Annotated in this window: 399 protein-coding genes, 6 tRNA genes, 3 rRNA genes, 1 other RNA gene, 1 pseudogene and 1 riboswitch (2 of these 411 cut by a window edge); of the genes and pseudogenes, 206 read left to right on the top strand and 204 right to left on the bottom strand. The window is 70.6% G+C overall.

From position 1 onward, the window contains the following. The 4 genes from ileS to R0146_RS02250 all read right to left on the bottom strand — a co-directional run. Nucleotides 1-1,383: the beginning of an isoleucine--tRNA ligase gene (gene ileS, locus R0146_RS02235; protein ID WP_317691238.1), read on the bottom strand. Its footprint begins 1,863 nt before the window's first position; the window shows 1,383 of its 3,246 coding nt (coding positions 1-1,383); its start codon is at nt 1,381-1,383; the stop codon falls past the left edge of the window. Between the two features lie 269 nt (nt 1,384-1,652). Next, nucleotides 1,653-2,618 carry an HAD family hydrolase gene (locus tag R0146_RS02240; RefSeq protein WP_317691239.1) on the bottom strand — a complete coding sequence of 322 codons (966 nt, stop codon included), beginning with the start codon at nt 2,616-2,618 and terminating at the stop codon, nt 1,653-1,655. Further along, nucleotides 2,605-3,201: a recombination mediator RecR gene (gene recR, locus R0146_RS02245; protein ID WP_317692319.1), complete on the bottom strand. Its 597-nt coding sequence runs from the start codon at nt 3,199-3,201 to the stop codon at nt 2,605-2,607. The genes R0146_RS02240 and recR overlap by 14 nt, the downstream gene beginning before the upstream one ends. Nucleotides 3,202-3,276: 75 nt before the next feature. Next, on the bottom strand, nt 3,277-3,603 hold the full coding sequence (locus tag R0146_RS02250; RefSeq protein WP_317691240.1) for a YbaB/EbfC family nucleoid-associated protein: 327 nt from the start codon (nt 3,601-3,603) through the stop codon (nt 3,277-3,279). A gap of 116 nt (nt 3,604-3,719) precedes the next feature. Here R0146_RS02250 and R0146_RS02255 point away from each other — a divergent pair, with 116 nt between their 5' ends. Continuing rightward, entirely contained in the window at nt 3,720-4,730 is a 1,011-nt protein-coding gene (locus R0146_RS02255; protein WP_317691241.1) for a zinc-dependent alcohol dehydrogenase family protein, read from the top strand. Nucleotides 4,731-4,844: 114 nt separating this feature from the next. Beyond that, nucleotides 4,845-5,867, top strand: a complete 1,023-nt coding sequence (locus R0146_RS02260; RefSeq protein WP_317691242.1) for an NAD(P)H-dependent flavin oxidoreductase — start codon at nt 4,845-4,847, stop codon at nt 5,865-5,867. Between the two features lie 66 nt (nt 5,868-5,933). Here the strand turns inward: R0146_RS02260 and R0146_RS02265 are convergent, their stop codons facing one another. The 3 genes from R0146_RS02265 to ffs form a co-directional block, all read right to left on the bottom strand. After that, entirely contained in the window at nt 5,934-6,101 is a 168-nt protein-coding gene (locus tag R0146_RS02265) for a DUF6767 domain-containing protein (protein ID WP_317691243.1), read from the bottom strand. Nucleotides 6,102-6,251: 150 nt separating this feature from the next. Further along, complete coding sequence (locus R0146_RS02270; RefSeq protein WP_411567168.1) at nt 6,252-9,398, bottom strand: DNA polymerase III subunit gamma and tau; 3,147 nt, start codon at nt 9,396-9,398, stop codon at nt 6,252-6,254. A 106-nt stretch (nt 9,399-9,504) separates the two neighbouring features. Further along, nucleotides 9,505-9,601, bottom strand: an RNA gene (ffs, locus tag R0146_RS02275) — signal recognition particle sRNA small type. Between the two features lie 343 nt (nt 9,602-9,944). On the opposite strand from ffs, the gene R0146_RS02280 reads away from it, so the two are divergent. The 4 genes from R0146_RS02280 to R0146_RS02295 all read left to right on the top strand — a co-directional run bounded on the left by R0146_RS02280 (nt 9,945) and on the right by R0146_RS02295 (nt 14,041). Next, nucleotides 9,945-10,032: transfer RNA gene (locus R0146_RS02280), tRNA-Ser, on the top strand. Nucleotides 10,033-10,222: 190 nt separating this feature from the next. Next, nucleotides 10,223-11,035, top strand: coding sequence for a formate/nitrite transporter family protein (locus tag R0146_RS02285; protein ID WP_317691244.1), 813 nt, complete (start codon nt 10,223-10,225; stop codon nt 11,033-11,035). A gap of 66 nt (nt 11,036-11,101) precedes the next feature. Continuing rightward, nucleotides 11,102-12,490 (top strand): MFS transporter, encoded by a 1,389-nt coding sequence (locus tag R0146_RS02290; protein WP_317691245.1) that lies wholly within the window; start codon nt 11,102-11,104, stop codon nt 12,488-12,490. A gap of 24 nt (nt 12,491-12,514) precedes the next feature. Next, nucleotides 12,515-14,041: an FGGY-family carbohydrate kinase gene (locus R0146_RS02295; RefSeq protein WP_317691246.1), complete on the top strand. Its 1,527-nt coding sequence runs from the start codon at nt 12,515-12,517 to the stop codon at nt 14,039-14,041. Nucleotides 14,042-14,575: 534 nt separating this feature from the next. Here R0146_RS02295 and R0146_RS02300 read toward each other — a convergent pair. Further along, entirely contained in the window at nt 14,576-20,113 is a 5,538-nt protein-coding gene (locus R0146_RS02300; protein ID WP_317691247.1) for an ATP-binding protein, read from the bottom strand. Nucleotides 20,114-20,431: 318 nt separating this feature from the next. Between R0146_RS02300 and R0146_RS02305 the strand changes: the two genes are divergently transcribed. The 6 genes from R0146_RS02305 to R0146_RS02330 all read left to right on the top strand — a co-directional run bounded on the left by R0146_RS02305 (nt 20,432) and on the right by R0146_RS02330 (nt 24,373). Further along, nucleotides 20,432-20,725: a type II toxin-antitoxin system VapB family antitoxin gene (locus tag R0146_RS02305; RefSeq protein ID WP_317691248.1), complete on the top strand. Its 294-nt coding sequence runs from the start codon at nt 20,432-20,434 to the stop codon at nt 20,723-20,725. A gap of 39 nt (nt 20,726-20,764) precedes the next feature. Then, entirely contained in the window at nt 20,765-21,301 is a 537-nt protein-coding gene (locus R0146_RS02310; protein WP_317691249.1) for a LytR C-terminal domain-containing protein, read from the top strand. A gap of 67 nt (nt 21,302-21,368) precedes the next feature. After that, nucleotides 21,369-22,196 carry an oxidoreductase gene (locus R0146_RS02315; RefSeq protein WP_317691250.1) on the top strand — a complete coding sequence of 276 codons (828 nt, stop codon included), beginning with the start codon at nt 21,369-21,371 and terminating at the stop codon, nt 22,194-22,196. Nucleotides 22,197-22,923: 727 nt separating this feature from the next. After that, nucleotides 22,924-23,337: a DUF3788 family protein gene (locus tag R0146_RS02320; RefSeq protein ID WP_317691251.1), complete on the top strand. Its 414-nt coding sequence runs from the start codon at nt 22,924-22,926 to the stop codon at nt 23,335-23,337. 149 nt (nt 23,338-23,486) lie between these two features. Next, nucleotides 23,487-23,750 carry a hypothetical protein gene (locus tag R0146_RS02325; protein ID WP_317691252.1) on the top strand — a complete coding sequence of 88 codons (264 nt, stop codon included), beginning with the start codon at nt 23,487-23,489 and terminating at the stop codon, nt 23,748-23,750. Nucleotides 23,751-23,800: 50 nt separating this feature from the next. Continuing rightward, nucleotides 23,801-24,373: a hypothetical protein gene (locus R0146_RS02330; protein ID WP_317691253.1), complete on the top strand. Its 573-nt coding sequence runs from the start codon at nt 23,801-23,803 to the stop codon at nt 24,371-24,373. Between the two features lie 74 nt (nt 24,374-24,447). Here the strand turns inward: R0146_RS02330 and R0146_RS02335 are convergent. The 3 genes from R0146_RS02335 to R0146_RS02345 form a co-directional block, all read right to left on the bottom strand. Continuing rightward, nucleotides 24,448-24,535, bottom strand: a tRNA-Ser gene (locus tag R0146_RS02335). A 270-nt stretch (nt 24,536-24,805) separates the two neighbouring features. After that, nucleotides 24,806-25,240 carry a nucleoside deaminase gene (locus R0146_RS02340; RefSeq protein WP_317691254.1) on the bottom strand — a complete coding sequence of 145 codons (435 nt, stop codon included), beginning with the start codon at nt 25,238-25,240 and terminating at the stop codon, nt 24,806-24,808. 53 nt (nt 25,241-25,293) lie between these two features. Beyond that, on the bottom strand, nt 25,294-25,923 hold the full coding sequence (locus tag R0146_RS02345; RefSeq protein ID WP_317691255.1) for a tRNA adenosine deaminase-associated protein: 630 nt from the start codon (nt 25,921-25,923) through the stop codon (nt 25,294-25,296). A 138-nt stretch (nt 25,924-26,061) separates the two neighbouring features. Here R0146_RS02345 and upp point away from each other — a divergent pair, with 138 nt between their 5' ends. Together upp and R0146_RS02355 are read left to right on the top strand one after the other, a co-directional pair. Beyond that, entirely contained in the window at nt 26,062-26,703 is a 642-nt protein-coding gene (gene upp / locus R0146_RS02350; protein ID WP_317691256.1) for a uracil phosphoribosyltransferase, read from the top strand. Nucleotides 26,704-26,843: 140 nt separating this feature from the next. Then, a complete protein-coding gene (locus R0146_RS02355) occupies nt 26,844-27,278 on the top strand; it encodes a hypothetical protein (RefSeq protein ID WP_317691257.1) in 435 nt (144 codons plus the stop codon). 351 nt (nt 27,279-27,629) lie between these two features. Here R0146_RS02355 and R0146_RS02360 read toward each other — a convergent pair whose 3' ends face one another. Next, nucleotides 27,630-28,025 (bottom strand): hypothetical protein, encoded by a 396-nt coding sequence (locus R0146_RS02360; protein ID WP_317691258.1) that lies wholly within the window; start codon nt 28,023-28,025, stop codon nt 27,630-27,632. Between the two features lie 213 nt (nt 28,026-28,238). Here R0146_RS02360 and R0146_RS02365 point away from each other — a divergent pair, with 213 nt between their 5' ends. Both R0146_RS02365 and R0146_RS02370 read left to right on the top strand, forming a co-directional pair. Beyond that, complete coding sequence (locus tag R0146_RS02365) at nt 28,239-29,246, top strand: SPFH domain-containing protein (RefSeq protein WP_317691259.1); 1,008 nt, start codon at nt 28,239-28,241, stop codon at nt 29,244-29,246. Continuing rightward, nucleotides 29,243-30,121, top strand: coding sequence for a diacylglycerol kinase catalytic domain-containing protein (locus tag R0146_RS02370; protein ID WP_317691260.1), 879 nt, complete (start codon nt 29,243-29,245; stop codon nt 30,119-30,121). The genes R0146_RS02365 and R0146_RS02370 overlap by 4 nt, the downstream gene beginning before the upstream one ends. Before the next feature lie 151 nt (nt 30,122-30,272). On the opposite strand, the gene R0146_RS02375 is transcribed toward R0146_RS02370, so the two are convergent. Beyond that, entirely contained in the window at nt 30,273-31,172 is a 900-nt protein-coding gene (locus tag R0146_RS02375) for a 1,4-dihydroxy-2-naphthoyl-CoA synthase (RefSeq protein WP_317691261.1), read from the bottom strand. Between the two features lie 73 nt (nt 31,173-31,245). Continuing rightward, nucleotides 31,246-31,893 carry an SDR family oxidoreductase gene (locus R0146_RS02380; RefSeq protein ID WP_317691262.1) on the bottom strand — a complete coding sequence of 216 codons (648 nt, stop codon included), beginning with the start codon at nt 31,891-31,893 and terminating at the stop codon, nt 31,246-31,248. A 211-nt stretch (nt 31,894-32,104) separates the two neighbouring features. Between R0146_RS02380 and R0146_RS02385 the strand changes: the two genes are divergently transcribed. Continuing rightward, nucleotides 32,105-33,082: a pirin family protein gene (locus R0146_RS02385; RefSeq protein WP_317691263.1), complete on the top strand. Its 978-nt coding sequence runs from the start codon at nt 32,105-32,107 to the stop codon at nt 33,080-33,082. 245 nt (nt 33,083-33,327) lie between these two features. Here R0146_RS02385 and R0146_RS02390 read toward each other — a convergent pair whose 3' ends face one another. From R0146_RS02390 to R0146_RS02405, 4 genes are read right to left on the bottom strand one after another with little or no spacing between them, the layout of a single operon-like run. Further along, a complete protein-coding gene (locus R0146_RS02390) occupies nt 33,328-34,254 on the bottom strand; it encodes an ABC transporter substrate-binding protein (protein ID WP_317691264.1) in 927 nt (308 codons plus the stop codon). Between the two features lie 20 nt (nt 34,255-34,274). Next, nucleotides 34,275-34,967 carry an ABC transporter permease gene (locus tag R0146_RS02395; protein ID WP_317691265.1) on the bottom strand — a complete coding sequence of 231 codons (693 nt, stop codon included), beginning with the start codon at nt 34,965-34,967 and terminating at the stop codon, nt 34,275-34,277. Beyond that, nucleotides 34,964-35,620, bottom strand: a complete 657-nt coding sequence (locus tag R0146_RS02400) for an ABC transporter permease (RefSeq protein WP_317691266.1) — start codon at nt 35,618-35,620, stop codon at nt 34,964-34,966. Before R0146_RS02400 ends, R0146_RS02395 begins: the two co-directional genes overlap by 4 nt. Then, entirely contained in the window at nt 35,620-36,438 is an 819-nt protein-coding gene (locus R0146_RS02405) for an ABC transporter ATP-binding protein (protein ID WP_317691267.1), read from the bottom strand. Before R0146_RS02405 ends, R0146_RS02400 begins: the two co-directional genes overlap by 1 nt. A 202-nt stretch (nt 36,439-36,640) precedes the next feature. Here R0146_RS02405 and R0146_RS02410 point away from each other — a divergent pair, with 202 nt between their 5' ends. Next, nucleotides 36,641-37,444, top strand: coding sequence for an alpha/beta fold hydrolase (locus R0146_RS02410; protein ID WP_317691268.1), 804 nt, complete (start codon nt 36,641-36,643; stop codon nt 37,442-37,444). Between the two features lie 745 nt (nt 37,445-38,189). Here R0146_RS02410 and R0146_RS02415 read toward each other — a convergent pair. Continuing rightward, entirely contained in the window at nt 38,190-39,155 is a 966-nt protein-coding gene (locus R0146_RS02415; protein WP_317691269.1) for a VIT1/CCC1 transporter family protein, read from the bottom strand. Between the two features lie 382 nt (nt 39,156-39,537). Here R0146_RS02415 and R0146_RS02420 point away from each other — a divergent pair, with 382 nt between their 5' ends. Next, a complete protein-coding gene (locus tag R0146_RS02420; RefSeq protein ID WP_317691270.1) occupies nt 39,538-39,741 on the top strand; it encodes a DUF6394 family protein in 204 nt (67 codons plus the stop codon). 53 nt (nt 39,742-39,794) lie between these two features. On the opposite strand, the gene R0146_RS02425 is transcribed toward R0146_RS02420, so the two are convergent. The 4 genes from R0146_RS02425 to R0146_RS02440 form a co-directional block, all read right to left on the bottom strand. Beyond that, entirely contained in the window at nt 39,795-40,211 is a 417-nt protein-coding gene (locus R0146_RS02425; RefSeq protein WP_317691271.1) for a hypothetical protein, read from the bottom strand. Nucleotides 40,212-40,275: 64 nt separating this feature from the next. Next, nucleotides 40,276-41,553: a TrpB-like pyridoxal phosphate-dependent enzyme gene (locus tag R0146_RS02430; protein ID WP_317692320.1), complete on the bottom strand. Its 1,278-nt coding sequence runs from the start codon at nt 41,551-41,553 to the stop codon at nt 40,276-40,278. Nucleotides 41,554-41,756: 203 nt separating this feature from the next. Then, entirely contained in the window at nt 41,757-42,896 is a 1,140-nt protein-coding gene (locus tag R0146_RS02435; RefSeq protein ID WP_317691272.1) for a winged helix-turn-helix domain-containing protein, read from the bottom strand. A gap of 188 nt (nt 42,897-43,084) precedes the next feature. Further along, on the bottom strand, nt 43,085-43,291 hold the full coding sequence (locus tag R0146_RS02440) for a cold-shock protein (RefSeq protein WP_317691273.1): 207 nt from the start codon (nt 43,289-43,291) through the stop codon (nt 43,085-43,087). Between the two features lie 204 nt (nt 43,292-43,495). On the opposite strand from R0146_RS02440, the gene R0146_RS02445 reads away from it, so the two are divergent. After that, entirely contained in the window at nt 43,496-44,143 is a 648-nt protein-coding gene (locus R0146_RS02445) for a DUF2461 domain-containing protein (RefSeq protein WP_317691274.1), read from the top strand. 9 nt (nt 44,144-44,152) lie between these two features. On the opposite strand, the gene R0146_RS02450 is transcribed toward R0146_RS02445, so the two are convergent. Next, complete coding sequence (locus R0146_RS02450) at nt 44,153-44,635, bottom strand: NUDIX hydrolase (RefSeq protein ID WP_317691275.1); 483 nt, start codon at nt 44,633-44,635, stop codon at nt 44,153-44,155. Between the two features lie 128 nt (nt 44,636-44,763). Between R0146_RS02450 and cobI the strand changes: the two genes are divergently transcribed. From cobI to R0146_RS02470, 4 genes are read left to right on the top strand one after another with little or no spacing between them, the layout of a single operon-like run. Then, entirely contained in the window at nt 44,764-45,573 is an 810-nt protein-coding gene (cobI, locus tag R0146_RS02455; RefSeq protein ID WP_317691276.1) for a precorrin-2 C(20)-methyltransferase, read from the top strand. A gap of 44 nt (nt 45,574-45,617) precedes the next feature. Beyond that, nucleotides 45,618-46,460 carry a precorrin-4 C(11)-methyltransferase gene (cobM, locus tag R0146_RS02460; RefSeq protein ID WP_317692321.1) on the top strand — a complete coding sequence of 281 codons (843 nt, stop codon included), beginning with the start codon at nt 45,618-45,620 and terminating at the stop codon, nt 46,458-46,460. Further along, a complete protein-coding gene (cobJ, locus tag R0146_RS02465) occupies nt 46,457-48,187 on the top strand; it encodes a precorrin-3B C(17)-methyltransferase (protein WP_317691277.1) in 1,731 nt (576 codons plus the stop codon). The genes cobM and cobJ overlap by 4 nt, the downstream gene beginning before the upstream one ends. Beyond that, a complete protein-coding gene (locus tag R0146_RS02470; protein ID WP_317691278.1) occupies nt 48,184-49,464 on the top strand; it encodes a siroheme synthase domain-containing protein in 1,281 nt (426 codons plus the stop codon). The genes cobJ and R0146_RS02470 overlap by 4 nt, the downstream gene beginning before the upstream one ends. A gap of 226 nt (nt 49,465-49,690) precedes the next feature. Here R0146_RS02470 and R0146_RS02475 read toward each other — a convergent pair. Beyond that, nucleotides 49,691-49,766, bottom strand: a tRNA-Arg gene (locus R0146_RS02475). A gap of 307 nt (nt 49,767-50,073) precedes the next feature. On the opposite strand from R0146_RS02475, the gene R0146_RS02480 reads away from it, so the two are divergent. After that, nucleotides 50,074-51,897 (top strand): phosphoenolpyruvate carboxykinase (GTP), encoded by a 1,824-nt coding sequence (locus R0146_RS02480; RefSeq protein WP_317691279.1) that lies wholly within the window; start codon nt 50,074-50,076, stop codon nt 51,895-51,897. Nucleotides 51,898-52,223: 326 nt separating this feature from the next. Beyond that, complete coding sequence (locus tag R0146_RS02485) at nt 52,224-53,105, top strand: aminodeoxychorismate lyase (RefSeq protein WP_317691280.1); 882 nt, start codon at nt 52,224-52,226, stop codon at nt 53,103-53,105. A gap of 80 nt (nt 53,106-53,185) precedes the next feature. Here R0146_RS02485 and acs read toward each other — a convergent pair whose 3' ends face one another. Both acs and R0146_RS02495 read right to left on the bottom strand, forming a co-directional pair. Next, nucleotides 53,186-55,081 carry an acetate--CoA ligase gene (gene acs / locus R0146_RS02490; protein ID WP_317691281.1) on the bottom strand — a complete coding sequence of 632 codons (1,896 nt, stop codon included), beginning with the start codon at nt 55,079-55,081 and terminating at the stop codon, nt 53,186-53,188. Between the two features lie 140 nt (nt 55,082-55,221). Further along, nucleotides 55,222-55,312: transfer RNA gene (locus tag R0146_RS02495), tRNA-Ser, on the bottom strand. Nucleotides 55,313-55,487: 175 nt separating this feature from the next. Between R0146_RS02495 and R0146_RS02500 the strand changes: the two genes are divergently transcribed. The 5 genes from R0146_RS02500 (at nt 55,488) to R0146_RS02520 (ending at nt 62,150) form a co-directional block, all read left to right on the top strand. Continuing rightward, nucleotides 55,488-57,026: an LCP family protein gene (locus R0146_RS02500; RefSeq protein ID WP_317691282.1), complete on the top strand. Its 1,539-nt coding sequence runs from the start codon at nt 55,488-55,490 to the stop codon at nt 57,024-57,026. Nucleotides 57,027-57,039: 13 nt separating this feature from the next. Beyond that, nucleotides 57,040-58,179 (top strand): sensor histidine kinase, encoded by a 1,140-nt coding sequence (locus R0146_RS02505; RefSeq protein ID WP_317691283.1) that lies wholly within the window; start codon nt 57,040-57,042, stop codon nt 58,177-58,179. Beyond that, entirely contained in the window at nt 58,176-58,850 is a 675-nt protein-coding gene (locus tag R0146_RS02510) for a response regulator (protein ID WP_317691284.1), read from the top strand. Before R0146_RS02505 ends, R0146_RS02510 begins: the two co-directional genes overlap by 4 nt. Nucleotides 58,851-59,031: 181 nt before the next feature. Further along, nucleotides 59,032-59,733, top strand: coding sequence for an ABC transporter ATP-binding protein (locus tag R0146_RS02515; protein ID WP_317691285.1), 702 nt, complete (start codon nt 59,032-59,034; stop codon nt 59,731-59,733). Nucleotides 59,734-59,735: 2 nt separating this feature from the next. Continuing rightward, nucleotides 59,736-62,150: an FtsX-like permease family protein gene (locus R0146_RS02520; RefSeq protein ID WP_317691286.1), complete on the top strand. Its 2,415-nt coding sequence runs from the start codon at nt 59,736-59,738 to the stop codon at nt 62,148-62,150. Nucleotides 62,151-62,165: 15 nt separating this feature from the next. Here R0146_RS02520 and R0146_RS02525 read toward each other — a convergent pair whose 3' ends face one another. Both R0146_RS02525 and R0146_RS02530 read right to left on the bottom strand, forming a co-directional pair. After that, complete coding sequence (locus R0146_RS02525) at nt 62,166-62,609, bottom strand: hypothetical protein (protein WP_317691287.1); 444 nt, start codon at nt 62,607-62,609, stop codon at nt 62,166-62,168. A gap of 1 nt (nt 62,610) precedes the next feature. After that, nucleotides 62,611-62,697 (bottom strand) — tRNA-Ser (locus R0146_RS02530). A gap of 56 nt (nt 62,698-62,753) precedes the next feature. Between R0146_RS02530 and R0146_RS02535 the strand changes: the two genes are divergently transcribed. The 3 genes from R0146_RS02535 to R0146_RS02545 all read left to right on the top strand — a co-directional run bounded on the left by R0146_RS02535 (nt 62,754) and on the right by R0146_RS02545 (nt 65,089). Beyond that, nucleotides 62,754-63,725, top strand: coding sequence for an NAD(P)H-quinone oxidoreductase (locus R0146_RS02535; RefSeq protein WP_317692322.1), 972 nt, complete (start codon nt 62,754-62,756; stop codon nt 63,723-63,725). A gap of 35 nt (nt 63,726-63,760) precedes the next feature. Next, nucleotides 63,761-64,345, top strand: coding sequence for a bacterial proteasome activator family protein (locus R0146_RS02540; protein WP_317691288.1), 585 nt, complete (start codon nt 63,761-63,763; stop codon nt 64,343-64,345). Nucleotides 64,346-64,492: 147 nt separating this feature from the next. Further along, on the top strand, nt 64,493-65,089 hold the full coding sequence (locus R0146_RS02545; RefSeq protein ID WP_317691289.1) for a sigma factor-like helix-turn-helix DNA-binding protein: 597 nt from the start codon (nt 64,493-64,495) through the stop codon (nt 65,087-65,089). A gap of 51 nt (nt 65,090-65,140) precedes the next feature. Here the strand turns inward: R0146_RS02545 and R0146_RS02550 are convergent, their stop codons facing one another. Further along, nucleotides 65,141-65,938 carry an HAD family hydrolase gene (locus R0146_RS02550; protein ID WP_317691290.1) on the bottom strand — a complete coding sequence of 266 codons (798 nt, stop codon included), beginning with the start codon at nt 65,936-65,938 and terminating at the stop codon, nt 65,141-65,143. Between the two features lie 9 nt (nt 65,939-65,947). Beyond that, a complete protein-coding gene (serS, locus tag R0146_RS02555) occupies nt 65,948-67,216 on the bottom strand; it encodes a serine--tRNA ligase (RefSeq protein WP_317691291.1) in 1,269 nt (422 codons plus the stop codon). Nucleotides 67,217-67,268: 52 nt separating this feature from the next. Between serS and R0146_RS02560 the strand changes: the two genes are divergently transcribed. Continuing rightward, nucleotides 67,269-68,855: a bifunctional phosphatase PAP2/diacylglycerol kinase family protein gene (locus R0146_RS02560; RefSeq protein ID WP_317691292.1), complete on the top strand. Its 1,587-nt coding sequence runs from the start codon at nt 67,269-67,271 to the stop codon at nt 68,853-68,855. A 92-nt stretch (nt 68,856-68,947) separates the two neighbouring features. Here R0146_RS02560 and R0146_RS02565 read toward each other — a convergent pair whose 3' ends face one another. Genes R0146_RS02565 through aat form a run of 4 tightly spaced genes read right to left on the bottom strand, consistent with a single transcriptional unit; the run spans nt 68,948 to nt 72,904 of the window. Further along, nucleotides 68,948-69,493: a hypothetical protein gene (locus tag R0146_RS02565; RefSeq protein ID WP_317691293.1), complete on the bottom strand. Its 546-nt coding sequence runs from the start codon at nt 69,491-69,493 to the stop codon at nt 68,948-68,950. A gap of 9 nt (nt 69,494-69,502) precedes the next feature. Beyond that, the gene (gene pheA / locus R0146_RS02570) at nt 69,503-70,558 is read right to left on the bottom strand and encodes a prephenate dehydratase (protein WP_317691294.1); all 1,056 of its coding nucleotides are present in this window, start codon (nt 70,556-70,558) and stop codon (nt 69,503-69,505) included. Nucleotides 70,559-70,562: 4 nt separating this feature from the next. Next, nucleotides 70,563-72,185, bottom strand: coding sequence for an MptA/MptB family glycosyltransferase (locus R0146_RS02575; RefSeq protein WP_317691295.1), 1,623 nt, complete (start codon nt 72,183-72,185; stop codon nt 70,563-70,565). After that, entirely contained in the window at nt 72,182-72,904 is a 723-nt protein-coding gene (gene aat / locus R0146_RS02580) for a leucyl/phenylalanyl-tRNA--protein transferase (protein WP_317691296.1), read from the bottom strand. The genes R0146_RS02575 and aat overlap by 4 nt, the downstream gene beginning before the upstream one ends. Before the next feature lie 77 nt (nt 72,905-72,981). On the opposite strand from aat, the gene R0146_RS02585 reads away from it, so the two are divergent. Continuing rightward, a complete protein-coding gene (locus R0146_RS02585; protein ID WP_317691297.1) occupies nt 72,982-73,653 on the top strand; it encodes an EcsC family protein in 672 nt (223 codons plus the stop codon). A gap of 18 nt (nt 73,654-73,671) precedes the next feature. On the opposite strand, the gene R0146_RS02590 is transcribed toward R0146_RS02585, so the two are convergent. Continuing rightward, complete coding sequence (locus R0146_RS02590; RefSeq protein ID WP_317691298.1) at nt 73,672-74,964, bottom strand: alpha-amylase family protein; 1,293 nt, start codon at nt 74,962-74,964, stop codon at nt 73,672-73,674. Nucleotides 74,965-75,232: 268 nt separating this feature from the next. Between R0146_RS02590 and R0146_RS02595 the strand changes: the two genes are divergently transcribed. Continuing rightward, complete coding sequence (locus tag R0146_RS02595) at nt 75,233-76,519, top strand: citrate synthase (protein ID WP_317691299.1); 1,287 nt, start codon at nt 75,233-75,235, stop codon at nt 76,517-76,519. A gap of 99 nt (nt 76,520-76,618) precedes the next feature. Here the strand turns inward: R0146_RS02595 and R0146_RS02600 are convergent, their stop codons facing one another. Next, entirely contained in the window at nt 76,619-78,298 is a 1,680-nt protein-coding gene (locus tag R0146_RS02600) for a dihydroxyacetone kinase family protein (protein ID WP_317691300.1), read from the bottom strand. A 59-nt stretch (nt 78,299-78,357) separates the two neighbouring features. Further along, nucleotides 78,358-78,669 carry a hypothetical protein gene (locus R0146_RS02605; protein WP_317691301.1) on the bottom strand — a complete coding sequence of 104 codons (312 nt, stop codon included), beginning with the start codon at nt 78,667-78,669 and terminating at the stop codon, nt 78,358-78,360. A gap of 173 nt (nt 78,670-78,842) precedes the next feature. On the opposite strand from R0146_RS02605, the gene R0146_RS02610 reads away from it, so the two are divergent. Both R0146_RS02610 and R0146_RS02615 read left to right on the top strand, forming a co-directional pair. Next, nucleotides 78,843-79,355 carry a gluconokinase gene (locus R0146_RS02610; protein ID WP_317691302.1) on the top strand — a complete coding sequence of 171 codons (513 nt, stop codon included), beginning with the start codon at nt 78,843-78,845 and terminating at the stop codon, nt 79,353-79,355. Nucleotides 79,356-79,450: 95 nt separating this feature from the next. After that, entirely contained in the window at nt 79,451-80,032 is a 582-nt protein-coding gene (locus tag R0146_RS02615) for a mismatch-specific DNA-glycosylase (protein ID WP_317691303.1), read from the top strand. Here the strand turns inward: R0146_RS02615 and R0146_RS02620 are convergent. The 3 genes from R0146_RS02620 to R0146_RS02630 form a co-directional block, all read right to left on the bottom strand. Then, nucleotides 80,022-81,329 carry an MFS transporter gene (locus R0146_RS02620; RefSeq protein WP_317691304.1) on the bottom strand — a complete coding sequence of 436 codons (1,308 nt, stop codon included), beginning with the start codon at nt 81,327-81,329 and terminating at the stop codon, nt 80,022-80,024. The two genes, R0146_RS02615 and R0146_RS02620, sit on opposite strands and share 11 nt — an antisense overlap. Beyond that, nucleotides 81,297-81,367: transfer RNA gene (locus R0146_RS02625), tRNA-Gly, on the bottom strand. The genes R0146_RS02620 and R0146_RS02625 overlap by 33 nt, the downstream gene beginning before the upstream one ends. Nucleotides 81,368-81,407: 40 nt before the next feature. Further along, nucleotides 81,408-82,679: an MFS transporter gene (locus R0146_RS02630; RefSeq protein WP_317691305.1), complete on the bottom strand. Its 1,272-nt coding sequence runs from the start codon at nt 82,677-82,679 to the stop codon at nt 81,408-81,410. A gap of 220 nt (nt 82,680-82,899) precedes the next feature. Between R0146_RS02630 and R0146_RS02635 the strand changes: the two genes are divergently transcribed. The 3 genes from R0146_RS02635 to R0146_RS02645 all read left to right on the top strand — a co-directional run bounded on the left by R0146_RS02635 (nt 82,900) and on the right by R0146_RS02645 (nt 84,998). Further along, nucleotides 82,900-83,727 (top strand): pseudouridine synthase, encoded by an 828-nt coding sequence (locus tag R0146_RS02635; protein WP_317692323.1) that lies wholly within the window; start codon nt 82,900-82,902, stop codon nt 83,725-83,727. Between the two features lie 13 nt (nt 83,728-83,740). Further along, nucleotides 83,741-84,214, top strand: coding sequence for a tRNA (cytidine(34)-2'-O)-methyltransferase (locus R0146_RS02640; RefSeq protein WP_317691306.1), 474 nt, complete (start codon nt 83,741-83,743; stop codon nt 84,212-84,214). A gap of 607 nt (nt 84,215-84,821) precedes the next feature. Then, the gene (locus R0146_RS02645; protein WP_317691307.1) at nt 84,822-84,998 is read left to right on the top strand and encodes a hypothetical protein; all 177 of its coding nucleotides are present in this window, start codon (nt 84,822-84,824) and stop codon (nt 84,996-84,998) included. Between the two features lie 99 nt (nt 84,999-85,097). On the opposite strand, the gene R0146_RS02650 is transcribed toward R0146_RS02645, so the two are convergent. Beyond that, complete coding sequence (locus R0146_RS02650; RefSeq protein ID WP_317691308.1) at nt 85,098-85,679, bottom strand: VanZ family protein; 582 nt, start codon at nt 85,677-85,679, stop codon at nt 85,098-85,100. Between the two features lie 257 nt (nt 85,680-85,936). Between R0146_RS02650 and R0146_RS02655 the strand changes: the two genes are divergently transcribed. From R0146_RS02655 to R0146_RS02675, 5 genes are all read left to right on the top strand, one after another. Beyond that, on the top strand, nt 85,937-86,845 hold the full coding sequence (locus R0146_RS02655; RefSeq protein ID WP_317691309.1) for a cation diffusion facilitator family transporter: 909 nt from the start codon (nt 85,937-85,939) through the stop codon (nt 86,843-86,845). Further along, a riboswitch (cobalamin riboswitch) is annotated at nt 86,832-86,949 on the top strand. (Overlaps the previous gene by 14 nt.) A gap of 219 nt (nt 86,950-87,168) precedes the next feature. Further along, entirely contained in the window at nt 87,169-88,212 is a 1,044-nt protein-coding gene (gene cobT / locus R0146_RS02660) for a nicotinate-nucleotide--dimethylbenzimidazole phosphoribosyltransferase (protein ID WP_317691310.1), read from the top strand. Next, the gene (locus tag R0146_RS02665; RefSeq protein ID WP_317691311.1) at nt 88,202-89,068 is read left to right on the top strand and encodes an adenosylcobinamide-GDP ribazoletransferase; all 867 of its coding nucleotides are present in this window, start codon (nt 88,202-88,204) and stop codon (nt 89,066-89,068) included. Before cobT ends, R0146_RS02665 begins: the two co-directional genes overlap by 11 nt. Continuing rightward, nucleotides 89,065-89,994 carry a cobalamin biosynthesis protein gene (locus R0146_RS02670; RefSeq protein ID WP_317691312.1) on the top strand — a complete coding sequence of 310 codons (930 nt, stop codon included), beginning with the start codon at nt 89,065-89,067 and terminating at the stop codon, nt 89,992-89,994. The genes R0146_RS02665 and R0146_RS02670 overlap by 4 nt, the downstream gene beginning before the upstream one ends. A gap of 604 nt (nt 89,995-90,598) precedes the next feature. Further along, nucleotides 90,599-91,303, top strand: a complete 705-nt coding sequence (locus R0146_RS02675; RefSeq protein WP_317691313.1) for a hypothetical protein — start codon at nt 90,599-90,601, stop codon at nt 91,301-91,303. Between the two features lie 90 nt (nt 91,304-91,393). Here the strand turns inward: R0146_RS02675 and R0146_RS02680 are convergent, their stop codons facing one another. Next, nucleotides 91,394-93,091, bottom strand: a complete 1,698-nt coding sequence (locus R0146_RS02680; RefSeq protein ID WP_317691314.1) for a long-chain-fatty-acid--CoA ligase — start codon at nt 93,089-93,091, stop codon at nt 91,394-91,396. Nucleotides 93,092-93,131: 40 nt separating this feature from the next. After that, a complete protein-coding gene (locus R0146_RS02685; RefSeq protein ID WP_317691315.1) occupies nt 93,132-94,799 on the bottom strand; it encodes an ABC1 kinase family protein in 1,668 nt (555 codons plus the stop codon). A gap of 33 nt (nt 94,800-94,832) precedes the next feature. Here R0146_RS02685 and R0146_RS02690 point away from each other — a divergent pair, with 33 nt between their 5' ends. Beyond that, nucleotides 94,833-96,992, top strand: coding sequence for a TIM-barrel domain-containing protein (locus R0146_RS02690; RefSeq protein WP_317691316.1), 2,160 nt, complete (start codon nt 94,833-94,835; stop codon nt 96,990-96,992). Here the strand turns inward: R0146_RS02690 and R0146_RS02695 are convergent. Then, a complete protein-coding gene (locus tag R0146_RS02695; protein WP_317691317.1) occupies nt 96,935-97,456 on the bottom strand; it encodes a hypothetical protein in 522 nt (173 codons plus the stop codon). The genes R0146_RS02690 and R0146_RS02695 overlap by 58 nt on opposite strands. Before the next feature lie 106 nt (nt 97,457-97,562). On the opposite strand from R0146_RS02695, the gene R0146_RS02700 reads away from it, so the two are divergent. Beyond that, a complete protein-coding gene (locus R0146_RS02700; RefSeq protein ID WP_317691318.1) occupies nt 97,563-98,102 on the top strand; it encodes a TetR/AcrR family transcriptional regulator in 540 nt (179 codons plus the stop codon). Between the two features lie 598 nt (nt 98,103-98,700). Here R0146_RS02700 and R0146_RS02705 read toward each other — a convergent pair. From R0146_RS02705 to xylB, 6 genes are all read right to left on the bottom strand, one after another. Next, on the bottom strand, nt 98,701-100,107 hold the full coding sequence (locus R0146_RS02705; RefSeq protein WP_317691319.1) for a hypothetical protein: 1,407 nt from the start codon (nt 100,105-100,107) through the stop codon (nt 98,701-98,703). 26 nt (nt 100,108-100,133) lie between these two features. Beyond that, nucleotides 100,134-101,192: an NAD(P)-dependent alcohol dehydrogenase gene (locus tag R0146_RS02710; protein ID WP_317691320.1), complete on the bottom strand. Its 1,059-nt coding sequence runs from the start codon at nt 101,190-101,192 to the stop codon at nt 100,134-100,136. 43 nt (nt 101,193-101,235) lie between these two features. Beyond that, on the bottom strand, nt 101,236-102,222 hold the full coding sequence (locus R0146_RS02715; protein WP_317691321.1) for a sugar ABC transporter substrate-binding protein: 987 nt from the start codon (nt 102,220-102,222) through the stop codon (nt 101,236-101,238). Between the two features lie 134 nt (nt 102,223-102,356). Further along, nucleotides 102,357-103,361, bottom strand: a complete 1,005-nt coding sequence (locus R0146_RS02720) for an ABC transporter permease (protein ID WP_317691322.1) — start codon at nt 103,359-103,361, stop codon at nt 102,357-102,359. A 5-nt stretch (nt 103,362-103,366) separates the two neighbouring features. Beyond that, the gene (locus tag R0146_RS02725) at nt 103,367-104,872 is read right to left on the bottom strand and encodes a sugar ABC transporter ATP-binding protein (RefSeq protein ID WP_317691323.1); all 1,506 of its coding nucleotides are present in this window, start codon (nt 104,870-104,872) and stop codon (nt 103,367-103,369) included. A gap of 43 nt (nt 104,873-104,915) precedes the next feature. After that, complete coding sequence (gene xylB / locus R0146_RS02730) at nt 104,916-106,355, bottom strand: xylulokinase (RefSeq protein ID WP_317691324.1); 1,440 nt, start codon at nt 106,353-106,355, stop codon at nt 104,916-104,918. Between the two features lie 281 nt (nt 106,356-106,636). On the opposite strand from xylB, the gene R0146_RS02735 reads away from it, so the two are divergent. Next, entirely contained in the window at nt 106,637-107,914 is a 1,278-nt protein-coding gene (locus tag R0146_RS02735) for an ROK family protein (RefSeq protein ID WP_317691325.1), read from the top strand. Between the two features lie 47 nt (nt 107,915-107,961). On the opposite strand, the gene R0146_RS02740 is transcribed toward R0146_RS02735, so the two are convergent. Further along, a complete protein-coding gene (locus R0146_RS02740; RefSeq protein WP_317691326.1) occupies nt 107,962-108,282 on the bottom strand; it encodes a hypothetical protein in 321 nt (106 codons plus the stop codon). Next, entirely contained in the window at nt 108,279-109,982 is a 1,704-nt protein-coding gene (gene ptsP / locus R0146_RS02745) for a phosphoenolpyruvate--protein phosphotransferase (protein ID WP_317691327.1), read from the bottom strand. The genes R0146_RS02740 and ptsP overlap by 4 nt, the downstream gene beginning before the upstream one ends. Before the next feature lie 174 nt (nt 109,983-110,156). Between ptsP and R0146_RS02750 the strand changes: the two genes are divergently transcribed. From R0146_RS02750 to R0146_RS02765, 4 genes are read left to right on the top strand one after another with little or no spacing between them, the layout of a single operon-like run. After that, nucleotides 110,157-110,936, top strand: coding sequence for a DeoR/GlpR family DNA-binding transcription regulator (locus tag R0146_RS02750; RefSeq protein ID WP_317691328.1), 780 nt, complete (start codon nt 110,157-110,159; stop codon nt 110,934-110,936). After that, entirely contained in the window at nt 110,933-111,895 is a 963-nt protein-coding gene (locus R0146_RS02755) for a 1-phosphofructokinase family hexose kinase (protein WP_317691329.1), read from the top strand. The genes R0146_RS02750 and R0146_RS02755 overlap by 4 nt, the downstream gene beginning before the upstream one ends. An 11-nt stretch (nt 111,896-111,906) precedes the next feature. Continuing rightward, nucleotides 111,907-113,952, top strand: coding sequence for a PTS fructose transporter subunit IIABC (locus tag R0146_RS02760; RefSeq protein WP_317691330.1), 2,046 nt, complete (start codon nt 111,907-111,909; stop codon nt 113,950-113,952). A gap of 41 nt (nt 113,953-113,993) precedes the next feature. After that, nucleotides 113,994-114,260, top strand: a complete 267-nt coding sequence (locus R0146_RS02765) for an HPr family phosphocarrier protein (RefSeq protein WP_317691331.1) — start codon at nt 113,994-113,996, stop codon at nt 114,258-114,260. A gap of 108 nt (nt 114,261-114,368) precedes the next feature. On the opposite strand, the gene R0146_RS02770 is transcribed toward R0146_RS02765, so the two are convergent. Beyond that, the gene (locus R0146_RS02770; protein WP_317691332.1) at nt 114,369-115,544 is read right to left on the bottom strand and encodes a hypothetical protein; all 1,176 of its coding nucleotides are present in this window, start codon (nt 115,542-115,544) and stop codon (nt 114,369-114,371) included. Between the two features lie 42 nt (nt 115,545-115,586). On the opposite strand from R0146_RS02770, the gene R0146_RS02775 reads away from it, so the two are divergent. Genes R0146_RS02775 through R0146_RS02785 form a run of 3 tightly spaced genes read left to right on the top strand, consistent with a single transcriptional unit; the run spans nt 115,587 to nt 118,233 of the window. Continuing rightward, on the top strand, nt 115,587-117,053 hold the full coding sequence (locus tag R0146_RS02775; RefSeq protein WP_317691333.1) for an amino acid adenylation domain-containing protein: 1,467 nt from the start codon (nt 115,587-115,589) through the stop codon (nt 117,051-117,053). Nucleotides 117,054-117,059: 6 nt separating this feature from the next. Further along, entirely contained in the window at nt 117,060-117,761 is a 702-nt protein-coding gene (locus R0146_RS02780; RefSeq protein ID WP_317691334.1) for a hypothetical protein, read from the top strand. A 10-nt stretch (nt 117,762-117,771) separates the two neighbouring features. Continuing rightward, nucleotides 117,772-118,233 (top strand): hypothetical protein, encoded by a 462-nt coding sequence (locus R0146_RS02785; RefSeq protein WP_317691335.1) that lies wholly within the window; start codon nt 117,772-117,774, stop codon nt 118,231-118,233. Between the two features lie 10 nt (nt 118,234-118,243). On the opposite strand, the gene R0146_RS02790 is transcribed toward R0146_RS02785, so the two are convergent. Beyond that, nucleotides 118,244-119,161, bottom strand: a complete 918-nt coding sequence (locus tag R0146_RS02790; RefSeq protein ID WP_317691336.1) for an amidohydrolase family protein — start codon at nt 119,159-119,161, stop codon at nt 118,244-118,246. 299 nt (nt 119,162-119,460) lie between these two features. Here R0146_RS02790 and R0146_RS02795 point away from each other — a divergent pair, with 299 nt between their 5' ends. Next, nucleotides 119,461-120,381, top strand: coding sequence for a 2-oxoglutarate and iron-dependent oxygenase domain-containing protein (locus R0146_RS02795; RefSeq protein WP_317691337.1), 921 nt, complete (start codon nt 119,461-119,463; stop codon nt 120,379-120,381). On the opposite strand, the gene R0146_RS16150 is transcribed toward R0146_RS02795, so the two are convergent. The 3 genes from R0146_RS16150 to R0146_RS02805 form a co-directional block, all read right to left on the bottom strand. Further along, entirely contained in the window at nt 120,382-120,954 is a 573-nt protein-coding gene (locus R0146_RS16150) for an MFS transporter (RefSeq protein ID WP_411567184.1), read from the bottom strand. Continuing rightward, on the bottom strand, nt 120,843-122,000 hold the full coding sequence (locus R0146_RS02800; protein WP_411567169.1) for an MFS transporter: 1,158 nt from the start codon (nt 121,998-122,000) through the stop codon (nt 120,843-120,845). Before R0146_RS02800 ends, R0146_RS16150 begins: the two co-directional genes overlap by 112 nt. A 170-nt stretch (nt 122,001-122,170) precedes the next feature. Beyond that, a complete protein-coding gene (locus tag R0146_RS02805; RefSeq protein ID WP_317691338.1) occupies nt 122,171-123,166 on the bottom strand; it encodes a LacI family DNA-binding transcriptional regulator in 996 nt (331 codons plus the stop codon). Between the two features lie 162 nt (nt 123,167-123,328). On the opposite strand from R0146_RS02805, the gene R0146_RS02810 reads away from it, so the two are divergent. The 4 genes from R0146_RS02810 to R0146_RS02825 all read left to right on the top strand — a co-directional run bounded on the left by R0146_RS02810 (nt 123,329) and on the right by R0146_RS02825 (nt 127,170). Continuing rightward, nucleotides 123,329-124,285, top strand: a complete 957-nt coding sequence (locus R0146_RS02810) for a sugar phosphate isomerase/epimerase family protein (RefSeq protein WP_317691339.1) — start codon at nt 123,329-123,331, stop codon at nt 124,283-124,285. Between the two features lie 31 nt (nt 124,286-124,316). Further along, complete coding sequence (locus tag R0146_RS02815) at nt 124,317-125,324, top strand: Gfo/Idh/MocA family protein (protein ID WP_317691340.1); 1,008 nt, start codon at nt 124,317-124,319, stop codon at nt 125,322-125,324. A gap of 111 nt (nt 125,325-125,435) precedes the next feature. Further along, a complete protein-coding gene (locus R0146_RS02820; protein ID WP_317691341.1) occupies nt 125,436-126,851 on the top strand; it encodes an FAD-dependent oxidoreductase in 1,416 nt (471 codons plus the stop codon). Nucleotides 126,852-126,948: 97 nt separating this feature from the next. After that, nucleotides 126,949-127,170 (top strand): hypothetical protein, encoded by a 222-nt coding sequence (locus R0146_RS02825; RefSeq protein WP_317691342.1) that lies wholly within the window; start codon nt 126,949-126,951, stop codon nt 127,168-127,170. Between the two features lie 52 nt (nt 127,171-127,222). Here the strand turns inward: R0146_RS02825 and R0146_RS02830 are convergent, their stop codons facing one another. The 12 genes from R0146_RS02830 to iolC form a co-directional block, all read right to left on the bottom strand. Continuing rightward, a complete protein-coding gene (locus R0146_RS02830) occupies nt 127,223-128,335 on the bottom strand; it encodes a zinc-binding dehydrogenase (RefSeq protein WP_317691343.1) in 1,113 nt (370 codons plus the stop codon). A 171-nt stretch (nt 128,336-128,506) separates the two neighbouring features. Further along, entirely contained in the window at nt 128,507-129,505 is a 999-nt protein-coding gene (locus R0146_RS02835) for a sugar phosphate isomerase/epimerase family protein (RefSeq protein ID WP_317691344.1), read from the bottom strand. 18 nt (nt 129,506-129,523) lie between these two features. Next, nucleotides 129,524-130,672: a Gfo/Idh/MocA family protein gene (locus R0146_RS02840; RefSeq protein WP_411567185.1), complete on the bottom strand. Its 1,149-nt coding sequence runs from the start codon at nt 130,670-130,672 to the stop codon at nt 129,524-129,526. A 276-nt stretch (nt 130,673-130,948) separates the two neighbouring features. Continuing rightward, the gene (locus R0146_RS02845; RefSeq protein WP_317691346.1) at nt 130,949-131,935 is read right to left on the bottom strand and encodes a LacI family DNA-binding transcriptional regulator; all 987 of its coding nucleotides are present in this window, start codon (nt 131,933-131,935) and stop codon (nt 130,949-130,951) included. Between the two features lie 18 nt (nt 131,936-131,953). Continuing rightward, nucleotides 131,954-132,820, bottom strand: a complete 867-nt coding sequence (locus R0146_RS02850; protein ID WP_317691347.1) for a sugar phosphate isomerase/epimerase family protein — start codon at nt 132,818-132,820, stop codon at nt 131,954-131,956. 36 nt (nt 132,821-132,856) lie between these two features. Continuing rightward, nucleotides 132,857-134,476 carry an MFS transporter gene (locus R0146_RS02855; protein WP_317692324.1) on the bottom strand — a complete coding sequence of 540 codons (1,620 nt, stop codon included), beginning with the start codon at nt 134,474-134,476 and terminating at the stop codon, nt 132,857-132,859. A gap of 127 nt (nt 134,477-134,603) precedes the next feature. After that, nucleotides 134,604-135,812, bottom strand: coding sequence for a Gfo/Idh/MocA family protein (locus R0146_RS02860; RefSeq protein WP_317691348.1), 1,209 nt, complete (start codon nt 135,810-135,812; stop codon nt 134,604-134,606). Nucleotides 135,813-136,077: 265 nt separating this feature from the next. Further along, nucleotides 136,078-137,571, bottom strand: coding sequence for a CoA-acylating methylmalonate-semialdehyde dehydrogenase (locus R0146_RS02865; protein WP_317691349.1), 1,494 nt, complete (start codon nt 137,569-137,571; stop codon nt 136,078-136,080). Nucleotides 137,572-137,660: 89 nt separating this feature from the next. Next, a complete protein-coding gene (gene iolD / locus R0146_RS02870) occupies nt 137,661-139,562 on the bottom strand; it encodes a 3D-(3,5/4)-trihydroxycyclohexane-1,2-dione acylhydrolase (decyclizing) (protein WP_317691350.1) in 1,902 nt (633 codons plus the stop codon). A 2-nt stretch (nt 139,563-139,564) separates the two neighbouring features. Beyond that, nucleotides 139,565-140,458: a 5-deoxy-glucuronate isomerase gene (gene iolB, locus R0146_RS02875; protein WP_317691351.1), complete on the bottom strand. Its 894-nt coding sequence runs from the start codon at nt 140,456-140,458 to the stop codon at nt 139,565-139,567. A 34-nt stretch (nt 140,459-140,492) separates the two neighbouring features. Beyond that, on the bottom strand, nt 140,493-141,359 hold the full coding sequence (locus R0146_RS02880) for a Cgl0159 family (beta/alpha)8-fold protein (protein ID WP_317691352.1): 867 nt from the start codon (nt 141,357-141,359) through the stop codon (nt 140,493-140,495). Beyond that, entirely contained in the window at nt 141,359-142,345 is a 987-nt protein-coding gene (gene iolC, locus R0146_RS02885; protein ID WP_317691353.1) for a 5-dehydro-2-deoxygluconokinase, read from the bottom strand. The genes R0146_RS02880 and iolC overlap by 1 nt, the downstream gene beginning before the upstream one ends. Nucleotides 142,346-142,503: 158 nt before the next feature. On the opposite strand from iolC, the gene R0146_RS02890 reads away from it, so the two are divergent. From R0146_RS02890 to R0146_RS02900, 3 genes are all read left to right on the top strand, one after another. Next, nucleotides 142,504-143,247, top strand: a complete 744-nt coding sequence (locus R0146_RS02890) for a GntR family transcriptional regulator (protein ID WP_317691354.1) — start codon at nt 142,504-142,506, stop codon at nt 143,245-143,247. Nucleotides 143,248-143,358: 111 nt separating this feature from the next. Beyond that, nucleotides 143,359-144,354, top strand: a complete 996-nt coding sequence (gene iolG, locus R0146_RS02895; protein ID WP_317691355.1) for an inositol 2-dehydrogenase — start codon at nt 143,359-143,361, stop codon at nt 144,352-144,354. 46 nt (nt 144,355-144,400) lie between these two features. Next, nucleotides 144,401-145,261: a sugar phosphate isomerase/epimerase family protein gene (locus R0146_RS02900; RefSeq protein WP_317691356.1), complete on the top strand. Its 861-nt coding sequence runs from the start codon at nt 144,401-144,403 to the stop codon at nt 145,259-145,261. 128 nt (nt 145,262-145,389) lie between these two features. Here the strand turns inward: R0146_RS02900 and R0146_RS02905 are convergent, their stop codons facing one another. Then, nucleotides 145,390-146,115: a TSUP family transporter gene (locus R0146_RS02905; RefSeq protein ID WP_317691357.1), complete on the bottom strand. Its 726-nt coding sequence runs from the start codon at nt 146,113-146,115 to the stop codon at nt 145,390-145,392. 114 nt (nt 146,116-146,229) lie between these two features. Between R0146_RS02905 and R0146_RS02910 the strand changes: the two genes are divergently transcribed. After that, nucleotides 146,230-146,442, top strand: a complete 213-nt coding sequence (locus tag R0146_RS02910; protein WP_317691358.1) for a dodecin — start codon at nt 146,230-146,232, stop codon at nt 146,440-146,442. A 48-nt stretch (nt 146,443-146,490) separates the two neighbouring features. Here the strand turns inward: R0146_RS02910 and R0146_RS02915 are convergent, their stop codons facing one another. Next, complete coding sequence (locus tag R0146_RS02915; RefSeq protein WP_317692325.1) at nt 146,491-147,537, bottom strand: zinc-dependent dehydrogenase; 1,047 nt, start codon at nt 147,535-147,537, stop codon at nt 146,491-146,493. A gap of 5 nt (nt 147,538-147,542) precedes the next feature. Then, on the bottom strand, nt 147,543-149,549 hold the full coding sequence (locus R0146_RS02920) for a PTS mannitol transporter subunit IICBA (RefSeq protein WP_317691359.1): 2,007 nt from the start codon (nt 149,547-149,549) through the stop codon (nt 147,543-147,545). A 420-nt stretch (nt 149,550-149,969) separates the two neighbouring features. On the opposite strand from R0146_RS02920, the gene R0146_RS02925 reads away from it, so the two are divergent. The 3 genes from R0146_RS02925 to R0146_RS02935 are packed head-to-tail and all read left to right on the top strand — an operon-like array spanning nt 149,970 to nt 152,496. Next, on the top strand, nt 149,970-150,809 hold the full coding sequence (locus R0146_RS02925) for a MetQ/NlpA family ABC transporter substrate-binding protein (protein WP_317691360.1): 840 nt from the start codon (nt 149,970-149,972) through the stop codon (nt 150,807-150,809). Then, complete coding sequence (locus R0146_RS02930; RefSeq protein WP_317691361.1) at nt 150,806-151,828, top strand: methionine ABC transporter ATP-binding protein; 1,023 nt, start codon at nt 150,806-150,808, stop codon at nt 151,826-151,828. The genes R0146_RS02925 and R0146_RS02930 overlap by 4 nt, the downstream gene beginning before the upstream one ends. Next, entirely contained in the window at nt 151,825-152,496 is a 672-nt protein-coding gene (locus R0146_RS02935; RefSeq protein WP_317691362.1) for a methionine ABC transporter permease, read from the top strand. The genes R0146_RS02930 and R0146_RS02935 overlap by 4 nt, the downstream gene beginning before the upstream one ends. Nucleotides 152,497-152,547: 51 nt before the next feature. Here R0146_RS02935 and R0146_RS02940 read toward each other — a convergent pair whose 3' ends face one another. The 4 genes from R0146_RS02940 to R0146_RS02955 all read right to left on the bottom strand — a co-directional run bounded on the left by R0146_RS02940 (nt 152,548) and on the right by R0146_RS02955 (nt 157,253). Further along, nucleotides 152,548-152,853 carry a DUF3303 family protein gene (locus tag R0146_RS02940; protein ID WP_317691363.1) on the bottom strand — a complete coding sequence of 102 codons (306 nt, stop codon included), beginning with the start codon at nt 152,851-152,853 and terminating at the stop codon, nt 152,548-152,550. A gap of 104 nt (nt 152,854-152,957) precedes the next feature. Beyond that, the gene (locus R0146_RS02945) at nt 152,958-154,976 is read right to left on the bottom strand and encodes a vWA domain-containing protein (RefSeq protein WP_317691364.1); all 2,019 of its coding nucleotides are present in this window, start codon (nt 154,974-154,976) and stop codon (nt 152,958-152,960) included. A 23-nt stretch (nt 154,977-154,999) separates the two neighbouring features. Then, on the bottom strand, nt 155,000-156,400 hold the full coding sequence (locus R0146_RS02950; RefSeq protein WP_317691365.1) for a sigma 54-interacting transcriptional regulator: 1,401 nt from the start codon (nt 156,398-156,400) through the stop codon (nt 155,000-155,002). Nucleotides 156,401-156,485: 85 nt separating this feature from the next. Continuing rightward, nucleotides 156,486-157,253 carry an SDR family NAD(P)-dependent oxidoreductase gene (locus R0146_RS02955; protein ID WP_317691366.1) on the bottom strand — a complete coding sequence of 256 codons (768 nt, stop codon included), beginning with the start codon at nt 157,251-157,253 and terminating at the stop codon, nt 156,486-156,488. Nucleotides 157,254-157,532: 279 nt separating this feature from the next. Between R0146_RS02955 and R0146_RS02960 the strand changes: the two genes are divergently transcribed. Beyond that, nucleotides 157,533-158,462, top strand: coding sequence for a hypothetical protein (locus R0146_RS02960; RefSeq protein ID WP_317691367.1), 930 nt, complete (start codon nt 157,533-157,535; stop codon nt 158,460-158,462). Then, a complete protein-coding gene (locus R0146_RS02965) occupies nt 158,446-159,195 on the top strand; it encodes a hypothetical protein (RefSeq protein WP_317691368.1) in 750 nt (249 codons plus the stop codon). The genes R0146_RS02960 and R0146_RS02965 overlap by 17 nt, the downstream gene beginning before the upstream one ends. Here R0146_RS02965 and R0146_RS02970 read toward each other — a convergent pair whose 3' ends face one another. Together R0146_RS02970 and R0146_RS02975 are read right to left on the bottom strand one after the other, a co-directional pair. Beyond that, nucleotides 159,196-160,059 (bottom strand): NAD(P)-dependent oxidoreductase, encoded by an 864-nt coding sequence (locus R0146_RS02970; RefSeq protein WP_317691369.1) that lies wholly within the window; start codon nt 160,057-160,059, stop codon nt 159,196-159,198. Nucleotides 160,060-160,157: 98 nt separating this feature from the next. Next, a complete protein-coding gene (locus R0146_RS02975) occupies nt 160,158-161,747 on the bottom strand; it encodes a DEAD/DEAH box helicase (RefSeq protein WP_317691370.1) in 1,590 nt (529 codons plus the stop codon). A gap of 287 nt (nt 161,748-162,034) precedes the next feature. On the opposite strand from R0146_RS02975, the gene R0146_RS02980 reads away from it, so the two are divergent. From R0146_RS02980 to R0146_RS03000, 5 genes are all read left to right on the top strand, one after another. Beyond that, nucleotides 162,035-162,304 carry a DUF2249 domain-containing protein gene (locus R0146_RS02980; RefSeq protein ID WP_317691371.1) on the top strand — a complete coding sequence of 90 codons (270 nt, stop codon included), beginning with the start codon at nt 162,035-162,037 and terminating at the stop codon, nt 162,302-162,304. Between the two features lie 63 nt (nt 162,305-162,367). Then, the gene (locus tag R0146_RS02985; RefSeq protein WP_317691372.1) at nt 162,368-163,801 is read left to right on the top strand and encodes a dihydrolipoyl dehydrogenase family protein; all 1,434 of its coding nucleotides are present in this window, start codon (nt 162,368-162,370) and stop codon (nt 163,799-163,801) included. 449 nt (nt 163,802-164,250) lie between these two features. After that, on the top strand, nt 164,251-165,780 hold the full coding sequence (locus R0146_RS02990; RefSeq protein ID WP_317691373.1) for a sugar ABC transporter ATP-binding protein: 1,530 nt from the start codon (nt 164,251-164,253) through the stop codon (nt 165,778-165,780). Then, a complete protein-coding gene (locus R0146_RS02995; protein WP_317691374.1) occupies nt 165,773-166,798 on the top strand; it encodes an ABC transporter permease in 1,026 nt (341 codons plus the stop codon). The genes R0146_RS02990 and R0146_RS02995 overlap by 8 nt, the downstream gene beginning before the upstream one ends. A 68-nt stretch (nt 166,799-166,866) precedes the next feature. Then, entirely contained in the window at nt 166,867-168,276 is a 1,410-nt protein-coding gene (locus R0146_RS03000; protein WP_317691375.1) for a xylulokinase, read from the top strand. Between the two features lies 1 nt (nt 168,277). On the opposite strand, the gene R0146_RS03005 is transcribed toward R0146_RS03000, so the two are convergent. The 3 genes from R0146_RS03005 to R0146_RS03015 form a co-directional block, all read right to left on the bottom strand. Further along, nucleotides 168,278-169,732 carry an MFS transporter gene (locus R0146_RS03005; protein ID WP_317691376.1) on the bottom strand — a complete coding sequence of 485 codons (1,455 nt, stop codon included), beginning with the start codon at nt 169,730-169,732 and terminating at the stop codon, nt 168,278-168,280. Between the two features lie 55 nt (nt 169,733-169,787). Beyond that, on the bottom strand, nt 169,788-170,582 hold the full coding sequence (locus R0146_RS03010; protein WP_317691377.1) for a DeoR/GlpR family DNA-binding transcription regulator: 795 nt from the start codon (nt 170,580-170,582) through the stop codon (nt 169,788-169,790). A 103-nt stretch (nt 170,583-170,685) separates the two neighbouring features. Then, nucleotides 170,686-171,741, bottom strand: coding sequence for a substrate-binding domain-containing protein (locus tag R0146_RS03015; RefSeq protein WP_317691378.1), 1,056 nt, complete (start codon nt 171,739-171,741; stop codon nt 170,686-170,688). A 145-nt stretch (nt 171,742-171,886) separates the two neighbouring features. On the opposite strand from R0146_RS03015, the gene R0146_RS03020 reads away from it, so the two are divergent. Together R0146_RS03020 and R0146_RS03025 are read left to right on the top strand one after the other, a co-directional pair. After that, nucleotides 171,887-172,696 (top strand): GolD/DthD family dehydrogenase, encoded by an 810-nt coding sequence (locus tag R0146_RS03020; protein WP_317691379.1) that lies wholly within the window; start codon nt 171,887-171,889, stop codon nt 172,694-172,696. A gap of 55 nt (nt 172,697-172,751) precedes the next feature. After that, a complete protein-coding gene (locus R0146_RS03025; protein ID WP_317691380.1) occupies nt 172,752-174,467 on the top strand; it encodes a dihydroxyacetone kinase family protein in 1,716 nt (571 codons plus the stop codon). Here the strand turns inward: R0146_RS03025 and R0146_RS03030 are convergent. Next, complete coding sequence (locus tag R0146_RS03030; protein WP_317691381.1) at nt 174,460-178,005, bottom strand: proline dehydrogenase family protein; 3,546 nt, start codon at nt 178,003-178,005, stop codon at nt 174,460-174,462. The genes R0146_RS03025 and R0146_RS03030 overlap by 8 nt on opposite strands. After that, on the bottom strand, nt 177,995-179,788 hold the full coding sequence (locus R0146_RS03035) for a glycoside hydrolase family 15 protein (protein WP_317691382.1): 1,794 nt from the start codon (nt 179,786-179,788) through the stop codon (nt 177,995-177,997). Before R0146_RS03035 ends, R0146_RS03030 begins: the two co-directional genes overlap by 11 nt. 57 nt (nt 179,789-179,845) lie before the next feature. Between R0146_RS03035 and R0146_RS03040 the strand changes: the two genes are divergently transcribed. From R0146_RS03040 to R0146_RS03065, 6 genes are all read left to right on the top strand, one after another. After that, nucleotides 179,846-180,730 carry a family 1 glycosylhydrolase gene (locus tag R0146_RS03040; protein ID WP_317691383.1) on the top strand — a complete coding sequence of 295 codons (885 nt, stop codon included), beginning with the start codon at nt 179,846-179,848 and terminating at the stop codon, nt 180,728-180,730. 177 nt (nt 180,731-180,907) lie between these two features. After that, complete coding sequence (locus R0146_RS03045; RefSeq protein ID WP_317691384.1) at nt 180,908-182,800, top strand: beta-glucoside-specific PTS transporter subunit IIABC; 1,893 nt, start codon at nt 180,908-180,910, stop codon at nt 182,798-182,800. Then, nucleotides 182,797-184,209 carry a 6-phospho-beta-glucosidase gene (ascB, locus tag R0146_RS03050; protein WP_317691385.1) on the top strand — a complete coding sequence of 471 codons (1,413 nt, stop codon included), beginning with the start codon at nt 182,797-182,799 and terminating at the stop codon, nt 184,207-184,209. Before R0146_RS03045 ends, ascB begins: the two co-directional genes overlap by 4 nt. Nucleotides 184,210-184,277: 68 nt before the next feature. After that, on the top strand, nt 184,278-185,129 hold the full coding sequence (locus R0146_RS03055) for a PRD domain-containing protein (RefSeq protein ID WP_317691386.1): 852 nt from the start codon (nt 184,278-184,280) through the stop codon (nt 185,127-185,129). Between the two features lie 167 nt (nt 185,130-185,296). Continuing rightward, nucleotides 185,297-185,590, top strand: coding sequence for a hypothetical protein (locus tag R0146_RS03060; protein WP_317691387.1), 294 nt, complete (start codon nt 185,297-185,299; stop codon nt 185,588-185,590). 311 nt (nt 185,591-185,901) lie between these two features. Next, nucleotides 185,902-186,180, top strand: coding sequence for a hypothetical protein (locus R0146_RS03065; protein ID WP_317691388.1), 279 nt, complete (start codon nt 185,902-185,904; stop codon nt 186,178-186,180). Nucleotides 186,181-186,291: 111 nt separating this feature from the next. Here the strand turns inward: R0146_RS03065 and R0146_RS03070 are convergent, their stop codons facing one another. Both R0146_RS03070 and R0146_RS03075 read right to left on the bottom strand, forming a co-directional pair. Continuing rightward, a complete protein-coding gene (locus R0146_RS03070) occupies nt 186,292-186,558 on the bottom strand; it encodes a hypothetical protein (RefSeq protein WP_317691389.1) in 267 nt (88 codons plus the stop codon). 10 nt (nt 186,559-186,568) lie between these two features. Continuing rightward, the gene (locus R0146_RS03075) at nt 186,569-188,278 is read right to left on the bottom strand and encodes a sodium:solute symporter family protein (protein ID WP_317691390.1); all 1,710 of its coding nucleotides are present in this window, start codon (nt 188,276-188,278) and stop codon (nt 186,569-186,571) included. A 248-nt stretch (nt 188,279-188,526) separates the two neighbouring features. Here R0146_RS03075 and galK point away from each other — a divergent pair, with 248 nt between their 5' ends. The 4 genes from galK to R0146_RS03095 are packed head-to-tail and all read left to right on the top strand — an operon-like array spanning nt 188,527 to nt 193,200. Next, complete coding sequence (galK, locus tag R0146_RS03080; RefSeq protein WP_317691391.1) at nt 188,527-189,783, top strand: galactokinase; 1,257 nt, start codon at nt 188,527-188,529, stop codon at nt 189,781-189,783. Continuing rightward, a complete protein-coding gene (locus R0146_RS03085) occupies nt 189,780-191,219 on the top strand; it encodes a UTP--glucose-1-phosphate uridylyltransferase (protein ID WP_317691392.1) in 1,440 nt (479 codons plus the stop codon). Before galK ends, R0146_RS03085 begins: the two co-directional genes overlap by 4 nt. Next, nucleotides 191,216-192,151, top strand: a complete 936-nt coding sequence (locus R0146_RS03090) for an aldose 1-epimerase family protein (protein ID WP_317691393.1) — start codon at nt 191,216-191,218, stop codon at nt 192,149-192,151. The genes R0146_RS03085 and R0146_RS03090 overlap by 4 nt, the downstream gene beginning before the upstream one ends. Next, nucleotides 192,148-193,200 carry a LacI family DNA-binding transcriptional regulator gene (locus R0146_RS03095; RefSeq protein WP_317691394.1) on the top strand — a complete coding sequence of 351 codons (1,053 nt, stop codon included), beginning with the start codon at nt 192,148-192,150 and terminating at the stop codon, nt 193,198-193,200. The genes R0146_RS03090 and R0146_RS03095 overlap by 4 nt, the downstream gene beginning before the upstream one ends. Nucleotide 193,201: 1 nt before the next feature. Here the strand turns inward: R0146_RS03095 and R0146_RS03100 are convergent, their stop codons facing one another. The 3 genes from R0146_RS03100 to R0146_RS03110 form a co-directional block, all read right to left on the bottom strand. Next, nucleotides 193,202-193,603: a DUF2237 family protein gene (locus tag R0146_RS03100; RefSeq protein ID WP_317691395.1), complete on the bottom strand. Its 402-nt coding sequence runs from the start codon at nt 193,601-193,603 to the stop codon at nt 193,202-193,204. Between the two features lie 78 nt (nt 193,604-193,681). After that, the gene (locus R0146_RS03105; protein WP_317691396.1) at nt 193,682-194,299 is read right to left on the bottom strand and encodes a TIGR03085 family metal-binding protein; all 618 of its coding nucleotides are present in this window, start codon (nt 194,297-194,299) and stop codon (nt 193,682-193,684) included. Between the two features lie 88 nt (nt 194,300-194,387). Beyond that, nucleotides 194,388-195,728 carry an MFS transporter gene (locus tag R0146_RS03110; RefSeq protein WP_317691397.1) on the bottom strand — a complete coding sequence of 447 codons (1,341 nt, stop codon included), beginning with the start codon at nt 195,726-195,728 and terminating at the stop codon, nt 194,388-194,390. 342 nt (nt 195,729-196,070) lie between these two features. Between R0146_RS03110 and R0146_RS03115 the strand changes: the two genes are divergently transcribed. Further along, on the top strand, nt 196,071-197,138 hold the full coding sequence (locus R0146_RS03115; protein ID WP_317691398.1) for a D-2-hydroxyacid dehydrogenase: 1,068 nt from the start codon (nt 196,071-196,073) through the stop codon (nt 197,136-197,138). Between the two features lie 22 nt (nt 197,139-197,160). Continuing rightward, complete coding sequence (locus R0146_RS03120; RefSeq protein WP_317691399.1) at nt 197,161-197,958, top strand: IclR family transcriptional regulator; 798 nt, start codon at nt 197,161-197,163, stop codon at nt 197,956-197,958. Here R0146_RS03120 and R0146_RS03125 read toward each other — a convergent pair. The 3 genes from R0146_RS03125 to R0146_RS03135 form a co-directional block, all read right to left on the bottom strand. Beyond that, complete coding sequence (locus R0146_RS03125; protein WP_317691400.1) at nt 197,955-198,779, bottom strand: fumarylacetoacetate hydrolase family protein; 825 nt, start codon at nt 198,777-198,779, stop codon at nt 197,955-197,957. The genes R0146_RS03120 and R0146_RS03125 overlap by 4 nt on opposite strands. Next, nucleotides 198,779-199,567, bottom strand: a complete 789-nt coding sequence (locus R0146_RS03130; RefSeq protein ID WP_317691401.1) for a glucose 1-dehydrogenase — start codon at nt 199,565-199,567, stop codon at nt 198,779-198,781. The genes R0146_RS03125 and R0146_RS03130 overlap by 1 nt, the downstream gene beginning before the upstream one ends. A gap of 521 nt (nt 199,568-200,088) precedes the next feature. After that, the gene (locus R0146_RS03135) at nt 200,089-201,576 is read right to left on the bottom strand and encodes an ATP-binding protein (RefSeq protein ID WP_317691402.1); all 1,488 of its coding nucleotides are present in this window, start codon (nt 201,574-201,576) and stop codon (nt 200,089-200,091) included. A 166-nt stretch (nt 201,577-201,742) separates the two neighbouring features. On the opposite strand from R0146_RS03135, the gene R0146_RS03140 reads away from it, so the two are divergent. From R0146_RS03140 to R0146_RS03170, 7 genes are all read left to right on the top strand, one after another. Further along, entirely contained in the window at nt 201,743-202,903 is a 1,161-nt protein-coding gene (locus R0146_RS03140) for an acyl-CoA dehydrogenase family protein (RefSeq protein ID WP_317691403.1), read from the top strand. Between the two features lie 25 nt (nt 202,904-202,928). Then, on the top strand, nt 202,929-203,294 hold the full coding sequence (locus R0146_RS03145; RefSeq protein WP_317691404.1) for a hypothetical protein: 366 nt from the start codon (nt 202,929-202,931) through the stop codon (nt 203,292-203,294). A 2-nt stretch (nt 203,295-203,296) separates the two neighbouring features. Continuing rightward, nucleotides 203,297-203,806: a nuclear transport factor 2 family protein gene (locus R0146_RS03150; protein WP_317691405.1), complete on the top strand. Its 510-nt coding sequence runs from the start codon at nt 203,297-203,299 to the stop codon at nt 203,804-203,806. 22 nt (nt 203,807-203,828) lie between these two features. Next, the gene (locus tag R0146_RS03155) at nt 203,829-205,106 is read left to right on the top strand and encodes an aromatic ring-hydroxylating oxygenase subunit alpha (protein ID WP_317691406.1); all 1,278 of its coding nucleotides are present in this window, start codon (nt 203,829-203,831) and stop codon (nt 205,104-205,106) included. Beyond that, the gene (locus R0146_RS03160) at nt 205,099-205,614 is read left to right on the top strand and encodes an aromatic-ring-hydroxylating dioxygenase subunit beta (RefSeq protein ID WP_317691407.1); all 516 of its coding nucleotides are present in this window, start codon (nt 205,099-205,101) and stop codon (nt 205,612-205,614) included. Before R0146_RS03155 ends, R0146_RS03160 begins: the two co-directional genes overlap by 8 nt. Beyond that, complete coding sequence (locus R0146_RS03165) at nt 205,611-206,354, top strand: SDR family NAD(P)-dependent oxidoreductase (RefSeq protein WP_317691408.1); 744 nt, start codon at nt 205,611-205,613, stop codon at nt 206,352-206,354. Before R0146_RS03160 ends, R0146_RS03165 begins: the two co-directional genes overlap by 4 nt. A gap of 85 nt (nt 206,355-206,439) precedes the next feature. Beyond that, nucleotides 206,440-207,390, top strand: a complete 951-nt coding sequence (locus tag R0146_RS03170; RefSeq protein ID WP_317691409.1) for a PDR/VanB family oxidoreductase — start codon at nt 206,440-206,442, stop codon at nt 207,388-207,390. 16 nt (nt 207,391-207,406) lie between these two features. Here the strand turns inward: R0146_RS03170 and R0146_RS03175 are convergent, their stop codons facing one another. From R0146_RS03175 to R0146_RS03185, 3 genes are all read right to left on the bottom strand, one after another. Further along, complete coding sequence (locus tag R0146_RS03175) at nt 207,407-208,042, bottom strand: response regulator transcription factor (RefSeq protein WP_317691410.1); 636 nt, start codon at nt 208,040-208,042, stop codon at nt 207,407-207,409. 80 nt (nt 208,043-208,122) lie between these two features. Next, the gene (locus R0146_RS03180) at nt 208,123-208,410 is read right to left on the bottom strand and encodes a hypothetical protein (RefSeq protein WP_317691411.1); all 288 of its coding nucleotides are present in this window, start codon (nt 208,408-208,410) and stop codon (nt 208,123-208,125) included. Between the two features lie 98 nt (nt 208,411-208,508). After that, nucleotides 208,509-209,771 carry an amidase family protein gene (locus tag R0146_RS03185; RefSeq protein WP_317691412.1) on the bottom strand — a complete coding sequence of 421 codons (1,263 nt, stop codon included), beginning with the start codon at nt 209,769-209,771 and terminating at the stop codon, nt 208,509-208,511. Nucleotides 209,772-209,950: 179 nt separating this feature from the next. On the opposite strand from R0146_RS03185, the gene R0146_RS03190 reads away from it, so the two are divergent. Continuing rightward, nucleotides 209,951-211,387 (top strand): MFS transporter, encoded by a 1,437-nt coding sequence (locus tag R0146_RS03190; protein WP_317691413.1) that lies wholly within the window; start codon nt 209,951-209,953, stop codon nt 211,385-211,387. A gap of 39 nt (nt 211,388-211,426) precedes the next feature. Then, entirely contained in the window at nt 211,427-212,626 is a 1,200-nt protein-coding gene (locus tag R0146_RS03195; RefSeq protein WP_317691414.1) for a flavin reductase family protein, read from the top strand. A gap of 30 nt (nt 212,627-212,656) precedes the next feature. Here R0146_RS03195 and R0146_RS03200 read toward each other — a convergent pair whose 3' ends face one another. From R0146_RS03200 to R0146_RS03210, 3 genes are all read right to left on the bottom strand, one after another. Further along, nucleotides 212,657-213,127 (bottom strand): hypothetical protein, encoded by a 471-nt coding sequence (locus R0146_RS03200; RefSeq protein ID WP_317691415.1) that lies wholly within the window; start codon nt 213,125-213,127, stop codon nt 212,657-212,659. A 9-nt stretch (nt 213,128-213,136) separates the two neighbouring features. After that, nucleotides 213,137-213,688: a hypothetical protein gene (locus tag R0146_RS03205; protein ID WP_317691416.1), complete on the bottom strand. Its 552-nt coding sequence runs from the start codon at nt 213,686-213,688 to the stop codon at nt 213,137-213,139. 236 nt (nt 213,689-213,924) lie between these two features. Then, nucleotides 213,925-214,851: a metallophosphoesterase family protein gene (locus R0146_RS03210; protein WP_317691417.1), complete on the bottom strand. Its 927-nt coding sequence runs from the start codon at nt 214,849-214,851 to the stop codon at nt 213,925-213,927. A 169-nt stretch (nt 214,852-215,020) separates the two neighbouring features. Here R0146_RS03210 and R0146_RS03215 point away from each other — a divergent pair, with 169 nt between their 5' ends. The 5 genes from R0146_RS03215 to R0146_RS03235 all read left to right on the top strand — a co-directional run bounded on the left by R0146_RS03215 (nt 215,021) and on the right by R0146_RS03235 (nt 219,206). Next, complete coding sequence (locus R0146_RS03215) at nt 215,021-215,248, top strand: type II toxin-antitoxin system RelB family antitoxin (protein ID WP_317691418.1); 228 nt, start codon at nt 215,021-215,023, stop codon at nt 215,246-215,248. Beyond that, entirely contained in the window at nt 215,232-215,504 is a 273-nt protein-coding gene (locus R0146_RS03220) for a type II toxin-antitoxin system RelE family toxin (protein WP_317691419.1), read from the top strand. Before R0146_RS03215 ends, R0146_RS03220 begins: the two co-directional genes overlap by 17 nt. Nucleotides 215,505-215,599: 95 nt before the next feature. Further along, entirely contained in the window at nt 215,600-217,423 is a 1,824-nt protein-coding gene (locus R0146_RS03225; RefSeq protein WP_317691420.1) for an AAA family ATPase, read from the top strand. A 2-nt stretch (nt 217,424-217,425) separates the two neighbouring features. Continuing rightward, nucleotides 217,426-218,289, top strand: a complete 864-nt coding sequence (locus tag R0146_RS03230; protein WP_317691421.1) for a ParA family protein — start codon at nt 217,426-217,428, stop codon at nt 218,287-218,289. After that, complete coding sequence (locus R0146_RS03235) at nt 218,286-219,206, top strand: hypothetical protein (RefSeq protein WP_317691422.1); 921 nt, start codon at nt 218,286-218,288, stop codon at nt 219,204-219,206. The genes R0146_RS03230 and R0146_RS03235 overlap by 4 nt, the downstream gene beginning before the upstream one ends. A gap of 57 nt (nt 219,207-219,263) precedes the next feature. Here the strand turns inward: R0146_RS03235 and R0146_RS03240 are convergent, their stop codons facing one another. The 6 genes from R0146_RS03240 to R0146_RS03265 all read right to left on the bottom strand — a co-directional run bounded on the left by R0146_RS03240 (nt 219,264) and on the right by R0146_RS03265 (nt 231,609). Then, a complete protein-coding gene (locus R0146_RS03240; RefSeq protein ID WP_317691423.1) occupies nt 219,264-222,359 on the bottom strand; it encodes a Z1 domain-containing protein in 3,096 nt (1,031 codons plus the stop codon). A 1-nt stretch (nt 222,360) separates the two neighbouring features. Then, nucleotides 222,361-223,341 carry a PD-(D/E)XK motif protein gene (locus tag R0146_RS03245; RefSeq protein ID WP_317691424.1) on the bottom strand — a complete coding sequence of 327 codons (981 nt, stop codon included), beginning with the start codon at nt 223,339-223,341 and terminating at the stop codon, nt 222,361-222,363. A gap of 9 nt (nt 223,342-223,350) precedes the next feature. Continuing rightward, on the bottom strand, nt 223,351-224,823 hold the full coding sequence (locus R0146_RS03250) for an ATP-binding protein (protein ID WP_317691425.1): 1,473 nt from the start codon (nt 224,821-224,823) through the stop codon (nt 223,351-223,353). A gap of 41 nt (nt 224,824-224,864) precedes the next feature. Continuing rightward, on the bottom strand, nt 224,865-228,263 hold the full coding sequence (locus tag R0146_RS03255; protein ID WP_317691426.1) for a DUF499 family protein: 3,399 nt from the start codon (nt 228,261-228,263) through the stop codon (nt 224,865-224,867). A 23-nt stretch (nt 228,264-228,286) separates the two neighbouring features. Next, a complete protein-coding gene (locus tag R0146_RS03260; protein WP_317691427.1) occupies nt 228,287-231,133 on the bottom strand; it encodes a DUF1156 domain-containing protein in 2,847 nt (948 codons plus the stop codon). A 95-nt stretch (nt 231,134-231,228) separates the two neighbouring features. Continuing rightward, the gene (locus tag R0146_RS03265; protein ID WP_317691428.1) at nt 231,229-231,609 is read right to left on the bottom strand and encodes a very short patch repair endonuclease; all 381 of its coding nucleotides are present in this window, start codon (nt 231,607-231,609) and stop codon (nt 231,229-231,231) included. A 129-nt stretch (nt 231,610-231,738) separates the two neighbouring features. On the opposite strand from R0146_RS03265, the gene R0146_RS03270 reads away from it, so the two are divergent. Then, on the top strand, nt 231,739-232,914 hold the full coding sequence (locus tag R0146_RS03270) for a DNA cytosine methyltransferase (protein WP_317691429.1): 1,176 nt from the start codon (nt 231,739-231,741) through the stop codon (nt 232,912-232,914). Between the two features lie 112 nt (nt 232,915-233,026). On the opposite strand, the gene R0146_RS03275 is transcribed toward R0146_RS03270, so the two are convergent. From R0146_RS03275 to R0146_RS03285, 3 genes are all read right to left on the bottom strand, one after another. Beyond that, nucleotides 233,027-234,835, bottom strand: coding sequence for an AIPR family protein (locus R0146_RS03275; protein WP_317691430.1), 1,809 nt, complete (start codon nt 234,833-234,835; stop codon nt 233,027-233,029). A 57-nt stretch (nt 234,836-234,892) separates the two neighbouring features. After that, nucleotides 234,893-235,051: a hypothetical protein gene (locus tag R0146_RS03280; RefSeq protein WP_317691431.1), complete on the bottom strand. Its 159-nt coding sequence runs from the start codon at nt 235,049-235,051 to the stop codon at nt 234,893-234,895. A gap of 68 nt (nt 235,052-235,119) precedes the next feature. Next, entirely contained in the window at nt 235,120-235,473 is a 354-nt protein-coding gene (locus R0146_RS03285) for a methyltransferase family protein (protein WP_317691432.1), read from the bottom strand. A 95-nt stretch (nt 235,474-235,568) separates the two neighbouring features. Between R0146_RS03285 and R0146_RS03290 the strand changes: the two genes are divergently transcribed. Then, the gene (locus tag R0146_RS03290) at nt 235,569-235,934 is read left to right on the top strand and encodes a hypothetical protein (RefSeq protein ID WP_317691433.1); all 366 of its coding nucleotides are present in this window, start codon (nt 235,569-235,571) and stop codon (nt 235,932-235,934) included. Between the two features lie 78 nt (nt 235,935-236,012). Here R0146_RS03290 and R0146_RS03295 read toward each other — a convergent pair whose 3' ends face one another. Together R0146_RS03295 and R0146_RS03300 are read right to left on the bottom strand one after the other, a co-directional pair. Further along, on the bottom strand, nt 236,013-237,242 hold the full coding sequence (locus tag R0146_RS03295) for an exonuclease domain-containing protein (protein ID WP_317691434.1): 1,230 nt from the start codon (nt 237,240-237,242) through the stop codon (nt 236,013-236,015). 277 nt (nt 237,243-237,519) lie between these two features. Beyond that, complete coding sequence (locus tag R0146_RS03300; protein ID WP_317691435.1) at nt 237,520-237,897, bottom strand: SPW repeat domain-containing protein; 378 nt, start codon at nt 237,895-237,897, stop codon at nt 237,520-237,522. Between the two features lie 339 nt (nt 237,898-238,236). Here R0146_RS03300 and R0146_RS03305 point away from each other — a divergent pair, with 339 nt between their 5' ends. The 3 genes from R0146_RS03305 to R0146_RS03315 all read left to right on the top strand — a co-directional run bounded on the left by R0146_RS03305 (nt 238,237) and on the right by R0146_RS03315 (nt 242,310). Then, complete coding sequence (locus tag R0146_RS03305) at nt 238,237-239,010, top strand: 3-ketoacyl-ACP reductase (protein ID WP_317691436.1); 774 nt, start codon at nt 238,237-238,239, stop codon at nt 239,008-239,010. Between the two features lie 63 nt (nt 239,011-239,073). Further along, a complete protein-coding gene (locus R0146_RS03310; RefSeq protein ID WP_317691437.1) occupies nt 239,074-241,164 on the top strand; it encodes an FAD-binding protein in 2,091 nt (696 codons plus the stop codon). A gap of 93 nt (nt 241,165-241,257) precedes the next feature. Further along, a complete protein-coding gene (locus tag R0146_RS03315; protein WP_317691438.1) occupies nt 241,258-242,310 on the top strand; it encodes a LacI family DNA-binding transcriptional regulator in 1,053 nt (350 codons plus the stop codon). Between the two features lie 99 nt (nt 242,311-242,409). Here R0146_RS03315 and R0146_RS03320 read toward each other — a convergent pair whose 3' ends face one another. The 3 genes from R0146_RS03320 to R0146_RS03330 form a co-directional block, all read right to left on the bottom strand. After that, complete coding sequence (locus tag R0146_RS03320) at nt 242,410-243,735, bottom strand: MFS transporter (RefSeq protein WP_317691439.1); 1,326 nt, start codon at nt 243,733-243,735, stop codon at nt 242,410-242,412. Nucleotides 243,736-243,913: 178 nt separating this feature from the next. Then, entirely contained in the window at nt 243,914-244,912 is a 999-nt protein-coding gene (locus R0146_RS03325) for an acetylxylan esterase (protein WP_317691440.1), read from the bottom strand. After that, on the bottom strand, nt 244,899-245,066 hold the full coding sequence (locus R0146_RS03330; RefSeq protein WP_317691441.1) for a hypothetical protein: 168 nt from the start codon (nt 245,064-245,066) through the stop codon (nt 244,899-244,901). The genes R0146_RS03325 and R0146_RS03330 overlap by 14 nt, the downstream gene beginning before the upstream one ends. Nucleotides 245,067-245,237: 171 nt before the next feature. Between R0146_RS03330 and R0146_RS03335 the strand changes: the two genes are divergently transcribed. Beyond that, entirely contained in the window at nt 245,238-246,323 is a 1,086-nt protein-coding gene (locus tag R0146_RS03335) for a Gfo/Idh/MocA family protein (RefSeq protein ID WP_317691442.1), read from the top strand. Further along, nucleotides 246,320-247,150: a DUF6807 family protein gene (locus tag R0146_RS03340; RefSeq protein ID WP_317691443.1), complete on the top strand. Its 831-nt coding sequence runs from the start codon at nt 246,320-246,322 to the stop codon at nt 247,148-247,150. Before R0146_RS03335 ends, R0146_RS03340 begins: the two co-directional genes overlap by 4 nt. A 111-nt stretch (nt 247,151-247,261) precedes the next feature. Here the strand turns inward: R0146_RS03340 and R0146_RS03345 are convergent, their stop codons facing one another. The 7 genes from R0146_RS03345 to R0146_RS03375 all read right to left on the bottom strand — a co-directional run bounded on the left by R0146_RS03345 (nt 247,262) and on the right by R0146_RS03375 (nt 255,110). Beyond that, nucleotides 247,262-248,131 (bottom strand): sugar phosphate isomerase/epimerase family protein, encoded by an 870-nt coding sequence (locus R0146_RS03345; protein ID WP_317691444.1) that lies wholly within the window; start codon nt 248,129-248,131, stop codon nt 247,262-247,264. A 31-nt stretch (nt 248,132-248,162) separates the two neighbouring features. Next, the gene (locus R0146_RS03350) at nt 248,163-249,368 is read right to left on the bottom strand and encodes a Gfo/Idh/MocA family protein (RefSeq protein ID WP_317691445.1); all 1,206 of its coding nucleotides are present in this window, start codon (nt 249,366-249,368) and stop codon (nt 248,163-248,165) included. A gap of 224 nt (nt 249,369-249,592) precedes the next feature. Further along, complete coding sequence (locus R0146_RS03355; RefSeq protein ID WP_317691446.1) at nt 249,593-250,408, bottom strand: class II aldolase/adducin family protein; 816 nt, start codon at nt 250,406-250,408, stop codon at nt 249,593-249,595. 82 nt (nt 250,409-250,490) lie between these two features. Beyond that, nucleotides 250,491-252,014 carry a rhamnulokinase gene (locus tag R0146_RS03360; protein WP_317691447.1) on the bottom strand — a complete coding sequence of 508 codons (1,524 nt, stop codon included), beginning with the start codon at nt 252,012-252,014 and terminating at the stop codon, nt 250,491-250,493. 54 nt (nt 252,015-252,068) lie between these two features. After that, entirely contained in the window at nt 252,069-253,253 is a 1,185-nt protein-coding gene (gene rhaI, locus R0146_RS03365) for an L-rhamnose isomerase (protein WP_317691448.1), read from the bottom strand. A 109-nt stretch (nt 253,254-253,362) separates the two neighbouring features. Next, on the bottom strand, nt 253,363-253,782 hold the full coding sequence (locus R0146_RS03370) for an L-rhamnose mutarotase (protein ID WP_317691449.1): 420 nt from the start codon (nt 253,780-253,782) through the stop codon (nt 253,363-253,365). After that, nucleotides 253,779-255,110, bottom strand: coding sequence for an MFS transporter (locus R0146_RS03375; RefSeq protein ID WP_317691450.1), 1,332 nt, complete (start codon nt 255,108-255,110; stop codon nt 253,779-253,781). The genes R0146_RS03370 and R0146_RS03375 overlap by 4 nt, the downstream gene beginning before the upstream one ends. A gap of 337 nt (nt 255,111-255,447) precedes the next feature. Between R0146_RS03375 and R0146_RS03380 the strand changes: the two genes are divergently transcribed. Continuing rightward, nucleotides 255,448-256,464 (top strand): LacI family DNA-binding transcriptional regulator, encoded by a 1,017-nt coding sequence (locus tag R0146_RS03380; RefSeq protein WP_317691451.1) that lies wholly within the window; start codon nt 255,448-255,450, stop codon nt 256,462-256,464. Between the two features lie 97 nt (nt 256,465-256,561). Here the strand turns inward: R0146_RS03380 and R0146_RS03385 are convergent, their stop codons facing one another. After that, nucleotides 256,562-256,972, bottom strand: a complete 411-nt coding sequence (locus R0146_RS03385; RefSeq protein ID WP_317691452.1) for an SPW repeat protein — start codon at nt 256,970-256,972, stop codon at nt 256,562-256,564. 166 nt (nt 256,973-257,138) lie between these two features. Between R0146_RS03385 and R0146_RS03390 the strand changes: the two genes are divergently transcribed. From R0146_RS03390 to R0146_RS03410, 5 genes are all read left to right on the top strand, one after another. Further along, entirely contained in the window at nt 257,139-257,927 is a 789-nt protein-coding gene (locus R0146_RS03390) for an alpha/beta fold hydrolase (RefSeq protein ID WP_317691453.1), read from the top strand. Nucleotides 257,928-258,422: 495 nt separating this feature from the next. Continuing rightward, entirely contained in the window at nt 258,423-259,589 is a 1,167-nt protein-coding gene (locus tag R0146_RS03395; protein ID WP_317691454.1) for an ABC transporter substrate-binding protein, read from the top strand. Nucleotides 259,590-259,596: 7 nt separating this feature from the next. Further along, nucleotides 259,597-260,715: an ABC transporter permease gene (locus tag R0146_RS03400; RefSeq protein ID WP_317691455.1), complete on the top strand. Its 1,119-nt coding sequence runs from the start codon at nt 259,597-259,599 to the stop codon at nt 260,713-260,715. Then, nucleotides 260,709-261,503, top strand: a complete 795-nt coding sequence (locus R0146_RS03405) for an ABC transporter ATP-binding protein (RefSeq protein ID WP_317691456.1) — start codon at nt 260,709-260,711, stop codon at nt 261,501-261,503. Before R0146_RS03400 ends, R0146_RS03405 begins: the two co-directional genes overlap by 7 nt. A gap of 195 nt (nt 261,504-261,698) precedes the next feature. Continuing rightward, nucleotides 261,699-263,204, top strand: a complete 1,506-nt coding sequence (locus R0146_RS03410; protein WP_317691457.1) for an HNH endonuclease signature motif containing protein — start codon at nt 261,699-261,701, stop codon at nt 263,202-263,204. Between the two features lie 74 nt (nt 263,205-263,278). Here R0146_RS03410 and R0146_RS03415 read toward each other — a convergent pair whose 3' ends face one another. Beyond that, nucleotides 263,279-263,608: a helix-turn-helix domain-containing protein gene (locus R0146_RS03415; RefSeq protein ID WP_317691458.1), complete on the bottom strand. Its 330-nt coding sequence runs from the start codon at nt 263,606-263,608 to the stop codon at nt 263,279-263,281. Next, the gene (locus R0146_RS03420; protein ID WP_317691459.1) at nt 263,605-265,257 is read right to left on the bottom strand and encodes an APC family permease; all 1,653 of its coding nucleotides are present in this window, start codon (nt 265,255-265,257) and stop codon (nt 263,605-263,607) included. The genes R0146_RS03415 and R0146_RS03420 overlap by 4 nt, the downstream gene beginning before the upstream one ends. Nucleotides 265,258-265,560: 303 nt before the next feature. Between R0146_RS03420 and R0146_RS03425 the strand changes: the two genes are divergently transcribed. The 3 genes from R0146_RS03425 to solA all read left to right on the top strand — a co-directional run bounded on the left by R0146_RS03425 (nt 265,561) and on the right by solA (nt 269,662). Then, nucleotides 265,561-267,015: an APC family permease gene (locus R0146_RS03425; protein WP_317691460.1), complete on the top strand. Its 1,455-nt coding sequence runs from the start codon at nt 265,561-265,563 to the stop codon at nt 267,013-267,015. Between the two features lie 15 nt (nt 267,016-267,030). Then, complete coding sequence (locus tag R0146_RS03430; protein WP_317691461.1) at nt 267,031-268,260, top strand: ornithine cyclodeaminase family protein; 1,230 nt, start codon at nt 267,031-267,033, stop codon at nt 268,258-268,260. A 235-nt stretch (nt 268,261-268,495) separates the two neighbouring features. Next, complete coding sequence (solA, locus tag R0146_RS03435) at nt 268,496-269,662, top strand: N-methyl-L-tryptophan oxidase (protein WP_317691462.1); 1,167 nt, start codon at nt 268,496-268,498, stop codon at nt 269,660-269,662. A 51-nt stretch (nt 269,663-269,713) separates the two neighbouring features. Here the strand turns inward: solA and manA are convergent, their stop codons facing one another. Continuing rightward, nucleotides 269,714-270,892, bottom strand: a complete 1,179-nt coding sequence (gene manA / locus R0146_RS03440) for a mannose-6-phosphate isomerase, class I (RefSeq protein ID WP_317691463.1) — start codon at nt 270,890-270,892, stop codon at nt 269,714-269,716. Between the two features lie 140 nt (nt 270,893-271,032). On the opposite strand from manA, the gene trxA reads away from it, so the two are divergent. Continuing rightward, the gene (gene trxA / locus R0146_RS03445; protein WP_317691464.1) at nt 271,033-271,446 is read left to right on the top strand and encodes a thioredoxin; all 414 of its coding nucleotides are present in this window, start codon (nt 271,033-271,035) and stop codon (nt 271,444-271,446) included. 129 nt (nt 271,447-271,575) lie between these two features. Here the strand turns inward: trxA and R0146_RS03450 are convergent, their stop codons facing one another. Then, complete coding sequence (locus R0146_RS03450; protein ID WP_317691465.1) at nt 271,576-272,322, bottom strand: GNAT family N-acetyltransferase; 747 nt, start codon at nt 272,320-272,322, stop codon at nt 271,576-271,578. 175 nt (nt 272,323-272,497) lie between these two features. Between R0146_RS03450 and dhaK the strand changes: the two genes are divergently transcribed. Genes dhaK through R0146_RS03465 form a run of 3 tightly spaced genes read left to right on the top strand, consistent with a single transcriptional unit; the run spans nt 272,498 to nt 274,938 of the window. Then, nucleotides 272,498-273,502 (top strand): dihydroxyacetone kinase subunit DhaK, encoded by a 1,005-nt coding sequence (dhaK, locus tag R0146_RS03455; protein ID WP_317691466.1) that lies wholly within the window; start codon nt 272,498-272,500, stop codon nt 273,500-273,502. Nucleotides 273,503-273,507: 5 nt separating this feature from the next. After that, nucleotides 273,508-274,155 carry a dihydroxyacetone kinase subunit DhaL gene (dhaL, locus tag R0146_RS03460; protein WP_317692326.1) on the top strand — a complete coding sequence of 216 codons (648 nt, stop codon included), beginning with the start codon at nt 273,508-273,510 and terminating at the stop codon, nt 274,153-274,155. Nucleotides 274,156-274,170: 15 nt separating this feature from the next. Next, nucleotides 274,171-274,938, top strand: coding sequence for a PTS sugar transporter subunit IIA domain-containing protein (locus R0146_RS03465; protein WP_317691467.1), 768 nt, complete (start codon nt 274,171-274,173; stop codon nt 274,936-274,938). Between the two features lie 154 nt (nt 274,939-275,092). Here R0146_RS03465 and R0146_RS03470 read toward each other — a convergent pair whose 3' ends face one another. The 4 genes from R0146_RS03470 to R0146_RS03485 form a co-directional block, all read right to left on the bottom strand. Continuing rightward, a complete protein-coding gene (locus tag R0146_RS03470) occupies nt 275,093-275,713 on the bottom strand; it encodes a CGNR zinc finger domain-containing protein (RefSeq protein WP_317691468.1) in 621 nt (206 codons plus the stop codon). Between the two features lie 176 nt (nt 275,714-275,889). Next, the gene (locus R0146_RS03475) at nt 275,890-276,594 is read right to left on the bottom strand and encodes a DUF2284 domain-containing protein (protein ID WP_317691469.1); all 705 of its coding nucleotides are present in this window, start codon (nt 276,592-276,594) and stop codon (nt 275,890-275,892) included. Between the two features lie 166 nt (nt 276,595-276,760). Further along, on the bottom strand, nt 276,761-277,222 hold the full coding sequence (locus R0146_RS03480) for a winged helix-turn-helix transcriptional regulator (RefSeq protein ID WP_317691470.1): 462 nt from the start codon (nt 277,220-277,222) through the stop codon (nt 276,761-276,763). A 36-nt stretch (nt 277,223-277,258) separates the two neighbouring features. Continuing rightward, nucleotides 277,259-278,377, bottom strand: coding sequence for an alpha/beta hydrolase (locus R0146_RS03485; RefSeq protein ID WP_317691471.1), 1,119 nt, complete (start codon nt 278,375-278,377; stop codon nt 277,259-277,261). Nucleotides 278,378-278,454: 77 nt separating this feature from the next. On the opposite strand from R0146_RS03485, the gene R0146_RS03490 reads away from it, so the two are divergent. Both R0146_RS03490 and R0146_RS03495 read left to right on the top strand, forming a co-directional pair. Next, nucleotides 278,455-278,766, top strand: a complete 312-nt coding sequence (locus tag R0146_RS03490) for an AbrB/MazE/SpoVT family DNA-binding domain-containing protein (protein ID WP_317691472.1) — start codon at nt 278,455-278,457, stop codon at nt 278,764-278,766. Nucleotides 278,767-278,934: 168 nt separating this feature from the next. After that, nucleotides 278,935-279,459, top strand: a complete 525-nt coding sequence (locus R0146_RS03495; protein WP_317691473.1) for a COG4315 family predicted lipoprotein — start codon at nt 278,935-278,937, stop codon at nt 279,457-279,459. 38 nt (nt 279,460-279,497) lie between these two features. On the opposite strand, the gene R0146_RS03500 is transcribed toward R0146_RS03495, so the two are convergent. Beyond that, nucleotides 279,498-280,136 carry a response regulator gene (locus tag R0146_RS03500; protein ID WP_317691474.1) on the bottom strand — a complete coding sequence of 213 codons (639 nt, stop codon included), beginning with the start codon at nt 280,134-280,136 and terminating at the stop codon, nt 279,498-279,500. Further along, on the bottom strand, nt 280,088-281,344 hold the full coding sequence (locus R0146_RS03505; RefSeq protein ID WP_317691475.1) for a sensor histidine kinase: 1,257 nt from the start codon (nt 281,342-281,344) through the stop codon (nt 280,088-280,090). The genes R0146_RS03500 and R0146_RS03505 overlap by 49 nt, the downstream gene beginning before the upstream one ends. Nucleotides 281,345-281,468: 124 nt before the next feature. Between R0146_RS03505 and R0146_RS03510 the strand changes: the two genes are divergently transcribed. Next, complete coding sequence (locus tag R0146_RS03510; RefSeq protein ID WP_317691476.1) at nt 281,469-282,539, top strand: fatty acid desaturase family protein; 1,071 nt, start codon at nt 281,469-281,471, stop codon at nt 282,537-282,539. A gap of 86 nt (nt 282,540-282,625) precedes the next feature. Here R0146_RS03510 and R0146_RS03515 read toward each other — a convergent pair whose 3' ends face one another. Beyond that, nucleotides 282,626-283,522, bottom strand: a complete 897-nt coding sequence (locus R0146_RS03515; protein WP_317691477.1) for a universal stress protein — start codon at nt 283,520-283,522, stop codon at nt 282,626-282,628. A 291-nt stretch (nt 283,523-283,813) separates the two neighbouring features. On the opposite strand from R0146_RS03515, the gene R0146_RS03520 reads away from it, so the two are divergent. The 5 genes from R0146_RS03520 (at nt 283,814) to R0146_RS03540 (ending at nt 288,914) form a co-directional block, all read left to right on the top strand. Next, nucleotides 283,814-284,707, top strand: a complete 894-nt coding sequence (locus R0146_RS03520) for an ABC transporter permease (RefSeq protein WP_317691478.1) — start codon at nt 283,814-283,816, stop codon at nt 284,705-284,707. Beyond that, nucleotides 284,704-285,453, top strand: coding sequence for an ABC transporter ATP-binding protein (locus R0146_RS03525; protein WP_317691479.1), 750 nt, complete (start codon nt 284,704-284,706; stop codon nt 285,451-285,453). The genes R0146_RS03520 and R0146_RS03525 overlap by 4 nt, the downstream gene beginning before the upstream one ends. Then, the gene (locus tag R0146_RS03530) at nt 285,446-286,495 is read left to right on the top strand and encodes an ABC transporter substrate-binding protein (RefSeq protein ID WP_317691480.1); all 1,050 of its coding nucleotides are present in this window, start codon (nt 285,446-285,448) and stop codon (nt 286,493-286,495) included. Before R0146_RS03525 ends, R0146_RS03530 begins: the two co-directional genes overlap by 8 nt. 4 nt (nt 286,496-286,499) lie before the next feature. Continuing rightward, on the top strand, nt 286,500-287,678 hold the full coding sequence (locus R0146_RS03535) for an LLM class flavin-dependent oxidoreductase (protein WP_317691481.1): 1,179 nt from the start codon (nt 286,500-286,502) through the stop codon (nt 287,676-287,678). A gap of 264 nt (nt 287,679-287,942) precedes the next feature. Next, nucleotides 287,943-288,914 (top strand): NADP-dependent oxidoreductase, encoded by a 972-nt coding sequence (locus tag R0146_RS03540; protein ID WP_317691482.1) that lies wholly within the window; start codon nt 287,943-287,945, stop codon nt 288,912-288,914. A 70-nt stretch (nt 288,915-288,984) separates the two neighbouring features. Here the strand turns inward: R0146_RS03540 and R0146_RS03545 are convergent, their stop codons facing one another. Further along, the gene (locus tag R0146_RS03545; RefSeq protein WP_317691483.1) at nt 288,985-289,569 is read right to left on the bottom strand and encodes an NADPH-dependent FMN reductase; all 585 of its coding nucleotides are present in this window, start codon (nt 289,567-289,569) and stop codon (nt 288,985-288,987) included. 656 nt (nt 289,570-290,225) lie between these two features. On the opposite strand from R0146_RS03545, the gene R0146_RS03550 reads away from it, so the two are divergent. Continuing rightward, nucleotides 290,226-290,810, top strand: coding sequence for a hypothetical protein (locus R0146_RS03550; RefSeq protein WP_317691485.1), 585 nt, complete (start codon nt 290,226-290,228; stop codon nt 290,808-290,810). A 254-nt stretch (nt 290,811-291,064) separates the two neighbouring features. Further along, nucleotides 291,065-291,631: a hypothetical protein gene (locus tag R0146_RS03555; protein ID WP_317691486.1), complete on the top strand. Its 567-nt coding sequence runs from the start codon at nt 291,065-291,067 to the stop codon at nt 291,629-291,631. Between the two features lie 324 nt (nt 291,632-291,955). Here the strand turns inward: R0146_RS03555 and rrf are convergent. The 4 genes from rrf to R0146_RS03575 all read right to left on the bottom strand — a co-directional run bounded on the left by rrf (nt 291,956) and on the right by R0146_RS03575 (nt 302,333). Next, nucleotides 291,956-292,072: ribosomal RNA gene (rrf, locus tag R0146_RS03560) — 5S ribosomal RNA — on the bottom strand. Between the two features lie 141 nt (nt 292,073-292,213). Next, nucleotides 292,214-295,294, bottom strand: a 23S ribosomal RNA gene (locus tag R0146_RS03565). Between the two features lie 406 nt (nt 295,295-295,700). Continuing rightward, nucleotides 295,701-297,217: ribosomal RNA gene (locus tag R0146_RS03570) — 16S ribosomal RNA — on the bottom strand. Together the 16S, 23S and 5S rRNA genes form the textbook arrangement of a ribosomal RNA operon. 523 nt (nt 297,218-297,740) lie before the next feature. Further along, complete coding sequence (locus R0146_RS03575) at nt 297,741-302,333, bottom strand: acyl-CoA dehydratase activase-related protein (RefSeq protein WP_317691487.1); 4,593 nt, start codon at nt 302,331-302,333, stop codon at nt 297,741-297,743. A gap of 126 nt (nt 302,334-302,459) precedes the next feature. On the opposite strand from R0146_RS03575, the gene R0146_RS03580 reads away from it, so the two are divergent. Together R0146_RS03580 and R0146_RS03585 are read left to right on the top strand one after the other, a co-directional pair. Next, the gene (locus tag R0146_RS03580; RefSeq protein ID WP_317691488.1) at nt 302,460-302,957 is read left to right on the top strand and encodes a MarR family winged helix-turn-helix transcriptional regulator; all 498 of its coding nucleotides are present in this window, start codon (nt 302,460-302,462) and stop codon (nt 302,955-302,957) included. A 107-nt stretch (nt 302,958-303,064) separates the two neighbouring features. After that, nucleotides 303,065-304,351 carry an O-acetylhomoserine aminocarboxypropyltransferase/cysteine synthase family protein gene (locus R0146_RS03585; RefSeq protein WP_317691489.1) on the top strand — a complete coding sequence of 429 codons (1,287 nt, stop codon included), beginning with the start codon at nt 303,065-303,067 and terminating at the stop codon, nt 304,349-304,351. A 96-nt stretch (nt 304,352-304,447) separates the two neighbouring features. Here the strand turns inward: R0146_RS03585 and R0146_RS03590 are convergent, their stop codons facing one another. Continuing rightward, nucleotides 304,448-305,092, bottom strand: a complete 645-nt coding sequence (locus R0146_RS03590; RefSeq protein ID WP_317691490.1) for an AMIN-like domain-containing (lipo)protein — start codon at nt 305,090-305,092, stop codon at nt 304,448-304,450. Between the two features lie 148 nt (nt 305,093-305,240). Between R0146_RS03590 and R0146_RS03595 the strand changes: the two genes are divergently transcribed. Together R0146_RS03595 and R0146_RS03600 are read left to right on the top strand one after the other, a co-directional pair. Beyond that, nucleotides 305,241-306,689, top strand: a complete 1,449-nt coding sequence (locus R0146_RS03595) for an NAD-dependent succinate-semialdehyde dehydrogenase (protein ID WP_317691491.1) — start codon at nt 305,241-305,243, stop codon at nt 306,687-306,689. A gap of 140 nt (nt 306,690-306,829) precedes the next feature. Further along, nucleotides 306,830-307,585 carry a lysophospholipid acyltransferase family protein gene (locus R0146_RS03600; RefSeq protein ID WP_317691492.1) on the top strand — a complete coding sequence of 252 codons (756 nt, stop codon included), beginning with the start codon at nt 306,830-306,832 and terminating at the stop codon, nt 307,583-307,585. Nucleotides 307,586-307,595: 10 nt separating this feature from the next. On the opposite strand, the gene R0146_RS03605 is transcribed toward R0146_RS03600, so the two are convergent. Both R0146_RS03605 and R0146_RS03610 read right to left on the bottom strand, forming a co-directional pair. Further along, on the bottom strand, nt 307,596-308,231 hold the full coding sequence (locus tag R0146_RS03605) for an MBL fold metallo-hydrolase (protein ID WP_317691493.1): 636 nt from the start codon (nt 308,229-308,231) through the stop codon (nt 307,596-307,598). 48 nt (nt 308,232-308,279) lie between these two features. Further along, a complete protein-coding gene (locus tag R0146_RS03610; protein ID WP_317691494.1) occupies nt 308,280-308,951 on the bottom strand; it encodes a hypothetical protein in 672 nt (223 codons plus the stop codon). A gap of 174 nt (nt 308,952-309,125) precedes the next feature. On the opposite strand from R0146_RS03610, the gene R0146_RS03615 reads away from it, so the two are divergent. Genes R0146_RS03615 through R0146_RS03625 form a run of 3 tightly spaced genes read left to right on the top strand, consistent with a single transcriptional unit; the run spans nt 309,126 to nt 312,703 of the window. Next, nucleotides 309,126-309,866: an ATP-binding cassette domain-containing protein gene (locus tag R0146_RS03615; RefSeq protein WP_317691495.1), complete on the top strand. Its 741-nt coding sequence runs from the start codon at nt 309,126-309,128 to the stop codon at nt 309,864-309,866. A gap of 6 nt (nt 309,867-309,872) precedes the next feature. After that, nucleotides 309,873-312,062 (top strand): YhgE/Pip family protein, encoded by a 2,190-nt coding sequence (locus tag R0146_RS03620; RefSeq protein WP_317691496.1) that lies wholly within the window; start codon nt 309,873-309,875, stop codon nt 312,060-312,062. Beyond that, complete coding sequence (locus tag R0146_RS03625) at nt 312,062-312,703, top strand: TetR/AcrR family transcriptional regulator (protein ID WP_317691497.1); 642 nt, start codon at nt 312,062-312,064, stop codon at nt 312,701-312,703. Before R0146_RS03620 ends, R0146_RS03625 begins: the two co-directional genes overlap by 1 nt. A 36-nt stretch (nt 312,704-312,739) precedes the next feature. Here R0146_RS03625 and R0146_RS03630 read toward each other — a convergent pair whose 3' ends face one another. The 4 genes from R0146_RS03630 to R0146_RS03645 form a co-directional block, all read right to left on the bottom strand. Then, the gene (locus R0146_RS03630) at nt 312,740-312,982 is read right to left on the bottom strand and encodes a hypothetical protein (RefSeq protein ID WP_317691498.1); all 243 of its coding nucleotides are present in this window, start codon (nt 312,980-312,982) and stop codon (nt 312,740-312,742) included. A gap of 136 nt (nt 312,983-313,118) precedes the next feature. Next, nucleotides 313,119-315,053 (bottom strand): DUF2207 domain-containing protein, encoded by a 1,935-nt coding sequence (locus R0146_RS03635; protein ID WP_317691499.1) that lies wholly within the window; start codon nt 315,051-315,053, stop codon nt 313,119-313,121. Nucleotides 315,054-315,099: 46 nt separating this feature from the next. Further along, nucleotides 315,100-315,861: a precorrin-6A/cobalt-precorrin-6A reductase gene (locus R0146_RS03640; RefSeq protein ID WP_317691500.1), complete on the bottom strand. Its 762-nt coding sequence runs from the start codon at nt 315,859-315,861 to the stop codon at nt 315,100-315,102. Next, entirely contained in the window at nt 315,858-316,394 is a 537-nt protein-coding gene (locus R0146_RS03645; protein ID WP_317691501.1) for a bifunctional adenosylcobinamide kinase/adenosylcobinamide-phosphate guanylyltransferase, read from the bottom strand. Before R0146_RS03645 ends, R0146_RS03640 begins: the two co-directional genes overlap by 4 nt. A 70-nt stretch (nt 316,395-316,464) precedes the next feature. Between R0146_RS03645 and R0146_RS03650 the strand changes: the two genes are divergently transcribed. The 12 genes from R0146_RS03650 to R0146_RS03705 all read left to right on the top strand — a co-directional run bounded on the left by R0146_RS03650 (nt 316,465) and on the right by R0146_RS03705 (nt 326,976). Continuing rightward, the gene (locus R0146_RS03650) at nt 316,465-316,962 is read left to right on the top strand and encodes a low molecular weight protein-tyrosine-phosphatase (RefSeq protein WP_317691502.1); all 498 of its coding nucleotides are present in this window, start codon (nt 316,465-316,467) and stop codon (nt 316,960-316,962) included. A gap of 151 nt (nt 316,963-317,113) precedes the next feature. Beyond that, a complete protein-coding gene (locus R0146_RS03655; protein ID WP_317691503.1) occupies nt 317,114-318,430 on the top strand; it encodes a YibE/F family protein in 1,317 nt (438 codons plus the stop codon). Between the two features lie 131 nt (nt 318,431-318,561). After that, the gene (locus R0146_RS03660) at nt 318,562-318,969 is read left to right on the top strand and encodes a VOC family protein (protein ID WP_317691504.1); all 408 of its coding nucleotides are present in this window, start codon (nt 318,562-318,564) and stop codon (nt 318,967-318,969) included. A gap of 373 nt (nt 318,970-319,342) precedes the next feature. Beyond that, on the top strand, nt 319,343-320,347 hold the full coding sequence (locus tag R0146_RS03665) for a substrate-binding domain-containing protein (protein ID WP_317691505.1): 1,005 nt from the start codon (nt 319,343-319,345) through the stop codon (nt 320,345-320,347). A gap of 233 nt (nt 320,348-320,580) precedes the next feature. Further along, nucleotides 320,581-321,576 (top strand): ABC transporter substrate-binding protein, encoded by a 996-nt coding sequence (locus R0146_RS03670; protein WP_317691506.1) that lies wholly within the window; start codon nt 320,581-320,583, stop codon nt 321,574-321,576. A gap of 14 nt (nt 321,577-321,590) precedes the next feature. Continuing rightward, nucleotides 321,591-322,451: an MBL fold metallo-hydrolase gene (locus R0146_RS03675; RefSeq protein WP_317691507.1), complete on the top strand. Its 861-nt coding sequence runs from the start codon at nt 321,591-321,593 to the stop codon at nt 322,449-322,451. A gap of 159 nt (nt 322,452-322,610) precedes the next feature. After that, the gene (locus R0146_RS03680) at nt 322,611-323,399 is read left to right on the top strand and encodes an ABC transporter permease (protein ID WP_317691508.1); all 789 of its coding nucleotides are present in this window, start codon (nt 322,611-322,613) and stop codon (nt 323,397-323,399) included. Next, entirely contained in the window at nt 323,396-324,190 is a 795-nt protein-coding gene (locus tag R0146_RS03685; RefSeq protein WP_317691509.1) for an ABC transporter permease, read from the top strand. The genes R0146_RS03680 and R0146_RS03685 overlap by 4 nt, the downstream gene beginning before the upstream one ends. A 4-nt stretch (nt 324,191-324,194) precedes the next feature. Continuing rightward, a complete protein-coding gene (locus R0146_RS03690; protein WP_317691510.1) occupies nt 324,195-325,058 on the top strand; it encodes an ABC transporter ATP-binding protein in 864 nt (287 codons plus the stop codon). Nucleotides 325,059-325,061: 3 nt separating this feature from the next. Beyond that, nucleotides 325,062-325,853, top strand: a complete 792-nt coding sequence (locus R0146_RS03695) for an IclR family transcriptional regulator (RefSeq protein ID WP_317691511.1) — start codon at nt 325,062-325,064, stop codon at nt 325,851-325,853. Nucleotides 325,854-325,966: 113 nt separating this feature from the next. Then, entirely contained in the window at nt 325,967-326,371 is a 405-nt protein-coding gene (locus tag R0146_RS03700) for a RidA family protein (protein ID WP_317691512.1), read from the top strand. Nucleotides 326,372-326,433: 62 nt separating this feature from the next. Beyond that, on the top strand, nt 326,434-326,976 hold the full coding sequence (locus R0146_RS03705) for a 3-hydroxyanthranilate 3,4-dioxygenase (RefSeq protein WP_317691513.1): 543 nt from the start codon (nt 326,434-326,436) through the stop codon (nt 326,974-326,976). Nucleotides 326,977-327,001: 25 nt separating this feature from the next. On the opposite strand, the gene R0146_RS03710 is transcribed toward R0146_RS03705, so the two are convergent. From R0146_RS03710 to R0146_RS03735, 6 genes and pseudogenes are all read right to left on the bottom strand, one after another. Next, nucleotides 327,002-327,766: a TSUP family transporter gene (locus R0146_RS03710; protein ID WP_317691514.1), complete on the bottom strand. Its 765-nt coding sequence runs from the start codon at nt 327,764-327,766 to the stop codon at nt 327,002-327,004. 92 nt (nt 327,767-327,858) lie between these two features. After that, nucleotides 327,859-328,842, bottom strand: coding sequence for a PfkB family carbohydrate kinase (locus tag R0146_RS03715; RefSeq protein WP_317691515.1), 984 nt, complete (start codon nt 328,840-328,842; stop codon nt 327,859-327,861). Nucleotide 328,843: 1 nt separating this feature from the next. Beyond that, the gene (locus tag R0146_RS03720; protein WP_317691516.1) at nt 328,844-330,334 is read right to left on the bottom strand and encodes a purine-cytosine permease family protein; all 1,491 of its coding nucleotides are present in this window, start codon (nt 330,332-330,334) and stop codon (nt 328,844-328,846) included. A gap of 4 nt (nt 330,335-330,338) precedes the next feature. Continuing rightward, the gene (locus R0146_RS03725) at nt 330,339-331,406 is read right to left on the bottom strand and encodes an ADP-ribosylglycohydrolase family protein (RefSeq protein ID WP_317691517.1); all 1,068 of its coding nucleotides are present in this window, start codon (nt 331,404-331,406) and stop codon (nt 330,339-330,341) included. Between the two features lies 1 nt (nt 331,407). Continuing rightward, the gene (locus R0146_RS03730) at nt 331,408-332,118 is read right to left on the bottom strand and encodes a GntR family transcriptional regulator (protein ID WP_317691518.1); all 711 of its coding nucleotides are present in this window, start codon (nt 332,116-332,118) and stop codon (nt 331,408-331,410) included. Between the two features lie 425 nt (nt 332,119-332,543). Beyond that, nucleotides 332,544-332,735, bottom strand: a pseudogene (locus R0146_RS03735) (hypothetical protein); the annotation flags it as partial. An 85-nt stretch (nt 332,736-332,820) separates the two neighbouring features. On the opposite strand from R0146_RS03735, the gene R0146_RS03740 reads away from it, so the two are divergent. Both R0146_RS03740 and R0146_RS03745 read left to right on the top strand, forming a co-directional pair. Then, complete coding sequence (locus tag R0146_RS03740; RefSeq protein ID WP_317691520.1) at nt 332,821-333,243, top strand: helix-turn-helix transcriptional regulator; 423 nt, start codon at nt 332,821-332,823, stop codon at nt 333,241-333,243. A gap of 63 nt (nt 333,244-333,306) precedes the next feature. Continuing rightward, on the top strand, nt 333,307-333,714 hold the full coding sequence (locus tag R0146_RS03745; protein ID WP_317691521.1) for a VOC family protein: 408 nt from the start codon (nt 333,307-333,309) through the stop codon (nt 333,712-333,714). Between the two features lie 54 nt (nt 333,715-333,768). Here R0146_RS03745 and R0146_RS03750 read toward each other — a convergent pair whose 3' ends face one another. From R0146_RS03750 to R0146_RS03760, 3 genes are all read right to left on the bottom strand, one after another. Then, nucleotides 333,769-335,703: a BglG family transcription antiterminator gene (locus R0146_RS03750; RefSeq protein ID WP_317691522.1), complete on the bottom strand. Its 1,935-nt coding sequence runs from the start codon at nt 335,701-335,703 to the stop codon at nt 333,769-333,771. Further along, a complete protein-coding gene (locus R0146_RS03755) occupies nt 335,700-335,999 on the bottom strand; it encodes a PTS sugar transporter subunit IIB (protein WP_317691523.1) in 300 nt (99 codons plus the stop codon). Before R0146_RS03755 ends, R0146_RS03750 begins: the two co-directional genes overlap by 4 nt. Before the next feature lie 71 nt (nt 336,000-336,070). Beyond that, nucleotides 336,071-336,400, bottom strand: coding sequence for a PTS lactose/cellobiose transporter subunit IIA (locus tag R0146_RS03760; RefSeq protein WP_317691524.1), 330 nt, complete (start codon nt 336,398-336,400; stop codon nt 336,071-336,073). Between the two features lie 310 nt (nt 336,401-336,710). Here R0146_RS03760 and R0146_RS03765 point away from each other — a divergent pair, with 310 nt between their 5' ends. Then, nucleotides 336,711-338,078: a PTS sugar transporter subunit IIC gene (locus R0146_RS03765; protein WP_317691525.1), complete on the top strand. Its 1,368-nt coding sequence runs from the start codon at nt 336,711-336,713 to the stop codon at nt 338,076-338,078. Next, nucleotides 338,065-339,477 carry a glycoside hydrolase family 1 protein gene (locus R0146_RS03770; protein ID WP_317691526.1) on the top strand — a complete coding sequence of 471 codons (1,413 nt, stop codon included), beginning with the start codon at nt 338,065-338,067 and terminating at the stop codon, nt 339,475-339,477. Before R0146_RS03765 ends, R0146_RS03770 begins: the two co-directional genes overlap by 14 nt. Nucleotides 339,478-339,533: 56 nt before the next feature. Here R0146_RS03770 and R0146_RS03775 read toward each other — a convergent pair whose 3' ends face one another. Beyond that, the gene (locus R0146_RS03775) at nt 339,534-340,541 is read right to left on the bottom strand and encodes an aldo/keto reductase family protein (protein ID WP_317691527.1); all 1,008 of its coding nucleotides are present in this window, start codon (nt 340,539-340,541) and stop codon (nt 339,534-339,536) included. Between the two features lie 373 nt (nt 340,542-340,914). On the opposite strand from R0146_RS03775, the gene R0146_RS03780 reads away from it, so the two are divergent. From R0146_RS03780 to R0146_RS03820, 9 genes are all read left to right on the top strand, one after another. Beyond that, nucleotides 340,915-341,439 (top strand): MSMEG_0572/Sll0783 family nitrogen starvation response protein, encoded by a 525-nt coding sequence (locus tag R0146_RS03780; protein ID WP_317691528.1) that lies wholly within the window; start codon nt 340,915-340,917, stop codon nt 341,437-341,439. 76 nt (nt 341,440-341,515) lie between these two features. Beyond that, on the top strand, nt 341,516-342,577 hold the full coding sequence (locus R0146_RS03785; RefSeq protein ID WP_317691529.1) for an MSMEG_0568 family radical SAM protein: 1,062 nt from the start codon (nt 341,516-341,518) through the stop codon (nt 342,575-342,577). 66 nt (nt 342,578-342,643) lie between these two features. Further along, nucleotides 342,644-343,543 (top strand): carbon-nitrogen hydrolase family protein, encoded by a 900-nt coding sequence (locus R0146_RS03790; RefSeq protein WP_317691530.1) that lies wholly within the window; start codon nt 342,644-342,646, stop codon nt 343,541-343,543. Between the two features lie 45 nt (nt 343,544-343,588). After that, entirely contained in the window at nt 343,589-344,902 is a 1,314-nt protein-coding gene (locus R0146_RS03795; protein ID WP_317691531.1) for an MSMEG_0569 family flavin-dependent oxidoreductase, read from the top strand. Between the two features lie 47 nt (nt 344,903-344,949). Continuing rightward, nucleotides 344,950-346,338, top strand: coding sequence for an MSMEG_0567/sll0787 family protein (locus R0146_RS03800; protein WP_317691532.1), 1,389 nt, complete (start codon nt 344,950-344,952; stop codon nt 346,336-346,338). A 91-nt stretch (nt 346,339-346,429) separates the two neighbouring features. After that, nucleotides 346,430-346,747, top strand: a complete 318-nt coding sequence (locus R0146_RS03805) for an MSMEG_0570 family nitrogen starvation response protein (protein ID WP_317691533.1) — start codon at nt 346,430-346,432, stop codon at nt 346,745-346,747. A gap of 26 nt (nt 346,748-346,773) precedes the next feature. Further along, a complete protein-coding gene (locus R0146_RS03810) occupies nt 346,774-347,613 on the top strand; it encodes a carbon-nitrogen hydrolase family protein (RefSeq protein ID WP_317691534.1) in 840 nt (279 codons plus the stop codon). Nucleotides 347,614-347,665: 52 nt separating this feature from the next. Further along, nucleotides 347,666-348,790, top strand: coding sequence for an MSMEG_0565 family glycosyltransferase (locus R0146_RS03815; RefSeq protein WP_317691535.1), 1,125 nt, complete (start codon nt 347,666-347,668; stop codon nt 348,788-348,790). A 148-nt stretch (nt 348,791-348,938) separates the two neighbouring features. Beyond that, complete coding sequence (locus tag R0146_RS03820) at nt 348,939-350,405, top strand: HNH endonuclease signature motif containing protein (RefSeq protein WP_317691536.1); 1,467 nt, start codon at nt 348,939-348,941, stop codon at nt 350,403-350,405. A gap of 34 nt (nt 350,406-350,439) precedes the next feature. Here R0146_RS03820 and R0146_RS03825 read toward each other — a convergent pair whose 3' ends face one another. The 7 genes from R0146_RS03825 to R0146_RS03855 all read right to left on the bottom strand — a co-directional run bounded on the left by R0146_RS03825 (nt 350,440) and on the right by R0146_RS03855 (nt 361,082). Further along, nucleotides 350,440-352,587, bottom strand: a complete 2,148-nt coding sequence (locus tag R0146_RS03825; protein WP_317691537.1) for a RecQ family ATP-dependent DNA helicase — start codon at nt 352,585-352,587, stop codon at nt 350,440-350,442. A gap of 9 nt (nt 352,588-352,596) precedes the next feature. After that, on the bottom strand, nt 352,597-354,564 hold the full coding sequence (locus R0146_RS03830) for a M3 family metallopeptidase (protein WP_317691538.1): 1,968 nt from the start codon (nt 354,562-354,564) through the stop codon (nt 352,597-352,599). 68 nt (nt 354,565-354,632) lie between these two features. Next, entirely contained in the window at nt 354,633-355,388 is a 756-nt protein-coding gene (locus tag R0146_RS03835) for a HEAT repeat domain-containing protein (protein WP_317691539.1), read from the bottom strand. A gap of 82 nt (nt 355,389-355,470) precedes the next feature. After that, nucleotides 355,471-357,045 (bottom strand): FAD-dependent oxidoreductase, encoded by a 1,575-nt coding sequence (locus tag R0146_RS03840; protein ID WP_317691540.1) that lies wholly within the window; start codon nt 357,043-357,045, stop codon nt 355,471-355,473. After that, complete coding sequence (locus tag R0146_RS03845) at nt 357,042-359,189, bottom strand: molybdopterin oxidoreductase family protein (RefSeq protein WP_317691541.1); 2,148 nt, start codon at nt 359,187-359,189, stop codon at nt 357,042-357,044. Before R0146_RS03845 ends, R0146_RS03840 begins: the two co-directional genes overlap by 4 nt. A 10-nt stretch (nt 359,190-359,199) precedes the next feature. Then, nucleotides 359,200-360,657, bottom strand: a complete 1,458-nt coding sequence (locus R0146_RS03850) for an MFS transporter (RefSeq protein WP_317691542.1) — start codon at nt 360,655-360,657, stop codon at nt 359,200-359,202. 35 nt (nt 360,658-360,692) lie between these two features. After that, complete coding sequence (locus tag R0146_RS03855) at nt 360,693-361,082, bottom strand: nitrite reductase small subunit NirD (protein WP_317691543.1); 390 nt, start codon at nt 361,080-361,082, stop codon at nt 360,693-360,695. A gap of 217 nt (nt 361,083-361,299) precedes the next feature. On the opposite strand from R0146_RS03855, the gene nirB reads away from it, so the two are divergent. The 4 genes from nirB (at nt 361,300) to R0146_RS03875 (ending at nt 367,491) form a co-directional block, all read left to right on the top strand. Then, nucleotides 361,300-363,978: a nitrite reductase large subunit NirB gene (gene nirB / locus R0146_RS03860; RefSeq protein WP_317691544.1), complete on the top strand. Its 2,679-nt coding sequence runs from the start codon at nt 361,300-361,302 to the stop codon at nt 363,976-363,978. A 91-nt stretch (nt 363,979-364,069) separates the two neighbouring features. Then, nucleotides 364,070-365,218 (top strand): uroporphyrinogen-III synthase, encoded by a 1,149-nt coding sequence (locus R0146_RS03865; RefSeq protein ID WP_317691545.1) that lies wholly within the window; start codon nt 364,070-364,072, stop codon nt 365,216-365,218. Nucleotides 365,219-365,375: 157 nt separating this feature from the next. Next, the gene (locus R0146_RS03870; RefSeq protein WP_317691546.1) at nt 365,376-366,722 is read left to right on the top strand and encodes an acetamidase/formamidase family protein; all 1,347 of its coding nucleotides are present in this window, start codon (nt 365,376-365,378) and stop codon (nt 366,720-366,722) included. 43 nt (nt 366,723-366,765) lie between these two features. Continuing rightward, nucleotides 366,766-367,491, top strand: a complete 726-nt coding sequence (locus tag R0146_RS03875) for a GTP pyrophosphokinase (protein ID WP_317691547.1) — start codon at nt 366,766-366,768, stop codon at nt 367,489-367,491. Between the two features lie 15 nt (nt 367,492-367,506). Here the strand turns inward: R0146_RS03875 and R0146_RS03880 are convergent, their stop codons facing one another. The 15 genes from R0146_RS03880 to R0146_RS03950 all read right to left on the bottom strand — a co-directional run bounded on the left by R0146_RS03880 (nt 367,507) and on the right by R0146_RS03950 (nt 387,365). Beyond that, entirely contained in the window at nt 367,507-368,112 is a 606-nt protein-coding gene (locus R0146_RS03880) for a TetR/AcrR family transcriptional regulator (protein WP_317691548.1), read from the bottom strand. A gap of 126 nt (nt 368,113-368,238) precedes the next feature. Next, nucleotides 368,239-369,924: an allophanate hydrolase gene (locus tag R0146_RS03885; protein WP_317691549.1), complete on the bottom strand. Its 1,686-nt coding sequence runs from the start codon at nt 369,922-369,924 to the stop codon at nt 368,239-368,241. Further along, on the bottom strand, nt 369,921-373,706 hold the full coding sequence (locus R0146_RS03890) for a 5-oxoprolinase/urea amidolyase family protein (protein WP_317691550.1): 3,786 nt from the start codon (nt 373,704-373,706) through the stop codon (nt 369,921-369,923). Before R0146_RS03890 ends, R0146_RS03885 begins: the two co-directional genes overlap by 4 nt. Continuing rightward, nucleotides 373,703-374,470 (bottom strand): urea amidolyase associated protein UAAP2, encoded by a 768-nt coding sequence (locus R0146_RS03895; protein WP_317691551.1) that lies wholly within the window; start codon nt 374,468-374,470, stop codon nt 373,703-373,705. The genes R0146_RS03890 and R0146_RS03895 overlap by 4 nt, the downstream gene beginning before the upstream one ends. 1 nt (nt 374,471) lies before the next feature. Beyond that, nucleotides 374,472-375,320: an urea amidolyase associated protein UAAP1 gene (locus R0146_RS03900; protein WP_317691552.1), complete on the bottom strand. Its 849-nt coding sequence runs from the start codon at nt 375,318-375,320 to the stop codon at nt 374,472-374,474. 107 nt (nt 375,321-375,427) lie between these two features. Next, on the bottom strand, nt 375,428-377,038 hold the full coding sequence (locus R0146_RS03905) for an APC family permease (protein ID WP_317691553.1): 1,611 nt from the start codon (nt 377,036-377,038) through the stop codon (nt 375,428-375,430). Nucleotides 377,039-377,339: 301 nt separating this feature from the next. Continuing rightward, nucleotides 377,340-378,053: an L-ribulose-5-phosphate 4-epimerase gene (locus tag R0146_RS03910; RefSeq protein WP_317691554.1), complete on the bottom strand. Its 714-nt coding sequence runs from the start codon at nt 378,051-378,053 to the stop codon at nt 377,340-377,342. Between the two features lie 326 nt (nt 378,054-378,379). Continuing rightward, on the bottom strand, nt 378,380-378,856 hold the full coding sequence (locus R0146_RS03915; RefSeq protein WP_317691555.1) for a ribose-5-phosphate isomerase: 477 nt from the start codon (nt 378,854-378,856) through the stop codon (nt 378,380-378,382). Continuing rightward, the gene (locus R0146_RS03920) at nt 378,853-380,598 is read right to left on the bottom strand and encodes a dihydroxyacetone kinase family protein (RefSeq protein ID WP_317691556.1); all 1,746 of its coding nucleotides are present in this window, start codon (nt 380,596-380,598) and stop codon (nt 378,853-378,855) included. Before R0146_RS03920 ends, R0146_RS03915 begins: the two co-directional genes overlap by 4 nt. Nucleotides 380,599-380,698: 100 nt before the next feature. Further along, the gene (locus tag R0146_RS03925) at nt 380,699-381,820 is read right to left on the bottom strand and encodes an ABC transporter ATP-binding protein (RefSeq protein ID WP_317691557.1); all 1,122 of its coding nucleotides are present in this window, start codon (nt 381,818-381,820) and stop codon (nt 380,699-380,701) included. Then, nucleotides 381,817-382,977: an ABC transporter ATP-binding protein gene (locus R0146_RS03930; RefSeq protein WP_317691558.1), complete on the bottom strand. Its 1,161-nt coding sequence runs from the start codon at nt 382,975-382,977 to the stop codon at nt 381,817-381,819. The genes R0146_RS03925 and R0146_RS03930 overlap by 4 nt, the downstream gene beginning before the upstream one ends. Then, a complete protein-coding gene (locus R0146_RS03935; protein ID WP_317691559.1) occupies nt 382,977-383,840 on the bottom strand; it encodes a carbohydrate ABC transporter permease in 864 nt (287 codons plus the stop codon). Before R0146_RS03935 ends, R0146_RS03930 begins: the two co-directional genes overlap by 1 nt. A 1-nt stretch (nt 383,841) precedes the next feature. Next, nucleotides 383,842-384,789, bottom strand: a complete 948-nt coding sequence (locus R0146_RS03940) for a carbohydrate ABC transporter permease (RefSeq protein WP_317691560.1) — start codon at nt 384,787-384,789, stop codon at nt 383,842-383,844. 46 nt (nt 384,790-384,835) lie between these two features. Next, nucleotides 384,836-386,239: an extracellular solute-binding protein gene (locus tag R0146_RS03945; protein WP_317691561.1), complete on the bottom strand. Its 1,404-nt coding sequence runs from the start codon at nt 386,237-386,239 to the stop codon at nt 384,836-384,838. Between the two features lie 40 nt (nt 386,240-386,279). After that, nucleotides 386,280-387,365 carry a zinc-binding dehydrogenase gene (locus tag R0146_RS03950; RefSeq protein WP_317691562.1) on the bottom strand — a complete coding sequence of 362 codons (1,086 nt, stop codon included), beginning with the start codon at nt 387,363-387,365 and terminating at the stop codon, nt 386,280-386,282. Nucleotides 387,366-387,548: 183 nt separating this feature from the next. On the opposite strand from R0146_RS03950, the gene R0146_RS03955 reads away from it, so the two are divergent. After that, nucleotides 387,549-388,538: a sugar-binding transcriptional regulator gene (locus R0146_RS03955; protein WP_317691563.1), complete on the top strand. Its 990-nt coding sequence runs from the start codon at nt 387,549-387,551 to the stop codon at nt 388,536-388,538. Between the two features lie 364 nt (nt 388,539-388,902). Here R0146_RS03955 and R0146_RS03960 read toward each other — a convergent pair whose 3' ends face one another. Next, complete coding sequence (locus tag R0146_RS03960; RefSeq protein ID WP_317691564.1) at nt 388,903-389,967, bottom strand: phosphoribosylanthranilate isomerase; 1,065 nt, start codon at nt 389,965-389,967, stop codon at nt 388,903-388,905. A gap of 47 nt (nt 389,968-390,014) precedes the next feature. Next, nucleotides 390,015-392,798, bottom strand: coding sequence for a PEP/pyruvate-binding domain-containing protein (locus R0146_RS03965; protein ID WP_317691565.1), 2,784 nt, complete (start codon nt 392,796-392,798; stop codon nt 390,015-390,017). A gap of 275 nt (nt 392,799-393,073) precedes the next feature. Between R0146_RS03965 and R0146_RS03970 the strand changes: the two genes are divergently transcribed. Further along, complete coding sequence (locus R0146_RS03970; RefSeq protein ID WP_317691566.1) at nt 393,074-393,289, top strand: heavy-metal-associated domain-containing protein; 216 nt, start codon at nt 393,074-393,076, stop codon at nt 393,287-393,289. A gap of 132 nt (nt 393,290-393,421) precedes the next feature. Next, complete coding sequence (locus tag R0146_RS03975) at nt 393,422-395,734, top strand: heavy metal translocating P-type ATPase (RefSeq protein WP_317692327.1); 2,313 nt, start codon at nt 393,422-393,424, stop codon at nt 395,732-395,734. 22 nt (nt 395,735-395,756) lie between these two features. On the opposite strand, the gene R0146_RS03980 is transcribed toward R0146_RS03975, so the two are convergent. Further along, the gene (locus R0146_RS03980; protein WP_317691567.1) at nt 395,757-396,848 is read right to left on the bottom strand and encodes a DUF808 domain-containing protein; all 1,092 of its coding nucleotides are present in this window, start codon (nt 396,846-396,848) and stop codon (nt 395,757-395,759) included. 214 nt (nt 396,849-397,062) lie between these two features. Between R0146_RS03980 and R0146_RS03985 the strand changes: the two genes are divergently transcribed. Then, nucleotides 397,063-397,740 carry a DUF1345 domain-containing protein gene (locus R0146_RS03985; protein WP_317691568.1) on the top strand — a complete coding sequence of 226 codons (678 nt, stop codon included), beginning with the start codon at nt 397,063-397,065 and terminating at the stop codon, nt 397,738-397,740. A 134-nt stretch (nt 397,741-397,874) separates the two neighbouring features. Here the strand turns inward: R0146_RS03985 and R0146_RS03990 are convergent, their stop codons facing one another. Then, nucleotides 397,875-398,168: a hypothetical protein gene (locus R0146_RS03990; protein ID WP_317691569.1), complete on the bottom strand. Its 294-nt coding sequence runs from the start codon at nt 398,166-398,168 to the stop codon at nt 397,875-397,877. Between the two features lie 425 nt (nt 398,169-398,593). Here R0146_RS03990 and R0146_RS03995 point away from each other — a divergent pair, with 425 nt between their 5' ends. After that, on the top strand, nt 398,594-399,139 hold the full coding sequence (locus R0146_RS03995; protein WP_317691570.1) for a DinB family protein: 546 nt from the start codon (nt 398,594-398,596) through the stop codon (nt 399,137-399,139). 12 nt (nt 399,140-399,151) lie between these two features. On the opposite strand, the gene R0146_RS04000 is transcribed toward R0146_RS03995, so the two are convergent. Together R0146_RS04000 and R0146_RS04005 are read right to left on the bottom strand one after the other, a co-directional pair. After that, complete coding sequence (locus tag R0146_RS04000; protein WP_317691571.1) at nt 399,152-400,543, bottom strand: MFS transporter; 1,392 nt, start codon at nt 400,541-400,543, stop codon at nt 399,152-399,154. A 6-nt stretch (nt 400,544-400,549) separates the two neighbouring features. Further along, the gene (locus tag R0146_RS04005) at nt 400,550-401,491 is read right to left on the bottom strand and encodes an aldo/keto reductase (RefSeq protein WP_317691572.1); all 942 of its coding nucleotides are present in this window, start codon (nt 401,489-401,491) and stop codon (nt 400,550-400,552) included. A gap of 111 nt (nt 401,492-401,602) precedes the next feature. On the opposite strand from R0146_RS04005, the gene R0146_RS04010 reads away from it, so the two are divergent. The 3 genes from R0146_RS04010 to R0146_RS04020 all read left to right on the top strand — a co-directional run bounded on the left by R0146_RS04010 (nt 401,603) and on the right by R0146_RS04020 (nt 405,202). Further along, nucleotides 401,603-402,232 (top strand): hypothetical protein, encoded by a 630-nt coding sequence (locus tag R0146_RS04010; protein WP_317691573.1) that lies wholly within the window; start codon nt 401,603-401,605, stop codon nt 402,230-402,232. A 100-nt stretch (nt 402,233-402,332) separates the two neighbouring features. Further along, nucleotides 402,333-404,132: an ABC-F family ATP-binding cassette domain-containing protein gene (locus R0146_RS04015; RefSeq protein ID WP_317691574.1), complete on the top strand. Its 1,800-nt coding sequence runs from the start codon at nt 402,333-402,335 to the stop codon at nt 404,130-404,132. Nucleotides 404,133-404,305: 173 nt separating this feature from the next. Further along, nucleotides 404,306-405,202 (top strand): DMT family transporter, encoded by an 897-nt coding sequence (locus R0146_RS04020; protein WP_317691575.1) that lies wholly within the window; start codon nt 404,306-404,308, stop codon nt 405,200-405,202. Nucleotides 405,203-405,223: 21 nt separating this feature from the next. Here R0146_RS04020 and R0146_RS04025 read toward each other — a convergent pair whose 3' ends face one another. Next, nucleotides 405,224-406,261: a glycosyltransferase family 2 protein gene (locus tag R0146_RS04025; protein ID WP_317691576.1), complete on the bottom strand. Its 1,038-nt coding sequence runs from the start codon at nt 406,259-406,261 to the stop codon at nt 405,224-405,226. Further along, complete coding sequence (gene glf / locus R0146_RS04030) at nt 406,262-407,581, bottom strand: UDP-galactopyranose mutase (RefSeq protein ID WP_317691577.1); 1,320 nt, start codon at nt 407,579-407,581, stop codon at nt 406,262-406,264. A gap of 200 nt (nt 407,582-407,781) precedes the next feature. Here glf and R0146_RS04035 point away from each other — a divergent pair, with 200 nt between their 5' ends. Further along, nucleotides 407,782-408,543 (top strand): queuosine precursor transporter, encoded by a 762-nt coding sequence (locus tag R0146_RS04035; protein WP_317692328.1) that lies wholly within the window; start codon nt 407,782-407,784, stop codon nt 408,541-408,543. Nucleotides 408,544-408,556: 13 nt separating this feature from the next. On the opposite strand, the gene R0146_RS04040 is transcribed toward R0146_RS04035, so the two are convergent. After that, on the bottom strand, nt 408,557-409,738 hold the full coding sequence (locus R0146_RS04040; RefSeq protein ID WP_317691578.1) for an alpha/beta fold hydrolase: 1,182 nt from the start codon (nt 409,736-409,738) through the stop codon (nt 408,557-408,559). Nucleotides 409,739-409,819: 81 nt separating this feature from the next. On the opposite strand from R0146_RS04040, the gene R0146_RS04045 reads away from it, so the two are divergent. Beyond that, entirely contained in the window at nt 409,820-410,254 is a 435-nt protein-coding gene (locus R0146_RS04045; RefSeq protein WP_317691579.1) for an ACT domain-containing protein, read from the top strand. A 28-nt stretch (nt 410,255-410,282) separates the two neighbouring features. On the opposite strand, the gene R0146_RS04050 is transcribed toward R0146_RS04045, so the two are convergent. The 6 genes from R0146_RS04050 to R0146_RS04075 form a co-directional block, all read right to left on the bottom strand. Next, nucleotides 410,283-410,714 (bottom strand): GNAT family N-acetyltransferase, encoded by a 432-nt coding sequence (locus R0146_RS04050; RefSeq protein ID WP_317691580.1) that lies wholly within the window; start codon nt 410,712-410,714, stop codon nt 410,283-410,285. Nucleotides 410,715-410,831: 117 nt separating this feature from the next. Next, nucleotides 410,832-411,950 carry an ABC transporter ATP-binding protein gene (locus R0146_RS04055; RefSeq protein WP_317691581.1) on the bottom strand — a complete coding sequence of 373 codons (1,119 nt, stop codon included), beginning with the start codon at nt 411,948-411,950 and terminating at the stop codon, nt 410,832-410,834. Between the two features lie 243 nt (nt 411,951-412,193). Next, nucleotides 412,194-413,450: an ABC transporter substrate-binding protein gene (locus R0146_RS04060; protein ID WP_317691582.1), complete on the bottom strand. Its 1,257-nt coding sequence runs from the start codon at nt 413,448-413,450 to the stop codon at nt 412,194-412,196. 100 nt (nt 413,451-413,550) lie between these two features. Then, the gene (locus R0146_RS04065) at nt 413,551-414,594 is read right to left on the bottom strand and encodes a carbohydrate ABC transporter permease (RefSeq protein ID WP_317691583.1); all 1,044 of its coding nucleotides are present in this window, start codon (nt 414,592-414,594) and stop codon (nt 413,551-413,553) included. A 2-nt stretch (nt 414,595-414,596) separates the two neighbouring features. Beyond that, nucleotides 414,597-415,535 (bottom strand): carbohydrate ABC transporter permease, encoded by a 939-nt coding sequence (locus R0146_RS04070; protein WP_317691584.1) that lies wholly within the window; start codon nt 415,533-415,535, stop codon nt 414,597-414,599. A gap of 303 nt (nt 415,536-415,838) precedes the next feature. After that, nucleotides 415,839-416,600, bottom strand: a complete 762-nt coding sequence (locus R0146_RS04075; protein ID WP_317691585.1) for a glycerophosphodiester phosphodiesterase — start codon at nt 416,598-416,600, stop codon at nt 415,839-415,841. 222 nt (nt 416,601-416,822) lie between these two features. Here R0146_RS04075 and R0146_RS04080 point away from each other — a divergent pair, with 222 nt between their 5' ends. Further along, a complete protein-coding gene (locus tag R0146_RS04080) occupies nt 416,823-417,506 on the top strand; it encodes a response regulator transcription factor (protein ID WP_317691586.1) in 684 nt (227 codons plus the stop codon). Here R0146_RS04080 and R0146_RS04085 read toward each other — a convergent pair. Continuing rightward, on the bottom strand, nt 417,473-418,882 hold the full coding sequence (locus R0146_RS04085; RefSeq protein WP_317691587.1) for a sensor histidine kinase: 1,410 nt from the start codon (nt 418,880-418,882) through the stop codon (nt 417,473-417,475). The two genes, R0146_RS04080 and R0146_RS04085, sit on opposite strands and share 34 nt — an antisense overlap. A 333-nt stretch (nt 418,883-419,215) precedes the next feature. Here R0146_RS04085 and R0146_RS04090 point away from each other — a divergent pair, with 333 nt between their 5' ends. From R0146_RS04090 to R0146_RS04115, 6 genes are all read left to right on the top strand, one after another. Continuing rightward, nucleotides 419,216-420,253: a phosphodiester glycosidase family protein gene (locus R0146_RS04090; protein WP_317691588.1), complete on the top strand. Its 1,038-nt coding sequence runs from the start codon at nt 419,216-419,218 to the stop codon at nt 420,251-420,253. A 97-nt stretch (nt 420,254-420,350) separates the two neighbouring features. After that, complete coding sequence (locus tag R0146_RS04095) at nt 420,351-420,812, top strand: GNAT family N-acetyltransferase (RefSeq protein ID WP_317691589.1); 462 nt, start codon at nt 420,351-420,353, stop codon at nt 420,810-420,812. Between the two features lie 222 nt (nt 420,813-421,034). Continuing rightward, nucleotides 421,035-421,670 carry a CueP family metal-binding protein gene (locus R0146_RS04100; protein ID WP_317691590.1) on the top strand — a complete coding sequence of 212 codons (636 nt, stop codon included), beginning with the start codon at nt 421,035-421,037 and terminating at the stop codon, nt 421,668-421,670. Nucleotides 421,671-421,704: 34 nt separating this feature from the next. Next, the gene (locus tag R0146_RS04105; RefSeq protein ID WP_317691591.1) at nt 421,705-422,739 is read left to right on the top strand and encodes a response regulator; all 1,035 of its coding nucleotides are present in this window, start codon (nt 421,705-421,707) and stop codon (nt 422,737-422,739) included. Further along, the gene (locus R0146_RS04110) at nt 422,736-423,878 is read left to right on the top strand and encodes a sensor histidine kinase (protein WP_317691592.1); all 1,143 of its coding nucleotides are present in this window, start codon (nt 422,736-422,738) and stop codon (nt 423,876-423,878) included. The genes R0146_RS04105 and R0146_RS04110 overlap by 4 nt, the downstream gene beginning before the upstream one ends. A 69-nt stretch (nt 423,879-423,947) precedes the next feature. Continuing rightward, nucleotides 423,948-424,931 carry an aldo/keto reductase gene (locus R0146_RS04115; protein WP_317691593.1) on the top strand — a complete coding sequence of 328 codons (984 nt, stop codon included), beginning with the start codon at nt 423,948-423,950 and terminating at the stop codon, nt 424,929-424,931. Between the two features lie 162 nt (nt 424,932-425,093). Here the strand turns inward: R0146_RS04115 and R0146_RS04120 are convergent, their stop codons facing one another. After that, a complete protein-coding gene (locus R0146_RS04120; RefSeq protein ID WP_317691594.1) occupies nt 425,094-425,897 on the bottom strand; it encodes an NUDIX domain-containing protein in 804 nt (267 codons plus the stop codon). A gap of 449 nt (nt 425,898-426,346) precedes the next feature. Between R0146_RS04120 and R0146_RS04125 the strand changes: the two genes are divergently transcribed. The 4 genes from R0146_RS04125 (at nt 426,347) to R0146_RS04140 (ending at nt 431,767) form a co-directional block, all read left to right on the top strand. After that, a complete protein-coding gene (locus R0146_RS04125; RefSeq protein WP_317691595.1) occupies nt 426,347-427,018 on the top strand; it encodes a 4a-hydroxytetrahydrobiopterin dehydratase in 672 nt (223 codons plus the stop codon). Between the two features lie 54 nt (nt 427,019-427,072). Further along, entirely contained in the window at nt 427,073-428,923 is a 1,851-nt protein-coding gene (locus R0146_RS04130; RefSeq protein ID WP_317691596.1) for a cation:proton antiporter domain-containing protein, read from the top strand. A gap of 427 nt (nt 428,924-429,350) precedes the next feature. Further along, nucleotides 429,351-430,181, top strand: a complete 831-nt coding sequence (locus tag R0146_RS04135; RefSeq protein ID WP_317691597.1) for a PadR family transcriptional regulator — start codon at nt 429,351-429,353, stop codon at nt 430,179-430,181. Further along, nucleotides 430,178-431,767 (top strand): DHA2 family efflux MFS transporter permease subunit, encoded by a 1,590-nt coding sequence (locus R0146_RS04140; RefSeq protein WP_317691598.1) that lies wholly within the window; start codon nt 430,178-430,180, stop codon nt 431,765-431,767. Before R0146_RS04135 ends, R0146_RS04140 begins: the two co-directional genes overlap by 4 nt. 289 nt (nt 431,768-432,056) lie before the next feature. On the opposite strand, the gene R0146_RS04145 is transcribed toward R0146_RS04140, so the two are convergent. Both R0146_RS04145 and R0146_RS04150 read right to left on the bottom strand, forming a co-directional pair. Continuing rightward, nucleotides 432,057-434,438, bottom strand: a complete 2,382-nt coding sequence (locus R0146_RS04145) for a nitric-oxide reductase large subunit (RefSeq protein ID WP_317691599.1) — start codon at nt 434,436-434,438, stop codon at nt 432,057-432,059. A gap of 150 nt (nt 434,439-434,588) precedes the next feature. Beyond that, nucleotides 434,589-435,485: a YhfC family intramembrane metalloprotease gene (locus tag R0146_RS04150; RefSeq protein ID WP_317691600.1), complete on the bottom strand. Its 897-nt coding sequence runs from the start codon at nt 435,483-435,485 to the stop codon at nt 434,589-434,591. Between the two features lie 111 nt (nt 435,486-435,596). Here R0146_RS04150 and R0146_RS04155 point away from each other — a divergent pair, with 111 nt between their 5' ends. Both R0146_RS04155 and R0146_RS04160 read left to right on the top strand, forming a co-directional pair. After that, complete coding sequence (locus R0146_RS04155) at nt 435,597-435,932, top strand: PadR family transcriptional regulator (RefSeq protein ID WP_317691601.1); 336 nt, start codon at nt 435,597-435,599, stop codon at nt 435,930-435,932. After that, a complete protein-coding gene (locus R0146_RS04160; RefSeq protein ID WP_317691602.1) occupies nt 435,929-436,789 on the top strand; it encodes a DUF5808 domain-containing protein in 861 nt (286 codons plus the stop codon). Before R0146_RS04155 ends, R0146_RS04160 begins: the two co-directional genes overlap by 4 nt. 56 nt (nt 436,790-436,845) lie before the next feature. Here R0146_RS04160 and R0146_RS04165 read toward each other — a convergent pair whose 3' ends face one another. Beyond that, entirely contained in the window at nt 436,846-437,196 is a 351-nt protein-coding gene (locus R0146_RS04165; protein WP_317691603.1) for a GNAT family N-acetyltransferase, read from the bottom strand. A 224-nt stretch (nt 437,197-437,420) separates the two neighbouring features. Between R0146_RS04165 and R0146_RS04170 the strand changes: the two genes are divergently transcribed. The 3 genes from R0146_RS04170 (at nt 437,421) to R0146_RS04180 (ending at nt 440,224) form a co-directional block, all read left to right on the top strand. Further along, nucleotides 437,421-438,257 carry an undecaprenyl-diphosphate phosphatase gene (locus R0146_RS04170; RefSeq protein WP_317691604.1) on the top strand — a complete coding sequence of 279 codons (837 nt, stop codon included), beginning with the start codon at nt 437,421-437,423 and terminating at the stop codon, nt 438,255-438,257. A gap of 117 nt (nt 438,258-438,374) precedes the next feature. Then, a complete protein-coding gene (locus tag R0146_RS04175) occupies nt 438,375-439,100 on the top strand; it encodes an NADPH-dependent F420 reductase (RefSeq protein ID WP_317692329.1) in 726 nt (241 codons plus the stop codon). Between the two features lie 566 nt (nt 439,101-439,666). Further along, nucleotides 439,667-440,224 carry a GNAT family N-acetyltransferase gene (locus R0146_RS04180; RefSeq protein ID WP_317691605.1) on the top strand — a complete coding sequence of 186 codons (558 nt, stop codon included), beginning with the start codon at nt 439,667-439,669 and terminating at the stop codon, nt 440,222-440,224. Between the two features lie 58 nt (nt 440,225-440,282). Here R0146_RS04180 and R0146_RS04185 read toward each other — a convergent pair whose 3' ends face one another. Continuing rightward, nucleotides 440,283-442,100 carry a DUF885 domain-containing protein gene (locus tag R0146_RS04185; protein ID WP_317691606.1) on the bottom strand — a complete coding sequence of 606 codons (1,818 nt, stop codon included), beginning with the start codon at nt 442,098-442,100 and terminating at the stop codon, nt 440,283-440,285. Between the two features lie 227 nt (nt 442,101-442,327). On the opposite strand from R0146_RS04185, the gene R0146_RS04190 reads away from it, so the two are divergent. Next, nucleotides 442,328-443,518 carry an amino acid aminotransferase gene (locus R0146_RS04190; RefSeq protein WP_317691607.1) on the top strand — a complete coding sequence of 397 codons (1,191 nt, stop codon included), beginning with the start codon at nt 442,328-442,330 and terminating at the stop codon, nt 443,516-443,518. Between the two features lie 133 nt (nt 443,519-443,651). Here the strand turns inward: R0146_RS04190 and R0146_RS04195 are convergent, their stop codons facing one another. Beyond that, nucleotides 443,652-444,035, bottom strand: coding sequence for a DUF6841 family protein (locus R0146_RS04195; protein ID WP_317691608.1), 384 nt, complete (start codon nt 444,033-444,035; stop codon nt 443,652-443,654). Between the two features lie 112 nt (nt 444,036-444,147). Here R0146_RS04195 and R0146_RS04200 point away from each other — a divergent pair, with 112 nt between their 5' ends. Next, complete coding sequence (locus tag R0146_RS04200) at nt 444,148-445,593, top strand: MATE family efflux transporter (protein ID WP_317691609.1); 1,446 nt, start codon at nt 444,148-444,150, stop codon at nt 445,591-445,593. Between the two features lie 25 nt (nt 445,594-445,618). On the opposite strand, the gene R0146_RS04205 is transcribed toward R0146_RS04200, so the two are convergent. The 5 genes from R0146_RS04205 to rpsF all read right to left on the bottom strand — a co-directional run bounded on the left by R0146_RS04205 (nt 445,619) and on the right by rpsF (nt 447,961). Further along, nucleotides 445,619-445,765, bottom strand: a complete 147-nt coding sequence (locus tag R0146_RS04205; RefSeq protein ID WP_317691610.1) for a PIN domain-containing protein — start codon at nt 445,763-445,765, stop codon at nt 445,619-445,621. A 292-nt stretch (nt 445,766-446,057) separates the two neighbouring features. Further along, nucleotides 446,058-446,504, bottom strand: a complete 447-nt coding sequence (gene rplI, locus R0146_RS04210) for a 50S ribosomal protein L9 (protein WP_317691611.1) — start codon at nt 446,502-446,504, stop codon at nt 446,058-446,060. A 26-nt stretch (nt 446,505-446,530) separates the two neighbouring features. Beyond that, nucleotides 446,531-446,764, bottom strand: coding sequence for a 30S ribosomal protein S18 (gene rpsR, locus R0146_RS04215; protein WP_317691612.1), 234 nt, complete (start codon nt 446,762-446,764; stop codon nt 446,531-446,533). 158 nt (nt 446,765-446,922) lie between these two features. Next, nucleotides 446,923-447,519 (bottom strand): single-stranded DNA-binding protein, encoded by a 597-nt coding sequence (locus R0146_RS04220; protein WP_317691613.1) that lies wholly within the window; start codon nt 447,517-447,519, stop codon nt 446,923-446,925. Nucleotides 447,520-447,667: 148 nt separating this feature from the next. Next, complete coding sequence (gene rpsF, locus R0146_RS04225; RefSeq protein ID WP_317691614.1) at nt 447,668-447,961, bottom strand: 30S ribosomal protein S6; 294 nt, start codon at nt 447,959-447,961, stop codon at nt 447,668-447,670. Nucleotides 447,962-448,246: 285 nt separating this feature from the next. On the opposite strand from rpsF, the gene R0146_RS04230 reads away from it, so the two are divergent. Continuing rightward, nucleotides 448,247-448,660 carry a DUF805 domain-containing protein gene (locus tag R0146_RS04230; RefSeq protein ID WP_317691615.1) on the top strand — a complete coding sequence of 138 codons (414 nt, stop codon included), beginning with the start codon at nt 448,247-448,249 and terminating at the stop codon, nt 448,658-448,660. A 169-nt stretch (nt 448,661-448,829) separates the two neighbouring features. On the opposite strand, the gene R0146_RS04235 is transcribed toward R0146_RS04230, so the two are convergent. Beyond that, a complete protein-coding gene (locus R0146_RS04235) occupies nt 448,830-450,692 on the bottom strand; it encodes an AMP-dependent synthetase/ligase (protein ID WP_317691617.1) in 1,863 nt (620 codons plus the stop codon). An 8-nt stretch (nt 450,693-450,700) separates the two neighbouring features. Continuing rightward, nucleotides 450,701-451,759: an L-glyceraldehyde 3-phosphate reductase gene (gene mgrA / locus R0146_RS04240; RefSeq protein WP_317691618.1), complete on the bottom strand. Its 1,059-nt coding sequence runs from the start codon at nt 451,757-451,759 to the stop codon at nt 450,701-450,703. Nucleotides 451,760-451,833: 74 nt separating this feature from the next. On the opposite strand from mgrA, the gene R0146_RS04245 reads away from it, so the two are divergent. The 7 genes from R0146_RS04245 to R0146_RS04275 form a co-directional block, all read left to right on the top strand. After that, nucleotides 451,834-452,637, top strand: a complete 804-nt coding sequence (locus R0146_RS04245; RefSeq protein WP_317691619.1) for a deoxyribonuclease IV — start codon at nt 451,834-451,836, stop codon at nt 452,635-452,637. Nucleotides 452,638-452,656: 19 nt separating this feature from the next. After that, nucleotides 452,657-453,442, top strand: coding sequence for an SDR family NAD(P)-dependent oxidoreductase (locus R0146_RS04250; protein WP_317691620.1), 786 nt, complete (start codon nt 452,657-452,659; stop codon nt 453,440-453,442). 60 nt (nt 453,443-453,502) lie between these two features. Continuing rightward, a complete protein-coding gene (locus R0146_RS04255; RefSeq protein ID WP_411567170.1) occupies nt 453,503-454,342 on the top strand; it encodes a lysophospholipid acyltransferase family protein in 840 nt (279 codons plus the stop codon). After that, nucleotides 454,339-456,078, top strand: a complete 1,740-nt coding sequence (locus R0146_RS04260) for an FAD-binding oxidoreductase (protein WP_317691621.1) — start codon at nt 454,339-454,341, stop codon at nt 456,076-456,078. Before R0146_RS04255 ends, R0146_RS04260 begins: the two co-directional genes overlap by 4 nt. 478 nt (nt 456,079-456,556) lie before the next feature. Next, nucleotides 456,557-457,815, top strand: a protein-coding gene (locus tag R0146_RS04265) for an IS3 family transposase (RefSeq protein ID WP_317690159.1) whose coding sequence is annotated in 2 segments (ribosomal slippage) — nt 456,557-456,845 and nt 456,845-457,815 — 1,260 coding nt in all. Because the reading frame shifts where the segments join, the coding sequence is not laid out codon by codon here. Nucleotides 457,816-458,288: 473 nt separating this feature from the next. Then, nucleotides 458,289-460,394, top strand: coding sequence for a bifunctional metallophosphatase/5'-nucleotidase (locus R0146_RS04270; RefSeq protein ID WP_317691622.1), 2,106 nt, complete (start codon nt 458,289-458,291; stop codon nt 460,392-460,394). A 382-nt stretch (nt 460,395-460,776) separates the two neighbouring features. Continuing rightward, nucleotides 460,777-461,373 carry the start of a lipid II:glycine glycyltransferase FemX gene (locus R0146_RS04275; RefSeq protein WP_317691623.1) on the top strand. It continues 615 nt past the right edge of the window, so 597 of the gene's 1,212 nt are visible here — the first part of the coding sequence; the start codon lies at nt 460,777-460,779; the stop codon falls past the right edge of the window.

Here is a 461,373-nt window from a genome sequence, read left to right on the forward strand (position 1 = left end):
CGGGTACCAGGTGGTGCCCTCGTTCTCGCGCAGCAGCGCGTCCTTGATCTGGGTGGTGCGGATGTACCACGACGGCTGCGCGTAGTACATCAGCGGCGTGTGGCAGCGCCAGCAGTGCGGGTACTGGTGCTCGTGGTCGAGGGTCCGGAAGAGCAGCCCCCGCTCCTTCAGATCGGCCAGCACCGTACGATCCGCGTCCTTGAAGAACTGGCCGCCGAGCAGAGCGATGTCGTCGTGGAAACGGCCGTCGGGGCCGATCGGGTTGACGAACTCGATGCCGTGGCGCCGCGACGACTGGTAGTCGTCCTCACCGAACGGCATCGCCTGGTGCACCAGGCCGGTGCCCTCGCCGGTCGCGACGTAGTCCTCGAGCACCACGAACCAGGCGGTGCCCGGCTGGTCGACGACCTCCAGCGGACGCCGGTAGGTCCAGCCCTCCATGCTCGACCCCGGGAAGCGGTCCTGCACGGTCCAGCCCTCGCCGAGCGCGGAGGCCACGTTGTCCTCGGCGACGATCACCGTCGAGGCACCGTCGGTGGCGGTGACGTAGGTGATGTCGGCGCCGACCGCCACGGTGGTGTTCGAGGGCAGGGTCCACGGGGTGGTGGTCCAGACGACCATGTCGGCCGTGCCGGCGTACGGCCCCGAGGTGACCGGGAGTCGTACGAACGCCGTGGTGTCGACGTCGGTCTCGTAGCCCTGCGCCACCTCGTGGTCGGACAGCGTGGTGCCGCACCGCGGGCAGTACGGGGCGACGCGCTGGTCCTGGGAGAGCAGGCCGCGGTCGAAGACCTCCTTCAGCGACCACCAGACCGACTCGACGTACGAGGCGTTCATCGTCCAGTAGGCGTTGTCCAGGTCGACCCAGTAGCCCATCCGGTCGGTGAGCTCGCGGAACGCGTCGACATGGCGGCTGACCGAGGCGCGGCACTGGGCGTTGAACGCCTCGATGCCGTACTTCTCGATCTCCGGCTTGCCGTTGATGCCGAGTTCCTTCTCGACGGCCAGTTCGACGGGCAGGCCGTGGCAGTCCCAGCCGGCCTTGCGCTCGACGTAGTAGCCCTGCATCGTGCGGAACCGCGGGAAGATGTCCTTGAAGACGCGCGCCTCGATGTGGTGCGTGCCGGGCATGCCGTTGGCGGTCGGCGGGCCCTCGAAGAAGGTCCAGCGCTGCCCGCCGCGGGTCCGCTCCTCGGAGCGGGCGAACACGTCGTTCGCGGCCCAGAGGTCGAGGATCCGGTGTTCGGTCGCCGGCAGGTCGATCTGTGCCGGGACCGCGTGGTAGGCCCCTTCGAAATGCCCCTGTGCGGCGGCCGCCACGGCCGCCTGCTCCGCGGGATCGCGCCGCTCCGGCTGTGCGCCCGCCCCGATCTCCTGCGTCATGTCCGTCCTCGTCACTCGTTCTCGGACCAGCCGTGGCGACACGCCGGGCTGGGAGAAGGGACGAGGGGACCCCGCGGTACCACCCTTCTTGGCGGGTCCGCGCTCGGGCGGCCCACCCACTTCGTTCGTGCCGCAGCCGGTTCTAGTGAGTCGTACGCGTCCCGACGGATCAGGATCGTACGACCGTTCTTCCGGCAGCTCCGGGGTGATGGCCCCATCCTCGCCGTGCGACGGTCAGCATTCTAGGCGGCCGCCGGGTGCGGCCCAAGTCACCGGATCGCCGGCGCCTCGGAACCGGTGGCCGGTGCCCCGGAGTCCGTGGCGGCCCGCGCGATCAGCGCCTCGAGCACTTGGGCGAAACCGTCCTCGTCGCAGCCGGGGGCGACCTGGTCGGCGGCCGCCCGCAGTTCCGGCTCGGCGTTGGCCATCGCCACGCCCCAGCCGGCCCAGGCGAGCATGTCCAGGTCGTTCAGCCCGTCGCCGAGCGCCACCACCTGGGCGGCGGCGATGCCGAGGTGGTCGGTGAGCCGCTGCAGCCCGTACGCCTTGCCGACGCCGGCCGCGGAGACCTCGAGGAACGGCGCCCCCGAGGAGGTGGCCTGCAGGCCGGGCAGGTCGAGGGCACGGAAGGCGTCGAGGAGGTCCCGGGCGGTGAGCACCGGGTGGCGAGCGACCATCTTGTTGTTCGGGGTGTCGGCCAACGCCGACCGGCCGACGACCTGCATCCGGCGCGGGTCGCGGTTGTGGTCGGCCCAGACGCTGAGCTCGGCGTAGCCGGCCTCGACGAGGAAGCCGTCGCCGCCGTCGCGCACCGCGCAGAACCGTACGTCCGGCACCGCCGCGGTGAGCCGGACGACCAGGTCGCGCTGGTCGGCGACATTCATCGTCGCCTCGAACAGCCGGCGCCCGGTGACGAGGTCGAGGCCGAGTGCCCCGTTCGAGCACACCGCCCAGCCGCCGAAGCTGTCGGCGAGCTCGACGAATTGCGGTGCCACGGTGACCAGGCCGAGCCGTTGCCGCGCGGTGACCGGGACGACGGTGATGCCCGCCGCGGCCGCCGCCCGCAGCGCGGCGTCGGTGCGGGGACTGACCGTCTTGTCGGAGCGCAACAGCGTGTTGTCGAGGTCGGTGGCGACCAGCCGTACGGCACGGGCGCCGTACGCCGCACCTGGCGGGACCGGGGAACTCAGGGACGTCGCCAAGGCCGGCGGCGCCGGCCGCTCAGGCGAGGGCACGACGTCCCTCGAAGGCCCGGCCGAGGGTCACTTCGTCGGCGTACTCCAGGTCGCCGCCGACCGGCAGTCCGCTGGCCAGCCGGGAGACGGTGATCCCGGTCGGCAGCAGCAGCCGGCTCAGGTAGGTCGCCGTCGCCTCCCCCTCGATGGTCGGGTTGGTGGCGATGATGACCTCCTGCACCGCACCGTCGGCGAGTCGTACGACCAGTTCGCGGATGTGCAGCCGGTCAGGGCCGATGCCGTTGACCGGGCTGATGCAGCCGCCGAGCACGTGGTAGCGGCCGCGGAACTCGCGGGTGCGCTCGATCGCCACCACGTCCTTGGCGTCCTCCACCACGCAGATCAGCGCCGGGTCGCGGCGCGGGTCGCGGCAGATGGAGCAGGTGTCGCCCTCGGACACGTTGAAGCAGGTGGTGCAGAAGTGGATCCGCTCCTTGACCTGCACCAGGGCGTCGACCAACCGCATCACGTCCTCCTGCTCGGCGGACAGGACGTGGAAGGCGATCCGCTGGGCGGATTTCGGCCCGATCCCGGGCAACTGACCGAGTTCGGTGATCAGGTCCTGGATCGGGCCGTCATAGATGGCTGCCACTCAGAGACCCTGCCTCTCGGACGCCCTGCCGCTCAACGACCTCTGCCTTTCACAGGCCCCAGCCCCTCACAAGCCAAGGCCCATCCCGCCCGCGAGCGGACCGAGCTTCTGCTGGGCCAGGGCGGCGGCCTGGTTGTTCGCGTCGCGCAGCGCGGCGACGATCATGTCGCCGAGGCTCTCGGTGTCCTCGGGGTCGCAGGCCTCCGGCTTGATGGTGACGGAGGTGACCTCACCGGCACCGGTCATCACGACGCTGACCAGCCCACCGCCGGCGGTGCCGGAGATCGAGGTGACGGCCAGCTCCGCCTGCGCCTGCTGCATCTGCGCCTGCATGGCCTGCGCCTGCTGCATCAGTGCGTTCATGTCGAATCCCTGGGGCAGTCCCTCGGTCATCGGGGTCCTTTCGCCGTACGTCGCGGTGTGCGCTCCCAGCCTAGATCCAACCGCAGAGCGGTGGCCCGCACCGCCGCGACGTGATGGACTGGGAGGCACCCGACAAGGAGATCATCATGCGCGCATGGCAGGTGCGGTCGCCCGGCCCCCTGGACAGCAGCCCCCTCGCCCTCGTCGAGAAGGACATCCCGACGCCCGGCCCCGGTGAGCTGCTCGTCCGGGTCCTCACCTGCGGGGTGTGCCGCACCGACCTGCACGTCACCGAGGGCGATCTGGCGGTGCACCGCCACCACGTCACGCCGGGTCACGAGATCGTCGGCCAGGTCGTCGGTGCCGGCCCGGGTGCCGGCCGGTTCACCACCGGGGAGCGGGTCGGGATTCCCTGGCTGCGCCGCACCTGCGGGGTCTGCCGGGCCTGCCGCACCGGCCGGGAGAACCTCTGCGTACGGTCCGAATACACCGGCTGGGACGCCGACGGCGGCTACGCGGAGTACACCACGGTCCCGGAGGGGTTCGCCTACCGGCTGCCGGAGCGATTCGACGACGCCACCGCCGCTCCGCTGCTGTGTGCCGGGATCATCGGCTACCGGGCGCTGCGCCGGGCGAACGTCCCGCCGGGCGGCCGGCTCGGGCTGTACGGGTTCGGCGGGAGCGCGCATCTGGCGGCGCAGGTCGCACTGGCCCAGGGCGTCGAGGTGCACGTGCTGACCCGCGGGGAACGGGCCCGACGGTTCGCCCTGGAGCTGGGCTGCGCGTCGGCCGGGGACGCCCGCGAGATGCCGCCAGTGCCGCTGGACTCGGCGATCATCTTCGCCCCGGCCGGCGACATCGTGCCGTACGCCCTGGCAGGGCTGGCGGCCGGCGGGACGCTGGCCTGCGCCGGCATCCACATGTCCGACATCCCGGCACTGGACTACCAGGACGCGATCTTCCACGAGAAGACGCTGACCAGCGTGGAGTCCAACACCCGCAACGACGGCGAGGAGTTCCTCACCCTGGCCGATCGGCTCGGCCTGCACCCGACCACGCACGAGTACCCGCTGGAGGAGGCGGATCGGGCGCTGGGCTATCTCGCCCGCGGCGACATCGAGGGTGCCGGGGTGCTCCGGGTGGCCGAGGCGGCCTGATCTCTCCCGCCCGGCTCTCTTCCGCCCGGCTCTCCTCCGCAGCTCTCTTCCGCTCGGCTCTCTTCCGCCCGGCTCTCTTCCGCTCCGCCCTGCCGACGCATAACGTGGCGCACCATGGAGGATTTCCCGACCCTGCGGGTCCCGATCATCGCCGCCCCGATGGCCGGGGGCCCGTCGACCCCGGCCTTGGTCCGTGCCGTCGGGGAGGCCGGCGGGCTCGGCTTCCTCGCCGCCGGATATCGCAGTCCGGCCGCGCTGGCCGAGCAGATCGCCGAGGTCCGGGCGGGTGGCACCACGGCGTTCGGGGTGAACCTCTTCGTCCCCGACCGCACGCCCCTCGATGAGGAGGCGATCGCGGCCTACCGGCAGGCGCTGCTGCCGCTGGCGGCTCAGCTCGGCGTCGAGGGCCTGCCGCAGGCGGAGCCAGACGACGACGCCTGGCAGGAGAAGGTCGAGCTGCTGGTGGCCGACCCGGTGCCGGTGGTCTCCTTCACCTTCGGTCTGCCGGATCGTACGACCGTGGAGCGGCTGCACGCCGTCGGCAGTTACCTCGTCGGCGGTGTCACCGCGGCGGCCGACGCCCGGGAGGCGGTCCGGCGCGGTCTGGACGCGCTCGTGGTCCAGGGCCCGGCCGCCGGTGGCCACCAGTGCACCTTCCGGACCGCTGATCCGGCGCCGACGCTGCCGCTGGAGGACCTCTTCAGGGACGTACGGGCGGCGGTGTCGGTGCCGCTCATCGCGGCCGGCGGGCTGAGTGACGCGGCGGCGATCCGCCGGATGCTCGAGGCGGGCGCGGTCGCCGCCCAGCTCGGCACGGCGTTCCTGCTCACCCCCGAGGCGGGCACGAACCCGACCCATCGGGCCGCGCTCACCCACCCCGGCTTCACCGAGACGGTGATGACCCGATGCTTCTCGGGACGTCTGGCCCGCAGCCTGCGCAACGCCTTCGTCGAGGCGTACGACGCGCTGGCCCCGGCCTGCTATCCCGGCGTGAACCAGGTCGCCGGTCCGATCCGGCGGGCCGCCGCGGCGGCCGGGGACCCTCAGCACACCAATCTCTGGGCAGGGACGGGCTGGCGGCTCGCCGAGGCGGTGCCGGCCGGAGAGGTGGTCGCTCGGCTGTGGCCGACGGCCTGACGGGGACCACCGCAACGACGGACCCTGCAGGACCGCACGGCGGTCCCCCGGCCCGATGCCGGCGGATCAGCTCGCCGTCTCGGAGCGGAGCCTGGCCAGTTCGGCGCTCAGCTCAGGGTCCTGACGGACCAGCCACACCAGCCCACAGTCCTGAGGCCCGGTCGCACCCGGGTAGCACAGGCTGCAGGTGTCCCCCGGTCGGACCGGACACTTCGGGTCGGGTCGCTGTGCCATCGGGGTACCTCCTGTCGGGCGAGCAGCCGCCGGCCAGCGTACGTCGCCGCCCTGTGTCCCCTCGGCTGTCCGTCTCCTCGTCCGGGTCCCCTCGCCTGTGAGTCCGGTCGGCGACGGATGATCCCTCGCGGACGGGCCGCATTGCCCCGATCAGCCGCCCAGGCCGGTCTCCTGCTGTTCCTCCAGCAGAAGCTCGGCGCCCAGCACGTTGGTGAGCAGTTCTGCGGCGCTCTCGTAGCCTTCGCCGACCGTCACGTCGTCGTTCGCGTAGGCCGCGGCCTCCTCCTCGGGCGTCAGTTCCCGCGGGGGCGTCGGCGCGGCCGTCACCTGGGAGTAGCGGCTGTGTCGCGCTTCAGGCGCCGGCCGTGGTCCCGAGGCCGACGGTGCGCCGCCCGGAGCCGGACGCGTTGCCGGGGCGGGACGCGACGTCGGGGCAGGACGTGACGTCGGATCCTGGGTCGGCGCCGCGGCGCGTTCGGGCCGTCCGGCCGGTCGCACCGGCGACGGCGCGGACGAGGGGCCGGCAGGTCCCGTCCCCCTGGGCGGCGGGCCGTACGGATCGCCGTACGGGTCGTCCTCGGGCGGCGGCTCGTCCCACGGGTCGTCCGGCGGCTCCAGCGGCGGCGGGACGTCACGGTGGACGTCGGTCTGCGGGGATCCGGCCCGATGGGCGGTGCCGGGCCGGTGGGGACCGACCGGATCGGGACCGGGCTGATGGGACTCGGCCGAGCGGGGACCGGCGTCGTGGGTCGGGTCCGGGTCGGACGACGGCGGGGTGGCCGGTCGACCGCCCCGCGGTCCGCGCGGCGCCCGCCGGGCCTCCGGCTGGGCGGTCCGCTGTCCCTCGGGAGCGGAGGTCTCGGAGTGATCCGACCGCGGGGCCGACCGCGGGGACTCGGGCGGGCGCTGGGACTCGGGCGGGCGCTGGGCCTGGGCGGGCTCGGGCGGACGTCCGGCGCCTGCGGGTGACGGACGGTGCACCGGCTGTTGCTGGCCACCGCGGCGGGCGTGCTGCTGGCGGACCACCTCGGGGTCGATGACCGTCTCCACCTGGAGGACCGTCCCGAACAGCTGGGTCACGGCCTCCACGAACACCTCGCGCTCGCGCGGTCGTTCGAAGGTCGCCCGGGCCCCGGCGGAGTTCAGCGCGATCGTCAGCACGTTGTTCATCAGGGAGAGCACACCGGCATTGCCGTCGAGCACCACCTTGGTGAACCGGCGACGCTCTCCGACCGCCTCGAGCAACTCGGGCCATCGGTCCCGGGCATCCTCCGTGGTCAGTCGGCGGGGGCCCGACCCGGTCGAGGCCGCCGCCTGGGCCGCCACCGGACCATCGACCGCGGCCGTCGGACGTACGGGCTCAGGATGAGCAGCGTCGGAGCGCGCGGTCTGCGGCTGTGCACCGGACTCCGCGGACGCCGACCCAGGCCGGAAGGCGGTCTCGGGTCGTACGGACTCGGGACCTGCCGGCTCCGGGCGTCGTGACCCCGGCCCTGCGGCAGGCTCCGGGCGGGCGGCGGCCTCCGGTGCCGACGGTGCCGGAATCGGTCGGGCAGGACGCTCCGGTCGCACGGGGCGTTCAGGACGTTCCGGGCGCGGAGGACGTTCGGGGCGTACGGGACGGGACGGGACGCCCGGTGCCCCGGCGGCCGGCTCCGACGGCGCACCGGTCGCACCGGTGGCCGGCCCGGAGGTGGTGACCCCAGGGGTGTCCGCCATGGAGGCCGGTGCGGGTCGGCGGCCGCGGCGCGGCTCGGCGTCTGGCACCGGCGCGGACCCGGACGGGCCCTCAGGGGCACGTCCCGCTGCCGGACCGGACCCGCCGGTCGGGGCCGTCTGCGGCGCACCGGCCACCCGCGGCTGATCGGCCATCGGCACCCCGGTGTCCAGCCCACCGAGATTGAGTCGCCGCTCGATCCGGTCCAACCGGGCGTTGATGCCCCGCTCGGCGACGTCGGCGCCGGGCAGCAGCACCCGGGCACACATCAGTTCCAGGTGCAGCCGCGGTGCGGTGGTCCCCCGCATCTGGGTCAGGCCCTCGGCGATCACGTCCGCTGCCCGGGTCAACTCCCCCAGGCCCATCGCCGTGGCCTCGGCGGCGTAGGTCTCGCCCTGCTCGGGTGAGACGTCGACCAGTCCGCTGCTCAGGGCGTCGGGAACGGCGGCGACGATGACGAGGTCGCGGAGCCGGCCGAGCAGATCCTCGGCGAACCGCCGTGGATCCTGGCCGACCTCGATCACCTTGTCGACGACGGAGAACACACCGGCGCCCGCCCCCGCGGCGAACGCGTCGATCATCTCGTCGAGCAGGCTCTCCGGGGTGTAGCCGAGCAGACCGGTGGCGTGCTCGTACGTCACTCCTCTGTCGGACGCCCCGCCCAGCAGTTGGTCGAGCACGGACAGCGAGTCGCGGACCGATCCGCCGCCGGCCCGGACGACGAGCGGCAGGACGCCGGACTCGACCGCGATGCCTTCGCTCTCGCAGATCTCGGCGAGGTAGTGGGTGAGCACCTTGGGTGGGACCAATCGGAACGGGTAGTGGTGCGTACGCGACCGGATGGTGCCGATCACCTTGTCCGGCTCGGTCGTGGCGAAGATGAACTTGACGTGCGGTGGTGGCTCCTCGACGAGCTTCAGCAGGGCGTTGAAGCCCTGCGTCGTCACCATGTGCGCCTCGTCGATGATGTAGATCTTGTAGCGGCTGGCGACCGGGGCGAAGAACGCCCGCTCCCGCAGGTCACGCGCGTCGTCCACGCCGCCGTGCGAGGCCGCGTCGATCTCGATGACGTCGATCGAGCCGGGCCCACCGGTGGCAAGATCCCGGCAGGACTGGCAGTGACCGCAGGGCTCCGGAGACGGACCGTTCTCACAATTCAGGGCCCGGGCGAGGATGCGCGCCGAGGTGGTCTTGCCGCAACCGCGCGGACCGGAGAAGAGATAGGCGTGGTTCACCCGATTGTTCGCCAGCGCGCGCTGGAGGGGCTGGGTGACGTGCTCCTGGCCGACCACCTGGGCGAACGTGTCCGGCCGATAACGCCGGTAGAGCGCCAGCGCCTCGGCCGGCGCGGGACGGTCCTGGGCGGGCCGGTCCTGGGCGGGGGCTGCGGTGCCGGCAGGTGACGGCGTGGGCTGCGCGGCCCCCTCGGTGGCGGGACCATCGAAGAGCCCGTCCCCCGTCTGGGGGGCGACGTCCAGCTCGACGTCGCCGTCGGCGTCGTACGCATCGACGTCCGCCGGTCCGACGTCGTCGAGATCGTCGTCAGCCTCCCAGGGCTCGAGCTCGTCGTCTTCGTCCACGGTGCACACCCTATGCGGTGGGACAGACAGCGTCCGCAGGGTCGAGGTTCCTGGCTCGTACGCTGGGCGGACGCAGATCGTCCGGGCACACAGACGTCCGGGCGCACAAAGGGGTCCCCCGCGTACCCGACAGAGCTCACTTACCCTTGCTGCCTTCCGACCCTGGGGGAGTTGGGCGAGGTAACGCCACACGGGGGACCTCGGTCCAGTGTAGGGGATGCCCCCGCCCCGCCCAACTCGGACGATCATCAAGGGGAAGGACCAGGGACGAATGCCGGCACCTGTGGCCTGGAGCAGTTCCTCCCACTGCACCGGCTCAGACACATTCGCCGACCTCTGCACTTCGCCCGTGCAAAGGTGTCCATCATTCAGCACCAACGCACGGGCCAGGCGTAGAGCTGAGCGTTTGTGCGTGAGGGGCGGCGCGGCGAGGCCCAGCGGGCACGGTGACGTGAGGAACCGCGCTCGGTGGCGGTCGCGGACCCCTGTCACCCGCAGGACATGGCGAATTGGTGAAACCGCAAGGTTCCGGTAGAGTCCTCCGACGGAGGATTCGCCTAGAGGCCTATGGCGCTCGCTTGGAAAGCGGGTTGGGTTCACGCCCTCACGAGTTCGAATCTCGTATCCTCCGCCACCTCGATCCCCGCCCTGTCGACAGGGCGGGGATCGCTGCTTCCAGGGGGCACCTGTTTCTCGACCGGGCCACTCGCACCGATTACTACTCGTCGGAGGACACCTCGACTGCTGTCCGGCCGACGTCGACCCATCACCCTCCCTCACCCTTTGTGTTGACAAATAGCGTTTTGTAAAGACAAACTGGATGAGTGGAGATCGACGACCGCCTGTACCCCGGACGCGTGTTCATCGAGAACACCCTCGAGGCCGCCGACACCAAGGTGCACATGTCGAGCCGCATCACGGTGCGCTACCTGCAGCGCGCCGCGATGGCCGGCTTCCTCATCGGCCTGTTCTACGTCGCGTACCACGCGACCGTGGCGACCTTCGCCGGCGTCCAGGTGGGCGGCGTCAGCCTCGCCGGCTTCGGCAAGCTGCTCGGCTCGTTCGTCTTCGGCTGGGCGCTGGTGTTCATCTTCTTCACGAAGTCCGAGCTGCTCACCTCCAACATGATGGTGGCGAGCATCGCCCACTACCACCGCCGCACGACGACCCGCCGGGCGGCACTGCTGATGCTGCTCTGCTTCCTCGGCAACACCCTGGGCGGCCTGGTGCTCGCCGTCCTGCTGAAGTTCTCCACACTGGTCTCCGGTGCCGTCGCCACCCAGATGGCGCACGCCCTCGAGGTGAAGCTCGGCTATCTGAGCAGCGCCGCCGGACTCGGGGACCTGTTCGTCCGGGCGATCCTGTGCAACGTCGTCATCAACGTCGCGATGCTGCTCGTCTACAACGGCAACGTGAAGGACACCATCACGATGACGCTCACCATGGTCACCGCCGTGTTCGTCTTCGCCTTCCTCGGGCTGGAGCACTCGGTCGCCAACACCGTCTTCTTCCTCATCGTCGGCCTCACCCAGGGCATCGACGTGGCCGCAGCCGCCGGCAATGTGGCGATCGCACTGATCGGCGTCTACTACGCGTACGTCAACCACCCTCGGCCGAAGAAGGCCGCCCCCGAGTGACGGCGCGGCGTGGTCACGCCAGCAGTGATCGTTGCACGTGATCATCCACTCACCTACGGTCTCGGTATGCCAAGGCCGAGCACCGATCCCGCTCACGACGAGCCCCTCTCCGTGACCTACCCCGACCAGCGGGCGGAGGCGGCCGGCCGGGCCCGCAACGGAGACCTGGCGGTGTTCGGCGTCAACGGGTTCATGTTCGCGACCTGGATGTCGCGGGTGCCCGACGTGAAACAGGCGCTGGGTCTCACCCCGGGCCAGCTCGGCCTGCTGCTGCTCGCTGTGTCGGCGGGGGCGCTGTGCGGGCTGCCGATCGCCGGCCGTCTCGCGCAGCGCTTCGGGGCGGTCCGGACCGTACGCCTCGGCACGCTGACCGCCCTGCCCGGGATGCTGTTGGCGGCCGTCGGGGTGACTCTCGGGGCACCGATCCCGGTGGTGATGGTCGGGCTCTACCTGCTCGGTCTCGGCAACGGGGTGTGGGACGTGGCGCAGAACCTCGAGGGCAGCGTCATCGAGCGCTCGCTGCGGCGGGCGATCATGCCGTGGTTCCACGCCGCGTTCAGCGCCGGGACGGTGCTGGCGGCGTTGGTCGGTGCGCTGCTGGTCCGGCTGGAGGTGCCGCTGCTGGTGCACGTCGTCGCAATGGCCGTGGTGTGTCTCGCCGGCGTCTGGTGGGGCACCGTACGGTTCCTGGCCCCGGCCGCCTCGACCCGGACGGCCGGCTCGACCCGGACGGCCGCCTCGACCCCGCCCACCGCCGCGGCCATCACCGGCCCCCCTGGCGCCGCAGAGGCCGACCGACCCGCCGACGCCGCCTCCCGGGCCGGCTCCCCCCACGCCGACCCCGCCCCACCCGTACGCTCGGCGTGGACCGAGCCGCGTACGTTGCTCGTCGGGGTGATGGTGCTCGCCGCCGCCTTCACCGAGGGCACCGCCAACGACTGGCTGGCGGTCGCGTTCGTCGACGGCCACCGGGTGAGCAAGGCCCTCGGAGTGGTGGCCCTAGCGGTCTTCCTGACCTTCATGACCGCCGGGCGGATCCTCGGCACCCGGATGCTTGACCACTACGGCCGCCAACCGGTGCTACGGGTCCTCTTCGGCTCGGCGATCGTCGGCTGCCTGCTGGTGGTCTTCGGCCCCCCGCCACTCGCCTACCTCGGCGCCGCGGTCTGGGGGATCGGCGCGAGCCTCGGGTTCCCGGTCGGGATGTCGGCCGCCGCGGACGACCCGGCCCGGGCGGCCGCGCGGCTCAGCGTCGTCAGCACGATCGGCTACGGCGCCTTCCTCGCCGGCCCGCCGCTGCTGGGCTTCCTCGGTGACCACGTCGGGGTGCTGCACGCCCTGCTCGTCGTCGGCGTCGTCTCCGCGCTGGCCGTCCTGGTCGTGCCCGCGGCCCGGCCACTGGAGGTCCCGCCACTCCGGTCCGGCCCGGCGAGCACCGGCCCCGACGGCCGCTGACACCGGGCTGGCAGACTGGGGGCCATGTGCAACAGCGTCGTGCTCGGGGTGGACGTCGGGACGTCCAGCGCCAAGGGCGTCGCGGTCGCCGTCGACGGGACGGTCCTGGGCGTCGCCACGCGTACGCATCGGGTCGACCGCAGCCGCCCCGGCTGGGTCTCCATGGACGGGGAGATCTGGTGGCAGGAGTTCGTCGGCCTGTGCACCGAGCTCAGCCGGCACGCCCCTGACGGGTTCGCCGCCGTCGGGGTGTCGGGGATGGGCCCGACGCTGATGCTGTGCGATGCGGACGGCCGCGGTGTCGCGCCGGCAGCCCTGTACGGCGTCGACACCCGCGGGGTGGAGCAGATCCACCAGCTCGAAGACCTGTTCGGCGCCGACGAGATCTACCGCACCGGTGACGCGTACCTGTCGACCCAGTCGGTGGGCCCCAAGCTCGCCTGGTTCCGGACGTACGCACCCGAGGCGTACGCCGCCGCCAGCACCTTCCACATGCCGGCGAGCCTGCTGGTGCACCAACTGACCGGCGCGTACGTCCTGGACCACCAGTCAGCCGGGCAATGCACGCCGCTCTACGACGCGGCCCACCAGCAGTGGATCCCGGAACGCTGCGAGCAGGTCGCGCCGGGGATCACCTTCCCGCGGCTGGCCTGGGCGGGCGACCGGGCCGGCGAGGTCACCGCGGCCGTCGCCGCGCAGGTGCCCGGTCTGCGGGCCGGCACCCCGGTCACCGTCGGCACCATCGACGCCTGGGCCGAGGCCCACTCGGTCGGCGCGACCGAGGTCGGCGACCTGATGCTGATGTACGGGACGACGATGTGCCTCGTCGCCACCCAGGACCACCGGGTGCGTCATCCGCGGATGTGGGGCAGCCCCGGGCTGGTCCCCGGCCGCTGGACGCTGTCCGGCGGGATGGGCACCTCCGGCGCGATCACCGCCTGGGTCCGCGAGCTGCTCGGCGATTCGAGCTACGACAGCCTGACCTGCGATGCGACCGCCTCGGGGCCGGGCGCCCGCGGTCTGCTGATGTTGCCCTACTTCGACGGCGAGCGGACCCCGATCCTCGACCCGTCGGCCCGCGGCACGATCTGCGGCCTGACCGTACGCCACACCCGCGGCGACCTGTTCCGCGCCACCCTGGAGTCGGTCGGCTACGCGGTCCGCCACCACCTGGAGGCCTTCCACGAGGCAGGCGTCGAGCCGCGCCGAGCGGTCGCCGTCGGCGGCGGGGTGCGCTCCGCGCTGTCCGCTCAGCTGGTCAGTGACATCACCGCTCTGCCGCAGCACCTCACCCGGATCCGTGTCGGCGCCTCGTACGGGGACGCCCACCTGGCCGCCGGCCTGGTCACCGACGTGCCCCCGGTGGCCGAGTGGAACCCGATCGTCCGGGTGATCGAGCCGCGGCACGACCCCGCCTACGACGAGCTCTACCAGCTCTACCGTCGGCTCTACGAGTCGACCCGCGACATCCAACACGCGCTCGCGGCCCGGCACCTCGCCAGCGCGACCGACCCGGGACCCGGCGCGCCCGACGTTCCCGACGAAGGGTGACAAAAGGGCCGAAGACCGTCTCGGTCTCCAGCCCGTTGACACGGTACGCGGACGACTCTGTCCGCCCCCGGAATCGATCAGAAGCGCTTGCCGCCGTCGGTGGATCCGGCCTGGTCGGCGGACATCTGGCGGAAGCCGTTCAGCCAGATGTCGGCGAGGGACTTCTTCGGGTTGTCGTTGCGATCCTTCATGGGTGTCTCCTTCTCTTCGGCGTCCCGATCCGTACGGTCCGAGACATGACAGAAGGGGACGGCCCGGATCCGGACCTTCCCCTTCGACGCCCCCTATCGTACGCCTCCCCGATCGGGCCCGCGCAGGGGCGTCCCGGCTGACCGGCTCCCGGGGGGACCCCGCCCGGTCTCCCCGCAGTGCCGCTTGGGGAGGGCCACCCCACGGGCGGACGACGGCACGGGCGGCGGTGTCCGGACATCGCCGGATCGCCGCCGCTCCCCCGGCACGTCATGGTCGTGCGCCGGCCGCCGCCCCGCTCAGTGCGCCCTCAGTGTCTGCCTCTCAACCCTCGGTTTCTGCCCGTCAATGCGTGGCCAGGTAGTCCTCGATCACCCCGATGATCGCCGGCCGCAGGTCGGCGGTGCTGATCACCCGGTCCACCGACCCGACGCGGACCGCGCGGTGGATGTCGTGGATGCCGTCGAACTCGGCCGCCACCTCACTGATCTTCTCGGCGTGCACCGCCGCGCGGGTGTCGTCCAGCTGAAGCTGCAGCTCGGCCCGCTCGGTCGGGGAGACCAACGGCAGCCGGGCCTCCAGCTCGGCGACCCGCGGGTCGGCCGCGGTGCGCTTGTCCACGTCGCGGCCGAAGACCACCGCCGCGGCCGGCGCGCCGCCGATGACGGACGCGTACGACCCCTCCAGCGCCAGCACCGTCATGTTCTCGTTCAGCCGCTTGCTGAACACGACGAACGCGCCGCCGTGGTAGCGGGAGATGACGACGAACACGATCGGGCCGTCGAAGTTGACGATCGCCCGGCCGATCTCGGCGCCGTACTCCAGCTGCAGGTCACGCATCGACTCCGGCGACCCGTCGAAGCCGGACAGGTTGGCCAGCACGACCAGCGGCCGGTTGCCGGAGGCCGCATTGAGCGCCCGGGCGACCTTCTTGCTCGACCGCGGGAAGAGCGTGCCGGCGGTGTAGGTGTCAGGCCCGTCGGTGGGCGGGAACCCGGCCCGCTTCACCGGCTTGGACTCCACACCGAGCACCGACACCGAGTGCCCTCCCAGCCGGGCGTCCACCACGACAGCGGTCTCCGCGTCGGCCATCCCGGCCCACCGCTCGACCCGCGGATGGTCCTGGTCGCACACCGAGGCGATCACCGTACGGATGTCGAACGGCTTCTTCCGGTCACGGTTGTGTTCGGCGCTGAAGATCTCCCCGACGGTCGCGAAGTCGGTGCCGTACGGGTGCGGGTAGGTCGACACGTCCCGGTCGGACGGGTCGGTGGTCGAGGCGGTCCGCGGCCGGGCCTCGCCCGGCGCGACGTACGTCCGGTCGTAGTGGCCGAGCAGGATGCCGAACGCCGAGGCGAGGTCCGGCGCCCAGTACTGCGCCTGGCCGTTGGGGCCCATCACCCGGTCGTAGCCGCCGATGCCCAGGTTGTCCTCGGCCGAGACGCCGCCGGAGAAGTCCAGCGACTGCTTGCCGGTGAGCACCATGGCCGACTCGGGGGTCATCACCAGGATGCCCTTGGTGTGCATCAGCATCGTCGCCTCGGCGTTCCAGTACGGCTGGGCGCCGACGTTGATACCGGCCACCACGACGTTCACGATGCCACCGGCCTGGGTGTATTCGACGATCCGGCGCAGCGCCTCGGCGACCCAGTCCAGGTTCTCGCTGCCGGACTCCATCGAGATCCGCGCACCGGAGCTCAGCGTGTACCACTCGATCGGGACCCCCTCGGCCTCGGCCAGGTCGACCGCCGCGATGACCCGGCGGCACTCCGGCTCGGCGAGCGCGCCCAAGCCCTTGGTCGGGTCACCGCACAGCAGGATCCGGGTCACGCCCTCCGGGTGCACCGGCGTCGGCGTGGTGACCCGGCCGGCGATGATGCCGGCCCGGTTGCGGCCGTACGGGCGCTCGACCGGCACCAGCCGGTCCGGTTCGCCCGGCGCGACGGTCGGGTCGAGGTCGAGCTCGACCAGGGTGCCGCCGTCGGCCAGCGCACCGGCCAGTTCGTACGGGTAGACCAGGCCGCGCCGCTTCGCCCGCAGCACCTTGGCCGCGTAGTCGTCCAGCGGCTTGAGCGGCTCCGCCGGCGGCGCCTCCACCGAGGCGGCGACACCGCCACCGGGCCGGGTGTGGAACCGGATGGCAAGCGGCCGGGTGCCGTCGCCCGGCTGGACGAAGGTGCCGTGCGCGACGACCTCCTCGATCCCGGTGCCGTCGCTGAGCGGGGTGATCTTGTGCCGCAGCGCCATCACGTCGCGCAGATCGAGCTCGACCTCGGGCCAGACGTGCACCCACACGTGGTTCATGTCGAGCCCGCCACCCGCCGAGCCCAGCGCGACCCGGGTGCGGCGGATCGCCTCCAGGCAGTTCTCCACCGCCCGTTCGGCGTGCGGCAGGCCGACGAGACGACCCCGCTCGTCGCGGACCGCCGCCAGCTGGCGGACCTGGGCCATCGCGACCAGGCGTCGGTCGGCGGGGTTGGACCGGGCGACGCAGTCGAAGAGCAGCACGCCCTCAGGGGCCGGCAGCCGGGTGGTGTCGAACTCCCGCAGCCGCCACAGGTCGAGCAGCCGGAACACCATCGGGTGGACGCCGCGGACCCGCTGGTCCTCGGCCAGCACCCGGGCCCCGTCCGGGTCGGGGGTAGCGGTCGGCCGGAAGGTCAGGTAGTCGACGTCGCCCTCGGCGCTGCACAGGCCGACGACGATCCGGCGCAGGCTGCCGTGCCAGGCCCAGCCGGACAGCAGTGCGGCGAGCCGGGTGCCGGCGACGGTGAGGTCGACCGGCTCGGGCCAGCGGACGTACACCTCGACGGCCGCGTCCTCGTCGGGCGTACGGTCCGCCAGCCGGTCGGCGACCAGCGTCGCCAGCGGCCCGCCGGGGGCGAGTTCGTCGGCCCGGCCGAGGGTCGACACCAGCACCGTCGGTCGGTCCTCCAGCAGGCAGCGGGCGGTGACCACGGCCCGCCCGTCGGCGGTGCCGGGCACCACATCGGTGAGGGAGTGGTCGCCGTAGTGCCGGCGGAGGATCACCTCGAGGATCGGTTCGTGGGCCGGCACCTCCCGGGCGAGCCGTTCGGCCAGGAAGGGCGCGGTGTGCTCGGGCAGCGCGGCCAGCGCCGCGATCCGTTCGGCATAGTCAGGGGCCTGCGGATCGGCCGCCAGGGCGTCCACCTCGGCCCGGGCCCGGGCCAGGACCGCGTCGCGTTCGGCGTCCACCTGCGGCTGGTCGAACCAGCGGAACCGGACCGACCGGGCCAGGTCGCCGACCGCGGGGAACCGGCGCTGGGTGGCCCGGACCAGGCGTTCCAGCTGGGCGCGGGCAGTGCCGGCGCGCTCCGCCTCCGGGGCGGACTCGGTGATCCACCGGTCGAGGATGGCCAGCACCACCTGCACATCGGTGGACACCCGCTGCTGGGCGGTGAAGATCCGGGCGACGGCCAGTTCGAGGGCGTGGGTCCGGTCGAGCGAGTACACCCCGTAGTGGGCCAGTGCCCGGGTGAGGCGCTGGCTGAACTGGGCCGGGACACCGGCCCGGTCGACGTCGAGGCTCTGCAGGTAGCGGTGGAACTGCTCACGGTCGGAGTGGATCCGCAGCTCGGTGTTCGCCTGCTCGCCGAACGGCCGGTTGCGGCTCAGCTCGGTCAGGTCGGCGAACAGCGCGACGAGCGCGATCTCTCCGGTCAGCACATCGGCACCGGCGGCCCGGGCCTCGTCCCGGGCGGCGAGGTAGCAGCCGAGGGTCTGCGCCGCGGGGTCGATGTCGTAGCCGCGCAGCACCGCGGAAAGGTCGGCACGCAGGGCGTCGGCGACCGCGGCGGGGTCGGTCTGCGGGGCGGCCGTGGGCAGGTCGACGGTGCCGGGCTCGGACGTCGCGGCCGCCTCCTCGCCGTCGCCGACCGGCTCGAGCCGGACCAGCGGGGCCATCGTCTCGACCTGGCTGCCGGTCATCACCTGCAGTTCCTTGACCCGCGCGGTGAACGGCGCGGGCAGCACCGTCTCCATCTTCATCGACTCGAGGACGACCACCGGGGCGCCGGCCTGCACCACGTCACCGACGGCGACCGGGGTGGCGACGACCAGCGCCGGCGCCGGGGAGCGCAGCACGCCGCCCTCATCACGGCTGACCCGGTGGGTGACACCGTCGACCTCGACCAGCAGCACCGGCCCGTGGGTGGCGGTGACCAGGCGATGCCGCTCACCGTTGACCGTGATCCGGCCGTGCACGTCGTCGAGCCGCTGCATCTCGGCGTCGACGGTCTGTTCGCCCACCCGGACCCGGTAGCGGTCCGGGCCGGTCTGCCAGGCGGTGAGGGTGTGGACGACGCCACGCAACTTGAGATCGACCGATCGGCCCGGGGTGGGACGCAGCTGCGGGCGGCCGCCATGGGCCGTCTCGAGCAGCCGGGCCACATCGACGGCGTCCTCCTCGTCGTACGCCTCGATCGCCGCAGCGACCAGCGCGATGCCGGAGTGCCGGTCGGTGACCAGGCCGCCGGCGGCGCGGGTCCGGTCGATCCAGCCGGTGTCGGCCCAGCCGCAGGAATCCCCGCCGGTGAGCCCCTGGCCGGTCACCTCGGGGCGGTCGAGGAGCTCGAGGATGAAGCTCTTGTTGGTGGCACCGCCGTCGATCACCACGGTCGTCTCGGCCAGCGCGCGGCGGAGCCGGCCCAGCGCCTCGTCGCGGGTGTGGCCGTACGCGATGACCTTGGCGATCATCGAGTCGAAGTCGGCGGGGATGGTGTCGCCCTCGGCGACGCCGGTGTCGACCCGGATGCCGGGCCCGGCGGGCAGGTCCAGACGGCTGATCAGGCCCGGAGCAGGGGCGAAGTCGCGGTCCGGGTCCTCGGCGTTCAGCCGGGCCTCGACGGCATGCCCGGCCTCAACGGGCCGGTCGGTGAGGCGACCGCCGGCCGCGACGTGCAGCTGGGCCTTGACCAGGTCGAAGGCGGTAGTGACCTCGGTGATCGGGTGCTCGACCTGCAGCCGGGTGTTGACCTCCAGGAAGGCGAACTGCTCGTCGTCGGGCTGGTAGAGGAACTCGACGGTGCCGGCGCCGCGGTAGTCGACGGCGAGCGCGAGCCGTTCGGCGGAGGCCTTGAGGTCCGCGGTCTGCTGGGTGGTGAGCAGCGGCGACGCCGACTCCTCGATCACCTTCTGGTTGCGGCGCTGCACACTGCAGTCACGTACGCCGAGCGCCCAGGCGGTGCCCTGGCCGTCGGCGATGACCTGCACCTCGACGTGGCGGGCGTGGGTGACGAGCTTCTCGAGGAAGACGACGCCCGACCCGAAGGCCCGCTCCGCCTCGTCGCGGGTGCGCTGGTAGGCGTCGGTGAGCTCGGTGGCGTCGGTGACCTTGCGGATGCCGCGGCCGCCACCGCCGGCGGTCGCCTTGAGCATCAGCGGGTAGCCGATCCGTTCGGCCGCTGCCAGGGCGTCCTCGAGGGTGTCGACGCCGCCGCGGGACCACGGCGCCACCGGGACGCCGACCTGCTCGGCGATCAGCTTGCTGCCGATCTTGTCGCCGAGCTTGCGCATCGCGTCGCCGCTCGGCCCGATGAACGTGATGCCGAGGCTCTCGACCAGGTCGGCGAACGCGGCGTCCTCGGCGACGAAGCCCCAACCGACCCACACGGCGTCGGCGCGGGCCTCCTGGAGGGTCTTCGCCAGCAGGGCGTGGTTGAGATACGGCCGGGCGCTGGCCGGGCCGATCGGATAGGCCTCGTCCGCCTCCCGGGCGAACATCGCCGTACGCTCCGCGTCGGTGTAGAGGGCGATGGTGGTGAGGGGCGGCTCATCCCGGCGTTCGGCGTTCAGGTCACGGACGGCGTGGATCAGCCGCATGGCGGCCTCGCCGCGATTGACGACAGCGATGCGCTGGAACACAGGTATCTCCTCGTCCGCGGCAGGCCGGCCCCGCCGCTCTCCTGGACGAGACTTACATCCGGAGGGCGTCTGCCGCGAGGTGCCGCGACGAACTCGGGGCTGTTGGCCCGTGCCGTCCAAATCGACCGGAAATCCTTTGGTTGGTTCACACAACGGCCGCAGCGTCGACCCCACCGACCGGTGTCGATTTCTGGCACAGCGGCCGGGCCTCCGCCGACCACCCCCAGCTCGCCGACGACGGTCACATCTTCCTAACGGGTGGGTGGGCGCACGGTGCTCGCCCACCATCTGCTGGATCCGACACGTAACGTAGGGGATGTGATTTTCAAGCGCGTGGGTGATGGACGTCCCTACCCGGACCACGGGTACGTCCAGAAGCAGTGGGCCGCCATCCCTCCGCACCAGGTGCGCCTCGACCAGCTGGTCACGACCAAGCGGACACTGGACCTCGAGGCTCTCCTGGAGGAGGATTCCACCTTCTACGGGGACCTGTTCGCCCATGTCGTGTCCTGGCACGGCGAGCTCTATCTGGAGGACGGCCTGCACCGGGCGCTCCGCGCCGCACTCCAGCAGCGCCAAACGATGCACGCCCGCGTGCTGGAACTCCGCTAGGATCCGACCACTCTCGACCACCACCAGGAGGAACTCGCGATGGACGCCCAGAAGCTGTGGCGGACCGTCCGTACGCCTCTCGTCCTGGTGGTGCTGGTCGCCCTCGTCGCACTGGGCACCCTGTGGGCCTGGCAGGAGATCCTCAAACCCACCCCCAAGGCCCCGCCGCCACCGTGCGTCCCGCAGACCCTGCAGGACGGCAAACTGCTGTCCCAACAGGTCACGGTCGCCGTGGACAACGCCGGCAGCAAGCAGGGCCTGGCCGGTCAGGTCGCCCGATCGCTGACCGCCCAGAAGTTCGTCGTGTCCGGCACGGGCAACTCCACCAGCATCGTCACCCAGGACGTCGTGGTGGTCGGCTACGCCGTCGACGCGCCCGAGGTGAAACTGGTCGCCGCACAGTTTCCCAAGGCTGAAGTGCGGGCTGATGCGACGATGACCGACCACGCTGTCCGGGTGGTCGTCGGCGACCAGTTCGCCGGGATGAAGGACAAGGCCGCCGCCGCCATCGCCGTCGACGTCCCGTCGATCTGTCTGCCGGCGCTGCCCTCGGCGTCCGCCTCGCCCAGCGCCTGAGCCGTCGGGGCCGACCGACCGATCCGCCGCCTAGGCTGGGCGGCAAGCCCCTACGGAAGGATCCGGCATGTCTGCTCCCGTCGCCATCGTCACCGGCGGCTCGTCCGGCATCGGTGAGCTCACCGCCCACCAGCTGAAGGAACGCGGCTACACGGTCTACGCGGCGGCCCGACGGACCGACCGGATGAAGGGCCTCCAGCGGGCCGGCATCCACACCCGGGCACTGGACCTCACCGTCGAGCGATCGATGCAGGACCTCGTCGACGCGGTGATCGCCGAGCAGGGCCGGATCGACCTGCTGATCAACAACGCCGGCTTCGGCGCCTTCGGGGCGGTCGAGACCGTGCCGATGCGCGACGCCCGCGCCCAGTTCGAGGTGAACGTCTTCGGACTCGCCCGGATGACCCAGCTGGTGCTCCCGCACATGCGGAAGGCGGGCACCGGTCGGGTGGTCAACGTCTCCTCGATCGCCGGCTACGTCGCCGAACCGTACGGCGCCTGGTACCACGCCTCCAAGCACGCCGTGGAGGGGCTCTCGGACTGTCTGCGGATGGAGATGAAGCCCTTCGGCGTACGCGTCATCCTGGTCGAGCCGGGCCCGGTCCGCACCGAGTGGAACGCGATCGCCGCCGACTCGCTGGTCAAGTCGTCCAGGGGCACGGCGTACGCCAAGCATGCCAAGGCCACCCGCCGGGCGTTGCGGGCGATGAATTCCGGAGTCCTCGCCGTGCCGGCCTCCCGCGTCGCCGAGGTGATCATCGAGGCCGCCACCGACGACAAGCCCTCGGCCCGCTACCCCGTCGGGCGCCGCGCCGCTGCGATCATCACCCTCGCCAAATATCTGCCCACCCGCGCGGTGGACGCGATCACCGGACTGCTCTACTTCGCCCGCTGAGGCAGCGCGTCGCCCGGTGCCGACGGATCATGAGCCGAATCTGACATCTCGGCTCCCCGCACGCGCTTGGCCGCTGCCAAGAAGCGCGCCATTCCGCCGATCGATCGACCGAGCACTCCCCCGCGGTCGATCGAGATGCCAGATTCGGCTCACGTCTTCGGGTCATCGTCGGGGCGCAGTGGGTGAGTCCGGCGCAGTGGGTGAGTCAGGCCCAGGGGATGAGTCAGGCCCAGGGGATGAGTCAGGCCCAGGGGCACGTCTTCCGCCTGGTGGCGAATCCCCACGGGCATGTTGCCCCGTCCGCGCATCTCCAGTCGGTCCCCCGGAGACACACGACGGGGGCTGTCAGACGGTGCGGATCCCGAACTCAGCGCAGGCTCACCCACTCATGCGTTGTGCTCATGCGTTCGTGCGTGAAGACACACACCAACGCATGAACGCAACGCATAACCGACGTCCTCTGCGGGGACGAGCACAGGCAGCCGACGATCCACCTCACCAGACCACCGGGACCACCCGGACCACCCGGACCACCCGGACCACCGGGACCTGAATCCCGAACCCAGAACGCCGAAACACCGACCACCTGAACCTTGAACCGCGAACCCCGAACCCCGAACCCCGACCGCCTGAACGCCAGAACCCCATCACCCGGGCCTCCGACCACCGGAGCTCCCCGGGCTCGATGGTGGGTTGATCGGAGAGCACGGGTGCAATGATCGAGGGCATGGACAACGCGTTCGTCGATCCGGCGGTGCACCCTGACCAGCGCTCGATCCTCGACGCGCTCGGGGATTCCGCCGCGGTGTGGAGCGCCGTTACCGACGTGTTCTCTGCTCAGGGGGCAGAGGTCGCGTGGCGGCACTATCGCGACGGAGGCTGGCTCGCCAAGGCCACGAAGAAGGGGAAGACGGTGGCGTGGCTGAGCGTTCACCCGGGGGCGCTCCGGGTCGCGTTCCACTTCGCCGAGCGGCTCCGCCCGAAGGTGCTGGGGAGTGATTCGCTCGGGGATCGACTGCGAGACCGTATCGCCGATCTCGAGCCTGCAGGGCACTTGTTCTCCGTGCCCATCGACGTACGTACGCCGCAAGACGTTGAGGAGGTCAGCACCCTCCTGCGGCTCAGGCTCGCCCTGAGGTGAGCACCCGCACCGCGAGGGGCGGATGAACGTCCATACAGGGGCCGAGCACTCAGCTGATCAGGAGGATCATCGGTGTCCGAGCAGCCTGCCCCGCGACGGTGCACCGGTTCCGGGCCCCGGGCGGCCACTGCAGGGTGCACGATGGGGCCGTGCCCGGCGATACCGATGACCTCCCGCTGAAGATGCGTCTTCTGGCGGTCGAAGTCCTGACCACTGATTCATGCACGGATTGTCACCCAGACATACGCGACGCCATCTCTCTGGCGACCGAGTTGCTCGTCGCTGACAGGGACTCCCCGGCCACCGTGGAGGTCGCGTGCCTCGACACCACGTCGTCCTTCGACGAAGCTCGCCGCCTGCTGGCGGAGCGATGGCGGCGGTTCCGCTGGTCCCACCGCGTCGCTCACGACTGATGCGCACGATGCGACCAACCGGTGACGGCGACGGCCGCGGGGAGGATGTGATGGCCACGGCCCTGTTGGTCGGGGGCCGGGTCATCCTGATCGCTGGGACCATCGCGGTCCCGGTGTGCCGCCTCACCAAACCGCTATGGCGCTCCGCCCCCTTGGCTGCGGGAGCTCTCCCGGACCACTGGATCCCCAACTCCACCTTTGCGCTGTCGTTCCTCCTGGCGCTGCTGCTGCCCCTGCTCGTACTCCCGGTGGGACCCGCCGACCTGGCCGTCCGGATGGGTTCTGACGTGGGCGTCCGTACGGTCCTCGGGCTGCGGAAGGTGTCCGTCCCGTCGCTGCGAGGCGTCGGCGTTGTCCTCCCGTCGTTCAACTGGGACACGCACCTGCTGGTTCTGCGTGATGCACGGCACCGCGTGGTCATCGTCTGGCTGGAGCTCGACGGCCCGGACTGGATACATCGTGAATGCCCCGAGCTCGAGGGGGAGCACCTTGTCTCCGGCGACCGAGCGACCTGGGGTCGGCGGGCCCTGCGGCGCGGCATCGGGTGGCTGGTGGTGGTGGCGTTCGGCGCGGTGGCGTTCGCGCTGTTCGTCCTTCTCTGCTTACTGGCGGGCCTCGTGTGACGGGCTCCACCACCGGCGAAATCCCTGACAGCCGGACAGCCCGGACCCTCCACCGAGGATCCGGGCTGCTGAGATGGCGGTGACGGTGGGATTTGAACCCACGGTAGGTCTCCCTACACTCGCTTTCGAGGCGAGCTCCTTCGGCCGCTCAGACACGTCACCGTCGACAGACATTACACGAAGGTGGCCGCGGGGTGCCAATCGGGCGAACCGGCCGACGCCGCACCCCGGCACGCGGGATCATGGCCAGCCAGAGACACCCTGTGATCGCCCGGACGTGGCCCCACGAGCAGGATCCGATCGGCGCAGTCCCGATCACGGCCCCGATCGCCGTCCCGATCACGGCCCCCGAGCGACGTGGCCCACGGTGCCATCATCATGGCCGGCACGCTTCATCACGGGCGGCACGCTTCGGCGCGACACCCACCCCGATCAGTCCCGGCGGCCCCCGAAGAAGTCCAGCAGCGGCACGGCACACTCCTCGGCCATGAAGCCGCCGGTCACCACGGGCCGGTGATTGAGCCGCGGGTCGCGTACGACGTCCCACAGGGAGGCGACGGCACCGGCCTTGGGGTCGTACGCCCCGAAGACCAGGCGGTCGATCCGGGCGGCGACGATCGCCCCGGCGCACATCGTGCAAGGCTCGAGGGTGACCACCAGAGTGCAGCCCTCCAGGCGCCACTCCCCCACCGCCCGGGCGGCCGCACGGATCGCGACGATCTCGGCGTGGGCGGTCGGGTCGCCGTACCGTTCTCGTTCGTTGTGCCCGCCGGCGAGAAACTCACCGGACGGATCGAGCACGACCGCGCCGATCGGTACGTCCCCGTGGGCCGGCGCGAGCCGGGCCTCGTCGAGGGCGCGCAGCATCGGGCCGCGCCATCCCCCGGGGGGAACCGGCCGCCCGACAGACATCGGGGCGTTCAGTCCTCGAACTCCTCCTGGACGGTGGACCGCAGCTGCGGGCCCATCCCGATCCGGTCGGCGAGCTGGAACAGCGCCTCGTCACTGGTCGTGTCGAAGTCCTCGGCCAACTGCTCGAGGTCGAAATCACCCACGCCGAGGTCCCGCAGGATCTCGGAGTCACCGATCGGTACGACGTCGTCCTCGTCCTCACCGTCGGTGGGGATCTCGTCGATGCCGAGGTAGTCGAGGATGTCGCGGGCGATCGGCCACTCGTCGGCGGCGGCGCCGTCGGACAGGAAGACCTGGACGATCGCGCCGCGGACCCGGACGATGACGAAGACCTCCTCGACCAGCGACAGCATCCCGATCGCCCCCGCCTCACCGGGCAGCCGGCGCAGGTGGTTGATCATCTCGTCGAGGTCGTTGGCCATCTCGAGGTCGAGGGCGACGACGACGGGATGGCCGTCCTCGCGATAGGCCGCGACGACGAAGTCGACGTCCTCGTCGGTGGCGTCGTCCAGTTCCTCATAGTCGCCGTCATCGTCCTCGTCGATGTCGTCGTCCTCGAACTGGTCGTCATCGTCGTCGAGCTCGTCCTCGGAATCGAGGTCGAGGTCGTCGAGTTCCTCGTCGTCGTAGTCAGACACGCCAGCCTCCTGATCGCCCATGGCCACCCTATGTTCTCAGAGATCCAGCAACGGCGACAGTCGAGCGGACGGCTGGCTACCGGTGTCACATCGGGACCGGGCGGCCCGGTGCGGCGCCGATGTGACACCCTGAGGGGCGTGGAACTTCATGTGGTCGATCATCCCCTGGTGGCACACAAGCTGACCCTGCTGCGCGACGCCTCGACCGCCTCGCCGGTCTTCCGTCAGCTCACCGACGAGTTGGTGACCCTGTTGGCGTACGAGGCGACGCGCAACGTACGGGTCGAACCGTGCACCGTGCAGACGCCGGTCCGCGAGGCGCAGGGCGTACGTCTCTCCACGCCGCGCCCACTGGTGGTGCCGATCCTGCGCGCCGGCCTCGGGATGCTGGGCGGGATGACCCGGCTGCTGCCGACCGCCGAGGTCGGCTTCGTCGGGATGGCCCGCAACGAGGAGACGCTGCAGCCGGTGACGTACGCCGAGCGGCTCCCCGCCGACCTGTCCGGGCGGCAGTGCTACGTGCTGGACCCGATGCTGGCGACCGGCGGTTCGCTGGCGGGGACCATCCAGTTCCTGGTGAACCGGGGTGCCGACCACGTGACCGCGATCTGCCTGCTCGCGGCCCCGGAGGGCGTCGAGCACGTCCGTACGATCACCGAGGGGTTGGGGGTGCCCTGCCACCTGGTCGTCGCCGCGATGGACGAGCGGCTCAACGAGCACGGCTACATCGTGCCCGGGCTCGGGGATGCCGGCGACCGGCTCTACGGCCTGGCGAACTGACCCGGCGGGACGTACGGGGCGCGAGGTGACCCGGGCGATCGAGACCTAATCGTCATCTTCGCGCGTCCCACGGTGGCTCAAAATGTGACTAAGGTCACGCTATCTGGTGACGGGTCCACTCAGTCCTCAAGGAGGACGTCATGACCACCGCCGTCAAATACCTCGCCCGCCTCATCGCCCTGCTCGTCGTCGTGCAAGCCGCCGTGGTCGTCTGGGGGGTGGCAGAGGAGATCCGGTTCCAGGAGGCCAACCCCGGCGCCCAGGTGCCGTTCCCGGTCGGCGCCATGCTCCACGGCACGATCGGGATGTACGTCATCCCGGCCGTCGCCCTGATCCTGTTCATCCTGACCCTGATCGCCCGCCGGGCCCGCCTGTGGGCCGGTCTCGCACTGGTGTCCGCAGTCCTCCAGGTCGCGGTCGGCCTCGGCGGCATCCTCCTCAGCCCCTACCTCGGGTTGATCCACGGGGTCAACGCGTTCGTCCTCGCCGGCCTCGCCATGATGACGGCACGGGCGATCGACCCGTCCCAGGCGACGACCGCCCCGGCACGTCGGCCGACCCAGGCGGTCGGCTGATCATCGACGTATGGCCATCACCCCGACAGGCCATGGCCATCACCCCGACGGGCCGTCACCCCGACGGGCTATCGCCTCACCCCGCCAGGCCATCACCCGACGGGTGAGCCGAATCTGGCGGCCCACCTCTCCGGCACCGGTCCCGGCCTCCGGCGATCCGCGCCGTTCCGCAGATCGGCGAACCACTCCCCACGGTCGGCCGCACCGAGCCGCCAGATCCGGCTCACGGAGTCGACAGCTCGGCCGGAGTCGACGGCTCGGCCCACGTGATCGACGGCTCCGCCCATGTGGTCGACAGCCCGGCCCACGCGCGACGGCGAGAATCCGGCCGCGTGGCGCCACGCCGTCGGTTCAGGCGTGCGACCGCAGCTTCGCAGCCTGCTTGGCGGCCATCGGCACCAGTCCGACCACGCCGACCACGATCGCCAGGCCCAGGATGATGTGGACGATCTCCAGGTGGGCCTCCGCCAGGCCGATCTGGACGATCATCAGGATCGGCAGCGACAGAGCATGGAAGAACACGCCCTTCGACCCGACCAGCGAGCCCACCTGCCAGGCGAACACCGCCGCAACGGCGGCGGCCAGTGTGGTCAGGTAGCCGATGCCGGCATGGACGTCGCGCAGCTGACCGGCGATCCCGGTGGCGATCAGCAGCCCGAGGACGAGCTGGATCACGACGAGGACGGTGGTGACCATCGCCATGCCCTGCAGGCGGCGGGCGGACGAGGGAAGTGAGGTCTCAGCCATGCCCCGACCATAGCCGTCCCACGGGAACTCGCGAGGATCGCGAACGGCCCTCGGACCCCTCCCCGGCACACCACCTGGTACACCGCCGCGGCACGCCGCCCCAGCATCCCGCCACGCGGAGATCATGAACCGAGCACTTAATGTCTAATTGACATTTATGAGCCTCGATGCTTACTGTCGTTCTGACATTAATCACGACGACAGGAGTCTCCGATGGCCGACATCGCCCGCTACCCCTTCGTACGCCACCTGCGTGGCTCGAGCACCGCCCACGTCGAACAGATCCGCGACGGGAGGCCGGTACGTGCCGGCGTCGGCGCGTCCTTCTGGTTCCGGCCGCTGAGTGCCGTCCTCAACGAGGTGCCGGTCGACGACCGGGAGTTGCCGCTGCTGTTCCACGCCCGCACCAGCGACTTCCAGGACGTCACCGTGCAGGCCACCATGACCTACCGCGTCACGGATCCGGCGACCGCCGCCGGCCGCATCGACTTCTCGATCGACCCGGAGACCGGTCGGTGGCGGGGCACCCCGCTCGACCAAGTCGCTGGTCTGCTGACCGAGTCGGCTCAGCAGTATGCGATCGATCTGCTGGCGACCGCTGACCTGACCGCCGCGATGGCCGGCGGCGTCGGTCCGATCAGGACCGTGATCACGGAGGGACTGCGCGGCGACGGGCGGTTGGCCGAGACCGGGATCACCGTCGTCGGCGTACGCGTCGTCGCCGTCCGCCCCGCCCCCGAGGTGGAGAAGGCGCTGCGGACACCGACGCGCGAACAGGTGCAGCAGGAGGCGGACAAGGCGACGTTCGAGCGCCGTGCGGTCGCGGTGGAGCGCGAGCGCGCGATCGGTGAGAACGAACTGCAGACGCAGATCGAGTTGGCCCGCCGCGAGGAACAGTTGGTGAGCCAGCGCGGCGCCAACTCGCGGCGCGAAGCCGAGGAGAACGCGGCCGCCGGCGCGATCGCGGCCGACGCGGAGGCGCGGCGTACGATCACGCTGGCCGAGGCCCGGGCGGAGAGCACCCGCCTCGCGGGTGTCGCCGCCGGTGACGCCGAGGCGGCCAAGGTCGCGGCTTACCGGGACGCGCCCGAGACGATCCTGCTCGCGCTGGCCGTCAAGGATCTGGCCGCGAACCTGCCGACGATCGAGACCCTGGTGCTCAGCCCGGACCTGATCAGCCAGGCGCTGACCCACCTCGGCACGGGCAAGGTGACAGCATGAGCCTGATGCCCCGGGTCGTCATCGTGCACCGGCGCACGGAGTACGAGGAGTTGCTCGCCACCCACGGCACCCGGGGCCAGGCGGCGTTCTTCCTGAGCAGCCGCGGTCGCGACATCGCCGAACTCGAAGAACGCCACCGGCTGACTCAGCAGGCGATCGAGACCGCTGCCGCGGCGATCCCGGTCGAGTGGCGCCGCGGGAGCGTCGAGCGCGGCGACGTCTCGCGCTTCCTGTTCGCCCCCGACGACCTGGTCGTGGTCGTAGGCCAGGACGGCCTCGTCGCCAACGTTGCGAAATACCTGGAGGGCCAGCCGGTGATCGGGATCGACCCCGAGCCCGGCCGCAACGTCGGCGCACTGGTGGCCCACGCCGCCCGCGATCTGCCGGACCTGCTCCGGGCCACCGACCAGGTCACCGAGCACACGATGGTCCGGGCGACCCTCGACGACGGGCAGCGCCTGCTGGCCCTCAACGAGATCTACGTCGGACACCCGAGCCACCAGACCGCGCGCTATGAGCTGCGTACGCCGGACACCCTCGCCGAGCCGCAAGCCTCGTCCGGGGTGATCGTCGCGACCGGGACAGGAGCGACTGGCTGGTGCCGGTCGGTCTCCCTCGAGCGGGCCAGTCAGCTACCGCTGCCGTCACCGACCGAGCCTCGCCTGCTCTGGTTCGTCCGCGAGGCCTGGCCGTCCCCGGCGACCGGGACGGCTCTCACCGAAGGCCAACTCGTCGACGCCGAGCTCCATCTGACCATCGCGTCGGACCGGCTCGTTGCGTTCGGCGACGGCATCGAGGCCGACTCGCTCACCCTGACCTGGGGCCAGACCGTACGCATCGGCCGGGCCGAGACGGCGCTGCGCCTGGTCGCCTGACCAGGCGCAACGCCCGGCCGACTCGCTGACCACACCCGCCTCGCCGACCACACACACCTCACTGACCGCACCCGGCTCGCTGACCGCGCGCCGCCACCGACCGTCGAGATCCTCCCGTGTGCGGCGACGGACGGGGTGCCCGAGCGTGAGATCAGTAGTAGTACGGGAACGCCGACCAGTCGGGGTCGCGCTTCTGCAGGAAGGAGTCGCGACCCTCCACGGCCTCGTCGGTCATGTACGCCAGCCGGGTCGTCTCGCCGGCGAAGATCTGCTGGCCGACCATGCCGTCGTCGATGGCGTTGAAGGCGAACTTCAGCATCCGCTGGGCGGTCGGCGACTTGCCGCAGATCTTCTTCGCCCACTCCAGACCCTCGACCTCGAGCTGGTCGTGGTCGACGACCTTGTTGACGGTGCCCATCTCGTACGCCCGCTGCGCGTCGTACGTGTCGCCGAGGAAGAAGATCTCCCGGGCCACCTTCTGGCCGACCTGACGGGCCAGGTAGGCGGAGCCGAAGCCACCGTCGAAGGAGCCGACGTCGGCGTCGGTCTGCTTGAACCGGGCATGCTCACGGCTGGCCAGCGTGAGGTCGCAGACCACGTGCAGCGAGTGGCCGCCGCCGGCGGCCCAGCCGTTGACCAGAGCGATGACGACCTTGGGCATGAACCGGATCAGCCGCTGCACCTCGAGGATGTGCAGCCGACCGAGCTTGGCCGGATCGACGGTCTCGGCGGTCTCCCCCTCGGCGTACCGATAGCCGGCCTTGCCGCGGATCCGCTGATCGCCGCCGGAGCAGAAGGCCCAGCCGCCGTCCTTGGGCGAGGGGCCGTTGCCGGTCAGCAGGACGCAGCCGATGTCGGAGCTCATCCGGGCATGGTCGAGGGCGCGGTAGAGCTCGTCGACGGTCTGCGGCCGGAAGGCGTTGCGCACCTCGGGGCGATCGAAGGCGATCCGCACCGCGGGGACGTCCTTGGCCCGGTGGTAGGTGATGTCGGTGAAGTCCTCGAAGCCGGGCACCGGCTCCCACAGTGCGGGGTCCCACGATTGCGTCATGGGCCCCAACCTAGTCCCGGGGACGCCCCACGGTCGTCCGCCGCCCGGGTCGTCCTCAGAGCGCGGGTCGTCCTCAGAGCGCGGCGAACGCCTCGGCGATCGGTGTGCCGCCGTCGGCGAACGGGATGAACCGGCCGATCGTCGCCGGCTGGGCCAGCGCCTCGCGGACCGCCAGCGCCACGTTCGCCCGCGACGTGGGCCGCCCGGAACCGACGCCGGTGTCGATCCGACCGGTCGGCTCGTCGAGGGTGAGCGTGCCGGGACCGAGGATCGTCCAGTCCAGGGAGGTCGTGCGCAGATGGTCGTCGGCGGCGAGCTTGGCGTCGGCGTACGGGAAGAACGAGCTGTCGGCCGGCACCCCGAGGTCGGGCACCGACCCGGCCCAGGACACCATCACATAGCGGCGTACGCCGGCCTGTTCGGCGGCCTGCATCGAACGGATCGCCGCGTCGCGGTCCACGGCGTACGTCCGGCTCGGGTTGCCACCGCCGGCCCCCGCGGACCAGACCACCGCGTCGGCACCGGTCAGGGCGGTGGCCATCGCCTCGACGTCCATCGCCTCGGCGTCGGCCAGCACCGCTTCAGCGCCGCTGGCCCGGATGTCGTCGAGCTGGTCCTCATGGCGCACCCACGAGCGCACCCGGTGCCCCTGCGCCACGAGCAGCGGGGCCAGCCGGAGCGCTACCTTGCCATGTCCGCCAATGATCACGATCGTCGCCATGGCCTCACGCTACCCGGCGCCCATGACCCCCGTCACCGTCCGCGACACCCCTCACCGTCCGCGACACCCGTCCGAACGACACTCGTCACCGGCACAGACCTTCCGTGTCCACCCGCTCGGGAATATGATTGATTTCTCAACTGTTTCAGGTGTCATCACCACCCCGTGGGCACCTCCGACACCCCGTGGGCCTCATCCGAGGAGAGACCAAATGCCTGCTGTGACCGCCGACACCCTGACCCTGCCGCGCATCACCCCCGCCCGTCCGGACGAGACCGAGCGCACCGCACTGGCGGTGACGACCGCGCCGAGTTCCTTCGAGGGCGAGGGCTTCCCCGTCCGCCGCGCCTTCGCCGGCGTCCCCCACGAGCTGCTCGACCCGTTCGTCCACATGGACCAGATGGGTGAGGTCGAGTACGCCCCCGGTGAGGCCCGGGGCACCGACTGGCACCCACACCGAGGCTTCGAGACCGTGACCTACATCCTCGACGGCCGCTTCCAGCACCAGGACTCGCACGGTGGCGGCGGGATGATCTTCGACGGCGCCACCCAGTGGATGACCGCCGGCAGTGGCGTGCTGCACATCGAGACCCCGCCGGCCGAACTGGTCGACGCGGGCGGCCTGTTCCACGGCATCCAGCTGTGGGTCAACCTCCCCGCCAAGGACAAGATGATCGCCCCGCGCTACCAGAATCTCGAGGGTGGCCGGGTCGCTCTGCTGGCCTCCGCCGACGCCGGCGCGCTGGTCCGGGTGATCGCCGGCCAGATCGACGGCCACACCGGCCCGGGATCGACGCACACCCCGATCACCATGGCGCACGCCACGATCAACCCGGGCGAGCGCCTGTCGCTGCCGTGGCGCAAGGACTTCAACAGCCTGGTGTACGTCCTGGCCGGTCGCGGCACGGTCGGCGGCGACGCCCGCCCGGTGCACACCGGCCAGCTCGCGGTGATGGGTGCCGGTGACCGGCTGACGATCGCCGCCGACACCGTGCAGTCCGGCAAGGAGCCGGCACTGGAGGTGCTGCTGCTCGGCGGACAGCCGATCGGCGACCCGGTGGTGCAGTACGGCCCGTTCGTGATGAACACCCGCGCCGAGATCGTGGCGGCCTTCGAGGACTTCCAGCACGGCCGGCTCGGCCAGGTGCCCGTCGACGGCCTTCGGCCCTACCACGGCAAGGGTCACTGAGGCTCCCGCGGACTCGTACGCCTCCGGACCGTACGCCCCGGAACGAAGGACCCGGAACGAAGGACCCGAACGCCCGCATGACCCGTCGGGACGTATCCACTCTCCCCGACGACCGGCGACCCCCGGCGGCCCACCAGCCGTCGGGGGTCGCCCTCTGTCCGGATCCGATCGGTGGAGCCGTCCGGACCTGGTCCGGAGATCCGGATCTCTCGATCCGGGCTTCCGGATCTGTCTGTCCGAGGCGGTCAGACCAGGTTCTTCTGCTTCAGCCAGTCCTTCGCCAGCTGCGCCGGGGACGCCTTCTCGGCGCCCTGGTTGCGCCCGTTGAGCGCCAGCAGATCATCCGTGGTGAGTGCCGCCGACACCGTGTTCAGGGTCTCGGTGACGGCCGCCGTGTTCGCCTTCGCGCTGATCAGCGGCACGACGTTCTGCGGCATGATCATGTTCTTCGGGTCCTCCAGGGTGACGAATCCGTTGTCCTTGATCGCCGGGGTGGTGGTGAAGAGGTCGGCCAGGTCGACCTGGCCGTCCTGCAGCGCCTTGACGGTCAGCGGGCCGCCGCCGTCGGAGATCGCCACGAAGCTGATCCGGTCGGCCGGCACACCGTAGATCGAGCTGAGGCCCTTGGGACCGTACGGCCGCTCGGCGAGCTCGGGGTTGCCGCCCACCTTGAGGTTGCCCTGGTAGCCGGCCAGGTCGGCCAGCGAGGTGATGTGGTTCTTGTCGGAGAACTCCTTGGTGACGTTGTAGGAGTCCTTGTCCTCGGCCGGCGCCGGGGTCAGCACGGTGAAGCCGGAGGGGGTCGCCTTGGTGAGCGCCGTGTTGACCTCGTCGGGGGTCTTCGCGGTCGTGGCGGAGTCGAAGTACTGCAGCAGGTTGCCGGTGTACTCCGGGACCAGGTCGATCGAGCCGTCCTTGAGGGCACCGATGTAGATGTCACGGGCACCGATCTGCATGTGCCGCTCGACCGTCACGCCCTTGGCTTCCAGAGCCTGGGCGTAGATCTCGGCGATGATCTCCGACTCGGGGAAGTTGGCCGAGCCGATGCGGACGGTACCGGCGGCGGCCGAGGGGGCCGATGCGCCGGAGGTGGGGTTGGAGGTGGCACACCCGGCGAGGGCCAGGATCAGCGCTGCGGCCAGTGCCAGCAGGCGTACGGGTCGGCGATTCATGGTGTTCCTTCCGGTGGTTTCTAGCGGTCCGTGCCGATCGAGGCACGGACGGAGGCGGCTGTCAGACGCCGCTGGAGCAGGGTGAGCAGGCCGTCGACCAGCAGGGCGAGCACGGTCACCAGGATGGCGCCGGCGAGCATCCGCGGATAGTCGCGCACCGGCAGTCCGTCGAGGATCAGCCGGCCCAGACCGCCCAGACCGAGATAGGCGGCGATCGTGGCGGTGGCGATGACCTGCAGGGTCGCCGACCGGATGCCGCCGAGGATCATCGGGGCGGCCAGCGGCATCTCCACCCCGGTGACGATCTGTCGTTCGCTCATCCCGACGGCGCGGGCGCCGTCGACCACGTCCGGGTCGATCGCCTCGACCCCGGCGTACGCTCCGGCGAGGATCGGCGGGACGGCCAGCACCGCCAACACGATCGTCGACGGGAGCAGCACCCCGTCGATGCCGACCCCCATCGCCACCGCCAGGAAGGTCAGCAGGCCCAGCGACGGCAGGGCGCGCAACGCGCCGGACAGCCCGATGGCCACTGCTCGGCCACGGCCGGTGTGGCCGATCCACAGCCCGAGAGGCAGCGCGACGACACCGGCGAGCAGCACCGCCAGCAGCGAGTACCACAGGTGCTCGACGAGCCGGCCGCCGATCCCGCCGGGACCGGGCCAGTGGGCCGGATCGACGATCCAGGCCAGCGCAGCGACGAAGAAGCTCATGCGGCCGCCGTCCTGGTGTCGGTGGCCCGCACCCACGGCAGCAGGATCCGGCCCCCGAGGACGAGGAGAGCATCGAAGACCAGGGCGAGCACCACGGTGCCGATGATCCCGACGGCGATCTCGGTGACGAAGCTGCGGGTGTAGCCGTCGGTGAAGAAGTAGCCGAGCGAGCGGACCCCGATCAGCGCACCGACCGACACCAGCGACAGGGTCGAGGCGCTCACCACCCGCAGGCCGGCGAGCAACGGTGGCCCGGCGAGCGGCAGGTCGACCCGCCAGAATCGCTGCGTCGGGCTGTGCCCCACCGCGACGGCGCTCTCGCGTACGGTCCCGTCGACCGCATCGAAGGCCTCGGCCGCGGTCCGCACCATCAGCGCGATGCCGTAGAGGGTCAGCGCCACCACGACGTTGATCGGGTCCAGGATCCGGGTGCCGAGCAGCACCGGCAGGATCACGAACAGCGGCAGCGAGGGCAGCGCGTAGAGGATGCCGCTGCCGGTCAGCAACGTACGACGGATAGCCGGGTGCTTGTGCGCCCACCAGCCGAGCGGGATCGACAGCAGCAGGGACAGGACGATCGGCGGCACCGCGATCACCACGTGGTTGAGGGTGAGTGCCCAGATCTGCTCGGCGTTGGCGAGGGCCCAGCGCATCAGTCCCCCCACCGTTCGGCGTAACCGGCCAGCCGGCCGTCGGCATCGATCACGGCCAGCGCACCGTCGCGGGTCTCGGTGTGCAGCCGGCGCCGCGCCCCGCCGATGAACTCGGCGACGAACGGGTCGGCCGGCCGGGCCATGATCTGTTCCGCCGTGCCGGCCTGGGCCACCTCGGCGCCGGTCCGCAGCACCAGGATCGTGTCACCGAGCAGGAAGGCCTCGTCCACGTCGTGGGTGACGAAGACGATGGTCTTGCCCAGGTCGGCCTGGATGCGCTGCAACTCGCGTTGCAGGTCCGCACGGACCACGGGGTCGACCGCGCCGAACGGCTCGTCCATCAGCAGAATGTTGGGATCGGATGCGAGCGCCCGGGCCACCCCGACCCGCTGGCGCTGGCCGCCGGACAGTTGCGAGGGATAGCGCCGGGCGAGCGTTGCGGCGTCCAGGCCGACCAGCTCGAGGAGCTCGTGGGCCCGCCGGTGGGCGGTCCGCCGATCGGCGCCCTCCAGCAGCGGGACGGTCGCCACGTTGTCCGCGACCGTACGGTGCGGCAGCAGGCCGGCGCTCTGCATCACGTAGCCGATCCGCCGGCGCAGCGCCACCGGATCAAGATCCGCGACGTTGTCGTCGTCGATCCAGACGCTGCCGCTGGTCGGGTCGATCATCCGGTTGACCATCCGCAACAGGGTCGTCTTGCCGCAGCCGGATGACCCGAGCAGCACCGCGACCTGGTGCGAGGGCACCTCGAGGGAGAAGTCCTCGACAGCGACCGTGCCGTCGGAGAACCGCTTGTGGACGTGGTCGAACCGGATCATGGCTCTCCTGTCGTTCGATTGTCGCCCAGTCAAGCACAGGCCAGTGACATCAAGGCCTCGACAGCGCGGGAACAAGTCCGCCGCAGCCTCGCCGGACGCCCGGGCACGGCCGCGACATCGTCCGACGGTAGGCGCCGACGACGCGGCACACCAGTCCCCGAAAGGCTCGACCGGCATACTCCGGGCTGGCACGATGGATCGCATGACGATTCTTGCCTGGCATCGCCACGGCACCGTGCCCGCGGAAGGTCCGATCGAGGCCCTCCCACTCGTCCTGCTTCCTGCCTTCCCGTTCGACGCCTCGATGTGGCACGACGTGGCGGACGAGCTCGATGATCTCCCCGTGCTCACCGTCGACGCCCCCGGCTTCGGCGCTTCCCCCGCGCTGTCCGGCGAACCGTCACTGGCGACGTACGCCCACGCGGTGGTGGCCGACCTCGCCGAGCTCGGCGTGCAGCGGGCGGTGTTCGCCGGGCTGTCGATGGGCGGCTACACGGCGCTGGCGATCGCCGCCGAGAGCCCCGCATCGGTCGCCGGACTGGGCCTGCTCGACACCAAGGCCGAGGCGGACACCGACCAGGCACGTGCCAACCGGCTGACCATGGCGGAGGCGGCAGAGGGGGAGGCCGGCAACACTGTCGCCCTCGGCCTGCTGGAGACGGCGCTGAGCCCGATCACCCTGGCCCACCGGCCCGCCGTCGTCGAAGCAGTGCGGGCCGGTCTGGAGCAGGCCCCGGCAGCCGGGATCGCCTGGGCCCAGCGGGCGATGGCCGCCCGTCCCGACCGGCGATCCGCCCTCGGGATGATCAGTGCTCCGGCCCTGGTGCTGCGCGGTGAGTACGACACGATGACCGGAGCCGAGGCAGCCCGCCACCTGGCCGGCAGCCTGGCCCATGTCGAACTCGTCGAGATCCCCGAGGCGGGGCACTTCACCCACGTGGAGGCGCCCGCGGCGGTGGCCGGTGCGCTGCACGCGCTGTACCTGCGGGCGGTCCGGGCACTCTGAGGCGTACGGCCACACGCCCGCTGCGGTCCCCGGCAGGTGTCCCATCGGACGGGGCGGATGGTGCGCCGCGACCCCGGCGGGGGTAGTGGTTGGCGCCGCCGCGACCCCAGCGGGGGTAGTGGTTGGCGCGCCGCGACCCCAGCGGGGGGTAGCAGTTGGCGCTCCGCCGTCGCCCGCCGGATCGTGCCTGAGGGCAGGGCTCAGCACCCGCAACAGTTCGTCACATCTGTGCTGCATTCGCTCGTGTGCAGCTGTTACACAGTGCCGCGTACGGGCCGGACGGAGGTGCTCTCCAACGATCCCCGCCCCGGGACACCGACGACTCTCAAGAACACCGATGGTCCTCAGGAACACCGACGTTCCACGGCCGAATACGGTCGGTGAAGGCGAAGAGGATCGGGGATCCTGCGAATCGTCGGGGAACATGCAAACGGTCGGGGATGCCGAGGAGACTCGGTCCTCAGGCACCCCTACGACCGACGTGAGGCACGTCCTGCTCATGCCGCCCACCGCATGGGTCCGCACCGTCGCGACGAGACCTCCCCGGACCGTGCGCCGGCGACGACACCTGTCGTCCCCTGTCACCGGTCACCCGTCACCTGTCACCGGTCACCGGTCACCGGTCACCGGTCACCCGTCAACAACGCCACAACCCCGGTGACAACATCCCGGATCGCCGGCCAGGGCAGACAGAGAGGCAGAGGCAAGCAGGGACAGGAAGCAGCGACGAGCAGAGACAGTGCGGTCAGCCGCCGCTGACCCCGAGCAGGGTGCCGATGCCGTAGGTGAATCCCATCCCGACAGCACCGCCGACGAGCAACCGGACGACCGCGGGCCCCCGCCGGGCGCCGCCGAGCCGGGCGCTCACCACCCCCGTCAGTGCGAGGGCGAGGAGCACCACGCCGACGGTGACCAGGATCCGTGCCGCGGGCACCGGGGTGAGCAGGATCGCCAGGATCGGCAGCACCGCGCCGACGGTGAAGGCGATCGCCGACGCCAGCGCCGCCTGCCAAGGGTTGGTCAGCTGCTCCTCGTTGATGCCCAGCTCGATGTGCAGGTGGCTGCCCAGCGCGTCGTGGGCGGTCAGCTCGTGGGCCACCCGGGTCGCAGTCTCCTTGGACAGCCCCTGGTGGCGGTAGAGGCCGACGAGTTCGGCGAACTCCTGCTCAGGGAAGGTCTCCAGCTCGTACGTCTCCTTGGCGATCAACGCCTTCTCCGTGTCGCGCTGGGTGGACACCGAGACGTACTCCCCCAGTGCCATCGACACCGCGCCCGAGACCAGCCCGGCGATGCCGGCGACGAGGATCGCCGAGGTCGCCCCCGGGTTCACCGCGGCCACGCCGACCACCAGGCCGGCGGTCGAGACAATGCCGTCGTTGGCACCCAGCACCCCGGCCCGCAGCCAGTTCAGTTTGCCGGCCACGTCCCCGGTGTGCGGTTCGGGCGCGCCGCCCGGGTGCGCGGCCGCCGGTGATCCGGCGACGGCGTCGGATTCCTTCGCTGCTCGAGCCTCGGCCTCGGGGCCGATCCGGGCAGCCCGGTCGGCGCGCTCCGCCTCGTCCGCAGGAGCATTGTCGGCGCGCCCGGCCTCCTCGGCCCGCCCAGCGCCGTCCGCAGGCCCCGCGCCGTCCGCAGGCCCACCGTCGTCCGCAGGCCCCGTGCCGTCCGCGGGGCCCGCGTCGTCGGCGGGTCCAGTGCCTCGATCCACCATGGTGATGACCTTTCGCTCGAACGATGACGAGAGCATCTCACCGTGTCGGCGCGGCCGACGCCACCGAGGCGGCACTCACTTGCCCGGCGCGACGTACGACATCTGCCCCTCGCGACGTACGACTGCGGCCTCCGCGCCGCGCGACGTACGCGGACGTGCTGGAGGCCACACGCTGACCGCCGCTCCCCTCGAGTTGGCGCCACGAACTTCGAGAAGATCGTTTTCGGGGTCTTCATCACCCTGGCGGCGACGCTCCATTTCGGCTTCACGGTGGGCGACATCGCCGACCCCAGAGGCACAACGTCCGGGAGTTCGCGGCGGCCCTCGTAGTGAGTCTGATCGCCGCGGTGCGCAAGTTCGGCGACCGCACCAGCTCGGCGCCGTGCACCTGGCGACGAGTCTGGTCGCCGACCTGCAGCTGATCGCCTCCGCAGTGGTCTGGACGGTCTACGCGCAGGTGGTGGACGCCTCGCCGCTGGGTGCTCACCAGATGTCCACGGTGGTCTCGCTGTCCGCCGGAGCCCTCCTGGCCAACCTCGTCTCGGTCGTGCTGATGATCAGCGAGTCGGTCATGCTGCACCGCTGACCGGCCGCTCCGGAGCCGCCGATGTCGCTGTTCCACGCGGTCTACGTGATGACCTACACCGCGGCGACGGTCGGCTTCGGGGAGTTCCCACCGGCCTTCTCCGATGCCCAGCGGCTGTGGATCACGATCGTGGCAGAGGAGTTCCTCTCGGTGATCACCACCCCGCTGCTGTCGGCCTTCCTGCGGGAGCTGCCCGGGCACGACGAGGTCTGGTGCGCCGAGGTGGCGGCGGGGCTGGAGGAGACCACCCCGGACCGTACGCCGCACACCTGGCCCCTCCCGGTGGACCGCCGCCGGGCCGAGGCGATCCATCGCGAGGTCGGCGAGGGATCCGCCGCGGCGACCAGACCCTCGTCATGCCGCCGCCGCAGACCGCCGTGCGGGTCGACGACGAGATCCTCCTGGCCGGTGCCCTGTCGGCCCGCCGGCGGATCGACCTCACTGCCGCGAACGACAACGTGCTCGACCACGTCCGGACCGGCCGGGAGGGCACCGGCGGCCCACTGTGGCGGATGGCCCGCCGAGCCCGGCGGACTAGACGTACTTCTCGTACGAAGCGAGGTCGAGCACACCGTTCCCGGACAGACCGATGACGACCACCTCGCCGTCCTGCGCCGAGGTGCGCAGGTAGTCCATCGCGCCGGCGACGGCGTGGCAGGACTCCGGCGCCGGGATGATCCCCTCCGCCCGGGCGAACTCGATGCCGGCCGTGAACGCGGTGTCCTGGTCGACGGCGATCGCCGAGATCAGCCCGAGGTTGACCGCATGCGACACGATCGGCGACATGCCGTGGTAGCGCAGCCCGCCGGCGTGGATGGCCGGCGGCACGAATTCCCGCCCGAGGGTGTACATCTTCAGCAGCGGCGTCATCCCGGCCACGTCACCGAAGTCGTAGCGGTACTCGCCCTGGGTGAGGCTCGGGCAGGCGGCCGGCTCGCAAGCGACGACCTTCGTGGTGGAGCCCTCGCGGAGGTTCTGCCCGATGAACGGGAAGGACAGTCCGGCCAGGTTGGAACCGCCGCCGGCGCAGCCGAAGACGATGTCGGCCTGCTGCTCGCCGGCCTCGCCGAGCTGGACCAGAGCCTCCTGGCCGATCACCGTCTGGTGCAGCATCACATGGTTGAGCACCGAGCCCAGCGCGTAGTGGGCGTTCGGGTCCTCGACGGCCGACTCGACCGCCTCGGAGATCGCCATGCCGAGCGAACCGGTGGTGTCGGGGAACTTCTCCAGCAGTTCGCGCCCGGCCTTGGTGAGGTCGGACGGCGAGGAGTGGCAGACCCCGCCGTACGTCTCCATCTGCATCCGCCGGTACGGCTTCGAGTCGTACGACGCCCGCACCTGCCAGACCTCGCACTCCAGGCCGAGCAGCGCGCAAGCCATCGACAGCGACGCGCCCCACTGGCCGGCGCCGGTCTCGGTGGTCAGCCGGGTGATGCCCTCGGCGGCGTTGAAGTAGGCCTGGGCCACCGCGGAGTTCGGCTTGTGCGAACCGGCCGGAGAGACGCCCTCGTACTTGTAGTAGACGTGGGCCCCGGTGCCGAGGGCGCGCTCGAGGCGATGCGCCCGGACCAGCGGCGAGGGCCGCCACCCGGCGTAGATCTCCCGGACCGTCTGCGGGATCTCGATCCACCGCTCGGTGGAGACCTCCTGCGCGATCAGGCTCTGCGGGAACAGCGGCGCGAGGTCCTCCGGCGTCAGCGGCTGCCGCGTCCCGGGGTGCAGGTGCGGCGGCACCGGCTCCGGCAGGTCGGCCATCAGGTTGTACCAGTGCGTCGGGACGGTCGACGGTACGGCGAAACCGATGGGGTCCAGGGGACGACCCAGCGGCTCCAGGGGACGCGGAGTGACAGTCTCGGTCACGGGGAGATTCCTTCCTCGGGTGCGGCCGCGACGTCGCGGCCTGCCGCCAGCCTAGCCCCGGTCCTTACCAGTGCGGCGCCTCCACCACCTCCGGCGTCACTGTCCCGTCCTCACCACGCCCGCATCCATCACTCCCCGCAGTCACCAACCCGCAGTCACCACACCAGCGGACGTCCGTTGCCGGGCAGCCCCCACTCGGCGGCCGGCACGGTCCGCACCGCCGCCAGACCGAGCCAGTCGGCGAGCAGGTCCAGCTCACCGCGCAGCGCGGAACGTACGACCCCAGGATCGGCACCGTCCTCCAGCCAGGCGGCCCGGACGACCAGCTCGCCGGACTGCCGGTCGGCCTTCAGGTCCACCCGGGCGACCAGCCGCTCGCCCAGCAGGAACGGGTAGACGTAGTAGCCGTAGCGCCGGCGCGGCCCCGGGACGTAGATCTCCAGGCCGTAGTCGAAGTCGAACAACCCGCGCAGCCGACGGCGTTCGAAGACCAGCGAGTCGAACGGGCTGAGCAAGGCCACCGCGTCGATCCGGCGCGGCCGCCGGGCGGCGTGCCACAGCCAGGCCTGCCGGGTCCAGCCGGGCACGGCGACCGGGGTGAGCTCTCCGGTCTGCTCCAGCGCGGCGATCGCCGTCGCGGTCTCGCCCCGGTCGAGCCGGAAGTAGTCGGCCAGACAGCCCAGGGTGCCGATGCCGAGGGCGGCGGCCGCGCGGCGGACCAGCGTCAGCACCGCCTCGGGTTCGTCGAGGGTCGGCGCGTCGGCGACGGCGGCGGGCAGCACCCGGTGCGGCAGGTCGAACACTCGCTCGAACTGCGACGTACGCCGTGCCACCGAGGCACGCCCCGACCAGAGCAGCCACTCGGTCGCAGTCTTCACCTCCGACCAGTTCCAGCCCCACGAGGCCGCCCGCTCGGCCGACACCGGCAGGTCGTCGACCAGCCGCTCCTCGATGTCGCGGGCGGTGCCGGGGTGCCGCCCCACCTCGGCCAGCACGGCGGCGACCAGCTCGGGGTGGTCGCGGATGATCCGACGGATGCTCCCCCAGGCCTCCGACTCCGCCCGGGCCATCCGGAACCGCAGCGCCGGCTCCAGGCCGACATCGACCAGGCTCGCGGCGTGGCCCCAGTACTCGAAGAGGCGACGCGGGGACCGGCCGGCCGCTCGGTCCACCAGCCTGGTGTCGTACGGCCCGAGGCGGGAGAACAGCGGAAGATAGTGCGCCCGCTGTACCACGTTGACCGAGTCGATCTGGAACTGTGCGACCCGGTCGACGGTGCGCTGCAGATGGCGCATCGTCACCCGGCCGGGCAGCGGCCGGGGCTCGGCGAAGCCCTGGGCGGCGAGAGCGATCCGCCGGGCGGCGTCGAGACCGAGCGTCCGCGCGGCGGATCGATCGGACGTCCGCGCAGCCGCTCGGCCAGAATTGGCCGAAGGCCCCCGGTCGGACGACCGGGGGCCTTCGGAAGCTGGTGACCTGATGGTCAGTGAATGACGGAGATGTTGGCCGCCTGCATGCCCTTCGGGCCTTCGACGGTCTCGAACTCGACCCGATCGCCCTCGTTGAGCGAACGGTAGCCGGTGGAGTTGATGGCGGAGAAGTGAGCGAAAACGTCGGGGGAGCCGTCCTCGGGTGCGATGAAGCCGAAGCCCTTCTCAGCGTTGAACCACTTGACGGTACCGGTGTTCATGTAAATCTGTGTCCTTCATAGGGAGGTTGTACGTGGGCGCGACGTAATCGTAGTGCCCTAGGGGTGATGCTGGTGACACGCCTTCCCAGAAAGACCGATCACACCGCAACAACTGTGACTCACAATACAACCAAGCATCGACGACACCTAATCCCCCTCCCACCGACCGTCGCTCTCCGCCCCGCTGCGTGCCACAGTGGTGCCATGACAGCGTTCCGTGGCTTCGCCCCGGTGGCCCTCGAGTTCTACCGGGGACTGGAGGCGGACAACTCCCGCACGTACTGGCAGGCCCATCGCGACACGTACGAACAGGACGTACGGGGGCCGATGGAGGCGCTCCTCGGCGAACTCACCGACGACTTCGGCGACGCCAAGGTCTTCCGGCCGAACCGGGACGTACGGTTCAGCAACGACAAGTCGCCGTACAAGACCCACCTCGGGGCGTACGTCCCGACGGCCCCGGCCACCGGCTGGTATCTGGAACTCTCCGCACTCGGGATGCTCACCGGCGCCGGTTTCTACCACGCCTCGTCCGACGGTCTCGCCGCGCTCCGCGACCGGATCGACGAGGAGGGCGAGGAGCTGGCCGCGATCGTCACCACCCTGCAGGAGGACGACTGGCGGCTCGGCGGGGAGACCCTGAAGACGGCGCCGAAGGGCTGGCCGGCCGACCACCCGCAGATCGCACTGTTGCGGCACAAGAGCCTGTCGGTGTCCCGGCGGATCGAGGACGAGGTGGTGTACTCCGCCGGGCTGGTCGAGCGGGTCCGCGGCGACTGGGACGAGCTGCGGCCGCTGGTCGAGTGGGTCTCCCCGGTGCTGGAGGGGACCGGCGAGCCCGGCCGCCGCTGAGCCGCCACCTCAGAGCCGGGTGACGGTGGCGCCGGCGGGACGCCCGTCGGCGTACGGGATGACCGCATGGAACGGTCGCGGATCGTCGTCGAAGAGCAGCGGCAGGAAGTAACGGTCGCCCTCCCACATGTCGAGGCCCATCAGGTCCTCCAGCGGGATCCAGGCGAGATCACCCTCGACGTTGCGCTGCGGCGGCTCGCCCTCGAAGGCGGTGACCAGGAAGACCATCCCGAAGACATGACCGTCCGGCCCGGAGAAGCCGGGCCAGTTCAGCGTCCCGCGCAGCGTCATCGCCGTCGGGACGATCCCGGCCTCCTCCGCCAGCTCACGGATGATCCCCGCGGCCGCGTCCTCGCCCTGCTCGAGCTTGCCCCCCAGGCCGTTCCACTTGCCGTACTGCTCGTCGGCATCCCGGGCGATCCGGTGGCACATCAGCACCCGGCCGTCGCGGACGACATAGGCCAGGGTGGTCAGGACGGGGGCGTACGGCACCTGTCGAGCGTACGACACGGGCCGGCGCGGTCCGCGCCGCCGACCCGCTCCGACCCTGACTCCGGAGCGTGTAGTAAATCCTCGTAGGATGGCGCCTGTCCGACCGGGGCCAGAGACGAGGAGACGACGTGGACCAGCCGCAACGCCTGATCGGAGTGGGCGTGGGCCCGGGTGATCCCGAGCTCGTCACGGTCAAGGCGGTCCGCCTGCTGGCCGAGGCCGACGTCGTGCTGGTGCCGCGGACCGAGCGCGCCGCCGAGACCGAGGCGGACGACCGCGCGGCGGGGACCGAGGCGGCCGACCGTGCGGCCGGGACCGGCGGCCGGGCCGACCGGATCGTCGCCACCGCCTGTCCGGCCGCCGCCGACCGGATCGTCGCGGTGCCGTTCAGCATGCGCGAACGCAGCGGTGTCGGCCCGGCCCGCCGGGCCGCCTGGGCCGCGTCGACCGACGCCGCCGTCCGGGCTTTCCGGGACGGGGCACGGACGGTCTGCTTCGCCACCGTCGGTGACCCCAGCGTGTACTCGACGTTCAGCTACCTGGCCGCCGAGGTGGCCCGTGAGGTGCCCGACGTACGGATCGAGGTCGTCCCGGGGATCACCGCGATGCAGGCGCTGGCCGGGGTGTCCCGGACGCCGCTGGTCGAGGGCCGGGAGGTGCTGGCCCTGGTGCCGGTGACCGGCGGGGTCGAGGTGCTGTCGGAGGCGCTGCGGACCGCCGACACCGTGGTGGCCTACAAGGCCGGCCGCCGCCTGCCGGAGGTGCTCGACGCGATCGCCGCCGTCCGCCCGGAGCACGACGTCCTGGTCGGCACCGACGTCGGCCTGCCCGACCAGCAGCTGGTCGACGGCCGGGACCCCGCCGCGCGGGCCGCGGCACCGTACTTCAGCACCGTGCTGGTCACCCCGCCGCGTCCGACGACCGGAGGACGACTGTGACCGGCGAGACGAGAGGCAGTGACAGCGTGGACCAGGAACGTGACGTGGAGCAGGACGACACGGAACGCGGAAGCGGCGACCGCACGGGCCTGGTGGTGTTCGTCGGCGCCGGCCCCGGCGCGGCGGACCTGATCACCGTCCGCGGGGCGGCGGTCGTCGCCCGGGCCGACATCGTGATCTGGGCCTCCAGCCTGGTGCATCCCGACATCGTCGCCGGCGCCCGTCCCGACGCCGAGCTGATCGACTCCGCCGCCGTCCCGCTGGAGGCGCTGCGACCGGTCCTCGAACGCGCCCGCGACGAGGGACTGCTGGTGGCCCGGGTGCACACCGGCGATCCGTCGATCTACGGGGCGATGGGCGAGCAGCGGGTGCTCTGCGACAACGTCGGCATCGCGTACGAGACCGTGCCGGGCGTCTCCGCGTTCTCCGCCGCGGCCGCCCGCGCCGACGTCGAGATCACCGTCCCCGAGGTGTCCCAGTCGCTGATCCTCACCCGGCTGGAGGGCGGCCGGACGCCGATGCCGGACCGGGAGACCGTACGCTCCTTCGCCGAGCACGGCACCACGATGGCGCTCTACCTGTCCGCGGCGCGCAACAAGGTGCTCCAGGAGGAGTTGCTCGCCGGCGGCTACCCCGCCGACACGCCGTGCATCGTCGGCTACCGGGTGACCTGGCCCGACGAGATGGTGCTGCGCTGCGAGCTGGCCGAGCTGTCCGCGACGATGCGCGAGCACAAGCTGTGGAAGCACACCGTCGTGCTGGTCGGCCCCGCGCTGGCCGAGGGCCCGAGCGGCACCCGCAGCCACCTCTACCACCCCGGGTTCCGGCATGCCTACCGCGCCGCGGACCCGACCGCCGCAGCAGCCCTGAAGGAGACCCACGCATGACTCGGGATGTCGCCGTCGCACGCATCGGCCAGGTCACCAACAGCCCGGCCACCCGTCAGCACGCGGACCGGATCGAGCGGGTGCTCGGCCGCGACACCGTACGCTTCGACGGCCCGGCCTCGGACGGGCTGCCGGCCGCCTGGCAGTCCTGCGACCTGATCATCAGCCACCTGGCGCTGGGCGCGACGACCCGGATCATCGCCCCGTTGCTGGCCTCCAAGACCCAGGACCCGGGCGTCGTCGTGGTCGACGAGGCGGGCCGCTTCGCGGTGCCGCTGGTCGGCGGCCACTCGGGCGCCGCCAATGCGCTGGCCCGGCTGCTGGCCGACGGCCTGGGCGCGACGCCGGTGCTCACCACTGCCACCGACGCGCTCGGCCTGCCCGCCCTGGACACCCTGGGCTGGCCCTGGTCCGGCGACCTCGCCCGGACGACCCGGGCGATCCTCGACGGCCGGCCGGTCCGGCTGGACCGGACCTCCGCCTGGCCGCTGCCGCCGCTGCCGGACAACGTCGCCGAGGACTGCGCGGCGCCCGAGGCCCAGATCGTCGTCACCGACCTCGCGACCGGCCCGGTCGCCGGGCCCGACCTGCCCCGCGTCGTCGTGCACCCGCGCTCCCTGGTGGCCGGGATGGGCTGCAACCGCGGCACCTCCGAGGCACAGCTGGCCACCCTGCTGACCGAGACCCTGGACGGGGCCGGGCTGTCCCGGGACAGCCTGGCCGCGCTGGTCAGCGCCGGCGTCAAGGCCGACGAGCCCGGGTTGGTCGCGCTCGCCGCGACCCTCGGCGTCCCGTTGGTGACGTACGCCGCCGAGCGGCTGGCCGACCAGCCGGTGCCCCACCCCAGCCCGGTCGTCGACGGCCACGTCGGCACCCCGAGCGTCGCCGAGGCCGCCGTGCTCGCGCACGGCGCCGACCTGGTGGTCGACAAGCGCCGCACCCCGGACGCCACCTGCGCCATCGGCCGGATCGCCCCGCGCGGACGACTCAGCGTCGTCGGGCTGGGACCCGGCGCCCGCGACCTGGTCACGCCACGCGCTCGGCAGGCGATCACCTCGGCCGCGGTGCTGGTCGGCTACGCACCGTACGTGGAGCAGGTCCGCGACCTGCTCAGCCCCGGCACCGAGGTGTACTCCTCCGGGATGGGCACCGAGGAGGCCCGCACCGCGTACGCCATCGCCCGGGCCCGGGAGGGCCGTCAGGTGACCCTGGTCTGCTCCGGCGACCCCGCCCTCTATGCGATGGCCAGCCCGGTGCTGGAGCAGGGCACCGACGGGATCGACGTGGACATCGTGCCCGGGGTGACCGCCAGCCTCGCCGTCTCGGCGATCCTCGGCGCCCCGCTGGGCCACGACCACGTCACGCTCTCGCTGTCCGACCTGCACACCGACTGGCCGACCATCGAACGTCGGCTGCGGGCCGCCGCCGAGGGCGACTTCGTCGTGGTGCTCTACAACCCGCGCAGCCGCACCCGGACGACCCAGCTGCCCCGGGCACTGGAGATCCTCGGCGCCCACCGCCCGCACGACACCCCGGTCGCCGCGGTGCACGAGGCCTGCCGACCCGACCAGCGGACCTACCTGGCTACGCTGGACACGTTCGACCCGACCCGGGTGGACATGAACTCGCTGGTCGTCGTCGGCTCGTCGACCACCCGCTACACCACCAGCGGCGCCGGTCGCCGGGTGATGGTGACGCCTCGCGACTACACCTGGATGCCCGCATGACCGAGGAACGTACGATCGCCGACCGCGTCCGGAGGACCGCCCGGGCCGCCCATCCGCCGCTGGTCATCGCCGCCCACGGCACCCGTGACCCCGAGGGCGCCGCTGCCGCCCGGGAACTCGCCGCACTGGTCCGCACTGCCCTGCCGGAGGTGACGGTCGACCTGGGCTTCGTCGAACTCACCGACCCCGGCATCGCCGAGGCGGTCGCCACCGCTGCCGCCGGGGCCGAGCGCGGCGCGGTGGTCGTGGTGCCGCTGATGCTCGGCAAGGGCGGCCACGTCCGGCGCGACATCCCCGAGGCGATCGAGGCCGGCCGCGCCCGGGTGCCCGGCAGCACCGTGGCGTACGCCCCCCATCTCGGCCCCGACCCCGCGTTGCGGGCGATCACCCTGGAGCGGATCCGGGCGGTCCTCGGGGACTGGTCGGAGGCGTCCACCACGGTCGTCCTGGTCGGCCGCGGCTGCAGCATCGCCGAGACGAACGCCGACCACGTCGCGCTGACCCGGCTGGTGCAGGAGGAGGGTGGCTTCGCGCAGGTGCTGCCGGCGTTCCTCCAGGTGACCGGTCCGGACCTGCCACACGCCCTCGACCAGGCCGCCCGACTGGGTGCCGAGCGGATCGTGGTGGCGCCCAATGTGCTCTTCCCCGGGGCGATGCGCAGCTGGACCCGCGACCAGGCGGCGGCCTGGTCCGAGCAGCACCCGGACGGACCGACGGTGCGGGTCGCCGAGGTGATCGGGCCGTGCGCCGAACTGGCCGCGGTGGTGGTCGACCGCTACCGGGCGGGCGCCCGCCGGCTGGGTGACCGCGGCGCCACCCCGGTCTACCTCAGCGGTCTGGTGCTGCGCGGGCGCGACGTCCTCGTCGTCGGCGGCGGACGGGTCGCCGAGCGCCGGATCGTCGCGCTGCTCGATGCCGGCGCCCGGGTGCGCGTGGTGTCGCCGACCCTCACCCCCGTCCTCGCGGCGCTGGAGGTGTCCGGCCGGATCAACTGGTCGGCCCGCGCGTACGCCGACGGCGACGTCGCCGAGGCCTGGTACATCCTGGCCCTCACCGACGATCCGGCGGTGAACACCCGGGTCGCGGCCGAGGCCGAGACGCGCCACATCTTCTGCGTACGCGGCGACCATGCGGCGGGCGGCAGCGCCTGGACCCCGGCGACCGGCCGCGGCGCAGGCATGCTGCTCGGGGTGATCGGCCGCCGGGACCCGTCCCGCACCGCCGCGGTCCGCGACGCGCTGGTGACGGCGGTCCGGGCCTTCGACGACCAGGACTGACGCGGGCCGCAGCGGCTTCGGCCGACGTCCCTCTCGCCAGACCGTACCCGTGGTGTCCATTCCGGTCCGGTCGCCCGGGAGGGAATGACGACGACGGGTACGGTCTGGACCGCGAGCCGGTTCGGAGGGACGGAGCGGGGACAGACTTGGCACTCGGACGACCCCTTGCCCGGCATGGAAAAAGCCCTTGTCAGGACCTTTTCAGGTCTCTGACAAGGGCTTCCGTTGGCGCGCCCGGAGGGATTCGAACCCCCAACCTTCTGATCCGTAGTCAGATGCTCTATCCGTTAAGCTACGGGCGCTTCTCGTCCCAAGTGCTCCTTGCGACGAATAAGAACAATAGACCCTCGTCACCGAGATGCCAAATCGATCGGCGAACCTGATACCAGTTCCATACTGGTAAACACCACCGGCGACACAGAATGGCACAGGGTCCTGTGAATCAACCCGCGCCAGTACGTCGATCGACGCTTCTTGTGATCTGTTTCACGGGTTTCTCTTCCCGTCAAGCCTTGTAATACCAGTTGGGTCAGTGGCCTAGAATCGGCGCAACATCCGGGCATCCTTGCTAGTCCTAGCCGGTTCATCGATCTCAACGAGGAGCACACTGTGTCCGTCGACACCACCCAGGCACCCACGACCCACAAGGCCCTTCTGGAGTGGGTCTCCGAGGTCGCGGCCCTGACCGAACCCGACTCGATCTACTGGTGCGACGGTTCTCAGGAGGAGTATGACCGCCTCGGTGCTGAGCTCGTGGCGGCCGGGACCGCGATCAAGCTGGACGGCGACAAGAAGAAGAACTCGTACTACTTCGCCTCCGATCCTGACGACGTGGCCCGCGTCGAGGACCGTACGTTCATCTGCTCGGAGCACGAGATCGATGCCGGTCCGACCAACAACTGGCGCTCCCCCGCCGAGATGAAGGCCACCCTCACCGAGCTCTACCGCGGCGCGATGCACGGACGGACGATGTATGTCATCCCGTTCTGCATGGGCCCGATCGACGCCGAGGACCCCAAGTTCGGCGTGGAGATCTCCGACTCGGCGTACGTCGCCATGTCGATGCGGATCATGACCCGGATGGGCACCGCCCCGCTCGAGGCGATGACTGCCGGCGGCGACAAGGAGTTCGTACCCTGCCTGCACTCGGTGGGCTTCCCGCTGGACGAGGGCGTCGAGGACGTAGCCTGGCCGTGCAGCGACACCAAGTACATCGTGCACTTCCCCGAGGAGCGCGCGATCTGGTCGTACGGGTCGGGCTACGGCGGCAACGCGCTGCTCGGCAAGAAGTGCTACTCGCTGCGGATCGCCTCGGTGATGGCCCGCGACGAGGGCTGGATGGCCGAGCACATGCTGATCCTCAAGCTCACCTCGCCGGAGGGCAAGACCTACCACATCGCCGGCGCCTTCCCGTCCGCCTGCGGCAAGACCAACCTCGCGATGATCGAGCCGACGCTGGCCGGCTGGACCGCCGAGACGCTGGGTGACGACATCAACTGGATGCGCTTCGACGACGAGGGCTACCTGCGCGGCGTCAACCCGGAGAACGGCTTCTTCGGCGTCGCCCCCGGCACCGGCTACTCCACCAACCCGAACGCCATGCGCACCATCGAGGCGGGCAACTCGATCTTCACCAACGTCGCCCGTACGCTCGACGGCGACATCTGGTGGGAGGGGATGACCGACGACAAGCCGGCCGAGTTGATCGACTGGAAGGACCAGCCGTGGACCCCGGAGGCGGGCACCAAGGCCGCCCACCCGAACAGCCGGTTCACCACGCCGATCGACCAGTGCCCGATCCTCTCCGACGAGTGGAACGACCCGCAGGGCGTTCGGATCGACGCGATCCTCTTCGGCGGCCGCCGCGCCACCACCGTCCCGCTGGTCACCGAGAGCCTGAACTGGGCGCACGGCGTCTTCATGGGCGCGACCTGCTCCTCCGAGACCACGGCCGCCGCCAAGGGCGCGGTCGGCGTCGTCCGTCGCGACCCGATGGCCATGCTGCCGTTCATCGGCTACAACGCCGGTGACTACATCCAGCACTGGCTGGACATGGAAACGCTGCACGAGACCGCGCACCTGCCGAAGATCTTCTACGTCAACTGGTTCCGCAAGTCCGACGACGGTGCGTTCCTGTGGCCCGGCTTCGGCGACAACAGCCGCGTCCTCGCCTGGATCGTCCGCCGGCTCGAGGGCACTGCGGACGCTGTCGAGACCCCGATCGGCTTCGTGCCGACGCCGGACGCGATCGATCGGACCGGCATCGAGGACGAGGTCGACGACGCCACCCTGGCCGAGGTCCTCAGGGTCGATGCCGAGGACTGGAAGCGGGAGATCCCGCTGATCGAGGAGTGGTTCACCAAGCTCGGCAACCGTCTGCCCCAGCAGCTGTGGGGCCGGCTGGACGAGCTGAAGGCCACCCTGGACGCCTGAGCACCCCGGATCCTCTGCACCCCGGATCCTGAGCATCCCGACGTCGCACTCAGGATCTCAGGTCCGTGTCGCCCGTTCCCCACTGTGGGGACGGGCGACACGCCTGTTCCGGGGAAACCGAGTGTTCCCGGGGGCACCCCCGTCCGCGGGAAACCCCAGGTCACCGCCTGTTCCCGGGGGCACCGACGGTCGCCCGGGTCACCTGTCCCGGAATCGATCGATGCCGACCTGGCCGCTCCGGCCGACAATGGGAGCGAGAGCGATCGGTCGTCGGCGTACGCCACCGCTGACCGCTCCGACCCACGACCCGAGGAGCGCGATCCGCCATGACCAGCCCCGTCCTGTTCTTCGTCGACGACCTCGCCGAGGGCACCCTCGCCCCCGGGCAGTCGTTCCACCGGGCGGATCCGGACGCCCCTCAGCTCCGGGTGACCGATCTGGCGGTGACCCGCGGTGACGGCATCTTCGAGACCGCCGGGGTGCTGCACGGCCACGTCCAGGCGCTCGACCCGCACCTGCGCCGCTTCGCCAGGTCCGCGCGGCTCCTCGATCTGCTGGCGCCCCGGCTGGACGTCTGGCGCGCCGCGATCCTGGCCGCTGTCGCCGCGTACGGCTCCGAGGGGCGGGCGTACGCGAAGTTCGTGATGACCCGTGGCGTCGAGGGCACCGACCTGCCGACCGGTTGGGTGTACGTCGCCGAACGCGAGGACGTCACCGCCGCCCAACGGGACGGGATCCGGGTGGTCACCCTCGACCGCGGCTACCGCCATGACGTCGCCCAGACCTCGCCGTGGCTGCTGCAGGGCGCCAAGACCCTGTCCTATGCGGTGAACAAGGCGGCGCTGCGGGAGGCGGCCCGCCGCGGCGCGGACGACGTCCTGTTCACCAGCAGCGACGGTTATGCGCTGGAGGGCCCCACCTCGACGCTGCTCGCCCGCTTCGGCGACACGTACGCCACCCCCGACACCGACCTGGGGATCCTCGCCGGCACCACGCAGGCCCGGGCCTTCCGCCACCTCGAACGGGCCGGACACGTCTGCGAGTACCGCCGGATCAGCACCGCCGAGTTGCCGGCGGCCGATGCCCTGTGGCTGTTGTCGAGCACCCGGCTGGCCGTCCCGGTGCGAGCCCTGGACGGCCGGCCGGTCAGCGTCGACGCCAAGGCCACGACCCATCTGCTGGTGGCGCTGGAGTCCACCGAGGACTGACACCGGGGCCCGCCGGCCCCGGTGTCCCCTTCGGCGTCAGACGTCGGCGTCCCTGCTGTCAGGCCCCGGTGTCCCTGCCGTCAGGCCCCGGTGTCCATCGTCGACAGATCGCCGACGTCCTCGCCGAGCGCCTGCGCCTTCAGCACGCGCCGCAGGATCTTGCCCGAGCGGGTCTTCGGCAGCGAGTCGACGAAATCGATCACGTCCGGCTTGGCGATCGGGCTGAGGTGCTGGGCGACGTGGCGACGGATGTCCTCGGCCAGTTCCGGGGAGCCCTTCAGCCCGGCCCGCAGGATGGCGAAGGCGTGGATCGCCTGGCCCTTCACCTCGTGCGGCAGGCCGATCGCGGCCGACTCGATCACGTCGGGGTGGGAGTTCATCGCGGCCTCGACCTCGGCGGTGCCGATCCGGTGGCCGGAGACCTTGATCACGTCGTCGGTCCGTCCGACGATCCACACGTAGCCGTCCTCGTCGACCCGCGCAGAGTCACCGGTGAGGTAGGCACCCGGGTACTTCGACCAGTACGTGTCGAGGTAGCGCTGCTCGTCCTTGTAGAGGGTCCGCAGCATGGCCGGCCAGGGGTGCTTGAGCACCAGCATGCCCTCGGTGCCGGTGGGCACCTCGTTGCCCTCGTCGTCGAGGATCGCCACCTCCTGTCCGAAGAACGGCTTGCCGGCCGAGCCGGGCTTGAGCGGCATCGACGGGGTCGGGGTGACCTGGAACATGCCGGTCTCGGTCTGCCACCAGGTGTCCATGATCGGGCTCTGCCCCTTGCCGACCACGTCGTGGAACCAGTGCCAGGCCTCCGGGTTGATCGGCTCGCCGACCGAGCCGAGCAGCCGCAGCGAGGACAGGTCGTGGCGATTCGGCCAGGCGTCGCCGAAGCGCATCAGCGAGCGGATCGCCGTCGGGGCGGTGTAGAAGATCGAGATGCCGTAGTACTCGATCAGTTGCCACCATCGGTTGGGGTAGGGGAAGGTGGGCCCGCCCTCGAACATGAACGAGGTGGCCCCGTTGAGCAACGGCCCGTAGAGGCCGTACGTGTGGCCGGTGATCCAGCCCGGGTCGGCGGTGCACCAGTAACGATCCTCGTCGCGGACGTCGAAGACGTACTTCGTGGTGGCGTACGCCCCCACCTGGTAGCCGCCGTGGGTGTGCACGATGGCCTTCGGGTGGCCGGTCGACCCGGAGGTGTAGAGCAGGAACAGCGGGTCCTCGGCGTCCACCGCGACGGTCTCGCACCGGCCGTTGGCGATCGGCAGCGAGGTGAGGTCGTGGTACCAGTGGTCCCGCAGCGGGTCCATCTCCACCTCGGTGCCGGTGCGGCGCACCACGATGACGTTCTCCACCGTCGGGGAGAACCGGATCGCCTCGTCGACGATCGCCTTCATCGGGAAGACCGATCCGTTGACCCAGGACCCATCAGCGGTGATCAACAGCTTGGAGGCGGAGTTGTCGATCCGCTCCCGCAGCGCGTCGGCCGAGTAGCCGCCGAACACCACCGAGTGCACCGCACCGATCTTGGCGCAGGCGAGCATCGCGAACCAGATCTCGGGGATCCGCGGCAGGTAGATGGTGACGATGTCGCCCTTGACAACGCCCATCGCCTTCAGGACGTTCGCCATCCGGTTGACGTTGCGGTTCAGTGCGTGGAACGAGAAGGTGCGAGGGTCGCCGCCGCCCTCGGGCACCCAGATCAGCGCGAGCTTGTTCTTCCGCGGTCCGCTCAGGTGGCGGTCGACGGCGTTCGCGACGATGTTCGTACGACCCCCGGTGAACCACCGGAAGAAGGGGGCATCGGAGTCATCGAGTACCTGGTCCCACGGCTGGGACCAGTCCAGTTCGGCGGCTTCTGCGGCCCAGAATCCCAGCGGATCCTGGCCGGCGTGGGCCGCGAAGGCGGCGTGGTCGGCGACGCGGGTGCCGGCCAGCACGGCAGCGGACGGCGGGACGAACTCTCCAGGGGCAGAGGCCACGGTGACTCCTTCGTCAACGCGTACAGCCCACGGGCCCGATGCCCGGGGGTTCCTGTACGTGGAACGGGGAGCACTTTAGTGTGTCCCGGGTCACCCGTGAAGCCGTTTCGAATCCGGGTGACCGGGGACACACATCAGAGCGGAGGCGGCGGGATTTGAACCCGCGATGGGATATAAGTCCCAAACCCGCTTAGCAGGCGGGCGCCATAGACCGGACTAGGCGACGCCTCCGAGCACGAAGGGCCTGCAACAGCCCCGAGTACCGAGGGATCATGCTACAGATTCCGCCCCGAGCGGTCCAACCGGGCCACCGGGGCGTGCCGGCCCTGCTGAACGGGGCATTAAGGGATCCTGCTGAACGGGGCGTTACATTGGGGAGAACTGATTCTTGACGCTCGGAGCACCCATGGACCCCCAGCACGACCGGCTGCGCGCCAACTCCTTCGTCGGCGCCACCGGATGGACCGTCCTGACCGCCGCGGTGCCTGGCGTCGGGCTCATCCGGGCCGGTCACCGCCTGCTCGGCAACCTCGTCATCACCCTCGTCGTCGGCGCCGCCGTGGCGCTCGGGGTGGTGATCGCAGTCCGTCGCGAGTGGGCACTGGCGTTGATCGTCGACCCGATGTTCCTGCGCGTCGCCGGGGTCGCGTTCGGGGTCGTGGGGCTGGGCTGGGTGGTGACCATCGTCGCCGTGCACCTGCAGCTCCGCCCCCTCCCGGTGCGCCGGTGGGAGCGGGTGGTGGGCTTCCTGATGGTCGCGGTGCTCACCTTCGCCGTCGCCGCCCCGTCGGCCGTCGGCGCCCGCTACGCCTGGTCGCAGGCCGATCTGGTCCGGGCAGTGTTCGGCGGCAACACCGAACAGACCGCCGGCACCGTTCCGCAGGCGTGGAAGGAGAAGGGCCGGCTCAACATCCTGTTGCTCGGCGGCGACTCCGGCCCGGACCGCACCGGGATGCGTACGGACACCGTGATGGTCGCCTCGATCGACACCTCCACCGGTGACACGGTGCTCTTCGGCCTGCCCCGCAACACCGCCCGGATGCCGTTCCCTGCCGGACCGTTGCGCAAGGCCTACCCGAACGGCTGGTACGACGGCTACAACGGCGACGACCCTGAGTACTTCCTGAATGCGCTCTACGAGTTCGTGCCCCAGCAGCATCCTGAACTCTTCCCCGACTCCACCCATGCCGGCGGCGACGCGATGAAGGCGTCCGTCGGCGAGGCACTGGGGATCCCGATCGACTACTACGCGGTGGTCGACCTGGCAGGCTTCGAGCGGCTGATCGACGCGATGGGCGGGGTCACCGTCAACATCAACAACTACATCCCGATGGGCGGCAGCACCGACGCCCACGTGCCGCCCAAGCAGTGGCTCTCGCCGGGCGCCGAACAGCACCTCACCGGCAACCAGGCGCTGTGGTACGCCCGCGGCCGTTACGGCTCCGACGACTTCCAGCGGATGAGCCGGCAGCGCTGCGTGATCAGCGCCCTCGCCGACCAGGCCAACGTGCCCAACCTGCTGAGCCGCTACGAGGCCATCGCCCGCGAGTTCCAGGGCGTGGTGCTCACCGACATCCCGCAGGCGGATCTGCCGTCGGTGCTCAACCTCGCCCTGCTGATCCGGGCCGGCAACATCCGCTCGATCGTCTTCACCAACGACGTGGCCGGCTTCCGCTCCGCCCGCCCCGACTTCCCGCTGATGCGCACCCAGGTGCAGGCGGCGATCCAGGAGTCGCTCGTCAAGACGCCCGACACCGCCGCGCCCGCGCCGAGCACCCCGACGCCGACGCCGACGGCGACGGCGACCCCGAGCTCCCGCACCACCCCGGCGTCGACCCCCTCGCCGACGCCGGCCCAGACCAGTGTCAACGTCCGGTCGGTCTGTGCGTACGACCCGGTGGCCGCCCAGGAAGCGACCACCAACCCGCCGTACTGGGTGAAGTGACCGGGCCCGCACGGTGATCGCGGCGCTGAGGTCCTGGTTCGTCCGCCACCCGATGGTCGGCGACGCCATCATCGCCGCCCTGCTCTCCCCGTTCCTCCTCGGCTCGACGACCGCCCTGCACGAGCAGGGCCCCGAATGGCCCTACCTGCTGTGGGGCGCGGCCTACCTGCTGCCGCTGCTCGTCCGGCGGACCCACCCGGAGTGGGCCGCCCTCGGGCTGATCCCGGCCCATCTGGTACAGCTCGCGGTGACCGGCCAGCCGACCCCCGCCAACGTCACCGTCCCGATCGTGCTGCACGCCGTCGCGGCCCGGACCGAGCCCCGCCGGGCCAGGCTCTGGCTGCTGGTCGCGGCCGTGGCCTCCGTCACCGCGGGGGTCGACTGGTCGCTGACCCGTGGCCACGAGTATCCGACGACGATCGTGGCCAATGCCCTCGGCTGCTTCGCGGTCTGCGCCGCCGCCTGGTTCATGGGCCGGCTCCGCGCCGAGCGCCGGCGCACCGAGCTCGCGGTGCAGCGGCGGGCCGCCGGCGAGGAACGGGCCCGGATCGCCCGGGAGATGCACGACGTGGTCGCCCACTCGTTGTCCGTCATCGTCGTGCAGGCCGACGGTGGCGCCTACCTGGCCCGGCTCCACGGACAGGACGCAACCACCCTGGAGACGGTCGCCGCGACCGCCCGCACCGCGCTGGCGGAAACCCGCCGCCTGGTCGGCGTGCTGCGCGACGGCGCTGACGGCCCGGCCACCCTGGAGCCGGAGGCCTCCCTGGAGTCCATCCCCGACCTCGTCGCGGCCACCCGGGCGACCGGCCTTCCGGTGACGTACGCCGAACGGGGCGACCCCGCCACCCACCGGCCTCTCGGGGCGGGGGCGGAGCTGGCCGCCCACCGGATCGTCCAGGAGTCGCTGACCAACGTGCTCCGCCATGGCGGCCCGGACGCCACCGCCGACGTCACCCTGACACACTCGCCCCAGGGCCTGCGGATCGCCGTGGTCAACACCGGACGCCGCAGCACCCCCGACGGCCGGGGACATGGGTTGATCGGGATGCAGGAACGGGTCGCCGCCTACGATGGGGACCTGGTGGCCGGACCCCGTCCCGACGGGTTCGAGGTGATCGCCACCCTGCCTGCCGAGGAGTCCCACCCGTGACCGCACCCGTCCGTGTCCTGCTGGTCGACGACCAGGCCCTGGTCCGGGCCGGTTTCCGGATGGTGCTCGACGCCCAGCCCGACATCTGCGTCGTCGGGGAGGCCAGTGACGGGGTCGAGGCGGTCGCGCTGGCCGACCGGCTGGCCCCCGACATCGCGCTGATGGACATCCGGATGCCCCGCCTCGACGGGGTGGCGGCGACCCGCCGGATCGTGACCGAGCACCCGACCACCCGGGTGATCGTGCTGACCACCTTCGACCTCGACGAGTACGTGTACGCCGCCCTCGGCGCCGGCGCATCGGGATTCCTGCTCAAGGACGCCGGTCCGGAGGATCTGCTCGCCGCGATCCGGGCGGTGCACTCCGGGGACGCTGTGGTCGCCCCGTCGGCGACCCGCCGACTGCTGGACCGCCTGGCGCCACGACTGGCGGACAACGTGGACCTGCGCACCCCCGACGAGCGGTTGGCGGCGCTGACCGCCCGCGAACGGGAGGTGCTCGCCGTGGTCGGCCGCGGGCTGACGAACGCCGAGATCGCCGACGAGCTGTTCCTCTCCGAAGCCACCGTGAAGACCCACATCGGCCACATCCTCGCCAAGCTCTCGCTGCGGGATCGGGTCCAGATGGTCGTTCTGGCGTACGACGCGGGTCTGGTCCGGCCGCGCCCCTGACGGACCCGGGCCTGGTCCGGCCGCGCCCCTGACGGACCGTGTCGGTGGGTACCTCCCCTAGGTGATCCGGGCATCGATCCGACCGGCCCCTGGGGTGAGGTCCCCTACGACCCCGGGCGTATCCCCGGGCCCCGCCCGCCGACCGATGTCCCGGGGCCGCGGGCCGACAACAGTGGGCGCCATGACCACGATCACCGCGCCACCACGCGCCGCCGTACGCACCGCCGACCTGACCCGGATCTATGGCTCCGGCGACACCGCCGTACGAGCCCTCGACGGGGTGGACGTGGAGTTCACCACCGGACGGTTCACCGCGATCATGGGCCCGTCCGGTTCCGGCAAGTCCACTCTGATGCACTGCGCCGCCGGGCTGGACGCGGTCACCTCCGGACACGCCTGGATCGGCGACACCGACATCACCACCCTCAACGACCGCGACCTGACGGTGTTGCGCCGCGACCGGGTGGGCTTCGTCTTCCAGGCGTTCAACCTGCTGCCCACCCTCGACGCGCGGGCGAACATCCTGCTGCCGCTGCGGCTGGCCCGGCGGCGCCCGGACCGGGAGTGGTTCGACCAGCTGGTCACTGTGCTCGGGCTGGCCGACCGGCTCGACCATAGACCGTCCGAACTCTCCGGCGGCCAGCAGCAGCGGGTCGCGGTGGCCCGCGCCCTGGTCACCCGCCCGGAGGTGGTGTTCGCCGACGAGCCGACCGGGGCGCTGGACTCGGTCGCGGGCGCCGACCTGATGGCCTTCCTGCGCCGCAGCGTCGACGAGTTCGGCCAGACGATCGTGATGGTCACCCACGACGCGCACGCGGCGTCGTACGCCGACCGGACCATCCGGCTCGCCGACGGGCGGATCGTCGCCGACGAGGAGCGCTGACGATGCTGCGCGAACCACGCCGTCTGGTGGCGTCCCTCGTCACCGTCGTCCTCGGCATCACCTTCCTGGCGCTCAGCCTGCTGCTCGGCGACGCGCTGTGGGCCACCATGCGTGACCAGGCCGCAGCAAGTGTCGGCACCGCCGCCACGGTGGTCACCCTGCCCTCCGACGTCAAGCAGGGCACGGCACTGCCGCCCTCCGGCCTGGACCCGATCCGTACGCTGCCCGGCGTGACCGGCGTACGCGCCGGCGCCCGGGCGACCACCATGCAGAAGATCGAGGGACGCCAGGCGTCCCTGGTGCTCACCACCCTCCCCCAGCCCGACCGCTACCAGGTGCAGGAGGGCACCGTGCCGAGCCGACCCGGCGAGATCGCCCTCGACGCGACCACCGCCCGGGTCCGCCGGCTGGCGGTCGGTCAGGAGGTCGTGGTCACCCCGTTCACCGACGCCGGCCCGACCGCACTGCGTGTCGTCGGGATCCTCGCGACGGTGGACGACCAGGGAGAGGGCACCCCGACCGCCTTCGCGGTCCCCGACCAGGTCTTCGCGATGAGCACCACGCCGGGCTACGACGAGGTGTTCGTCGACAGTGCCGCCGACCAGGCGACCGTCCGGGACGCCGTCGCCGCCGTGCCCGCGGTCCGTGACGCCCATCTCACCGTCCGCACCGGCCATGACGAGATCGATGCACGGATCCAGGACTACACCCAGGGGCTCGCCCAGATGCAGGGCCTGCTGCTCGGCTTCGCGGTGATCGCCCTGGTGACCGCCACGCTCGTCATCACCAACACCTTCACCATCGTCGTCGCCCAGCGCACCCGGGCATTGGCCCTGCTGCGCTGCGTCGGCGCGACCCGGCGACAGGTGCTGCGCGACGTGCTCGGGGAAGCCCTGCTGGTCGGCGGCATCGGCTCGGTCGGCGGGCTGCTGCTCGGCGGCGCCCTCACCGCACTGGCGGTCCGGGTGTCCCGCGGCACCTCGATGGAACTGGTCGCGTTCACCCCGTCGTGGTGGAGCATCGTGGTGCCCCTGGTCGCCGGGGTCGTCCTCACCGTGGCCTGTGCACTGGCCCCGGCCCGGGCCGCGACCCGGGTGGCACCGTTGGCCGCGCTGCGTCCGCTGGAGCCGGTCGCTCTGCGCACCCGCGGCGGCGTGGTCCGGGCATTCCTCGGCACGGTCGGCGCGCTCGGCGGCACCGGCCTGCTGGTGTACGGCGCGGTCGAGAACGAGCTGGTGCCGGGGCTGGTCGGCGGCGCGGTCTCCCTGATCGGCGTGGTGGTGCTGGGCCGCTGGCTGGTGCCCGCGTGCGCCGCCGGGCTGTCCCGGGTCAGCGGCCGCCTCGGTGGGCTGCCCGGTGAACTGGCCGCGGAGAACGCCCGGCGCAACCCGCTGCGGGCCACTGCCACCGCCCTGCTGATCGGCACCACCATCGTCACCCTGATGCTGGTCGGCGCCTCCTCCGCCAGTCGCACCACGACGGCCGAACTGGACCAGAACTTCCCGGTCGACGCGATCGCCGAGCCGTCGACCACGATGTCCACTGCGACGTACGACCGGATGGCGCACACCGCGGGCGTTTCCGGCGCGGCCCGGGTGCCGATGACCACGCTGACCGCCATCGCCGACGGCAAGGACCACAAGGTCGACGCGGCCGTCCTGTCGACGGACGCGCGCCGGCTGCTCCGCGACGACCGGATGGTCGACGGACTGGGCGACGGCACCATCGTCGCGCCCCCGGACGCCGGCCTGGTCGACGGTCAGCAGGTCACCCTGCGGGGTCCGGGAGGGCAGACCACCGTCACCTCCGTGGTCGGGAAGGACCGGCTCGGGCCGGTGATCACCCCCGCCACTCTGCAGCAGGTCGACCCGCAGGCCGCCGCGATGATCTGGCTGCGGTTCGACCAGGGCGCCGACCCGGCGCAGGTGGTCGAGGACGTCAGCCGGGCCGCCGGCACCGAGGCCCAGGTCTCCGGTCTGGCCGCCCAGCGCGACGAGATGACCGGCATCGTGGACACCATGCTCGCCGTGGTGATCGGGCTGCTTGCGGTCGCGGTGGTCATCGCGGTGATCGGCATCGGCAACACGCTCAGTCTGTCGGTGCTGGAGCGGACCCGGGAGAGCGGGCTGCTGCGGGCCCTCGGGCTGACCCGCGGCCAGCTGCGCGGAATGCTCGGCTGGGAGGCCGTGGTGCTCGCCGCCATCGGCACCCTGCTGGGGATCGGGCTGGGGATCGGCTACGGCATCGCCGGCGTGCACGCGCTGGCGGGAGGTGTCAGTACGGTGCTGATCGTCGTCCCGTGGGGCCGGCTGCTCGCGGTGGCCGTCGTCGCCATCGCCGCCGGCTGGTTGGCCTCGGTCGCACCGGGAGCCGCTGCGGCCCGGGTCAGCCCGGCGCTTGCTCTGGCCGAGGAGTGACCCGGCCGGCTCTGCTCAGTCGAGCCGACCGTACGCCGCCCGCATCCGCTCGGTGACCTCGGCCGCCAGCCGCTCGAGCTCCGCACCCCGTGCCGGGTCCAGCAACGGGACCCGGTCGGGGTGCTCCTCGTCGTCGCGGGGGTAGAGCCGCAACTGGTCCTCGGTCACGGTGGCCCGGCTGATGTCGGTCCAGTGGTGCTCGCTGGTCCGCCCGAGCGCGGACAGCCGGTAGCCGCCGTCGTCGAGGCTGATCCGTACCCGGCCGCGGAACGCGACGATCAGGGCGAGGGTGAGCTGCACAGCACCGAGCAGCACCAGCACGATCGCGATGGCGGTCACCACGACATGCCAGTGCAGCCCGATCGCCGCGACCAGCACGACGCCGCCCACGATGAGCAGGCCGGCGGCGATGCCGAAGGCCCGGGCGGGCAGGACTGCGTCCAGGCGGTAGGTGTTCACGCGGCGAGAGTGGGATTCGAACCCACGGAACGGTCACCCGCTCGGCCGCTTTCAAGGCGGCTGCACTAGTCCACTATGCGATCTCGCCAATGAGGATCAGCCTCGATCCTAGCGAAGGCCGTGTGCGAGGCTGGGACCATGCTCATGCGCGCGATTCTCGCCCCCGAACCGGGCGGACCAGAAGCCCTGCAGATCGTCGAGGTGGACCGTCCGGAGCCGGGCCCCGGGGAGGTGCTGGTCCGCGTCGTCGCCGCCGGAGTCAACCGGGCCGACATCCTGCAGCGCCAGGGCCACTACCCACCGCCGCCCGGCCACACCGACGTGCTGGGACTGGAAGTCTCCGGCGTGGTGGCGGAGCTCGGCGAGGGTGTCACCGGGTGGCAGCCCGGCCAGCAGTGCCTGGTGCTGCTGGCCGGCGGCGGCTACGCCGAGTACGTCGTCGCGCCGGCCGGTCAGCTGGTGCCCACGCCTCCGGGGATCGACCCGGCCGATGCTGCCGGGCTCCTCGAGGTGGCCGCGACCGTGGTGTCCAATCTCGACCTGGCCCGACTGGCGCCCGGGGAGACCCTGCTGGTGCACGGTGGGGCGGGCGGCATCGGTTCGTTCGCCATCCCGTACGCGAAGGCCCTGGGCTGCACGGTGCTGACCACCGCCGGCTCACCGGAGAACCTCGACTACTGCCGCTCCCTCGGCGCCGACCATGCCCTCGACTACCACGAGGACTGGGTGGCCGCGGTCAAGGACGTCACCGACCGCCACGGTGCGGACGTCATCCTCGACATCATGGGCGCCAAGTACCTGCCGCTGAACGTCCGCGCGTTGGCCGTCGGTGGCCGGCAGGTGACGATCGGGCTGCAGGGCGGTCGCAAGGGCGAGCTGGACATGGGCGCGCTGCTCAACAAGCGGGCCAGCATCCACGCCACCTCGCTGCGGTTCCGGCCGGCGGCCGAGAAGGCGGCGATCTGCGCCCGGGTGGTGAAGGTCGTCTGGCCGATGCTCGCCGAGGGGATCATCCGCCCGTTGCGCACCGAGCGGGTGCCGTTCGCCGAGGTGCGCCGGGCGCACGAGCTGATGGACGCCCCGGGGCATCGGGGCAAGATCGTCCTGGTGCTGTGAGGTCGGCGGGACACGGAGCCTCCTAGACTCGACCCATGAGCGAGGAACGGCAGGACGGGACCCCGGACGGCACGAACGAGCAGCAGGTGCTGGCCGGTCGCACCGACGACGGTCGGGTGTACGTCGTCGGTCCCGAGGAGATGGCGGTGACCGGCGACCGGCCCGAGGGGCAGAACGGTTCCGTCACCGATCAGGTGGAGGAACCCGCCAAGGTGATGCGGATCGCCACGATGATCCAGCGCCTGCTGGACGAGGAACGGGCAGCCCCGCTGGACGAAGCGAGCCGACAGCGGCTGGCGGAGCTCCACGCGAGTTCCGTGACCGAACTGAAGGACGGCCTCAGCCCGGACCTGGCCGCCGAGCTGGAGCGCCTGGCCCGACCGTTCACCCCGGCGCACACCCCGTCCGACGACGAGTTGCGGATCGCCCAGGCACAGTTGGTCGGCTGGCTGGAGGGACTCTTCCAGGGCATCCAGACCGCGCTGGTCGCCCAGCAGATGGCCGCCCGGGCCCAGCTCGAGCGGGGCCGCCGGGAGCTGCCCGGCCAGCAGAGCCCGCTCGGCCCGCAGCACCCGATGCCGGGCCAGCAGGGTCCGGGCCAGAGCGGCATGTATCTCTGATCCGGTGACCCCGGCCACGCCGGGGTCACCGGACGTTCACCTGACCGACGTCGATCTTTCACCTGGTCAGGGAACCATCCCCACGTGTGCAGACGTCCAACCGAAGGACACCACCACACTGATACGTCACACGAGTAGGGGATGACCGTGAGCGTTTCTGTCACTGAGGCCGGGTGCGCCGCGCACCCGGAGCTGTACCAGCATCCGTTGCTGGAGGACGATCCGGGCCGCTCGGCCACCGTCGAGCAACGCCGCGAGCGGTCCGCGATGACCCGCCGGGCGACCGCCATCTGTGCGGGCTGCTGCTCGCTGCGGGACTGCCTCTACCGCGCCGTGGTGGAGCACGACGTCGCCGGCTTCGTGGCCGGCACCACCGAGCCGCAGCGCCGTCGGATGCGGGCGATGCTCGACGTGACGATCGGGGCCGACGACCTCGACTCGCTCACCGGGGTGTCCGCCTCTCCGCACCAGGTCAACCACGCCGAGATCGTCCGGCTGCGGGCACAGAACCCGCACATGTCCTTGGAGACGATCGCCCAGCGGCTCGGCTGCTCGCTGTCGACGGTCAAGCGGCACCTGCGCCGCGCCCGGGCCGAGGCCGCCGGCGCCCTGCAGGAGCCGGAACCTGGTGCGGAGGTCACCCCACCCAGCCCCGACGAGGTGATGTCGGCCCGGACGATCGTCGTGCACGGCGAGGGGGCGCGCCCGATCGGAGACGGCAAGGCCTCCCTGGTCGCCGCCTGACCGACGGGCCCGGATCGGGCGCCCTGGTGGAACGACTGACCCTGTGGACGACTAGCCCAGGTCGAACCAGCGGGACAGTTCCGCCAGGGTGCCGCCGTCCTCGAACCGCCCGGTGACCGCATCCGCGGCGAGCCGGACCTCCAGTGGGGCGTCGCCGAGGGCGACGCCCCGGCCGGCCCAGCGCAGCATCTCGATGTCGTTGCGCCCGTCGCCCATCGCCAGCACGTCGCCCGGGTCGATGCCGCGGCGGGCGCAGACGTCGGCCAGCGCCATCGCCTTGTGCACGCCCTCGGGGGCGATGTCGAGCCACGCGCTCCAGCCGATGAAGTACGAGACTCCGTGCAGACCGAGCCGCTCGGCCAGCTCGATGAAGTCCTCCGGGGAACTGCCCGGGTCGCGGACGATCACCCGGGTGACCGGCCGGGAGGCGAGGTCGTCGACCCCGACCACCTCCATCGTGCCGCTGAGGTCACCGGGCGGGAACGGCGCGTTGAGCCGATAGCCACGGCCGACCTCCTCGACCGCGATCAGCGCCTGGGGTGCCATCCGCTGCACCCGCTCGATCACGTCGGCCGGGTCGAAGGTGACCATCCGGACGACGTCCAGCGGCGGGTACCGTACGATCACCGCGCCGTTCGAGCAGACGTACGGCCCCTCGGGCAGGTCGAGCCGATCGGCCAGATCACGGGTGTCGTGCCAGGACCGGCCGGTGGACAGCACCACCCCGGTGCCCTGCGCCGCGATCCGCCGGATGGCGTCACCGAGCGGCGCCGGCATCGCCGAATCGTGGTCGACGATCGTGCCGTCGATGTCGAGGGCCACCAGGCGTGGCCGCCAGCTGCCGGGCACCCGCAGGTCTCAGCCCTGGAGGGGCCGCAGGACGTCGCGCCCGAGGTACGGCTGCAGGGCCGCCGGCACCCGGACCGACCCGTCGGCCTGCTGGTGGTTCTCCAGCAGCATGACGATGATCCGGGTCACCGCGCACAGCGTGCCGTTCAGGGTCGCCAGCGGTGCGGTGCCGTCCTCGAACCGGCCGCGGATGTTGAGCCGGCGGGCCTGGAAGTCGGTGCAGTTGGAGGTCGAGGTAACCTCGCGGTAGGTCTGCTGGGTGGGCAGCCACGCCTCGCAGTCGAACTTGCGCGACGCCGACAGGCCGAGGTCACCGGAGGCGACGTCGATCACCCGGAAGGGGATCTCCAGCGCCTCGAGGAACTCCTTCTCGAAGCCCAGCAGCCGGTGGTGCTCCCGTTCGGCGTCCTCGGGGTCGCAGTAGACGAACATCTCGACCTTGTCGAACCAGTGCACCCGGAAGATGCCGCGGGTGTCCTTGCCGTACGATCCGGCCTCGCGGCGGTAGGACGGGCTGTAGCCGACGTAGTGCTTCGGCAGCGAGTCGACGATCTCGTCCATGTGGTAGCCGGCCAGTGGCACCTCGGCGGTGCCGACCAGGTACATGTCGTCGCGCTCCAGCCGGTAGACGTCCTCGGCGGCCTGGCCGAGGAAGCCGGTGCCCTCCATCGCGGCGGGCTTCACCAACGCCGGCGGGATGATCGGGGTGAAGCCCCAGTCGAGCGCCTTGCGCATCGCCAGGTTGATCAGCGCCAGCTCCAGCTCGGCGCCCTGGCCGGTGAGGTAGTAGAAGCGTGAGCCCGAGACCTTCGCCCCGCGCTCCATGTCGATCGCGCCGAGGATCTCCCCCAGCTCCAGGTGGTCACGCGGGGTGAACCCTTCGGCGGCGAAATCGCGCGGGGTGCCGATCGCCTCGAGCAGGACGAAGTCCTCCTCGCCGCCGGTCGGCACGCCGGGGGCGATCAGGTTGCCCACGCCCCGCAGCCGCTCGGTGAAGGCGACGTCGGCCTCCTTGCTGGCCGCCTCCAGCTCCTTCACCTGTGCGGCCAACTGCTTGGTCCGGTCCAGCAGCTCCTGCTTCTCCGCTCCCGTGGTCCGGCCGACCAGCTTGCCGAGGTCCTTCTGCTCGGCGCGCCGGGTCTCGTACGCGGCGATCGCGGAGCGGCGCTTCTCGTCCAGGGCGAGCAGGTCGTCGACGACGGACGCGGACTCCCCGCGGGCCTCCTGCGAGGCTCGTACGCGGTCGGGGTCCTGGCGCAGCAGCTTGGGATCAATCACGATGGTCAGCCTAGCCGTCCTGCGTGGCGGCATGGACGCCTAGGATCGTGCTATGTCCCGGCCCCTTCCCCGCCGCCTCCGGCTGTGGCTACCACCGGCCCTGCTGGCGGCGTACGTCGCGTGGACCGCGGCGGCCGTCGCCGGGCTGCTCGGCCCGCTGGACCGCGCGGTGCTGCTGGATCCTCCGCTGGACCCGGCCGGCGGCCCGTTCCAGGTGCTGGCCTCGATCGGCGTGGTCGGCGCCCCGGTGGTGCTCTATGCCGGGCTGGCGGTGCTGGCCTGGTGGGCCTACCGCCGCCGGCTGCGGGAGCTCGCGTGGGCGATCCTGCTCGCCGCGGCGCTGTCCTGGGCGGGCATCGAGCTGGCGAAGGCGGTGCTGCGGATGCCGCGCCCACCGACCGCACCCGACATCCTCGGGGTGAGCGGCTGGGGCTTCCCGTCGGCACACATGGCCGCCGCGGTGACGGCGGTGCTGATGATCACCGCGACGATGATCACCACCCGGCAGTCGCACGCCACCACCCGCGGCTGGCGGGTCGGCGGGGTGGTGCTGGTGCTGCTCTACGCCGTCGACCGATGGGGCCTGGGCGCGCACTGGTTCTCCGACATCCTCGGCGGCGCACTGTGGGGTGCACTGTCCGCCGGCTGGGCACTGCTGCTGACCCGGGTGCATGCGCACCCCGATCCGACGCCTTCCACGCCCGAGCCGGGTGGTGCGAGCGACGGCACCGACGACGCGGCACAGCCCCGGGCGGCGGTGATCTACAACCCGACGAAGGTGCTCGACCTGCCCACCCTGGTCCGCCACGTCGAGTTCGAGCTGGCCGGCCGCGGCTGGCGGCGGGCGATCTGGCTGCCGACCACGCCGGACGATCCGGGGATCGAGATGACGGCGATCGCGGTCCGCAAGGCGGTCGACCTGGTGATCGGTGTCGGCGGCGACGGCACCGTACGGGTGATCGCCGCCGGTCTGGCCGGCACCGGCATTCCGCTGGCGGTCGTCCCGGCGGGCACCGGCAACCTCCTCGCCCGCAACCTGGCGATCCCGCTCGACGAGGTCCGGGCCCTGGAGACCGCCTTCGAGGGGACCGAGCGGGCGATCGACCTGATCCGGGTGCGGGCGGACGACGGCCCGTACGACCACTTCTGTGTGATGGCCGGGATCGGCATCGACGCGGCGATCGTCGGCGAGGCCGGCACCGAATTGAAGCGGGCGATCGGCAACACGGCGTACGTGGTGTCGGCGGCCCAGCACGTCAACCATCCGGCGCTGGACACCCGGATCTCCCTGGACGGGGCGCCGCCGCTGCGGACCCGCGCCCATCTGGTGCTGATCGGCAACGTCGGGTTGCTCCAGGGTGGCATCCAGTTGATGCCCGACGCCCGGGTCGACGACGGCCGGCTCGACCTGATGGTCGCCTCGCCGCGCGGGATCCGGGACTGGCTGAGCGTCTTCACCCGGGTGCTGGCCCGCCGCGGCCGCACCGACGAGCGGCTGCGCCGGCTGACCGGGCGGCGGGTCGAGATCGTCGTCGACCACCCGGACCGCTACGAGCTGGACGGCGACCCGCAGGGCACCTGCACCCGGCTGACCGCCGAGGTGGTGCCGGGAGCGCTGGTGCTGCGGGTGCCTCGCTGAGGCCGCCGCGCCGGCGGGCCGGGTCAGCCCCGACGAGCAGCGTCGGGGACGTCGAGCAGAGCCGGGACGTCAGGCGGGGTCCCGCCCGGGGGTCACTTCCAGGTCAGGCTGTCGAGGATCTGCTGGACCTCACCGGAGGCGGTCTGGTCGTCGGCGGGCCACGACCAGTTCAGCGCGACCAGCTTGCCGCCGGTCTCGACGTAGTACTGGTGCAGCACCAGCCCCTCGGCCTGGGCCTGCAGTCCGGTCAGCTTCTTGCCGCCCACCATCACCGCCTCGGCGTCGGTGGCGCCCGGCATCGCGGCCTTGGCCTGCTGCACCAGGGTGTCCCGGGACCGGCCGCTGGCGTCGATGTAGACGCTGAAGGACACCCCCGAGCTCATCCCGCCGCGGGCGAGGTAGGCATCGATCTGGCCCGAGGTGTCCGACGACCCGACGTCGGTCCAGCCCTGCGGGACCACCAGCGAGTAGAGCGGGCGCTGCAGGGTGCCGCCGGCGGCGACCCCCGAGGCAGCCGGCACCGCCGGGGTGACCGGAGCGGTGCCCGGGGCACACCCGGTCAGCAGCCCCGCGGTCAGCACTGTGCCGACGACAGCAGCGACGGCGGCCACGGATGCCGCCCGGAAGGTCCTCGACATGGCCGAAGCCTACCGCTGACCGGCCCGGCCGAGGCTGTCGCTGCCCGGATGACCGGAGCTGTCGCCGCCGGGATGACCGTGGCTCTCGCCACCCGGATGACCGTGGCTCTCGCCACCCGGATGACCGTGGCTCTCGCCACCCGGATGACGCAGCCCGTCCAGCCAGTGCCGGGCGGCGGCGTACGCCTCGTTGGTCTGTCCCTCGTCGAGGATCGGCGCCTGCCGGTCGGCACGCGGGTAGGAGCCGAGGAAGGTGACCTTGGCGCAGACCCGGTGCAGTCCGGTGAGCGTCTCCTGCATCCGGGCGTCGTCGATGTGGCCCTCGGCGTCGATCGAGAAGCAGTAGCTGCCCAGCGCCTGCTTGGTCGGCCGCGACTCGATCCGGGTCATGTTCACGCCGTGCCCGGCGATCTGTTCCAGGATGCCGAGCAGCGAACCGGACCGGTCCACCTTCATGTACGCGACCAGGGTGGTCTTGTCGGCGCCGGTTGCGGGCGGCGGGGTGGCCGGCCGGGTCACCACGACGAACCGGGTCACCGCGTCCTCGTTGTCGGCGATGCCGTCGGCGACGATCTCCAGACCGTTCATCTCGCCGGCGATCCGGGCGCAGATCGCGGCGTCGTGGGCCGAGCCCGGATCGGACACCTCGACCGCCGCGCCGGCCGTCGACGGGCCCTCGGTGACGACGGCGCGGGGCAGGTGCCGGGCCACCCACAGCCGGGTCTGCGCGGCGGCGTGCGGGTGGGTGAGCACGGAACGTACGTCGCCGAGCGCGGTGCCGGGGCGTACGCACAGCGCGAACTCCACCGGCAACAGCACCTCGCGGCGGATCATCAGCGCCTGAGAATCGTCGGCCAGGTAGTCCAGGGTCGCGCTGACCCCGCCCTCCAGGGAGTTCTCGATCGGGACGAAGGCGGCGTCGATCTCCCCGGCCCGGACCGCGTCCAGTGCGGCGACGACCGTGCGGAAGGGCGTCAGCACGTCCTGGTCGTCCGCGATGAGCAGCAGAGCCTGGTGGGTGAAGGTCCCGGCCGGGCCGAAGTATCCGTACGTCAGGGGAGGCACCCGGTCACACTACCGGCGGGCGGGGCCGATGGACGAGCATGTCCCGATAGCCGCGGACGGTGGCCAGCGCGGTCTGCCAGCGCTCCCGCAGCGTCGGTGCCGGGCCGACCCGTTCCGCGCGGCGGCGCAGCGCGTCCTGGTGCCACCACCAGGCGATCACGGCGAGCACCGCCCACTGGACCGCCGGGGAGAAGGTGTCGCGGATCCGCGAGGCGACCGCACTCAGGCTCTCCCCGTAGTCCAGACCGCGGCCGGGGATGTAGGACAGCGAGAGGAAGACGCCGCGCCAGATGAACAGCCCGTCCAGCCGACTCGCGCCGATCAGCACCAGCGGGCCCCAGGCGATCAGGTCGTACCAGGACAGCGTGTAGAGCGAGGTGGTCAGCCAGCCGACCGACAGCAGCAGGGCGGTGCGCACTGCGACGGTGATCGGGTCCCGGTCCGGCTCCACGCCCTCCGGGGTGCCGGCGACGGCGTGCCAGGGCAGCACCCGCGACAGCATCCAGGCGACGGTGACGGTGCCGACGACGGAGAAGCCGTTCAGCACGCCGGTGGCCGCCGGCACCGGCAGGTAGTACGTCAGCACGGTGTAGAACGGCTGGGCCCAGGAGCCGACCGAGACGTACGAGGTGTTGCGCAGCGCGGCGAACAGCGCGCCGGGGGCGAACAGCCCGTAGAGCAGTCCCATCGACAACGCGGTGCCGATCAGCAGTCCGACCAGTTTGCGGGGCTGGCGCCGGTAGCCCCAGACCATCGCCACCCCGTACAGGCCGATGCTGAGCTTGCAGGCGCCGGCCAGGCCGATCATCACCCCGGCCGCGACCGAGCTGCGGCGCATCAGCATGATGCCGAGCATGGCGAACATCACCGACCAGCCCTCGTTGTGCGCGCCGGCGGTGATCGCCCAGATCAGCAGCGGGTTGGCGATGGTGAGCAGGGCGGCCCGGCTCTTCAGCTGTTCGTCGCCGTGGGCGAGCCAGACCACCACCGCGCTGGTGACCAGGAACGGGATGAAGGCGGACACCTGCAGCCAGAAGACGATGTCGTGCATGTTGAGCCCACCGAACCGGTTGGCCAGCAGCTGCACCCAGGTCATGATCGGCCCGTACACGCTGGGGGTGTCCTGCCAGGGCCGCTCGGTCCACCGCAGCACGGGGTCGAACTGGCTGCGGAAGACCGCCGCCGGCGTGATGTCGTACGGGTTCATCCCGAGTCGCTGCAGGCGGCCGTACGCCGCGTACATCAGCACGTCGGCCGAGGTCAACGGCGGCACCATCAGGGTCGCCAGGTTGAGCACCACGCCGAAGGTGAACACCCGCCAGACCTTCGGCGTCCAGCCGTCGCGGAGTGCCCGGACCGCGATCGACAGGCCGATGCCGCCGATCAACACCGCCGCGAACAGTGCCCCGGAGACCACCCACTCCCCCGGGATCGGCACCAGCCCGGTCGGCAGGTAGTACGGCGGCAGCAGGGAGGCCCGCGGCCCCAGGGTCAGGGTGACCGCCGACGGACCCAGCACCCCCACCGCCACGGTCAGCACCGTGGCGAGCAGGATCAGTCCCAGGCCGACCCGCGGGCTGTTCCGCCAGGTCAGCCCGGCCGGCGGCATCCAGGGCGTACGCATCACTGGCTCAGGCTAGCCGCGGGCAGGCAACCGGTCCGCCAGTCGACCGGCATCACCCAGGCCGGTTGCGGCAGCGCGAGCGCTCTGCGCAGCCTGACCAGGTAGTCCGCCCGGGGGATCTCGATCACCCCCAGGGAGGCCAGGTGGTCGGTGCGCCACTGCACGTCGAGCAGTCGCCGTTCGGGCCGTCCGCCGGCCCGCAGCATCGCCACCAGGCCCATCAACGCCACCTTGGACGCGTCCCGGCCCACCTGCGGGTCGTGGAACATCGACTCCCCGGCGAACAGCCCGCCGTAGCCGACGCCGTACAGGCCGCCGACCAGGCGACCGTCGGGCGTCCGTGTCTCCACCGAGTGCGCCCGACCGGCCCGGTGCAGCTCGGTGTAGACCGCCACCACGTCGGGGTCGATCCACCCGCCGTCACGGTCCTGGCCGGCGCAGGCAGCGAGCACCCCGTCGAAGTCCCGGTCGACGGTCACCTCGAAGTGGCGGGCGCTCTTGCGCAGCGACCGGGTCACCCGCAGCCCGTCCAACGGCAGGATCCCCCGCTGCACCGGGGAGAACCAGCCGATCCAGTCCTCCACCGGCATCGGGAACATCGCATTGACGTACGCCCGCATCACCAGCGGGGCGTCCATCCCGGAGGTCAGCGCGACGAGGTCCTGGTCACCCCACTGTCCCGGTCCCGGCAACGGAGCGGGGTCGAGGTAGCGGTGAGCCATGCCGCCATTATCGGACCCGGTGCCGCTGGGGGATCTCCCGGACCGTCCGACGGCCGCCCCCGACGTACGCTGGCCCCATGGTGGATGAGCAGACAGGCACCTCCGGAGAGGTGACCCGGAACGCGGCCCGGGCGGCCGGATCGACCCTGCGGCGCATCCTGGACCTCGCCATCGACGGAGCGGCCTCGCTGCCCGGGGCGAAGGTGGTCGCCGCCCGGCAGCTGCAGAAGCACCCGAACACCGACGAGGCGATCGATGCGGTGATCACCTCCCACATCGCGCTGGCTTCCACCTCGGGCTTCCTCAGCAATGTCGGCGGCCTGCTGGTCACCGCGATCACCATGCCGATCAACCTCGTCGGACTGGCCGTGCTGCAGACCAGGATGGTCGCGGCGATCGCCCACCTGCGGGGCTACGACATCGAGGACACTCGGGTGCGGACGGCGATCCTGATGTGCCTGATGGGCGGCGAGGAGCTCTCCCGCCTGGTCGACAAGGGCAAGCTGCCGGGCGCGCCGCTGCTGGTCGCGACCGCCCCGATCGCCAACCCTGACCTCTACGAGGTGGTCTCCGAGCGGGTCGTCACCGCGCTGCTGACCACCCACGGCGGCAAGTCCGTGGGGGTGCTCGCCACCAAGCGCATCCCGATCATCGGCGGCGGGATCGGCGCGGTCTTCGACGGCATCGCGACCCGCCAGGTCGGATCGTTCGCCCGCCACGAGCTGGTCCAGCGCCGCGCGCTCCGCTGACCCGGTGCGACCGGGCGGTCAGCGTTCCAGCACCGCCCAACCGTGCGGCTCGATCTCCAGCAGGTCGTCCCCGCTGTGGGCGATCACCGTGCCGGTCGGCATCGGCCGGGATCCGTCGTCGACGTTGAGCGCGACGGCGATCTCCTGACGGGTCTCCCCCGCCCCACTGGTGCACGCCACAACGATCGTCTCGTTGGTCACCGCGACCACCTCGACGTCGGCCCGGACCAGCCAGGGATGGCGGCGCCGCAGCCCGATCAACGCCTGGTGACGGGTGAGGATCGAGCGGCCCAGCAGGGAGAGGTTCTCCGGGCGCGGCGGCATCGCCGGCCGGATCTGGTCGTCACCGCCCGGGCGGTCCTGCTTGATCCCCACGAAGCCTTGTTCGTCGCCGTAGTAGATCGACGGGATGCCGGGCAGCACACAGAGCAGCACCAGGGCGTGGCCAAGGTGCCGGTCGTCGTTGAGCAGGCTGCGGATCCGGGTCACGTCGTGGTTGCCGACGAAGGTCTGTGGGACGAAGGTCGTCAGGAACTCCCGGTGCCGTTCCAGCGCGTGGGCCAGTTCCCAGAAGTTCGCGTCGTTGAGCGAGGACCAGATCGCCTTCCACAGCTCGTACTGGGTCACGCTGTGCACCCCGGCACGGCGGACGAAGCCGGGCAGGTCGCCGTGGATCACCTCGCCGACCAGCCAGGCCTCGGGGAAGTCGGCACGGACCCGCGCGGTGATCGGGGCCCAGGCCTCCGGCCCCGGGGCGTACGCCGCGTCCAGGCGCCACCCGTCGATGCCGAACCGCAGCCAGTGCTCCATCACGCCGACGACGTAGTCGCGGACCGCCGGGGTGGACAGCTCCAGCTCCGGCAGGTCGAGGTTGCCCTCGAAGCAGCGTACGTAGCCGTCGACCCACTGCACCCAGGATCCGTCCGCGGTGCCGGGTCCGGCCCCCTCGGCCCGGGCGACGAGCGGGTGGGTCCGCGCCACATGGTTGAAGACCCCGTCCAGGACGACCCGGATGCCGCGACGGTGCGCCTCGTCGACCAGCCGCCGCAGGTCTGCCTCGTCCCCGAGCCGCGGGTCCACCCGGTAGTGGTCGACCGTGTCGTAGCCGTGGGAGACGGAGGCGAAGACCGGGCCCAGCAAGAGTCCGTTGCAGCCGATGGAGACCAGGTAGTCCAACCACCCTACGAGGTGGTCCAGGCGATGGTGGACGACGTCACCCGCGACCGACGTACGCTCCGCTCCGGTGAATCCGAGGGGGTAGCAGTGCCACCACACGGCGTAGTCGACCCAGGCTGGCTGGCTCACGGTCATGGCACCAGCGTAGCGACGCGGGCCCCGTCACACGGCCGACACATTATGGAACGACCGACTGCATCGTGGACGGCCCGGCGGCAGAATGGCGGCAATCGACACCGGTGGCCAGGAGACAGTGCGGAAGAGGCGCATCGGTGTACATCCTTCGTCGCCGGTGCCCCTTCAGATGCACCGGCTCAACGTGCCGTTCACCGATCGACCCACGAGGTCGGAATCGCTTTGCTAGGGTCCACGGTGGGCAGCAATGACTACAAGGGAGTAATGGATGACCACACCAGTTCTCACCACCGGTGACGGCCAGCAGATCGAACTTCCGTTCGTCCAGGCGGTCAATGGCGACAACGGGTACGACGTCAGCAAGCTGCGAGCCCAGACCGGCAATGTCACCCTGGACGAGGCCTTCGGCAACACCGCCGCGTGCCGCTCGGAGATCACCTTCATCAACGGCGAAGAGGGCGTCCTCCGTTACCGCGGCTATCCGATCGAGCAGCTGGCCGAGCAGTGCAGCTTCGTCGAGGTGATGTGGCTGGTGCTCTACGGCGAGCTGCCGACGCGTGAGCAGCTGGAGACGTTCGAGAACGACCTCGTCCACAACATGTTCCTCGACGAGCGGATGCGCGACCTGTTCCGCTGCTTCCCCCGTCGTTCGCACCCGATGCCCGTCCTGTCGGCGGGCATCTGTGCGCTGTCGACGTTCAACCGTCACCACGTGGGCCTCGGCACCGAGGACGTGGAGATCGCCACGCGCAAGCTGCTCGCCCAGGTGCCGACCCTGGCGGCGTACGCGTACAAGAACTCGAAGGGCGAGCCCTTCCTCTACCCGAACTACAACCTGTCGTACGTGGAGAACTTCATCCGGATGGCCTTCGGCACTCCGGCCGAGGACTACCAGTTCGACGAGGCCGTCACCCGCGGCCTGGACGTGCTGCTGCTGCTGCACGCCGACCACGAGCAGAACTGCTCCACCTCGACCGTACGCATGGTCGGCTCCTCGCAGGCCAACATGTATGTGTCCGTCGCCTCCGGCGTGAACGCCCTGTCCGGCCCGCTGCACGGCGGCGCCAACCAGGCCGTGCTGGAGATGCTGGAGGCGATCCGCCAGTCGGGCATCAGCCCGAAGGAGTACCTGCAGCAGGTCAAGGACAAGAAGGCCGGCATCAAGCTGATGGGCTTCGGTCACCGGGTCTACAAGAACTTCGACCCGCGCGCCGCGATCATCAAGCGCTACGCGGACGACATCCTCAACACCTCCCCGAACGGCGACAAGCAGCTGCTGTCGATCGCCAAGGAGCTGGAGGAGACCGCGCTGGCCGACGACTACTTCGTGTCGCGCAAGCTCTACCCGAACGTCGACTTCTACTCCGGCCTGATCTACGAGGCGATGGGCTTCCCGGTCGAGATGTTCACCGTGCTGTTCGCGGTGGGCCGCCTGCCCGGCTGGATCGCCCAGTGGCGTGAGCACAACGCCGATCCGAAGGCCCGGATCTCCCGTCCGCGCCAGCTCTACATGGGCCACGACAAGCGCAACGTCGTCCCGATGGACCAGCGCTGATCACCCGCTGATCACCCCGCCCGGCACCCGCCGGACGACGAAGGGCCCCGGACCGCTGCGAGCGGCTTCGGGGCCCTTCGTGCCGGTCGGGCGTCCTGATCAGAGGTCGGCCGACCGGAACGCGGCAAGGGCCTCCAGCCACCGCACGACGGCGACCGCACCGGGATCCGGGTAGCCCTGGGCGCGCTCCCCGAGATAGCTGGCCCGACCGCGCCGGGCGACCGCGTCCACGGTGGCCGCCGCCCCACGGCGGGCCGCCTCGACGACGGCGTCGGCGCCGTCCGCCCACGCCTCGGCGGCCGGGGCGAGCGCGTCGAGCATGGTGCCGTCGCCGGGGGCCGCGGCCCCCAGGTCGGCGATGCCGGCGACCGCCGCGGCGAGCGCGCCACCCCAGTCGGCGCCCTGCTGGAGCGCTTCGGCGGCCCGGAGCAGGCCCACCGCGTAGAGCGCCCCCGAGCTGCCGCCGACCTCACGTCGGACGACCGCGGACAGGTGCCGCAGCAGATGACTCGCATCCCCCTCGATCGGGTCGTCGAACCAGCCGTACGCCCCACGGGCGAGGGCCTGGCCGAGGTCGCCGTCGCCGACCTGCTGGTCGAGCCGGGTCAGTTCGGTCTCACTGTCAAGGACGGCCTGGCAGGCGACGTCGAGCGCGGCCCGGACACGGACGTCGGGGGTGCCGAGGTCGCCCTCGGCCGGCGTCGGCATCGGCATCGGCACGGCCACGGTGACCAGGGCGGGCGGTGCGTCGACGCCGTGGCCCGGCCAGGCGAGTGCGGCGGTCGGGGCGTCGAGGGCCGCCAGCACGGCCGCACCGTCTCCCTCCAACGGCAACAGGGTGACCGAGATCCCGGCCATGTCCAGACTGGTCATCACCTCACCGCGGTAGAGCCGGAGCAGCTCGATGCGGCGCAGCTCCAGTTCCCGGGCCACCGCCCGGGTGGCGATGGCCAGCTCGACCGGCGGGGTGGCCCCGGCGCCACCGACCAGCGCCACCACCCGGGCACCGGCCCGGATGCCCCGCTCGGTCGCAACCCGGGACAGCATGATGTGCACCAGCTTGTCCGCGTCGGTCGCCCGGATCCGGCGTACGCCCGGCTCGCCATGGATCCCGAGACCGAGTTCGACCTCGTCGTCGCGCAGGTCGACATCGGGTGCCGGCAGTCCCGGCACGGTGCAGGCGGACAGCCCGGCGTTGATGGTGCCGAGCCGGTCGGCGACGGCCCGGGCACCGGCCCGTACGTCCTCCAGCGGCAGGCCCCGCTCGGCCAGCGCGCCGGCCACCTTCTCGACCAGCACGGTGCCGGCGAGGCCGCGACGCCCGGCGTGTTCGTCGCCCTCGGGCAGCGCGACATCGTCGGCGACCAGGACGGTCTCCACCCGGTAGCCGTCCGCCCGGGCGAGTTCGGCGCCGAGCTGGAAGTTGAGCCGGTCGCCGGTGTAGTTCTTCACCACCAACAGGCAGCCGGCGGCGCCGGTGACCGCCCGGATCGCCTGGTGGACGGCGTCGGCCCCGGGGGAGGAGAAGATCCCGCCGGTGACGGCGGCGGTGAGCATCCCCCGCCCGACGAAGCCGGCGTCGGACGGGTCGTGGCCGCCACCGCCACCGGTGATGACGGCCACCGGCACCGCGGGATCCCCCGGCCCCTCGGCACGCCGGTCGGCACGGATGACGGTCGTACGGTCCTCCAGCAGGCTCAGCCCGGGCTGCACCAAGGCCAGGCCCTCGAGGGCCTCCTGCACGACATCGGACGGGTCGTTGAGCAGTTTCGCCGGCATGACTACCACCATGAGCACTGCACGCCGGGTTGGCAAGCAGTTTCGTGAGGTGCGCCGGCTCAGCGCGGAACGATCAGCCACTCTCCCTTCACCCGCCGGCTGATCCGGGTGCGCTGGATCTCGGCCACCACGCCGACCGCCCGCTCCACCTCGTCGGCGATCGCCGCGGCCCGTCGATCCTCCTCAGCACGGCCGGTCGGGTCGATGCTGAACCGGACGGTCACCCAGGGCAGCCCGTCCTCCATCACCAGGTCCGGTGTGTCCAGGTGGGCCGCCCGGCGGGTGGCCGCGGCGGCGGTCGCCAGCACCTCGGCCGGGCGGTGCCCGACGCGGACCTCGGTGACCTGCAGGGCGACGTGGTAGGACGGCATGGCATCGACCGTAGTAGGCGGATCAGACAGTCGCGGCGAGGCGGCCCGTCGCGGGCTGCCGAGGCTCTCCCGACGTCAGCCAGAGAAGCATCCCTATGCCTTGAAAAAGATCACGTAAACCTCTTATAGTCATCTCATTGAGACGCGCAGGTGCGTCCGGAGAAAGGTCAACGATGACAAACACCCACGTCGTGGTGATGGGAGTCGCCGGTTCGGGCAAGTCCACCGTGGCCCGGGCGTTGGCGGATCGGCTCGGCTGGGTGCTGGCCGAGGGTGACGAGTTCCATTCGATCGGCAACATCGCCAAGATGGGCTCGGGCATCCCGCTCACCGACGCGGACCGCTGGCCCTGGTTGCAGAGCATCGTCACCTGGACCGCCGACCAGGACCGATCCGGACACTCCACCGTGATCACCTGTTCGGCGCTGCGCCGGGCCTACCGGGAGGTGCTGCGCGCCGCTCCGGGGCGTACGGTGTTCGTCCACCTCGACGGCACCCCCGAACTGCTCGCCTCACGGCTGGGGGCCCGCACCGACCACTTCATGCCGCCCGCGCTGCTGTCCTCCCAGCTCGCCACCCTCGAACCGCTGCAGCCCGACGAGGCCGCCGTCGTCGTCGACATCGACGCCGAGATCGACACCATCGTCGACCGGGCGGTCGCCGGACTCCTCCCCCCGGTGGGCTGAGATGGCCGACGCCGGATGCCGGGCGGCCGTGGAGCGGCTCAGCTGCGCCAACCTGGCCCACGCCTTCGCCGAGCCGGCGCTGCGACAATGATCCGGTGCCCCGTCCCACACCCGCCGACCTCGCCGCCGCGGCGGGGCGGACGATTCCCGACATTCTGCCCGACCCGCTGAGACTGCTGGTGGTGGGCATCAACCCGAGCCTGTGGTCAGGCGCCACCGGCGCCCACTTCGCCCGCCCCGGCAACCGGTTCTGGCCCGCCCTTCACGCGGCCGGGATCACCGACCACGTCATCGACTGCACCGCGGGGATGCGGCCGGATGACCGCGCGGCACTGGAGATACTCGGCCTGGGGATCACCAACCTGGTGGATCGGGCCACCGCCCGAGCCGACGAGCTGACCGCCGACGAGATCCGTGCCGGGGCGGCCCGACTGGAGCGTACGGTCGCCGCCCGGCATCCACGGGTGGTGGCGGTGGTCGGCATCGCGGCCTACCGCACCGGGTTCCGCCGGCCGAAGGCGCGTGCCGGCCGCCAGCCGGAGGACCTCGCCGGCGCCGAGTTGTGGGTGCTGCCCAATCCGTCCGGTCTCAACGCGCACGAGACCGTCGCCAGCCTGGCCGCCGCGTACGGTGCGGCCGCCGACGCCGCGGGGATCCGGCGCAGGATCAGCGGGTGACCCGGTAGCGTACGAACGTCGGCACCAGCAGCGCCGCCAGCACCACCCCGGCGACCACCACGACACCGCCGCCGGCGGTCGCCGCGACGGTGCCGACCACCGCCGCGGCCGCACCGTGCAGGGTGTCCGCCAGCCGGGGACCACCGGCCACGACGACGATGAAGATGCCCTGCAGCCGTCCACGCACCTCGTCGCTGGCGGCCTCCTGCAGGATGGTCTGCCGGAACGCCGCCGACGCCATGTCGGCCGCCCCACCCACAGCGAGCAGGGCGAGCGCCGGCCACAGCAGCCCGACGCCGGCGAACAGGGCGAAGCCGAGCATCGAGGCGCCCCACACCACGATGCACACCACGACGGCCAGTCCCTGCCGGCTGACCCGGGAGATCCACCCGGAGAGGATGCCGCCCAGCAGAGCGCCGGCGGGGATCGCCGCGAAGAGCAGGGCGAAGGCGGTGCCGCCCTCGACCGGGCCGCCGAACGACTCATGGGCGAATTGCGGGAACAACGCCCGCGGCATCCCGAACGTCATCGCGATCACGTCGACAAGGAAGGACATCATCAGCACCGGCTGGCCGCGCAGGTAACCCAGCCCCTGGATGACCGAGCGCAGCCCCGGCACCCGGGGACGTTCGTCGGCGGCCGAGGGCAGCGCGGGCAGCCGGACCGCCGCCCACAGGGTGGCGAAGAGGAACACGGTGTCAGCCAGGTAGAGCCAGGAGAACCCGAGCACCGGGATCAACGCGCCACCGACCAGCGGTCCGGCGATCGCGCCGAACTGCAGCACCGTCATGTTGAGCGAGTTCGCCGCCGGGAGCTGCCCGGCGGGCAGCAGGCGCGGCAGGATCGACGTACGGGTCGGCTGGTTGACCGCGAAGAAGGCCTGCTGGACGGCGAAGATCACCAGGATCAGCCACACATTGCCCACGCCGAGCGCGGACTGGGCCCAGAACAGTCCCGAGGTGACGATCAGGCCGAGGGTGGACAGCACCATCAGCCGGCGCCGGTCCATCGCATCGGCCAGCGCCCCACCCCACAGGCCGAACACCACCAGCGGAACCAGCCCGAAGACGCCGGTCAGACCGACGTACGCGGAACTGCCGGTGAGCGCGTAGAGCTGCGCGGGCACCGCGACGACGGTGAGCTGGGCGCCGATGACGGTGATGATGTTGGCGACCCACAGTCGGCGGAAGTGATCGTCGTGGAGGGGGCGGGTGTCGGCGAACATCTCGCGTACGCCCATCACACCCCTCCCGGAACGGAACAGAGCGGGCGCCAGGACTCGAACCTGAACCTCCACACCGGAAGTGTGGCGCCCCACCCTTGGGCCTCACCCGCATGCATCGTCGTACGACGCCCGGCCGACTCTACTCCCCCCTCACCGCCCGGAGAACTCGCGTTCCGCAGCCGCCATCGGCACCCGCAGCGCCGCGAAGCCGGCGAGCACCGCCGGGACGAGCAGCAGACCGGCCCCGATGTTGAGGCCGCCGTAGCCGAGACCGGCCATCACCGGGCCGCCGAGGAGCGCCGCGCCGGCACCGACGTAGTTCATCAGGGCGTCGTTGGCACCCTGCAACGGGACCCGCACCTCACCCGAGTCGACTCCGGCGAGCAGCGCGGAGGCGGCGATGATCGAGGCGGACCAGCCCAGCCCGAGCAGGATCAGGGCAGCGGAGGTCAGTTCGAGCCGGCCGTTGGCGGCGACCATGCCGGTGACCACCGCGGCGAGCAGGACGGCGAGACCGATGCCGGCGACCGTCATCGCGCCGACCCGGTCGGTGAGCCAGCCGAAGGCCGGGCTGAGCGCGTACATGCCGAGGATGTGCAGGCTGATCACCAGACCGATCACCTCGAGGTGGTGACCGTGGCCGTTGAGGTGGATCGGCGTCATCGACATCACGCCGACCATCACCCCATGGGCCACCGCGGTGAGCAGCACGGCGAACCGCGCCGTCGGGTGGTGCATCGCCCACGCCAACGCCTGCAGGGCACTGATCCGCCGCTCCGCTGTCCGCTCGGTGCCCGACGTCGCCCCTCGGGCGGACGCTGTTCCCCGGCCGGACGTCGCCGCTGCCGGGGCGAGCGCCGGGCCACTCGGCAGCAGCATCACCACCCCCGACGCGAGCAGGAAGGACACCACCCCGAACAGGTAGGACCCGGACAGCGCCGGCAGTGCGACGGACCGCCCGAGCGCGTCGCCGTACGTGGCGAGGTTCGGGCCGAGCGCGGAACCGATCGTGGTGGCCCAGAAGACCATCGACATCAACGTCGCCCGGCGCGGGCCGGCCGCGAAGTCCGCCCCGGCGTAACGGGTCTGCAGGTTCGTCGCCTGCGCCGCGCCGAACAGCAGCAGTGCCACGAAGAGCACCACGGCCGAGTGCAGCACCGCACCGACGACCACCGCCGCGGCACCGACCGCGGCCACCCGGTAGCCGAGTCCCAGGGCGGCGCGCCGGCCCTTCCGGGCGGCCAGCTGGGCCAGCGGGACGGCCGCGATCGCGGCGCCCAGCACCGACAGGGCCTGGCCGAAGCCGGAGTACGCGGTGCCGGCGATCTGCTGGATCAGCAGGGCCCCGACGGCGATCCCGGAGGCCACGCCGACGCCGCCGAGCACGTTGGTCAGCATCAGCAGCAGGATGGGGCGCTTCACGAGCGGTCAGTCTGCCATGAAGGCGGATACCCCCGGGGGGACTGTGTGCCGTCGGGTGTCCGTCCCGGTCCCGGTCCTCGGCCTCGCCCTTGGCCTCACCCTCGCCTGCGGCACGTACGCTGGCCGGGTGCCCCCGCGTTCCCCGCTGCCCCGCCGCCACGGCCTGTCGGCCGCGTGGGTGCGGACGCCGGACGCGGACAAGCCCGCCCCGTGGCCGACGATGCGCGACTTCCTGCTGGACCGACTCGCCGCCGACGCCCCGGTGGACGCGATGCTCGCCCTCGGTCGCTTCGTGACCAGCGACGGGACACCCCTCACCGGCGCCGAGGCGTACGCGCCGCACACCTTCGTCTGGTTCCACCGCGACCTGCGCGAGGAGCCGGTGGTGCCCTTCGAGATCGGCGTGCTGCACCGTGACGAGCACATCGTCGTGGTCGACAAGCCGCACTTCCTGTCCTCCATCCCCCGCGGGCGCCACGTCACCCAGTCGGTGGTCGTCCGGCTGCGCGATACCCTCGGCCTGCCCGAGCTGTCCCCCGCTCACCGGCTCGACCGGTTGACCGGCGGGGTGCTGCTGCTCACCACCGAACGCCGCTGGCGGGCGCCCTACCAACAGCTCTTCGAGCAGCGGCTGGTGACCAAGACCTACACCGCCCTCGCCCGGGTCCGTCCCGACCTGACCTTCCCCCGCGAGGTGGCGAACCACCTGCACAAGCGCCGCGGGGTGCTGCAGACCGACGTGCTACCCGACCGGGAGACGAACAGCCGGACCGTCGTCGACCTGGTCGAACAGCGCGGGGCGTACGGGCGCTACCTGCTCACCCCCACCACCGGGAAGACGCACCAGCTGCGGGTCCACCTGGCCGGGCTCGGCATCCCGATCCTCGGCGACCCGCTGTACCCGGAGGTGCGCGAGGTGGACATCGACGACTTCTCCACCCCGCTGGAGCTGGTCGCCCGGACGCTGGCCTTCACCGACCCGATCAGCAGGGACCCGCGGACCTTCACCAGCCGGCTCGCGCACCACTGGCCGGACGAGGCGGCGTGAGAGACTGACCGGCATGTCCTGCCCGGTCCGCATCCTCTTCCACTCCCCCCGCATCCCGCACAACACCGGCGCCACCATCCGGCTGGCCGCCATCACCGGGGCACCGCTGCACCTGGCCGGGCCGCTGGGCTTCTCGATGGACGACACCCATCTGCGGCGGGCGGGCCTGGACTACCACGACATGGCGAACGTCACCGTGCACGAGGACCTCGAGACGGCGTACGCGGCGCTGCTGCCGGCCCGGGTCTTCGCCTTCACATCGCACGCGACCGTACGCCATACCGACGTCACCTACCGGGAGGGCGACGTGTTGCTGTTCGGCCCGGAGCCGACCGGCCTGGATCCCGCGGTGCTGGCCGATGACCGGGTGACCGAACAGCTCCGGATCCCGATGCGGCCCGGCAACCGGTCGCTGAACCTGTCCAACGCGACCGCGATCGCGACGTACGAGGCGTGGCGGCAGTTCGGCTTCCCGGGCGCTGTCTGAGCCCCGAAGAGATACCGGCTCTTCACCGCTCTTCACCGCTCTTCACCGCTCTTCACCGAAGAGGGTGGAGTCGGGGTCGGCATCCGCCAAGCGTTCGCTCGGGCAGGCCGCGGGCAGTCGTGACCCGCTGGGCCGGCTGGGCCGGGGGTGCGTCCGGGTGCCTGGGCGGGGGTGGCCTAGGCGGCGGTGGCCTGGGCGGGGGTGGCCGGACCGGAGCCCTCGCCGTGCCAGACCGTACCCGTGGTGTGCATACCCTCCCGGTCGCCCGAGCGGGAATGAACACGAAGCGTACGGTCTGCTACGCGGCGTACGGTCTGCTACGCGGCGTACGGTCTGCGCCAGAAGACGGGGCACTGCAGGCCTGGCCAGGACGCGAACGAGGGCGCGGTGAACCCGCCGGACGAGCGTACCGGGAACCGGCAGCGGAAACCCGCACCCCCTCCCCCTCGCCCACGCCCCTCCCACCCCACGGGATGACCGCCAGGACCACGACTGTCGACCGCAGCGATCCAGCAACGATCCTTCCTGCCGACACCACCCCACCACGGGTAGCCCCAACCTCCGATGGGCCGGGATACCCCCGGGGGTAATGGGGTAGGCTGTGGCCATGTCCGTCTCGCCGTGTGCCCTGTCGGTCCCGCTGCTGCTGGGAGTGGTGGTCGGCGTCATCGTGCATCCCGTCGCCGGCATCGTGCTGGGGATCGCCGTGCTCGCCTGGAACGTCGTCCGGGCCCGGCGGAGCCAGGAGTGCACCACCTGCGCCTGGCCCCGGCGTCCGCAGTGAGACGGCTCCCTGCTCACATCCCGATTGCTGCGCAGTCGAAGGCGTGCTGGAGGTTCCCGGGTACGCCGGGAGTCAGCCGCCTGGGCCCGGGCCCCGGACTCACATGCGCAGTCTGATGACGAAGAGCAGGTAGCACAGGACCGGAAGCGCGACGACCGACAGCACGGCGACGACCGTACGCACCCGGCCGAGGTTTCGCAGGATCACCCTGAGCAGGAGGAACAGCTGGATGCCGATGAACCCTCCCAGGCAGTTCAGGATGACGTCGTCGATGTCCGACGCGCCCAGGGCGAACACGCCCTGGACGATCTCCACCGCCACGCTCGCCGAAGCGACGAAGAGCATGGTTCTCGCCCCCGTCGACTTCGTCAGTGCAGACATCGACTTCGTCAGTGCAGACATCGACTTCGTCAGTGCAGACATCGACTTCGTCAGTGCAGACAAGGATGCGCCGAGGGGGATGAAGAGGAGGACGTTGCCTGCGATGTTGCCGAACGCGAACCTCCTCACGCCCGACGAACCGCTGAACAGGTAGTGCGAGATGCTCGCGAACGGGATGAGGTTGAACGATCGTTCCGTACCAAGCGGCCGCGAGAAGAGCAGAAGCTTCAGCGCGAACACGACGTAGAGGACGAACGCAGCACAGATGACGACGGTCTCGAGCCTCGCGCGCGTCGTCATGGGTCGCCCGTTCGACCGATCCCCGACCATCCCGGATACTGACTGCTCAGGCACTTCCCGAACGGTACGCGCCGAGCCTGGCACGGGCAACGGGCCGCCGGAGGCGATCAATGGCCGCCGCCACACCAGCACCGAACGCGGAGCGTCCTGATCACCTGGGTCCGCCCGCACCAACAGCCCCCCCTCGGCCCGAGACGATCACCCCCATCACCCGATGGACCGGCCTCCCCCCGATCGGTACACCTAAGATCGACCCCATGGGACACGACCACGACCACGGCGCCGCCCCTCAGCGCCGGTTGGTGGTGGCCCTGGCGATCACCGCGACGGTGCTGGTGGCCGAGGTGGTCGGTGCGGCGCTGACCCGCAGCCTGTCGCTGCTCACCGACGCCGCCCACATGCTCACCGACGTGGCCGGACTGACGATGGCGCTGGTCGCCGCCCGGCTGGCGATCCGACCGGCCGACGAGCGGCGCACCTGGGGGTTCCGGCGGGCCGAGGTGATCTCCGCCCAGTGGCAGGCCGCGATCCTGTTGGCGGTCGGGGTGTACGCGCTGATCGACGGCGTCCGGCGGCTGATGCAGCCACCGGACGTCCCGTCCGGCGCCCTGCTGGTCTTCGGCATCATCGGCCTGGCCGGCAACCTGGTGTCACTCGCCGTCCTGCTCAGCCACCGCGACGTCAACCTCAACCTCCGCGCGGCCTTCCTCGAGGTCGTCAACGACGCGCTCGGGTCGGTCGCGGTGATCGTCTCGGCGGTGCTGATCGGGACGCTCGGCTGGCTGCGCGCCGACGCGGTCGCCGCGATGGTGATCGCCGTGCTGATCATCCCCCGGACGCTGGTGCTGCTCCGCTTCTCGACCACGGTGCTGCTGGAGTCCACGCCGAAGGGCCTCGACCTGACCGAGGTGCGCCGGCACCTGCTGGAGATCGACCAGGTCCTCGAGGTCCACGACCTGCACGCGAGCACGATCGCCACCGGCCTGCCGGTCCTCAGCGCCCACGTCATCGTCGAGGAGGAGTGCTTCCGCACCGGCACCGTCCCCGGGCTGCTGGACACCCTGCAGCGCTGCGTCGCCGAGCATTTCCCGGTGTCAGTGGCCCATTCGACGTTCCAGCTCGAGCCACCCCGGCACCGCGATCACGAGGACATGCCGGGCGTGTAGTCTGGCCTGGCAACACGCGGAGCCCGAGGAAGCCGGTGAGATTCCGGCACGGTCGCGCCACTGTGAGTCCAAGTCAGGAACTCGGCCCGCGTACACCACGACTGGGACGCGCCATCCCGGAGAGGACACCATGAGCGACCCGTTCTGCTGCTCGGCCACCGACAGCCCCGCTCATCGCCGCCCTGCTTGCGACTGCACCGCCTGACGCGCCCCGTACCAGACGTGGGGACGCGCCCGGGTCGCGACGTTCGGTCCGATTCCACTCACTCGTATCCACAGGGCCTTTCACAGGCCCGGGCGCGCCTCCACCCCTCGGAGGATCGATGACCACCACCCCACCCACCACCCCCACCATCACCCCGCCCGATGCCGAGGCGTACGCCGCCGCACTGGCCCACTGCGACACACTGGCGATGCCGACCGGCGCTCTGCACGGCCTGGTCGAGCTGGGCTGCTGGATCGCCGCGGCGCAGGGCCAGGTGCCGCCCGCCCCGCTGGACAACGTCCGCACCGTCGTCTTCGCCGGTGACCACGGCGTGGCCGCCGACGGCGTGTCCGTCTACCCCACCGCGATCACCGTCGGGATGGTCCATGGCATCCTCGCCGGCAAGGCCGGGATCAGCGTGATCGCCCGCCAGCACGGCATCCACGTACGTCTCCTCGACATCGGCGTCAACGCCGATCTGGACGTTCCCGCCGAGGTGACCGCGCACAAGGTGCGTCGCGGCTCGGGCAACATCCGTCTCGAGGACGCGCTGACCCGCGCCGAGGCCGAGCAGGCCCTCGCCGAGGGGGCGGCGATCGCTGCCGAGGAGATCGCCGCCGGCGCGCAGCTGCTGATCGCCGGTGACCTGGGCATCGGCAACACCACGCCGTCCGCCGCGCTGATCGCCGCCACGTACGGCGTGCCCGCGGCCGAGGTGACCGGCATCGGCACCGGGCTCGACGAGTCCGGGCGGCTCCGCAAGGCGGCGGTGATCGACGAGGCGATCGCCCGCTGCGGCGACCGGCTCGCCGACCCGATCGAACGGCTGGCCTGCCTCGGCTCGGCCGACATCGCCGCGGCCACCGGCTACATGATCGCCGCGGCCCAGGCCGGGGTGCCGGTGCTGGTCGACGGGGTGATCGCCGGCGCCGAGGCAACGATGGCGGAGTCCATCGCCCCTGGCGCCAAGACCTGGATGCGCGCCGGACACCGCTCCCCCGAGCCCGGTCTGTCGTACGCCATCGAGCGGCTGGGGCTGCGACCGATCCTCGATCTGGGCCTGCGCCTCGGCGAGGGCACCGGGGCGGCCGCCGCCGTCCCGTTGGTGCGCACCGGCATCGCCCTGATGCGGGAGATGGCGACCCTTGCTGATGTCAGCTGAGTCCGGATCGGCCGGAGCCGGGGCCACCGAAGCGGGATCGGCCGCCGGAGTCGCTGGGTCCGGGCCGGCCGCCGGAGCCGCCGGGTCGGGGCCGGCCGCCGGCTGGCGGTTGGCGGCGGGCACCCTGACCCGGATCCCGGCCGGCGCGATCGCCCAGGTGACCCCGCGGATCGCCCGGACGGCGATGACTGTCGGCTCGGCCGTGATGGTGCCCGTCGCCCTCGTGGCTGGCCTGGTCGGCTGGGGGGCCGTACGTCTGGGTGCCCCCGGCCTGGTCGGTGGCCTGCTGGCGGTCGGGATCGTCGCCCAGCTCTCCCGCTCGATCCACTGGGACGGGCTCGCCGACACCGCCGATGGGCTCGGCTCGTCGTGGGACCGCGACCGTGCCCTGGAGATCATGCGGACCGGCGACGTCGGCCCGATGGGCGCCGGCACGCTGGTCGTGGTGCTCGGTCTGCAGGCGGCGTCGTACGGTGCGTTGCTCGCCGGGCCGTGGGGCTGGCTGGTCGTTGCGGCGCTGGTCTGCGCCTCGCGCGCGGCCCTCGTCCTGTCCTGCCTGCGCGGCGTACGACCCGCCCGGCCCGAAGGCCTCGGGCAGGCGGTCGCCGGGTCGGTGCGGTGGTACGACGCGGTGGTCGTCTGGCTGGTGTGGGCGGCGCTGCTGTCCGGGGTCGCGCTGGTGACCGGGGCGTCCTGGTGGACCGGTGTCCTCGCCGCGGCCGGCGGACCGGTCGCCGCCGGGGTGCTGCTGTGGTGGTGCGTACGACGCCTGGGCGGCATCACCGGTGATGTGCTCGGCGCCACTGTCGAGGCGGCCGCCGCCGGGCTGGCCGTGCTGGCGGTGATCGTGTGGTGAGTCGCGCTACGGCCCGGGCCCTCGGGCTGGGGCTCGGCTTCGGGCTGGACCGGCTGCTCGGTGACCCCCGCCGCGGCCATCCGGTGGCGGCGTTCGGACGGTTGGCGGCCGCAGTGGAGCGGCGTACGTACGCCGACACGGTGACCGCGGGCGCGGGCCACGTGGCCCTGCTGGTCGGGGCGACCACCCTCGCCGCCGGACTGGTGCAGCGTACGGTCCGCGATCGGCCACTCGCCGACATCGCCTGGACCGCGCTGGTCACCTGGACGGTGCTGGGTGGCCGGTCGCTGGAGCGGGAGACTGCGGCGGTGGCGGCCCACCTCGAGCGGGGCGACCTGCCCGCCGCCCGGGAACAGGTCAGCCATCTGGTCGGCCGCGACCCGTGGGCGCTGGACACCGCCGGGGTGGCCCGGGCCGCGATCGAGTCGCTGGCCGAGAACACCTCCGACGCCGTCGTCGCCCCGCTGGTGTGGGGGGCACTCGCCGGCGCCCCGGGCATGGTCGCGCACCGGGCGATCAACACGCTCGACGCGATGGTCGGCTACCGCAACGACCGCTACGAGCGGTTCGGCAAGGTCGCCGCCCGGCTCGACGACGTTGTCAACTGGCTGCCCGCCCGGCTCGGTGCCACTCTCGCCGCCGGGACCTCGTCCGCCGCGTGGCGGGCGGTCCGTGAGGACGCCGGCGCACACCCCAGCCCGAACGGCGGGAAGATCGAGGCGGCCTTCGCCGGAGCCCTGGGGATCCGGCTCGGCGGGTCCAACGCGTACGGCGGCGTGGTCGAGGACCGCGGCGAACTGGGCGACGGCCGGCCCGCCGAGGCGCGGGACGCGGCCCGGGCGGTCCGACTCGCTCGCCGGGTGCAGTGCGGGGCCCTGGCGGTGGCCATCACGATGGCCTGGGTGTTACGGAAGCGGTGTCCGTGACGGGGACGGCGAGCCTCACGAGGACGGCGAGCACCGCGGCGGCCGGGCGGGTGCCCGCCTCGACGCGAGTACCCGGCACAGCCCGCAGCCGCCGCGCCTTCTGCCAGATGCGCGGGTTTCAGTCAGCCGCGGCCTGTCGGCGGGCCGCGGCTGACTGAAGCGGCGGCGTTTGCCTGAAAGCGCGGCGGATGCGCTCGGCATCCCGACCCAACCAGACCAGCAGCCCGGCCCAACCAGACCAGCAGCCCGGCCCAACCAGACCAGCAGCCCGACCCAACCAGACCAGGGGCCCGATCCAACCAGACCAGCAGCCCGATCGGCCGGGCGCAGCCCGATCGCACCGAACGAGCGATCGATCCCGGCCGCAACGCCCCGGGACCACCGTTGACTACCCTGATCGCATGGCCGATGCTCGCGTACGCCCCGCCCGACACTCCGCCGTCACCGATGCTGCCGAAGGCGCACGGATGCCGGGGATGACGGGGCCGGCCGTGATCCGAGCGATCTCACGGACCTCAGCGGATCCGAGGCGTCCACAGGTGCCAGGGGACGGAGGGCGGGTGCCGGGGGATGCCGGGCGGGTTCCCGCGATCGGCGGGCGCTGATGGCCACCTGGATCATCCTGCTGATCACGGTACCGCTGGTGGGTTGGCTGACCGCCGTGGTCGTCGGTGCCCCGCAGCGCGAGCGACGTCGCCTGGCGGAGCTCCGCAGCGGCGCCGAGGCCCGCGGGTGGACCTACACCGACGACGCATCGCGACTCCAGCCGCCGGTGCCGAGGCTGCGGGAGTGGCAGCGCAGGCTGCACTTCCGGGAGGGTTTCGCGGGTGCTTACCACGGTCAGGAGTTCTGCGTCGCGCACGTCGTCCACGAGGGCCCGGCGCCTGCGCACCATGGCCGCCACAGCCCGCAGGACGCCGGCCCGGGGCAGCACCCCCGCCGCACCCACGCCACGATCTGCTGGATCCGACTGCCGTTCCCGCTCCACGAGGTGCGGATCGTGCCGATCGACCAGCTCGAGGATCGCCGCCGCCAGGTGGGCGGCACGGTGCACCGCACCGGACACGCCGCGTTCGACGAGAGGTTCGCGGTCCTCACCGACGACGAGCTCCTCGGCCGGATGGCCGTCTCCCCCGCGGTGCGTACGCTGCTGACGGCCACCCGGCTGCCGTGGAGCGTCACTCTGCAGGGCATCACGCTGGTCGCCGAACGCCCTGGCCGGGTGCCGCAGACCACCGAGGACGCGCTCAACGGGGTCGCCATCGCCGCGGCGGTGACCCAGGCCCTCACCGGTCGGTCACGGCCCTGACTCCACCCGCCGCGCTCCGACCCGGCCTCCGAGGAGCGCGGCCCGACCCCACCCCGGGCACCGTCCCGCCCCCGCTGCCGGCCGTCGCCCTCACAGCTCCGGCAGCGCCTCCCGGACCTGCTTGCGCAGCACCTTGCCCAGCATCGACCGGGGCAGGTCCCCGTCGGCGGTGATCACCCGACGCGGCACCTTGTAGGCGGCCAGCAGGCCCCGGCAGTGCGTCCGCACGGCGTCCTCGTCGATGCGTACGCCCGGCTCGGGCTCGACCACCGCGACCACCGTCTCCGAGCCGTCCTCGCGCCGCTTGCCGACCACCGCGACGTCCACGATCCCGGGGAACGTACGGATCGCTTCCTCCACCTCGGAGGGGGCGACGTTGAAGCCGCCGGTGATGATCAGTTCCTTGGCCCGGTCGACGATGGTGGTGTAGCCCTGGGCGTCGACGACGACGAGGTCGCCGGTCCGCAGCCAGCCGTCGGGCAGCAGCGTACGGGCCGTCTCCTCGGGGTTGTTCCAGTAGCCCTGGAAGACCTGCGGACCCTTGATCAACAGTTCGCCGCGCTCCCCCGGCGCCACCTCGCGGGTCGGGTCGTCGGGGTCGACCACCTTCATCAGCGTCGACGGGAACGGCACCCCGATGGTGCCGGTCCGCCGGGTCGGCCAGAACGGGTTGCCGAGCGCCACCGGCGAGGACTCGGTCATCCCGTATCCCTCGACCAGCAGCCCACCGGAGACCGATTCCCACAACTCGACGATCGGGTCGGTCAGCGCCATCGCCCCGGAGATGCAGAACTTCGCCGACGCCAGCGACACGCCCCGCTCGATGGCCGCCCGGGCGGTCCGCTCGTAGATCGGCGGGACGGCGCAGTAGACCGTCGGTGGGAACCGCTTCGCCGCCTTCAGCACCAGGTCGACGTCGAACTTCGGAAAGAGCACCAGGTTGGCCTGCCGCAGCACGCCGTACGTCAGGTAGAGCGTCATCCCGAAGGCGTGGAACATCGGCAGCACGGCGTAGAAGTTCTCCGCGCGGTACTGCGCGTCCTTCATCCAGGCCTTGCCCTGCAGGGCGTTGGCGTACAGGTTGAAGTGGGTGAGCATCGCGCCCTTCGGATGCCCGGTGGTGCCCGAGGTGTACTGGATCACCGCCAGGTCCCGCACCGTCGGCCGGGGCACCTCCGGATCGACCGGCCGGTCGGCGAGCAGCGCCCGCCACGGCATCGTCCCCCGGGTCGGGGCGGTCAGCGCGGCGCGGGTCCGCTGCAGCGAGCCGACCGGCAGCCGCAGCGCGGCCCGCATCGCCACCGGGAACTCCTCCAGCAGGTTCACCGCGATCAGGGTGTCCGGCCGATCCGCCACCGGGATCTCCTGCAGTTTGCCTGCGGCAACGTCCCAGGCGATCGCCACCCGGGCGCCGTGGTCGGCGAACAGCTCGGCCAGCTCGTGGGCGGTGTAGAGCGGGTTGTGCTCCACCACGACCGCCCCGAGCCGCAGCGCGGCGTAGAAGGCGACGACGTGCTGGGGGCAGTTCGGCAGCATCAGGGCGACCCGGTCGCCGGGCCGTACGCCCAGCCGGCGCAGTCCCTCGGCGGCGCGGAAGACCTGCTCGCCCAGGGCGGCGTACGTGGTGGTGCGGCCGAAGAAGGTCATCGCGATCGCGGCGCCGCCCTCGGCCACCGACCGTTCGAACATCTCCACCAGCGAGGTGGTCGGCAGCTCGATCTCGGCAGGAACACCCGGTTGATAGGCGGCCACCCAGGGCGGCACAGAAGACTCGGACGACGCGGTCATGCCCTCAGGTTACGCGTCCGTAGGTCGGTCGCGCCGGCAGTCAGCGCTTGGGGGTCCGGCCCCGTCCCCAGGGGCGGCCGGTCCAGGCCAGGTAGCCGCCGGTGGCGCCGAGCACGCCCCACATGGCGCCGAGCACCGGGCCGGCGAACCGGCCCAGCCGGTCGGTGTTGGCGACCAGGATGTTGGACCCGCCGGCGATCATCGCCGCCACCACCATGCCGAGCACCAGCCGGTCGGTCATCCCCTCGGCCCGGGCGACCAACGGCTCGAGCTCGTCGGCACGCAGATTGATGTCCACCCCGTCCTTGTCCAGCCGCTCCACCAGCCGGCGGGCGTACGACGGCAGCTCGGTGCTGAGCATCACCGCGTCGAGGGTCGCCTCCCGCGCCCGGCCCGCCCAGTAGCGCGGGTCGAGACGCTGCAGCAGCAGGCGTTCGGCGAACGGATTGAGCGCGTCGGAGAGGGCGAAGGTCGGGTCGAGGCGGCGGCCCAGGCCGTCGACGATGGTCAGCATCCGGACCAGCAGGACGATGTCGGCCGGCAGCGCCAGCCGCTGGGTGCGAACGATCCGGAACAGGTACATGCCGACGTCGACCATCTTCACGTCGGTGAGCCGGCGGCCCTCCATCGCGGCGAGCAGCCCGGACACCTCACGACGCAGTGCGGAGCGGTCCAGCCGGCCGCGCGGCGGGGCGAGGGCGACCAGTGCCTCGGCGACCACGTTCGGGTCGTTGCGGTACATCCCGACGATGATCGCGGCGAACTGCCGGGTCATCGTCGCCGTCATCCGCCCGACCATGCCGAAGTCGATCACCCCGATGGTGCCGTCCGGCTCGATCAGCAGGTTGCCGGAATGCGGGTCGGCGTGGAACTTCCCCATCTCGAAGACCATCCGGAGCAGCATCTCGCAGCTGCGCAGGGCCAACGAGTGCCGGTCGATGCCCTGCGCGTCGAGGGCGGCGATGTTGTCGACCCGGATGCCGGTCAGCCGCTCCATCGTCAGCACCCGGGTGGAGCTGGTGTCCCAGTGGATCCAGGGAATGTGGATCCGCTTGTCGCCGGCGAAGTAGGCGCCGAACTCCTCGCAGGCGTGCGCCTCGATGGTGTAGTCCATCTCGGCGCGCAGCGCCCGGCTGAACTCCTCCACCAGGCCGGTGACGCCGATGTCGGAGAAGAAGCCCGAGTTGCGCTCCAGATGCCGGGCGATGTTGCCGAGGATCTCCAGGTCCTCGGTGACCTTGTCGACCACCCCCGGTTTGCGGACCTTGACCACCACCTCGCGGCCGTCGTGCAACACCGCGGCGTGCACCTGGCCGATCGAGGCGGTGGCGATCGCCACCTCGTCGAAGGAGGCGAACAGTTCGGTCACGTCGGCGCCGAGATCGGCCCGGACGACGGCGCGGATGTCGGAGACCGGGATCGGCGGCTCGCTGTCGGTGAGGGTGCTGAGCGCGTCGCAGTAGGGATCCGGCAGCAGGTCGCGGCGCATCGACAGTGCCTGCCCGAACTTCACGTACGTGGTGCCCAGGTCCCGGAAGGTCTGCACCAGGATCTCCGGGCGGATGTCGTCGTCCTCGCGCGGATTGACGTAGCCGTGCCCCAGCGAGGGCAGCCAGCGTCCCAGACCGGCCTGGTAGGCCGTGGCATAGAGGCCGTTGCGGGAGAGCACCTGGGCGATCTCGCGGTACCGCTGGAGGTGACCGGGCATGGGACCACGGTACATGGCACCCGAGGTGCAACGATGGCAGCCATGCGGGTGGATCGGCGGGCGGCTCTGGCCCTGGGTGGCGGCGTGCTGGCGGCCGGTGCTCTGACGGCCGGCGGGATCGCCGTCCGCAGCCCGTACGCTCCGCCGCCGCAGCTGCCGACGGGCAGCTGGGATCCGGGACCGGCCACCGGGACGTACGACCTGGGTGGTCACCGGGTCGAGATCGGCCGACCCGGCGGTCCTCCGAGCGGCCGGTTCCGGGTGCTCCGCGGCGGGACGCCGGTCTGGTGGGCCCGGGCGGGGGTGATCGGCGCGGCTCGCGGCACCCTGCTGTGGACCGACCGCCTCGGGCATTTCAGCGACCGGCGCCGCCTCGACCGGGTCTGGGCCGACGCCCGCTGCGAAACCGCCGGGGTGGTCGGCGGCGACACGCTCCGGCTCACCGGACGATTCGGCGTACGCCCCGGCGAGGGACCTGACTGGCAGCTGACCCTGCTCTCCCGCGGCGACGTCCTCGAGGTGGACCTCGAGGTGCCGGACGCCGACCTGGTGCTGCTGCGCTCCGACCTGGCCGTCGACGAGGCGGTGCACGGACTGGGGGCGCAGGCCACCGACATCGACCTGCGCGGTCAGGACGTCGTGCTGGCCGCCCGGGAGCAGGGCATCGGCCGCGGTAAACAGCCGCTGACCGTGCTGGCGGAGAAGACCCAGGGCGCCGGTGGCTCGCCGACCACGACGTACGCACCGATGCCCGCCCTGGTCACCCGCGGCCTGCGGGGCCTGGACTGGAGCCAGGACCGGGTGGCCGAGGTCGACCTGCGCGACCGGCTCGAGGTGTCGGTGTGGGACGCCCGGATCACCGCCCGCTGGCGCACCGCCGCGACCCCGCGGGAGCTGGTGCGCACGCCCCACGACCCGATCCCGGGCTGGACCGGCACCGGGGCGATCCTCGGCCTGCAGGGCGGGTCGGCCGAGGTGCGCCGCAAGCTCGACGCCCTCGACGGCGCCGCGATCGCCGGGGTGTGGCTGCAGGACTGGGTCGGCCGGCGCAGCACCGGTTTCGGCAGCCGACTGTGGTGGACCTGGCAACTGGACCGGCACCTCTACCCGGACTGGGACCAGCTGGTCGCCGACCTCACCGGGCGCGGCATCCGGGTGCTCAGTTACATCAACCCGTTCGTCGTCGACCCCGGCGAGAAGCCCGGTGGGGTGGATCGCGACCTCTACCACGAGGCACTGCGCCGCGGCTTCCTGGTCGGGCACCCCGCCGGTGGACCGTACGTCCTCGACCAGGACGGGTTCAGTGCGGCGATGGTCGACCTGACCAACCCGGCGGCGTACGCCTGGTTCGGCGAGGTGATCGCCGCGATGCCGCAGACCGGCGGCTGGATGGCGGACTTCGGCGAGTCGCTGCCCTTCGACGCGGTGCTGCACGAGGGCGATCCTCGCGAGCTGCACAACCGGTGGCCGCTGCTGTGGGAGCAGCTCAACGCCGAGGTGCGGGGCCCGGACGAGTTCGTCTTCCACCGCTCCGCCTGGCGCGGCTCGCGGGCCGCGCACTGGGCGGGCGACCAGCTGACCTCCTGGGACGCCCACGACGGGATGGCCTCCGCCCTGCTCGCGATGCTGGCCGGCGGGGTCAGCGGCCTGCCGCAGATGCACAGCGACGCCGGCGGCTACACCTCACTGGACCAGCCGGTGGTGCAGACCCACCGGGACGCCGAACTCCTGCTGCGCTGGAGCGAGTGGTGCGTCTGGTCGCCGGTGCTGCGCACCCACGAGAGCAACCGGCCGGAGGAGAACGCGCAGGTCTGGGACCCGCAGGCTTCCCCGGCCTTCGCGCAGCAGACCCGGGTGTTCCGGGAACTGGCCGACTACCGGGCGACGGTGGTCGCCGACGACCTGCCGGCGATCCGGCACTGCTGGGTCGAGGTGCCGGGCACCGCGGCCGCCGAGCGGGACGACCAGTACTTCTTCGGACCGAGCTTCCTGGTCGCCCCGGTGCTACGGCCCGGCGTCACCGGCCGCGAGGTGTCACTGCCGCCCGGTCGGTGGGTGCTGGTCTGGACCGGCGAGGAGTACGCCGGCGACCGAGTGACCCGGGTCCGTTCGCTGATCGGCCAGCCACCGGTCTTTCACCGGGTGGAGGACGCCGGCGCCGCCGCGATCTCGCGGCGCATCCGGGCGCTCTGAGCCACCACGAACCACACCGCGGCGGCCAGGAAGAGGACACCGAAGGCCATCCGGCCGTACGCCGGCAGGTAGAACTGCGGCAGCACCAGCGCCATCAGCACACCCAACGGCCAGGCGGCCGGGCGGCGCAGGGCGAGCAGGATCCCACCGACCGCGACCAGCACCAGGCCGGCAGCGAACATGGTCACCGCCACCGGCTGGAACCGGGTCAGCGTCGGGTCGGCGCCGGCCGCCAGCCCGAACGTCTCGGCGCCGTAGTAGGGCAACAGCAGGGCGGTGCCCAGGGCGACGACGGCCCGGGCCCGACCGCCGATCCGGTCGGCCAGGACGGTCAGCGCAACGAAGGCCGCCATGCCGCAGACATGGGCCGCGATCCAGCGCGGCGAGGCGACGTCGTCGGGGTAGGGCCGGAGCAGCAGGTACGCGGCCATCAGCAGCCCGGCAGCCAGTGCGGAGATACGCATCACAGTGCCTTTCGAAAGGAGTGGCAGAGATTGGGAGAGCACTGCTCTCATATTGGCACACGACCCCGAGTAATACAAGAGCAGCGCTCTCTGACATCCTGTGGACATGGGCGTACGCGAACAGGCACGGGCGGAGACGACGGCGCGGATCATGGCGGCGGCGCGCGACCAGATCGCCACCGTCGGCGGGGCCGGACTGTCGATGCGGGCGATCGCACGTGCGGTGGGCCTGGTCTCCTCGGCCGTCTACCGCTACTTCCCGACCCGTGACGCGCTGCTCACCGCGTTGATCATCGAGTCGTACGACCACCTGGGTGACCACCTGGCCGGCCTGCCGGCCGACTGGCGGGCCCGGGCGACCGGCCTGCGGGACTGGGCGCGGGTGCACCCGCAGGAGTTCCACCTGATCTACGGCACGCCGATCCCGGACTACCGGGCGCCGCAGGACACCATCCCCGCGGCCGCGCGGGCGGTCGCGCCGTTCCTGGCGCTCGCGCCGATCGCGGCGACGGTGCCGGAACTGGCCCAGCTGGTCGGCTTCGTCGGGCTGGAACTCGCCGGCCACTTCGTCGGCAGCGAACCACCGGTCGAGGAGCTCTTCACCGCCGTGCTCGACCGCCAGGTCGCAACCCTCGGACTGGGGTGACGCGGGACCGCGCACGGCTCCTCGTAGTCCGGGGTGAACCCGTGGTGGTCGTGTCGGCACGACGGATCGTCGAGTCGCCGGCGTCGACAGTCGCCGTCCTGGTGGTCATCCGGTGCGTCGGGATGGGTGAGGGAGGAGGGTGCGCGGCTTTCCGCTGATGGAGGTCCCGGCAACGCTCGTCCGGCGGGCTCACGCGCCCTCGTCCACGTCGCGGCCGAGCCCGCGGTGCCCCCGTCCCTCGGCTCGGACCGTACGCTTCGTTTCAGACCGTACGCTTCGTTTCAGACCGTACGCTTCGTTTCAGACCGTACGCTTCGTATTCATTCCCACTCGGGCGACCGGGAGGGTGTGCATACCACGGGTACGGTCTGGCAGGCGAGAGCTCCTGCCCGGCCCAGCGAGCGGGCTTCGCCGAGCTCGCCGCACGGCGGGCTGCGCGCGGCGCATGACCTTCGGCCTCGGCTTCGGCTTCCACCCGGAAGCGCTCGCCGAGTTCGCCGCGGATGTCGACTCGTCGGCGACAACCTCATGACCATAGTGGCCGTCGGTCGCGAGAAGCGGCGCCCCGGTTACTGGCGAGACCGCATCATCCGGCGGCTCAGCGGAAGCCGAACACCGGGCCGAACAGCACCGCCACCACCGCAGCCCAGGCGCCGATCACAGGCAGGTAGCGGCTCTGCCAGCGCACCAGGGCGACGTACGGTCGACGTCCGCGGAGGAACCCGAGCTGCAGCCAGACGGCCCCGATCAGATTGACGGCCAGCACCACGTTCTCCCCCAGCGCGGCGAGCTTGTTGGCGGTGGCGCCGTACTCGGCGATCCGCCCGCCGATCGCCACCAGCACCAGCACGTCGACCAGCACCGCACCGACGATCAACACCACCTGCAGCCGGTCGAACCAGCCCGGCGTCGCCTCCACCGGTCGGGCCGCCAGGGAGAAGAGCACCAGGCCGAGCACCACGGCGAGCAGCGCGTCGACGATGATCAGCGTGTTGCGGTCGGCCTCCACCAGCCGCCCGGAGAGCGGGACCGTGATCAGGAAGGCCACCAGCAGCAGGGTGACCAGTGGGGTGAACACCCGGGTCAGCATCGGCGCCATCGCCGACAGGGAGCTGCCGGTCTCCACCAGCCAGGCGGCGATGACGATCGCACCACCGACACTGATCGGCAGCACCCAGGTGCCGAGCACGTCGCCGGGGTAGACGCCGGTCAGCGTGAACATCGCGAAGGCCAGGCCGAACAGCACTCCCCCGCCGAGTGCGAACAGCACGACGTGGATGAACAGCTCCCCGGTGAACCGCAGGTAGTCCGGCCAGCGGTCGAGGATCCGCCAGTCGGCGCCGAGGTAGACCGCGCCGAGCACCACCCACAGCACGATCGGCGCGTGCAGCCAGAAGAGCGGCTGGGTCTGACCCTGCTCCGCGAAAGGGTAGAACGCCTCGACCGCGGCGAACACCGCCACCGCGCCGAGCAGGCCCGCCGTCGGCGCCAGTGCGACCCGGCCCCGCAACCAGAGGAAATATCCGCCGAGCACGACGGCCACCCCGAGCACCGCCGCCACCGGCAGGATCTCGAGGGCGAACGCCACCCTGACGGCCAGCCCGGCGAGGGCCGCGAACACGACGGCCGCCAGGAGACCCTCGCGGCGTCGGAGCAACAGCGAGGTTGGCGACCCGCCCGACAGTGAGACGGGCGACCCGCCCGACAATGACGCGGGCGACGCGCCCGACGATGAGGCGGCCTGCACCACTCCGCCCGGCGCCGCGGGGCCCGGCCACCACAGGTCCGGGTGGTCATGGGCGAAGTCCCGGGCGACCGGATCGGTGTCCGCCAGTCGTCGCAGCGCGACCAGGAAGGCCTCGTCCCCGGCCAGGCCGGTGCCGGCGAGTTCCTCGGCGGAGGTGGTCAGTCGGGTGGTGCGTTCGGCGGTCTCGTCGTCCCCTGGTCCCGGCCGATCGGTGACGTACGTACGCCAGAGCGCAAGAAACGGGGCCATGGTGTCCATGGCCCCGATCCTCGCATCACCAGTGACTACTCGGCGACCGCCCCCGCGCGCAGGCCGCGCTCGCCCGGCCGGACGATCCGCTTCAGGTCGCGCGCTCCGGTGGGATCGCTGAGCGCCTCGGCCACCTCGTCGAGGCCGTAGCGGCCGGTGACCAGCGGATCGAGCTGCACCAGACCGGCCTCGACCAGCCGGATGCCGATCGGCCAGGTGCCGGTGTAGCGGAAGATGCCGGTGACCTTCAGCTCGCGGCCGGTGACCACGCCGACGGGCAGCGGCAGGATGTCCTCGCCCATCCCGACCAGGACGACCGTGCCGGCCGGCTTCACCTGCTTGATGCCCGACACGATGGCCGGGTTGACGCCCGAGCAGTCGATGAAGGTGTCGGCCGCGACGGCCAGGTACTCCGCCGAGCCGGGCTCCACCACGCGGGTCGCCCCGTGGGCGAGGGCGATCTCGCGCCGGGTCGGGTTCGGCTCGCTGATCACCACGTCGGTCGCCCCGAAGGCCCGGGCCGCCTGCGCAGTGATGATGCCGATCGGGCCGCCGCCGGCGATCAGCACCGTGGCCCCCGGGCCGATCTCGGCCTTCTGGACCGCGGCGATGCCGACCGAGAGGGGTTCCAGCAGGGCCGCGGCGTCATCGCTGATCGAGTCCGGGATGGGGTGCGCGAACTTGCTCTGGATCGTCACGTAGTCGCAGAACGCGCCGTCGATCGGGGGCGTCGCGTAGAACTCCATCTTCGGGCACAGGTTGTAGCGACCCGACAGGCAGTACTCACACACGCCACAGGAGCGCTGCGGTTCGACCGCCACCCGCTCGCCGATCCGCGCGGGGTCGACGTCGGCCCCGACCGCCACGATCGTGCCGCTCAGCTCGTGGCCGAGCACGATCGGGTCGTTCACCACGAAGTCGGCGATCCGGCCGTGGGTGTAGTAGTGCACGTCGGAGCCGCACACGCCGACGCTGGCCACACTGACCAGCACCTCGTCGGACGCGGGCTGCGGGGTGGGCCGCTGCTCGAGGTCCTCGACGCCCACCTCCTTCATGACGCTGGCCCACATGGTCGGGGCAATCTGCGCAGTCATTGTCTTCCTTCCGAGAAATCCGGTGGCCCGTACGAGGCCGGTGTTACTTGATCAGGCCGGCGGTCTTGTACATGTCGATGTACTGGCCGACGGTGGACGCGTCGACCACCGGCGCGTCGATGTTCTTGTCGATCTGCTTCTGCGCACCGGTGAGGAGGTCGTGGACACTCGACATGTTGAGCTTGGCCAGGTCGATGGCGGACTGCAGGGTGGTGGCGGACATCTTCCCCTGCTGGATCAGCAGGCAGGCCTCGGGGGTGCCGTCGGTGCCGTACGCGAACATCTTGCCGGCCGCCGGCTTGTTCCCGACCGCCTCCAGGGCACCGGCGCACATGTTGTCGTTCATCGAGCAGATGGCGTCGATCTGGGGATTGGCGGTCATCCAGTCCTCCATCAGCTTCATGCCCTCGTCCTTGTTCCAGTTCGCGATCTGCTCGCCGACGATCTTCACGTCGGGTCGCTTGTCGAAGAACTCGGCCTGCCAGGCCTTGCGGCGCTCGATGGCGTGGAAGTTGCCGGCCGGGCCGTTCAGCACCACGACCTTGCCGTTCTGGGGCACCTCGGCGAGAGCCTTCTTGGCCACGCCGGCGCCCTGGTCGTACGGGTTCGCGTCGACCGAGGAGGCCCCGGCGATGTTGGCGATCCGGGCGTTGGTGGTGATGGCGATGATGTTCGCCGCGACGACCTTCTCGACGTAGGGCCGCTGGGCCTCGCCGTTGTTCGGCTGGACGATGATCGCGTTGAACTTGTTGGTGATCGCGTTCTCGATCAGGGTGTTCTCGGTGTCATCGTTCGCCTGGCCGTCGAAGACCTCGATCGACAGGTCGGGGTACTGGCCGGCGGCGTTCTTCATCTCGTTGGCGAGCCACGCGGCGAAGGAGTCCGACTGGGCGCGGGCGATGTAGGCCACCCGGAACTTACCGCTGCCGGCTGAGCCGGAGGTGTTGCGCGAGCATCCGACGAGAACGCCACCGAGGCCGAGCAGAGCGGTGGTCTTCAGCAGTCCGCGACGAGTGAGATAGGGCGACATTGCCGTGATCCTTTCGATGGGGATGACAGTCCGTTGGGGGGATGACAGTCCGATGGGGGTGATGAACAGTTCGACTGGGTGATGGATGAGGGATGTCGGGGCCTGCTGTCGGGCAGGTCGTGTCCGGGGTCCTGCTATTTCTGCAGGGACGGTTCGGGAGGCGTGGGCCGGCTTTCGGAGAGATCGGGCTTGAGGATGACGTGCGTACGCTTCGCCCGCTTGCTGCGGATGTCGTACATCACCGCGACGGCGATGATGACGCCCTTGGTGATCTGCTGGACGTACGACTGGACGCCGACCAGGTTCATGATGTTGTTCAGCAGGCCGATGATGAAGGCACCGGCGAGGGTGCCGAGGGTGGTGCCGACGCCACCGGTGAAGCTGGTGCCGCCGACGACGGCCGAGGTCAGGCCCTCCATCTCGTAGCCGACCGCGCCGTTGGGCAGGCCCGCGTTGACACGGCTCATGAAGAGCACGCCGGCCACGCCGACGAAGATCCCGTTGAGGATGAACGCCTGGTACTTCGTCTTGCGGACGTTGATGCCGGAGGCGCGGGCGGCCAGTTCGTTGCCGCCGATGGCGTAGAGGGCGCGGCCGTATTTCGTCTGGTTCATCAGGTAGCCGGTGAGACCGACGGCGACGAGCAGGAAGATCACCGGGATCGGGATCGGGCCGATCGAGCCCTGGCCCAGGTCGGTGAACTTGCCGAGCTGGAGGATGTTCTGACCGCGGGTGTAGAGCAGCACGGCGCCGCGCGCCACCATCCCGACCGCCAGCGTCGCGATGAAGGGAGGCACGTCGAAGTCGGCGGTCATCACCGCACTGATCAGGTTGCAGACGACACCGACGACGATGCCGACCACCAGGGCCACGATGATGCTGTCGGTCGCCTTGTACGCCACCACCGACAGCACACCGGCCAGCGCCAGCACCGAGCCGGCGGAGAGGTCGATCATCCCGCAGATGATCAACATCATCTCGCCGAAGGCCAGGATCGTGGTCACGGTGAGCTGGCGCGGGATGTTCGTCATGTTCTCGGCGGTGAGGAAGTTCGGGCTCAGGAACGAACTCCCGATGAACATCGCCAGCAGGATCAGATAGATCGAGTACTTGCTCAGGTTGAGATTACGAAGCTTCATGACGTTCACCCCTGGGTGATTTCCGGGACTTGATTCATTGCGTGGGCGAGGATGCGCTCCTGACTGAACTCCGCACGAGGGATCTCGCCGGTGAGTCGCCCGGCCGACATGACATAGATGCGGTCGCACATCCCGATGAGTTCGGGCAATTCGGAGGAGACCATCAGCAGCCCCTTGCCCTGCTGGGCCAGCTGGGTCATCAGGCGATAGATCTCGAACTTGGCACCGACGTCGATGCCGCGGGTCGGCTCGTCGAGCAGCAGCACCTCGGGGTCGGTGAGCAGCCACTTGGCCAGCAGGACCTTCTGCTGGTTGCCGCCGCTCAGCGACTGGATCGGGGTCTCCACGCTGGGCGCCTTCACCGCCATGGCCTTGAAGTACTCGGCGACCAGGGCGTCCTCCTCCCGGGGATGGGAGCGGCCGCCGTGGATGACCTTCTGCAGGCTGGCCAGGGTGGCGTTCTTCTTGATCGAGAGGATGGGCACGATGCCCATCAGCCGGCGGTCCTCCGAGAGCAGCGCCACACCGTGCCGGATGGCCTGCTGCGGGGTGGAGATGCTCACCGGGGTGCCGTTGACCTCGACGGTGCCGCCGTCGAGCGGATCGAGACCGAAGATCGACTGGATCGTCTCGCTGCGTCCGGCGCCCACCAGGCCGGCCAGCCCGACGATCTCACCGGCCCGTACGTGCAGCGAGATGTCGGTGAAGGTGTGCTCGCGGTGCAGGTCGGAGACCTTCAGCACGACGTCGCCCAGCGCCACCTCCTCCTTGGGGTACTGGTTGTCGAGCTTGCGACCGACCATCCGGGCGATCACCTCGTCGAGGTCCAGCTCGGCGGCGGGGTCGGTGCTCACCACCTGGCCGTCGCGCAGGATGGTGATGTCGTCGGCGATCCGGAAGACCTCGTCCATCTTGTGCGAGATGTAGATGATCGCCACACCCCGGCTGCGCAGGAGGTCGATCTTCCGGAAGAGGTTCTCCACGTCCTTGTGCGCGATCGCGGAGGTCGGCTCGTCCATGATGAGGATGTCGGCCTTGTGGTAGATCGCCCGTTCGATCTCCAGCATCTGGATGTCGGACACCGTCAGGCTGGCCAGCTTCTGGTCGATGCTGTACGGCAGCCCCTCGCGGTCGAGGATCGCGCGGGCCTCGCGGCGGATGAACTTCCAGTCCACCCGGCCGGCCTTCATCGGCAGCCGGCCGATGAAGAAGTTCTCCGCGATGGTCATCTGCGGCACGTAGTTGAGTTCCTGGGCGATCATCGCGATGCCCAGGCTGTGGGCCTGGATCGGCGACTTGACCTTGACCGGTGCGTCATCGAGATAGATCTCGCCGGCGTCCGGCTGGTAGAGGCCGTTGATGATCTTCATCAGGGTGGACTTGCCGGCACCGTTCTCGCCGCAGAGGGCGTGGACCGTGCCGGGACGGACGGCGAAGCTGACGTTCTGCAGCGCCTTGACGCCGGGGAAGGACTTCTCAATGCCTTCGACCCGCAATCTGAAGTCACTCATGACTTCGTCCCTTTCTTCATGTTCCGGGCTCCGGTGGCCGAAATCAGGAGTGGCGCATGGCCACGAGATGAGAGAGCTCCGCGAAGCGGGCCTGGATCGACGGATCGTGGTCGGCCACGAACCGGGAGGCGAGGCGGGGCGTCCACTCCGGCGGCTGCGCCGACCCGGCGAGTGCCCAGGCGGCCTGCCGGGCCGCGCCGTCGGCGACGTACTCCCCGCGCTCGGGGACGATCACCGGCAGGTCCAGCACCGTCGGGGCGATCCGCCGGACGGCCTCGCCCTGCGCGCCACCGCCGATCAGGTGGATCTCCGAGACCGGGACACCGATCGCCCGCAGCGCCCGGATGCCCTCCCCCACTCCGCACAGCATCCCCTCGACCGCGGCCCGGGCGATGTTGGCGGGAGTCAGGTTGGACAGCCGGACCCCGTGCAGCGCGCCGGTGGCGTCCGGGAGGTTCGGGGTCCGCTCACCCTCGAGGTAGGGGATGCAGACCAGGCCCTCCGCCCCGGGCGGCGCCGAGAGCGCCAGGTCGCTGAAGTGCGCGTGGTCGACGCCGAGCAGGTCGGCGTAGACGTCGAGGACGCGGGACGCGTTGAGGGTGCACACCAGCGGCAGGAACCGGCCGGTGACGTCGGCGAAGCCGGTCACGATGCCGGACGGGTCGTGCGTCGGCCGGTCGCTGACCAAGGACACGACGCCCGAGGTGCCCAGCGACATGGCGACCTGGCCCGGCCGCAGGTCGAGGCCGAACGCCGCCCCGGCGTTGTCCCCGCAGCCCGGCCCGAGCACCATCTCCCGCCCGTCGATGACCACGGTCGCCATCGGCTCGTTCGGCGCCAGCACCCGAGGCACCTGCAACGTACGGTCGGAGCAGGTCGCCGCCGCGATGATGTCGGTGCAGTAGACATTGGCCACCGGGTCGAAGTAGCCGGTGCCCGAGGCGTCGGAGCGGTCGGTGGCGAGCGAGTCGAGCCCGGCCTCGTTCATCAGCTTCCAGCTGAGCCAGTCGTGCGGCAGCGCGACGGCGGCCGTACGGGCCAGGTTCTGCGGCTCGTGGCGGGCGAGCCAGCGCAGCTTGCTCACCGTGATGGAGGCGACCGGGACGACGCCCGTACGATCCGCCCAGACCTGGCGGCCCCGCTCCTCGTCGCCGTCACCGAACTCGCGGACCAGGTCCGCGGCCTCCGGGCCGGAGCGGGTGTCGTTCCACAGGATCGCGTTGCGGACGACATCACCCCGTTCGTCGAGGGCAACCATGCCGTGCTGCTGGCCGCCGACGGAGATCGCCTTGACGTCCTCCAGGCCGCCCGCCTGGCGAACCGCCTCCCGGAAGGCGCGCAGCCAGATCTCCGGATCGACCTCGGTCCCGGTCGCATGCCGTGCAGTTCCCGATCGTACGAGAGCGCCGGTCTCGGCGTCCCGGATCATCACCTTGCAGGACTGGGTCGACGAATCGACGCCCGCCACGAGTTTCCGCGTCATGTGGATGAACTCCTCGTTCCAACAGCTTTGTTGCTTGCAGCAATCTACGAAGCAGCGTAGGAGACTGTCAAGGCGGTCGGCGCGTCGGATCAACATCACCTTCGGATCCCAGCAATAACGCGGGATAGGCCCCTTGAAGCGGTCACCGACGCCATGCAGCCGCCTCCGCCCGGACCATGGGTGCACAGCAATCTGGACCTCTGGGCACGCACTAAACAACAAACAGGTAAGCTCGGAGCCAACACCCGTCGTCCTGACCTCAACGTTGAAAGGGTGGTCGCGTGAGTGACATCGACACCGCCGCGCTCTCGCCGCGCGGCTCCGGGGCACGGGCGAACAGCATGCGAGCACACAACCTGTCGCTGTTGGCGCAGGCGGTCGCCGACGCCCCCGTGCCACTGTCCCGCGCCGACCTCGCCTGCGCGACGGGGCTGAACCGTTCGACGGTGACCCGGCTGGTCGAGCAGCTCCTCGGTGACGGGATCGTCGTCGAGGGCGACCTGCGCGCCTCCACCAGCGGCCGCCCCGCGGTCCCCCTGCTCCCGGCCCCGCACACCCATGTCGCTCTGGGCGCCGAGGTCAGCGCGGAGTACCTCGAGGTCTGCGTCGTGGACCTCACCGGCCGCATCCTCGTCGAGCGGCGCCACGCCTTCACCATCGACCTGCCCAAGCGGGCCCGGATGCTGGCCGAACTCGCCGGCATCGTCAACGACCTGGCGGTCCAGGTGGACCGCGCCGGAATGTCCCTGGTGGGGGTGGCCTGCGGCGTCCCCGGGCTGATCGACGCCTCCACCGGCTACCTCCACACGGCACCCCATCTCGGTTGGCGCGACGTCGACCTGAGCACCGCCGTCGCGGAGGCCGGCTGTTCCCGCGAGATGCGGTTCCACAACTCGGCCGGGGTCGCGGCGCAGGCCGAAGTGCGGGCCCGGCAGCGCGCCGGCCGGTCCGTCGACCACTTCCTGTACGTCACCGGTTCCTCGGGCATCGGAGCCGCCCTGGTCCGGGACCGCCTCGTCGAGGCGGGGGCGCGAGGGTGGGCGGGCGAGCTCGGGCATGTCCTGGTGTCCGGATCCGAGGCCGCCTGCTCCTGCGGAGCCACCGGCTGCCTGGAGACCGTCGCCGCCCGGGCCGCCATCCTCACCGCCGCCGGACTCCCCACCGACGCCCCGATCGGCCAGTTGCTCGCCGCACTGCGGCGGAGCGACCGGCAGGCCGAGGAAGCCGTGGCGCTGGCCGGACGTGCCCTGGGCGAGGCGATCGCCACCTGCCTGAACATCGTCGACTCCCCGGTGGTGGTGCTCGGCGGCCTGCTCGAACGACTGTTCAGCCGGCTCGGCCCCCGGGTCCGCCAGGGCATCGGCGAGCGGGTGCTCAGCCACGCCTGGGCGCCGGTCGACCTGGAACCGAGCATCACCGGCGCCCACGCGGTGAGCGAGGGCGCCGCCTGGCTGACGCTCAAGGACTTCCTCGGCTCCCCCGACCGCTGGGCACCGCCGCCACGCGGGACGACCCCGTACTATTCGGTGGACCAGACCCCCGAGGTCACCATCGAGTGACCCGGGAACGAGCGGCTGGGAACGACCGGCCCGGGAGTGCCTCCCGACTAGGGCGCGATCACCACGATCTTGCCGGTCGTCGCCGTGCAACGGATCGTCTCACCGCGCCGACAGGTGAAGGCCAGGTCGGCGCCGGAGGTCGGGTCGTACGCCGTGACGTCGAACTGCACGTCGGGCGAGGTGACCGTGCGGACGCTGTCCCGGGTGGCGACGGCGAGCTGGCAGCTCGCTCCCCCGGCCACGCCCAGCCCCTTCTCGCAGGTCCGGGCCGCGCCCGGGAGCCGGTCTCCGTACGATCGGAGGACGACCCCGAGCAGCAGCACGACGAAGAGCAGCAGGGCGACGACGAACGGCCAGAGCTTCCTCACCCCGCGAGGATAGCGGCGACCGCCTCCCGACCCAGGACAGGACTCTTGGCGGACACCGCGGCCTCCGCCGCCCGACGGCACTGGTCCAGCGTCACCGCGGACAGTTGTGCACCGACCGCGGCCAGCGCCGGCGCGGCGGCCGACAGCGAGGTGACACCCAGACCGATCAGCACGCAGGCCAGCTGCGGATCGGCCGCAGCCTCACCGCACACCCCGACCGACTTGCCGTGGTGCTTGCCCGCCTCGGCGGTGAGCTGGACGAGCTTCAGCACGCCCGGCTGCCACGGGTCGGTCAGCCCTGCCAGGTAGGGCGACATCCGGTCGGCCGCCATCGTGTACTGGGACAGGTCGTTGGTGCCGATCGAGAAGAACTCGACGTACTCCAGCACCTGGTCGGCGACCAGCGCGATCGCCGGCACCTCGACCATGATGCCCGGGTAGAGGCCACGCTCCCGGCACAGCCCGGCGAACCACTCGGCCTCCTGCACGGTGGAGACCATCGGCGCCATCACCCACGCCTCGACATCGGTGCCGGCCGCCGCGTCGGCGATGGCATCCAGCTGGCGGGTGAGGAGCTCCGGCTTGTCCAGGGCGATCCGCATGCCACGGACACCGAGCGAGGGGTTCTCCTCGTGCGGCATGTTGGCGAAGGCCAACGGCTTGTCCGAGCCGGCGTCGAGGGTGCGGACGACGACCTTCTTGCCCCGGAACGCTTCGAAGACCTCGGTGTAGACCTGGGTCTGCTCCTCCAGGCTCGGCTCGACCTGCGCGGTGAGGAAGGCGAGCTCGGTGCGGAACAGGCCGACGCCCTCGGCGATCCCGGGGGCCGCGGCCTTGCGGGCGGCGGCGCCGTCCTGGACGTTGGCGAGGAGTTGCACCCGGTGGCCGTCCGCGGTGCGGGCCGGCCCGCGCCAGGCGCGGATCCGCTCGGCCTTGGCCGCCGCCTCCTCGACCCGCCGCAGCGCGTCGCGCTCGTCGGGGTGGGGGACGATCTCGCCGGTGTCCCCGTCGACCAGCAGTGGCGTGCCGTCGCTGATCTCGGTCAGCCGGGCGCCGACCGCGACGATGCACGGGATGCCCAGCTGGCGGGCGATGATCGCGGTGTGGCTGGTCTTGCCGCCGAGCTGGGTGACCAGCCCGGCGATCACCTCGGGGCGCAGGCCCGCGGTGTCCGCCGGGGCCAGGTCGTCGGCCAGCAGCACCACCGGGGAGTCCGGATCGGGGACGCCGGGCTCGGGCTCGCCGCGCAGTTCGGCGATCACCCGGTCACGGACGTCCTTCAGGTCGGTGGTCCGCTCGGCCATCAGGCCGCCGATCTTCTCGAACTTGGCGACGAAGGTGTCGGTGGCCTGCACCGCGGCCCAGTCCGCCGGGGAGCCATGGTCGATCAGCTTGTTGACGGAGCGCTGCCAGCCCCGGTCGGTGGCCAGCGCGGCGGTCGCGGCGAGCACCTCGGACGCATGCCCGGTGACCATCCCGGCCCGCCCGGACAGTCGGCTGCCGACGACGGCCGCCGCCGCCGCGAACCGGTCCTTCTCAGCCTGCCGGTCCCCCTCGGGCACCTCGACACCCTGGGTCGGCAGGGCCGGGCGCGAACGGACCCACTGGGCAGGCGCGAAACCGACGCCCCCCACGACACCGAGACCCGCCAGGAGATCGGGCTCACCCGGGATTCTGGCCGGGAACTGCGCAGCGGTCATCTCTACCTCTTCCTCGAAGCGTACGGGCACAACGGTACGCGAAACGTGTTGACATTCCAACACGATCGGGCATACTTGTGACCAGTCGGGCACTCAAACGGACATAAACACAGGGCCGTGTTTCGTTGCACGACACGATACCGGACCGCTCCGCGGTCACCCAGGAGGACAACGATGTACGCCGAGGAACGTCGTTCCGCCATCGTCGACGAGGCGCGCAACGAGGGGCGGGTGCGGGTCGTCGACCTGGCCGCCCGCTTCGAGGTGGCCCCGGAGACGATCCGCCGCGACCTGGACCTGCTCGAGGCCGACGGGGTGGTCAAGCGCGTCCACGGCGGCGCGATCCCGGTGATCGGCTTCGACGGCCGCGAGACGACCCTCCCGGAACGCGAGATCGCCAATGCCGGAGCCAAGCGGGCGATGGCGGAGGCGGCCCTGTCGTACGTTCCGCATCAGGACGGCACCATCATCCTCGACGCCGGCTCGTCCACCGGGGCGCTCGCCGCGCTGCTGGTCGCACCGGGGATCAGCTTCAACAACCTGACCATCGTCACCGACTCGGTGCCGGCGGCGATGACCCTGTCCGCGGTGCCCCAGCACACCGTGCACATCCTCGGCGGGAGCGTCCGCGGCGTCACCCAGTCGACCGTCGGCGCCGGCGCCCTGGAGACCCTGCGCCGGCTCCGGGTCGACGTCGCCTTCGTCGGCACCAACGGGATCTCCGCCACCTTCGGCCTGACCACCCCCGACGCCGCCGAGTCGGCGGTCAAGCGCGCGATGATCGCCGCCGCCCGCCGCACCGTCGCGCTGGCCGACCGTTCCAAGTTCGGACACGACTTCTTCATCAGCTTCGCCGCACTGTCCGACATCGATGTCCTCATCACCGACGGGAGGCCGCCGGCCGCCCTCGCCGCAGCCCTGTCCGCCCACGAGACCGAGGTCGTGATCGCATGATCGTCACCTTCACCGCCAACCCCAGCATCGACCGTACCGCCGAACTCGACGAGCCCCTGCTGCGCGGCGGGGTGAACCGCATCCGCGCCCTCCACGACGGTCCGGGCGGCAAGGGTGTCAACGTCTCCCGCGCGCTGCACCTCGCCGGGGTGCCCTCCGTCGCGGTGCTCCCCTCCCCCAGCGCCCACCCGATCGTCGCCGCCCTGCGCGAGGCCGGCGTCGACCACCGGCCGATCCCGGTGACCGCCCGGGTCCGCACCAACATCACCCTGTCGGAGGAGGACGGCACCACCACCAAGATCAACGAACCGGGTAGTCCGCTGGATCCCGACGGGCTGATCGTACTCCGTGACACCCTGGTGGACCTGGCCCGCGACGCCGACTGGGTCGCCCTGTGCGGCTCGCTGCCGCCCGGCCCCGCGGCCGACTGGTACGCCGACCTGGTCGATGCGCTCCGCCCGACCGGCGCCCGGATCGCCGTCGACACCTCCGACTCCCCGCTGGAGGCGCTCGGCGCCCGACTACCCGGATCGGCGCCCGACCTGCTCAAGCCCAACGCGTACGAGCTGGGCCAGCTCACCGGCACCGACGGCGACCAGCTGGAGCAGGCCGCCGAACACGGCGACTTCGCCCCGACCGTACGCGCCGCCCGCGCCGTCGTCGACCGTGGCGTCAGCTACGTCCTGGCCACTCTCGGCGCCGCCGGGGCCGTCCTCGCCTCCGCCGAGGGCGCCTGGATCGCCACCCCGCCGGCGATCGTGCCGATCAGCACGGTCGGTGCCGGCGACTCCTCGCTGGCCGGCTTCCTGCTGGCCCATGTCCGCGGTGACGCCCCGGCCGACTGCCTGCGCCAAGCCGTGGCGTACGGCTCGGCGGCCACCGCCCTGCCGGGCACCACTGTCCCCCGTCCCGACCAGACCGACCCCGGCGGCGCCACCGTCATTCCCTTTTCCGGATAAGGACGACCACCATGTCTGACCTCATCACCCCCCAACTGGTGATCCTCGACGCCGCGATCGGCGCCACCAAGGACGACGTCATCCGTTCCCTCGCCTCGATGGTCGCGGCCGCCGGCCGGGCCACCTCCGCCGAGGGCCTGGCGAACGACGCGCTCGACCGCGAGGCCAAGGCGGCCACCGGACTGCCCGGCGGCATCGCCATCCCGCACTGCCGCTCCGCCCACGTCATCACCGGATCCCTGGCCTTCGCCCGGCTGCGCCCGCCGGTGGCCTTCGGCGACAAGGACAGCGACGCCGATCTGGTCTTCCTGATCGCCGCCGCCGAAGGCGAGGGCCAGGAGCACCTGAAGCTGCTCGCCAAGCTCGCCCGCGCATTGGTCCGCAAGGACTTCGTCGCGGCGCTCCGGGCGGCCGGAACCGCCGAAGAGGTCGTCGGCCTGGTCGACGCGGTGGTCAACCCCGCCCCCAAGGCGGCGGCCGCACCGTCCGTCCCGGCTACCGCCGAGGCCTCCGCCTCCGCCGGGCCCGCCGCCGCTGCCGGCGCAGCGGCCGGCCCGCGCCGGCTGGTCGCGGTGACCGGCTGCCCCACCGGCATCGCGCACACCTACATGGCCGCCGACTCGCTCAGCCAGGCGGCCACCGAGCTGGGCTACGACCTGCAGGTCGAGACCCAGGGTTCCGCCAGCTTCACCCCGCTGCCGCCGGAGGTGATCGCGACGGCCGACGCGGTGATCTTCGCGACCGACGTCAACGTACGTGACCGGGACCGGTTCGCCGGCAAGCCCGGCATCGAGTCCGGTGTCAAGGCCGGCATCTCCGACCCGAAGGGGCTGATCACCAAGGCGCTCGCGGCGGCCGACGACCCCAGCGGCCACCGGATCGCCGGCGGTGGGGGCGGCGGCACGGAGAGCGCCGGAGCGGGCGCCGGCCAGCTCGGCTGGGGCAAGCGGATCCAGCAGGCGCTGATGACCGGCGTGTCGTACATGATCCCGTTCGTCGCCGCCGGCGGCCTGCTGATCGCCCTCGGCTTCCTGCTCGGCGGATACGGCATCGGCATCGGCACCACCGCCAAGGACATCATCACCAACAACTCGCTGGTCAACCTGCCGCCCGGCGGGCTGTTGGAATACCTCGGCGTGGTGCTGTTCACCATCGGCGGGGTCGCGTTCAGCTTCCTGGTGCCGGCGTTGTCGGGCTACATCGCGTACGCCCTGGCCGGCCGCCCCGGGATCGCGCCGGGCTTCGTCGGTGGCGCCGTCTCGGTGGCCGTCGGCGCCGGCTTCATCGGAGGCCTGGTCACCGGTCTGGTGGCCGGCCTGATCGCGATGTGGATCGGCTCTTTCAAGGCGCCTCGCTGGTTGGCCGGCCTGATGCCGGTGGTGATCATCCCGCTGCTCACCACCCTGATCACCGGCACGCTGATGTACCTGCTGCTCGGCCGTCCGCTCGCCATGCTCACCACCGCCCTGCAGAACTGGCTCACCGGGATGTCCACCGGCGGCTCGATCGTGCTCGGCATCGTCCTCGGCCTGATGATGTGCTTCGATCTGGGCGGCCCGGTCAACAAGGCGGCCTACCTCTTCGCCACCGCGGGCCTGTCGTCGGGCACCGAGGCCTCACTGATGATCATGGCCGCGGTGATGGCCACCGGCATGGTCCCGCCGCTCGCCATGGCGCTGGCCACCACCGTCCGCAAGAAGCTGTTCACCGAGGTCGAGCGGGAGAACGGCCGGGCGGCCTGGCTGCTGGGGGCGTCGTTCATCTCCGAGGGTGCCATCCCGTTCGCCGCGGCCGACCCGCTGCGGGTGATCCCCTCGATGATGGTCGGCGGCGCGCTCACCGGCGCCCTGTCGATGGCCCTCCACGTCACCCTGCGGGCACCCCACGGTGGCATCTTCGTCTTCTTCGCGATCCAGCCGATCTGGGGCTTCCTGGTCGCGCTCGCTGCGGGCACCGTGCTGGGTGCCTTCCTGGTGATCGTGCTCAAGACGGCGGCCGCCCGCCCGAAGGACGTCGAGAGCGCCGACCCGACGACCCCGGCAGCCGTCGGCGCCTGACCCCAAGTATCCTGTAGCGCACCGAACCGAAGGAGTGTCCCATGCCGTCCACCAAGGTCATCGTCGGCTCCGCCGTGGGCCTGCACGCCCGCCCCGCCTCGATCATCGCCGAGGCCGCGTCGGCCTACGACGACGAGATCCTGATCTCGCTCGCCGACGATCCGGAGGAGGAGCCCGCAGATGCGAGCTCGTCCCTGCTGATCATGGCGCTCGGTGCCTCCAAGGGGCGCGAGGTCATCGTCGAGTCGGAGAACGAGGAGGCGATGAAGAAGATCGCCGAGCTGGTCGCCCAGGACCTCGACGTCTGACACCGACCTACAACACCGGGTGTATGGGCCCCGGTCACCCCACGGGTGGCCGGGGCCCATCCGTGTCCCGTCCCGGCAGCTGACGGTGCTCGGACCGTCGGTCGGCCCTCAGCAGCCGGCGACCGGCATCACCCCGGGGTCCGGCAGCGGGCGCATCCCCGCCGTGACGTCACCGGGCGCCCCCCAGGCGCCGGACAGCACCACCGTCCCCTGCCCGTCGCGGAAGACGGCCGTCGGCCCGGCGAAGGGTTCGGTCTCCAACCGGTCGTCGGCCGGAGCGCGGGACGTCACCGACACGGCCGGTGCACCCGGCCCGAGCGAGGCGATGCCGGCGGTGGCCAGCGCGGGCACCAGCCCCGAGCCGGTGACCAGCAGCCCGGACAGCGGCCTCGCCAACGGCAGGTGTGGTCGGGTGGTCCGGGCCATGTCCGGGGCGTCGGTCGGCAGCGAGAGCGTCACCACCGATCCGCGCTGCCCCGTCCCGTCGGCGCCGACCCAGCCCTGCGTACGTGCCGGATCGATCCGTTGGCCGGCGTGGGTCCAGGTGACCGCGGGGGTGCACCCGGCATCGCCCACCGTGAGGTCGTCGGCGGTGATCGCCGTCGTCTCGTCGAGCTGCACCCCCAGATGCCAACTGACGGCGCCGGACGGAGTCGAGGCGACCAGGGTGACCAGACCCGCCCGCCAGGCGTTCGGCGCCCAGTCGGCCACCCCGCGCGGCACGTCGGAGGGCTGTTCGTCGCCGTAGAGACGCACCGGGGTGTCGCCCACCATCGCCACCCGGTAGTCGGTGTGCCCGGTGTCCGACAGTCCCCGGTCGGCGGTGCTGCGGTATCCGTGCTCGACGACGAGCTGGCCGTCGGCGACCCGCAGATCCAGCGGACCGTACGCCGCGGCGACGATGCCAAGATCGACCGGCTGCGTCCCGTCGAAGCCGAGGAGGTGCCAGCCGGTGACCGTCGCGTCGCCGATCGAGCACTGCAGCCGGACGACGAGGTAGTCGCGGGCCGGAGCACCGAGCCGCACCCGGCGGGAATCGACCACCTCGGCGTGCGACGGCACCGTGCCGGTCCGGGTCGCCGGGCCGGACTGCACGCCCCAGACCATCGGGGTGTCCAGCGACGGCTTGTCCCAGCCGCAGCCGCCGCGGTAGACGAAGTTGCGATAGGCGATGTCGGACAGCCGCGGAGTCGCGGCCGTGGCGGCCGGTGAGGCGCTGCATCCGGCCACCAGCCCACACACCGCCAGGCCGGCCGTCGCCGCCCGCCATCCTCGCCACCGCATGGGGTCAGCCTAGCGACGTCGCAGACAGGGCAGGATGGGAACATGTCCGACTACCTGCCCTCCCCGGGCCGCCTGCTCGCGCGGCTCCATCCGGTGCTGGTCCGCTGGGGCGTGCTCGCCCTCCATGCCGAACTGCTCGCCGACGGTTCGCCCCGCACCTCCCCCTGGACGCTGCTGCAGGACGGACTCGCCGCCGCGCCCGAGGAGGACTGCTGGGCCACCCTCGTCCATGCGGAGGGTGACCGCGCCCGCCACTACGTGCTGTCGGCGTACGCCCCCGGGGTCGGCGACCCCGGCACGGAGCGTCTCGACTGGCACCTGGCGGGAGCCCCGTCGTGGGTCGGCGCCGACCCGGCACGCCGCTACTCGCTGATCGCCTGGGCCCAGGACGGCACCTGGGAGACCACCCCGCACCGGAGCGGCCGGCTCGATCCGCGCCGCCCGTGGGCCGACCCGGCGGTCGAGCCCTCGCTGGCCACCCTCGTCTCCGACGAGGCGACCGTCGACGCGCTGGCCACCCTGCTGTGGCGGTCCGCCGACGCCTGGTCGTACGACCCGGCCCGGACCTGGGCGGCCGAACTGCTGCCGCTGGCCCGGGTCGCCTGGAACGCCATGGTCGATCCGGACATCGCCCTCGATCCCGGCCTGCTGGCCGACCACTTGGTGGCCCTGTCCGGGCATCTGCGCCGCACCCCGGTCCCCCGGGCCACCGCCGAGCGGACCGCCCGGCTGGCCTACCAGCTGTGGGGACACCTGGCGGGCGAGGCACCGTTGGGCCTGATGTCGCTCAGCATGCCGCCGGCGCCGTACGACACCACCCGGCGCACCATGGAACGCACCGACGTGCTCCCGGTGGAGCAGGCCGCCCACGTCGCCGCCCCGGCCCGTCCGGATCCCGCCGATCCGGAGCTCGCCCAGGCGATCCGCCACACGCTGGCCTGGGCGGTGGCGGCGCTGCGCGATGCGGCCGCCGGCACACCCCGGGACCGGCGTCGCCTCGACGTCGACGAGCACGGTCCGGTGGCGTACGCGCCCGACGGCCGGATCGTCCGGATGACCACCCTCGACCCGGCCCACCTGGTGCTGTCGGTGCACCACCCCGCACCGGCCCCCGAGCCGGGCCTGCTCGGACGGCTGTTCGGCCGGCGCTCCACTCCGGAACCGGAGGCGTCCACGTCCGGGCGTCCGCTGCCACCGACGCCCGGCTGGGTGCCGGTGGAGGAGATCCGGCAGGCGGGCGGGGAGATCCTCGACCTGGACTGGTGCGTCCGCGGCCGGTGGGACTACCGGCGATGGAGCGGCGACTCGGCCGGCGGGTTCGGGATGCCCGGGGCGCTGGAGGCGCTGACCGGGCTGGAGCCGGTGGACCCCACCGAGCTCGACGCCGCCCTGGCCGGGCTGCACCCGGCGACCTCCACCGCACTGGCGGAGGTGACCGCGATGCGGGCGGCGCTCGATCGTTTCCTCGCCGGTGCCGGACCCCTCGCACTGGGTGGACCGGAGGCGTGATAACCGGTGACCGTGCTGGTAGCCTCGCCCCGTGTCCTCCAGCATCTCCCGGCCGGGACCCTGATGCCCGGCTCGGTCAGTCTGGTGGCCACCGCACTCAACGGTGAGCTGCCAGGGGCCGCGACCGTGCACGACGTCGATCTCGAACTCGTCACCGGCCGGCTCACCGTCGTCACCGCGGCCGAGGAACGCACCAGCCGCACCCTGCTGCGCCTGCTGAGCAGCGCCTGCAGCCTCACCTCGGGCCAACTCGTCTATCGTGACCGGCACGGCTCGACCGATCTCGCCCAGGCCTGCGCCCGTGACGTCGTCGCGGTCCGCCGGCGCGGGATCGTCTGCAGCGTCACCCTCCGGCCGCCACATCCGGCCCTCAGCTGCGCCCACGCCGTCGCCGAGCTGGCGCACCGTACGGTCGACGAGGCCGCCTCCGAGCTCGCCGCACTCGGCCACGGTCACGCCGTCGACCTGAGGGTCGGCGACACCCGCGGCTCCGACCGCAGCGTGCTGCCGATCGCCGCAGCCCTGCTGCACCCGGCACCGGTCGTCCTGGTCGATCTCACCAACCACACCACCGACGAGGTCCGAGACCGCCTGGTGGCCCGCGCCCGGCGGGGCGGGGCCGTGCTCGCCGTCACCGACTCCCTGGTCGACGGCCTGCCGGCCAGCGCCCGCACTCGCCTGTTGACGGCCGAGGGCCGCCTGCTCTGAGGAGCCACCGATGCGCCGACCCCTGACCTTGGGCCTGCTGGCCGCGGCCGGCCTGGCCCTGCCGCTGACCGGCTGCGCCACCGGCAGCAGCAGCATGATGGCCACCCCCGTCCCGCAGACGCCCCCACCGGCGACGATGGTGCATCTGGCGGACGTACGGACCGGGATGTGCCTGGACGCCGATCGGCTGCCGAGCGACGGGAAGGTGGCCTACCTGGAGGTGCTGGGTTGCGAGACCGCCCACACCGCCGAGGTCGTCGCCGTCCTCGACGGCGCCACGCCGGCCGCCATCGGCGACCCCTGTGCGGCGGCCTTCCGGGACTACGTCGGCGGCACCCCCGACGACGGCGACGTACGTCAGCTCACCGCGTCGGCGGACGCCTGGCAGTCTCGCCCGGCACCGGCGCCGTCGCTCTGCCTGGCCGTCTCGCCCGATCCGGTCACCGGCTCGGCCCGTGGCACCGGCCGCTGAATCCGCCCGATCAGGTCAGTCGGAGCAGGGAGGTGGCCGTCACCCCGGTGATCATCTCCTGCACCGGGCCGAACTGGCAGGCCTCCACCACCCCGATCGGGTCGGTGTCGCCCATCGGCGCCGGATAGTCGCTGCCCATCAGCACCTGTGCAGGCCCGGCGAACTCCACCAGCTGCCGCAGCTGGAGCGAGTCGAAGGCGGCGGTGTCGTAGTACAACCGCCGCAGCTGGTCGAGAGGTGAGTGGTGCAGCGCCGGCCTCTCACCGAGGCGCTCCCAGCCGCGCTGCAGCAGCCCGCGCACCGACGGCAGGGCACCGCCGCCGTACGCCAGGCAGAGCGGGACGTCGTACGTCTCCAGGATCCCGGCGTGCAGCATCGCCGAGACGCCGGTCGCCACGTCCAGCGCGGCCGCCAACGCACCGTCCCGTCCGGGCGCGGCCACCGGATGCACCAGGGCGAAGGTGCCGCGCTGGGCCAGCAGTTCCCACAACGGGGTGTGCACCGGATCGGTCAGATCGCGTCCCATCCCGCGGGTGGCGAGCACCACCCCGGCCATCCCGAGGTCGTCGAGGCAGTGCCGCACCTCCTCGGCGGCGTCGACCAGGCCGACCGGGACCGCCGCCAGGGCCACCAGCCGGTCCGGTGCCTGCGCGACGAACTCGGCGAGCGTCTCGTTGCTCCGCCGGGTCAGCTCCCGGACGAAGCCGGTGTCGGCGTCCTCCGGGGTGCGCAGGTGCGGGGAGACCGAGACGGCGTGCACCTCGATCCCGGCCTCGTCCATGTACGCCAACCGCGCCGGCACGTCGTACGCCTCGCGGGGGACGTCGGTATCGGCCAGGCCCTGGTCCACCAACCACCGCCACAACGGCTGCGGCAGCGCGTGGGTGTGGACGTCGACCTGGCGAAGTGCTGGATAGCCCGGGCTCATGGTCCCACCGTAGAGCGGCAGCGTCGTTCCGGCAGGTGTTCCGTACGCTCGCCGCAGTATCACGAGAGTTGATCAGATCCAGAAGTTGCCCTAATGTTTCATCTGCAAGCATCTGACAGGAGTCCCATGCAGCACGTCGTCCCCACCCCGCGCCCCGTCGCCGCCGTCGCGGCGATGTCGTGTCGTGCGTGTCGGTGCGGACGAATGCTCCAGCGCTGAGCCCGTCGGCCCCAGCGCCCGGCGCCTCGGCGCGTCCCCGGACGATCCTCATCCCTCTGCTTGTTTCCCAGGAGTCTCCCGTGTCCCTGCACACGATCAGCCATCCCCTCCGTACGTCCCATCCCCTCCGTACGTCCCATCCCCTCCGTACGTCCCAGCTCCCCGTCCTCGACCTCGGCGACCTGCCGCCCGAGGTGCTGCGCACCGTCGTCCGCGACACCGGCGCCTTCTACCTGACCGGCCACGGCATCCGGCCGGAGATCCCAGGGCAACTGCTCGACCTGGCCCGACTGTTCTTCGCCCTGCCGACCGAGGACAAGTCCGCCGTCGACACCGCCCGCTCGGAACAGTTCCGCGGCTGGACCTCCTTCGGCCAGGGGCCGGCCCAGGGCTGGCGCGAGCAGTTCGACCTCGGCGCCGAGCTGCCGGCGATCCCGGCCGCGCGGCGCACCCGCCCCGGCGACTCCCTCGTCGGCCCCAACCAGTGGCCGGTCCGCCTCCCCGCGCTGCGAGACCGGGCACTGTGGTTCCAGGACCGTGCCACCGAGGTCGCCCGGGCGGTGCTGCGGCAACTGGCCGTCGCCCTCGACCTGGACGCCGGCGTGTTCGACCAGGCCTTCGCCGGCGACCCGGCGACCTGGACCTCGTTGGCCCGGGAGACCGGCGAGGACGGCGCCGTCGACCACCCGATCGCCTCGCACACCGATCCCGGCGCGCTCACGCTGCGCTGGATCGACGACTGGACCGAGGGTGACCGGATCCTCGTCGATCACCGGTGGGTGGCCGCCGACCGGGTGCCCGGGGCATTCCTGGTCACTGTCGGCGATCTGCTGGAGGATGTCACCGACGGCTACCTGCGAGCGGCCCCGCACCGGCCGGCACCGGCCACCCGCGAGCGGGTCACCCTCACCTACACGTACGACGCCCCCTACGGGGTGGTGCCCGGAAGGCTGGACCTTCCGGGACACCTCACCGCAGGGGACTGGCCACTGGCCGGCTGATCAGCTGAACCGCGCCTGCAGCTGTTCCTCGATCTCCTCCAGCGACGAGGTCTTCGTCTCGGGGACGACCGTGATGTAGAAGACCAGCGCCACCACGTTGATGGCACCGAAGACGGCGTACGTCCAGGCGGCGCCCAGGTTGGCGATCATCACCGGGAAGGCGAAGGTGACGACGGCGTTCATGATCCACAGGGCGCCGACGGCGAGCCCCTGGGCGACGCCGCGGATGCGGGCCGGGAAGATCTCCGAGACCAGGATCCAGTTGACCGTGCCGGACTGCTTGATGAACACGAACACCGAGACCAGGGCGACGACGACCCACGGCAGGACGGCCGGGACGCCGGCGCCGATGGTGCCGTCGGCAGCCATGTGCGGGGCGATGCCGAGGCCGAACACCAGCGCGAGGGCGAACAGCGACAGGGTCACACCGGTCTCCTGGTAGATGCCGACGTGGCGGCGCATCAGCTTGCCGACCAGCAGGAAGCCGACGGCCGAGCCGATGCAGGACGCGATGCCGGTGACGACGTTGAGGGTGATGGAGTTCGCCGAGGAGAAGCCGGCGGCGTGCAGGATCTTCGGCAGGTAGTACATCGCTGTGTTGATGCCGGTGAGCTGGTCTGGTCGAAGAAGCCGAGGAAGCAGCCGATCACGATGATCCTGCGGGTCCATCGGGTGTTCCAGGCCTGCCGCAGGGTCCACTTCTCCCGCTGTTCCTCCAGCCGGTGCACCTCCACCATCTGCTGGATCTCGCCGGAGACGTCGTCACGGGCGTCGTTGCGGATCCGCTTGAGGGCACCGACCGCCTCGACGTAGTGGCCGTTGGCGGCGTACCAGCGGGAGGACTCCGGCATCATCCGCATGCCGATCCACAGGGCGATCGCCGGGATGGTGGCCAGCACCAGCATGTAGCGCCAGACCGCACCGTTGCCGCCGTCGACGACGAGTCCGGAGACGGTGCTGACGGCGTCCCACGGTGCCCACTGACCGGCGACGACGGTGTGGGTCGGGTCGGCGGCGACCAGCACGCGGGGCCCGCCGTTGGCCGAGGAGAGGGCCGCGTTCATGGTGTAGGCCAGCAACTGGCCGGTGACGATCATGAACTGGTCGACGGCGATCAACGGGCCACGGATCCGCTTCGGGGCGGTCTCCGACAGGTAGATCGGGACGGTGGAGGACGCACCGCCGACGGCCCAGCCGAGCACGAAGCGGAAGGGGTAGAGCACCCACACAGTGGGGGCGAAGGTGCAGCCGAGAGTGCCGACGATGAAGATGATCGCCAGCATCAGGATGTTGTGGCGCCGTCCGTAGCGGTCGGACAGCCGCCCGCCGATCATCGCGCCGAAGGCGGCACCGATGGCGAGGATGCCACCGACCAGCCCCTCTTCGACGGAGTTCAGGTGCAGGCCGCCGGCGACGCTGGGCAGGTACATGTAGGGCAACGCGCCGGCGATCACGCCGGTGTCGTAGCCGAAGAGCAGCGACCCGAAGGTCGCGACCGCCGCCAGCAGGGCGATCGACCGCTTCTTCCCCGAGGCGGGTGTGACACGCACCAGTTCGCGGATGTCGTCGGGCGACGGATCCGATCGCAGGGAACTGATGGGGTCTGATGTGGTCGCCATGAGGCAACCCTCCTTCGTTCACTCGTCGTTGAGTCGGAGCGTCCGGACAGCGCCCTTGGCGCGCTCCAATGCATCCAAAGTAGCCCGGCATGATTCATTTGTCCATACATTTGCGGAAGAAAGTTCTGTCGTACCCGCGGCAAACGGGCGACCAGGCGTACCGACCGGACTCAGTCGCGAGTGGTGGAGCCGCGCACCACCAGCACCGGCGGCACCACGACGTCGGCGGACTCCGTCCGACCGTCGAGGCGCTCGCCGATCAGCTCCACCACCCGGCGGGCCATCTCCGCGGTGCCCTGGTCGATGCTGGTCAGCGACACCCCGGGATAACCGGCGATGGTGGTGTTGTCGAAGCCGGCCACACCGGTGTCGACCCCCGGCTCGAGATCACGCTCGGCAAGGACGCCGAGCACCTGCAAGGCGATCATGTCGTTGTGGCAGCAGAACGCCACCCCCGACCCACGACCGTCCAGCAGCGGGCCGACCACCTCGGTCACCGCGGCGCGATCGACCGAGAGGATGACCGGCAGTCGCCCCTGCTCCGCCATCGCGGCACGGTATCCCTCCAGCCGGAAGCTCGAGGAATCACCCCGTACGCCGCGGTCGAAACCGACGTAGACGACCGGGTCGTAGCCGCACTCGACCAGGTGTCGGGTGAGCCGCTGGGCCCCCTCCCGGTCGTCGGTGTGCACCAGATCCACGGTGTCGGGCCCCAGGTTCCGGGTGACCAGGACGGTGGGCACCTGCCGGCCGACGTCGGCCAGCTCCTCCTCGGCGGCCATCGGCGAGACCAACACCAGCCCGTCGACGTTCATCTGCAGGAACCGGCCGATTGCGACAGCCTCCTCGTGGCGGTCGATGCCGACCGGGGCGATGAAGGGGATCAGCCCGGCGGCCTCGAAGTGTCGGCGCAGCGCCTCCACCAAGTCGGCATGGAAGGGGTTGCCGAGATCGGCCAACACGATGCCGACGAAGCGCGTACGTCGCGCCGCCAGGGCGCGGGCGGCGACGTTGGGTCGATAGCCGAGCTGTTCCATCGCCCGGCGGACGGCGGTACGACTGCGCTCGGACACCCGGGGGTCGTCGAGCACCACCAGCGACACGGTCTGCCGGGACACTCCGGCGAGCCGGGCGACATCGGCCTGGGTCGGCCGGGAGCCGTTCACGGTGACCCCGTCGGTTTCCCCATACGGGCAGCCTACCGTCCCCCGATCGGTGACTTTTGTCACCCGCTCCTGTCATTTGACTATACAAAGTGCGCATCGCTGAGCTAGCCTTTTGGCACGCTCCAAATCGGAGCTCTTCAACGACGAGGAGATGTGAGGACGATGACCTCCACCACGACGCCCACGGTGACCTCCCGGGCTCGCAACACCAACGATCCGCGGTACTCCCGGCTGGCGATCGGGGTCTGCCCCGACCAGTGGGGGGTCTGGTTCCCCCAGGACGACCGGCAGATGGACCCGCGCCGCGCCATGCAGGAGATGGCCGAAGCCGGCTTCGAGATCATCGAGACCGGCCCGTTCGGCTACTTCCCGACCGACCCCAAGGAACTGGCGCGCTGGACCGGCGAGTTCGGCCTCAAGGTCGTCGGCGGCACCGGCTGGGGCATCCTGCACAAGGCCGACGCCTGGGCACAGACCGAGAAGACCTTCCGGGCGATCGCCGAGACCCACGCCGCCGTCGGCGCCGAGTACATCGTCCACCTGCCCCCGCTCTACCGCGACGACAAGACCTGGGAGTGGACCGACGACCGCGTGCTGTCCCCCGAGGCCTGGAAGCTCTACGTCGAGAACGCCAACCGTCTGGGCCAGATCCTGCTCGACGAGTACGGCCTGAAGATGGTGCTGCACCCACACGGCGACTCGCACATCGAGACGCCGGAGGAGATCGCCCGGATCTTCGAGGCGACCGACCCGACGTACGTCAACCTCTGCCTGGACTCCGGCCACATCGTCTACGGCGGTGGCGACCCGGTCGAGTTGGTCCGCTCCTACCCCGACCGCATCACGTACGTGCACATCAAGGCCTTCGACGAGGACATCACCCGGGAGGCCCACGAGAAGGACTGGCCGTTCGGCGAGGCCGTCACCAAGGGCGCTTCGGTCTGCCCGCCCGCGGGTCTGCCCGAGATGCACGCCTTCGTCGACGCCCTGGCGGCACTGGACAAGGACCTCTACTGCATCTGCGAGCAGGACTGCTACCCCTGCGCCCCCGACTTCCCCCAGCAGAACGCCGTCAACATGCGCAGCTACCTGGCCGACTGTGGCCTGGGCCTGAAGTGACCCCGGGCGCGGACCGGAAGGACAACGAACAATGACCGTACGTATCGGACTCATCGGCGCCGGCGGGATGGGCCGCGCCCACGTCGAGCGGATCGAGCAGGAACTGGCCGGCGGACGGATCGTCGCCGTGGCCGACATCGACCTGGCCGGGGCGAAGGCCGTCGCCGAGCCGCTGGGGGCGAAGGCCTACCCGACCGGCGCGGAGCTGATCGCCGATCCCGAGGTGGATGCTGTGCTGATCGCCACCTTCGGCGCGGTGCACGCCCCCGACGTGCTGGCGGCCGTCGAGGCGGGCAAGTACGTGCTCTGCGAGAAGCCGCTGACCACCACGCCGGAGGACGCCCTGCGGATCCTCGAGGCCGAGGAGAAGGGCGGCCGGAAGCTGGTCACCGTCGGCTTCATGCGACGCTTCGACGCCGGCTACAACGACATGCGCGACACGCTCGTCAGCGGCGACCTCGGCTACGCGACGCTGGTGCACTGCCGGCACCGCAACCCCACGGTGCCGGAGGGCTACACCACCCGCAACATGATCGACGACACCGCCATCCACGAGATCGACATCTGCCGGTTCCTGCTCGGCGAGGAGATCACCGCGGTGCGGATCGACACCCCGCGGGCCACCTCGCACCGGTTCGAGCACCTGCAGGACCCGCTGGTGCTGGTCGCCCGGACCGCGTCCGGGGTGCTGATCGACGACGAGGTGAACGTCAACATCCAGTTCGGCTACTCCATCGAGTGCGAACTGGTGATGGAGGCCGGCACCATCCGGCTGGGCGACCAGGAGCACACCGTGGTCCGGGACTCCCTGGGCAACCGCAACGCGATCTGCCGCAGCCACATCGACCGCTTCCACGACGCCTTCAACCAGGAGGTGCAGCAGTGGATCCGTGCGGTCGAGCGCGGCGAGCACACCGGGTCGACCGCATGGGACGGCTACGCCGCCACCTGCGTCGTCGAGGCGGGCCTGGAGTCGCTGGACAACGACGGCATCGAGGTCGCTGTCCGGATGATCGAGAAGCCCGACTTCTACGCCTGACCCACCCCCCATCGACCCCCGGCGGTCTCCCCGACACGTGGCCGCCGGGGGTCTTCCCCGCCCCCCACCGCAGCGACTAGGCTCGACGTCACCCTGACGAAGGAGCCGGGCATGGGGGACGCGCCGCCGTACCGCGTGGCGATCGTGGGAGCGGGGCCGGCGGGCCTGTTCGCCGCCCAGCACCTGGTCACCCAGCACGACGTGCCGGTGCGCGTCGACCTCTTCGACCGGCTGCCCACCCCGTTCGGCCTGCTCCGCTACGGCGTGGCACCCGACCACACCAGCATCCGCTCTGTCGCGCAGGCCCTCGCGCGCACCTTCGACTCCGACCGGGTGCGGTTCCTGGGCACCGTCGAGCTGGGCCGCGACGTCACCCGCCGCCAGCTCGTCGAGGCGTACGACGCGGTGGTGTACGCGGTGGGTGCCTCGGGCGACCTGCGGATGCGGGTGCCCGGCGAGGACCTGCCGGGCAGCGGCTCGGCGCGCCAGTTCGTCGCCTGGTACGGCGGTCACCCCGACGCCACGCAGCAGTCGTTGCGGGGCGTACGCTCCGTGGCCTGCGTCGGCGTCGGGAACGTGGCCGTCGACGTGGCCCGGATCCTCGCCAAGGACCCGGCCCGGCTCGCCGCCACCGACATGCCCGAGGACGTGCTGGCCGAACTGGCCACCTCCGAGGTCACCGACCTGTGGATCATCGGCCGGCGCGGACCGCAGCACGCCAGCTACACCACCAAGGAGCTCCGCGAACTGCTGGCCACCCCCGGTCTGGCGGTGTCGATCGACGACGGCGCGCTCGACGCCGGCCACACCGACCCCGAGGGGCTGGACCGGCGGACCCGGGCGAACCTCGAGGCGCTCCGGGAGGCCGCCGCCCGGCCCGCTCCCTCACCGGTGCGCCGACGGCTGCACTTCCTCTTCTGGCACCGGCCGGTGGCCCTGCACGGCGCCGGCCGCGTCGAGGAGGTGGAACTGGAGCGCACCGCCCTGGCGCCGGACGGCGAGGTGGTGGCGACCGGCGAGACGCGTACGATCCGGGCCGATCTGGTGCTGCGGGCGATCGGCTACCGGAGCACCCCGCTGCCCGACGTGCCGTTCGACGAAGCCCGCGGAGTGATCCCGCACCGGGAGGGCCGGGTGCTCGACGCGGCCGGCCGGGTGGTGCCCGGGGAGTACGTCACCGGTTGGATCAAGCGGGGGGCGACCGGGGTGATCGGCACGAACAAGTCGGACGCCGCCGAGACGGTGGGCCACCTGCTCGAGGACCTGCCCGCGCTCACCCGCCACCCCGCCGATCCGCTGGAGGACCTGCGCCTGCACGGCGTGCACCCCACCTCGTACGACGACTGGTTGGCGATCGACGCCGCCGAGATCGCCCTGGGTGCGGCCACCGGCCGGCCACGGGTGAAGATCGACGCCTGGGCGGACCTGATGCGGCTGTGCCGCGACGGCAGGATGACCGAGGGCGAGGCGGCCGGCGTGCCGTCGTACGACGCACCGGATTCCCCCACCACCGACGATTTGTACTAACATATTGATCGAAGGTAAACACAGAGCACGACGACCGTGCAGAGCCACCACGGTCGTTGGTTCCGGACGGTCGCCACCTTTTGACAGGAGAAATGTCATGTCGACCGTCACCACCTACGCCGCCACTGTCCGCGCCGCCGCACTCGACGACCGCCTCGCCGCGTCGGGCCTCCCCCTCACCTTCCTCGTCCTGCTGCTGGTCTGCGCCGTCCTCGTCGTGGGCGCGGTGGCGTTCTCCGTGCCGCTGGTGGCCGTGGCCGCCGGCCTGGTGGCCTGCGCGGCCACGACCATCCACGCCTTCTCCCTGCTGACGCGCTGACCGGGCCGCGGGCGGGCAGCGCTGACCCGCTGGGCGCACCGCGGGCGCGACGTCAGAGCGACATGTCGACGACGGCCCGCCCGCGGATCTCCCCCCGCGCCAGCGCCCGGTAGCCCTCGGCCGCCTGTTCCAGCGGGTAGCGACGGCTGACCAGTCCGCGGTAGTCGATCACGCCCTCGGCGGCGAGCCGGACCACCTCGGGCAGGTCCTGGCGGGTGCGGGCGCCGTACGAGCCGATGATCGACTGGGAGCGTCGGACGGTCCGGTTGATCTCGACACCGGCGGTCTGCACCCCGGCACCCAGGCCGATCGGCACCATCCGGCCACCGTCCGCCAGCACGTCGAGCGCGGTGGTCCAGGTCTGCGGCCGGCCCAGCGCCTCGAAGGCGACGTCCACCCCGCGCCCGCCGGTCACCGCGAGCACCGCGGCTCGGACGTCGGGCGTGCTGGCCGAGTTCACCGCGTCGGTGGCCCCGAGAGCCAGGGCGTCCGACAGCTTCTCGTCGGAGACGTCGATCGCGACGATCCGACGGGCACCGAAGGACTTCGCGATCGGGATGATCGTCGAACCGACACCGCCGGTCGCCACCACCGCCACGGTCTCCCCGTGCCGCAGGTCGGCGCCGCGACGGACCGCCCCGTACGCCGTCATCGCGGCGCAGCCGATGATGGCGCCCGGCACCACGTCGTAGTCGTCGGGCACCGGCGCGACCGAGGTCGACGGGATGACGGCGTACTCGGCGAGACCGCCCATGGAGTACATCGCGATCGGATCGCCGTCGAGGGTGGCGAGCCGGGTGGTGCCGTCGTAGAGCTTGCCCTGCAGCCGGTTGAGGTCGAAGAACGGGCCGCAGAGCTCGTCGTGCCCGGAGGCGCAGGCGTCGCACTGCCCGCACGGCATCAGGAACGCGCCCGCCACCCGCTGCCCGACGGTGAGGCCGGTGTGCTCGTTGCCGGGCCCGATCTCGACGATCTCACCGGAGACCTCATGGCCGAGCACGGCCGGCTTCGGGAAGGCGATCGCCCCGCCGAGCACGTGCAGGTCGGAGTGGCACAGGCCGCACGCCGCGACCTTGATCAGCACCTCGGCGGTCTTCGGGCGGGGGGTGCGGATCTCCTCGACACGGAGCCCCTGCTCCGGATCGCGCAGAACAGCAGCTCGCATCGTGGACGGGATTTGTGCGGACATTTCGATGGGTACCTCCGTGGTTCGGTGCCGTGTCGGACCCACGCTCCACCGCGAGCCCGACATCAGCTTACCGACATTTACCCCGCCTGTGAAGACTTTGTTCTGACAAATATCAGATGCTTGCGGCTGGCCCGTTGCCGACGACGGTCACAGGGCGGCAGCGGCGTCGAGCACCGTACGGGCACTGCGCCGCAGGCCCTCCTCGCGGGAGAAGGCCCCGTCCTCATGCTCGATCGAGACGTTCATGGTGGGATCCACCTCGGCCACCGCGCGGAGGAAGTCGGTCCACCAGGCCGTGTCGTGGCCCTGACCGACCGCCACGAAGCGCCACGCCGGATCGGCCGGCCACTGCGAGCACCAGTGCGCCGAACCGGTGGGCGTACGCTGCGCCGGGTCCGCCGGCACCGTCCCGAAGCTCGCGTCCAGCACGCCGCGGGTCGCGACGCCCGGCTCGAGCCGGGTGTCCTTGGCGTGCACGTGAGCGATATGGCGACCGAGCAGCCGGATCGACGCGAGGATGTCCATCCCCTGCCACATCAGGTGCGAGGGGTCCATGTTGACGGCGATGTTGCTGCAGCCGGTGCGCTCGACGAACTCCAGGAAGCCCACCGGGGTGAAGACCAGGTTGTGCGGGTGCAGCTCCCAGGCCAGCGTGACGCCGGCATCGGCCGCACGGGCGTCCACCTCCTTCCAGAACGGGTCGGCGACGCTGCGCTGGTACTCCAGCACCTCGAGGTAGACGCCGTCCCACGGGTTGACGACCCAGGACGGGTAGCGGGCACCGGGATCGGAGCCCGGCACACCGGACATGCAGACGATCTCCTTCACCCCGAGCAGCGGCGCCAGCTCGATCGCCCGACGCAGGTCGTACGCGTGTCGGGGACCCTGGTCGGGCAACGGGGACAGCACGTTGCCGGAGGTGTTCAGGCCGGCCAGTCGCATCCCCCGTTCGGCGAACAGACCCAGGTAGTCGTCCCGGGCGGAGGCCGAGACGAGCAGGGTGTCGACCGGGCAGTGCGGGGACGGGATGAAGCCGCCGACGTTGACCTCGGCACCGGTCAGGCCGGCCCCTTTGATCACGTCGAGGGCGTCGGGTAGGGCACGGTCCTGGAGGCAGGCGGTGTAGGCGGCGAGCTGGAGGGGCATGGTGGTCTCTTTCCTGGGTCAGAAGTCGATGGCGACAGTGCCGCCGCCGGCGGCGGCGGAACGGACGATGGCGTCCTGGATGCGGATCGCGCGGTAGCCGTGCGCGAACCCGGGGACGGGCGGCAGTCCCTCGTCGACGCCCGCGACCTGGTCGAGGAAGGCCCGGGCCTGGTAGACGAACTGGTCGATCTGGGTGACGCCGACGCCACCGAAGGCCATCGACGAGCCGTCCTTGAAGTAGGGGAAGTCCGGGCCGACCAGCACCCGGCGGGGACCGCGCAGGCCGTCCCGCGGGGCGGTGTCGTCGAGCTGGATCTCGCCGGCCCGGTTCATGTCGAAGCGGACCGCGCCGGCGGTGCCGAGCACGTCGACGGCCAGGTTGTTCGGGCAGCCGAAGGCGACCCGGGAGACCGAGATCGAGCCGACGGCGCCACTGGCGAAGCGCAGGCTGAACAGGGCGAGGTCGTCGTTCTCCACCGGCTCGCTGGCCGCGGCGGAGGTGGTGGTCCCGCGGCCACCGGCGACGCCCTCGAGGGCCGGCGGGCGGTGCGTGATGACGGTCGCCAGCTCGGCGCCGGAGACCGACACCAGAGGGCCGCAGAGGAACTCAGCCAGGTCGGTGATGTGCGAGCCGAGGTCACCCAGGGCACCGGAGCCCATCGGCCCCCGATAGCGCCAGGCGATCGGGACGGTGGGATCGGCGCCGTAGTCGCACCAGTAGGTGCCGTGGAACTGGGTGACGGTTCCGAGGTCGCCCGCCTCGACCATCCGGGCGATCTGGGCGAGGCCGGGCTGGCGGCGGTAGCCGAAGCCGATGCCGGTCACCACGGCGGCGTTCGCCTCGAGCTCCGCCATCGCCCGGGCGTCCGCCAGGGTGTCGGCGAGCGGCTTCTCACAGAGCACGTGTTTGCCGGCGGCGACCAGGGCCTCGGCGATCTCACGGTGCCACCGGTTGGCGACCACGATCGAGACGATGTCGACGTCGTCGGCCTCGACGATCCGGCGCCAGTCCGTCTCGGCCCGCTGGTAACCGTAGCTCCGCACGGCATCCTCGGCGAAGGGAGCGTACGCGTCGCAGACGGCGGCCAGCCGGACCGGCGGGACGACGCCGGGGGCGTAGATGGTGCCGGCCTGGCGCCAGGCGTTGGCGTGGGTGCGGCCGGCCATCCCCGCGCCGATGACGGCGACGGAGAGGGGAACAGACATGGGTCCTCCAGGGTCTTCGTTGACGCTGCGCGCGGATCGACAGCTGTTGCCGCCCGTATTGACGCGCGTTAATAGTGACGCCTCCACTATCAGCCAGAACGAAACAACCTGTCAATACAGTGATTTGACCTGTCATTAAGGTCACACGTCGGGTGCCCACGCGGTGCGTACCGGCTACGCCGCGGTGCGTACGGGCTACGCCGAGGTGCGTACGGGCTACGCCGAGGTGCGTACGGGCTACGCCGAGGTGCGTACGGTCAGCCGCGGAGCGACGACCCGGTCCTCCCCGGGACGGGTCGGATCGGCCTGGCGGGCGACCAGCAGGTCGAGCGCCGCCCCGCCGAGCAGGGCGGGATCCTGGTCGACCGAGGTCAGGGAGAACTCGGTCCGACCGGCCAGATAGGTGTCGTCGAAGCCGGTGACGCCGACGTCGCGGCCGACCACCAGCCCGGCGGCGCGCAGGGCGGCCACGACGTCCAGCGCCATCAGGTCGTTGTGGGCGGTGATCGCCCAGGGCGCCGCGGGCCGCTCCGCGGCGAGCAGCCGGCGGACGACCTCGCCGGCGTCGTCCTCCGCCTCCAGGCAGCGCGGGGCCAGTCCGCGCGCGGCCATCGCCCGCAGCTGTTCCCGGCGGCGGACCGAGACGGTGGGGTCGGCATCCCCGTGCCGCGGGGAGAGATGGACGATCCCGCGATAGCCGCGGCCGAGCAGATGGTCGACCAGCAGGTCCGCGGCGGCCGCCTCGTCGACGTGGACGGCGTCGACCCGGGGCGACAGCGCCTCGCTGCCCACCGTCACGACCGGCACCTGGGCGGCGTACGCCTCGAGGGCGTCGGCCCGGGCGAAGGGTGAGACGAGCACGGCGCCGGCGGCCCGCAACTCCTGGAAGCGGCCGATCACGGCGCGCTCGCGGGCGTCGTCGTTCGAGGCGGTGGCGACCAGCGGGAGCAGCGCGTGCGCCCGAGCGGCGTCCTGGATCGCCTCGACGACGGCCTCGAAGAAGGGGTTGCGCAGGTTGGGCAGCAGCACGCCGACGATCGGTGAGCGGGCGGACGCCAACGTCGCGGCGCCGAGGTTGCGGGTGTAACCCAGTTCCTCGGCGGCCGCGACGATCCGCCGGCGGGTCTCCGGGGCCACCCGAGGGGACCCGGAGAGTGCCAGCGAGACCAGACCACGGGAGACTCCGGCCAGGCGCGCCACGTCGCTCTGGGTGGGGTCGTTCACCTCGGGTCTCCTGGGGTGTCAGGCGGGGAATTCCTCCCGCAGGCGGGCGAGCATCCGACGGTTGATGTCGTCGGCCCGCTCGTGCCAGCCGAAGACGCACACCGACAGTACGCCGTCGAAGCCGATCTCCTTCAGCGTGGCGAACACCCGGTCGAAGGGGACCTCGCCCAGGCCCAGCTCGTTGTGCTGGTGGACCCTGGCGTCGACGCCCGGCGGGTTGATGATGTAGCGGTTGCCGTCGTTGGCGCGGTGGTTGAACGCGTCGGCGACGTGCACCTCCCGCAGCTTCGGTGCGCAGCTGCGGATCATCCGCTCGACGTCACCGGCCCCGTCGGACAGGTGGTAGGTGTGCGGGCAGCAGTACTCGTACCCGATCCAGTCCCGGTTGGCCCCGCGGACCACGCCGTACGCCTGGTCGTGCCGTTCCACGAAGTCGTACGGGTGGGCCTCCATGTTCAGCCGGATCCCGTAGCGCTCGAAGTCGGGCGTGAGCTCCTCGATCGAGCGGTACCACTGGTGCTCGCACTCCCGCGGGGTGTTCGGGTTGCCGGAGAACTCCGAGGTGATCTCCCGGACGTCCAGCTGGTCGGCCAGTTCCAGCAGCCGCCGCCAGTTGCGCAGCTGGGCGGCGCGCTCCTGCTCGTCGACGCTGGACCAGTCGAAGACCGGATTGAGCGTACGGATCCGCACCCCCGTCTCCCGGGAGGCCCGGCGCAGGTCGGCGACGAGCTCGTCGTCCGCCTTCGGGTGGCGGTGCCAGAAGTGGAACTCCTCGTTGGGGGACAGTTCCACCTGCTCGAAACCGAGCTCGGCCGCCTTGCGCAGGGTGTCCGCGGTGGACATCGTCCGGTAGTACATGTTCGGGTCGAGGGCGATGTCGACCATGGGGGCCTCCTGGGAGTGGGGTTGCGGGATGGGTTGTCAGACCTGGACCGGCACCGTGTCGCCGGGCCGGGTGTAGACCTCCTCGAGGTGCTCCTCGAGCTCCTCCAGCGAGCGCCCCGAGGTCTCGGGCATGACCCGCCACAGGGCGATCGCCACGATGACGTTCACGACGCCGTAGAGGGTGTAGGTGAGGCCGCCGCCGAGGTTGCTCATCATCGCCGGGAAGGTGAAGGTGATGATCGCGTTGACCACCCACATGCAGAACACGGCGGCACCGTTGGCGATGCCACGGACCCGGGCGGGGAACATCTCGCCGAGCATCGTCCAGACGACCGGTCCGTTGGCGGACTGGACGACCAGCATGAAGAAGCCCATCGCGGCCAGCACCAGCATCGGGGCGAACAGCGGCGGCTTGGTGCCGGCGGCCATGTAGGGCTGGATCAGCCCGGTGAACAGACCGGCGATGGCGAACATGCTGACGGCGACCAGGATGATGCAGGTGATCAGGATCTGGCGGCGGCGGAACCTGAAGACCAGCCACAGGCCGAGCGCGGAGCCCAGCACGGACATCACGCCGTTGGCGACCTGCGCGGTGATCGCGGCCGAGGTGCCGAGACCGGCGTACTCCAGGACCTTCGGGGCGTAGTACATCACGGTGTTGACGCCGGTGGTCTGGTTGCAGACGGCCAGCAGGATGCCGACCAGGAACAGCCGCCGCATCCACGGGGTGTTCACGATGTCGCGGAAGGTGCCCTTGGGCAGCGCCGCCTCGCGGCGCTCCTTCTCCACCATCTCGTCGAGTTCGTCGACGATGTCGCCGTCACGCTGGTCACGGACCCGCTTCAGGGAGCCGATCGCCTCGTAGTAGCGGCGCTGGACCATGTACCAGCGGGAGGACTCCGGCATCACTCGCATGCCGAACCACAGGGCGATCGCGGGGATGCTGCACAGCACCAGCATCAGCCGCCAGGCACTGCCGTTGCCGCCGGCGATGGTGAGGTGGTTGACGTACGACGCCCAGGTGGACGGGTCGAGCGGGCCGCCGAGTGCGGACTGCAGGCCGGCGACGTTGTCCCAGCTCTGCGTGCCGGGCTGCAGCAGGCCGCCCGGATCGGCGGTGATGGTCAGCGACGGGCCACCGTACGCCTGGTTGATCACCGCGTTGAAGGCGAACGCCAGCAGCTGCCCGGTGACGATCATCAGCTGGTCGATCGCGACGATGGTGCCGCGGATGCGTTTCGGGGCGGTCTCCGACAGGTAGACCGGCACGGTGGCGGACGCGCCGCCGACGGCGAAGCCGAGGATGAAGCGGAACGGGTACATCACCCAGAGGGTGGGCGCGAAGGCGGTGCCGAGCGCGCCGACCAGGAAGACCAGCGCGAGCATCAGGATGTTGTGCCGACGGCCGTAACGATCGGACAGTCGGCCGCCGAGCAGGGCGCCGACGGCGGCGCCGATCAGCAGCGTGCCGCCGATCAGGCCCTCCTCCAGGGCGCCGAGGTGCAGGCCGTGGGCGGCCGCCGGCATGTACATGTACGGCAGGGCGCCGGAGATGACGCCGGTGTCGTAGCCGAAGAGCAGCGAGCCGAGGGTGGCCACGCCGGCGATGGCGACGATCGAGCGGTGCTTGCCGGAGGCCGGCGTACGATCGGCCAGCTCGCGCAGTTCGTCGCGCGAGACGTCGAGGGTGATGGCCTCAGGGTGAGGCGCAGAGGATGAAGCGGAGGTGTGCACGAGGGACTCCCTTGTCGAATCGCCCGACCGAGCGGGCGGCGCACGGTGATCAGATGTCGTAGGTGGTGGTGCCCGAGACGCGTGGCACGTCGTGCCACTGACCGTCCGCACCGGAGGCCACGGCGGCCTCGTCGACCTCGGCGGCGGCCCATCCGTCGGCGACCGACGGGGCGAGCTGCTCACCGGTGGCGTACGACCGCAGGAACTGGGCGGCCTCGATGGACTTCATGTCGTCGAAGCCCATGGACGTGCCGGCGCCCGGCTGGAAGCGGTGGAACTCCGGGAAGTCCGGGCCGGCCATCACCCGGGTGTAGCCCTGGAACTCCTGGTCACGGCCGAGGCAGACCTCGAGGTCGTTGAGGTGCTCAAAGTTCCAGCGCAGCGACCCCTCGGTGCCGTACACCTCGATGATGTACTCGGCGCGCGGGCCGACGCTGACCCGGGAGGCCTCCAGGGTGCCGACGACACCGTTGTCGAGGCGGACCAGCAGGGCCACCCAGTCCTCGTTCTCGACCGGGCCCTTCTGGTCGGAGACCTCCCAGCCGGTGTGCCCGACGCCGACCTTCGTCGGGATGGGCCGCTCGGGGATGAAGGTCTGCGAGACGGCCGAGACCGAGGCGATCCGTCCGACCAGGTACTGCACCAGGTCGGCGCCGTGGCTCATCAGGTCACCGATGACGCCGGAGCCGCCACGGCCCCGTTCGTAGCGCCAGGTCAGCGGGCCTTCCGGGGAGGAGGCGTAGTCGGCGATCAGCCAGGCCCGGACGTTGGTGATCCGGCCGAGGCGACCGGCCCGGATCAGCCGGCGGGCCTGCTCGATCGCCGGGGTGTGCCGGTAGTTGAAGCCGACAGAGGTGACCAGCCCGGCCTGTTGCGCGGCCAGCGCGATCTCCCGCGACTCGGCGGCGGAGACGCCCATCGGCTTCTCGATCCAGAACGGCTTGCCGGCCTCCACGGCCGCGAGCGCCATCTCCCGGTGCAGGAAGTTCGGCGCGCAGATCGACACCACGTCGACCTCGGGGTCGGCCAGCACCTCGCGGTAGTCCGGCGTCGCGCGCTGGAAGCCCAGCGAGCCGACGGCGGCCAGCCGGGTCTCGGCCACGGTGTCGCACGCGGACACCAGCCGCGGGCGAACGCCCAGATCGGGGAAGTACTCGGCGACGCCCCGGTAGGCGCGGGCGTGTACGCGGCCCATCCAACCGAGGCTGATCACCCCCACGCCGACCCGTGGGTTACTACTGGCGTCTACGTCCGACACGTCGCGCCCTCCTTGGCTGCCAGGGCCACACCGCTGTGGCCTCGTTGCTTCAGAATGCCATATGTTAGGTCAAATGAAAAGTCTTCTTAGGACATTTGATTCCGGTGGGTCTCCGGCAGCAGGGCAACCGTGGCGCCATCACTGGAGGTCCGACCGAACGACGGTAACTCACCCCTCCGCACGGCCACAGGGGGCCTGATTTGTCCTAGCAAATCAGGCCCCCTGTGCAGGAGCTCAGCCCGGCGTCCGCCGGTCGACGGTGCCCTCACGCCTCCCGCTCGAAGGAGGTGGTGGCGGCGTGCACCGTGTCGCCCGGCCAGCGCACCGTGACGGCCTTGGCGCGGGTGCAGAAGCGCACACCCTCCGGGCCGTGGATGTGGGTGTCGCCGAGCAACGAGTCCTTCCAGCCACCGAAGGAGTAGTAGGCCACCGGGGTCGGGATGGGCACGTTGACGCCGACCATGCCGGCCTCCACGTCGAGGGTGAACCGGCGCGCCGCTCCCCCGTCGCGGGTGAAGATGGCCGCCCCGTTGCCGAACGGCTGGGCATTGACCAGGGCGATCGCCTCCTCGTACGTCTCCGCCTCGCCGATCGTCAGCACCGGGCCGAAGATCTCCTCGGTGTAGACCGGGGCGTCCAGCGGCACCTTGGTGATCACCGTGGGGGCCAGGAAGTGGCCGCCCTCGAAGCCCGCCACGGTGGCCGACCGGCCGTCCAGGACGATCTGCGCCCCGCGCTGCTCGGCGTCGTCGATCAGCCCGGTGATCCGCTCCTTCGCCTTCGCCGAGATGACCGGCCCGAGGTCCGTCTCGGCCTCGAAACCGGAGCCCACCACGTACGCTCCGGCGTGCTCGGCCACCCGACGAGCCAGCTCCTCGGCGATCCCGCCGACCGCGACCACCGCGGGCAGCGCCATGCAGCGCTCACCGGCCGCACCGAAGGCGGCCGCGGCGATGTGCTGGGCGGCGTGGTCGAGGTCGGCGTCGGGCAGCACGATGGCGTGGTTGTTCGCGCCGCCGAGAGCCTGGACCCGCTTGCCGTGCGTGGTCGCCGTCTCCTGGATGATCTCGGCCACCGGGGTGGACCCGACGAACGACACCGCGTCGATGCCGGGGTGCTCCAGCAGCGCACTCACCACGTGCCGGTCGCCGGCGACGACGTTGAAAACGCCGTCCGGCAGGCCCGCCTCCTTGTACAGCCGGGCGATGATCATCGACGCCGTCGGCGCCGGGGACGGCGGCTTCAGCACGAAGGTGTTGCCGGTGGCGATGGCGATCGGGTGCATCCACATCGGCACCATCACCGGGAAGTTGAACGGGCCGATGCCGGCGACCACACCGACCGGCTGGCGCAGCGTGTGCACGTCGACGCCGGTCGAGACGTCGTAGGAGATCTCGCCCTTCAGTGCGGCGGCGATGTTGCAGGCGAAGTCGAGGGTCTCCCGGCCGCGCTGGATCTCACCGATGGCGTCGGAGTACGTCTTGCCGTGCTCGTTCACGATGGAGGTCGCGAGCTCATCGGAATGGTCGAGGACCAGCTGGCGCATCCGGAACATGATGTCCATCCGCTTGGCCAGCGAGACCTTCCGCCAGCTGAGCTGTGCCTGGCGGGCCACCCGGACGGCGTGGTCGACGTCGGCCGCGGAGGCCTCGAGCAGTTCGGCCTCGATCCGGCCGGTCGCGGGGTTCTCGACCGGGGTCCGGCGGACGGGCTCACCGTGGTACGGGGCGCCGTCGATCCACTGTTCGATCGTCTTCATGGGGTTACTACTCCTTGTGCGTGTGCTGCGTGGGAAGTGGTGGATGGGATGGTCCGGGAGCGGTCGGGCCGGGGCCCGGCCGGCCGGGATCAGTTCAGGTAGTGGCGCTGCGGCTGCTTCGCGGCGACGTACTCCTCGTACGCGCGCTGGGTGGACTCCAGCCGCGACACCTGGGAGACGGCGACGTCCCACCAGGAGGAGGCCGGCGGGTTGGGCCCGTAGAGGTCGGTCTCGATGTGGATCATCACCGCCCGATCGCCGGCGGCCGCCTCGCGGTAGGCCGCCCGGAACTCGTCGATGGTGTGCACCCGGAGCACCCTGATGCCCCACGACTCGGCGTTCGCGGCGATGTCGACCGGCAGCGGGGCGCCGTCCTCGGTGTGCGGGCGGCCGCCGCCGGCACGGTAGCGGGTGCCGAACCGCTGCGAGCCACGCGACTCCGACAGGGCACCGATCGAAGCGAAGCCGTGGTTCTGGAGCAGCACGAAGATGACCTTCAGGCCCTCCTGGACGATGGTCGCCAGCTCCATCGGCAGCATCTGGTAGGTGCCGTCGCCGACGATGGCGACCACCTCGGCGTCGGGCAGCGCCAGCTTGACGCCCATCGCCGCCGGGATCTCGTAGCCCATGCAGGAGAAGGCGTACTCGACGTGGTACTGCACCGGGGTGCGGGCCTGCCACAGCGCCTGGAGGTCACCGGGCATCGAGCCGGCGGCGTTGATCACCACGTCCTCGTCGCCCATCAGCTCGTTGAGCGCGCCGAAGACCTCGGTCTGCGCCGGCAGCGGCCCGTGGCCGAGGTGGTAGCACCGCTGCGTCGCGGCGGCCCAGGCCTCCTTCTCGGCGGCGATCTCGGTGGCGTACGCCGCGTCCACCCGGTGCCCGTCGAGGGCGGCGGTCAGTGCGACCAGGGCCTCCCGGGCGTCGGCCACCACCATCTCGCCGGAGTTCTTAGCGGCGTCGAAGGCCGCCACGTTGACGTTGACGAACCGTACGTCGGGGTCCTTGAACTGGGTGTGCGAGGCGGTGGTGAAGTCGGAGTAGCGGGTGCCGATGCCGATCACCAGGTCGGCCTTGTCGGCCAGGTGGTTGCCGGAGTCACCACCGGTCGATCCGACACCGCCCACGGCGCACGGATGGTCGAAGTTGATCGCGCCCTTGCCGGCCTGGGTGTCGGCGACCGGGATGCCGGTGGCGGTGGCGAAGGCCCGCAGCTGCTCGGCGGCCTCGGAGTAGATCACCCCGCCGCCGGCGATCACCAGCGGACGCCGGGCGGCCCGGATCAGCGCGACCGCACGCTCCAGCGCGGCCGGCTCGGGCACCGGGCGGCGGACGTGCCAGACCCGCCGGTCGAACAGGCCGGCCGGGAAGTCGTACGCCTCGGCCTGGACGTCCTGCGGCAGGGCGATCACGCAGGCGCCGGTGTCGGCCGGGTCGGTGAGCACCCGCATCGCGTTGAGCAGCGACGGGATGAGCTGCTCGGGACGGTTGATCCGGTCGAAGAAGCGTGACACCGGCCGGAAGCAGTCGTTGACCGAGATGTCCAGCGAGGTCGGGTCCTCGAGCTGCTGGAGCACCGGGTCGGGGAAGCGGGTGGCGAACTGGTCGGAGGGGAACAGCAGCACCGGCAGCCGGTTGGTGGTCGCCAGCGCGGCGCCGGTGACCATGTTGAGGGAGCCGGGGCCGATCGAGGCGGTGCACATCATCGCCCGCAGCCGGTTGGTCGCCTTGGCGTACGCCGCCGCCGCGTGCACCATGCCCTGCTCGTTGCGCGGCATGTAGTACGGCATCGCGCCACCGTCCGGCGCGGGGTCGAGCTCGTTCTGCAGCAGCGCCTGGCCGATGCCGGCCACGTTGCCGTGGCCGAAGATGCCGAGCGCTCCGGTGACGAACCGCTCCTCGACCCCGTCCCGCTCGACGTACTGGTTGACCAGGAAGCGGATGATGGCCTGTCCGACGGTGAGTCGTACGGTCGGGTTGACGGTGTCCATGGTCACTCCTGCGGGGTCAGTGGGGTCATCGGCAGACGAGGGTCGACCTCGCCGGTCTGCCATTCCTGGCGCAGCCAGGTGTAGTGCGGGTCGTCGGTCATCAGCCAGGTCGAGTCCTCGGCCGGGCCGGCCATCACGTTGAGGTAGTAGAGGTCGTAGCCGGGGGCGGCGACCGAGGGGCCGTGGTAGCCGTACGGCATGATCACGATGTCGCGGCTGTGCACCTCGGCACAGACGTCGATCGGCTTGCCGGGCGAGGGGTAGATCCGCTGCAGGGCCATCCCGGTGGTGCCGTTCGCGGCCGGGCGGACCTCGTAGTAGTAGATCTCCTCCAGGATCCGCTCCACCTCGGTGTGCTCGTCGTGCTTGTGCGGCGGGTAGGAGGACCAGTTGCCGCCCGGGGTGAGCACCTCGCAGGCGAGCAGGTGGGAGGTCGGCACGGCGTTGCCGAGGGCGTAGTTGTTGACCTGGCGGGAGCAGTCGCCGGTGCCGCGCAGCTGGCTGACCACCTCACCGACCGCGCAGTAGCGCACCGGCAGGTCGGCGGTGGCCTTCGCCGCCGGCAGGGCGTACCGGCCGCCCGCCGCGCTGGACACCACGAAGGTGGTGTGCCGCGGGACGTAGAGGTAGTCGGTGACCGCGGTCCACACCTCCCGGCGACCGGCGAGGTCGTACGACTCCCCCGCCACCTCGACCCGGCAGCCACCGGCCAGCGGCAGCACCAGCAGCTCGGCGTCACCGCTGGACACCTCCTGGCGGCCGCCCGCGGGCAGCGCGAGGACCCGCAGCGAGCACCAGTCCCAGCCGGCCCGCTCCACGGTGAGGTCGGTCTCGAACGCCTCGTGGGCGGTCTCCCCGGCCCGGATGACGTAACGGTCGTTGTCGTTCACAGCCATGCCTTTCACAGGAGTGTTGTCACAGTCGCGTCGTTCACAGCACGGCCACGGCCCGGTCGACCGCGCCGGCGACGTCCCCGTCGGGCGGGAAGAGCAGCGAGCGGCCGATCACCAGACCGCGGACGTTGGGCAGGGACAGTGCCGTGGCCCAGCCCGAGAGGGCGGCCTCCGGGTCGTCCGGCACCTCGCCGCCGAGGATCAGGCAGGGCAGCGTGGTCGCCTCCATCACCCGCTCCATCTCGTCGACGCAGGGCAGCTTCAGCCAGGTGTAGGCCGACGTACGCCCCAGGGCCGAGGAGATCGCCATCGACCGGATCACCGCGTCGGGGCTCAGATCGTTGACGGCGCGCCCGTCACGACGGCTGCTGACGAACGGCTCGACCATCGCGGTGAGGCCCCGGTCGGCCAGCTCGTCGACGGCGTGCGCCGACGAGGTCAGCGTCGAGGCGGTGCCGGCGTCGTCGTACGCGAGGCGGAGCAGCATCTTCCCGCCGTCGAGCCCGGCGTCGGCGATGCCGCGGGCGTCGTAGCAGTTGAAGCGGTCGTCCATCTCGAACGAGGCGCCCTGCAGGCCGACCCGGTTCATCGTGCCCCAGACCAACTTGGCGTCGAGGGCGCCGAGCAGAGCCAGATCCTCGATGATGTCGGCCGAGCCGAGGAAGCCGTTGACGCCGGGGCGGCCGAGCGCCTCGAGGCAGCGGGCCAACACCTCCTCGCGGGAGGCCATCGCCATCGGGTCGGACCCGGCTCCCAGGGCGCCGCGGGCCGGGTGGTCGCAGGCGATGATCATCAGCTTCGCGTCGCCGGCCGGCAGCGTGCCGCGGGGCCGGTCGGCCAGCGCACGGCGGACCGCCTGCGGGTCGTGGAAGCGGATCTCGGTGAGCTTCTCGATCAGTGTCATCACAGGGCCTCGGTCCTCGGTGCGGAGGCAGGATTGGCGGCCATCAGGTCGAGGACCTCCTGCTCGGTGGCCATCGCCGTGGAGCACTCCAGCCGGGAGGCGACGATGGCGCCGGCGGTGGAGGCGAAGGAGACGGCCTTGGCGAGGTCCCAGCCCTCCAGCAGGGCGTGGCAGAGAGCGCCGCCGAAGGAGTCGCCGGCACCCAGACCGTTGCAGACCTGCACCGGCGTGACCGGGACGACGACCCGCTCGTCGCGGGTCTTGGCGAGGGTGCCGAGCGGCCCCTGCTTGACGACGGCGATCTCCACGCCGCGCTCCAGCAGCGCGTCGGCCGCCCGCTCGGGCTCGGTCTCGCCGACCGCGATCCGGCACTCCTCCTTGTTGCCCACCACGATGTCGACCCGGTCGAGCACCCGGCCGACCTCGGTGTGGGCGACCTGCTCGTTCTCCCAGAACATCGGCCGGTAGTCGAGGTCCAGGACGGTGAGCGGCGTACGGCCCCGCAGGTCCAACGCGCGGTGGTGCGCGCTGCGGGTCGGCTCGACCGACAGCCCGGTGACCGACAGCCAGAAGATCTTCGCGCCCCGGACGGCGTCCTCGGGGATGTCCGCGGGGCGGATCTGCAGGTCGGGCGCCGAGGGCTGCCGGTAGAAGTACAGCGGGAAGTCGTCCGGCGGGAAGATCTCGCAGAACGTCACCGGGGTGAGGAAGTCGTGATTGGTGATCACGTAGCGGGGATCCACCCCGAGCCGCGCCACCTCCTGGCGGACGAAGCGACCGAACGGATCGTCGCCGACCTCGGTGATCACCGCGGAGGAGTGCCCCATCCGGGCGGCGGCGACCGCGACGTTGGTCGGCGACCCGCCGACGAACTTCCCGAACGACGTCACCTCCTCCAGCCCGACACCGATCTGCAACGGGTAGATGTCCACACCACTACGGCCGATGGTGAGGACGTCAGGGACGGATGACGTTGACGGGTCCACTGCTGCCTGCCTCTCCTTTGGGACTGAGCCTCGAGGAACAGTCTGCCTGACGACACGGACAAGGTCAACACTTTGTCTGCACAAATACCCATGCTTGTCACAGTTGGCTAGAGTGAGGGCTAGCAATACTGGGCAACGCTGTAGGGACAAGGACGACCATGAGCGAGTACTACGAGCCGGCCATCGTCATCGACCGGGACTCCGACGAGCCGCTGTACAAGCAGATCGCCGAGCCCATCGAGCAGGCGATCCTCTCCGGCGAGCTCGCCTCGGGGGCCCGGATCGAGGACGAGATCTCGATGGCCCAGCGCCTCGACGTCTCCCGGCCGACCGCCCGCCGGGCACTGCAGGAGCTGGTGAACCGCGGCTTGCTGACCCGCCGGCGCGGCGTCGGCACGACGGTCACCCCACCACAGGTGCACCGGCCGATCGAGCTCACCTCGCTCTACGACGACCTGACCCGCGAGGGCTTCACGCCGAGCACCAAGGTGCTGTCGTACGACGTCCACGAGGCCGACGAGGAGGAATCCGACCGCCTGGCGGTCGCCCCCGGCACCGGCGTGGTCCGGATCGCCCGACTCCGTTCAGCGGACAACCGCCCACTCGCCGTGCTGACCAACCTGATCCCGATCGACCTGGCCCCGTCCTGGACCGACCTCAACGAGCACGGTCTCTACCGGTGCTTCAACGACCACGGCATCCATATCGCCACCGCCAAGCAGGTGATCGGCGCCCGGGCCGCCACCGCCGAGGAGGCGGAGCTGCTGACCGAGCCGGTCGGCGCCCCACTGCTCACCATGAGCCGCACCGCGTACGACGCCACCGGCCGGGTGGTGGAGTACGGCAACCACATCTACCGCCCGTCGTTGTACTCCTTCGACCTGACCCTTGTCGCCCACTGAAACGTGTTTGTTCTGACATTTTGTTGACTTTGGCTGGACGTTCCGCTTGAATCGAGTCATGGCTTCACGAGGCCGGCAGCGAGGCCGGTCCGCCGGTGACGAGGAACAGGCATGACTCAACTGCGTTTCGCACTGATCGGGGCAGGACGTATCGGTCAGGTGCACGCCCGGACCATCGCGGCCCATCCCGCGGCGACCCTCTCCCTGGTCTGTGACCCGGTGGTCGCCGCCGCGGAGTCGGTGGCTGCGACGTACGGCGCCCGCACCTGCACGGACGCCGCGGAGGTGTTCGCGGCCGACGACGTCGACGCGGTGGTGATCGGCTCCCCCACCCCGCTGCACGTGCAGCACATCCTCGCCGCGGTGAAGGCCGGCAAGCCCGCCCTGTGCGAGAAGCCGGTGGCGATGCAACTGGCCGACGCCGAGCAACTGCAGCACCGGCTCGCCGAGCTGCCCGACGTCCCGGTGATGCTCGGCTTCAACCGGCGGTTCGACCCGTCCTTCGCCCGGGCGCACGCCCTGGTCGGCGACGGCGCGATCGGCGCGCTGGAGCAGCTGACCATCATCTCCCGCGACCCGGCGGCCCCGCCGAAGGCCTACCTCGCCCAGTCCGGCGGCATCTTCAAGGACATGACGATCCACGACTTCGACACCGCCCGGTTCTTCCTGGGCGACGTCGCCGAGGTCACCGCGACCGGACAGCACCTCGACCCGGAGCTCGCCGACAGCGGCGACTTCGACGGTGCCGTCATCGTGCTGCGCTCCGCGAGCGGGGCGGCCGCCACCATCATCAACTCCCGACACTGTGCCACCGGCTACGACCAGCGGCTCGAGGCGTTCGGCCCCGAGGGCGCGATCCTCGCCGAGAACCAGCGCCCGACCACCCTCAAGGTGTCCACCCGGGAGGCCTCGGACGCGCAGGCGCCCTACCTCGACTTCTTCCTCGAGCGCTACGCCGACGCCTACCGCGCCGAGCTGACCGCCTTCATCGAGGCCCTCACCCAGGGCACCCCGGTCTCCCCCACCGTCGCCGACGGTGTCGAGGCGCTGCGCATCGCCGAGGCGGCCGGCACGTCCGCCCGGACCGGCGCCACCGTACGACTCTGACCCTCCACACCCCTCACACGCAGAACGACTGCAAAGGAGCAGACCTATGAAGATCGCCGGAGCCCCCATCACCTGGGGCGTCTGCGAGGTCCCCGGCTGGGGATACCAGATGACCCCGGAGCGGGTGCTGACCGAGATGAAGGCCATCGGCCTCACCGCCACCGAGTTCGGCCCGCAGGGCTGGCTGCCGGAGGCGCCCCAGGCACGCGCCAAGGCCGTCGCGGGCTACGCGCTGAAGCCGGTGGGCTCGTTCTTCCTCGCCGTGATGCACGACCCCGACCACGATCCGATCCCGGCCGTCCGCCGCGAACTGGAGGCGTTCGCCGTCGCCGGCGGGGAGTACCTCATCCTGGCCGCCGACTCCGGCCGTGACGGCTACGACGACCGTCCGGTGCTGGACGAGCAGGGCTGGCAGACGCTCTTCACCAACCTGACCCGGATCAGCGAGGTGTGCGCCGAGGCCGGCGTCACCGCCTGCATCCACCCGCACTGGGGCACGATGGTGCAGAACGTCGACGAGGTCCGCCGGGTGCTCGACCACTCCTCGGTCGGCCTGTGCCTGGACACCGGCCACCTGGCCGCCGGTGGCGCCGACGTGGCCGCGCTCGCCCGGGAGTATGCCGCCCGGGTCGCCATCGTGCACGCCAAGGACATCCACAAGGAGATGACCGACAAGCTGCTGCCCGGCGAGCTGTCCTGGTCCGACGGCGTCAAGGGCGGCATGTTCGCCCCGATCGGCGAGGGTGACATCGACTTCGCCGACATCGTGAAGACCCTCGACGCCGCCGGCTTCGACGGCTACTACGTCCTGGAGCAGGACATCATGCTGGACGGCGAGCCGCCGGCCGACGGTGGCCCGGTGGTCTCCGCCAAGGCCTCACTGGAGGCCCTGCAGGCGCTGGCCTGATCCCCGGCTCGCCGGGCCCACACCCCACAGCGCGACGGCGCGTACCGCACAGTCGGTACGCGCCGTCGCGCTGTGTCGGGCTGTCGCGCTGTGTCGGACTGTCGCACTGTGTCCGGATCCACCGTCCGTCAGACCAACACCAGGTAGACCGCGGAGAGCACCACGAAGCCGGTGACCAGCCGGGCGAACCACACGTCGTCCAAGCGGCCGACGACGATCCGGCCGACCCAGGCCCCGAGCCACACCACCGGGACGAACACCAGCCCGGTCAGCAGCACCGGTCGGGTCATCATGCCCAGCCCGATCATCACCGGCAGCTTGAGGGCCAGGTTGACGGTGGCGAAGAACCACGCGGTGGTGCCGAGGAAGGCCAGCTTGCCGTAGCGGGCGCCGAGCAGGTAGAGGCTCATCGCCGGTCCGCCGGCGTTGGCGACCATGGTGGTGAAGCCGGCCAGCGCGCCGTACGCCCGGGCCTCCGCCGCCCCGGGCCGGTGCCGCCGGGTGAGCAGGCCGACCACCAGCAGGACGAGCAGGATGACGCCGATCGTACGACGCAGCACCCCGTCGTCGACCCGACCGAGGAACACCCCGCCGGCGGCCACGCCGAGCACGACAGGCAGCAACAAGCGGCCGAGCAGTCGCCAGTCGGCGTCGTGCCAGTAGGTGCGCAGCGCCCAGGCGTCACCGGCCAGCAGCATCACCAGCAGAACGGCGGTCGACTCCTTGGCCGGCAGCGCGAGGGCGGCGAGCACGACGGCAGCGGTCGCGGCGCCGGAGAGGGCGGTCTTCGAGAAGCCGCCGATGAACGCAGCGGTGCCGAGCAGCAGCCAGCCGGCGAACGTGAGGGGGAGCATGATCCATTATGTATGTACATTTCGATCAGTTGTGCGCCCATTCAGTGGCCGGACAGGGATTCGGCACACCGCTACAGTGATCTGAATCACACCCTTTTCGGGGGAGGAACCACCGTGAGCAGCCACACCTATCGGATCGTCGAGTTGGTCGGGACCTCTCCCGACAGCAGCGACGACGCCATCGCCCGCGCCATCGCGTCCGCCGAGACCCGGTACGGCGCGGTCGACTGGTTCGAGGTCGTCCAGCACCGCGGACACGTGGTGGACGGTCGCGTCGCCCACCACCAGGTCACCCTGAAGATCGGCGCCCGCCTGCCCGAGGACTGACCTCGGGCAGGCGGGCGCGGATGACGGGTCGCCGACGGCGACGTACGGTCAGGGCTCGACGGTGACCTTGATCGCCTCGCCCTTGCGGACGATCTCGAAGGCGTCGAGCACCCGCTCCAACGGGACGTGCGCGGTGATCAGGTCCTTGACCGGCACCTGGCCCGAGGCGATGTAGGCCAGCGCCCGCTTGTTGTGGTCGGGCGAGGACCCGTTGGCGCCGTGGATGTGCAGCTGGCGGTAGTGCACCAGGTTGGAGTCCAGGGTGATCGTCGGGTTGGTCTTCGGCAGGCCGCCGAAGAAGGAGATCCGGCCGTTGCGGGCGGCCATCGCGACCGCCTGCTCCTGGGTGACGTTCGCCGGGGTCGCAGTGATGACGACGTCGGCGCCTCGACCGCCGGTCATCTCCAGGACCTTGGCGACGACGTCCTCGGTCGAAGCGTCGATGGTGGCGTCCGGGTGGACCGCGTCGGCGGACATCGTCAGCCGCTCGGCGTTGATGTCGACCAGCACGATGGTGCCGGCCTTGTGCACGCCCCGGGCGATCCTGGTGTGCATGCAGCCGATCGGGCCGGCGCCGAAGACGACCACGAAGTCGCCCTCCTCGATGCCCACCTGCTCCTGGGCGTTGATGGCGCAGGCGAACGGCTCCGCCGCCGAGGCCTCGTCGTAGCCGACGCCGTCGGGGATCCGGTTGAGGCCGTCGACCTTGAGCACCTGCTCGGGGACGATCATGTACTCGGCGAAGCCGCCGTCGTACTGGTAGCCGACCGAGGTCTGGTTCTGGCAGACCTCCATCCAGCCCTTCGTGCACTCGTAACACTCACCGCAAGGGACGGCGGCGATGGACTGCACCCGGTCGCCGACCTGGAAGCCGCCCAGGGCGTTCGCCCCGACCTCGACGACCTCACCGGCGACCTCGTGGCCCATCGTCGTGGTCCCGGTGATGTTCGGGTGTCCGTTGTTGTAGATCTTGACGTCGGTGCCGCAGGTCGAGCAGTTCTTGACCTTGATCTTCACCTCGTTCGGACCGCAGACGGGTTCCGGCACATCCTCGACCCGGACGTCCTTGGGGGCGTAGAAGCGCAACGCCTTCATCTGGTTCACTCTCCTTCTTCCGGAGCCAGCAGCTCCATCACTTCGTCTGGACTGGATGCCGTACGCAACTTCTCCGCACTGGCGGGGTCGGCGAGCACGCCGGCGAGGGCGCCGAGGATCCCCACGTGCTCATCGGTGGCGGAGGCGATCGGGATGGCCACGTAGACCGTGTTGCCGTCCCAGTCGATCCCCTCGGGGAACTGGAGGAAGCCGAGCGCGGTCTTCTTGACGTACGCCCGGGCCTCGTTGGTGCCGTGCGGGATGGCGAAGCCGTTGCCCATGAAGGTCGACACCTGCGTCTCACGGGTGAACATCGCGTCGGTGTAGGCCGGATCGGTGGCGCCGACCCCGACCAGGACGTCACCGCAGAGGCGGATCACGTCGTCCTTGGTGCGGCTCGGCAGCGCGAGCTGGATCGCTTCCCGCGGCAGCACGTCGGAGGGCAGCTTCTTGCGCCGGCGGGGCCGGGTGGCGGTGGCCGCACCCGCTGCGGCGACACCGGCCGCGGTGCCTGCGACGGCCGGGGCGGTGGCCGCCGCCGGAGCGGCGGGGCCGGCCATCAGGTCGGGGCCGATCGGAGCGCCGGCCTTGATGGCCTGCTCGACGGCGGTGAAGGCCGGGTCACCCATGTACACCTTGAAGGGCACGATGGCCGCGTTGGGCACCTGGCGGTGCGCCCGGTCGGCGAGCCCCTCCTGGGTGAGCACGACCTGGGCGTCGGCCGGGATCTCGTTCACCGGGGTGTGGATCACGTCCACACCGTACGGCTTGAGCTTCTTCTTCATCGCGCTGGCGACCATCACACTGGACCCCATGCCGGCGTCGCAGGCGATCACCACCTGGCGGACGTCGTGCCCGCTGATCGTCGGACCGGCGGCGGCAGCGGCGGCAGCCGCCGCGGCGATCTCGGCCTCGGTCTCCGGTGCCTCGACCTCCTCGACCAACACGTCGGGCTGACGCTCGGCCTTCAGCATCAGGAAGGCGACCAGGAAGGCCACCGTGGTGGCGACGGCGAAGTCGGCGAGGTTGGCGAGGTAGTTGCCGCGCGGGGTGACGGCCATCCAGGCGATGATCGAGCCGGGCGAGGCGGGAGCGACCAGGCCGGCGCCGAGCAGGGTGCCGGTGAGCACGCCGGACATGCCGCCGAGGATGGTGGCGAGGATCAGCTTCGGCTTCATCAGGACGTACGGGAAGAAGATCTCGTGGATGCCGCCGAAGAGGTGGATGATGATGGCGCCGGGGACGGTGCCCCGGACCACCCGCGGACCGGCGATCCAGTAGGCCAGCAGGAGCCCGAAGCCCGGACCGGGGTTGGACTCGACCATGAACAGGATCGAGCTGCCGGCCTGGCGGACCTGCTCGATGCCGAGTGGGGTGAGGATGCCGTGGTTGACGGCGTTGTTGAGGAAGAGCACCTTGGCCGGCTCGACCAGGATCGAGGCCAGCGGCAACAGGTGCCGGGCGACCAGGAAGTCCACGCCGCCGGCCATCCAGTTCACCAGTGCGGTGACCACCGGCTCGATCAGGTACCGACCGAGGATCGCCAGCGCTGCGCCGAAGATGCCGATCGAGAAGGTGTCGACCAGCATCTCGAAGCCGGACGGGACCTTGTCCCGGACGACCTTGTCGAACTGCTTCAGCAGCCAGGCCGCGACCGGACCGATGAACATGGCGCCGAGGAACATCGGCACCGAGGCACCGACGACGACGCCCATCGTGGCGATCGCGCCGATCACGGCGCCGCGCTGGCCGTGGACCGTACGGCCACCCGTGTAGCCGATCAACAGCGGGAGGAGGTAGGTGATGATCGGGTCGACCAGCTTGGCCAGGTCGGCGTTGGGGGTCCAGCCGGTGGGGATGAAGAGGGCCGTCAGCAGGCCCCAGGCGATGAACGCGCCGATGTTCGGCATGATCATGCCGGCGAGGAAGCCGCCGAACTTCTGCACCGAGGCCCGGAACCCGTGTCCTTCGAGGTTCTTGTTGACTCGTGCGTCAGGGAGAGGGAGAGACATCTCAACTCCGTTGGTGTGACTGCCCGTACGGACCGGACAGGATCGTCTTTGACCGTGGACTCCAGAGTCCTGCGCCCGTTTGTGTTTGTCAAGGCCATCCGATCGTCTGCGTTTCTCGCAGTACGGTCACGACTTGGACATAAACCAACATTAAGGCCACATAAACGAAGACAACCACCAACCTTGCCTGCCGGCGATTGCCGCCCGAGGGACGCGTACGCCGCACCACTGCGCCTATCCACTGCCACCAGCCCGGGCCGAGCAATCGGGCATGGGCCGGACATCTCGCAAGCCCTCACACACTCGACACCACCCGAACTCACATAAGCCAACTTGCACGCGTAGATAACTCTGACTAATCTTTGGCGGTGCGCCACACCCTGGCGCTCTTTGCTGACCGCACCGACACCGAGGACGCTCATGACCACCCGTTTCCACACCCTCGCCGCCGCCGTGGCGGCTCTGGCCCTGTCGACCGTCGGGCTGGCCGGGTGTGCCGCCGGCCAGGAGACCTTGAAGATCTCGGCCGACGCCACGCCGCACGCCGAGATCCTGCAGTACGTCCAGGACTCCGGGCAGCTGAAGGACACCAAGATCCAGATCGAGACGATCTCCGGTGAGGTCGACCCGAACCAGCTGCTCGAGGCCGGCGACGTCTCCGCGAACTTCTTCCAGCACAAGCCCTACCTCGACGACTGGCAGGCCCAGCACAAGACGAACAACCTGGTCAGCGTCGCCTCGACCCACCTCGAGCCGATGTCGATCTACTCCCACAAGTACACGGCCGTCGCCGACATCCCGGCCGGCTCCACCGTCGCGGTGCCGAAGGATCCGACGAACTACGCCCGCGCGCTGTACGTACTGCAGACCGCCGGGCTGCTGACGATGAAGCAGCCCGCCACCGAGGCCAACATGTCGACCATCACCGAGGCCGACATCGCCAGCAACGCCAAGCAGCTGAAGTTCGTCGAGCTGGACCGCCCACAGCTGCCGCGTACGCTCGACGACCCGCAGGTCGCCGCCTCGGTGATCAACTCCAACTACGCCATCGAGGCCGGGCTCACCCCGTCCAAGGACGGCCTGGTCACCGAGCCCGTCGCCAACAACCCGTACGCCAACATCCTGGTGACCACCACGGCGAAGCAGAACGACCCCGGCATGAAGGAACTCGCCGCGGCGCTGGAGTCCCCCCAGACCGCGGCCTGGATCAAGCAGAAGTACGGTGACTCCATCGTCCCCGTCCATGAGAGTGCCAAGTGATCGAGATCGACCAGCTCGCCAAGACGTACACCACGCGACAGCACGGTGACGTCGAGGCGCTGACCGGCGTCACGCTGCGGGTGCCCGACGGTGCCATCCAGGGCATCGTCGGGCCCTCGGGCGCCGGCAAGTCCACCCTGCTCCGCTGTCTGAACCTGCTGGAGCGCCCCACCGGTGGTCGGATCGTCCTGAACGGGGACGACCTGACCACCTTGTCGTCCGCGGACCTGCGGGCGGCCCGGCGCCGGATCGGGACCGTGTTCCAGCACTTCGAGCTGCTGCACTCCCGCACCGTCGCCGACAACATCAGCCTGCCGCTGGAACTGGCCGGCACCCCCGACGCGGAGCGCCGGTCCCGGGTGGCCGAGCTGATCGAGCTGGTCGGCCTGCAGGGCCGCGAGCGCTCGTATCCCTCCCAGCTGTCCGGCGGCCAGCAGCAGCGGGTCGGCATCGCCCGGGCCCTCGCCGCCCGGCCCGACGTGCTGCTGTGCGACGAGCCGACCAGCGCCCTGGACCCGGCGACCACCACCCAGATCCTCGACCTGCTCGCCCGGGTCAACCGGTCGGTCGGCGTGACGATCCTGTTGATCACCCACGAGCTGGCGGTGGTCCGGCGGATCTGCACCCACGCGGCCCTGCTGGAGCACGGCCGGATCACCGAGTCCGGCCCGGTAGTCGACCTGGTCACCGACGCCTCCTCGGCGCTGGGCCAGCTGATCTCCCCCGTCCCCGCGGGCACGATGGGCCGCCCAGGGGCCGCCCTGATCACCGCTCTCGACGACGACGCCGACCAGCCGTGGCTCAGCGAGCTGGCCCGTACGTACGACCTGGACATCTCGGTGGTCGCCGGCGGGGTGGAGCGGAGCGGCGCCCGGCGGGTCGGCCGCGTGGTGCTGCAGTTCGCCGCCGACGTCGACCGGTCGCTGGTCGAGGGCTTCCTCACCCGTCACGACCAGGTGCGGCTGACCTGGCTCGACCAGCTCGCGGCCACCCCGCAGATCGACGAGGACCTGGCATGACCGACAAGATCACCTGGATCAAGGCGCTGCCCGAGCTGTGGACGGCCTCCCTGGAGACCGTCTACATGGTCGGCGTGTCCTTCGTCATCGCCTTCGTCGTCGGGGTCGCCCTCGGCGTGCTGCTGCACATCACCGACCGGCACGGGCTGCGGCCCAACGCGACGGTCAACCAGGTGCTGGGCACCATCGTCAACATCGTCCGGTCGATGCCGTTCATCGTGCTGCTGATCCTGCTGCTGGGGCTGACCCGGCTGATCGTCGGCACCGCGATCGGCCCGACCGCCGCGATCGTGCCGCTGAGCATCGCCGGCATCCCGTTCTTCGCCCGGGTGGTGGAGAACGCACTGGCCGAGGTGCCGCGTGGCCGGGTCGAGGCGGCTGCCGCGATGGGCGCCACCGACCTGCAGGTGATCCGCAAGGTGCTGCTGCCGGAGGCTGCCAGCGGCATCATCGCCGGCTCCACGCTGACCCTGGTGATGCTGGTCGGCTCGTCGGCGATGGCCGGTGTGATCGGCGGTGGCGGGCTGGGCGACCTCGCCCTGGTGTACGGCTACCAGCGGTTCAACAACCAGGTGCTGATCGCCTGTGTCGTGGTGCTGATCATCCTGGTGCAGGGCATCCAGATGATCGGCGACGGCTGGGTGCGGGCCCGGGCGCACAAACGCTGAGCCCCGGACCGCGCACGGAGCGGCCCGGGTGCTGATCGTACGATCTCGTGGTCAGTCCTCGGTGAAGTAGACGCCCTCCCGGACCAGGCCCATGCCGAGATCCAGCGGCACCACCGGGACGACCTCGCCGGACCCGATGCTGTTCAACCAGGCGAGCGCGCGAACCAGACGGGCGTAGTCGTCGGTCTCCACATAGAAGTAGAAGGTGTGCGGGACCGGCGCGACCGCGCCGACGTGGACGGTGACCCCGTCCGTGCTCTTGAGGGCTTCCCACCACTCGTCGAACTGCTTGGCCGTCTCCGGACGCCGAGCCGGGCAGTCGTGGCTGAGGTGGGTGTGGATGACCTGGTAGAACATGGCGTTCCCCCTCTGTGGACAATGGCCGTTCCAGTCGCCAGTGTGACCCACATCACTGAGGCCAGGCGAAGTGCCGCGATCGGGAGGTCACCACGCTTCCGGCGCTACAGTGCCCACCCGCCGCGGTTCCCCCCGCCGCCGAAGGCGTCCCGAGGGGAGCGCGTCCGGGAGCCGAGGTAGCTGCCGACCACGGCCGAGCCCAGCTCGTCCAGCTCGGGGGCGACCGTACGACCGTCCGCCCGACGGGCCATCGAGTCGACGAACCGGGCCAGCCCCGGGTCGTCGCCGAGCCGGAAGAAGGTGGTCTGGGCACCGAGCCGGCGGGAGGCGTCCAGCTCCTGCACGGTCCGGGCGATGGTCAGCGGGTGCGGCGGGTAGTCGAACCACACCTCGCCGTTCGGCTCCAGGTGGGAGGTGGGTTCGCCGTCGGTGACGATCAGCAGCACCGGCTGGGCGTCCGGGTGCTTGCGGAAGAAGCGATTGGCCAGCAGCAGGGCATGGTGCAGGTTGGTGCCCTTCTCCCATTGGCTGTCCAGCCCGATCAGCCGCTCGATGTCCATCACCTGGGCGATCCGGCCGAACCCGATCACCTGCAGCAGGTCGCCGCGGAAGCGGGTGCTGAGCAGCTGGTGCAGGGCCAGCGCCGTACGTTTCATCGGCACCCAGCGGCCGTCCATCGCCATCGAGAAGCTGGTGTCGACCAGCAGCGCGACCGCGGCCCGGGTGCGTTCCTCGGTCTCGGTGACCTCGATGTCGTCCAGGGTGATCCGTACGCCCTCCGTGGCGGAGCCACCGGCGGCGACCGTGCGGACGACGGCGTTGGTGATCGTCCGGGACGTCGCCCAGGGCTCGAGGTCGCCGAACTCCCAGCCGCGGGAGGCCCCGGTCGGTTCGCCCAGCAGGCCGGCCTTGCGGGCGTCGCGCTGGCCCTGTCGGCTCGCCAACCGGGTCGCGACGTCGCGGAGCAGCTGCTTGCCGAGCTGGCGCATCGCCCGGGGGCTGAGCCGCAGATCGCCCTCGGGGGCCCGCTTCAGGTAGCCGGAGTCGCGCAGCGCCCGTTCCAGCTGGGCCAGCGCCCGAGCGTCGACGGCGGCCTCGGCGCCGAGCTGACGGGCCAGTGCGTCGAGGTCGATGTCGTCCAGCTGGGAGCCCTCGCGGGACTGGGCGAGCTGGTCGGTGAGGTGGTCGAGGTCGGCGAGGTCCTGCAGCACCCCGGTGCCATCACCCAACCCGAGTCCCTCCTCGCCCTGGAACCGTTCGGAGCCGGCCCAGTCCTCCCCCGGGCGCAACGCACGCAGGTTGCCGTCCATCCGGGCGAGCTGGTCCATCAGGTCTGGTGAGCCGAAGGCCTGCGCCGACAGCTCCATCAGCTCGGCCCGCTGCTCGGCGCTCATCGAGTTGAGCATCCGCTGGGCCGCGGCGCTGCGGGCCGCCAAGGCATCGAGCAGTTCCTCGATGTCCTTGGGCTGCTCGGGGAAGAGGTCGCCGTGCTTCGCCATGAAGTCGTCGAAATCCTCACCGGTGTCCTCGCCGCGGCGGTGCTTCTCCAACAGCTCGTTGAGGTCGCGCAGCATCTCGCCGATCCGCGCGCGGTCCTCCTCGGTGGCGTTCTCCAGCGCCTGCTTCATCCCGGCGAACCGCTGGTCGAGCAGCTCACGGCCGAGCAGGTCCTTGATCCGGTCGTACGCCTCGCGGGCCTCGCTGCTCTGCCAGTCGTACGAGGACAGCTCCTGGACCGCGGCGGAAGTGGCCGGCGGCAGGTCGTCCAGCTGCAGCTGACGGAACGCTCGGTCACCCTCGTCCATCATCGGGTCCCGGGCGAGCTGCTTGCGCTCGGCCAGCACCGCCTTGTCGAGCAGCTCGCGGACCTGCTGCAGGGTGCCGTCGAGGGAGTGCCGGTCGAGGAGTTCCCGGCGGCGTTGCGCGACCCGGCGGGCGAGGTCGTCGAGACCGGTCCGCTGCTGGCCGCCGGTGCCCTTGGCGCCGCGGCGGAGGTATTCGCGCATCGCCCGCTCGGGTGACCAGCCGGCCATCACGTCCTCGCCGATCGACGCGAGCGCCTCGGCGAGGTCGACCGGCGGGGCGAGCGGGTCGCCACCGGCGTAGCGGGTGTAGCGGCTCATCGCTGCCTCATCTCATCGCCGCCTCATCCGTACAGCGTTTCGCCGCCGCCGGACTCCTTGCCGATCCGGCGGGCCAGGTAGAGGCCCTCGAGGGCGAGTTCGACGCCGCCGGCGATCTCACCGGGGGTACGGGCATCGAGGCGCTGGGCGATCTCGTCGTAGAGAGTGGACTCGCCGAGCGCCGGCAGCCCGGCGAGGAACTCGTCGGCGGTCATCCGGACACCGGTGGCGACCGTACGCCCCTGTTCCACCGCGGCGACCAGCAGGCCGAGGTCGATGCCCCGCAGCCGCTCCCGGACACAGGCGGCGATGGCCGTCCGCAGCAGATGGTTGAGGATCTCGGTCTCCCGACCCTCCTCACCGGTCTCGAACTCGATCTTGCCGCGCAGCACGTCGACCACCGTGTCGAGGTCGACGCAGCGGGCGATCGCCCGGTCCTCGCCACGGACGGTGGCGCGGTGCAGGGCGGAGGCGGCGACGGTCTCCGCGCCGGCGATGGCGAACCGAGCGCTCACTCCGGAGCGCTGGTCGACCGCTGCGGACTCACGGAGCGCCCGGGTGAAGCGGGCGACGATCTCCAGCACCGGCTCGGGCACCTCGGCGACCAGCCGGGCCTCCTGCCGGATGACGGCGATCTCGTCGTCGAGGGTGGTCGGGTAGTGGGTGCGGATCTCCGCGCCGAAGCGGTCTTTGAGCGGGGTGATGATCCGGCCGCGGTTGGTGTAGTCCTCGGGGTTGGCGGAGGCGACCAGCAGCACGTCGAGCGGCAGCCGGAGCACGTAGCCGCGGATCTGGATGTCGCGCTCCTCCATCACGTTGAGCAGCGCGACCTGGATCCGCTCGGCGAGGTCGGGCAGCTCGTTGATCGCGACGATGCCGCGGTGGCTGCGGGGGACCAGGCCGAAGTGGATGGTCTCCGGGTCGCCCAGGTGGCGGCCCTCGGCGACCTTCATCGGGTCGACGTCGCCGATCAGGTCGGCCACGCTGGTGTCCGGGGTGGCGAGTTTCTCGGCGTAGCGCTCGGAGCGGTGCCGCCACTCGACGGGCAGATCGTCGCCCAGTTCGGCGGCACGACGGCGCCATTCGGGGCTGATCGGCTCGAACGGGTGCTCGCCCAGCTCGGAGCCCCGGATGACCGGGGACCACTCGTCGAGCAGACCGACGAGCGTACGGAGCAGCCGGGTCTTGCCCTGGCCACGCTCGCCCAGCAGGACGATGTCGTGGCCGGCGATGAGGGCGCGCTCCAGCTGCGGGATCACCGTGTCGCGGAAGCCGTGCAGGCCGGGCCACGGGTCCTCCCGGCGGCGGAGCTTGTCGAGAAGGTTGTCGCGGATCTCCTCACGGACGCCACGCAGGCGGTGCCCGGAGGCACGCAGCTCGCCGAGCGTACGTGGGGACGGGGCGAAGGATGAGGTGCCGGTCACATTGTCCACGCTAACCCCGGGTTCGCGTCGACAAAAGGGGCTCGCGATCATGGCCCCGTCGGCACCGGTCCGCGGCGGCCCGGATCTAGCGTGCCGGCGCCGGATAGATGCCGCCGCTTGCCTGGCGTCCACCGTCGACCGGCAGGATCACGCCGGTGATGTACGACGCCTCGTCGCCGGCCAGGAACACCACCGCCGCCGCGACATCGGCCGGGGTCCCCGCACGGCGGATCGGAGTGTGACCGATAATCGCGTCGCGCAGCGAGGCGGGCGCGCCCGCTGTGCGTGGCGTCTCGATGAACCCCGGTGCCACGGCGTTCACCCGGATGCCGTCGACAGCGTGGTCGAGCGCCATCGAGCGGGTCATGTTGTTCAGCGCCGCCTTGGTCGTGTTGTACGCCACCGCCCGGTAGTCACCCCGGAAGCTCTGCACCGAGGAGATCTGGATGATCGAGCCCTGCGTCTTCCGCAGCTCGGGGATCGCGGCACGGCTGAACAGGTACGCGCTGGTGATGTTGCTGCGCAGGAGATCAGCCCAGGCGTCCGGCTCGACAGTGGTGACATCGCCGGAGAGGGCGTTCCCGACATTGTTGACCAGAAGGTCCAGCCCACCGAACCGCTCGACCGCCACCTGAACGGCCCGCATGGCCGTGGCCTCGTCACCGGCGTCACCGAGCACGGCGGCGACCCGCTCGGACGGGAGCGCGTCAAGCGAACGCCGCAGAGACTCCACCCCGCGGCTGACGGCGACGACGTTCGCGCCTTCCTGGATGAGCCGGGCAGCAATGCCCTCCCCGATGCCGGAGCTCGCCCCGGTCACGATCGCGGTCTTGCCGGCAAGTGCGTACGCCACGAGGTACTCCCTGTCGTTGTCGGTGGGCGGGGGTCGCCTCGATACTGGCACTCCGACCCAAGGGCGAGCATCGAGGCGCACCGGACTCGTCGCGCTCGGCGCGGACCATGGGGCCGGCGCAGTTCGGGGCAGCCACGCCCACGCCGTCTCGTCGGCTGACAGATCTGCTGATATCGGCTGACGGATCGATTCCTTCGCTCAAGCAGATTCCTCGAACCCACCCAGATTCCTCGAACTGACGATCGATTAGTGTCAGTGGTGTGCCGTACCGTTGGCGGCATGGAGGGGACATTGTTCGAGGTGCCTGATCCGGGCGGTGATGGGCCGGATCAGGACGGTGCTGGGCCGGATCAGGGCGGTGACGCGGCCGGCAGGCCGGCTGCTGGCCGGGGTGCCGGTGGGATCGAGCTCGACACCGGCCTGCTGGACGAGGCCGAGGCCACGCTCGCGGATGTGGTGATGCCGGTCGCGTTGGCCCCGGACCGGGTGATGCCCGGTCTGGTCGGTGACGCGTTGGAGGAGATCGACGCGTTGCGGACCCTGCGGGCCGCGGCCGAGGCCCGGGAGTTCGCATTGGTCGGGCATGCGGCGACGATCGCCCCACCGCCTGCCCAGCATCCGTTGCCGGGTGGGGAGAGACTGGTCGATCTGGGCGGGGACGGCTGTCCGCTGGTCGCGGAGTTCATCGTGGTCGAGATCGCCGCCCTGCTGCACACCACCCATGCCTCGGCCCGTGCCCTGATCGCCGACGCCCTGTCGGTGCGGTGGCGCCACCCGCGGATGTGGGCGGCGGTGATGGCGGGCCGGCTGCCGGTGTGGCAGGCCCGCCGGATCGCGCAGGCGGTCCGCTGGGCCCGGCTGGCCCGACCCCAGGCCCTGCAGATCGACCGGCATCTCGCGCCGGCTCTGGGCGCGGTGTCGTGGACCCGGCTGGAAGCCCTGGTGGAGGGCGAGATCGTCGCGGCCGACCCCGCCGCCGCAGCAGAGGCCGAGCAACGGGCACGGACCGGCCGCTACGCCCGGGTGGTCCGTGACGAGTCCGGGCAGGCCGGGGTGCGGACCCTGGTCGCCCGGCTGGCGACTCCCGACGCGGGCCCAGCTCGATGCGACCCTGAGCCGCCTGGCCGCCGCCCTCGCCACCACCGGCGCGGACGCCGACAGTCTGGACGTACGCCGGTCCCGTGCGCTGGGGATGTTGGCCACCCCTGAGCGGGCGGTCGCGCTGCTGGCCGGTGACCGTCAGGCTGCAGACCGGTTGCGGGCGCCGGTGCGGCTGTATGTCCACGTGAACGCCGAGCGTCTCGACGACCGGGGCGTCGCCCGGCTGGAGGGCGAGGGGGCGGTCCCCGTCCAGACCCTGAGGGCGTTGTTGGCGGACTCCACGGTGCGGGTGACCGGGGTGATCGACCACCGCGACTCCGAGCCGATCGACGCCTACGAGATCCCCGAACGACTGCGTGAGCAGGTCATCCTCGCCCAGCCGTACGACGTGTTCCCCTGGGGGGCGCGCCGGTCCCGCCACGCCGACCTCGACCACACCATGCCCTACCATCACGCCGGCCCACCCGGTCGGGCCGCGCCGCCGGGTCAGACCCGGATCGACAACCTCGGCCCGCTGTCGCGGACCGCGCACCGCGCCAAGACCCACGCCGGCTGGCGCTGCCGCCAGACCGCCCCCGGCCACTGGCTGTGGCGCTCCCCCTACGGCCGCGACTACCTGGTCGACAACTGGGGCACCCACACCCCCGACCACCCCACCACCAGCCAACCCTCCGACCTCGAGCTCGACGCCATCGACCGGCTCACCGCCCCACCCCGGCACCGTGCCCCGAGCCCCCGGAGGAGCCGCCGGCCACGAGGGCAGCGGCACCGAGGGCAGCGGCACCGACGGCGGCCCCGGGACCGACGGCACTACCGCGGCCGGGTCGTCCGTCAGCGCTGATCAGGCGAACACGCGGACGACCGCGGCGATGTCCTCGGCGCCCTGGCCCTGCTCCTCGGCCCGGGCGTACAGTCCCCGCACTGCGTCGAGGATCGGGAACGTCCCCGCGTCGCCGGTGGCGGCCTCGGCCAGTTCGAGGTCCTTGTGGAGGCCGCGAAGCTGGAAGTTGGCCGGCTGGAAGTCGTCGGCCAGCATCAACCCGCCCTTGGCATGCGCGTAAACCGTGTCGGACTGCCCACCGGCGATCGCCTCGAGGAACAGCCGCTCGTCCAGGCCGAGGGCCCGCAACATGGCGAAGGCCTGGCCGGTGCCGGCGGTGAGCAGGCCGATCCAGGTGTTGCAGACAAGCTTGAGCCGGGTCCCCGCACCGACCTCGGGACCGGCGACGACGCGCTTCTGGCTGATCACTGCCAGCAGCGGCTCCACAGCGGCCAGCCGGTCGGCGTCGCCCCCGGTGAGCAACACCAGCGTGCCGGACTCGGCCGGCCCCTTCGTCCCGAGCATCATCGCCTCGACCAGCGCCAGGCCGTGGTCGGCCGCGACCGACACCACCTGGTCGGTGCCGTCGACTCCGATCGTGGACATCTGCACCCACAGGGCACCGGCGGGCGCGGCACCGGACGCCTCCCGGATCACCGAGACGACCGCCTCGGCATCGAACAGGGTCATCAGCACGATATCGGCCGACGCGACCGCTTCGGCCGGGGTCGCCGCCACCGTCGCACCGAACTCGGCGAGGGGCTCGGCCCGCTCCGCCGTACGATTCCAGACCGTCACGTCCACACCTCTGCCGAGGAGACGCTCGGCGAGCGCCCGCCCCATGATCCCGGTGCCGAGGATGACGACCTTGCCCAACCCGCTCATCTGCGCTGACCCTCCTGTGTCGGTGTGGTCGTCACACTACGCGCCCGGGATCGGCCGCCCTCCGGGAGGACCGGGCAGGCCCGAAGGACGCCCGGGGGTCAGGAGTGGGAGCCGGGCCGCTCGGCGTGCCGATGGCGGCGCCGGGCCGGCGGAGCACCCGCACGGTCGCCCCGAGTGGAGGGGGTCTGCTGGCCCGATCGCTTCTCCGCGTGCTGTTCGGGCGCGCGGCTCCCGGACGTACGTCCCTGGGCCGGCCCGGACGCACCCCTGCCAGCAGATCCACCCCTGCCAGCAGACCCACCCCTGCCAGCAGATCCACCAGGGCCAGCAGACCCACCACGGCCAGCAGACCCACCACGGCCAGCGGTGGACCGCGAGGAGCGGCCCGATCCCGAACGCCGCGACCGACCGGAACCGGATCCCGAGCCGGAGCGCCCCTGACCGGAGTCCCCCGACCCCTGCGACCCCCGCGCCGCACCAGCGGCGGGCTCCGGGCTCACCAGAGCACGGGCCTCGTCCGCACTCAGCGTCACCCGCTCCCCCGGCGCCAGCGACTCGAGCACTGCCGGCTCCGGCTCGGCCACCTCGGGGGTGATGCCGGCCTTGCGCATCATCTGGCGGACCTCCTGGCGCTGGTCCGGGGTCACCAGGGTGACCACCGTGCCGGAGTGCCCGGCGCGCGCCGTACGGCCCGAGCGGTGCAGATAGGCCTTGTGCTCGACCGGCGGGTCGGCGTGCACGACGAGGGCGACGTCGTCGACGTGGATGCCGCGGGCGGCGATGTCGGTCGCCACCAGGGTGCGGACGGTGCCCGACTCGAACGCCGCCAGGTTGCGGGTGCGGGCGTTCTGCGACAGATTGCCGTGCAGGTCGACGGCCGGGATGCCCCGATCCACCAGCTGCTTCGCCAGCCGCTTGGCGCCGTGCTTCGTACGGGTGAAGAGGATCGTCCGGCCCGGCGCCGAGGCCAGGTCGGCGAGCACCCGGCCGCGGGTGTCCTTGTCGACGCGCAGCACGTAGTGGTCCATCGTGGACACCGGCGACTGCGGCGAATCGGCCTCGTGGGTGACCGGATCGTGCAGGTAGCGCTTCACCAGCACGTCGATGCCGTTGTCGAGGGTCGCCGAGAAGAGCAGCCGCTGGCCGGTCGTCGGCGTACGGTCGAGAATCTTGCGGACCATCGGCAGGAAGCCCATGTCGGCCATGTGGTCGGCCTCGTCGAGGACGGTGATCTCGACATCGTCGAGGTTGGCGGCGCCCTGGCCCATCAGGTCGAGCAGCCGGCCCGGGCAAGCGACGAGCACGTCGACCCCGCGGGCCAGCGCCTGCACCTGCGGGCCCTGGCCGACACCGCCGAAGACCGTACGACTGGTCAGCCCGACCGCCGCCTCCAGCGGCTTCAGCGACTCCTCGATCTGGGTCGCGAGTTCGCGGGTGGGCGCCAGCACCAGGGCGCGCGGGCGCTTCGGGCGGGCCTTCCGCGGGGCGGCGACGAGCCGGGCCACCATCGGCAGCAGGAAGGCGTACGTCTTGCCGGAGCCGGTGCGGCCCCGACCGAGGACGTCACGGCCGGCCAGCGAGTCCGGCAGCGTCGCCGCCTGGATCGGGGTGGGCACGGTGATGGCGCGCTCGGCGAGGACGTCGGACAGGGACGCGGGCACACCGAGGCGCACGAAAGCTGAAGTCAAGGAGGTTCCTTAGAAGTGTCTTGCCGGGGGATCGCATCGCCCACTGGGACAGACACGGCGCATCATCGGGAGGGATCCCGGGCGCCCGGCGGCCCGAGGCAAGACTCGGCGGGCCGACGCGACGAACCTACCCGGCAGCACGGCGAAAACCAACTCCACGGACCGTACGCCGGCCCGACGGCCCCCTCCGCACACCTCTCCGCACTCCGGCCACCCCTCCCGGACCCTCGACTTCTCCTCAGCAAATAAACATGGTTAGAGTGTGTAAAAACAGATCGGAGGAACCCATGTCCACCACCACCGGCTGCCGCTGCGGCGAGCACGACGAGACCGCCGTCCCGTCCATCAACGTCCTCGACCTCCCCCACGCCGTCCGCCACGGCGCGGTGATCGGCGCCATCACACAGCTCTCCCAGGGCGGGTCGCTGGACGTCGTCGCCCCGCACAACCCGCTGCCGATGATGGCCCAGCTCGAGGACGTCGCCCCCGGCCAGTTCGACCGCACCTACCTCACCGAGGGCCCCGAGCAGTGGACGGTGCGCTTCACCCGTCGCTGACGGGCCACGCCCGGTCGTCCGGGACACCTGACGGCGCTGGTCGCGCGGCCTAGATTGGGCCGCATGACCAGCGCCGCGTCCGCGCCCGCCACCGAGAGCCCCGCCCAGACCTACGACGTGATCGTCCTCGGCGGTGGCCCCGCCGGGGAGAACGTCGCCGACTACGCCGTCCGCGGCAGTTCCCGCACCGCGGCCATCGTCGAGGCGGAGCTCCTCGGCGGCGAGTGCTCCTACTGGGCCTGCATGCCGAGCAAGGCCCTGCTCCGACCGCTCGACGTCGCCGAGACGGCAGCCAACCTCGCCCCGCTGTCTGTGCCGACGCTGGACCGCGACGCACTGCTCGCCCGGCGCGACGACTGGGTCTCCCACTACGACGACGGCGGACAGGTGCGCTGGGCCGAGGGGGCCGGCCTGACCATGGTCCGCGGCCACGGCCGGCTGGTCGGCGAACGGACTGTCGAGGTGGTCGACGGGCAGGGCACCGTACGCCGCCTGATGGCGCGCACCGCGGTCGTGCTGGCCACCGGCTCGGTCCCGGTGATCCCGGGACCGTTGACAGCGCTCCACCCGTGGACGACTCGCGACGTCACCGCGGTGATCGAGGTGCCCGAGCGGCTGGCGATCGTCGGCGGCGGGGTGTCCGCCTGCGAGGCGGCCCGCTGGATGACGGCACTCGGCTCCCAGGTCACCCTGCTGGTGCGCGGCGGACGCCTGCTCGGGAAGTTCGAGGAGTTCGCCGGCGAGGAGGTCGCCGACGGGCTGCGGTCGGCCGGCGTGAGCGTACGTCTCGCCACCTCGGTGACGGCGGCCAGCCGGCAAACGGTCGACCCGGAGGCACCGGTCGGCCGGACGCACGGCGGTCCGCTCACCCTGACCCTCGACGACGGGACGGACCTCGAGGTCGACGAGATCGTCGCGGCGACCGGGCGGCGACCGACCACCGACACCATCGGGCTCGACACGATCGGCCTCGACCCCGCCGCGCTCCGGGGTCGTACCCACGGCGGCGACCTGCCGCCCTGGCTGTTCACCGTCGGCGACATCAACGCCGAGGCGATGCTCACCCACTGGGGCAAGCACCAGGCCCGGATGATCGGCCGACGGATCGGTGCACTGGCCGAGGGGCGCACCCCGGCCGCGGAGCCGCCGGCGCCGGTCCCCCAGGTGGCCTTCACCTCACCGCAGGTCGCCTCGGTCGGTCTCACCTCGGCGCAGGCCGCGCGGGAGGGTCGTACGGTCCGGCTGCTCGACGTCGACTACACCTCGGCCGCCGGCGCCGGGCTGCTGCGCGACGACGCCGCCGGCCGGGTCCGTCTGGTCGTCGACGCCGCCACAGAGGTGGCGCTCGGAGCCACCTTCGTCGGGCCGGAGGTGGCCGAGCAACTGCACGCCGCCACGATCGCCGTCACCGCCGGGCTGGATCTGGCGACGCTGCGCCGGGCCGTGCCGAGCTATCCGACCGCCTCCGAGGTGTGGCTGCGCCTCCTCGAATCCTGAGGCCCGCTGGGCCGCGCCGGTCGATCTCAAGGAGATGGTGTACGCGCCCCCGTCGGCCTGAGGGGATCGGCGTGTCGAGCTGACGACAGGGGCAGCGCCACCGGCGGGCGGACGGGGATTCCAGGTCCCCGGCCGCCCGCCGTTTCATGGTTCCAGGGGGCCTCCAGGCACCCTCCCATGTCAACTCTCACACGCGCCACGTTAAATCTTTCCTTTCGCGTGTTAACAGGCTACGCTCGGGAGCGGAAACAGTGGCCGGGCACCGATGCCCGGCCGGGGACGCACGGCAGGGTTGCCGGCGTGGAATCGAGGTCTCCCCTTTCCGGTTGACGGACCGCAATGTCGCGGCAGACACGGTCCCCTTCCGGGACCGGGGTCTCCCGGAAGGAAACGACTCTGATGCGAAGTTGGCAGTCGACGGCGACACGGCCGGCCCAGGGGTGGCGTCCATGACCGCGGCGAGACGGAGCGACGACGCGGTGCTCGAGGTCGAGGACATCACCAAGAGCTTCGGCGGCATCCCGGTGCTCAAGGGGATCTCGATGGCCCTGGACCGCGGCACCGTCACGGCCCTCGCCGGCGAGAACGGCGCGGGCAAGTCCACCCTGATGAAGATCATCGCGGGGCAGTACGCGCCCGACGCCGGCCGCGCCCGGGTCGCCGGACAGGATCTGCCGTTCGGCGACATCATCGCCGCCCAGAAGCTCGGCGTCGCGATCGTGCCCCAGGAGCTCACCGCGATCCCCGAGATGAAGGTCTACGAGAACCTCGCCGTCGGGCGCGAGATCACCCGTGCCGGCTTCCTCGACCGGCGGGCCCTCAAGCGACGGGCGAGCGAGCAGCTGGCCACCTTCGGGATCGACATCGACCCCGAGCTGCCGATGCACCGGCTCCCGGTCGGCCTCCAACAGATCGTGGAGATCGTCAAGAACGTCGACCGCGGCGCCACCGTCCTGCTGCTGGACGAACCGACCTCGGCCATCGCCGACCGGGAGCGGGAGCACCTCTACGAGCTCGTCGACCGGCTCCGCACCCGCGGGGTGGCGATGATCTACACCACCCACAAGATGGAGGAGATCCACGCGATCGCCGATCGGGTGATCGTGCTGCGCGACGGCGTCCTCACCGCGGACACCCCGGTCGCGGAGACCACCGAGCAGTCCATCGTCACCGCGATGGTCGGCCGTGAGCTGACCAGCGTGTTCCCGCCTCGGCCCGAGCCCGCCGACGACACCGTCCTCACCCTGCGGGACTGGCAGGTGACCGGGGCCTCCGCGCCGGTCGACCTGGACGTACGACGCGGCGAGATCCTCGGCCTGGCCGGCCTGATGGGCGCCGGCCGCACCGAACTGCTGGAGTCGATCTTCGGTCTGCGCCCGATCGACGGCGGCACGCTGACGATCAAGGGGCGTACGGTCGCCGCGCCGACCCCGGACCGGATGATCCGGAACGGCGTCGCCATGGTGCCCGAGGACCGCAAGGGCAGCGGCCTGCTGCTCGAGCTGCCGATCAGCACCAACGGGGCCCTGCCCAACCTGCGCAAGATGTCGGCCGCCGGCTTCGTCCGCCCGGGGCGGATCCGCTCGCTGGTCGGCGATGCGATGGACCGCGTACGCCTCAAGAGTGCCGGGCTGCACCAGCCGGTCGGCGCGCTCTCCGGCGGCAACCAGCAGAAGGTCGTCCTCGGCCGGTGGCTGACCGACACCGTCGACCTGCTGCTCCTCGACGAACCGACCCGCGGCGTCGACGTCGGCGCCCGTTCGGAGATCTACCGCATCATCGTCGAGCTCGCCCGGCAGGGGATGGCCGTGATCATGGCCTCTTCCGATATGCCGGAGGTGATGGGTCTGGCCCATCGCACCCTGGTGATGCAGCAGGGTGCCGTCCGCGGCGAGCTGGGCCGCGACGTCCTCGACAGCGGGGACGCCCAGGAAACCATCTTCCGTCTGGCCACCGGACTGGAGTCGAACAATGTCTGAACACACCACGGAGGTCGACATGGCGGCTGTGCCCGCACCCGCAGCAGAAGGATCGCGCCGATTCCATCTGAACGCGGCGACGATCAAGGACATCCTGATCCGCTACGCGATGGTCTGGATCATGCTGCTGATCATGGCGTTCTTCAGCTACCGCAGCGCCCGGTTCGCCACCGCCGACAATCTGCTCACCATCCTGGTCGCCGCGGCGCCGTTCGCCCTGATCGCGCTGGGCCAGACACTGGTCATCCTGACCGGCGGCATCGACCTGTCGGTGGGCAGCGTCATCGCGGTGAGTGCGATGGCCGCGGCGTACGTCGCCAAGAACGTCACCGGCAACCCGGGGGCGGCGCTGCTGGTCGCGCTGGCGGTCGGGCTGCTCTGCGGGGCGATCAGCGGCCTGCTGGTCTCGGTGGTGCACGTGCCGCCGTTCATCGCCACCCTCGGTGTGATGACCGCCGCCTCCGGTGCCGCGTACGTGGTCGGCAAGGGGGCCCCGATCAACGGGCTGCCCCCGTCGTTCGGCGCCATCGCCAACACCAAGGTGATCGGCCTCACAGTGCCGGTGCTCACCATGATCGTCGGCATCATCGTCATCGCCGTGCTGATGAAGCGGACGGCGTACGGCATGCAGGTGTACGCCGTCGGCGGCAACGAGCAGGCCGCCCGGATCGCCGGCGTCCGGACCAAGGGCATCCTGTTCAGCGTGTACGCGATCAGCGGCACCCTGGCCGGGCTGTCCGGGCTGATGCTGGCCTCGCGGGTGATCTCCGGCCCGCCGAACCTCGGCACCGGCTACGAGCTCGACGCGATCGCCGCCGTGGTGATCGGCGGCGCGAGCCTCTCCGGTGGCCGCGGCTCCATCTGGGGCACGGTGATCGGCCTGTTCCTGATCCAGACCCTCAACAACGGCCTGGACATCCTGATCGTGCCGGCCTACTGGCAGAAGGTGGTGAAGGGCCTGTTGATCGTGACCGCGGTCGCGATCGACGTCTGGTCCACCCGACGCCGCAGTTCCTGAGCCGGCCCGCGGCATCGGCCGGTCCCGCCTCCTTCGCCTGGGCGGGACCGGCTAGTGTCGTGCCTGCTATGGAGCTCGTGGCCGGGGTCGACGTCTCGACCCAATCGTGCAAGGTCACCGTCCGCCGCGCCGTCGACGGTCGGGTGCTGCGCCACGGCCAGGCCGCCCACCCGCCGGGCACCGAGGTCCATCCCGAGGCCTGGCTCCAGGCGTTCCGTACGGCCGCTGCGCAGGCCGGCGGCCTGGACGATGTCGCGGCGATCTCGCTGGCCGGCCAGCAGCACGGCCTGGTCGCCCTCGACCACCGGGGCGAGGTGATCCGGCCGGCCATCCTCTGGAACGACCGGCGGACCGTCCCTGCGGTGGCCTCGCTGCTGACGGACATGTCAGCGGCCGCCTGGACCGCGGCGGTCGGCACCGCCCCGGTGACCTCGCTGACCGTCGCGATGCTGCGCTGGCTGGCCGACCACGAACCCGACAACGCCGCCCGGATCGCGGCCATCGCCCTGCCGCACGACTGGGTCACCTGGAAGCTGTCCGGGTCGGACTCCCTGGCGGACCTCACCACCGATCGCTCGGAGGCCTCCGGCACCGGCTACTTCGATCCCTCGACGGACAGCTACCGCCGGGACCTGCTGGCACTCGCCCTGCGACGCGACGACGCCGCGGACATCGTGCTGCCCAGAGTGCTCGGCCCGGCCGAACCGGGCCTCCGGGCGGATCGTACGGTGGCCCGGGACGCCCTGCTCGGGCCCGGTGCCGGGGACAACGCCAGCGCCGCGCTGGCGATCGGGATGGCCCCGGGCGACGTGATGCTGTCGATGGGCACCTCGGGGGTGGTGTCCGCGGTGACCGACCGGCCGCCGCATGACCGTGGCGGCCTGGTGGCGGGCTTCGCCGATGCGACCGGGGCCTACCTGCCGCTCACCGCGATGCTGAACTGCGCGCAGGTGTTCGCCTACACCGCCGACCTGATCGGCGCCGGACTCGACGAGTTCGGCCGGCTGGCGCTCGAAGCCCCACCGGGGGCGGACGGCCTCACCCTGCTGCCCTTCCTGATCGGTGAACGGACCCCGCACGCCCCGGACGCGACCGGCTCGTTGACCGGTCTGACGCCCACCTCCTTCACCCGGGCGAACCTGGCCCGCGCCTCCGTCGAGGGGGTGCTGTGCGGCCTGCGGTACGGTCTGGAGGCGCTGACCGCGGTGGGCATCGAGGCCCGACGGATCCTGCTGGTGGGCGGCGGGGCGCGATCGGTCGCCGTGCAGCGGATCGCCCCGGCGATCCTGGGCACCGACGTCGAGCTGCCCGAACCGGCCGAGTACGTCGCGATGGGGGCCGCGAAGCAGGCGGCCTGGATGCTCAGCGGCGGGCCGACGCCGCCGGCATGGCTCCACCCGCCCCGTACGGTCCAGCAGGCGGAGCCCACCCCCGAGGTGTGGCGGGAGTACCGTCGGCGCAGCGGGCTGGACGACTGACTCAGTCCGGCCCTGGGGCCGAGGTGCTGCGCCGTCGGGCGTCGGCGATGCCGATGCCCAGAGCGATCAGCAGGATGGCGGCCGTGAGCGCCAAGGACAGGGCCAGTGCGTGGGCGTACGCCGCCCTGTCGCCGCCGGCGGCGAGTCGGGCGAAGTAGACGGTGGTCAGCAGGGCCAGGCCGACCGATCCGCCCAGCCGCTGGAAGGTCTGCAGCAGACCTGCGGCGGTGCCGGCCAGCGAGGTGGGGATCTCGGCCAGGGTCAGCGTCTGGTTGGGCGAGATGACCGACCCGCTGCCCCAGCCCGCGACCGCGAGCAGCACCGGGATCACCCACTGGACCACGCCGGGCGACGCGATCTCGGCCACGACGACGAGGCACGCCACCGCGACGATCATCACGACCAGCCCGCGGATGACGAGTCGCCGGCCCAGGTCGATCACGTGCCTGCCCGACCATCGTGCCGCCGCCGCAGAGGCCAGGGCGAACGGCACCTGCGCCAGGCCGGCGATCAGCGGGGAGTGGTGCAGGCCGTCCTGGTAGTAGAGGGTGACGACCATGAAGATGCTGGTGAACCCGGCGAAGTAGGCGGCCGCCAGGGCGGCGCCCATCACGAAGCCGGTGTTGCGCACCAGCGTCCCCGGCAGCACCGCCGGTCGACCGTGCCCGTCCTCGCGACGCTCCCACACCACCAGGGCGGCACCGAGCACCGCGGCCACGGCGAGCAGCCACCACGGCGCCCCCGCCAGACCGGCCGGATGGGACGACGCCGTCACGAACGGCCACATCATCGCCACCACCATCAGCGCGATCAGCACCAGGCCCGGCAGGTCGAGGCCGAGTCCCCCGGCGGCGCGCGGGCCGGCCGTGCGGCGCGGCAGGATGCGGGCCGCCAGCGGAAGCAGCACCAGGCCGATCGGGACGTTGATCAGGAAGACCGACCGCCAGCCGTGCTCGGGCCCGATCGCGGTGACCAGGATGCCGCCGAGCAGGGGGCCGACCGCCGTGGAGACACCGATGGTCATGCCGAACAGACCGAAGGCACGGGCCCGCTCGCCACCGCGGAAGAGCTCCTGGATCAGCGCCGAGATCTGCGGATTCATGATGCCGGCGAAGACGCCCTGGACCAGGCGGAGCACGGTGAGAACGACCGCGGACGCGGCGAAGCCGCAGGCCAGGGAACTGGCGGTGAAACCCGCCAGGCCGAGCAGGAACATGTTCCGGCGGCCGACGACGTCGCCGAAGCGGCCGGCGGGCACCAGCATCAGCCCGAAGGTCAGCGAGTAACCGGCCACGATCCACTGGATCTGCGAGGCCGTGGCGCCGAGTGCCTGCTGGATCGACGGCAGGGCGACGTTGACGATCGACACATCGAGCAAGGTCATGAATCCGGCGGCCAGGACGACGGCGAAGGCTCGCCAGCGTCGCGCGTCCGCTGCTGTTGCAGGATCTGTCACGCTGCCATCCTGCACCACCCCGGGCGACGGTTCCTCGTCACCGCCGCCGGACCGCTCACGGCTCCAGCGGCGCGACGATCACGTTCACGTTCTTCTTCGCCAACCGGTCGAGGTCCTGCTCGGCGGTGCCCTCGTCGACGATCACCACGTCGAACGCGGTGAGCGGCAGCAGCGCGTGCAGCGCATGGGCGGTGAACTTCGAGTGATCCACGTAGAGGATGCGCTGCCTGGCCGCCTCGTACATCGCCCGTTTGACGGCGATCGTCTCGGTGCGCTGGTGGTAGCACACGTCATCGGCGATCGCCGAGGTCGACATGAAGAAGGTGTCGACCTTCAGCCGCCCGAGGGTCTGAACGGTGATGTCGCCCATGTATGCCGAGCACCACGAGTAGTAGACCCCGCCCAGGGCGATCAGTTCGAGATCCTGCTGGCCGCGGCAGATGTCCATCACCACCTGGTAGTTGGTGATCACCGTCAGCGGGATGTAGTCGGTGAGTTTCTCGGCAAACGTCACCCCGGTCGTCGAATCATCGAGAATGATCGACTGCCCCGGCTCCAGGAATTGCGTCGCCGCCTCGGCCACGGCGAGTTTTTCCGCCGACATCCGCCGCAGCCGGTATTCACTGCTGGCCTCGTACGCTCCGGTACTCAGGGCCGTCACCATGCCGCGGGTCTTGCGCACGATGCCCTGGGCGACCAGGGCATCGATGTCGCGATGGATGGTCATCAGGCTGACGCCGAGGCGCTCAGGAAGGAACTCGATCTTCACCGATCCTTCGGCGAAGACGATCTCGGTCAATTCCGCGCGGCGCCTGTCGCGCTCGTCTTCCCGCCTACCGTTCACGGCCATGGGGGCATCCTAAGAAATCGCGGAGGCCGGACGGAACAGCGAGATCGGTGGGGGCGCCTCCGTCCCCCACCGATCTCCACCTGCATCAGTTGCGCCCGGACGTCTACTTCACCGTCTCGTTGGCGATCTGACCGGACTGGAGGTTCTGCTCGATCAGCGCGGGCAGCGTGTCCAGGAATCCGGGGACGTCGGTCACCACGTGGCCCTCGAAGGAGTCCACGTTGTCGGGCGTGATCGGCGGCATGACGTACGTGTACTTCGGCTGGACCTGCTGCTTGGCGATGATCCGGTCGGCGATCGCCAGACCGGTCGCCATCTCGACCCGACCGTGCTGCAGGTTGGTGCCGATCAGCTCGCCGGACTTCACCGCGGCGAGGCCGTCCTGGATGCCGTCGACGCCGACCACCGGAACGCCCTTCCTGCCGGCCTCGTTGAGGGCCTGGATGGCCCCGAGCGCCATGTCGTCGTTCTCGGAGACCACGCCGTCGATCTTGTCGCCGAAGCCGGAGATCCAGTTCTTCGTCTTGTTGACCGCCTCGTCGCGCTTCCAGTTGGCGGTGTCCTTGGCCAGGATCTTGATGTCCGGGTAGTCCTTGAGGACGTTGTTGATGCCCTGGGTGCGATCGAGCTCCGGCGAGGAGGCGAGCGGCCCCTGGAGGACGACGATGTTGCCCTTGCCGCCGAGCTTCTCGGCCATCATCTTCATCTCCGACTCACCGGCGGCGACGTCGTCCGGCAGCACCGAGGAGGCCAGCGCACTGGAGTCGCTCAGCGTGGTGTTGACCGCGACGACCGGGATGCCGGCGGTCTTCGCCTGCTGCATCTGCGGCGCGAGCGAGTCCGCCTGCACCGGCACGATGATGATCGCGTCGACCTTCTGGTTGATCAGCTGCTCGACCTGGTTGGCCTGCGTCGACACGTCGTTGCCGGCCGAGTTCCACAGCAACTGGATGTTGTTCTTCGCCGCGTACGACTCCATCCCCTCCTTCCCCTGGGAGATGAACGACGACATGTCGTAGACCGTCACGCCGACCCGCTTCTGGGGTCCGTCGGCGGAGGGCGAGGTCCTGCTCGGATCACCGGCGCCGCAGGCACTGAGGGCGAGGGCACCGACGGTGACCACCACAGCGACGCTGCTGCGGATGAGTCTCTTCAACATTGACGATCCTCTGCTGTCGCGTCGGGCCCGCATCCGGACTCCCCGGACGGCCTCCCGACTCCTGTATGAGCTGCAGCCTACGCCCCACCCACGTGATAGACAACACCAATCGAGTGATATATAACATGACCAGTGAAATGAGTTCATGGCCGAGCTCACTCGCCGCGGGTTCGGCCCTACGTGGAAGGTCGTGGCGACCATGGGTGTGGATTTCTCCTTCGGGCTGCAGGGCAAGGTGGCCGTCGTCACCGGAGGAGCGTCGGGGATCGGCGCAGCGATTGCGGAGGCCTACCGCACGAAGGGGGCCACGGTCGCGATCGTCGACCGGGACCCGGCGCACGCGGAGGAGACCGCGGCGCGGATCGGCGGCGGCACGTACGCCGTCGCCTGTGATGTCAGTGACCCGGCGTCGGTGGACGCAGCCGTCCGGACGATCGTCGAACGGTCCGGCGGGATCGACATCCTGGTCAACAGCGCGGGCGTCGTACGGTTGGCGCCGGCCGAGGACCTCGACGTCGCCGACTGGCAGCTGACCATCGGGGTGAACCTCACCGGCACCTTCCTGATGACCCAGCGGGTCGGCCAGGTGATGCTCGCCGCCGGGAGCGGCCGGGTGATCAGCCTCGCCTCGCAGGCCGGCGTGGTGGCCATCCCCGAGCACGTCGCCTACACCGCGTCGAAGTTCGGCGTCCGCGGGCTGACCCAGTCGTTCGCCGCCGAATGGGGCGGCCGCGGCATCACCGTCAACTGCATCTCCCCCACCGTGGTGATGACCGAGCTCGGCAAGCTTGCTTGGGCCGGCCCCAAGGCGGACGCCCACCGGGCCCAGATCCCGCGGGGCCGCTTCGCCGAGCCGGAGGAGATCGCCGCCGCGGCGGTCTTCCTCGCCTCGGACGGCGCCGCCATGGTGAACGGCACCAACCTCGTCGTCGACGGCGGCTTCACGATCGTCTGATCGTCCGCCCCCGCAGCAGCCAGGCCCTCAACACCCAGGAAAGAGAAGGTCAACGATGACCCACATCGTCAAGGATCCGGCCACGTTCATGGAGGACATGATGGTCGGCTTCGCCGCCGCCCATCCGGCGTACGTCGAGCTGGTGCCCGGCGGCTGCGTCCGCGCCGACGAGCCGCGCCACGGCAAGGTCGCCGTCATCCCGGGCGGCGGCTCCGGCCACTACCCCGGCTTCGCCGGCGTGGTCGGCCCCGGCATGGCCGACGGCGCCGTGATCGGCAACATCTTCACCTCCCCCTCCGCACAGGACGCGTACGACGTGGCGAAGGCCGCCGAGGTGGGCGGTGGCGTCATCCTCTGCCCGGGCAACTACGCCGGTGACGTGCTGAACTTCACCGCCGCCAAGGAACGTCTGGATGCCGAGGGCATCCCGACCCGTACGGTCTGGGTCACCGACGACATCGCCTCGGCGCCGCTGTCCGAGATCGAGAAGCGTCGCGGCATCGCCGGCGACTTCGTGGTCTACAAGATCGCCGGGGCGGCCGCCGAGGAGGGGCTGGACCTGGACGCCGTCGAGGCGGTGGCTCGGCGGGCCAACGCCGCCACCCGCTCGTTCGGGGTGGCCTTCGCCGGCTGCACCATGCCGGGTGCCGACACCCCGCTGTTCACCGTGCCCGCGGGCCGGATGGGCGTCGGCCTGGGCATCCACGGCGAGCCCGGGATCGCGGAGGACCCGACGCTGCCGGCCGATGAACTGGCGACGATGCTGGTGGACGCGCTGCTGGCGGACCTGCCGCTGGAGCGCGGCCAGCGGATCACCGCGGTGCTCAACGGGCTGGGTGCGACCAAGTACGAGGAGCTCTTCGTGCTCTGGAAGTACGTCCACGAGCTGCTCGTCGCCACCCACGGCCTGGTCCTGGTCGAGCCGGAGGTCGGCGAGATGGTGACCAGCCTCGACATGGCCGGCTGCTCGCTCACCCTGGTCCGGCTCGAGGAGGACCTGGAACGCTACTGGACCGCTCCGTGTGACACCCCGGCCTACCGGAAGGGCAGCGTACGGTCCACCGGACAGCACCGCCGGCTCGTCACCACCGCACACGCCGACGCGGCGGCGCAGGTGAGCGGCTCCCCGGCGAGTGTGGCGGCGGCCGCGACGGCCCGCCGGGTGCTCGCCACGATGAAGGCCACTCTGGTCGAGGCCGAGGAGGAGCTCGGCCGGATCGACGCCATCGCCGGCGACGGCGACCATGGGCGCGGCATGGTGCGGGGCATCGCCGCCGCGGTGGACGGCGCCGAGGAACTGCCGGTGGAGAGCGCCGGGGTGGAGGCGGTGCTGGTCGCCGCCGGCGACTCCTGGGCCTCCAAGGCGGGCGGCACCTCGGGCGTGCTGTGGGGCGCCACCCTGGCAGCTGTCGGCCGCGCACTGGGCGACAGCCGCGAGGAGATCACCCGGCACGACGTCGCCCGGGCGGTCCGCGCCGGTCTGGACGCCATGCAGCGGCTGGGCAAGGCGCAGGTCGGCGACAAGACGATCGTCGACGCGTTCGTGCCCTTCGCCGAGACCCTGGAGGCGCAGGTGCTCGACGGCGTCCCGCTGAGTGCGGCGTGGGCGTCCGCGGCGGCAGCCGCCACGGACGCCGCGGAGGCGACCGCCGGGCTGCGGCCGCGACTCGGCCGAGCCCGCCCGCTGGCGGAGCGCAGCCTCGGCACCCCGGACGCCGGCGCCACCTCCTTCGCGCTGTGCATGGGCCGGATCGCCCCGGTGCTCAGCTGAGGCCGGCCGCCTCCGCCAGGTCGCTCGGGTGGCCGTAGCGGTGCGCGGAGATCGACACCAGCTGCTCGTGGACGTACGGCAGGATCGCCACCCTGCCGGCGTCCACGACCGGGCCGGCGTAGACGGCGGTGTCGATCGCCCGGAGCGGGTCCACCGAGCCCGTCAGCACCTCGGCGAGGGCCGTCCGGTCCCCGCCGAGCAGCCGGATCCGGCCGCCGGGTTCGAGGGTGCGTTCCGGCACCCGGGCGAGGAAGGCGGCGTCCGACTCGACGACGACCGGGATGCCCTGTCCGGCCAGGAGGTCGAGCAGCGGCCCGGGCAGCGCCCGGGCGGTGGAGACCCGGTGGCCCACGGCGGCGGCGCCGGGCACCGCCAGGGCGGCCGACAGCTCCCGGACCAGTTCCAGCACCGGCCGTCCCTCCCCCAGCCGGATCAGCACCGGGGTGGGCAGGTAGCGCAGCAGGTTCCGCTCGACGCCGAGGGCCGCCGGGTCGTGCACCCGGCCGAACTCCTCGTCGAGGGCCTGCTGGTCGAGCCCGATCGCCACCTCGAGACGTACGGCGTCCTCCGAAGCGAGCACCGTACGCCCCACCGCGAGCAGCCGGCGCAGCAGCGGCGCGGTCGGCTCGGCGACCAGCTCGGTGACCGGCGCCGGCACCACCTCGCCGAATCCGTACAGGTAGTTGGGACCGCCGGCCTTGGCGCCGGCGCCGACCGCGGACCGCTTCCAGCCGCCGAACGGCTGGCGGCGGACGACCGCGCCGGTGATCGGCCGGTTGACGTAGAGGTTGCCGGCCTGCACGTGCTCGGTCCAGTAGCGCACCTCGTCCGGGTCGAGCGACTGCAGGCCGGCGGTCAGGCCGTAGTCGGTGCCGTTCTGCACCTCCACCGCGGTCGCCAGGTCGGGGACGGTCATCACGCCGAGCACCGGCCCGAAGTACTCCACCCGATGGAACTCACTGCCGGGTGCGACCCCGGCCCGGATCCCCGGGGTCCACAGCCGGCCCTCGGGGTCGGCCGGCGGCGCGTCGAGGCGGCGGGGAGTGAGGATCCAGTGCTGGCCCGGCTCGAGGGTGGTCAGGCCACGGAGCAGCTTGTCGCCCGGCGGTGAGGTGAGCGGGCCCATCCGGGCGGCCGGGTCGGTCGGCCGGCCGACGGTGAGCGAGCGGGTGGCGTCGATCAGCTGGTCGCGGAACCGGGTGGAGCCGGCGGCGGCGCCGACGAGGATCACCAGGGAGGCGGCCGAGCACTTCTGGCCGGCGTGTCCGAAGGCCGAGGCGACGATGTCGCGGACGGCCTGGTCGCGGTCGGCCGACGGGGTGACGACGATCGCGTTCTTGCCGGAGGTCTCGGCCAGCAGGCCCATCCCGGGGCGCCAGCGCAGGAACGCCGCGGCGGTGTCGGCCGCGCCGGTCAGCACCACCCGGCCGACCCGCGGATCGGTGACCAGCCGGCGGCCCAGCGTGGCGTCGGCGGGCACCACCAGCCGCAGCACCTCACGGGGCACCCCGGCCCGCCGGCAGGCCTCGGCGAGCAGGGCTCCGCACCGTCGGGCGGCGGTGGCCGGCTTGAGGATCACCGCCGAGCCGGCGGCCAGTGCCGCGGCGACCCCGCCCAGCGGGATCGACAGCGGGAAGTTCCACGGCGGGGCGACGACGGTGAGCCGGACCGGCCGGAAGGTGCCGCCGACCAGCCGGCCGAGCCGCAGCGACTCCTCGGCGTAGTGGTGGGCGAAGTCGACGGCCTCGGAGACCTCCGGATCGGACTGGTCGAGCGTCTTGCCGCACTCGGCGGCGGCCACCTCCAGCAGCTCGGCGCGGGCCGCCTCGAGCTCGTCGCCGATCCGGTGCACGATGGCGGCACGTTCGGCGGGCGTACGGTCCGCCCAGGCGGCGCCGGCCCGTACGGTGCGGCCGACGACTTCGTCCAGCCGGGTGGGATCGTCGATCCGGGCGCGCTGGACGGCGACGACGCCGAGGCGGGAGCCGGGCACCCGAGCCAGGATCGCCCGGCCCCAGGCCTGGGCGGCAGGCAGCGCGGTGTCCGTGTCGGGCGCGTTGTCGGTGCCTGCTGAGCCCCGGCTGACGCCGGTCAGGGTCGGCGGCAGCGTACGGTCCTGGCGGCGGCGCGGCCCGACGGCCTCCGGACCCTCGGTGGTCCAGCGGGCGACGGCGGCCCGGAACCGGGCCCGTTCCCGGGCCAGCCCGGCCTCCGGGTCGGGATCGCCGAGGGAGGCCAGGTAGTGGCCGGGTGCGGCGTTCTCCTCCAGCCGGCGGACCAGATAGGCCAGCGCGACGTCGAACTCCTCCGGCCGGACGACCGGCACGTAGAGCCGCAGCCGGTCGGTCTCGGCGCGGACCGCCGCGGCCTGCGCCGGCGCCATCCCGGCCAGCATCTCCACCTCGATCCGGTCCCGGACGCCGCGCAGGCCGGCCAGTTCCCAGGCCAGCGCGACGGTGAAGAGGTTGTGCCCGGCGACGCCGAGGTGGATCGCGCGGGTGGCGTCCGGGGTGAGCGCCCGGTCGAGCAGCCGCAGGTAGTTGGCGTCGGTGGCCTCCTTCGAGCCGGTGGCCACCGACGGCCAGCCGTGCAGCCGGGCGTCGACGGTCTCCATCGCCAGGTTGGCGCCCTTGACCAGTCGCACCCGGATCGGCGCTCCGCCCGCGTCCACCCGGTGGGTGGCCCAGCCGAGCAGCTCCTGGTACGCCGGCAGGGCGTCGGGCAGGTACGCCTGCAGCACCACCCCGGCGGAGAAGCCGGCCAGGCCGGGCAGGTCCAGCAGCCGGCGGAAGACCGCCAGGGTGAGGTGCAGATCGCGGTACTCCTCCATGTCGAGGTTGAGGAAGACCGGTCGCGGCCGCTCCGCGGCCAGCCGGTAGAGCGGGGCGAGCCGGTCGACCGCGCGGTCGACCGCCGCGTCGAGGCCCCACGGGTTGTGCGGGCCGAGCACCGAGGAGACCTTGAGGGAGACGTACGTGACGTCGTCGCGGCGCACCAGATGCTCGACGTCGGCCAGCCGGCGGGCCGCCTCACCGTCACCGAGTACCGCCTCACCGAGCAGGTTGACGTTGAGGGAGTAGCCGGGAGCGGACAGCCGGGCCAGGGCGGCACCGAGCCGTTCGTCGGTCGCGTCGACGACCAGGTCACCGATCAGCGTACGCAGCAGCCGGCGGGCCACCGGCAGCACGACGCCGGGCAACTCCGGCCCGGTCGCGCCGCCGGCGGCGAGCAGGCCACGCAGCGCGACCGGCAGCGAGTCCGGGATCGTCGCGGCGAGCCGGTGCAGGGCGTACGCCGCGGTGCGATCGTCCTCGGGCCGGATCACCCGGTCGACGAGGTCGAGCAGCCAGCGCATCCCGGCCGGGTCGGCGGCGACCCGGCCGAGCAGGGTGCCCGGCCCCCCGTCCTGGTGGCCGGCGTGGGCGGTCCGCCACCAGCGTTCGGCGGTCGGCACGGCCAGGTCGGCGGCGGCCTGAAGGTCGCCGGAGTGCAGGTCGCCGGAGTGCAGGTCGCCGGAGGGCAGCTGGTCAGCGCTCATCGCAGCCTCCCGGACCGCCCGTGGCGCGCAGGATCGCATCCGCGGCCTGCACCAGGCCGAGATGGCTGAAGGCCTGCGGATAGTTGCCGATCAGCCGGCCGGTGTCGGGGTCGTACTCCTCGGCCAGCAGGCCGACGTCACCGGCGTACGACACCACCTGGTCGAAGAGCGCCTCCGCCTCGGCCAACCGGCCGGTGTGGGCGTACTGGTTCACCAGCCAGAAGGTGCAGAAGAGGAAGCTGCCCTCCTCCCCCGGCAGCCCGTCGGTGCCCGGCGCGGTCCGGTAGCGGCGGAGCAGGCCGCGGTCGTCGCGCAGTTCGTCCTCGATCCGGGCGACGGTGCGCAGCATCCGTGGGTCGTCCCAGGCGACGAAGCCGCACTGCGGCAGCACCAGCAGCGACGCATCCACCTCGGTGGTGCCGTAGTGCTGGACGAAGGTGCCGAGCTCGGGGACGTAGCCGTGCTCCTCCACCTCCAGCCGCAGCTCGTCGCGCAGACCACGCCAGCGCTGCACCGGGCCACGCAGCCCGTACTCCTCGACGGCCCGTACGCCCCGGTCGAAGGCGGTCCACATCATCACCCGGGAGTGGGTGAAGTGCTGCGGCGCCCCGCGCATCTCCCAGATCCCCTGGTCGGGCCGGTCGAGGTGGTCGGCGGCGTACTCGAGCAGGTGACGCTGCAGCCCCCAGGAGAACCGGTCCTCGGCGATCCCGACCCGGCGCAGCCGGTCCAGCGCCATCATCACCTCGCCCACTACGTCGGCCTGGTACTGCCCGGCGGCGCCGTTGCCGATCCGGACCGGCCGGGAGCCGGCGTAGCCGGGCAGGTGGTCGAGCTCCAGCTCGGGGCCGAGGCGCTCCCCGGCCAGCCCGTACATGATCCGCAGCGTCCGGTCGTCGCCGGCGATCGCCCGCAGCAGCCAGTCGCGCCACTCGTGGTGGGCGGCGCCGTGGGTGGCCATCGCCTGGATGGTCAGCGCGGAGTCCCTCAGCCAGCAGTAGCGGTAGTCCCAGTTGCGGACCCCGCCGGGGTCCTCCGGCAGCGAGGTGGTCGGCGCGGCGGCGATCCCACCGGTCTCGCGGTCGGTCAGGGCGCGCAGCACCAGCAGGGAGCGGCGGACCTCCGGCCGGCAGCCCTCCAGGGCGATCGCCCGGCTCCAGCCCTGCCAGTCGGCGGTGGTCCGGTCGAGCTCGGCGATCGGGTCGAGCCGCTCGGGCAGCGGATGGAAGCTGGGGAACCAGGTGAGCGTCCAGCACTCCCGCTCCCCCTCCCCGACGGTGTACCGGCCGACGTGGTGCCGGTCGATGGCGCGCGGCAGTGGCCCGTCCAGCACCAGCGCGTCCGGCCCGGAGACGGCCAGCAGCCGCTCACCGTCCGGCCCCGGCACTCGGCGGACCCACGGGATGCTCGACCCGTAGTCGAAGCGCATCACCAGGTCCAATTGGAGGTCCACCTGCCCGGAGACGCCCTCGACCATCCGGATCAGGTCGGCCCGGTCTTCGTGCTCCGCCATGAAGTCGGTGCAGACCACCTCGCCGGTCGGTGTCCGCCACCGGGTGCGCAGCACGAACGTCTCCGCCACGTACGACCGCTCGACGACCGTCCCGTCCACCGGGCGGAGCCGCCAGTGCCCGTTGCCCGGCCCGCCGAGCAGGGCGGCGAAGACGGCCTGGCCGTCGAAGCGCGGCAGGCACAGCCAGTCGACACTCCCGTCGCGGGACACCAGCGGTCCGGTCCGCCGGTCGGCGAGCAGTGCGTAGTCCTCCAGTCGCGGCTGCGTCATGCCCCCATCGTGCCGCGTACGCGACGGCCGCGACAGACGTGGGACACAACCCCGGCGTTGCTGGTCGGGAACTGGATCAGGCTCGAATCACAAGGTGCCGTGCTGGGTAGCCGGTTTCCGCAACGGAAGCGGAAGCCGGCGGGATGGAGATCCAACCGGAACCCTCCTTACGGTTGTCGTAGTAGGCACAGCGAGGGGGTCCAACGGTGGACGATCGGTTGTGGGACGTCCTGGACGTACCCACTCACCGCCGACCCGGACGACCAACTCCTGGCCCAGCGCACCAACCGTGAGAACCACCTCGCCTCCGACGTCCAGGTCTTCCGGGCATACCCGCGCTGGGTCCTCGCCGAGTGGGAACGCAAGGGACTCGACATCGTCCGCACCGAGGATGACGCGGCTGCCCTGCGGGAGGGGTGCGTCGACTACTTCTCGTTCAGCTACTACATGTCGATGGTGTCGACCCGCGACGAGGGCGCCCGACAGAAGGTGAGCGGCAACCTCGCCTCCGGGGTGAGGAACCCCTACCTGGACGTCACGGAATGGAACTGGCAGATCGACCCCAAGGGACTTCGCTTCTCCTTGATCGACCTCTACGACCGCTACCGACTGCCGCTGTTCATCGTCGAGAACGGCGTCGGAGCCTACGACACCCTCGAAGGCGGCACCGTGGCCGACGACTACCGGATCGCCTACTTCCGGGATCACATCAGCGAAATGGGCAAGGCGATCGCCGACGGGGTCGACCTCATCGGCTATACCACGTGGGGATGCATCGACATCGTGTCCATGTCCACCTGTCAGATGACCAAACGCTACGGGTTCGTCTACGTCGATGCCGATGACGAAGGCAACGGCACCTATGACCGCTTCCGCAAGAAATCGTTCGGCTGGTACCAGCGCGTCATCGCCACCAACGGAACAGAGCTCGATGTCCGATGACCTGGCACAGGCGATGACCGTCGCGGGTTGACCTGAAGGTCGGACCTTGCTACCTTCGTGCCTACGAGCGGTCTTCCGCTCACCAGGATTGTTACTCCGCGGAGGCAAGACCTGAAGTGCACATCGTGCGCTTCAGGTCTTTTTTTGTGCCCGCGGGCAGAGTCGAGGAGGACTCCGATGGGGACCGTCAACTACGCCGATCTGGCCCACCAGATCGTCGCCACCGTGGGAGGCGAGGCGAACATCACCGCCGGCACCCACTGCGCCACCCGGCTGCGCCTGACACTGAGGGACGAGGCGAAGGCCGACACCGCCGCGGTCCAGAAGCTCCCGGGCGTCATCACGGTGATGAAGGCCGGCGGGCAGTACCAGATCGTCATCGGCAACAACGTGCCGAAGGTCTACGAGGAACTGACCCGCTTCACCAGGCTCGGCAGTGACGACGCCGCGCCGGTCGACACCCCCAAGGGCAACCTGCTCAACCGTTTCATCCAGCTGATCAGCGCCATCATCCAGCCGATCCTCTGGCCGCTGGCCGGCGCCGGCCTGTTCAAGGCCTTCCTCTCGCTGGCCACCAACCTGCACTGGCTCGACGCGGAGTCGACGACGTACGCCATCCTGAACGCCTCGGCGGACGCGATCTTCTACTTCCTGCCGATCTTCCTGGCCCTCACCGCCGCCAAGCGCTTCCGGGCCAACCAGATGACGGCGATGGCGATCGCCGGTGCGTTGGTCTACCCGGCCGTCGTCGCGCTGGCGTCCGCCACCACGCCGGTCACCTTCTTCGGCCTGCCGGTGGTGATGATGAGCTACACCAGCTCGGTCATCCCGATCATCATCGCCGTGTGGCTGCAGGGGTACCTCGAGCGTTTCCTGTCCAAGGTGCTGCCCGACGCGATCCGCAACTTCACCACCCCGCTGATCACCTTGGTGGTGATGGTCCCTCTCGTCCTGCTCACCGTCGGCCCGCTGACCACGTACGCCGCCAAGGGCATCTCCGCCGGCGTCAACGCGATCTTCACGTTCGCTCCCTGGCTGGGCGGCGCCATCATGGGTGGCTTCTGGCAGGTCTTCGTCCTCTTCGGTCTGCACTGGGGCTTCGTCCCGATCATGATGAACGACCTGGCCACCCAGGGCTACACGCTGCTCGGCGGCCCGCTGGTCGCCGCCGTCCTCGCCCAGGCCGCCGCCACCTTCGCCGTCTTCGTCCGCACCCGCAGCGCCAAGCGGCGTGAGGTCGCCGGCCCGGCCGCTCTCTCCGGCATGCTCGCCGGCATCACCGAGCCCGCGATCTACGGCGTGAACCTGCCGCTCAAGCTCCCCTTCTACTTCGGCATCGCCGGTGGCGCCGTCGGCGGCGCAATCGCCGCGGCCGGTGGCAGCGCCAACAACGCCTTCGTCTTCCCGTCCCTGCTCGGCCTGCCCGCCTACATGGCGGTCGGCGACTTCACCCTGCAGCTGATCGGCTCCGGCGTCGCCGTGGTGATCGCGCTGGTGCTCACCCTCGTCTTCGGTCCCCGCGAGGAGAAGGACGCTCCGGAGGCGGCACCCGGCGACGCGTCCGCGTCGACGGCCGTCGTCGCCCCGACCGGGGAGACCGTCGTCGTCGCCCCGGTCGCCGGCACTTCGGTCCCGCTGGCCGAGATCAACGACAAGGTCTTCGCCTCCGGCGCGATGGGCCAGGGCCTGGGCATCCTGCCGACCGACGGCCGGGTCGTCGCCCCGGTCTCCGGCACCGTCATCGCCGCCACCAGGACCGGACACGCCTTCGGGATCACCTCCGACGACGGGGTCGAGGTGCTGGTGCACATCGGCATCGACACCGTGCAGATGAAGGGCGAGGGCTTCACCTCGCAGGTGACCCGCGGCCAGCGAGTGGAGCAGGGCGACGTCCTCGCCCTGGTCGACCTGGACGCGGTCGAGAAGGCCGGCTTCGACCCGACCGTGGTGACCATCGTGACCAACTCCGCCAGTCTCGGCGCGGTCAGCGCGGTCACCGGCCGTACGGTCGCCGCCGGCGACCCGGCCCTGCTGATCACCGTCGGCGCGTCCGTGGAGGTGAACGCATGAGCACCGCACGATTCCCCGACGGCTTCCTCTGGGGCGGCGCCACCGCCGCGAACCAGCTGGAGGGGGCGTACGACCTGGGCGGCAAGGGCCTGTCCATCCAGGACGTGATGCCGCGCGGCATCTCCGGCCCGCCGACCGAACGGCCCACCGAGGACAATCTCAAGCTGGCCGGCATCGACTTCTACCACCGCTACGCCGAGGACATCGCGCTCTTCGCCGAGATGGGGTTCAGTGTCTTCCGGTTCTCCATCGCCTGGAGTCGGATCTTCCCGAACGGCGACGAGGAGACCCCGAACGAGGAGGGCCTGGCCTTCTACGATCGGGTGCTCGACGAGCTGGAGAAGCACGGCATCGAGCCGCTGGTCACGATCAGCCACTACGAGACGCCGCTGCACCTCGCGACGACGTACGACGGCTGGCGGTCGCGCGACCTGATCGGCTTCTACGAGCGCTACTGCCGTACGTTGTTCGAGCGCTACGGGAAGCGGGTCAGATACTGGCTGACCTTCAACGAGATCAACTCGATCCTGCACGCGCCGCTGCTGTCCGGCGGCATCTGGACCCCCAAGGAGGACCTCGCCGAGCAGGACCTCTACCAGGCGATCCACCACGAACTGGTCGCCTCCGCGTCGGTCACCAAGCTGGCGCACGAGATCATGCCGCAGGCCAAGATCGGCTGCATGGTGATCGCCATCCCGATCTACCCGCTCACCCCGGACCCCGCCGACGTGCTCACCGTGCTGCAGGCGGACCACGCCAACCTCGCGTTCGGCGACGTGCACTGCCGCGGCGCCTACCCCGGCTACTTCCTCCGTACGCTGCGGGAGAAGGGCATCGAGCTGGAGATCACCGACGAGGACCGCGAGGTGCTGCGCCACACCGTCGACTTCGTCTCGTTCAGCTACTACATGAGCGTCTGCGACACCGCAGATCCGACCCGGAAGGTCGCCGGCCGGGGCAACATCATGGGCGGCGTGCCCAACCCCACCCTGGAGGCCTCCGAGTGGGGCTGGCAGATCGACCCGACCGGCCTGCGGATCGTCCTCAACACCTACTGGGACCGCTGGCAGAAGCCGCTGTTCATCGTCGAGAACGGTCTGGGTGCCAAGGACGAGCTGGTCGAGGTCGACGGGCATCGTACGGTGCTCGACGACTACCGGATCGGCTACCTCAACGACCACCTGACGGCGGCCGCCGAGGCGATCGAGGACGGCGTCGAGCTGCTCGGCTACACCTCCTGGGGGTGCATCGACCTGGTCAGCGCCTCCACCGCCGAGATGAGCAAGAGGTACGGTTTCATCTACGTCGACCGCAACGACGACGGCAGCGGCACCCTGGCCCGTTACCGGAAGAAGTCGTTCGACTGGTACCGCGACGTCATCGCCTCCCACGGCGCCACTCTCCGGTGACCCGGCGCACCGTGACCACCGCATCGCACTGACGGGCCGATCGAGACAGCAGGACGGAGAGACCCACCGTGGAGATCCTCCGCGTCTTCAACAACAACGTCGTGCTGTCGCGGGACGCGTCCGGTCAGGAGATCATCCTGACCGGACGCGGCCTGGGCTTCCAGGCCCGGCCCGGCGACACCGTGGACGAGCACCGCATCGCCCGGACCTTCGTCCCCGACGACGGCCGCGACCCGGACAACCTCGGCGCACAGATCGCCGCCATCCCACCGGAGCACGTCACCCTGGCCGACGAGGCACTGGCCGTCGCCCGCCGCGAGCTGGACACCGAACTGCCCGCGCACGTCGTGGTGGCGCTGGCCGACCACCTCAGCTTCGCGATCAAGCGGGTGCACTCCGGGATCGCCCTCGACTACCCACTGCGGTCCGAGGTGTCCCACCTCTACCCCCAGGAACTCGCGGCCGCGGCGCACATCGTGGCGTACGTCAACGAGCACCTGGACGAACCGATCCCGGACGACGAGGCGATCGCCATCGCCCTGCACCTGGTCAACGCCGGCTTCGCCACCGGTGACCTGTCCGAGACCTACCGGATCACCGGGCTGTTCCGTCAGCTCTTCGACGTCCTGGAGCAGGCGTACGGGCGGCCCTTCGACCGTGACACGGTCAGCGCGGCCCGCTTCGTCACCCACCTGCGCTACTTCTTCATCCGGATGAGGAAGGGCGAGCAGCTCGCCGAAGGACACGAGATCCTCGCCGCGGCGATCCAGCAGGCCTATCCCGAGGCGTACGCCTGCGCCCTCAAGCTCACCGCGGTGCTGGAGCTGCGGCTGGGTGACGAGATCACCGACAACGAGGTGCTCTACCTGACGATGCACGTGGCCCGGTTGGCCAGTGACCCGGTCGACCGGTCGCTGTGAGCGACACGCCGCGACACGCCGTGGAGATCACAACGAATCGGTAACACGGCTGTCACAGAGGGGGATACGGGTGTGTGCTCGATAGTGAGCGCAGCAAGGGCAGGGCTCCGACGGCAACGGAGCCACGTCCCGGTCCCTGATCCGCTGACTCCTCGGAAGTAGTCGAGATGACCGCACAGACCTTCGACAGCATCACCGGCCGACACACCGCCTGGGAGGAACGCGGCCACCACGGCCTGCTCCGCGCAGGCTCCACCTTCCTCAGCATCGCCCTGATCGGCATCGTCCTGGGTGCCTTCGCCGCGAACGACGTCCTGCTGGCCGTCGGCTCCCTCACCGGGGTGGTCGGGGCCTTCCTGCTGTCCTGCCGGCAACTCACCGGACCGCAGCGCGTCGAGCAGCCCGACCTCGGACCGAGCGATTCCGGGCGGCCGGCCGAGCACCCGGCGGATCCCTGCTGAGACACCTCCGGAGGTCTGGGCACACCGCACACCGGCACGCCCCGACGCCTCACCGACACAGCGCTTCCCCCCACTGCGGCACTACGCCTGTGAATGCCCCATGAACGTGTCCGCAGGATCCGACCTTGGTCAATACAGGACTGCATCGTGTGATCAGATGGGGTACGGGTCCAGGTGGGTCCGACTCTCGCGCAGCGCGGCGCCCGGTCAGCCCCTGACCTGGCACCCCCGTACCATCCCGTACGGCACGCCCTCACGGAGCCCACCCACCGTCGAGCAGCCTGCGCTGCTCGAGCCAGGAAGCAGGAAGCATGTCGATCCCGACACTCGACCAGCAGTCCGCCACCCCCGTTGTTCCGTCCTCCACCGCCCCGTCCACGGCGGAGCGGCCGCCGTCCTCCCCGCGCAGGATCGTCTGGGTCCGGATCGCCGGTCTGCTGATCGGGGCCTCCGCCGTGCTCGCCGCACTCGGACTGGCCTCCGACACCCCCGCCGCCACCGTCACCGGCGTCGCCCTCGGCGTCGCCACGTCGTTCGTGCTGGCCAGCCGCGAGATGGGCGACAAGCGCATCGCCGGCTCCGACCAGTAGCACCGTCCCGAAACATCCCGAACAGACTCCAGGGGGCGTACGCCCGGCTCGTGCCGGCGTACGCCCCCTGTGGTCTGCCGGGGTCGTTGTCGCCCCGGCCGATCGGGCGCCTCAGTGGCGGCTCCGCTCGGCGGCCGCGCCCTCCGGGACGAGCATCGGTCGCAGCCGCGCCCACACCACGAAGACGACGCCGACGACGAACAGGACCAGACCGGCCCACAGGTTGGCGTTGATCCCGCCGGTCTTGTCGAGGCCCTTGTCGGCGAACAGGCCCATCAGCAGCAGGATCAGGCCGTAGACGCCGAGCAGCAGACCGATGACGTTGCGGATGTCGAACAACCCGGCCTGGTGCCGGGCGGAGGTTTCGGTGGTCACCATGGCAGGCTCCTCAGAAGGCGATGTTCAGGATGATGGCGATGACCAGCGCCACGCCGGCGAGCGGCACCGGCCGACTGATCCACGGCATGGTGGCGAGCGCCGGGTCGTGGAAGTGTGACTTCGGCGTCTCGGAGTAGACGAAGCCGACCAGCTCCGAGGACGGCTTCGGCCTGGTGACCAGCGAGACCAGCACACTGACCAGCACGTCCATCACGAAGCCGGCCGAGGCGGCGACGAAGGCGGTGCCCTGGCCGGGCAGCTGGATCACCCCGCCGAGGCTGAGCAGCCAGACGAAGACGGCGGACAGCGTGCCGACGATCAGGCCGACCCAACCGGCGGTGGGCGTCATCCGCTTCCAGAACATGCCGACGATGAAGGTGGCGAACAGCGGCGCGTTGAAGAAGCCGAACAGGGTCTGCAGGTAGTCCATGATGTTCGAGAACTGGCCGGCGATCAGCGCGGTGAAGATGGCCACGATCGTGGCCGCCAGGGTGGCGATCCGGCCGACCGTGACGTAGTAGTGGTCGGGCTTGTCCTTGGCCACGTACGTCTGCCACAGGTCCACCGACAGCACGGTGTTGAAGGCGGAGATGTTGGCCGCCATGCCGGCCATGAACGCCGCCAGCAGGCCGGTGATAGCCAGCCCGAGCAGGCCGTTGGGCAGCAGGTCGCGCATCATGTAGAGCAGCGAGTCGTTGTACTGCACACCGAGGCCGGAGGCCCCACCGGGGATGTGCGCACCGTTCTTGACCTGGCCGATCTCGCTCACCAGCACCGCGGCGAGCATGCCCGGCAGGATGGTGATGAACGGCACGAACATCTTCGGGAACGCACCGATGATCGGCGTCTTGCGGGCCGCGGTCATCGACTCCGAGGCCATCGCCCGCTGCACCTCGACGAAGTTCGTCGTCCAGTAGCCGAAGGACAGCACGAAGCCGAGGCCGAAGACGATGCCGATCACCGACAGCACCGGCGAGTGGAAGCCGGACAGTGCCTGACCCGGCCAGGACTGCAGTTGCTCGGCGGCCGGAGCGACGCCGGCGCTCGGCGGTGCGGCGGCCGCAGCGGCGGTGATCCGCTCCTTCAGCCCCTCCCAGCCGCCGACCCGGTGCAGACCGATCAGGGTGAGCGGGAGCAGCGAGGCGACGATCACGAAGAACTGCAGCACCTCGTTGTAGATCGCGGCGCTCAGGCCGCCGAAGGAGATGTACGCCAGCACGATGACGGCGGCCACCAGCAGGGCCACCCACAGCGGCCAACCGAGCATCGCGTGCACGATGCTGCCCAGCAGGTAGAGGTTGATGCCGGCGATCAGCAGCTGCGCCAGGGCGAAGGACAACGAGTTGACCAGGTGGGCGCCGGTGCCGAAGCGCTTGCGCATGAACTCCGGGACCGATCGCACCCTGGAGCCGTAGTAGAAGGGCATCATCACGACACCCAGGAAGAGCATCGCCGGGATGGCCCCGATCCAGAAGTAGTGGACGGTCGGCAGGCCGATCTGGGCGCCGTTGGCCGACATGCCCATGATCTCCACCGCGCCCAGGTTGGCGGAGATGAAGGCGAGGCCGGTCACCCAGGCGGGGAGTGAGCGGCCGGACAGGAAGAACCCGATGGCATCCGAGGCCTGTCGGCGTGCGATCAGGCCGATGCCGAGTACTGCCACGAAGTAGATCCCGATGATCAGGTAGTCCACGACGTTGGCTTGGATGAGTGTTGCCATCCTCGTTGATGTCCTCTCAGACGGTTGGCGTCGCACCCGCACCGGGTTGGCCGGCCGTCGAATGTTTACGTCAACATTGTCGCATTGGAACGATGTTGACAAAGTCCCCCGAGACTGTCAACTCGCTTGCACAGTGACAATGTTTACGTCACCATTGCAGTGAACACGGGCATCGACGCCCAGGGGTCCACTGCTCCCGACGGGCGTCGGATGGTGCAGTGACGGCTCCGGGCGGGAAGGACTGACCAATGACGACCAGCGTCCCGCTGACCACCGGCATCCCGAGCTGGTCCGGCGAGGAGGGCGTACGCCGCGCCCACGACCTCTTCCTACAGGCGTACGCCGGCCCACCGGACGGGGTCTGGGCGGCACCCGGGCGGGTCAACCTGATCGGTGAACACCTCGACTACAACGGCGGCCCCTGCCTGCCGATCGCGCTGCCGCACCGGACGTACGTGGCGTTGCGCCGGCGGGCCGACCGGACGGTGCGGCTCGCCTCGGACGACGCCGACCCGACCCGGTGGGAGGGCACCCTCGACGACATCCGGCCGGGCGGGGACATCCCCTCCTGGGTCGGTTACGCGGCCGGCCCCGCCTGGGCACTGGCGCAGCAGGACGCGACGCTGGGCTTCGCGGCGGCGCTCGGCGGCTTCGACGCCGCCGTGGTGTCCTGCGTGCCGTGGGGCGCGGGGCTGTCCTCTTCCGCCGCGATCGAGTGCGCGACGGCGCTGGCCCTCGACGAGACGTACGGCCTCGGGCTGGGCGACGACGCGACCGGCCGGGCGACGCTGGCCGCGGCCTGCGTACGGGCCGAGAACGAGGTGGTCGGCGCCCCGACCGGCGGGATGGACCAGGCCGCGGCGTTGGCCACCCGGGAGGGCCACGCCCTGTTGCTGGACACCCTGGACGGCTCCGTCGAGCAGGTGCCGTTCGACCTCGGCCGGGTCGGGCTGGCCCTGCTGGTGATCGACACCCGCGCCGAGCACGCCCTGGTCGACGGGCAGTACGCCGCCCGCCGGGCCGCCTGCGAGGCGGTCGCCGCTCGCGAGGGCGTGCCGACCCTGCGCGAGCTGGCGGACCCGCCGGCTGTGCTGGCCCGGCTCACCGATCCGGTCGAACGTCGTCGGGTGCGCCATGTGGTCACCGAGATCGACCGGGTCGGCGAGTTCGTGGCGCTGCTCCGCGCCGACCGGTACGACGCCCTCGGGCCGGTGCTGGACGCCTCGCACGCCTCGCTGCGCGACGACTACGAGGTGAGCTGCCCGGAACTGGACGTCGCCGTGGAGACCGCCCGCGCCGCCGGGGCGCTGGGCGCCCGGATGACCGGCGGCGGCTTCGGCGGCTCGGCGATCGCCCTGGCACCGACCGGCCGGGTCGAGGCGATCGCCGCCGCGGTGACCGACGCGTACGCCCGGCGCGGCTGGCACGCCCCACGCTTCCTCGTCGCCCTGGCCTCCGCGGCCGGCGGCCGGGTGGACGGCCGGACGGACGGGGCGCAGCGATGAGCCCGGCGGGACTGCGCCACGCCACCGAGCGGATGCGCCGGGCGGGCCTGCCCGACCTGGCGGTCGAGGTGTTCGCCGGCTACTACGCCCAGCTCGAGGAGGGCCGCACCGGCCTGATCCCCGAGGACACCATCGACCCGGTGCTCGACGTCACCGACATCGCCGAGGTGGAGGTCTCCCCGGCGCAGCAGCGCGAGGCACTGGCCCGTACGGTGATGATCAAGCTCAACGGCGGACTGGGCACCTCGATGGGGATGGACCGGGCGAAGTCACTGCTGCCGGTGCGCGACGGGCTGAGCTTCCTGGACATCATCGCCGGGCAGATCCGGCACGCCCGGGTGGCCAGCGGGGCGGACCTGCCGCTGTTGCTGATGGACAGCTTCCGCACCCGGGAGGACACGCTGGCCGCGCTGGCGGCCCACCCGGACCTGGCCTGCCCGGGGCTGCCGGCGGACTTCGTGCAGCACCGCGAGCCGAAGCTGCTGGTCGACTCGCTGGAGCCGGTCGACTGGCCGGCGGACCCGTCGTTGGAATGGTGCCCGCCGGGCCACGGCGACATCTACGTCGCACTGCTCACCACCGGCCTGCTCGACACGCTGATCGAGCGCGGCTACCGCTATGCCAACACCTCCAACGCCGACAACCTCGGCGCCGCCCCCGACGGCCGGCTCGCCGGCTGGTTCGCGGCGAGCGGTGCACCGTACGCTCCGGAGGTGTGCCGGCGGACGCCCGCGGACCGCAAGGGCGGCCACCTCGGGCGGCGCAGAGCCGACGGCCGGATGATCCTGCGCGACACCGCACAGACGCCCGCCGCGGACATGGCCTGGTTCACCGACGAGACGCGCCATCCGTACTTCCACACCAACAACCTGTGGTTCGACCTGGTCGCGCTGCGCGACGCGCTGGCCGCCCGGGGCGGGGTGCCCGGGCTGCCGCTGATCCGCAACCGCAAGCACGTCGATCCGACCGACCCGTCCTCCCCCGAGGTGTTCCAGATCGAGTGCGCCCTCGGCGCGGTCGTCGAGCTCTTCGACGACCCGGCGCCGGTGCTGGTGGAGCGGGCCCGGTTCCTGCCGGTGAAGACCACCGACGACCTGCTGCTGCTCCGCTCCGACGCGTACGAGCTGGACGACGACGTCCGGCTGCGGCTGGCGGCCGACCGGGCCTGCCTGGTGCAGCTCGATCCGCGCCACTACCGGCAGATCGCCGACTTCGACGCACACTTCCCCGCCGGGCCGCCCTCCCTGCGGGGGGCCGAGCGGCTCACCGTGGACGGCGACTGGACCTTCGGCGCCGGCGTCGTCGTCACCGGTGACGTCCAGCTGCCCGACCCGGGCACCCCGTGCCTCGTCCCCGACGGGACGGACCTCACCAGGCACGACACGAGCCCGGCCGCCGCGAGCGCACCGGACGGAGAGAGGAGGGCGGACCGATGATCCCCACCGGCCCGAGTGGACGAGAGTTCAGCATCAGCCACGGCGACCAGCAGGCCGTGATCAGCCAACGCGGCGCCGCCCTGCGGTCCTACCGGGTCGGCGAGCGCGACGTCGTGGTGCCGTTCGGAGCGGACGAGGTGTCCCCGGCGATGCACGGCGCGATCCTGTTGCCCTGGCCCAACCGACTCGCCGACGGGCGCTACCGGTTCGACGGGACGACCCACCAGCTGCCGATCACCGAGCCGGACCGCCGGGTCGCCAACCACGGCCTGGTGCACGCCCTCGACTGGCGGCCGGTCGGCCACTCCGACGGTCACGTCGAGTTGGCCCTCACCCTGCTCCCCCGCCCCGGCTACCCGTACCGCCTGGACGTGCACGTGCACTACCGGCTGGCCGCCGACGGCCTGACCGTACGGCTGGCCGCCACCAACGCCGGGGAGGCGAGGGCCCCGTACGGCGTCGGCTTCCATCCCTGGCTGTCGCCCGGCCGAGCGGCCGTCGACGACTGCACCCTCCGGGTGGACGCCGGCCGCTGGCTGCGCCCCGACGACCGGATGCTGCCGGTGGCGACCGAGGCGACGCCACCGGAGAAGGACTTCTCCACCGCCCGGACCATCGGCGCCACCTCCCTGGACGACGGCTTCGCCTCCGCCTCCTACCGCGACGGGCGATCCTGGGTGCGGCTCACCGCTCCGGACGGCTGGACCGCCGCCGCGTGGATGCGCCCGCCGCTGGCCTACTGGCAGGTCTGCACCGGCGACTTCCCGGAGACCGGCCGGTACGAGCGGACCGGGGTGGCGGCCGAGCCGATGACCTGCCCGGCCAACGCGTTCGTCACCGGGCAGGACCTGGCGGTGATCGTCCCCGGGGCCACCCACGTGGTGAGCTGGGGGCTGTGCCTGGAGGGCGGGTCCGGGAGGCCGGGGGCATGACCGGTCCTCGGGCCGGCCGCCGCCGGGCACCCGGGCAGGCCGTCTCGATGGCCGACGTCGCCCGGCTCGCCGGGGTCTCGTCGCAGACCGTGTCCCGGGTCGCCCGGAGCGAGGACTCGGTCCGGCCGGAGACCGCCGCGCGGGTGCGGGCGGCGATGCGCCAGCTCGACTACCTGCCCAACCGGGCGGCCCGGGCCCTGCGCTCCGGCACGTTCCGGACCATCGGGGTGGTCGGCCACCAGCTGTCCCGGACCGGCGAGGCGCACATCACCGAGGCGGTGATCGAGGCGCTGCGCGAGCAGGACTACGCGGTGATGCTGATCGACACCCCGAGCTCGCGGGCGGAGGACTTCCTCGACGCGTTCACCGCGCTGGGGCAGTCGGTCGACGGCATGGTCGTGCTGCGCCTCGAGACGCCGACCCCGGCCCGGGTGGAGCTGCCGGCGCGGGTGCCGATCGTGGTCGGCGACTTCCGCTACGCGGACAGCCACACTGTGGTCGGCACCGACCAGGCGGCCGGCACCCGACAGGCCGTCGCCCACCTGCTGGGGCTGGGCCATCGGACCGTGCACCACGTGTCCGGGCCGACCAGCTCGGTGCAGGCGACCGCCCGTGAGGCCGCCTGGGAACAGGTCCTCCGAGAGGCGGGCCGGCCGGTGCCGCCGGTGCTGCGCGGCGACTGGACCCCACGGTCCGGCTACGCCGCCGGCCTGCTGCTGGCGGCCGACCCGTCGGTGACCGCGGTGTACTGCGGCAACGACGAGATGGCCCAGGGGACGCTGCGGGCGCTGCACGAGGCCGGCCGCAGGGTGCCGGCCGACGTGTCGGTGGTCGGTTTCGACGACCTGATGGCGGAGTGGCTGTGGCCGCCGCTGACCACGGTGGCACAGGACTTCGCCACCATCGGCCGGGAACTGGTGTCGGCGCTGCTCGAGCAACTGGCCGAGCAGCAGTCCGCGGCCACCCGGCGGATCCTGGTGCCGACCCGGCTGGTGGTCCGGGCGAGCTCGGGGCCGCCACCGGAGCGTACGCTCCCCGACGGCAGGTGACTCAGCCGATGTCCGGCGCGATCGAACTGATGTCGTCGGGCACATCCGCCGAGCAGGCCACCAGCGCCTCCAGGGAGACGTGCTCCAGGGCCGACTCGTGGGTGGCGGCGAGCACGACCGGGGCGACGATCCCGGCCCGATAGGCCTGCACCCAGCGGGTCGCGACGACGCACCAGGCGTCGCCGGGCCGCAGCCCGGGGAACCCGCGGGCGGGCGCCGGGTCGATCAGGTTGTTGCCGACGGTGCGCTGGAAGTCCAGGAACTCCCGGGTCATCAGCGCACAGACGGTGTGACTGCCGAGGTCCTCGGGGGACGTGGCGCAGTAGCCGTCCCGGAAGAAGCCGGTGACGGGATCGGTTCCGCAGGGGTGGAGAGGTTCGCCGAGAACGTTGCGGGCGTCCATGCGGCCACCCTAGGGCCGCGGGGGCCGACCCCGCCAGCGTCGGGACCGAGCCCGCGAGTCAACGTGGGTTCCCCGGGGTCAGGCCGCCGTCCCCCGGTCGATCCGGACGTGGGCGGCGCGGGCACGACCGAAGGCGTAGAGCGCCAACTCGATCGGGCGTCCGGTGACGGTCACCAGTTCCGGACCGGAGCCCGCCACCACCTGGCGGCCGGTCCGGTCGTCCACCAGGACCGTACGGACCCGTCGCGACCGCAGCTGGAGCCGGGCCAACCCGACCAGCCCGGACATGATCTCCGCGTCGTCGGCCGCGGTCAGCTCCCGCTCCGGCACGTCGTACGTCTCGCCGCGGCGCAGGTCCTCGTGGTGGATCAGGTACTCCAGTGTGTTGATCATCCGGTCGGCCCACCGCAGCGGCGTCGGCGGGCCCTTGCGGACCCGGGCGACCAGGTCGGCGTACGTGTGGCGGCGGCGCGCCCGGGCGATCCGGGCGTCGTGCAGCCGGCCGAGCGCGGGCACCGCGATGCCGAGCCCGGCGAGCGGGTCGGTGTCGCGGACCCACAGGTGCGCGACGAGGTCGTACGCCACCCACCCCTCGCAGAGCGTGGGAAGGTGCGGATCGACCTCGAGGAACTGATCGCACAGGGCGTGGCGTTCGCGCTGTGCCAGCGAGCTGCGGTCCATCGGGGGTCCTCTCACCGCGGGAGTGTGTCTCCAGCGTAGAGGGCGCCGGACACCGTCGATGGCCCCGGACCACGCGGTCCGGGGCCATCGAGGTCGGGTCGGGTCAGGCGTCGGCGAGGTCGCCCAGCGAGCGGCCGGCGGTCTCCGGGGTGACGAAGGTGGTGCCCCAGGTGATCAGGCTGAGCACCATCGAGTAGAGGGCGATCGTCCACCAGGCGTTGTCGGTCATCGCGAGGAAGGTCGCGCCGAGCAGCGGAGCGATGCCGCCGGCGAACACCGCCGAGATCTCGCGGGCCAGGGCGACGCCGGTGTAACGGTGGGAGTTGCCGAAGAGCTCCGGCAGCAGCGAGCACTGCGGCCCGAGCATGCCCTGGACACCGACGCCGATGCCCAGCGCCATCACCAGGATGACCAGCCAGACGTTGCCGAGAGTGAGCAGGTAGAAGCCGGGCAGCGCGATGATCGCCTGGAACAGCGCGGCATAGCGGTAGACCGTGACCCGTCCGAACCTGTCGGAGAGGGCGCCGAAGGCGACCACGGTGAAGATCGAGACGAGGGCGGCGACCACGGCGCCGATGGTGCCGATGTTGGCGCCCTTGTAGACCGCCATGCCACCGACGAAGGCGAGCAGCAGCGCCGAGTAGATCGAGGAGTTGCCGTTCTCGGCCATCCGCAGGCCGATGCCGATCAGGATGTTCTTCTTCGAGGACCGGATCGCCTCGATCAGCGAGATCTTCACCGGCTCGGCGCCCTCGGCGCCCAGCAGTTCGAAGGTCGGGGACTCCTTGAGCCGACGCCGGATGTAGACGGCGACCAGGATCAGCACGGCACCGAGCAGGAAGGGCACCCGCCACAGCCAGCCCATCAGGACCTCCTTGTGGGCCATGCCGAGCAGGGCGAAGGTGCCCGCACCGAGCAGGGTGCCGGCCTGGATGCCGACGAAGGGCAGGGCGGCGAAGAAGCCGCGCCGCGGGGCGGGGGCGAACTCCGAGATCAGCACGGTGGCGCCGGCCTGTTCGGCGCCGGCACCCAGCCCTTGGAAGATCCGCAGCGCGATCAACAGGATCGGCGCCACGATGCCGACCCGCTCGTAGGTGGGCAGCAGACCGATCAGGAAGCTCGAGCCGCCCATCAGCACGATGGTGATGATCAGGATCATCCGACGCCCCAGCTTGTCACCGAGGTGCCCGAAGACCAGGCCGCCCAGCGGACGGGCGGCGAAGCCCACCGCGTAGGTACCGAACGCCGCGATGGTGGCTCCGGCGGGGCCGAGCGGCTTGAAGAACAGCTGGCCGAAGATCAGCGCGCTGGCCAGACCGTAGATGTAGAAGTCGTAGTACTCCAGCGCGGACCCGACGGACGACGCCAGGGTGGCACGTCGGAGTTGATCGGGGTCGACCTGCGGTTCCGCCGCAGTGTGGAGCTGGGGTGAGTCAAGTGACATGGGAGCCTTCCTCAGGGGATCGACGTTGACCCGACGGGACCACTATGCACGATACGTCGAACAAAGTTCAATACGTCGTACGTCACGCCGGCCGCGACCGGTGGCCACCCCCAACCCCCGGGCATTATCGGCCACACAGTCAAAGCCACCCCCGAAACAGTCGCAACGACGGGCGGTTGACGAGTCCGACCCGCCGCCGACAACCTGCTGAAGCGGCGCCTTCCGTACAATCGTTCGGTCTATTGACGCATGTTCATTAGATCGACTAACCTGGACATCCAGCTCCCGAAGGCGGCAGCGACGTCGTGTTCGGGCCCCGCACCGTCACACCCGAGGTGATCCATGACCCCCGCCGCCGCCCCGACCGACCGCCTGCAGGTCTTCGTCTGCACGCCGCTCAGCTCCGCCAACGGCGCGCTGATCACCCGCCGCGAGCCGCGCATCGACCTGGTGATGGAGCCCGACCTGCTGCCGCCGATGCGCTGGGCGGGCGACCACCACGGCGATCCGACCTTCCGCCGTACCCCGGAGCAGCAGGCCCGCTTCGAGGCGCTGTGTGACCGGGCCGAGGCCCTGTACGGCATCCCGGACACCGATCCGAGCCAGTTGGCCCGCACCGTCCGGGCCAACCCCCGACTGCGCTGGGTGCAGACGATGGCGGCGGGCGGTGGCTCCCAGGTCCGGGCCAGCGGTCTCAACGCGGACGAGATGGCCGGGGTGGAGTTCACCACCGCCGCGGGCGCCCATGCCGCGACCCTGGCGGAGTTCGCCCTGTTCGGGGTGCTGGCCGGGGCTAAGGACCTGCCGCGACTGCAGGAGCAGCAGCGCACCGCCCGGTGGAGCTCCCGCTGGGCGATGAAGCAGGTCTTCGAGATGACCGTGCTGGTGGTCGGGATGGGCCACATCGGCCGCGAGACGGCGGCCCGGTTCGCCGCCCTGGGCGCGCGGGTGATCGGGGTGAACCGGTCGGTGCGGGAGGTGCCCGGCGTCGAGCGGGTGTATCCGGCGGCCGCGTTGGCGACCGTGGTCGCCGAGGCCGACGCGATCATCAACACCCTGCCACAGGCCCTCGACACCGACCGGATGATCAGCCGCGCGGTGCTGGCGAACGTCCGGCCCGGCACGATCTTCGTCAGCACCGGCCGCGGCAGCTGCGTCGACGAGGAGGCCCTGGTCGAAGCACTGCAGGACGGCCGGATCGCCTTCGCCGCCCTGGACGTCTTCGCGGTCGAGCCGCTGCCGGCCGACAGCCCGCTGTGGACCCTGCCGAACGTCGTGGTGTCCCCGCACACCGCCGCACTCAATCCGGCCGAGGACCGTTACATCGCCGAGCTCTTCGCGGCGAACGCCACCCGGTTGCTGGACGGCACCGACCTGGTCAACTCGGTCGACCGGATCAACTTCTACTGACCCTTCGGCCTATCCTTTCCGCATGTCGCCTGCCAGAAGTGGGACCGATGTCACCCCTCCGGGGTCGGCGCCGGCCGTCGTCCGAGCGATCTCCGTCCTGGACGCCCTCGCCGCCGACCCACAGGGCGTGATGACCCTCAGCAACCTCGCCCGCGCCATCGGGATCCCCAAGTCCTCCACCAGCACGATCTGCAACGCCCTGGAGAACGGCGGCCTCGTACGGCGCGACGAGCTGGGCTATTCGCTCGGGCGGCGCCTGGTCGAACTGGGCGGCTCCTACCTGTCCCGGCTCGACCAGGTGTCGGAGTTCTACGATCTGTGCACCGAGTCGCCGCTGTTCGCCGGGGAGACCGTACGACTCTCGGCCCTCGCCGGGATCGACACGTTCTGTCTGGCGCGCTACGAGGGACACCCGGCGTTGCGGCTGACCGCCGGGATCGGGGACCGGTTCCCCGCCTCCGCCTCGGCGCAGGGCAAGGCCCTGCTGGCGCGGCTCGACGACACCGAGGTGAAGCGTCTCTACTACGGCATCCCGGAACTGCCGCGGCTGACCCGCAACAGCCGACGCACCGTCGGCCGACTGCTCCGCGACCTGGCCCAGGTGCGCCTGCAGGGGTGGGCGGTCGACGAGCAGGAGGCCGCCGAGCACGTCGTCGGGCTCGCCGTGGCCATCCCGACCCGCGGCGTCCGCAGTTCGATGCTCGCGGTCAGCGTGACCCTGCTGGACACCGACGCCACGCCGTCCCGGCGGGAGGAGATGGTCGCCGAGCTCCAGCGGTTCGCCCGGGCGCTCGGCAATCCGCTGGAGAATCCGCGCTAGTCGGACCGCACCAGGCGGAAGGCGTCGGGATCGGCCGGATCATGGTCGACGACGACACACCTCGCACGCTCGTCGACCACCGGGTTGACCAGCACACCGAGACCCTCGACATCGACGGCGACGCGGTGGCCGGGGGCGATCGGCAGCGAGGTGCCCGGCGCGCCGGTCAGCACGACGTCCCCCGGGCCGAGGGTGAGGTAGCCGGTCAGGTAGACCAGCAGTTCGCGGATGGTCCAGGCCAGGTTGGCGGAGCTGGACTCGACCTGGGAGCCGCGTTCGATCCTGGTCGCCAGGTCGTGACCCCCCTCGCCGTCCAGCACCGGGCCCAGATCGGTCTCGATCCACGGCCCCAGCGGGGTGAACCCGTCGCCGTTCTTGACTTGGGTGAGCTTGTCGTCGAAGGGGATCTGCCCGATCTGGGTCACATCGTTCCCCACGGTGTAGCCGAGGATGACATCCTCGACGTCCGCCGGCCCCAGCCGTCGGGCTTCCTTGCCGATGACCACGGCCAGCTCGGCCTCGGCCATCACGGCGCCCTTGGCGGGATCCACCACGATGGCCGCACCCGGCCCGATCACCGTACGGCTCGACTTCAGGAAGGCCTGCGGGGGGAGTGCGCGGTCGGTGGGGCCGGAATTGTGGGCCATGCCGAGGACGACCCTCGGCTCGCACGGCGCGAGCAGGACGGTGCCGGCCTGTGGGTACCGCTCGTCGGTGCGGCTGCCCACCGGGTCGAAGAGATCGGTCAGCACGGTCCACTGGTCGCCGTCGAGCACGGCGGGACGCGGTCCGGCCGGGGTGATGATCCTGGCGAGACGCATCAGACCACCGCCGTCATGCCGCCGTCGACGAAGATCGTCTGACCGTTGACGAAGTCGGCCGCCGGGGAGACCAGATAGAGCAGGGTGCCCACCAGGTCCTCGACCCGGCCCCATCGCGCGGCCGGCGTACGGCCTCGCACCCAGGTGCTGAAATCGTCGTCCTCCACCAACGCACGGGTGAGCTCGGTCTCGATGTAGCCCGGGGCCAACGCGTTCACCTGGATGCCGTACGGTCCCAGATCGGCGCACAGCCCGCGGGTGAGCATGACGACGCCACCCTTGCTGGCCGAGTAGGGGGTGATGCTGGGGCGGGCCAGCTGGCTCTGGATCGAGGCGATGTTGACGATCTTGCCGCTGCCGCGGGCGATCATCCCCTCGGCCACTTCCTGCGCCACCAGGAAGGGCGCCTTCAGGTTCACCGCGAGGATCGCGTCCAGCTCGGCCTCGGGGAACTCGACCAGCGGGTGCCGGCGCTGGATCCCGGCGTTGTTGACGAGGATGTCCAGGCCGCCCAGGGCCGCCTGGATCTCGGCGATCCCGGCCGTCACGGCCACCCGGTCGGTGACGTCGAAGGTGAACGGGAGGACCCGGCCACCGGTCTCCTGGTGCAGTCGTTCGGCGGACGCGCAGGTCTCGGCGACGTCGAGGCCGTGCAGGGCGACCACAGCGCCGGACCGCGCCAGGCCGGTCGCCAGCGCGTAACCGATGCCACGGCTCGAGCCGGTCACCAGGGCGGTCCGCCCGGTGATGGTAAACGGGTTGTCCAACGGGACGGCCATCGTGGTCATGCCTCCAGGTCGACGAAGGATGCTGCAGGGCCGTCGGGCCGGCGCCCGCCAGGACGTTCCCGCGGGAACGCTGCCGACACCGCCTTCGTGAGCGTGGTCACAAGGCCACCCAGGACGTTCCGGCGGGAACGCTTCACCCGAGTGCGTGATGGAGGGGCGGGCTGGGAAACGGCACTGTTCTCAGACATGGGAGGACTCCAGACGAAGGTGATCCGGATGCCCGGCGAGCGTGGTCATCGTCGGCCGGGCGGAGATGGCTGTCAGGACGTCCCTGAACGTATCAGTACACTGAATGAAGTTCAATATGCTGAACACCACAGTGGTGAACCGACAGGCCACATCCAAACATGTCCAACATATTGAACTTTGTTCACCTTCCTGGCGTCCTGTCGGCCGCGCTGCTGGATCTCCGGCTCCGCACCGTGGAGCCGCTGGCCGCGGGGGAAGGCATCACCGTCGACGGGATGCTTCCCGTCGACCGGATCGTCGAGGCGATCGTCGCTGGCCTGGCCCCGTGGGCGTCACACACCCGGTCCCGGCGCCGGGCCATCAGCCAGCGGCAGCCGCAGCGTGACGACGGTGCCGGACGGGTCCCCACGTTCGATGGTGACCGTGCCGGCATGCCGCTCGACGATCCGTTCGGAGAGCACCAGGCCGATCCCCGACCCGTCGACCTTGTTGGAGAAGGCGCTGGAGAGCAGTCGGTCGCCGGGCACGGCAGCCATCCCTCTCCCCCAGTCGGCCACCGAGCAGCACGCCCACCCCGGCTCTCGCCGACTGGTCACCCGGATGTGTCTGTCCGCGTTCTCCGGCCGGGAGACCTCGTCGATCGCGTTGAGGCAGAAGTTGAGGATCACCTGACCGATCAGCACGCTCTCGCCGGTGATCGGCAGCGGCTGCCCGGAGAGCCGCTCCTCGACGGTCACCCCGCGTTCCGCGGCACGCAGCCGAACGAAATAGAGGCTCTCGGCGACGATCGCGTTGAGGTCCTGCGGGCCGGCGGTGCTCTCGATCCGCTGGACGTAGCGCTTGACGCTGGCGACGATCTCCGCCGACCGGGTGAGCTGGCGCTCGGCCCGTTCGATGGCATACCGCACGTCGGCCTGTTCGAGGGTGCCGGCCTCCAGCCTCGACATGATCCCGGAGAGGAAGTTGCCGGCCGCGGCGAGCGGCTGGCCCAGCTCGTGGGCGATCACCATCGCCATGTCGCCCATCGCGTTGTAACGGCTGAGGTACTGCAGGTTGGCCTCCTGGTAGGCCTGTTCCCGTTCCGATTCGACCTTGGCGGTGATGTCGCGCAGCGTCAGCAGGCGTGACTCGATCCCGTCGTGGGCGACGTCCTCGAGCTGCCCGGACAGCCACACCGGACCGTCCTCGCCGGCCACCTCGAGACGGAACTCCACCGGGCCGGGCCGACCGGGACCGCTCGACGGCGCCGCGTCGGTGAACTCCGGGCCGAGCAGGGCGACCTCGCCGAGTCGTCGGCCGACCAGGACAGCGGCCGGCGCGTGGAAGAGCCGGGCGGCGAAGTCGGAGATGTCGACGATCCGGTCGTCCTCGTCGAGCAGCACGATCCCGGCCGAGGCGTACGTCATCAGCCGCTGCAGATAGTCGGTGGTGCGGGCCAGCTCGGAGGCCACCTCCACCTCGGCGTCGATGCTGCGGAACTGCACCATCACCGCCGGGCCGTCCTGGAAGTCGACCAGGGTGGCCACGGCGTCGGTGAGGAAGTCCCGGCCGTCCTTGCTGCGGTACTTCCACCGCCGGCGGCTGATGCCGTGGTCGACGGCGTCCTGGAGCCAGGCGACGCCGATCTCGCGGCGGAACTCCTTCTCCCGGCCGCTCATGTGGTGGGCCTTCAGCGGGCGGAGCTCCTCGAGGGTGAAGCCGAACATTGCACAGGCGGTGGGGTTGGCCCAGATGATGTTCTTCGACGCGGCCTCGTGGACCAGGATGCCGGTCCTGGTGTGCAGCGCCATCTTCTCGTAGTCGTCGCAGCTCGGGAACATCCGGCCCTCCTCCTGTCGGCGGCACCACCCATGGTCCCCGATCGCCCGAGCCGGCGGGCAATAGGGGATACCTTCAGCCCCCGCCGGGGAACTACCGATGGTGTCCGGCGGGGGCTGCTCCGTACGTTGGCAGCACCTCGGCAACCGACACCGAACGGAGACGCGGATGCGCAACAACCGGAACCTGGCCGCACCGGCGGGGCCAGCTCGTGAACAAGCCTTCCAGGAGGCCCTCGACGTCCTCCGGGAGCGCCGCGACGAGTTCAACGAGCAGGGTTACGTCCCGCGCGACTACATCGACCTGCTCAAGAAGGCCGGCATCTACCGCGCCTCGACGCCGACGAGGTTCGGCGGCGAGCCGCTGCCCCCGGCGGAGTTCCTCGACCGGATCGAACAGATCGCCGCGGTCGACCCGGCCACCGGCTGGGTGGCCAGCTTCGGCTCGGCGCTGGTCTACTTCGGCGCACTGCCGCTGGAGTCGCAGGCCGAGCTCTACGCCGACGGCCCCGACGTGGTCTTCGCCGCCGGCCAGTTCCCGATGCAGGAGGCCGAGGAGGTCGACGGCGGCTACCGCTGCACCGGCGTGTGGCAGTTCGCCAGCGGCTCCGCCGGGGCCGACCTGCTCGGCGTCGGCCTGAAGGCCGGCCCGGAGGCCCAGGGCCGGCCGCGCACCGCCGTCCTTGACGCCGCGGACGTCACCATCGTGCCCGCCTGGGACGTCTCCGGGATGCGCGCCACCGGGTCCAACGAGCTGCACCTGACGGACACCTTCGTGCCCGCCGGGCGCACCTTCATCCGCGGCTCCGCCTCGCACATCGACGAGCCGCTGCACCGCTACCCCACCGTGGCGTACGCCGCCCAGGTGCTCGCCGTCGTCGGCCTCGGCGCCGGCCGCGGCGCCCTGGACCACCTCCGGGCCTCTGCCGCCGCGGGCACCAGCGTCACCGGCGGGCGGCGCCGCGGGGCGCAGGCCACCTTCCAGATCGGCCTGGCCCGCGCCGAGGCGGCGCTGCGCTCGGCCCGGGCCTGGTTCTACGAGATGAGCCGCGACGTCTACGCGCTGGCCGAGGCCGGCATCGAGATCAGCGACGAGACCACCGCGATGCTCCGGCTGGCCGCGACGAACGCCGCCCACGCCGGACGTGCGGCCGTCCTGGCCGCCTTCGACCTGGCCGGCACCGGCGCCATCTACACCACCCATCCGCTGCAGCGCTATCTCCAGGACGGCCTGGTGCCGCCGCAGCACGCGATGTTGTCGTCGGCGACGTACGAAGCCGCCGGCGCGGTGCTGCTGGGCGAACAGCCCGCCGTGCCCAGCTTCCCGTGACCGACCCACACCCCAGGAGCGACCGATGACCGACCGACCCCTGCGCGTGCTCTTCTGCATGGGCATCACCCAGCACTTCTTCGACCTCCCCAAGAGCCGGATCGGCATGGTGTGGACGGCCTTCGCCGGCATGCTGCGCGACCTGGATGCGATGGACGGCGTCACCGTGATCGGCACGATGGACGACGATGCCCACATGGTCGGCCCCTCGGCCGGCTGGCCGTGGACCTGCTACGTGCTCGCCGACGTCGTCGACCAGCCGACCGTACGCGACGCCTGCAACCTCTTCCGCACCACGATGGTCGGTGAGCACGCGCTGTGGCGCTACGCCACCATCGAGGCCCGGATGGGCCGCGAGCTGACCATCCGACCCGACGTGGCGACGGCCTGACGATGGCCACCCTGGAGACCCGGCTGGCGCGGCTGGAGGCGATCGAGGCGGTGACCGGCTGTCTCACCTGCTACCTGGACCTCTGCGACGTGCCGGGACCGCTCGCCGACCTCGACGAGATCGGCGCCCTGTTCACCGAGCAGGCCGTCTGGGAGGGCATCGGCCCCGAGTACGCCGACACGTACGGCCGGGCCGAGGGTCGCGCAGCCGTCCAGGCACTGGTCGGCGGCTACCTTCCCCCGGTCGACCACTTCGTCCGCAACGCCCACCTGCTGGGCGCCGGTCAGGTCGCGGTGACCGGCCGGGAGCGCGCCGACGGCCGCTGGCTGATGCAGCAGCTGTCACTGCACACCGACGGCACCGCCGCGCTGCGCTGCGCCCGGCTGCGGGTGTCCTTCGCCCTGACCGCCGAGCAGCACCGGCCGCCGACGGCGCTGATCCACCACTTCACCACCGAGCGTCTCTTCGCCACCCCGATCGCGGCCGAGGCGATGGCGCACCTGCTGTCCTGACACCGACCAGATGGAGCCGACCATGACCACCGAACCCCGGGTCGTCGACACGTACGCGGACCTCGCCGAGGCCGACCGTGTCGCCGGCCAGCTCTACACCGACCCGGCCATCTTCGAGGAGGAGATGGAGAAGATCTTCTACTCCACCTGGGTGTGGGTCGCCCACGAGAGCGAGATCCCCGAGGCGGGCTCGTACAAGACGACGTACGTCGGCCGCCAGCCGGTGATCGTCAACCGCGACCGCAAGGGCGGCTTCAACACCGTGCTGAACCGCTGCCGGCACCGCGGCGCGACGGTCTGCGACCAGTCGAAGGGCAAGGCCAACGGTTTCACCTGCCCTTACCACAACTGGTCGTACGCCCTGGACGGCACGCTGCGCGGCATCCCGTTCCCGGAAGGCTACGAGGGCGTCGTCGAGAAGGGTGATTTCCCGCTGCAGCGGCTGCGGACCGAGTCGTACGCCGGGATGATCTGGGCGACGTTCAACCAGGACGCCGAGCCGCTGGAGGACTTCCTCGGCGACGCGAAGATCTGGATCGACCGATTCTTCAAGCAGACCAACGGCTATCCGACGAAGGTCACCGGCATCCACAAGTTCCGCTTCCGCGGCAACTGGAAGATCCAGCTGGAGAACACCACCGACGGCTACCACTTCCCGATGGTGCACAAGTCCTGGATGGCCTCGGTCGACTCCGAGACCGCCGACATGATGTCGTTCATGAACGACCCCGAGGCGGTCACCCATGACCTCGGGAACGGGCACAGCGTCGCGATCATGGCGCCGGAGAACGCCGACCTGGACATCGAGGACGGCGCCCCGCTGCAGGCCCGGTTCGACCACCTGGTCGAGGAACTGGAGGCCTCCGGGGAGTACACCCCCGAGCAGATCCGCCGCTTCATCCGGTCCATGCACGGCGCCGGCTTCAACCTCAACACCTTCCCGAACGTGTCCTTCTCGCTGGCCTTCTTCCGGGTGCTGATCCCGATCTCGGTCGACGAGACCGAGATCTGGCACATGGCCCTCGGCATGGACGGCGGCCCGGAGAACGTCAACCGCGAACGGTTGCGGATCCACGAGCACTTCCAGGGACCGTTCGGCTTCGGCAGCCCCGACGACGCCGAGGGGTGGGACCGGGTGCAGCTCGGCGCCGCCGGCGCGCCAGGGATGCCGATCCTGGTCAACCGTGGCCTGAACCGTGAGATCCCCAGTGCCGAGGGCTGGCCCACCTCGCACGTCACCGACGAGACCGGCATGCGCGGGGCCTATGCCATGTGGAAGAAGATGATGAGCCATGACTGAACTCGGCCTGACCGACGTCCGCACCGACTCCCTCGCCGATCCGCGGGTGCTGCGCGCCGTCGAGCTGATCTGGCGCGAGGCCCGGATCCTCGACGAGAAGGACTACTCCACCTGGGAGGGGCTGTTCACCGCCGACGGGATGTACGTCATCCCGATCGACCCGGACACCGAGGACTTCGCCGCCTCCCTCAACATGATCTACGACGACGCCCGGATGCGACGGATGCGGGTGGAGCGGATGATGCAGGGCTACTCCCCCTCCGCGGTGGCCGCGGCCCGTACGATCCGGACGATCTCCCGCTTCACCGTCGACGAGGTCACCGACACCGCCGTGACCCTGACCTCCGCCCAGGTGCTGGTGGCCTACAAGCGCGGCCGCACCGACACCCTCGGCGCCACCCTGACCCACACCATCGCGCTGTCGCCGGACGGTGACCGGATCGCGCAGAAGGTCGTCCGGCTGCTCAACAGCGAGGACGCGGTCGACGCGTCGGGGTACCTGCTGTGACCGTACGGACCGCCGTCGTCACCGGGGCAGCCGGCGGGATGGGTGCCCTGATCGCCCGCCGGCTGCACGACGAGGGCCATCAGGTGCTGGTCACCGACCTGGTCGAGGACGCCGCGGTCGCACTGGCCGCCGACCTGGATCCGTCCGGGGCGACGGCCGTCGGGATGCGTCTCGACGTCGCCCGCAAGCCCGACGTCGAGGCGGCGCTGGCCCGGGTCCGCCAGCTGTGGGGCGAGCCCACCGCGCTGGTCAACAACGCCGCGATGACCCAGGCGGCCGACCTGATGACCCTCCCGGTGGAGGACTTCGCCCGGGTGCTGACGACGAACACGAACGGCGTGTTCCTCGGCTGCCAGGTGTTCGGCGCGGCGATGGCGGCGAACGGCCACGGCCGGATCGTCAACCTGGCCTCGCTGGCGGGCCAGAACGGCGGCACCGCCACCGGCGGCCACTACGCGGCCTCGAAGGGGGCGATCCTCACCCTGACCAAGGTGTTCGCCCGCGAACTGGCCGGCGCCGGGGTCACCGTGAACGCGGTCTCCCCCGGCCCGCACGACCTGCCGGTGGTGCACCGTACGGTCCCCGAGGACAAACTGGCCGCCGTGGTCGCCGGCATCCCGGTCGGCCACCTCGGCGATCCGGCGTTCATCGCCGACATGGTCGCCCTGCTGGTGTCCGACCGGGCCGGCTTCGTCACCGGCGCCTGCTGGGACGCCAACGGCGGCCTCTACCTGCGCTGACCCGCACCCGCCCTCACCCACCCGCTCGCCAGCCCCACCCCCGATCCCGTCCACCCCACCGCGGTCCCCGCCAGGAGGTATCCCCATGGCACTCATCGACGTACGCGTCGCCGAGATCATCGACGAGACGCCGACGATCCGGTCGTTCCGGCTGGTCCGGATCGACGGACGCCCGCTGGGGACCTACCAGGCGGGGGCCCACGTGGACGTGGTCGGGCCGACCGCGATCACCCGGCAGTACTCGCTGTGCAGCACGCCCGAGGACCCCGACGCGTACACCGTCGCGGTCAAGCGGGAGGAGCACTCCCGCGGCGGCTCGGCGGCGCTGCACGCCCTGCAGGTGGGCGACGTGATCCGGATCAGCGAGCCACGCAACCTGCTCGGCATCGACGCTGACGCCGAGCACCACATCCTGGTCGCGGCGGGCATCGGGATCACCCCGATGCTCAGCATGGCGCGCTATCTGGATCTGCACGGGCAGGACTTCGCCCTGCACTACTTCGCCCGCAGCCACGAGGAGGCCGCCTTCCTCGGCCTCCTCGAGGAGAAGTGCCCGCAGAAGCTGCACGCCCATCTCGGGGTGCCGCGCGCCGGGCACGAGCCGATCCTGCGGGCCGCGCTGGCCGACGCGCCAGGGGGCAGCCATGTCTACCTCTGCGGGCCCGAGGGCTTCATGGACACGGTGGTCCGGGTGGCCGGAGAGAGCTTCCCGGAGGAGCGGATCCACCGGGAAGCGTTCACCGCCGCCGAGCAGCCCGACCCGGACGGTGACCGACCCTTCGAGGTGGAGCTGGAGGGCGCGACGTACGCCGTCCCGGCCGGCCGCAGCATCGTCGAGGTGCTGCAGGAGGCCGGCTGTGACGTGGACACCTCCTGCCAGGAGGGCATCTGCGGCACCTGCATCATGACCGTGCTGGACGGCACCCCCGAGCACCGGGACAACGTGCTGACCCGGGCGGAGAAGGCAGCCAACGCGACGATCGCGGTGTGCGTCTCGCGGGCCCAGGGCGACCGGCTGGTGCTGGACTACTTCTGACCTCGGTCCTTGATCCTCAATCCTTGATCTGTGCCCCGTAGCGCAGCACGTCACGCACCAGCGTGCTGATGCTCTCCGCCTCCGTTTTGGCCTTGATCCGGGCCCGATGGACGTCGACCGTCTTCACGCTCATCCCCAGCCGGCGGGCGATGTTCTGGCTCGGCAGGCCTTCGACGACCAGCCGGAGGATCTCCCGCTCCCGCGGCGTCAGGCCGTCCACCTTCTGCTGCACCTCGGTGCGGGCCCGGTGCTCCTCGAACCGTTCCTTCGCCCGGCCGATCGCCTCCTGGACCACGTCCAGCAGCCGCTGCGGCTCGTACGGCTTCTCCAGGAAGTCGATCGCGCCGCGCTGCATCGTCCGCACCGACATCTTGATGTCGCCGTGGGCGGACACGAAGATGATCGCCACGTGCGGGGCGACGGCGGTGAGGTCCTCCTGCAGTCGGGTGCCGCTCATCCGCGGCATCCGTACGTCGAGGATCACGCAGGCGGGATGACTGCCGTCGTACGCCGCCAGGAACTCGTCGGCGGCGTTGAACACCACCGGGTCGACGCCGATGCTGCCGAGCAGCCAGGCGACCGACTCGCACACCTCCGGATCGTCGTCGACGAGGTAGACGACGGTCGCCGGGGTGCTGGCCGGGGTGCCCATCGGTCCTCCTCACGTCGTGGTCGACACCAGCCTAGGCAGATCGCCACGACGACGGGGCGGCGATCCCGCCAGGAGAGCGGTCAGGCGGCCGCCGTGGTGCGCCAGCGGGCCTCGGCGGTCCAGTAGTCCGCGCCGGCGGCGCTGACCTTGTGCTCCCACGCCGTGGCGCGTTCCAGGTCGGGCTCGACCTTCGCGATGGAGCGGTCGGCCGCGTCGGGGCCGTCCTCGGGAACGCCCCAGTGCACCCAGTTGACCTCGCGTCCGTACTCGTCGTGGACGAACAGGTCGACGTGGTGCCAGCCGTAGCCGAAGGTGTCGAGGTAACAGGTGAGGAACATCCGGTGGTGGTGGGTGGGCCGGGGATCCATCGGTCCGCCTTTCGTCAGGGTCAGACTCTCGTCAGGGTGAGCGTCGCGTCAGAGGCAGCGTCGCGTCAGAGGCAGCCTCGCGTCGAGGCGCGGGGCGGTCAGGGCCGCCCCGCCAGCAGGTCTTCGAGGCGGCCGGCGACGGCGAAGAGCTCCGCCTCCCGGCCGGGCCGGCCGATCACCTGCAGGCCGAGCGGGCGTCCGTCGGCGGCGCGGGCACCGGGGACGGTGATCACCGGCAGGCCGAGGGCCTGCCAGGGCCGGCTGAGCACCGGAGACCCGGTCGCCGACAGGCCGGCCGGGGCCGGGCCGAGGGCCGCCGGACCGACGATCACCCCACCCTCGGCCAGCAGCGTGGCGAGATCGGTGCGGGAGACGTCGCGGCGGACGCAGGCGTCGTGGTACTCGTCCGCGGTGGTGGCCGCGCCGACGGTCAGCAGGTCGCGCAGCGGGACGCTGATGTCGTCGGGCCGCTCCAGCAGTGCGGCCCGCTCGCGGGCGGCCTCGTATGCCATGATCACCGGATGGTCCCCGAGCAGGGTACGGACGTGGTCGTCCCATTCCAGTGGACGTACGGACGTGCCGGCCGCGGCCAGCAACGCGCCGGCCCGCTCGAGGGCCTGCACCATCTCGGGGTCGAGCGGCTCACCGATCCGCGGGCGCCACAGCAGGACCGGCCCGGGATCGGCCGGCCGGGCGAGGCCGAGCGGTGCGCCGGTGAAGGCCTCGTACGCCCGGGCGAGATCGCCGACCGTACGGGTCAGCAGGCCCAGCGCGTCCAGGGCGTCGCTCAGCCCGGTGATGCCGGTCAGGTCGGCGGTGCCGTGGGCCAGCACCATCCCGGCGACCCCGCAATAGGCGGCCGGTCGGGTCAGTGAGCCGGCGGTCTGCGAGCCGAGCGCCAGCGGCACCATGCCCGCCGCCACCGCAGCCGCGGACCCGCTGGACGAGCCGCCCGGGGTGTGGCCGGGGGCGGCCGGGTTGTCGGTCGGGCCGGGCGCGAAATAGGCGTACTCGGTGGTCACCGTCTTGCCGATCACCACCGCCCCCAGCTCCTCGAAGCGGCGTACGCACGCGGCGGAACGGGCGGCCGGCGCGGCCGAGGTGGTCGCCGGCGATCCGCACCGGGTGGGCAGGCCGGCGACGTCGATGACGTCCTTCACCCCGACGGTGAGGCCGTGCAGCGGCAGTGGGCCCTGCTCCTCGGCGCGCCGGTCGGCGGCGTCGGCGTCGGCGAGCGCCCGCTCGGAGAGCGCCACCCAGGCGTGCACCGCGTCCTCGGCCGCGGCGATCCGGGCCAGCGTCCGTTCGACGGCCGCACGGGCGCTCCGCACGCGGGTCGTGGTCGATGGCGTGTCGTCCATGGGACCTCCTCGTCGTCGGCATCGTTACCCAGGTCACATAGTGCCCCCCATGTCGGCGCGGCGGAAGTAAAGGTTTCTCGCCTGTGCCGGGTGGCGATCCTGTTCGTACGCTCGGCCCTACTCGGCGACCTACGGGTCACCGGACCCCCACCGTCATCTCCTCGATAGGACCTGATTCGATGGTCATCACCCAGCCGCAGAGCCGCGTCGCCCGCACCGGCTTCCAGAACATGACCGTACGGGCCTGGATCGTCACCGCCATGTTGGTGCTGTTCCAGATCGTCGCGTTCGCGGACAAGGCCGTGCTCGGCCTGGTCGCCGGCGACGCGATGGCCGACCTGGGTATCTCCCCGGTCCAGTTCGGCTTCATCGGCAGCGCGTTCTTCTTCCTCTACGCCGTCGTCTCGATCGTCACCGGCTTCCTCGCCAGCCGCTACTCGGTGAAATGGATCCTGCTCACCATGGGCGTGATCTGGGCGGTCATGCAGTTCCCGATGCTGGCCGGCGGCGGCGCCGCGGTGCTGCTGGTGAGCCGGATCGTCCTCGGCGGCGCCGAGGGACCGGCCACCGCGATGTCGCTGACCTCCGCCCACGGCTGGTTCCGCCCGCAGCACCGTGCCCTGCCGAGCAACCTGGTCGCCGCCGGCTCCACCCTCGGCCCGGTCGTCGCCGCTCCCGCACTGGCGGCGATCATCGTCGCCGTCGGCTGGCGCTGGGCGTTCGGCGTCCTCGGTGTCGTCGGTCTGGTCTGGGTGGTCGCCTGGCTGTTCCTCGGCGCCGACGGACCGTACGCCGGCACCCGCAAGGCCGACGCCGCGCCGGTGGCGGTCGAGCACGACACGCCGGAGACCGCCGCGGAGGAGGCCTTCGACGGCCGGATGGTCGACGTCGACAACCAGTTGCCGGTCCGCACCTGGGCCGCCCTGCTCAACCTGACCGTGCTGGCGGCCGTCGTCGGCGGCTTCTCCAACTTCTGGGTGCAGGGCTTCCTCACCACCTGGCTGCCGCAATACCTCAACGGCGTGGTCGGCCTGTCGATGAAGCAGGTCGGTGTCGTCACCACCTTCCCGTGGCTGATCGGTGCCGGTGTCCTGCTGCTGCTCGGCCTGATCGGCCAGACCCTGATGAAGCGCGGCCACAGCGTGCACCTGGCCATCTCGGTGCCGTTCGGCCTGGCCGCGATCGTCGCCGGTGCCGCGTTCCTCTCTGTGCCGCACGCCCACGGCGCGCTGGCCGTCGCCCTGCTGTCGATCGCCGGCGGCTGCAGCCTGGCCTACCCGATGACCGCCTCGGCGCTCGGCTACACCGTCGGTGCCAAGCAGCGGCCGATCCTGATGGCCACCCTCGGTGGCGTCGCCTCGGTCGGCGCGATCATCTCCCCGACCCTGGTCGGCTGGCTGATGGGCAGGGCCGGCTATGTCGCCGCGCCGAAGGGCAAGCCGATCCCTGCCGAGATGGTCGAGCACATGGCCACCGGCATCCATCAGGCCTTCACGGTGACCGGCATCGTCCTGCTGGTCGGCGGCGTGATGGCGGCGCTCTTCCTGCGGCCGGGCCGCACCGGTCGTCGCCTGCAGCGTGACCACCTGCGCCCGGAGGGCGCGCGGGTCATCTGACCCGTACGCCCAAGGACCCGAGATCCCTACGGAGCACCCATGACCGAGACCGCCGTGACCATCGACGACCGACTGTTCCGCGACGTGATGGGCCACTACCCGACCGGGGTGGTCATCGTCACCGGCACCCATCCGGACGGTGAGCGCCTCGCCATGGTGGTGGGGACCTTCAGTTCCGTCTCGTTGCAGCCCGCGCTCGTCTCCTTCCTGCCGATGAAGACCTCGCGGACCTTCCAGCGGCTGCGGGAGTGCCCCTCGATGTGCCTCAACGTCCTCACCGGACGCCAGGAGCACGTCGGGCGGGCGATCGCCGGGCGGCGGGCGGACAAGTTCGCCGGCCTGGAGTGGCATCCCTCCCCGTCCGGCGACCCGATCCTCGCCGGGTCGCTCGCCTGGATCGATGTCCGGCTCAAGGACACCATCGAGGCGGGCGACCACTGGATCGCCCTGTGCGAGGTGGTCGACCTGGCGGTCCACAGCCCGGAGGCGCCGTTGATCTTCTTCCAGGGCGGCTACGGCCGGTTCACCGTGCCGTCGCTGCTGGCCCGGATCGACGAGGAGATCATCGGTGCGGTGCACCAGGCCGAACGCGCCCGCGACCTGCTGGAGTCGATCGCGGTCCGGCACCACTGCGAGGCGTCACTGCTCACGGTGGTGAACGAGGACGAACTGGTGGTCCTCGCCTCCGCGGTGGCGCCGGGCATCGACCTCGCCGACGGGCTGGGCGTACGGGTGCCGATCGTCCCGCCGATCGCCGACGTCTGGGTGGCCGAGCAGCCTGCCGAGGTACAGGAGCGGTGGCTGGCGAAGGCCGTCACGTCCGAGGGCATGGTGGACGTCTTCCGCGACCGGCTGGCCTGGGCCGCCGAGCGCGGCTACCTGATGTCCTTCCTGCCGGCCGGCCGGCTCAACCCGTACGCCGAGGTGTCGCGGGCCACCCGGCGCTACGCCGCCGGTGACCTCACCCCAGCCGAGGAGCGCGACATCCGCCGCAGCATCGCCAGTTCCGAGGTCAGCTATCGGATGGTCGAGATCGACCCGGCCGGGACGTACGACGTCGGGATGGTCGTCGCCACCGTCCACGATCCCGCGGGGCGGGCGGTCCGGATGCTGCGCCTGGGCCAGTTCCCACGGCAGGCCTCGGGGGCCGAGGTCGAGCGCCGGATCGCCGCGGTCACAGCCGGCGCGGCCGAGCTGGAGGGGCTGCTGTTCGACGCGGAGGCCGCCGGCGCGGCGTGACGGAGGCGCGGCCCGACGCTGCCGGGGGCGTCACTCGTCGTCGCGGCGGGTCGGCCGGCGCGACCCCCAGGGTCCGCCGAGCATCATCGCCCCCGACGCCACCAGTCCGACGACGGTGCCGACGATCGCCGCGACCAGCAGCACCCGGGTCAGCACGACCCAGTCGAAGCCGGTGTCGGCGAAGTGGAACGGGAAGACCTCCCAGATCCGGAACAACGCGATCATGCTGACGCCCGAGGTGGCGAGGCCGCCGAGGCCGCGCACCGGGCGGGAGTCCACCACCAGGTAGAGCAGGTTGGCGAGGAGCACCACACCAAGGGCGGCGTTGACCGAGCCGAGCACGAGGGAGGTCTCGGAGGTCAGGATCGGGACGACCCGCCAGCCCGGACTGACGTTCATCAGGTAGAGCAGCACCGCGACGACGAGGACGACACCGCCGTAGCCACCCCGGGAGGCCGGGGACGGGGCCGTACGTTGCGGCCGTTGACTGATCGTGGACATGGCACCCTCCTACGACGGGTACACCTCCAGCGTAGGAGCCGGCCCCGGACGGGTCAGCAGAGCCGCGAGACGACCGGCGACAGCGGCCATGTCGGCCTCGCGACCGGGCGGACCGATCACCTGGAGCCCCGGTCGGCCGGCCGCCACCCCGGTCACGGTGACTGCCGGGAATCCCAGCGCCTGCCAGGGGCGGCTGAGGTCCGGCGATCCGGTCGGGCCGACGATCACCCCGCCGTTCCGCAAGCGGTCACAGAGGTCGGACCGGGAGACGTCGCGCCGGATCCGCGCCTCGTGATACCGCTCCGGAGACACCGGTCCACCGGGTGCGACCGGTCCACCGGGTGCGGGGCGTCCGGGGGCGGCCTCGTACGCCATGATCACGGCGTGGTCACCGAGCAGGGTGCCGATGTGGTCGTCCCATTCCAGGGCTCTCACCGGGGTCCCGTCGCCGGCCAATGCCTCGGCGGCGGCCTCCAGCATGCGTGCGGCCGCGGGGTCGACCGGCTCGGCCAGCCGGCCCGGCCGCCAGATGAGCACCGAGGGTGTGGCTGTCCGGTGCACGAGCACCTCCTCCGTTGTCGCGCGATCACCCGGCACGACCGGGGCCCGACGTCCGTCTCCGGGACGGTGTCCACCCTTGCTCGGTGGCATGACGACGGTGCAACGGTGGCGTTTCGCCCGGAACGTCGGCGCCGAACGGGGGAATCCGGGCGGATCCGACGGTGTCCGCGGACGGCCGACCGTTCAGTCCACCGGCACGCGGCTTCGGCTGCTGCGGTCGGCGGACTCCGTCACCGTCACCACCGCGGACCGGGCCGGTACGGCGTGCCCGGCTCGTGCGGCGCGTCGTAGCGGGACAGCGGCTCGGGCCCGGCGAGCACCCGTCGCGCCACATGGAGGTAGCGGTTCGCGTCCGGTTCGACCCGCCAGCCGACCAGCTGGATCTGGCCGCCGACGATCTCGATGCCGGTGATGTGGGCGGGGAAGGTGCAGCAGCCGGTGTTGAAGTAGGGCACCCCGTCGCGGGGGAACTTCTGCCGGTGGGTGTGCCCGCAGATCAGCGCGGTCTGGTGCTCCTGGATCCACTTGCGGTAGTTGCGCTCCACCTTGTGCCGCTTGAACATGTTGCGCACCGGGCTGGAGGGGCTGCGCACCCCGAAGGCATGCATGTACTTCCAGAACACCCGGAACGTCCACATCGTGAAGGGCCAGATCTGGTCGTTGGCGACGTCACCCTGGTGGCCGTGGACGACGAGGATCTCCTGGCCGGTGTCGCGGTGGCGCAGCACCAGTGAACCGATCGGCCGCAGTCCCGGCATGAACGGGGTGGGCCGGCCGAGGTCGTCAGGGATGGTGTCGAAGCAGGCCCGGGCGAACCGCGGGTCGCGCAGCTGGATGTTGTGGTTGCCGTAGAGGTAGATCAGCCGGTCGTCGTCGAAGAACCGCTTCAGCCGCCGGTACGGCGACCCGTTGGCCCACAGGATGTGCTTGAACTCACGGTTCTCCCACAACTCGTCGCCGTCACCGACCTCGACGTAGGTGTAGCCCTCGGCGTGGTACCACTCCAGGGCGCCGATGTAGATGTTCTTGTTTTTCAGGAACTCGTCGGCCATGCTGCCGTCGCCACGGTGGACGTCGCTGAGGAAGACATAGCGCGCGTCGTCGTCGAACTCCTCGATGCGGGCCCGCCGGTAAGCCTCGGTCAGCCGCTTCATCGTCTGCATGCGGATCCCTCACAATCTCCGGTCCGGCCATCCACCAGCCTAAGCCTCGCGGGTCGGGTCTCGACAGCGGGCGTTGTGGGGTGAAGAGTACAGATGACTACGATGTAGTCATCTGCATGCAATGTAGCCGGATGTATTGTGATGTAGTTATCTGTTGTCAGGAGACACGATGTCAACGAGCGTACGCATTCCTGAGGAACTCGAACGGCGGATCGAAGCGCTCGCCGCCCGGACCCGGCGGTCCAAATCCTTCTACCTCCGTGAGGCCATCGAGCGCGGCCTGCCACAGGTCGAATGGGAGTATGACCTGGCGCAGCGCGCCGCCGATGTTCGCGCCGGTCGGGTGGCGACGGAGCCTCTGGACGAGGTGGTGCGCGAGCTTGACCTGGGCGATTGACCTGCACCCCGACGCGGCGAAACAGCTGCGGCTCCTGGCGCGGCGCGACAAGCCGGCGGCCAGGCGCATCACCGACTTCCTGACCGGCGTCGGCGCCCTCGATGATCCGCGCTCACGTGGCAAGGCCCTCACCGGCACCTTGGCCGGGCTGTGGCGCTACCGCATCGGTGATTGGCGGGTCGTGGTCGACATCCAGGACAGCCGGCTCGTCATCGTGGCCCTCGACATCGACCACCGGTCGCAGGTGTACCGCTGACCGCAGCCGATCCCGCGGTGTCACCGCAACCTCCTAGACTGACGCCGGTCGGTCGCCACCACGCGGCGACCACCGGCGTCGACACAGGGGGAAGTGTGGCCGAGCAGGATCCGACCGTCCTGGCATACGAACAGGACGTCAACACCGCGTACGTGGCAGATCTGACACGCCGCGCCGGCGGCTACGAGATCGACGACCGCACCCATTGGAGCCCACGGATCAGCGTCGGACCGTTGATCGGGCGGGTCCGGATGCGCTACGACGGCGACGAGGCGGACGACGAGTTCTACGTCGCCGAGACGGGCGCCGACCTCGACGGCATCGAGGTGATCAGTTGGGCGGCCCCCGCGGCGGCGTCCTTCTACGGCAAGAGGTACGGCGAGGAGTCCGGCCTCAAGATCCGCCGGCGTTTCGCCAAGGGGCCGCAGCACGCGATCGGGGCGTACGCGGACGAGTGGATCATCACCCCGGACGGGCCGGAGTTCAGCACGCCGGAGACATCCCGGACGACCGCCGGCCCCGTGGCCGGCGATCACGCGGCCGGCGACCCCGAAGGCACCACCGAGAGCAGCGGTGCGCCCGGCGTCGTTGCGGGCACCGAGCAGGAGCTGCGGACACCCCGGACGTCGCTGAAGGCGCTGCTGCGTACGCTGCAGCCGGAGCAGTACGACCTGGTCGCCGCCTCCCCGACCGCCTCGCTCACCATCCAGGGCCATGCCGGCACCGGCAAGACCGTCGTCGCGACCCACCGGGCCGCTTGGCTCACCCACACCGACCGTCCCGACCCGCTGCGGCACGTCGCGCTGATCGGACCGACCGAGACCTGGGGCCGGCACATCCGCCCGGTGATCGACGAGCTCGCCACCCCGGGCTCGGTGACCATCACCTCGTTGCCGGAGGTGATGCGGGCGATCATCGGCGCCCCGGAACGTCGCGCCTCGAGCGACGACTATCTCGATGCCTACTCCGCGCAGCTCGGCACCACGCTCGCCCGGATCGTCGACACGCAGCGGACGGCCGATCCCGGACTCACCCCGGCGCGGGCGTACGAGGTGTTCCTGCACACCAACAAGGTGTCCATCCCCACGGCGCGGCGCACCGAGTTCTTCGCCTGGCGCGACACCCTGCCACAGACCTACGACGGCGCCCTCGGCGACCGGAAGCTGTGGCCCCTGCTGGCCTATCTCACCGTCCTGCTCACACCACAGTCGACGTACGACCATGTCATCGTCGACGAGGCACAGGACCTGCGGCCGCTGGAATGGCTGATCCTCAGCCATCTCAATGGCGGCGCCTGGACCCTGGTCGGCGACACCCACCAGCGGCGCACCAGTCACACCACCCGCGGCTGGAAGGACATCCGCAAGCTCCTCGGCCTGTCCGCGTGGGACGAGGAGGTGTTGCTGGGCGGCTACCGCACCACCCGGTCGATCATCGACTTCGCCGCCTGTCTGCTGCCCGGGTCCGCCGGACATCGGGCGTACGACGTGCTCGGCGCCGGCGAGCCGCCGCTGATCCTCGACGCCAAGGCCCTCCGCCGGCCGGTCGAGGACCTCGCCATCGAGCAGGCCGAGCGGCTCTCGGCCGCCCATCCGAAGGGCACCATCGCGGTGATCAGCCCGCTGACCCGCGAGATCGCGGCGTACGCGCAGAAGAAGGACTGGGTCGAGGGCGCGGACCACTACTGGTCCAACGCTGCTCGGCGTCGGTTCACCTTGCTGACCTCGGAGGAGGCCCGCGGGCTGGAGTTCGACGCGGTCGTGGTCGTCGAACCGGCCGCCTTCAAGGCGCTGGCCGGCGACAACGGCCCGCTCTACACCGGGCTGACCCGGGCCAACCTCGAGTTGGTCATCATCCACGCCCGGTCGTTGCCACCCGCGATGGCGATGCACCTGCGCAAGCATCCGAAAGGTCGATGAGCATGACGCACATCATCTCGATCCTGAACATGAAGGGTGGGGTGGGCAAGACCACCACCACCGTGATGCTGGGCGAGTTCCTCGCCGGGGAGCACGGCAAGAAGGTGCTGTTGGTCGACATGGACCCGCAGATCAGCCTGTCCATCACCATGCTCGGGGAGCGGCAGTGGGGGCTGGTCAACGACGCGCAGCGGACGCTGGTGCCGATGTTCCGCGACGCTCTGGACGCCGGGCGCAGGGAGCGACGGTTCGACGTCTTCTCGGCGGTCCAGCGCAACGCCTCGAATGTGAAGGCGATCGCCGATGTGGACCTGCTGCCGTCGTCGTACGACGTGATCCCGCTGCAGCGCCACCTCGCGGTGATGAGCGTGGCCAAACGCGGCACGGTGAAGGCCTGGGACATCCTCGGCCCGGGCATCGCGCCGATCCTCGACGACTACGACTATGTGCTGATCGACTGCCCGCCGAGCCTGGAGGTGATGACGATGAACGCACTGCGGATCTCCGAGGGCTACGTCATCCCGACGATCCCGGATGTGCTGTCGACGTACGGCATCCCGCTGATCCAGGAGCAGGTGATCGACTTCGCCGCCGAGGTGGGGATGACGCCGCCCGCCGAACTCGGCGTGATCGTCACCAAGCATCTGAAGAACTCCCCCGTGCACCGCGGGCAGCTCGCCCGCCTGCGCAACAGCCACAACGTCCCCGAGTTGCTGTCACCGTGGGTGCCGGAAACCAGCAAGATCGCCGGCGCGGCCGAGCACCAGCCGTACGCCACGCTGAAGACGAAGTACGGACAGGCGAACTTCCCGGCGCTGCTGGAGCTGTCCGAGGCGTTCCGGCAGCGGGTCGAGGAGGGCGAATGAGCACGACCAGCACCGGGCGGGACGTGCCCGCCGGCTCCACCAGGCCCACCACCGGCGCCACCGGACGCACCATCACCGACTCCACCAGGCCTACCGGCGCCACCGGACGCACCATCACCGACTCCACCAGGCCTACCGGCGCCACCGAACCCCTCGACGACGTCAGCGCGGCCGCGGCCGCCCTCCGCGCGCTGGCTGCGGCCGACGGCGGCGAGGTCCTGGCCCGGCAGTTGTCCCGGCTGGTGATGGTCATTGCCGACGAGGCCGTCCGGACCAAGCGCTTCCGCGGCGACCTGCTGGCGGCCCTGACCGTCGAGCCGGTGTCCGATCCCGCGGTGTCCGAACTCACGGTGTCCAAGCCCCCGGCGTCCGGGCCCCTGACGCGCACCCAATTGCAGCGGCTGACCAAGGCCGACCTGAAGAAGCTGATCGACCGTGGCGGGATGGACCGGGATCGTACGCTCCGCTCCCACTCGACCAAGGGGGAGATGGTCGAGCTGATCCTGGCGTTCCAGATGTCCCCGGGGGAAGGGACTCGCACCGAGGACACACCCGGGGCGGACCCAGCCGGCGCGGAATCAGCACTCGCCGTCGACCCCGTCGCCCCGCGTGACACCGCAGCGGCCGTGACCGAGGACCCGGGTCTGCCGGCCAACCCGCCCAAACGTCGCCGGCGCCCCGCACCCCTCGACCCGTACGCCCTCGCCGCCAGCGAGGGCGTGGACGGTCTCCGGCGCCGGCTGCGGCGCCTCGACATCGAGGCGCTGAAGGACATCATCGCCGAGTACGGCATGAACTACGACGGCCGCGCGATGAGCTGGCGCGACCACCACCGTTTTGTGGAGCGGATCGTCGAGAAGGCCGACTTCGCCGCGACGCAGGGCGGCGCATTTCGCCCCAGGCGGAAGGACCTATAGCGGGCCGTCCACGGCACCGGGTACTCAAAGCCTAATACACGAGAGAGCCCTCCACACTCAGGCCGACTCGGTCTGACCGTCGACGTCCACGATCGGGTCATCCGGAAGATCCGGGCGACGCACTTTGAACGCGATTCTGCCGGCAGGGGCTGAGCCCAGAGGGAGAGCGTAGGAGAACAAGGTAGCGATGTCTTTCGGGGACGTCGGGTTCGGTAGCTTTTCGGGGTCCGTGACGCCCTTGGCGTCGTGGAAGCGGGCCGACGTGCTGTCTCCCGCGAACGTCAGGAGGAATGCCCCTCGGGCAGGCACCTTGAGCGCCTTGACGTGTGCGTATTCCGCCAGGTCGAGTGCGGAGGCGATGGGACCGCCGATGTCGACAGTGTCGGCGTCGATTCCGCCCGAAACGGCCTGCAACGCGTTGCGCTGGCGAGTCGAGGAACCGGAGAACTGCCACGGCCGGTCGGAGCGCCGGTAGCGACGCATGACCTTGAGCGCACGGTTCCCGACGATACGAGTTGGCAGTGAGGCAATCTCCGGGACGATGATCGCCCAGTCCTTGAGAGTGCCCTCGGCGATGGCCTTCTGCATGAATGCGAGGTACGGGGCGATCTTGAAGTTGCTCGCCCAGCTGAACTTCCGGATGACTTCGACGAGGCTGCTGGCGTCCACGATCCCGAAGTGGGCATGCCACGGTCGCGGATCGCCGGCATCGTTCACGTAGAAGAAGTCGCCCTCGCTGTCGGCGGCGTCGAGCAGCGGCTGCACGGAATCAAAATGCTTCTCGTTGGCGTCGTCGTCATGCTCACCCTGCTGGTTGAAGTCGACCACCTTCCCGCCTTCGCCCTGCTCGGTGAGCTCGGCGTTGTACATCTTGTTCGCGCTGGTCGGCTTGAGGTACGGAAGGCTCTGGTAGACCAGCGGCGGGACGTCCATCGGCCGGACTCGCGGGCGACCGTCCTCATCGAAGCCCTGGAACCTCCGCAACTCGTCGCGGAAGTCCTCTTCGTCGCGCACGATCGCCTCGAAGGACTTGTAGAGGTCGATGACCTCGTTCCGCGGCGCCGGCACGTTCCGCCCGATGTAAAGCCGGACCAGATCGCGGTAGTGCGGCCGGTACCCGAACCAGCGGCCCATCTGCATCAGTGTGTCTGCGGCGACAGTGCGGCGCGTGTAGTAGGAGACCGTCAGTCCCTCGACGGTGAACCCGCGGGACAGTTTGGTGCCGCCGACGAGGATCTTCCACACGTCCCCGGATTGGAAGTTGATATCGGCTTGGAGATAGTCCTTCTCGGCGACGCCGTTGACGATGACGACGGGGTTGACGCCCTGCTGGATCTTGTCGACCGCACGCCCGATGTGCGGACGCAAAGCATTGAAGTCGGGGATGGTCGGAGCCTCAGGTGCGCGGGCCTCCGTCACGGGGCGGAAGTCGGAGACCCACAAGTCGTGCAGGCGCTTGAGTCCAGCGGGCAATTCGTAACCGGCCGAGGTCCAGACTCGTCGGATGTCGGCGGCCAGGGCCTCGTGCTCTGCAGTCTTCACGGACTCGTGGACGAGCATCGTGTGGTGCCTGAAGAGGTTCGGCTTGCCGAGCGCCACCGCCCGGAACAACTTGATGGCACCCGACAGCACGTACGCGTCGAGGGCGGCGACCATCTCCTTGTCGCGCGCCTCGATATCGTCGGGATCAGCGACCAGGGACCTGATGAAGGCCCTCTCGTTCGAGTTCGCGACCGTCAGATCATTGGGGTCGTCCTCGTCTTCGTCCTCGCTGCGGTCGAGGTCATGAAAATCGCGCCCGCCCATGTAGTCGTCCGGAGGGTTCAAACTGACGATGAAGTCCTTGGGGAAGATGTCCTGGGCATCCTCGGGGTCGACGAACACGTTGGCGAACGGCGTCGCGGTGTAGCCGACGTACTGCGCTCGCCTCAGCTCCCCGAGAAGCTGGGCGATGAGACGGTTGATCGCAGTGCGTTCCCTCTCCTCGGTAGCGTCCTTCTTCGGCCGCGTCGTGTTGATCGACGCCTGGTCCGCCTCATCGTCGACGATCAGTGTCGGAATTTCCCCGAGGTCCGTCTTCGTCGACTGCAGGTCGTGCACGAGCTTCTTGAGTACCCTGCTGTTCTTCTTGACGACGGCGATGCGGATGTCCGGCCGATAGATGTTCTGCTCGTAGTAGAGCGGGCGCGCCGGGTCGACGAGGTGATCGGTCTGCCGGAAGTCGAGGTATCCGAGGCCGGCCTTGAGAAGCTTGTAGTCGTCCTTGGCGCCGGTGAGTCGACGGATTCCGGGGAGTCCGAGTTCCTTGGGATCCTTGCCGTAGGAGACGAACCTGCCTTCGTACCAGTCAATGTCGCCATCGCCGATGTAGTCGACCGAGGCGACGAGTTCCGCATTGTCACGGGGCACCCCGCCGAGGATGTTCTCCTCGCCGACGAGTTCCATGTCGAGACGGCGCTGCGTCTGCCCGCGCAGAAGTTCGATCGTACCGGTGAGGACGATGACGAGCTTGTACCCGACGTCGATCGCCTTGGCGATCACGCCCGTGAAGTTGGCAGTCTTGCCCGACTGGACATGACCCACCACCAGGCCCTTGGACTGGTAGGGGTCGTTTCGCGTGGGGTTCGCAAGTCGCTTGACGACCTCGTCGGTCGTGCGGTCGAGTTCTGCGACTGCGGAGGCGCTCCATCCTTTCTCCTCCAGGACGCCGCGGTAGCCGTCCCAGTAGAACGAGTGCTGTGCGGCCAAGTCGCTCGAGTACCAGGGGTCCCAGTCGGCGGGCTTGCCCGAGATGACGACCGCGCCGGCAAGGCTCGCGGGAAGGGCATTGTCGATCTGTGCCTGCGATTCCTCGCAGAACCCGAGAGCGCCCAGGATCACGCGCCGGCGATCGGGAGTGTTCGCCGCTGTGCCGTCCGACCACGACGGGTCGGATGCAGAGTCCCACCTGGCGAGCTGGATGTGGAAGTCGGACCGCGCAGCATCGTTCACATCACCTGACGTAAGTATCCCGACGAGGTCGGCCTCGGTGTATTCGCCCGGGACACCGGCTTCGCCCAACTCGAATTGGACTCGCCTGAGCATGGGCTTCGGGCTGCCCTTGCTCATCCCTCGGACGACGCTGACGACTGCCTCGGTGTACGGATCGCTCACGTCAAGCCTCCTGGGCTGTGGGTGCAGAGATGAAGACGGCAAGCGGTTCGCCAGGCGAGCCAGCGGCTCGGCCGGACACATCCACACGGTAGGTGACGTCACTGACGAGGTCGCTGTGCGGCACGATCGAGCGCAAACGCTCGGGGGTCACTGCGGGAAAATCGTCGTCGACGAGGTACGCGGCAGGCGTCGTTCGGAGCACGTAGGCGGTGGGATACATCGCCGCGTCGTCCTCGTCCCACCCTTCGGACGCGAGGTGGCTGACAAACCGATCACGTGTGCCGATCAGGCGATCGCGGATCTCGCCGATCAGTCCCGGAAGTCGGATCCCCAGGGGATCGCCACCTGCGCGTGTGATCTGAATGGACACCAGCCAAAGGGACCGCCCCGGGCTCGGCTCGAGCTGGCCAGCACCGTGTATCACGTGCGTCCGCGACTCGCCGAGCGTGGTCTTGACCTCGGCGTCGAACGCAGGGAACGCGAAGTCGCGTTCCTCCGCCAGTGGTCCGAGCCACCAGTCGACGACCGTGTATTCGTCGAAGGTGTCCAGGAGCGTACGGTACAGCAGGAGTTCGCCGAACAACCCGATCTGTCTCTCCTCGGAGATACGTGGTTTGGCCGCGAGGAGCGCCTTCATGTTCGTCATCGCGGCGGACGAGGCCGCGGCGAAGGTCGCGCCACCGCGCATCGCCTGGACGACGGAAAGCACCAGCCCGTAGGCCTCGGCGTACATGCCGCGCGCATCCAGAGTGAGGCGAGCCCACTCGACCCCGGCACGCATGTCGATGCCGGTGGTGACTCGACGGAGGGTGGCGGTGTCGAGCATCATCCCGTTGCGCGGCGTGAGGACCGAGATCCTCTGGCCCGGGCTGTCGACGGTGATGATCACCTCAGGGAAGTCATTGACGTGGTGGGTCGTGACCGTTCCGCTGCGGAAGTACTTCTCCAGTGTGTCGGGGCTCAGCTGGTCCGATGGCGTCATCACAGTTGCTCACTCTCCCTGAGTACGCGCTGATTGCGTCGTGATGGCCGACAGCAGGATGGACTGCCACGCGGTGTCCTCCCGCTTCTTCTTCGCACCGCCCCCGGTGCCGACGAAATGGTCCTTGAGCAGCAGAAGAAGAAGGCTCTTGACCACGGGGGCGTCCTCGATGTCAAGGCTCTTGTGACCGGCGAGTACAGCCCGGTATGTCGCATTCAGGAACAGGACGTGCTCATCCACGTCGATCTTGTAGACCTGGCGCGCGGGCAGAACCCGCCACTTGATGTCGATGGGGAAGACGTCGTTCGGATCGGTGTGGATAGCGAATGCATCCTTCACGGCCTTGGGGAGACCGTCACCGGGCAGAGGCGCTTCGATCGGCGTTGCCGACCGTTGTCGGGAGATCTTCGCCTCCTGCTTCGCCGCCGTGCGATAGGAGGCGAGAGTAGTCCCGTCCGAGGCCCTGGCGTGATCGAGCGCACTCCGCAACTCGTCGTCGAAGGCGGACCCGGCCTTCTCGGGATTGATGATCAGGTGCCGTTCCATCTCGGCCGTCACGTCGATGGCCACGCGGGCGAAATTCAGATCGACGCTCGGCTTCGCCAGTCCGTTCCATCCACCGGCCTGCAGCAGCCGATCGTTTCGGTAGATATAGAGGCCCTGCGACTCGAGGGGTGAACGGTTGCCTTGCACGAACCCGGGCCCCTTGTGCCAATGGGGCCAGATGTGAAGATGCGCAATCGCCGTCGCATCACCGACGTCGACGGGGAGATCCTTCGGATAGCCCGGGCGTCCGAATCCTCGGTGAGCGAACGGGTCGATGGCGGTCACGGTTCTCGGCGCTCCCGCGAACCGCAACGGGACGTCGTATGTCTCGATCCTCAGCGACAGCTCACCTCTGGAGAGGATGCGGTGCATCACGAGTCCGAGGTGGTCGACCAGTTCCTGGGTCGTTGCGTTCACCCACCCGATCTGCTCGCTCTCGCTCGACGAGGTGAGGAACGTCTGCACGTCCTGCCACTCGACGATCGTCCCGGTCTCCAGGGGAAAGTCGACATCTGCATTCGCGAGGGTCTCGGCGGCGTCAGCGGTGGAGAACTCCTCGACCAGGGGACCTGTGTCGAGGGTCTCTCTGCGCAGCCGCCGGCCGACGGCCGGTGAGCCGTAGCGCTTCGACCAGACGACCAGGGTGTTGGCCTGACTGAGGGATGCTGCCTTGAGCCCGATGCCGAAGTGCCCGAGGTCGCGTCCCTTGTACTCCCGCTTCTTGGCGTAGATCATGGCGTTGTCGATGCCTGCGGAATCCATCCCGGACGCGTCATCGATGACCTGCAACCCGACCGGCCGGTTCCCCTCCATCAGGAATCGCACCAGCACGTGCGTCGCGCCGAAGTCGATGCTGTTGTCCACGAGATCGGCAATGGCCGTCGCCAGCGTGTGGTGTCTTCCGATCGCAGAGGTGATCGACGGATCGGGAGGCACGACCTTCGATCCGACGGGTTGCGGCGTGAGCGGGCCAGCCACTACAGGTCCCCGAAGCTGCTGTTCACCACGGCGAGGTCGCCGGCGTTCTGCTTGATTGCGCGCACGGTGTTCTCGTCGAAGCCGTCGGACTTCTGTGCATCCACCGTCAGCGTGATGTCCAGGACGTCCGGGTCCGCGTTGCGCAGCAGATCGAGGATCTCCTGCGCGATCGTCTGCAGCTCCGTCGGCATGTCTCCTCCAGGGTCGATGACGTGTCGGAGCGAGTACGTCGCGTTCGTGATTCGTCGCGGCGGCAGTGTCGGCGTTGCGCTCCTCGTCGCGCCCATCCCGTCGCCGCCTGGCTCATCCCCAGGTGACAGAGCTGTGTTGCTGTTCCCCGGCACGGGTCGCGGCTGCACTGCCTTGGACCGCTCACGCTCACGTTGCGCGACTGCGAGGTCGGGTCGTACGACGAGTGTCCTGTCGTCGAAGGGCCCGAACTCGGTGTCTTCCAGCGGTACGGCCAAGCCGAGGAAATCACCGGTCGTGGTGTCGAAGCCCGCAGCCAGAGCGAAACCCGTGTCGAGGAAGGCCACGTCGAAGAGCGACTCCTCCAATGCGCGTACGAGGACCGCCTTGTCCCGTAGGCGGTGCAGGTAGGGATACCGCGTGTAGTAGGCCCATAACTCGGTGAAGCTGATGAATCCGCGGGTCCACCGTGCGCGCAGGAATTCCTCGACATCGAGCCGGATCACCCGATCGGCGATGTAGGAGTGTGCGATGTCTGCGGCGGCGAGCTTCGCGCTGATGCGCTTGGTGAGGTTCCTCTCCTGCCCGTCCGCACGGACCTGTCCGACGGCGAACGGCGCTTGCGGATCGTCCTGCACCGCGTGCAGACCCCAGATCCATGTATGCCCGAGTCGGTCGTCGACAGTACGGTTCGCGGCCTCGAGCATCGACTGCGCCTGCGCAGCGGCCGACTGTGTCAGGTCCAGGCGTGCCGTCTCGTTGAAGATCGAGTTCCACGCAACGTACGAACGCACCGCGGACTCCAACGTTCCCCACTGCTTGTCGTCCGCGGCGACCGCGACGATGGTGTTGACGTTCGAACGCGGGGCTTTGCCCCGCTGCCGCAGTAGATCGTACACCCACCTCGCGGCGCTGGAGTCCTTGTCCTTGCCGTTGTGGGTGTATTGAGGCGGGACGACGACCAGACGCAAGTAGTCCGCCTCTTCCACCTCGGAGGACGACTCCGGGTGCACGACGCCGGCGATGATGTCGGTCGAACCTTTGAACACGCGCTTGAGCCGCGTCGCCACCTCCCCGTACACCGCGTCGTACGACAGTTGGGCGGCCCGTTCGGCAGCGAGCCGGTTCAAGGACGGCTGGGTGTCGTACCAGAACCGCCCGTCTTCGGCGTAGTAGTGCGAGGACTTCTCCTGCAGGCCGTCGAGCACCGAGCCGACGTTACCCAGAACGTCGCCGGGCATGGCGACACCGAGCGTGATGCTCTTGCGGTCCTTTCCCTTGAGCGCGGCGTCGAGGGTGGGCGTGGCCTCGACGAAGATCGTCCGAGCCGTGCGCAGAGCGAGCGAACGGTCGCCCAGCGCTGGCCGTTCCTCGTCCACGGTGCGGGCGACGGAGTTGTCCCCGTCGATCTCCGACTGGATGATCGCGTCCCACGCATTGTCGAGATACTGAACGATCTCGCTGCGGACCGGCTGGGCATCAAGTGGGATCGACCCGGTCATGATCAGCGGAGACAGGTCCTCGCGCTCGTAGAGCTCGTGGACGACGTGGCTCATGAGCCGCAACACGCCACGGGTGCGCTGGAACTTCTCCAGGGTCGACCAGTCGGAGTAGAGCCGGTCCAGCAGCTCGGGATGGATCGGGTAGGCCGCCTTGATCCGCGACTCGTACTCGGACTCCCCGACGCCGGTGGGGAACTCCTTGTGGTTGTGGCGGTAGTAGTCGGTGAACCGTCGTGCCGCCGAGGCGATGGTCTGAATCGCGTTGGCGTCCGGCTCCTCGAAGAGCCGGCGGCGCACGATCTCGTACGACTCGTCGCGGGTGGCCGGACTCCACTGGTAGGCGACCCGACGGATGACATAGTCCAGGCGGTGCAACGTGTCGCGGCCACGCTGCCCACCGACCTCCAGATCGCTCGCCCTGGGGGTCTCACCCTCCTGGTAGTCCCGGTCTGACGTCACCTGCCGGCCCTCACTGGCCGGTACCGAGACGAGCAGCAGCGTGCCGGGCACGTTCTCCGCTGCGAGGGTCAGGGACTGGGCGAAAGTGAACTGGGTCTCGAACAACCCGCCCGGGACGGGACGCATCGGGTCCGGCGCATCGGGGAGCTGGCGGGCGTAGGCAACCCACTCGTCGATCAGGATGAGGGCCGGGCCGAATTTCGTGAACAGCTCGCGCAGCAGGTTGCCGGGGTTGGTTCCCGTCTCGTCGGCGTCCGCGACGATCGCGTACCCCTCCGCACCACCGAGTTGCCAGGCCAGCTCGCCCCACAGTGTGTGCACCACGGTGCCGTCGGGCTTCTGTGACGGCGTCGCCGGCGGGATCTCGTTGCCTACCAGCGCAGCTTTGCGGACGGGCTTACCCAGGACGTCGGCGTGTTCGCCGGCCAGCAGGTCCTGGACACCCTGGGGGAACTCGTACAGAGAGCGTCCGGAGAACAAGTGCCACACCGCCAGCATCGAGTGGGTCTTGCCGCCACCGAACGTGGTCTGCAGGTTGATGACCGGGTTGGCCGACCCCGAGCCGGAGATACGGTCGACCGCGCGGCGCAGCAGCTCCTTGAGACCGGCGGTCAGGTAGGTCCGGCGGAAGAACTCGACCGGGTCCTGGTACTCGCTCGCGGCATTGCCCTGCACGGCGACCGAGTACAGGTCGGCGGCGAACTCGGCGTTGTTGTAGCGCCCCGTTGCCACGTCCGCGTGGGGCTTGAGCACGTCGCGCCAGGACGGCAACGCCGCGTCCGCAGTACCGGGCAACGCCGCGGCACGCACGGCCTTGCGGGTCCGCTGCTCGAAGTCGCCACTGAGGATGTCAAGGCGGGCCTTGCGGACCGCGTCCGCCTCGCGGGCTGCACCGACCGCGCGCATCACCCGCTCGATGGTGTCCAGCGCCCGTACCGCGTCGTCGGGGGCGAACGGTTTGAAGTGTGCGACGTCGTTACGCACTCCGCGCAACTCACCCACGAACCCCTGCTCGGTGCGCGACAGGTGGGCATTGAACAAGTACCCGAGCTGGCCGATCGGCTCGGTGATGATGCGGAATTGGTCCTGTGGATCGGTCCGCGAGTACTCCTTACCCTCGATGCCCTTCTGAGCATCCTTCGCGGCCAGGAGCACGGTCCAGTCCTTGCCAGCGGGCACGTGCAGCGCGGTGACCCGCTCGATGTAGGGGTCCAGCACTCCCGCCAGAGACTGCAGCGCTGTGCGCACCGCCTCAATGTTGCTCGACGCCATCAGACCTCACCCACGAAGTCGAAGCCATCCTGAACCGCTGGACGGAGCTGAACATGACCGGCCGCTGCGGTCAGATCCGTCCAGGATCCACCAAGCAGATTGAACAGCCGCGCGTCGTCCGGACGTGACTTTTGCGTCATCTCGTACAGGCGGTAGGCCAATCTCTGGACGGACTCGACATCGATCTCCGGGCGAGTCCCCGCGGCGACCATGAGCTTCGCCGCTGCCTCAAGCCCGCCGTCCTCGGCGGACAGCACTCGCACGAGGTGCATCGCTGTCTCCCACACGGAGATGCTGTGGTCGGTCGCCGGGTTCCAGGTCGCCGGGAGGCTCGCAGGGGGAACCAGTTGGACCGTACTGCCGTTCTTGGTCAGCACACCGCTGTTGAGCAAGGAAGGCTCGCTGGTGCCGTACGCCTGCGAGAGACTGATGCCGTCTCCCGACGGGCCCGCGGCCCACCCGTACTGCGCATACCAGGTGAGGCAGAACCTCGTGGTCGGATCGAGATCGCCCTCTTGCTCGGAGAGCACCTCGTCAACCACCTGGTTTATGACCGCGATCGCAGTCTTGACTGACATATCCGAACCGTCGTTCTCCACGACGCCCTCGTAGCGGGAGAAGACGCCCATCCCAGGACCGATTGTCGCCTGGGCGAGGTCCACCGGGGCGATTGCTACCTGGCGCATCTTCTCCAACGCGCGGGGCAGCTCGCGCTTAAGCGTGGCGACGAACCCACGGCGGGAGGTTCGGCCTGCGGCCATATGGCGCGGACGTAGCACGAGGACGATAGACGAGGCGAGTGCGCTCGTGCCGGAGGCGATCATGCGGTTGCCCAGTTCCGTCCGCATCGGCCAGGTGGCCGTGATCGACCAGCCCCCACGGATCATTCCCTCAAGAATCGAGGCCCACCCGGTGTTACTCAGGCCCTCCGAATCAAGATCTGTCTGTTTGAATGCGTAGAACACCGTGATAGGAAAGTCGTCTGACGCCCCCTCGCGTGCGTGGGCAAAGACGTTCTCGAACCCTGTTTCGAAAAACCGCTTCGCGCCATCGCGTCCGTTGTGTCGGTGTGGGTTGGCGACGAGTTCTTCAGCCTTGGGCACGAGCATCGACGCAAACAAGCGCGGTTGGACTTCGCGGAGCGAACGACGTAGCCAAACGTAGAAGAAGTCTGAGAGATCCGAATATCCGATGTTGTCGTAGTACGGGGGGTCAGTGCTCACCACCAGGCCGCGATACTCCCGGGTAGCGGCATCGGCCTGGTCAGCATGCCCGGGCTCGCGAGCCGGAGTGTTTTCGAGGGAACGACAGACCCAATTGAGGTCCTCCAAGAAGTCCCCTGATGACCCACCGAACGGATTTGATTCGGCGAAGTCCCACGCCATGGGGATTTGCTGTCGCGCAAATAGGCCGCGAACTGCCTCCATTTTCGGGCTACTGTCCCACGAGTTCAGGGCGTTCGACTTGTTAGTCGTACGGCTGATCGCGAAGGCGAGGTATGTGGCGACAGCGTCCGCATAGGCCTCGGCGCCAGCGCCGCCGTCGGCGAGGCGATCACTAGACGGCAGGCCAGCAGCAAGCGCGTCTTCGACGACCTTCGCTCGTGCCTCGCCGACGAGGTCGCTGAGACTCGTGAGCGATGCCAACTGGCGCGCAGTGAAGAGGTCGGAGAACTTGGCGAAACCGTAGATCGTGATGGTCTGGTTACTGTTGGGGCTCAAGCTATGGGGAGGCAGCAATCCAGGCGGACCGGAGACAACGTCCTGGGTTTCCGCTGCACGGTTGTCTGCGTCAGTCGGCGCGAGATAGACGCGCCGACGCGCCCCCTCAGCGACAACTGTCATCAGTCTCGCCGAAAGCCTGCCTGCCCGCCCTTCGGAGCGTACGTAGTTCAGGTCCGCCGTCGCTCCACAGGAAACACAGATAGCCCCAGTGCGCTTGACGGTTCCGTCGTTCTTCGCGGCGGGCGCGCTCCCCTTGTCGTGGCCGATGGTGAATTCGATGCGGCGCCCGCCGGGTGCTGCGGGGTCCTCCACCACAGCGGGGACGACGTACGCCTCTTTGCCCTTCTTCTTGCCAAGCCACCACGAGCGCACAAGGGGCATCTCAATGCCACACGCCGGGTTGGGGCACGTGACGGTCCGGGCCCAGATCCAAGCGATCGTCGTCGCCGTCGTCTTCTTGCCGGTCTCCTCGTCAACGACCTCGGCGTCGGGATACAGATGGCCGATGCGCTCCTTGGCCTGCTCCCGCATCCACGCTCCGTAGCGGCGCACGTCCTCGGCGAGTCCGGTCGCGCGCGGCCACGGTCCGAGCGTGTTGGCTGCGGCCGGGAACACGGGCGGCCGGCCGGCGAACTTAGGCGGAATCTCGATGAGCGCCTTGTTGATCAGGACGGCCACGGGGTTCAGGTCGGATGCGTGCGCCTCCAGGCCGAGGCGCTGTGCCTCGAGCGGGATCGTGCCCCCGCCTGCGAACGGATCGAGGATCGCGGGCGGGTTGCCGCCGGTGGACTTGAGGATCTCCTCGTGCGCCTCACGCATCAGGCCCGCGTCATTGACGTTCTCCCACTTGACCAGGCGCCGGATGAGGTTGTGCAACCGCTCGCGCTCAACTGTCTGCTGTTCCTCGGTCAGTGACGGATCGGAGGACGGGTCGTCGACGAGTTGGGCGAAGAGCACCGCGCGCGCTGCCGCGAGCGGTCGGCGTGCCCACCACAGATGCAGTGTCGAGGGGTGGCCGTACCGGATCGACTTCTCGCGGGCGGACTCGGCATTGATGTCCTCCAGCGGGATCGACACCTCGATCAGCTTCTTGCGGATCGGGGCGTCGGATGTCGTCGTCATCGGTTCAACTCCAAGGTGGATCGGCTGCTCCGCATGCTAGTTGTCGCTGCTGACATCTGCTCGAAGGGTTCGGCACCGGCGCCCAAGGCCCTCCATCAAGCAGCGCCGCCTGGGCGGACGAGCCGCGCGATGTCAGTGGCTGCTTGTTTCATATTCTCGTGCTCCCAGACGCGGAGCACCGTCCATCCGATGGAGATCAGGTGAGCGTCGGTCTCCCGGTCGCGCTCGACGTTGCGCTCGAGCTTGGCGACCCACCAGGCAGCGTTGGTGGCGGGTGACGTCTTGTGTTCGGGGCACCCGTGCCAGAAACAGCCGTCGACGAAGACGGCGACCTTCGCGCGGGTGAACAGGACATCGGCCCGTCTTCGGGGCATGCCCGGCAGCGGGTGGTCGACGCGATATCGAAGCCCCATGCGGTGGAGTTCGCGACGGAGGATCAGCTCGGGCTCGGTGTCGCGTCTGGCCTGCCGGGACATACGAGCGGAGGTACTGGGCAGCACATTGGCAAGCGACACGCGCGACGCAGCGCCAGCGCTCGGCGTGGCAGTGGTGCCGGGCCCGCGCGGCTCGCTAGCCTCACTAACTATGTCGGCCACACCCCTATCATGCCGCGCCCGATGATGGCGGCCGAGCCCGACTCTGTGGTCCGCACCCTCGACCTGTTCGCCGGTGCGGGCGGCCTCACGACAGGTCTGAGTCTCGCTGACGGCCTGAAGATCCTGCCTGTCTGCGCGGTCGAGGCCGACGAGTCCGCGGCCGCAACCTACACGCTCAACCACGGCGGGAGGATCGCGGACGGTCGCGTGGTCGGCGGGACGGTCTACGCCGGCAGGATCGAGGACTGGCTCGCTGATAACGCGGAGATCGACGTCGACCTTGTCGTCGGCGGCCCGCCCTGTCAGGGGTTCTCGACGCTCGGCAAGCAGGATGCGGACGACAAGCGCAACGTCCTCTGGCGCAAGTACGCAGAGGCCGTCCATCGATCGGCCCCGCGCTACTTCGTCCTGGAGAACGTTCCCGCGTTCCTGACCTCACCGCAGTGGGAGGTGTTCCAGGACGAGTTGGAGTCCGGGCTGCTCGCGGACTACGCGATCACGGCCGGCATCCTCAACGCGGCTGATTACGGGGCTGTCCAGGCGCGCAAGCGAGTCATCGTCATCGGGCATCGCAGGGATGTCCCCGATCCTGGCATGCCGGTGAAGACCCACGCGCATCACCACCGCAAGCTCGAGGAGATCTTCGAGGACATCCCCGACAAGGTTGACCGCGTCGGCGTCCCGGACGGGACGATCTGGTACGAAGGAACCGAACGTCCCGGCGCGTTCTCCACTCGACAACTCCATTTCGGGCGCTACTACACCGACCTGTCGCTGAGGCGATTTGCGGCGATCCCGCGCGACGGGAGCAGGTTCAACCTTCCCGACGAACTGCTGTCCCCGTGTTGGCGCAAACATCGGACTGGTGCCGGTGACGTCATGGGACGGATGCACCTCGACAAGCCGTCGGTGACGATCCGCACCGAGTTCTTCAAGCCCGAAAAGGGTCGCTACTTGCACCCGACCGAGAACCGCGTCATCACGCACTACGAGGCAGCCCTGATCCAGGGATTCCCGGAGAACTACCAATGGGTCGGCACGCGTGAGGAGATCGCAAGACAGATCGGGAACGCCGTGCCGATCCCGCTGGGCCGGGCAATTGGTCGCCAGCTTCTGGCGGCATTCCGGCAAGGCCGAAGCCCCTTAGACTGCGAGGCGCCACACGTTTCCTCCGAATTTCGTTGACCGCAGCAGACCCCCTCCCCGGACAAGGCACTTTCCTCAGCTGAGGCAAACATATCCCGGACAGGGAATCGAAATTCGGCCCCCATTTCACCATGAATAACGTGATATTCATTCAGGAAACACTGGTTTCGGTGAGCCCCAGGACGACATCAGCAACGCGAGCCGTGAGACCTTGACGCTTTGTAGCATCCCTCGACGACATATTCTCCTCTACCGAGAATGAGTCGAGAGCAGACGTAACGCAACGATATGCCGAGTCTAACCGTTCTTGACTAATCGGCCTCTTCGCGACCTCATCCCTAGAAACATCGGCCACATCTCGCCACGACTGCGGTGCCTTGCCGACGAGACGAGTAATATAGGCAAATGCCACGAAGTAGGAGATGTGCTTTCTTTGCCAGTAGGTCATCGCACCCTCAAGGCCATGCAAGTAGTCGTCGACTGCACGCATGAGTACAACACAGGCATAATATACTTCTATATCCGCCTTCGGGTCAAAAGCGCGCTTGTAGCGTGAGTCTTCAGCCAGAAGTGAATTCGGCTTACCTCGGGCGACTTCTGGCCCGCCGTAGGCAATCGAATAGACAGCTTGTCCGAGATACGGAATACTTACGATCCTTCCTGGATCTCGACCAAGATTTCGGTGGAAACCTTTTCTGCGATCGTAGTACAGCCCCTTCGTTTCGAAGTACATCTCGATCCTGCGCTGAACCTCGTCCGTCGCCCTCAAGGAAGCATCCGCAACCGGAGTCTGGCGATTCGTCGCTCGGATTATCTTGTCTCGAACTCCTGCATCGCTTTCGACAATAATCCGGACTAGCAACTGACGCTGCTCGCCAATCTTTTCTTGAGCGTCGCCAGAGACGAACCACCGAGCCACGTTATGTGAAGTTTGTAAACCGTTGACGATCTGAATGTTCTTCATTGCAATCGTCTTGCCGGCGCCATGCGCCTCGTCACACAGGATAGTCACACCATTGTTAAGCCACCAGAATTCCGGACTACCTGAATCCTCAAGAGAGGCATAGATCTCCTTATTTACCGCCACCTCACCCTGAAAGTCTCGAACATTAGCCTCGAAAAGATGCCTACGAATTCCTCCATCTTCATCAAGAATCAAATTTGCATAGTTCGACAGCCTCACCAAAGCGATGTAAGAATTTCCGCTAAGGATCAGCTCCGAGCACTCGAGTTGGTGCGTAGGGTTCGAGCGGCGATTAAACCTTGCCAACAACTCGTCTGCACCTAAGAAGTCCGCCTGGACTTCGGATGAAGGTAGGCGCTTGAGAATCTCTTCCCGCAAAGCCTCTGACCTCAAGCTGACATTCGGAGAAATCCTTGAGACGTCGCCTCTGGAAATTATGTGCACCTGTACTGAAACACTCGGACGCCGGGTAAGGAGGTTGCGGTAGGCCTTCCGAAAGATATCCAACTGCTCCCGCACAGCCTCGTTCAGTTCACCTTTCAGTAGATCTATGTCTGCTGCCAGGTCAAGCGCCCGGGGCAAGATCGAGTAGAGCCGAGAGATAGAATCCTGCTTGAACGAGGTCGATTTCTTCGCCTGGATCACCACCAGAACTACCTCGATACCCTCTGGGGCCTTACGCGCCTCTGACTGATCCTCTACAAACCTGTGGTCTGACTGGGCAACGGTGCCACCGATTATGGTGAAGACGGAATCAATGCCACCGTCATCGCTCCCATCAACTATACCCATTTGAATCTCGTCAAGATTTGCATCATATTGACGCAAAAGCAGCCAGGAGGTAAATAACTCCCAGGCGTCACTTTCGGGAGTGGTGGGTAAATTGGTATTTCGCCAGTCGGTGAAGACGGCTGAAATAAGAGTCTCGGCCCCGGACACACTTACCTCTCGAGTAAATAACTGAGGACGCCAGCTTGCGTCGTTCTTCTTCAGCATCCTTCGATTCGGCGCTGCGTCCAGCATTAGTTTACTCCGACGTTCCGGCCAGGAGTGTCACAGCGCTCGCACGCCTTCGGCTCGCTCTGACACGCGGTCCCCAAGCAGCCAGCCGGTGTCGTCCACGTGCGCCGTCGCGATCTCGCCGATCCGGTCGTACCCGCTCGCGTTCAACCCGGTCGTCTGCAGATCGACCATCGGATAGCCGTTGCTCACCGTGCCCCCACGTTATCGACGCGGGTTTTAGCGGCCCACAGAGGAGTGCGGGCTCACTGCGGCGGTGATCACATTGAGAGCCCGCCATTCCCGAGCAGCAAGACTTGTCCCAGGAGGGACGTGATCAGCCCGACGTACATCGGGTTGCGTACGTAACGGTTGAAGCCCGAGACCACGAGCCGCTCGGTGGGCGCCAGCGGCACCGGCGTACCGCCGGCCTTCACGAACTCGGCGAAGGCCGACACGGTGGGCACCATCCCCCCGACGATCATCGTCGCGCCGAGGACGCGCATCGCCCTCCATCCGGCCACCGGGCGCTGGAACTTCCACCGGGTGATGGCCCAGGGCAGCAGGCCGACGACCGTTCCGGGAGCAGCGATGAAGAAGACGATGCTGATGGCGGTCGCCGGGGCCCTCTTCATCGGACACCTTCTTCGCGAGGCGGGATCTGTTGACCATCGTAGGCACGGGATGCCACCTCGGGCGTCCGAGATTGCCACTCACCTACCGTGGAGCCATGAAGGCCTTCGGCCCGACGCGGGTCCCCGACACCGTGCCCCGACCCGTCCTGGTGGTCGCCCGGACCCGTCTGCGATCCGGCTACCGCCGCGCCGGTTCGGTGCGTGGCGTCGTCATGCTGGCGGACTCGGCTCCCGGCCTACTGCTCCCCTGGCGGCGGCGCCGGCTGGTCGCCCGTCCCGGGTCGTTCCCCGTCGTCGGCCGCTCCCATCGACTCGACCTGGGCACCATCGACCGGGTCACCGCATCCTGGTCCGACCGGGAACGGTTCGACACCCTCCAGCGCGCGGGCCGGGATCCTCGATGGGCCCGGTGGACCGCCGACGGCATGCGCGAACGTCATGAGGACGACCGCCGGGCGTGACCGCCGCTCCTCACCAGCCCGGGCACTCGACAGGCGGCCGAGACGTCGCCTGCGATCCATCCCCCGGGCGCTGAGGACCTACCGCTGGGCGAGGCTCTCCAGGATCCGCCCGAACGTCTCCTCCCCCACGATCGGGATCCCGTAGTCCCGCGCCTTCCGGGCCTTGCCGCTCAGCGAGTCCGGATCGGCTGCGATGACCAGTTTCGTACGCTTCGTGACGGCGCCCACCTCGAGCCCCGCCTGACCAGCCACGGCGATCCACTCCTCACGTGGCCGCTGCATGTCGCCGGTGAAGACGACCCGGTCGCCGGGCTCCAGGCGGAACTCGGGTCGACACGCCATCGTGTCGCTGCCGTGATCATGGACCGCGGCCAGCGCCACATCGGCGTCCGCGGCGGCCAGCCCGAGCATCTGCGCGATCGCCCGGATGTTCTCGTGCTCGGCCGGCGTCACCACACCATCGGCCCACGCCGCCACCGCGACCGACGCGAGATACGTACGGTGCACCTCGCGGACCTGCGTTGCGGTCAACCCCAGGTCCTCGGCGACCTGCAGCAGCAGGCTCTCCTCGTGCAGGCTCAGCGAAGCGTCGAGCAGGGCCCGGTCCAACAGCTCCAGGTAGGCGTCGACGTCCGGGCTCTGCGACCGCGGCAGCCGCGTCGTCAGCCGGTCGACCCATGCCCCGGGACGGCGGCGCTCACACGCGCCCCGCTGCACCAGCGCCACCGATCCGTGCGCCGGCGACACCGGCCAGGCGTACGACCGGGTCTCCTGCAGAGTCTGCTCCCAGCTCGGGTCCACGGTGAGCTGGTCCAGGTAGACGCCGAGGAGCGCGGCGGTCGCCCGGGCATCCCCGAGAGCCGAGTGCGCGCCATCGAGTGTCACTCCCGCCGCAGCACAACACGATTCGAGCCTGCGGGGCACCCGGGGCAGGAAGACCCGAGCCCACTCCATCGTGCAGAGCCCGCCGAGCGGCGTGGGCAGGTCGTAGCCGGCCCGTCGCAACTCGACGGTGAGGAAGTTCAGATCGAAGCGCGCATTGTGGGCGACGACGGTCCGCCCGGCCAGGTCCTCGATCAGCATCGGCGCAAGGTCGGCGAACGTCGGCGCCCCGAGCACGTCACCGGCTGCGATGCCGTGGACACTGACCGGCCCGACGTCCCGCAACGGGTTGACCAGGGTCGACCACTCCCCCAGCAGCCGGCCGACATCGTCCACGTGCACCGCCGCGATCTCGACGATCCGGTCACAGCCCTTCGGATTGAAACCGGTCGTCTCCAGATCGACCACCACATACCCGCCACGCATGATCCCCCCTGATCTCTCGGCAGGGATGCTAACGACGGACGGCATACGTCGGGCCGACTGAGGCAGGCATCACATCACGTACGCCGGCGCGCTGATCAGCAGCAGGCGGGGCCGGAGCTTCACACATGACTCTCAACAACTCTCACCATGTGTGAAGTTAAGTGTTAGTAGGCGTGAAGCCGGGGCAGTTTACCTCACGCGGCGCGCGCCGATGCACGGGGCCGCAGACAGAAGGCCGCGGCCCCCACGGGGTCGCGGCCTGTCGTAGACGGGGACTTCAGTGCTGGTGCGCCGGACGGTGCTGCCGTGCGTCCATGGCCGGCTTGAAGGCCGCGGCCGTGACGATGGCAGCGATGATGCCCGCGATCCAGGACGTCCAGGACGCCGAGGCGAAGGTCATCGTCGAGTACGACGCATACATGCCGACCCACGGGGACACGAACAGCAGGACGCCAACGGCGCACTGCGCGTACTCGAGCCACGGGGTGCCGGGCATGGACAGGTTGAAGACGCCTGTCACAATGAGGAGGCCGCCGAACACCAGCATGAGCGTCATCGAGAGCGGCGTTGTCGTCGTCCAGATGAGCGCTGCCAGGACGGTGAACAGGCCAGCCGCCAGTGCGACATAGTCCTCCCAACGCGTCCACCTCTTCATGGGGATGATCTCCTTCCGAAATGACTCTGCTTCTCTTCATCCCCCCGGTCCCCGGGGGGATCGGTCAGTGGTGCAGGGTCGGCGCAAGGGCCGACGCGCGACGCCTCTGGCTTCTTCCAGTACATGCCTGTCAAGGCCGGTTTTCCAGTGGGCGAAGGTCACGAAACGGACAACACAGCCCGTCGTGCCCCATGGCCGCCCTTCCGCCGCACCCCGACTCGTGCTACGGTGTCGGAAAGCGCATTCCCAGTGAGGTGAAGGCATGGACCATCGACTCTCCGAGGTCGAGAAGCACACCGCGGGCGGGCGCCTCCGGGTGGATCGCCAGGAGGACCACGGATGAACCGGATCGCACTGGTCACCGGCGGCAACCGAGGCATCGGCCGCGGGGTGACCGAGGCCTTGCTGTCCGCCGGCTATCGGGTGGCGATCCTGGCCACCCGACCCGAGCCGACCGAGGTGATCACCGATCTGCGCCGACTCGGCGAGGTCAGCTATATCCGCGGCAGCGTCGCCGACACCACCGAACACGCCCGGTACCTCGACCAGGTGCTCGACCGTTGGGGCCGCCTCGACGTGTTGGTCAACAACGCCGGCGTCGCCCCGCTCGACCGTCGAGACCTGCTGGAGGCCGATCCCGAGAGCTTCGACCGGGTGCTCGGGATCAACCTGCGCGGCCCCTATTTCCTCACCCAGGCAGCCGCTCGGGCCATGGTCGCCGGCCGCCCCACCGGCTGGACCCTCGAGGACGGGCCGATCGGCACCATCGTCAACGTCTCCTCGATCTCGGCCGAGGTCGTCTCCACCGACCGTGGCGACTACTGCCTGTCCAAGGCGGGCGTGGCGATGGCCACCCGGCTCTGGGCCGCCCGGCTCGCCCCGGAAGGCATCCTCGTCTACGAAGTGCGCCCGGGCATCATCGCCACCGACATGACCGCCGGGGTCACCGCGAAGTACGACGCCTACTTCGCCGCCGGCGCCGTACCGATGTCCCGCTGGGGTCGGCCCGACGACGTCGGCGGCGCGGTGGCGCAGCTCTGCGCCGGGGCCATGCCCTACTCCACCGGCGATGTCATCCACGTCGACGGCGGCCAGCACATCCCGGTGCTCTGACCCGCCCCACCCCTCGTCGTACGACGCCGTACGACCCGCCCCCAATCCCCCGAGGAGCACGCCGTGGACAACGACATCTGGATCCCGCAGCACACCACCGATGTGCTGTCGGTCGGGGAGCAGCGGATCCCGGTGGTCACCGCCAACACCGTGGTGGTGGGCACCGGGGCCGCCGGATACTGCGCGGCCGACCGGCTGGTCGGCTTCGGCCAACGTGACGTGGTGATGGTCACCGACAAGGTCCGGGCCGGCACCTCCCGCAACGCGGGCTCGGACAAGCAGACCTACTACAAGCTCACCCTGGCCGGCGGTGAGCCGGACTCGGTCCGCGAGATGGCCGAGACGCTGTTCGCCGGCGGGTCGATGGACGGCGACCTCGCGCTCGCCGAGGCGGCCGGATCACTATCGGCGTTCTTCCACCTGGTGGAGGCGGGCGTCCCGTTCCCGCACAACGCCAGCGGCGAGTTCGTCGGCTACAAGACCGACCACGACCCCCGGCAGCGAGCCACCTCCGTCGGTCCGTACACCTCGCGGACGATGGTGGAACGGCTGGAGCGGCGGGTCAACGAGCAGGGCGTCCCGGTGCTGGAGGGGTGCCGGGTGGTCGATCTCGTGGTCGCCGAGGGCCGGCTCGCCGGTCTGCTCTGCGTCCGGGTCGACAGCGCGGACCATGACGGCAGGACCCCCAGTGACGGCAGGACCCCCGGTGACGACCCGACCGGCGACCGGTTCGTGCTGCTGCGCTGCCGCAACCTGGTCTACGCCACCGGCGGGCCGGGCGGGATGTACGCGGACTCGGTCTACCCGCACGGTCAGTGGGGCGCCAACGGGGCCGCGCTGCGCGCCGGCGTGATCGGCAAGAACCTCACCGAGTGGCAGTTCGGCCTCGCCTCCCTCCGGCCCCGGTGGAACGTGTCGGGCAGCTACATGCAGGCCCTGCCACGCTTCGTGTCCACTGACGCCGACGGGAACGACGAGCGGGAATTCCTCACCGACTTCCTGCCCGACTACGGCGACCAACTCAGCCGGATCTTCCTCAAGGGCTACCAGTGGCCGTTCGACATCCGCAAGGCAACGGACGGCTCGTCCATGATCGATCTGCTCGTGGACCGGGAGACCCGGCTCCGTGGTCGGCGGGTCTGGCTCGACTTCCGCCACAACCCGTACGGTGACGCCTTCCGCCCCGACCTGCTGTCCGAGGAGGCACGCGGCTACCTGCGGGCCACCGGGGCTCTCGATCCCGGGGCCGACACCCCGTTGGAGCGGCTGATCCGGATGAACCGGCCGGCGTACGAGTTCTACCTCCAGCGCAACCCCGGCATCGATCTGGCGACCGACCTGCTGGAAGTCGGCGTCTGCGCCCAGCACAACAACGGCGGGCTCGACATCGACCAGTGGTGGCAGTCGAACCTCCCCGGCTTCTTCCCGGTCGGTGAGGCGGCTGGCGCCCATGGGATCTATCGTCCCGGCGGGGCCGCACTGAACAGTGGCCAGGTCGGCGCCACCAGGGCAGCCCGATGGATCGCCGAACGCGGCCGGACCGAGCCGATCCCGTCGGATGCCTTCGCCACGGCCGCGCTCCCCCTCGCCGAAGCGGCCGCCGGGCTGCTCACCGCGGCCGGTGCCCGGGCGGAGACCGGTCCGGACACCACCGGCGACCTGCTGCGCGAGATCACCACGACGATGAGCCGGCAAGCAGGACCGGTCCGCTCCGCCGCGAGCATCGCCGGCGCCAAGGCCACCGTGCGTGCCCATCTGGCCGCCTACGCCGACACCGTGGCCGCCGACCTGTCCAGCGGTCGCTCGGTGAGCCGGCTGTTTCTCCTCCGGGACATCCTCGCCAGCCAGTTCGTCTACCTGTCCGCGATGGCGGACTACCTGGCCCGAGGCCTGGGCAGCCGCGGCTCGGTGCTCTACACCGACCCGACCGGCGGCCGGCCGCACCTCGACCCGGCCGTGGCCACCCCGCTCCCCGACGAGTACGCCTTCCGGCTCGCCGGTGACGAGGCCACCGGCCTGATCCAGGAGACCCATTGGGACGGGGCCGCCGATCCGGTGGCCGTCTGGCGACCCGTACGCCCCCTCCCGGACACCTCCGGCGAGGTGTTCGAGACCACCTGGCGCCGCTATCGGGAGCATCGCATCGTCGGATGACCACGCGCCCCGCAGGGCAGAACGCGCTATCGAGCAGCCGTATGCCGGGCGGAAAGCGCTATTCTGAAGTTTCCTGATCGCGAGGAGGAGCTGATGCCGCGCAAGCGTTCGGAGGGTGCCGTGACTCTCAGTGACGTGGCCCAGCTGGCCGGGGTGTCCCTCGCCACGGCGTCCCGCGCGATCAACGGCAGCAAGGACCGGTCGGTGGCCGAGGAACTCGCCACCCGCGTCCGGGAGGCCGCCCAGATGCTCGGATACGAACCCGATGCCAATGCCCAGGCGATGGCCCGCGGCGCCACCCAGACCATCGGCGTTGCGGTGAACGACCTCACCGACCCTTACTTCGCCGCCATCGCCGGCGGGATGACCGACGCGTGCCTGGACCGCGGCATGTTCCTCACCCTCGCCTCGACCGGCAACCAGCTGGACCGGCTGCCCGAGGTGGTGCGGTCACTGGACTCTCTGCGTGTCCGGGCGATCCTGCTCACCGGTGGCCGGTGGCGAACATCGGGCATCGGCGACGACCTGTCCGAGGCCATCAGACGCTACATCTCCCGCGGCGGCCGGCTGGTCACCGTCGGCGTCCGACTGCCCGGGATCGACCGGGTGCTGATCGACAACGAGGGCGGGTCCGCCCGGCTGGCTCAGGCCCTGTGGGAGTGCGGATATCGGCGGCCGATCGTGCTGACCGGCCCAGAGATGCACTCCACGGCGACCGTACGGGCCCAGGCGTTCCTCGCCCGGGCCCGTGAGCTCGGCTGCCGGATCCCACCGGAGAACCAGATCGTCTCCGACTACACCCGCGCCGGAGGGCAGGAGGCGATGCGGCTGGCCCTGGAGTCCGGGCTGAAGGGCGACATCGTCGTCGCCACCAACGACGTGATGGCCCTGGGGGCGATGCGCCAGGCCCGCCAGGCCGGGGTCGCCGTCGGCACCGAGCTCGGTTTCGCCGGTTTCGGTGACATCGCCGGCCTGGAGGATGCGGTGCCCACTCTCACCACCGTCAGGGTGCTCAAGGAGGAGATGGGACGCCAGTCCGTGGCCCTCGCGGTCACCGGCCCGGGCGACGGCACCGGAGAGATCAATCTGCCGACCACTGTGGTCCTGCGCGATTCCACCCCGCGACGGACCGGACGGCCAGCCTGACTCGGCCCACCGTGCACGTACGTGTCTGCCCCGGCTCCCTGACGGGAAACGGGGCAGACACGTACGGACGGCCACCTGGCGGGGTCCGCCACCCGTCGCTCAGTCGGCCAGCGACCGGTGCGCCGTCTCCGGGGAGAGCAGCGCGGACAGGGACGCCACGACCGCGAGACCCAGCGTCGCGCCGCCGATGACCAACGGGACGTTCGCGGTGCCCGGCGGGGCGATCATCGCGAAGATGGTCGGCAGGAAGGAGGTGATGAGCAGCGCGATGTTCATCGAGACGGCGAACCCGGTCACCCGGGCGCTGGTCGGGAAGAGCTCCTGGATGTAGCTGGCGAAGGTCGCGTTCCAGAACGAGTAACACACTCCGAACATGAGGATGGCGAGCCCGAAGGTGAGCGGCACGTTCTTGTGCTCGACCGCCACCAGGTACGGGTAGGCCAGCAGGCCGCCACAGATCGGCCCGAAGATCATCATCGGCCGGCGCCCGATCCGGTCGGAGAACCGACCGATCAACGGAATGATGGTGGCGGCCACCACGTTCGCCGCCACCGGGACCCACAGGAAGGTCGAGGGGCGCAGGCCGATCCCGTACGACTTCTGGGTGGCGTACGCCGTGCCGAAAACGACCGCCGTCGTGCCGAGCACATTCGCCATCCCCATCAGCACCGCCCGCAGCACGGTCGTGGGGTGACGGCGGAAAATCGTGATGAACGGGACCTCCGCCGGCTTGCCGCTCTTCGTCTCATCGAGGAAGACCGGGGTCTCCTCGACCTGGTTGCGGATGATGAGGGCGGCGATGACGACCAAGGCGCTGAGCAGAAAGGGCACCCGCCAGCCCCAGGCCAGAAACTGGTCGGTGGGCAATGCCGCATCGAGCGGGATGAAGGCCGCGGCACCGAGAATGCCACCGATCTGGGTGCCCATGGTGCCGAAGCTGGCGAAGAAGCCTCGTTTGCCCTCCGGCGCATGTTCGACGATCATCGCGCCGGCGCCGGCGAGCTCCCCGGAGACCGCGAAGCCCTGGGCGAGCCGCAGGATCACCACCAGGATCGGCGCCAGGATGCCGACCTGGTGATAGGTGGGCAGGACACCGACGAGGAAGGTCGAGACGCCCATCAGCATCATCGCGTAGACCAGGATCTGCTTGCGGCCGTACCGGTCACCGAGGTGACCGAGGACGAACGCGCCGATCGGACGGGCGACGTAGCCGACGGCGTACGTCGCCAACGACGCGATCAGCGCGACGGTGGGATTGCCGCTGGGGAAGAACACCTGCGGCAGCACGATCGCCGCCGCCGACGCGTAGACGGTGAAGTCGTAGTACTCGAGCGTGCTCCCGGCGAAGCCGCTCGCCGCCGCCCGGCGGATCATCCTGGGATCCCGGCCACCGCTGCTCGACGACGAGCCCGTCGCAACCGCCACCCCAGGTACGTTACGCACATCCTTGTGCATGGGAGACTCCTTGTTGTGATTGTCTGATGTTGAGATGGATTCGACAGCCACTGTGAATCGTTTCAAGCCGGTGATGTGAGGCGGAGAGGTCGATTCGGCAGTGGAGATTGTTGGGGGGACGATCCGGCCGTCGGGACGTCCCGACGATTCAGACCCCGGCCCGGCTGAGGCACCGTTCGACGAACCCGACCTGGAGTGGCCACTGGAACCCTTCGCCGCCCTTGTGGTCGTTGTAGCGATAGACCTCGATGTGCTTGTCGTCGGCACCCGCACTGCCCGGGGCGCCGTAGTGGTTGAACGCCGCGAACACCGTCGACGGCGGACAGGTCTGATCCTGCAGACCGGTCGAGAACAGCGCCGGTGCCGTGGCACGCTTGGCGAAGTTGACCGCATCGACGTACGACAGGGTCTCGAAGGTCGGCTCGACGAGGTCGCGGTGACACCGCAGGTAGCCGTTGATCTCGTCGTACGGAGTGTCGACGGTGAGCCCGACCGCCCGCTCGAAGTGGCAGAGGAAGGGCACGTTCGGTGTCACCGCCACCAGGCCCTCGACGAGGCCGGCGACGGCGATCGCCAGTCCACCACCCTGACTGATGCCGACGACGGACACCAGGTCCGGGTCCACCAGCGGGAGCGATCGCAGCGTGTCGACGGCCCGGACGGCGTCGGTGATCAGGCGACGGTAGTAGTAGCCCTCGGGAGACTCGATGCCGCGTGTCATCAGACCAGGGAAGGCCGGGCCGTTGCCATGCGGATCGGCGGTGTCGCCCGGGACCGATCCACTGCCCTGTCCGCGGGTGTCCATCCGCAGGTAGGCGTAGCCGGCGAGCGCCCAGCCGGCCGCCTCGTGGGCCAGGCCACGCCCGCCCCGGTATCCCACCGTCTCGACGATCCCCGGCAGCGGGCCGGTGGCGCCGTGCGGTGTGGCGAGCCACGCCTTGACCGGCTCACCCAGGAAGCCCGGGAAGGTCACGTCGTACAGGTCGACGACCGTCAGCGGGGTCGGCATCGGCACCACCGCGACGGCTCCACCGACAGAGCGGGACTCGGCCAACGTACGCGTCCAGAACGCGTCGAAGTCGGCAGGCTCACGCACCTGCGGCGCATAGGCCCGGAGCTCGTCGAGAGGAAGATCAAAGAACGGCATCGCGGTCGCTCCCTGCCCGATCGGTCACCGCACGATCGCCCGACAGGGGTGGCGCCGCGAAGCCGATCGGCGAGGCGGTCTTCTCGACCACGTCCGGCGATCCCCCGACGCCTTTCGGCCCGGAGAAGTCCCGGGCCTCGATCTGGTCCGACATCCGTCAACCTTCCTTGAAGACGTCCTTGTCCACCCACTGGGAAAGCGTTTTCCATACCATAACCCGATGATCACCTCGGTTGTCAAGGCCCACGCCCGTTTATGGCAACCTCCACAGGTTCCGGTGTACGCTGCACTGGTAAGCGCTTTCTCACTGAGGAGACGGAAGCTGATGTCGAGACCATTGCGAGCGGCGCTGCTCGGCGCCGGAGATGTTGCCCGCCTGCACGCGGACGCGCTGGCTGCGATGGACGGGGTGGCCCTGGTGTCCGCCGCCGACACCGCCGATCCGAGTGCGTTCTGCGACCGACACGGGATCCCCGGCCGGTACACGTCGCTGGAGGAGATGCTGCGCGTCGAGCGGCCCGATGTGGTGCACCTCTGCACACCCCCGGGCGGCCACGCCGGTCAGGCGATCTCCTGTTTCGCGGCCGGCGCACACGTCATCGCCGAGAAGCCCGCAGCGCTCTCGCTGGTGGAGGTCGACGCGATGATCGACGCCGGCCGACGAGCGGACCGGAAGCTCGCCATCGTCTTCCAGCAACGGACCGGCACCGCGGCGGCCCACGTCCGCGAACTGCTGCGATCCGGTCGGCTCGGCCGGCCGATGGTCGCGAACTGCCAGACCCTCTGGTACCGCGACCAGGCCTATTTCGACGTGCCTTGGCGCGGAACCTTCGCCACCGAAGGCGGCGGCACCACGCTGGGCCACAGCATCCACCAGATCGACCTGCTCGGCTACCTGCTCGGCGACTGGAGGTCCGCGTCGGCCCGGATGTGGCGACGCGGACGGGAGACTGAGACCGAGGACACCGTCACTGGGACCCTGCTCTTCGACGACGGCGTGGTGGCCTCGGTGCTGGGGACCGTCCTGGCCCCCCGACAGGTCAGCGCGATCCGGATCGACACCGACGTCGCCACGGTTGAGCTCGAGCATCTCTATGGCCACGGGCACGCCAACTGGCGGATCACCCCGTTGCCCGGCCATGCGCCCGACCCGGCCTGGGCCTGGCCCCGGGATGAAGTCCCCAGCGGCCACGACGACTACCTCCGCCAGATCTATGCGTCACTGCTCTCCGGGAGCGACCTTCCCGATATCGCCTCCGGCCCGCGGCGCTCGATGGAGATCGTGTCGGCGATGTACGCCTCGGCCCGGCGGAACGGGGCCGAGGTGACCGCAGCCGAGCTGGCCGCCGAGCCGGAGCTGCGCGGGCCGCTGTTCGTGGTGCCGCGCGAGCTGCGGGACATGGCCCGATGACCGGCGAGCCCCGCCTCGTCCTGGCCGACGACGTGACCGTCATCGCGAACGGGCTCCACCTCGCCCGGTGCGTGATCGAGCCGACGCCGGCCTTCGAGTCTCCCCGCCCGTACTGGCATCCGCTGCGCACGCTGCACGGTGCGGTGGTCAGCGACCACCGGCCACCGGACCACTCCTGGCACTGGGGGCTGTCGCTGGCGGTCGCCAACATCCGGGTGAACGCCCTCGACGAGGAGGTGAACCTCTGGGGCGGCGTCACCTGGGTCACCGGCGACGGCTACCGGCAACTGAACAACAACGGCAGCGAGCGTCACGACGGCTGGCGGACGTCCGCCGGCGGTGCCACCGAAGACCTCACCTGGTGCACGGCGGGCGGCCAGGAGTTCCTCGCCGAGACCCGGGCGCACCGGCTGGTCGCGGTCCGGACCGGTTGGGCGCTCCGGGTGACGAGCACCTGGCGCAATCTCACCGACGACGTCATCGTCTTCGGCAGCCCGACCACCGCCGGCCGGCCGAACGCCGGCTACGGCGGGTTCTTCCTGCGCGGCAGCGAGGCGCTGCGCGGTGCACGGGTCGAACTGGACGGATCTCCGATCGACGCCGACGCGGCGATGGGGGAACGAGGCATGGCGATGTCGCTACTCGCACCGGGCGGCCTCCGAGTCACCATGCGATCCCTGCCGGGCAATCCGGTGGAGCCGACGCCGTGGTTCGTCCGCACCGACCCGGTGGTGATGCTGTGTGCCGCGCCGTTCTTCCACACCCAGTGGACCTTGTCGGCCGGCCAGCAGGTCACCTGGGTCTGGGAGCTGCAGATCGAGGACTGAACGGGTCGAGACGGCAGAGGGCGTCGGTGGCTGCGCCCACCGACGCCCTCTGCTGCGTCCGTGCCCCCATCAGGGAGCCATGCCGACCGGACGCCTTCCGTCGGCCGCCGCTCAGCGCTGGGCCAGGTAGGATCCATGGGCCAAGTGGGGCGAGACCGTCTCCCCGAAGGTCGTCGCCGTACGGTGGACGACGGTGGCCGGATCGTCGGCCCAGACCTCCTCGTTGAAGATCTCCACTTCAACGTCACCGGCATACCCGGCGGCCTCCACCGCGGTGGTGAACGCGGCGAAGTCGATCACGCCCTCCCCGGGGTAGTGCCGGGCGAGCAGGACGTCGGCCGGCAGCGGTGTCCTCCAGTCACAGACCTGATAGCTGGCGATCCTGCCCTCCCGCCCTGCCCGGGCGATCTGGTCCAGGACGTCGGGATCCCACCAGAGGTGGAAGGTGTCGACGGTGACCGCCACCACCGACGGCTCGAAGTCGGCGGCGAGGTCCAGCGCCTGTCCCAGAGTGGAGACCACCGCGCGATCGGAGCAGTACATCGGATGCAGCGGCTCGATCGCCAGGGTCACCCCCGCCGCGGCGGCCACCGGAACCAACTCCTCGAGGGCCTCACGGACCAGGCGACGGGCGCCGACCAGATCGCGCGAACCGGCGGGCAGCCCGCCCGCGACGAGCACCAGCACCGCCGTCGAGCCAGGGGCGCCGGCGGCCGCCAGGGTCGCGGTCTCCTCGATCGCGCGACGATTGTCGTCCAGGGCGGCCCGCCGCTCCGCCCCCTCGGGCAGGGTGAAGAAGCCACCACGGCACAGGGTGCTGAACCGCAGGCCGGAGTCCTCCAGCCGCCGGGCGGCGCGGGCGAGGCCGATCGCCTGCACCGGCTCCCGCCACAGGCCGATGGCCGCTACCCCTGCCGACGCGGTGACCTCGAGAGCGGTGGACAGGTCGGCGTGCTTGAGGGTGGCGGTATTGATCGACAACCGCGGATCCACGTCCATGTCCGTACGCCCGTCAGGCGAGGTCGAGCGCGGGCAGGACGACCTTGCGGCCCTCCCGGTGCGACTCGAGCGCCGCCTCGGCCAACTGCACGCCCCGAGCGCCCGCCAGCAGGTCGAACGGGTAGGGCGTCCCGTCGGCGTACGAGACCAAGTACTCCTCCCACTGCTGCTTGAAGCCGTTGTCGAACAGGTCGTTGCTCGGCATCTCGAGCCAGTCCCCGGCGTAGGTGTGCTCGTCGGCCAGATCGGGGTTCCACACCGGCTTCGGGGTCGCGGTCCGCGGCTGGAGCTTCGCGCCGAACAGGCCGACGACGGCCGAGCCGTGGGTCCCGTCGACCTGGAACTCGACCAGTTCGTCCCGGTTGACCCGCACGGTCCAACTCGAGTTGATCTGGGCCACCACACCCCCGGCCAGCTCGAACACGCCGTACGCGGCGTCCTCGGCGGTGGCCGCGTACGGCTCGCCCTGCTCGTCCCAGCGCTGCGGGATGTGTACGGCAGCCTGGGCATAGACGGACTCGACGCGGCCGAACAGGTTCTCCAGCACGTAGCTCCAGTGCGGGAACATATCGGTGATGATGCCGCCGCCGTCCTCGGTGCGGTAGTTCCAGCTCGGTCGCTGCGCCTGCTGCCAGTCGCCCTCGAACACCCAGTAGCCGAACTCTCCACGCACGCTGAGGATCCGGCCGAAGAAGCCGGAGTCGATCAGCCGACGCAGCTTCTGCAGGCCGGGCAGGTACAGCTTGTCGTGCACCACGCCGGTCTTCACCCCGGCAGCGGCCGCCAGCCGGGCCAGTTCGAGCGCCTCGGGGAGGCTCTCCGCGGTGGGCTTCTCGGTGTAGATCGCCTTGCCGGCGGCGATGGCCTTGCGGATCGCGGCGGCGCGGGCCTTGGTGACCAGGAAGTCGGCGTAGATCTCCCAGCGCGGATCCGCCAGCACCGCGTCCAGGTCGGTGGAGTAGTCCGCGATCCCGTGCCGGTCCGCCAGCTCGGCGAGCTTGGCCTCGCTGCGCCCGACCAGGATCGGGCGGACAGTGATCCGGGACCCATCGGGCCGCTCGAGGCCGCCCTGGTCGCGGATCGCCAGGATCGATCGAACAAGGTGCTGCCGGTAGCCCATGCGCCCCGAGGCACCGTTCAGGATGATGCCGATCTCGCGGGTGCCGGACGCGGGCGCGTCGGCCACTGCAGGATCGGTGATTGTTGTCGCCACTGACATGATTCACCTTTCATTGGTAAGCGCTTTCCCCCCACTATGACACAGACCGCGGCGACACGCAAAGGTCAACGGGGCACTCAGACGAGCACCAGCACGGCCCGCTGCTCGGCGATCTGCCACCCCCAACTCGGCGTTTCACCACCCGCAACTCGGCGATCTGCCACCGTCTCACCGAAAACGACAAGCGCCGCCGGGCGCTCGGCCCGACGGCGCTCGACCGCAGATCAGAACAGCTCGGTCGGTACGTCGAAAGCGACCACCACGCGGTGCAGGTCCTCATCGCTCAGCCCCTCGGCGAGGCCGCCCATGCACCGGTTGCGGTACTCGTACATCGCGCCGGCCTCGGCGTACTCCACCTTGTCGACGGCCGCCAGCGGCGAGTCGTCGGAGCGCACCATGATCCCGTGCTTGGACCACAGCACGATCTGGTGGGCGCGCAAGCCTGCGATGTTGTTCTCCATCAGCTCCTGGCTGCCCGGCACCATGAAGTCCAGCACGCCGATGCCGGCGGGCAGCTGGACGATGGTCTCCGGCTCCCAGCGCAGGACCGCCTTGTTGAACGCCGCGGTGGAGCGCAACGCGGCGACGTGGGACAGGCTGACCAGGTACGGCGGCTGGGCGTGGACCAGAGCCTGGAACTCCACCCCGCGCGCGGCGATCTGGTCGGCGTGGACCGCGAGATGGGAGTTGAGCTCGGAGGTCGGCCGGGCGTACGTACGGTCGTCGCCGTAGTGCAGGATGCCGGTCGTCCCGCCGGGCTGCACGGTGATCGCGGCGACGGTCGCGGTCGGGGCGTCCGCGACATCGCGCAGCCGGCTGCCGGAGCCGGTCACCAGCACGGTCCGGCCGGCCAGGGTCGGCACCGTCCAGGGCAGTTCGAGGGGCTCGGTGTGCGGGAAGAGTTCGTCGAGCTCGACCGGGGCGGCCGTGCAGACGGAGATGTTGCCGGCACCGGCCTCGCAGGCGCCCATCTGGTCGAGGCGCCGACCGGCCGCCCCCATGGAGGCCAAGAGTTCCTGGACGGTGGTGGGAGTGGACATGTGATGACTTCCTTCGGGTCGATGGACAGGGGGTCGATGGACAGGGGGTCGATGTACAGGGGGTCGAGGTCGTGGAGGTCGTTCAGGTGCGCGGGACGCGGCCGTCGGCGGTGTGCCAGGGATGCGCCGCGCACGGCTCGTACCGCACCGTCGGGAACGAGCGCCGGATCACTGCGCGCAGCGCGGTCAGGTCCTGCGGGGCGGCGCCGATGGCGCGCAACTGGATCAGCATGTTGCCGAGCCCGGTCCCCTCCGCGGGCCCCGCCTCCACCGGCCGGCCGGTGGCATCGGCAGTGAGCTGGCACAGCAGCGCGTTCTGCGAGCCGCCACCCACCAGGTGTACCGTACGGATCTCCTTGCCCGACAGGCGGGTGGCGTCATCCAGGGCCCGGGCGTACGCCAGGGCGAGCGAGTCGGTGACGCAGCGGAGGTGCTCCCCCCGACTGCGTGGCACCGGTTCGCCGGCCTCCCGGCACATCTCGGCGATCCGCAGCGGCATCTCGCCGGGGGCGAGCAGCCGGGCGTCGTTCATGTCGATCAGGCTGCGCAGCGGTTCCGCGCCGGCGGCCTCCGGCACCAGGGTGTCCCAGCCGAGGTCGGTCTGGCCCAGGTAGCGCCAGTAGTTGATGCACTCGGTCATCACCCACAGGCCCATCACGTTCCGGAGGTAACGTACGGTGCCGTCCACCCCGAGTTCGTTGGTGAAGTTGGCCAGCCGGCTCTCCTCGGTGCGCAGCGGCGCATCGAGTTCCACGCCGACCAGCGACCACGTGCCGCAGGAGATGTAGCCGAACGCGTCGTCCGCTGCCGGCACCGCGACCACCGCCGACGCGGTGTCGTGGCTGCCCACCGCGACCAGCGGGGTCGGCGCCCCGGCCGGCGTCGCCAGCGCCAGCTGGGGGACGTCGACCGGAGCCAGCAGGGTGCCGGGCTCGACCAGGTCGGGCAGCAGCGCTGTCGCGTCGATCCCCCAGCCGTCGTCCAAGGCGGCGAGGATCCCGGCCGACCAGGTCCGCGCCGCCACGTCCAGCAGCCCGGTGGTGGAGGCGTGGGTGACCTCGGCGACCTCCCGCCCGGTCAGCCAGAAGCCGAGCAGGTCGGGCAGCAGGAGCAGCCGATCGGCCAGGCCGAGGGAGGCCTGAGTCCGATCCGCGATCAGCTGGAACATGGTGTTGAACGGCTGCACCTGCAGCCCGTTCACCGCGTAGAGCCGGTCGGCGGGGAACCGCTCGAAGAACCGCTCCGGCACGCCGTCGGTCCGCGAGGAGCGGTAGCTGGTCGGGTTGCCCAGCAGATGCCCGGTGCGGTCCAGCAGCCCGTAGTCCACTCCCCAGGTGTCGATGCCGACGGCGTCGACCGGCCCGCGCCGGCCGGCGACCCGCAGGCCCTGCTGGATGCCCTGCCACAGTGCCAGCACATCCCACTGGAGATCGGCGCCCCCGGCACGGGTGCGCACCCGGACGGCTCCGTTGGGGAAACGTGCCGCCTCCTCGATCGCCAGCCGACCGTCCCGGTAGTGGCCGGTCAGGACGCGACCGCTGGTGGCACCCAGGTCGACGGCTGCCACGGTGGTCGGGGGCGCTGTGGTCGGGGGCACTGTGGTCATCGCGTCACTCCTCGCTGTCTGGTGTCCGGACCGACTGTCCTCGAGCGGCGCCGCTCAGGCGCCCCAGCCGGCCTGCTGGCCGCCGACCCGTTCGGCGGCGATGGTGTCCAGGTAGCCGGACGCCAGGAAGGCGCCCATCGGGTCGGGATCCAGTCCCTTCGACTCCCGCAGCTCGGCGAGCAGGGGGCGTACGTCGGTGTTGTACGCGTCCAGCAGCACGGCGTTGCCCCCCAGCACGTCGCAGCTGCGCTGCGCCTCGGCCAGCGCGTCCCGGTCGACCAGCAAGGCCTTGGCGGTGGCCTCCTGCACATTGAGGATGGAGCGGATCTCGCCGGGGATCTTCGCCTCCAGGTTGTGACACTGGTCGAGCACGAAGGCGACACCCGAGTCGGGAGCCAGCGCCCCGGCGCTGACGATCTCGTTCATGATCCGGAACAGCTGGAACGGGTCGGCAGCGCCCACGATGAGGTCGTCGTCGGCGTAGAACCGGGAGTTGAAGTCGAACGCCCCCAGCCGGCCCTGGCGGAGCAGCTGGACGACGATGAACTCGATGTTGGTGCCCGGCGCATGGTGGCCGGTGTCCAGGACGACCTGTGCCCGCTCACCGAGGTCGAGGCAGTGCAGCAGGCTGGTGCCCCAGTCCGGGACATCGGTGTGGTAAAACGCCGGCTCGAAGAACTTGTACTCCAGCAACAGCCGCTGGTCGGGCGCCAGTGCCGCGTAGATCTCGTGCAGGCCCTCGGCGAGCCGCTCCTGGCGGTCGCGGATCGAGTCCTGGCCCGGGTAGTTGGTGCCGTCGGCGAGCCAGATCTTCAGGTCGCGGGAGCCGGTGGCGGACATGATCTCGATGCAGTGCTTGTGCGCGTCGACGGCCTTGCGGCGGACCTTGGGGTCGGGGCTGCACAGCGAGCCGTACTTGTAGTCCTCGTCCTGGAAGACGTTGGAGTTGATCGCGCCCAGCGTCATCCCGAGATCGGCGGCGTGCCGCTTCAGGTCAGCGTAGTCGTCGACCTCGTCCCACGGGATGTGCAGCGAGACCCGGCTGGCGGCGCCGGTGTACTTCTGCACCTGCGCGGCGTCGGCGAGCTTCTCGTACGGATCCCGCGGGGTGCCCGGGGTGGCGAAGACGCGGAAGCGGGTGCCCGAGTTGCCGAACGCCCAGGACGGCAGTTCGATGTCCTGCGTCTCGAGCAGGGAGCGGGCCTCCCGGGTGAGGGAGGCCAGGGTCGGGGTGGTCATGGTGTCGGTCCTTTCCGGAACCGGGCGACCTCGTGGGGCGCCGATCGTTGGATGTCGGGGTGGGTACCGGGGCGTGGGACGTACGCCCCGGCGGAGCTCGGGCAGATGCTCAGGGCAGGAAGAAGTACTGGGACAGGATCCGGTCGGTGCCCCCGTCGGGTTGCTGGAAGTACTGGGCCATCTCGGCCTGCCAGCGGGTGTTCACCGCCGTGGCGGCCATCGCTCGACGGGCCGCGTCGGCGTCGTCGGATTCGAAGTAGCCGACCACCAGACCGGTGTCCGGGTCGACGAACAGCGAGTAGTCGTGCCAGCCGCAGGCCGACAGGGCCTGGAGCATCTCCGACCAGACCCGCTGATGGATCTCGAGGTAGTCGGCGAGCTTGTCCGGACGGACGCGCAGCAGGAAGCAGCTGCGACGCGGCGACCGGGCCGCGGTGGTGTCGAGCAGGTGGCGCACCCTGGCGGCCTCGGCGGCGGTGCCGTCGGCGGTGGTGCTGGCGCTGGCGGCGGTGGCGCTGGCGGCGGTCACTTCGCGGCCACCGATCCGGCCGAGACCGCTGCCGCGGCGGCCTGCGCCGAGACCGGCTCGCCGTAGCGTTCCAGCTCGATCTGCTCCAGGGTCTTGCCCTGCGTCCGCGGCGTGAAGACGGTGCCGATCAGCAGGTTGGCGACCAGGAAGCCGATCAGGATCAGGCCGTCGATGAGCAGGCCGTTGGTGCCCTTGAGGATCACCGGGAAGATCAGCGAGATCAGGCCACTGGCGAGCCGTACGGTGAAGAAGACGATGCCCTGGGCGCCGGCGCGGTACGGGGTGGCGAAGAGTTCGGGCGACCAGACGGCGTAGAACGCCTGAGCCGACGGGCCGGCGCTGAGACCCCAGACGATGACGTACGCGAACGCCGTGAAGGCGGCCGTCGGGGAGCCGAACACCAGCACCACCCAGGACACCACGGCGAGGGCGGCGCCGAGGAAGAAGTGCCACCGGTAGGGCACCTTGTCGACCAGCGCCATGAAGACGATCGTGGCGATGATGACCACGCCCCACGACAGCATGGAGAACAGGTCGGAGGCCAGCGTGCTGTAGCCCATCGAGTTGAGGATCGTCGGCAGGAAGATGCCGTTCTGGCTGGCGGCGAGGTTCCAGAAGGTGTATATCGCGGCGAGGAACAGCAGTGCGGTGATGTTGGCCTTGCGGGTGAACAGGCCGCGGAACGAGGCGAACATCGACGGCGCCTTGGCGGTGGCGCCGCCCTTGGCGTCGGTCCACTTCTGCGACTCCTCCAGCCCCTGTCGGATGTACCAGGTGACCAGCGCGATGACGACCAGGTGGGCGAAGACGATCCGCGAACCCAGCAGGCCCAGCGGGGCGAGGGCTGCGGCGAGGCCGAAGCCGATGAACGGGCCGAACGACCAGGCCAGCTGGGTCATCGACACATGTCGACCTCGTTGCGAGGTGGGGGCGAACTCGGCGATGTAGGTCCAGCCGGCGGGGACGCTGGCGCCCACGGCGAGGCCGATGATCACGAAGCCGACGAACAGCATGGGCAGGTTCGCCGCGAAGGTGACGATCAGGCCGCCCAGCGCGTAGAGCAGCAGGTCGTAGGTGTAGATGAACTTCCGGCCGTACTTGTCGCACAGCGGGCCGCCGATCAGTGCGCCGATGGCGGCGCCGAAGGCGTTGGAACTGAAGGCCGCCAGCAGACCGGCGATCCGGCCGTTGTCGCCGGGGAAGTAGGCGGCGCCCCAGAATCCCAGGGACGTGGCGATGGCGATGATGGAACCCGAGTCGATGTAGTTCGACATCGAGACCGCGACGGTGGCTTTCCACCCCGTGATCGGTCGGGGTTTCACACTCATGAGAGCCTCCTTGCTCTGTGGTGTCGTCGGGGGGTGTGAGGCTGCGGGGCCGCCGGGCTCCGCTGAGGATTCGCAGTCCTCGATTGACTCACACACGATCCGCGCGGCCCAGGACGCCTCGAGTCGTACGCATCGAATCGTCCAGGCGGTTGAATCGTTTCAGACAGTCGTTACGGTAATATGAATCGATTCAATGCGCAAGGCCGTACGACCGCCTCAGGGGTGTCCGGAGATGTGTCTCCGGACACCCTCGGATCCCCTGCCGAGTAGGCTCAGGGGAACCCATCCGACGGGTGATCGCCAGGTCCTGCACCCGTTCCGACCGGAGGTGCACACCGTGACCCGTCGCCCGAACATCCGGGACGTGGCCGAGACTGCGGGGGTTTCGGTGGGGACGGTCTCCCACGCCCTCAACCATCCCGAGCGCGTCTCGCCCACCACGCTCGACCGCATCACCCAGGCGATCGACGACCTCGGATTCGTTCGCAATGCCACCGCTCGCCAGCTGCGCCGCGGATCCTCCCCCACCGTCGGGGTGATCGTCACCGAGATCTCCAACCCGTTCTTCGTCGAGGCGGCCGAGGCGATGGAGCGCCGGATCCGCGACGAGGAATGCCTGATGATGCTGGCGAGCACGCACGGCGACCCGACCACCGAGGCCCGACTGCTGCGGCACTACCAGGAGCAGAACGTCCGCGGCGTCCTGCTCACCCCGGTCGACGACGATATCTCCGCCGCAGAGGAACTGGTCGCCGCCGGGATCCCGGTCGTCCTGTTCGACGACCGCCACGGTTCGGACCTGGTCTCCTCGGTCGCCTCCGACGACGTCGACGGAGCCGCCTCGGCGGTCGGTCACCTGCTGGACCTGGGCCATCGCCGCATCGGCTTTCTCAACGGGCCGCCGGAGATCCACCAAGCCCGCGACCGACTGACCGGGGCCCGCGAGGCGTACGTCCGGCGCGGCCTCGACCCCGACCGGGACGGCCTGCAGGTCGTCCACCTACCGCGGTTCGACGCCGACGCCGGCGCCGCCGGGACGGCCCGGCTGCTGCGGTCCGGCGGTGAGCCGTGCACCGCCGTCTTCTGCGCCAACGACCTGATGGCGGTCGGCGCCTACCGGATGCTGGCGCAACACGATGTCGCCGTGCCCGAGCAGATGTCCGTGGTGGGCTACGACGACATCACGCTCGCGGCCCAACTGAACGTCCCGCTCACCACCGTCCGCCAGCCGATGGACCGGATCGGCTGGACCGCAGCAGACCTGCTGTTCCGCGGCGAGGATCGGACCACCCATCTGCTGTTCCAGCCCGAGTTGGTCATCCGGACCAGCACGGCGGCCGTGCGGGGGCAGTGAGCACAGCCGTGTCGCGGTGTCGGGGGCGTACGACGCATTGCCGCGACTCCTCAGCGCCCTGCCTCTCAATGCCGCGACTCCTCAGTGCCGCGACTCCTCAATGCCGTGGCGTCCTGATCGGCTGGCCACCCTCCACGACGCGCCGCCGCCGGCTGATCGTCTCGAAGATCGCCATCACGATGGCGACCGCACCGACGGCCCAGGCCGAGATGGCCAGCGCATTGAGACCGGCGAAGCCGCCGATCCACGGCGACGCGATGATGAAGGCGCCCGCCAGCGCCACCATCCCCTCGGCGAACGCCGACGCCCGCTCCCGGAACTCCGACCACGCACCGAACACGATCAGCACGACCCCGAACGGCACCAACCAGATCGCCCGCGGCTGCTGTGTCTGCAGCCACAGCGGGGAGAGGACCAGATACAGACCGGCGAGGATGCTCAGCCAGTCTTCCCAATGACGCCGCGCCACCGCCCCCCAGGGGACGTGCACGGCCGGATGTGCACTCATGATGAACCCTCCCTGTGGTCCCACAGGGGCGTCGCGAGGGACCGCGGCGACCCTCGTAGAGTTCATCTCAGTCTACTCGGCGGAGCTTTGCGCCGACCCTCCACGTCACCGGCCGCGCAGCACCGCGGGTCTGGTCAGAGGACGCCACCTCCGGCACCCTGAGGGCATGGGCGAGCTCGAGGTCACCGTCATCGGCGCCGGCGAACCGGTCCTGATCATCCCGACGGCGGTCAACCCGTACGAACTGACTCCGCTGGCACAGCTGATCGCCGCCACCGGGCCTTACCAGGTGGTCGAATATCGCCGGCGCGGCTCCGGCACGAGCGGTCCGGCGGACCGGCCGGGCACCATCGGCGGGGAGGTGGTCGACGCCGCGGCACTGCTGGCATCTCTCGGGCTGGTCCGCGCCCATGTCGTCGGCGCGTCCTACAGCGCCGCCATCGCACTGCAGCTGGCCGTCGGCCGTCCCGACCTGGTCCACACGCTGGTGGTCCACGAACCGCCGCCGACCTTCGTGCCCTCCGCGGCCGAGTTCCGCGAGGCCTGCCGGACACTGCTCAGCGACCGGGCGGAGTACGGCGCCCGGGCGGCGATGGAGCGTTTCGAGTCCAGGCTGGACGGGCCGACCTGGCGTACGGACCTCGAACAGCTCGCCCCCGGCTCGGTCGCGGCGATCGACCGGGAGGCCGACCTGTTCTTCGGCCATGACCTTCCAGCGCTGCTGTCCTGGCGGTTCGACGCCGAACAGGCCGGCAGGATCCGCTGCCCGCTGCTGTCCCTGGGCGGCACCGCGAGCGGCCCATGGTTCGCCGAGGTCCACGCCGTCCTCGCCCGGTGGCTGCCGCACGCCCGCACCGTGGTGCTCCGCGACGCCGACCATTCGATGACCGTACGCCGCGCCGCGGAGGTGGCCGAGCTGGTCACGACATTCCTCGCCGAGCACCCGATGCCCTGATCGGTCGGCGACCCGTCCGCCGAGGGACCCGCGACTCGATTTGCGTCGCCCTTATGGGATGTATAACGTTCCGTGTCGTAGAGAGACCCCACCCTCCGACATGACACCGCGTCCGATGAACCACTGACCGGTTCCGGAAATCGTGAGAGGAATGCCCCGTCATGACCGACCAGGTCGTCCGTGCCCACCGAGCGTCACACCGCCTTCCGCGGTGGCGAATGTGGCCGGTCCCCTGTTCGACGACCGGATGATCCTCAGCTGTTGATCTGATTCCGCTGCCCGTCGATGTCGTCGTACGGGTCGCGTGTCCACGACCACGGCGACCGACGTCGATCCGACGTGTGACGGAAGGTCGCCCCGTCGAGCCTCCTTTTTCGTCGACCTGTCGTCGACGTTCCCTCATTCCTTTGCACGCCTGATTCTCCTCACGCCCATTCGATTCCCATTGGTCGACGGCGACCTCGTTCGTCGACCCCGCGAGAAGGAATTTCCCCGATGTCAGATCCAGACAGCGCACCCGACTCCCCCAGCATTTCCGGACCCGCGCCGGGCACCCCCGGCCCGGCCGGCGATGGCCCGACCGTTCTGCCGTCCGGCGCCGTCCTCGACACCTCAGCCCCGGCGGAACACCGTGCCCCGCGAACGGTGAGCCGGCGCAGCTTCGTCACCGGGATCGCCGCCGGCGCCCTCGGTGGGCTCATCATCGGCGGCGGTGTCGGGGCGGCGATCGGCCGCACCGCCCGGGGCGCCACCACGGCGGCGAATCGGCCACTGAGCATCATCTTCGGCGGCGACGTCTGCGACGCCCCCGCCATCGTCGCGAAGGAGAAGGGCTTCTTCGCCGAGGCGGGCCTCGACGTCACCCTGCATCGTACGGTCGGGGACGAGGACATCAAGGCGGCCGTCGGCTCCGGCCAGTACGACGCTTCCTCGGGCATCTTCTACTCCTGGTTGAAGCCCATCGAACAGGGCCAGAACGTCAAGTTCGTCGCCGGCCTGCACAGCGGCTGCCTGCGGCTGATCGTGCCCACCTCGGCGGGCATCACCGATCCGGCCCAGCTCAAGGGCAGGACCATCGGCATCCCGAGCCTCGCCTCGAGCGCCACCATGTTCTTCTCGATGGACCTGCTGGACGCCGGCATCAACCCGCTGCCCGAGGCCAAGCAGGTGAACTGGAAGGTGCTCGACTCCTCCGTGCTCGCCGACGCCCTCAAGCGGGGTCAGGTCGACGCCATCGCGACCTCCGACCCGATCGCCTACCTGCCGGTGCTGGACGGGTACGGCACCGAACTGGCGAGCAACATGACCGGCATGAACGCGCAGGCCTACTGCTGCTGCACCGCGCTCAACGGCGACCTCGTGGCCAAGGAGACGCCGCTGGCCCGCAAGCTGATCGAAGCCTGGGCCCGCGGGTCGCGCTACGTGGCCGGCCACGAGGCGGAGGTCGCAGCCCTCGAGGTGGACAAGAAATACGTGGCCGGCGACCCCGCGACCATCGAGGCGCTGCTGAAGACGTACGTCTGGGAGCCGTCGGTGACACATCTCAAGGCGGCCTTGCTGCCGGGCATCGAGAAGTTCAAGAAGACCGGCTTCCTCGACGCGACGGCCGATCCGCAGAAGCTCGCCGACCAGGCCTTCACCACCCTCGGCATCACCTGGTGAGGACACCATGACCACACCCACCACCACCGTCCGCCGCGACGCCCCACAGGCCGAACACCCCCACGGACGCCCCACACCGCCGAGCACCGCCGAGCGGGACCTCGCACTGTCCCGAGACCCCGCCATCCGGGCCGCACTGACCCGACGGCACCGCCCACGCACCGCCGACCACCGGCTCGTCGCCGTGGCGGTCGGGGCATGGCTGCTCACCTCGGCCGGCATCGTGCTGATCCCCGACACTCGGACGTTCCTGGTCAAGGGGCAGTCACCGCTGGCCGTCGTGGCCGGCATCGTCACGGCGGCGTTGGTGGTGGTGTGGGCGGCCAGCACCCGTGCGCAGACCCGCCGGGGCCTGCGCGCCTCCCGATGGTTGGGTGCCTGGGCGGCGTGGTGGGTCGCGTTGGCGGTGGTGATCGCCGTCTGGGACGGGCTGACCGCCAAGTCCGGCGTCCTGCGCCCGCCGTACGTCCCGCCGCCGGGGCAACTCCTCACCGAGGCGTGGTCGGATCGGGTGCTGCTCGGCCAGTCGATCGCCCACTCGGCGGTGCTGCTGGTGCTCGGTCTGGCGATCGGCGGGGTCTCCGGCCTGCTGACCGGCCTGTGGATGGGCTGGTCCCGGCGGGCCGGCTACTGGCTCGCCCCGATCGTGAAGTACATCGGACCGGTGCCGGCCCTGGCCTGGATCCCGATCGTCTTCATCGCCTTCCCCACCACCTTCTGGGCGGCGGTCTTCCTGGTCTCGCTCACCGTCTGGTTCCCGATGACGGTGCTGACCAGCGCCGGCATCCGATCAGTGCCCAAGAGCTACTTCGACGTCTGCCAGACCCTCGGCGCCGGGGCGCGCTTCCTGGTGCTCAGGGTCTCCCTTCCCGCCGCGCTGCCGAACATCTTCACCGGCATCTTCATGGCGCTGCCGACCGCCTTCGTCACCCTCACCATCGCCGAGACCCTCGGCGTCAACTCCGGCCTCGGCTGGTACATCAACTGGCAGAAGGGCTGGAGCGCCTACCCGGCCATGTACGCAGCGATCCTCGTCATGGTGCTGCTCTGCGGCAGCCTGCTCACCCTCCAACTCGCCGTACGCAACCGCGTGCTGGCCTGGCAGAAGGACCTGACCCGATGGTGACCACCCCCGCTTCCCCGCCGGCGGCCCCGGGGACGCACAGGGTCGCCGGGGCAATCGACCTGCTCGACGTCAGCCAGGCGTTCCTCGCCCACGGCGAGCCGCTGCCGGTGCTCGACCACGTCGATCTCTCGGTCGCGCCCGGCCAGTTCGTCAGCCTGGTCGGTCCCTCCGGGTCGGGCAAGTCGACCCTGCTGCGGCTGGTCGCCGGCCTCGACCGGCCGGTCACCGGGACCGTCTACGTCGACGGCCGCCCGGTCACCGGGCCCGACCCCTCGCGCGGCCTCGTCTTCCAGGACCCCACGCTGTTGCCCTGGCTCACCGTCGCCCGCAACGTCGCCCTCGGGCCGACGATCCAGGGCGGCAAGGACGACCCGACGTGGCGCGCCCGGATCGACGCAATGATCACGATGGTCGGGTTGGACGACTTCCGCGACACGCTCCCCGCCGAACTGTCCGGCGGAATGGCCCAGCGGGCAGCGCTGGCCCGGGCGCTGGTCACCGAGCCGGAGATCCTGCTGCTGGACGAGCCGCTCGGCAAGCTCGACGCCCTCACCCGCGCCGCCCTGCAGACCGAACTGGCCCGGTTGTGGCAGCACCAGGGGTTCACCGGGCTCCTGGTCACCCACGACGTCGAGGAGGCCCTGCTGCTCTCCGACCGGGTGGTGGTGTTCTCGCCGCGTCCCGCCCGGGTGGTCGCCGACATCGCGGTGGACCTCGCCCGGCCTCGCACCCAGGACGATCCGGGCTTCCGGACACTGCGGCGGCAGATCCTCGACCTGTTGACCTGACAGGCATGCGGCTTGCCTGGCCCTGTCTCGACCAAGCGGCCACGGATCCAGCTGTCCCCGCGGAGTGTCAGAGGTGGTCGCCAGACTGAGGTGTCGAACGTACGTACGCATCGCAGCGTGCGATCGCATCACCACGAACGTCTACATCACCACGTACGTCCACATCACCACGTACGTCCACATCAGGGGGGAGCCATGTGGGACTGGTCAGAAGCCGTCGATGTCGATCGGATGCCTCGGGCGCGCGCGGAAGACGTCGGGGTCGGCATCCAGGGTGCCGCCACAGCCCAGGCCCGATGCGACGCCCAACTGGTGGCTCTGGTCGGTGAGTTCGATGCCGGCGCGGGCTGGGGCTGGTACGAGGGCATCACGTCGTGCACGCACTGGTTGATGTGGGCCTGTTCGATGAGCGCCGGCACCGCCCGGGAGCACCTTCGCGTGGCCCGTGCCCTGCGCGCCATGCCGACCGTGGCGGAACGATTCGGCGAGGGTGTGCTCAGCTACTCCAAGGTGCGGGAACTGACCCGGCTCGCCGGTCAGGTCGACGAGACCGAACTGTGCGAACTCGCCTGCCTGCAGACCGCTTCCCAACTCGCCCGTACGGTCCGCGAGTATCGCGCCCACGCCGGCGCCCACCTGGCCCAGCAGTCGCGGCGGCGGTTGACCTGGCGCGAGACCAATGACGGCATGGTCCGCCTCAGCGTCACGCTGCCACCGGAAGAGGCGGCCGTGCTGCGCGGAGCGGTCGACGCCGCCACCGATCGCCTGCTCGACGCCCCAGCCCCCTCCGACCCCGGCGCCACTGACCTCGGCCCCACCGCGCCCGGCTCTACTGAGCCCGGCTCCATTGATCCCGGCCTCGCCGACCCTGACACAGAACCGTCCCCTCCGGCCGCCGACCCGGTCGCCGGACTGTGTGACGTCGCCCGCAGCTACCTCGCCACCATGCCAGGCAGCTCCACCGACGACCCCCACCTCGTCGTGGTCCACGTCGATGCCGAATGCCTGGCCGCTTCGGCCGCCGACGCCACCGACGGTGCCAACGACACCGACCTCACCGACGGTGTCGGCCAGGACGTTCCCGCGGGAACGTCGACAGTCGCCGCTCCGGACACCGGGCAGCGCCCCGGCCGACCGTACGGCGGCCGAGCATGGATCGAACGGGGCGGTCCGATCGAGGCAGCCACCGCGGCACGACACGCCTGTGACGCGCCGCTGGTCGGCATGCTCATCGACCGCAACGGCGACGTGTTGGCCATGGGTCGCACCCGACGCCTCGCCAGCCCGGCCCAACGCCGCGCACTGCGGGTGCGCGACGGATCCTGCCGGTTCCCCGGCTGCGGGCAACACCGCCGCCTCAAAGCCCACCACATCGTGTCCTGGGTGGACGGTGGCGCGACCGACCTCGACAACCTCATTCTGCTGTGCCAGGCCCACCACACGTACGTCCATGAAGGGGGCGTACGGCTCACCGGCCGCCCCGGCGACTGGCGTTTCGTCCTCCCGGACGGCACCGCGATCCACCCGACCGGCCCCGGCACGCCGCCGGCCCCCGACCAGATCGAGGAGATCGTACGGCGGGCGACCGAGGCGTCCGCCGCCCATCCGGACCGCGTGTTCCCGGTCGGTGCAGGTGAAGGGTTCCGGCTCGTCGAGTGCGTCCAACGACTCTTCGACATCCAGTTGCCTGCTGCCGCCTGAGTCCCCTTGGGGCTCGCTGCGCGTCCTGAGACCGTCGTCGGACCGTCCGGCCTCGTCCTCGATCACCGAGGGGTTCAGCGTCGTTCGGCCGCTGCCTCGGCGTCCGCCCCGGACTGCTCCGGACGCTCCCCGTCGACGTCCTCGGCCCGGGCGACCAACCAGACCACCTTCCGCCCCAACGCGAACCCGCTCAGATCGGGCACCCGGACCAGGTACTCGTCCTCCACCAGCATGTTGAGCAGCCGGTAGGCGGTCGCCTTCGGCATCCTGAGGTTGCGCGCCACCTGGGTCCCGGTGACTCCCGCCCCACACCGGGCGACCTCCTCCAGCACCGCGAACGCGTTGCGGACGGCCTGGGGCTGGCGGGCCCGCAGACCCACCCCGTCGTCCGGGTCGCGGCTCATGCGTCGGGACCGTCCGCCCCGGAGCGTACGTCGCGTACGCCACGTACGCCGGGAACATCGCTCACCCCGTGGACATCACGCGCGCCGTCACCGCCGAGCACGTCCCGGGTGGTCGGCACATCGTAGCGACCCCATCTGCCCGGTGGCCGGCGCCGGACGACTTCCCACCCGGCGAGCACCAGCACGACCGGCAGGATGACACCGATCCAGGCGCCCCAACGATCCGTTTCTTGCCCGGGACCGGCGACGAATCCCAGCCACACCGCGGCCAGCCCGACGGCCGCCCCGACGGCGCCGACCATCGGCATGAGGGTGAGCTCGCCGATCCGCCGCAAGAACAACGGCACGGCAACCGCGGTGAGCAGATAGGCCAATACGTACGCCGAGGCCGCCGCTGATGTCGCGGTGGACACCACCACCCAGGGGCCGGCGACCGCGACGGCACCTGCGGTGACGCCGATGATCGGCAGCGCCGTCACCAGCACGGCAGTGACCGGGCTGCCCTGGTCGGTGGTCCGGCCGACCCCGGCCGGCAGGATCCCGTCCTTCGCCAGCACCAGGAAGAGCCGCGACAGCGCGGTCATCGACGCCAGCGCACAGGCGGCGAACCCGAGGACTCCGGCCAACGACAGCACCGGCGTCCACCACATCCCGGTGGCCTGGAACACGGCCGACGACCCGGCCCGGATCGCCGCCGTCACCGTCAGCAGCTGGACCACGGCGACGACCACGACGCTGGTCGACAACACCCGCGGGATCGTTCGCAGCGGTCGGCGGGTCTCGGCCCCCACGAAGGCGGCATGGTCGAAGCCGATGAACGCCGCCATCGTGATCATCACCCCGGCGGCGAGCCCGCCCAGGTGCGGGAAGATGCTGCCGACCACGGTGCCGGCCCCGGCCACGTCCGCGCCGGCCACACCCGCGCCGGACGCCGCGGGAACCGGCACACCGGACACCGCCGGGTCACCGAAGCCCGCAGCGCCGGTCGCAGCACCGCCGGTCGCCGCGGCACCGGACACCGCGGCGTGGCCCCAGTCCCCCAGCAGGACGCCGAGCACCGGCACCAGCAACACCACCAGGGCACCCGCCTCCAGCGCCAGCATCACCCGGGAGGAGAGCGAGATCCGGCGGACCAACAACCCCAGGCAGGCCAGGCCCGCCACGACGGCCGCGCCGACCGGCACCAGCGAGGGGACCATCAGCCCGAACGACCCGGGGAGCCGGGCGAGGTAGAGGCCGGTGCCGGCCAGGGCGGTCACCGCGACCAGCCCGTACGCGACGGTCAGGAACGCGGCGGTGGCCAGCGCCATCGCCCGTCCGGAGGCACGGACGGTGTCGACCGACTGCGCCACGAACGTGTAGAGCGCTCCCGACCCGGTCAGCCGGCGGGCGAACACCCCGACCAGCAACGCCATCGACAGGGCCAGCCCCGCGGCGAGCAGCACCGCGATCCAGGCTCGGACACCGGTGTGCTGCAGCAGCAGCGGCGGCAGGGTGAGCCCTGCGGCGGTGGGCGCCGCGGCCGCGATCGACCCGGCCAGAGCATCCACCGGGCGCAGCGAGCGGCGCCGCAGACCGGCCAGCGGCGACGACGTCCCGAACTGCGGCGCCGGCGTCGGGGACGCGATCTCGTCGTGCAGGGTCCTCATGCCCGCCGAGCGTACGAACCGCGTGTGTCTCCGGTGTTACGTGGCGTCCCCGGATTCCGCGGGCGTCCCCAGGCGTCCCCAGGCGTCCCCGGATTCCGTAGGCGTCCTCGGGCGCCGCCGCCATGCCCGATTCCGCGGGCGTCCCCGGTGCCGCAGGCATCCCCGATTCCGCAGGTAACCCCGGCGTTACATCCGGATGAATCAGTCGCCCGATCCACGCGGTCGGGCGGGTCTCATTTGGACGCCGTGCAGGATTCACCGCGCGGGGACCGGCTGAAACATGTCCCGCCGACGATCGTCGCCATGACCTCACTCGCACCGGACACGGCGACCACCACCGCCGAACATCGCCTGACAGGAACCCTCGGGCCCGGCCCGATCGTGTTCATGGTCGTCGCCGCCGCCGCACCGCTCACCGTCATCGCCGGCGGCGCCCCGCTCGGCATCCTCCTCGGCAACGGCCCCGGCTACCCGGCGATGTTCGCCGCTGTTGCCCTGGTCCTGCTCCCCTTTTCCGTCGGCCTCAGCACGATGAGCCGACTGGTGCCCAAGCCCGGCGCGTTCTTCACGTACGTCGGTTACGGGCTCAACCGCCGCTGGGGCCTGGGCGCGGCCTACCTCGCCCTGCTCACGTACACGGCCGTCCAGGTCGCCGTGTACGCCTATGTGGGATTCAGCCTCAACATGACCGTCACTGCCCTGGGCGGACCACCGCTGCCCTGGTGGCTCTACACCTTGGCGGTGATCGGTCTGGTCGGTTACCTCGGCTACCGCCACATCGAGCTGAGCTCCAAGGTGCTCGGTCTGCTGCTGATCGGGGAGATCCTGATCGTCCTCGCCCTGGGCGTGGCGGTCATCGCGACCGGCGGAGCCGAGGGACTGTCCCTGGCACCGTTCGCTCCCGCCAATGTCCTCTCCGGGGCCCCCGGCGTGGGCCTGATGTTCGCGGCCGCCGGCTTCATCGGCTTCGAGTCGACCGCCATCTACCGTGACGAGGCGCGCCAGCCGGAACGGACCATCCCCCGCGCGACGTACGCCGCGGTCATCCTGATCGGCGTCTTCTACACCTTCGGCGCCTGGGTGTTGGTGATGGCCGAGGGCCCGAGCAAGGTGCTCGAGGTCGCCGCGCAGGACCCCGGCGCGATGGTGATCAACGTCACCGCCGCCTACCTCGGCCCGATCGGCGGGGCCATCGTCAACGTCCTGCTGCTCACCTCGCTGTTCGCCTGCGTGCTGTCCTTCCACAACGTCATCGCCCGCTATCAGCACTCGATGGCACACGCCGGCACGCTGCCGAGCGCCCTGAAGGCGGTCCACCCGGTGCACGGCTCGCCGTCGGCGTCCTCGCTGACCCAGACCGTCACCACCGCCGTCCTCGTCGTCGCCCTCGCGGTGGCCGGACTCGACCCGGTGCTCGCCGTCTTCACCTGGCTGTCCGGGGTCGCCACCCTCGGGGTGGTCGTCCTGATGGCGCTCACCTCGCTGGCGGTGATGGTCTTCTTCGCCCGCCACCGCGACGTCGTCGGCTCGGTCTGGGAGACCCGGGTCCTGCCGGCCCTCGGGCTGGTCGGCCTGGTCGTGATGACAGCGCTGATCGTCGCCTACTTCCCGGTCCTCGTCGGCGGCGGCCCCGCACTCACCGTCGGCCTGATCGCGACCGTCCCGCTGGCGCTGGCCGGCGGCTACGCCCAGGCCGTCCACCTGCGGGCCCGCCGCCCCGAGCTGTACGCCGACCTCACCGACCACATCTCCGCCTGACGCCCAGGAGCACCGATGACCACGACCGTGATCCCCAGCACCGCCGCCCCGACCCCCGCCACCTCCAGCAGCTCCACTCTGGCCCCGGCGACCGCCCGGGACGTTGCCGCCCCCGCGACCGCCATCGACTTCCGCTACCTCTCCGAGCAGGACATGATCGCCGCCGGGGTCACCGACATGGCCGCCTGCGTCGACACCATGGAGGAGATGTTCGCCCTGCTCGCCACCGGCGACTACCGGATGGCCGGGGCCAACAACGACTCGCACGGCGCGATGGTCACCTTCCCCGACGAGTCGCCGTTCCCGACCATGCCGACCAACACCGCCGACCGCCGGTTCATGGCGATGCCCGCGTATCTGGGCGGCTCGTTCGGCACCACCGGGGTGAAGTGGTACGGCTCCAACAAGGACAACCGGGCCAAGGGCCTGCCCCGCTCCATCCTGATGTTCACCCTCAACGACACCGACACCGGCGCCCCGCTGGCCTTCATGTCGGCCAACCTGCTGTCCGCCTACCGCACCGGCGCGGTGCCCGGGGTCGGCGCCCGTCACCTGGCCCGCCCCGACGCCGAGGTCGTCGGCATCGCCGGCCCCGGCGTGATGGCCCGGACGGCCCTGCAGGCCTTCCTCGTCGCCTGCCCCGGCATCCACACCGTCAAGGTGAAGGGCCGTGGCGCCGCGAGCCTGGCCGCGTTCGTCGACTGGATCGGCACCGAGCTGCCGCAGATCACCACGGTCACGGTGGTCGACGACCTGGCCGACGTGGTCCGCGGCGCCGACATCGTCACCTACTGCACCTCCGGCGAGGAGGGCGACCCCAGCAGCTACCCGCTGGTCAAGCGGGAATGGGTCAAGCCGGGAGCCTTCCTGGTGATGCCGTCGCTGTGCGAGATCGACGAGGCCATGGAGGCCGCCGACGTCCGCAAGGTCGTCGACGCGTCCGGCCTGTACGAGGCCTGGGCCGACGAGACGGTCGGCCCCACCCACCACTCCATCCCGATCATCGGCTGCAAGTTCACCGACATGATCGAGGACGGCCGGATGGCCCGCGACCAGATGGAGGACCTCGGCCGGATCGTCACCGGCGAGCTGCCCGGCCGCCGCAACGACGAGGAGATCGTCCTGATGTCGGTCGGCGGCATGCCGGTCGAGGACGTCGCCTGGGGCACCACCGTCTACCGCCGGGCGCTGAAGTTGGGCATCGGCACCCCACTGACCCTGTGGGACACCCCGGAGCTGGCATGACGGACGCCGGTCGCACGTACGGACCATCCGGAGCGTACGGACCATCCGGAGCGTACGGACCATCCGGAGCGTACGGACCATCCGGAGCGTACGGAGCACACGGAACGTACGGAGCACACGGAACGTACGGACCACGCCGGACGTACGCCTCCCGCAGGGCCACAGCGGCCACAGCGGCCACGGGGAACGTACGGCCCCGGACGACATCACACGACAGACACGGACGGAGGACGCGATGAGCAACGACAGCACGGTGACGACGGTCGACGTGGCGGTCATCGGGGTGGGGACGATGGGGTCGATGGCGCTGTGGCGCCTCAGCCGGCGCCCCGGCCTGCGGGTGCTGGGGATCGAACAGTTCGGCCCGGCGCACACCCACGGCTCGTTCAGCGGGGAGTCGCGGCTCTACCGGGCGGCGGCCAAGGAGGGGCAGATCTACATCCCGGCGCTGCTGGAGGCCCGGCGGCTGTGGCAGGAGCTCGAGGCGGAGTCGGGCCGCAGCATCCTGCTGCCGGTCGGCGCGCTGAGCGTGGGGCCGGAGGGCCTCGAGGACCTGGCCTCGACGCTTCGCTCGATCCAGGAGTACGACCTGCCGCACCGCCTTCTCGACGCCGACCAGCTGCGGGCCGAGTTCCCGCAGTTCGCGGTCCGCGGGAACGACATCGGCATCCTCGACGAGCTGGGCGGCGGGCTCCGTCCCGAGGTGGCCGTGATGACGGCCACCGAGCAGGCCGTCGCCGCGGGCGCCGAGGTGCGCTACCACACCGAGGTGCTCAGCCTGGCCGAGGACGCCGACGGGGTCACCGTCACCACCAGCACCGGGACCGTCCGGGCGGCCCGGGTGGTGGTCACCGCCGGGTCGTGGACCACCCGGGTGCTGCCGGGACTGGCCTCACTGCTGCACGTCGAGGCGTACGCCCTCACCTGGTTCATGCCACGTCACATCGAGCGGTTCACCCCGGATCGACTGCCGGTGTTCCTGCGGGACCTCGACGGCGTGCACGCCTTCGGCGCGCCGAGCCTGGACGGCTACAGCATCAAGATGTGCCCGAAGATCGACTGGGACCCGATCGACCACCCATCACAGCTGCCGACCCGGATCACGCCCGAACAGCTGGCCTGGGCCGGGGAGCAGGCGCAGCGGATGATGCCCGATCTGGTCCCCGATCCGGTCCGCTGGTCGATCCACCACGACTCGGTGACCCCCGATCACATCCCGGTGATCGACCGGATCGGTGCCGGCCGGATCGTGGTCGCGGCCGGCATGTCGGGCAACGGCTTCAAGTTCGCCCCGGCGTACGGCGCAGTGGTGGCCGATCTGGTGACCGAGAGCGCCTCGGCGTGGCAGCACCCGGCGTTCACCCTCGACGGCCATCTGGCCCGCGCCGGCGCCGCGGTCTGAGCGAGTGCGGGATGGAGCGGGCCGGTCTGACAGCCGCGGGGTTCGGGCGGCTCAGGCCGGCCCGTCGGCGACCGAGGTCAGGAATCCGGTCCCCTCACCACGGACCACGACCCGCTCACCGGCGGCGATGAACACCGCCTGGCCGCTGTCGAGGTGGTGCTCGACCCCGGCGCAGGTGAGCACTACCCCACCCTGCACGGTCAGGAACACCCGAGGACCGTCCGCACCGGGCAGCTCGCGGTCCGCCGGGGCGGGATCGACGCACCACAACGCGAAGTGCGGGGCAGGTGTCCGGTAGCGCCGGATGCCTGCCCCGACGTCCTCGGCGGGCACCAGGACCGGGGCGCAGGGCCGCGGGTCGACCAGCGCGACCAACCCGTCCCGGTCGATGTGCTTGGCCGTCAGCCCGCCACGCACCACATTGTCGGAGGAGGCCATCACCTCCACGCCGGTCCCGGACAGGTAGGCGTGCAACACCCCGGCCGGCACGTAGAGCGCCTCGTACGGCGCCAGCCGCAGGCGGTTCATCAGCAGGGCGACGACGATGCCCGGGTCGCCGGGGTAGTCGCGTCCGAGCAGGTCGATGGTGTCACGCGCCTGGACCAACTCGGGGTCGTCCCCGCCGCAGCCGGCGGCGGCGCCGGCCACCAGTTCGTCCACCAGGGCGGTGTCCGCGGCACCCAGCAGGTCCAGCACCACCCGGGGCAGCACGCCGGGCGTGCCGGACTCCAGTGTGTCAGCCAGCCGGGCGGCCAGCGGCCCACCCAGCGCGCGCAGCACCGCAGCGCTCCGCTCGGGCGCACGGAAGCCGTACAGGGCCTCGAACGGCTCCACCGCGCACATGATCTCCGGCTTGGGCCAGTCGTCCTTGTACGTGCGCGTCGGGTCGGTCAGCGGGACGCCGGCCGCGTTCTCCCTGGCGAACCCGTCCCGGGCCTGCTCGGCCGTGGGATGCACCTGCAGCGAGAGCGCCCGGTCGGCGCTCAGCAGTTTCATCAGGAACGGCAGCCGATCACCGAACACCCGCCGCGTACGGTCCCCCAGCAACGCGGGATCGGCGGCGATCGCCACGTCCAGGCCCACGCCGTCGACGGTCGCCGGCCCGGCCGGGTGGGCCCCCAGCCAGTACTCGGCACACGGTTCACCGGTCGGGCTCTGCCCCAGCAGCGCCGGGATGCGATCCGTCGTCCCCCAGAGGTAGTTCTTCACGGATCCGCGCAGGATGTCCATCGATCGGCACCTTTCCTCCACCATCGGGCCCAGCCGTTCGCCAGCATACGGGAGCCTCTCCGCACCCTCACGGGGCCAATACCCCTAGGGGTATCTGCTAGGCTGACGGGGAATCCGACCGACGACCGGGGAGGGACCCGATGGCGACCCTGCAACTGACAGCTGACAACTTCGAGGAGACGGTGCTCGCGGAGGGCATCACCTTCGTGGACTTCTGGGCCGCCTGGTGCGGACCGTGCCGCGCCTTCGCGCCGGTGTTCGAGAAAGCCTCCGCGGCGCACCCGCAGATGCGCTTCGGCAAGGTGGACACCGAGGCCGAGCAGGGCCTGGCGATGGCCGCCCAGATCTCCTCCATCCCGACGCTGATGGCGTTCCGGGACGGGATCCTGGTGTTCCGCCAGGCCGGCGCCCTGCCCGCCAAGACGTTCGACGAGCTGATCGCCGCCGTCGAGGGCCTCGACATGGACGACGTACGCGCCCAGATCGCGGCGGAGGCCGAGCAGCCGGAGCGCTCCGGTCAGGCCGAGCCCGCCGAGCCGGCCACCCGCGGATGACCACACCGCAGGCGCCGGCGTCGTGACCGAGTGACGACCACGTGACCCAGTGACGACCACGTGACCCAGTGACGACCACGTGACCCAGTGACGACCATGCCGGCGTCGTGACTGGGTCGACCGCCCGAGTCACCGGGAGGTGGCCACCGGGAGCAACCCCCAGTCGGTCGTCGGCAGCAGGTCGCGGTCGAGATCCACGTCGGCCGCGGCCTCCAGCACCGCCCGGACGGCGGGGTCGACCAGGGCGTCGGTGCCCTCGCAGGTCGTGTAGTACTCGGCAAGGAAGCTGCAGAGCAGACCGGGCGCAGGCCTGCCGTGGCGGTCGAGACGCAGCAGGAACATGCCGGCGACCCGGCCCGCGCCCGGCTGCAGTTCCGGCATGACGTACGACAGCCGGACCAGTCGGGCACCGTGCCGCCCGTAGAACTGGAGCCGGGCCACCGGATCGCCGGTCGCCTCGGTGCCGGGCCACACCCGCGGGTCGTCCACCTCGGCGAGCACGACCGCGCCCGGCCAGGTGGCCTCGAGCTGGCGCGCCGCGTGGTCGAGCAGTTGCGACCCGATGCCGCCGCCGCGCGCGTCCGGCGACACGGCGAGGTGCGTCAGCAACAACACCCGGCCGTCGACGTACGCCTCGCACAGGTGCACCCCGAGCGGACGTCCGTCCCGCACCAGCACCCCGGAGGGCGCCGGATCCTCGCCCGCGTACAGCCGCAGCACGTCACCGATGCTGACCAACTCCTCGGGACGGAACGAGGGGCGCAGCAGGTCGTCGTAGAGGGCGATGATCTCGGCGGTGGTGAGCGCGGCGAGCGGGCGGATATCGGACGGGTCACCGTCCGCGTCTGCCCGCATCGAATTGTCAGGGAAGCTCACGATAGGTCCTTCCGTCCGAGAACTTCTTCCCACTCTGCCAGCCCAGCCTGACAGTCTCAGCCGGTTGCCGGGAGAAGGGGCCCCCAACCCGGCCGCCGGGACATGTCCGCCCCATCCCGCGGTCACCTTTTCCCCACCCCTGACAGCGGCGCGGAAGAGGCGTTGGATGAATGCCATGAAGAAGCTCATCAACGCGCCGGACGATGTGGTCGCCGAGTCGCTCCGCGGGTTCGAGGCGGCGTACCCGGGTCGGGTCCGGGTCGACCACGCGATGGCGACGGTCTACCGCGCCGAGAAGCCGCTGCTGGGCACCGTCGGCCTGGTCTCCGGCGGCGGGTCAGGGCACGAACCGCTGCATGCCGGCTACGTCGGCCACGGCATGCTGTCGGCGGCCTGTTGCGGGCAGATCTTCACCTCCCCGGTGCCCGACCAGGTGCTGGCCGCGACCCGGCAGGTCGACGCCGGGGCGGGGGTGCTGCACCTGGTGAAGAACTACACCGGCGACGTGATGAACTTCGAGATGGCCGCGGAGATGGCCGCCGACGAGGGCGGCACCGAGATCGCGACGGTCGTCCTCGACGACGACGTGGCGGTGCAGGACTCCACCTGGACCGCCGGGCGGCGCGGCACCGGCGCCACCGTGTTCGCCGAGAAGCTGGCCGGCGCGGCCGCCGAGGAGGGCCGCTCGCTGGCCGAGGTCGCCGCGATCGCCCGGCGGGTGAACGAGAACGCCCGCAGCATGGGCATGGCGCTCGCCCCGTGCACCCCGCCGAGTGCCGGCCGGCCGAACTTCACCCTCGCCGAGGACGAGATGGAGCTGGGCGTCGGCATCCACGGTGAGCCCGGCCGGGCCACCGTCCCGCTCGCCCCCGCGGCCGAGATCGCCGAGCAGCTCCTCACCCCGGTGCTCGCCGACCTGCCGTTCTCCCGCGGCGACGAGGTGCTGGCGCTGGTCAACGGCATGGGCGCCACCCCGCTGCTCGAGCTCTACCTGATGTACGGCGAGGTGCAGCGCATCCTGCAGGCCCACGGCATCAGGGTCGTCCGGCCGCTGGTCGGCAACCACATCACCTCCCTCGACATGGCCGGCTGCTCGGTCACCCTGCTGCGCGCCGACGACGAGCTGGTCGGGCTCTGGGACGCCCCGGTGGACACGCCGGCCCTCCGGTGGGGGCGGTGACGACGATGGACACCGGCACCACGCCGACCGACAGCACGCTGACCGTCGCCGGGCTGACGGCCTGGCTGCGGGCGTACGCCACTCTGATCACCCGGCACGAGGACGAGCTGACCGAACTCGATGCCGCCATCGGCGACGCGGACCACGGCACCAACATGGCCCGCGGCATGAAATCGGTCACCGCCCTGCTCGCGGACCGGACCTTCGAGACCCTCGACGCCCTCGCCAAGCAGACCGGGATGGCCCTGGTGAGTTCGGTCGGTGGCGCCAGCGGCCCGCTGTACGGGACGTTCTGGATCCGGTTCGCCCGGCCGCTCGCCGGCCTGGCGGAGGCCGATGCCGAGGAACTGGGCCGGGCCCTGCACGCCGCCGTCGAGGGCGTACGCCAACGGGGCAAGGCGGAGGCGGGCGACAAGACGATGCTCGACGCCCTGCTGCCGGCCCTCGACGCGTACGACACGGCGCTCGCCGAGGGCGCGGGTCTCAGCACCGCACTGGCCCGGGCAGCGGACGCCGCCGAGGCCGGATGCGCCGCCACCATCCCGTTGGTCGCCCACAAGGGCCGGGCGAGCTATCTCGGCGAGCGCAGCGCCGGCCACCAGGACCCGGGCGCCACCAGCGCCGCGCTGCTGCTGCGCGCCGCGACCCGCTGACCGATGATCGGGATCGTGGTCGTGTCGCACAGCCGCCGCCTCGCCGAGGCGGCGGTGGCGCTGGCCACCACAACGGTGCCGTCCGCGGCGCGACCGGTGATCGCCGTCGCTGCGGGCATCACCGGCCGAGACGGCACCGGGGCGTACGGCACCGACGCGGCCGCTGTCGCCGAGGCGATCGGGACAGCCGACTCACCCGACGGGGTGCTGGTGCTGATGGACATCGGGTCCTCGGTGCTGAGCGCCCAGCTGGCGGTGGAGTTCCTCGACGAGGACCTCGCCGCGCGGGTGGGGCTGTGCTCGGCGCCCGTGGTCGAGGGCCTGATCGCCGCGGTGGTGACCGCTTCCGGCGGTGCGCCGCTCGGCGCCGTGGCCGCCGAGGCACGAGCCGGACTTCGCGCCAAGGAGGAGTTGATCGGCGACACCGGACCGGCCGGCGCACCGCCCGGGTCGACGGGGTCCCCGCTCCCCACCGCCGGGACTGCGCCGACCGCTCCGACCATCGCAACCCTCGAGGTGGCGCTGACCAGCCCGGCCGGGTGGCATCTGCGCCCGGCGGCGCGACTGGCCGGGCTGGTGCAGGAGTACGACGCCGAGGTGAGCATCGCCGATCCCGCCCGAGGCAGCGGGCCGGTCGACGCCGCCAGCCTCACCGACCTGCTGCTGCTCGACGCGGCGAACGGTGACCGCCTCCGGGTGACGGCCACCGGCCCCCGGGCCGGCGACGCGATCGGAGCGATCGCCCGGCTGGCCGCGACGGGCTTCGGGGACCTCGCACCCTAGGGCGGGGCACTTTCGGGTCGTCCTGACGAGACCGGACCGTACGACGCCGCTCTCCCCAGACAACTCGTGCAGCCGAGGCGGCTCGAGGCCGTGCGTGTCGCGGCGGCCGCTGTGGGTCGCCGCCGCGACGCGTCCTCCCGTACCGGTCAGGAAGTCAAGCGTTCGCCGCAGGAGCCCTGTCAGGCTCCTGCGCGGTGCCGGCGGCGCGCCTGCGGCTTCGATGGGCGCGGAGGTTCGCGACATTGCCGCAGGTGCGTGTCGAGTGCCATACACCGCTGTTGTTGCGCGAGCGGTCGAAGAACGACGCCGCGCAGGTCGTGTTGCGGCACACCTTGAGCCGGGGCCATGCACCCGATCGCTGCGCCTCGAGGATCTCGATGGCCACCAGAGAGGCGACCACGTGCCAGTCACGGCCGACCGGCAGCAGCGAGGCCACCCCGCCGCCATCCACGTCGACAACGGCAGGCTCGCTCCACCTGGCAGTGACGTCCACGGGCCCCGGGGCATCGGACGTGTCACGCGCATACAGGACGCCGCGAAGATCGTCACGCAGGTCACGCAGACGATGAACACCAGAATCCGAAAGCTCGACGGTGGGCGCGTCAACGGCCCTTTGTTCCGCCCACTCCTCAAGCGCGTCTCGCAACCATCCCTCGGCACTGGCGGTGGCCTCAAGCAGGTCGGACCTCGTGCCGATCGGCGCAGTGTTGAGCAGATCCTGCACGAACGCCAGCGGCCCCGGCGCCGCTGAAAGCTGAAGACGTTCCGTCGCCATCCACCCCATGATCAATCCCCCATCTTCCCGACGTCCACCCAGGCTCGGCGAAAGAGCCATGAGTCTATAGCAGGTTTCACAATCGAAGGAAGACGGAACCGTGCCCACAACGGTGGAGACCATCACCTTCGTGGCGAACCCTGACGCCGTGGGGATTCTTGTGGCTGGCTGCGTGATCAACCGGCGCGATCCGCGCTGGAACGGCCGACAAGGCCGAGGCCGCCGGGCCGTGGGTGCCGCTCATCGCCAGCGGCGGTGACGAGGACCGGGACGCCTGCCACCCCTTCTGCGGGCTTCCGTGGGCTGGTGGCGGGCAGCTCGTCCTGGTTGCACAGGAGGCCGACGACCAGCAGGTAGTGGTCGGGGAGGCTGGTGCCGTCGCTCCACAGGGTGGGCTGGTCGAACAGCACTCGCATTGTCGCGTCCACGTCTCCACCCATCGATTCGAGGGAGTGGACGAGTTGGTCGGGGATCCGGCAGGGCGATCCGTCGCGGCGGGTGCACGTCGGGCACAGGCCGCATTCACCGGCGCCGAGCGGAATCGACCCCGGCAGTGCCCGGTGCAGGGCCATCATGCTGCGATGCGCGCGCCGCTTCTCACGACGGAACATGGCCATCACGTCACTGACCAACCGATCGTGGTCCAGGTCGGTGCGCGGCTGGTCGGCGGTGAACTCCATCCTGAAAGCCACCAGGTGCAGCCACCGGAAGCGCGCCCAGACCCCGACCGGGTCGAAGTCGAATGGTGGGCACGACCAGTTCCGGCCGTAGGCGGGGCACTCGCGGCAGAAGGCGTGGAAGCGGGGAACGTCGACGAAGTCCCGCAGATATTCCTCGACCGCGACCTGCCGGTACGTCTCACTGACAACATAGTGGAGCACGACACCACCCTTTCCTCCACCCTGACCAGGGCTCCTGGGCGCCGGGACGCCGATGCCGGTTCGGGCAGCACCTGCGGGTCAGTCACTGCAGACCATCCTAGCTTCGAAATTCGAATCGAGAGGGGCAGTCGTGTGGGTACGCCGCCCGTCCTCGACGAACCAGCACCTACTCCGACGCCCTCTCCGCCGGCCGGCTGAGCACCACCTCGGACGGATCGACCGCCACCCCGGCGTCGTCGACGAACCGCACCCGCACCCGCACCCCATCCGAGGCACGCCGGTACGCCACGTACGGGCCACCCTCGAGCGGCTGATGAGCGTCACTCCACGCGCTCAATGCCCCCATCACCAGCACCACGTCCCGCCCAGCGTCGGTGAGCACGTACTCGTCGCGGGTCCGCTCCCCGTCCAGTCGGTACGGGCGGCGCTCCAGCAATCCGGCGTCCACCAGCTCTCCCAGCCGTGTGCTCAACGCCTCCGTAGGCACGCCGATCCGGTGGAAGTCCGCGAACCGCGTCCGCCCGCGCAGCGCCTCGCGCAGGATCAGCAGCGCCCACTTCTGCCCCAGAACCCCCAGGCTGCGGGCGATCGAACACCGGCTGTTGACCGGCAATCCCATCGGATCCATGCCCGCGATCCTAACCGCCACGCGGCGGACACGAACCTACTGTGTTCGGAAACCGAAGTTGGAGGTGACTCGACCGCGCTGCTCCGGCCTCGACGGGAATGCGACAGTGCCCTGGCGCACCAGCTCGCCCATCAGCTCCACGAAGCGGCCCGGGTCCTCGACGTGGAATCCGTGCCCGGTGTCGACGCGGACGATCCTGCAGTCGGTGAGGAGTCCGCAGGCCCGGGCGGCGTCATCGTCGGTCATCGCGCCCTCGAGGATGCCGGCATCGGTGATCCGCCAGTTCGCGTGGACCAGGATCGTCGGCTGGTGGATGCGTTCGAGTGTTGCGGCCTGGTCAAAGCCCTGCTGCCAGCCGAAGGTGAAGAAGGCGTCGGCGAACGCCGGATCGAACTCGTGCAGGTGGGCGTACGACTCGTTCGTCCTCGGGGGCAGGAACCACAGCGTCAGGGGCTCGTCGGGATGGTCGCGACGATAGCGCTGGGCGTACGAGACAATGCCGTCCCGGCCGCCCCCGAAGTAGCCGATCCACGCATTGTGAGCGATGTAGTAGCTGGTGAAATCCGGCTCGGCGTCCTGGTGGAGGAACTCATGCGCCGGGGTGGCGAGGTCGATGTAGTTGAACGTCGTGGGCGCCCGATCGGGATCGGTGGAGAAGAACGGCGGATCCTCGAAGAGCACGGCGGCCACCCGGTCGGGTGCCTCGGCGGCCACCCGGGCCGCGACCAGACCTCCCGAGGAATGGCCCGAGAGGATCACCGGTTCGCCGATGACCTCGGCGATGAAGTCGACGACATCCCGGCCCAGTGCGGCCACGTCGTATCGCCCCGGCGTCCGATCGGACGTTCCGTGTCCGGGGACGTCGAGCGCGTACACGTGGAAGTGGTCGGCGAGACCGGGCAGCACCGGGTCGTAGCTCTGCCAGGCCGAGCCCTGGGCGTGCAGCAACAGCACGGCGGGTCCGTTGTCGGGTCCCTCGACGAAGGTCAGCCGGGTGCCGCTCGGCAGGACGTGGCTCGCCTCGACATATCCGGCCTTCCGGACCCGCGCGGCTTCCCGTGCGGCGTACGTCGTGTTGTTCCACGCGTACCACCCCACGGCACCGCCGCCCACGAGGACGACGGCGGCGCCGGCGGCCAGAACCGTGAGGAGCACCCGGGTCCTCCTTCTCCCCTGACCTCGTGTCGTCCGGCGACCGGAATCACTCATGGGACATGTATATCATGCAAATCATGCACGACGAGGAGACAGCTGATGATCGTACGCAGGCCCCCGGCCCGGGGACGGACAGGCCTGCGGTGGACGGACCCGAGGGACGGAAATTCTATGGCGCGGTCACCGTGGGTGAGCGTGGCCAGATCGTCATCCCCGCCCGGGCCCGCCGCGACCACGGGATCACCGCCGGCGACAAACTGATCGTCCTCGGGAGCGCCGAAGGCCTCGCACTGATGGGCGTCGACGCGCTGATGGATGCGCTCAGCGCGTCGACCACACTCCTGGACGCCCTTCGTGGCGACCCCAACCTGCACGGGGACCAGCCGTAGGCCCGGTAATTGCGGTCACCGGCTGACGCAGGATCGTCCGCAGCTTGCTGGGCTCGGTCCTCCGGACGTCGCTGAGGAGAAGCCCACCTCCACCCCCACCTCTCTTGTGAGATGGGTCACATCGACCTAGCGTGGAGAAAGGCGGATTCCGTCCTGGAGGAGGACCTCATGAAGGCGAAACTCTTCGGTGCAGCGGCGGCGTTGTCCGCCGTGCTGCTGGCCCTGGCCGGTTGCGGCACGAGCGGTGGCGGCTCGGGCGGGTACGGGACGGGTGGGTACGGGACCACCGCGCCCACGAGCCCGTCCCCGAGCGCCACGACCTCCGCCGCCGCGACGGTGTCCGGTCTGAGGACCGGACAGTCCAGCCTCGGCACGATCGTGGTCAGCGACACGGGCATGACCGTCTACCAGTTCACCAACGACGTGCGGGACTCCGGCAGGAGCAACTGCACCGGTGGCTGCCTCGCGGCCTGGCCGCCCGTGCTCACCACCCAGGACACCCCGACCCTCCAGGGCGTCACCGGGACGGTGGGCACCATCACCACCCCGCAGGGCGCCAAGCAGGTCACCCTCAACGGGCTGCCGCTCTACTACTGGGCCTCGGACACCGCCCCCGGTGACGTCACCGGACAGGGGGTGCAGGGCGTCTGGTACGTCGTCGCACCCGACGGTTCCATGATCAAGCAGCCCTGACAGCGGCCCTCCGCAGGAACTCCCCGGCGCGACGGGCCTCAGCGCTGCAGATACGCCAGCACCGCCAGCACACGGCGGTTGTCGTCATCGGAGGAGACCAGGTCGAGTTTCGCGAAGATGTTCGCGATGTGCTTGCCGACGGCCTTCTCGGTGATCGACATGGCGTCCCCGATCGCCGCGTTCGAACGGCCCTGGGCCATGTGCTCGAGCACTTCGCGCTCGCGCGGGGTCAGCGCGGCGAGCGGCGCACCGCGGCGGCGGAGCAGCTGGCTGACCACTTCCGGGTCCATCACCGTGCCACCGGCGGCGACCTGTCGCACCGACGTGATGAATTGCGCGACGTTCGCCACCCGATCCTTGAGCAGATAGCCGATGGCCCCCTCCTCGGAGGCGAGCAGCTCACGGGCGTACAGCTGCTCGACGTACTGGCTCAGCACCAGGACGGGCAGCCCCGGGCGCCGGCGCCGGGCCTGAACGGCCGCCCGCAGTCCCTCGTCGGTGCCGGTCGGCGGGAGACGGACGTCCAGGATCGCCACGTCGATGTCGGGGCGCTGGAGGGCGCGGACCAGCGAGGGCTCGTCCGCCACGGCTTCCACGACCTCGATATCGTGGGCCTCGAGCAGCTGGATCAGGCCGGCCCGGAGGAGGGCATGGTCTTCGGCGACAAGGGCTCGCACGGCATCTCCATGGTCACGAGGGTCGGCCCACCCGGTGGGCTGCTCACCGTCAGTGTCCCATCGAAGGCGGCCAGCCGGCGGCGCATGCCACTGAGCCCGCCGCCACCGTCGGGATGGGCACCGCCCCGCCCCTCGTCCCGGACGATCGCCCGCAGGGTGCCGGGCGCCAACTCGAGCAGGATGTCCCCCCGTGAGGCCCCGGAGTGCTTCACGACGTTGGCCAGCGCCTCGGAGATGACGAAGTACGCACAGGCCTCCACCGGGGCGGGCAGGCGTACGGCTTCGTCGGCACCGAAACCGGCGGCACGGACGTCGATCTCCAGCGGCAGGTCGAGGGCGAGGGCCCGGACCGCGCCGACCAGCCCGCGGTCGGCCAGCACCGGGGGATGGATCCCGTGGACGAGGCGCCGCAGATCCTGCAGGGTCGCCGTCACCGACCCCTGGGCCTCGGCGAGCAACTGGCGGGCGCGCTCCGGCCGCGCATCGACCAGTTCCTCGGCCAGCCCGATGGTCAGCCCCAGGCTCACCAGGCGCACCTGGACCCCGTCGTGCAGGTCGCGTTCGATCCGGCGGATCTCCTGGGCGGCGGAGTCCACGCTGTCGGCCCGGCTGCTGGTCAGCTGGGCGACCCGGCTGCTCAGCACCGAGGTGCGCGACGGGCCGAGCAGACCGGCCGCGATCGCGGCCCAGGTCCTGACCAGCGGTGGGGTGGCGTACCACCACGCGGCGACGAGCCCGACCGCGACGAGCCAACCGGACCCCCCGAGAACCCACCAGGATCCCACCGCCGCACCCGACGGGGTCAGCGCCATCAGGGGCGACAGGACGGCCGCCGCGGCGCCGATGAGGAAGACCGGCGGAAGCAGCACCAGGGCCAGTCCGGCGGTGGCGTTCACCCCGATCCACAGCAGGTCGCGCCAGGTGGCCTCGTCGGTCACCACCTCGCGGACGACCACGAAGAAGCCGCGATGCTGCCCCGCCGGGCGGTACGGCCGCGCCACCTGCCTGCCGAGCACATAGCCGGCTCCGTACCGGTGCGCGTCGAGGAGCCGGCGCCCGACCCAGGTGGCGCCGATCAGCAGCGGGATGCCCACCCACAGCACGGTGAGCGGCAGGCTGACCAGGGTCACCGCTGCCGGGACCAGACAGACCACCGACAGCACTGCGGCGATCAGTGCCACCAGGGTCAATTGCAGTCGCCGTTTCACCCTGCCATTGTCCCGTCACGTCCCCGTCCCGTGTCGTACGCAGGGACATAGGGGTGCCAGCACCCCTATGAATCCGGGTCCTGCCCCCAGTGTCCGCCGCGGCTCGGACACGGAGACTCGAAGCATGACGACATATCTGGAAGCGGCGGCATCGGCCGAGGAGACCCCGAACGGGGAGCGGCGGACCGGGCAGAGCTCCTTCCGCCCGCTGATCAAGCGGATCAAGGCCCGTGGCCTGATGGGCGGTGCCACCCGCTTCTACGTGGTCACCGGCATCGCCCTCGTGCTGGCCACCGCGGCCATCGTGGCAGGCATGGTCCTGCTCGCGGGCAGCTGGTGGGCCCTGCTGCTGGCCCCGCTCCTGGCCGTGGTCTGGGGACAGGTCAGCTTCATCGCGCATGACGCCGGCCACAAACAACTGCCCGGTCCGCGCTCCCTGAGCCATCGGGTCGGACTGTTCGCGGCCAATGTCGTGCTCGGCGTCAGCTTCGGCTACTGGAACGACAAGCACGACCGCCACCACGCCAACCCGAACCACGAGGGTCTCGACCCCGACGTCGCCGAGGGCGTCATCACCTGGTCGGAACGCCAGCAGGCGAAGAAGACCGGTCTCGGCCTGTGGATGGCGCGTCATCAGGCCGGCCTGTTCTTCCCCCTGCTCACCTTCCAGGGGTGGCTGCTCCAGCTCGAGGGCATCAGGTGGCTGCAGCGTCGTCCGCGCGGCACCCGGTGGGTCGAGGCACTGCTGCTGACCCTGCACTACGTGCTCTACGTCGGACTGCTGCTGTGGCTCTTCTCCCCGCTGCAGGCCCTCGCCTTCCTGGCGATCCAGCAGGGCATCTGGGGCTTCATGCTGGCCTCGGTCTTCGCCCCGAACCACAAGGGCATGGAGATGCTCGACGTCAACGACGACGAGAAGCTCGACCACCTCCAGAAGCAGGTCCCGACCTCCCGCAACATCATCGGTTCGCCGCTGGTGGACTTCTTCATGGGCGGGCTGAACTACCAGATCGAACACCACCTGTTCCCGTCGATGCCGCGGTCGCATCTGAAGGACGCCCAGCCGATCGTCGAGGAGTACTGCCACGAGATCGGCCTGCCGTACGTCAAGGTCGGGATGATCGACTCGTACGCCCAGATCCTGCGCTACCTGCACGCCGTCGGCAACGGGCAGCCGGCCGAGCGGCTCGTCTGAGACGGTCGGATCTGAGACGGTCGTGGGTCGTCTTCGGCGGCCCCGCAGCGCACGGTCGCCGCGGGGCCGCCATCAGTCCGTCGCCGTCATGACGGCGACGGCACCACGCAGACCAGACACGGCGCCTCGCGTACCACCCGGTCGGCCGTCGACCCGAGGACGGCCCGTACGAAACCCCCGTGCCCGCGCGAGCCGATCACCAGCACCCGGACCGGCTGTCGCCGCGCCAGCGCCACCAGGGCGTCGACAGCGGTGTCACCGGTCAGCGCCAGGAGTTCGGTGTCCGGCACCCCGAGGGCGGTGGCCGCGGACACCAGGATCTCCTCCGCCTCCTCCGCGCGGCGACGTTCGGCCATCTCCTCGAAGGCCCCCTCGGCGGCGATCCTCCGCGGGGCCGTCACCGTGGCCACCGCGACGGGCAGGTCGCGGGCCAGCAGCGGCACCACCGTGGCACCGGCCCGCACCGCACGCTCCGAGCCGTCCACACAGACCACCACCGGACCGGCCGGCGCCACCGGCACCTCCTCGCCACCCACCAGGACCGGGCACGGTGCGTGACGCAGCAGATGGGCGGAGACCGACCCGAGCACGACCCGAGCGGCACCCCCGAGCCCACGGGTGCCGGCGACGACGAGGCTCGCCCCGACGGCCGCCAGATGGTCGACCACGGCCGGACCGGGTGAGCCCAACAGCACGTGGGCCGATGCGGGGTCGAGGCCGAGTCTCTCGGCGGTCTGCACCGCGATCTCCCGGCCGGCGTCGAGGGCCCGCCTGCGGGCGGCGACCGGGTCCGCGGCGACGACGCCGGCGGCGAACGACGTGGCGGGCATCGGCCCCGGCATCCCGGGATCGAGAACCACGTCCGACACCACCGTCACGATCTGGACCGACCACCGCCCCCGGTCGAGCAGGGACAGTCCCGCCGCGATCGCGTCCCGCGAGATCATCGATCCATCGGTGCAGCAGACCACGATGTCGCTCATGTCGACCTCCTCGTCGCACGGTTCCTGCCGACCACGGTAGCGCCGCCCGGACTCCGGCATGCCGGAGTCGGCGGAGTCACCCCGGAGGTGCGCCGTCCCGTCCCGCGGGACAAATCAATCGACTATTCCTATATCTTTAGTCGTAGATTGACTCAGCTTATATCTGGCTCCTAGGGTCGAGCCATCGACGACGACCCCTCCGTGGGTCCTCCGCGATGAGGACCGCCCGGTCCTCGTCCGCCACCGTCCGACCTACCGACCCACCTGGCCCCCAGCCTGTCGAGGAGCGACATGAGCACGACCCTGTCCGAACTCGCGTCCGCGCCGCCCGCGCCCATCCCATCGGCCGACGGAGGCCCGGGCGGGGCTACGGGCGACCGGCCCGCCCGCCCGGCCGCCCTGTCCACCCGCGGGCGGAGGCGGCTCGGCCGTCTCACCCCGCCTCGCTGGCTGAGCCTGGTGGCGATCCTCGCCGTCTGGCAGATCGCAGGCTCCACCGGCGTGCTCCCGGCGGACGTCCTCGCCTCGCCGGCCACGATCGCGGTGACCGCCTGGCACCTGCTGGTCACCGGTCAACTGGTCGACGCCCTGCGGGTCTCCCTCGGCCGGGTCGGGCTCGGGCTGGTCGCCGGCCTGCTGGCCGGCACCGTGTTCGGGCTGCTCACCGGTCTGTCCCGCTGGGGCGACGCCCTGCTCGACCCGCCCCTGCAGGCCCTGCGGACACTGCCCCACCTGGGGCTGGTGCCGCTGTTCATCCTCTGGTTCGGGATCGGGGAGTTCCCCAAGGTACTGCTCATCGCGCTGGGCGTGATGTTCCCGATCTACCTGAACCTGCACAGCGCGGTCCGCGGTGTCGACCGGGCGCTGCTCGAGGTGGCCGCGGTCAACGGGCTCGGCCGGTGGGGCACGCTCCGCGAGGTCGTGTTCCCGTCGGTCACCGCGCCGATGCTGGTGGCGCTGCGCCAGGCCCTCGCCATCTCCTGGCTCACCCTGATCGTCTCCGAGCAGGTCAACGCCAACGCCGGGCTCGGCTACATGATCAACAACGCCCGCGACTTCCTGCAGACCGACGTCATCGTGGTCGGACTGGTCGTGTACGCCGCGCTCGGCCTGATCTCCGACGCGATCGTCCGGGCCGCCGAGCATCGCATCCTCGCCTGGCGCGCCGGGACGGTGCTGCGATGAGCACCATCAGCCCCGCCGACCCGATCACCACCGGCCCGATCACCACCGATCCGATCACCATCTCGCTGCGCTCCCTCACCCGACGGTACGGCGACACCACCGTCCTGGACGGTCTGGACCTCGACATCCGGCCCGGCGAGTTCGTCGCCCTCCTCGGCCGCTCCGGCTCCGGCAAGTCCACCCTGCTGCGCGCCGTGGCCGGCCTCGACCCGGAGGCGACCGGCGACATCCAGGTCACCGGCGCGGCCTCGGTCGCCTTCCAGCAGCCGCGACTGCTGCCCTGGCGTCGGGTCTGGCAGAACGTCGTGCTGGGGCTGCCCCGCGCCACCGCCACCCGGGAACGGGCCGAAGCCGCCCTGACCGAGGTCGACCTGGCCGGGTACGCAGACCGCTGGCCCGCCACGCTGTCCGGTGGGCAGGCCCAACGCGTCTCGCTGGCCCGTGCTCTGGTCCGGGAACCTGCACTGCTGCTGCTCGACGAGCCGTTCGGGGCTCTGGACGCCCTCACCCGGTTGGCCATGCACGACGTGCTGGAGGAGCTGTGGCGCCGCCACGGGTTCGCCGTCCTGTTGGTCACCCACGACGTGGACGAGGCCGTACGCCTCGCCGACCGCCTCCTCGTGCTGCGCGACGGACACATCCATGCCGACCAGCACAATCCGACCGAACGGCCCCGCACCCGCGGGGCGACCGCCGACCTGCGCGAGCAGGTCCTCATCCACCTGGGAGTGACCCACCATGACTGACCGGAACCGACGACGCCTCCGCACCCGCGGCCCGCTGGCCCTCGCGGCCCTGCTGCTGAGCGCGCTGCTCGCCGCCTGCAGCGGGGCGCAGGCCACCACGAGCCAGAGCACGGCCGCGACGCCGGGACCGGTGAGCTCCGCCGACCTGGCGAAGGTCACCCTCAAGGTCGGCGACCAGAAGGCGGGGCTCCAGGCCCTCCTCAAGGCCGCCGGCCAGGACAAGGACCTGCCCTACGCGATCGAGTGGTCCACCTTCACCTCCGGACCGCCGCTGCTGGAGGCCGCCGCCTCCGGCGCCATCGACGTCGGCACGGTCGGCAACACGCCCCCGATCTTCGCCGGCGCGGCGAAGTCACCGGTGTCGATCGTCTCGGCCAGCCGCTACGACGGCAAGGGCGACGCGATCCTGGTGCGCAAGGACTCCCCTGCCACGACGCTGAACGACCTCAAGGGCAAGACCATCGCGGTGGCCAAGGGCAGCAGCGCCCACGGTCACCTGCTGCTGGCGCTCAATCAGGCCGGTCTCAGGCCGAGCGATGTGAACATCTCGTACGTGGCGCCCTCGGACGGCTACGCGGCGCTGAAGAACGGTGCCGCCGACGCCTGGGTGGTGTGGGATCCGTACACCGCGGCGGCGGAGCAGGAGATCGGTGCCCGCATCCTGCTGAGCGGTGAGGGACTCGTCAACGGCCTGGGGTTCCAGGTGGCCTCGAACAAGTCGCTCGCCGATGCCGGCACGAACGCCGCCATCCAGGACATCGTGGTGCGGACGGCCAAGGCGTACCAGTGGTCGGCCACTCACCAGGACGAGTGGGCGAAGGTCTACAGCGCAGAGACCTGCCTGAGCCTGGCCGCCACCACGGTGCAGGCCCAGCGCTCGGTCAAGCACCCGATCACCCTCGACCAGGATGTCATCAGCAGCTCCCAGAAGCTCACCGACGCCCTGGCGGCCGGCGGGTTCATCCCCTCCTCGTTCGACTTCGGCACTCTCGTCGACCATCGCTACGACGCGGCCGTCGCGGCCGCCATCGGAAAGGCCTGAGCACATGTCCATCAGCCTCCATTGGTTCCTCACCTCCAGCGGCGACATCCGCCCGGTCCCCCGCGCCGCCGCGAACGCCCACGGCGTCTTCCCCAGCGCGGGCGGCACCGCGGGGATCCCCGGCGAACGGCCCGCCGGCTTCCGTGAGCCCGACATCGAGTACCTGGCCCAGCAGGCCCGTGCCGCCGATGCCCTCGGCTTCACCGCGGTGCTCACCCCCACCGGGACGGTCTGCGAGGACGCCTGGCTCACCGCCGCAGCTCTGGCCCGGGAGACCGAACGGCTCAAGTTCCTGGTGGCGTTCCGGCCCGGCCTGATGTCGCCCACCCTGTCGGCGCAGATGGCCGCGACCCTGCAGCGCCAGTCCCGCGGCCGGCTGCTGCTCAACGTCGTGACCGGCGACGACCACGAACAGCCGCGGTTCGGCGACTGGCTGTCCAAGGACGAGCGTTACGCCCGTACGGACGAGTTCCTCGAGATCGTCAAGGGCGTCTGGTCCGGCGAACCGTACGACTTCGAGGGCGAGCACTACCGGATCCGCGACGCCGGCATCCTGGCCGCCCCCGACCCGGTGCCGCCGCTCTATTTCGGCGGGTCCAGCGACGCCGCCCTGCCGGTCGCCGGGCGGCACGCCGACGTCTACCTCACCTGGGGCGAACCGCCGGCCCAGGCGAAGGAGAAGATCGACCGGGTCCGGGCCGAGGCGGAGCGGGCGGGGCGGGGCGACCGGATCCGGTTCGGCATCCGCTTCCACGTCTTCACCCGGGACACCTCAGCGGACGCCTGGGCGGAGGCCCGGCGTTTCCTCGACGCGCTCGACCCGGCTGACATCCGGCGCACCCAGGAGCTGCTGCGCCGCAACACCTCGGTGGGCCAGCAGCGGATGTTGGCGCTGCACGGCGACAGCAAGGACGACAACCTGGAGATCCATCCCAACGTGTGGGCAGGGATCGGCCTGGCCCGCGGACACGCCGGCACCGCCCTGGTCGGCAGCCACGAAGAGGTGGCCGACCGGATCGAGGAGTATCACCAGATCGGCATCGACGAGTTCATCTTCTCGGGCTACCCGAACCTGGAGGAGTCGTACTGGTTCGGCGAGAACGTCCTCCCGCTGCTGCGCCGGCGCGGACTGTTGGATGCCGCTCCGGACGACCTGCGGGCCCTGGCGGACGTCCGGTCCTGAGGTCGGTCACGGGCGACCGGCGTCACCGGCGTCACCACCCGAGGCCGGAGCCGGCCCTGGCCGGTCATCGGTCATCGGTTACCGATGGGACCGCGTGCGGCCGCAGGACAACAGGCCCGGGTGAGCGGGACGGGGGCGCTCACCCGGGCCTGTTGTTGTGCGAGTGACCGCGTCGATCCCATCGACAGACCTCTGAGCGCGCCGTACGTTGGACTCATCCGCGGCTCCGGCGCCCGGCCGGAGCATTCCCTGCCTGGAGGCACCATGGACGCGTCCTTCCCCGCCACCGCCGGCACCCCCGCGGTCCCGGCGACCATGCGGGCGTTCGGCTTCGCGCGGTACGGCGGGCCCGACGTCCTCGAGTACTACACGGCCCCGGTCCCGACGCCCGGACCGGGTCAACTGCTGGTGAGAGTGCTCGCCAGCGGCCTGAACCCGGCCGACATCAAGGTCCGGGCCGGCAAACGGGCCGGAGTGTTCGACGTGACGTTCCCGATGGCGATGGGCCGCGAGCTCTCCGGCACCGTGGTCGCCCGGGGCGCAGAGGTCACGGGCTTCGCGGTGGGCGACGCCGTCTTCGGCAGTCCCAGCGCCGGCGTCGGGAGCCTCGCGGAGTACACCGTGCTCGACGCAGCGGCGACGGTCCCCGTCCCGCCGTCGTTGTCCGCGGTCCAGGCGGCATGTGTCCCGGTGGCGGTGGGCACCGCACTGGACGTCCTCGACCACCTCTACCTCGCCCCCGGCGACGTCTTCGTCGTCATCGGGGCGGGCGGCGGCGTCGGGTCTGCCGCCTGCCAGCTCGCGGTCTCCCGGGGCGCGCGGGTGATCGGCGTCGCCTCGGAGGGAAAGCACGACCTGGTCGCCGGCCTGGGCGCCCGGCCGGTGGCCAGCGGTGACGGCTGGGTCGACCGGGTCCGCGCCGAGGCCGGCGGGCCCGTGGTCGCACTGCTCGACATGGTCGGCGGCGATGTGCTCCACGAGGCACTCGATCTGGGCAGCGAGGAGACCCAGGTGGTCAGCATCGCCGACCCTGTCCAGGCCGGAAAGGCGGGCGGCGGTGGCGTCACCCGGCGGAGGACCCGCGAGGCGTACGCCACCGCTGCCCGCCTTGTCGTCGACGGGGCGGTGCGACCGTTGATCCGCACCGAGCCGTTCTCCCGCGCCGCCGAGGCGTACGCCGAGATCGAGCGCGGCCATGTCGGCGGCAAGATCGTCGTGACGTTCGACGCCGAGTGAGCGTACGGGCCGCGCCGAGTGGCTGGCGGCCGACGCCGCGCGAGCGTACGGCCCGATCAGCGCCCGCGCGTCATGCCAGGTCGGAAACCGACTCCGCGCCGGCCCGGGCGACCAGTTCGGCGCCGGTCGCCCGCACAGCATCGCTGTAGCGGGCCACGAATCCGGCCGGATCCACCAGTCGCATCTGCTCATTCATGTCGCCCTGGCCGAAGCTCAGGCGCAGGCCCGGCTCGACCTCGACGAGCTCAGCCCCCAGGTTGGTGATGATCTCCGAGATCTGCTTGAAGGCACGAGCGCCGCCGCGGGCGCCGTAGCTTGCCACCGCGAACGGCTTGCCGACCCACTCGTTGGCGAGGGCGTCCAGGGCGTTCTTCACGCCGGCCGGGTACCCGCCGTTGTACTCCGGGGTGACCAACACGACCGCATCCGCGGCGGTGACGCGCTGCGACCAGGCCTTGGTGCTGGGCTGCTGGTACTGACCCATCCGCGGGTGCCACGGCTCGGCGTCCAGCGGGATGGAGATCTCGGCGAGATCGGCCAGGTCGACCACGACCTCGGGATCCTCGGACAGCCCGAGGGCGATCGCGTCGCTGATGCCGCGGCCGTTTCGCGCCTGACGGGTGCTGCCGGAGATGACCAGGATGGTGGTGGGCATGAAGGCTCCTTGACGATTGTTGACTCTTGAACCACCACCTCAACCGCCCTCCGCCACCCTCTATTCCCGACTCCCCCAGGTCGCGGAACAACCTCCTCGGAACGTACGCCCACGTTCCCGCGGGAACGCCCCGGGCATCGGGAAGGCCCGCCGGGTTCGCTTGCGTACGCCCACGTTCCCGCGGGAACGCCACACGGCCGCCACGTCGGAACGCACCGGTGTCGACAACCGGCACGCGCGTACCCCTGCGTTCCCGCGGGAACGCCTGCCGGACCGGACGGACGTTCCTCGGGGCAGGCGTCGTGCGCACCGGTCTCGGCGAACGGTCGGCGTCGCAGTCGCGAGCGAATCCGCCAACCGCGCACGCACAAGCATCCGTGGCCTGCCGCGCCGCGCCTGTCGGCGCTCGATGTCCGTGCGGGTCACTCCTGGCGGTCGCGGATCGGTCCGGACCAGGTAGGCCGGCCCAGCCACGCGCGGGGGTCTGTCGGCGCACGTCATGGGGGATCGGACCGAGGTGGTCGCGTGGCTGGTGGACTGGTCGCCTGTGGGTTGACGTGAGGTGGCTCTCATCCCTGTGGATAAGTCGTTCAGGGGCTTGTTGTGGCCCGTCTGTGCGACAGGCTGTGCGGAGCGCGAGTCGAGGGGGATGAGACGTGGCGTCGAGACGTGTCTGCGGGTTGATGGTGGCGTGGGTGGTGGTCGGTGCGGCCGGCTTGTTGGCTGGTTGTGGTGGTGGGCCTGGGGTGGCGCCGATTCCGACGCCGTCGTATTCCTGTTCTCCGGATCCCGCAGGTACTCCGTGCACGGCGGAGTTGGCTGCGGCGCAGGCTGAGGAGGCCAAGGCGTACGAGGAGGCGATCTTCGCCTATCAGGAATTCACCAAGGAGCGGAACCGACTTCTTCACGCAGGGGGTAGTCCTGTTTCGACGCCGACGATGGAGCGTTACGCCACGGGGCCCTATCTGGAAGCCATGGCGGGTGACCTGAAGCTTGTGTATGACAATGATCTGAAGTCGACAGGGGACATCGAAGTGCGCGGCTATGGGCTCGAGAAGTATGAGCCCGAGCGGCTGGAACTCTATCTCTGTGAAGACGCGACTGCCGTGCGGCTGATTCGTGCTGACGGTCGGCAGGCCTCGTCTGGGCTCAAGGGGAAACTGCGGGTAGTCGCGGCCGGGCCGGCCGGTGAGCGCAGGATCGAAGACACCGTGCAGGAGGGGGAGTCGGAATGTCCATGAAGCCGGTTCTTGCCATCACGATCGGAATTGCGTTCGCGGTCCTCGGAACAGCGCCCGCGGTTGCCGCTTCCCGGCCGGATTACACAGGTGCAAGGGTCGTCGCGGGCGGTGACTCGGCGGCGGGGACTCTCACTGGCCAAGGACGTCCCGAACCTGAGTCGGCAGGTTCCTCGTCCTCAGGGTGGAGGTCGGTTGTTCGGTGGCGGGCGGGTGTTGATCCGTCGTCGGTGTCGGGGGAGGAGTTGCGTCGGCGGATGTTGGAGCATCAGCGGGCGTATTTGGGGTTGACGGATTCGTCGGATTATCGGTGGAGCAATCTGGTTCCGTTGGATCCGCCGTCGGTGGGGGTGGTGGATCCGGCGGTGCTGGCGCGGGAGGCGTCGGCGATGTTGCGGTTGCCGGGTCAGGTGGTGCGGGTGGGGCCGGATCCGTCGTTGAATGAGTGGAACATGCTGGCGGTGGGGTTTCCGGTCTGGTTGTGGTGGGAGGGGGAGGGCACGACGAGTCGGACGGTCTCTCTGGACGGGGTGACGTTGGAGATGGTTGCTCGTCGTCAGTCGTCGTCGTTCGAGATGGGGGATGGGACGACGGTGACGTGTGGGGTGTCGACGCCGTGGGTGGCGGGGGCGCGGCCGCCGGGGTCTCCGTCGCCGACGTGTGGACACGTCTATACGGAGCGGGGTGACTACACGATCAGGGCGACTCATCATTGGCAGTTGTCCTGGACGGCGATGGGCCGGTCGGGGGTGTTGCCGATGTCGAACACGTCGTCGGCCGAGCTCGAGGTCGGGGAGTTGGCCGCCGTGATCGTCGAACGCTGACGACACTCCCCTAGCCGCCCACCAGCCCGGCCAGGTGGCGGCCGGTGCGTCCGAATGGCGTGCCCGAGGCTCCCCCGTGCACGCGGACGATACTCAGGCCGTGGGATGCGAGCGCGTCCCGGCACGAGGCCTCTCCGTGCACGCGGACGTTTACCTACTCGATCACGTTTCCAGGCGGTCTGCCGGGCAGTCGATAGGTTGCGCCTGGGCGTTGCCCTCAGGGCGCCCTGCCGGCATTTGCGGGGCAGAATTGCGGAGCGGGCCGGCACCCTGTTCAGGGTGTCGGCCCGCTCTGTCACACCACCCGTAGGGGTGGTGTGTGTTGTCCGGCGATGTCCTAGTCTCCCACACACTCCCGTGTGCAGTACCATCGGCGCTGGAAGGCTTGACTTCCGGGTTCGGAATGTGACCGGGTATTTCCCTTCCGCCATGATCACCGTAACACTGTCGAAACAGCAACAACACTATTCAACTGTCCCCCACCCGCCCAGACGGGCCGGGGTGGGGTTCGGGAACCGTGTTTGTGTTCCGGGAACAACATAGTGGACGCGAACATACTCAGCAGAATAGTTTCTTGTGTGTTTGGGTAAGCCCTCGGCCTATTAGTATCGGTCAGCTCCACCCATTACTAGGCTTCCACATCCGACCTATCAACCCAGTCGTCTACTGGGGGCCTTACCAAAACAGTGGGAGTCCTCATCTTGAAGCGTGCTTCCCGCTTAGATGCTTTCAGCGGTTATCACTTCCCAACGTAGCCAACCAGCCATGCCCTTGGCAGGACAACTGGCACACCAGAGGTTGGTCCGTCCCGGTCCTCTCGTACTAAGGACAGCCCTTCTCAAGACTCCTACGCGCACAGCGGATAGGGACCGAACTGTCTCACGACGTTCTGAACCCAGCTCGCGTGCCGCTTTAATGGGCGAACAGCCCAACCCTTGGGACCGACTCCAGCCCCAGGATGCGACGAGCCGACATCGAGGTGCCAAACCATGCCGTCGCTATGGACGCTCGGGCAAGATCAGCCTGTTATCCCCGGGGTACCTTTTATCCGTTGAGTGACGGCGCTTCCACACGCCACCGTCAGATCACTAGTCCCGACTTTCGTCCCTGCTCGACCCGTCGGTCTCACAGTCAAGCTCCCTTGTGCACTTACACTCGACACCTGATTGCCAACCAGGCTGAGGGAACCTTTGGGCGCCTCCGTTACTCTTTGGGAGGCGACCGCCCCAGTCAAACTACCCATCAGGCACTGTCCCTGAACCAGATCATGGTCCGAGGTTAGATAACCAGAACAACCAGAGTGGTATTTCAACAATGACTCCACAACCACTGGCGTGACTGCTTCAACGTCTCCCACCTATCCTACACAAGCTGTACCGATCACCAATACCAAACTATAGTAAAGGTCCCGGGGTCTTTCCGTCCTGCTGCGCGTAACGAGCATCTTTACTCGTATTGCAATTTCACCGAGTTCGTGGTTGAGACAGTGCCCGAGTCGTTACTCCATTCGTGCAGGTCGGAACTTACCCGACAAGGAATTTCGCTACCTTAGGATGGTTATAGTTACCACCGCCGTTTACTGGGGCTTAAGTTCAGTGCTTCACCGAAGTTGACACGTCCCCTTAACCTTCCAGCACCGGGCAGGAGTCAGTCCGTATACATCGTCTTACGACTTCGCACGGACCTGTGTTTTTGATAAACAGTCGCTTGGGCCTGGTCTCTGCGGCCATCAACGCTCACCACGTAAAGTGTTCACGCATCCGGCCCCCCTTATCCCGAAGTTACGGGGGTATTTTGCCGAGTTCCTTAACCACGATTCTCTCGATCGCCTTAGTATTCTCTACTCATCCACCTGTGTCGGTTTAGGGTACGGGCGGCTCATGACATCGCTCACGAAGCTTTTCTCGGCAGCAGAGGATCACCCACACCACCACCCGAAGGTGACAGTGGCATCAGGTCTCAGACACACAGGGCACGGATTTACCTACACCCCGTCCTACACCTTTACCCTGGGACAACCACCGCCCAGGATGGGCTACCTTCCTGCGTCACTCCGTAGCTTGCCTACTACACGTCTGGGTCGCAGAGTCACCACACCCAGAACCCCGAAGGGCCCACAGATGCAGCTTCCGTGCTCAGCATCGCGCGCCTCAGCATGGTCGCCATTACACCGGTACGGGAATATCAACCCGTTGTCCATCGACTACGCCTGTCGGCCTCGCCTTAGGTCCCGACTTACCCAGGGCAGATTAGCTTGACCCTGGAACCCTTGGATATTCGGCGGACGGGTTTCTCACCCGTCATTCGCTACTCATGCCTGCATTCTCACTCGCACACACTCCACAACACGGTCACCCGGCTGCTTCACCACGTGCACGACGCTCCCCTACCCATCCAACAAAAATTGAATGCCACAGCTTCGGCGGACTACTTAGCCCCGCTGAATTGTCGGCGCAGAATCACTTGACCAGTGAGCTATTACGCACTCTTTCAAGGGTGGCTGCTTCCAAGCCAACCTCCTGGTTGTCACCGCAACTCCACATCCTTTTCCACTCAGTAGCCGCTTAGGGGCCTTAGCTGATGATCTGGGCTGTTTCCCTCTCGACAATGAAGCTTATCCCCCACTGTCTCACTGCCACGCTCTGGCTTCACCGGCATTCGGAGTTTGGCTGATTTCGGTAAGCTTGTAGGCCCCCTAGACCATCCAGTGCTCTACCTCCGGGAAGAAACACGTGACGCTGCACCTAAATGCATTTCGGGGAGAACCAGCTATCACGTAGTTTGATTGGCCTTTCACCCCTATCCACAGCTCATCCCCCCAGTTTTCAACCTAGGTGGGTTCGGTCCTCCACGACGTCTTACCGACGCTTCAACCTGGCCATGGATAGATCACTACGCTTCGGGTCTAGAGCATGCGACTCAACGCCCTTATCGGACTCGCTTTCGCTACGACTACCCCACACGGGTTAACCTCGCCACACACCACTAACTCGCAGGCTCATTTTTCAATAGGCACGCCGTCACCCTCACGGGCTCCGACGGCTTGTAGGCGACCGGTTTCAGGTACTATTTCACTCCCCTCCCGGGGTACTTTTCACCATTCCCTCACGGTACTGATCCGCTATCGGTCACCAAGGAGTATTCAGGCTTAGCGGGTGGTCCCGCCAGATTCACACGAAATTCCAGGAGTCCCGTGCTACTTGGGAACCCGACAATGGAGTGCGCAGTTTACGTCTACAGGGGTATTACCTGCTCTGCCGGACCTTCCCAGAATCCTTCGACTTCACCACACATTTCTGACTCCACGACCCGTCAACAGCCAGATCAAGTCGAGCCCCACAACCCCACGCATGCAACACCTGTCAGCTATCACACACACGCAGTTTGGCCTCATCCGCGTTCGCTCGCCACTACTTACGGAATCACTATTGTTTTCTCTTCCTATGGGTACTGAGATGTTTCACTTCCCCACGTTCCCTCCAACTACCCTATACATTCAGGTAGAGGTCGCTCCACATGACTGGAGACATTCAAGGTTTCCCTATTCGGACATCCCCGGATCACAGCTCGTTTACCAACTCCCCGGGGCTTATCGCAGGTTACAACGTCCTTCATCGGCTCTTGGTGCCAAGGCATCCACCGATCGCCCTTAGTAGCTTTCCCAACACAAATATCAAGAAAAAATCTACAAAGATGCTCGCGTCCACTATGAAGTTCTCAAAACACAAACAACACCACAACCAACCATCCCTGATCAGCCGTGATCCCGTCAAAGACCCACCACCACCAGACACCCCCACACGAGGAGAAGCCCGACGACAGCACCACACGTCACGCATGGCCGAGGTCTCAGGACCCAACAGTGCACCCCACCCACCAGACAACAATCCAGTGACCCCCACCCGCCCCACGACAACCGCGAGACGACCAGAGGCAGTCAATGTTCCACCCAGAAAACCCACCGGCACCCGCCGGCCACCACAACAGCGACCGATCCGACCGGCAAACCACCCACAACCCCCAACCAACAGGCCGAAGCATTACGAGCGTCTTGTTTTGGGCTCCTTAGAAAGGAGGTGATCCAGCCGCACCTTCCGGTACGGCTACCTTGTTACGACTTAGTCCTAATTACCAGCCCCACCTTCGACGACTCCCTCCCCACAGGGTTGGGCCGCCGGCTTCGGGTGTTGCCGACTTTCATGACTTGACGGGCGGTGTGTACAAGGCCCGGGAACGTATTCACCGCAGCGTTGCTGATCTGCGATTACTAGCGACTCCGACTTCATGGGGTCGAGTTGCAGACCCCAATCCGAACTGAGACCGGCTTTTTGAGATTCGCTCACCCTCACAGGCTCGCAGCTCTTTGTACCGGCCATTGTAGCATGCGTGAAGCCCTGGACATAAGGGGCATGATGACTTGACGTCATCCCCACCTTCCTCCGAGTTGACCCCGGCAGTCTCCTATGAGTCCCCAACCGAATTGCTGGCAACATAGGACAAGGGTTGCGCTCGTTGCGGGACTTAACCCAACATCTCACGACACGAGCTGACGACAGCCATGCACCACCTGTAAACCGGCCCAAAGGGAGGCCACATCTCTGCAGCTTTCCGGCATATGTCAAACCCAGGTAAGGTTCTTCGCGTTGCATCGAATTAATCCGCATGCTCCGCCGCTTGTGCGGGCCCCCGTCAATTCCTTTGAGTTTTAGCCTTGCGGCCGTACTCCCCAGGCGGGGCACTTAATGCGTTAGCTACGGCACGGATCACGTGGAATGTGACCCACACCTAGTGCCCACCGTTTACGGCGTGGACTACCAGGGTATCTAAGCCTGTTTGCTCCCCACGCTTTCGCTTCTCAGCGTCAGGAAAGGTCCAGAGAACCGCCTTCGCCACTGGTGTTCCTCCTGATATCTGCGCATTCCACCGCTCCACCAGGAATTCCATTCTCCCCTACCTTCCTCTAGTCAGCCCGTATCGAAAGCAAGCTCAGGATTAAGGCCCGAGTTTTCACTTTCGACGCGACAAACCGCCTACAAGCTCTTTACGCCCAATAATTCCGGACAACGCTCGCACCCTACGTATCACCGCGGCTGCTGGCACGTAGTTGGCCGGTGCTTCTTCTGCAGGTACCGTCACAAAAGCTTCGTCCCTGCTGAAAGCGGTTTACAACCCGAAGGCCGTCATCCCGCACGCGGCGTTGCTGCGTCAGGCTTCCGCCCATTGCGCAATATTCCCCACTGCTGCCTCCCGTAGGAGTCTGGGCCGTATCTCAGTCCCAATGTGGCCGGTCACCCTCTCAGGCCGGCTACCCGTCGAAGCCTTGGTGAGCCACTACCTCACCAACAAGCTGATAGGCCGCGAGTCCATCCCCCACCGCCGGAGCTTTCCACCCCCACCCATGCAGGCAAGAGTCATATCCGGTATTAGCCACCATTTCTGGAAGTTATCCCAAAGTAAAGGGCAGGTTACTCACGTGTTACTCACCCGTTCGCCACTCGTGTACCCCGAAGGGCCTTACCGTTCGACTTGCATGTGTTAAGCACGCCGCCAGCGTTCGTCCTGAGCCAGGATCAAACTCTCCATCGAAAAAATATCGCCACACCCCCACAAAAAGGGGCGAAAAGCGTCACAATGAAAAGAGACCCGACATACCAGACATAAACTGGTCAATCAACATCTCAAAGAAATCATCCAGACCCCAACAAACATCGAGGCCCGGGGCACCACAAAAAAGTGATGTCATTTGGCATTGACTAAACAAAGCACACTGTTGAGTTCTCAAACATCGGACACACACCTTACCACTCCAGAACTACCGGAGCCGCTCGGGGCGACCAGATTAATTTTACTCGCTTGTCCAGACCTTGTCAAATCCGCATTTCAGCGAATCAGACGAATCCGATCAACCAAGCCCCCGAGCCATCCCTGACTCGAAGCTTGCCTGCCCGGTTTCCCGCGCCGGCAACTCGGAGAACATTACCGAGCTCATCCCACCGAGTCAAATCGGACTGTCCGGCTCAGCCGGGGGCCCGCCCGAGTTTCCCCGGGAGACGAGGTGGTCGACACTACCACCATTTCGATGGCGTCTCGACCACGGTGACGCTCGCCCTCACCGCGAGGGCACGTCCACGAGCGACTCCGTCGGTCCGGGCCCGACTCCCGTCGGCTCAGGCGCGTGTCCCGTCGGGTCAAGCTCGGGTGCCGGCGGCTCAACCTCGGCTCCCGCCGACTCAGGCTCAGGTCCCACCGACTCGAGCCTGGCTCCCGTCGGGTCGGCCTCAGGCACCGCCTCGTCGACCAGCTTTGCCGTGGAGATCATCAGCTTGATCCGGTTGAGCTGGTTGACCTCGCTGGCACCCGGGTCGTAGTCGATCGAGACTATGTTGGCCTGCGGATACCGACGGCGCAGCTCGTGGAACATCCCGCGCCCGACGATGTGGTTGGGCAGGCAGGCGAACGGCTGGGCACAGATGATGTTCGGCGTCCCGGTCTCGATCAGCTCGATCATCTCCGCGGTCAGCAGCCATGCCTCTCCCGCCCTGTTGCCGAGTGAGAGCACCGTCTGGGCCTTCTCCGCCAGATCGCCGATCCGAGCCGGCACCTCGAACCGCTGCGAGGTCGCCAGCGCCCGGTGCGCCGTCTGTTGGTACTGCTCCAACGCCCACAGGGCCCAGTGCTTCGTACGTAGATTCTTCTCGCCGACACCCAGCGTCTCAGCCGTCCAGTCCGCCCCGGCCAGCCCCATCAGGAAGAACTCCATCAGCCCCGGCAGGACCGCCTCGCAGCCCTCCGACTCGACCACCCGTACCGCATGGTTGTTCGCGTCCGGATGGAATTTCACCAGGATCTCCCCGACGATGCCGACCCGTGGACGCCGTACGACGTCGTGGAGCGGCAACGCGTCGAAGGCGGCGACGATCTCGCGGATCAGCCGTCCGAAGCCGAGCCGGCGCCCCAGAGTCGGGCAGTAGCCGCTCTGTCGCAGATGCTCCTCGGCGATGGTGTTCCACCGTCGGTAGAGGGCGTCGGCGCTGCCGGACTCCCGCTCGTACGGTCGTACCCGCAGCAGGACCTGCTGCAGCACATCGCCGATCACGAGGGCCTTCACCGCGCGATGCATCATCGGCACGGACAACCGGAAGCCCGGGTTCTCCTCGATCGACTGAGGACTCACCGCGAGCACCGGGACGCTCCCGTAGCCGGCGTCGCGCAGCGCCTTGCGGAGCAGGCCGGCATAGTTGGTGGCCCGGCACATGCCGCCGGTCTGGGTGATGCCGACGACGCACCCGTCCGGGTCGTACCGGCCGGAGACGAAGGCGTTCACCAGCTGTCCGACCACCATGATCGCCGGGTAGCAGGCGTCGTTGTTGACGTGGGCGAGGCCGACCTCGATGTCCTCCTTGGAGGCGTGGTCGAGCAACACCGCGCGGTAGCCGCTGCGCTCGAGCACCGGGATGACCAGCCGGAAGTGGATCGGCGACATCTGCGGCACCAGGATGGTGCGGCGCTCCTTCATCTCCTTGGTGAACGGGTGGCGTTCCAGCACGTGGCTCCCCTCGGGGACGAGCTCCGAGGAGGCGGTGCCGACGATGTCCCGGGAACCGGCGGCGGGATCGGCGGCGACAGGCTCGGCGGCATCGGGCCCGGCGGCATCGGGCCCGGAGGCGCCGGGCATCGTGCTCACCTCCGGATCGTCGGCCGCGAGGGCGGCGAGCGTACGTTCCTCGGTGGCCGCTTTGAGGGAACGCAGCCGGATCCGGGCGGCGCCCAGGTTGGAGACCTCGTCGATCTTGAGAGTGGTGTAGATGCCGGCCTTCGCCTCGATGATCTCGGCCACCTGGTCGGTGGTGACGGCGTCCAGGCCGCAGCCGAAGGAGTTGAGCTGGACGATCTCCAGCCGCGGGTTGCGGGCCACCACGTCAGCCGCCTCGTAGAGCCGCGAGTGGTAGGCCCACTGGTCGCGGACCCGCAGCGGGCGCTCCAGCCGCCCCTGGTCACAGATCGCGTCCTCGGTCAGCACCACCATGCCGAGACCGACGATCAGCTCGGGGATGCCGTGGTTGATCTCGGGATCGGCATGGTAGGGCCGCCCGGCGAGGACGATGCCGCGCAGGTCGTGCTCCTCCAGATAGGCCAGGGCGCGGCGGCCCTCGGCCCGGACGTCCTCGCGGACCCGGGCGGCCTCGGCGTACGCCTCGTCGACGGCCAGCGCCGCCTCCTCCGCGCCCACCTGCCAATCGGCGAACTCCTCGACCACACGGCGCACCAGGGTGTCACGGTCGCCCAGATTGACGAACGGCTTGAGGAACCGTACGCCCGGCTCCCGCAACTCCTCCATGGTGTTGGCGATGACCTCGGCGTAGCTGCCGACGATCGGGCAGTTGTAGGTGTTGTCGGTGCCCTCGACGAGCTGCTGCTCGTACGTCACGCAGGGGTAGAAGATGGTCCGCTGGCCCTTGGCGAGCAGGTCCTGGATGTGGCCGTGGACGAGCTTGGCGGGATAGCAGATGTTCTCCGAGGCGATCGACTCCATGCCCCGCTCGTACAGGGCATGGCTGGAGCGTCCGGACAGGGTGACCCGGAAGCCCAGCCGGGTGAGCAGGGTGAACCAGAACGGGTAGTTCTCGTACATGTTCAGCACCCGGGGGATGCCGATGTCGCCGCGGGTGGCGGCCTTCTCGGTCAGCCGGCGGTAGCCGAAGGTGCGCCGGTAGCGGTAGTCGATCAGGTTGGGGATCGGCGAACGCCGCGGCCGGGCCTCCGCCGAGGCACCGCGCTCGCAGCGGTTGCCGGAGACGTGGCGGGTGCCGTCGGGGAGGTGGGAGATGGTCAGGTCGCAGTGGTTCTGGCAGAGCCGGCAGGCGCGCAGCTCGGTGCGGATCCGGAAGTCCTCCAGCTCCTCGACGCTCGGCAGCCCGCCCGCGCCCGGCCGGTCCCGATGCCGGCGGGCGGTGAGGGCGGCACCGTACGCCCCCATCAGGCCGGCGATGTCGGGGCGGACCACCTCGCGGCCGGTGAGCAGCTCGAAGGCCCGCAGCACCGCGTCGTTGAGGAACGTGCCGCCCTGCACCACCACCGTGTCGCCGAGCTCGGACGGGTCTTTGAGCTTGATCACCTTGTAGAGCGCGTTGCGGACCACCGAGTAGGACAAGCCGGCGGAGATGTCGCCCATCGAGGCGCCCTCCTTCTGCGCCTGCTTGACCGAGGAGTTCATGAAGACCGTGCAGCGGCTGCCGAGGTCGGCCGGATGGTCCGCTTCGAGGGCGGCCTGGGCGAAGTGGCGGACGTCGGCGCCCATCGTCTGGGCGAACGTCTGCAGGAAGGAGCCGCACCCGGAGGAACAGGCCTCGTTGACCGCGATGGAGTCGACCACATGATCACGGATGCGCAGGTACTTCATGTCCTGGCCGCCGATGTCGATCACTGCGGTGACGCCGGGGCTGAGGTGTTCGGCCGCCCGGTAGTGCGCCATCGTCTCGATCTCGCCCTCGTCGAGGTGCAGCGCGGCGCGGACCAGGTCCTCCCCGTAGCCCGTCACACAGGAGCGGACGATCCGGGCCGCCGGCGGCAGCTCGTCGTGGATCCGGCGCAGGATGGCGACCGCGGCACTGACCGGATCGCCCTGGTTGGACGCGTAGTGGGAGAAGACGATCTCGTCGTCCGCGGTGGTGACCACCGCCTTGATGGTGGTGGAACCGGCATCGATGCCGAGGAAACAATCGCCGGCGGCGTCCTCGATGTCCCGCTGCGGGACGGTGGCGCGGGCGTGGCGCTCCTCGAAGGCCCGCAGCTCATCGGCATCGGCGAACAGCGCGCGCATCCGGCGGGTCTCCAGCGGGATGAGCGTACGCTGCCGCAGCCGGGCGGCGAGGGTCTCCAGCGGCTCCGGGTGCCCATCGGCCAGCAGTGCGGCGCCGATCGCGACGTAGAGCTGGGCCCGCTCCGGGGTCCGGAAGGTGCAGCTGTCGGCCGGCAGCACGGCGGCGTACGCCTCGCGGAGCTGCGGCAGGAAGTGCAGCGGGCCACCGAGGAACACGACGGTGCCCCGGATCGGCCGGCCGCAGGCGAGCCCGGACACGGTCTGGGTGGCGACGGCGCGGAAGACTGACGCCGCCAGGTCCTCCGGGGCGGCCCCCTGGTTGATCAACGGCTGGATGTCGGACTTGGCGAACACCCCGCACCGGGAGGCGATCGGGTAGATGTGGGTGGCGCCGGCGGCCAGCGCGTCCAGCCCGGCGGCGTCGGTGTGCAGCAGGCTGGCCATCTGGTCGATGAAGGCCCCGGTCCCGCCGGCGCAGCTGCCGTTCATCCGCTGTTCCGGCGTCGGGTGCAGGTAGGTGATCTTGGCGTCCTCGCCGCCCAGCTCGATCACCACATCGGTGTCCGGGTCGTGCCGTCGGATGGTGGCGGTCTCGGCGATCACCTCCTGGACGAACGGCACCCCCATCAGGTCGGCGACCGACAGGCCGCCCGAACCGGTGACGGCGGCCCGCACCGACCGGCCGGGCAGCGCGGCGCTCACCTCGCGCAGCAACCGGGCGAGCTCACCGCGGACGTCGGCGTTGTGGCGACGGTATTCCTCGAAGACCGTACGGTCTCCGTCGAGCACCACGGCCTTCACGGTCGTCGAGCCCACGTCGAGACCCAGCCGCAGGACGGCACCGTCCGGGCCGGTCCCGCCCGCCTCAGTGGTATCGCTCACGATGTCGCCCTCCCGTTCGACGCCCTGTTCTCACCTCACCGCGACACGCCTCGTACTACTCACCGTAGTGACTGTTGTTGGATCCACCAAACAGAAATCCGGACCCGACGCCGCTACGGTGGGGCCATGACCGACCCTGACGCCCCCGACGCGCTCCGCCGCGCCTCCCGGGAGGTCCAACACGGGGTCATCGAGATCGCGCGCTGGGCCAGCCGCAAGACCACCCTGGAGCGGCTGCGCTCCCTGGTGCCGGACCTGGTGATCACCGACCTGTGGCTGTTGCTGGCCCTCGACGAGCACGGCGCGATGCGCCCCGGCGAGCTGGCCGTCCGCCAGCACGTCGACCGGTCGACCGTCACCCCGCAGGTCCGCCGGCTGGTCCGGGCCGGGTACGCCGTGCGGCGGCCCTCCCCGGACGATCGCCGAGCGGCACTCATCGACCTCACCGACAAGGGCCGGGCGGTGGTGGACCACACCCGGCTGCTCGCCGACCACGCGTTCTCCATCGCGACCGCGGACTGGACGGCCGCGGAACGGGCCGCCCTGGGGGAGCTGCTGTGCCGGTTCACCGGAGCGATCGAGGAACTCGACGCGATCCCGATCGCGCCGCCCACCCTGGACTGAGGGCGGTGTGCCGAGGTGAGGCACACGCCGGCAGGGAGGACGATCCGGGCGTTCCGGATCAGCACGGTTGCCATTCACTACACTTTTGGTCGTGATAGAAGTTCCTTATGACGTACCGTCCCGAAACGCTCGCGATCCACGCCGGGCAGGAGCAAGCTGACCCGACCACCCACGCCAGGGCCGTCCCGATCTACCAGACGACCTCGTACGTGTTCGACTCCGCAGAGGAGGCCGCCGACCTGTTCGCCCTGCGTAAGCCGGGCAACATCTACGGGCGGATCATGAACCCGACCGAGGATATCTTCGAGACCCGGATGACCGCGCTCGAGGGCGGCGTCGGCGCGCTGGCCACCTCGGCAGGCGCGGCGGCCATCACCTACGCAGTGCTCAACCTGGTCAACGCCGGCGACAACATCGTCGCGGCCGCCACTCTCTACGGCGGCACCTTCGCACTGTTCGAGCACACCCTGGCGCAGTACGGCATCGAGGCGCGGTTCGTCGACCCCGACCACCCCGAGCAGCTCGCCGAGCACGTCGACGACCGCACCCGACTGGTCTTCGGTGAGACCCTCGCCAACCCCAAGCTCAACGTCCTCGACCTGGACGCCTGGTCGGCCGCGGCACACGCCCTCGGGCTGCCGTTCATCGTCGACAACACGGCACCCTCGCCGGCGCTGTGCCGCGTCTTCGACCACGGCGTCGACGTCGTGGTGCACTCCGCCACCAAGTACATCGGCGGCCACGGCACCACCCTCGGCGGCGTGATCGTCGACTCGGGCAACTTCGACTGGGCCGCCCACGCCGAGCGGTTCCCCAACCTGACCACCGGTGACCCCGCCTACCACGGGGTGGTGTGGACGGAGGCCGCGGGCAACGCCGCGTACATCATCCGGGCCCGTACGGTCCTGCTGCGCAACATGGGCGCGACCATCGCCCCGCTGCACGCCTGGCTGTTCCTGCAGGGCCTGGAGACCCTCTACCTGCGGATGGAGAAGCACTCCGAGAACGCCCTCGCCATCGCCCGCCACCTGGAGCAGCACCCCGACGTGGCCTGGGTGAACTACCCGGGCCTCGACGACTCGCCGTACAAGGCGACCGCCGATCGGGTCTTCACCGGTCTCGGGTACGGCGGCCTGGTGTCCTTCGGCCTCAAGGCCGGCCGCGACGCCGGTCGCACGGTCGTGGAGGGGCTGGACCTGTTCAGCCACCTGGCCAACATCGGCGACGTGAAGTCGCTGGCCATCCACAACGCCTCGACCACCCACTCGCAGCTGTCCGACGAGGAGCTGGCTGCCGCCGGTGTCGCACCGGAGATGATCCGGCTGTCGATCGGCACCGAGCACATCGACGACCTGATCGCCGACCTGGACCAGGCCCTCGCCGCGGCCCGCTGAGGCCGCCCGCCGTACGTTCCGCGGGTCCGCTCCGGGCATTTCCCGGGCGGACCCGCGCCGCGTACGTGGAGGGCCGCAGCACCGGGCCCGGGCGGATCAGCGGACGATGTCGACGATCACCCGGGTGGGCGACGGGAGGGTGTGCACGGCGAACGGACGCCGCTCACCGGACAGTCCGACGAACGACACGGTGTCCCCCTCGAAGGTGCCGTTCTGCACCACCTCGGTGACGATGCCCTGACCGTCGCCGGGGACGCGCTGGGGGATCTGCGGGGGCGTCGTGGCCGGGTCGGGGTAGGTCGTGCCGGTCATGCTGACCCGGAGGATCGATCTCCCGGCCACCGTGACCCGCTCCCCGCTGCCCTGGCCGATCGCCCGGTCGACGTACTCGACGGTCCACCCTGGGCTGCCGGAGCCCGCGTACTCGAACACGACCCGGTCGACACCGGGATGGCTGGCGGTCCGGACGGCGGTGAGCACCAGCCGGGAGCCGGCGACCGGCGACTGGACGTCGCGGTCGGTGGAGGCGTCCGGCGGCACCGGCACCTGGTCCTCGGCCGGCGGCGGGGCCGGGGTCACCGCGGGGACGGTCCCGTCAGCGGCACCTGACGGCGTGGCCCCGGTGACCGAGGACGTCGGACTGGCGGTGCCCCCCGGGGACGGGCCACCGCCCCCGGCGCAGCCGGCGACCAGGAGGCTCAGGGCGGTTCCCACCACGACAGCGCTGAGTGCGGACCTCATGGTCCAACGGTACGAGTCACACAGGTCGCGCGCCGGACGTTCGCCGGAAGGACCCGAAGACCGGTGACCGGATGGCCGGCCCAGTCCTCTCCGCCGAGTGTCGGCGGGGAGGACTAGCGTGGGGACCGGTCCATCACGAGGAGGCTCCATGTCCGTCGATGCAGTGCTCGCTGCTCTCCCCCACGGTCAGTTCATCGGGGGGACGTGGCGCCCGTCGGAGGACTCCTTCGCGGTGCTGAACCCGGCCACTGAGGAGGTGATCACTCGGGTCGCCGAGGCCACGCCGCAGGATGCCCGGGCCGCCCTTGACGCTGCCTGCGACGCCGCCCGCGGCTGGGCCGACACCGCGCCGCGGGAGCGTGCCGAGGTGCTGCGGCGTACGTTCGACCTCGTCGTGGAGCGCCGCGACCTCTTCGCCACCTGCATGACGATGGAGATGGGCAAGCCGCTGCCGGAGGCGTACGGCGAGGTGGCGTACGGGGCGGAGTTCCTGCGCTGGTTCTCCGAGGAGGCGGTCCGGATCGAGGGCCGGTTCTCGATCGCTCCGAGTTCCGGCCAACGGGTGCTCACCATGAAGCAGCCGGTCGGCCCCGTCTACGCCATCACGCCGTGGAACTTCCCGCTGGCGATGGGCACCCGGAAGCTCGCCCCGGCGATCGCCGCCGGCTGCACCGCGGTGATCAAACCCGCCCACGAGACCCCGCTCACCACCCTGCTCTTCCTGCAGGCCCTGCAGGACGCCGGGCTGCCGGCCGGCGTGGTCAACTGCCTCACCTCGACGCATTCGGCCGCCGTCTCCGAGCCGATCATCACCGATCCCCGACTGCGCAAGCTCACCTTCACCGGGTCGACCGCGGTCGGCAAGATCCTGCTCCGCCAGGCCGCCGACCACGTGCTGAAGACCTCGATGGAGCTCGGCGGCAACGCCCCCTTCCTGGTGCTCCCCTCCGCCGACCTCGACAAGGCGGTCCAGGGCGCGCTGGACGCCAAGATGCGCAACATCGGCGAGGCCTGCACCGCGGCGAACCGGATGTACGTGCACGAGTCGCTGGCGGCGGAGTTCAGCGCCCGGCTGGCCGAGAAGATGGCCGCGCTGCCGATCGGCAACGGGCTCGACGACGGCGTACGGGTCGGACCGCTGGTCAGCCCGCAGCAACTGGCCACCGTCACCGACCTGCTCGGCGACGCCGTCGAGCGCGGCGCCCGGATCGTCACCGGCGGCGCCCGTCCGGAGGGGCCCGGCTACTTCCTGCAGCCGACGGTCCTCACCGGCGTCCCGACCGATGCCCGGGTGTTCCGCGAGGAGATCTTCGGCCCGGTCGCACCGATCGCCACCTTCGCCACCCTCGACGAGGCGATCGCTCTGGCCAACGCCACCGAATTCGGCCTGATGGCGTACGTCTTCGGGGAGAACATCAGCGAGGCGGCATACGTCGTGGAGCGGCTCGAGTCCGGCATGGTCGGTCTGAACTCCGGAGTGATCTCCGACCCTGCCGCACCGTTCGGCGGGGTGAAAGAGTCCGGCCTCGGCCGGGAGGGGAGCCACGAGGGGATCGAGGAATACCTCGAGACGAAGTACGTCGGCATCCGGCTCTGAGCGCGGGCGCGGGCGTTCCCGCGGGAACGCCCGCGGCGGTTGTCATGATGGGGCGGTTGTCATGATGGGGCGGTTGTCATGATGGGGCGGCTGCCATGATGGGGCGGCTGCCATGATGGGGCGGCTGCCATGATGGGGCGATGGACCTCGGCTACCGCCTGATCGTCGCGCTGTGTCGGATCGCGTTCCGCTGGCTGCGCCTCCGCTTCCGGATCACCGGCCTGCACCACGTGCCCCGGCACGGCGGCGCACTGCTCGCCATCAACCACACCGCGCACGTCGACTTCGTCTTCGCCGGACTCGGTGTGCACCGGGCCAACGGGCGGCTGGTCCGGTTCATGGCCAAGAAGTCGATCTGGCAGCATCCCGTCGCCGGCGCGGTGATGCGGATGTGCCGCCACATCCCGGTCGACCGCCGGGCCGGCGCCGAGGGCTATCTGCTGGCGGTGGAGGCGCTGCAGGCCGGCCGGCTGGTCGGGATCTATCCCGAGGCGACGATGTCGCGGTCGTTCGAGATCCGGGCGTTGAAGACCGGCGCGGTGCGGATGGCCCGGGAGACCGGCTGCCCGATCATCCCGACCATCGTCTGGGGCGCCCAGCGGATCTGGACCAAGGACCACCCGCGGGACTTCTCCCGCTCCGCGATCCCGGTGCACATCGCCTTCGGCACCCCGATCCAGGTACGTCCCGGTGACGACATCGGCGTCACCTCACGCGAGCTGCGACGGGCGATGTCCCGGCTGCTCGACGAGGTGATCGCCGGCTACCCGGCGATGACAGGCGACGACCTGGCGTACCTGCCGCGACGCTGGGGTGGCACGGCGCCGACACCCGCCGAGGCGTACGACCGGGACCGGGCCGACATGACCCGGACCCGCGACGAGTGGACCCGATGAGCCAGGCCGCTCAGTAGCGCAGCACGTGCTGGGTCCACGGTCGCAGGTCGGTGTCGACCATCGCGTTGATCCGGTCGCGGATCAGCCGGCGACCCCGGTCGTTGAGCAGACCGTCGTGGATGAAGAACGACGTCGGGGCACCGACCGCGCGGGCCCAGTCGATGGTCTGCTCGAGCGCGGCCCACGGCCCGTACGCCGGCACCGCCATCACATCGATACCCGGCGGCACCTCGCTCAGCGAGTCACCGGGATGGAACAGCCGCGGCTCCCCTTCCGCGGCGAGCACCACGCCGACGTTGCCGACCCGCGGGATGTCGCGGTGGATCACCGCGTGCTCCCCACCGACCGCCTCGAGGATCAGCCCACCGAGCGTCTCGACCTGACCGGGGGCGAACGGCTCCGCCTGCTCCAGCCCGCTCGCCCGGTGGGTCTCCGGCTCGAGCAGGACACGTACGCCCGGGTTGCGCTCGAGCAGCGCCGGCATCCGGGACAGGTCGAGATGGTCGGCGTGGCGGTGGGTGACGACCACCGCGTCGAGACCTTCGACCTCTTCCCAGCCGTCGGTGAAGTTGCCGGGGTCGAGCAGCACCCGGGTGCCCGCGATCTCGACCAGCAGCGTGGCATGGCCCAATCGGATGATCTCCATGTCGCCACGCTAGGCCGTCGATCGGGGCCGCGGAAGTGGTCGGACCGATCAGCCGACCAGGCCGCGCCAGAGCAGCAACACCGCGCCGGCCAGGCTCGCCGCGAACGACCCGACCCGCATCCACCACGACACCCGGCGCAACGTACGTTCGCTCAACCGCCGGTTCGCCGGCACCCGCTCGGCGGCGACCACCGGCCCCCAGGCAGGCGCCAGCACCAGCACGGTCACCACCGCGAGCAGCCCGATCCGGACCGCCACCGGGATCGGGCTCGCGCCGATCCGCTCGGCCATCGCCAGATAGAGCGGGACAGTGGTCAGGTTGGTGACCATGCTCAGCGCTCCCCACCCGACCAGGCTGCGCGGCAGGTGGGGCTCGGTAGCCACCGGCGCCGGATGCCCGGCCCGCTGCCGGGCGCGGTCCATCAACAGACCCCGCAACAGGGCCGCCGCGACGACGAGCATCAGCAGACCGAGGGCTGCCTCGACCCGTTGCGAGTCGAGTTCCCGGGTGGCCGCCTCCTCCAGGGCCGCACCCAGCAGTCCCATCCCGAGGGCGCCGAGTACCACCAGGACGAGGGCGTTGCCCGCCACGAAGCGCCACCGGTCGGCCGGACCGCGGCTGGCGGCCACGGTCGAGGAATTGAGGAACATCACGGGGCTGATCATCGCCAGCACGGTGAGCGGCAGGAGCCACAGCAGGAGGCCGCCGGTGCTGGTCATGCGCCAAGCGTACGTGGCGGCGGCCTGGGCGGACCGGGCGGCGACTTCGGTGCGGGACGCGTCACCGGCGTACGCCCGACGCTCGGGCCCGCGGGCGGCAGGCCGAGGGGCGGCGGGTCGCCGGTGCGGACTGACGATTTGTTTTTGAACTGACTGGTCAGTATAAAGATAAGGGTGACCTCAGAACAGCCCGTGATCCGGGCCCGCGACCTGCTGCTCGAATCGACCCGTGGCGTCGTCTACGGCCCGGTCGACCTCGATGTCACCGCGGGACAGCTGCTCGGACTGGTCAGTCCGGAAGGCGGCGGGCGGACCAGTCTGCTGCTCACCCTGGCGGGGCGGATGCGCTTCGGTTCCGGGTCCCTGGAAGTGTTCGGCCATCCGCTGCCGCGCGGAACCGGGATGGTGCAGCGGCACAGCGCGCTGGCGAACTTCGCCGACATCGACGAACTCGACGACGGCCTCACCCCGCGGGAGATCCTCACCGAGCGGGCCGGGCTGCTCACCCCACTGTGGCGGCGGGTGCCGCGCTGGCAGGATCCGGCGATCCTCGCGTCCCTGCAGCAGGTCTTCGGCGAGCGGCCGATCCCCGATCCCGACTGCCACGTCTGGGAGCTCACTGCCCTCGACACGACGCTGCTGCAGATCGCGATCGCCCTGCTGGGTTCCCCCCGCCTGCTCGTCGTCGACGACATCGACGCCCTGCACGATCCGGCCGACCAGCTCGCCGTGTGGCGCACCCTGCAGCGACTGACCGACGGACCCGACGGGACGGAGGAGACGGACGGGGGCGTACGCCTCACCGTGATCGCCTCAGCCGCCGCCCCCGACCTGGTGCCGCCCGAGGTCGCCTGGGTCGATCCCGCCGGTCGTCCCGCCCACGCACTCGTCCCCGCCTCGATCCAGGAGGACTGACAAGCCATGCTCCGCTACTTCCGCATCGGCACCGAACTGCGCCGCTTCTCCCGCAGCCGGATGCAACGGCTCGCGATCGTTGCCGCCTGCCTCATCCCGCTGCTCTACGGCGCGCTCTACCTGTGGGCCTTCTGGAACCCGACCGGCCACCTCGACCGGGTCCCGGTGGCGATCGTGAACGAGGATGCCGGGGCCACCGCCGACGGCACCACCGTCCACGCCGGCACGGACCTGACCGACCAACTGCTCGACAAGGGCACCCTGAAATGGCAGCGCACCGACGCCCGGACCGCGCACGAGGGCCTGGTCAGCGGGCAGTACTACGCCACACTGACGATCCCCGCCGACTTCTCCCGGGCGGTCACCACCGCCGGCACCGACGCACCGGTGCCGGCGCCGCTCCAGGTGCAGTACAACGACGCCAACGGCTACACCACCCGCACCATCCTGTCCACGGTGATGAACGAGGTGCGCACCGCCGCCTCCGACTCCATCGGTGCGCAGATGGTCGACAAGCTGCTGATCGGCACCTCCGACATCCGCGGCGGCCTGGTGACAGCTGCCGACGGAGCCACCCAGCTCACCGACGGCGCCGACCAGGCCCACACCGGTGCCGCCACCCTCGACGACGGCCTGGCCCAGCTCGACACCGGCGCCGGGCAGCTGGTCCCCGGCGCCGACGCGGCAGCCTCCGGCGCCCACCAGCTCGCGACCGGAACCGGCCAGCTGGCCGACGGCTCCAGCCAGGTCGCCGCCGGGGCGAATCAGCTCTCCGCCGGTGCCGACACCCTCGCCACCGGCGCCGACGCCGCTCACCAAGGCGCGCAGCAGCTCGCCACCGGCCTGGACACCCTCACCGCGCAGACCAAGGACCTGCCCGCCGCGACGAAGAAGCTGGCCGACGGCTCCGCCCAGGTCGCCGCCGGCGACAAGCAGATCGCCGACACCGCAGGCCTCGCCGCCGGACAGATCGCCACCGCCACCACCGATCTGCGCGCCGCCCTCGGCACCCTGCCTGCCGACGATCCGCAGGTCCAGAAGGCGTACGCCGCCCTGAACCGGATCGACGCGAAGACGGCCACCCTCAACACCCAGGTACAGCAGCTGTCCGACGGGGCCCAGCAGGTCGCCGCCGGCAACGCCCAGCTGGCCGCCTCGGCCCCCGCCCTGGCCGACGGCATCGCCGCGGCGGACCAAGGCGCCGGCACCCTGGCGACCGGCACCGGGCAGGTCGCCGACGGGGCACGTACGCTCAGCACCGGCGCCACCTCGGTCGCCCAGGGCGCCGGACAGGTGCATGACGGCGCCGTCCAGGCCCACGACGGGGCGACCACCCTGGCGGACGGCCTCGACACCCTCGCCACCGGCGCCCACTCGTTGGCCGACGGCCTGCGCAGTGCGCACCACGGCTCGACCACCCTCGCCTCCGGACTGGCCGACCTCGCCGGCGGCGCCCACCGCCTCGGCGACGGGCTGACGAGCGCCGTCGACCAGATCCCGTCGATGGACCACGACACCCAGCAGGCCAATGCCGACACGATCAGCGCCCCGGTCTCCCTGGACTCGGCCTGGGTGCACCAGGCGGAGGCCAACGGTGAGGGCTTCGCCCCGTACTTCATGGGCCTGGCCCTCTACGTCGGGGTGCTGATCACCTGGATGCTGCTGCGCCCGATCTCCGACCGGTCGCTCGCCGCCCCGGTGCCGGCGCTGCGGGTCGTGCTGGCCAGCTGGCTGCCGGGTGCCGTCGTCGCCGTCGTCCAGGTCGCCCTGCTGCTCGGCGTGCTGGTGTTCGCCCTCGGCCTGCGCCTGAGCCACCCGCTCGCAGCGATCGGCTTCACCCTGCTGGTCGGGCTCACCTTCCTCACCCTGCAACAGACGATCAACGTGCTGCTCGGACCGGCCGTCGGCCGGGTCGTGGTGCTGGTGCTGCTGATGCTGCAGCTCACCTCGGCCGGCGGCACCTACCCCGCCCTCACCAGCCCGCCGTTCTTCCAGGCCATCCATCCGTGGCTGCCGATGACGCATGTCGTGGACGGGCTGCGCGAGGCGATCACCGGAGACCTCGGGCTGCAGTTCCACACCGCAGTGGCCTACCTTGTTGTGGTGATCGCCCTGAGCCTCGCGGCGAGCACGTGGTCGGCCGTACGGCGCCGCGTGTGGACGGTCCAGCGACTTCACCCGGAGGTGACGATCTGATGTCCACGACAGGCCCCGGCAAGGGTGCCAGGGCCGACGGGCGGACGGCCCGGCGTGTCGCGACCCGGGAACGGGTGATCGCGGCAGGGCTCGAACTGTTCGCCGAGCGCGGCTACAGCGCCACCTCGGTGGACGACATCGCCGAACGTGCCCGGGTCAGCAAGGGCACGGTGTTCTACAACTTCGGCTCCAAGCCCGTCCTGGGCTCGGTGGTCGTCCGCGAATCCGCCGACCGGATCGCGGCGGTCGCCGAGGCCGCCAGGGCACCGTACGAGGGCTGGGAGGCGTTGAGTGCGATCGTGCTGGCACTGCTGCGCGCCTTCGACACCGATCCGGCGACCTGCCAGGTGCTGCTCACCGAGCTGTTCCGCAACGAGCGGCCCTGGCACACCGACTTGCCGGCCGCCCGCGCCGCGTTGATCGCGCCGGTGGTGGCGGTGATCCGCGGGGTGCACGAGCAGCGCTACGCCGCGGGGCGTACGCAGACCCGGCCCGACCCCGAGCACTTCGAGATGATCGCCATGGCGATCCTCGGGGCGCTGGTGTTCTCCGCCCTGGACCGGGCGACGTTCCACCCGCAGCGCAGCATCGAGGACGTGCAGAACGCCCTGATGGTGACGATCAGCGGTCTGGGCGTGTAACAGAGGTGGCCCGGAGACCTTCCGCCCGGCGCAGGATCAGTTGAGTTCCAGGCCGGTCAGCGCCTCCGGGTCGAGCCGGCCGTTCGGCGGGACGAGGTCGCGCAGCGCCGCGGCGGTGTCGGAACGGATCGGCAGGTCACGGCGCCGGGCGAACATCAGATAGGTCTGGATGAGCACCAGCGGATCCCCGCTCGCGCGGGCCGCCGCGACGTCGCCCTCCGGGACGGCGCCGCGCAGATCCCGCTCGAGCAGTTGGGCGGCCTCGCGGTAGATCGACATGGCCACATCGTAGGTCCGACGGGCCGGCCAGGGGGTGGCTTCGAGCATCTCGAGCGGACCTTGCTGTCCTCGGAAACGTCATAGGCCTGCCCTATGGAAGCCCGGAGGACTCACCCGGACGGCTCACCCGGACGGCTCACCAGCCGCCGCCACCGCCCCCGCCGACGCCGCCGCCCACCGAGCCGCCGCTCATCCCGGACATCCCGCCGGCGCCCGCCGAGGCCGACCAGGCGCCGGCGCTGGACGCAGCGTCCATGAAGGACCCCGGAGCCCCGAAGAACGCGTTGTCGGCGGCGAAGACCGAGGCGCCGGTCCAGGTGTGATACCACAGCGGCTCGGCCACCGGGCGCCCGGCGGCGACCATCTCGCGGAACACGCCGACCCAGTGGGACTCGGCACCGAAGGCGATCGCCCACGGCAGGTAACGGGAGAAGATGTCGTGGTCCTCCTCGACCCGGATCTGGTCGGCCTCGGCGGTCATCAGGTACTCCTTGAACCCCTCCGCCTGGGCGAGCACCGCGCTGCCGTCGGCCGTACGGGCCGAGACGGAGAAGCCGAGGACGAAGACGCCGATCCCCAGGACCGCCGGCCCGGCACCGACCCACCCCCAGCCGATCGTGGCGCCCAGCGCGATGCCGAGGGCGATGCCGGCGAGGAGGAGCAGCAGACCGACCAGCATCCACCCGGCGCGCTGCAGGTCGGGACGGACCCGGTACCAGCCGCGACCGGTCATCTCCCGGTTCAGCGCGGACTGTTCCTTCTGCATGATCGCGGCGATCCGGGTGCCGAGATCGTGGCGCAGTTCGGGAGCATCCTGCTTGGCGAACAACTCATCCTGCAGGGTCGCCAGGTGGGGCGGGAGATCCACGGCGTCCGCACGGAGCCGGACCAGCCGCCAGTCGGTGAACTTGTCTTTGCTCTGCGCGAACGCCTTCGCCAATGCCCCGGCGTCCTCGTCCACCTCCGGCGGGATCTCCTCGATCCGCAGCTGCCCACGGACAGCGAGGTCGACGATCCCGGCCACCACGTCGTTGCGACCGGCCCGGCCATCGATCAGCGTGCCGATCTGCCCGGGACTGGCATCGTCGGGCGGGGTGAAACGTACGGTCACCGGCTCCGGCCGCCGCGGACCGACCGAGCTCTCCTGACCGGGCGCCGGGCGCAGCCCAGGGGTGAGACCGACATAGGCCTGATCCCGACCGCGCCGCCGGAAAGTCAGGGCAGCGACCAGTCCGCCGAGCAGCAGGGTGCCGGCGCCGACGCCGAGCGGCCCGGGGGCGAGGGTCATCGTGTTGGCCGCGGTGAACCGCTTCGCGTAGAGCGGGGCAGCATCGACGAACGTGCCGATCGGCCACTGCGCCACCACGGTCAACCCATCGCCCGGGGCGAGGTGGTCCTGGGTGAAGACCGCCCGCTCCCCGCTGGAGGTGGACCCGCCGCAGCTGCCGGAGCCGCCGCGTGACCCCGCATAGCAGGCGGTGCCGGTGACGGCGACCGGACCCTGGAGGGTGACGCTCACCCGATCCATCGGGCTCTCCCAGCCGGTGCCGATGACGTTCCAGTAGATCTCGTCGCCGTTGCCGCCCGTCGCGTCGGGATTCACCACGCCGGCGACGTCGTACGTCAGGACGTAGCGCTGGGTGCCGCGGACCGTACGGTCGGGATCACCCACCCGGATCTTCAACAGGCCGGAGTCCTGCTCGGTCTCCACCTGGGCCGGCGCGCCGGTGGGGCTGGTGGCGCGGATGTTGCCGTACCTCAACACCCGCCAGTGGTCGGGGTCGCCGGCGACCGCCTGACGGGTGACCAGAGTGACGTACGGGCCGTGGTTGCCGGAGCCGAAGAACTCCATGTCGAAGTCCTGGGTGACGTGCATCGTCCCCTGCTCCCGCTCGGCGACCGCGGTGACGTCCATCCGGCGGATCGAGGGGGTGTCCGCGGCCCGAGCGGGTGCCGACGCGGCGGGGACGAGTGCTGGAGTCAAGAAAGCGAGGGCCAGAGCCGCGAGGGCGAGCAAGCCGACCCGCAAGGAGGACAGGAAGCGGTGCGAGGACCGCGACGACCGTGCCATGGGTCCACGGTACGGGGTGGCCGGGCCGCCCGCTGGGGGCAGGTGCTCAGAAGTCCTGGGGCCGCCACCGCCGGGCCACCCAGCCGTACGCGGCGCCGACCGTCTGCACCACCCGCAGCCCGTCGGGCAGGGCGGGGCGGCGGATCATCACGACGAAGATGCCCAGCCGCTCGGCGACCCGCAGCTTGGCCTCGTCCAGCGGCCCGCCGGTGTCCTGGGTCACCATCACGTCGATCCGCCGACTGGAGAGCAGCGCCAGTTCCTCGGCGTACGTGTGCGGGCGGCCGCCGGAGCGGATCACCTCCCAGCCGGACGGCACCGGCCAGGTCGGCGGCTGGACGACCCGGGCCAGCACGTAGCGGTCGTCCCAGTCGGCGAAGCCCCGCAGCGAGTCGCGCCCCAGGCTGAGGAACGGGCGGGTGCCGCCGAGCCGCTCGACCGTACGCTTCGCCGCCTCCTCGTCCGCCACCCAGCGCCAGGCGATCGGCCACCGCTGGGCCTCCCAGGCCGGCGGCAGCAGCCGCACCAGCGGTACCCCGACCACCCCGGCGGCGACCGCCGCATCGCGGCTGACATCGGCGGCGAACGGATGGCTCGCGTCGACGATGCCGTGGACACCACGTTCCCGCAGGAACGTCACCAGCCCGTCGGCACCGCCGAAGCCACCGGCGACCAGCTCGATCGGCGGGGCCGGGAGACGCGGACGATCCTCCCCGAACAGCGCGTAGACCACCGGGATCCCGGCCTCCTCCAGCCGCATCGCCAGGTCCCGGGCGGGGCTCGTGCCGCCGAGGACGAGGAAGGTCACGGCAGCTCCAGGGGCCGGCCGGCGACCATCAGCACCACCCGGTCGCTGACCGCGGCGAGGGCCTGGTTGGTGCGGCCGAGCAGGTCGGCGAACACCCGCCCGGACGGATAGGACGGCACGACGCCCCAGCCGACCTCGTTGGTGACCGCGACGAGCCGCTGGTCGCTGCCCGCCCAGGCGTCGACGAGGTCGTCCAGCCGCGTCCAGAAGTCGTCGACCCACTCCTCGCGCGGCACGTCCCAGGTGCCCATGTCGTCGATCGTCCTCGTCACCCAGGTGCCCAGGCAGTCGACCAGCACCGGCGTGCGGGCAGCACGGACCGCAGCGGCGACGTCGGCGGTCTCGACGGTGGTCCAGCCGTCGGGGCGACGGGCCTGGTGGGCGGCGATTCGGGCGGCCCAGTCGGGATCGGCGACCGGATCGGGCACCGGGCCGGGGGCGACGTACGTCACCGCCGGTTCGCCGGACAGTAGGCTCTCGGCGTACGTGGACTTCCCTGACCGGACACCCCCGGTGACGACAGTGCGCGGCACGGGGCCAGTCTAGAGCGGGCCGCCGGCGGTGGATCAGGGCGGGCCGCCAGAGGCGAAGGAGGAGGGATCGATGGAGCTGAACGTCGTGTTCCTGTGCCTGGGCAACATCTGCCGCTCACCGATGGGCGAGCGGGTCGCCCGGGCGTACGTCGAGGACAGCCCGTGGGCCGCCCGGGTCCGGGTGACCAGTGCCGGGGCGAGCGGCGAGGAAGCGGGCAATCCGATGGACCCGCGCGCCCTGGCGGTGCTGGACAGGCACGGCTACGACGCGCGCACCCCGCACGTCGCCCACCGGATCACCGACGCCGAGGCGCGGCGGGCCGACCTGGTGGTCGCCGCCGAGCGCCGCCATCTCGACGCCCTCACCCGGCGGGGCATCGACCTGTCGGGCGGGCGCGGGGTGCTGGTGACCTCGTACGTCCCCGATGCCCGGCCGGGCAGCCCGCTGCCGGACCCGTGGTACGGGCCGGCCGCCGGGTTCGAGGAGACCCTGGCGGTGCTCGAGGCGGCGATGGCTGGGTTCCTGGCCGATCTGGACCGGCGGCTGCGGGGGGCGTCGCCGGCCTGATTGCGGCCCGTTGAGCCCCCGCCGGGGGCCCGACCGGGCCCCGCGTCCGTGGCGGGTCATGCCCGGCCGTCAGGTACGAGGAGCCGCTCGCGGCGGTGGCGGGGTAGCGTGGTGTCGTCCTGCCCGCACCACGAGGGAGACCGGCACCATCGTGTCCCACTCACATTCCCACACCGCCACCGCGCCGAGCACACCCGAGGGTGCCCTCCGGAACCGCCGCGCCTCCCAGATCCTGATCGTCATCCTGGTACCCCTGGCGATCTGGACCCTGGTCGGCCTGGTGCTGCTGTGGCCGACCAACCTCGCCGCGCACATCCAGAAGGACGTCGCGCAGTTCTCCGTCCCGGGGATGACCATGCCCAAGGGCGAGGTCCAGGCGGTGAACGAGATCAGTTGCGCCGGGCTGGAGGGCGCGACGTCGGCGACCACCCAGGTCTGCGCCGCACTCACCGTCAAGCTGCTCGACGGTGAGGACGCCGGAAAGGAGGTCCAGGTGAACGCCACGGCGGCGATCTACCAGTCGGGCATCCATCCGGGGCAACGCGTGGTGATCTACCGGGTGCCGACCCTCGACGGGCAGGCGAACTACCAGCTCGCCGACTTCGCCCGGGCCGCACCGGTGGTCTTCTTCGCGGTGCTGTTCCTGCTGGTGACGGTCGCAGTGGCCCGCCGACGGGGCCTGATGTCGGTGCTCGGCCTGGCCTGGGCCGCGTTCATCATGGTCGCGTTCATCTTCCCGGCCCTGATCGCCGGCTCGAACGCCATCGTGGTCACCCTGGTCGGCGCCTCGGCGATCATGTTCGTCGCGCTCTACCTCACCCACGGGTTCAACACCCGGACCACGACAGCACTGTTGGGCACTCTTTTCGGGCTCGGCCTCAGCGCGTTGCTCTCGTACGTGGTGTTGAACTGGGCCCACCTCACCGGGGTGGCGACCGAGGAGGACTACACCCTGGGGTCCGCCGCCCCGGACATGAAACTCACCGCGGTGGTGCTCGCCGGCATGATCATCGCCGCCCTCGGTGGCCTCAACGACGTGACGATCACCCAGGCGTCCGCGGTCTGGGAGCTCGCCGACGACCCCGACAAATCGGCCGGACAGATCTACCGTCAGGCGATGCGGATCGGGCGCGACCACGTCGCATCGACCGTCTACACCATCGTGTTCGCCACGGTCGGCACCAGCATGTCGGTGCTGCTCCTGTTGGCGATGTACGACCGGCCGCTCTACTCCACGATCATGACCGAACAGTTCGCCGTGGAGATCCTGCGGACGCTGGTCGGCGCGATCGGCCTGACCCTGGCGATGCCGCTGACCACCGGGATCGGTGCCCTGCTGGTCAGCCGGCGGGCGAGCGCCGGCGACGAGATCGACGCCGAGCGGGTCGAGGCTCCCCGCACCAGCGACGAACTGGTCGACGTCGACGACTACCATCCGCGGCCGGAGGGCTCGCTGTCCGCCGACTGACGGCCGTTCATCGACGAGTCGTGTGTCGTACGCAACCACGGCGCCCCGGGGTCTTCCCCCGGGGCGCCTCGCGTTCCTAGGCTGGGTGACAAGCGTCACGCCCGACGCACCCCACCAGGAGGAGCACGACCATGTCACTGCCCTGCCCCTACATCGCCTTCCCCGGCCAGGCCCGTGAGGCCATGGAGTTCTACCAGTCCGTCTTCGGCGGCGAACTCACCTTCTCGACGTACGGCGAGTTCGGATTCGAAGGCGGACCCGCCGACGGCATCATGCACAGCACCCTCAAGGGTGACGACTTCGAACTGATGGCCTCTGACACCCCGCCCGGCATGCCGCATCAGGAGGGCAGCCAGATCTCACTCAGCCTGGCCGGCGACAAGGCCGACGAGGAGAAGCTCCGCGGCTGGTTCGACAAGCTCGCCGAGGGCGGCTCGATCAGCATGGCCCTCGAGAAGCAGGTCTGGGGCGACCTCTACGGCGACGTCACGGACCGCTACGGCCTGCGGTGGATGGTCGACATCGGCCAGGAGGGCTGACCACAACTGGTCCGGATCCACGCCGGATCCACGCCGAGCCCGTTCGGATCCACGCCGACGGGTCCGGCCCGCGCGCCGACCGCCACTGCTTCCCGTACGCCCCGCCGTCCCCCCCTCGTGGTGGGCCGGCGGGGCGTACGCGTCGCTGCATCCCCGGCCAGCCTGTGGACAACTTGAATTACATCCACGTAGTTCCCCACAGGAGTTATCCACAATTGTGGAGAATCACACGCGTGTGAGACGCCGCTTCGGCACCCCTGATCAGGCCGTGCACGGCGTTCGCGGTCGCGGGTCCCGCCCAGTGAGTCACCTTCTGGACACTGGGTGTCCCCGTCACCATGATGGCGGGAACATTTGACAGAAAGGCCTGACTGTGCATCGGAAGCCCCTTACACTTGCCTGCGGCGACTACGACCGGACTCGGGCCCTGCTCGAGGGCACGGTGGTGCCGGACGGCATCGACCTCACCTACCTGCGGCTGCCGGTCGAGGAGACCTTCTTCCGGATGGTGCGCCACCGGGAGTTCGATGTCGCGGAGATGTCCCTGTCGTCGTACTGCGCCTCCCTGGGCAAGGCCGAGACCGCGGGCGTGCCGTCGCCGTTCGTCGCGATCCCGGTGTTCACCTCACGGATGTTCCGGCACGGCGGCGGCATCTACGTGAACGCCGACAGCGGGATCGAGCAACCGTCGGATCTGATCGGCAAGAAGGTCGGGAACGCGGAGTTCCAGCTGACCGCGAACGTCTGGATCCGCGGCATCCTGGAGGACGCCTACGGGGTGCCGGTCGATGCGGTGAGCTACGTCACCGGCGGCCAGGAGACCCCCGGCCGGATCGAGAAGGGGGCGATCCAGACCCCGTACGACCTGTCGGTCATCCCGGGGGATCGGACCCTGTCGGACATGCTGCACACCGGCGAGATCGACGCCTTCTACGGGCCCCGGATCCCGAGTTCGTTCTACGCCGGCGACGGCAAGGTGCGGCGCCTGTTCCCCGATCCGGTCGCGACCGAGCGGGAATACTTCGCGCGGACCGGGATCTTCCCGATCATGCACGTGGTTGCGATTCGGCGGGACGTGTACGAGGCGAACCGGTGGGTGGCGATGTCCTTGTTCAAGGCGTTCTCCGAGGCCAAGAAGCTGGCCCAGGAGGCGTTCGTGGACGCGTCGGCGCTGCGCTACATGAGTCCGTGGCTGATTCAGCACGCCGAGGAGGATCGAGCGCTGCTGGGCGACGATTTCTGGTCGTACGGGCTGGACGCCAACCGAAATGTGTTCGAGCCCTTCCTGGGCTATCACCACGCCCAGGGCCTGAGTCCTCGCCTGCTGAGCGCCGATGAGCTGTTCGCCCCGGAGACCCTGGAGAGTTTCGTCATCTGACCGTAACACGGGTCCCTCTGGATGAGCCGGTCGTCGGCACCGACCATGGTGAATCCCGATCAAGCTCACACTGAGGTCTCATCCAATGGGACCAGGGCTGGTCGAGGTCCGAACGGCCACGTTCAATGGACCACACATGAATCCTCGGGCGAATGCCGCACCATCCGCTGGAACCCACTCCTGGATCGGCGTGATCAGAGCATTTCTCCACCAACCCAGAAAGAGAGGCAGTCATGTCGTTGAGAATGAAGTTCAAGGGAGGAATCGCATTCCTCGCCGCCTCTGTGCTGACTCTTTCGCTGGCCGCCTGCACGGGCGGGCAGAAGGCGGAGTCCACGGCAGACGGGCTCACCAAGGTGAAGATCGGCCTTATTCCGATCTCCGCCGTGGCACCGGTGTACGTGGGAATCGAGCAGGGCTTCTTCAAGGAGGAGAAGATCGACCTCGAGCCCAAGATGGCCGCCTCGGGGTCGGCGATCACCGCATCGATCGCGAGCGGGGAGCAGCAGTTCGGCTTCTCCGCGAACGTGTCGATCTTCCAGGCGAACGAGAAGGGCCTGGACATGCGCATCGTGGCCCAGGGATCGCAGGCCGGACCGGGGGAGTCCTCCAAGTTCGAGGCGATCGTGGTCCGCCAGGACAGCCCGCTGAAGTCGCTGAAGGACCTCGAGGGCAAGACCGTCTCGGTCAACGCACTGAAGACCGTGGGCCCCACGCTGATCGATGCCGCGATGCGCAAGGAGGGCGGAGACCCGACCAAGGTGAACATGACCGAGGTCGGCTTCGGCGACGCGAACGCCGCCGTCAAGGCGGGTCGCGTCGACGCCGCGTACCAGACCGAGCCCTTCATCACCGCTGGCGCCAAGGACGGCCTGCGCGTCCTGGACTACCACTACCAGGATCTCGCCCCGTCGATCTGGATCGCCGGCTACTTCACCAGCGGCAAGTACGCCTCGCAGAACCCGGAGGTGGTCTCCCGCTTCCAGGCGGCGATGAACAAGTCGCTGACGTACGCCAGCGAGCACCCCGAGGCCGCCCGCAAGGCGATCACCACCTACACCGAGATCGATCCCGCGCTGGTCGACACGATGGTCCTGCCCGGCTGGGACACCAACCTGGACCCGGCCTCCCCGGCCAGCCAGGTGATGATCGACGCGACCGTCGCCGACGGGCTGATCAAGCAGGCTCCGGACCCGGCGAAGACCTGGATCCAGCCGGCCGCGAAGTGACGGGTGGAGAGACGATGACAGCACCGCTCACGGGGGGATCACTGCACGCGGTCGCCGGTGCGGCGAGCTACGTGGAGAGCGTTCCCGAGTACGCCTCGAACACAGGCGTGATCATCGGGGACGAGGCGATCCTGGTGGTCGACAGTCGCCTCACCCCCGACCTCGGACGCAACCTGCGTTCGGTGGTGGCACCGAAGGACGGCCCGGAGCGCCGGGTCGTGCTGGTCAACACCCACATGCACGGAGACCACTGGTTCGGGAACGTGGCCTTCAAGGACGCGCCGATCATCTCCAGCCAGTGGACCCAGCAGCACCTGCACGACAACTGGACCGAGCAGGTGAAGATCTTCACCGGGAATCGGCCCCATCAGGCCGACGAGTTCGCCACGGTCGAGCCGGTGCTGCCCAACCTGGGGATCAGTTCCGCGGTCACGGTCGGCCTGGGCCAGGCCCAGGCGACCGTGCTCCCACTGAGCCACGCCCACACCCCCGGTGACGTGATCGTGCTGGCCGAGCGCGGCACCGTGGCGTACGCCGGGGACGTGATCACCAACCGGCACTGGCCGGTGCTGTGGGATGCGAACCTGCCGGGCTGGATGGGTGTGCTCGACCAGCTCGCCGGGATGGGCCTGGACGTCATCGTGCCCGGCCATGGACCGGTCGGCGAGGCCACCGTGATCGGGCAGATGCAGCGGGCGCTCGGATTCCTCTGCCACCTGGCCCTGCTGCCCGCCGACCGCTGGGAGGATGCCGCCGATCGCTCGGAGTTCCGCGACTGGCTGCATCGCAAGCGCTTCCAGCCCGGGGTCGAGACGATCACGGGGCAACTCGACCCCGATCAGATCGCCCAGTACGCGGCCCTGGCGACCGCCTGACCGGGCCCGTTCCGTCGCGATGAACGTACGACGGATGTCGGTGCGGAGCGGCGCAGAAGAATCGTTGAGAAGGAGAAATCTGGTGGAACCAAGAATTCCCACCGATCTCATGACCTGGTCGTCGATGTCGCCGACCGTCGGCTGGAGGTGGATGTCGTGATGCGACGTGTGGGACCAAGGGGATCGAGCCTCGTCCTGGGACTCGCCGGCGTGCTGACCCTGCTGCTGGTGCTGGAGGTGGTGCCCCGGCTCGGGATCGTCGATCGGGCGTACCTCCCGCCGGCCTCCGAGATGCTGGTGGCCCTGTCCGAGAGGGTGCAGACCGGAGAGTTCTGGGTCGCCCTGGGACAGACCCTCACCACCTGGGTCACCGGCCTGGCCATCTCGATGGTGGCCGGCCTCGTCCTCGGCGTACTGATCGGCACCGTGCCGATCCTGCGGGAGATCACCGCCTCCACCATCGAGTTCCTCCGGCCGGTGCCCTCGGTGGCCCTGATCCCGGTCGCGGTCCTGGTGCTGGGCACCGGGATGGGGTCGACCCTGCTGCTGGTCGTCTACGCCGCCTTCTGGCAGGTGCTCCTGCAGGTGCTGGCCGGTGTCCAGGACGTGGATCCGGTCGCCTCCGACACGGCACGCTCGTACCGCTTCGGCACGGTCACCCGGCTCCGCACGCTGGTCTGGCCGACGACGCTGCCGTACGTGATGACGGGTCTGCGCCTGTCGGCGTCGGTGGCGCTGATCCTGACCGTCACGGGTGAACTGCTGATCGGGACACCCGGGATCGGCACCCTGGTCGCGGTGGCGCAGTCCTCGGGCGCGATCGCCTCGATGTACGCGCTGGTCATCGTGACCGGTCTGCTCGGCGTACTGGTGAACCTGCTGGCGCGGGCACTGGAATCCCGAGCCCTGTTCTGGCATCCGTCCGTCCGTGGAGAGGTGGCAGCATGAACCCCACCGTGCGGCGGATCCTGTTCGCGGTCGCCCTGCCCATCGTCCTGTTGGCCGCTTGGTGGATCCTCTCCGACTCCAGCACCTCGGTCTACAACCCGCCGCTCCGGTCGATCCTGACCGCGCTGGGCACGACCTGGTTCACCGGAGCAAACGGCCGGAGCCTGATCATCAAGGACGTGCTGCCCTCCCTGGGGCGCCTCCTGTTCGGCTACCTCGTCGCGCTCGTCGTGGGCGTGGCCCTCGGCATCGCGATCGGCCTGTCCCGCCGCCTGCGCGCCTACACCGAGCCCGTGTTGGAGTTCTTCCGGGCCATCCCGCCGCCGGTGATGGTCCCGGTGCTGATGCTCTTCCTCGGGCTCGGAACGCCCATGCGCATCTTCGTGATCGCGACCGGCTGCCTGTGGCCGATCCTGCTCAACACGATCGAGGGCGTACGCGGCATCGATCCCGTGCTCCGCGACACCGCGCGGGCATACCGGCTCGGCCGGATCGCGACCCTGCGCTCCCTGATCCTGCGGGGGGCCAGCCCGCAGATCGTCACCGGGGGCCGTCAGGCACTGTCCATCGGCATCATCCTGATGGTCGTCTCCGAGATGTTCTCCGCGCGCGACGGCCTGGGCTTCACCATCATCCAGTTCCAGCGGACCTTTTCGATCCCCGAGATGTGGTCAGGCGTGATCATCCTCGGCGTCATCGGAGTGGCCCTGTCCCTCGTCTTCCGGGCCGTCGCGGACGCGGCCCTCGGCTGGTACCGCGGATACCAGCGCTCTCAGCATGGAGGTGCCTGAACACATGACCACCAATGTGGCTTACGCCGTCCCGGACAACGGGGGCGCAACCCTCGAGGTGCGCCGACTCACCAAGGTCTACACCGGACGAGGCGAACCCGTCGAGGCCATCCGCCGGATCGACCTCAGTGTCGCCGCCGGGGAGTTGATCTGCGTGGTCGGGCCCTCCGGGGCCGGCAAGACCACGCTGCTGCGGTGCATGTCCGGCCTGATGGCACCGACCTCCGGCGAGGTGGTGCTGGGCGGAACGCCGATCAGCGGCCCGCCGAAGGGCATGGCCGTGGTGCTGCAGGAATACGGCCGATCGCTGTTCCCGTGGCTGACGGTGGCCCAGAACGTGGAGCTCCCGCTGAAGGAGAAGGGCGTGCCGAAGGCGGAGCGGAAGCGGCTGGTCAGCCAGGCGCTGGAGGCCGTGGCGCTCGCGGACGTCCCCGACTCCTATCCCTGGCAGCTCTCCGGCGGGATGCAGCAGCGCGTGGCGATCGCCCGCGCCGCCGCGTACGAGCCGAAGGTGCTGCTGATGGACGAGCCCTTCGCGGCCGTCGACGCGCAGACCCGGTTCGAGCTGGAAGACCTGGTCCGGTCGCTGTGGAAGCGGCTCGGCGTCACCGTCGTGTTCGTCACCCACGACATCGACGAGGCGATCTACCTCGGCGAGCGCGTGGTCGTCCTGTCGGGCCGACCCACCGTCGTGCTGGAGGACGTCCGGGTCGACCTGGGCATCGACCGGGATCAGTTGGAGACCCGCGGCCACCCCGAATTCGCCCGCCTGCGTACGCACGTGTACGAGCTCATCCAGGCGGCCAAGCATGGGGCCCGAACACTGGAAGAGGCCCATCTGACCCACGGGGTCGCACGACAGGAGTAGGTGATGACGACCGCGAACACCGACCGTGCCGGAGCCACCCCGGGCGGCGCGAGCCGCTCGGGCGTCCTGGAGCGCAGCTTCGCCATTCTCAACGCGTTCAGGCCCAGCGACGAGTGCGTGCAGCCCTCGGAGCTGGCCCGCCGGGCCGGACTGTCCAAGGCGACCGGACACCGGATCGTGCAGGAGATGGTCATCCTCGGCATCCTGGAAAAGGGTGACCACGGGGTCCGGATCGGCCTGCGCATGTTCGAGATCGGTCAGCTGGTGGCCCTGCACTCCCCGCTGCGGGTGGCGGCGCTGCCCTTCCTGTCCGACCTGGCGGCCACCACCGGGGGCGCGGTCCATCTCTCGGTGCTGGAGGGCGCCGATGTGGTGTACCTCGAGATCGTCAACCCGATCAAGGGGTTGTCGTCGCGGACCGGCGGCCGACTGCCCGCCCAGGCGACCGCGGCGGGCTGGGCGATCCTGGCCTTCTCGCCGGACACGGTGATCGAGACGATCGCGACACAGGTGCCCGCACGCCGTCCGTCCCCCGGACGGATGCCGACCGCGGCGGAGATCGCCAAGGTGCGATCGCAGCGCTACGCCCAGGATCCCGAGGCGGACCGCGAGGCCGTCGAAGCGGTCGCGGTCCCCGTCCTCGACCCCGAGGGCTACGCGGTGGCGGCCCTGTCCCTGCTGCACCCCTCGGGCACCCGAGACCTGTCCCGTTTCGTCCCCGCCCTCCAGGTGGCCGCGAAGGGGTTGAGCCGCGCCCTGCACCACCTCGCCATGCGCCGTCTCGAGAGCTCTTAGGCGAAGCGCGGAGATATCCCCCCGCGAGTCTCATTCAATGGGGCGCAGCCTTGTCCTGCCTCCGACAAAAAGATTCGATAGTGATACACGATCACGGAAAGGTGACGTCAGAAATGATTGAACGCGTCAACACCAACGCAGCCCCTCTGGTCGGCTTCTCCACCGGTACGGCGGCTCCCCTCTCGCAGGCGATTGTGGTCGGCGACCTGATCTACTGCTCGGGCACCGGACCGCTCGACCCGGCGACCCGGACGGTGGTTTCCGACGATTTCGTCGAACAGGTGGGCCAGACCCTGTCCAACATGCTGCGTACGGTCGAGGCCGCCGGCGGCAACATCAACAGCATCGTCAAGTGCAACGTCTTCCTCAGCGATGTCCACAACTTCCAGGACTTCAACGCGGCCTACCGTGCGTTCTTCGCCGAGGCCGACGACTTCCCGGCTCGGACGACCGTGGGCGCCGTCCTGCACCGGGACCGGGTCCAGGTCGAGATCGACTGCGTGGCCACCAAGGCATGAGCCGACCCGGCAACAGGGCCTGAAGCAGATATCAACCATCACCCGATGAGAGGGTCGAGGAAATGAGCAAGGTAATCCAGTCGTCGAATCTGCCCATCATTGACCTGGAGTCAGTGGTGGAGGACATGATCGCCACCGGTCGGCAGGTGTCGGTGCTGTGGCAGTATCCGGGCTCGCTCGCGTTCGTCGCGAAGGGGCGCGACTACCGCAGCGAGTTCCATATCAATGCCAGCGAAGAAGTCACCTACATGATTCGGGGGACGATGAACCTGCACCATCGCACCCCGGAGGGGGTGGAGAGCATCGCGGTCATCCCGGCCGGATCCTCGAACTGGATGCCGTCGAACACCGAGCATTCCCCGCGGTTCCCGTCGGACGCCTTCGCACTCATCCTGGAGCGGAGCCGGCTGGAGGGCGAGATCGATCGCTTCCGCTGGTACTGCCCGGAGTGTGACGAGTTCCTGCACGAGGAGGAGTACGTCGTGGAGGACTACACCCTGGACCCCGTGTCCAAGGCATACGCACGGTTCTTCGACTCGGTCGAGGCCCGGACGTGCACACACTGCGGTCACGTCATGCCTCGCCCCGAGGAGCAGGTCGGCTGATCGGCCGCACCGCACCCGTGGTCCGTCAGCGCCACCACAGCCACGCCGCCAGGAAAAACCCGCCGGCCGCGACGACCGCGCGCAGCACCTGCTCGGGGATCAGGCGTTGGATCACCGGGCCGAAATTTCCGCCGACCACGCAGCCCAGTCCCAGCGCGATCGCCGCGGCCCAGTTCACCGGCCCGAAGCCGATGAAGATCACCGAGGCGATGAGGTTGCTCACCCCCAGCAACAGGCTCTTGATCACCATCGCCCGGGTGAACATCTCGGAGCTGGCGATCAGGGTCAGCGCCAGGTACATCACGCCTGCGCCGGCGCCGAAGTAGCCGCCGTAGCAGCACACCAGGAACAGCCCGAGCCAGTAGACGACGGGGTTGGGCTCGCCGGCCCGCAGCCGGCTGATCCGCGGGCTGAGCAGCAACAGCACCGAGGCGAGCACGATCAGCCACGGCACCACGGCAGTGAAGCTCGACTCTCCGGCGACCAGCAGCAGCGCCGCTCCGAGACCGCCGCCGACCGCGGCCACCACCAGCTGTGCCGTCAGGGTCCGGCGAGAGCCGCCGGTCACCGTACGTAGCGCTCTGGCGGTGGAGCCGACCCCCACGCCGACCAGTCCCAGCGTGTTGGACACGTTCGCCGCCACCGGTGACAGGCCCGCCGCCAGCAGCACCGGATAGCTGACCAGCGAGGCCAACCCGGTCAGATAGCCGACGATGCCGGTGCCGACCCCGGCGAGTGCGATCAGCGCCAGCACGCCCAGCGGCATCCCGAGGATCTCGAAACCACCCATCCACCCCTCCTGACCGCGCCGACGGGTGCGGCGCCACCCCGGACGTCAGGCTCGTCCCGATGCCCAGGGTGGAGCCTAGACCCCGGTCGGCCTCACCCGACGGCGGTGCCGTGGACGGCCCGGTCGATCTCGGCCGAGGTGGGGCTGGTCGCCGGACCCTCGCGGGTCACCGCCAGGGCCGCGGCCACACCGGCACGGGTGGCGGCGTCGACCAGTCCGGCGCCGTCGGCGAGCTGCGCACACAGCACGCCACAGTGGGCGTCACCGGCGCCGTTGGTGTCGACGGCCTGCACGGCCAGCGCCGGGACGTCGACGACGACCGGGGCACCATCGCCGGCCCGCTGCGCCACGATGGCGCCCTGCGCGCCGCGGCGGAGGATGACGTGGCACCCCAGTCCCGTGGCGAGGTCGCCGGCCAGCGCCATCGGATCGGTGTCGTACGTCGCGGTCGAGCCGACGTGGAGCCGGTCGGCAAGGATCCGCGCCTCCCGTTCGTTGGTGCTCCACACCGTGGTGCGGGCGATCACCGTACGCAACGCCTCGTCGTCGATCTCCCCGATCACCGGTGACGGGTCGACGACGACGGTCGTCGCGGCGGGGAGCCGGGGCAGCCAGTGGATCAGCGCGGCCCGGTTGTCGGCGTGCACCAGCGAGTAGCCCGAGACGTACACGACGTCCTGCTCGGTGACCGCTGCCGCCTGGTAGTCGCCGATCCCGGCGTGGCCCTCGGCACCGACGGTGGAGACGAACGTACGTTCCGCCGAGTCGTCGACCAGGGCGACGCAGAAGCCGGTGTCGTGGTCGGTCGCGGCCGGGGAGAGGACCTCGACCCCCTCCCGGCGCATCGCGGCCCGGACGAGGTCGCCGAACGGGCCGGTGCCGTGGCCGCCGGCGTAGACCACATCGCCCCCGTCGCGCGCCGCGGCGACCATCACGTTGATGCCGCCGCCGGCGGCGAGCTGATGACTGCGGGCGAAGGTGTCGCCGCCGGGCTCGGGGATCGCGTCGATCCGCATCACCAGGTCGACGATCGCCTGACCGGTGTGGATGACGCGCCCGTGGCTGTCGGTGCCCATGTCAGGCCCGATCCGCATGCGTGCGGGCACCGCCGAGGAGGGCGAAGATGCCGGCGCCGACGAGTCCGGAGACGAGCCAGGCCATGCCGTTGTTGCCGACCCAGGTGTCGTAGAGCGGCCCGGTGTACCAGGCGGCGTCGCCGGGCTGGATCTTCATGAACAGTGCCGCGACCACGATCGCCACCAGCCAGGCGCCGAAGGCGTTCCAGCGGATGCCGCCGCGATACCAGTACGGGCCGGCGTGGGTGAGGTCCAGCAGACCGTCGGGGTCGTACGAGTGGCGGACGGCCATGTCGACGAGGAACACGCCCACCCAGGCGGAGATCGGGACGGCGAGCAGCGAGATGAAGGTGATGAACGGCCCATAGAACCCGTCGGCGATCAGCAGGAAGCACAGCGATCCGGTGGTGGTGACGACGACGTCGACGATCACGGCGTAGACGCGCTTCACCCGCACGCCCAGGGTGATCGTGGTGAGGCCGGCCGAGTAGACCGAGAGGTGGTTGGACAGCAGCAGGCCGACGAACGAGACGAGCAGGTAGACCACGGCGACCCACGACGGCAGCGTCGCCCGGATGGCGTCCATCGGGTTGGGCGAGGCGACGACGGTGGAGTCGGAGGCGCCGATCATCGAGCCGAGCGAGATCATGATCACCAGCGGGATCCCGGCGCCGGCGGCTGCGGAGAGGACGAGCGAGCGGCCCTTCACCAGCGGGGACTGGTAGCGCGCCATGTCCGCCCCGGAGTTGGCCCAGCCGATGCCGGTGCCGGCGGCGATCGTGCCGACGGCGGTGATCACGACGGCGAGGTTCGCCGACGGGGCGTGCAGCACGACCGACCAGTTGATCCGGGTCAGCAGGAACGCCAGGATGAACAGGTTGATCGCCCCGAAGATCCAGGTGGACCACTTCTGGACGACCAGGATGGTGGCGTGGCCCATGCCGGACACGGCGACGGTGCAGGCGACGAACAGCAGGACGCCGATCACGGTGAGGACCGGCGCCTGCTTGGCGGCACCCGACGTCCCGGCGATCAGCGAACACATCGTGACGAAGGCGAGCGCCGCGGTCGAGGTGTTGACCGTCTCCCAGCCGAGCCGGGAGAGCAGGGCGACGGCGGTCGGGCCGATGTTGCCGCGGACGCCGAAGACGGCCCGCGACAGGGTCAGGCTCGGGGCACCGCCACGCTGGCCGGCGATGGAGATCAGGCCGACGATCGCGAACGAGCCGAAAGAGCCGAGGACCGCGACGATGACGGCCTGCCAGATCGACATGCCGACGGACACCAGCGAGACGCCGAGTGGCAGGCCGAGGATCGAGATGTTGGCGGCGAACCACACCCAGAAGAGCTGCATGGGGTTGCCGTGGCGTTCGTTCACCGGGACGGGTTCGATGCCGCGCTGCTCCACGGCGCGGAGCGCGACGCCCTGACCGGCGTCGGTGTCGAGGACGGCAGGCTCGGTGGAGCGGGTAGGAGATGGGGCGGGTGACATGTTCTTACCTCTGCGTTGAGGGGGTGGTGCGTGTAGTGGTGGTGCGTGTAGTGGTGGTGCCTGTGATGGCAGCGGCGCGCAGCGCCAGGAGGCGCTCCGCGAGGTCTTCGGTGGCGAGCGCGTTCCGCGACTCGACGAGGGAGGCGACGTCGTGCGGGAAGGCCGCGGCGCCGTGGGCGGCCCCGAGGATCGCACCCGCGATGGCGGCGATCGTGTCGGTGTCCCCGCCGAGCGAGGCGGCACAGCACAGGCCGTCGTACGGTCGGTCGCGGTAGCGGTCGACGATGAGCAGCGCGCTGACGACGGATTCCTGGGACTGGACCGACGTCCCGACCACGTCGTACAGGTACTGCGGGAACTCGTCCTCGCCGAGCCGGCGGGCCGCCGGCCGCAGGGCGAGGAACCGGCGCGGGATCGACGCGCCGGCGACCCAGTAGCCACACCGCTCACCCTCGCCCGCCAAGGCGACGGCAGCGGACAGGGCGTGGTCGAGGTCCTGTCTGTCGAGGCAGGCGCTCACCGCGGCCGCGACCGCGGCGGCGGCGGACATGCCGAGGCCGGTGTTGTGGGTGACCCGGCTGACCTCGACCACCGACTCGAGCAGACCAGGACCGAGCGGGGAGGCGACGCCGACCGGCGCCACGCGCATCGCGGCACCGTTGGTGGTGCCGTAGCGGCCGGACTCCTCCGGGGAGGTGCCGGACTGCAGCGCGGTGAGCGCGGCCTTGGTGGACGGGCCGAGCAGGTCGTGCGATCCCCGTACGATCATGTCCTGTTCCCAGGCGATCAGCGCAGCGGCGAACGCGCCCGCGTCGACATGGCCGTGTCCGGCGATCAGGAGTTCGGCGACGATGACGGCCTGTTCGGTGTCGTCGGTGACGGCGCCCGCATCCATGCCGGGGGCGATCGGCTGGTCGTCCGAGGCGCCGATCGGCGCGGTGATGCGCCCGTAGCGCTCGGCGATCTGCGGGCGGCTGAAGGATTGGGTGGGCATGCCGAGGGCGTCACCGATGGCCAGGCCGAGGAGCGCACCGCGGGCGCGGTCGAGGAGAACGGAGTCGTGGGATGCCATCTCAGTCTCCGAAATCGAGGACGAGGGAGAACCGGGTCGGGTCCAGCAGCGAGACGACGTGCTCGACGAACGCCCCCTCCGCGTCGAAGGACGTACGGACCGACCGCAGGTAGCCGGACCCTTCGGGCTGGCCCAATAGTTCCGCCTCCCACGCCTCGAGTCGATGGACGTCGACGCGCTGACGACCGGCCGAGGCGACCAGGCCGGCGGCCTTGAGGCTGGCCCACAGTGAGCCGTCGCGCAGGCCCTGGGTCGGCAGGTCGACCAGCGGACCGACCGCCGGCACCGAAGAACACTCGAGCGAGATCGGCCGCTCGGCCCCGTCCTCGTCACGGACGGCGCGGACACGCCGGACGGCGATGGCGTCGGTGACGGCCACCTCCGCGGGGAGCCCAGGGATCTCGTCGAGGGTGATCCGGGTGATGTCCAGCACCCGGGTGACGATGTCGAGGCCGGTCTCGGCCAGTGCCTGGGCCCAACCACGGGTGCGATCCAGCCGATGGCCCTCGAAGGTGACGAAGGACCCAAGGCCGGACCGGGTGGTGATCAGCTTGCGTTGTTGCAGCTCGGACAGCGCCTGGCGGATGGTGCCCCGCGACACGGCGAACTCCTCGGCGAGCTTGTGTTCGCCGGACAGCTTCTCCCCGGGGGTGAATTCCCCGTTCCGGATGCGCGCCGCGATCGACTCCACGACGAGTCGACGCTTGGACAAGGCCTCACTGTTAGACATGTATATACAGGTACACCCACCTGTTCACTCTGAGCAAGGGGTCGTCGCCGAGATCACAGCACCGGCGCGGGGGCCGGCCCGACGTCCGGGCACCCCCATCGCCGGGCGTCGACGGTCCTGGTCCGCGTCAGGTCGCCGGGGCCGGCAACGCGCTTGTCGACAGCGCTGAACCCCGACGATTCTCACGATCCCCGACGTTCCGAGGGATCCCCGACCGTGCACGACCGTATTCGGTCGGGGTTGTCGCGGAGGATCGGGGTCGCTGAGAATCGTCGGGGTCGCTGAGAATCGTCGGGGTCGGTGAAGTCCTCGGGGTCGTGAAGTCCCGGAGACAGTGACCGCCGACCTGGTCGGTCACCGTCCCCAGGTCAGTCCTCTGGGTGTGATGGGCGGGCGGTGCGCGTACGTCACCAGGCGATGCCGGCCACCACCGCACGGTGGTCACTGCCGGTGGCCGGGAGCACCGACGCGTTCTTCGGCTGCACACCGCGGATCAGGATCTGGTCGATCCGCAGCACCGGGAACCTGGCCGGCCAGGTGAATCCGAGGCCCTTGCCGGCGGTGTCCTGGACCGACTGCAGCTGTGAGGTGAGCGCCGCGCCGAGCGACTGGACGCCGATGCCCCTGTCCCTGTCCCTGCCCCGGCCCCTGCCCCGGCCCCGGCGGCATGGCACGATCGGCCCTGTGACCAACCGCCCCGACGACCCGCGGCTCCGCGATCTCGCCCTGCTGCGCCAGGTGCGTGACCGGATCGACCGGGAGTACGACCGGCCGCTCGACGTCGAGGCGCTCGCCCGCGGGGTGTACATGTCGGCCGGACACCTGAGCCGGCAGTTCCGGGCGGCGTACGGCGAGTCCCCGTACGGCTACCTGATGACGCGGCGGATCGAGCGGGCGATGGCGCTGCTGCAGCGCGGCGACCTCAGCGTCACCGAGGTGTGTTTCGCGGTGGGCTATTCGTCGCTGGGCACCTTCAGCACCCGCTTCTCCGAGCTGGTCGGGATGTCCCCCAGCGCCTACCGGCAGACCGCTTCGGAGTGGGCCGGGCTGCCGGCATGCGTGGTGAAGCAGGTGGCCCGGCCGATCCGCACCACCGATCAGGAATGACGAAGCATCACCGATCAGGAATGAAGAAGCACCACCGGCTGCCCCGGACCTAGCGTTGAAGACATGGACATCACCATTCATTCCACGTTCCTCCCGCAGACCGATCCGGAGGCCTCGCTGGCGTTCTGGCGCGACACGCTCGGCTTCGAGGTGCGCCTCGACGTCGGCTCCGGCGCGATGCGCTGGCTCACCATCGGCCCGGCCGGCCAGGCCGACACCAACCTCGTGCTGACCCCGCCGGCGGTCGACCCGACGCTGACCGACGACGAGAAGCGCACCATCTCCGAGCTGATGGCCAAGGGGTCGTACGCCATGGTCCTGCTCACCACCGACGATCTCGAGGGCACCTTCGCGACGGTGGAGGCCAGCGGCGCCGAGATCGTCCAGGAGCCCACCGACCAGCCGTGGGGCGTGCGCGACTTCGCCGTCCGCGACCCCGCCGGCACGCTGGTCCGCATCAACCAGCGCTGACCCGACGTTCCCGCGGGAACGTCCTGGGGTGGTGCCGGCACCGGATCCCGCGCGCTACGCATCCACCAGGCTGAGCAACGTGGCCAGGAACCCGTCGGAGTCCTGCGCCCCGTCGATCAGCGCGGCGATCCGGGCCGGCTCCGACAGCAGTCGGGTCAGCTCGTCCAGCGCGTCGCGGAAGGTCTGCCGACCGTCCGGACTCAGCGCGAACAGGAACACCAGCCGGACGTCGGCCGACGATCCCCAGGGGATCCCTCGGTCGCAGGCCAGCACCGAGATGGCCGTCGAGTGGGCATCCATGTACATCGAGTGCGGGATCGCGAACTCGCCGCCGAAGGAGGTCGCCGAGCGCCGCTCCCGGTCGAGCACGTCGTCGAGGAAGCCGGGATCGACGTAGCCGAGATCGGCCATCCGCTCGCACATCATCGCCAGTGCCGCCTCCTTGGTCGCCACCTCGGGGACGTGGAAGTAGGCCTGCGGGTCGATCAGCGTGCTCATCACCGTACGCACCCGCCGGCGCGCGTTGCGCTCCCGCTCCCGCCGGACCCCGTCGATGACGAGGTCGAGATCGGCGGAGGTGAGGAACGGTCCGATCCGGATCACCGGTGCCGACGCCGGCCCGGCCGGATCCACGCACGAGACGATCAGGTCGGACGTCACCTCGGCGAAGTCGAAGTCGAGCGAGGTGACGACCCGTTCGATGTCGGCCTGGCCGCGCAGCTTGCGGCCCAGCCGCTCCGCCAGGCTGTCGGCCAGGTCGTAGTAGCGCGGCACCACCAGGGTCACCGTGACCAGGTCACGCTGCTCCAGGTAACGCAGGTACTGCATGCCCATGTGCATCGAGAGGTAGTCGACCTCGCCCGGGCCGACGGCGATGCCCGTACGTTCCTCCAGTCGCTGGGCGAAGTAGATCGCCAGGTCGTGGACCAGCGGGTGCTCGTTCTTGAAGTTCTCCCCCAGCGGGTTCACCAGCGACAGGTCCGAGCGGGCGCGGGCGATCAGGTTCTGGGCGTGCAGGGCGACGTTGAGCAGCATCGCCGGATCGGCAGGACCCAGCAGGTACTTGGTGGAGACGTCGTCGAGGATCTCTGCCACGACCGTGCGGAGCTGCGGATCGACGGCGGTCTCGGCGGCCTCCGGGGTGGCGTTGCGGGTCGCCCGGACGGCCACCACCCCGTACAGCGCGCGGAGCTCGGTCTCCGGCAGGACGGTGCCGAGGTCGGTGGCCACCGCATCCGCCAACTGTTGGGTGAGGTCGCGGACGTGGGCATCGGCGTACGGCGGCACCCAGTCCGCGGCCGGCAGGGTGTGCCCCTGGCGGACCCGGTCGATGGTGATGGTCAGGTGCACCAGCACGTCGCGCAGGGCGAACTCGTTGAGCTGCAGCGGCGACCCGCCGATGATCCGCTGCACGGTGTCCCGCAGCCGGTCGATGTCGATGTGGTCGTACTCGGCGGCGAACGCCTGCCAGGTCGCCGGCATCAGGCCCTGCGTGCTGTTGTGCAGCAGTTGCCGGACCAGCCGGCGTCGCGACCGCTCCGGCCCGACCACCAGCACCAGGTCGTGGTCACGGCGCAGCGTCAGGTCATGCTGGCGCATCAGTTCCCGGACGCGGCCGAGGTCCGACTCCAGGGTGGACTCGCTGATCATCAGCCGATCGGCCAGGGTGTGGATGCTGATCGGCTCCGCGTTCTGCACCAGATTCCGGCACAGATAGCGCAGCCGCCGGTCCGGGGTGTCCGGCAGCCCGCTCGCAGCGTGCAACCCCTCGGCCAGTGCCGACTCCGGAGCGGCCTCGTACGCCTCGCGGTCGAGACTGTAGCCGTGGTGGCTGGCGACGACGAGTCGGCCGGCCCGGTTGAGGTCGCGGACGTCGTTGCGTACGGTCCGCGGGCTCACCTGCAGGCGGGCGGCCAGATCCTCACCCGACAACGGGTGCGCCGAGCGCAACAGCAGGTCCAGCAGCGCCCGACGCCGATCGCGGATCACTGCCCCGTGTGGAGGGCGCGGGCCTGGGCGAGGGCGGCCTTGCCGTCCATCATCCCGTAGGCCCGGGTGTCGACGATCCCGACCTTCACCCCGCGCGCGGCGGCGTACGCCTGCACCTCGCGCAGCTTGTAGCGGATCTGGGGGCCGAGCAGGATGACGTCGACGCCGGCGATGTTCTCCGGCAGTTCCGACTCGGGGACGGCATCGACCTCGTCGCCGGGGCCGGCGTTCTGACGCATCTTGTTGGTGAGCAGGCTGGTGGACATGCCGGCGTTGCAGAGCAGCAGGACCTTCATCGTTGAACCTCCTGAGAGCGGGTGATCGGGGAAACGGGTGATCGGGGAACGGGTGGTCGGTGGGGGCCGGATCAGGACGCGGCGAGCGCCGACGTCCGGCGGTAGAGGTGGACGAACTCGTCGGCGAGGTCGCGGACCAGCATCGCGCCGGCGAGATGGTCCTGGGCATGCACCAGGACGATGTTGACCGGGACTGCGGTGCCGCGGGCCTCCTGGGTGAGCATCGCCGTCTGGGCGGTGTGCGCCTCGTGCAGTCCCTCGTCGGCCGCCGCCAGCAGCCGGGCGGCCTCGTCCAGGTCACCCTCGCGGGCCGCCCGGATCGCCATCATCGCGTTGGACTTGGCGTTGCCGGCGGACGAGATGATCGCGAACGCGACGTCGTAGTCGGCAGGATTCATCATCCACTCCCATCGTGTGCATCGTGCATCGTGTGCATCGTGCATCGTGTGCATCATGTGCCCGCCCGGCTCTGGCGTGACTCGCGCGGAAGGGGTCCGGTCGGGGCACTTCCAAAGTAGGAGAGCTCCCGGGACACTGCCACCATGAACCTTTCCGCCATGGCGGAAACCATCGTGGTGGACAGCGGAAGAGTCCGGAAGGGAAAGTGATGGGGAAGTCATCCGTCGGGACGATCCTCGCCGGTACGGGCCACTCCGGCCAGTCCGCACCGACCCAGCCCGACGGAATCCCCGACACTCGAAGGAGAGTGTGATGAGTCAGTCCTCGTCCATCGGTGACCGGATCGCCGAGAAACTGATCGAGCCGATCACCAGGTTCGCCGACCTGAAGCCCGTCCAGTCGCTGAAGAACGGCATGCTCGTCGTGATGCCGCTGACCATCATCGGCTCGATCTTCCTGCTGCTCGCCAACCTGCCGATCCTGGCCGTCCAGGACTGGTTCACCGCGATCGGGCTGACACCGCTGCTGATGCAGGTGTTCAACGCCACCTTCTCGCTGATCGGCCTGGTGGCCTGCGTCGCCATCGCCTACAACTACGTCAAGGCCTGCGGCCACGAGCCGTTCGTCGCCTCGATCATCGCGCTGTGTGCGTACGTCCTGTTCATGAGTCTCACGGTGACCGACGCGAAGACGGGGCAGTCGGTGACCGGCGCGATCGACCTGAACTGGACGGGCGCGAAGGGCATGGTCGTCGGCATCATCGTCGGCGAACTGGTCGGCGTCGTCTACTCGTGGTTCCTGAAGAAGAAGATCGTCATCAGGATGCCCGACGGGGTGCCGCCGGCCGTCGCGAACTCCTTCACCGCGCTCATCCCGGGGGCCGTCATCCTCACCGCCGGGATGGTCCTCGTCGCCGTCTTCCAGCGCTTCGACACGACCATGTTCCAGGCCGTCTACACCTGGCTGCAGATCCCGATGCAGGGGCTGACCGACTCCGTCGGCGGCGTCGTGGTGTTCTCCCTGCTGATCCCGTTCCTGTGGTTCTTCGGCATCCACGGCTCCAGCATCGTCGGCGGCGTGCTCACCCCGATGACCACCGCCAACACCGTCGCCAACCAGGAGATCCTCGCGTCCGGCCGGGCGCTCACCCTCGCCAACGGCGGCCACATCGTCACCCAGCAGTTCATCGACAACTGCATCAACATGACCGGCGCCGGCGTCACCATCGGCCTGGTGCTCTACATGGTGTTCCGGGCGAAGTCGGCGCAGTACCGTACGCTCGGCAAACTGAGCATCGCCCCGGCGATCTTCAACGTGAACGAGCCGATCCTCTTCGGCACCCCGATCGTGATGAACCCGCTGATGGCACTGCCCTTCATCGCCACGCCGCTGATGACCGGACTGCTGCAGTACTTCGCCCTGTGGAGCGGACTGGTGCCGCTCTACACCGGCGTGATGGCGCCGTGGACGATGCCGCCGATCCTGTCCGGCTTCATCATCGGCGGCTGGCGGACCGCGCTGATGCAGGTGGTGGTGATGGCCCTGTCGATCGCGACGTACTACCCGTTCATCCGCCAGGCCGACAAGCTGCTGGCGGTCGAGGAAGCCGCCCTGCACGCCGAGCACCTCGCCGCGAACGCGCCGACCGTGACGGGGGACGACGTCGATGTCGCTCTCTGAGGCCGTACGCTCCGCTCCCGCGGCCTGGCCCGGCCGCGCCCTGCCCGCCGACTTCCTGTGGGGCGCCTCGAGCAGCGCCTACCAGATCGAGGGCGCCAGTGCCGAGGACGGCAAAGGACCCAGCGTCCAGGACGTCAAGACCGTCCCCGCGGGAACGCCGGACTTCTCGGTCTGTTCCGACCACTACCACCGGTGGGCCGAGGACATCGCCCTGCTCGCCGAACTCGGGCTGAAGTCCTACCGGTTCTCGATCGCCTGGACCCGGATCCTGCCCGAGGGCACCGGAGCGGTGAACCCGGCCGGTGTCGAGTTCTACTCCCGGCTGATCGACGAATGCCTCTGGCACGGCATCGAGCCGATCGTCACGATGTACCACTTCGACCTGCCGACCGCCCTGGACGCCCGTGGCGGCTGGGCGGATCCGGCCACCGTCGACGCGTTCGTCGAATTCGCCCGGGTGCTGTTCGCGGCGTACGGCGACCGGGTGACGCACTGGCTGACGATCAACGAGCAGAACATCATGACCCTGGTGCCCCACCACGGCCTCGGTGCCGCGGCCGGCCCGGACTACCCGCTCTACCAGGCCAACCACCACATGCTGCTGGCCCAGGCCCGGGCGATGGCGCTGTGTCACGAGGTGCTGCCGGCGGCGAAGATCGGCCCCGCGCCGAACATCGCCCTCGCCCTGCCACTGGAGGGCACTGCGGAGGACGTGCTGTGCGCGCAATACCTGAACGCCGTACGCAACTGGCTCTACCTGGACGCCGCGGTGCTCGGCCGCTACAACACCCTCGCGGTCGACCACATCCGGCGCGCCGGCTATCGGCTGGACGTGTCCGACGACGACCTGCGGGTGCTCCGGGAGGGCCGGCCCGACTTCATCGCCTTCAACTACTACAACACCGAGACAGTGACGTACGCCCCCGGTGAGACCCTGGAGGACGCCGACGGTGCCATCCACGGCCCGGGGCGGATCGTGCCCAACCCGCACTTCGCCACCACCGACTGGAACTGGCCGATCGACCCGCTCGGCTTCCGGACGACGCTGCAGGAGATCCACTCCCGCTATGGCCTGCCGCTGATGGTGACCGAGAACGGGCTGGGGGCGTACGACCGGCTGGAGCCCGACGGCACCGTCGACGACGGCTACCGGATCGACTACCTGCGCGACCACATCACCGCGATGAAGCAGGCGATCGACACCGGCGTCCCGGTGATCGGCTACCACCCCTGGTCGGCGATCGACCTGATCAGCACCCACGACGGCTTCCTGAAGCGGTACGGCTTCGTCTACGTACGCCGCGACAACGAGTCCACGCACGATCTGGCGCGGTTCCGGAAGAAGAGCTTCCACTGGTATCGCCGGGTGATCGCGTCGGGTGGCGCCGATCTGGCCTGAAACAGCCGACAGGAGGGCCGTCCCGGTGGGGCGGCCCTCCTGTCGGCCAGGCGTCATCAGGCCGGACGGCGCTCCGGGACGCTGGTCAGCGCCGGGTCGCGGACCACGACGTCACCGAGGACCTCGTCGATCCGGGTCATCAGCTCGGCCGGGATCGTCACCCCGGATGCCTCGACGTTGTGGGTGATCTGCTCGGGGCGCGAGGCACCGACCAGGGCGGCCGCCACGTTGCCGTTCTGCAGCACCCAGGCGATCGCCAGCTGGGCCATCGAGATGCCCATCTCGTCGGCGATCGGAGCGAGGTCCTGGACACGCTGGACCAGCGCCTCGTTGTCCAGGAAGCGGCGGACGAAGGAGGCCCCGCCCTTCTCGTCGGTGGCGCGGCTGCCTGCCGGGACCGGGGCGCCCGGCTTGTACTTGCCGCTCAGCACGCCCTGGGCCATCGGCGACCAGACGATCTGGGAGATGCCCAACTCCTCGGAGGCCGGAACGACCTCGGGCTCGATGACGCGCCACAGCATGTTGTACTGCGGCTGGGAGCTGATGATCCGGAAGCCCAGCTGGGAGGCGAGCTCCTGACCGGCGCGCAGCTGGGCGGCCGTCCATTCGGACACCCCGATGTAGAGGGCCTTGCCCTGGCGTACGACGTCGGCGAAGGCCTGCATGGTCTCCTCCAGCGGCGTCTCCACGTCGAAGCGGTGAGCTTGGTAGAGGTCGACATAGTCGGTGCCGAGCCGACGCAGCGAGCCGTCGATCGACTCCATGATGTGTTTGCGGGACAGGCCCACGTCGTTGTGGCCCTTGGGGCCGGTGGGCCAGTAGACCTTGGTGAAGATCTCCAGCGACTCGCGCCGCTGGCCCTTGAGGGCATCACCGAGGACCTGCTCCGCGACGGTGTTGGCGTACACGTCAGCGGTGTCGAAGGTGGTGATGCCGGCGTCCAGTGCGGCATGGACACAGGCGGTGGCGGTGTCGTTCTCCACCTGGGAGCCGTGGGTGAGCCAGTTGCCGTACGTGATCTCGGAGATCTTCAGACCGGAATTGCCGAGGTAGCGGAACTTCATGTCGCGGCTCTAACCCGGGGAGCTGACAGAGCCCGCCGGGGAGGCGGCGACCGCGGAGCGGCCCGGTCGGCCGACGTCGGGCGCCCACAACGCGTCACACAACGCGTCACACGACCGTTACGGCGTGTTACCGGAGCGCATTCCCGGGGAAACCGTTCTGAAAAGGCTGCCGTGTTGACTCGGTGCCACGAGCCGGAGAACAGCTCCGGCCGTTCGGACTGTCACCCGGTCCTCCGGACCTTCTGCATCGCGTCGTACGCGTCGACGGACCGCGTCGTACGCGTCGACGGACCGTACGCTCCGGAGCCTGGCAGCGCACCCGCCCACCGATAAGCCACCGTCCCGACGGACATCAGCCCAGAGGAGCTACCAGATGTCGACCTTCGACGACCAGATCGCCGCCAATATCGAGAAGTCCCGATCCGAGATCCCGCACCCCTCGCTGCCCAAGGGCTCGAACCTCTACGGTTCGACCAAGATCTTCCCCGACTACCAGGCCGAGGAAGGCGAGACCTACTTCACCCTCATCCACGGCATCGCCCACGAATCGTCCGTCAGCCTTGTCGCCCTGCTGCAGGCCGTCCGCGCGCAGCGCAAAGGCTTCGAGTCGGTCGTCTACTTCTACGGGACCGGCGCGATGAACGCGATCGCGACGCGCGGCTTCCCCACCACCGGTGACAGCGGCTTCCCCGGCGAACAGAACATCAACGACACGATCAGCACCTTCATCAAGGAGGGCGGCACCGTCTTCGCCTGCCGCTTCGGTCTGGCTCTGCACGGGCATCGCGAGGAGGACCTCATCGAGGGCGTGGTGCCGGCACACCCGCTGGACGTCCAGGACGCGCTCATCCACTACGCCCGCAAGGGCGCCATCATCAACTCCACCTGGATGGTCTGACTGCCGCGCGTCGGCCCGGCCCGCGTGCCGGGCCGACGCCCTGGCCCCGACCCGCCCGATCCGATCAGGAGGCACCGTGACCCTCTTCGACACACGTACGGAACTGGCTGTGAGAGGAATCCGCAACCTCTCCGCTCCGGTGTCCCGCCGCGCCGGCGCAGGCCCCAGCGACGACGGGCACGTCTTCCTCGGTGGCATCGGGAGCTCCCTGCCCGTACGCTCCGATTCGCCGTACACGGTGGCGGACGGCCATCTGTTCCACGACGGGACCGACCTCGGCCTCGAGATCGAGCCGGTGCTCCGGCCCCGCTTCTACGACCTGTCCACCGCCGACGGCGTTCCGTACGAGAAGATCGCCCGGCTCCACTCGGGCAACGTCCTGGCCACCACCGTGGTGCAGACCTGCGCCCGCTACGCCGAGGACCAGCGCTGCCGCTTCTGCGCCATCGAGGAGTCCCTGGCCGCCGGCGCGACGGTGGCAGTGAAGACCCCGGCCCAGCTCGCCGAGGTGGCCCGGGCCGCCGTGGACCTGGACGGGGTCGCCCAGATGGTCCTCACCACCGGAACATCCGCCGCCCCCGACCGTGGTGCCCGGCATCTCGCCCGCTGCGTCCGCGCCATCCGAGCGGCCTGCCCCGACCTGCCGATCCAGGTCCAGTGCGAGCCGCCCCGTGACCCGAACACCATCCAGGAGCTGCGCGACGCCGGTGCGGACACCATCGGCATCCACGTCGAGTCGATGGACGACGAGGTGCGGCGCCGCTGGATGCCGGGCAAGTCGAGTGTGACCCTGGACGACTACCGCGCCGCGTGGCGCGAGGCGGTCGCCGTCTTCGGGCACAACCGCGTCTCCACCTACCTCCTGGTCGGGCTCGGCGAGGACCCTGACGAGCTGGTCGGCCACTGCGCCGAGGTGATCGAGATGGGCGTCTACCCCTTCGTCGTTCCGTTCCGGCCGCTCGCCGGAACGCTCGCCGCCGACGTGGACCGCGTTGGGCCCCCCGATGCCCGGACGCTGGCCGACGTCACCTCCCGCGTGGCATCCCTGCTCCGCGCTGCAGGGATGCGCGCCGCCGACCAGCGGGCCGGGTGCGCGGCCTGCGGCGCCTGCAGCGCCCTGCCGACCCTGGGCGGCTGAGTCCCTCCCCCCGTCGTCCATCCCGGAGCGCCCGTCCGGCGCGCCGCCATCCGAACGGAGAATTCCATGACCGTGATCGCCGCGGCTTCGGCCAACTTCACGCGCGACCTCGAACAGAACTACGCACTGATCGAACGTCTCGTCTCCCAGGCCCGCGGGGCCGGCGTCGACTTCCTCGTCCTGCCCGAGGCCGCCATCGGCGGCTACCTCTCGTCGCTGGGCAACCACGGCGACACCGTACGGACCACCCGCCGCTCGCTCCCACCAGCCGTCAGCCTGGACGGCCCCGAGGTCGCCCGGGTCCAGCGGATCGCCGGGTCGATGCTCGTGGCGATCGGCTTCTGCGAGGCGGGTGAGGATCCCGACACCCGTTACAACGCGGCAGCACTCCTCGATGGGTCCCAGATCTACGGCTCCTACCGCAAGGTCCATCAGCCGCTCGGCGAGAACATGTCGTACGCCGCCGGTTCCGGCTACGGCGTCTTCGACACGCCGATCGGGCGCGTGGGCCTGCAGATCTGCTACGACAAGGCCTTCCCCGAGGCCGCCCGCGCGATGGCACTGGACGGCGCCGAGGTGATCGCCAGCCTGTCCGCCTGGCCGGCGGCCCGAACGGCGGCCGCAGAGGACCTGCAGCAGGATCGCTGGACCTACCGCCACAACGCGTTCGACGTGGCCCGCGCCCTCGACAACCAGGTCTTCTGGGTCGCCTCCAACCAGTGCGGCACCTTCGGCTCGCTGCGCTACGTCGGCAATGCCAAGGTCATCGACCCCGGCGGGAACGTCCTGGCGAACACCTATATCGAGGAGGGCCTCGCCATCGCAGACGTCGACATCGAAGGGACCTTCCGCACCATGCGGGCCGGCATGTTCCACCTCCGCGACCGACGCCCCGAGGTGTACGCGCCTCTCGCCGACCCGGTCGTCCAGGCGACCGCCCGCTGGCGAGACCTGCCCTGCGCCTGACGCCGGCCCACCGACACCTGACCACACCAAGGAGCACAACGACCCATGACCACATCATCCGCACGCACGCCATCGGGACCCTCGACCGACGAGTTCGTCCCCGTGGTCGTCATCGGGGCCGGTCAGGCCGGCCTGTCCGTCAGCTGGTTCCTCGGGCACGAGGGCATCGACCACGTCGTCCTCGAGGCCGACAGCCCCGTCCATGCCTGGCGGGACACCCGCTGGGATCGATTCACCCTGGTCACGCCCAACTGGCACTGCCGGCTCCCCGGGCGTCACTACGACGGTCCCGAGCCGGACGGCTTCATGACCCGCGACGAACTCGCCGACTGGCTGGAGGACTGGGTCGCCTCCTTCAACGCCCCGGTGCGTACGAGGACCCGGGCCACCAAGCTCGAGCGGCTCGATGCGGACCGCCTGGTCGTCGACGTCGAGGACTCCGAGGGGACGCACCGCATCGTCTGCTCCGACGTCGTGATCGCCACCGGCGGCTATCCCATCCCAGTCATCCCCCCGTACGCCCACTCCCTCGACCGCTCCGTCCACCAGGTCCACTCCGAGGACTATCGCCATCCCGATCAGTTGCCCGAGGGGGCGGTCCTGGTCGTCGGGTCGGGACAGTCAGGCTGCCAGATCGCGGAGGACCTCCATCTCGCCGGGCGCCAGGTCCACCTCGCCGTCGGCAACGCGCCGCGGGTGGCCCGCACCTACCGTGGGCGCGACTGCATGACCTGGCTCGCCGAGATGGGTGTCTACGACATCGGCTCCCAGGAGTTCCCCGGCGGGCGCGTCGCCCGGGACAAGACCAACCACTACGTCACCGGCCGGGACGGCGGGCGCGACATCGACCTGCGCCAGTTCGCGGCCGAGGGCATGCGGCTCTACGGCCACCTCGTCGACGGGCGGGACGCCGCGCTGCGCTTCGCACCGGACCTCACGGCCTGTCTGGACCATGCCGACAGCGTCTACAACTCCATCTGCGGCGACATCGACGCCTGGATCGACCGGCAGGGCATCGCTGCACCGCGGATGTCCCGCTACGAGCCCGTCTGGACGCCCCCGTACGACCCGACCGAGCTCGATCTCCGCGCCGAGGGAATCACCTCGATCATCTGGTCCATCGGCTTCCGCCCGGACTACGCCTGGATCCAGCTGCCCGCGTTCGACGGCGGCGGCCACCCGATGCAGAACCGAGGCATCACCGCCGTGCCGGGACTGAGCTTCATCGGCCTGCCCTGGATGCACACCTGGGGCTCGGGACGCTTCTTGGGCCTGGAACAGGACGCGGCGCACGTGGCCGCGCACATCGTCGAGCGGCAGCGCGGCCTCACCGCCACGGACCCTGCCCGGATCGCCTGACCCACCCGATCCACACGCCTGACCCACCCGATCCATACGGAGGAGACATGCCCGCATCCACCGACCCGATCCGGCGACCGGAAGCGCCAGCATTCGTGGTGGGCTTCGCCGACCGGGACGACCTCGCCGCTTACCACCGGCTCCGGCACGACGCCTTCGTCGACGAGCAGGGCCTGTTCGAGAACGACCACGACGAGCACGACGAGGACCCGCGCACCCGGGTGCTCGTGGCCCGGACCCCGCGGGGCGACGTCATCGGGGGCGTACGCCTGGGCCCGCTCTGCTCACCGGACATCGGCTGGTGGCGGGGCTCCCGGCTCGTGGTCGCCTCGACCAGCCGGCTGCACCTGGGGGTGGGCCCGGCTCTCGTCCGGGCAGCGTGCGACGAGGCAGCGGCCCGCGGGGTGCTCCGGTTCGACGCCCTGGTGCAGGAGCGCCACTCCCGGCTCTTCGCCAGGCTGGGCTGGCAGCGCCGGGCGGACTGCAGCCTTGCCGGGATGCCCCATGCCCGGATGGAGTGGCCCATCGACCGTCTGGCCCGCCACGCCCTCGCCGCGAAGTCCTACCTGGGGGATCTGCTCCGTCCGCTGGCTGCGGTGCCGGGAGGTCTGGGCAGCGCGGGGTTCGTCGGCGACGACGGTGCCCCGGTGCCCGGCAGCGACCTCGTCGCCGCCTGTGACGCCGTCCTGCCCAGCATGGTCGAGCACGACCCGGAATGGGCCGGTTGGTGCGCCGTCCTGGTCAACCTGAGCGACATCTCCGCGATGGGCGCCCGGGCCGTCGGTCTCCTCAACGCCCTGGGGACGCCGACGACCGACCACGCCCGGCGGGTGATCCGCGGGGTCGCCGACGCCTCCGTCGCCTGGGGCGTACCGGTCCTCGGCGGGCACACCCAGATCGGGGTGGCCCCGGCCCTGTCGGTGACCGCCCTCGGCGCCGCCGTCTCGCCGATCCCGGCCAGTGCCGCACGGGCGGGAGACGCGCTGCGGGTGACCGTCGACACCGGCGGCGGGTGGCGCCCCGGCTACCCGGGCCGACAGTGGGACTCGTCGAGCAGACGCAGCGCGGAGGAGCTGCGGGCGCTGGCCCGCCTGGTCCCCGACAACAGCCCCCGGGCCGCCAAGGACATCAGCATGGCCGGGATGATCGGCACGATCGGGATGATGTGCGAGGCGAGCGGCGTCGGCGCCGAGGTCGACATGACCGCCGTCCCCCGGCCCGCGGCGGCTGCCGTCGCCGACTGGCTGACCTGCTTCCCCGGGTACGGGATGATCACCGCGGACGCCCCCGGCACCGGATTCGACACCCATCGCACCCCTGTGGACACCGCCACGTGTGGCATGGCCACTGCCGCACCCGGCGTACGCCTGCGCTGGCCGGACGGTGAAGTGACCGACGCCGTGCCGCCGGCGGTGACCCACCTGGGTGCCGCCTGAGCCCCGCACCCCGCGTTTCCGGCCGACCGGCCTCCCGACTCACCGACTCACCGACCCACCGACCCACCGACCCACCGACAGGAAGCCTCCGATGCCCCAGATGACGTTCACCGTACGCTGGCCCGACGGCAGCATCCAGCGCTACTACTCACCCTCGTTGGTCGTCCACGACCACCTGCGGGTCGGCACCGACTACACGGTCACCGACTTCCTCGATCGCACCCACACCGCCATGGAGATCGCGAGCGACAGGGTGCAGGCCAGGTACGGCTTCCGATGCACCGGATCGGAAGAAACGGTCGAGGCCGTCGAGGGTGCCGCGGCACGGTACGGGGCTGATGCGGTCGTGCGGGTCGTGGCGATGGACCCCGACCAGCTGCCCGTCGCCGACGGGCGGCCCACTCCGTGACACCGGCAGGCGAAGGCATCTGCCGCATGGCGGCACTTGCCGGACACTTCGGCAACGACATCGAACGCGCCCTGCAGAAGCTCGGGCCCCTGATCGAGCGGTGCCGGCACGACGGGATCGACCTGCTCGTCCTGCCCAACGCCTGCCTCGGCGGCTACATCTCCGACTTCCGGGCCCCCGACGAGGCCGATCTGCCACCCGCCATCGCCCTCGATGGACCGGAACTCGACCGGCTCCGGGGCCTCGCCGGCGACCTGACCATCTGCCTCGGGGTGACGGAGGCCGCCGGTGACCACCGCTACAACACGGCGGTGTGCCTGTCCGGTGACGGTGTCCTCGGCGCGCACCGCAAGGTCCACCAACCGATGAACGAGGGTCGGGCGTATGACGCCGGCGCAGGCTTCCTGGCGTTCGACAGTCCCGTCGGGCGGATCGGCCTGCTCACCGACTACGACAAGACGTTCCCGGAGGCGGCGCGCAGTCTCGCGCTGCAGGGCGCCCACGTCCTGGCCATCCTCAACGCGTGGCCGGCGAACACGACCGACCGGTCCGATCGGATCCTGCACGACCGGCAGTCCCACCTGTACAACCTCTACGATGCGGCGCGGGCTGCCGAGAACCAGGTGTTCGTGGTGTCGTCGAACCAGACCGGGATCCAGGGTGGCCTGCGGTTCCTCGGGCAGGGCAAGGTCATCGGGCCGGGTGGCCAGGACCTTGCCCGCACCGGGGTCAAGGGTGGTCTGGCGGTCGCCGACGCCGACATCGAACGGGAGATCGCCCGGGCCCGCCGCACCCTGAACCACCTCGTCGAGCGCCGGCCCGAGGCGTACGCCGCCGGTCGCCTCTGCGAGCCGCAGCACCCTTAGGACATCTCCTCCCGCCCCGACATCCGGCCGGCCGACATCAGAAGGAGGACGCGTGCGCATCGCACTGCTGACATACTCGACCAAACCTCGCGGCGGAGTGGTACACACCCTCTCGCTGGCGGAGGCGCTCGCCCGGCTGGGCCACGAGGTCACCGTCTGGACCCTGGGACGGGGTGGCGACCGGGTCTTCTATCGCGCCGTCGATCCCGCGGTCGGCACCCGGATGGTCGAGTTCCCGCCGATCGAGGGCGAGGAGGTCGGACCCCGCATCATGCGCTCGATCCGTGTCCTGAGCGAGGCGTTCGCGGCATCGAGAGACGAGTACGACGTGGTGCACGCCCAGGACTGCATCAGCGCCAACGCCGTCGGACGCTGCATCCGCACCGTCCATCACCTCGACCAGTTCACCACCCCTGAGCTCGCCCGATGCCACGATCGGGCGATCACTGCGCCGTACGCACACATCTGTGTGTCGCAGTCGGTCGCCGACGAGGTACGGCGCGGCTGGGGCCTGGAACCGACCGTCATCCCCAACGGCGTGGACTTCGATCGGTTCCATGACGTCGATCCCGCTGCGGTGGCCGACTGGGCCGCTCGGCTCGGCCACTATGTGCTGGCGGTCGGCGGGATCGAACCGCGCAAGGGCAGCATCGATCTGGTCCGGGCCTTCGCCGAGGCACGGGACCGGGCGACATCCGGCGAGGGAGCTCTGGACCCGGGGATCCGGCTGGTCATCGGCGGCGGGGAGACCCTCTTCGACTACCGCCCGTACCGGGCCGAATTCGAGCGGGAGTGCGGCCGACTCGGCGTGGAGCCGGTCGTTCTCGGCACTCTCGACCAGGAGCAGATGGCACCACTCGTGGCTGCCGCTGACCGGTTCGCCTTCCTGTCCATCAAAGAGGGGTTCGGTCTCGCAGCGATGGAGGCCCTGGCGGCGGGCGTGCCCCTGATCGCACGCGAGCTCCCGGTCCTGCGAGAGATCTTCGACGGCGGGGCACGCTTCGGCGGCACGATCGAGGAGATGGCTGATGCCCTGCTGGCCCCGCCCGACCCGGCCCTCACCCGACGCGGGATCGACCTGGCCCGTCACTACAGCTGGGACGCTGCCGCCGCGGCGCACGTCGACTTCTATCGGGCCCACCTGCAGCGTTCGGCAGCGACTGGGCTCGCACGCTGATCACACGTCCGGGACGGCGTCGACCACCAGGTGGACGTCATGTCGTGGCTGCCGTCACGGTGTCCGTCGCGACCGACGGGGCTGTCACGAGTGTCAGTGCCCCGATGGAGACTGTTTGCTATCGAACGTCTGTTTGTTTGGGGGAATCATGTGGGACTGGTCGGAGGCTGTCGGTGCGGATCGCTTGCCGCGCCCGGAGGCTGAGGATCTGGGGATCGGCATCCAGGGCGCCGCGACGGCGCAGGCACGGTGCGACGCCCGATTGCTGGAGCTGGTCGGACAGTTCGACGCGGGCGCGGGGTGGGGATGGTTCGAGGGGATCACCTCCTGCGCGCACTGGCTGGGGTGGGCGTGTTCGATGAGTCCGGGCACGGCGCGGGAGCACGTCCGGGTCGCGCGGGCGCTGCGCTCTATGCCGACCGTCGCGGCGTGGTTCGCCGAAGGGGCCCTGACGTATTCGAAGGTCCGTGAGGTGACCCGGCTGGCCGGACGGGTCGAGGAGGTCGAGCTGTGCGAGTTGGCCCGTGACCAGACCGCCTCCCAGCTGGCCCGTACGGTCCGCGCCTTCCGCGCCCACTCCGGGACACAGCTGGGAAGGATCGAGCGACGCCGGTTGTCGTGGCACGAGACCGAGGACGGCATGGTCACGCTCAGCGCCCGCCTGCTGCCCGAAGAGGCCGCAGTCGTCCGCGGGGCCATCGACGCGGCGACCGACCGTCAGCGGGACGCCCCGGACGAGGCGATCTCTCCCGGCGCGGTCTCCCCGGAGGCGGTCTCTCCCGACAGCCACGCCGGCGACACCAATGATCCGGCGAACCGACCCGTCAGCGACCCGCTCGCCGCGTTGTGTGACGTGGCCCGCGGCTATCTGGACGCGGTCCCGACGACCAGTGTCGATGACCCGAGCCTGGTGGTGGTCCATGTCGGTGCCGAGACGCTCGCCGGAGCGGCCGGGGACGTTCCCGCGGGAACGTCGGACGCTTCATCTGGCGGACTCGAGCCGGTCGCACCCCGGCCGGTCGCACCCGGAGCGACCGGAGCCGGGGCAGCGCGTTCCCTGCGGGCCTCAGCGGCGTGGATCGAGCGTGGTGGCCCGGTCGAAGCGGCAACCGCGGCCCGGCACGCCTGTGACGGCGATGTCGTCGGGATGATCATCGATGCCGAGGGCGACGTACTGGCCATGGGCCGGGCGCGGCGGCTCGTCACGCCCGCCCAGCGACGCGCATTGCGGGTCAGGGACGGAAGCTGCCAGTTCCCCGGTTGTCGGCAGCAGCGACGGCTGAAGGCGCACCACATCGTGCACTGGGCCAACGGCGGAGCGACCGATCTGGACAACCTGGTCCTGCTGTGCCAGGCCCACCACACGTACGTGCACGAGGGTGGCGTGGAGCTGTCCGGCCGGCCAGGCGCGTGGGTGTTCACCCTGCCCGGCGGACACCCCATCAGCACCGGCGAGGCACCGGATCCCGATCTGGTCGAGATGATCGTGCAGGCCGCCGCGCGGTCAGCCGCGGAACAGCCGGACAGGATCTTCCCGCCGCAGGCCGGTGAAGGGTTCCGCCTCCACGAGTGCGTACGACGCCTCTTCGACATCGAGCTGCCTGCCGCCGCCTGACCGCGGAGTCGATGGCGCCGCAGAACCGCTGGCGTCAGCCGGCGACGCCCAGGGCCAGCGGCAGCACCGCCGGCGCACCGGCGCGGCGCAACAGCCGCCCGACCACCGCCATCGTCCAGCGGGAGTCGACCAGGTCGTCGACCAGCAGCACCGGCCCGTCCAGAGCGGCGAGGCGTTCGGTGAGGTCGATGGGCACCTCCCAGCGGTCCCACAGCGACGCCAGCCGGAAGGCGCTGTTGCCTGCCGTGGTAGGCCCGACACCCGGCCGCACCGGCAGCATCCCCAGGTCGGCCAGCCGCCCCACCCGGGCGAGTCCGGAGACGGTCGCGGCGACCAGCTCCGGGCGGCCCAGCGAGCCGACGCCGATCACCGCGACCGGGCGTACGGCCCAGGTCCAGCCGGCGAGCACCCGTAGGCAGGCCTGTGCCAGCCCGGCGGGCAGCGGCCGGTCGACCGGGTGCCCGTCCTGGTCCGGGGCGAAGAGATCCCGCAGCGCCCGCCCGTGGCCGAGATCCGTCAGTCGGGCGACCGCTCGGCCCTCCTCGACCGTCTCGTCAGCCGCGATCCGACCCTTCATCGGGAGCCCGAGCCGGTCCATGCCGGAGGGCCACTGGCGGCGCGGCTCGATCGGCACCCCGACGTGCTCGAGTTCCGCGCCGGCCCGGGCGAGGGCGGCATCCGGGACGTCCTCGGCGTACCAGGGCCGCTCCCCCGCCGCGGCCAGGCAGATGTCGCAGCGTCCACACGGCCGGGCCTGCGGGTCGTCGAGCTGGGCGGTGAGGAACTCCATCCGACAGACCTCGCCGCGCTCGTACTCCAGCATCGCCTGCTGCTCGGCGGTCCGCGCCGCCGCGATCCGGCCGTACCGTTCGGCGTCGTACGCCCACGGCACCCCGGTGGTCGTCCAGCCCCGATCGACCTTCTCCGCCGCGCCGTCGACGGCGAGCACCTTCAGCAGCAACTCCAGCGGCGTACGCCGGATGTCGACCCTGGCCTCCAGAGCGGCGACCGACAGCGGGCGGTCCGCCTCGGCCAGGGCTGACAGCACCGCGGATGCCTTCGCCTGGCTGGGCATCGAGGCGGAGGCGAAGTACTGCCAGATGTCGCCATCCTCGGCGCCGGGCAGCATCAGCACGTCGGCCGTCTCCACCGCGCGCCCCGCGCGACCGACCTGCTGGTAATAGGCGACCGGAGAGGAGGGCGCCCCGAGATGCACCACGAACCCGAGATCGGGCTTGTCGAAGCCCATCCCGAGCGCGCTGGTGGCGACCAACGCCTTCACCGCGTTGGTCTTCAGCGCCTGTTCGGCGGCCTCCCGATCGGCGGGATCCGTACGCCCGGTGTAGGCGAGCACCCGGTGGCCCTGCGCGGCGAGCAGTCGCGCAGTGTCCTCGGCGGCGGAGACCGTCAGGGCGTAGATGATGCCGCTGCCCGGCAGGTCGGCGAGGTGAGCCAGCAGCCAGCCGAGCCGGTGCCGGGAGGTCGGCAGCCGCAGCACGCCCAGCCGCAGTGAGTCGCGGGCCAGCGGTCCGCGGACGACGAACACGTCGTCGGAGCCCGCCGCGCCGCGGAGCCGTACGCCCAGTTGTTCGGCGACGTCGGTGATCACCCGGCTGTTCGCGGTGGCGGTGGTGGCGAGGATCGGCACGCCGTCGGGGAGCTGGGCGATCAGGTCGCGGATCCGCCGGTAGTCCGGGCGGAAGTCGTGGCCCCAGTCGGAGACGCAGTGCGCCTCGTCGATCACCAGCAGGCCCATGTCAGCGACCAGGGCCGGCAGCACCGTCGCACGGAACCGCGGATTGGTGAGCCGCTCGGGCGAGATCAGCAGCAGATCGACCTCGCCGGCGTGCACCGCCGCAATGGTCTCGTCCCAGTCGGTGACGTTCGCCGAGTTGATCGCCGCCGCCCGGATGCCGGCCCGCTCCGCCGCGGCGAGCTGGTCGCGCATCAGCGCCAGCAGCGGCGAGACGATGACGGTGGCGCCCGCCCCCTGGCGGCGGCGCAGCAGGCAGGACACGAAGTAGACCGCCGACTTGCCCCACCCCGTACGTTGCACCACCAGGGCCCGTCGCCGGTCGGCCACCAGTGCCTCGATCGCCTCGAATTGGCCGTCGCGGAAGTCCGCCCCCGGCACGCCGGTCAGGTCGCAGAGGATCGCCCGGGCGTCGTCGCGCAGTGTCATCGGCCCGCCCTACCGGGCCAGCCAGGCGGCGTACGCGTCGAACGTCGACGGGCGGCCGAGGAAATCCTCGACCAGGTCGGCGGCGTTCCGCTCCCCTCCCCGGGCCAGGATCGTGTCGCGGTAGCGGGCGGCGACGGTCGGCTCGAACAGGTCGTCGGGGTCGAACGCGGAGAACAGGTCCTTGGCGATCACCTGGGACCAGGCGTACGTGTAGTAGCCGCTGGAGTAGCCGTCGAGGTGCCCGAAGCTGCAGTGGAAATGCGTGCCCTCCAGGTAGGGGAACATCGAGTAGCGCCCCTGCAGCTCCCGCACCCGCGCGGTGAGGTCGGGATGCTCGCGGGCATGCAGGTCGTACGCCAGGGCGGCGTAGAACATCTGGGTGCGGGCGTGGTAGCCCTTGCCGAAGTCCTCGGCACGCCGCATCCGCGCGACCAGATCGGCGGGGATCGGCTCGCCCGCCTCGTCGGTGGCGAACGTCTCCAGCACCGCCGGGTCCCAGGCCCACTCCTCCAGCAGTTGACTGGGCGCTTCGACGAAGTCCCATTCGGTGGCGACGCCGGAGAAGCGCACCCACTCCGAGCGGCCGCCGAGCACGTGGTGCACCAGGTGGCCGAACTCGTGGAACAGCGTCACCACCTCGTCGTGCTGCATCAGGCCGCGGGGGAAGTTGCAGACCAGCACCCCCTCGGGCAGCCGGCGGTCACGGACGCCCTCGGCGAGGGTGAACTGAGCCGCGTGCTTGTACTTGCCGTCCCGCGGGTGCAGGTCGAGGTGGATCCGGCCGATCCGCTCCCCCGGCGCCGAGCCCTCGCCCTCCGGTCGGCGGAACACGTCGTACGTCGCCACCTCCGGGTGCCAGACGCCCGCCTCGACCGGATCGACCGGCACGTACGTCAGGCCGAAGAGCCGGCCGGTGACCTCGAGCAGGCCGCGACGGACCTTGTCGACGGCGAAGTAGCGGCGGACCTGCTGGGCGTCCACGTCGAACTGTTCCCGGCGGACCAGTTCGGCGTAGTAGGCGGAGTCGGCGACGTCGATGGTGTCCGCCTCGGGGACGTCGCACCGCAGCCGCTCGAGCAGCACCGCCCGGTCGCGGCGGCCGGGCTCCAGCGCCAGGTCGGCGATCCGGTCGATGAATGCCGGGATGGCGTCGCCGTCGCCGATCATCATCACCTCGGAGGCGTAGTCCGGCCAGTCGGCGTAGCCGAGCAGGTCGGCGACCTCGCGGCGGACGGCGAACAGCTCCCGCAGCACCGCGTCATTGTCGGGCCAGCCGCGGTTGAGGAACTCCAGGCGGAGTGCCCGGCGAGCGGCCGCGTCCTCGGCGAAGGTCAGGAACGGCACCGCGTCGGGATAGTCGGTGGTCACCGTGACCAGCCCGTCCGCGTCGGCAGGATGGGCGGCGATCCAGTCCTCCGGCAGCCCGGCGAGCTGGGCCGGGGTCACCCGGACGGACCGTACGTCGGCGCGGATCGTCCGGCTCAGCTGCTGGCCGAGGTCGACCTGACGGCTGTCCAGCTCCCGGAGCCGGGTCCGGGTCGTCTCGTCCCGGTCGACGCCGGATCGGCGGAAGTCACGCAGCACCCGGTCGAGCAGCCGCCGGGCGACCGGATCGGGCCGGCCGGCCGGGTCGAGCAGGGCGGCCGGATCGAGGGCGGCGAACACCGCGTACAGTCCCGGGTCCAGCGACAGCTCGGTGGACACCTTGCTCGCCTGCTGCACCACCCGGTCGCCGAGCGCTCGCACCGCCTCGTCGGGATGGACCTGGGCGTAGACCGACCCGACGGCGGTGAGGTCGCTGAGGGCGAGGGTGATGTCGTTCCAGCTGCGCAGCACCGCCAGCGGGTCGCCGGTGCCGGCGGCCCGGAGGTCGGCGACCCGGCCCTCCACCTCGGCCAGCAGACCGGTCCGCCGCGCGGCGAGCCAGTCGGCGGCGTGCTCAGGAGCGGGCAGGTGCAGCGGTGCGAGGCCGGTCATGGGCAGCACTGTACGAGGCGCCCCGGCCATCCACCCTCAGCGACGACACAAGTCAGCGACGACAAGGGTCAGCGACGACGCAGCAGCCGGCCGGCGACGTACGCCAACTCGGCGTCCGTGCCCGCCGCGACGTCGCGGAGCACCGCGTCGGTCTGTTCCGGGTCGAGCCGGCTCAGCGCGCAGAGCATCGCCAGCCGGACGTCCGCCTCCGCATCGGCGAGGTGCTCGGCCAGCACCGGGATCGCCGGGTCGGCCTGCGGGCTGCCGAGGTCGGAGAGGGTGTCGGCGGCGTGGATCCGGACGATCGGGTCGGGGTCGGCCAGTGCGGCGACCAGCGGCTCGACGGTCCACTCGGCGAGCGCCACCAAGGCGTCGCTGAGCGCGTCACGGACCGTGGCGTCGCCCTGGCCGAGCCGGGCGACCAACGCCGGGACGACCTCGGGGCTGCCGGTCGAGGCGGCGGCCCGGGCGGCCTTGACCGCGACGACCGGGTCCTCGTCGCCGATCACCGGGATGATCGGCCGGACGACCGGCTCCCCGCCGATCTTGCTCAGCACGTGCGCGGCCTGGGCGCGGACCGGCGCCTCGGCACTGTAGAGCTGCACCATCAGCGCACCCATCGCCCGGTCGGCGTGCTGCACCGCCGCCCAGGTGATCATCTCCTTGACCGCCGGATCGGCCTCGGCGCCCAGCCGGGCGACGAGCACGGCCGCCGCCTGCGGATCCTCGCAGGTGCCGAGGTCCATCGCGGCACGCAGCCGGACGTTCTCGTCCTTGTGGTCGAGGCGCTGGATCAGGGTGCTGGTCGAGGTGCGGGTGGTCATGGTTCCTCCTCTGCCGGACGGTCCGACGGATGCTCCGAGAAGCAAGGCTCCGAGAAGCGATGCCCCGAGAGTAGGTGAGCGTTCAACTCCCTCCTCCGGTCTGGGGCACCAGGTCCCGCTCACGGAGCAGCCTCTCCACGGTGTCGCGGCAGCTGCCGCAGCCCGAGCCGGCCCGGGTGGCCGTACGCACCTCCGCCACGGTGCGACAGCCGCCGGCGATCGCCTCGGCGATCGTGCCCGCCGCGACGCCCGCGCAGCGGCAGACGGTGGAGGTCGGGGTGATCTCCCCCTCCCCGCCGTCAGCCCCGTCGAGCCGGAGCAGCACCGACAGGTCCACCGGGGCGGGGCGGCCGGAGGCGTGCAGCAGGGCGAGTTCGGCACCGGCGCGGGGCATCCCGAGACTGATCCAGCCGACCACCACACCGTCCCGGACGACGGACTTGACCAGCCGCCCGCGGGCACCGTCGACCCACAGGGCGACGCCCTGTCCGGCCGGCTGCGGCTGCCACGGCTCGCCGGCGAGCAGGCCGCCGGCGCCGAAGTCGAGGCGGCGGGCCTTGAGCCGGACGCTGTCGACGTCCTCCTCGACGAGCGGCTCGACCGGGCCCGGGTCACCGCCCACCGCGGCGAGCAACCGGCGGGCGAGCCACTCCGCCTGACGCCAGCCGGGACCGACCAGCCCGACCGGGCCGCGGCCGGCGCGCGCCGGACAGACCGGGCAGGACGGATCGTCGCAGAGCACCTCGGCGCAGTCGCCGATGGCGAAGACGCGGCCCTCGAGATCGGCCTCGAGTTCGTGGTCGACAACGATCCCGCGGGCCACCCGCAGGCCGGCCCCCTCGGCGATCCGGGTCCGCGGGGTGACGCCGCAGGACAGCACCAGGACGTCACCGGCGACCGTACGACCATCGGCCAGGCGCAGCGCCCGGAACGCACCGGTGGCGTCGCGGACCACCTCCTTGGCCACCGCGTCGGTCACCACCTCGACGCCGTGCCGGGCGAGCACGCCGTTCAGCAGCGCCCCGGCGATCGCGTCGGTGGACCGGGTCAGCAGCCAGGGCCGGTGGTGGACGACGGTGACCGGACAGCCCTCCTCGTGGGCGGCCAGCGCCACCTCGACGCCGAGCACCCCGCCGCCGAGCACCACGACCCGGCCGCGCCGGGCGACGGCCTCCCGGAGATCGGCGGCGTCCTCGGGCGTCCGCAGCACGGTGACCCCCGGCGGCAGCAGCGCGGCGGCGTCGGGATCGGGGTTGATGCCGCGCAGCACGGGGAGGTTCGCCCGGGCACCGACGGCCAGCACCACCAGGTCGTACGGCACCGTCCCGGTGGCGCCGGTGGACCGGTCGACGACGTGCGCCTGGCGCGCGGAACGATCCAGCCAGGTCACCGCGGTGCCGGTCCGCACCTCCACTCCGCGGGCGGTCCAGTCGTCGAGGTCGACCAGGGCGAGGCCGTCGTCGTCGACGCGGCCGACGCCGTACTCGCCGACGAGCACCCGGTTGTAGCCGGGCCGGCGCTCCTCGCCGACTACACAGACGTGCAGGTCGCCGGCGTCGACGGCGGGCAGCAGTTCCTCGACCAGCCGCACCGCGACCGGCCCGAAACCGATCACCAGCAGCCGGTCGCCGCGACGGGGTGCGTACGTCTGGATCATCGGCCTTCCTCCCGGACGGGGCGTACGGACACCGGGGTGGCCTTGAAGTCGGGCATGCCGGAGACCGGGTCGGTGCGGGGCGCGACGACGCGGTTGACGGCGAGCGTGCCGGCGAAGTGGAAGGGGACGAACACGGTGTCGGGGCGTACGGCGGTGGACAGCACCGCCCGGGCCACGGCGCGCCCGGTGGCGGAGCTGATCTCGGTCAGCTCGCCGTCGCCGATCCCCCAGCGTGCGGCGGTGTCCGGGTGGATCTCCAGGCGTGGTTCCGGCACGGCGGCGGCCAGCGAGGCGACCCGCCGGGTCTGGGTGCCGGACTGGTAGTGCTCCAGCGCCCGCCCGGTGGTCAGCACCAGCAGCGCGGCGCGCCGGCCCTCCCGGGTGCGGGGCCGCACCGGGACCAGCCGGGCCCGGCCGTCGGGGTGACCGAAGCGGTCGGTGAACGCCCGCGGCGTGCCATCCGGATGCTCGGGGGTGACCGGCCAGTGGTAGGCCGGCTCGGCGTCGAGCAGGGCGTAGGACAGGCCGGAGTAGTCGGCCCGGCCACCGGCCGAGGCCCGGGCGAGCTCGTCGAAGACCTCGGCCGGGTCGGTGGACCAGCTGCCGGGCGCACCGAGCCGGGCGGCGAGGTCGGCCATGATCCGCAGCTCCCCGCGGACACCGGGCGGCGGGTCGATCGCGCGGCGGCGGCGCAGCACACGGCCCTCGAGGTTGGTCATCGTGCCCTCCTCCTCGGCCCACTGCGGGACCGGGAGCACCAGATCGGCGTGCCGGGCGGTCTCGGAGAGGAAGAAGTCGGTCACCACCAGGAAGTCGAGCCGGTCCAGAGCGTCGGCCACCCCGACGGCGTCGGGGGCACTGACCACGACGTTGGCGCCGTTGACCCACAGGCACCGTACGCCGCCCTCACGGCCCAGCCCGGCGAGCAGTTCGACCGCGGGCACCCCGGGGCCGGGGATCGTCGCGGGGTTGACACCCCACACCGCGGCCACCTCCCGCCGGTGCCGCGGATCGGAGATCGAGCGGTAGCCGGGCAGCTGGTCGGCCTTCTGGCCGTGTTCCCTGGCACCCTGCCCGTTGCCCTGGCCGGTGAGGGTGCCGAAGCCGGATGCCCGGCCGCCGGGAAGCCCTAGCAGCAGGGCCAGATTGATCGCCGCGGTGGCGGTGTCGGTGCCGTCGGCGTGCTGCTCGACGCCGCGCCCGGTCAGCACGTACGTCCCGCGGGGCCGGGCGGCGAGCCGCCGGGCGACCTCGCGGATCCGGTGGGCGGGCACCCCGGTCACCCCCTCGGCGCGCTCCGGCCACCAGGCGTTCAGCGTCGGGCGGAGCCGGCCGAGCCCGACCGTACGCTCCGTCAGGTACGTCTGGTCGACCAGTCCCTCCGCCACCACGACGTGCGCCAGCGCGAGGAGGAGCACGAGGTCCGTGCCCGGAGTCGGCTGCAGGTGCACTCCGGCCCCGTCGGCGGTCAGCGCAGCGGTCGCCGAACGTCGCGGGTCGATCACCAGCAGCCCGCCGGCGGCCCGGGCGGCGGCGAGGTGCTGGACGAACGGCGGCATGGTGTCGGCCGGGTTGGAGCCGATCAGCAACACCGTGTGCGCGTCGTCGAGGTCGGTGACCGGGAACGGCAGCCCCCGGTCCAGGCCGAGCGACCGGTTGCCGGCCGCGGCGGCCGACGACATGCAGAACCGTCCGTTGTAGTCGATCCGCGACGACCCCAGCGCGATCCGCACGAACTTGCCGAGCTGGTAGGCCTTCTCGTTGGTCAACGAGGCCCCGCCGAAGACCCCCACCGCGTCCGGGCCGTACGTCTCCCGCGCCCGTCGGATCGCCGCCACCCACCGGTCGTACGCCTCATCCCAGCCGATCGGCGCGAAACCGCCGTCCGCCCGGCGGGCCAGCGGGGTGGTGAGCCGGTCCGGGTGGTCGAGCAGTTCCGCAGCGGTCCAGCCCTTGCGGCACAGGCCGCCCCGGTTGGTGGGGAACTCCCGCGGGGTGACCTCCAGCCGGACGGCCCCCTCCGGGCGCACCAGGGTCATCGCGCACTGCAGGGCGCAGTAGGGGCAGTGGGTCGGGGTCCCGGTCGAGGTCGGAGCCGGGGTCGGGCTCGGGGTCGAGGTCGAGGTCGGGCTCGTGCGATCCATCAGGGGTCCGTCAGACGCCGGCGCGGGACATCGCGCCCCGCCGCAGGTAGGCCGCCCAGGTCAGCACCACGGCGAGCAGGTAGAAGGCGATGAATCCGTCGAAGGCGGCGGTGTAACCACCGGTCGCCCGCCGCGAAGCGGCCAGAGCCTGCGGAATGAAGAAGCCGCCGTACGCTCCGACGGCCGCGATCAGCCCCAATGCGGCGGCGGCCATCCGCTCCACCGGGACGGTCCCCGTCGCCGTGGCACGCCGATCGGCGCGGACCCGGTAGACGGCCGGAATCATCCGGTAGGTCGAGCCGTTGCCGATCCCGGCCGCGAGGAACAGGGCGAGGAAGAGCAGCAGGAACGGCACGAAGCCGACGCTCGGCGGGGTGACCGCCAGCGCGCCGGCGAGCGCCGCCATCGCGACGAACGAGACCACAGTGATCCGCGCCCCGCCGAACCGGTCGGCGAGCCGCCCGCCGTACGGTCGGGACAGTGAGCCGACCAGCGGACCGAGGAAGGCCAGCGACAGGGCCGCGGTGCCGACGGCCACCGTCGAGTACGCCGGGAACAGGTCGGCGATGAGCTTCGGGAACACCCCGGAGAACCCGATGAAGGAGCCGAAGGTGCCGGTGTAGAGCACCGCCAGCAGCCAGAAGTGCGGTTCGCGGAGGGCGGCCAGCGAGCCGGTCAGGTCACCGCGGGCATGGGACAGGTTGTCCATCCGCCACAGCGCACCCGCGGCGGCGACCAGGATCAGCGGCACCCAGATCCAGCCGGCCAGCGGCAGCCGCAGGGTGCCCGCCGCACCGACGGTGACGGCCAGCGGCACCACGAGCTGGGCGACGGCGGCGCCGAGGTTGCCGCCGGCGGCGTTCAGGCCGAGCGCCCAGCCCTTGCGGTCGGCGGGGAAGAACCAGGTGATGTTGGCCATCGACGAGGCGAAGTTGCCGCCGCCGAAGCCGGCCGTGGCCGCGACCACCAGCAGCACCCAGAACGGGGTCTCCGGGCGGGACACCACCGAGGCGAGCCCGATGGTCGGCACCAGCAGGAGCAGGGCGGAGACGACGGTCCAGTTGCGGCCGCCGAGGCGCGGCACCATGAAGGTGTACGGGACGCGCAGGGTGGCACCGACCAGGGCGGGCATCGAGATCAGCCAGAACAGCTGGGTGTCGGTGAGGTGGAACCCGGCGGCCGGCAGCTTGACCACAGTGATCGACCACAGCTGCCAGACGACGAAGCCGAGGAACTCCGCGGTGATGGACCAGCGCAGGTTGCGGCCGGCGATGGCCCGGCCCTCGCCCTCCCACTGGACGTGGTCCTCGGGGTCGTAGCCGTCGAGCCACCGGCCGGGGCGGACCCGCAGCGGGGCGGACCGGTGGGCGGTGGTCCCGGGGGACGTGAGCGCCCCGGGGGACGCGGGGGTCGCGAGCGCGTCAGCGCCCGGGACAGGGCGGGGGGTCTCGTCGACGATGTTGGTCATGGGAGGCCTTCCGTACAGTGGGGGCGGGATGCCGGTCAGGCGGCGAGGGACACCTCGATCCACCCGTCGACCACACGGGTCGGGTGGACCGGCAGCGCCAGGGCGGAGTCACCGACGCCGTGGCCGCCGGAGAGACAGCGGCCGGTGGTGAGGTCGTAGACCTGCTTGTGCAGGGGCGAGGCGACGGTCGGCCGGTCGGCCCCGTCGATCCGGGCCGATCCGGTGATGCCCCGGGCGATGACGCCGGCACCGGTGGCCGGATCGACGTGGCCGACGGCGTGCACCCCGCCGTCCACCAGGAACAGGGCGACCTGGCGGCCGTCGACGAGGGCGGCCTCGCCGAAGCCCGGCTCGAGGTCCGCGACGCGGCAGATCCGACGCCAGTCGACGGTGCCGGTGGTGTCGGGGATGAGGGTCTGGGTCATGACGGCTCCCGGTGGTGAGTGAGGTCCGGATGCTCCTCGACGCTAGGGACGCCCTGTTACGTCTCCGGTCGCGATCGATGAACGCGCTGTTACGGAGCCCTCTCATCGCCCCCGGCAGGCCGTGAACTCGATGTCACGAACCGGTGACGAGCGCGGAACCGTGGTGTGACGGCCGCTTCCTAGCGTGGAGACAGCTCCCGACACCTCAGGAGGACCGATGACTCCGATCAGCCCGCCCCCGACGAGCCCGCCCCCCACCGGCCCCGCCCCCGGCGCCCGCCACGTCGTCGTGGTCGGCGGTGGCCCGGCGGCCCACCGCGTCGCCCGTTCCCTGGCCGAGGCCGCCGACGCGGGTCGTACGGTCGGGGCGCCCGTCCACGTCACCGTGATCACCGAGGAACCGGCCCTGCCGTACGACCGGGTCGCCCTCTCCACCGCCCTCTCCGCACCGGAGACCGACCTCACCCTCGGCGATCCTGCCCTGTGGGAGCGGCCGGACGTCGACCTGCGCACCGGTGAGCGGGTGCTGGCGGTCGACCCGGACCGTCACGTGGTCAGCACCACCGTCGAGGAGGTGGCGTACGACGACCTGGTGCTCGCCACCGGGTCGTACGCCTTCCGGCCGCCGATGCCGGGCGCGGAGGCGTTGCACGTCTACCGGACACTCGCAGACATCGCGGCGCTCAGCGCCGAGGCCGAACGGCTCCGCGAGGAGCTCGGCCGGGCACCGCGGGCGGTCGTCATCGGCGGCGGCCTGCTCGGCCTGGAGGCGGCCGCCGGGATGAAGCACCTCGGCTGCGCGTCGGTCGTGCTGGAGCGCGCCGACCGGCTGATGGCCACCCAGCTCGATCCCGGGGGCGGCGAGGCGCTGGCCCGACTGGTCACCCCGACCGGGATCGCGGTCCGGACCGGCGTCACCACCACCCATGTCGAGATCGTCGACGGCCGGGTCGTCGGCATCGGGCTGGACGGCGAGGACCTGCTGCCCGCCGACCTGGTCGTTGCCGCCATCGGCGTACGCCCCCGCGACGACCTCGCCCGCGAGGCGGGCCTCGCGATGGGCCAGCGCGGCGGTGTGGTGATCGACGCGACCTGCGCCACCTCGGCCCCGGATGTCTGGGCGATCGGCGAGGTGGCCTGCTTCGAGGGTCGCTGCGTCGGGCTGGTCGCTCCGGCCACCGCGATGGCCGACGTCGTCGCCGACCGGATCGCCGGTGGCGCGTCGACCTTCGCCGGCTTCGACACCGCGACCAAGCTGAAGCTCTCCGGGGTCGACGTCGCCTCCTTCGGCGACGCGTTCGCCACCACGCCGGGCGCGCTCGAGGTGGTCTACGCCGACCCGGCCCGCGGCCTCTACCAGAAGCTGGTGGTCTCCGACGACGCCGGCACGCTGCTCGGCGGGGTGCTGGTCGGCGACGCGTCGGCGTACGCCGCGCTGCGGCCGCTGGTCGGCCGCCGGCTGCCCGCCGGACCGGGTGCCTATCTGGCCGCCGGCGGGGACGGGCTGCCGGACTCCGACCTGCCCGACGACGCGATGCTGTGCTCCTGCAACAGCGTCAGCGTCGGCACCGTCCGCGGTGCCGTCCGCGGTGAGCTGGGCGACCCGTGCCACGACGTCGCGTCACTGAAGGCCTGCACCCGGGCCGGCACCACCTGCGGCTCCTGTGTCGGGCTGTTGAAGAAGACCCTCGACAAGGAGCTGGCCGCCCAGGGCCTGGAGGTCTCCACCGCGCTGTGCGAGCACTTCGCGATGACCCGGGCCGCCCTGTTCGAGGCCGTCCGGGTGCTGCAGTTGCGGTCGTTCGAGGAGGTCCTCACCCGCTTCGGCACCGGGCGCGGCTGCGACGTCTGCAAGCCGACGATCGCCTCGATCCTGGCCACCCAGTACGACGAGTACGTCCTCGACGCCGGCCGCGCCGGACTGCAGGACACCAACGACCGGGCGCTGGCGAACATGCAGAAGGACGGCACCTACTCGGTGGTGCCGCGGATCCCGGCCGGTGAGATCACCCCGGAGGGCCTGGCGGTGATCGCGCAGGTGGCACAGGACTACGGGCTCTACACGAAGATCACCGGGGCCCAGCGGATCGACCTGTTCGGGGCGCGGCTGGAGCAGCTGCCGGACATCTGGAAGCGGCTGGTCGACGCCGGCTTCGAGTCGGGGCAGGCGTACGGCAAGTCGCTGCGGACGGTGAAGTCGTGTGTCGGCAGCACCTGGTGTCGCTACGGCGTGCAGGATTCGGTGGCGATGGCGATCGCGCTGGAGCTGCGCTACCGCGGGCTGCGCGCACCGCACAAGCTGAAGATGGCCGTCTCCGGCTGCGCCCGGGAATGCGCCGAGGCACAGGGCAAGGACGTCGGTGTGATCGCCACCGACAAGGGCTGGAACCTGTGGGTCGGCGGCAACGGCGGGATGACGCCGCGACACGCCGAGCTGCTCGCCCAGGACCTGAGCGACGAGATGCTGATCCGGTGCATCGACCGGTTCCTGATGTACTACGTCCGCACCGCCGACCGGCTGCAGCGTACGGCCCGCTGGATCGAGGAGCTCGACGGTGGCCTGGACCACCTGCGGGCCGTGGTGCTGGAGGACTCGCTGGGCATCGGCGCCGATCTGGAGGCGGCGATGGAGCGGCACGTGGCGGCCTACACCGACGAGTGGGCCGCGACGCTGAACGACCCGGAGCGGCTGCGCCGGTTCCGGTCGTTCGTGAACGCCCCGCTGACCCCCGACGACGGCCCGGCGTACGTGCTCGAGCGCGGGCAACGGCGGCCGGCCACCGCGGCCGAGCGCGCCGGCGTGCTGGCCGACGGAGTGGTGGCGTACGAAGCCGCCGCGCCGGAGCCGGTGCTGCTGGCCGGGCCGTTGCTGTCGGTCGGGCCACGCGGGGACTGATGGGGCGGGCCCCGGCCACGGCGTCGTACGCCTCGAGCGGCCCGGCGTCGTACGCTTCGGGCAGGGGATCTGCGGACGACGGGACCGAGCGATGAGCCAGCAGACGGCAGGCACCGCGGAGCCTGGGGCGCTGCCACTGCTCGGGTTCCGGATCGCGGTGACCGCGCACCGGCGCGCCGACGACCTGATCGCGGCGTTCGAGCGGCGCGGGGCGGTGGTGCTGCACGTGCCGGTGTTGCGGATCGGGCCGGTCGCCGAGGACGCCCAGCTGCTCGCCGACACCCGGCAGGTGCTGGCCACTCCGCCGGACATCACCATCGTGTCGACGGCGTACGGGATGCGCCGGTGGGCGGAGGCGGCCGACGCCGCCGGACTGATGGACGACCTGGTCGAGGTGCTCGGTCGTTCCCGGCTGATGATCCGCGGCACCAAGGCGCGCGGCCAGGTCCGGGCACTGGGGCTGGACGACAGCGCGGCGCCGGACGGTGAGCTCACCGCCGAGCTGGTCGATCTCGCGCTGGCCGAGGGCGTCGCCGGGAGGACGGTGGTGGTCCAGCTGCACGGCTACACCGACCACCGTCAACTCGACCGGCTGCGGGACGCCGGGGCGAGGGTGCTGGCCGTGGAGCCGTACCGGTGGTTGTCCGACGAGGATGTCGCCGCGATCGACCAGCTGATCGACACGGTGGTGCGGGGCGCCCTGGACGTGGTGACCTTCACCAGCGCGCCGGCCGTCGACGCCCTGCTCGACCGGGCCCGCGACCTCGGTGCCCTGGACGGGTTCGTCGAGTCGCTGCGATCCGGGGAGGTCACCGCGGCGGCGGTCGGGCCGGTCACCGCCGGGCCGCTGGCGGAGCTGGGCGTGACGGTGCTCTTCCCGGAACGGCACCGGATGGGCGCGATGATCAAGGAGGTCACCGACTTCCTGACGACCGAACGGTGCCGGGTGGTCGCCACCGGTGCGGGACCGCTCGAGCTGCGCGGCCATGCGGTCATCGTCGACGGCGAGCCGGTCCAGCTGTCCCCCGGCTCGATGCGGATCCTGCGCCGGCTCGCCGCCACTCCGGGGCAGGTGGTCAGCCGTGAGGGACTGCTCGCCGAGCTGTCCCCGTGCACCACCCCGCATGCCCTCGACGTGGCCGTCAACCGGCTGCGCGCCGCCCTGCCCGACGGCCGTGTCGTCCGTACGGTCCCCCGCCGCGGACATCTGCTGGTCGCCGATCCCGCCGGGCTCGGCTGATATGTCACTCGGCTGAGCCGTAACAGGGTCGTCAACGAGGTGACATCCCCCGCGTCACCGACGTCGCTAGCGTCCTCGGTCAGGGCGGTCGGACGACCGACACCAGGCACCGGACACCGGACACCGGACACCGGACACCGGACACCGAGGAGGCGATATGGCGACCACAGGCAGGCACGCAGCGGAGATCATCGAACAGGGAGTGGGCCGGCGGGGCCTGCTGGGGGCCGTCGCGGCGATCGGCGCGGTCGCCACGCTGGCCGGGCCGGCCCGAGAGGCTTTCGCCGCTCCCGGGTCGTCGCCCCGGAGCGGCGACTTCTTCCGCGGTGTCCTGCAGCCCGGCAAGGGACCGATCCTCGGGCAGCACTATCTGTCGTCGCGCACTGAGGACGTGTTGTGGGGGTATGTCCCGACCGTCCATGCCGCTTCGGTGGCGACCATCGGGTCGGGGGAGACCATCACCATCGACGCCCTCTCGCACGAGGGCATCCTGGAGGACCAGGGCCGCGACCCGGTGACCTGGTTCGGCGCGCACGGGGTCACCCGCGACCACGTGCTCGACGACGCCATCGACGTGGCGGCCCACTACACGCGTACGCCACGCTCCTTCGACGTCGACGGCCCGCACGTCGTGACCGGCCCGGTGGCCGTACGCGGCGCGGAGCCCGGTGACGTCCTGAAGATCGAGACCCTGAGCCTGATGGCGAGGGTCCCGTACGGGGTGGTGTCGAGTCGCCACGGCAAGGGGGCCCTCGGCCGCACCGCCACGGGGGCGCCGGCCGGCATCACCCTCGGGGAGGTGATGCCGCCGGTGGCCACCGACGGCCGATCCACGAAGGATCCCACCACGTACGGCAACGTCTCGGTCTTCGCGTCGGTCAACGGCAATCACGCGATGATGAAGGACGGCGCCCACACCCTGCAGTTCCCGCTCCGGCCGTTCTTCGGGATGATGGGCGTCGCCTTCAGCGAGGCAGCGGGGCTGACCGACCCGAGCGCCAACTCGATCCCGCCGACGCTGGGCGGTGGCAACATCGACATCCGCCACCTCGGCGAGGGGTCGACCTTCTACCTGCCGGTCAAGGCGCCCGGGGCGCTGTTCTACGTCGGTGACCCGCACATGGCGATGGGCGACGGCGAGGTGGCACTGACGGCGATGGAGGGGTCGATCCGCGGGACCTTCCGGTTGACCGTGTGCAAGCCCGGTAGCGGTGACGCCCCTAGCGTGGCCTATCACTACCCCTTCGCCGAGACCGCCGAGCACTGGATCCCGATCGGTCTGTCCGACCCCGATGGTTCGGTCGGTGGGCAGAACAACGATCTCAACGTCGGCATGCGTCGCGCGGTCGTCAACGCCCTCGACTTCCTCGAGCACGACAAGGGGCTCAGTCGTGCCGTGGCGTACGCCTACCTGTCCGCGGCGGCCGACTTCGTGGTGTCCCAGGTCGTCGACCGTACGGTCGGGGTGCACGGTCTGATCCGCAAGAGCGATCTGGTCGGCTGAGTCGTCCGATCGGAGTCCCGCCGACCGGCCTAATCTGGAGGGTATGGCCGACGACATCGAGGACGATGACCTTCGCGACGACAGCTTCGCCAACTACGAGCGACTGGTCGCCCACGGCAGCGAGTTGGCCCGCGTCCTGCTGACCTACCAGGGCGGGATCGACGAGATCATGACCAAGCTGACGATCCTGCGCCGCGAGTACGAGCAGGCCTACGACTACAACCCGATCGAGCACCTCAGCGCCCGGCTGAAGTCGCCCGTCAGCATCGTCGAGAAGGCCCGGCGGCGCCATGTCGAGCCGACCATCGACGGTGTCCGGGAGGCGATCACCGACATCGCCGGCGTCCGGGTGATCACCTCGTTCGAGAGCGACGTCTACCGGGTGCGCGACGTGCTCTGTGCGCAGGCGGACCTCACCGTGCTGAAGGTGAAGGACTACATCGCCCAGCCGAAGCCGAACGGTTATCGCAGCCTGCACGTCATCTTCGAGGTGCCGGTGTTCCTCACCGACCGGATCGCCCGGGTCCCGGTGGAGGTGCAGTTCCGCACCATCGCGATGGACTTCTGGGCCGCCCTGGAGCACAAGATCTACTACAAGTTCGACCGTACGGTCCCCGAGGCCCTCCTCGACAGCCTCTACAGCACCGCGCTGACCTCGGCGAAGCTGGACGGTGAGATGGAGGCCCTGCACCGCCAGATCCGCGGCGACGAGCCGCACCTGTTGGCCGGCGAGCGCACCTCGGTGGACGGCGGGTCGGTCAACTTCTGAGCGTACGGCCCCGCCTCATTCCACCAGCAGGTCCTGCGCCGCGTCGAAGGCGGCGCCGATCCGCGGGTCCTGCAGGCCGAGCATCCGCAGGCAGGCGCGGGCGATGTCGGTCTCGTACTCCGGACGGAATCGGCCGGCCGTCCGCAGCCCGATCACCGACTCGACGAGCTGCATCACGAGCGTCCCGCACAGCGCACGGTCGACCAGCGGCACCACCGCCTCGGCGAAATCCCCGTAGACCCGGATCAGCTCAGCACGGTCCGCGCGGAATCCCGCGTATTCCGGCTTCTCCTGCACCTCGGGCAGCTCGTAGAGGCTCGCGATGTTGTGCCGGGCACCGGCGAGGGTCCGGACGTCGGCGACCACCAGGGCGCACAGCCGGGCCGCCGGATCCCGCCCCGCGTCCGGGCTCTCCCGCAAGGCCGTCGCGAAGCCGAGGCTCGGCCGGATCGACGAGGACAGCAGCTCCAGCAGGATCTCGTCCTTGCTGGAGAAGTGGTAATACACCGACGCCTGTCGGATGCCGGCGCGCTCGGCGATCTGCCGGGTGGTGCAGGAGACGAAGCCCTCCTCGACGAAGAGTGACGCGGCCGCCTCGAGGATCTGGTCGCGCGTGGTCACGCCGGACTCCTCGGTCGCCGGGTTCGCCCGCGGACGACCGGGGCGACGCGGATGTTCAGGTGTCTGGGCCACGCCCCGCATTATGGCAGCGTACGAGGGCTCGACCGACCGCATGTCGACGCGGGATCATCGTGCGGCCACCCAGGCCCGCCAGGACCCCCATCCGGTGATGTCCTCAGCGCCCTCGGCCGCCGCCTGCTGGCAGAGGAACCCGGGCACCACCCGCCCGTCGTCCAGTTCCACCGGGCCGATCGACATCGGCTGCGGCAGACCGGCGACCACACGTCCCAGGCCGGACACCGGCAGCCGCCACAGTTCGCCCTCGACCGCCCCGCCGCTTGCACCGGCCGGCACCCGGACAAGGCCGGGCTTCGACGGGACCGTGTCCAGCGCGTGGAGCCGATACACCGGGGCGGTCCGTACCCGCTCGGCGAGCGCCCCACCACGGGAGGTCAGTTCGTGGTTGAGCGGCATCCGGGACATGTGCGCACCCACGACGACCAGGTCGGCCAGGTCGGCGTCGAGGTGCTCGACGACCCCGGCGAGCAGGTCGTCGGAGCCGGCCGGCGCGGTCACCATCGCGCCGAACGGAAGGCCGGCGACCGTCCCCGCCGGGAACGCCAGCGAGGCCATGTCGAGCAGGTTCGCGAAGTTCGTGAACCTGCCCATCGCCGCGTTGACGCCGATCGGGTCGGCCTGCACGGCCGCGATCGTCGGGTGCCGGGTGGTCGTCGGGGTGAGCAGCGCGTCGATCCGGGAGAAGGTCTGCTCCGTCGCGACGGCGAGCTGCTCGAGGCGTGCCAGGTCGTCGAAGAGCGCGGCGGCGGTCGGCTCCCCCGAGCCCAGCACGATCGAGGCCACGGTGGGATCGATCGCCTCCCCGACGAGCTCCGGGTGATCGCTGAGGAACGCCCCCACTGCGGTGAATCGTTCCGCCACGAACGCCCCGCCGTAGAGCAGGGCCGCGGCTTCCAGCATCGGGGCGATGTCCACGCCGACCAGCTCGGCGCCGGTGGCCCGGAACCGATCGACCAGGGCGTCGTACGCCTCCTGCCATCCCGGCGCGAGCTCGCCGAGCTGTCCGGGCAACGGCACCCCGAGCCGGATCGGCCGGTCCGGCACCGGAACCACCGGCAACGTACGGTCGCGGATCCGCCGCGCAGCGATCTGGGCGGGAGTGCCGACCAACGACCGGACGGCCCGTCTCGCGATGTCCAGCGATCGGGCGAAGACCGTGACGCAGTCGAGGCTGCGGCAGGCCGGGACGACGCCCACCGTCGACACCAACCCCCGGCTGGGCTTGATCCCGACGACCCCGTTCAATGCGGCCGGCACCCGGCCCGAGCCGGCGGTGTCGGTGCCCAGAGCGATGTCGACCAGCCCGAGGGCGACGGCGACGGCCGACCCCGAGCTGGAGCCGCCGGAGATCCGTTCCGGATCCCAGGCGTTGCGGACCGCCCCGTACGGGCTGCGGGTGCCGACCAGCCCGGTGGCGAACTGGTCCAGATTGGTCTTCCCGAGCACCACCGCCCCGGCGGCGCGCAGCATCGCGACCGCCTCGGCGTCCTCCCGCGGGTCGTACGCGTACGCCGGGCACCCGGCGGTGGTCGGCAGGCCCGCGACGTCGATGTTGTCCTTGACCGCGGCGACCAGTCCGGCCAGCGGCAGGTCGGCACCGGCCGCCACCCTGGCATCGATCGCGGCCGCCTCGGCCAGCGCCGCGTCGGGGTCGGTGAGGGAGATCCAGATCTCCGGCCGGTCGCAGGACGCGATCGCGTCGAGGGCCGCGGCCGTACGCTCCACGGCGCTCATGCCCGGCCTCCCGTCGGCCCGACGACGGCGAGGACCTGGCCGGCGGAGACCTGGCTGCCGGCCGTGACGTGCACCGCGGTGACGGTGCCGGTGGCCGGCGCGGTGAGGTGGGTCTCCATCTTCATCGCCTCGAGAGAGACCAGCCGGTCGCCCTTGGTGACCCGGTCACCGGCGCTCACCTCGACATGCAACACATTGGAGACGAACGGCGCCTCGACGCCGTGCTGGCCCGCGGGCACCACGACCGGAGCGGCGTCGACCGTCGACGTCGGCTCCTGCGCCGCGCGGAGGAACTCGCCCGACTCGTGCCAGCGCTGCTTCTCCTCGGCGAAGGCCCGCTCCTGGACGGCCCGGAAGCCGGCGATGGAGTCGGCGTGCTCGGTCAGGAACGCGGTGTACTCCCCGTAGTCGAAGACCCCCTCGGTGACCTCGGCGTGCGAGGCCCGGCCGGCCTCGACGTCGGCCCGCATCTCGAGCAGCTCGTCGGCCCCCACCGGATACCACTGGATCCGGTCGAAGAAGCGCAGCGACCAGGGCTGCTCGGCGAAGAGTCCCGCGCGATGGAAGCGGTTCCAGACCTGGATGGTGCGGCCGACGAACTGGTAGCCGCCCGGTCCCTCCATCCCGTAGATGCACAGGTAGGCGCCGCCGATGCCGACGGAGTTCTCCGCGGTCCACGTACGGGCCGGGTTGTACTTGGTGGTGACCAGGCGGTGTCGCGGATCGAGCGGGGTGGCGACCGGGGCACCGAGGTAGACGTCGCCCAGGCCGAGCACCAGGTTGCTCGCCTCGAACACGATCCGGCGGACGTCCTCGACGGAGTCGAGCCCGTTGACCCGGCGGATGAACTCGATGTTCCACGGGGTCCAGGGGGCATCACTGCGCACGCTGTGCATGTAGCGCTCGATCGCGACGCGGGTCGCCGGGTCGTCCCAGGAGAGCGGCAGCCGGACCACCCTCGACGGCACCCGCAGCTCACCGGTGTCCGGCAGGGAGCTGTCCAGCTCAGTGAGCAACCCGACCAGGCTGCTGGCGCGCAGCCGGGCGGGATCGGTGTGCACCTGCAGGGAGCGGATCCCCGGCGTCGCATCGATGACGCCGGCCGGCGCCTGCGCCTTCAGCGCGTCCAGCAGTGCCTGGACCCGCATCCGCAGGCCGATGTCGAGCACCTGGTCGCCGTACTCGATCAGGACGTTGTCGTCCCCGTCACGTCGGAACGTGACGGAGGGCCGGTCGTCGCCCGGCTCGAGTCGCGCCAGGATCCCGTCGTCGCCGTCGCCGATCCCGGTCAGCCGGGCCGCGGATGCCCTGTCCCGCAGGCCGGCGGCGACCTCGTCACGGACCGGGACGAAACGGATGGTGTCGCCGGGGCGGACCTGTCCCAGCTTCCAGCGTTCGCCGGAGGCGACCACGGCGGGGCAGACGAAGCCGCCCAGGCTGGGGCCGTCCGGACCGAGGATGATCGGGGTGTCCCCGGTGAAATCGAGTGCGCCGACCGAGTAGGGCGTGTCGTGGATGTTGCTGGGGTGCAGTCCCGCCTCGCCACCGTCCTCCCGGGCCCAGGCCGGGCGGGGGCCGAGCAGCCGGACACCGGTGCGGTCGGAGTTGAAATGCACCTCGTAGTGCGCCGCATAGAGATCGTCGATGTCGCGCCGGGTGAAGAACTCGGGCGCCGCGTGCGGCCCCTCGGTGACACCGATCCGCCAGTCACGGGTGAGCCGGGGCCGACGCTCCGACGGCACCGGGCCGGCGATCGGCGCGAGCCCGGCCCGATCCGCCCCGGCGGCGTGCAGCACATCGCCGGTCCGCAGCGCCCGCCCGGAGTGGCCGCCGAACCGGCCGAGGGTGAACGTCGAGGCGCTTCCCAGGTAGCTGGGCACGTCGAAGCCGCCGCGGACGGCGAGATAGGTCCGCTGCCCCGGGCCGGTGATCGCACCGAACTCCACCACGGCACCGGCCGGCACCTCGACCGGGGTCCACCACGGCAGCGGTGCCCCGTCGAGCGTCGCCGGTGCCGCCGCGCCCCCGACACAGATCCACGTCGGGTGGGAGAACCGCAGGGTCGGACCGGTCGCCGTACACTCCAACGCCGGGGCGCCTTCCGGGTTGCCGAGGGCCAGGTTGATCTCGCGCAGCGAGACGTCGTCCATCGGGCCGGACGGCGGCACCCCGATGTCCCAGTAGCCCAACCGTCCGGGCAGGTCCTGCACGGTCGTCATCAGACCGGGCACCTCCACGTCGATCCGCGGTTCTGGGTCGCGGACGTCGTCCAGGGTGTGGGTGTGGTGGCTCACCTCGGCCAGGTCCTCGCGCCGGGCGACCGTACGCAGCAGGCCGAGATTGGTCTGTGCCCCGTCGATCCGCACGTCGTCGAGGGCCGCGGCCAGCCCGACCAGCGCGGCCTGGCGGTCCGTGCCGTGCACGATCACCTTGGCCAGCATCGGGTCGTAGTGCGAGCTGACCTCGCTGCCCGTCTCCACCCAGGAGTCGATGCGTACGCCGCCCCGGCCGGGCACCGGCACCGTGCCCACCTCGGGGACGGCCGTCCCCGTGACCTGCGGCGTCCCCGTGACCTGCGGCGTCCCCGTGACCTGCGGCGTCCCCGTGACCTGCGGCGTGCCCGCGACAGCGGCCGGCGGCCAGGCGACCCGGGTCACCAGGCCGGCGCTGGGCGCGCCGCCGCGGTTCGGATCCTCGGCGTAGACCCGCGCCTCGACCGCATGCCCGCTCGGCCGAAGGTCGGCGGCCATCAGGGCGGACACGCCGGCGGACCCCTGACCGGCGAGCCGCAGCATCTGCTCGACGAGGTCGACGCCGTAGATCTGCTCGGTCACCGGGTGCTCGACCTGGAGGCGGGTGTTCACCTCGAGGAACGATGCCTCCTCGCGCACCGGGTCGTAGACGAATTCCACCGTCCCGGCGCTCCGGTAGTGCACGGAGGCGGCCAGCGTACGGGCGGACTCGTGCAGGGCCGCCCGGACGGCGTCCGGCAGCCCCGGGGCGGGTGCCTCCTCGACGACCTTCTGGTTGCGCCGCTGCAGCGAACAGTCCCGGTCGCCGAGGACGGCCACGCCGCCGGCGCCGTCGCCGAAGACCTGCACCTCGACATGACGGGCGGGCCGGACCAGCCGCTCGAGGAAGATCCCTGCGCTGCCGAAGTTCGCCGCCGCCAGCCGCCCCACCCGTGCGTACGCGTCGGCCACCTCGGCCGGGCCGGCGCAGGTCAGCATGCCGATCCCACCCCCGCCGCCGGTCGCCTTCAGCATCACCGGGTAGCCGATCCGGTCGGCCGCGGCGACCGCCTCCTCGGCGGACCCCAGCAGGCCGGTGCCCGGCATCATCGCGACGCCGGCCGCCTCGGCCAGCGCCCGGGCGGTGTGTTTCAGCCCGAACTGCTCCAACTGCTCCGGGGTCGGCCCGACAAAGGCCATCCCGGCCGCCTCCACCCGCCGGGCGAAGTCGGCGTTCTCCGACAGGAAGCCGTAGCCGGGGTGGATCGCCCCCGCGCCACTCGCGCGGGCCGCGTCCAGCACCGCGTCGACGTTCAGGTAGGACGCTCGCGCACTGGCCGGGCCGATCAGCACCGCCGCGTCCGCCTCACGGACGTGTGGCGCGGCCGAGTCGGCCTCCGAGTAGACCGCGACGGTCCGCAGTCCCAGCGCCGCGGCCGTACGGATCACCCGCCGGGCGATCTCGCCGCGGTTGGCCACCAGGACCGTGTCGAAGGCCCACCCCGCCGCCCGCGGCAGACGGTCGGCGGCCACGCTTCCTCCGGTCCTCATCGCTCCCCCTCCGGGTCGGTGACGATCATCCGCAACGGGGTCGGATTGAACTCGTTGCACGGATTGTTCATCTGCGGGCAGTTGGACACCACCACCAGCACGTTCTTCTCCGCCCGGAAGGCGACCCGGCGGCCCGGGCCGGAGATCCCGTCGACGATGCCGAGCGCCCCGTCGGCCTCGACCGGCACGTTCATGAACCAGTTGAGGTTGGAGACCAGGTCGCGTACGCCCAGGCCGTAGCGGGCTCCCTCGGCGAGGAAGTTCTCCCGGCAGGCGTGCTCGGTGAAGGTGTGATGGCCGTAGCGCAGGGTGTTCGACTCCTTGCTGCAGGCGCCGCCGATGGTGTCCTGGCGGTCCACCTCGTTGCCAACCACGGTGGCGAGCGGTTCGCCGAGGTTGGATCGCAGCACGGTGCCGGTGCGGACGTACGCGTTGGCCTGCCAGGCGAGGGTGTCGGGGACGCTGTAGCGCTCGCCGGTGTCATCGGCGTTGAACAGCAGGCAGTCGCCGGACTGGTTGCCGCCGACGTCGACGATGGTGAGGACCTGGCCCTTCTCCAGCCGGACCGACCAGGGCGCGCGGGCGGCGACGACCTCGTCGCGGACGACGGGGCCGTCGACCAGCGGGCCGGCCAGGTCGAGCACGGTGCCCTCGGCATAACGGGTGGGATCCAGCACCTCATCGAGGGGCAGCGGGCAGGTCGGCGTACGGCCCGCGCTGTCGGTGATCACGGGGGTGCCGGCGGTCAGCGTGTCGATGGTCATCTCAGAGTCCTCGTGCGGTCAGGTAGTCGGCGGTGTTCAGGTACGCCCGGTGGACCTCGGGTGTGGCGTCCCAGCGGTCCTCCCCGGCGGTGGTGGCATCGCCCGCCCAGGCGTGCACCCGCAACAGGCCGTTGGTGTAGTCGGGGCGCGGGTCGAGCGGATGCGGCGAGGTGGCGATGAGCACCACCACCGGCATCTCGGCGACCAGCTCGACGCTGCGTCCGGCGCCCGCCGAGCCGGTGAAGGTCAGCGCACCGTCCTCCTCGACCCGGACGCCCTGGAAGAAGGACACACTCGGCGGCAGGTCCCGGGGCGCCAGCCCGTGCTTGGCGGCGGCCGCGGTGAACAGCGCGCGCCCGGAGGGCGAGGCGCTCTCCGGGGCGCTGGCGCCGTACTTCGCCTGTGCCGCCGCATCCGACAGCGAACCACAGAAGCCGTCGTGGTGACCGGAGTCGTCGGACAGCACGGTCGCCAGCACCCGTCCGTCGCCGGACAGCAAGGGGTGTCCGGCACCGAGGTAGGCCTGCCACGGGATCTTCATCGTGTCGGCGACGTTCAGCCGTTCCCAGGGCTCCAGCGCGTTGAACAGCAGCAGGTGCGCGCACGCGGTGCCCTCGACGTCCTCCAGCCGCAGATGGGTGCCGCGGGCGAGCACCCGGTGGGTGTGGTTGCCCCCGGCGACGGTCTCCGCCCAGACCAGCCGGGCGGGGTCGACACCCCGCGGGACGTACGGCGAGGAGGCTGCCGGGACGTACGGCATCGCCTCGGCGCGGTGGCCGGACCGGCCGCGGGCGTCGTCCCGGGCGGACAGGACGGTGTCGGTGAGATGGTCGATGGTGGTGGCGGACATCGGGGTCCCCTTCTGCGTGAGGGTGCGGCGGGTGACCGCACCCGGTCGGAGCCGGTCGTGCCGGTCGGAGCCGGTCGTGCCGGTCGGAGCTGGTCGGGCCGGTCGGGTCAGGCGTGGTCGGCGACCCGCTCCGGCATCTCGAGGTGCCCGTGGGCGTGGATCGGGGCCAGCGGGATGCGGGTGACGTGCGGGTGGAGGCGACGGTGGACGAAGAATCCGACGGCCAGGCAGGCGGCGATGACGAGCACCGCACTCCACTGCAGCCACCAGGTGTGACCGGTGAGGTCGTAGACGCTCCCCCGCGGCCAGGCGAGGTTGACCACCGCGAAGACCTGATAGCCGATGGCCGCCACATTGAGGGGGATGCCCCAGCGGCCGAGGCTGAAGACGGGCTCACCGGCCTCGTCGAGTTCCTCCGGATCCGTCCGGCCGAGCCGGGCCTGCCGCAGCCGGGCGAGCAGCAGGGGCACGGTGACGCCGAGGTAGGCGAGGTAGAGCATGGCGATGCAGAGGCTGGCGAGGGCGGTGAAGATGGCGGCCTGGCGCAGGTTCACGGCCAGTGCGAGGGCGGCGCCGACACCGACGACGACCGAGGCGACGATCGGGGTGCCGGTGCGTGGGGAGACCCGTGACAGCATCCGGTGGAAGGGCAGCGCCTTCTGCCGAGCCATCGAGAACACCATCCGCGAACCGGAGGTCTGCACGGCGAGGGTGCACGAGACGACGGCGATCGCCACGTCCACCAGCAGGATCCGGCCGGCGACCGGGCCGAGCACCTCGTTGAGCACCCAGGGCAGCCCGCCGGTGGCGAGGTTGCCGTCGTCGAGGCGGGGGGCGGCGAGCAGCGCACCCACGATCAGCAGCGCACCGCCGATCCCGGAGACCCACAGGGCACGCAGGATCGTCCGCGGGGTGGTCCGCCGCGGGTCACGGGTCTCCTCGGAGAGCTCCCCGGCCGAGTCGAAGCCGACCATCACGTACGCCGCCATCAGGCCGGAGGCGAGCCAGGCGGACAGGTAGGAGCCGCCCGAGGACAGGTCGACCCCGGCGGTGGTGAAGAGGATCGCCGGGCCGCGCTGGGCGTGGAAGAGCAGGGCGGCGATGATCACGACGACGCCGACGATCTCCAGCACGACCCCGGTGGAGTTCACCAGGGCCATCAGTCGTACGCCGACGGCGTTGATCACCGTCGTGACGACGAGCAGGCACACGCCGAGGACGACGGAGTTGGCCGCGCCGGACGGAGAGGTGGGGGTCGGGTCGGCGTCGGGGCCGCCGACGATCTGGAAGCCCGACCAGATCGACGGCAGGACGGCCTGCAGGGCGATGGCCGCGGTGGCCACGGTGAGGATCTGGCCGATGATCATCAGCCAGCCGGTGAACCACCCCACGGTCTGGCCGCCGAGGCGGGAGGACCACTGGAAGATCGCCCCGGAGATCGGGAACCGGGCGGCGAGGGTGGAGAAGTTGAGCGCCACGAGGTATTGGCCTGCGAAGACCAGCGGCCAGGTCCAGAAGAACGCGGCGCCGCCGAGTCCGAAGCCCAGAGCGAACAGCTGGAAGACGGTGGTGAGGATGGAGACGAACGAGAACCCCGCGGCGAACGACGCGAAGCTCCCGACGCTGCGGTGGAGTTCCTGCCGGTATCCGAACCGGGCCAGGTCGTCGGGTTCGGCCGGACCGGGCGCGACGCCCGCGGTGGCGGTGGTGGTGGCCATGGCTGCCCCTTGATGGATCAGTTATCTGTCGGGTGACAGATACCCTGGATCCATGGTCACGACCGCCGTCGCGACGCGGGTTTCGCCTCGGTGACGACTCTGTTACCGGTGCACCGGTCGGGTCACGATCGTGTTTCCCGGCCCGGCCGGGGACGGCGGCGGGAGGGCCGTACGGCGCCCCCGGGCACGGGGAGGGGCGAGGTCCACCGGGGGCACCGTACGACGTCTCCACCTCACCGCGGTCCGGCGACCCCCTGGGGCGCGCCGTCCGGGGCGGGGATGTTCCTGCCGCCTGCTCGGCTCACGATTCCTCCGCGTGCTGCCCGTAGACGTTCTGGTAGCGGTGCCAGAGCTTGTCGATCATCTCCTGCGGCAGCGGCGCGACCGGTCCCCGCTGCTGCGCGATGCTGACCGTACGGGCCACCTCCTCGCACATCACTGCGGCCTTGACCGCGTCGCGGCCGTCGGAGCCGATGGTGAACGGCCCGTGCTGGGCCATCAACACGGCCCGGGAGCGGTGACCGGTGAGGGTCTCGACGATGCCCTGGCCGATCGAGTCGTCCCCGATGATCGCCAGCGGCCCGATCGGGATCGGCCCGCCGAACTCGTCGGCCACCATGGTCAGGATGCAGGGGATCTCCTGGCCGCGAGCGGCGTACGCGGTGGCGTACGCCGAATGGGTGTGCACCACGCCGCCCACCTCGGGCATGTGGCGATAGACGTACGCGTGGGCGGCGGTGTCGGAGGACGGCCGCAGCCAGGCCGGCGTGCCGTCGTCGATCTTGGCACCGTCGAGGGTGCAGACGACCATCTGTTCGGGGCGCAGGTCGTCGTACGACACCCCGGACGGCTTGATCACGAACAGGTCGGCGCCGGGGACGCGTTCCGAGACGTTGCCCGCGGTCCAGACGACCAGGCCCCAGCGGGGCAGTTGGGCGTGCAGGGCGGCCACCCGCTCACGGGTCTCCGCCACGGCGCGGCGGATGTCGTCGGGCAGGGATTCGAGTTGGGTCATGGGCGTGGTTTCCCTCTGTCGTAGGTGATGCCGGTAGGTGCGGCGGTGGTCGCCGGGCCCTCCGGGGGCCGGCCCTGGGCCCGGGCAGTGGGCGAACGTCGGGCCGGCACCCCGGATCGCGGGTGCCGGCCCGGTCCTGGGCCCGGTTGGGGGGAGCGGGCTCAGGGTCCCGTCCGGCCCGGTGAGGGGCCGGCGGTCGAGGATGCCGTCCGGCCCGGTGAGGGGCCGGCGGTCGAGGATGCCGTCCGGCCCGGTGAGGGGCCGGCGGTCGAGGATGCCGTCCGGCCCGGTGAGGGGCCGGCGGTCAGCGGACGGTCAGTCGGCGATCAGCAGTCGTACTCGTTGATCGCGGCGACCTTGGCGGCGGAGTGGGAGGCCTCGTCGAAGGTGTAGCCGAGCCACTCCCGGGCGAGCCGGCGGGCGAGCTCGATCCCGACCACCCGCTGGCCCATGCACAACACCTGCGCGTTGTTGCTCAGCACCGACCGCTCCACCGAGAACGAGTCGTGGGCGGTGACCGCCCGCACCCCGTGGACCTTGTTGGCGCTGATCGCCATGCCCAGTCCGGTGCCGCAGATCAGCAGTGCCCGGTCCGCGTCGCCGTCGGCGACCTTGCGGGCGGCGTTCACCGCGATGTGCGGGTAGTCGGTGTGCCCGTCGGCGTCGACGCCGACGTCGATCACCTCGGCGACCCGCTCGTCGGCCTCCAGATCGGCCTTGATGCGTTCCTTGTAGTCGAAGCCGGCGTCATCGGCGCCGACCACCACGCGATACTTCTGGGTGATTCCGGACTTCTCGGTCATTCCTGTTCTCCACTTCCTTGCGGGTTCCGATCGGCCAGTACGGTGCCGACCTCCACGGCGCACATCGCCAGGGACGTCGCGCCGGCGTCCGGGGTGCCGACGCTGCGCTCGGCCAGCGGGCGGGCCCGGCCGACCTTCGGCGACAGCGAGGCGGTGTCCGCGGCGGCCCGCACGGCGACCTGTGCCGCCACGGCCCAGGCGTCGCTCAGTGCCTGCCCGGCCGTCACCTCCGCGTCGAGCCGGTCGACGAACGGCACCAGGGCGTCGAGCATCGTCTTGTCCCCGACGTGCGCCTTGCCGAGGGTCAGCATCGAGTCGAGGAACGCCCGTGTCCCGGCCACCGCGTCGGCGGCGCCGTACTGCTCGGCATCGTCCCCGAGGGTGTCCCCGAAGGCCTGCAGCGCCCTTCCCCACAGTACTCCGGAGGTGCCGCCGGCCTTGCCGGCCCAGGCCTCCCCGGCCGCGTCGAGGACGGACCGTACGCCGCCGCCCGCCGCGGCGGCCGCGCGTGCGGCCTCCAGGGCGAAGTGGACCCCGCGGACCATCCCGCGGCCGTGGTCACCGTCGCCGGCGACCGCGTCGATCCGGGCCAGTTCTTCCTCCTCGGCCCGCATCCGGGCGTCGATCGCGGTCAGCGCGTCGACGGCCACGCCGGCGGCCGTCCGGGAGGCCTCGCTGCCCTGGCGTACGTCCCCGTGGGCGGCGGCGAGCCCGGACAGGTCGCGGGTCGGCGCGTCGCGCCGGTCCACTGCGCCCTTCCGGTAGGCGGGGGTGTCGGCCGGGGCGACCCAGTACGGCTCGAGTTCGTCGTCGAGGTAGACCAGTGTGAGCGAGATGCCGGCCATGTCGAGGCTGGTGACGAGTTCGCCGACCTCGGGGTCGACCACGGTGTAGCCGCGCTGCGCCAGCTCGGCCGCGACCGTCTTCCAGACCACGAAGAGCTCTTCGTACTTCGTGGCGCCGAGCCCGTTGAGGATCACCCCGACGCGCTGGGTCGAGTCGGCCGGCTCCTCCGCCAGCACCCGCTCGAGCAGCAGCAGGCCGAGATCCCGCGCGGAGAGCAGGTCGGTCTCGGCGATCCCGGGCTCCCCGTGGATGCCGAGGCCGACGCCCATCCGTCCGGCCGGCACGTGGAACAGTTTGTCGGTGGCGCCCGGCATGGTGCAGCCGTCCAGCCCGACACCCATCGTCCGGGTGCGGTCGTTGGCCTTGGCCGCGAGGCGCTCCACCTCGGCCAGGTCGGCGCCCCGGTCGGCCGCGACGCCGGCGACCTTGAAGACCACGAAGTCACCGGCGATGCCACGACGCTTGCGGATCTCCTCCACCGGTGCGCTGGCCACGTCGTCGGTCACGTAGAGGTTGCGGGTCGGGATGCCTTCGGCGATCAACTGCTGCTGGGCGAGGTCGAAGTTCATCACGTCACCGGCGTAGTTGCCGGTGATGAAGAGCAGGCCGCCGCCGTTCTGCGCGGCCCGGCCGACGTTGCAGGCGTCCTCGGTCGACGGGGAGGTGAAGATGTTGCCGACGACGGCACCGTCGGCGAATCCGTCGCCGACCACGCCGCAGAAGGCGGGGTAGTGGCCCGAGCCGCCACCGACGACGACCGCCACCTTGCCCTCCGGGGTCGCCGCCCGGCGGACGACACCGCCGGGGACGGGCAGCACGTAGCGGGAGAAGGCGTCGCAGAAACCGACCAGCGCGTCCTCCATGAAAGTGTCGGGGTCATTGAACAGATGAGTCATGGCGCGTCCTTTCGTCGCTGCTCATCGCGAGCGTTCCGGCCCCGGTGGCCATCGGCCCGGCGATCGGCCGGGCACCGGTGACCACCGGGCCGTGGGAGGGTCAGCGGATGCGGTCGCCGCTGTCCTTGTCGAACAGGTAGATGCGATCCGGCGACGCGGTGAAGGTCACCGAGGCGCCGGGGCTGAGCTGCAGGTCGGCCGGGGTCTGGACGACCAGCGGCTTCTCCGGCACCCCCGGATGGTTGACCAGCGCGATGCCGTGTTCCAGCAGGTCCTCGTAGACGAAGACGGATCCGGTCAGCCCCCTGGTCACGCCCTTGCCGTGGCAGTCCTGCGGGCGCAGGCCGACCATCACCTGGGCGCCGTCGGTGGCGGTGCGGGCGGCGACTTCGAGGACGTCGGTGCCGACCCGGATCAGGGTCCGCTCGCCGTCCTTGACCACCGTCGCCGGGAAGAGGTTGATGCTCGGTTCACCGACGAAGTCCGCGACGAAGATGTTCGCCGGATCGTCGAAGATCTCGTCCGGGGTGCCGTACTGCTGGATGATGCCGTTGTTCATCACGGCCATCCGGTCCGACAGCGTCATCGCCTCCAACTGGTCGTGGGTGACGACGATGGTGGTGTAGCCGAACTGTCGCTGCAGCAGCTTCAGCTCGCGCCGCACCCGCTGGCGCGCCGCGGCATCCAGGTGGCCCAGCGGCTCGTCGAGCAGCAGCACCGGGGGCTTGCGGATCAGCGCCCGGGCCAGCGCCACGCGCTGCTTCTGGCCGCTGGACAGCGAGGCCGGCCGCAGGGGAAGCATGTCGCGCATCTCCAGGCGGTCCGCCAGCTCGTCGACGACCTTGTCCGGGTCGGCCACCCGCTTGCCGGCCTTCAGCCCGTACGACAGGTTCTCCCGTACGTTCAGCGGGGGGTAGAGGGCGTAGCTCTCGAAGCCCACGCCGACGTTCCGCTTGCTCGGCGGCAGGTCGTTGACCCGGGTCTCGCCGATGAACACGTCGCCGGAGGTGATGGTCTCCAGCCCCGCGACCATCCGCAGGGTGGTCGTCTTGCCGCAGCCCGACGGGCCGAGCAGGGTGATCAGCTCACCGGGCTCGATGTCGAGGTTCATGCTCTTGACGGCCTCGACGCCCTTCTTGCCGGTGCGGTAGACCTTGCGGACGTTGCGGATCCGCAGCGGCAGTGCGTCGCCGCCGCGCAGTTCCTCGACCTTGACACTCATTGGCCCAGCTCCTCTTCGAGTTCCTCCGGCAGCGGGGCCGCACCGCGTCCGACGGCGGACCCCAGCCGTGCCGTGTGCTCGCCCGGCTCTCCGCCGTCGAACAGGTGGACGTTGGGCAGGTGGATGTCCAGTTCGATCTCCTGGCCCTCCACGTGCGACGCGTCCGCCCGATCGATGACGATCAGGTGGCCGTCGCCCACCTCGATGTCGAGTTCGACGTCGCGGCCGAGGCGCTGCGCCAGCCGGATCCGGCCGATCACCCGCAGCCAGCCGCCGTCGTGCACCTCCCGGTGCACGATCAGTTCGCTGGGCCGCATGCCGACGCGGACCTCCTTGCCTTCGGCCAGTTCGAGGTCGGCAGGTGCCGGGAACTCCAGGGCACCGCCCAGGGCCCGGACCTTCCCGCCGCGGACGACACCGTCGACCAGGTTGATCTCCGGCTGTCCGACGGCCCGCGCGACGAACGTGTCGAGGGGCGAACGCCAGATCTCGGCGGGGGTGCCGATCTGGACGAACTCGCCCTTGCGCAGCACGGCGATGCGGTCGGCCAGCGCCAACGCCTCCTGGTAGTCGTGGGTGACGTACAGGGTGGTGGTGTTGGACCGCGACGCGATCGACTTCAGCTCGGCGCGCATCGAGGCGCGGAGCTTGGCGTCCAGGTGGGACAACGGCTCGTCCAGCAGGTAGATGTCGGCGGGCCGGACCAGCACCCGCCCGAGGGCGGTGCGCTGGCGCTGGCCGTTGGACAGTTCCTTCGGCAGCCGGTCGAGCAGGTGGTCGATGCCCAGCGTCTTGGTGACGTCGGCGATCCGCTGGTTCCGCTCGGCCTCGTCGTAGTGTCGATGGCGGCCCGACTTCAGCGGCGAGGCGAGGTTGTCCTTCACCGTCTTCTGCGGGTAGAGCGCGTAGCTCTCGAACGCCATGGCGACGTTGCGGTGGTAGGGCTCGACCTGGGTCATGTCGACCCCGGCGATCTCCACGCTGCCCTCGTCGATCTCGACCAGGCCGGCGATCGCCTTCAGGGTGGTCGTCTTGCCGGCGCCGGACGGGCCGAGGATCACGAAGAACTCACCGTCACGTACGTCGATTCCCAGGTGGTCGATCGCCGTGGTCTCGCCGTACTTCTTGGTCAGGTTGCGGACCTTGAGGGTGCCCATCAGCCCTTCACCGCCCCGAAGCTCAGGCCCTGGACGAGGTAGCGCTGGATCGTCAGGGCGAGGATGAGTGGTGGCAGCGCGCCCACCACACCGGCCGCAGCCGTCAGGTTGTAGTACGCCTGGCCGCCGCCACCGAGGAACTTGGTGATGGCCACCGTGACCGAGCCGGAGTTGGTCAGGATCAGCGGGAACATGTAGTTGTTCCAGGCGAAGATGAACGCCAGCAGGGCCGAGGCGGCGATGCCGGGACGGACCAGCGGCAGCGCCACCATGGTGAACGCCCGCTTGCGCGAGTAGCCGTCCAGCAGCGCGGCCTGCTCCAGGTCCTCGGGGAGATCCTCGAAGTACGACCGGAGGATCCACACCACCAGCGGCATCGTCACCAGCTGCAGCACCCAGATCATGCCGACCGTGGTGTCGAACAGTCCGAGGCCGTTGTAGATGACGAACAGCGGGACGATGACCATCAGCTCGGGGGCGAAGCGGAAGCTCAGCAGGTTGAACATCAGGCTGTCCGACCCGCGGAACTTCCACCGACCGGCAGCGTACGCGGCCGGGATGCCGACCACCAGTGACACCAGGACGGCGCCGACGCAGTTGATCGTGCTGGAGATCAGGGCGGCCTTGAAGTCGACGCTGGTCAGCAGCGTGCCGCGCTCCGAGAGGACCGTGACGAAGTTCTCCAGGGTCGGGGAGAACTTGAAGTAGGTGGTGGTCTGCTCGGCCGGCGTCTTCAGGGCGAGCATCACCATCCAGACGATGGGGAACAGGCTGAAGACGAACCACGCCAGGATGGCGACGTCGCCGAGGATCGCCGGGGCGGTGAACCGCTTCTGTCCCGGCATCATCTCCTTGCGAGCCATCTCACGCCTCCGATCCGGCAGCGCGGGCCTGGGCCCGGCCCAGCAGCTTCACCAGCTGCTGAGCGGTGAGGTACACGATGATCCAGAGGATGAACATGTACGTGGCGCCGCCCGAGTAGTTGAAGTTGATGATCGAGTTGATGTACGCGTTCACCTGCAGGGTGCTGGTCGCGTGACCGGGACCGCCCTGGGTCAGCACGTAGACGATGTCGAACACCTTCAGGCAGTCCATGAACCGGAAGATGACGGCGACCAGGATGTACGGCCACATCATCGGCAGCATCAGCCGACGGAACATGTAGAACCAGCCGGCGCCGTCGACCGCGGACGCCTCGAACGGCTCCTTCGGCAGGGACCGTACGCCGGCGAGGACGAGGATCGCGACGAACGGCGTGTAGATCCAGGCGTCGACCATGATGATCGACCACAGCGCCCGTCCCTCGCTGAGGAAGTCGAACGTCGAGCCCAGGTGGAAGATGTGGTTCAGGATGCCGAACTGCGGGTTGAACATCAGCTTCCAGATCACACCGGCGATCACCGGGGCGATCATCAGCGGCAGGATGAGGACCTTCTCGAAGATCTTCCCGATCAGGCTGGAGCGGTTGAGCAGCAGCGCGATGATCACGCCGAGGACGGTCTCCAGCACCGTCGCCACGATCGCGAAGACGAGGGTGGTGCGGACCGAGCCCCAGAAGAGCGGCTCGGTGAAGACCTGGAGGTAGTTGGACAGGCCGATGAAGTGGACGTTCCCCTCGGTCGCCCGGTAGTTGAGGAACGTGTAACCGACGCCCTGGACGAACGGATACAGGATGCCGATCAGGATGACGGTGGCGGGGATCGAGAGGATGTAGGGGCGCCACTTGCGTCTGGCAGGCGACACGGTCGGGGCCTGGCGGCCACCGACCGTGTCGTCCGCACTGCGCATCGCCCCGTGCTGGCGAGTGCTCATGTGCAACGAAGGACCTTCCGATGCGGATAACGGCTGACGGCCGAGGTCAGCTGTTCACCTTGTTCGTGTTGGAGGTGGCGAGGGCGTCGAGGGTCGTCTTGGCGTCGGCGCCGCCGTAGATGCTCTGCACCGCCACGGCCCAGTCCTCGGTGGTCTCGAGGAAGCGGGTCTGCGGGGTGAAGAGCACCTTCGCCTCCGGCACCTGGGCCTCGAACGCCTCGAGGTAGCCCGGGAAACCGCCCAGCGTCTGCTTGAAGGTCCCGTTGAACACCGACTGGCGCACCGGGTCGGCGAACGCACCCGACTGCACGGCCTTGTTCATGGCGTCCTTGCCGGCCGCCCACTGCATGAACAGCCACGCCGCGAGCTTGTTCTTCGACTTGGAGTTCATGCCCCAGCACCAGGTCCACAGGTTGGTGGCCATGCTGCCGCCCGGGCCGGCGGGGCCCGGGTGCCAGGCGATCTGACCGGCCATCTTCGAGGCACCCTTGACGTTCTTGGGGTACGTCGCCGAGTCGGCGTCGTACACCATCATCGCCTTGCCGTCACCGAGGTCACCGGTGCAGTTCGGGTACTCGTACGTGGTCCAGGAGGTCGGGCCCGCCTTCTTGGCGAGGTCCGCCCACTTCTTGGTGAAGTCGACCGCGACCTGGGAGTTCATCGCCGCGGTGAGCTTGCCGTCCTTGACCTCGTAGTCCTTGCCGCCCTCGCGGGCCAGCTGGGTCATGAAGCCGGGGTGGATCGTGGCCCACGACTTGGAGCCGCGGAACGCGATGCCGTACCGGTCGTTCCCACGGTCGGTGAGGTCGATCGCCAACTGGATGAGGTTGTCGAAGGTCTCCGCGGGCTTGATGCCCTTCTGGTCGAAGACCGTCTTGTTGTACGCGATGTTGTTGAGCTCGAAGCCCCACGGCAGGGCGTACGTGCCGCCGGTGCCGGCCGCGTCGCCGAGCTTGAAGTCCCACTTCATCGACGTACGCAGACCTTCGAAGAAGTCCGGGTAGTCGAACTCGGCGCCCGTGGCCGCCGTGTTGTTGATCCACGGGTCCAGGTCCTCCAGCCAGCCGGGCGGGCCGTACTGCCACACCCAGTAGGCGCCCATCATGAAGGCGTCGTGGGTGGCGCTGCCGCCGGCCAGCTCGGTGTTCAGCTTGGTGTAGTAGTCCGCCTCGGGGACCAGATCGGCGACGACCTCGATCCCGGTCAGGTCGGTGAACTCCTTGAACAGCGGCTGGTAGGTCTGCTGGTAGACGTGCGGGGTCTGCAGGACCTTGAGCGTGGTGCCCTTGGCCTTCTTCCAGTCGAACGACCCGGTGACGGCGTTGGAGCCGTTGTTGGTCGAGCTCTGGCCGGGGCCGACGCAGGCGGCCAGGAGGGGGGCTGTGGCGGCCAGGCCGAGTCCCTGCAGGAGGCGGCGACGGCTCATCGGCTCGGTGAACGGTGAATTCATGGTGTTGTCCTCGACTTCGTTGTCAGAACCGGGGGGCGTTTCAGGGGATCAGGCTGACCTTGATGGACTCGGCACCGGACGCGACCATGTCCAGGCCCTTCTGGAAGTCCTCGAGCGGGAGCTGGTGGGTGCAGATGTCGTCCATCGGGAGCTTGCCGGTCTCGATCAGCTTGATCGCGGTCGGCCAGCAGTTCGGGCCCAGGTGGGCACCGAGCACGTCGAGTTCCTTGTCGTCGGAGATGATCGACCAGTCGACCGACACGTTCTCCTTGAACACGGAGTACTCGACGTAACGGCCGAGCTTGCGCAGCAGGTTCAGACCCTGCGGGACCGCCGACGGGTGGCCGGTGCCCTCCAGGTAGACGTCGGCGCCGTAACCGCCGGTGAGGTCCTTGATGATCTGGACCGCGTCCTGCTCGGCGATGTTGATCGTCATGGTGGCGCCGGTCTTCTTGGCGATCTCCAGCTTGCGCGGGTCCATGTCGAGGGAGATGATCTGGGCCGGGTTCTTGGCCACCGCGCCGGCGATCATGCCGAGGCCGATCGGGCCGGCACCAGCGACCACCACGATGTCGCTGAACCGGAGCTGGGCGCGCTCCACCGCGTGCAGGGCGCAGGACAGCGGCTCGGCGAAGGCCGCGTGAGCCGGCGGGATGTCCTTGCTGATCTTGTGCACCAGGGAGTTGGTGCTGATCGTCATGTACTCTTCCATGCCGCCCGGGTTGCCCCGCTTGAAGCCGTACATGTTGTGCGGCTCACACATGTGGTAGTCACCGTGGTCGCAGTACAGGCAGTCCCAGCAGGGAACGATCTGCTCCACCACGACGCGATCGTCGAGCTCGACGCCCCAGTGCTTGGCGGCCTCCTCGTCGATCCCGATGATCCGTCCGGTGATCTCGTGTCCGGGCACGACCTCGGTCTCGGCCCAGGCGGGGCGGTTCTCGTCGCCCCAGAACTTCGCCGCGCCGGCCCAGTTCTTCAGGTCGCTCGCGCAGATGCCGACTGCTTCCACTTTGAGCAGCAGCTCACCCGGCCCTCTGGTGGGCACCGGGATGTGCTCCAACCGGTAGTCCCGCGGCCCGTGGTTGATGACTGCCGTCATCATCTCGGGAAGTGTGTTGTTCACCTTTGAACTCCGTCCCTCGCTGGGTAGACGCGCATCGTTGCTGCGTCGGTACCGACCCTAGGAAGTTGGCCGACATTTGTCCAGCACTTTTGTGCAACTATCGTGCTGAACATTCGTTCAGAGGTGTAGAGTGCGTGCATCAGCGCTCCGACAACGGAGTTCGCAGGACCAGGGGGACAGAGGATGAGCGAGGGAGCTCAGTCGACCCGCAGCGGCAGATCATCGATGTCGTCTCGCGGGCGTTTCGATCCGGCCATCCTGTATCAGGCTGCCCTGGCGTACTACGTGGACAACGCGACGCAGGCGGAGATCGCCGCGAACCTCGGCGTGAGCCGACCGACCGTGAGCCGACTGCTGAGCGAGGCCCGGGCCGCGGGCATCGTCACGATCGAGGTGCGTGAACCGACCGAGGAGCGCGACGCCGAGCTGGCCGAACGGCTGGCGGCGGCGCTCGGACTGCGGAAGGTCTACGTCACGCCGACGGTCGGCCGCCGCAACATCGGCTCCGTCCTCGCGCCCGGCGTCGGCCGAGCCATCGAGGACGCCGCCCTCGCGCCGGGCGACGGACTGCTGGTGTCCTCCGGCGTGACCGTGTACGAGGTCGTCAACTTTCCCCTGCCGCCCGCTCCCGGAGTGCTCGTCGCCCCCACCGTCGGCGGCCAACTGGAGACCGAGGGCCCGTACCAGACCAACGAGATCGCCCGGCGGCTGGCGATGAAACTGAACGGCCGGCCGGTGCTGCTCTACGCCCCGGCGATGCCGAGCATCGAGCTCCACCAGTCACTGCTGCGCGATCCGCACATCCAGGAGGTGCTCGGCCTGTGGAAGACGGCCAAGGCCGCACTGCTCGGCGTCGGAGCGCCGCCGCTGACCCGTACGATCATGCCCAGCACGTTCCAGGGGAACCCGCATTGGCTGCGGTCGGCGGTGGGTGACATCAACGCCCGACCGTACGACGCGCACGGCACACCGCTGGACCTGCGCACCAACGACCGGCTGATCGCGATGCGCCTGGAGGAGCTGCGGGAGGTGCCCCACGCGATCGCCGTCGCCGTCGGCCGCAACAAGATCGGCTCGATCATCGCGGCGGCCAAGGCGGGGTTCATCAACCACTTGGTGACCGACACCGACACCGCGACGGCATTGGAGGCGGCGGCCGGCACTGACCGCTGAGCGGCCGACATCGGGGCAACCGTCCACCTTCCGCGGCGCCGTCGCCCCCGACCCACCTTCCGCGTGGCGCCGTCGTCCCCAGCCACCCACCCCGCCGGACGCGTCACACCCGTTCGAATCCGCCGCCCCTTCTGCTGTCCGCGGCCCTCTCGATCATCTGCGGCCCTCTCGGTCATCTGCGGCCTGCCGACGCGCGGCGAATGACCGAAAGCGCGGCGTTTTGCGGGAGCCGCAGCGGATTCGCGATGGTGGTGTCCGTACGTTCGGCGGATGGGACCCTCCGGCGTCCGCTCACTCCGCCAGGCCGGGCCGGGCGCACTCCGTCAGGCCGGGCGGCCCCTGGCAGGCGCCGGCGCCCGCGGCGTCAACCGTCGCGCGGCGATCGCCCGTCGCCCACCGACGCCACCCCCTGCTGGCCGCGGACGGCGACCACCAAGGCGGCCACTTTCGCCGGGTCCTTGCGATGCCCGTCACCTTCGACACCGCTGATCAGGTCGACGCCGTACGGGCCGACCTCGTCGATCGCCGTCCGTACGGTCTCGGGGCGCAGGCCACCGGCGAGCACCACCGGCACCCCGATCGCGTCCCGGAGCCGCCGGGCCAGAAACAGCGCGGCCGGACGGGTCTGGTCCGGGCCGGTGCGCGACTCAGCCGGTGATCCCATGCCGAGATCGGACTCACCACCTGTGCCGGACCCAGCGTGACCCGGACCACCACCTCGACCCGAACCACCGCCCCGCAACGATGCGGCCGAGCGAGACGATCCGGCCGAGCGAGACGATCCGGCCGAGCGAGACGATCCGGCCGAGCGAGACGATCCGGCCGAGCGAGACGATCCGGCCGAGCGAGACGATCCGGCCGAGCGAGACGATCCGGCCGAGCGAGACGATCCGGCCGAGCGAGACGATCCGGCCGAGCGAGACGATCCGGCCGAGCGAGACGATCCGGCCGAGCGAGACCGATCATCCACCGGAGACGAACCGACCAGATCGACCATCAGCAGGTCGATGCCCGTTCCCACCACCAGCCGGGCCGCCACCAGAGGGTCGGCCCCGTGGACATGGTGACCCACCGGCGTCCCGTCGTCGCGGCGGAGACGCAGGGTCTTCATCACCCGTACGTCATGGGCGTGCAGCAGATCGACCAGGCGCTGGGTGACCCCGAGCGGCTCGTCCGCATGCAACTGGACGATGTCGGGGCGCAGACGACGGGTGATCTCGAGGATCCGGTCCGGATCCTCACCGACGACCGCCACCCGCTGGACAGTCCGCGGGGTGCCGAGGAGCAGCTCTTCGGCCTCGTCGAGGGTGAGGTTCCACGGCACCCGGCGCGGGAAGCCCACGACGAAGCCCAGGGCGTCCACCCCGAGCCCGGCGCACAACGCGACATCGTCAGGATGTCGCAGACCGCCGACCCCGATCCACGTCATCCGCCGATCCCCGTCATCCGCCGATCCCCGTCATCCGCCGATCCACGTCATGACAGCACCTCGATCACGCCGGTCGACCCGTCCAGCCGGATCAGTTGTCCGGTGGTCAGCCGGGTGGTCGCCCGGTCCACGCCGACCACCGCGGGGATGCCATACTCCCGCGCCACCACCGATCCGTGGGTCATCATGCCGCCGACCTCGGTGACCAGACCGGCCGCCGGCAGGAAGAGCGGGGTCCAGGCCGGATCGGTGCCGGGACAGACCAGGATCTCGCCGGGCTCGAGGTGGGCGGTCGCCGGATCGAACACCACCCGCACCCGTCCCTCGACCACACCGGGCGACACCGGGCTGCCGATGATGCCCTCGACGCCCTCCCCGAGCCCCTCGTACCAGGCCCGGCCGTCGCCGCCGAGCAGCCGCGGCACCTGGCGCCGGCGCCCTTCCCGGTCGTACGCCTCGCGCCGTTCGGCGACCCGGGCACGCAGGTCCTCGTCGGGATGGATCCCGGCCCCGCGCAGTTCGTGGTGATAGAGGAACATCACGTCGTCGGCGCGGTCCAGGCGGCCCAGCGCGACCAGATCCTCCCCGGACGCGAGCAGGCCGGCCCGGATGTGCCCCATCACCTGGATCAGCCCGAACTTCGGCAGTTCGCGGGCACCGAGCAGGATCCGCAGCCGGGTCACCAGGAACCAGACGAGCCCCGCCGGCGGCCACGCTCCACGCTCGGCCAGCAGACCGATCAGCCGGCCGACCGCCTCGCGGCTGCTCCGCAGGCCGGCCTCGACCACGGCATCGGGCGCCAGCGCCTCGTCGATCCGTACGTAGCTGGACAGAGTGGCCAGCACCGGCACCGGGTCGTCGCGCCACCGCTCGGCGCCGAGGTCGATCTCGGCGACGCCGCGCATGCCGTACGTGGCAAGGAAGTCCCGCAGTGCCGCATCGGTCGCCGCCGGCAGGTCACCGCGCCGGAACAGGCCGGCCAGCTCCTCCGGGGCGAGGTCGAGGAAGAGCGTCCGGGACCGGGCGTCCGCCCGGATCACCACCGCGACGCGCCACAGCGCCAGGTCCATCGTGGTGGTGGGGTTGCCGGGCAGCGCCCGTTGGATCTCCATCACCAGCCGCGCCCCGTCGGCACCGGCCGGTGCGGCGAGGCGACGCAGCAGGGCCAGCATCGCCACGCCCGGCGCCATCATCGGCGCGAACCGCCGCAGCGCGTCGGCGAGGGCGTCGCGGAGGGCCAGGTCGGCGGCGTCGATCCGGGCGGCGAGGCGTACGTACGGGTCGGCCGGTCGGGACGCCTCCCGCTGAGCGGCGGCGGCCGCGGCCACCAGGTCCTCGATCACCCGGTCGAAGCGGCGACGTCGTACGCTCGGCGCGAGCAGCGTCAGCGGCAGGCCCCGCAGCACGTACCCGCCGAAGCGTCGCGCCGGGGCGAGCGAGGACAGCCGAGGACGCCGGCCGAGCGTACGCCCCTGAGGACCGACCTGCCACCGGGGGTCGTCGCGGAGACGACGGATGATCGCCGCGGTGCCCGGCTCGCCGATGCCGAGCATGACCGGCGCGACCCGGGCGCCGAGCGGGTCACGGAGGAGCTTGTCCATCCGGGCCCACAAGCGTTCGCCGGCCACGACGGCGAAGCCCTGCCGCGCCGGGTCGGCAGGCTGTCCGCCGAAGACGGCCGCCGCCCCCGACGCCAGCCGGATCAGCGACTCCCGGCCGCACGGGGTGATCGGCCGCAGCATGCCCTGGAAGGCGCCGATCGAGAACCACAGGCCGTCGGGGTCGCGGACCGGCGGCAGTGGGTAGAGCGAGGTGATGGCACGGGTCTGCAACGCGTGGAACCCGTCGGCGGTGAGCGCCCATTCGATGTCCTGCGGGGTGCCGTACGCGTCCTGGATCCGCCGGCCCAGGGCGACCAGTTCGGCGACCTGGTCGTCGGTCAGCACGTACGCATCGGCGACCGTGCCCTCCCCCGTCTCCTCTCCCGTCGTCCCCTCCCCCGTCGGCACCGTGGCCACCCCACCGCCGGCGACCGGCACCGTCGCCACTGACTTGGCGCCGAGGGTGCGGTCGAGCACGCGGCCGTCGGCGTCGACGAGCCAGTGGTCCGGCTCGACCAGGCCGGAGACCAGCGCCTCGCCCAGCCCGGACACCGCGTCCACCACGGTGTGCGCCCGGATGCCGGTCAGCGGATCGGCGGTGAACATCACGCCGCTGACCAGGGCGGGGACCAGTTCCTGCACCACCACCGCCAGGCTCACGTCGTCGTGCGCGATGCCGTTGCGGATCCGGTAGCCGATGGCGCGGGCGGTCCACAGGCTCGACCAGCAGTCGACGACGGCGCGCAGCAGGCGGTCTGCGCCGAGCACGTTGAGGTAGGTCTCCTGCTGGCCTGCGAAGGACAGGTCCGGCAGGTCCTCGGCGGTGGCCGAGGAGCGGACGGCCAGCGGGACGGCCGAGGACGACGATCCGCCGACCTCCGCCGGCTCGGCCAGGACCCCGGCGGCCAGCACCCCGGCGGCCCGGGCCGCCGCCAGCACCGCGCGACGTACCTCCTCGTCGACCGCGCCGGCGACGAACGCCGCGCGGATCGTCGCGGACGCCTGCTCGAGACCGGCGGCGTCCGCAGGATCGAGCCCCTCGACCGCCCGGGCGATCACCGGCCCGAGTCCGTGCGCCGCCACGTGCGCCAGGTACGCGGCGGTGGTCACCACGAAGCCACGGGGCACCGGGAATCCCGCCCGAGTGAGCCGGATGAGGTTGAGCCCCTTGCCACCGACCGTCGCCAGCGTGGCGTCCGCGTCGTCGAGGGGCACTGTCAGAGCTGCCATGGGACGAGCATCCCACCGCCGCTCCGGAGCGTCAGACGGTGATCCCGTTCCACCGCCACCCTGCGAGTCGCTGCGCTGCAGGGGTCGTACGTCACAGATCCGTACGTCACAGATCCGTACGTCACGTCGCATCACCCCCCACCCCCGGGCATACCCCAAGGGGGTATAAAGTGACGTGCGTCGACGGGATACCCCTGTGGGGTACACGTCGAGGACGCTACCCCCTGGTAGCAGCCACCGATCGGCGGGCCGTACGGCCCCGGGAAGGACGCACCATGTCGACCACGACCGAGTACCAGGTGTCGGGCATGACCTGCCACCACTGCGAGATGTCCGTACGCGAGGAGGTCGGCGAGATCGCCGGCGTCGAGTCCATCGAGGTCAGCCACGCCACCGGCAGGCTCGTCGTCACCAGCGCCGCCCCGCTCGACCCCGCCGCCGTCGCCGCGGCCGTCGAGGAGGCCGGCTACCAGGTCGTCCCCGCGGCCTGACATCGGGCCTCCCGAGCCATCCGTCCGTCCGCCACCGCCAGGAGTGATTCCGTGTCCACGACCAAGATCGACCAGCGATCCGTCCCCACGGCCCTCGGCCAGCTCACCGACCTCGACCTCGAGATCAGTGGCATGACCTGTGCCTCCTGTGCCAACCGGATCGAGCGGAAGCTCAACAAACTGGACGGTGTCACGGCGTCGGTGAACTACGCCACCGAGAAGGCGCACGTCAGTGTCCCGGACGGGTACGACCCGCAACGGCTGCTGGACACCGTCGCCGAGGCGGGCTACTCCGCCGCCCTTCCCCGCGTCGCGCCGCCCCGACCGGCTGCCGACGGGCGGACCGACGCGGGCCCGGGTGGGGCAGCCGGCACCGACACCCCGGACCGCCAGGAACTCGAGCTCCGGGCCCTGCGCCAGCGGTTGATCGGCAGCGCCGTGCTGTCGGTGCCGGTGATCCTGATGGCGATGGTGCCGGCGCTGCAGGTCGACAACTGGCAGTGGCTGTCGCTGACCCTGGCCTCGCCGGTGATCGTCTGGGCGGCCTGGCCCTTCCACCGGGCGGCGTGGACCAACCTGCGCCACGGCGCCGCGACGATGGACACCCTGGTCTCGATGGGGACCGGCGCGGCGTACCTGTGGTCGCTCTACGCCCTGTTCTTCGGTGCGGCCGGGATGCCCGGGATGAAGCATCCGTTCGAGCTGACCGTCGGGTCGAGCGACGGGGCGGCCAACATCTACCTCGAGGTCGCCTCGGGCGTGGTGATGTTCATCCTGCTGGGACGCTACTTCGAGAAGCGGTCCAAGCGGCGTGCCGGGGCGGCGCTGCGGGCCCTGCTGGAGCTCGGCGCGAAGGACGTCGCCGTGCTCCGCGACGGCGTCGAGGCGCGGATCCCGGTCGAGGACCTGCGGGTCGGCGACGCGTTCGTCGTACGCCCCGGGGAGAAGATCGCCACCGACGGTGTCGTGGTGTCCGGCACCTCCGCGGTCGATGCCTCGATGCTCACCGGTGAATCGGTGCCGGTCGAGGTCGGACCGGACGACGCGGTCACCGGCGCGACCGTCAATGCCGGCGGGCGACTGGTGGTCCGCGCCACCCGGATCGGTGCCGACACCCAGCTCGCCCGGATGGCGAAGCTGGTCGAGGAGGCCCAGTCCGGCAAGGCCGAGATCCAGCGCCTGGCCGACCGGGTGTCGGGGGTCTTCGTGCCGATCGTCATCGCGGTGGCGCTGGTGACGCTGGTGACCTGGATCGTCCTGGGCCATCCGCTGACCGCCGCGTTCACGGCCGCGGTGGCGGTGCTGATCGTGGCCTGCCCGTGCGCCCTGGGCCTGGCCACCCCGACCGCCCTGCTCGTCGGGACCGGCCGCGGCGCCCAGCTCGGCATCCTGATCAAGGGACCCGAGGTGCTCGAGTCGACCCGCCGGGTCGACACCATCGTGCTGGACAAGACCGGCACGGTGACCACTGGCACGATGACACTGATGGAGACGTACGCCGCCGACGGTCTCGGTGCCGATGCCCCCGGGGCGGCCGACACGACCGATGCCACAGCGCCGGACCGCGCCACCGGCGGCGCTGCGACGGCCGAGCTGCTGCGCCTCGGCGGCGCAGTCGAAGCTGCCTCCGAGCACCCGATCGCCCGGGCGATCGCCCGCGGCGCCGAGGAGCGGGTCGGTACCCTGCCGGTGGTCGAGGACTTCGCCAACCTGGCGGGCCGGGGAGTCCGTGGCACGGTCGAGGGACGTACGGTCCTCGTCGGCCGCACCACCCTGCTGGCCGAGCACGGGATCACCCTGCCGCCCGAGCTGGAGCGGGTGAAGGCGAAGGCCGAGGCCGAGGGGCGTACGGCCGTGGTGGTCGCCTGGGACGGGGCCGCCCGGGGGATCCTCACCGCGGCGGACGCCGTCCGACCGACCAGCCCGGAGGCGATCACCCGGCTCCGGGCACTGGGACTCACCCCGGTGTTGCTGACCGGCGACAACCGGACGGTCGCCGAACGCGTCGCCGCCGAGGTCGGCATCGACCGGGTGATCGCCGAAGTGCTGCCGCAGGACAAGGTCCGGGTGGTCACGGAGCTGCAGGCCGAGGGCCGGGTGGTGGCGATGGTCGGCGACGGCGTGAACGACGCCCCGGCGCTGGCCGCCGCCGATCTGGGCCTGGCGATGGGCACCGGCACCGATGTCGCGATCGAGGCCGCCGACCTTACTCTCGTCCGCGGCGACCTGCGCGCCGCCGCGGACGCGATCCGGCTGTCGCGGCGTACGCTCGCGACGATCAAGGGCAACCTGTTCTGGGCCTTCGCCTACAACGTGTGCGCCATCCCGTTGGCCGCCCTCGGCCTGCTCAACCCGATGATCGCCGGGGCGGCGATGGCCTTCTCGAGCGTGTTCGTGGTGAGCAACAGCCTGCGGCTGCGCGGTTTCCGGTCGGCGATCCGCTGAGTGCGTTCCCGCGGGAACGTCCTCAGTGGTCGACCTCCGGCTGCGGGTCGCCCTCGCGACCCGAGGCGCCCCCCTCACCCGTGGCCTCATTGGCGGCACCCTCATGCACATCGTGGCGGCGGAACGGCAGCACGTGGGCGACCCCGGCGAGCACGCCGCCGATCACGATGGCGACCACCGCCGAGCCGAGGGTGTCGATCAGCCAGGCCAGCAGGCCACCGATCCCGGGCACGTGATGCGCCGGAGCCGACAGGTGGTGCAGCAGGTCGGCGGGGGCGTGCCAGCCCAGCGTGTTCGCCCCGGTGATCAGGATGTGCCCGCCGACCCACAGCATGGCGGCGATGCCGACGGTCGACAGGACCGACAGCACCGTGGGCATGGCGGCGACCAGCACCCTGCCGACGCGCCGGGCGACCGGCCGGTCGCGACCGCTCAGCACCAGACCGATGTCGTCCATCTTCACGATCAGGGCGACCACGCCGTACACCAACGCCGTCAGCGCCAGCGCCACCAGGATGAGGGTGAGCGTCTTGGGCAGCAGCGGCATCACGGCGTCCCGGCCGGCGTTCACCGAGGCCAGCGAGATCACCATGATCTCGGCGGAGAGGATGAAGTCGGTCCGCACCGCGCCGTTGACGAGGGTCCGCTCGGATGCCGCGCCCTGCTCGACGACCGGACCGTCATGCTCGCCCGGCGCCTCCCGCTGGCCATGCTCGGCTACCGTGGCCTGTCCGGCCCGTTCGGCCTGTCCGCCGCGGTCGCCACGCCCACGCTGCCCCGCTCGCCTGCGCCCGCTGCGGATCGCGTCCAACAGCTTCTCCGCCCCCTCGAAGGACAGGTAGAGGCCGCCCAGCATCAGCAGTGGGGTGAGCACCACCGGCAGGAAGTGATCCAGGACGAGCAGGACGGCGATCAGGATCGCCTTGTTGACCAGCGAACCCCGAGCGATCCGCCAGATGACGGGCAACTCGCGACTCGGGTGGATCCCTGTCACGTACTGCGGCGTCACTGCGGCGTCGTCGACCACCACCCCGACGGCCTTCGTGCTGGTCGCGCTGGCGGCCTTCGCGATCATCGCCACGTCGTCGAGCAGGGCGGCGAGTCCACCGGCCATGGGATCCTCCCGGAGTACGGTCCGTCGTGTCCGTGCGTACGAGCGGTGACGTACGCACGGCGGGCGTGCGTCGCTGCTCGCGCCGCTCGGCGTCCCGTCGTGACGTACGCCGTTGCTGCGCAGCTGACGCGACCGCACGCCCGGCAGTGAAACTAGCAGGATGATGTGACATCCGCGGTGCGGTCCGTCCCGGCGGCCGCCGAGAGGAGACGACGTGAGCACGACCCAGCCGAGCGCGCAACAGCCGAACGCGACACGCCCGTTCCATCGATTGGTGCTGGTCAGGCTGGCCGCGTGCGCGGTCCTGGGGCTGCTCGCCGGGGTGACAGTGCTGCTGACCTGGCGCCCGGAGGCCGCGGCGGTGTCCGGCTGGATCGTCACCGCCGGCGTCTACTGCGCCTGGACCTGGGCGAGTGTCGCCCGGATGGACGGGGCGGCGACCCGCGCCCATGCCACCGAGGAGGACACCGGCCGGCGGCCCACCGACGTCATCCTGCTGGTCGCGTCGGGCGCCAGTCTGGTCGGCGTCGGCGTCCTGCTGGCGGCAGCCTCCCAGAAGGGCACCGCGGCGATCGTCGAGACCGGACTCGGCGTGCTCTGCGTGGCCTCGTCCTGGGTGCTGGTGCACGTCCTGTTCACCATGCGCTACGCCCGGCTCTACTACGACGGCAACGGCGGCGTCGACTTCAACCAGGAACAGGACCCGGACTACCAGGACTTCGCCTACCTGGCCTTCACCCTCGGGATGACCTATCAGGTCAGCGACACCGCCCTGACCAGCACGGCGATCCGCCGGACCGTGCTGCAGCACACGCTGATCAGCTACTTGCTCGGCGCGGTGATCCTGGCCTCGACGGTCAACCTCGTCGCGTCGATCGCCTCGAGTCTGTGAAGCGTACGCTGCCCGACAGACCCCGGATCGTCGCCGCTCGACCCACATATCTGCGGACCTGGCCGACCCGGACCATCCGATGACACGCCCACCGCGGCATCCGACGACGTGCCCGCCCGCGGGCATCCGGGGTGCTACTCGGAGCCCTCGCTCCTTCCCTTCGCCGACTCGGCGAAGCGGGCAGCCGCGTACGCCTCGACCCGCCGATCGAAGGACCGGCCGACCACCCGCCCGAGCACCACACCGATGAGCAGCAGCACCAGGAGCAGCACCCAGCTGGCGTCCTTGAGATAGCGGTCCGCGGCGGCGCCGGCCAGATGGACGACGAGGGCGATCCCGCCCGCCCAGCAGGCCGCGCCGGCCGCGTTCGCCACCAGGAACCGGGGGTAGGACAGCCGCAGGGTGCCCGCCAGCGGGCCGGCGAACATCCGCAGCAGGGCGACGAACCGTCCGACGAAGACCGTCCCGGTGCCGGCCGGGTGCTCATCAGCGATCCGGTGATCAGAGCTGTCTCCCCGGGCACCGGCACGCCGATGCTCTCCACGCCGACCAACACGCCGATGACGACGTAGACCGCCAGCGGCGGGATGGACTGCAGGAAGGTGAGGAAGGTCATGGCGTCCAGGGTCGGGGCATCGTGGGCGGGGAGACACCCGACCGTAGCCCGATGTCACTGAGAGTCCGCCGAGTCGGGGCGACCCGGCGCCGGTGTCGGTGGCTCGGTGCTGCCGGCCCTGTGCCGGTGTCGATGTCAGTGCCGGTGTCGGTGGGCTCTGCAGGGATCCGCCGCCGTCCGGCCGCTCACCCGGCCGGAGGTCTGGCCTGCCCCGTGGTCGAATCCTACGATGAGGCGGTGGACACCACTCACCAGCCACCCCACACCACACCCTCCCGCCCCGACACGACCGACTGGACGGTGGTGATCGACGAGGGCTGCACGCAGTGCGGTTTCCACCCGATCCGACCCCTGGGCGACATCGCACCACGGCTCACCGCCTCGATCGCACGCTGGCAGTCGGTGCTGGAACGTACGGACGTCGCCGTACGCCCCGAGCCTGACGTCTGGTCGCCGCTGGAGTACGCCTGCCACGTCCTCGACGTCAGCCTGGTGTTCACCACCCGGGTCGAACAGATGCGCTCCGAGGACACCCCCACCTTCGTCGGATGGGACGGCGAGGCGGCTGCGATCGCGGAGGACTACAACGCTCGCGACCCGCGCTCGGTCGCCGCCGACTACGAGACCGCCACGCACCGTGCCGCGGAGTTCTTCGCCTCCCTGGAGGAGGACGCCTGGCAGCGCCCCGGCCTGCGGGCCGACGGCAAGCGGTTCACCATCGCCACGCTCGCCGACTACTGGCTGCACGAGATCCACCACCACCTGGCCGACGTCCAGGGCTGACCCGCCCTGCCCTCATGCCGGGAGCGGACCCGGGCCCCCTCCGACGCCTCCGTCGACCCCACTGTCCACCCCACCGGCCGCGTACTCCGCCGACAGCATCCGGTAGGACCGGGTGGTGAACGCCAGCGCGGTCACCACCAGGCCGAGGGCCGCCGCCGCGATGAAGACCAGCGCGATGCCGCGGGCATCGCCAGCCCCGACCAACCATCCGAACGTACGCCGCCCCGGCTCGGAGGCCATGTACGGGATCAGCCCGTACTGCGCGATCGGGCCGATCAGGAAGGCGGTGAGCGGCGCGGCCGCCGACTCGACCGCCTGGGCGAACCCGAAGACCCGCCCCTGCACCGGGTACGGCACGACCCGCTGCAGCGTCGTCTGCTCGGCCGCCTCGATCACCGGGATGACGGCCATGTAGAGGATCAGGCCGACCGCCAGCAGCACGATCGACTCGCGGATCGCGAACACCAGGCCGATCAGGTAGATCACCACGTTGCCGAGCAACAGCAGTCGCAGCGGGGCCGGCCCGAGCCCCACCGCCGCCACCACCGCGCCGCCGAGGATGAAGCCGAAGCTCACCACTCCCCACAGCACGCCCCAGATCTCGACCGACACCAGGGTCAGACCGTACGGGTCGAGCAGCGCCATGTAGACCCCGCCGATGAGGTTGTTGAACGTGGAGAAGACGATCAGCGCGATCAGCCCCGGGACGGCGATGACCGTACGGGCCGCGGCGGCGATGTCGACCGGGTGCGGCACTCCTTCGGTGTGGCTGATCTCCGCCTCGGGGATGGCGATGGTCAGCAGGTGCACCAGGGACAGCAGCGACAGGGTGACCGCGATGACGATCGCCCACCCCATGCCGAGCAGGCCGACCGCCAGACCGCTGAACACGGAGGTGACCGCGAAGCTCAGCCCGTTGACGATGCCCACCCGGCCGTTGCCCTTGGCCCGGTCGTCCGGCGGGACGAGCAGGGTGACCGTGGTGGTCAGGGCGATCTGGCGGGCGCTCTCGGCGATCGCCCCGAGGAGCACGAAGGCGACGAAGAGCCAGAACGGGAACGCGCCGATGGTCAGCAACCGTTCCCGCGGGAACGCCAGGAAGCAGACCAGCGACAGCCCGAACGACGCCACGGTCAGCACCTGGGCGCCGACCATCACCTTCTTCTTACGATGCCGGTCCACCAGCATGCCGAACGGGACCGCCATCACCGCCAGCAGCAGCATGTACGAGCCACCCATGATGGAGGTGGCCAGCACCGACCGGGTCTCCAGGTAGATCCAGAAGGTGGCCGCGAACCACAGGAAGCTCGTGGTGAGATTGGCGATGAAGGTGTTGGCCAGCAACAGGGTGAAGGCCCTGCTCGCCGGGGTCCTGTTCGCCGGGGCCCTGCTCGCGGACGCCATCGACGGTCAGGCGAACGGGGCCGACGCCTGGTCCAGGGCGTCGACCTGCTCGGGGCTGAGGGCGAGACCGGGCGCGGCCATCAGCGCCGGGAGCTGTTCGACGGTCCGGGCCGAGACGATCGGGGCGGTGATCCCCTTGGCGAGCAGCCAGGCCAGCGCGACGGTGGCCGGGGCGGCGCCGTGCTGCCCGGCGACGGCCACCACGGCGTCGACCACGGCCAGGCCGTCGGCGGTCAGCCGGCCCTTGGCCGCGCCGGCCCGCGCCGCGCCGACCAGATCGGCCTCCGTACGGTACTTCCCGGAAAGGAAGCCCGAGGCCAGGGCGTAGTACGGGAAGACGGCCAGGCCGGCCTCGTCCGCGAGCGGGCGGAAGGCGGTCTCGTACGCGAGACGGCTGACCAGGTTGTACTCCGGCTGGATCGCCACCGGGGCGGTGAGGCCCTCGGCCGCGGCGACGTCGAGCCAGCCGCGCATCCGCTCGGGAGTGAGGTTCGACATGCCGATGGCACGGATCCGGCCGTCCTTCACCAACCCGTCGAAGGTGGCGGCGATCTCCTCGATCGGGCGCTCCGGGTCGTCGTAGTGGGCGTAGTAGAGATCGATCCGGTCGGTCCGCAGCCGGCGCAGCGAGTCGTCGACCGCGGCCCGTACGTTGTCAGGGGCCAGGCCCTTGCGGGTGGCCAGGGCGCCGACCTTGGTGGCGATGACCAGACCGTCGCGGTTGCCACGGGCCGCCATCCAGTCCCCGAGGATCGTCTCGGACTCGCCGCCCTGGTTGCCCGGCACCCAGGCGGAGTAGGAGTCGGCGGTGTCGACGAAGTTGCCGCCGCCGGCCACGAACGCGTCGAGGACCGCCTCGGATCCGTCGCGGTCGGACGTCCACCCGAAGGTGTTGCCACCCAGGTTGAGGGGGAAGATCTCGGTGTCGAGCGAGGGGATGCGTGCCATGGCCCCACCCTGCCACGCATGTTTCGCCTTCAAGCAGCGGGGTGGTCCCGCGCGGGGGGCGACACGGACCGGTCCGGAGCGGCACACTGGGAGTCAGAGTGAGGGGGCACGATGATCGAGTTCACCTGGACGGACACCGTGGCCGAGTCCCACCTGTGGGCACGGGAGCTCCGATCGTTCGCCGAGATCGCCACCACCCTGGACGATCTCGCCGCACGCCGCGACGAGCTGGTGCCGCGCACCTTGCCCGCCGGCGTCTTTCCCGTCGGCACCACCGACCTCGACCTGCTCGACCAGGTGCTGAGGGCGCGACCGCCGCAGGTCCTGATCGCCGACGTGCTGTTGGAGCCGCTCACCGAGATCGAGGCGCGCTGTGCCCGACTCGTGTTCGACGATCCCGGACAGGTCGCCGAATGGGACCGCGAGCAGCCCGTCGTGGCGCTCAGTGCACCGGTGGTCCGCGACGGCGAGGTGCTGGACACGGTCGGCTTCACCGCGGACTGCCTCGACGTGCAGCAGCAGGAATGGGACGAACTACGGGAGGGCTGGCTGCCACGACTGGCCGACGCCGGCTGGCAGCCGTGCAGCACGGCGTTCCTCACCGCCGCGATGACCGGCTTCCTCGACGTCTACCAACGCCAGTCGGCACCCCGGATCCGCGACGTCGTGCTGGTCGAGCCGCTGAGCCCGCACCCGGTGGTCCGGTCGGCCCTGGAGGACCTCCGCCCCGTCCGTCGCTGACCAATGGTGGTAGCATCGCGGCGTGCTGTCCTGAGGATCGAGTCCGTCCCGCGCCCGAGGCCCTGCCCGGCGGGAATCTCCTCACGCCCTCAGGATCCCGATGCCATCACCGCACATCCCCTCATCCCGCTCGGACCATGCGTCCCGTTCGGACCAGGCGACCTCGTCCCGGTCGGAGCAGGCGACCCGCCGCCCGACGTCCCTGGCGCCCTTCGCCACCTCCTCCGCCGGCGGCGCCGACCACCTGCGCGTCGACGGGGTGTCCCGCGCCTACCCGGACCGCCGGGTGCTCACCGATGTCTCGTTCGTCGTCCCCGCAGGCGGTCGGGCCTGCCTGATCGGGGAGAACGGATCCGGCAAGTCGACCCTGCTGCGGATCGTCGCCGGGCTGGACCAGCCCGACGCCGGCACGGTGACCGTCCCGGGCACCGTCGGGCTGTTCCACCAGCAGCCGCCGTTCCCGCTCCACCTCACCCTGGACCAGGTGCTCGCCGATGCCACCGCCCCGCTGCGCGCCCTCGCCCGACGGGTCGAGGAGGCCGGTGAGGCGATGGCCCGGGGGGACGGGGCTGCGGGCGTACGCCTCGAGGAGGCGCTTGCCGAGGCGGAAGCCCGACAGGCATGGACGGCCGGCCACCTGGTCGACCGGCTGGTCGGCGGCCTCGGCCTCGACACCCTCCCCCGGGACCGGCCGGCCGCGGCGATGTCCGGCGGCCAGCTGGCCCGGCTGTCGCTCGCGTGGCTGCTGGTCCGCCGGCCCGACACGCTGCTGCTCGACGAACCGACGAACCATCTGGACGACGCGGCCACCGCCCTGCTCGTCGAGCTGCTGGCCGGCTGGTCGGGCCCGGTGCTGATCGCCGGCCACGACCGGGCCTTCCTCGACGACGTCGCCACCCTGCTGGTCGACCTGGATCCGGCGCCGGTGGCGTACGCGGCCGTACGCCACGACCACGACTCCCCCGGCTCCGGCTTCGGTGTCACCCGGTTCAGCGGCAGCTACACCGCCTACCTCGCCGAGCGCGAAGCGGCCCGCGAGCGGTGGGAGCGCCGATACCGCGACGAACAGGCCGAGCTCGACCGACTGCGCCGCCGGGTCCGCGACGACCATGTGGTCGGCCATCCCGGCCGCGGGCCGCGCACCGAGGCCCGCGGGGCGAAGAAGTTCTACGCCGACCGCAACGCCGCGGTGGTGTCGCGGCGGGTCAACGACGCCGCCGCGGCGCTCGCCGACCTGGAGGCCGGCCAGGTGCGCCGTCCGCCGGCCGAGCTGCGGTTCCGCGGTCTCGCCGGGACCGCCTCGACACGGATGCGTACGCCGGGGCCGGTCCTGGTCGCCACCGAGGTGGGCCTCCCGGGGCGGCTGGCGCCCGTCTCCGTCGCGCTCGACACCGGCAGCCGGCTGCTCGTCACCGGCCCCAACGGCTGCGGCAAGTCGACCCTGCTGGCGATGCTCGCCGGCGAACTGGCCCCGAGCACCGGGACCGTCCACCGGCTCGGCCGGCTGTCGGTGGGTCTGCTCGGCCAGGACGTCGTGCCCCGGGACGCCGAGCGTACGATCCGCGACCTCTACCGCGACGCGGTCGGGGCCGACCAGGCGGACCGTACGCCGCTGGGACGGTTCGGCCTGATCGCCGGCCGGGACGAGGAGCGCCGCTGGGCCAGCCTCAGCGTCGGACAGCGCCGCCGGCTCGACCTGGCGATCCTGCTGGCCCAGCCGCCCGACGTGCTGCTGCTGGACGAGCCGACGAACCACTTCTCGCTGCTGCTCGCCACCGAGCTCGAGCGGTCCCTGCCGGACTACCCGGGGGCCGTGGTGGTCGCCAGTCACGACCGGCGGCTCCGCGAGACCTGGGCCGGGCAGCGCCTGTCGCTCGACGCGGCCGGACCCACTTCCTGAGAACAGCCTGAAAGCGGCGTGGCCACGGTGGGGGGACCACTGGGGGACACTCCTGAGAGGGCCCCCGCGACACGCTCACCGGTTGGTCGCGAGGGCCCGGTCAGTCCTAGGTTTGGTGCACAGGGCTGTCGCACATCCCCTGCACAGCAACCGTCGCCGACCGAAGGATCATCGTGGGCCAGAACACCACCCTCGCGATCGTTCTGGTCATCGTCGGCTCGTTCTGCTACGCACTGTCCGCGTCGTTCCAGCACCGGGCCATCAAGCGCAAGGTCGATCGCAACGAGGAGAAGCGTCCACTCGGTTTCCGGGCCTTCCTGCAGACGATCCGGTCCCGCCGCTGGCTGGCCGGGGCGGGCCTGCTCGGGGTGTCGGCGATCCTGCAGATCCTCGCCCTGTCGATGGCCCCGGTGAGCGTCGTGCAGCCGGTCGGGCTGCTCGCCTTCCCGTGGTCGATCCTGATCCAGGCGCGGCTGCACCGGCAACGGATCCGCCGCCGGGTCGGGCTGGCGGTCGTGCTGACCGTCGCCGCCACGGCCTCGTTCACGATCCAGAGCGCGCTGCACGCGGTGCCGCACTCGGACCTCAACGGGGTCCGGGTCGCCGTCGGTGCGCTGATCGTCTACCTGCTCACCCTCACCTTCGGCCTGTTCGGCGCCCACGGCCCCAAGCACTGGCGCTGCCTGCTGTGGTCGTCGGGCGGCGCGATGCTGTACGGCCTGGAGGCCGCCCTGGTGAAGTCGCTGATCGACTTCATCCGTGGCGTCGACTGGCGGCATTCGCCGCTGTTGTGGACGATCCTGCTCGCCCTGGTGATCGGTAGTGCGACCGCCGGCTGGATGATCCAGCAGGGCTTCGCCACCGGCCCCAGCGAGATCGTGGTCGGGTCGACGACCATCACCAGCCCCGTCATCGCCGTGACGTACGGCATCGCGGTGCTCGGCGAGGGCCGGCTGCTGGACGTCCCGTCGGCCGCCCTGATGGTGCTCTTCGCCGTGCTGGCGGTCACCGGCGTGGTGGTGCTGACCCGGCTGGACCACTCCTGGGAGCAGCGGCCCGTCCTGCAGTGAGGCCGGGCCGCTGCCGCCCGCTCAGTTGAAGTGGAACAGGCGCTGCGCCAGCCGGTAGCCGATCAGGGACAGCCGCCGCCCGTACGGTCCGGCGAGGTTGGTGCCCAGCACCACGCCGTGACGGCCCAGGCGGGCCCGCAGGTCGGGATCGACGGAGTCGATGTGCTCCCACATCTGGCGGCGCATCGCCAGCCCCTCCTCGTCGCCCTTGATGACGGCGAAGATGGAGGAGGCCGCGACGATCAGCGCGAGGTAGTTCTCCATGTAGCGGGCCAGCTTGCGGTCGGGGATGTCGCCGGGCAGCTTGTGCGCCTCGACCATCACCGCGGTGATCCGCATCTGCTGGTCCAGCCGGCTCACCATGATCGGCTCGTTGACCGACTGGTCGTCGCGGCCGATGAAGTAGTGATAGAGGTCGACCGGCAGGTAGTACAGCGTCTTCACCAGCGGCAGCGGCACGTAGACGAAGATGTTGTCGACGTAGAAGGTGTGCTCGGGCAGCTTCAGGCCGGCGTCGCGCAGCACCTGCGTACGGTACGTCGCGGCGTGCATCAGGATGTTCTGGCCACGCGCGAAGTGCCGGGTGTGGTCCCAGGTGATCTGCCTGTTGGTCGGCAGCGGCCCGCGGTAGCGGATCGGCCGGCGGTTGCCGGTGGCGACGTGCTCGTAGACGTAGTTGGTGACCACCAGGTCGGTCGGGCTGGCGGAGGCGACGAACCCGCGCAACTTGGTCAGCAGCAGGCCCAGGGCGTCCTTGTCGAGCCAGTCGTCGGAGTCGACCACCCGGAAGTAGTGCCCGGTGGCTGCGGCCAGGCCGGCGTTGACGGCACCGCCGTGGCCGGCGTTCTCCTGGTGGATGACCTTGATCGTGTCGGGGTGGCGACGGGCCCATTCGTCGGCCTTCGCCCCGGTGTCGTCCTTCGTCGACCCGTCGTCGACGATGATGATCTCCAGATCCTTCGCACCGGTCAGCATGGACTCGACGCAGTGGTCCATGTAGTCGGCGGAGTTGTAGCAGGGGATCGCGATGGTGAGCGTGGGACGCACTTCGGCGGGCATTCAGTTCTCCTCGGACGAGCCGGCCGGGTGGGCCGTCGGCTGCTCGGCGAGCAGCCGGTCGGACAGCGCCAGGGCGTTCGCCACGGTCGCGTCCATGTTGTAGTAGCGGTACTCGGCCAGTCGACCGATCGGGTGGAAGTCGGGGAACTGCTGGGTCAGCGCCACGTACTTGCCGTGCAGGGCGAGGTGTTCCTCGTCGAGCACCGGGTAGTACGGGTCCATCCCGGCATCCGGCTCGTACGGCTTGGAATACTCCCGCACGATCGTCGTCACCCCGGGCAGCACCTGGCGGGTGAGGTACTTGAACTCGGTGATCCGGGTGTAGTCCTCGGAGACCGTGTAGTTGATCGTGCCGCGCTGCTGGAAGACGTCCTGCTGGTAGGTCTCGAAGACGAAGTCGAGCGAGCGGTACGGCAGCCGGCCGAAGCGGTTGCCGAACAATTCGTCGAGCGGGCCGGTGTAGACCACCGTGCCGTCGAACGTCTGCCCGTCGATGCGCACCACGCCGGGAGTGCTCAGGTCGAGGACCGTACGGGCATCGACGTCGGTCCGGACGGTGATGCCCGGATGGTCGAGCATCCGCCCGATCATCGCGGTGTAGCCGTCGGTCGGCAGGCCCTGGTGCGGGTCCTGGAAGTAGCGGCAGTCCTCGGAGAGGAACACCGGCACCCGGGCGGTGACCGACGCGTCGATCTTGTCCGGCGTGGTGCCCCACTGCTTGAGGGTGTAGTAGAGGAAGACGTTCTGGTAGACGTAGTCGGCGACCTCGGCCAGGTCGGGGTCGTCCTCCTCACGCAGGGCGTTGATGGAGACCTTGGCGCCGTCGCCGAAGCGGGCGACCATCTTGGCGATCAGTTCCTCGCCGCGCTCCTCGCCGAAGGCCAGTCGCATCGAGACCTTGTTGAACGGCACCGGCAGGTAGGTCTCGTGGACGTTCGCGAGCACCTCATGGGAGTAGCCGTTCCACGCAGTGAAGCGGGACAGGTAGTCGAACACCCGCTCGTCGCGGGTGTGGAAGATGTGCGGCCCGTACTTGTGGACCAGCACGCCGGCGTCGTCGACATGGTCGTACGCATTGCCGCCGATGTGCGGTCGCTGCTCGAGCACCAGCACCCGCCGGCCGCCGCGCTCGGCGAGCTCCCGGGCGATCGTCGTGCCGGCGAACCCGGCCCCGACGACGATGGCGTCGTAGCCGGCGACGTCGATGGCGTCGTAGCCGGCGACGTCGATCCCTTGGATCGCCTCGGGGTTGTGCTCCTGTGTGCCGGAACGGTGCGCGTCCTCCGCACCGTCGGCCGTACGGACTTCACCGGTCTCCACCACAGTCCTGCCTTCCTCACCGCTCGTCGGGGGCACCCTCACGGGAGCCTAGTAGGCGAGGCGGGCGGGCCCCGCATCGGGATGGCATGCGGCGCGCCCACCGACCGGCCGACCGGCGACGGCTCGCACCGCGCGTTCACGATGCCCGATTAGACTCCCGACCCGTGACAACCTCGGACCAGCTCCCCTCGGGAGATTCGATGACGTTCCCGCGGGAACGCGGCGGACAGGCGCCCCGCGCGGCGTACGCCGATGCGGGCTCCCCCCGCTACGCCACGATGCTCGCGATCATGTGCGTGGTCGTGGTGCTGTCCAATATCGGCGGGTCGAAGGGCGTCGTCTTCGGCCCGGTGATCACCGACGGCGGGTTCTTCCTCTTCCCGCTGGCGTACATCCTCGGTGACACGATCACCGAGATCTACGGTGTCCGCGCGGCCCGACGGGCGATCGCCGCCGGCTTCCTGACGAGCATCGGCGCCGTCGTCACGTACGCGATCATCATCGCGCTGCCGGGCTTCACCGACGACTTCGGCGTGGCCAAGCAGGCCGCCCTGGAGACGGCGTTGGGACCGGTGTGGCAGATCGTGCTGGCGAGCATGCTCGGCTTCGTCTGCGGCCAGTCGGTGAACTCGTTCATCATGTGGGCCCGGAAGCGGCGACGCCTGGAGCGGGGTCTGATCGGGCGGCTGGCCGGGTCCACCGGTGCCGGCGAACTGGTCGACACCGTCGTCTTCTGTTCGGTCGCCGCGACCGCGATCGGCATCACCACGATCGGCCAGTGGGCCAACTACGCCTTCTTCGGCTTCGTCTACAAGGTCGCCGTGCAGTACCTCGTGATGCCGCTGACGGCGTACGTCATCCGCCGGATCAAGCGGGCCGAACCGAGCTACCAGGCCGCCCTGGCCGCGGCCGGGACCGGGACCGGCGAGCACGCCGGAGCAGCCCAACCCGCCCAGGCCTGACCTCCCGGCCGCGCTATCCGCCCACCGCCGGCTGACCCGCCCGCAACAAAGACGCCGTCAGCCGGTCGAGGGCGATCAGACCGCCGATAGCGGGCGCCAGGTGACGGGTGGCCCCCCGACGACGCAGCCCGCGCAGCGAGATCGGCGCGCCACTGAGCACGGCACGGATCACCGCCAGCAGCGCCTCGGGGTGGGAGTCCAGCACGCTGTGGCCGATGTCGGGCACCCGGACGTAGCGGCCGTACCGGGCGAGGCCGGCCGTACGTTTCGCGACCGCCGCCGGGGTGGTCAGGTCCCGCTCCCCGGCCAGCACCACCACCGGCCAGTCGAACCGCGGCAGCGACGCGGGCAGGTCGAACGGCTCCCGCTCGTACGCCGGGAACCGCCCGACCAGTTCGGTCGTCAGGTACGCCGGATCGAAGATCCGCCCGTCCGGGGCCGGCGCGTACTGCAACTCGCGGGTGGCCAGATTGCCGACCAGCCCGAACTCCATCACGTACGGCATCGACCCGGTCCCCCGCGCCCGGACGGCGCGGAACGTACGATCCACCAGCCCGGCCGGGTGCCGGCCCCGCGGGTCCAGGTAACGTTCCAGCCGCGCCGCCCCGGCGAACTCGTAGATCGACGCCGTGACCGCCCCCAGCGGCAGCGGATCGGCGCCCTCCTTCTCCACCATCCGGCGGATCCGGCGCGCGGCGGTGGCAGTCGTGCCGTGGTCGCCCTCCCAGAGCACCCGGCGGGCATGCGCGCGTACGTCGTGGTGGTCCTCGGCGGAGAGCAGGGTCGAATCGAGCACCATCGCCTGCACCCGGGCGGGGTGGCGGACCCCGAAGCCCTGTGCCAGGTAGGTGCCGTACGAGCTGCCGACGATGATCGCCCGGTCCACGTGCTCGGCGTCCAGCACGGCCGCGATGTCGTCGACGGCCGCGGTGACCGTCATCGCCGAGGCCGGCAGGTCCGCCCCGGTCACGTCATGGCGGGAGTAGCCGACGCCACGGTGCTCGACCATGACGATGTCGAGATCCGGGGCGGACCTCCGCAGCCCCCCGTACACCCGGACCGATCCCAGTCCCGGGCCGCCGGGGATGACCACCACCGGGATGCTCGCGCCGCGATGCACCCGGACGTAGGCGAGGTCGAACTCCGGCGAGTCCGTGCTCGCCGGTCGCCGCACCGTACGGATCTCCCGGGCCATGCCCTCAAGCGTACGTACGGACACGATGCCGACGGGGCGTTCCGAGCGAGCTCATCGGAAGACCTGGGCAAGACTGGGCGCATGACCTCACCGACCGGAGCGACCACCGAGACCGGAGCGATCACCGACCTCGGGCAGTTGCTCGCCACCCTGACCCCGCGCCTGTCCGCGGCGCCCGTGGTCTACACCGTGGTCGACGCCCTGCCCGACGGCTGCCGGGTCTTCGCCACGGTGCGCGAGACCGAGGGACTGACCCTGGTCCTGGACCGTCAGGAGGCCGACCGGCTGGGCCTGTCGTACGACCATGTCGCTGCGCTGATCACCCTCCAGGTGCATTCGGCGCTGGAGGCGGTCGGCCTCACCGCCGCCGTGTCGACCGCGCTTGCCGCGCACGGGATCAGCTGCAACGTGATCGCCGGGGCCTACCACGACCATCTGCTGGTGCCGTGGGAACGGCGTACGGAGGCCCTGACGGTGCTCGACGCGCTGCGCCCCGGCGCCGAGCCTCCGCGCTGAGCCGGCACGCTGAGCCGGCGGAGGCCGACTACTCGTCGACCTCCAGCCGCTCGGCGAAGTGGAAGGAGACGATGTCCAGCCGCTCCCGCAGGTAGAAGCGGTGCGCGGCGTGGCGGTGCACCCCCGAGTCCAGGTCGAGCACCGCACAGTGGTGGCGCCGGGCGAGGTCCTCCGCATGGTCGAGCAGCGCCGCCCCGATCCCCTGCGAGCGGGCCGAATCGTCGGTCACCAGGTCGTCGATGTAGAGCTTGCGGCCGACGCCGGTGGTGGCGACCAGCCGCCACCCGCACACGCCCACGCAGTCCTCGCCCTCGAACGCCGCGAAGAACGACGGCCGCTGCGCGTCGGAGGCGAGCACCTCCTCCAGATCGGCCGCGCCCAGATGGGGCCGCAGCTGCTGCAGCACCGGCAGTGCCTGTGCCCAGCGGGGATCACCCGCCGGCAGGTTCACGATCTCCATGGCCCGGCCTCCTCCTCGTCCGTACGGTCCCGCCTGTCGTCCGTACGGTCCCGCCACGACTCTAGCCGGGAGCAGGCGCGCACAGCAGGCTCCGATCAGCGCCCCCGGCCCGCCGGCTCAGACGTATTCGAGATTGATCTCGCTGTCCGGGTGGAAGAACTTGCACTCCCCGGCCCGCGGGCGGACGTGGATGCGTTCGCCGGCGGCGAGACGCTGGTACTTGTCGGCACGGACGGTGATCCGGCCGTTGCGTACGGCCAGCGGGGCGTCCGCCTCGGGCACCGGGGTGCAGTGGGCGAACGACTCGGCCCCCAGTTCCTCGACCAGGTCGACGCTCAGCGGCACCGACGCCGGATCCTCCGCGGACACGATCTCCCAGGCCTCCGGACGGATCCCGACGATCACCCTGTCGGTGACCTTCGCGGCGAGTTTCGGCGTCATCGCGAGGTCCATCCGGTGTCGTCCGCCGAGCACCGCCCGGCCGTCGACCACCGGCACGTCCTCGAGCAGGCTGATCGCCGGGGAGCCGATGAAGCCGGCGACGAAGGTGTTGTACGGCGCCTCGTAGAGGGTGGTCGGCCGCTCCACCTGCTGCAGTTCGCCGCCGTCCAGGACGCAGACCCGGTCGCCCATCGTCATCGCCTCGGTCTGGTCGTGGGTCACGTAGACCGTGGTCACGCCGAGCCGGCGCTGCAGGGCGGCGATCTCGGAGCGGGTCGACACCCGCAGCTTGGCGTCGAGGTTGGAGAGCGGCTCGTCCATGCAGAAGACCTTCGGGTCACGGACGATCGCCCGGCCCATCGCGACCCGCTGCCGCTGGCCACCCGACATCCGGCCCGGCTTGCGGTCCAGCAGGTCCTCCAGCTGCAGCATCCTCGCGGCCGCGTCGACCTTGGTGGCGATCTCGGCCTTCGGCATCTTCGCGTTCTCCAGAGCGAAGGCCATGTTCTGCCGGGCGGTCATGTTCGGGTAGAGCGCGTAGCTCTGGAAAACCATGGCGCAGTCGCGGTCGCGCGGCCGCATCGTCGTCACGTCCGTGCCGTCGATCAGGATGCTGCCGGCATCGACGGGCTCCAGGCCCGCGAGCATCCGCAGTGTGGTGGATTTGCCGCAGCCCGACGGCCCGACCAGGACCAGGAACTCCCCGTCCTCGATGGACAGGTCGAGCCGGTTCACCGCGGGTCGCTGCGCGGGGTCGAAGATGCGGGTGGCAGCGACGAAGTCGACGGTGGCCATGAGTCCTCCTGGGACGTGGACAGGCAGGGTGCGGAACGCCGGATCGTACGGCGTCGGTCGGCGGGTGGGGTGGACTGGGGTGGGGGCGTACGGATCCGGCGTGCGCCGGGCGCCGAGTCGGACCGGGACCCGGCGCTCCGGCAGGCCCCGGCACCGAGCGGCCGGTGCGCCGTACGCCATGGATGTTCCACGTGGAACCACCCGCGAGGACGTACGACGGACGACCGCCCGGCCCCGACAGGATCAGATCAGCGGCTTGATGTCGCGGTCGATGGTCTTCTGGGTGTCGTCCTGGAGCTGCTGGAAGACGGTCTTGACGTCCTCCTTGCCGGTGGTGATCCGGTCCAGGGCGGCACCGATCCGCAGGCCGCCACCGGGCACGAAGACCCGGGCGGCGTCCTGCGACCTGGTGTTCTCGTTGACCTGCTTGATCGCGGTCATCGCGTTCGGGTTCTGGGCCAGGAACTGCTTCTCACCGGCGTCGTCCAGAGCGTCCTTGCGGACCGGCATGTAGCCGGTCGCCTGGGTGAACTTCACGGTGTTGGCGGTGCTGGTCAGGAAGTCGATGAACTTCACCGCGTTGAGCTTGCGCTCCTCGCTGATCCCCGCGGGCACGCCGAGGCCGGCACCACCGGTGGCCGCACCCGGCTTCGGGCCGGGCAGGTAGCTGGTGAAGAACGGCGACTTGGCCGACTTGGTCAGGCCGGTCAGCGACCCGGTCGACTCCAGCAGGCCGGCGGCACCGCCGGTGGCGAACTGGTTCACCGCGTCGTTGGAGACGGCGATGTTGCCGGCCTTGACCTGGTCCTGCAGGAACTGGCCGGCGGCCAGCGTCTCGGGGGTGGTGAAGGTGGGGGTCCAGTCCTTCGAGTAGGAACCGCCGAAGGTCCACACCATGCCCTGGAAGTACCAGTCGAGGTAGTTCTTGCCGTCCGGGATCACCAGCGCCGGCTTGCCGCCGTTGGCCTCCTTGAGCTTCGGGGCCCAGTCGGCGAACTGTGCCCAGCTGGTCGGGCCGGAGGTGCCGAGGCCGGCCTTCGCCATCAGCTCGGTGTTGAGGTACATCAGGTTGGTCGAGCGGGCGTACGGCATGCCGTAGTGCTTGCCGTTGTAGGCGTAGTCCTCACGCAGGGTGTCGACGTACGTGTCGGCCTTCACGCCGGCCTTGGCCCACAGGTCGTCCAGCGGGGTGGTGGCCTTGTTGAGGGCGAAGTTGAACCAGGTCACGTCGGAGGCGACGATCACGTCGGGCAGCTGGCCGCCGGCGAGGGCGGCGTTGAACTTCTGCCCGAGCTCCTCGTAGTTGGCCCCACCGTCGACCAGCTTGGCCGGGGTCTTCGGGTTGGCGGCGTTCCAGGCGTCGATCATGGCCTGCTCGACGGCCTGCGACTTGCCCGGGTGGTTGGACCAGAACTGGATCGTGCCGTCGCCCTTCTGGCCGGCGGACGCCCCGGTGCCGCAGGCGGCGAGGGCACCCACCGACGCGACGGCGCCGGACATGGCGAGGAAACTACGACGGGACAGGGACATGCTCGTTCCATTCCTTCGGTGGTGCCGCACGCTGGTCGCGTACGGGGATCGGGGGTGCCGCGCGCCCGGGTCAGCCCTTCACGGCGCCGGCGGTGAGGCCCTTGATCATCTGCTTCTGGAGGATGAGGAAGACGATCAGGATCGGCAGCGAGGCGAGCACCGTGCCGGCCATCACCGGTCCCCAGTTCGTCAGGCCCTCGTTGTTCTGCAGGAACGTCAGGCCGACCGGCAGCGGGGCCACCTCGGCGCCGTCCGACATCAGGAACGGCCACAGGTATTCGTTCCACTCGTTGACGACGGTGATCAGGGTGAAGGCGACCACGGTCGGCCAGGACATCGGCAGGATCACCCGGAACAGGGTCCGGAAGAAGCCGGCTCCGTCCATCAGCGCCGCCTCGCGGATCTCCCGCGGCAGGGAGAGGAAGTGGTTGCGCATCAGGAAGGTGCCGAAGGCCACCCCGGCGAGCGGGACGATGATGCCCTGGAAGCTGTTCCGCCACCCCCAGTCCGCCACCAGCGCGTAGTTGGAGATGACGGTGATCTGGTTGGGCACCATCAGCGAGGCGATCACCCCGATGAACAGCACGTTCCGTCCTGGGAAGCGCAGGTAGGCCAGGGCGTACGCGGTGAGCACGCCGAGCGTCACCTTCACCACCACCAGGGTGCCGGTGATGATCACCGAGTTGCGCAGGTAGGAGAGGAAGGCCACCTCCTGCTGCACATAGAGGTAGTTCTCCGGGGCGAACGGGTGCGGCCACCAGGTGATCGGGTCGGCGTAGATGTCCGGGCGGGTCTTCAGCGAGGTGATCAGGATGAAGTACAGCGGGACCATGATCACCGCGACGGTGACCAGGATGCCGAGGTAGCCGAGCACCGTGCCGGCGGTGCCGCGCTCGCCGGGCTTCGGGATCGCCCACCGCGTACGCCCCGCGGTCAGGGACCCTGTGGTCGCCTCGGCCTGCCGCCCGGTGGCCCCCGCGGCCTGCGACCCTGCCGTGCCGGCGACGGCCGACCCGTCGGTGCCGGCGACGGCCGACCCGTCGGTCCCGGCGCCCGGTCCGGTGCCGGTGGGCTCGAGCGGCTCGCCGGTCCCGGTCCTGTCGGTGATCGTCATGATCAGTCCTGCCTGTCCTGGAGTTGCACCTGGACGAGGGTGACGGCGAGGACGACCAGGAACATGATGGTGGCCACTGCGGCGCCGTAGCCCGCGCGGGAGTTGACGAAGGTCTCCTGGTACACCTGGAAGACCATCGTGGTGGTGCCGGTGCCCAGGGGGCCGCCGCGGGTCATCACGTTGATGATGTCGAAGACCTGCAGCGAGTTGAGCAGCACGGTGACCGACAGGAAGAAGGTGGTCGGCCGCAGCTGCGGCAGGATCACCCGGAAGAACGCCCGGACCGCCGAGGTGCCGTCGATCTCGGCCGCCTCGTCGAGTTCGGCCCGACGACCCTGGAGCGCGGCCAGGTAGATGACGAAGACGTAGCCGACGTTCTTCCAGATGTAGGTGACCGTCACCATGAACAGCGCCCAGCCGGGCGCCTGGTAGAAGTTCGGCGAGGCGATGCCCAGCCGGCCGAGCAGATCCTGGATCAGGCCGAACGTCGGGTCGAAGACGAACTGGAAGGCGACACCGATCGCCGCCCCGGAGATCACGAACGGCGCGAAGACCATCGAGCGTACGGCGCCACGGCCGAACAGCTTCTGGTCGAGCAGCAGTGCCATCGCCAGCCCGAGCACCATCGACCCCAGCACCGCCGCGACGGTGAAGATCAGCGTGTTGAGCACCACGGTGCCGGTGTCGCGGGCGGTGAACCACTCCACGTAGTTGGCGACACCGATGAACGTACGGCGCGGCGAGGAGATGTTCCAGTGGTAGAAGGACAGCCGGATGTTGTCCAGCAGCGGCCGGTAGGTGAACAGCGCCAGCAGGACCACGTTGGGCAGCACCAGTGCGGCGGCCAGCCCGATCTCGCTCCACGCGTACGGCCGGCGTCTGGGGACCACCGCCTCGGTCGGCTCGCCGCTCGTCCGCGGCGAGAGCATCGTCGGACTCACGGGGCCCGAGCCTGCTCCACAGGGGTGAATGCTGTGCGGTTCACAGGTGACGTCGAGATGTACGCCACACGAACGGGCGCCGATCGGTCACCCGGTCAGGTCACGTCCGCCCGTCGCATCCGCTGGTCTTGTCCGCCCGTCGCATCCGCCCGTCGCGTCCTTTGGTGTCGAACAAACTTCCATAGGGCAGACCTATAACCCGCCGGAGGACACCATCAGCCGTCCGGGCAAAGCGGTCCGGCCGCCCGCTCCTAATCCCCGGGACGAGTCGCCATCGCCCCCGTCAGGGCGGAGCGACCCCGGTCAGTCGGCGACGAGCTGCAGGGCCAGATCCGGGCTGTCTGTGGTGATCGCGTCGACGCCGAGCTCCAGGCAGAAGGCGATGTCGGCCGGGTCGTTCACCGTCCAGACGTGCACCTCGAGTCCGGCCTCGTGGGCGCGGCGGACCAGCTCGGGGTCCCGGCGCACCATGCCGAGCCAGGGGCTGATCGCGGGTGCCTCGACGCCCTCGACGATCGGGGCGGGGAACTGCAGCTGGGATCGCGGGACGTCAGGCAGCAGGCCGGCGAAGACGTGGACCGCCTCCGGGTCGAAGCTGATCATCCGCACCGGCGCGTCCGCGCCCACCCAGCCGCGCTCCCGCAGCAGGCCGGCGAGCGCCCGTTCGACGTCGGTGCCGCACGGGTTCGGATGCTTGGTCTCGACCACCGCGAAGACGTCGATGCCCCGGCCGCGGGCTTCGGCCACCAGGTCGAACAACTCCGGGACGGTGATCAGCTCGCGCTGGGCGGGAGTCGCCTCCGGGCCGATCAACCAGGAGCCGATGTCCACTCCCTTGAGCTGGGCGACGGTCAGGTCGCGGGCGTCCACCGGCCGCCCGCCGGTGCGCGCCAGGTCGAGGTCGTGCAGACAGATGAGCTGGTCGTCGGCGCTGAAGTGGGTGTCACACTCCAGCCCCAACCGGCGCCCGGTGCGGGCGGCCAGGTCGATCGCGGCGACGTACGCCGCACGGCTCTGTTCGGGTTGACGGGCGGACCAGCCGCGGTGGGCGATGACGAGAGTCACGGCTGCAGAGTAGCCCCCGCCGGGTCGGCCGTTCCCGGTCAGGGGTGCCGCCGGGTCAGCCGTTCCCGGTCAGGGGTGCCGCCGGGTCAGCCGTTCCCGGTCAGGGGTGCCGCCGGGTCAGCCGTTCCCGGTCAGGGGCGCCGCCGCGCCTGTCATGCCTCGACCTGGGCGTCGTACGCGCCGCGGGGCTGTGGACGTCTCGGCGGGGGCCACAATGGTGGCATGCGTGTGCTGATGGTCGAGGACGATCCCTCCCTCTCGAAGCTCGTCGCCGACGGTCTGCGGAGCGAGGGGTTCCTGGTCGACGTCGTGGCGAACGGCCGGGAGGGGCTGTGGATGGCCCTCGAAGGCGACTACGACGTGGCCGTGATCGACATCATGCTGCCCGGGCTGAACGGCTACGACATCGTCAAGGGGATGCGGGCCCGCCACGACTGGACTCCGGTGCTGATGCTCACCGCCAAGGACGGGCCGTACGACCAGGTGGACGCCTTCGACCTCGGCGCCGACGACTACCTCACCAAGCCGTTCGACTTCGTCGTGCTGGTCGCCCGGCTACGGGCCCTGGTCCGGCGCGGTGCCCCCGAGCGGCCGGCCGTGCTGACCGCCGGCGACCTCTCCCTGGACCCCGGTAGCCACCGGGTGTGGCGGGACGATGAGGAGATCGAGCTGACCGCCAAGGAGTTCTCCCTGCTGGAGTTCCTGATGCGGCGTCGTGACCAAGTGGTCACCAAGGCGCAGATCCTCGACGGGGTGTGGGATCCGGCGTTCGCCGGGGACACCAACATCATCCAGGTCTACGTCAGCTACCTGCGCCGCAAGATCGACGAGCCGTACGGGCGCCACTCCATCGAGACCGTCCGCGGCGTCGGCTACCGGGTGGTCGACAGCCCGGCCGCCGGCTGACCGGGATCCGGGGAGTCCAGCGGCAGCCGTACGGTGAACCGGGCGCCGCCCAGCGCCGAGGCGTCCACCGCCACCGTCCCCCCGTGGTTGGTGACGAGTTCGTGGACGATCGCCAGGCCCAGACCGCTGCCGCCCTCGTCCCGGGTCCGGGCAGTGTCGAGCCGGACGAACCGTTCGAAGACCCGTTCCCGTTCCTCCGGCGGGATCCCCGGCCCGTCGTCCTCCACCCGTAGCACCGCCGCGGCCCCGTCGGCCTCCACCGAGAGCACCACCCGGGAGGCCGCTGCGCGGACCGCGTTGTCGGCCAGGTTGCGCAGCACCCGGACGAGCTGCAGCCGGTCGCCGCGGATCCGGGTCGGCTCCACCTCGAAGAGCACCTCCACCCGCCCGGCGCCACGGGGCCGCCGCGCCTCCTCCACCACCAGGTCATCGAGGTCGACGTCACGCCATCGGCCCGAGGTCACCATCCCGGCGTCGCCGCGGGCGAGGGTGAGCAGGTCGTCGACGAGCCGCTCCATCCGCCGGGTCTCGGTCGACATCACCGGAGCGAGGTCCTGCCATCGGCGCCCGGACGGGTCACCGGTGCCCATCTCCAGGGCGGTGTGCAGGCTGGCCAGCGGTGACCGCAGTTCGTGGCTGGCGTCGGCGACGAATTGGTCCTGCTGCCGCCGGCCGCGTTCGAGACGGTCGAGCATGGCGTTCATCGTCAGCGCGAGCCGCCCGATCTCGTCGTCGACGTCGGAGATCGGCACCCGGGCCTCCAGGTGCCGCGAGGAGATCGACTCCACCGTCGTCCGGATGTCCTCCACCGGTTGCAGCGAACGACTGACCAGCCACCAGGCCACCGCCCCGGCGACGAGGACGATCAGCGGAGTGCCGGCGAGCAGCAGCTTGAGCACGGTGTCGACGGCCTCGTACTGCGAGTCCTGGGAGACCGCCAGGACGGCGGTGCCGGACCGCCCGTCGTACGCCACGCCGGTGGCCGCCACGACGAGACCGGGATCCTCCGTGGGCGCCGGCAGCGGGCTCGCCCCGGTGAGGACGACCTCCCCCACCCCGGGCCGGGCGGTGGTGAGTGGCGTGTTCCCGTTGGTGGAGTAGACGACCGAGCCGTCGGGCCCGAGGAGCTGCACGCTGGCGCCGAGCGCCACCTCGGCGCCGGTCGCGCTGCTCAGCCCGTCGACGCCCTCGCGGCTGATGACCTCGACGACCGCGCTCAGCTGGCCGGTCGCCTCCCGGGTGACCGAGGCCATCAGTGCCGTGTAGAGGGCCAGGCTGACGATGACGGTGCCGACGACCAGGGCGATGCCGACGATCACCATGGTCGCGGCCGCGAGCTTGACCCGCATGCCGATGCCCGGGACGCGCCGCCTCATCTGACCTCCTGTGCCCGCCCGCCGCGACCGGACGCCGCCGGGTGGCGGGCCCAGGCCCGGGTGGCAGGCGAGATCACCTTCTCATCCTCCTCTCACCGCCTCAAGGCACGGTAGAGGGGAACCGCCCTGCCGGTTCGGGGTGACGAGCCGGCTCGGGCTGCGGACGCCCCGTCCGTCGCCCTGGAAGGACCCCTGTGCCAGATCCCGCCATCGACCGCCTCCCCCCCGCATCCGCGGCGCGCCGTCGAGGCACCGCCCCGGTGGTCCCGGCCGGGAGGGCCGCGTCGGCGGTGGCGGTGGCTGGCGGTCCCCGGGGGCCTTCTCGCCGCGCTGGTGCTGTGGACCTCGGTGTCGCTGGGGTCGGCCCTCGCCGCCCCGGGCACCGACACCACCGTGGCGCGGGTGGCGGAGTGGGCCCGCGACCACCACCTGGGCGGCGCCGTCACCCTGCTGGAGCAGTGGCAGTACCGGCTCGACCCGCCGAAGTCCGGCGGCACGCCCGACGCGGCGGCGCTCGACGCCGGGGGCAGCGGCCCGATCCGCACCCGGACCACACGTCCCGCGACCATCCCGTCCCAGGCAGGGCCGGCGCTGCCCGGTGAGGGGCAGTGGCATCCGCTGTACTCCGCCGGGGGCGACACCGCGGCGATGGTCGCCTCCCTGCGGCCGGACGCCGTGTACACCTCGTACGTCGTCCATGTGGTGTGGCTGGACCCGAAGCTCAACTCCTTCGTCCTGCACCCCGGCACCAAGGAGCCCGGCCCGATCGGCGGGCAGACCAGCCGGCTCAGCGGCCAGCCGGCGAACACCGTCCTGGCCAGCTTCAACAGCGGCTTCAAGATGACCGATGCGCGCGGCGGCTACTGGCAGGCGGGTCACACCGTGGTCCCGCTGCAGACCGGCGCGGCCTCGATGGTGCTGGGCACCGACGGGTCGCTACGCGTGATGACGTGGGCCGGCGGAGAGCCCGGGACGGGGGTGGCAGCGGTCCGGCAGAACCTGATCCCGCTGGTGCACGACGGGAAGGTGGCCCCGGAGGTCGCCGACCCGAGCGGCGCGGTCTGGGGCAAGACGGTGGGCAACGCGGCCGCCGTCTGGCGCAGCGGCATCGGCACCCGGGCCGACGGCTCGACCGTGGTGGTGCTCGGCCCGTCCCTGACGGTCGGCGCGCTGGCCCAGATCCTGCACGATGCGGGGGCGACGGAGGCGACGCAGCTCGACATCAACAAGGACTGGACCAGTTTCATCACCTACCGCCACGGCGCCTCCGGGCCCGTCGCACAGAAACTGAGCCCCGACGAGGTGGCCGCCGCCGACCGCTACCTGCAGCCGTCCAGCCGGGACTTCGTAGCGGTCATGCCGCATCCCTGAGCTGTACGCAAGCGATACCGACAGACACACAGGTTGCTCACAGGCAGCGGGGCGTCACAGAGTTGGAGCCGGGCGTTTCCGGTGTCATCATCACTGCATGGCTATCACCCTGCCCTTGACCGTCAGGCACACGACGGAGGGCGACATCGAGGCGATCCTTCGCCTGGAGAAGTCTACGGACACGGCCGAATGGCTTGGTCCGACGGGCCGCGACTACCACGAGGCGGCTCTGGCTGATCCCGACCAGGAGCACCTGCTGCTGTTCGTCGGCGACGAGCTGGCCGGCTACGGCGTGCTCGCCGGAATCCTCGACGGCGGAGACATCGAGCTCCGCCGCATGGTCATCGCCCCGGCTCACCGCAGCCAAGGCTTCGGCCGCCGATTCGTCCGCTACATCGTCGACTACGTCCGTGAGACGTACGCCTGCCGTGGCATGTGGCTGGACATGAAGTGCCACAACGACCGCGCCCGCAAGCTGTATGCCAGCGAGGGCTTCACCTCTTTCGTTCCGGCCCGCGACGGCAAGCTCGGCCGGTCCTACATGCGTCGCAAGTTCTGACCCCCGGGGCGTACGCCGCACTCCGCGGCCCGGCCCCCATCCCGCCGACCGGCGGGACCTCCCGATCTTGACCGGATCTTGACAGAAGGGATCCGGCGTCTTGACCTGCCCGCGAATGGATGGTCAAGAGCGGTTGCACGTCCGGTCAAGGCCCGGTGCAGGGAGCACGGGTCGCCGATCGGCACCGGGTGGCACCGCCCACCGACGATGTCTGGAGGAACCGTGACGAAGCCCCTGCCCGCCCTCGTGGTCCCGGCGGTCATGACCATCGCCGCGCTCACTCTGAGCGCCTGTGCCGCCACCGCCCCGCGCGGTGCCACGACGTCGACCTCCGCACCGGGAGGATCGGCGTCCGCGGCGGCCCCGGCCACCGACCTGGCGAGCGTCGACGCGGTGCTGGCCACCGCCGGTCTGCAGGGGCGCAGCACCGAGGACGTGGTGGCGGCGCTGGAGGCCTCGACCGAGGACCGCACCGCCGGCCCGGTCGCCTCGGTGCGCCACGACCAGGTGGTGCTGACCGCCGGCGACCGCCAGGTCGCGATGGCCCTGCCGGCGGGCCGGACCTACCTGTCGATCGCCCCGTACGAGAAGAAGACGCACGACTGCTACAACCACAACCTGGCCACCTGCCAGGGCGAACTCGCCGGCGCGCAGGTGCATGTGACCATCACCGACACCGCGGGGGCGTCGCTGGTCGACCAGGACGTCACGCTCGGCGCCAACGGGTTCGCCGGCTTCTGGCTGCCCCGCGACATCCGGGGCACTGTGACGGTGACGTACGCCGGGAAGACCGCCACCCAGGACATCGCCACCGGCCCGGACGACCCGACATGCCTGACCACCCTGAAGCTGGGCTGACCCCGGCGGCGGGTGCGCCCGGGAGAGCGCTGCGGTGACCGGGGAGCACGGCGGAGTGACCGGGGAGCAGGGCGGGGTGACCGGGGAGCAGGGCGGCACGCCCCGGGATCGTGGCGGCACGCCCCAGGAGCAGGGCGGGGTGACCGGAGACCGTGGCGGCGGGGCGCCCGGGGCGACGTATCGTCGGGACATGGATCCCACCGGTGACGCCACCCCCCGCGTCCTCGTCGTCGACGACGAGAAGGCCCTGGCCCGGATGGTCGCCAGCTACCTGGACCGGGCCGGCTACCTCACCCGGCTCGAGCACACCGGCCCGGACGCCCTGGCGGCCGTACGCTCCTGGGCTCCGGACGTGGTCATCCTCGATCTCGGCCTGCCCGGGATGGACGGGATGGAAGTCTGCCGGCAGCTGCGGCGCACCTCCGACGCGTACGTCATCATGCTCACCGCGCGCGACGACGAGTTCGACACGCTGATGGGGTTCGCCGCCGGGGCCGACGACTACGTCACCAAGCCGTTCAGCACCCGCACCCTGGTGTCCCGGGTGCAGGCGGTGCTCCGTCGTCCACGGACCCGGGCCGAGGCCGCGGCGGGCCGAGAGTTCGCCCCGGGCGGATCCGCGGGGGACACCGTTGGGCAGGCCGGAGTCGGGCAGGCCGGACCGCGCGGTTCCGAGGGCCCGGGCGGCGCCGATGGGCGGGACGAGCGGACCGCGGCGGGCCCATCGGTCCCCGACGGGCCGAGCACGGCTGTCGAGGCGGATGCACTGGAGCGTACGTTCGGCGGACTGCGGATCGACGTGGCCGGCCACGAGGCGTTCCTCGACGGGGAACGCCTCGCCCTGACACCGACCGAGTTCAGCCTGTTGCTCACGCTGTCCGAGCGGCCCCGCTGGGCGTTCAGCCGCCGCCGGTTGCTCGACGCCGTGTGGGGCGAGCACTGGGTCGGCGACGACCACCTGGTCGACGTCCACATCGCCAACCTGCGGCGCAAGCTCGGCGACGACCCCGAACGGCCTCGGTTCGTCCTCACTGTCCGCGGCGTCGGCTATCGGATGGGCCGGGGGTGAGCCCGACGCGGCGCCGCGCGGCCAGCCTGTCCACCCGGCTGCTGGTCACCCAGGCCGTCGTGGTGGTCGCCAGCCTGGCCACCGCCGGACTGGTCTCCTCGTTGATCGGGCCGATGATCTTCCACCGGCACCTGGTGGAGGCCGGCGCCACCGCTGACTCCCCCGAGCTGGCTCACGTCGAGTTCGCCTTCCGCGACGCCGGCGCCCTCGCCCTGGCCGCCGGGCTGGGGGTCGCCGTGGTGGTCGCGATCGCCGTCAGCTGGTACGTCGGGCGACGGCTGCGGACGCCGCTGCGCGACCTGACGCATGCCGCCGGCCGGTTCGCGGCCGGCGAGGAGACGGTCCGGGTGCCCGAGTGGGGCAACGGTCAGGAGATCGACGAACTGGCCACCGCCTTCAACGCGATGGCCGACACCATCGCCCACGCCGAGGAGACCCGCCGCCGGCTGCTCACCGACGTCGGCCACGAACTGCGGACGCCGCTGGCGACGATGGCCGCCCACCTCGACGGGCTGGAGGACGGCATCATCGCGTGGGACCCGCAGCTGCAGGACCTGTTCCGCGACGAGGTGACCCGGATGAGTGCCCTGGCCCGCGACATCTCCGCGGTCTCCCGGGCGGAGGAGGGCACCGGCGACCTGCACCGGCAGCGGATCGACCTGTCCGAGGTGGTCGCCGCCGCCCACCACGAACTCGCCGGGGCGTACGCGGACAAGGGCGTACGCCTCGCCGTCCCGTCCGCCGACCCGGCGCACGCAGCGGACCGTACGGTCCTCGCCGATCCGGCCCGGATCGGACAGGTGTTGACCAACCTGCTCAGCAACGCCCTGCGGCACACCCCGCCGGGAGGCGCGGTGACGGTGGCGCTGCAGCCGGCGGCCGGCATCGAGGAGCCGCACCGGCCGGGGGTGGCGATCACCGTCACCGACACCGGGGAGGGGATCGCCGCCGACCAGCTGCCGCACGTCTTCGAGCGGTTCTGGCGCGGCAGCACGGCGCGGGAGCACGACCACCTCGGATCAGGGGTCGGCCTGACGATCAGTCGCGCCCTGGTCCGCCGCCACGGCGGCACGCTGACCGCGGCGAGCGACGGCCCCGGCCGCGGCAGCACCTTCACCCTCTGGCTGCCCGGACTCTAGACTCCCGAGCAGCGAGCAGGACGGCCCACGGAGCCCCGTCGGGTCGTACGCCACGGAAGGGAAATCGCCATGGACCAGATCCGTCTCGGTGACTCGGGCCTCACCGTCAGCCCCATCACCATCGGCTGCATGAGCTTCGGCACCCCGGGCGAGGGGCCGCAGAAGTGGTCGCTGGGCGAGGCCGACAGCCGCGCAGTGATCCGCCGCGCCCTGGACGCCGGGCTGACCACCTTCGACACCGCGGACATGTACTCGCAGGGTCGCAGCGAGGAGATCCTCGGCGCCGCGCTCGCCGATCTCACCCGCCGCGACGAGGTGGTGATCGCCACCAAGGTGTTCTTCCCGACCGGCCAGGGGCCGTACGACCGCGGCCTGTCCCGCAAGCACATCATGAGCGCGATCGATGCCAGCCTGACCCGGCTCGGCACCGACTACGTCGACCTCTACCAGATCCACCGCTGGGACTACGCCACCCCGATCGAGGAGACGATGGAGGCGCTGCACGACGTGGTGAAGGCCGGCAAGGCGCGCTACCTCGGCGCCAGCTCGATGTGGACCTGGCAGTTCGCAAAGGCCCAGTACACCGCCGACCGCCACGGGTGGACCCGCTTCGTGTCGATGCAGGACCACTACAACCTGCTGATGCGCGAGGAGGAGCGGGAGATGCACCCGTTCTGCCTCGACCAGGGTGTCGGCGTGATCCCGTGGTCGCCGATGGCACGCGGCAAGCTGACCCGCCCGCTCGGCCAGCACACCCCGCGCCAGGACACCGACCGGCCGGTCCGGGCCGGGATGTACTCGCACAATCCCGATGCCGACGCGACGATCATCGCGACGGTGGCCGACATCGCCCGCTCCCGCGGGGTGTCGATGGCCCAGGTCGCCCTCGCCTGGGTGATGGCGCAGCCCGCCGTCACCTCCCCGATCGTCGGCGTCACCAAGACCGAGCAGCTCGACGACGCGATCGCGGCGATCGACCTGACGCTGAGCCAGGAGGAGATCGCACGGCTCGAGGCCCCGTACACGCCGCGCCGGCCGGAGGGGCACGAGTGACGGCGACACCGAACTGACCACGACACCGATCTGACCGCAGGGACCGATCTGACCGCAGGGACCGATCTGACCACGACACCGATCTGACCGCAGGGACCGAGCCAACCCGGGATCCGGCGAGGCGGACCGGGCGGACGCCGACATCCGACCGACCCGGGTGAGTCAGCTGATGCCGTCGACCGGACGCCCGTTCTCCAGGTAGACGCAGTGCCGGGCCGCCAGACCGCGGCGTACGCGTCGCCGGACAGGCTTGCGCAGCAGGGTCAGCGCCTCGTCGATCGGGGCGAACCGGTGCTCCGCGATCTCCACCGGGTCGATCACGATGTCGGTGACCTGTTCGGGCGACAGGACGCCGCAGTGGAAGAGGAACCGCAGGCCGAGTTTGCGTCCTTCGCGGGCCGGGCGGGTGTCGACACAGACCAGACGCGCCCCGTCCACGACCAGCCCGACCTCCTCGAACACCTCGCGGCGACACGCCTCCCACGGGGTCTCACCGCTGGCCTCCATGATCCCGCCGGGGATGGTCCAGCCCGCTTTGTAGGTCGGTTTGAGGACGAGCAGGCGACCCTGGTCGTCAAGCAGGATGGCGCCTGCGGAGACCGGGATCTCCTGCGGCACGAACCCGGCGATGGGCTGCACAGGACCCTCACTCGCGGGTGCCACGGGCGCGGTCGTACGCTCCGACATCGCGCCCCGCATCGCGTCCCCCATCGCGTTCGGGGTGCCCTCCCCCGGCGCCCCGAACTGCGCCACCTCCGCGGCCGTTCCGAGCTCGGGCTCGGTCGCGGGGTCGTGGTCCGAGTGATCCGTCGTGGTCATGGATCCAGCATGGACCCGGGCGGCGCCGCGGCCGTCCGGGCCTGCGGAATCGGCGGTGTCGGCAGTGCCTGCGAGATCGGCGGTGCCGGCGAGATCGGCGGTGCGGGCGAGATCAGTGGTGCCGGCGAGATCGGCGTCATCCGTCATCGACGGGCGGGCCCGGCGGGCCCGGACACCTGGTCGCCAACAGCTGCGCGGGTTTCTGGCAGATGCCGCAGTTTCAGTCAGCCGCGGCCCGCCGGCGCGCGGCGGATAGCTGAAACCGCGGCGGCTGACGGAAGGCACCGCGGCTGTTGCACCGACGCCGGGTCGGAGTGCCCCGATGGCACGGGCACCGCGGGGCGGGCGGCCGGTCGGTTCTCCGCTCCCCATGGTGCGGTTCAGACACCTGGCCGACAATGGAGACGATCCAGGACGCGTCGGCCGGCGACCTCGACCATTCACGCCGGACAACACGTCTCCGCCACGAACCAGCCACTCCCAGTCCCAGCGACTCCCCAGTCCCGGTGAGTCTCGCCAGTCCCGGTGAGTCTCGCCAGTCGGGGACGCTCCCGTACGTTCCCCCATCCGAGCCCCCTCCCACGGAAGGCCCCGCTATGAGCACCCTCCTGTCCCGCCGCGAAGCCAGCGTCGCCGCACCCGGATGGCGGCTCCTCGCCGGCCGCCTGCACCTCAGTGCCGATTTCGGCGACTTCGACCGGGCGATGGAGTTCGTCACCGCCGTCGCCGAGGTCGCCCGCACCCTCGACCACCACCCCGACATCGAGATCCGCTGGTCCCGGGTCCACCTGTCGGTCATCAGCTACGACGTCGGCGCCCTCACCGACCGCGACGTACGACTCGCGACCCGGGTCAGCGGCCTGCTGGCCGACCGGGGCGTCCAGCCCGACCACGCGCGACTCACCGTCGTGGAGGTCGCGATCGATGCCCTGGACCGGCCGGCGATCCGGCCGTTCTGGGCCGCCGTGCTCGGCCGCCCGATGCCGCCGGTGGGTTCGCCGGAGGAGAGCGACCTGGAGCTTCCCGACCCCGACCTGGCCGGGCCGCTGATCTGGTTCCAGCAGATGGATGCGCCGCGTCCGCAGCGCAACCGGATCCACCTCGACGTCTGGGTGGCCCACGACGAGGTGCAGCACCGGATCGATCGAGCGCTGGCCGCTGGCGGCCGACTCCTCAGCAGCGACCGTGCGCCGGCGTTCTGGGTGCTCGCCGATGCCGAGGGCAACGAGGCCTGCCTGTGCACCTGGCAGGCCCGCGACCCGGAGTGACCGACCGGCCGCCGTACGATCCCCGGCCTGTGTCCCAGCTCCTACGATCTGCCCATGGAGATCGTCCTCGCCATCACCGGCTTCATCTTCGTCGTCCTGGTGGTCACCTGGTGGGCCGATCGGCTGCGGATCTCCGCGCCGTTGGCGCTGATCCTGGTCGGCGTCGCCGGCTCGCTGGTCCCGTTCCTGGAGGTCCCCGCGCTGTCACCGGAGCTCGTCCTGGTCGGGCTGCTGCCGCCGCTCCTCTACGCCGCTGCGGTGAACACCCCGCTGGCGGACTTCCGGTCCAATCTCCGGCCGATCGGGTGGCTGTCGATCGGCCTGGTGCTCTTCACGATGGCCGGGGTGGCCGTCGTGGTGCAGCCGCTGCTGGAGGTGCCGTGGCCGGCGGCCCTGGCGATCGGCGCCGTGGTCGCCCCGCCCGACGCGGTCGCCGCCACCGCCGTGGCCCGGCAGGTCGGGCTCCCGCGCCGGGTGGTGACGATCCTCGAGGGCGAATCGCTGGTCAACGACGCGACCGCTCTGGTGAGCCTCCGCTCCGCCACCCTGGCCCTCACCGCGGCCCTCTCGGCCGGCGCGGTGCTGCTCGACTTCGGTCGAGCGGTCGTCCTCGCCGTCGTCATCGGGCTGGTGGTCGCCCGGCTCGCCGGGCTGTTCTTCCGCCGGCTCCGGGACGCTGCGATGACGGTCGGCCTGTCGTTCCTGGTGCCGTTCACCGCGTACGTGCTCACCGAGTCGGTGCACGGCTCCGGTGTGCTGGCCGTGGTGGTCGCCGGTCTCACCCTCGGCCACCGCGCCCACCGTGAACAGTCCGCCGAGGCCCGGGTGTCGGCCCGGATCAACTGGCACACCGTGCAGTTCCTGCTGGAGAACGCCGTCTTCCTGCTGATCGGGCTGCAGACGCGCCAGATCGTCACCGCGGCTTGGGGGGCGGAGGTGGGGACCGGCACGGTGATCGCCGTCTGCCTGGCGGCCCTCGGGACGGTCATCGCGGCACGGCTGGTCTGGCTGGTGGGCACCCGGGTGTTCCTCGTACGTCGCGGCGGTCGACCGTGGGCCGAGACACTGATCATCGGATGGGCCGGAATGCGCGGAGTGGTCACTCTGGCCGCCGCGATGGCGCTGCCGTTCGACACGCCCGGCCGCCCCGTCCTGGTGCTGATCGCCCTGGTCGTCACCATCGGCACCCTGACGATCCAGGGCCTCACCCTGCCCCCGCTGGCCCGGGCGCTGGACCTGCGCGGACCCGACGCCCGCGAGGACGCGATCGAATCGGTGATGATCCTCCAGCGGGCCACCGCCGCCGGGCTGACCGCCGCCGACGAGGCCGCCGGCCCGAACGATCGGGAGACCGTCGACCTGCTCCGGACCGAGAACACCCACCGCCTCAACACCCTGTGGGAGCGGCTCGGCCGCCCCGGATCGGAGAGGGAGACGCCCGAGGCGGCCCGCCGCCGGCTGCGCGACGTCGCGCTGCAGCGGGAACGCGAGGTCATCCTCGACATCCGCGACGAGGGGCAGGCCGACCAGACCGTCATCGCCGAGGTACTGAGCGTGCTGGACCTGGAGGAGGTGATGACCCAGCGCGTCGGCGACCGCCACGACGCCATCCGCGGCGCACTCCCCGCCGTGCACAGCATCGCCGAGGCGTGCGCCCACCTGCGGGAGGCCACCGACATCGCCGTCCCCACCTGCTTCACCGGCTGTCCCGACTGCGAGCGGGAAGGGCTGACATGGGTCCACCTGCGGCTGTGCCTGACCTGCGGCAACGTCGGCTGCTGCGAGTCCTCCCCCGGCGACCACGCCCGCAAACACTTCGAGCACACCGGCCATCCGGTGATGCGGTCGTTCGAGCCCGGCGAGTCGTGGCGCTGGTGCTACCTCGACGAGGTCATCTCGGACTGAATCGGGCAGCGCACCAGATCACGGCGAACCAGATCACGGCGAACCGGATCAGACGACGTGGACCTGGATTGGCGGCCGTTGGGAGATCTCGCGGCGACCCCGCGGCGGGTCCGGTCGCCAGGTCAGTGTTCCTGCGAATGACCATAGGGGAAACCTATGGTCATTCCGACGAGGACAATCCCCGCTCGCGACACGCCGCCGAGTGCGCCGCACCGCGCCGCATGAGAATCCCGGCCGTATGAGAATCCCGGCCGCATGAGCATCACGGCCGCACGAGCATCACGGCGGCATGAGCATCCGGCTCCACACGCGTCTCGACCCTCAATACTCCAACTGGAATAATCGACGCGGAGCCCCTATCGTGTGACGGCAGCCACACGACCGACGACCGCACGCCGAGCACCGCCGCGCCCCAGAAGGAGGAGCCATGTCACTCACCCCCTTGCAGCTCTCCGCGCTGGCGATCCTGCACGAAGGTCCGTCGCACCCGTACGAGGTCTACCAACTGATGTTGCAGCGCCGGGAGGACCGGGTGGTCAAGGTCCGTCCCGGCACGCTTTACCACGCGATCGGCCGCCTGGCCGACGACGGACTGCTGCAGTCGTGCGGCACCGACCGGTGCGGCAACCGGCCGGAGCGTACGACCTATCGGATCACCGACGCGGGACGCGCCGCGCTGCGCGCCACCGTCGACGAGTGGGTGTCCCGGCCGGTGTACGAGTACCCGCGCTTCCCCTGCGCGGTCGCCGAGCTCCATGAGCTGCCCGCCGAGCACGCCCTCGACCTGCTGACCACCCGCGCCGAGCGCCTCGAGAGTGAGCACACCCTGCTCGTCGACACCTTGGCGTACGTCGGCGCCCGCGGGCTGCCGGAGCGTTTCATCCTGGACGTCGACTACCAGGCATCGATGCTGCTCGCGGAGGTCCGCTGGCTGCGCGCCACCGCCGCCCGCATCGCCGACGGGACGATGGACTGGGACTCTCCCGCCCCGCCCGCCGACCCCGGCACCCTGCCGGAGCGTCCGCTGAGCCTGTCGCCGTACTACGACCCGGCCCGCTACGGCCCCCCGGACCCGCCGTACGCCCCGCCCGCCCGCGCCACCACGCCCACCACCCCCGACGAGACCGCCGGCACCGACGAGACCGTCACCACGTACGTCGCCACAACGCCCACCACCACGTACGCCGCCACAACGCCCACCACCGCGTACGCCGCGTACGCCACCGCGTCCCCCGCCGACACCGAGGAGCAGCCATGAGCACCACCCGCGATGATCAGGTCGTCGAGACCCGCAGCCTCGAGGACCACGGCGTGTCCACCGCAGCGGCCTGGCGTGCCCTGGTCGCTCTGGTGATCGGGTTCTTCATGATCCTGATCGACACCACGATCGTGTCGGTCGCGATGCCGCACATCATCACCGGGCTGGACACCACGCTGAATGCGGCGATCTGGGTCACCAGCGCCTACCTGCTGGCGTACGCCGTGCCGCTGCTGATCACCGGCCGCCTCGGCGACCGCTACGGCCCGAAGAACCTCTACCTCATCGGCCTGGCGGTCTTCACCGTCTCCTCACTGGCCTGTGGCCTGTCCGGCACGGCCGGTGCACTGATCGGCTGGCGGGTGGTGCAGGGCCTCGGCGCGGCACTGATGACGCCGCAGACGATGGCGGTGATCACCCGGCTCTTCCCGCCGAAGGAGCGCGCCCAGGCGATGTCCCTGTGGGGCGCGACCGCCGGCGTCGCCATGCTGGTCGGCCCGCTGCTCGGCGGCCTGCTCACCGACGGGTTCGGCTGGGAGTGGATCTTCTTCGTCAACGTGCCGATCGGCGTCATCGGCTTCGTCGCCGCCGTCCGGCTGGTCCCGGCCCTGCCGGTGCACGGGCACTCCTTCGACTGGCTCGGGGTGATCCTGAGCGCGCTCGGCACCTTCCTCGTCGTGTTCGGGATCCAGGAGGGCAACACCTACCACTGGGCGGGCATCACCGGCGATCTCACCGTCGCCGGCCTGCACACACACATCCCGGTCTCGGTCTGGGGCCTGATCGTCATCGGCCTGGTGGTGCTGGCGCTGTTCGTCGTCTGGCAGGCCATCAACACCCGTGAACCGCTGGTGCCGCTCGCCCTGTTCCGCGACCGCAACTTCTCCGCCGCGAACGCCGCCATCACCGTGATGGGCTTCTGCGTGGTCGGCACCTCGTTCCCGCTGATGCTGTTCTACCAGGAGGTGAAGGGCCTCACCCCGACCCAGTCCGCCCTCACCATGATCCCGATGGCCGTCCTGTCGGGCGGTCTGGCGCCGCTGACCGGCAAGCTCCAGACGAGGGTCAATCCCAAGTGGCTGGCGATGCTCGGCTTCCTGCTGTTCGCCGTCTCCCAGGTGTGGACCTGGGCGGTCACCCATCCGGACACGCCGATCTGGGTGTTCCTGCTCCCGCTGGCCCTGATGGGCGTCGCGAACAGCCTGATCTGGGGGCCGGTCTCGATGACCGCCACCCGCAACCTCTCCCCGCAGCTGGCGGGCGCCGGGTCGGGCATCTACAACACCACCCGGCAGATGGGCAGTGTCCTCGGATCGGCGTCGATCGCGGCGGTGATGACCAGCCGTCTGCAGGTGGAGATGAGCCGGGCGGTCGAGGCCCTGCCGCCGGCGGCACGTACGCAGATCCCTGCCGGCACCGCCACCGAGGGCTTCTCCGGCACGCTGCCGCCGTTCCTGCACGACGCCTTCGCCTCGGCGATGGGCCAGTCGATGCTGCTCGGCGCCGGGGCGGTCCTGCTCGGCCTGGTCGCGGCGCTGTTCTTCGCCAAGCCGCCGGCCGAGCACATGAACCGGCCGACCCGCTGAGTCGTACGTTCCCGCGGGAACGTGGCTCGGACGCGCGGGAACGTGAGCGGCACGGCGTACGGAGCCGGATCGGCGTACGTACGCACGTCGGAGGAACGTAGCCCCGGGACGGACGACGCCACGGACGATCCATCCCCGGACAGCTCGGGGCAGAACGACGGCCCGCGTCACCGCACGCGGGCCGTCGCCGTGCCCCTGGCCGGGGATCCGGTCCTGCCAGGGTGTCTGTCGTGGCAGACCAGTCGGACTGCCCGGTCATCTCACTACCCGGGTCACCTGCCGTGCCGGGTCACTCCTGCCCGGACACGCCCGCGCCGACGACCTCCACGTCCTCGTCCGGCTCGTCGAGCCGGTTGAAGACCGAGCCGCTGACCGACTCACCGCCGGGCGTCCGCACCGAGTAGCCGAACAACAGACCGACCATGAAGACACCGATCGCCAGCCCGCCGATGGTGAAGACGATGTCGCCCGGCGTCCGCAGCCAGCGCAGCACGGTGAGCGCCGGGCTGTAGAGGAACTCGGAGCTGCGGGCGTACCACAGACCGTGGGTGATCGACGCCCAGGCCTGGGCCAGGCCGACCGGCAGCAGCGACAGCAGACACATCAGCAGCAGGCCGATGTTCAGCCCCCAGAACCCGATGGCGATCGGCCTGTCGGCCCACCGCTTGGCGGGCATCAGCGAGCGCAGGCAGAACAGCATCAGGCCGATGCCGAGCATGCCGTACACCCCGAACAGCGCGGCGTGGCCGTGCAGGGGGGTCAGGTTCAGCCCCTGGACGTAGAACAGCGAGATCGGCGGATTGATCAGGAAGCCGAAGATGCCGGCGCCGAGCATGTTCCAGAACGAGACCGCGATGAAGAAGTAGACGGCCCACTTGTAGCCGACGGCCCAGCTGCTGACCTTGAGCAGGCGAAGGTTCTTGAAGGCCTCGAAGCCGACCAACACCAGCGGGACGACCTCCAGCGCACTGAACGTGGCGCTCCAGGCCATCACGATGTGGTCGCCACCGGTGAAGTACAGGTGGTGGCCGGTGCCGATGATGCCGCCGGCCAGGTAGACGGCCGTCGACGACAGGGTGGCGGTGGCCGCGGTCCGACTGCGCACGAGACCCAAGCGGGCGAACAGGAACGCGATCACCACCGTGGCGAAGACCTCGAAGAACCCCTCGACCCACAGGTGCACCACCCACCAGCGCCAGTACTCGGTGATCGACAGGTGCGTGCCCTGATCCATCCCGAAGGCAGCACCGTAGAAGCCGGCGATGGCCAGCGAGCTCATCAGCAGCATCAGGATCAGCGTCCGCTGACCACCGGCGGCGAGCGGCGCGGTCGCGGTCGGCCGGTTGCCCTCACCGCTGCGGGCCCGCCGCAGCGCCGGCCACATCGCCCGGGCCATCAGGAAGAACCAGAGGAACAGACCGACGAACAGGCCGATCTGCCAGGTCCGCGCCATGTCGAGGTACTCGTAGCCGGTGGTGCCCAGCCACCAGTTGATCGGCAGGCCGTGGCCCATGAAGCCCATCATGGACAGCCATTCACCGACCAGGGAGCCGGCGACGACCAGGATCAGCGCGTAGAAGAGCACGTTGACGCCGAGCTTCTGGTACTTCGGGTCCCGCCCGCCGACGGCCGGGGCGACGTACAGGCCGGTCGCCAGCCAGGCGGTGGCGATCCACAGGATGCCGAGCTGGTTGTGCCACGTACGGGTGACGGCGTACGGCAGGATCGTGTCGAGCGGGATGCCGTAGAGCGAGCCGCCCTCGACACCGTAGTGAGCGGTGAGGATGCCCATCGTGATCTGCAGCAGGAAGAGGGCGCCGACGATGTAGAAGTACTTCATCGTCGCGCGTTGGGACGGCGTGGCCTTGTAGCCGAGCAGCGGATCGCGCTCCGGGGCGTCGGTCCGCGGCTCCTCATCGTCGGAGTGGAGGTTGTGGTAGAAGATCATCCCGCCGATGCCGCCGAGGAGCAGGACGACGCTGATGATGCTCCACAACACGTTCGTCGGCGTGGGGACGTTGTCGATCAGGGGTTCGTGCGGCCAGTTCTGCAGGTACGAGACGTCCGTGCCGGGCGAGTCGGTCCCCGCCGCCCACGCGGTCCACCAGAAGAAGTCGTTCATCTGCTGGAGCTGCCCCGGGTCGGTGAGGGTGCCGGCCGGGATGGCGTCCTCGACGTTGCCGTTGGAGAAGATGTCGGCGTAGTAGGCCGAGTTCTGTTGCCACGAGGCGGCGCGCAGGCCGTCGACGGTGATCGTGCCGGTCGACGGGTCGTACGTATTGGTGCGGATGTCCTCCTTCAGCCGCTCCTTCAACGCGGCCTGGCGCTCCGCGGGAAGCGCGTCATAGGACGACGCCCCCTCGGCGCCGGCGTACCGGTCGAGGACGTACGTCGCCTCCCGGTGCAACCAGTCGGCGCTCCAGTCCGGGGCGACGTACGCGCCGTGGCCCCAGATCGAGCCGATCTCCTGGCCACCGATCGACTGCCAGATCTCCTGGCCCTCGGTGATGTCGGCACCGGTCATCAGCACGCGGCCGCTGCTGTCGACGACCTGAGTGGGGATCGGTGGCTTGTTCTGGTCGATCTGGTAGCCCAGGTAGAGCAGCACGCCGAAGGACAGCACCACGACCAGGGCGAGTGCTGTCCACCAACGGCGGTCTCGGCGGTTCATCGGCTGACGCGGGGCGGCGGGAGGGTGGGGATCCCGAACGGTCGAGGACACGGAGAACTCCTTTAAATATGGGACTCCCGTATTTAATACCGCAGTCCCCTGCCCTCCGGCAACACGATCCGGCACATCGGGGCGATCGGCGCCCCACCCTCAGCTCTCCGAGGAGGTCGACCCCTCACCGGCGGCACCCTTCGGCGGAACCTCACCGCCGTGCGACGGGGCCGGCGGGGCCGGCAGCTTCGACAGGTCCGGGAGCACGTCGGTGGCGAACCCGGGTCGCAGCCGTACGGCCATCAGGATCAACAGCGCGGCGATCACCAGCATGACCAGTTCGACCAGCCACGGGTTGACCTTGGCCTGGGTCATCAGCACGGCGATGATGTTGAACGTGCCATGCAGGAGCACGGCGGCCGCCCAGGCGACCAGCTTGCGGGAGCGATGGACGCCCCACAGCACCAGCACCGACAGCGCGACATGGACGCCGATCGCACCGATCCGCTCGACACCGGCAGCCAGGAACAGCGGCGATGCCGTCCCGACCATGGCGTCATGGGCCCGCTGGGCGGTCTCGGGGGGCATGGTGGCGGCGATCCGGTCCCAGGAGCCGGTGTTGATCATCACGGCGAGGACCAAGTTGGACACGGTGTTGACACCGACCAGCACCATCGCCTCGAGACCGCCGTGACCCAGACCGAAGGAGACGCCGTCGATCCAGCGATGGAATCGACGCAGCAACAGGACCATCACCACCAGCCGGCCGGTCTCCTCGAACAGACCGGCCGAGTAGCTCGCCATCGGCCCGGACAGCAGGAAGGACGCGATCGGCTGCGGCAGGGTCGGGACGACGACCAGCATCAGCGGGATCCGGATGAGGAGCTGGGAGGCGCCGAAGGCGAGCATGCCGCAGAGGAACGCGCGCCCGATCGCGGGCCATCGGGGATGACCGTCCGTACGACGCGTCAGCAACCAGATCAGACCGCCGAGCGGCACACCGAAACTGATCAGCAAGGTGACAGCCATGAAGGCGATCGACGACGAGGGAACCATGGGAACTCTCTCCGGAGAGGGCGGACGTCGTCGGGGAATGATGCCGGCGACGGGGCGATGGGCGACACCAGCATATTGACACGACAGGGTACTGTGCAATGCAATATAGCCATGCGCTCCGACCACCTCACCCAGCTCCGCAAGGGCGCGCTCGAACTGGCCGTCCTCGCCCTCCTCGACCGCGCCCCGTCGTACGGCTTCGAGATCGTCGACGGACTGGCCGGGCTGCCCGGCCTGGAGGCGACCACCGGCACGATCTACCCACTGCTGACGCGGCTGAAGAACTCCCGGCTGGTCGACACCACATGGCGGGAGTCGCCGAAGGGCCCGCCACGCAAGTACTACACGCTCAGCGTCGCCGGGCGCGACGAGCTCGCCGGCCAGACAGCGGCCTGGCGCCAGGTGGTCACGGCGATGGACGCACTGCTCACCGAGGAGACCCGATGACCGACCCGAACCCGACGTACGGAGACATCGACACGTACGTCGCCGAGGTGGCCCGCCACCTGAAGACCCGCGGGCCGGCACGTCACCAGGCCCTGGCCGACCTCGAGGCCGCCCTGCGGGAGACGACCGCGGCGTACGCCGGAGTCCGGTCGACGGAGGAATCGACGAACGAGGATCCGGTCGCCGCGGCGGTGGCTTCCTTCGGCTCCGCCCGCGGGTACGCCCGGGCGCTGGACGAGGAGTTACGCAGCGACCGTCGACGGACGATCCTCGGCATCCCCAATTCACTGGCCTCCGGGGTGCTGCAGCGGATGGCGGCGACGTTCGACCCCGCCGATCCACACCTGGTGGTGCCGCACGTGTTCGGCGTCGGGTGGGCCCTCAACATGGGGGCGATCGCCGTCCGGCTCGGACTGCTCCATCCCGACGACCTCGACGACGAACTGCTGGAGGACGCGACCGAGGGACCGGGACGATGGGCCCGGGCGATGGCGTGGACGGTGGCGGGAGCACTGGCCGTCGCCACCATCGCGTCGGTCCCGCGGCGCCGTCGCCGCGGGCTCACCGGTCGGGCGGCCTGGGCCGACGTGCCGGGTGCCGCGAGCGTCGGTGCCGCGGTCGTCACCCTCGCCGCCCTCGGCTCGGACCGGCGCCTCCCGCCCGGTCAACGCCTGGTGACCCCCGCGTACGCGACGCTCCTCGCCGGCATCGGGGCCGCCGCCCTGACCGGCCTGCGGCCGGACGGCAGTCGGTCGACGTGGGCCGGCTGGTGGGGGCTGCCGCTGGGCACCGCCCTGTGGTGGGCGGCCACGTACGGGCCGGTGCGGGCGACGGTCGATCACGCGGTGCGCCACTGAGCCAGCACCACTGAGCCGGCACCACTGAGCCGGGGGGCGCCCACGGCCGAGTCTGCTCAGGGCCGGTACTTCTCCGGGACGACGGCCAGGTGCTCGGGAAGCACCTCGGTCGCCCGATCGGCGTACTCGGGGTGCTTGCGGAGATAGGCCGTGATGTAGGGGCAGACCGGCACGATGGTCAACCCCTCCGCCACCGTCTCGGCCAACGCGGCCGCGGTCAGCCGCCCGGCCAGCCCGCGCCCGCCGTACTCCTCGTCGATTCCGGTGTGATAGAGCACCCGTTGCTTGCCGTCGGGGCCGTACGGCAGGTAGAAGATGCGGCCGATCTGCCGGTCACCGTCGCGGAGGAAGAACGCCTGGCCGGCGGGATCGTGGTCGATCGTGTAGTCGTCGATCTCGTCACTCATGACCGCGAGAGTAGTCGGCCAGGACGGCCCGCAGGAGGCTTCCGAAGCGGTGACCGACGGGAGGCCTCCGAACACGGCAGAGGCGGTCGACGACAGCCCGGTGCCGGTGGGCCTGCCGACCGGCGGGTGGGGCGACGCCGGACGTCGGACCGGCAGCGGAGCGGCGCCACTGCTCCGGTACGGTCGACCTGCATCCAGCAGCCGCCGACCCACGAAAGGGCGCCATGAACTGGTTCCACGCCATCCTGCTCGGGATCGTCGAGGGAATCACCGAGTTCCTCCCGGTCTCCAGCACCGGTCACCTCAACATCGTCGAGAGTTTCCTCGGATACCGGATCGACGACCCCGGGATGACCGCCTTCACCGCCGTCATCCAGGTGGGCGCGATCATCGCGGCCATCGTCTACTTCTGGAAGGACATCGTCCGGATCGTCGTGGCTTGGGTGAAGGGACTGCGTGACGCCGAGGCGCGCAAGGACCCCGACTATCGGCTGGGCTGGGGAGTGATCATCGGCTCCGTCCCGGTGGCCGTCGTCGGGCTGCTCTTCAAGGGGGCGATCGAGACCACATTGCGCAGCATGTGGGTGATCGCCGGGGCGCTGTTGCTGTGGAGCATCGTGATGTGGATCGCCGACCGCCGCCCCCACCACGACCGTGGCATGCACGATGTCACGCTCAAGGACTCGCTGGTGATCGGTCTTCTCCAGGCCCTGGCCCCGGTCTTCCCCGGCATCTCCCGCTCCGGCGCGACCATCTCCGCCGGCCTGTTCCTGGGGTTCGACCGGGTCACCGCCACCCGGCTGAGCTTCTTCATGGGGATCCCGGCCCTGATCGCAGCCGGCGGCCTCGAGGCCGCCACGCAGGCCGGCGCGATCTCGGCGACCGTCGGCTGGGGCCCGACGGTCATCGCGACGCTGGTCTCCTTCGTCGTCGCGTACGCCTCCATCGCCTGGCTGCTGAAGTTCGTCTCGACCAACAACTTCACCGGGTTCATCATCTACCGCGTGCTGCTCGGCCTGTTCCTTGTCGGGCTGCTGATGATCGGTCTGATCCCCGCCTGACGCCTGGGGTCCAGGACCTGCGGAGGCTCGGGCACGGCCCAGAAGACCGGGACGACGGCCGTCCGGTCCGCGACCCCGGTCGCTTCCCGCGCCCCGGTCGCTGACAATGGCGGGGTGATGGTCGGCGACACGGACTCGGGTCAGGCGGAGATCGGCGACCGGGACCCGGGCCGCCCGGGCACCGACGACGCCGGCACCACCGTCGGGATCCTCGGTGCGGGACACCTCGGGATGGCCCTCGCCTCCCGTCTCCTGGGCACCGGCTACGTCGTACGCCTCGCGACCCGCCGCCCGGCGTCGGTGACGGCCGAGCAGATCGCCCCCTTCCTTCCGGGCGTGACGGCAGTTTCCCGGGCCGAGGCGTACGACAGTGACATCGTCATCGCGGCGATCCCGCTGCGGCGCTACCGCAGCCTCCCGGCCGAGGCGCTGCGGGGCCGCGTCGTCGTCGATGTGATGAATCATCTCCCCCTCGTCGACGGGCCGCTGCCGGAGTTCGACGACGATCCCCGGTCGACCAGCGAGATCGTCCAGGCGCATCTCGCCGGCGCCCACCTGGTCCGTACGCTCAACCACATCAGCGCCCGGGAGATCAGCACCGACTCCCGTCCCGCCGGCGAGGAGGGGCGGCGGGCGCTGGCGATCGCCTCCGACCATCCGGCCGCGGCGGCCCGGGTCGGCCGACTGGTGGACGCCATGGGATTCGATCCGGTCGAGGTGGGCCCACTGGCCACCGCCCGTGTTTTCGCTCCCGGCACCCCGATCTTCCACGGGCGCTGGACCGCCGTCGAGCTGCGGCAGGCAGTGGCGGAGGCGGTGTCACAAGCGACGCCCGCGGCGTAGGGGCCGGTGCAGAGCAGCGCGGCCGAACAGAGCAGCACCGCCGAACAGAGCAGCGCGGCCGAACGGAGTTGCCGCCGAGACGGATGAGCCGCCGTCAGCGGCCTCCAGGCCATCGGCGACGGACGTCAAGCGAGTCGGCGGCCGACAACAATGGGGGGATCGTCGGTCGCCGACTCACCCCCAACGCTAGAGGCCCACCCGCAGGTCAGGCCATCACCAAAAGTCTAATCAGCCCGACTCACAGGCCAGGCACACCGGACTCTGGGTGCCGCGTCGATGCACAGATCGCACCCAGGCGGGTGGGTGACTCGCTCCCAGGGGGAATGAGCGACGGACCCGCGCGCGCCGCCGGGGGAGGAGGGAGGAGAGCGGCGGCGCGACGCGAGCCACGGGTGGCATACAACTCACCGGCACCCAGGATGCCCGGTCGTGGTTGAGAGCACGGTGAGCGACGGCCTGCCCCTGGGCCCCGGGGCAGGATGAGCGACGCCCCCGACTCGGGCACGATGGGGCCGGACCACCGCGGTGGACGCACCGGGCCGCCCCGACCTACCCTGAGAGGCGCCATGCCGCGTACCTCAGTCCTCAGCATCCGCAACGCCTCCCGGGCGGACCTGACCGTCCTGCAGGCGATCATCGACGCACAGCCGGAGCACCGCCCTCTCCTCGGCGGGCCGGACGCCTTCCGGCGGGATCCCGACGGTTTCACCCTGGTGGCGGAGTCCGACCACACGGTGGTCGGGGTCTGCCTCGGCACCGTGATGAAGCCCGGCCCGGTCGCCCGGGTCTTCCGCAGCGGCCTGCCCGATGTGCTGCACGCCCGTCGGATCGGCCTGCTCGACACCGTCGCCGTGCACCCCGAGCACACCGGGCACGGCCTGGGCACCCGGCTCACCCACGCGGCGCGCCTGCACCTGCGCCGCCACAAGACCGGTGTGTGGGCCGCGGCCGCGCCCGAGACCCCGCGCGGTGCCGGCATGGGCATCATCCTGCGGCGCGCCGGGCTCGAACCCTTCGCCGAGATCCCCGGCTTCTGGCGGCAGCACCGCGATGGCGGCCGGTGTCCGGCGTGCGGCGAGATCCTGTGTCGCTGCGCGGCGGTGATGTACGCGGGCGCGATCTGAGAGTCGTACGACCCGACGCCCCGTACGACCTGGCGGTCGTCCGCCGTACGCTCCGCGGTCAGCCGGCCAGCGCCGACCGCAGCACGTCCAGCGGCAGTGAGCCCAGCGACAGCGCCCGGGCGTGGAAGTCGGCCACCGAGAACGTCTCCCCGCGGGCAGCGGCGGCCGCCGCGGCCTCGGCGCGCAGGTCCTGCCACATCCGCTGGCCGATCCGGTAGCTCGGCGCCTGGCCCGGCCAGGTGAGATAGCGGTTCCACTCGAACCGCAGCGTCGCCTCGTCGGAGGCGACGTAGTGGCGCAGGAAGGCCCAGCCCTTCTCGGCGTCCCAGGTGCCCCCGCCGAATTCTTCCGGCGCCGGCTTGCCGAGGTGCACCCCCAGGTCGAACACCACCCGCGCCGCCCGCAGCATCTGCGCGTCGAGCATGCCGAACCGGTCCCCCGCGTCGTCCAGGAATCCGAGCTCGGCCATCAGGCGCTCCGCATAGAGCGCCCAGCCCTCGCCGTGACCGGAGGTCCAGCAGACCAGGCGCCGCCAGGAGTTGAGTCCGTCCTTGTTCGCGACCGCCTGGCCGACCTGCAGGTGATGGCCGGGCACCCCCTCGTGGTAGACCGTGGTGCGCTCCCGCCAGGTGGTGAAGTCGTCGACGCCGACCGGCACCGACCACCACATCCGTCCCGGTCGGGACCAGTCGTCGCTGGGACCGGTGTAGTAGATGCCGCCGGTGTTGGTCGGGGCGATCCGGCACTCCAGTCGCCGCAGGTCCCCGGAGATGTCGAAGTGCACGCCGTCCAGCGCGGTGATGGCCTCCTCGGTGGTCCGCGTCATCCAGTCCTGGAGGGCATCGGTGCCGTGCAGGCGGCGCGCCGGGTCGGCGTCGAGGACGGCGATCGCGTCCTGCACCGAGGCCCCGGGCCCGGCGATCCGCGCCGCCACCGCCCGCTGCTCGGCCGCCAGTTCGTGCAGCGCGTCCAGGCCCCAGGCGTACGTCTCGTCGAGGTCGACCGCTGCGCCGACGAAGTCCCGGGAGAAACGGGCGTAGCGCTCCGGTCCCGCGGCGTCCTCCTCGGGAGCGCCCGGCAGCACCTCCTCGCGCAGCGCCTCGACCAGCCGGGCGTACGCGGCGGCCGCCTGCTCGGCGGCCTGCTCCAGGCGCGCGCCGAGCGCGTCGCCCACGGCCGCGCGGGCATCGCCGGCGGCCCGGGCGCCACCGAGGTGGGTGACGAACCACGACGAGGCGGGGTCGGCGAGCAGGGCGGCGTCGGCGAGCGCCTGTTCGGCCTGGCGGCGGGTCGGTCGCGGGCCGCCGTCGGCCGCACCTCCCGCGGCCAGGCCCTCCCGCAGGCAGGCGATGTAGCCGTCGACCGCCTGCGGGAGGTCGGCGACCCGGGCGGCGATGACCTCCCAGTCGGCGGCCGTGTCGGTGGGCATCAGATCGATGACTTCGCGCATGCTCTGGACCGGCGACTCGATGTTGTTCGCCGCCGCCCGGTATTCGCGGGCCGCGTACAGCTCCAGTTCCAGCCCGAGCCGGTCCCGCATCGCTGCGAGGGTGACGGCGTCGCGGGCAGACTCGGTGGCGGCCCCGCGCGCCCCGGCAGGCTCGGTGACTCCCCAGCGCGCACTGACAGACGCCGCGCCGGGCTCACGGGTCCCCTCGCCGACAGCAGCCGGTGCCGCTTCCCGCTCCGCACGGTCCAGCCGGGCGAGGGTGTCCCGGACCAGGTCGGCGTACGCCGCGTGCCCGGCAGGCGAGAAGTCGCCCATCCGGTCGTCGTGGCCCGGGATGCCGAGGGCCGTCGCCCAGGTGGGCCGCAGGGCGGCGAGACGCCGGGTGTGGTCCTCGGCGATCCGATCGATGGCGCTGGGATTCCTCACCCCGCCGACGCTACCGCCGCCCCCACCCGCGATGCCAGAGCCGCCGGTGCGTACGACATCCGACCGATCGACGTCCGGGCACTGCGTCGGCACCGCGCCGGCACATCGCGGGGGTGGTGAACGACGGTGCCCACGCCGTGACGACGGCCTCCCCAACGCCCTGCCCGGCCACTAGGCTGTATGGCGCGCCGGTCAGGTGGCGCACCACGCCCACTGAAGGGGTCTTCATGTCCTTGTTCTCCGCCGTCGAAATGGCACCCGCCGACCCGATTCTCGGCCTGACCGAGAAGTTCAAGGCGGACACCGACCCGGACAAGGCCAACCTCGGAGTCGGCGCTTACCAGAACGCAGCCGGGAAGCTGCCGCTGCTGGCCTGCGTGGCGGAGGCCCGCCGCCGGCTCGCCGCTGACCCCCAGCCGATCCCGTACCTGCCGATCGACGGCCTGGCCGCCTACAACCAGCACGTCAAGGAGCTCGTCCTCGGCGCCGACAGTCCGGTGATCGAGCGTACGGCGACCGTCCAGTCCCTCGGCGGCACCGGCGCCCTGCGGGTGGGCGCGGAGTTCCTCAAGACGGTCGCCGCCGGGGCGACCGTGCTGATCTCCGACCCGTCCTGGGAGAACCACCGCGCGCTGTTCACCGCCGCCGGCTATCCGGTGGAGAGCTACCGCTACTACGATGCCGCCACCCGCGGCATCGACGTCGCCGGCATGGTCGAGGACCTGCGGGCAGCAGCACCGGGCACGATCGTCGTGCTGCACGCCTGCTGCCACAACCCGACCGGCTACGACCTCGATGCCGACCAGTGGGGCACCGTCATCCAGGTCATCACCGAGGGCGGCCTCATCCCGTTCCTCGACATGGCCTACCAGGGCTTCTCGCAGGGCCTGGAGGAGGACGCCCAGGTGGTGCGGCGGTTCGCCGACGCCGGCCTGTCGTTCGTCTGCTCCACCTCGTTCTCGAAGAGCTTCTCGCTCTATGGGGAGCGCGACGGCGCGCTCTCGGTGATCTGCACCGATGCCGACGAGGCGAAGCGGGTGCTGTCCCAGCTGAAGCCCGTGGTCCGTACGCTCTACTCCAACCCGCCCACCCACGGCGCGAAGATCGTCGCCACCGTGCTCGGCGACCCGGAGCTGCGCTCCCAGTGGGAGGCCGAGCTCGCCGAGATGCGCGACCGGATCAAGGAGATGCGTGCCGCGCTCGTGGCCGGGCTGCAGGCCGCCGGGATCACCGACGACGTCTCGTTCATCACCGACCAGGTGGGGATGTTCTCCTACTCCGGCCTGTCGAAGGACCAGATGATCCGGCTGCGCGAGGAGTTCCACGTGTACGGCACCGACAAGGGCCGGATCTGCGTGGCCGCGCTGAACCCGGGCAACATCGACCACGTAGCCACGGCGATCGCCCAGGTCTGGTGACTCGGCGGTCCGGTGACCACGACAGCCCGGTGATCCGGACGGTTGGCTGATCGCGACGGTCACCCACCGATGACGACGAGGGCTCGGCTCCGCGGTGGAGTCGAGCCCTCGTCGTCAGTCGCGTCGGACAGGCTCAGCCCAGCAGTGGGGTGACGGTGCTGATCTTCCACCAACCGTCGATCTGGACCAACTGGTAGCAGTAGCGCTCCTGGCTGACCTCGCTGCCCTCGGCATCGACGTTGCTCAGCATGACGTATGCGACGGCGACGCCGCGACCGGGCTGGTCGCACCAGGTGACGGTCGGGTGCGAGCGGACGATCCCCTTCTCGGCATAGCCCTTCAATGCACCGGCGAAGTAGCCCCTGGTCTGGTCGTGGTCCTGCACCACCAGCCGGGCGTGTGGGGCGATCACCATCGCCGGATAGACGTAGAGCCGCGCCAGGTGGTCGAGGTCGCCCTCGGCGAGCAGACCGGCGTACGTCTCGAAGAGGGCGGTGAGGTCCCCGGTGATGTCCATGACCGGCACGCTAGCGTACGGAAGTGACCAGGTGGAGGCGGCCGGCCCCCGACTCGGCCGGCCTACGAGGTCAGGCAAGCCATTCCTGATCGGCCTGTCCTATCCTGACCAGGTGAACGCGGCAGCCCGGAACGCTCGGCCGGACCGGGCGACACGCCGATCCCCGACCACACCGCCGGACCCGACCACACCGCCGGACCCGAACACACCGCCGGCCCCGACCACACCGCCGGACCCGAGCAGCCCGGCGCGTCGGCACACCCGCAGCCTCAACCGGGAGATCCTCGCCCTGGCCGTCCCGGCGTTCGCGACCCTGGTCGCCGAGCCTTTGCTGATCCTGGCCGACACGACGATCGTCGGGCACCTCGGCACCGCGCAGCTGGCCGGTCTCACACTGGCGTCCAACGTCATCGGGGTCCTGGTCGGCCTGTCGATCTTCCTGGCGTACGGCACCACCGCCACCGTCGCCCGACGGCTCGGCGCCGGGGACCGGCAGGGGGCGCTGTCCGGCGGACTGGACGGGATGGTCCTCGGCCTGCTGATCGGCGTGGCCCTCTGCGTCGGACTGCTGCTCGGCGCCCGGCAGCTGCTCGGCCTCTACGGCTCCACCCCGGAGGCGACCGGGTACGCGACGACCTACCTGCGACTGGTCTCGCTCGGCCTGCCCGCCCAGCTGGTCAGTCTCGCCTCCACCGGGGTCTTGCGCGGGCTGCAGGACACCCGTACGCCGCTGTACGTCGCCGTCGGGGTGAACCTGGTCAACATCGCCCTCAACCTTACCCTGGTCTACGCCGTCGGCCTCGGCATCGCCGGCGCGGCGATCGGCACCGCGGCGTCCCAGTGGGCGGGCGCCGCGGTGCTCGGGACCGCGGTACTGCGCGGTGCGGCCCGGCACGGCGTCGGCTTCCGCCCGGCGTTCGGCGGTGTGCTGGCGGCGGCCCGCTCGGGCGGCTGGCTGGTGCTGCGGGCGGCGACCCTGCAGCTGGCCATCACCATCACCACGTTCACCGCCTCCGGGATGGGCGAGGTGGCGTTGGCCGGTCACCAGGTCGCGTACAGCCTGTGGCAGACCATGGCGTACGCGCTCGACGCCTTCGCCATCGCCGCGCAGGCACTGATCGGGCTGCGGCTCGGCTCCGGCGATGTCGCCGGGACCCGGCGGATCACCCGGCGGGTGCTGGTGTGGGGGGTCGGCTTCGGGGTGGTCGTCGGGCTGCTGCTGGTGCTGTTGCGGCCGGTGCTCGGGGTGCTCTTCACCCCGGACGCACGGGTGCACGCGACGCTGATGGTGACCCTGGTGGTGCTGGCCTGCATCGTTCCGGTCGGCGGGGTGACGTTCGTCCTCGACGGGGTGCTGATCGGTGCCGGCGACGCCCGCTACCTGTCCCTGGTCGGGCTGCTGGTCACAGCGGTCTACGCGCCGCTGGCCCTGGTGGTGCGGGCGACGGACGCGGGGTTGGCCTGGCTGTGGGCGGCGTACGGGGTGTGGATCGCCGCCCGCGCGGTGACCTTGTGGGTCAGGGCCCGCGGCACCGCGTGGATGGTCGTCGGGGGCTGACCCATCGGCCCGGGCATGGCACACATCAGACCAGCCTCACCTCGACCAGCCCCTCGACCGCAGCCGCCAACCGTCGGTCGCGGGTCACCAGCGGCACTCCCAGCCCGTCGGCGAGGACGGCATATGACGCGTCATAGGAGGTCAGATTCTCGGCCAGATCGAGGGTCCGCAACGACCATGCATCTGGCGGCCTGACCGGTCCGAGCGACACGGAGTCCGACCGCGGATGAGCCGAATCTGACACCTCACGGGCGCCGTGTGTCGAGCACCGCAGCGTGACCCACGGTTTCACGCGGGTCTTGCATCTCGCCGGCAGCCCGCCCCGATCTGAGCCGCCAGATTCGGCTCACGCCCGGCGAAGCACAGGAACGACGAAGCACAGGAACGCGACTCAGGGACGCGGCTCAGGGACGACGAAGGGGGCCGATCCCGCAGGATCGGCCCCCTTCGTGCGATCAGTGCGCTCAGGCGGCGACGACGATCACCGGGAAGTGCGCGGTGACGGCCTCGTGGATCTTCAGGCCCACGTTGTGCTCGCCGACGGTCTTGATCGGCTTCTCGATCTTCACGCCACGCTTGTCGATGGTCGGGCCACCGGCGGCCTTGACGGCCTTGGCGATGTCCGCGGCGGTGACGGCACCGAAGAGCTTGCCCTCCTCGGAGGCGCGGACGGCGACCTGGACCGTGAGGCCCTCGATCTGGGTGCGCAGCTCGTCGGCGTGCGCACGGTCGCGCACCTGGCGGGCGTCACGGTTGCGCTTGATGCCGGCGATCTGCGACTCGGCGCCGCGGGACCACTTGATGCCCAGACCCTGCGGGATCAGGTAGTTGCGGGCGTAGCCGTCCTTCACCTCGACGACGTCACCGGCGATGCCGAGGTTGGCCACGGCGTTGGTCAGGATGAGCTTCATAGTCGTTTCTCCTCTTCCTGAACGGATCAGCGGGACGCCGACGCGTACGGCAGCAGGGCCACCTCACGCGCGTTCTTGATGGCGATGGCGACCTTGCGCTGGTCCTGGACCGACAGACCGGTCACCCGACGGGCGCGGATCTTGCCCCGCTCGGAGATGAACTTGCGCAGCAGCGCGGTGTCCTTGTAGTCCACCTTGCCGATGCGGGTCTTCTTGATCGGCGCAGCCTTCTTCTTGCTGATGGGCTTGCGAACGGCCATTGTGGTGCTCCCCTTTCAGAGCCCGGCCTGAGCCGGAATGTGCCTAGTGAATGTGTGCTGTGTCCCTCGAAGGACCGCCCCCTGGGGGACTGTCCGTCTGAAGGACTGTCCCTGGGGGACGTCCTCGACCGGAGGCGGTGTCGACCGGCCCGGGTGGATCAGAACGGAGGCTCGTCGCTCTGCGGCTGACCCCACGGGTCGGCCATCTGCTCGCGATTGTCCCCGCCGTACGATCCCTGGCCGGACTGACCCCCCGGATTGCCCTGGCCGCCGCCGTAGCCGCCGCCCTGACCACCCTGGGAGCCGTAGCCACCCTGGTTGCCCTGGTTGCCGTAGCCGCCCTGGCCGCCGCCGAAACCGCCGCCCTGACCACCCTGGCCGCCCTGACCACCCGAGGACCGGGTGACGGCGGCGGTGGCGTAGCGCAGCGACGGGCCGACCTCGTCGACCTCCAGCTCGACGACCGTACGACGCTCGCCCTGCTGGGTCTCGTAGCTGCGCTGGCGCAGGCGCCCCTGCACCAACACCCGCATGCCCTTGCGCAGCGACTCGGCGACGTTCTCGGCCGCCTGGCGCCACACGGAGCAGTTGAGGAACAGGGCGTCGCCGTCCTTCCACTCACCGGACTGCCGGTCGAACGTCCGCGGCGTCGAGGCCACGGTGAAGTTCGCGACGGCCGCCCCGGAGGGGAGGAAGCGCAGCTCGGGGTCGGCGGTGAGGTTACCGACGACGGTGATGACGGTTTCGCCAGCCATGAGGGATCTCCAGTCGAGATGGTGGGTGTCCGGTGACCCGACGCAGACGTCCTGCGTCAGACGAATCTGACACGTCGGACCGATGCTCCCACCTTGTCACGGGTCACCGACAGTGGGTGCCCCGGCAGGCGGTTCGGGTCAGAAGGACTCAGGCGTGCAGGTCGGGGCGGAGCACCTTGGTCCGCATGATCTGCTCGTTGATGGTCATCAGACGATCCATCTCCTGGACGGACGCCGGCTCGGCGGTCAGGTTGATGACCGCGTAGAACGCCTCGGACTTCTTGTTGATGTCGTAGGCGAGCTTCCGCTTGCCCCAGAGGTCGACGTTCTCGACGGTGCCGCCTTCGCTGGTGATCGTCTCCAGATGCTTGTCCAGCATCGGGGCGACCTGACGGTCATCAGTGTCCGGATCGATGAGGACCATGATCTCGTACTTACGCATACGCGTGTCCCACCTCCTGTGGTCTCTGCGGCCATGGGTCTGTCCCATGGCAGGAGGGCGTGTGCCGGTCCCCGACTCATGGGGAGTGGGGACCAAGGGCTGATTCTAGCGGCCGACCCGGACCGACACCAATCGTCGGAGAGGCCTCCACGCGGCCCCCTGTTCCCCTACGCTTCTGCCGAGCCCGGCCCTCGACGACCGATGCCGTGCGGGACGACCTCCCCGCACCGTACGGTGGTCATGAGACCGGGCTCACATACGGTCCCCCCTCAACAGGAGCCAACCATGACCTTCCTCGAAGCGATCCAGACCTGTTTCCGCAAGTACGTCGACTTCAACGGCCGGGCCGGCCGCGCCGAGTACTGGTACTTCGTCCTGTTCTCCGTCATCGTCAACATCGTCGCCAGTGGCCTCGACTCGGTCCTCGGCATCGCCGCACAGGGCACCGCCTCGGGCCCGATCGCCGGGCTCGCCAGCCTGGCCCTGCTGCTGCCCGGTCTGGGCGTGGCCGTCCGCCGGATGCACGACATCGACAAGTCCGGCTGGTGGCTGCTGCTCGTCCTGATCCCCTTCGTGGGCGCGCTCATCGTGATCTTCGCCTTCCTGATCAAGAAGTCCCAGGAGGGCGACAACCGGTTCGGCCCGGCTCCCACCACCGGCCAGCCGACCCCCGGTCACGCGAACCCGGCCCAGGGCTGATCCTCCCCGGCACCACATCCCCGCACCACGACGGCCCGGCGCGCTGCGCGCCGGGCCGTCGTGGTCAGTGCCTCGATCCTGCGGCGATGCGCTCTGTCGTACCCCGATCCTGCGGCGATGCGCACGGTCCCGCGGTCGCCGCAAGGGTCCGTACGGTCCGGAGCATCGCTCAGTGGTCGCCGTTCAACCGGTGCAGCGCCTGGTCGGCAGCCTCCCGGGCGTGCTCGGCGGCGCCCTTGGCCGCCTGTCGGGCCGCCGCGATCCGCTCGTACATCTCGTCGACGACCGCCGCGAAACGCTTCTCCACCGCCCGCCGACGCACCTTCAGGGTCGGGGTGAGCAGCCCGTTCTCCATCGTGAACTCATCGAAGATCACCCGCAGGTCGCGGATCTTCTCCTGGTGCGGCAGCCTGGCCGAGACCTTCTCCACCCGCCGGCGCAGTTCGGCGAGCACAGCGGGATGCGCCACCAGGTCCTCCCGCGTGTCGTACGCGATGGCGTGCGCCTCCGCCCATGCCTCCAGCTCGCCCACGTCGGGCGAGATCAGCACGGTGACGCACGGCCGGTCGTCGCCGACCAGCACCGCATGGGCGATGAACGGGTCGGCGCCCAACTCCTCCTCGATCGGGCCGGGGGCGATGTTCTTGCCCTGGCGGGTGACGATCAGGTCCTTCAGGCGGTCGGTCACCACCAGGTAGCCGTCCACGTCGAAGTGCCCGATGTCGCCGGTCCGCAGCCATCCGTCGTGGAGGACCGCGGCGGTCGCCTCCGCGTCGTTCCAGTAGCCGGCCATCAGGTTGGGACCCCGGTACTCGATCTCACCGTCGCCCTCCGCGAGGTCGCCACTGTCCACCCCGGGCACCGGCACGATCCGGATCTGCGAACCCGGCATCGGCCGGCCCACAGATCCGAACCGCACCTGGCCGGGCGCGTTGTAGGACATCAGCGGAGCCGCCTCGGTCATCCCGTAGCCGGTGGTGATCAGCATCCCGCAGGCCCAGAAGAACTCCTCGACCTCCCGGCGCAGCGGGGCACCGCCGGCGACCATCAGCTTCTTCTGCCCGCCCAGGGCGTGGCGCACCTTCGACAGCACCAGCAGGTCAGCCAGCGCGAGCCGACCGCGCAGCAGCGGATCGGCCCGCAGCCCGGCCCGGCCGGCCCGCTGGGCCGCCAGGCCGGTCGCCACCGCCCAGTCGAGCAGTCGCCGCTTCAGCGGCGAGGACGCCTGCTCCCGTACGGTGCTCAGCACCCGCTCGTAGACCATCGGCACCATCACCATCAGTGACGTACGGGCCCGGGGCATCATCACCGGCAGGGTGCGGGTGTCGGTGACGTACGTGTTGCTCGCGCCGGCGGCCAGCACGCAGAAGGTCCAGGCCCGCTCCAGCGCGTGCGCCAGTGGCAGGAAGCACAGGCTGCTGTCCTCCGGCGTGATCCCGAAGCTCTCCTGGACCACGGCGATCTCGGACAGGAACGCGCCGTGGGAGAGCATCACCCCCTTCGGGGTGCCGGTGGTGCCGGAGGTGTAGATGATCGTCGCCAGGCACCCGGGGCGCAGTTCCTCACGGCGCCGCCGGACCTCGTCGTACGCCTCGGGCGCCGGGTCCTCGGACAGATCCTCGTCGTCCATCACGACGACCCGCTCCAGGTCGGGCAGGTCGGCGCGCACCTGGGCGATCCGGTCGGCCTCCAGCACGGATCCGCAGAACACCCAGCGGGCGCCGGAACTCGCCAGGATGATCCGGGCCTGTTCGGCGGTGGAGGTCTGGTAGATCGGCACCACGATCGCCCCGATCGACAGCGTCGCCAGGTCGACGACGGTCCACATCGGTGAGTTCGGGGCGAAGATCGCCACCCGGTCCCCGACCTCGACCCCGTCGGCGACCAGCCGGGACGCGGTGGCCTCCCGCGCGAGCGCCAGCTCGGCGTAGGTCATCGTCGCCCAGCCGTCGTCCGTCCAGACCCGAGTGGCGATCCGGGACGGATGGGCAGCCACCGAGTTCCGGATCAGGTCGGAGATCGAGCGGGGCATGGTGGGGATCATTCCCGGGTCTGTTCGGCCCAGAGGTCGATCCCGGACTCGACGGCGTACGCCTCGATCGCCGTCAGCTCCTCCTGGGTGAAGTCGAGGTGCGACAGGGCGCCGAGGTTGTCCTCGAGCTGGCCGACGCTGGAGGCGCCGATCAGGGTGGACGACATCCGCGGGTCACGCAGCACCCAGGACAGCGCCATCTGGGCCAGGCTCTGGCCGCGGCCGCGGGCGATCTCGTTCAGGCCGCGGACCCGCTCGAGGGTCGCCTCGTTGAGCCAGTGGGTGTTGAACGAGGAGTGCATCGCGGCCCGGGAGTCCTCGGGGATGCCGTGCAGGTAGCGGTCCGTCAGCAGCCCCTGGCCGAGCGCGGTGAAGGCGATGCAGCCCATCCCCTGCTGCTCCAGCTCGTCGAGCAGACCGGTCTCGATCCACCGGTTGAACAGGTTGTACGACGGCTGGTGGATCAGCAGCGGGGTGCCCAGGTCGGCGGCGATCCGGGCGGCCTCCGCGGTCTTCGCCGCGGAGTAGGAGGAGATCCCGACGTAGAGCGCCTTGCCGGAGCGTACGGCCTGGTCGAGGGCCATCATGGTCTCCTCGATCGGGGTCTCCGGGTCGAAGCGGTGGCTGTAGAAGATGTCCACGTAGTCCAGGCCCATCCGCTCCAGCGACTGGTCGAGCGAGGCGAGCACGTACTTGCGCGACCCGCCGCCCTGACCGTACGGGCCGGGCCACATGTCCCAGCCGGCCTTGGTGGAAATGATCAGCTCGTCGCGGTAGGGCTTGAGATCGGTGCGCAGGAACTGGCCGAAGTTGATCTCCGCGGCGCCGTACGGCGGGCCGTAGTTGTTCGCCAGGTCGAAATGGGTGATCCCGGCGTCGAAGGCGCGGTGCAGGATTTCGCGCTGGTGGCCGAGCAGGTGGTGGTCGCCGAAGTTGTGCCACAGGCCGAGGGACAGCACGGGAAGCTTCAGTCCCCACTTCCCGACCCGGCGATAGACCATCGCGCCTGGGCGATCCGGGTCGTAGCGGTCCTCGGCAGCGACATAGGGTGTTCCGGAGAGCATCATGGCGCCCATTGTCCTCCGTCCCGTCCGGCGGCGTGCAGCGAACCCCCGGCCTCGCGCCGGGCTAGGGTCGGCCCATGGCTGAACTCCCGGTGCCGGTCGGTGCCCACGTCGATGCCGCCACGTCCCTCGACGAGGCGCGAGCCGTCGGGATCCACGTGGTCCAGATCTTCATCGGTGATCCGCAGGGCTGGAAGAAGCCCACGCTGGACGTCGAGGGCGGGCCCGCCGCGCTGCGCGAAGCGCTCGGCGAGGCCGGCGTCACCGCGTACGTCCATGCGCCGTACGTCATCAACGTCGCCTCCACCAACAACCGGATCCGGATCCCGTCGCGCAAGCTGCTCCAGCAGACGTTGCACGCCGCCGCGGAGATCGGTGCGGCCGGGGTGATCGTCCACGGCGGGCACGTCACCGCCGAGGACGAGCCCGGCCAGGGCGTCGAGAACTGGCACAAGGCGGTCGCGGGCTGCGAGATCCCGGTGCCGTTGCTGATCGAGAACACCGCCGGCGGCGCCCATGCGATGGCCCGCCGGCTCGACGCGCTGGCCGCGCTGTGGACGGCCATCTCGGCCGCGGAGGGCGCCGAGCAGATCGGCTTCTGCCTCGACACCTGCCATGCTTTCGCCGCCGGACTGGACCTGACCAGCGTGGTCGACGACGTCCGGGCCATCACCGGCCGGATCGACCTGGTGCATCTCAACGACTCCCGCGGCGCGGCCGGGTCGGGGGCGGACCGACACGCCAACCTCGGTGAGGGGCTGATCGACGCCACCGAATTGGTCGGTGTGGTCCGCGCCGCCGGGGTGCCCGCCATCCTGGAGACACCCGGCGGGATCGACGAGCGCCGGGCGGATCTCGCCTGGCTGCGTGAGCACCTCTGACCCCGATAGGCTGCCGAACATGGGAACTGCGCTGATCACCGGGGGGACCTCGGGCATCGGGGCCGCGTACGCGCGGGCGCTGGCCGAGCGGGGTGACCACCTGGTGCTGGTCGCGCGGGACCACGCCCGGCTGGAGGACGAGGCGGCCCGGTTGCGGGCCACGTACGGGGTGCAGGTGGAGGTGCTGCAGGCCGATCTGGCGGACCGTACGCAGGTGAACACGGTCATCGCCCGACTGGAGTCCACGGTCGACCCGATCACCACCTTCATCAACAACGCCGGCTTCGGGCTGCACGCCGACCTGCTCACCTCCGACACCGAGAGCGACGAACGGGCGTTCGAGGTGATGATCCGTGCGGTCTATCTGCTCGGCGGCGCGGCTGCCCGGACCATGCTGCGACACGGCAGCGGGGAGATCATCAACACCTCCTCGTCGGCGGCGTTCATCACCACCGGCAACTACTCGGCGGTGAAGGCCTGGGTGCTGACCTACACCGAGGCGCTGGCCACCCAGCTGCACGGCAGCAAGGTCCACGTCACGGCGTTCTGCCCCGGTTGGGTGCACACCGAGTTCCACCAGCGGGCCGAGATCGATTCCTCCAAGCTGCCCTCCATCGTCTGGATCGACGCCGACAAGGCGGTCCGCGAGGCGCTGGACGCCGCCCGGAAGGGCCGGGTGATCTGTGTGCCGACGCCGCAGTGGAAGATCGCCGTCGGGCTGGCCCGGGTGGTGCCGCGCAGCGCCATCCGGTGGGTCTCCAGCAAGCTGATCAGTTCCCGGGCGAAGGTCTCCGATGTCCGTTGAGGTGCCGTACGCCCCCGGTCCCCGGTGGGCGACCAGGGATGCGGGTCTTAAGGTGATGCAGTGAGCACCGGACATCGCCGCTACACCTCGGCCAGCTGGGCGATGGCCCGTTTCGTCGCCCAGCGGGGCTTCATGAAGCCGCTGTTCTGGAGTCTGCTGAACGTCCACGTGCACGGCAAGAGCAACCTGGCCGGCATGTCCGGCCCGTACATCGCAGTGGCCAACCACTCCAGTCACCTGGACGGCCCGCTGGTGATGAGCTCACTGCCGTCCCGGCTGACCCGCTACCTCGCCACCGGTGCGGCAGCCGACTACTTCTTCACCAGCCCGATCAAGGCCTTCGCCCCGGTGATGTTCGTCAACGCCTTCCCGGTGGACCGCGGCGGCGGCCGGTCGAAGCACAAGGGCCTGTCCGGCAACCTGCTCACCGAGGGCGTGCCGATCATGCTGTTCCCCGAGGGCACCCGCTCCCGCAGCGGCGCGATGGCGGCGTTCAAGCCCGGCCCGGCCGCGCTGTGCATCTCCCGCAACGTCCCGGCGATCCCGATCGCCATCGTCGGCGCGCACCTGGCGATGCCGACCAACTCGGCGCTGCCGAAGTCCGGCCGGCCCGACGTCCACATCGTGCTCGGCAAGCCGATGTGGGCCGAGAAGGGCGAGACGGCGCGCAAGTTCGCCGACCGGATGCACGACCAGGTGCTGCGGATGCACGACTCGATGGCACTGGCGACCGGGTTCCCGACGATGGCGGACTACGCCGCCGAGGCCGAACGGGTGCAGCAGGAGCAGAAGGCGATCGAGGCCGACCGATCCACCGCGGACGTACAGGCCGACGACAGCAACCACGCAGGGGCGGACCGCCCGGCCACGCGTGACCGTGAGCGGAAGGACAACCAATGACCGGCGTCAAGCACCAGAAGTGGTGGGGGTGGGGTGTCGAGGGGATCGGCTTCAGCCCGGAGGGCAAGCCGAACTTCGCCCCCTTCGTGAAGAAGCAGATCGGCCTGGACATCTCCGATCCGGGCACCCCGCCGAAGTTCGAGGACCTCGACGTGCCGGCACCGGTGGTCGACGCCGGCTTGCGCGAGCAGCTGCTCGGCATCGTCGGTGAGCGGTTCCTCCTCGAGGACGACCTCGACCGGATCGTGCACACCTTCGGCAAAGGCGTCCGCGACCTGATCCGGATCCGTCGCGGCGACCTGCGTCGGGTCGTCGACCTGGTCGTCTATCCGGCCGACGAGTCACAGGTGCAGCGGATCGTCGACGCCTGTGTCGACGCCGACGCCGTGCTGATCCCGTTCGGCGGCGGCTCCAACATCGTCGGCGCCCTGGAGCCGGAGCCGGCCGAGCGGCGTACGGTCGTGTCGGTCGACCTGGGCCGGATGACGAAGGTGCTGGAGATCGACGACGAGTCCGGGCTGGCCCGGATCCAGGCCGGCGCGCTCGGCCCGCAGATCGAGGAGCAGCTCGGCCGACGCGGCTGGACGATGGGCCACTTCCCCGACTCGTTCACCCACTCCACCCTCGGTGGCTGGATCGCCACCCGCTCGACCGGCATGCAGTCCGACAAGTACGGCGACATCGCCGACATCGTCAAGGGCCTGCGAGCCGTACGCCACGGCGACGTGTTGGCGCTGCGGCCACTGCCGTCGACCTCCTCGGGCCCCAGCGTCAAGGAGATGATCCTCGGCTCGGAGGGGCGTCTCGGCATCATCACCGAGGCCTGGGTGAACGTCCACCGGGTGCCCGAGGTGCGCGAGATCGTCGGCTACTTCTTCCCCGACTTCACCTCCGGCCTGCAGGCGATGCACGCGATCAACACCTCCGACGCGCATGTCACGGTGTCGAGGGTCTCCGACGCGCCGGAGACGCAGTTCTCCTTCGCCACCCAGCGGGCCCAGCACGGCGTGCAGAAGATCGTGATGAGCGGGCTCTTCGGCTACCTCAAGCGCCGCGGCTGGGACCTCGACCAGATGTGCCTGTCGTACGTCGGCTTCGAGGGCGGCCGCCGCTATGTGAAGCAGAACCAGGCCATCGTCAAGCAGATCGTCAAGGCGCACGGCGGCATCGTCGTGGGCACCGGCGTCGGCGCGGTGTACGACTCCAAGAAGTTCCAGACGCCCTACATCCGTGACTTCCTGCTGGACCGGGGCGCGACGGCCGACGTGTCGGAGACCACCACCCCGTGGTCGAATCTGCAGAACCTCTACGACACCACCATCGAGGCGGCGAAGCAGGCGTTCGAGAAGGCGAAGACGCAGGGCTTCGTCATGTGCCACTTCGCGCACTCCTACCACAGCGGCGCCTGCCTCTACTTCACCTTCGCCATCCCCGACACCGACGCGGACAGCACCTACCGCAACTACGACATGGTGAAGCGCGCCATCCAGCAGAACTTCATGGACGTCGGCGCGACGGTCTCCCACCACCACGGCGTCGGCAGCGAGCACACGCCCTGGCTGGCCGAGGACATCTCCGCGGCGGGCACCGCGCTGCAGCGGGTGCTGCTGGAGGGGGCCGACCCGGGCCGCAACTTCAACCCGGGCAAGATCCTCCACGACGGCAAGCCCGGTGTGGCCACGCACTCGTACGACGCCCCGCTGCCGGGCGGGGTGCCGGGCACGCCGGTCGACTGAGCTCCGGCGGGTCCATCGATCTCGGTCCGACGGCGATGGCGACGCGCCCCCCAGGGGTGTCGTCGTCGGACGGCTCTTTCCGGTTGCGGTGCAGCTCGCTCCGGCCGCGGTGCACTTCGCTCCGGCCGGCGTTGCACCTCGCTCCGGCCGGCGTTGCACTTCGCTCCGGCCGCGGTGCACCTCCTCGCCCGTGCATTTGTGCTGAATGACAAGCACATTCGCGCGGGCGAGGCGTATGCCTCTGCGAATGTGTCTGACGCCACCTGCCACCTGCCACCTGCCACCTGCCACCTGCCACCTGCCACCTGCCACCGATATCCATCTGCTGCGCTCGACCCTCATCCGCCGCGTTCCCAACCATCCGCCGCGTTCCCAACCAACCGCCGCACTTCCAGCCAACCGCCGCACTTCCAGCCAACCGCCGCGCTGAACCGCCCCGGCATGTCCGGAGACTCCGAACCTTGGGAAGGTTGGAGTCATGGCAGGGAACACGTCGAAGAGGTATCCGGCTGAGCTGAAGGCCAGGGCGGTGAGGATGTATGCCGAGATCAGGCCGGATCAGGACACCGATTGGGGTGCGATGGCCCGGGTCGCGGAGCTGCTGGGGATCTCCACGGCCGAGACGGTGCGTAAGTGGGTGCGGCAGGCCGAGGTCGACCAGGGCGCCCGGCCGGGGGTCACGTCGGAGGAGTCGGCCGAGGTCAAGCGGTTGAAGCGGGAGAACGCCGAGTTGCGGCGGGCGAACGCGATCCTGAAGGCGGCGTCGGCTTTCTTCGCGGCCGAGCTCGACCGGCCCGGGCAGTGATCGTGGACTTCATCCGCGAGCACGCCGACCACCAGCCCGCCACCGGTGGGTTGCGATGGGGGGTAGAGCCGATCTGTGCCGTGTTGTCCGAGCATGGTGTGAAGATCGCCCCGTCGACCTACTACGAGTGGCGCGACCGGCTGCCCTCCAAGCGCGAGCAGCGCGACGAGGTGCTGCTGGCACATATCCGGCGGATCCATGCCGACAACTTCGGGGTGTACGGACCCCGCAAGGTGTGGCTGGCGCTGAACCGGGAAGGCATACCCGTCGCCCGCTGCACCATCGAGCGGCTGATGCGCCAGGCGGGGCTGGCCGGGGTGGTCCGCGGCAAGGTGAAACGGACAACGATCGCCGGGATCGGGCCCAAGCCGGCCGACCTGGTGAATCGCAACTTCGAGCCGCTCGCGCCGAACCGGTTGTGGGTCGCCGACTTCACCTACGTGTCGACCTGGGCCGGCTGGACCTACGTGGCGTTCGTCGTCGACGCCTACGCCCGCCGGATTATCGGCTGGCGGGCCGCTACCACGATGACCGCCGACCTCGTCCTCGACGCGGTCGAGCAGGCCATCTGGGTGCGTGAGCGGGAGGACCGTGCCGACTTCACCGCCCTGGTCGCCCACCACGACCACGGCAGCCAATACCTCTCCCTGGCCCACAGCCAACGCCTCGCCGACGCCGGCATCACCCCCTCAGCCGGCGCCGTCGGATCGAGCTACGACAACGCCCTGGCCGAGAGCATCAACGGGATGTACAAGACCGAGGTCATTCGCCGGCAGGGACCCTGGAGGGACGTGAACGCCGTCGAGATCGCCACCGCAAAGTGGGTCGACTGGTACAACCACCGCCGCCTCAACGAGTACTGCGGAGACATGCCACCGGTCGTTCTCGAGCAGGCCCACTACGCTCAACAACAACCCTCAGCAGCAAGCTGAGGAGTCAAACCAGCGAGTCTCCGGACATGCCGGGGCGGTTCACGCGTCGGCATGCCGCAGATCGCGGAAAGCGCGGCAGGTTGCCGAAAGGGCGGCGGATCCGACTGACCGCACCTCTTCACGCCGCTGGCCAGCCCCACATCCCGTCACACCACTGGCCGGCCCCGCACCATCCCGCCGCTGGCTAGGAGCTCGCGCCTGCCTGCGGACCCGCCCAACCCAGCCCAGCCCAGCCCGGCCAACGCCACCCAGCCCCACCCCACCCCCCAGCCCAGCACCACCCCCCAGCCCAGCACCACCCACCCGGCCCAGCCCCGCCCAACCCGGCCCCTGAACCGGGACACATCTGTGACCACGCGGCCCCCCAACGGTTCCCCGCAGTTCCCCGCCCGTTCACCCATTTCTGAGAAGAAACTCAGGGAGTGCGTCACCGCTCGGTGTCGTACGTGAGGAGCAGGAGACAGGGAGAGCACATGCACACGCTGGGATGGAAGCGCGCTGCTGCGGGGATCGCCGCACTGAGCCTGGGACTGGGCGGATTCCTCGCCCTCCCGGCGACAGCCGCCGAGCAGGACCTGACGGTCCTCACGTTCACCGATTTCCACGGGCGGATCACCAACCTGGACTTCTTCGCCACGCTGGACCAGATGAAGACCACGGCGGGCGCTGACCGGACCGCCCTGCTGTCGGTGGGCGACAATGTCGGCGCCTCGATCTTCGAGTCCTCGATCCTCGACGACGAGCCGACCCTGGCCATGCTGAACGCGATCGGCGTCGATGCCTCCGCCGTCGGCAACCACGAGTTCGACCGCGGCTGGACCGACCTCCGCGACCGGATCGCTCCCCACTCCGACTTCCCGTACGTCGCGGCCAACATCAGCGGGGTCACCCCCGACGTGCAGCCGTACACGATCATCGAGAAGAACGGCGTGAAGATCGGCTACATCGGCGCCACCACCTCCGAGCTGCCAGGTCTGGTGAGCCCGGCCGGCCTGGTCGGGCTGACCGTCACCGATCCCGCCACCGCGGTGAACAAGGTCGCCGATCAGCTGACCGACGGTGACCCGGCCAACGGTGAGGCCGACGTGCTGATCGCCGGCTACCACGAGGGTGCCAGCGAGGCCCTGACTGCGGCGACCTCGCCGAAGGTCGACATCGTGCTGGATGGCCACACGCATGTGTCGTACGTGAAGAACGACGGCACCCGTACGACGATGCAGGCCGGCAACTACGGCGAGAAGATCGGCCAGATCACGCTCGGCTACGACGCGGCGACCGACAAGGTCACCGTGAAGTCCGCCGCCGTCGTCGCACCGACCGCCGGGCTGGCGAAGACCTACACCTCCCCGGCGTTCGACGCGGCCAAGAAGATCTCGGCCGCCGCCGTCGAGGAGTCCGCCGTCGAGGGCGCCGCGGAGGTCGCCACCGCCACCGGCCCGCTGTCGCGCGGCGGCATGGGCAACGCCACTCCGGGCGAGGACCGCGGCGCCGAGTCGACCCTGTCGGACCTGATCGCGAACATGTTCCGCGATGTGCTCACCGACGTCACCGGCCAGCCCGTCATCGGCATCCAGAACCCGGGTGGCACCCGCGCCGACCTCGCCGCCGGCACGGTGACCTACAAGCAGGCCGCCACCATCCTGCCGTTCGCCAACACCCTGAAGACCACCGAGATCACCGGTGCCCAGTTCAAGACCATGCTGGAGCAGCAGTGGCAGCGCGATGCCGCCGGTGCCGTCCCGACGCGTCCGTTCCTCGCTCTGTCGCTGTCGGACAACGTGAGCTGGACCTTCGACGAGTCCCGCCCCGAGGGTGACCGCGTCACCTCGATCATCATCGACGGTACGCCGATCGACCCGACTGCGACCTACACGGTCGGCTCCGGCAACTTCCTGATCGAGGGCGGCGACAACTTCCGCGTCCTCGCCGGTGGCAAGAACACGACCGACACCGGCTGGTCCGACCTGGATGCCTGGACCACCTGGCTGAAGCAGCAGCAGACCATCGCCCCGAGCTACGCCAAGCTGGGCGTCGAGGTGTCCGGCCTGGACACCAGGAACGTCGCCAAGGGCGCCCCGGTGACCGTCACCGTCGGTGACTCCCCCGCCACGGCCCCGGTCGCCAAGGGCTCGCTCGACATGAACTCGGTCGGCTTCGTCAAGAACACCACCGTCACCGCCCGCATCGGTGAGGTGCAGGTCGGCACCGCCGCCGTCACGGACGGCCGCGCCGACCTCTCGATCACGGTGCCCTGCACCGTCCAGGGCACCTCGAACGTGCTGACCCTCACGGCCGCCGACTCCGGCACCACCGTCACCGTGCCGGTCACGCTGACCACCGGGTCCTGCGATACCCAGAACGGTCAGGCCGGCGACGACAACAGCCAGGGCAACGCCCAGCAGGGTGGCAACGACCAGGGTGGCCAGAACAGCCAGAACGGCAACGCCGCGGACACGAGCAACCAGGGCGGCAATGCTGCGGCGAACCTCGCCCGCACCGGTGGCCCGGCGGCGCTCGCCGCGGTCGGCGCACTGGCGCTGGTCGGCGCCGGCACCCTGCTGGTCCGCCGCTTCCGCTGACCACCCGGGCCCGCGCTGACCACCTGGGCCTGCTGACCACCCGGCCCCCTTGATCACCCGCCTCCGCTGACCACCCGGCCCCGCTGACCATCGGATCCACGGACTGTCTGATCGATGGCGGCATCCCTGCGGGGATGCCGCCATCGCAGCTCCCGGGCCCGCACGGGGTGGGCAGTGCCGCCGTGACCACACTTTGCGGGATCTGTGACTCCCGGGCCCGCGCCGGTGCGCAGGCTCGCCCACGCAGTGTTGCTGAATGACGAACACCTTCGCGCGGTCGAAACCCATGGGTGTCGAAAGCTGTGTGAACGCCCGACCGCGGCACTTCCCGGGGCACCGCCTGCGGCACGGGGGCGCGGCCCCGGACCGGTAGAGTCGGGGCGTGGCGATCACCGTACGTAGCATCCCGGCTTCCCAGCACCTCGAGTACATCTCCACCCTCCGTTCGGCGAGCTTCCTGCAGACCCCGGCATGGGCGAAGGTGAAGAGCGAGTGGCAGCACGAGTCACTCGGCTGGTTCGAGTCCGGGGTGGATGCGGGCGCCACGGCGGACACCGACGACACCGCTGCCACCGACGACACCGCTGCCACCGACGGCACCCCTGCCGTCGGTCGTGCCGGTGAGCGGCTGGTCGGCGTGGCGCTGGTGCTCTACCGTCAGATCCCGCGGGTCAAGCGCTACCTGGCGTACGTCCCGGAGGGGCCGCTGTTCGACTGGGAGAACGTCGACCTCGAGGCTTACCTCAAGCCGTTCGTCGCGCATGTGAAGCACCAGGGCGCCTTCGGGGTGCGGATCGGTCCGCCGGTGGTGGTCCGCCGCTGGGGCACCAAGACCATCAAGGACGCGCTGGCCGACGACGCGGTGACCTCGCTGCGTACGGTCGAGCCGGACGAGACCAACGTCGCGGCCGCCCGCGTCCACAACACCTTGCGTACGCTCGGCTGGCAGCCGCCGAAGACCGGCGAGGGCTTCTCGGCG

It is taken from the genome of Raineyella sp. LH-20, from assembly GCF_033110965.1.
In the GTDB taxonomy this organism is placed as follows: Bacteria; Actinomycetota; Actinomycetes; order Propionibacteriales; family Propionibacteriaceae; genus Raineyella.

Bases quoted from the DNA above. Each gene is read 5' to 3' on its own strand.
- R0146_RS02250 (WP_317691240.1), bottom strand. From the start codon at position 3,603: ATGACCGAGGGACTGCCCCAGGGATTCGACATGAACGCACTGATGCAG.
- R0146_RS02255 (WP_317691241.1), top strand. From the start codon at position 3,720: ATGCGCGCATGGCAGGTGCGGTCGCCCGGCCCCCTGGACAGCAGCCCC.
- R0146_RS02260 (WP_317691242.1), top strand. From the start codon at position 4,845: ATGGAGGATTTCCCGACCCTGCGGGTCCCGATCATCGCCGCCCCGATG.
- R0146_RS02265 (WP_317691243.1), bottom strand. From the start codon at position 6,101: ATGGCACAGCGACCCGACCCGAAGTGTCCGGTCCGACCGGGGGACACC.
- R0146_RS02290 (WP_317691245.1), top strand. From the start codon at position 11,102: ATGCCAAGGCCGAGCACCGATCCCGCTCACGACGAGCCCCTCTCCGTG.
- R0146_RS02295 (WP_317691246.1), top strand. From the start codon at position 12,515: ATGTGCAACAGCGTCGTGCTCGGGGTGGACGTCGGGACGTCCAGCGCC.
- R0146_RS02310 (WP_317691249.1), top strand. From the start codon at position 20,765: ATGGACGCCCAGAAGCTGTGGCGGACCGTCCGTACGCCTCTCGTCCTG.
- R0146_RS02315 (WP_317691250.1), top strand. From the start codon at position 21,369: ATGTCTGCTCCCGTCGCCATCGTCACCGGCGGCTCGTCCGGCATCGGT.
- R0146_RS02320 (WP_317691251.1), top strand. From the start codon at position 22,924: ATGGACAACGCGTTCGTCGATCCGGCGGTGCACCCTGACCAGCGCTCG.
- R0146_RS02330 (WP_317691253.1), top strand. From the start codon at position 23,801: ATGGCCACGGCCCTGTTGGTCGGGGGCCGGGTCATCCTGATCGCTGGG.
- R0146_RS02340 (WP_317691254.1), bottom strand. From the start codon at position 25,240: ATGCTGCGCGCCCTCGACGAGGCCCGGCTCGCGCCGGCCCACGGGGAC.
- R0146_RS02355 (WP_317691257.1), top strand. From the start codon at position 26,844: ATGACCACCGCCGTCAAATACCTCGCCCGCCTCATCGCCCTGCTCGTC.
- R0146_RS02360 (WP_317691258.1), bottom strand. From the start codon at position 28,025: ATGGCTGAGACCTCACTTCCCTCGTCCGCCCGCCGCCTGCAGGGCATG.
- R0146_RS02365 (WP_317691259.1), top strand. From the start codon at position 28,239: ATGGCCGACATCGCCCGCTACCCCTTCGTACGCCACCTGCGTGGCTCG.
- R0146_RS02370 (WP_317691260.1), top strand. From the start codon at position 29,243: ATGAGCCTGATGCCCCGGGTCGTCATCGTGCACCGGCGCACGGAGTAC.
- R0146_RS02375 (WP_317691261.1), bottom strand. From the start codon at position 31,172: ATGACGCAATCGTGGGACCCCGCACTGTGGGAGCCGGTGCCCGGCTTC.
- R0146_RS02380 (WP_317691262.1), bottom strand. From the start codon at position 31,893: ATGGCGACGATCGTGATCATTGGCGGACATGGCAAGGTAGCGCTCCGG.
- R0146_RS02385 (WP_317691263.1), top strand. From the start codon at position 32,105: ATGCCTGCTGTGACCGCCGACACCCTGACCCTGCCGCGCATCACCCCC.
- R0146_RS02390 (WP_317691264.1), bottom strand. From the start codon at position 34,254: ATGAATCGCCGACCCGTACGCCTGCTGGCACTGGCCGCAGCGCTGATC.
- R0146_RS02395 (WP_317691265.1), bottom strand. From the start codon at position 34,967: ATGAGCTTCTTCGTCGCTGCGCTGGCCTGGATCGTCGATCCGGCCCAC.
- R0146_RS02400 (WP_317691266.1), bottom strand. From the start codon at position 35,620: ATGCGCTGGGCCCTCGCCAACGCCGAGCAGATCTGGGCACTCACCCTC.
- R0146_RS02405 (WP_317691267.1), bottom strand. From the start codon at position 36,438: ATGATCCGGTTCGACCACGTCCACAAGCGGTTCTCCGACGGCACGGTC.
- R0146_RS02410 (WP_317691268.1), top strand. From the start codon at position 36,641: ATGACGATTCTTGCCTGGCATCGCCACGGCACCGTGCCCGCGGAAGGT.
- R0146_RS02415 (WP_317691269.1), bottom strand. From the start codon at position 39,155: ATGGTGGATCGAGGCACTGGACCCGCCGACGACGCGGGCCCCGCGGAC.
- R0146_RS02435 (WP_317691272.1), bottom strand. From the start codon at position 42,896: ATGCGCCATCTGCAGCGCACCGTCGACCGGGTCGCACAGTTCCAGATC.
- R0146_RS02440 (WP_317691273.1), bottom strand. From the start codon at position 43,291: ATGAACACCGGTACCGTCAAGTGGTTCAACGCTGAGAAGGGCTTCGGC.
- R0146_RS02445 (WP_317691274.1), top strand. From the start codon at position 43,496: ATGACAGCGTTCCGTGGCTTCGCCCCGGTGGCCCTCGAGTTCTACCGG.
- cobJ (WP_317691277.1), top strand. From the start codon at position 46,457: ATGACTCGGGATGTCGCCGTCGCACGCATCGGCCAGGTCACCAACAGC.
- R0146_RS02470 (WP_317691278.1), top strand. From the start codon at position 48,184: ATGACCGAGGAACGTACGATCGCCGACCGCGTCCGGAGGACCGCCCGG.
- R0146_RS02485 (WP_317691280.1), top strand. From the start codon at position 52,224: ATGACCAGCCCCGTCCTGTTCTTCGTCGACGACCTCGCCGAGGGCACC.
- R0146_RS02500 (WP_317691282.1), top strand. From the start codon at position 55,488: ATGGACCCCCAGCACGACCGGCTGCGCGCCAACTCCTTCGTCGGCGCC.
- R0146_RS02515 (WP_317691285.1), top strand. From the start codon at position 59,032: ATGACCACGATCACCGCGCCACCACGCGCCGCCGTACGCACCGCCGAC.
- R0146_RS02520 (WP_317691286.1), top strand. From the start codon at position 59,736: ATGCTGCGCGAACCACGCCGTCTGGTGGCGTCCCTCGTCACCGTCGTC.
- R0146_RS02535 (WP_317692322.1), top strand. From the start codon at position 62,754: ATGCGCGCGATTCTCGCCCCCGAACCGGGCGGACCAGAAGCCCTGCAG.
- R0146_RS02540 (WP_317691288.1), top strand. From the start codon at position 63,761: ATGAGCGAGGAACGGCAGGACGGGACCCCGGACGGCACGAACGAGCAG.
- R0146_RS02560 (WP_317691292.1), top strand. From the start codon at position 67,269: ATGTCCCGGCCCCTTCCCCGCCGCCTCCGGCTGTGGCTACCACCGGCC.
- R0146_RS02565 (WP_317691293.1), bottom strand. From the start codon at position 69,493: ATGTCGAGGACCTTCCGGGCGGCATCCGTGGCCGCCGTCGCTGCTGTC.
- aat (WP_317691296.1), bottom strand. From the start codon at position 72,904: ATGGCTCACCGCTACCTCGACCCCGCTCCGTTGCCGGGACCGGGACAG.
- R0146_RS02585 (WP_317691297.1), top strand. From the start codon at position 72,982: ATGGTGGATGAGCAGACAGGCACCTCCGGAGAGGTGACCCGGAACGCG.
- R0146_RS02590 (WP_317691298.1), bottom strand. From the start codon at position 74,964: ATGACCGTGAGCCAGCCAGCCTGGGTCGACTACGCCGTGTGGTGGCAC.
- R0146_RS02595 (WP_317691299.1), top strand. From the start codon at position 75,233: ATGACCACACCAGTTCTCACCACCGGTGACGGCCAGCAGATCGAACTT.
- R0146_RS02600 (WP_317691300.1), bottom strand. From the start codon at position 78,298: ATGCCGGCGAAACTGCTCAACGACCCGTCCGATGTCGTGCAGGAGGCC.
- R0146_RS02605 (WP_317691301.1), bottom strand. From the start codon at position 78,669: ATGCCGTCCTACCACGTCGCCCTGCAGGTCACCGAGGTCCGCGTCGGG.
- R0146_RS02610 (WP_317691302.1), top strand. From the start codon at position 78,843: ATGACAAACACCCACGTCGTGGTGATGGGAGTCGCCGGTTCGGGCAAG.
- R0146_RS02635 (WP_317692323.1), top strand. From the start codon at position 82,900: ATGCGCGACTTCCTGCTGGACCGACTCGCCGCCGACGCCCCGGTGGAC.
- R0146_RS02640 (WP_317691306.1), top strand. From the start codon at position 83,741: ATGTCCTGCCCGGTCCGCATCCTCTTCCACTCCCCCCGCATCCCGCAC.
- R0146_RS02645 (WP_317691307.1), top strand. From the start codon at position 84,822: ATGTCCGTCTCGCCGTGTGCCCTGTCGGTCCCGCTGCTGCTGGGAGTG.
- R0146_RS02650 (WP_317691308.1), bottom strand. From the start codon at position 85,679: ATGACGACGCGCGCGAGGCTCGAGACCGTCGTCATCTGTGCTGCGTTC.
- R0146_RS02655 (WP_317691309.1), top strand. From the start codon at position 85,937: ATGGGACACGACCACGACCACGGCGCCGCCCCTCAGCGCCGGTTGGTG.
- cobT (WP_317691310.1), top strand. From the start codon at position 87,169: ATGACCACCACCCCACCCACCACCCCCACCATCACCCCGCCCGATGCC.
- R0146_RS02665 (WP_317691311.1), top strand. From the start codon at position 88,202: ATGTCAGCTGAGTCCGGATCGGCCGGAGCCGGGGCCACCGAAGCGGGA.
- R0146_RS02675 (WP_317691313.1), top strand. From the start codon at position 90,599: ATGGCCACCTGGATCATCCTGCTGATCACGGTACCGCTGGTGGGTTGG.
- R0146_RS02680 (WP_317691314.1), bottom strand. From the start codon at position 93,091: ATGACCGCGTCGTCCGAGTCTTCTGTGCCGCCCTGGGTGGCCGCCTAT.
- R0146_RS02685 (WP_317691315.1), bottom strand. From the start codon at position 94,799: ATGCCCGGTCACCTCCAGCGGTACCGCGAGATCGCCCAGGTGCTCTCC.
- R0146_RS02690 (WP_317691316.1), top strand. From the start codon at position 94,833: ATGGCAGCCATGCGGGTGGATCGGCGGGCGGCTCTGGCCCTGGGTGGC.
- R0146_RS02695 (WP_317691317.1), bottom strand. From the start codon at position 97,456: ATGCGTATCTCCGCACTGGCTGCCGGGCTGCTGATGGCCGCGTACCTG.
- R0146_RS02700 (WP_317691318.1), top strand. From the start codon at position 97,563: ATGGGCGTACGCGAACAGGCACGGGCGGAGACGACGGCGCGGATCATG.
- R0146_RS02705 (WP_317691319.1), bottom strand. From the start codon at position 100,107: ATGGACACCATGGCCCCGTTTCTTGCGCTCTGGCGTACGTACGTCACC.
- R0146_RS02710 (WP_317691320.1), bottom strand. From the start codon at position 101,192: ATGACTGCGCAGATTGCCCCGACCATGTGGGCCAGCGTCATGAAGGAG.
- R0146_RS02715 (WP_317691321.1), bottom strand. From the start codon at position 102,222: ATGTCGCCCTATCTCACTCGTCGCGGACTGCTGAAGACCACCGCTCTG.
- R0146_RS02720 (WP_317691322.1), bottom strand. From the start codon at position 103,361: ATGAAGCTTCGTAATCTCAACCTGAGCAAGTACTCGATCTATCTGATC.
- R0146_RS02725 (WP_317691323.1), bottom strand. From the start codon at position 104,872: ATGAGTGACTTCAGATTGCGGGTCGAAGGCATTGAGAAGTCCTTCCCC.
- xylB (WP_317691324.1), bottom strand. From the start codon at position 106,355: ATGACGCGGAAACTCGTGGCGGGCGTCGATTCGTCGACCCAGTCCTGC.
- ptsP (WP_317691327.1), bottom strand. From the start codon at position 109,982: ATGACCGCTGCGCAGTTCCCGGCCAGAATCCCGGGTGAGCCCGATCTC.
- R0146_RS02750 (WP_317691328.1), top strand. From the start codon at position 110,157: ATGTACGCCGAGGAACGTCGTTCCGCCATCGTCGACGAGGCGCGCAAC.
- R0146_RS02755 (WP_317691329.1), top strand. From the start codon at position 110,933: ATGATCGTCACCTTCACCGCCAACCCCAGCATCGACCGTACCGCCGAA.
- R0146_RS02760 (WP_317691330.1), top strand. From the start codon at position 111,907: ATGTCTGACCTCATCACCCCCCAACTGGTGATCCTCGACGCCGCGATC.
- R0146_RS02765 (WP_317691331.1), top strand. From the start codon at position 113,994: ATGCCGTCCACCAAGGTCATCGTCGGCTCCGCCGTGGGCCTGCACGCC.
- R0146_RS02770 (WP_317691332.1), bottom strand. From the start codon at position 115,544: ATGCGGTGGCGAGGATGGCGGGCGGCGACGGCCGGCCTGGCGGTGTGT.
- R0146_RS02775 (WP_317691333.1), top strand. From the start codon at position 115,587: ATGTCCGACTACCTGCCCTCCCCGGGCCGCCTGCTCGCGCGGCTCCAT.
- R0146_RS02785 (WP_317691335.1), top strand. From the start codon at position 117,772: ATGCGCCGACCCCTGACCTTGGGCCTGCTGGCCGCGGCCGGCCTGGCC.
- R0146_RS02790 (WP_317691336.1), bottom strand. From the start codon at position 119,161: ATGAGCCCGGGCTATCCAGCACTTCGCCAGGTCGACGTCCACACCCAC.
- R0146_RS02800 (WP_411567169.1), bottom strand. From the start codon at position 122,000: ATGGCGACCACATCAGACCCCATCAGTTCCCTGCGATCGGATCCGTCG.
- R0146_RS02810 (WP_317691339.1), top strand. From the start codon at position 123,329: ATGACCTCCACCACGACGCCCACGGTGACCTCCCGGGCTCGCAACACC.
- R0146_RS02815 (WP_317691340.1), top strand. From the start codon at position 124,317: ATGACCGTACGTATCGGACTCATCGGCGCCGGCGGGATGGGCCGCGCC.
- R0146_RS02820 (WP_317691341.1), top strand. From the start codon at position 125,436: ATGGGGGACGCGCCGCCGTACCGCGTGGCGATCGTGGGAGCGGGGCCG.
- R0146_RS02825 (WP_317691342.1), top strand. From the start codon at position 126,949: ATGTCGACCGTCACCACCTACGCCGCCACTGTCCGCGCCGCCGCACTC.
- R0146_RS02830 (WP_317691343.1), bottom strand. From the start codon at position 128,335: ATGCGAGCTGCTGTTCTGCGCGATCCGGAGCAGGGGCTCCGTGTCGAG.
- R0146_RS02835 (WP_317691344.1), bottom strand. From the start codon at position 129,505: ATGCCCCTCCAGCTCGCCGCCTACACCGCCTGCCTCCAGGACCGTGCC.
- R0146_RS02840 (WP_411567185.1), bottom strand. From the start codon at position 130,672: ATGGCCGGCCGCACCCACGCCAACGCCTGGCGCCAGGCCGGCACCATC.
- R0146_RS02850 (WP_317691347.1), bottom strand. From the start codon at position 132,820: ATGGTCGACATCGCCCTCGACCCGAACATGTACTACCGGACGATGTCC.
- R0146_RS02865 (WP_317691349.1), bottom strand. From the start codon at position 137,571: ATGAAGACGATCGAACAGTGGATCGACGGCGCCCCGTACCACGGTGAG.
- iolD (WP_317691350.1), bottom strand. From the start codon at position 139,562: ATGGACACCGTCAACCCGACCGTACGACTCACCGTCGGACAGGCCATC.
- iolB (WP_317691351.1), bottom strand. From the start codon at position 140,458: ATGGCTGTGAACGACAACGACCGTTACGTCATCCGGGCCGGGGAGACC.
- R0146_RS02880 (WP_317691352.1), bottom strand. From the start codon at position 141,359: ATGACACTGATCGAGAAGCTCACCGAGATCCGCTTCCACGACCCGCAG.
- R0146_RS02890 (WP_317691354.1), top strand. From the start codon at position 142,504: ATGAGCGAGTACTACGAGCCGGCCATCGTCATCGACCGGGACTCCGAC.
- iolG (WP_317691355.1), top strand. From the start codon at position 143,359: ATGACTCAACTGCGTTTCGCACTGATCGGGGCAGGACGTATCGGTCAG.
- R0146_RS02900 (WP_317691356.1), top strand. From the start codon at position 144,401: ATGAAGATCGCCGGAGCCCCCATCACCTGGGGCGTCTGCGAGGTCCCC.
- R0146_RS02905 (WP_317691357.1), bottom strand. From the start codon at position 146,115: ATGCTCCCCCTCACGTTCGCCGGCTGGCTGCTGCTCGGCACCGCTGCG.
- R0146_RS02915 (WP_317692325.1), bottom strand. From the start codon at position 147,537: ATGAAGGCGTTGCGCTTCTACGCCCCCAAGGACGTCCGGGTCGAGGAT.
- R0146_RS02920 (WP_317691359.1), bottom strand. From the start codon at position 149,549: ATGTCTCTCCCTCTCCCTGACGCACGAGTCAACAAGAACCTCGAAGGA.
- R0146_RS02925 (WP_317691360.1), top strand. From the start codon at position 149,970: ATGACCACCCGTTTCCACACCCTCGCCGCCGCCGTGGCGGCTCTGGCC.
- R0146_RS02935 (WP_317691362.1), top strand. From the start codon at position 151,825: ATGACCGACAAGATCACCTGGATCAAGGCGCTGCCCGAGCTGTGGACG.
- R0146_RS02940 (WP_317691363.1), bottom strand. From the start codon at position 152,853: ATGTTCTACCAGGTCATCCACACCCACCTCAGCCACGACTGCCCGGCT.
- R0146_RS02945 (WP_317691364.1), bottom strand. From the start codon at position 154,976: ATGAGCCGCTACACCCGCTACGCCGGTGGCGACCCGCTCGCCCCGCCG.
- R0146_RS02960 (WP_317691367.1), top strand. From the start codon at position 157,533: ATGGAGGGGACATTGTTCGAGGTGCCTGATCCGGGCGGTGATGGGCCG.
- R0146_RS02965 (WP_317691368.1), top strand. From the start codon at position 158,446: ATGTTGGCCACCCCTGAGCGGGCGGTCGCGCTGCTGGCCGGTGACCGT.
- R0146_RS02970 (WP_317691369.1), bottom strand. From the start codon at position 160,059: ATGAGCGGGTTGGGCAAGGTCGTCATCCTCGGCACCGGGATCATGGGG.
- R0146_RS02980 (WP_317691371.1), top strand. From the start codon at position 162,035: ATGTCCACCACCACCGGCTGCCGCTGCGGCGAGCACGACGAGACCGCC.
- R0146_RS02985 (WP_317691372.1), top strand. From the start codon at position 162,368: ATGACCAGCGCCGCGTCCGCGCCCGCCACCGAGAGCCCCGCCCAGACC.
- R0146_RS02990 (WP_317691373.1), top strand. From the start codon at position 164,251: ATGACCGCGGCGAGACGGAGCGACGACGCGGTGCTCGAGGTCGAGGAC.
- R0146_RS02995 (WP_317691374.1), top strand. From the start codon at position 165,773: ATGTCTGAACACACCACGGAGGTCGACATGGCGGCTGTGCCCGCACCC.
- R0146_RS03000 (WP_317691375.1), top strand. From the start codon at position 166,867: ATGGAGCTCGTGGCCGGGGTCGACGTCTCGACCCAATCGTGCAAGGTC.
- R0146_RS03010 (WP_317691377.1), bottom strand. From the start codon at position 170,582: ATGGCCGTGAACGGTAGGCGGGAAGACGAGCGCGACAGGCGCCGCGCG.
- R0146_RS03015 (WP_317691378.1), bottom strand. From the start codon at position 171,741: ATGTTGAAGAGACTCATCCGCAGCAGCGTCGCTGTGGTGGTCACCGTC.
- R0146_RS03020 (WP_317691379.1), top strand. From the start codon at position 171,887: ATGGCCGAGCTCACTCGCCGCGGGTTCGGCCCTACGTGGAAGGTCGTG.
- R0146_RS03025 (WP_317691380.1), top strand. From the start codon at position 172,752: ATGACCCACATCGTCAAGGATCCGGCCACGTTCATGGAGGACATGATG.
- R0146_RS03030 (WP_317691381.1), bottom strand. From the start codon at position 178,005: ATGAGCGCTGACCAGCTGCCCTCCGGCGACCTGCACTCCGGCGACCTG.
- R0146_RS03035 (WP_317691382.1), bottom strand. From the start codon at position 179,788: ATGACGCAGCCGCGACTGGAGGACTACGCACTGCTCGCCGACCGGCGG.
- R0146_RS03045 (WP_317691384.1), top strand. From the start codon at position 180,908: ATGGGGACCGTCAACTACGCCGATCTGGCCCACCAGATCGTCGCCACC.
- ascB (WP_317691385.1), top strand. From the start codon at position 182,797: ATGAGCACCGCACGATTCCCCGACGGCTTCCTCTGGGGCGGCGCCACC.
- R0146_RS03060 (WP_317691387.1), top strand. From the start codon at position 185,297: ATGACCGCACAGACCTTCGACAGCATCACCGGCCGACACACCGCCTGG.
- R0146_RS03065 (WP_317691388.1), top strand. From the start codon at position 185,902: ATGTCGATCCCGACACTCGACCAGCAGTCCGCCACCCCCGTTGTTCCG.
- R0146_RS03070 (WP_317691389.1), bottom strand. From the start codon at position 186,558: ATGGTGACCACCGAAACCTCCGCCCGGCACCAGGCCGGGTTGTTCGAC.
- R0146_RS03075 (WP_317691390.1), bottom strand. From the start codon at position 188,278: ATGGCAACACTCATCCAAGCCAACGTCGTGGACTACCTGATCATCGGG.
- galK (WP_317691391.1), top strand. From the start codon at position 188,527: ATGACGACCAGCGTCCCGCTGACCACCGGCATCCCGAGCTGGTCCGGC.
- R0146_RS03085 (WP_317691392.1), top strand. From the start codon at position 189,780: ATGAGCCCGGCGGGACTGCGCCACGCCACCGAGCGGATGCGCCGGGCG.
- R0146_RS03090 (WP_317691393.1), top strand. From the start codon at position 191,216: ATGATCCCCACCGGCCCGAGTGGACGAGAGTTCAGCATCAGCCACGGC.
- R0146_RS03095 (WP_317691394.1), top strand. From the start codon at position 192,148: ATGACCGGTCCTCGGGCCGGCCGCCGCCGGGCACCCGGGCAGGCCGTC.
- R0146_RS03100 (WP_317691395.1), bottom strand. From the start codon at position 193,603: ATGGACGCCCGCAACGTTCTCGGCGAACCTCTCCACCCCTGCGGAACC.
- R0146_RS03110 (WP_317691397.1), bottom strand. From the start codon at position 195,728: ATGTCACTTGACTCACCCCAGCTCCACACTGCGGCGGAACCGCAGGTC.
- R0146_RS03115 (WP_317691398.1), top strand. From the start codon at position 196,071: ATGACCCCCGCCGCCGCCCCGACCGACCGCCTGCAGGTCTTCGTCTGC.
- R0146_RS03120 (WP_317691399.1), top strand. From the start codon at position 197,161: ATGTCGCCTGCCAGAAGTGGGACCGATGTCACCCCTCCGGGGTCGGCG.
- R0146_RS03125 (WP_317691400.1), bottom strand. From the start codon at position 198,779: ATGCGTCTCGCCAGGATCATCACCCCGGCCGGACCGCGTCCCGCCGTG.
- R0146_RS03130 (WP_317691401.1), bottom strand. From the start codon at position 199,567: ATGACCACGATGGCCGTCCCGTTGGACAACCCGTTTACCATCACCGGG.
- R0146_RS03135 (WP_317691402.1), bottom strand. From the start codon at position 201,576: ATGTTCCCGAGCTGCGACGACTACGAGAAGATGGCGCTGCACACCAGG.
- R0146_RS03140 (WP_317691403.1), top strand. From the start codon at position 201,743: ATGCGCAACAACCGGAACCTGGCCGCACCGGCGGGGCCAGCTCGTGAA.
- R0146_RS03145 (WP_317691404.1), top strand. From the start codon at position 202,929: ATGACCGACCGACCCCTGCGCGTGCTCTTCTGCATGGGCATCACCCAG.
- R0146_RS03150 (WP_317691405.1), top strand. From the start codon at position 203,297: ATGGCCACCCTGGAGACCCGGCTGGCGCGGCTGGAGGCGATCGAGGCG.
- R0146_RS03155 (WP_317691406.1), top strand. From the start codon at position 203,829: ATGACCACCGAACCCCGGGTCGTCGACACGTACGCGGACCTCGCCGAG.
- R0146_RS03160 (WP_317691407.1), top strand. From the start codon at position 205,099: ATGACTGAACTCGGCCTGACCGACGTCCGCACCGACTCCCTCGCCGAT.
- R0146_RS03170 (WP_317691409.1), top strand. From the start codon at position 206,440: ATGGCACTCATCGACGTACGCGTCGCCGAGATCATCGACGAGACGCCG.
- R0146_RS03175 (WP_317691410.1), bottom strand. From the start codon at position 208,042: ATGGGCACCCCGGCCAGCACCCCGGCGACCGTCGTCTACCTCGTCGAC.
- R0146_RS03180 (WP_317691411.1), bottom strand. From the start codon at position 208,410: ATGGATCCCCGGCCCACCCACCACCACCGGATGTTCCTCACCTGTTAC.
- R0146_RS03185 (WP_317691412.1), bottom strand. From the start codon at position 209,771: ATGGACGACACGCCATCGACCACGACCCGCGTGCGGAGCGCCCGTGCG.
- R0146_RS03190 (WP_317691413.1), top strand. From the start codon at position 209,951: ATGGTCATCACCCAGCCGCAGAGCCGCGTCGCCCGCACCGGCTTCCAG.
- R0146_RS03195 (WP_317691414.1), top strand. From the start codon at position 211,427: ATGACCGAGACCGCCGTGACCATCGACGACCGACTGTTCCGCGACGTG.
- R0146_RS03200 (WP_317691415.1), bottom strand. From the start codon at position 213,127: ATGTCCACGATCAGTCAACGGCCGCAACGTACGGCCCCGTCCCCGGCC.
- R0146_RS03210 (WP_317691417.1), bottom strand. From the start codon at position 214,851: ATGCAGACGATGAAGCGGCTGACCGAGGCTTACCGGCGGGCCCGCATC.
- R0146_RS03215 (WP_317691418.1), top strand. From the start codon at position 215,021: ATGTCAACGAGCGTACGCATTCCTGAGGAACTCGAACGGCGGATCGAA.
- R0146_RS03230 (WP_317691421.1), top strand. From the start codon at position 217,426: ATGACGCACATCATCTCGATCCTGAACATGAAGGGTGGGGTGGGCAAG.
- R0146_RS03235 (WP_317691422.1), top strand. From the start codon at position 218,286: ATGAGCACGACCAGCACCGGGCGGGACGTGCCCGCCGGCTCCACCAGG.
- R0146_RS03245 (WP_317691424.1), bottom strand. From the start codon at position 223,341: ATGACGCCATCGGACCAGCTGAGCCCCGACACACTGGAGAAGTACTTC.
- R0146_RS03260 (WP_317691427.1), bottom strand. From the start codon at position 231,133: ATGACGACGACATCCGACGCCCCGATCCGCAAGAAGCTGATCGAGGTG.
- R0146_RS03265 (WP_317691428.1), bottom strand. From the start codon at position 231,609: ATGTCCCGGCAGGCCAGACGCGACACCGAGCCCGAGCTGATCCTCCGT.
- R0146_RS03270 (WP_317691429.1), top strand. From the start codon at position 231,739: ATGCCGCGCCCGATGATGGCGGCCGAGCCCGACTCTGTGGTCCGCACC.
- R0146_RS03275 (WP_317691430.1), bottom strand. From the start codon at position 234,835: ATGCTGAAGAAGAACGACGCAAGCTGGCGTCCTCAGTTATTTACTCGA.
- R0146_RS03285 (WP_317691432.1), bottom strand. From the start codon at position 235,473: ATGAAGAGGGCCCCGGCGACCGCCATCAGCATCGTCTTCTTCATCGCT.
- R0146_RS03290 (WP_317691433.1), top strand. From the start codon at position 235,569: ATGAAGGCCTTCGGCCCGACGCGGGTCCCCGACACCGTGCCCCGACCC.
- R0146_RS03295 (WP_317691434.1), bottom strand. From the start codon at position 237,242: ATGCGTGGCGGGTATGTGGTGGTCGATCTGGAGACGACCGGTTTCAAT.
- R0146_RS03300 (WP_317691435.1), bottom strand. From the start codon at position 237,897: ATGAAGAGGTGGACGCGTTGGGAGGACTATGTCGCACTGGCGGCTGGC.
- R0146_RS03305 (WP_317691436.1), top strand. From the start codon at position 238,237: ATGAACCGGATCGCACTGGTCACCGGCGGCAACCGAGGCATCGGCCGC.
- R0146_RS03315 (WP_317691438.1), top strand. From the start codon at position 241,258: ATGCCGCGCAAGCGTTCGGAGGGTGCCGTGACTCTCAGTGACGTGGCC.
- R0146_RS03325 (WP_317691440.1), bottom strand. From the start codon at position 244,912: ATGCCGTTCTTTGATCTTCCTCTCGACGAGCTCCGGGCCTATGCGCCG.
- R0146_RS03330 (WP_317691441.1), bottom strand. From the start codon at position 245,066: ATGTCGGACCAGATCGAGGCCCGGGACTTCTCCGGGCCGAAAGGCGTC.
- R0146_RS03335 (WP_317691442.1), top strand. From the start codon at position 245,238: ATGTCGAGACCATTGCGAGCGGCGCTGCTCGGCGCCGGAGATGTTGCC.
- R0146_RS03340 (WP_317691443.1), top strand. From the start codon at position 246,320: ATGACCGGCGAGCCCCGCCTCGTCCTGGCCGACGACGTGACCGTCATC.
- R0146_RS03350 (WP_317691445.1), bottom strand. From the start codon at position 249,368: ATGTCAGTGGCGACAACAATCACCGATCCTGCAGTGGCCGACGCGCCC.
- R0146_RS03355 (WP_317691446.1), bottom strand. From the start codon at position 250,408: ATGTCCACTCCCACCACCGTCCAGGAACTCTTGGCCTCCATGGGGGCG.
- R0146_RS03360 (WP_317691447.1), bottom strand. From the start codon at position 252,014: ATGACCACAGTGCCCCCGACCACAGCGCCCCCGACCACCGTGGCAGCC.
- rhaI (WP_317691448.1), bottom strand. From the start codon at position 253,253: ATGACCACCCCGACCCTGGCCTCCCTCACCCGGGAGGCCCGCTCCCTG.
- R0146_RS03375 (WP_317691450.1), bottom strand. From the start codon at position 255,110: ATGAGTGTGAAACCCCGACCGATCACGGGGTGGAAAGCCACCGTCGCG.
- R0146_RS03385 (WP_317691452.1), bottom strand. From the start codon at position 256,972: ATGAGTGCACATCCGGCCGTGCACGTCCCCTGGGGGGCGGTGGCGCGG.
- R0146_RS03390 (WP_317691453.1), top strand. From the start codon at position 257,139: ATGGGCGAGCTCGAGGTCACCGTCATCGGCGCCGGCGAACCGGTCCTG.
- R0146_RS03395 (WP_317691454.1), top strand. From the start codon at position 258,423: ATGTCAGATCCAGACAGCGCACCCGACTCCCCCAGCATTTCCGGACCC.
- R0146_RS03400 (WP_317691455.1), top strand. From the start codon at position 259,597: ATGACCACACCCACCACCACCGTCCGCCGCGACGCCCCACAGGCCGAA.
- R0146_RS03405 (WP_317691456.1), top strand. From the start codon at position 260,709: ATGGTGACCACCCCCGCTTCCCCGCCGGCGGCCCCGGGGACGCACAGG.
- R0146_RS03410 (WP_317691457.1), top strand. From the start codon at position 261,699: ATGTGGGACTGGTCAGAAGCCGTCGATGTCGATCGGATGCCTCGGGCG.
- R0146_RS03415 (WP_317691458.1), bottom strand. From the start codon at position 263,608: ATGAGCCGCGACCCGGACGACGGGGTGGGTCTGCGGGCCCGCCAGCCC.
- R0146_RS03420 (WP_317691459.1), bottom strand. From the start codon at position 265,257: ATGAGGACCCTGCACGACGAGATCGCGTCCCCGACGCCGGCGCCGCAG.
- R0146_RS03425 (WP_317691460.1), top strand. From the start codon at position 265,561: ATGACCTCACTCGCACCGGACACGGCGACCACCACCGCCGAACATCGC.
- R0146_RS03430 (WP_317691461.1), top strand. From the start codon at position 267,031: ATGACCACGACCGTGATCCCCAGCACCGCCGCCCCGACCCCCGCCACC.
- solA (WP_317691462.1), top strand. From the start codon at position 268,496: ATGAGCAACGACAGCACGGTGACGACGGTCGACGTGGCGGTCATCGGG.
- manA (WP_317691463.1), bottom strand. From the start codon at position 270,892: ATGGACATCCTGCGCGGATCCGTGAAGAACTACCTCTGGGGGACGACG.
- trxA (WP_317691464.1), top strand. From the start codon at position 271,033: ATGGCGACCCTGCAACTGACAGCTGACAACTTCGAGGAGACGGTGCTC.
- dhaK (WP_317691466.1), top strand. From the start codon at position 272,498: ATGAAGAAGCTCATCAACGCGCCGGACGATGTGGTCGCCGAGTCGCTC.
- dhaL (WP_317692326.1), top strand. From the start codon at position 273,508: ATGGACACCGGCACCACGCCGACCGACAGCACGCTGACCGTCGCCGGG.
- R0146_RS03470 (WP_317691468.1), bottom strand. From the start codon at position 275,713: ATGGCGACGGAACGTCTTCAGCTTTCAGCGGCGCCGGGGCCGCTGGCG.
- R0146_RS03480 (WP_317691470.1), bottom strand. From the start codon at position 277,222: ATGGATCCGATGGGATTGCCGGTCAACAGCCGGTGTTCGATCGCCCGC.
- R0146_RS03490 (WP_317691472.1), top strand. From the start codon at position 278,455: ATGCACGACGAGGAGACAGCTGATGATCGTACGCAGGCCCCCGGCCCG.
- R0146_RS03495 (WP_317691473.1), top strand. From the start codon at position 278,935: ATGAAGGCGAAACTCTTCGGTGCAGCGGCGGCGTTGTCCGCCGTGCTG.
- R0146_RS03510 (WP_317691476.1), top strand. From the start codon at position 281,469: ATGACGACATATCTGGAAGCGGCGGCATCGGCCGAGGAGACCCCGAAC.
- R0146_RS03515 (WP_317691477.1), bottom strand. From the start codon at position 283,522: ATGAGCGACATCGTGGTCTGCTGCACCGATGGATCGATGATCTCGCGG.
- R0146_RS03520 (WP_317691478.1), top strand. From the start codon at position 283,814: ATGAGCACGACCCTGTCCGAACTCGCGTCCGCGCCGCCCGCGCCCATC.
- R0146_RS03525 (WP_317691479.1), top strand. From the start codon at position 284,704: ATGAGCACCATCAGCCCCGCCGACCCGATCACCACCGGCCCGATCACC.
- R0146_RS03530 (WP_317691480.1), top strand. From the start codon at position 285,446: ATGACTGACCGGAACCGACGACGCCTCCGCACCCGCGGCCCGCTGGCC.
- R0146_RS03535 (WP_317691481.1), top strand. From the start codon at position 286,500: ATGTCCATCAGCCTCCATTGGTTCCTCACCTCCAGCGGCGACATCCGC.
- R0146_RS03540 (WP_317691482.1), top strand. From the start codon at position 287,943: ATGGACGCGTCCTTCCCCGCCACCGCCGGCACCCCCGCGGTCCCGGCG.
- R0146_RS03545 (WP_317691483.1), bottom strand. From the start codon at position 289,569: ATGCCCACCACCATCCTGGTCATCTCCGGCAGCACCCGTCAGGCGCGA.
- R0146_RS03555 (WP_317691486.1), top strand. From the start codon at position 291,065: ATGTTGGAGCATCAGCGGGCGTATTTGGGGTTGACGGATTCGTCGGAT.
- R0146_RS03580 (WP_317691488.1), top strand. From the start codon at position 302,460: ATGACCGACCCTGACGCCCCCGACGCGCTCCGCCGCGCCTCCCGGGAG.
- R0146_RS03585 (WP_317691489.1), top strand. From the start codon at position 303,065: ATGACGTACCGTCCCGAAACGCTCGCGATCCACGCCGGGCAGGAGCAA.
- R0146_RS03590 (WP_317691490.1), bottom strand. From the start codon at position 305,092: ATGAGGTCCGCACTCAGCGCTGTCGTGGTGGGAACCGCCCTGAGCCTC.
- R0146_RS03595 (WP_317691491.1), top strand. From the start codon at position 305,241: ATGTCCGTCGATGCAGTGCTCGCTGCTCTCCCCCACGGTCAGTTCATC.
- R0146_RS03600 (WP_317691492.1), top strand. From the start codon at position 306,830: ATGGACCTCGGCTACCGCCTGATCGTCGCGCTGTGTCGGATCGCGTTC.
- R0146_RS03605 (WP_317691493.1), bottom strand. From the start codon at position 308,231: ATGGAGATCATCCGATTGGGCCATGCCACGCTGCTGGTCGAGATCGCG.
- R0146_RS03610 (WP_317691494.1), bottom strand. From the start codon at position 308,951: ATGACCAGCACCGGCGGCCTCCTGCTGTGGCTCCTGCCGCTCACCGTG.
- R0146_RS03620 (WP_317691496.1), top strand. From the start codon at position 309,873: ATGCTCCGCTACTTCCGCATCGGCACCGAACTGCGCCGCTTCTCCCGC.
- R0146_RS03625 (WP_317691497.1), top strand. From the start codon at position 312,062: ATGTCCACGACAGGCCCCGGCAAGGGTGCCAGGGCCGACGGGCGGACG.
- R0146_RS03630 (WP_317691498.1), bottom strand. From the start codon at position 312,982: ATGTCGATCTACCGCGAGGCCGCCCAACTGCTCGAGCGGGATCTGCGC.
- R0146_RS03635 (WP_317691499.1), bottom strand. From the start codon at position 315,053: ATGGCACGGTCGTCGCGGTCCTCGCACCGCTTCCTGTCCTCCTTGCGG.
- R0146_RS03650 (WP_317691502.1), top strand. From the start codon at position 316,465: ATGGAGCTGAACGTCGTGTTCCTGTGCCTGGGCAACATCTGCCGCTCA.
- R0146_RS03660 (WP_317691504.1), top strand. From the start codon at position 318,562: ATGTCACTGCCCTGCCCCTACATCGCCTTCCCCGGCCAGGCCCGTGAG.
- R0146_RS03670 (WP_317691506.1), top strand. From the start codon at position 320,581: ATGTCGTTGAGAATGAAGTTCAAGGGAGGAATCGCATTCCTCGCCGCC.
- R0146_RS03675 (WP_317691507.1), top strand. From the start codon at position 321,591: ATGACAGCACCGCTCACGGGGGGATCACTGCACGCGGTCGCCGGTGCG.
- R0146_RS03680 (WP_317691508.1), top strand. From the start codon at position 322,611: ATGCGACGTGTGGGACCAAGGGGATCGAGCCTCGTCCTGGGACTCGCC.
- R0146_RS03685 (WP_317691509.1), top strand. From the start codon at position 323,396: ATGAACCCCACCGTGCGGCGGATCCTGTTCGCGGTCGCCCTGCCCATC.
- R0146_RS03690 (WP_317691510.1), top strand. From the start codon at position 324,195: ATGACCACCAATGTGGCTTACGCCGTCCCGGACAACGGGGGCGCAACC.
- R0146_RS03695 (WP_317691511.1), top strand. From the start codon at position 325,062: ATGACGACCGCGAACACCGACCGTGCCGGAGCCACCCCGGGCGGCGCG.
- R0146_RS03700 (WP_317691512.1), top strand. From the start codon at position 325,967: ATGATTGAACGCGTCAACACCAACGCAGCCCCTCTGGTCGGCTTCTCC.
- R0146_RS03705 (WP_317691513.1), top strand. From the start codon at position 326,434: ATGAGCAAGGTAATCCAGTCGTCGAATCTGCCCATCATTGACCTGGAG.
- R0146_RS03710 (WP_317691514.1), bottom strand. From the start codon at position 327,766: ATGGGTGGTTTCGAGATCCTCGGGATGCCGCTGGGCGTGCTGGCGCTG.
- R0146_RS03715 (WP_317691515.1), bottom strand. From the start codon at position 328,842: ATGGGCACCGACAGCCACGGGCGCGTCATCCACACCGGTCAGGCGATC.
- R0146_RS03720 (WP_317691516.1), bottom strand. From the start codon at position 330,334: ATGTCACCCGCCCCATCTCCTACCCGCTCCACCGAGCCTGCCGTCCTC.
- R0146_RS03725 (WP_317691517.1), bottom strand. From the start codon at position 331,406: ATGGCATCCCACGACTCCGTTCTCCTCGACCGCGCCCGCGGTGCGCTC.
- R0146_RS03745 (WP_317691521.1), top strand. From the start codon at position 333,307: ATGGACATCACCATTCATTCCACGTTCCTCCCGCAGACCGATCCGGAG.
- R0146_RS03755 (WP_317691523.1), bottom strand. From the start codon at position 335,999: ATGAAGGTCCTGCTGCTCTGCAACGCCGGCATGTCCACCAGCCTGCTC.
- R0146_RS03760 (WP_317691524.1), bottom strand. From the start codon at position 336,400: ATGATGAATCCTGCCGACTACGACGTCGCGTTCGCGATCATCTCGTCC.
- R0146_RS03765 (WP_317691525.1), top strand. From the start codon at position 336,711: ATGAGTCAGTCCTCGTCCATCGGTGACCGGATCGCCGAGAAACTGATC.
- R0146_RS03770 (WP_317691526.1), top strand. From the start codon at position 338,065: ATGTCGCTCTCTGAGGCCGTACGCTCCGCTCCCGCGGCCTGGCCCGGC.
- R0146_RS03775 (WP_317691527.1), bottom strand. From the start codon at position 340,541: ATGAAGTTCCGCTACCTCGGCAATTCCGGTCTGAAGATCTCCGAGATC.
- R0146_RS03780 (WP_317691528.1), top strand. From the start codon at position 340,915: ATGTCGACCTTCGACGACCAGATCGCCGCCAATATCGAGAAGTCCCGA.
- R0146_RS03790 (WP_317691530.1), top strand. From the start codon at position 342,644: ATGACCGTGATCGCCGCGGCTTCGGCCAACTTCACGCGCGACCTCGAA.
- R0146_RS03795 (WP_317691531.1), top strand. From the start codon at position 343,589: ATGACCACATCATCCGCACGCACGCCATCGGGACCCTCGACCGACGAG.
- R0146_RS03800 (WP_317691532.1), top strand. From the start codon at position 344,950: ATGCCCGCATCCACCGACCCGATCCGGCGACCGGAAGCGCCAGCATTC.
- R0146_RS03805 (WP_317691533.1), top strand. From the start codon at position 346,430: ATGCCCCAGATGACGTTCACCGTACGCTGGCCCGACGGCAGCATCCAG.
- R0146_RS03810 (WP_317691534.1), top strand. From the start codon at position 346,774: ATGGCGGCACTTGCCGGACACTTCGGCAACGACATCGAACGCGCCCTG.
- R0146_RS03820 (WP_317691536.1), top strand. From the start codon at position 348,939: ATGTGGGACTGGTCGGAGGCTGTCGGTGCGGATCGCTTGCCGCGCCCG.
- R0146_RS03825 (WP_317691537.1), bottom strand. From the start codon at position 352,587: ATGACACTGCGCGACGACGCCCGGGCGATCCTCTGCGACCTGACCGGC.
- R0146_RS03830 (WP_317691538.1), bottom strand. From the start codon at position 354,564: ATGACCGGCCTCGCACCGCTGCACCTGCCCGCTCCTGAGCACGCCGCC.
- R0146_RS03835 (WP_317691539.1), bottom strand. From the start codon at position 355,388: ATGACCACCCGCACCTCGACCAGCACCCTGATCCAGCGCCTCGACCAC.
- R0146_RS03840 (WP_317691540.1), bottom strand. From the start codon at position 357,045: ATGATCCAGACGTACGCACCCCGTCGCGGCGACCGGCTGCTGGTGATC.
- R0146_RS03845 (WP_317691541.1), bottom strand. From the start codon at position 359,189: ATGGATCGCACGAGCCCGACCTCGACCTCGACCCCGAGCCCGACCCCG.
- R0146_RS03850 (WP_317691542.1), bottom strand. From the start codon at position 360,657: ATGACCAACATCGTCGACGAGACCCCCCGCCCTGTCCCGGGCGCTGAC.
- R0146_RS03855 (WP_317691543.1), bottom strand. From the start codon at position 361,082: ATGACCCAGACCCTCATCCCCGACACCACCGGCACCGTCGACTGGCGT.
- nirB (WP_317691544.1), top strand. From the start codon at position 361,300: ATGACTCCGATCAGCCCGCCCCCGACGAGCCCGCCCCCCACCGGCCCC.
- R0146_RS03865 (WP_317691545.1), top strand. From the start codon at position 364,070: ATGAGCCAGCAGACGGCAGGCACCGCGGAGCCTGGGGCGCTGCCACTG.
- R0146_RS03870 (WP_317691546.1), top strand. From the start codon at position 365,376: ATGGCGACCACAGGCAGGCACGCAGCGGAGATCATCGAACAGGGAGTG.
- R0146_RS03875 (WP_317691547.1), top strand. From the start codon at position 366,766: ATGGCCGACGACATCGAGGACGATGACCTTCGCGACGACAGCTTCGCC.
- R0146_RS03885 (WP_317691549.1), bottom strand. From the start codon at position 369,924: ATGAGCGCCGTGGAGCGTACGGCCGCGGCCCTCGACGCGATCGCGTCC.
- R0146_RS03890 (WP_317691550.1), bottom strand. From the start codon at position 373,706: ATGAGGACCGGAGGAAGCGTGGCCGCCGACCGTCTGCCGCGGGCGGCG.
- R0146_RS03895 (WP_317691551.1), bottom strand. From the start codon at position 374,470: ATGACCATCGACACGCTGACCGCCGGCACCCCCGTGATCACCGACAGC.
- R0146_RS03900 (WP_317691552.1), bottom strand. From the start codon at position 375,320: ATGTCCGCCACCACCATCGACCATCTCACCGACACCGTCCTGTCCGCC.
- R0146_RS03905 (WP_317691553.1), bottom strand. From the start codon at position 377,038: ATGGCCACCACCACCGCCACCGCGGGCGTCGCGCCCGGTCCGGCCGAA.
- R0146_RS03910 (WP_317691554.1), bottom strand. From the start codon at position 378,053: ATGACCCAACTCGAATCCCTGCCCGACGACATCCGCCGCGCCGTGGCG.
- R0146_RS03915 (WP_317691555.1), bottom strand. From the start codon at position 378,856: ATGACCGAGAAGTCCGGAATCACCCAGAAGTATCGCGTGGTGGTCGGC.
- R0146_RS03920 (WP_317691556.1), bottom strand. From the start codon at position 380,598: ATGACTCATCTGTTCAATGACCCCGACACTTTCATGGAGGACGCGCTG.
- R0146_RS03925 (WP_317691557.1), bottom strand. From the start codon at position 381,820: ATGAGTGTCAAGGTCGAGGAACTGCGCGGCGGCGACGCACTGCCGCTG.
- R0146_RS03930 (WP_317691558.1), bottom strand. From the start codon at position 382,977: ATGGGCACCCTCAAGGTCCGCAACCTGACCAAGAAGTACGGCGAGACC.
- R0146_RS03935 (WP_317691559.1), bottom strand. From the start codon at position 383,840: ATGGCTCGCAAGGAGATGATGCCGGGACAGAAGCGGTTCACCGCCCCG.
- R0146_RS03940 (WP_317691560.1), bottom strand. From the start codon at position 384,789: ATGAGCACTCGCCAGCACGGGGCGATGCGCAGTGCGGACGACACGGTC.
- R0146_RS03945 (WP_317691561.1), bottom strand. From the start codon at position 386,239: ATGAATTCACCGTTCACCGAGCCGATGAGCCGTCGCCGCCTCCTGCAG.
- R0146_RS03955 (WP_317691563.1), top strand. From the start codon at position 387,549: ATGAGCGAGGGAGCTCAGTCGACCCGCAGCGGCAGATCATCGATGTCG.
- R0146_RS03960 (WP_317691564.1), bottom strand. From the start codon at position 389,967: ATGACGTGGATCGGGGTCGGCGGTCTGCGACATCCTGACGATGTCGCG.
- R0146_RS03965 (WP_317691565.1), bottom strand. From the start codon at position 392,798: ATGGCAGCTCTGACAGTGCCCCTCGACGACGCGGACGCCACGCTGGCG.
- R0146_RS03970 (WP_317691566.1), top strand. From the start codon at position 393,074: ATGTCGACCACGACCGAGTACCAGGTGTCGGGCATGACCTGCCACCAC.
- R0146_RS03975 (WP_317692327.1), top strand. From the start codon at position 393,422: ATGACCTGTGCCTCCTGTGCCAACCGGATCGAGCGGAAGCTCAACAAA.
- R0146_RS03980 (WP_317691567.1), bottom strand. From the start codon at position 396,848: ATGGCCGGTGGACTCGCCGCCCTGCTCGACGACGTGGCGATGATCGCG.
- R0146_RS03990 (WP_317691569.1), bottom strand. From the start codon at position 398,168: ATGTTCGCCGGCCCGCTGGCGGGCACCCTGCGGCTGTCCTACCCCCGG.
- R0146_RS04000 (WP_317691571.1), bottom strand. From the start codon at position 400,543: ATGGCGTCCGCGAGCAGGGCCCCGGCGAACAGGACCCCGGCGAGCAGG.
- R0146_RS04005 (WP_317691572.1), bottom strand. From the start codon at position 401,491: ATGGCACGCATCCCCTCGCTCGACACCGAGATCTTCCCCCTCAACCTG.
- R0146_RS04010 (WP_317691573.1), top strand. From the start codon at position 401,603: ATGATCGAGTTCACCTGGACGGACACCGTGGCCGAGTCCCACCTGTGG.
- R0146_RS04015 (WP_317691574.1), top strand. From the start codon at position 402,333: ATGCCATCACCGCACATCCCCTCATCCCGCTCGGACCATGCGTCCCGT.
- R0146_RS04025 (WP_317691576.1), bottom strand. From the start codon at position 406,261: ATGCCCGCCGAAGTGCGTCCCACGCTCACCATCGCGATCCCCTGCTAC.
- R0146_RS04035 (WP_317692328.1), top strand. From the start codon at position 407,782: ATGACGTTCCCGCGGGAACGCGGCGGACAGGCGCCCCGCGCGGCGTAC.
- R0146_RS04040 (WP_317691578.1), bottom strand. From the start codon at position 409,738: ATGGCCCGGGAGATCCGTACGGTGCGGCGACCGGCGAGCACGGACTCG.
- R0146_RS04045 (WP_317691579.1), top strand. From the start codon at position 409,820: ATGACCTCACCGACCGGAGCGACCACCGAGACCGGAGCGATCACCGAC.
- R0146_RS04050 (WP_317691580.1), bottom strand. From the start codon at position 410,714: ATGGAGATCGTGAACCTGCCGGCGGGTGATCCCCGCTGGGCACAGGCA.
- R0146_RS04055 (WP_317691581.1), bottom strand. From the start codon at position 411,950: ATGGCCACCGTCGACTTCGTCGCTGCCACCCGCATCTTCGACCCCGCG.
- R0146_RS04060 (WP_317691582.1), bottom strand. From the start codon at position 413,450: ATGTCCGGCGCCGTCGCGTCGGTGGGTGCCCTCGCCGCCTGCGGCACC.
- R0146_RS04065 (WP_317691583.1), bottom strand. From the start codon at position 414,594: ATGACGATCACCGACAGGACCGGGACCGGCGAGCCGCTCGAGCCCACC.
- R0146_RS04080 (WP_317691586.1), top strand. From the start codon at position 416,823: ATGCGTGTGCTGATGGTCGAGGACGATCCCTCCCTCTCGAAGCTCGTC.
- R0146_RS04085 (WP_317691587.1), bottom strand. From the start codon at position 418,882: ATGAGGCGGCGCGTCCCGGGCATCGGCATGCGGGTCAAGCTCGCGGCC.
- R0146_RS04095 (WP_317691589.1), top strand. From the start codon at position 420,351: ATGGCTATCACCCTGCCCTTGACCGTCAGGCACACGACGGAGGGCGAC.
- R0146_RS04115 (WP_317691593.1), top strand. From the start codon at position 423,948: ATGGACCAGATCCGTCTCGGTGACTCGGGCCTCACCGTCAGCCCCATC.
- R0146_RS04120 (WP_317691594.1), bottom strand. From the start codon at position 425,897: ATGACGGATGACGCCGATCTCGCCGGCACCACTGATCTCGCCCGCACC.
- R0146_RS04125 (WP_317691595.1), top strand. From the start codon at position 426,347: ATGAGCACCCTCCTGTCCCGCCGCGAAGCCAGCGTCGCCGCACCCGGA.
- R0146_RS04130 (WP_317691596.1), top strand. From the start codon at position 427,073: ATGGAGATCGTCCTCGCCATCACCGGCTTCATCTTCGTCGTCCTGGTG.
- R0146_RS04135 (WP_317691597.1), top strand. From the start codon at position 429,351: ATGTCACTCACCCCCTTGCAGCTCTCCGCGCTGGCGATCCTGCACGAA.
- R0146_RS04140 (WP_317691598.1), top strand. From the start codon at position 430,178: ATGAGCACCACCCGCGATGATCAGGTCGTCGAGACCCGCAGCCTCGAG.
- R0146_RS04145 (WP_317691599.1), bottom strand. From the start codon at position 434,438: ATGAACCGCCGAGACCGCCGTTGGTGGACAGCACTCGCCCTGGTCGTG.
- R0146_RS04150 (WP_317691600.1), bottom strand. From the start codon at position 435,485: ATGGTTCCCTCGTCGTCGATCGCCTTCATGGCTGTCACCTTGCTGATC.
- R0146_RS04155 (WP_317691601.1), top strand. From the start codon at position 435,597: ATGCGCTCCGACCACCTCACCCAGCTCCGCAAGGGCGCGCTCGAACTG.
- R0146_RS04160 (WP_317691602.1), top strand. From the start codon at position 435,929: ATGACCGACCCGAACCCGACGTACGGAGACATCGACACGTACGTCGCC.
- R0146_RS04165 (WP_317691603.1), bottom strand. From the start codon at position 437,196: ATGAGTGACGAGATCGACGACTACACGATCGACCACGATCCCGCCGGC.
- R0146_RS04170 (WP_317691604.1), top strand. From the start codon at position 437,421: ATGAACTGGTTCCACGCCATCCTGCTCGGGATCGTCGAGGGAATCACC.
- R0146_RS04175 (WP_317692329.1), top strand. From the start codon at position 438,375: ATGGTCGGCGACACGGACTCGGGTCAGGCGGAGATCGGCGACCGGGAC.
- R0146_RS04180 (WP_317691605.1), top strand. From the start codon at position 439,667: ATGCCGCGTACCTCAGTCCTCAGCATCCGCAACGCCTCCCGGGCGGAC.
- R0146_RS04190 (WP_317691607.1), top strand. From the start codon at position 442,328: ATGTCCTTGTTCTCCGCCGTCGAAATGGCACCCGCCGACCCGATTCTC.
- R0146_RS04195 (WP_317691608.1), bottom strand. From the start codon at position 444,035: ATGGACATCACCGGGGACCTCACCGCCCTCTTCGAGACGTACGCCGGT.
- rplI (WP_317691611.1), bottom strand. From the start codon at position 446,504: ATGAAGCTCATCCTGACCAACGCCGTGGCCAACCTCGGCATCGCCGGT.
- rpsR (WP_317691612.1), bottom strand. From the start codon at position 446,764: ATGGCCGTTCGCAAGCCCATCAGCAAGAAGAAGGCTGCGCCGATCAAG.
- R0146_RS04220 (WP_317691613.1), bottom strand. From the start codon at position 447,519: ATGGCTGGCGAAACCGTCATCACCGTCGTCGGTAACCTCACCGCCGAC.
- rpsF (WP_317691614.1), bottom strand. From the start codon at position 447,961: ATGCGTAAGTACGAGATCATGGTCCTCATCGATCCGGACACTGATGAC.
- R0146_RS04230 (WP_317691615.1), top strand. From the start codon at position 448,247: ATGACCTTCCTCGAAGCGATCCAGACCTGTTTCCGCAAGTACGTCGAC.
- R0146_RS04235 (WP_317691617.1), bottom strand. From the start codon at position 450,692: ATGCCCCGCTCGATCTCCGACCTGATCCGGAACTCGGTGGCTGCCCAT.
- mgrA (WP_317691618.1), bottom strand. From the start codon at position 451,759: ATGATGCTCTCCGGAACACCCTATGTCGCTGCCGAGGACCGCTACGAC.
- R0146_RS04245 (WP_317691619.1), top strand. From the start codon at position 451,834: ATGGCTGAACTCCCGGTGCCGGTCGGTGCCCACGTCGATGCCGCCACG.
- R0146_RS04250 (WP_317691620.1), top strand. From the start codon at position 452,657: ATGGGAACTGCGCTGATCACCGGGGGGACCTCGGGCATCGGGGCCGCG.
- R0146_RS04260 (WP_317691621.1), top strand. From the start codon at position 454,339: ATGACCGGCGTCAAGCACCAGAAGTGGTGGGGGTGGGGTGTCGAGGGG.
- R0146_RS04270 (WP_317691622.1), top strand. From the start codon at position 458,289: ATGCACACGCTGGGATGGAAGCGCGCTGCTGCGGGGATCGCCGCACTG.